General features: G+C 44.2%; 357 protein-coding genes, 3 tRNA genes, 3 pseudogenes and 1 riboswitch (2 of these 364 cut by a window edge). Of the genes and pseudogenes, 157 read left to right on the top strand and 206 right to left on the bottom strand.

Annotation, left to right across the window (positions count from 1 at the left end; all coding sequences use genetic code 11):
* The 6 genes from JK628_RS14880 to fabV all read left to right on the top strand — a co-directional run.
* A protein-coding gene (locus JK628_RS14880) for an ABC transporter substrate-binding protein (RefSeq protein WP_202285404.1) crosses the window boundary here: on the top strand, positions 1–646 show its end. It extends 983 nt beyond the left edge of the window; the window shows 646 of its 1,629 coding nt (coding positions 984–1,629); the start codon falls outside the window, past its left edge; it ends in the stop codon at positions 644–646.
* On the top strand, positions 646–1,677 hold the full coding sequence (locus tag JK628_RS14885) for an ABC transporter permease (RefSeq protein WP_202285405.1): 1,032 nt from the start codon (positions 646–648) through the stop codon (positions 1,675–1,677). Before JK628_RS14880 ends, JK628_RS14885 begins: the two co-directional genes overlap by 1 nt.
* Complete coding sequence (locus JK628_RS14890; RefSeq protein WP_202285406.1) at positions 1,664–2,554, top strand: ABC transporter permease subunit; 891 nt, start codon at positions 1,664–1,666, stop codon at positions 2,552–2,554. The genes JK628_RS14885 and JK628_RS14890 overlap by 14 nt, the downstream gene beginning before the upstream one ends.
* A gap of 4 nt (positions 2,555–2,558) precedes the next feature.
* Positions 2,559–3,566: a peptide ABC transporter ATP-binding protein gene (locus JK628_RS14895; protein ID WP_202285407.1), complete on the top strand. Its 1,008-nt coding sequence runs from the start codon at positions 2,559–2,561 to the stop codon at positions 3,564–3,566.
* Positions 3,547–4,332: an ATP-binding cassette domain-containing protein gene (locus JK628_RS14900; protein WP_202285408.1), complete on the top strand. Its 786-nt coding sequence runs from the start codon at positions 3,547–3,549 to the stop codon at positions 4,330–4,332. Before JK628_RS14895 ends, JK628_RS14900 begins: the two co-directional genes overlap by 20 nt.
* Positions 4,333–4,515: 183 nt before the next feature.
* The gene (gene fabV, locus JK628_RS14905; RefSeq protein WP_202285409.1) at positions 4,516–5,718 is read left to right on the top strand and encodes an enoyl-ACP reductase FabV; all 1,203 of its coding nucleotides are present in this window, start codon (positions 4,516–4,518) and stop codon (positions 5,716–5,718) included.
* 585 nt (positions 5,719–6,303) lie between these two features.
* Here the strand turns inward: fabV and JK628_RS14910 are convergent.
* From JK628_RS14910 to JK628_RS14950, 9 genes are all read right to left on the bottom strand, one after another.
* Complete coding sequence (locus JK628_RS14910) at positions 6,304–8,163, bottom strand: SurA N-terminal domain-containing protein (RefSeq protein WP_202285410.1); 1,860 nt, start codon at positions 8,161–8,163, stop codon at positions 6,304–6,306.
* A 214-nt stretch (positions 8,164–8,377) separates the two neighbouring features.
* Positions 8,378–8,665 carry an HU family DNA-binding protein gene (locus JK628_RS14915; protein WP_202289838.1) on the bottom strand — a complete coding sequence of 96 codons (288 nt, stop codon included), beginning with the start codon at positions 8,663–8,665 and terminating at the stop codon, positions 8,378–8,380.
* A 242-nt stretch (positions 8,666–8,907) separates the two neighbouring features.
* Positions 8,908–11,265 carry an endopeptidase La gene (lon, locus tag JK628_RS14920; RefSeq protein WP_202285411.1) on the bottom strand — a complete coding sequence of 786 codons (2,358 nt, stop codon included), beginning with the start codon at positions 11,263–11,265 and terminating at the stop codon, positions 8,908–8,910.
* Positions 11,266–11,412: 147 nt separating this feature from the next.
* On the bottom strand, positions 11,413–12,690 hold the full coding sequence (clpX, locus tag JK628_RS14925) for an ATP-dependent protease ATP-binding subunit ClpX (RefSeq protein ID WP_202285412.1): 1,278 nt from the start codon (positions 12,688–12,690) through the stop codon (positions 11,413–11,415).
* A gap of 84 nt (positions 12,691–12,774) precedes the next feature.
* On the bottom strand, positions 12,775–13,386 hold the full coding sequence (gene clpP / locus JK628_RS14930) for an ATP-dependent Clp endopeptidase proteolytic subunit ClpP (RefSeq protein ID WP_202285413.1): 612 nt from the start codon (positions 13,384–13,386) through the stop codon (positions 12,775–12,777).
* Positions 13,387–13,475: 89 nt separating this feature from the next.
* A complete protein-coding gene (gene tig / locus JK628_RS14935; RefSeq protein WP_202285414.1) occupies positions 13,476–14,780 on the bottom strand; it encodes a trigger factor in 1,305 nt (434 codons plus the stop codon).
* Between the two features lie 256 nt (positions 14,781–15,036).
* A tRNA-His gene (locus JK628_RS14940) sits at positions 15,037–15,112 on the bottom strand.
* 8 nt (positions 15,113–15,120) lie between these two features.
* Positions 15,121–15,197: transfer RNA gene (locus tag JK628_RS14945), tRNA-Arg, on the bottom strand.
* 65 nt (positions 15,198–15,262) lie between these two features.
* Positions 15,263–15,339, bottom strand: a tRNA-Pro gene (locus JK628_RS14950).
* Between the two features lie 513 nt (positions 15,340–15,852).
* Here JK628_RS14950 and folD point away from each other — a divergent pair.
* Positions 15,853–16,707: a bifunctional methylenetetrahydrofolate dehydrogenase/methenyltetrahydrofolate cyclohydrolase FolD gene (folD, locus tag JK628_RS14955; protein WP_202285415.1), complete on the top strand. Its 855-nt coding sequence runs from the start codon at positions 15,853–15,855 to the stop codon at positions 16,705–16,707.
* Between the two features lie 253 nt (positions 16,708–16,960).
* Here folD and cysS read toward each other — a convergent pair whose 3' ends face one another.
* A complete protein-coding gene (gene cysS, locus JK628_RS14960; protein WP_202285416.1) occupies positions 16,961–18,340 on the bottom strand; it encodes a cysteine--tRNA ligase in 1,380 nt (459 codons plus the stop codon).
* A gap of 309 nt (positions 18,341–18,649) precedes the next feature.
* Here cysS and JK628_RS14965 point away from each other — a divergent pair, with 309 nt between their 5' ends.
* Together JK628_RS14965 and JK628_RS14970 are read left to right on the top strand one after the other, a co-directional pair.
* Positions 18,650–19,144, top strand: coding sequence for a peptidylprolyl isomerase (locus JK628_RS14965; protein WP_202285417.1), 495 nt, complete (start codon positions 18,650–18,652; stop codon positions 19,142–19,144).
* A 10-nt stretch (positions 19,145–19,154) separates the two neighbouring features.
* A complete protein-coding gene (locus JK628_RS14970) occupies positions 19,155–19,871 on the top strand; it encodes a UDP-2,3-diacylglucosamine diphosphatase (protein ID WP_202285418.1) in 717 nt (238 codons plus the stop codon).
* Between the two features lie 35 nt (positions 19,872–19,906).
* Here JK628_RS14970 and miaE read toward each other — a convergent pair whose 3' ends face one another.
* Positions 19,907–20,686: a tRNA isopentenyl-2-thiomethyl-A-37 hydroxylase MiaE gene (gene miaE, locus JK628_RS14975; RefSeq protein WP_202285419.1), complete on the bottom strand. Its 780-nt coding sequence runs from the start codon at positions 20,684–20,686 to the stop codon at positions 19,907–19,909.
* Positions 20,687–20,892: 206 nt separating this feature from the next.
* Between miaE and JK628_RS14980 the strand changes: the two genes are divergently transcribed.
* Positions 20,893–21,489: a Yip1 family protein gene (locus JK628_RS14980; RefSeq protein ID WP_202285420.1), complete on the top strand. Its 597-nt coding sequence runs from the start codon at positions 20,893–20,895 to the stop codon at positions 21,487–21,489.
* A 99-nt stretch (positions 21,490–21,588) separates the two neighbouring features.
* Here the strand turns inward: JK628_RS14980 and glnS are convergent, their stop codons facing one another.
* The 3 genes from glnS to JK628_RS14995 all read right to left on the bottom strand — a co-directional run bounded on the left by glnS (position 21,589) and on the right by JK628_RS14995 (position 25,967).
* Positions 21,589–23,259 (bottom strand): glutamine--tRNA ligase, encoded by a 1,671-nt coding sequence (gene glnS / locus JK628_RS14985; RefSeq protein ID WP_202285421.1) that lies wholly within the window; start codon positions 23,257–23,259, stop codon positions 21,589–21,591.
* Between the two features lie 181 nt (positions 23,260–23,440).
* The gene (gene feoB / locus JK628_RS14990) at positions 23,441–25,735 is read right to left on the bottom strand and encodes a Fe(2+) transporter permease subunit FeoB (RefSeq protein WP_202285422.1); all 2,295 of its coding nucleotides are present in this window, start codon (positions 25,733–25,735) and stop codon (positions 23,441–23,443) included.
* A complete protein-coding gene (locus tag JK628_RS14995) occupies positions 25,728–25,967 on the bottom strand; it encodes a FeoA family protein (RefSeq protein WP_202285423.1) in 240 nt (79 codons plus the stop codon). Before JK628_RS14995 ends, feoB begins: the two co-directional genes overlap by 8 nt.
* 504 nt (positions 25,968–26,471) lie before the next feature.
* Between JK628_RS14995 and JK628_RS15000 the strand changes: the two genes are divergently transcribed.
* The 11 genes from JK628_RS15000 (at position 26,472) to JK628_RS15050 (ending at position 46,264) form a co-directional block, all read left to right on the top strand.
* Complete coding sequence (locus tag JK628_RS15000; RefSeq protein ID WP_237524231.1) at positions 26,472–27,374, top strand: DmsE family decaheme c-type cytochrome; 903 nt, start codon at positions 26,472–26,474, stop codon at positions 27,372–27,374.
* Positions 27,375–27,389: 15 nt separating this feature from the next.
* Positions 27,390–29,510 carry an MtrB/PioB family decaheme-associated outer membrane protein gene (locus JK628_RS15005; protein ID WP_202285424.1) on the top strand — a complete coding sequence of 707 codons (2,121 nt, stop codon included), beginning with the start codon at positions 27,390–27,392 and terminating at the stop codon, positions 29,508–29,510.
* 34 nt (positions 29,511–29,544) lie between these two features.
* Positions 29,545–31,458 (top strand): OmcA/MtrC family decaheme c-type cytochrome, encoded by a 1,914-nt coding sequence (locus tag JK628_RS15010; RefSeq protein ID WP_202285425.1) that lies wholly within the window; start codon positions 29,545–29,547, stop codon positions 31,456–31,458.
* A gap of 73 nt (positions 31,459–31,531) precedes the next feature.
* Positions 31,532–33,688, top strand: a complete 2,157-nt coding sequence (locus tag JK628_RS15015) for an OmcA/MtrC family decaheme c-type cytochrome (protein WP_202285426.1) — start codon at positions 31,532–31,534, stop codon at positions 33,686–33,688.
* 513 nt (positions 33,689–34,201) lie between these two features.
* A complete protein-coding gene (locus JK628_RS15020) occupies positions 34,202–36,487 on the top strand; it encodes a multiheme c-type cytochrome (RefSeq protein WP_202285427.1) in 2,286 nt (761 codons plus the stop codon).
* 479 nt (positions 36,488–36,966) lie between these two features.
* The gene (locus tag JK628_RS15025; protein WP_202285428.1) at positions 36,967–39,237 is read left to right on the top strand and encodes an OmcA/MtrC family decaheme c-type cytochrome; all 2,271 of its coding nucleotides are present in this window, start codon (positions 36,967–36,969) and stop codon (positions 39,235–39,237) included.
* Between the two features lie 356 nt (positions 39,238–39,593).
* Positions 39,594–41,675, top strand: coding sequence for an OmcA/MtrC family decaheme c-type cytochrome (locus JK628_RS15030; RefSeq protein ID WP_202285429.1), 2,082 nt, complete (start codon positions 39,594–39,596; stop codon positions 41,673–41,675).
* 105 nt (positions 41,676–41,780) lie between these two features.
* Entirely contained in the window at positions 41,781–42,770 is a 990-nt protein-coding gene (locus JK628_RS15035; RefSeq protein ID WP_202285430.1) for a DmsE family decaheme c-type cytochrome, read from the top strand.
* Positions 42,771–42,783: 13 nt separating this feature from the next.
* Positions 42,784–44,883, top strand: a complete 2,100-nt coding sequence (locus JK628_RS15040) for an MtrB/PioB family decaheme-associated outer membrane protein (RefSeq protein ID WP_202285431.1) — start codon at positions 42,784–42,786, stop codon at positions 44,881–44,883.
* Between the two features lie 166 nt (positions 44,884–45,049).
* On the top strand, positions 45,050–45,625 hold the full coding sequence (locus JK628_RS15045; RefSeq protein WP_202285432.1) for a hypothetical protein: 576 nt from the start codon (positions 45,050–45,052) through the stop codon (positions 45,623–45,625).
* Positions 45,626–45,652: 27 nt separating this feature from the next.
* Complete coding sequence (locus JK628_RS15050) at positions 45,653–46,264, top strand: uracil-DNA glycosylase family protein (RefSeq protein WP_202285433.1); 612 nt, start codon at positions 45,653–45,655, stop codon at positions 46,262–46,264.
* A gap of 528 nt (positions 46,265–46,792) precedes the next feature.
* Here JK628_RS15050 and JK628_RS15055 read toward each other — a convergent pair.
* From JK628_RS15055 to JK628_RS15065, 3 genes are all read right to left on the bottom strand, one after another.
* Positions 46,793–49,651, bottom strand: coding sequence for a TonB-dependent receptor plug domain-containing protein (locus JK628_RS15055; protein WP_202285434.1), 2,859 nt, complete (start codon positions 49,649–49,651; stop codon positions 46,793–46,795).
* Positions 49,652–50,410: 759 nt separating this feature from the next.
* On the bottom strand, positions 50,411–52,396 hold the full coding sequence (locus JK628_RS15060) for a GEVED domain-containing protein (RefSeq protein WP_202285435.1): 1,986 nt from the start codon (positions 52,394–52,396) through the stop codon (positions 50,411–50,413).
* Between the two features lie 471 nt (positions 52,397–52,867).
* Positions 52,868–55,027: a winged helix-turn-helix domain-containing protein gene (locus JK628_RS15065; protein ID WP_202285436.1), complete on the bottom strand. Its 2,160-nt coding sequence runs from the start codon at positions 55,025–55,027 to the stop codon at positions 52,868–52,870.
* A gap of 229 nt (positions 55,028–55,256) precedes the next feature.
* Between JK628_RS15065 and JK628_RS15070 the strand changes: the two genes are divergently transcribed.
* The 5 genes from JK628_RS15070 to panP all read left to right on the top strand — a co-directional run bounded on the left by JK628_RS15070 (position 55,257) and on the right by panP (position 61,801).
* The gene (locus JK628_RS15070) at positions 55,257–56,408 is read left to right on the top strand and encodes a sugar diacid recognition domain-containing protein (protein WP_202285437.1); all 1,152 of its coding nucleotides are present in this window, start codon (positions 55,257–55,259) and stop codon (positions 56,406–56,408) included.
* Positions 56,409–56,483: 75 nt separating this feature from the next.
* Positions 56,484–57,017 (top strand): prepilin-type N-terminal cleavage/methylation domain-containing protein, encoded by a 534-nt coding sequence (locus tag JK628_RS15075; protein ID WP_202285438.1) that lies wholly within the window; start codon positions 56,484–56,486, stop codon positions 57,015–57,017.
* A gap of 250 nt (positions 57,018–57,267) precedes the next feature.
* Positions 57,268–58,626 (top strand): GntP family permease, encoded by a 1,359-nt coding sequence (locus JK628_RS15080; protein WP_202285439.1) that lies wholly within the window; start codon positions 57,268–57,270, stop codon positions 58,624–58,626.
* 163 nt (positions 58,627–58,789) lie between these two features.
* The gene (locus JK628_RS15085; protein ID WP_202285441.1) at positions 58,790–59,947 is read left to right on the top strand and encodes a glycerate kinase; all 1,158 of its coding nucleotides are present in this window, start codon (positions 58,790–58,792) and stop codon (positions 59,945–59,947) included.
* 195 nt (positions 59,948–60,142) lie between these two features.
* Positions 60,143–61,801 (top strand): pyridoxal-dependent aspartate 1-decarboxylase PanP, encoded by a 1,659-nt coding sequence (panP, locus tag JK628_RS15090; protein WP_202285443.1) that lies wholly within the window; start codon positions 60,143–60,145, stop codon positions 61,799–61,801.
* 74 nt (positions 61,802–61,875) lie between these two features.
* Here panP and JK628_RS15095 read toward each other — a convergent pair whose 3' ends face one another.
* Positions 61,876–62,511: a class I SAM-dependent methyltransferase gene (locus JK628_RS15095; RefSeq protein WP_202285445.1), complete on the bottom strand. Its 636-nt coding sequence runs from the start codon at positions 62,509–62,511 to the stop codon at positions 61,876–61,878.
* 1,139 nt (positions 62,512–63,650) lie between these two features.
* On the bottom strand, positions 63,651–65,372 hold the full coding sequence (locus tag JK628_RS15100) for a phospho-sugar mutase (protein ID WP_202285447.1): 1,722 nt from the start codon (positions 65,370–65,372) through the stop codon (positions 63,651–63,653).
* 219 nt (positions 65,373–65,591) lie between these two features.
* Here JK628_RS15100 and JK628_RS15105 point away from each other — a divergent pair, with 219 nt between their 5' ends.
* Complete coding sequence (locus JK628_RS15105; protein WP_202285449.1) at positions 65,592–66,428, top strand: pseudouridine synthase family protein; 837 nt, start codon at positions 65,592–65,594, stop codon at positions 66,426–66,428.
* Positions 66,429–66,527: 99 nt separating this feature from the next.
* Here JK628_RS15105 and JK628_RS15110 read toward each other — a convergent pair whose 3' ends face one another.
* Entirely contained in the window at positions 66,528–67,280 is a 753-nt protein-coding gene (locus tag JK628_RS15110; RefSeq protein WP_202285451.1) for a cytochrome b/b6 domain-containing protein, read from the bottom strand.
* Positions 67,281–67,792: 512 nt separating this feature from the next.
* On the opposite strand from JK628_RS15110, the gene JK628_RS15115 reads away from it, so the two are divergent.
* The gene (locus tag JK628_RS15115; protein WP_202285453.1) at positions 67,793–69,865 is read left to right on the top strand and encodes a TonB-dependent siderophore receptor; all 2,073 of its coding nucleotides are present in this window, start codon (positions 67,793–67,795) and stop codon (positions 69,863–69,865) included.
* A gap of 80 nt (positions 69,866–69,945) precedes the next feature.
* Here the strand turns inward: JK628_RS15115 and JK628_RS15120 are convergent, their stop codons facing one another.
* The 7 genes from JK628_RS15120 to JK628_RS15150 all read right to left on the bottom strand — a co-directional run bounded on the left by JK628_RS15120 (position 69,946) and on the right by JK628_RS15150 (position 73,551).
* Positions 69,946–70,269, bottom strand: a complete 324-nt coding sequence (locus JK628_RS15120) for an SDR family oxidoreductase (protein ID WP_443020013.1) — start codon at positions 70,267–70,269, stop codon at positions 69,946–69,948.
* A 184-nt stretch (positions 70,270–70,453) separates the two neighbouring features.
* Positions 70,454–70,942: an SDR family NAD(P)-dependent oxidoreductase gene (locus JK628_RS15125; RefSeq protein ID WP_202285455.1), complete on the bottom strand. Its 489-nt coding sequence runs from the start codon at positions 70,940–70,942 to the stop codon at positions 70,454–70,456.
* A complete protein-coding gene (locus JK628_RS15130; RefSeq protein ID WP_202285457.1) occupies positions 70,935–71,507 on the bottom strand; it encodes a GNAT family N-acetyltransferase in 573 nt (190 codons plus the stop codon). Before JK628_RS15130 ends, JK628_RS15125 begins: the two co-directional genes overlap by 8 nt.
* Before the next feature lie 55 nt (positions 71,508–71,562).
* Positions 71,563–71,871 carry a YciI family protein gene (locus JK628_RS15135; RefSeq protein ID WP_202285459.1) on the bottom strand — a complete coding sequence of 103 codons (309 nt, stop codon included), beginning with the start codon at positions 71,869–71,871 and terminating at the stop codon, positions 71,563–71,565.
* Between the two features lie 42 nt (positions 71,872–71,913).
* Positions 71,914–72,198: a hypothetical protein gene (locus JK628_RS15140; protein WP_202285461.1), complete on the bottom strand. Its 285-nt coding sequence runs from the start codon at positions 72,196–72,198 to the stop codon at positions 71,914–71,916.
* An 85-nt stretch (positions 72,199–72,283) separates the two neighbouring features.
* Positions 72,284–72,691: a GFA family protein gene (locus tag JK628_RS15145; protein WP_202285462.1), complete on the bottom strand. Its 408-nt coding sequence runs from the start codon at positions 72,689–72,691 to the stop codon at positions 72,284–72,286.
* 188 nt (positions 72,692–72,879) lie between these two features.
* On the bottom strand, positions 72,880–73,551 hold the full coding sequence (locus tag JK628_RS15150; protein WP_202285464.1) for a glutathione S-transferase: 672 nt from the start codon (positions 73,549–73,551) through the stop codon (positions 72,880–72,882).
* 124 nt (positions 73,552–73,675) lie between these two features.
* Between JK628_RS15150 and JK628_RS15155 the strand changes: the two genes are divergently transcribed.
* From JK628_RS15155 to JK628_RS15165, 3 genes are all read left to right on the top strand, one after another.
* Entirely contained in the window at positions 73,676–75,967 is a 2,292-nt protein-coding gene (locus JK628_RS15155) for a peptidase U32 family protein (protein WP_202285466.1), read from the top strand.
* A gap of 242 nt (positions 75,968–76,209) precedes the next feature.
* Positions 76,210–77,070 (top strand): mechanosensitive ion channel family protein, encoded by an 861-nt coding sequence (locus JK628_RS15160; RefSeq protein ID WP_202285468.1) that lies wholly within the window; start codon positions 76,210–76,212, stop codon positions 77,068–77,070.
* Positions 77,071–77,195: 125 nt separating this feature from the next.
* Positions 77,196–78,014, top strand: coding sequence for a DUF2797 domain-containing protein (locus tag JK628_RS15165; RefSeq protein ID WP_202285470.1), 819 nt, complete (start codon positions 77,196–77,198; stop codon positions 78,012–78,014).
* 104 nt (positions 78,015–78,118) lie between these two features.
* Here the strand turns inward: JK628_RS15165 and JK628_RS15170 are convergent, their stop codons facing one another.
* Together JK628_RS15170 and JK628_RS15175 are read right to left on the bottom strand one after the other, a co-directional pair.
* Positions 78,119–80,980, bottom strand: coding sequence for a M9 family metallopeptidase (locus tag JK628_RS15170; protein ID WP_202285472.1), 2,862 nt, complete (start codon positions 80,978–80,980; stop codon positions 78,119–78,121).
* Between the two features lie 561 nt (positions 80,981–81,541).
* Positions 81,542–82,117 (bottom strand): DUF4136 domain-containing protein, encoded by a 576-nt coding sequence (locus JK628_RS15175; RefSeq protein WP_202285474.1) that lies wholly within the window; start codon positions 82,115–82,117, stop codon positions 81,542–81,544.
* Between the two features lie 318 nt (positions 82,118–82,435).
* Here JK628_RS15175 and JK628_RS15180 point away from each other — a divergent pair, with 318 nt between their 5' ends.
* The 7 genes from JK628_RS15180 to JK628_RS15210 all read left to right on the top strand — a co-directional run bounded on the left by JK628_RS15180 (position 82,436) and on the right by JK628_RS15210 (position 89,468).
* Complete coding sequence (locus JK628_RS15180) at positions 82,436–83,029, top strand: LysE family translocator (RefSeq protein WP_202289840.1); 594 nt, start codon at positions 82,436–82,438, stop codon at positions 83,027–83,029.
* 20 nt (positions 83,030–83,049) lie between these two features.
* Positions 83,050–83,613, top strand: a complete 564-nt coding sequence (locus JK628_RS15185) for a DUF1415 domain-containing protein (RefSeq protein ID WP_202285476.1) — start codon at positions 83,050–83,052, stop codon at positions 83,611–83,613.
* Between the two features lie 53 nt (positions 83,614–83,666).
* Entirely contained in the window at positions 83,667–84,422 is a 756-nt protein-coding gene (locus JK628_RS15190; protein WP_202285478.1) for a ribonuclease H family protein, read from the top strand.
* 106 nt (positions 84,423–84,528) lie between these two features.
* A complete protein-coding gene (locus JK628_RS15195; protein ID WP_202285480.1) occupies positions 84,529–84,948 on the top strand; it encodes a hypothetical protein in 420 nt (139 codons plus the stop codon).
* Positions 84,949–85,089: 141 nt separating this feature from the next.
* Positions 85,090–86,451, top strand: a complete 1,362-nt coding sequence (locus JK628_RS15200; protein WP_202285482.1) for a leucyl aminopeptidase family protein — start codon at positions 85,090–85,092, stop codon at positions 86,449–86,451.
* Between the two features lie 505 nt (positions 86,452–86,956).
* Positions 86,957–89,149 (top strand): cytochrome c peroxidase, encoded by a 2,193-nt coding sequence (locus JK628_RS15205; protein WP_202285484.1) that lies wholly within the window; start codon positions 86,957–86,959, stop codon positions 89,147–89,149.
* Between the two features lie 166 nt (positions 89,150–89,315).
* The gene (locus tag JK628_RS15210) at positions 89,316–89,468 is read left to right on the top strand and encodes a transposase (RefSeq protein ID WP_202285486.1); all 153 of its coding nucleotides are present in this window, start codon (positions 89,316–89,318) and stop codon (positions 89,466–89,468) included.
* Positions 89,469–89,570: 102 nt separating this feature from the next.
* Here the strand turns inward: JK628_RS15210 and JK628_RS15215 are convergent, their stop codons facing one another.
* From JK628_RS15215 to JK628_RS15245, 8 genes and pseudogenes are all read right to left on the bottom strand, one after another.
* Positions 89,571–89,960, bottom strand: coding sequence for a hypothetical protein (locus JK628_RS15215; protein ID WP_202285488.1), 390 nt, complete (start codon positions 89,958–89,960; stop codon positions 89,571–89,573).
* A gap of 11 nt (positions 89,961–89,971) precedes the next feature.
* Complete coding sequence (locus JK628_RS15220; protein ID WP_237524029.1) at positions 89,972–91,099, bottom strand: RHS repeat-associated core domain-containing protein; 1,128 nt, start codon at positions 91,097–91,099, stop codon at positions 89,972–89,974.
* A gap of 11 nt (positions 91,100–91,110) precedes the next feature.
* Positions 91,111–91,299 (bottom strand): annotated as a pseudogene (locus JK628_RS23570) (transposase); the annotation flags it as partial.
* Positions 91,300–91,465: 166 nt separating this feature from the next.
* On the bottom strand, positions 91,466–91,702 hold the full coding sequence (locus tag JK628_RS15225; RefSeq protein ID WP_202285490.1) for a hypothetical protein: 237 nt from the start codon (positions 91,700–91,702) through the stop codon (positions 91,466–91,468).
* Positions 91,692–93,011, bottom strand: coding sequence for an RHS repeat-associated core domain-containing protein (locus tag JK628_RS23325; RefSeq protein WP_237524030.1), 1,320 nt, complete (start codon positions 93,009–93,011; stop codon positions 91,692–91,694). The genes JK628_RS15225 and JK628_RS23325 overlap by 11 nt, the downstream gene beginning before the upstream one ends.
* Positions 93,012–93,614: 603 nt before the next feature.
* Positions 93,615–94,655, bottom strand: coding sequence for an IS110 family transposase (locus JK628_RS15235; protein WP_202285492.1), 1,041 nt, complete (start codon positions 94,653–94,655; stop codon positions 93,615–93,617).
* A gap of 1,705 nt (positions 94,656–96,360) precedes the next feature.
* On the bottom strand, positions 96,361–97,953 hold the full coding sequence (locus tag JK628_RS15240; RefSeq protein WP_202285494.1) for an ABC-F family ATPase: 1,593 nt from the start codon (positions 97,951–97,953) through the stop codon (positions 96,361–96,363).
* Between the two features lie 261 nt (positions 97,954–98,214).
* Positions 98,215–100,458, bottom strand: coding sequence for a heavy metal translocating P-type ATPase (locus JK628_RS15245; protein WP_202285496.1), 2,244 nt, complete (start codon positions 100,456–100,458; stop codon positions 98,215–98,217).
* A 104-nt stretch (positions 100,459–100,562) separates the two neighbouring features.
* Between JK628_RS15245 and JK628_RS15250 the strand changes: the two genes are divergently transcribed.
* Complete coding sequence (locus JK628_RS15250; RefSeq protein ID WP_202285498.1) at positions 100,563–100,970, top strand: MerR family DNA-binding protein; 408 nt, start codon at positions 100,563–100,565, stop codon at positions 100,968–100,970.
* Positions 100,971–101,019: 49 nt separating this feature from the next.
* Here JK628_RS15250 and JK628_RS15255 read toward each other — a convergent pair whose 3' ends face one another.
* The 8 genes from JK628_RS15255 to JK628_RS15290 form a co-directional block, all read right to left on the bottom strand.
* Positions 101,020–103,056, bottom strand: coding sequence for a S9 family peptidase (locus tag JK628_RS15255; RefSeq protein ID WP_202285500.1), 2,037 nt, complete (start codon positions 103,054–103,056; stop codon positions 101,020–101,022).
* Between the two features lie 205 nt (positions 103,057–103,261).
* Positions 103,262–103,489, bottom strand: a complete 228-nt coding sequence (locus JK628_RS15260; protein WP_202285502.1) for a hypothetical protein — start codon at positions 103,487–103,489, stop codon at positions 103,262–103,264.
* A gap of 148 nt (positions 103,490–103,637) precedes the next feature.
* A complete protein-coding gene (locus JK628_RS15265) occupies positions 103,638–104,396 on the bottom strand; it encodes an SDR family oxidoreductase (protein ID WP_202285504.1) in 759 nt (252 codons plus the stop codon).
* A gap of 29 nt (positions 104,397–104,425) precedes the next feature.
* Positions 104,426–105,331, bottom strand: a complete 906-nt coding sequence (mmsB, locus tag JK628_RS15270; RefSeq protein WP_202285506.1) for a 3-hydroxyisobutyrate dehydrogenase — start codon at positions 105,329–105,331, stop codon at positions 104,426–104,428.
* 69 nt (positions 105,332–105,400) lie between these two features.
* On the bottom strand, positions 105,401–106,576 hold the full coding sequence (locus tag JK628_RS15275) for an enoyl-CoA hydratase/isomerase family protein (protein ID WP_202285508.1): 1,176 nt from the start codon (positions 106,574–106,576) through the stop codon (positions 105,401–105,403).
* Positions 106,576–107,349, bottom strand: a complete 774-nt coding sequence (locus JK628_RS15280) for an enoyl-CoA hydratase (RefSeq protein WP_202285510.1) — start codon at positions 107,347–107,349, stop codon at positions 106,576–106,578. The genes JK628_RS15275 and JK628_RS15280 overlap by 1 nt, the downstream gene beginning before the upstream one ends.
* Before the next feature lie 79 nt (positions 107,350–107,428).
* Complete coding sequence (locus tag JK628_RS15285) at positions 107,429–108,586, bottom strand: acyl-CoA dehydrogenase family protein (protein WP_202285512.1); 1,158 nt, start codon at positions 108,584–108,586, stop codon at positions 107,429–107,431.
* A 221-nt stretch (positions 108,587–108,807) separates the two neighbouring features.
* Entirely contained in the window at positions 108,808–110,307 is a 1,500-nt protein-coding gene (locus JK628_RS15290) for a CoA-acylating methylmalonate-semialdehyde dehydrogenase (RefSeq protein ID WP_202285514.1), read from the bottom strand.
* Between JK628_RS15290 and JK628_RS15295 the strand changes: the two genes are divergently transcribed.
* A complete protein-coding gene (locus JK628_RS15295) occupies positions 110,296–110,490 on the top strand; it encodes a hypothetical protein (protein ID WP_202285516.1) in 195 nt (64 codons plus the stop codon). The genes JK628_RS15290 and JK628_RS15295 overlap by 12 nt on opposite strands.
* Before the next feature lie 23 nt (positions 110,491–110,513).
* Here JK628_RS15295 and JK628_RS15300 read toward each other — a convergent pair whose 3' ends face one another.
* From JK628_RS15300 to JK628_RS15310, 3 genes are all read right to left on the bottom strand, one after another.
* Entirely contained in the window at positions 110,514–111,704 is a 1,191-nt protein-coding gene (locus JK628_RS15300) for an acetyl-CoA C-acyltransferase (protein ID WP_202285518.1), read from the bottom strand.
* A 435-nt stretch (positions 111,705–112,139) separates the two neighbouring features.
* Positions 112,140–113,087, bottom strand: a complete 948-nt coding sequence (metA, locus tag JK628_RS15305) for a homoserine O-acetyltransferase MetA (RefSeq protein WP_202285520.1) — start codon at positions 113,085–113,087, stop codon at positions 112,140–112,142.
* A gap of 69 nt (positions 113,088–113,156) precedes the next feature.
* Positions 113,157–113,558 (bottom strand): YbaY family lipoprotein, encoded by a 402-nt coding sequence (locus JK628_RS15310; protein WP_202285522.1) that lies wholly within the window; start codon positions 113,556–113,558, stop codon positions 113,157–113,159.
* Between the two features lie 216 nt (positions 113,559–113,774).
* Here JK628_RS15310 and JK628_RS15315 point away from each other — a divergent pair, with 216 nt between their 5' ends.
* Positions 113,775–114,542, top strand: a complete 768-nt coding sequence (locus JK628_RS15315; RefSeq protein WP_202289842.1) for an SDR family NAD(P)-dependent oxidoreductase — start codon at positions 113,775–113,777, stop codon at positions 114,540–114,542.
* A gap of 91 nt (positions 114,543–114,633) precedes the next feature.
* On the opposite strand, the gene ompW is transcribed toward JK628_RS15315, so the two are convergent.
* From ompW to JK628_RS15340, 5 genes are all read right to left on the bottom strand, one after another.
* Positions 114,634–115,281 (bottom strand): outer membrane protein OmpW, encoded by a 648-nt coding sequence (gene ompW / locus JK628_RS15320; RefSeq protein WP_202285524.1) that lies wholly within the window; start codon positions 115,279–115,281, stop codon positions 114,634–114,636.
* 301 nt (positions 115,282–115,582) lie between these two features.
* Positions 115,583–116,146 (bottom strand): nucleotidyltransferase family protein, encoded by a 564-nt coding sequence (locus JK628_RS15325; protein WP_202285526.1) that lies wholly within the window; start codon positions 116,144–116,146, stop codon positions 115,583–115,585.
* Positions 116,147–116,215: 69 nt separating this feature from the next.
* A complete protein-coding gene (locus tag JK628_RS15330) occupies positions 116,216–116,620 on the bottom strand; it encodes a YbaY family lipoprotein (protein ID WP_202285528.1) in 405 nt (134 codons plus the stop codon).
* Between the two features lie 39 nt (positions 116,621–116,659).
* The gene (gene tesB, locus JK628_RS15335; RefSeq protein WP_202285530.1) at positions 116,660–117,529 is read right to left on the bottom strand and encodes an acyl-CoA thioesterase II; all 870 of its coding nucleotides are present in this window, start codon (positions 117,527–117,529) and stop codon (positions 116,660–116,662) included.
* A 66-nt stretch (positions 117,530–117,595) separates the two neighbouring features.
* Entirely contained in the window at positions 117,596–118,495 is a 900-nt protein-coding gene (locus JK628_RS15340) for an SDR family NAD(P)-dependent oxidoreductase (RefSeq protein ID WP_202285532.1), read from the bottom strand.
* A 324-nt stretch (positions 118,496–118,819) separates the two neighbouring features.
* Between JK628_RS15340 and JK628_RS15345 the strand changes: the two genes are divergently transcribed.
* Positions 118,820–119,701: a 1,4-dihydroxy-2-naphthoate polyprenyltransferase gene (locus JK628_RS15345; protein WP_202285534.1), complete on the top strand. Its 882-nt coding sequence runs from the start codon at positions 118,820–118,822 to the stop codon at positions 119,699–119,701.
* Positions 119,702–119,826: 125 nt separating this feature from the next.
* Here JK628_RS15345 and JK628_RS15350 read toward each other — a convergent pair whose 3' ends face one another.
* From JK628_RS15350 to JK628_RS15365, 4 genes are all read right to left on the bottom strand, one after another.
* On the bottom strand, positions 119,827–121,215 hold the full coding sequence (locus JK628_RS15350) for a hypothetical protein (RefSeq protein ID WP_202285536.1): 1,389 nt from the start codon (positions 121,213–121,215) through the stop codon (positions 119,827–119,829).
* A 72-nt stretch (positions 121,216–121,287) separates the two neighbouring features.
* Positions 121,288–123,507 (bottom strand): TonB-dependent hemoglobin/transferrin/lactoferrin family receptor, encoded by a 2,220-nt coding sequence (locus JK628_RS15355; protein ID WP_237524031.1) that lies wholly within the window; start codon positions 123,505–123,507, stop codon positions 121,288–121,290.
* Between the two features lie 616 nt (positions 123,508–124,123).
* Positions 124,124–125,527 carry an ammonia-forming cytochrome c nitrite reductase subunit c552 gene (locus JK628_RS15360; protein WP_202285538.1) on the bottom strand — a complete coding sequence of 468 codons (1,404 nt, stop codon included), beginning with the start codon at positions 125,525–125,527 and terminating at the stop codon, positions 124,124–124,126.
* Between the two features lie 102 nt (positions 125,528–125,629).
* A complete protein-coding gene (locus JK628_RS15365; protein ID WP_202285540.1) occupies positions 125,630–126,841 on the bottom strand; it encodes an NnrS family protein in 1,212 nt (403 codons plus the stop codon).
* 385 nt (positions 126,842–127,226) lie between these two features.
* Here JK628_RS15365 and JK628_RS15370 point away from each other — a divergent pair, with 385 nt between their 5' ends.
* The 3 genes from JK628_RS15370 (at position 127,227) to JK628_RS15380 (ending at position 130,144) form a co-directional block, all read left to right on the top strand.
* Positions 127,227–127,406: a carbon storage regulator gene (locus JK628_RS15370; RefSeq protein ID WP_202285542.1), complete on the top strand. Its 180-nt coding sequence runs from the start codon at positions 127,227–127,229 to the stop codon at positions 127,404–127,406.
* Positions 127,407–127,589: 183 nt separating this feature from the next.
* Positions 127,590–128,207: an NAD(P)H-dependent oxidoreductase gene (locus JK628_RS15375; RefSeq protein ID WP_202285544.1), complete on the top strand. Its 618-nt coding sequence runs from the start codon at positions 127,590–127,592 to the stop codon at positions 128,205–128,207.
* A gap of 2 nt (positions 128,208–128,209) precedes the next feature.
* Positions 128,210–130,144, top strand: a complete 1,935-nt coding sequence (locus JK628_RS15380; protein ID WP_202285546.1) for a monovalent cation:proton antiporter-2 (CPA2) family protein — start codon at positions 128,210–128,212, stop codon at positions 130,142–130,144.
* 147 nt (positions 130,145–130,291) lie between these two features.
* Here JK628_RS15380 and hpf read toward each other — a convergent pair whose 3' ends face one another.
* From hpf to JK628_RS15395, 3 genes are all read right to left on the bottom strand, one after another.
* Entirely contained in the window at positions 130,292–130,648 is a 357-nt protein-coding gene (hpf, locus tag JK628_RS15385) for a ribosome hibernation-promoting factor, HPF/YfiA family (protein WP_202285548.1), read from the bottom strand.
* Positions 130,649–131,029: 381 nt separating this feature from the next.
* Positions 131,030–135,364, bottom strand: a complete 4,335-nt coding sequence (gene pulA, locus JK628_RS15390; RefSeq protein ID WP_202285550.1) for a pullulanase-type alpha-1,6-glucosidase — start codon at positions 135,362–135,364, stop codon at positions 131,030–131,032.
* A 113-nt stretch (positions 135,365–135,477) separates the two neighbouring features.
* Positions 135,478–138,414 carry a TonB-dependent receptor gene (locus tag JK628_RS15395; protein ID WP_202285552.1) on the bottom strand — a complete coding sequence of 979 codons (2,937 nt, stop codon included), beginning with the start codon at positions 138,412–138,414 and terminating at the stop codon, positions 135,478–135,480.
* Between the two features lie 406 nt (positions 138,415–138,820).
* Here JK628_RS15395 and JK628_RS15400 point away from each other — a divergent pair, with 406 nt between their 5' ends.
* The 5 genes from JK628_RS15400 to JK628_RS15420 all read left to right on the top strand — a co-directional run bounded on the left by JK628_RS15400 (position 138,821) and on the right by JK628_RS15420 (position 144,432).
* Positions 138,821–139,120 carry a hypothetical protein gene (locus JK628_RS15400; protein ID WP_202285554.1) on the top strand — a complete coding sequence of 100 codons (300 nt, stop codon included), beginning with the start codon at positions 138,821–138,823 and terminating at the stop codon, positions 139,118–139,120.
* A 2-nt stretch (positions 139,121–139,122) separates the two neighbouring features.
* Positions 139,123–140,778 (top strand): PepSY-associated TM helix domain-containing protein, encoded by a 1,656-nt coding sequence (locus JK628_RS15405; protein WP_202285556.1) that lies wholly within the window; start codon positions 139,123–139,125, stop codon positions 140,776–140,778.
* A 1-nt stretch (position 140,779) separates the two neighbouring features.
* Positions 140,780–141,106, top strand: a complete 327-nt coding sequence (locus JK628_RS15410) for a DUF3325 domain-containing protein (RefSeq protein ID WP_202285558.1) — start codon at positions 140,780–140,782, stop codon at positions 141,104–141,106.
* Positions 141,107–141,405: 299 nt separating this feature from the next.
* Positions 141,406–141,909: a hypothetical protein gene (locus JK628_RS15415; RefSeq protein ID WP_202285560.1), complete on the top strand. Its 504-nt coding sequence runs from the start codon at positions 141,406–141,408 to the stop codon at positions 141,907–141,909.
* Positions 141,910–142,194: 285 nt separating this feature from the next.
* The gene (locus tag JK628_RS15420) at positions 142,195–144,432 is read left to right on the top strand and encodes an acyl-CoA dehydrogenase (protein ID WP_202285562.1); all 2,238 of its coding nucleotides are present in this window, start codon (positions 142,195–142,197) and stop codon (positions 144,430–144,432) included.
* 105 nt (positions 144,433–144,537) lie between these two features.
* Here JK628_RS15420 and JK628_RS15425 read toward each other — a convergent pair whose 3' ends face one another.
* The 5 genes from JK628_RS15425 to JK628_RS15445 form a co-directional block, all read right to left on the bottom strand.
* Positions 144,538–152,775: an Ig-like domain-containing protein gene (locus tag JK628_RS15425; RefSeq protein WP_202285564.1), complete on the bottom strand. Its 8,238-nt coding sequence runs from the start codon at positions 152,773–152,775 to the stop codon at positions 144,538–144,540.
* Positions 152,776–152,955: 180 nt separating this feature from the next.
* Entirely contained in the window at positions 152,956–153,603 is a 648-nt protein-coding gene (locus JK628_RS15430; RefSeq protein WP_202285566.1) for a phage tail protein, read from the bottom strand.
* A gap of 65 nt (positions 153,604–153,668) precedes the next feature.
* The gene (locus tag JK628_RS15435) at positions 153,669–153,950 is read right to left on the bottom strand and encodes a DUF6916 family protein (protein ID WP_202285567.1); all 282 of its coding nucleotides are present in this window, start codon (positions 153,948–153,950) and stop codon (positions 153,669–153,671) included.
* Between the two features lie 33 nt (positions 153,951–153,983).
* On the bottom strand, positions 153,984–154,478 hold the full coding sequence (locus tag JK628_RS15440; protein WP_202285569.1) for a GNAT family N-acetyltransferase: 495 nt from the start codon (positions 154,476–154,478) through the stop codon (positions 153,984–153,986).
* Between the two features lie 336 nt (positions 154,479–154,814).
* Positions 154,815–156,881, bottom strand: coding sequence for a phytanoyl-CoA dioxygenase family protein (locus JK628_RS15445; RefSeq protein WP_202285571.1), 2,067 nt, complete (start codon positions 156,879–156,881; stop codon positions 154,815–154,817).
* A 302-nt stretch (positions 156,882–157,183) separates the two neighbouring features.
* On the opposite strand from JK628_RS15445, the gene JK628_RS15450 reads away from it, so the two are divergent.
* Complete coding sequence (locus JK628_RS15450) at positions 157,184–157,666, top strand: hypothetical protein (RefSeq protein ID WP_202285573.1); 483 nt, start codon at positions 157,184–157,186, stop codon at positions 157,664–157,666.
* Positions 157,667–157,737: 71 nt separating this feature from the next.
* Here the strand turns inward: JK628_RS15450 and gndA are convergent, their stop codons facing one another.
* The gene (gndA, locus tag JK628_RS15455; protein ID WP_202285575.1) at positions 157,738–159,279 is read right to left on the bottom strand and encodes an NADP-dependent phosphogluconate dehydrogenase; all 1,542 of its coding nucleotides are present in this window, start codon (positions 159,277–159,279) and stop codon (positions 157,738–157,740) included.
* A 1,074-nt stretch (positions 159,280–160,353) separates the two neighbouring features.
* Between gndA and JK628_RS23330 the strand changes: the two are divergent.
* The 3 genes and pseudogenes from JK628_RS23330 to JK628_RS15465 form a co-directional block, all read left to right on the top strand.
* Positions 160,354–160,473 (top strand): annotated as a pseudogene (locus JK628_RS23330) (transposase); the annotation flags it as partial.
* Positions 160,474–160,804: 331 nt separating this feature from the next.
* Complete coding sequence (locus JK628_RS15460) at positions 160,805–161,950, top strand: sensor histidine kinase (RefSeq protein WP_202285577.1); 1,146 nt, start codon at positions 160,805–160,807, stop codon at positions 161,948–161,950.
* Positions 161,947–164,220: a hypothetical protein gene (locus JK628_RS15465; protein ID WP_202285579.1), complete on the top strand. Its 2,274-nt coding sequence runs from the start codon at positions 161,947–161,949 to the stop codon at positions 164,218–164,220. The genes JK628_RS15460 and JK628_RS15465 overlap by 4 nt, the downstream gene beginning before the upstream one ends.
* A gap of 611 nt (positions 164,221–164,831) precedes the next feature.
* On the opposite strand, the gene JK628_RS15470 is transcribed toward JK628_RS15465, so the two are convergent.
* Positions 164,832–166,736 (bottom strand): propionyl-CoA synthetase, encoded by a 1,905-nt coding sequence (locus JK628_RS15470; protein WP_202285581.1) that lies wholly within the window; start codon positions 166,734–166,736, stop codon positions 164,832–164,834.
* A 362-nt stretch (positions 166,737–167,098) separates the two neighbouring features.
* Between JK628_RS15470 and JK628_RS15475 the strand changes: the two genes are divergently transcribed.
* The 8 genes from JK628_RS15475 (at position 167,099) to JK628_RS15510 (ending at position 175,918) form a co-directional block, all read left to right on the top strand.
* Positions 167,099–167,497 (top strand): MerR family transcriptional regulator, encoded by a 399-nt coding sequence (locus tag JK628_RS15475; RefSeq protein ID WP_202285583.1) that lies wholly within the window; start codon positions 167,099–167,101, stop codon positions 167,495–167,497.
* 100 nt (positions 167,498–167,597) lie between these two features.
* Positions 167,598–168,767 (top strand): isovaleryl-CoA dehydrogenase, encoded by a 1,170-nt coding sequence (locus tag JK628_RS15480; protein WP_202285585.1) that lies wholly within the window; start codon positions 167,598–167,600, stop codon positions 168,765–168,767.
* Positions 168,768–168,882: 115 nt separating this feature from the next.
* Positions 168,883–170,490: a carboxyl transferase domain-containing protein gene (locus JK628_RS15485; protein WP_202285587.1), complete on the top strand. Its 1,608-nt coding sequence runs from the start codon at positions 168,883–168,885 to the stop codon at positions 170,488–170,490.
* Between the two features lie 63 nt (positions 170,491–170,553).
* Entirely contained in the window at positions 170,554–171,429 is an 876-nt protein-coding gene (locus tag JK628_RS15490; RefSeq protein ID WP_202285589.1) for an enoyl-CoA hydratase-related protein, read from the top strand.
* A 1-nt stretch (position 171,430) separates the two neighbouring features.
* Entirely contained in the window at positions 171,431–173,536 is a 2,106-nt protein-coding gene (locus JK628_RS15495) for an acetyl/propionyl/methylcrotonyl-CoA carboxylase subunit alpha (protein ID WP_202285591.1), read from the top strand.
* Positions 173,537–174,439, top strand: a complete 903-nt coding sequence (locus tag JK628_RS15500; protein WP_202285593.1) for a hydroxymethylglutaryl-CoA lyase — start codon at positions 173,537–173,539, stop codon at positions 174,437–174,439. It begins immediately after the preceding gene.
* A 93-nt stretch (positions 174,440–174,532) separates the two neighbouring features.
* Entirely contained in the window at positions 174,533–175,249 is a 717-nt protein-coding gene (locus JK628_RS15505) for a CoA transferase subunit A (RefSeq protein WP_202285595.1), read from the top strand.
* 12 nt (positions 175,250–175,261) lie between these two features.
* Positions 175,262–175,918: a 3-oxoacid CoA-transferase subunit B gene (locus JK628_RS15510; protein ID WP_202285597.1), complete on the top strand. Its 657-nt coding sequence runs from the start codon at positions 175,262–175,264 to the stop codon at positions 175,916–175,918.
* Positions 175,919–176,831: 913 nt separating this feature from the next.
* On the opposite strand, the gene JK628_RS15515 is transcribed toward JK628_RS15510, so the two are convergent.
* Positions 176,832–177,290 (bottom strand): hypothetical protein, encoded by a 459-nt coding sequence (locus JK628_RS15515; RefSeq protein ID WP_202285599.1) that lies wholly within the window; start codon positions 177,288–177,290, stop codon positions 176,832–176,834.
* Positions 177,291–177,721: 431 nt separating this feature from the next.
* Here JK628_RS15515 and JK628_RS15520 point away from each other — a divergent pair, with 431 nt between their 5' ends.
* Positions 177,722–178,627: a hypothetical protein gene (locus JK628_RS15520; RefSeq protein ID WP_202285601.1), complete on the top strand. Its 906-nt coding sequence runs from the start codon at positions 177,722–177,724 to the stop codon at positions 178,625–178,627.
* A 232-nt stretch (positions 178,628–178,859) separates the two neighbouring features.
* Entirely contained in the window at positions 178,860–179,621 is a 762-nt protein-coding gene (locus JK628_RS15525) for a spermidine synthase (protein ID WP_202285603.1), read from the top strand.
* Positions 179,622–179,671: 50 nt separating this feature from the next.
* Here the strand turns inward: JK628_RS15525 and JK628_RS15530 are convergent, their stop codons facing one another.
* The 3 genes from JK628_RS15530 to JK628_RS15540 form a co-directional block, all read right to left on the bottom strand.
* Complete coding sequence (locus JK628_RS15530; RefSeq protein WP_202285605.1) at positions 179,672–180,721, bottom strand: alcohol dehydrogenase family protein; 1,050 nt, start codon at positions 180,719–180,721, stop codon at positions 179,672–179,674.
* Positions 180,718–181,236 (bottom strand): TetR/AcrR family transcriptional regulator, encoded by a 519-nt coding sequence (locus tag JK628_RS15535; RefSeq protein ID WP_202285607.1) that lies wholly within the window; start codon positions 181,234–181,236, stop codon positions 180,718–180,720. The genes JK628_RS15530 and JK628_RS15535 overlap by 4 nt, the downstream gene beginning before the upstream one ends.
* 314 nt (positions 181,237–181,550) lie before the next feature.
* Complete coding sequence (locus JK628_RS15540) at positions 181,551–182,249, bottom strand: polymorphic toxin-type HINT domain-containing protein (protein WP_202285609.1); 699 nt, start codon at positions 182,247–182,249, stop codon at positions 181,551–181,553.
* Positions 182,250–182,624: 375 nt separating this feature from the next.
* Between JK628_RS15540 and JK628_RS15545 the strand changes: the two genes are divergently transcribed.
* Both JK628_RS15545 and JK628_RS15550 read left to right on the top strand, forming a co-directional pair.
* Positions 182,625–184,172, top strand: a complete 1,548-nt coding sequence (locus tag JK628_RS15545; protein ID WP_202285611.1) for a phospholipase D family protein — start codon at positions 182,625–182,627, stop codon at positions 184,170–184,172.
* 188 nt (positions 184,173–184,360) lie between these two features.
* On the top strand, positions 184,361–185,980 hold the full coding sequence (locus JK628_RS15550; protein ID WP_202285613.1) for an NAD(P)/FAD-dependent oxidoreductase: 1,620 nt from the start codon (positions 184,361–184,363) through the stop codon (positions 185,978–185,980).
* A 126-nt stretch (positions 185,981–186,106) separates the two neighbouring features.
* Here the strand turns inward: JK628_RS15550 and JK628_RS15555 are convergent, their stop codons facing one another.
* Positions 186,107–186,331, bottom strand: a complete 225-nt coding sequence (locus JK628_RS15555; RefSeq protein WP_202285615.1) for a DUF3955 domain-containing protein — start codon at positions 186,329–186,331, stop codon at positions 186,107–186,109.
* A gap of 700 nt (positions 186,332–187,031) precedes the next feature.
* Between JK628_RS15555 and JK628_RS15560 the strand changes: the two genes are divergently transcribed.
* The 3 genes from JK628_RS15560 (at position 187,032) to JK628_RS15570 (ending at position 190,999) form a co-directional block, all read left to right on the top strand.
* Entirely contained in the window at positions 187,032–189,473 is a 2,442-nt protein-coding gene (locus tag JK628_RS15560) for an OmcA/MtrC family decaheme c-type cytochrome (protein ID WP_202285617.1), read from the top strand.
* Between the two features lie 270 nt (positions 189,474–189,743).
* Positions 189,744–190,181: a hypothetical protein gene (locus JK628_RS15565; RefSeq protein ID WP_202285619.1), complete on the top strand. Its 438-nt coding sequence runs from the start codon at positions 189,744–189,746 to the stop codon at positions 190,179–190,181.
* Between the two features lie 176 nt (positions 190,182–190,357).
* A complete protein-coding gene (locus JK628_RS15570) occupies positions 190,358–190,999 on the top strand; it encodes an energy transducer TonB (RefSeq protein WP_202285621.1) in 642 nt (213 codons plus the stop codon).
* A gap of 169 nt (positions 191,000–191,168) precedes the next feature.
* On the opposite strand, the gene JK628_RS15575 is transcribed toward JK628_RS15570, so the two are convergent.
* Positions 191,169–192,098 (bottom strand): LysR family transcriptional regulator, encoded by a 930-nt coding sequence (locus JK628_RS15575; protein ID WP_202285623.1) that lies wholly within the window; start codon positions 192,096–192,098, stop codon positions 191,169–191,171.
* A gap of 132 nt (positions 192,099–192,230) precedes the next feature.
* On the opposite strand from JK628_RS15575, the gene xapA reads away from it, so the two are divergent.
* Both xapA and JK628_RS15585 read left to right on the top strand, forming a co-directional pair.
* Complete coding sequence (xapA, locus tag JK628_RS15580; protein WP_202285625.1) at positions 192,231–193,055, top strand: xanthosine phosphorylase; 825 nt, start codon at positions 192,231–192,233, stop codon at positions 193,053–193,055.
* Between the two features lie 264 nt (positions 193,056–193,319).
* A complete protein-coding gene (locus JK628_RS15585) occupies positions 193,320–193,796 on the top strand; it encodes a hypothetical protein (RefSeq protein ID WP_202285627.1) in 477 nt (158 codons plus the stop codon).
* Positions 193,797–193,877: 81 nt separating this feature from the next.
* On the opposite strand, the gene JK628_RS15590 is transcribed toward JK628_RS15585, so the two are convergent.
* The 6 genes from JK628_RS15590 to JK628_RS15615 all read right to left on the bottom strand — a co-directional run bounded on the left by JK628_RS15590 (position 193,878) and on the right by JK628_RS15615 (position 202,441).
* The gene (locus JK628_RS15590) at positions 193,878–194,561 is read right to left on the bottom strand and encodes a TorD/DmsD family molecular chaperone (RefSeq protein WP_202285629.1); all 684 of its coding nucleotides are present in this window, start codon (positions 194,559–194,561) and stop codon (positions 193,878–193,880) included.
* 101 nt (positions 194,562–194,662) lie between these two features.
* Entirely contained in the window at positions 194,663–195,340 is a 678-nt protein-coding gene (locus JK628_RS15595) for a DMSO/selenate family reductase complex B subunit (RefSeq protein ID WP_202285631.1), read from the bottom strand.
* Positions 195,341–195,354: 14 nt separating this feature from the next.
* On the bottom strand, positions 195,355–197,883 hold the full coding sequence (locus tag JK628_RS15600; RefSeq protein ID WP_202285633.1) for a DMSO/selenate family reductase complex A subunit: 2,529 nt from the start codon (positions 197,881–197,883) through the stop codon (positions 195,355–195,357).
* Positions 197,884–197,923: 40 nt separating this feature from the next.
* Positions 197,924–199,933 carry an MtrB/PioB family decaheme-associated outer membrane protein gene (locus JK628_RS15605; RefSeq protein ID WP_202285635.1) on the bottom strand — a complete coding sequence of 670 codons (2,010 nt, stop codon included), beginning with the start codon at positions 199,931–199,933 and terminating at the stop codon, positions 197,924–197,926.
* Between the two features lie 17 nt (positions 199,934–199,950).
* Complete coding sequence (locus JK628_RS15610; protein WP_202285637.1) at positions 199,951–200,889, bottom strand: DmsE family decaheme c-type cytochrome; 939 nt, start codon at positions 200,887–200,889, stop codon at positions 199,951–199,953.
* Between the two features lie 688 nt (positions 200,890–201,577).
* Entirely contained in the window at positions 201,578–202,441 is an 864-nt protein-coding gene (locus tag JK628_RS15615; protein WP_202285639.1) for a universal stress protein, read from the bottom strand.
* A gap of 117 nt (positions 202,442–202,558) precedes the next feature.
* On the opposite strand from JK628_RS15615, the gene JK628_RS15620 reads away from it, so the two are divergent.
* On the top strand, positions 202,559–203,758 hold the full coding sequence (locus JK628_RS15620) for a cation:proton antiporter (protein ID WP_202285641.1): 1,200 nt from the start codon (positions 202,559–202,561) through the stop codon (positions 203,756–203,758).
* Between the two features lie 89 nt (positions 203,759–203,847).
* Here JK628_RS15620 and JK628_RS15625 read toward each other — a convergent pair whose 3' ends face one another.
* Positions 203,848–204,426 (bottom strand): thymidine kinase, encoded by a 579-nt coding sequence (locus tag JK628_RS15625; protein ID WP_202285643.1) that lies wholly within the window; start codon positions 204,424–204,426, stop codon positions 203,848–203,850.
* A gap of 674 nt (positions 204,427–205,100) precedes the next feature.
* Here JK628_RS15625 and JK628_RS15630 point away from each other — a divergent pair.
* Complete coding sequence (locus tag JK628_RS15630; RefSeq protein ID WP_202285645.1) at positions 205,101–207,236, top strand: M3 family metallopeptidase; 2,136 nt, start codon at positions 205,101–205,103, stop codon at positions 207,234–207,236.
* 87 nt (positions 207,237–207,323) lie between these two features.
* Here JK628_RS15630 and JK628_RS15635 read toward each other — a convergent pair whose 3' ends face one another.
* The 3 genes from JK628_RS15635 to JK628_RS15645 form a co-directional block, all read right to left on the bottom strand.
* Positions 207,324–208,895 carry a Na+/H+ antiporter NhaC family protein gene (locus JK628_RS15635; protein WP_202285647.1) on the bottom strand — a complete coding sequence of 524 codons (1,572 nt, stop codon included), beginning with the start codon at positions 208,893–208,895 and terminating at the stop codon, positions 207,324–207,326.
* Positions 208,896–208,974: 79 nt separating this feature from the next.
* Positions 208,975–209,196: riboswitch (Lysine riboswitch) on the bottom strand.
* Between the two features lie 197 nt (positions 209,197–209,393).
* Complete coding sequence (locus JK628_RS15640; protein ID WP_202285649.1) at positions 209,394–210,317, bottom strand: electron transfer flavoprotein subunit alpha/FixB family protein; 924 nt, start codon at positions 210,315–210,317, stop codon at positions 209,394–209,396.
* Positions 210,317–211,066 (bottom strand): electron transfer flavoprotein subunit beta/FixA family protein, encoded by a 750-nt coding sequence (locus tag JK628_RS15645; RefSeq protein WP_202285651.1) that lies wholly within the window; start codon positions 211,064–211,066, stop codon positions 210,317–210,319. The genes JK628_RS15640 and JK628_RS15645 overlap by 1 nt, the downstream gene beginning before the upstream one ends.
* A gap of 338 nt (positions 211,067–211,404) precedes the next feature.
* Here JK628_RS15645 and JK628_RS15650 point away from each other — a divergent pair, with 338 nt between their 5' ends.
* The 6 genes from JK628_RS15650 to JK628_RS15675 all read left to right on the top strand — a co-directional run bounded on the left by JK628_RS15650 (position 211,405) and on the right by JK628_RS15675 (position 218,301).
* Positions 211,405–211,797, top strand: a complete 393-nt coding sequence (locus tag JK628_RS15650; RefSeq protein WP_202285653.1) for an H-NS histone family protein — start codon at positions 211,405–211,407, stop codon at positions 211,795–211,797.
* Between the two features lie 158 nt (positions 211,798–211,955).
* The gene (locus tag JK628_RS15655; RefSeq protein ID WP_202285655.1) at positions 211,956–215,003 is read left to right on the top strand and encodes an amidohydrolase family protein; all 3,048 of its coding nucleotides are present in this window, start codon (positions 211,956–211,958) and stop codon (positions 215,001–215,003) included.
* A complete protein-coding gene (locus JK628_RS15660; RefSeq protein WP_202285657.1) occupies positions 215,003–216,379 on the top strand; it encodes an amidohydrolase family protein in 1,377 nt (458 codons plus the stop codon). Before JK628_RS15655 ends, JK628_RS15660 begins: the two co-directional genes overlap by 1 nt.
* Positions 216,380–216,522: 143 nt before the next feature.
* Positions 216,523–216,906 carry an Rcs stress response system protein RcsF gene (gene rcsF / locus JK628_RS15665; protein WP_202285659.1) on the top strand — a complete coding sequence of 128 codons (384 nt, stop codon included), beginning with the start codon at positions 216,523–216,525 and terminating at the stop codon, positions 216,904–216,906.
* 25 nt (positions 216,907–216,931) lie between these two features.
* Positions 216,932–217,678: a tRNA (N6-threonylcarbamoyladenosine(37)-N6)-methyltransferase TrmO gene (gene tsaA / locus JK628_RS15670; protein WP_202285661.1), complete on the top strand. Its 747-nt coding sequence runs from the start codon at positions 216,932–216,934 to the stop codon at positions 217,676–217,678.
* Positions 217,678–218,301: an acyltransferase gene (locus tag JK628_RS15675; RefSeq protein ID WP_202285663.1), complete on the top strand. Its 624-nt coding sequence runs from the start codon at positions 217,678–217,680 to the stop codon at positions 218,299–218,301. The genes tsaA and JK628_RS15675 overlap by 1 nt, the downstream gene beginning before the upstream one ends.
* A gap of 71 nt (positions 218,302–218,372) precedes the next feature.
* Here the strand turns inward: JK628_RS15675 and JK628_RS15680 are convergent, their stop codons facing one another.
* On the bottom strand, positions 218,373–219,227 hold the full coding sequence (locus tag JK628_RS15680) for a LysR family transcriptional regulator (protein WP_202285665.1): 855 nt from the start codon (positions 219,225–219,227) through the stop codon (positions 218,373–218,375).
* A gap of 217 nt (positions 219,228–219,444) precedes the next feature.
* Here JK628_RS15680 and JK628_RS15685 point away from each other — a divergent pair, with 217 nt between their 5' ends.
* Genes JK628_RS15685 through pcaF form a run of 5 tightly spaced genes read left to right on the top strand, consistent with a single transcriptional unit; the run spans position 219,445 to position 225,170 of the window.
* Entirely contained in the window at positions 219,445–221,058 is a 1,614-nt protein-coding gene (locus JK628_RS15685; protein ID WP_202285666.1) for a hypothetical protein, read from the top strand.
* A 1-nt stretch (position 221,059) separates the two neighbouring features.
* On the top strand, positions 221,060–221,770 hold the full coding sequence (locus JK628_RS15690; protein WP_202285668.1) for a 3-oxoacid CoA-transferase subunit A: 711 nt from the start codon (positions 221,060–221,062) through the stop codon (positions 221,768–221,770).
* On the top strand, positions 221,767–222,468 hold the full coding sequence (locus tag JK628_RS15695) for a 3-oxoacid CoA-transferase subunit B (protein ID WP_272931628.1): 702 nt from the start codon (positions 221,767–221,769) through the stop codon (positions 222,466–222,468). Before JK628_RS15690 ends, JK628_RS15695 begins: the two co-directional genes overlap by 4 nt.
* 36 nt (positions 222,469–222,504) lie before the next feature.
* A complete protein-coding gene (locus tag JK628_RS15700) occupies positions 222,505–223,956 on the top strand; it encodes an aspartate aminotransferase family protein (RefSeq protein WP_237524032.1) in 1,452 nt (483 codons plus the stop codon).
* Positions 223,953–225,170 carry a 3-oxoadipyl-CoA thiolase gene (gene pcaF / locus JK628_RS15705; protein ID WP_202285672.1) on the top strand — a complete coding sequence of 406 codons (1,218 nt, stop codon included), beginning with the start codon at positions 223,953–223,955 and terminating at the stop codon, positions 225,168–225,170. Before JK628_RS15700 ends, pcaF begins: the two co-directional genes overlap by 4 nt.
* 280 nt (positions 225,171–225,450) lie before the next feature.
* Here pcaF and JK628_RS15710 read toward each other — a convergent pair whose 3' ends face one another.
* The 3 genes from JK628_RS15710 to JK628_RS15720 form a co-directional block, all read right to left on the bottom strand.
* A complete protein-coding gene (locus tag JK628_RS15710) occupies positions 225,451–225,921 on the bottom strand; it encodes a GNAT family N-acetyltransferase (RefSeq protein WP_202285674.1) in 471 nt (156 codons plus the stop codon).
* Between the two features lie 64 nt (positions 225,922–225,985).
* A complete protein-coding gene (locus JK628_RS15715) occupies positions 225,986–226,333 on the bottom strand; it encodes a cupin domain-containing protein (RefSeq protein WP_202285676.1) in 348 nt (115 codons plus the stop codon).
* A gap of 179 nt (positions 226,334–226,512) precedes the next feature.
* On the bottom strand, positions 226,513–227,094 hold the full coding sequence (locus JK628_RS15720; protein ID WP_202285678.1) for a GNAT family N-acetyltransferase: 582 nt from the start codon (positions 227,092–227,094) through the stop codon (positions 226,513–226,515).
* 218 nt (positions 227,095–227,312) lie between these two features.
* Here JK628_RS15720 and JK628_RS15725 point away from each other — a divergent pair, with 218 nt between their 5' ends.
* The 4 genes from JK628_RS15725 (at position 227,313) to JK628_RS15740 (ending at position 232,020) form a co-directional block, all read left to right on the top strand.
* Positions 227,313–228,617, top strand: coding sequence for a polymorphic toxin type 44 domain-containing protein (locus JK628_RS15725; protein ID WP_202285680.1), 1,305 nt, complete (start codon positions 227,313–227,315; stop codon positions 228,615–228,617).
* 399 nt (positions 228,618–229,016) lie between these two features.
* Entirely contained in the window at positions 229,017–229,343 is a 327-nt protein-coding gene (locus JK628_RS15730) for a hypothetical protein (protein ID WP_202285682.1), read from the top strand.
* Positions 229,344–229,872: 529 nt separating this feature from the next.
* Positions 229,873–230,199: a hypothetical protein gene (locus JK628_RS15735; RefSeq protein ID WP_202285684.1), complete on the top strand. Its 327-nt coding sequence runs from the start codon at positions 229,873–229,875 to the stop codon at positions 230,197–230,199.
* A 108-nt stretch (positions 230,200–230,307) separates the two neighbouring features.
* Positions 230,308–232,020 (top strand): proline--tRNA ligase, encoded by a 1,713-nt coding sequence (locus tag JK628_RS15740; protein ID WP_202285686.1) that lies wholly within the window; start codon positions 230,308–230,310, stop codon positions 232,018–232,020.
* Between the two features lie 96 nt (positions 232,021–232,116).
* On the opposite strand, the gene JK628_RS15745 is transcribed toward JK628_RS15740, so the two are convergent.
* The 8 genes from JK628_RS15745 to JK628_RS15780 form a co-directional block, all read right to left on the bottom strand.
* Positions 232,117–233,340, bottom strand: a complete 1,224-nt coding sequence (locus JK628_RS15745; RefSeq protein ID WP_202285688.1) for a phenylacetate--CoA ligase family protein — start codon at positions 233,338–233,340, stop codon at positions 232,117–232,119.
* A 15-nt stretch (positions 233,341–233,355) separates the two neighbouring features.
* Positions 233,356–234,174: an ABC transporter ATP-binding protein gene (locus tag JK628_RS15750; protein WP_202285690.1), complete on the bottom strand. Its 819-nt coding sequence runs from the start codon at positions 234,172–234,174 to the stop codon at positions 233,356–233,358.
* A gap of 81 nt (positions 234,175–234,255) precedes the next feature.
* Entirely contained in the window at positions 234,256–235,542 is a 1,287-nt protein-coding gene (locus JK628_RS15755) for an ABC transporter substrate-binding protein (RefSeq protein WP_237524034.1), read from the bottom strand.
* 70 nt (positions 235,543–235,612) lie between these two features.
* Positions 235,613–236,686, bottom strand: coding sequence for a branched-chain amino acid ABC transporter permease (locus JK628_RS15760; RefSeq protein WP_202285691.1), 1,074 nt, complete (start codon positions 236,684–236,686; stop codon positions 235,613–235,615).
* A gap of 62 nt (positions 236,687–236,748) precedes the next feature.
* Entirely contained in the window at positions 236,749–237,642 is an 894-nt protein-coding gene (locus JK628_RS15765) for a branched-chain amino acid ABC transporter permease (RefSeq protein WP_202285693.1), read from the bottom strand.
* Positions 237,639–239,603, bottom strand: a complete 1,965-nt coding sequence (locus tag JK628_RS15770) for a long-chain fatty acid--CoA ligase (protein ID WP_202285695.1) — start codon at positions 239,601–239,603, stop codon at positions 237,639–237,641. Before JK628_RS15770 ends, JK628_RS15765 begins: the two co-directional genes overlap by 4 nt.
* Positions 239,603–240,400 carry an ABC transporter ATP-binding protein gene (locus JK628_RS15775; protein WP_202285697.1) on the bottom strand — a complete coding sequence of 266 codons (798 nt, stop codon included), beginning with the start codon at positions 240,398–240,400 and terminating at the stop codon, positions 239,603–239,605. Before JK628_RS15775 ends, JK628_RS15770 begins: the two co-directional genes overlap by 1 nt.
* A gap of 165 nt (positions 240,401–240,565) precedes the next feature.
* Complete coding sequence (locus tag JK628_RS15780) at positions 240,566–241,606, bottom strand: DcaP family trimeric outer membrane transporter (RefSeq protein WP_202285699.1); 1,041 nt, start codon at positions 241,604–241,606, stop codon at positions 240,566–240,568.
* Positions 241,607–241,874: 268 nt separating this feature from the next.
* Here JK628_RS15780 and JK628_RS15785 point away from each other — a divergent pair, with 268 nt between their 5' ends.
* Positions 241,875–245,369, top strand: a complete 3,495-nt coding sequence (locus JK628_RS15785) for a hybrid sensor histidine kinase/response regulator (protein ID WP_202285701.1) — start codon at positions 241,875–241,877, stop codon at positions 245,367–245,369.
* 336 nt (positions 245,370–245,705) lie between these two features.
* Here JK628_RS15785 and JK628_RS15790 read toward each other — a convergent pair whose 3' ends face one another.
* The gene (locus tag JK628_RS15790) at positions 245,706–246,356 is read right to left on the bottom strand and encodes a response regulator (protein WP_202285703.1); all 651 of its coding nucleotides are present in this window, start codon (positions 246,354–246,356) and stop codon (positions 245,706–245,708) included.
* A gap of 336 nt (positions 246,357–246,692) precedes the next feature.
* Here JK628_RS15790 and JK628_RS15795 point away from each other — a divergent pair, with 336 nt between their 5' ends.
* Positions 246,693–247,817 carry a patatin-like phospholipase family protein gene (locus tag JK628_RS15795; protein ID WP_202285705.1) on the top strand — a complete coding sequence of 375 codons (1,125 nt, stop codon included), beginning with the start codon at positions 246,693–246,695 and terminating at the stop codon, positions 247,815–247,817.
* A 78-nt stretch (positions 247,818–247,895) separates the two neighbouring features.
* Here the strand turns inward: JK628_RS15795 and JK628_RS15800 are convergent, their stop codons facing one another.
* Positions 247,896–248,612 carry an SGNH/GDSL hydrolase family protein gene (locus JK628_RS15800; protein ID WP_202285707.1) on the bottom strand — a complete coding sequence of 239 codons (717 nt, stop codon included), beginning with the start codon at positions 248,610–248,612 and terminating at the stop codon, positions 247,896–247,898.
* A gap of 26 nt (positions 248,613–248,638) precedes the next feature.
* Positions 248,639–249,622 carry a zinc-binding dehydrogenase gene (locus tag JK628_RS15805; protein ID WP_202285709.1) on the bottom strand — a complete coding sequence of 328 codons (984 nt, stop codon included), beginning with the start codon at positions 249,620–249,622 and terminating at the stop codon, positions 248,639–248,641.
* Between the two features lie 201 nt (positions 249,623–249,823).
* Here JK628_RS15805 and JK628_RS15810 point away from each other — a divergent pair, with 201 nt between their 5' ends.
* The gene (locus JK628_RS15810; RefSeq protein ID WP_202285711.1) at positions 249,824–250,726 is read left to right on the top strand and encodes a LysR family transcriptional regulator; all 903 of its coding nucleotides are present in this window, start codon (positions 249,824–249,826) and stop codon (positions 250,724–250,726) included.
* A gap of 84 nt (positions 250,727–250,810) precedes the next feature.
* On the opposite strand, the gene JK628_RS15815 is transcribed toward JK628_RS15810, so the two are convergent.
* The 4 genes from JK628_RS15815 to JK628_RS15830 form a co-directional block, all read right to left on the bottom strand.
* The gene (locus JK628_RS15815; protein WP_202285712.1) at positions 250,811–251,293 is read right to left on the bottom strand and encodes a YybH family protein; all 483 of its coding nucleotides are present in this window, start codon (positions 251,291–251,293) and stop codon (positions 250,811–250,813) included.
* A 53-nt stretch (positions 251,294–251,346) separates the two neighbouring features.
* Complete coding sequence (locus JK628_RS15820; protein ID WP_202285714.1) at positions 251,347–251,754, bottom strand: DoxX family protein; 408 nt, start codon at positions 251,752–251,754, stop codon at positions 251,347–251,349.
* A 101-nt stretch (positions 251,755–251,855) separates the two neighbouring features.
* The gene (locus JK628_RS15825) at positions 251,856–252,236 is read right to left on the bottom strand and encodes a YybH family protein (RefSeq protein WP_202285716.1); all 381 of its coding nucleotides are present in this window, start codon (positions 252,234–252,236) and stop codon (positions 251,856–251,858) included.
* A 453-nt stretch (positions 252,237–252,689) separates the two neighbouring features.
* Complete coding sequence (locus JK628_RS15830; protein WP_202285718.1) at positions 252,690–254,639, bottom strand: monovalent cation:proton antiporter family protein; 1,950 nt, start codon at positions 254,637–254,639, stop codon at positions 252,690–252,692.
* A gap of 167 nt (positions 254,640–254,806) precedes the next feature.
* On the opposite strand from JK628_RS15830, the gene dgcS reads away from it, so the two are divergent.
* A complete protein-coding gene (gene dgcS / locus JK628_RS15835) occupies positions 254,807–255,697 on the top strand; it encodes a diguanylate cyclase DgcS (RefSeq protein ID WP_202285720.1) in 891 nt (296 codons plus the stop codon).
* A gap of 44 nt (positions 255,698–255,741) precedes the next feature.
* Here dgcS and tilS read toward each other — a convergent pair whose 3' ends face one another.
* The 17 genes from tilS to rpsB form a co-directional block, all read right to left on the bottom strand.
* The gene (gene tilS / locus JK628_RS15840) at positions 255,742–257,094 is read right to left on the bottom strand and encodes a tRNA lysidine(34) synthetase TilS (RefSeq protein WP_202285722.1); all 1,353 of its coding nucleotides are present in this window, start codon (positions 257,092–257,094) and stop codon (positions 255,742–255,744) included.
* Between the two features lie 2 nt (positions 257,095–257,096).
* Positions 257,097–260,567 (bottom strand): DNA polymerase III subunit alpha, encoded by a 3,471-nt coding sequence (dnaE, locus tag JK628_RS15845; RefSeq protein ID WP_202285724.1) that lies wholly within the window; start codon positions 260,565–260,567, stop codon positions 257,097–257,099.
* Between the two features lie 149 nt (positions 260,568–260,716).
* On the bottom strand, positions 260,717–261,325 hold the full coding sequence (gene rnhB / locus JK628_RS15850; protein WP_202285726.1) for a ribonuclease HII: 609 nt from the start codon (positions 261,323–261,325) through the stop codon (positions 260,717–260,719).
* Positions 261,325–262,494, bottom strand: a complete 1,170-nt coding sequence (gene lpxB, locus JK628_RS15855) for a lipid-A-disaccharide synthase (RefSeq protein WP_202285728.1) — start codon at positions 262,492–262,494, stop codon at positions 261,325–261,327. The genes rnhB and lpxB overlap by 1 nt, the downstream gene beginning before the upstream one ends.
* 69 nt (positions 262,495–262,563) lie before the next feature.
* A complete protein-coding gene (lpxA, locus tag JK628_RS15860) occupies positions 262,564–263,334 on the bottom strand; it encodes an acyl-ACP--UDP-N-acetylglucosamine O-acyltransferase (RefSeq protein ID WP_202285730.1) in 771 nt (256 codons plus the stop codon).
* On the bottom strand, positions 263,331–263,792 hold the full coding sequence (gene fabZ / locus JK628_RS15865) for a 3-hydroxyacyl-ACP dehydratase FabZ (RefSeq protein WP_202285732.1): 462 nt from the start codon (positions 263,790–263,792) through the stop codon (positions 263,331–263,333). Before fabZ ends, lpxA begins: the two co-directional genes overlap by 4 nt.
* Positions 263,793–263,831: 39 nt before the next feature.
* Entirely contained in the window at positions 263,832–264,848 is a 1,017-nt protein-coding gene (gene lpxD / locus JK628_RS15870; protein ID WP_202285733.1) for a UDP-3-O-(3-hydroxymyristoyl)glucosamine N-acyltransferase, read from the bottom strand.
* A 4-nt stretch (positions 264,849–264,852) separates the two neighbouring features.
* Positions 264,853–265,350 carry an OmpH family outer membrane protein gene (locus JK628_RS15875; RefSeq protein WP_202289846.1) on the bottom strand — a complete coding sequence of 166 codons (498 nt, stop codon included), beginning with the start codon at positions 265,348–265,350 and terminating at the stop codon, positions 264,853–264,855.
* 59 nt (positions 265,351–265,409) lie between these two features.
* On the bottom strand, positions 265,410–267,893 hold the full coding sequence (bamA, locus tag JK628_RS15880; RefSeq protein WP_202285735.1) for an outer membrane protein assembly factor BamA: 2,484 nt from the start codon (positions 267,891–267,893) through the stop codon (positions 265,410–265,412).
* A 31-nt stretch (positions 267,894–267,924) separates the two neighbouring features.
* Positions 267,925–269,295 carry a sigma E protease regulator RseP gene (gene rseP, locus JK628_RS15885; protein WP_202285737.1) on the bottom strand — a complete coding sequence of 457 codons (1,371 nt, stop codon included), beginning with the start codon at positions 269,293–269,295 and terminating at the stop codon, positions 267,925–267,927.
* 14 nt (positions 269,296–269,309) lie between these two features.
* Positions 269,310–270,500, bottom strand: coding sequence for a 1-deoxy-D-xylulose-5-phosphate reductoisomerase (ispC, locus tag JK628_RS15890; protein ID WP_202285739.1), 1,191 nt, complete (start codon positions 270,498–270,500; stop codon positions 269,310–269,312).
* Between the two features lie 4 nt (positions 270,501–270,504).
* Positions 270,505–271,362, bottom strand: a complete 858-nt coding sequence (locus JK628_RS15895) for a phosphatidate cytidylyltransferase (RefSeq protein ID WP_202285741.1) — start codon at positions 271,360–271,362, stop codon at positions 270,505–270,507.
* A 20-nt stretch (positions 271,363–271,382) separates the two neighbouring features.
* Positions 271,383–272,183, bottom strand: a complete 801-nt coding sequence (gene uppS, locus JK628_RS15900; RefSeq protein ID WP_202285743.1) for a polyprenyl diphosphate synthase — start codon at positions 272,181–272,183, stop codon at positions 271,383–271,385.
* 173 nt (positions 272,184–272,356) lie between these two features.
* The gene (gene frr / locus JK628_RS15905; RefSeq protein ID WP_202285745.1) at positions 272,357–272,914 is read right to left on the bottom strand and encodes a ribosome recycling factor; all 558 of its coding nucleotides are present in this window, start codon (positions 272,912–272,914) and stop codon (positions 272,357–272,359) included.
* 269 nt (positions 272,915–273,183) lie between these two features.
* The gene (pyrH, locus tag JK628_RS15910; RefSeq protein ID WP_202285747.1) at positions 273,184–273,912 is read right to left on the bottom strand and encodes a UMP kinase; all 729 of its coding nucleotides are present in this window, start codon (positions 273,910–273,912) and stop codon (positions 273,184–273,186) included.
* Between the two features lie 148 nt (positions 273,913–274,060).
* Positions 274,061–274,909, bottom strand: coding sequence for a translation elongation factor Ts (tsf, locus tag JK628_RS15915; RefSeq protein WP_202285749.1), 849 nt, complete (start codon positions 274,907–274,909; stop codon positions 274,061–274,063).
* A 133-nt stretch (positions 274,910–275,042) separates the two neighbouring features.
* Complete coding sequence (gene rpsB / locus JK628_RS15920) at positions 275,043–275,771, bottom strand: 30S ribosomal protein S2 (protein WP_202285751.1); 729 nt, start codon at positions 275,769–275,771, stop codon at positions 275,043–275,045.
* A gap of 296 nt (positions 275,772–276,067) precedes the next feature.
* Here rpsB and map point away from each other — a divergent pair, with 296 nt between their 5' ends.
* From map to JK628_RS15940, 4 genes are all read left to right on the top strand, one after another.
* Positions 276,068–276,868, top strand: coding sequence for a type I methionyl aminopeptidase (gene map / locus JK628_RS15925; RefSeq protein ID WP_202285753.1), 801 nt, complete (start codon positions 276,068–276,070; stop codon positions 276,866–276,868).
* 214 nt (positions 276,869–277,082) lie between these two features.
* Entirely contained in the window at positions 277,083–279,638 is a 2,556-nt protein-coding gene (glnD, locus tag JK628_RS15930; RefSeq protein ID WP_202285755.1) for a bifunctional uridylyltransferase/uridylyl-removing protein GlnD, read from the top strand.
* Positions 279,639–279,672: 34 nt separating this feature from the next.
* Positions 279,673–280,497 (top strand): 2,3,4,5-tetrahydropyridine-2,6-dicarboxylate N-succinyltransferase, encoded by an 825-nt coding sequence (gene dapD, locus JK628_RS15935; RefSeq protein WP_202285757.1) that lies wholly within the window; start codon positions 279,673–279,675, stop codon positions 280,495–280,497.
* 210 nt (positions 280,498–280,707) lie between these two features.
* A complete protein-coding gene (locus tag JK628_RS15940) occupies positions 280,708–281,049 on the top strand; it encodes a DUF3718 domain-containing protein (RefSeq protein WP_202285760.1) in 342 nt (113 codons plus the stop codon).
* Positions 281,050–281,106: 57 nt separating this feature from the next.
* Here JK628_RS15940 and purU read toward each other — a convergent pair whose 3' ends face one another.
* The 4 genes from purU to JK628_RS15960 form a co-directional block, all read right to left on the bottom strand.
* Complete coding sequence (purU, locus tag JK628_RS15945) at positions 281,107–281,940, bottom strand: formyltetrahydrofolate deformylase (RefSeq protein WP_202289847.1); 834 nt, start codon at positions 281,938–281,940, stop codon at positions 281,107–281,109.
* A 427-nt stretch (positions 281,941–282,367) separates the two neighbouring features.
* Positions 282,368–282,832, bottom strand: a complete 465-nt coding sequence (locus tag JK628_RS15950) for a flavodoxin (RefSeq protein ID WP_202285762.1) — start codon at positions 282,830–282,832, stop codon at positions 282,368–282,370.
* Between the two features lie 278 nt (positions 282,833–283,110).
* Positions 283,111–283,935 carry a tRNA pseudouridine(65) synthase TruC gene (gene truC / locus JK628_RS15955; RefSeq protein WP_202289848.1) on the bottom strand — a complete coding sequence of 275 codons (825 nt, stop codon included), beginning with the start codon at positions 283,933–283,935 and terminating at the stop codon, positions 283,111–283,113.
* Positions 283,936–283,951: 16 nt separating this feature from the next.
* Entirely contained in the window at positions 283,952–284,272 is a 321-nt protein-coding gene (locus tag JK628_RS15960) for a YqcC family protein (RefSeq protein ID WP_202285764.1), read from the bottom strand.
* A 322-nt stretch (positions 284,273–284,594) separates the two neighbouring features.
* Between JK628_RS15960 and JK628_RS15965 the strand changes: the two genes are divergently transcribed.
* Positions 284,595–285,608, top strand: coding sequence for a DUF3549 family protein (locus tag JK628_RS15965; RefSeq protein WP_202285766.1), 1,014 nt, complete (start codon positions 284,595–284,597; stop codon positions 285,606–285,608).
* Entirely contained in the window at positions 285,605–286,003 is a 399-nt protein-coding gene (locus JK628_RS15970; protein WP_202285768.1) for a DUF3301 domain-containing protein, read from the top strand. Before JK628_RS15965 ends, JK628_RS15970 begins: the two co-directional genes overlap by 4 nt.
* A 122-nt stretch (positions 286,004–286,125) precedes the next feature.
* Here the strand turns inward: JK628_RS15970 and JK628_RS15975 are convergent, their stop codons facing one another.
* Entirely contained in the window at positions 286,126–286,383 is a 258-nt protein-coding gene (locus JK628_RS15975) for a hypothetical protein (RefSeq protein WP_202285770.1), read from the bottom strand.
* Positions 286,384–286,623: 240 nt separating this feature from the next.
* Here JK628_RS15975 and JK628_RS15980 point away from each other — a divergent pair, with 240 nt between their 5' ends.
* Positions 286,624–287,214, top strand: a complete 591-nt coding sequence (locus tag JK628_RS15980) for a hypothetical protein (protein WP_202285772.1) — start codon at positions 286,624–286,626, stop codon at positions 287,212–287,214.
* A gap of 1,898 nt (positions 287,215–289,112) precedes the next feature.
* Here JK628_RS15980 and JK628_RS15985 read toward each other — a convergent pair.
* Both JK628_RS15985 and JK628_RS15990 read right to left on the bottom strand, forming a co-directional pair.
* Positions 289,113–289,424, bottom strand: coding sequence for an Mpo1-like protein (locus JK628_RS15985; protein WP_202285774.1), 312 nt, complete (start codon positions 289,422–289,424; stop codon positions 289,113–289,115).
* On the bottom strand, positions 289,417–290,055 hold the full coding sequence (locus JK628_RS15990; protein ID WP_202285776.1) for a GNAT family N-acetyltransferase: 639 nt from the start codon (positions 290,053–290,055) through the stop codon (positions 289,417–289,419). The genes JK628_RS15985 and JK628_RS15990 overlap by 8 nt, the downstream gene beginning before the upstream one ends.
* Positions 290,056–290,272: 217 nt before the next feature.
* Between JK628_RS15990 and JK628_RS15995 the strand changes: the two genes are divergently transcribed.
* A complete protein-coding gene (locus JK628_RS15995) occupies positions 290,273–290,503 on the top strand; it encodes a DUF2789 family protein (RefSeq protein ID WP_202285778.1) in 231 nt (76 codons plus the stop codon).
* 24 nt (positions 290,504–290,527) lie between these two features.
* On the opposite strand, the gene JK628_RS16000 is transcribed toward JK628_RS15995, so the two are convergent.
* Positions 290,528–290,899 (bottom strand): DUF3192 domain-containing protein, encoded by a 372-nt coding sequence (locus tag JK628_RS16000; RefSeq protein ID WP_202285780.1) that lies wholly within the window; start codon positions 290,897–290,899, stop codon positions 290,528–290,530.
* Positions 290,900–291,047: 148 nt separating this feature from the next.
* Between JK628_RS16000 and JK628_RS16005 the strand changes: the two genes are divergently transcribed.
* Both JK628_RS16005 and JK628_RS16010 read left to right on the top strand, forming a co-directional pair.
* Entirely contained in the window at positions 291,048–291,407 is a 360-nt protein-coding gene (locus tag JK628_RS16005; RefSeq protein WP_202285782.1) for a DNA-binding protein, read from the top strand.
* Positions 291,407–292,180: a Zn-ribbon-containing protein gene (locus JK628_RS16010; protein ID WP_202285784.1), complete on the top strand. Its 774-nt coding sequence runs from the start codon at positions 291,407–291,409 to the stop codon at positions 292,178–292,180. Before JK628_RS16005 ends, JK628_RS16010 begins: the two co-directional genes overlap by 1 nt.
* A gap of 117 nt (positions 292,181–292,297) precedes the next feature.
* On the opposite strand, the gene syd is transcribed toward JK628_RS16010, so the two are convergent.
* A complete protein-coding gene (gene syd, locus JK628_RS16015; RefSeq protein WP_202285786.1) occupies positions 292,298–292,945 on the bottom strand; it encodes a SecY-interacting protein in 648 nt (215 codons plus the stop codon).
* Between the two features lie 58 nt (positions 292,946–293,003).
* On the opposite strand from syd, the gene queF reads away from it, so the two are divergent.
* Complete coding sequence (gene queF, locus JK628_RS16020) at positions 293,004–293,861, top strand: NADPH-dependent 7-cyano-7-deazaguanine reductase QueF (protein ID WP_202285788.1); 858 nt, start codon at positions 293,004–293,006, stop codon at positions 293,859–293,861.
* Positions 293,862–294,049: 188 nt separating this feature from the next.
* On the opposite strand, the gene JK628_RS16025 is transcribed toward queF, so the two are convergent.
* The 3 genes from JK628_RS16025 to JK628_RS16035 form a co-directional block, all read right to left on the bottom strand.
* Positions 294,050–294,844, bottom strand: coding sequence for a hypothetical protein (locus JK628_RS16025; protein WP_237524035.1), 795 nt, complete (start codon positions 294,842–294,844; stop codon positions 294,050–294,052).
* Between the two features lie 86 nt (positions 294,845–294,930).
* Complete coding sequence (locus tag JK628_RS16030; protein ID WP_202285790.1) at positions 294,931–295,602, bottom strand: hypothetical protein; 672 nt, start codon at positions 295,600–295,602, stop codon at positions 294,931–294,933.
* 200 nt (positions 295,603–295,802) lie between these two features.
* Entirely contained in the window at positions 295,803–296,708 is a 906-nt protein-coding gene (locus JK628_RS16035) for a LysR family transcriptional regulator (RefSeq protein WP_202285792.1), read from the bottom strand.
* A gap of 137 nt (positions 296,709–296,845) precedes the next feature.
* Here JK628_RS16035 and JK628_RS16040 point away from each other — a divergent pair.
* Positions 296,846–297,313 (top strand): annotated as a pseudogene (locus tag JK628_RS16040) (alkyl sulfatase dimerization domain-containing protein); the annotation flags it as partial.
* Between the two features lie 9 nt (positions 297,314–297,322).
* Here JK628_RS16040 and JK628_RS16045 read toward each other — a convergent pair.
* Together JK628_RS16045 and fusA are read right to left on the bottom strand one after the other, a co-directional pair.
* A complete protein-coding gene (locus JK628_RS16045) occupies positions 297,323–298,168 on the bottom strand; it encodes a 4'-phosphopantetheinyl transferase family protein (protein WP_272931629.1) in 846 nt (281 codons plus the stop codon).
* Positions 298,169–298,346: 178 nt separating this feature from the next.
* Positions 298,347–300,392, bottom strand: a complete 2,046-nt coding sequence (gene fusA / locus JK628_RS16050; RefSeq protein WP_202285794.1) for an elongation factor G — start codon at positions 300,390–300,392, stop codon at positions 298,347–298,349.
* A 364-nt stretch (positions 300,393–300,756) separates the two neighbouring features.
* Here fusA and JK628_RS16055 point away from each other — a divergent pair, with 364 nt between their 5' ends.
* The 9 genes from JK628_RS16055 (at position 300,757) to JK628_RS16095 (ending at position 323,915) form a co-directional block, all read left to right on the top strand.
* Complete coding sequence (locus tag JK628_RS16055) at positions 300,757–301,623, top strand: helix-turn-helix domain-containing protein (protein WP_202285796.1); 867 nt, start codon at positions 300,757–300,759, stop codon at positions 301,621–301,623.
* On the top strand, positions 301,623–309,815 hold the full coding sequence (locus tag JK628_RS16060; RefSeq protein WP_202285798.1) for a type I polyketide synthase: 8,193 nt from the start codon (positions 301,623–301,625) through the stop codon (positions 309,813–309,815). Before JK628_RS16055 ends, JK628_RS16060 begins: the two co-directional genes overlap by 1 nt.
* Positions 309,815–312,166 (top strand): PfaB family protein, encoded by a 2,352-nt coding sequence (locus tag JK628_RS16065; protein ID WP_337249427.1) that lies wholly within the window; start codon positions 309,815–309,817, stop codon positions 312,164–312,166. The genes JK628_RS16060 and JK628_RS16065 overlap by 1 nt, the downstream gene beginning before the upstream one ends.
* Positions 312,166–318,102: a hotdog fold thioesterase gene (locus JK628_RS16070; RefSeq protein ID WP_202285800.1), complete on the top strand. Its 5,937-nt coding sequence runs from the start codon at positions 312,166–312,168 to the stop codon at positions 318,100–318,102. Before JK628_RS16065 ends, JK628_RS16070 begins: the two co-directional genes overlap by 1 nt.
* 250 nt (positions 318,103–318,352) lie before the next feature.
* Positions 318,353–319,981 carry an eicosapentaenoate synthase subunit PfaD gene (pfaD, locus tag JK628_RS16075; RefSeq protein WP_202285802.1) on the top strand — a complete coding sequence of 543 codons (1,629 nt, stop codon included), beginning with the start codon at positions 318,353–318,355 and terminating at the stop codon, positions 319,979–319,981.
* 231 nt (positions 319,982–320,212) lie between these two features.
* Positions 320,213–320,758, top strand: coding sequence for a GNAT family N-acetyltransferase (locus JK628_RS16080; protein ID WP_202285804.1), 546 nt, complete (start codon positions 320,213–320,215; stop codon positions 320,756–320,758).
* Positions 320,759–320,787: 29 nt separating this feature from the next.
* Positions 320,788–320,967 carry a GNAT family N-acetyltransferase gene (locus JK628_RS23575; RefSeq protein WP_443020014.1) on the top strand — a complete coding sequence of 60 codons (180 nt, stop codon included), beginning with the start codon at positions 320,788–320,790 and terminating at the stop codon, positions 320,965–320,967.
* A 33-nt stretch (positions 320,968–321,000) separates the two neighbouring features.
* Complete coding sequence (locus tag JK628_RS16090) at positions 321,001–321,423, top strand: hypothetical protein (RefSeq protein WP_202285806.1); 423 nt, start codon at positions 321,001–321,003, stop codon at positions 321,421–321,423.
* Between the two features lie 866 nt (positions 321,424–322,289).
* The gene (locus tag JK628_RS16095) at positions 322,290–323,915 is read left to right on the top strand and encodes a sensor domain-containing diguanylate cyclase (protein ID WP_202285808.1); all 1,626 of its coding nucleotides are present in this window, start codon (positions 322,290–322,292) and stop codon (positions 323,913–323,915) included.
* A 92-nt stretch (positions 323,916–324,007) separates the two neighbouring features.
* Here JK628_RS16095 and JK628_RS16100 read toward each other — a convergent pair whose 3' ends face one another.
* From JK628_RS16100 to JK628_RS16110, 3 genes are all read right to left on the bottom strand, one after another.
* On the bottom strand, positions 324,008–325,036 hold the full coding sequence (locus tag JK628_RS16100; RefSeq protein WP_202285810.1) for a lipid A deacylase LpxR family protein: 1,029 nt from the start codon (positions 325,034–325,036) through the stop codon (positions 324,008–324,010).
* A gap of 147 nt (positions 325,037–325,183) precedes the next feature.
* A complete protein-coding gene (locus tag JK628_RS16105; protein ID WP_202285812.1) occupies positions 325,184–325,699 on the bottom strand; it encodes a hypothetical protein in 516 nt (171 codons plus the stop codon).
* Between the two features lie 304 nt (positions 325,700–326,003).
* A complete protein-coding gene (locus JK628_RS16110) occupies positions 326,004–328,298 on the bottom strand; it encodes a penicillin acylase family protein (RefSeq protein ID WP_202285814.1) in 2,295 nt (764 codons plus the stop codon).
* Positions 328,299–328,467: 169 nt separating this feature from the next.
* On the opposite strand from JK628_RS16110, the gene JK628_RS16115 reads away from it, so the two are divergent.
* From JK628_RS16115 to JK628_RS16125, 3 genes are all read left to right on the top strand, one after another.
* Complete coding sequence (locus JK628_RS16115; RefSeq protein WP_202285816.1) at positions 328,468–328,719, top strand: hypothetical protein; 252 nt, start codon at positions 328,468–328,470, stop codon at positions 328,717–328,719.
* A gap of 128 nt (positions 328,720–328,847) precedes the next feature.
* Entirely contained in the window at positions 328,848–330,173 is a 1,326-nt protein-coding gene (locus JK628_RS16120; protein ID WP_202285818.1) for a DEAD/DEAH box helicase, read from the top strand.
* A 384-nt stretch (positions 330,174–330,557) separates the two neighbouring features.
* Positions 330,558–331,748, top strand: coding sequence for a tetratricopeptide repeat protein (locus JK628_RS16125; protein WP_202285820.1), 1,191 nt, complete (start codon positions 330,558–330,560; stop codon positions 331,746–331,748).
* Positions 331,749–331,751: 3 nt separating this feature from the next.
* Here the strand turns inward: JK628_RS16125 and JK628_RS16130 are convergent, their stop codons facing one another.
* The 3 genes from JK628_RS16130 to JK628_RS16140 all read right to left on the bottom strand — a co-directional run bounded on the left by JK628_RS16130 (position 331,752) and on the right by JK628_RS16140 (position 336,913).
* A complete protein-coding gene (locus tag JK628_RS16130; protein ID WP_202285822.1) occupies positions 331,752–333,089 on the bottom strand; it encodes a M20 metallopeptidase family protein in 1,338 nt (445 codons plus the stop codon).
* A gap of 219 nt (positions 333,090–333,308) precedes the next feature.
* Positions 333,309–335,741, bottom strand: coding sequence for a TonB-dependent receptor (locus tag JK628_RS16135; RefSeq protein ID WP_202285824.1), 2,433 nt, complete (start codon positions 335,739–335,741; stop codon positions 333,309–333,311).
* A gap of 311 nt (positions 335,742–336,052) precedes the next feature.
* On the bottom strand, positions 336,053–336,913 hold the full coding sequence (locus JK628_RS16140) for a choice-of-anchor H family protein (RefSeq protein ID WP_202285826.1): 861 nt from the start codon (positions 336,911–336,913) through the stop codon (positions 336,053–336,055).
* A 235-nt stretch (positions 336,914–337,148) separates the two neighbouring features.
* Between JK628_RS16140 and JK628_RS16145 the strand changes: the two genes are divergently transcribed.
* From JK628_RS16145 to JK628_RS16160, 4 genes are all read left to right on the top strand, one after another.
* Positions 337,149–337,466 carry a PepSY domain-containing protein gene (locus tag JK628_RS16145; RefSeq protein WP_202285828.1) on the top strand — a complete coding sequence of 106 codons (318 nt, stop codon included), beginning with the start codon at positions 337,149–337,151 and terminating at the stop codon, positions 337,464–337,466.
* Positions 337,467–337,488: 22 nt separating this feature from the next.
* A complete protein-coding gene (locus JK628_RS16150; protein ID WP_202285830.1) occupies positions 337,489–338,193 on the top strand; it encodes a response regulator transcription factor in 705 nt (234 codons plus the stop codon).
* Positions 338,190–339,683 (top strand): ATP-binding protein, encoded by a 1,494-nt coding sequence (locus JK628_RS16155; protein ID WP_237524036.1) that lies wholly within the window; start codon positions 338,190–338,192, stop codon positions 339,681–339,683. Before JK628_RS16150 ends, JK628_RS16155 begins: the two co-directional genes overlap by 4 nt.
* A gap of 125 nt (positions 339,684–339,808) precedes the next feature.
* Complete coding sequence (locus tag JK628_RS16160) at positions 339,809–340,984, top strand: DUF3300 domain-containing protein (RefSeq protein WP_202285832.1); 1,176 nt, start codon at positions 339,809–339,811, stop codon at positions 340,982–340,984.
* Positions 340,985–341,057: 73 nt separating this feature from the next.
* Here the strand turns inward: JK628_RS16160 and JK628_RS16165 are convergent, their stop codons facing one another.
* Positions 341,058–342,431, bottom strand: a complete 1,374-nt coding sequence (locus tag JK628_RS16165; protein ID WP_202285834.1) for a protein kinase — start codon at positions 342,429–342,431, stop codon at positions 341,058–341,060.
* Between the two features lie 206 nt (positions 342,432–342,637).
* Between JK628_RS16165 and JK628_RS16170 the strand changes: the two genes are divergently transcribed.
* On the top strand, positions 342,638–343,987 hold the full coding sequence (locus tag JK628_RS16170) for an ABC1 kinase family protein (RefSeq protein WP_202285836.1): 1,350 nt from the start codon (positions 342,638–342,640) through the stop codon (positions 343,985–343,987).
* Here JK628_RS16170 and JK628_RS16175 read toward each other — a convergent pair.
* The 3 genes from JK628_RS16175 to JK628_RS16185 all read right to left on the bottom strand — a co-directional run bounded on the left by JK628_RS16175 (position 343,971) and on the right by JK628_RS16185 (position 347,452).
* Complete coding sequence (locus tag JK628_RS16175; RefSeq protein WP_202285837.1) at positions 343,971–344,693, bottom strand: DUF599 domain-containing protein; 723 nt, start codon at positions 344,691–344,693, stop codon at positions 343,971–343,973. The genes JK628_RS16170 and JK628_RS16175 overlap by 17 nt on opposite strands.
* A gap of 34 nt (positions 344,694–344,727) precedes the next feature.
* Positions 344,728–344,901, bottom strand: coding sequence for a pleiotropic regulatory protein RsmS (gene rsmS, locus JK628_RS16180; protein ID WP_237524037.1), 174 nt, complete (start codon positions 344,899–344,901; stop codon positions 344,728–344,730).
* 313 nt (positions 344,902–345,214) lie between these two features.
* Entirely contained in the window at positions 345,215–347,452 is a 2,238-nt protein-coding gene (locus tag JK628_RS16185; protein WP_202285839.1) for a sensor domain-containing phosphodiesterase, read from the bottom strand.
* Between the two features lie 382 nt (positions 347,453–347,834).
* Between JK628_RS16185 and JK628_RS16190 the strand changes: the two genes are divergently transcribed.
* Positions 347,835–348,062 (top strand): hypothetical protein, encoded by a 228-nt coding sequence (locus JK628_RS16190; RefSeq protein WP_202285841.1) that lies wholly within the window; start codon positions 347,835–347,837, stop codon positions 348,060–348,062.
* Positions 348,063–348,183: 121 nt separating this feature from the next.
* Here JK628_RS16190 and JK628_RS16195 read toward each other — a convergent pair whose 3' ends face one another.
* Together JK628_RS16195 and JK628_RS16200 are read right to left on the bottom strand one after the other, a co-directional pair.
* A complete protein-coding gene (locus JK628_RS16195) occupies positions 348,184–348,939 on the bottom strand; it encodes an outer membrane beta-barrel protein (protein ID WP_202285843.1) in 756 nt (251 codons plus the stop codon).
* Positions 348,940–349,173: 234 nt separating this feature from the next.
* The gene (locus JK628_RS16200; RefSeq protein WP_202285845.1) at positions 349,174–349,944 is read right to left on the bottom strand and encodes an ABC transporter permease; all 771 of its coding nucleotides are present in this window, start codon (positions 349,942–349,944) and stop codon (positions 349,174–349,176) included.
* Positions 349,945–350,267: 323 nt separating this feature from the next.
* Here JK628_RS16200 and pepT point away from each other — a divergent pair, with 323 nt between their 5' ends.
* The 4 genes from pepT (at position 350,268) to JK628_RS16220 (ending at position 354,030) form a co-directional block, all read left to right on the top strand.
* Positions 350,268–351,500, top strand: a complete 1,233-nt coding sequence (pepT, locus tag JK628_RS16205) for a peptidase T (protein ID WP_202285847.1) — start codon at positions 350,268–350,270, stop codon at positions 351,498–351,500.
* 377 nt (positions 351,501–351,877) lie between these two features.
* Positions 351,878–352,579, top strand: a complete 702-nt coding sequence (locus tag JK628_RS16210; protein WP_202285849.1) for a nucleoside-diphosphate sugar epimerase — start codon at positions 351,878–351,880, stop codon at positions 352,577–352,579.
* Positions 352,580–352,660: 81 nt separating this feature from the next.
* Positions 352,661–353,377: a tRNA (adenine(22)-N(1))-methyltransferase gene (locus JK628_RS16215; protein WP_202285851.1), complete on the top strand. Its 717-nt coding sequence runs from the start codon at positions 352,661–352,663 to the stop codon at positions 353,375–353,377.
* Positions 353,378–353,514: 137 nt separating this feature from the next.
* Positions 353,515–354,030 carry an NUDIX hydrolase gene (locus JK628_RS16220; protein ID WP_202285853.1) on the top strand — a complete coding sequence of 172 codons (516 nt, stop codon included), beginning with the start codon at positions 353,515–353,517 and terminating at the stop codon, positions 354,028–354,030.
* A 36-nt stretch (positions 354,031–354,066) separates the two neighbouring features.
* Here JK628_RS16220 and JK628_RS16225 read toward each other — a convergent pair whose 3' ends face one another.
* From JK628_RS16225 to JK628_RS16240, 4 genes are all read right to left on the bottom strand, one after another.
* Positions 354,067–354,435 carry a DUF6768 family protein gene (locus JK628_RS16225; RefSeq protein WP_202285855.1) on the bottom strand — a complete coding sequence of 123 codons (369 nt, stop codon included), beginning with the start codon at positions 354,433–354,435 and terminating at the stop codon, positions 354,067–354,069.
* Positions 354,425–354,964: an RNA polymerase sigma factor gene (locus JK628_RS16230; protein WP_202285857.1), complete on the bottom strand. Its 540-nt coding sequence runs from the start codon at positions 354,962–354,964 to the stop codon at positions 354,425–354,427. Before JK628_RS16230 ends, JK628_RS16225 begins: the two co-directional genes overlap by 11 nt.
* 110 nt (positions 354,965–355,074) lie before the next feature.
* Positions 355,075–356,304, bottom strand: coding sequence for a sodium/glutamate symporter (gene gltS / locus JK628_RS16235; protein WP_202285859.1), 1,230 nt, complete (start codon positions 356,302–356,304; stop codon positions 355,075–355,077).
* Positions 356,305–356,580: 276 nt separating this feature from the next.
* Positions 356,581–357,147 (bottom strand): DUF4136 domain-containing protein, encoded by a 567-nt coding sequence (locus JK628_RS16240; RefSeq protein WP_202285861.1) that lies wholly within the window; start codon positions 357,145–357,147, stop codon positions 356,581–356,583.
* Between the two features lie 163 nt (positions 357,148–357,310).
* Between JK628_RS16240 and JK628_RS16245 the strand changes: the two genes are divergently transcribed.
* From JK628_RS16245 to ruvX, 4 genes are all read left to right on the top strand, one after another.
* The gene (locus JK628_RS16245; protein ID WP_202285863.1) at positions 357,311–357,631 is read left to right on the top strand and encodes a hypothetical protein; all 321 of its coding nucleotides are present in this window, start codon (positions 357,311–357,313) and stop codon (positions 357,629–357,631) included.
* Positions 357,632–357,762: 131 nt separating this feature from the next.
* On the top strand, positions 357,763–358,092 hold the full coding sequence (gene yciH / locus JK628_RS16250; RefSeq protein ID WP_202285865.1) for a stress response translation initiation inhibitor YciH: 330 nt from the start codon (positions 357,763–357,765) through the stop codon (positions 358,090–358,092).
* Positions 358,093–358,116: 24 nt separating this feature from the next.
* Positions 358,117–358,677: a YqgE/AlgH family protein gene (locus JK628_RS16255; RefSeq protein WP_202285867.1), complete on the top strand. Its 561-nt coding sequence runs from the start codon at positions 358,117–358,119 to the stop codon at positions 358,675–358,677.
* Between the two features lie 2 nt (positions 358,678–358,679).
* Positions 358,680–359,102 carry a Holliday junction resolvase RuvX gene (gene ruvX / locus JK628_RS16260; protein ID WP_202285879.1) on the top strand — a complete coding sequence of 141 codons (423 nt, stop codon included), beginning with the start codon at positions 358,680–358,682 and terminating at the stop codon, positions 359,100–359,102.
* 98 nt (positions 359,103–359,200) lie between these two features.
* Here the strand turns inward: ruvX and JK628_RS16265 are convergent, their stop codons facing one another.
* Positions 359,201–359,437 carry a hypothetical protein gene (locus JK628_RS16265; RefSeq protein ID WP_202285881.1) on the bottom strand — a complete coding sequence of 79 codons (237 nt, stop codon included), beginning with the start codon at positions 359,435–359,437 and terminating at the stop codon, positions 359,201–359,203.
* A 217-nt stretch (positions 359,438–359,654) separates the two neighbouring features.
* Positions 359,655–362,450, bottom strand: a complete 2,796-nt coding sequence (locus tag JK628_RS16270; protein WP_202285883.1) for an alpha/beta hydrolase family protein — start codon at positions 362,448–362,450, stop codon at positions 359,655–359,657.
* 256 nt (positions 362,451–362,706) lie between these two features.
* Here JK628_RS16270 and JK628_RS16275 point away from each other — a divergent pair, with 256 nt between their 5' ends.
* Positions 362,707–363,717, top strand: coding sequence for an isocitrate dehydrogenase (locus JK628_RS16275; RefSeq protein WP_202285885.1), 1,011 nt, complete (start codon positions 362,707–362,709; stop codon positions 363,715–363,717).
* Between the two features lie 90 nt (positions 363,718–363,807).
* On the opposite strand, the gene rlmM is transcribed toward JK628_RS16275, so the two are convergent.
* The 4 genes from rlmM to JK628_RS16295 form a co-directional block, all read right to left on the bottom strand.
* Positions 363,808–364,890: a 23S rRNA (cytidine(2498)-2'-O)-methyltransferase RlmM gene (gene rlmM, locus JK628_RS16280; RefSeq protein ID WP_202285886.1), complete on the bottom strand. Its 1,083-nt coding sequence runs from the start codon at positions 364,888–364,890 to the stop codon at positions 363,808–363,810.
* Positions 364,891–364,998: 108 nt separating this feature from the next.
* Complete coding sequence (locus JK628_RS16285; RefSeq protein WP_202285888.1) at positions 364,999–365,385, bottom strand: DUF423 domain-containing protein; 387 nt, start codon at positions 365,383–365,385, stop codon at positions 364,999–365,001.
* Positions 365,386–365,452: 67 nt separating this feature from the next.
* Positions 365,453–366,085, bottom strand: coding sequence for an alpha/beta family hydrolase (locus JK628_RS16290; protein ID WP_237524234.1), 633 nt, complete (start codon positions 366,083–366,085; stop codon positions 365,453–365,455).
* Positions 366,086–366,173: 88 nt separating this feature from the next.
* Entirely contained in the window at positions 366,174–367,085 is a 912-nt protein-coding gene (locus JK628_RS16295; protein ID WP_202285892.1) for a transcriptional regulator GcvA, read from the bottom strand.
* A gap of 183 nt (positions 367,086–367,268) precedes the next feature.
* Here JK628_RS16295 and JK628_RS16300 point away from each other — a divergent pair, with 183 nt between their 5' ends.
* Complete coding sequence (locus JK628_RS16300) at positions 367,269–367,502, top strand: hypothetical protein (RefSeq protein ID WP_202285894.1); 234 nt, start codon at positions 367,269–367,271, stop codon at positions 367,500–367,502.
* 259 nt (positions 367,503–367,761) lie between these two features.
* On the opposite strand, the gene thiI is transcribed toward JK628_RS16300, so the two are convergent.
* The 3 genes from thiI to pomA form a co-directional block, all read right to left on the bottom strand.
* Positions 367,762–369,216: a tRNA uracil 4-sulfurtransferase ThiI gene (thiI, locus tag JK628_RS16305; RefSeq protein ID WP_202285896.1), complete on the bottom strand. Its 1,455-nt coding sequence runs from the start codon at positions 369,214–369,216 to the stop codon at positions 367,762–367,764.
* Between the two features lie 290 nt (positions 369,217–369,506).
* Positions 369,507–370,475, bottom strand: a complete 969-nt coding sequence (locus tag JK628_RS16310) for a flagellar motor protein MotB (protein WP_202285897.1) — start codon at positions 370,473–370,475, stop codon at positions 369,507–369,509.
* Between the two features lie 4 nt (positions 370,476–370,479).
* Positions 370,480–371,247: a flagellar motor protein PomA gene (gene pomA / locus JK628_RS16315; RefSeq protein WP_202285899.1), complete on the bottom strand. Its 768-nt coding sequence runs from the start codon at positions 371,245–371,247 to the stop codon at positions 370,480–370,482.
* A gap of 421 nt (positions 371,248–371,668) precedes the next feature.
* Between pomA and xseB the strand changes: the two genes are divergently transcribed.
* Genes xseB through dxs form a run of 3 tightly spaced genes read left to right on the top strand, consistent with a single transcriptional unit; the run spans position 371,669 to position 374,678 of the window.
* A complete protein-coding gene (gene xseB / locus JK628_RS16320) occupies positions 371,669–371,908 on the top strand; it encodes an exodeoxyribonuclease VII small subunit (RefSeq protein ID WP_202285901.1) in 240 nt (79 codons plus the stop codon).
* Positions 371,909–372,790 (top strand): (2E,6E)-farnesyl diphosphate synthase, encoded by an 882-nt coding sequence (gene ispA, locus JK628_RS16325; RefSeq protein WP_202285903.1) that lies wholly within the window; start codon positions 371,909–371,911, stop codon positions 372,788–372,790.
* Positions 372,791–372,812: 22 nt separating this feature from the next.
* Complete coding sequence (gene dxs, locus JK628_RS16330) at positions 372,813–374,678, top strand: 1-deoxy-D-xylulose-5-phosphate synthase (RefSeq protein ID WP_202285905.1); 1,866 nt, start codon at positions 372,813–372,815, stop codon at positions 374,676–374,678.
* A gap of 95 nt (positions 374,679–374,773) precedes the next feature.
* Here dxs and JK628_RS16335 read toward each other — a convergent pair whose 3' ends face one another.
* From JK628_RS16335 to grpE, 11 genes are all read right to left on the bottom strand, one after another.
* A complete protein-coding gene (locus JK628_RS16335) occupies positions 374,774–375,025 on the bottom strand; it encodes a hypothetical protein (protein WP_202285907.1) in 252 nt (83 codons plus the stop codon).
* A gap of 45 nt (positions 375,026–375,070) precedes the next feature.
* Positions 375,071–376,597, bottom strand: coding sequence for a hypothetical protein (locus JK628_RS16340; RefSeq protein ID WP_202285909.1), 1,527 nt, complete (start codon positions 376,595–376,597; stop codon positions 375,071–375,073).
* A 152-nt stretch (positions 376,598–376,749) separates the two neighbouring features.
* Positions 376,750–377,229: a hypothetical protein gene (locus JK628_RS16345; RefSeq protein ID WP_202285910.1), complete on the bottom strand. Its 480-nt coding sequence runs from the start codon at positions 377,227–377,229 to the stop codon at positions 376,750–376,752.
* A 27-nt stretch (positions 377,230–377,256) separates the two neighbouring features.
* The gene (locus tag JK628_RS16350; RefSeq protein WP_202285912.1) at positions 377,257–377,781 is read right to left on the bottom strand and encodes a hypothetical protein; all 525 of its coding nucleotides are present in this window, start codon (positions 377,779–377,781) and stop codon (positions 377,257–377,259) included.
* Between the two features lie 134 nt (positions 377,782–377,915).
* On the bottom strand, positions 377,916–378,956 hold the full coding sequence (locus JK628_RS16355; protein ID WP_202285914.1) for a hypothetical protein: 1,041 nt from the start codon (positions 378,954–378,956) through the stop codon (positions 377,916–377,918).
* A 22-nt stretch (positions 378,957–378,978) separates the two neighbouring features.
* Positions 378,979–379,383, bottom strand: a complete 405-nt coding sequence (locus JK628_RS16360; protein WP_202285916.1) for a hypothetical protein — start codon at positions 379,381–379,383, stop codon at positions 378,979–378,981.
* Between the two features lie 452 nt (positions 379,384–379,835).
* Positions 379,836–380,249 carry a hypothetical protein gene (locus JK628_RS16365; protein ID WP_202285918.1) on the bottom strand — a complete coding sequence of 138 codons (414 nt, stop codon included), beginning with the start codon at positions 380,247–380,249 and terminating at the stop codon, positions 379,836–379,838.
* A 6-nt stretch (positions 380,250–380,255) separates the two neighbouring features.
* Positions 380,256–381,212, bottom strand: coding sequence for a hypothetical protein (locus JK628_RS16370; RefSeq protein WP_202285920.1), 957 nt, complete (start codon positions 381,210–381,212; stop codon positions 380,256–380,258).
* Positions 381,202–381,669 carry a hypothetical protein gene (locus JK628_RS16375; protein ID WP_202285922.1) on the bottom strand — a complete coding sequence of 156 codons (468 nt, stop codon included), beginning with the start codon at positions 381,667–381,669 and terminating at the stop codon, positions 381,202–381,204. Before JK628_RS16375 ends, JK628_RS16370 begins: the two co-directional genes overlap by 11 nt.
* Positions 381,670–381,895: 226 nt before the next feature.
* A complete protein-coding gene (locus JK628_RS16380; RefSeq protein WP_202285924.1) occupies positions 381,896–382,360 on the bottom strand; it encodes a hypothetical protein in 465 nt (154 codons plus the stop codon).
* Between the two features lie 510 nt (positions 382,361–382,870).
* Complete coding sequence (gene grpE / locus JK628_RS16385) at positions 382,871–383,473, bottom strand: nucleotide exchange factor GrpE (protein WP_202285926.1); 603 nt, start codon at positions 383,471–383,473, stop codon at positions 382,871–382,873.
* Between the two features lie 99 nt (positions 383,474–383,572).
* On the opposite strand from grpE, the gene nadK reads away from it, so the two are divergent.
* The 6 genes from nadK to JK628_RS16415 all read left to right on the top strand — a co-directional run bounded on the left by nadK (position 383,573) and on the right by JK628_RS16415 (position 392,845).
* Entirely contained in the window at positions 383,573–384,451 is an 879-nt protein-coding gene (gene nadK / locus JK628_RS16390; RefSeq protein ID WP_202285928.1) for an NAD(+) kinase, read from the top strand.
* 674 nt (positions 384,452–385,125) lie between these two features.
* Positions 385,126–386,769 carry an L-lactate permease gene (locus tag JK628_RS16395; protein ID WP_202285930.1) on the top strand — a complete coding sequence of 548 codons (1,644 nt, stop codon included), beginning with the start codon at positions 385,126–385,128 and terminating at the stop codon, positions 386,767–386,769.
* Between the two features lie 112 nt (positions 386,770–386,881).
* A complete protein-coding gene (locus JK628_RS16400) occupies positions 386,882–389,701 on the top strand; it encodes an FAD-binding and (Fe-S)-binding domain-containing protein (RefSeq protein ID WP_202285932.1) in 2,820 nt (939 codons plus the stop codon).
* 444 nt (positions 389,702–390,145) lie between these two features.
* A complete protein-coding gene (locus JK628_RS16405; RefSeq protein ID WP_202285934.1) occupies positions 390,146–390,889 on the top strand; it encodes a (Fe-S)-binding protein in 744 nt (247 codons plus the stop codon).
* Between the two features lie 8 nt (positions 390,890–390,897).
* On the top strand, positions 390,898–392,271 hold the full coding sequence (locus JK628_RS16410; RefSeq protein ID WP_202285936.1) for a lactate utilization protein B: 1,374 nt from the start codon (positions 390,898–390,900) through the stop codon (positions 392,269–392,271).
* Positions 392,272–392,275: 4 nt separating this feature from the next.
* A complete protein-coding gene (locus tag JK628_RS16415; protein ID WP_202285938.1) occupies positions 392,276–392,845 on the top strand; it encodes a LutC/YkgG family protein in 570 nt (189 codons plus the stop codon).
* Positions 392,846–392,950: 105 nt separating this feature from the next.
* On the opposite strand, the gene JK628_RS16420 is transcribed toward JK628_RS16415, so the two are convergent.
* The 8 genes from JK628_RS16420 to JK628_RS16455 all read right to left on the bottom strand — a co-directional run bounded on the left by JK628_RS16420 (position 392,951) and on the right by JK628_RS16455 (position 403,113).
* Positions 392,951–394,072 carry an energy transducer TonB gene (locus JK628_RS16420; RefSeq protein ID WP_202285940.1) on the bottom strand — a complete coding sequence of 374 codons (1,122 nt, stop codon included), beginning with the start codon at positions 394,070–394,072 and terminating at the stop codon, positions 392,951–392,953.
* A gap of 237 nt (positions 394,073–394,309) precedes the next feature.
* The gene (locus JK628_RS16425; protein ID WP_202285942.1) at positions 394,310–395,443 is read right to left on the bottom strand and encodes a CobW family GTP-binding protein; all 1,134 of its coding nucleotides are present in this window, start codon (positions 395,441–395,443) and stop codon (positions 394,310–394,312) included.
* Positions 395,444–395,638: 195 nt separating this feature from the next.
* Positions 395,639–395,974 carry a hypothetical protein gene (locus JK628_RS16430; protein WP_202289936.1) on the bottom strand — a complete coding sequence of 112 codons (336 nt, stop codon included), beginning with the start codon at positions 395,972–395,974 and terminating at the stop codon, positions 395,639–395,641.
* 336 nt (positions 395,975–396,310) lie between these two features.
* Complete coding sequence (locus tag JK628_RS23475; RefSeq protein ID WP_272931630.1) at positions 396,311–396,439, bottom strand: hypothetical protein; 129 nt, start codon at positions 396,437–396,439, stop codon at positions 396,311–396,313.
* A 49-nt stretch (positions 396,440–396,488) separates the two neighbouring features.
* Positions 396,489–396,962, bottom strand: coding sequence for an energy transducer TonB (locus JK628_RS16440; RefSeq protein ID WP_202285944.1), 474 nt, complete (start codon positions 396,960–396,962; stop codon positions 396,489–396,491).
* A gap of 771 nt (positions 396,963–397,733) precedes the next feature.
* Entirely contained in the window at positions 397,734–399,074 is a 1,341-nt protein-coding gene (locus JK628_RS16445; RefSeq protein ID WP_202285946.1) for a DEAD/DEAH box helicase, read from the bottom strand.
* Positions 399,075–399,242: 168 nt separating this feature from the next.
* On the bottom strand, positions 399,243–402,338 hold the full coding sequence (locus JK628_RS16450; RefSeq protein ID WP_202285948.1) for an EAL domain-containing protein: 3,096 nt from the start codon (positions 402,336–402,338) through the stop codon (positions 399,243–399,245).
* Between the two features lie 334 nt (positions 402,339–402,672).
* Positions 402,673–403,113 (bottom strand): OsmC family protein, encoded by a 441-nt coding sequence (locus JK628_RS16455; RefSeq protein ID WP_202285950.1) that lies wholly within the window; start codon positions 403,111–403,113, stop codon positions 402,673–402,675.
* Positions 403,114–403,303: 190 nt separating this feature from the next.
* Here JK628_RS16455 and JK628_RS16460 point away from each other — a divergent pair, with 190 nt between their 5' ends.
* Positions 403,304–403,750, top strand: a complete 447-nt coding sequence (locus tag JK628_RS16460) for a thioesterase family protein (protein WP_202285952.1) — start codon at positions 403,304–403,306, stop codon at positions 403,748–403,750.
* On the opposite strand, the gene JK628_RS16465 is transcribed toward JK628_RS16460, so the two are convergent.
* Positions 403,747–405,240, bottom strand: a complete 1,494-nt coding sequence (locus JK628_RS16465) for a putative bifunctional diguanylate cyclase/phosphodiesterase (RefSeq protein ID WP_202285954.1) — start codon at positions 405,238–405,240, stop codon at positions 403,747–403,749. The genes JK628_RS16460 and JK628_RS16465 overlap by 4 nt on opposite strands.
* A 128-nt stretch (positions 405,241–405,368) precedes the next feature.
* A complete protein-coding gene (locus JK628_RS16470) occupies positions 405,369–406,211 on the bottom strand; it encodes an HDOD domain-containing protein (RefSeq protein ID WP_202285956.1) in 843 nt (280 codons plus the stop codon).
* A gap of 455 nt (positions 406,212–406,666) precedes the next feature.
* Here JK628_RS16470 and trhP point away from each other — a divergent pair, with 455 nt between their 5' ends.
* Positions 406,667–408,043 (top strand): prephenate-dependent tRNA uridine(34) hydroxylase TrhP, encoded by a 1,377-nt coding sequence (gene trhP, locus JK628_RS16475; protein WP_202285958.1) that lies wholly within the window; start codon positions 406,667–406,669, stop codon positions 408,041–408,043.
* A gap of 50 nt (positions 408,044–408,093) precedes the next feature.
* On the opposite strand, the gene JK628_RS16480 is transcribed toward trhP, so the two are convergent.
* The 3 genes from JK628_RS16480 to JK628_RS16490 are packed head-to-tail and all read right to left on the bottom strand — an operon-like array spanning position 408,094 to position 411,500.
* Positions 408,094–409,326, bottom strand: coding sequence for a carbohydrate porin (locus JK628_RS16480; RefSeq protein ID WP_202285960.1), 1,233 nt, complete (start codon positions 409,324–409,326; stop codon positions 408,094–408,096).
* 48 nt (positions 409,327–409,374) lie between these two features.
* Positions 409,375–410,058, bottom strand: coding sequence for a DUF3299 domain-containing protein (locus tag JK628_RS16485; protein ID WP_202285962.1), 684 nt, complete (start codon positions 410,056–410,058; stop codon positions 409,375–409,377).
* 59 nt (positions 410,059–410,117) lie between these two features.
* Complete coding sequence (locus JK628_RS16490) at positions 410,118–411,500, bottom strand: metal-dependent hydrolase family protein (protein ID WP_237524038.1); 1,383 nt, start codon at positions 411,498–411,500, stop codon at positions 410,118–410,120.
* Between the two features lie 828 nt (positions 411,501–412,328).
* Here JK628_RS16490 and JK628_RS16495 point away from each other — a divergent pair.
* Positions 412,329–412,583 carry a YfhL family 4Fe-4S dicluster ferredoxin gene (locus JK628_RS16495; protein ID WP_202285964.1) on the top strand — a complete coding sequence of 85 codons (255 nt, stop codon included), beginning with the start codon at positions 412,329–412,331 and terminating at the stop codon, positions 412,581–412,583.
* Between the two features lie 91 nt (positions 412,584–412,674).
* On the opposite strand, the gene ubiT is transcribed toward JK628_RS16495, so the two are convergent.
* Complete coding sequence (gene ubiT, locus JK628_RS16500; protein ID WP_202285966.1) at positions 412,675–413,187, bottom strand: ubiquinone anaerobic biosynthesis accessory factor UbiT; 513 nt, start codon at positions 413,185–413,187, stop codon at positions 412,675–412,677.
* Positions 413,188–413,320: 133 nt separating this feature from the next.
* On the opposite strand from ubiT, the gene ubiU reads away from it, so the two are divergent.
* Complete coding sequence (gene ubiU / locus JK628_RS16505) at positions 413,321–414,322, top strand: ubiquinone anaerobic biosynthesis protein UbiU (protein ID WP_202285968.1); 1,002 nt, start codon at positions 413,321–413,323, stop codon at positions 414,320–414,322.
* A 28-nt stretch (positions 414,323–414,350) separates the two neighbouring features.
* The gene (locus JK628_RS16510; protein WP_202285970.1) at positions 414,351–415,214 is read left to right on the top strand and encodes a U32 family peptidase; all 864 of its coding nucleotides are present in this window, start codon (positions 414,351–414,353) and stop codon (positions 415,212–415,214) included.
* Here JK628_RS16510 and JK628_RS16515 read toward each other — a convergent pair whose 3' ends face one another.
* Positions 415,215–415,901, bottom strand: a complete 687-nt coding sequence (locus JK628_RS16515) for a DUF998 domain-containing protein (protein ID WP_202285972.1) — start codon at positions 415,899–415,901, stop codon at positions 415,215–415,217.
* Between the two features lie 334 nt (positions 415,902–416,235).
* On the opposite strand from JK628_RS16515, the gene JK628_RS16520 reads away from it, so the two are divergent.
* From JK628_RS16520 to JK628_RS16535, 4 genes are all read left to right on the top strand, one after another.
* Positions 416,236–417,780 carry a methyl-accepting chemotaxis protein gene (locus tag JK628_RS16520; RefSeq protein WP_202285974.1) on the top strand — a complete coding sequence of 515 codons (1,545 nt, stop codon included), beginning with the start codon at positions 416,236–416,238 and terminating at the stop codon, positions 417,778–417,780.
* A gap of 354 nt (positions 417,781–418,134) precedes the next feature.
* Complete coding sequence (locus tag JK628_RS16525; RefSeq protein ID WP_202285976.1) at positions 418,135–419,490, top strand: YjiH family protein; 1,356 nt, start codon at positions 418,135–418,137, stop codon at positions 419,488–419,490.
* Between the two features lie 146 nt (positions 419,491–419,636).
* Positions 419,637–420,566, top strand: coding sequence for a UDP-2,3-diacylglucosamine diphosphatase (locus JK628_RS16530; RefSeq protein ID WP_202285978.1), 930 nt, complete (start codon positions 419,637–419,639; stop codon positions 420,564–420,566).
* Positions 420,567–420,589: 23 nt separating this feature from the next.
* A complete protein-coding gene (locus JK628_RS16535) occupies positions 420,590–422,329 on the top strand; it encodes a GNAT family N-acyltransferase (protein ID WP_202285980.1) in 1,740 nt (579 codons plus the stop codon).
* Between the two features lie 90 nt (positions 422,330–422,419).
* Here the strand turns inward: JK628_RS16535 and JK628_RS16540 are convergent, their stop codons facing one another.
* The 4 genes from JK628_RS16540 to JK628_RS16555 all read right to left on the bottom strand — a co-directional run bounded on the left by JK628_RS16540 (position 422,420) and on the right by JK628_RS16555 (position 430,043).
* Entirely contained in the window at positions 422,420–423,778 is a 1,359-nt protein-coding gene (locus tag JK628_RS16540; RefSeq protein WP_202285982.1) for an NCS2 family permease, read from the bottom strand.
* A gap of 397 nt (positions 423,779–424,175) precedes the next feature.
* Positions 424,176–425,690: an efflux transporter outer membrane subunit gene (locus JK628_RS16545; RefSeq protein WP_237524039.1), complete on the bottom strand. Its 1,515-nt coding sequence runs from the start codon at positions 425,688–425,690 to the stop codon at positions 424,176–424,178.
* Entirely contained in the window at positions 425,683–428,817 is a 3,135-nt protein-coding gene (locus JK628_RS16550; protein ID WP_202285984.1) for an efflux RND transporter permease subunit, read from the bottom strand. Before JK628_RS16550 ends, JK628_RS16545 begins: the two co-directional genes overlap by 8 nt.
* The gene (locus tag JK628_RS16555; protein ID WP_202285986.1) at positions 428,817–430,043 is read right to left on the bottom strand and encodes an efflux RND transporter periplasmic adaptor subunit; all 1,227 of its coding nucleotides are present in this window, start codon (positions 430,041–430,043) and stop codon (positions 428,817–428,819) included. The genes JK628_RS16550 and JK628_RS16555 overlap by 1 nt, the downstream gene beginning before the upstream one ends.
* 526 nt (positions 430,044–430,569) lie before the next feature.
* Here JK628_RS16555 and JK628_RS16560 point away from each other — a divergent pair.
* Positions 430,570–431,265 (top strand): 2OG-Fe(II) oxygenase, encoded by a 696-nt coding sequence (locus JK628_RS16560; protein WP_202285988.1) that lies wholly within the window; start codon positions 430,570–430,572, stop codon positions 431,263–431,265.
* 206 nt (positions 431,266–431,471) lie between these two features.
* Here the strand turns inward: JK628_RS16560 and JK628_RS16565 are convergent, their stop codons facing one another.
* Positions 431,472–432,704: a DEAD/DEAH box helicase gene (locus JK628_RS16565; RefSeq protein ID WP_202285990.1), complete on the bottom strand. Its 1,233-nt coding sequence runs from the start codon at positions 432,702–432,704 to the stop codon at positions 431,472–431,474.
* Between the two features lie 208 nt (positions 432,705–432,912).
* Here JK628_RS16565 and JK628_RS16570 point away from each other — a divergent pair, with 208 nt between their 5' ends.
* The 3 genes from JK628_RS16570 (at position 432,913) to JK628_RS16580 (ending at position 434,275) form a co-directional block, all read left to right on the top strand.
* Positions 432,913–433,056, top strand: coding sequence for a hypothetical protein (locus JK628_RS16570; protein ID WP_202285992.1), 144 nt, complete (start codon positions 432,913–432,915; stop codon positions 433,054–433,056).
* A gap of 144 nt (positions 433,057–433,200) precedes the next feature.
* Entirely contained in the window at positions 433,201–433,746 is a 546-nt protein-coding gene (locus JK628_RS16575; RefSeq protein ID WP_202285994.1) for a YgjV family protein, read from the top strand.
* A gap of 157 nt (positions 433,747–433,903) precedes the next feature.
* The gene (locus tag JK628_RS16580; protein WP_202285995.1) at positions 433,904–434,275 is read left to right on the top strand and encodes a PilZ domain-containing protein; all 372 of its coding nucleotides are present in this window, start codon (positions 433,904–433,906) and stop codon (positions 434,273–434,275) included.
* Between the two features lie 50 nt (positions 434,276–434,325).
* On the opposite strand, the gene radA is transcribed toward JK628_RS16580, so the two are convergent.
* Positions 434,326–435,699, bottom strand: coding sequence for a DNA repair protein RadA (gene radA / locus JK628_RS16585; protein WP_202285997.1), 1,374 nt, complete (start codon positions 435,697–435,699; stop codon positions 434,326–434,328).
* Between the two features lie 160 nt (positions 435,700–435,859).
* Here radA and JK628_RS16590 point away from each other — a divergent pair, with 160 nt between their 5' ends.
* The gene (locus JK628_RS16590; RefSeq protein WP_202285999.1) at positions 435,860–438,262 is read left to right on the top strand and encodes a PilZ domain-containing protein; all 2,403 of its coding nucleotides are present in this window, start codon (positions 435,860–435,862) and stop codon (positions 438,260–438,262) included.
* Between the two features lie 132 nt (positions 438,263–438,394).
* Here JK628_RS16590 and nrfD read toward each other — a convergent pair whose 3' ends face one another.
* The 4 genes from nrfD to JK628_RS16610 all read right to left on the bottom strand — a co-directional run bounded on the left by nrfD (position 438,395) and on the right by JK628_RS16610 (position 444,298).
* Complete coding sequence (gene nrfD / locus JK628_RS16595; protein WP_202286001.1) at positions 438,395–439,342, bottom strand: NrfD/PsrC family molybdoenzyme membrane anchor subunit; 948 nt, start codon at positions 439,340–439,342, stop codon at positions 438,395–438,397.
* Positions 439,339–439,911, bottom strand: coding sequence for a 4Fe-4S dicluster domain-containing protein (locus JK628_RS16600; RefSeq protein WP_202286002.1), 573 nt, complete (start codon positions 439,909–439,911; stop codon positions 439,339–439,341). The genes nrfD and JK628_RS16600 overlap by 4 nt, the downstream gene beginning before the upstream one ends.
* Positions 439,912–439,923: 12 nt before the next feature.
* Positions 439,924–442,200, bottom strand: a complete 2,277-nt coding sequence (phsA, locus tag JK628_RS16605; RefSeq protein ID WP_202286004.1) for a thiosulfate reductase PhsA — start codon at positions 442,198–442,200, stop codon at positions 439,924–439,926.
* 289 nt (positions 442,201–442,489) lie between these two features.
* Positions 442,490–444,298 carry a sensor histidine kinase gene (locus JK628_RS16610; RefSeq protein WP_202286006.1) on the bottom strand — a complete coding sequence of 603 codons (1,809 nt, stop codon included), beginning with the start codon at positions 444,296–444,298 and terminating at the stop codon, positions 442,490–442,492.
* Between the two features lie 157 nt (positions 444,299–444,455).
* On the opposite strand from JK628_RS16610, the gene JK628_RS16615 reads away from it, so the two are divergent.
* Positions 444,456–445,064: a response regulator transcription factor gene (locus JK628_RS16615; RefSeq protein WP_202286008.1), complete on the top strand. Its 609-nt coding sequence runs from the start codon at positions 444,456–444,458 to the stop codon at positions 445,062–445,064.
* Positions 445,065–445,077: 13 nt separating this feature from the next.
* Here JK628_RS16615 and JK628_RS16620 read toward each other — a convergent pair whose 3' ends face one another.
* A complete protein-coding gene (locus tag JK628_RS16620; protein ID WP_237524040.1) occupies positions 445,078–445,986 on the bottom strand; it encodes an alpha/beta fold hydrolase in 909 nt (302 codons plus the stop codon).
* A 228-nt stretch (positions 445,987–446,214) separates the two neighbouring features.
* On the bottom strand, positions 446,215–447,195 hold the full coding sequence (gene serB / locus JK628_RS16625; protein ID WP_202286010.1) for a phosphoserine phosphatase SerB: 981 nt from the start codon (positions 447,193–447,195) through the stop codon (positions 446,215–446,217).
* Positions 447,196–447,273: 78 nt separating this feature from the next.
* Here serB and JK628_RS16630 point away from each other — a divergent pair, with 78 nt between their 5' ends.
* Complete coding sequence (locus JK628_RS16630; RefSeq protein WP_202286012.1) at positions 447,274–447,981, top strand: YtjB family periplasmic protein; 708 nt, start codon at positions 447,274–447,276, stop codon at positions 447,979–447,981.
* 124 nt (positions 447,982–448,105) lie between these two features.
* Here JK628_RS16630 and deoD read toward each other — a convergent pair whose 3' ends face one another.
* The 10 genes from deoD to pnp form a co-directional block, all read right to left on the bottom strand.
* Positions 448,106–448,816 carry a purine-nucleoside phosphorylase gene (deoD, locus tag JK628_RS16635; RefSeq protein ID WP_202286015.1) on the bottom strand — a complete coding sequence of 237 codons (711 nt, stop codon included), beginning with the start codon at positions 448,814–448,816 and terminating at the stop codon, positions 448,106–448,108.
* 101 nt (positions 448,817–448,917) lie between these two features.
* Positions 448,918–450,135 (bottom strand): phosphopentomutase, encoded by a 1,218-nt coding sequence (locus tag JK628_RS16640; RefSeq protein WP_202286017.1) that lies wholly within the window; start codon positions 450,133–450,135, stop codon positions 448,918–448,920.
* 13 nt (positions 450,136–450,148) lie between these two features.
* Entirely contained in the window at positions 450,149–451,480 is a 1,332-nt protein-coding gene (gene deoA / locus JK628_RS16645) for a thymidine phosphorylase (protein ID WP_202286019.1), read from the bottom strand.
* A 162-nt stretch (positions 451,481–451,642) separates the two neighbouring features.
* Positions 451,643–452,416, bottom strand: a complete 774-nt coding sequence (gene deoC / locus JK628_RS16650) for a deoxyribose-phosphate aldolase (RefSeq protein WP_202286021.1) — start codon at positions 452,414–452,416, stop codon at positions 451,643–451,645.
* A 470-nt stretch (positions 452,417–452,886) separates the two neighbouring features.
* On the bottom strand, positions 452,887–453,795 hold the full coding sequence (locus tag JK628_RS16655; RefSeq protein WP_202286023.1) for a nucleoside-specific channel-forming Tsx family protein: 909 nt from the start codon (positions 453,793–453,795) through the stop codon (positions 452,887–452,889).
* Positions 453,796–454,135: 340 nt separating this feature from the next.
* Positions 454,136–455,410, bottom strand: coding sequence for a NupC/NupG family nucleoside CNT transporter (locus tag JK628_RS16660; protein ID WP_202286025.1), 1,275 nt, complete (start codon positions 455,408–455,410; stop codon positions 454,136–454,138).
* Between the two features lie 176 nt (positions 455,411–455,586).
* Entirely contained in the window at positions 455,587–456,405 is an 819-nt protein-coding gene (locus JK628_RS16665) for a TatD family hydrolase (RefSeq protein WP_202286027.1), read from the bottom strand.
* Between the two features lie 240 nt (positions 456,406–456,645).
* The gene (gene prfC, locus JK628_RS16670) at positions 456,646–458,226 is read right to left on the bottom strand and encodes a peptide chain release factor 3 (RefSeq protein ID WP_202286029.1); all 1,581 of its coding nucleotides are present in this window, start codon (positions 458,224–458,226) and stop codon (positions 456,646–456,648) included.
* A gap of 171 nt (positions 458,227–458,397) precedes the next feature.
* Complete coding sequence (gene nlpI / locus JK628_RS16675) at positions 458,398–459,291, bottom strand: lipoprotein NlpI (RefSeq protein WP_202286031.1); 894 nt, start codon at positions 459,289–459,291, stop codon at positions 458,398–458,400.
* A gap of 214 nt (positions 459,292–459,505) precedes the next feature.
* A protein-coding gene (pnp, locus tag JK628_RS16680; protein ID WP_202286033.1) for a polyribonucleotide nucleotidyltransferase crosses the window boundary here: on the bottom strand, positions 459,506–461,373 show its 3' portion. 238 nt of this gene lie beyond the right edge of the window; only the last 1,868 of its 2,106 coding nucleotides appear in the window; its start codon lies off the right edge, out of view; the stop codon is at positions 459,506–459,508.

The following is a 461,373-nucleotide window of genomic DNA, read 5'->3' on the forward strand; positions in this document are numbered from 1 at the left end:
ATATCAAGAGACTGCAATTAGGGCTACAGGCATGTTGCCGCCGCAATCTTGGGCTTATCAGTACAACCGCAGTAATTATGGTTACAACCCACAAAAAGCAAAAGAGTTGCTAAAGGAAGCCGGCGTTGAGAAACTCAACATTGATGTTTGGGCGATGCCAGTTGCACGTATTTATAACCCTAATGCATTAAAAACAGCTGAATTAATTCAGGCCGATTTAGCTAATATCGGCGTAAGAGTAAATATAGTGACCTACGACTGGAGCGTATTTAATCAAAAGCTTAATCGCAGAGACTATGATTCAGTGCTGATAGGTTGGAATGCCGATAATAGCGACCCAGATAACTTTTTCTCCCCTATACTGAGTTGCGCTGCGCAGGACTCTTCAAGCAATAGAGCGCAATGGTGCAATCCAGAAATGGACAACATATTGGCAAAAGCAAAAGCGACTACGATAAAGGCCGAACGTAAGAAACTCTATCAACAAGCAGAAAAACTCTTTAATGAACAGCTACCTATGTTGCCATTTGCTCACGCTACCCAGTTAACCATTAAGCAAAAAAACATCAAACAAACTCAGCTGACACCTTTTGGTGGGATCTCATTCGAGAACACCATGAAAATCCCCCCAGAGGAGATGCACTAATGGGTCGTTATTTATTAAGAAGGCTCAACTTATTTCTGGCCACCTCATTAGTATTAATCGGTGTTTTATTCATTGCGACCAGCTATTTTCCCGTCGAGCAACAGTATGCTTTAACCGGGATAGAGTCCCCAACAACAGAGCAGCTCGTGTTAAGCCGCAGTGAATACCAACTCGACAGTAATCAATTTCGTCAGTTTCTTGCCTATACCCAGCAAAGGGTTAGCGGCAACCTCGGTGTCTCTATTACCTCACAGAAACCCGTTATCGATGAACTGAGTCAAGTACTACCGGCATCGTTCGAATTAGCTATCGTCGCTGGCATACTGGCGATGTGTCTAGGGGTTCCTTTAGGCATATTGGCGTCACTCAGTAAGAACAAAATCACCCAGCATAGTATTATGGCGATTACACTTACGGGTTATTCGATCCCTGTATTTTGGCTAGGGTTATCTTTATCACTCTGGTTTGGCGTTGAACTTGGTTGGTTACCTATCTCCGGCCGAATTAATTTGCTGTATGAGATTGAACCCACGACCGGCTTTATGCTTATTGACACGCTGCTAACTCAGTCTATATATCGCACTTCTGCATTTTTAGACGCAGTGCAACATATTGTGTTGCCAGCTATAACACTGGCAGTACTACCGTTCACGGTAGTCGTCAGAATAACCCGTTCTGCAATGTTGCATATTATGAATGAGCCTTATATTCGTGCCGCTGAAGCGCGTGGACTACACACGGGTACCATAGTATTACGCCACGCGCTACCAAATGCCTTGATACCCGTACTTAAAAACATGGGATTGATGCTCGGGACATTTGCAAGTTACGCCATGATAGTTGAAGTCATCTTTTCCTGGCCGGGTGTTGGTAGTTGGCTAGTCTCTGGTATATACCAGCGTGACTATACGGTTATTCAAGGTGGGGTATTAGGCGTTGCATTAATCATCATCTTCTTCAGTATTTTTATTGATGTGTTACATAACGCCTTCAATCCAATCACGAGGAAAGAAATTTATGCCGCGAATTAGCATATATCAGGAAGATGATATCCCCTCTCCGATGCGCAAGCTATGGCAAGCTTTTGCCGATAACCCTTTTGCATTAATGGGGCTATGGGCTGTGACCTGCTTATTAATATTAGCTATTTTCGGCCCTTGGATTGCACCTTTTTCGCCAGAACAACAAGATCCACTCGCATTACTTTTACCGCCTTCATGGGATGCCAGTGGCACGGTTGAACATTTCTTAGGGACAGATGACTTAGGCCGAGATATTTTTAGTCGCCTGCTTCATGGAGCACACCTCACCTTTGGTATGGCATTGGCGATAGTACTCGCCTCTCTTAGTGTAGGGTTTGTCATAGGCTCGATATCCGGAATGATGAAGGGCCTTAAATCATCCATCTTAAGTCACCTACTTGATGCATTGTTATCAATTCCATCACTACTAATGGCTATCTTAGTCGTAGCGGTCATGGGGCCTGGATTAGGCAATGTATTCTGGGCAGTAGGAATCGCACTAACACCACAATTTGTACGTGCTATCCATCAAGCGGTTCATGAGGAGCAGCAAAAAGATTATGTCACTGCAGCTAAGCTTGATGGCGCTAATTCGATACAAATATTTTGGTACGTTATTATGCCCAATGTCTGGGAGACCGTTATTATCCAGGTAACACTCGCAATATCAGCAGCCATATTAGATATTGCGGCGCTAGGTTTTCTTAATCTTGGCGCGCAAGCTCCTAGCCCTGAATGGGGGGCTATGGTATCCCAAGGCCTAGATAACATACTGACAGCCCCTTGGACTGTCACCATCCCGGGTGTTGCTATTTTATGTAGCGTACTTGCCATTAACCTTGTAGGTGATGGATTAAGGTCGGCACTGTCGCCGATAAGAAATTAACATTATGCCACTTCTTGATATTAGAAACCTCACCATCGAACTTGACACGCCTCACGGCCGAGTCAAGGCCCTTGAGCGAGTATGCTTAACCATCAATCCAGGTGAACTTCATGGTTTAGTTGGAGAGTCTGGCTCCGGACGCAGTTTGTTGGCAAGAGCAATATTGGGTGTTCCAGGCCATAATTGGACCATCACAGCCGACCGGATGATGTGGGATGGACAAAACTTGATGGAGATGTCCTCTAAACAGCGACGCAACTTAATGGGTAGTGAGATAGCAATGATCTTTCAAGACCCAACAAGTAGTCTGGATCCAGCCATATCTGTTGGTAGCCAAATTATTGAAGCTATGCCCACCAATAGGAGCTTACCTTTTTGGAAGCGTGGCAAGTTTAAGAAAAAAACGGCTGAAAAATGGCTTCATAAGGTCGGCATTAAGAATACCGAAAAAGTGATGGACAGTTATGCGTGGGAGCTGTCCGAAGGCGAATGTCAAAAAGTCATGATAGCCATGGCGGTTGCCAATCAGCCAAGGCTGCTCATTGCTGACGAACCAACTGACTCGATGGAACTGAGTACCCAAGCACAGATATTTAGATTATTGAGTAAACTAAATCAGCTGCAAAACGTCTCAATTTTGTTGATAAGTCATGAACTTGAAACCTTGGCTGGTTGGTGCGATCAACTGACCGTTCTATACTGCGGCCAAGTCATGGAATCGGGCCCTACTGCCGAGCTGCTAAAACAGCCTTTTCATCCGTACACTGAAGCCTTGGTCGATAATGCCCCTGACTACTCTGGTACATTAACTCATAAATCAATGATGCAAACCCTGCCTGGTTCAGCGCCAGCATTGCAACACTTGCCTATTGGCTGTCGACTCGGCCCGCGCTGCCCGCAAGCGCAAAAGAGATGTGTCAGTCAACCGAGTTTATGCCACAAGAAAGGTCGCTATTTTGCCTGTCACTTCCCATACCACAACGAGTCTTGTAATGACGACACCTCTACTTAAAGTAACCAACCTAAGCAAAAGCTACTATGCTGGTTATAAGCGTTTCAAACGTCAATACAACCAAGCGTTGTCACCGGTTTCATTTGAATTAAACACTGGTGAGACGCTCGCTATCGTCGGTGAAGCGGGATCAGGCAAGAGTACTATTGCTCGCATTCTTGTGGGGGCTGAAATTCGCAGTGGCGGAGAGATCTTTTTTGAAGGTGAATCATTGGAGAAGCATGATTTAAAGCAACGCTGCCGTATGATCCGGATGATTTTTCAAGATCCAAATACATCGTTAAACCCAAGATTAACGATTGGCGATTTACTTGACGAACCGCTTAAATTCAATACCAATCTTTCAGAAAAAGATAGACGGGCTTTAGTTGTCGATAAACTGAGAAAAGTCGGTTTATTATCAGAACATGTTGATTTCTATCCGCACATGATCTCCGAAGGGCAAAAGCAACGAGTCGCCGTAGCAAGAGCACTAATGCTTGATCCCAAAATCATCATTGCAGATGAAGCGCTCACCGCGCTCGATCTGTCTGTACGGGCACAAATTTTAAATTTGTTACTCGAATTACAGCAAGAAATGGGACTGTCTTACATCTTCGTGTCCCATAATATGAATATTATTCGTCACGTTAGTGACAAAATAATGGTGTTGAAAAAAGGCCAGCTCATTGAAGAGGCAACCACAGAACAACTGTTTAATGCGCCTCAACATGAATACACACAGCGACTGATACAAGAGCAAAGTTTGTTTACCCGTAAGAAGTAATACTAACCCTATTAAATATTTGGACAGTTCAGAGCCGCTCAGTTTTTTCAATCCAAGGCGCATTAATGAGATTGGTATAACTGCTCCAACCACTGAGAAAAACACTTAAATTTACGAAAAGTAAGTGTTATTTGATGTGGGTTTATTTATCCTAGATACAATTTTTTCAGAGAAATAGAAAATATGATTATTAAACCTAGAACTCGTGGCTTTATTTGCACAACGACTCACCCAGTTGGTTGTGAAGCCAATGTACTTGAACAGATCAACATTACTAAAGCCAAGGGCAAAATTGCAAACGGTCCAAAAAAGGTATTAGTCGTTGGCTCTTCAAGCGGTTATGGTCTTTCTTCTCGTATCACAGCAGCATTTGGCAGTGATGCAGCCACCTTAGGCGTATTTTTTGAAAAGCCAAGTACAGAAACTAAACCTGGTACTGCTGGCTGGTATAACTCTGCCGCATTCGACAAATTTGCTAAACAAGAAGGTTTATATTCTAAAAGCATAAATTGTGATGCCTTTAGTCACGCAGCCAAACAAAAAGCGATCGAGCTAATTAAACAAGATCTCGGTGAAGTCGATATGGTTGTCTACTCACTGGCATCTCCAGTACGAAAACTGCCTGATAGCGGTGAGCTTATCCGTTCTTCATTAAAGCCTATCGGTGAACCTTATAAAGCCACTGCCGTTGATACCAATAAAGATGTCATCATTGAGGCCAATGTAGAGCCTGCAACTGAGCAAGAAATTGCTGATACCGTCACCGTAATGGGCGGCGAAGATTGGGAGTTATGGATGGCTGCACTTGCTGAAGCAGGTGTATTAGCAGAGGGTTGTAAGACTGTAGCTTATAGCTATATAGGTACCGAGCTGACTTGGCCTATCTATTGGCACGGCGCTTTAGGTAAGGCAAAAATGGATCTAGACAGAGCCGCCCATGCCCTTGACACTAAGCTTTCAGCGACTGGTGGCAGTGCTAATGTTGCAGTATTAAAGAGCGTAGTAACTCAAGCTAGCTCAGCGATACCTGTTATGCCACTGTATATTGCAATGGTGTTTAAGAAGATGCGTGCCGAAGGCCTCCACGAAGGTTGTATCGAGCAAATCTATCGTATGTTCAGTGAACGCCTCTATACAGCCGACGGCAGCACTGCTGATGTTGACGATAGCAACCGTTTACGTTTAGATGATTGGGAATTGAGAGAAGAGATCCAGCAACATTGCCGTGATCTTTGGCCACTAGTGACCTCAGAAAACCTTTCTGAACTCACTGATTACCGCGAATATAAAGAAGAGTTCTTAAAACTGTTTGGTTTCGGTATTGAAGGCATAGATTACGAGCAAGACGTTAATCCAAACGTTGAATTTGACGTCGTAGCGATCTAAGTATCAGTATAAACATCGATAACCTTATTAAAACGCCGCTTTAAGCGGCGTTTTTTATGCCACTAACTCCTTGTTAACGCCTGCTTTTAATTAGAGATCTAAGCCCCTATTGTGCCGCTCTTACCCAATTGACCATACAAGGTACAAATCATTGTCTAGAGTGCGATTAAGCACTTCATATTCGCTTTTTTCACTGAGTCTAGCAGTCCACTAATATAGTTGAATTATACCAATTGCATTAGATATTTAATCAATTCAGAAGGATGGCTGATGTTTAAAGCAAATGGCAAAACACTGCATGCTACGGCAGAAACTCTTGATATACCGCTGAATGGTCTATTTTGTTCCCTATAAAAATATGATATTCCCCCTCCCCCGTCCATGGCAGTCAGATTCAGGAGGTAGAACGAAGCAGGATACCAGAGCCGAGAATAACTATTAGCTTCAAGTTTTCGACTGACCTTCAGCGCTTTGAATTCTCACTGAATGAACAGATACTTAATGCAATTGCTATTAGTTCTTTAACAAACAGCTACAAAAAAGCCGGCTAATGCCGGCTTCTTATAAAGCGTATATTGCCGTTGCTTACTCAACAACAGGGTAAAGAACTTCACCCTTAGCTTTTAGAGCAGCGATGACTGCGCGGTAATCATTCTCACTGTATTGTGAGCTTAAACGCTGCTTCAATGCATCGATAAGATTGCTATCAACGCCTTCTGCCGCATTTACCTTATTAAGTACCACTACGGCATAACCGTTAGCCAGTGCAACTGTATCGACTGTTGAACCATCTGTAGGTTGTGCCATTGAAAATGCTTTACTAACCACTGCAGCATCAATCTCTTGCTCAAAACGTGCAAGCTTTTCTTTTACTAAGTAATCAGCTGTTACACCGTCAGTTTTGAAAGCAGCCATGGCATCTTGTGCTTGCTGACGTGCCGCCTCATTAGCTTGCTCTTGCTTCAAACGAGCCGCTATTGAATTTCTAACTTCTTCAAGCGGCATAGTACCAGCAGCTTTATGTGAGTTAACACGGATGACGACAACGTGGTTTGCTTCAACTTCAAGCACATCACTGTTCATACCATCAAGTAACACGCTCGAAGAAAATGCTTCCTTCAAGATAGCAGGCTTGCTGAACAGCGCTGGCGCACTATTACGAGTAAACTCTACGGTCGTCTTAACTTCAACACCAAGCTCTCTTGCTGCTTCAGACAAAGTATCAGGTACTTCATAACTTGTATCAGCAAGGATCTGCTGTAGTTCGTAGAACTTATCTACCGACTGCTGCTGTTGCAATTGGGCAATGATTTTCGCTTTTACGTCTGCAAAAGGAGCTTCTGCACCCGGTTGGATATCTAGCACCTTAATAATGTGATAACCAAAATTTGTTTTAACCACATTTGAGTAGCTGCCTTTATTCAATCCGAATAGTGCAGTATCAAACTCAGGCTCCATTACGCCCGCTTCAAACCAATCCAGTTGACCACCTTGCTCTCCACTGAATGTATCTTGAGATTCAGCTTTAGCAAGCTCGGCGAAATCGTCACCATTTTGTAGCTTCTGATAAATCGCTTCAGCCTTTTCTTCAGCATCATCTTCATCAAGCCCAATTAGAATGTGAGCCGCTAAACGCTTCTCAGGCTGCAGATACTGCGCTTTATTCTCATCAAAATATGCTTGAGCATCAGCTTCAGTAACAGCAACATCAGTTGCTAGCTGCTTGGCATCAAGTTCGATGTAATTAAGGCTAACCACTTCAGGTCTGACAAACTGACCTAGGTTTGAGTTGTAGTAAGTTTGGATCTGCTCATCAGTAACACTTGTAGCGGCAATGAAAGGGGCTGAGTCGATGACCAAATAGTTAATATCGCGTGTTTGTCCTTGGATATTAGCCAAGTACTCAGCTTCACCCGCTAGTACAAACTCAGAACCCACCAGTGTTGCCACTAATTGGCGACGCGTCATATCGGTGCGCATCATGTCTCTAAAAGAGTTAGCTTGGTAGCCGAGCTGACGCAATATAGACTGATACCGGTCATTATCAAATATGCCATCAGTCTGGAATGCTGGCTCTGTCATAATCGCAGCGCGGATCTGTTCGTCTGATACACGAAGTCCTAACTCAGCAGCATTTTGATCTAATAGCTTTTCAGCCACTAAACGCTCTAATACACTCTGCTTAACGCTCTGCATATAATTTTCATCTGCAGATAGCGTAGAGAACATATCACCTAGTTGCTGTTCAAGACGACCACGCTCATTCTCATAAGCTTGCTCTAAAGCAGAACTGCCGATCTCTTCACCATTTACGGTAGCGGCTGCAACCTCAGTTGAAGAACCTAAATAACTACTCACACCCGTAAATGCAAATGAAAGTATCACTAGGACTAAAATGCTCTTTGCAATTACGCCTTGTGATCCTTCACGAATCTTTTCTAACATCAGACTTCTCGCTGGTTGCGATTAATAAAATAAAAAGGCGCATCACTCGTTGGATGCGCCTTTTTGTAATTTAATAGTAAAGAGAAATGAACCTCTTTACTCTTGCTGACTATCACTAAGCAAAAGCCTAATAACAGTCTTTTTTCTCGTAAAAAGCACTGTCTAAACAGTGCTTTCTACAATAACCTTACAAAGGCTGCAGTTAACGAGTCTCTTAGTTAACAGCGTCTTTTAGCGACTTACCAGCTTTAAATGCCGGAATGTTTGCTGCAGCGATTTTGATCTCTTTACCCGTCTGAGGGTTACGACCAATGCGCTCTGCACGCTGACGTACTTCGAAAGTACCAAAACCAACAAGAGCAATCTTATCGCCTTCTTTTAGCCCGTCTGTAACAGCGCCAATGAAAGAATCTAATGCACGGCCAGCAGCGGCTTTAGAAATGTCAGCACCAGAAGCGATTTTCTCGATTAGTTCAGATTTGTTCATGTCATCCCCTTGAATGTAATTTTTGTACCGCACCCAAATCCCTATCTAGAGCGGTCTGCGGAGGCTTTTTATAACAAGCTTAGAACCAAAGTTCAAGCCTTATAGGAAAACCAAAGAAATAATTTAGGATACTGCTCAAAACCAGTCACTCCAAGGGCTGGAGCGACTGACTCTCCACTGACTTAGGCTACCACAGCTAGGCACTTTGGTAAGCCCCTTTTTGCACTTTTTTTCGTGCAATACTGCAATTTATTGCGTTAGCCCACGTTTTCCACTACTTCGAAGCCCTCTACTGGTCGTTCAAGTGCCAGTTTTAGTACTTCTTCAACCCATTTAACTGGGTAGATCTTTAAGTCTGCGATCACATTTGCTGGAATCTCTTCCAAATCTCGTTCATTTTCCTTTGGAATTAGAACAACTTTGGTCCCGCCACGGTGCGCAGCGAGTAATTTTTCTTTTAATCCACCAATAGGCAATACTTCACCTCTTAGTGTGATTTCACCTGTCATCGCCACATCGGCGCGAACAGGATTGCCCGTAAGACTAGAAACCAATGCAGTACACATGGCTGCACCTGCTGAAGGACCATCTTTTGGCGTTGCCCCTTCTGGAACGTGCACATGAATATCACGCTTTTCATAGAAGTCCGGGTTAATACCAAGCTGCTCAGCTCGAGCACGAACCACGGTCATTGCCGCTTGAATCGACTCTTGCATCACATCACCTAGCGAACCGGTATACGACAACTTGCCTTTTCCTGGCACAGATGTCGCTTCGATAGTGAGCAAATCACCACCGACTTCAGTCCATGCAAGTCCCGTTACTTGGCCTATCTGATTGTTTGATTCCGCTTTACCGTAATCACAACGTTGTACGCCTAAGAAAGACTTAAGATTATCTTGGTTGACTAAAACATGTTTGATGCTTTTATCCAGTAAGATCTGCTTAACGACTTTACGACAAATCTTCGATAATTCTCGCTCAAGCGCACGCACGCCAGCTTCGCGAGTGTAGTATCGAATAATACCGACAATAGCGCTATCATCAACGGTGACTTCTTTGGCTTTAAGTCCATTGCGCTCAATCTGCTTAGGCAACAGGTGCTGCTTAGCAATATTCAGTTTTTCATCTTCGGTATAACCCGACAGACGAATGACTTCCATACGGTCTAATAACGGACCAGGAATGTTCATTGAGTTCGATGTCGCTACAAACATCACGTCGGACAGGTCATAATCAACCTCCATGTAATGGTCGCTAAATGTTGAGTTCTGCTCTGGATCAAGCACCTCAAGTAGTGCAGATGCGGGATCGCCACGCATGTCGCTGCTCATTTTGTCAATTTCATCGAGCAAAAATAGTGGGTTTTTTACCCCCACCTTTGACATTTTCTGGATGACTTTACCCGGCATAGAGCCAATATAGGTACGACGATGACCACGGATCTCCGCTTCATCTCGAACACCGCCTAAGGCGACGCGAACATACTTACGTCCGGTCGCTTTAGCGATAGATTGGCCCAATGACGTTTTACCCACACCTGGTGGTCCAACTAAACAAAGAATTGGCCCTTTAAGCTGTTTAACACGGCTTTGTACTGCTAGATATTCAAGAATACGCTCTTTGACTTTCTCTAGACCAAAATGGTCTGTGTCGAGTACATCTTGCGCTTTAGCAAGGTCACGCTTAATCTTAGAGCGCTTATGCCAAGGTACGGCGACCATCCACTCAACATAGCTTCTCACCACTGTCGCTTCAGCTGACATAGGTGACATCATCTTCAGTTTATTAAGTTCAGCCGTCGCTTTGTCTTTAGCCTCTTCAGGCATTTTCGCTTCTTCAATCTTTTTCGCTAAGCTTTCAAACTCATCGTGAGACTCATCAATATCACCGAGTTCTTTTTGAATCGCTTTCATTTGCTCATTCAAATAGTACTCACGCTGACTCTTTTCCATCTGCTTTTTAACGCGGCCACGGATCCGTTTTTCGACCTGTAACAGATCAATTTCAGATTCCATCATCGCCATCAAATACTCGATGCGTTCGCCAACATCGACCATCTCAAGTACTGACTGTTTGTCTTCAAGCTTCAACGGCATATGCGCTGCCATAGTATCAGCAAGTCGAGCAGCTTCATCGATACCTGAAAGTGACGTAAGTACTTCTGGTGGGATTTTTTTATTCAGCTTGATATAGCCTTCAAACTGCCCTACTGCCGAGCGAATCAAGACCTCTTCTTCTTTATCAGTCAGAGGCGCAGACTCAAGGTAATGCGCAGTAGCTTGGAATATATCGTCCTGCTCAGAATAGTTATCAATCCGCGCACGCTGGCCGCCTTCGACCAACACTTTAACAGTACCGTCAGGAAGCTTAAGCAGTTGTAAAATGGAGGCTACTGTACCAACGTCAAAAATATCATCACTACTAGGATCGTCTAACTCAGCATCACGCTGTGCGACTAATATAATTTGTTTACCTTGATCCATCGCTTTTTCTAAGCAACGAATGGACTTTTCTCGGCCTACGAATAACGGAATTACCATATGGGGATAAACCACTACATCTCTCAGTGGTAGTACGGGTAGTTCGATTCGCGTATCACGCTCTAGAGTCATAGCTCGATTCCGTTTTGTCTGAATACTTAAGAGTATATTGGGATGATTCGATAGGATTCAATGGCGAATAACAATTAAATAATAAACTGCACAAAAAAGGAGCCATAAAGGCTCCTTTCAATACACGACTATAATTAAGACGCTATCTTACTCAGCACTTGCTGTTTGCGCTTCGTTAGTTGCGTAGATAAGAATAGGTGATGATTCACCCTTCACTACCGACTCATCTACCACCACTTTTACAACATCATCTGTTGAAGGTAGGTCATACATGATATCAAGCAAGATGCCCTCAACGATAGAGCGTAATCCACGCGCACCCGTTTTACGAGTCTGTGCTTTGATCGCAATGGCTTTCAGCGCATCTTCTCTAAACTCTAGTTCAACACCTTCCATGTCAAATAATGCAGCAAACTGCTTCGTTATCGCATTTTTAGGTTCAGAAAGAATTTGAATAAGTGCTGCGTCATCAAGTTCAGCCAAGGTAGCTAAAACAGGCAAGCGGCCAATAAATTCAGGAATAAGACCAAACTTAACTAAATCTTCAGGTTCGACTTGCAATAACATATCAGAGATTGTCGCTTTATCAGCGTCTCCTTTAACCTGCGCACCAAAACCAATGCCCGAACCTACGTTCGAACGCTGTTCAATTACTTTTTCTAAGCCTGAGAATGCACCACCACAAACAAATAAAATCTTTGAGGTATCTACCTGCAAAAACTCTTGCTGTGGATGCTTACGACCACCTTGAGGTGGAACCGCAGCTACCGTGCCTTCAATCAGTTTGAGTAAAGCTTGTTGAACACCTTCGCCTGATACATCGCGGGTAATCGATGGGTTGTCAGACTTACGACTGATTTTATCAATTTCATCAATATAGACGATACCACGTTGGGCCTTCTCTACATCGTAATCACACTTTTGCAGTAGCTTTTGAATGATGTTTTCAACATCTTCACCAACATAACCCGCTTCAGTCAGCGTCGTTGCATCAGCCATCGTGAACGGTACATTTAGGAAGCGTGCAAGCGTTTCTGCTAGCAGTGTTTTACCACTACCCGTTGGACCAATAAGCAAAATATTACTTTTACCCAGCTCTACACCGTCTTTAGGGCTAGCATTCTTCAAGCGTTTGTAATGGTTGTATACCGCTACAGATAACACCTTCTTAGCCTTATCTTGACCAATAACATAATCGTCCAAATGCGCTCTTAACTCATGCGGCGTTGGCAACTTGTCTTGATCTTGCTTGGGAGATATCTCTTTTATCTCTTCTCTGATGATGTCATTGCAGAGTTCCACACACTCATCGCAAACATATACAGAAGGTCCAGCAATAAGTTTTCTCACTTCATGCTGGCTCTTTCCACAAAAAGAGCAGTACAGCAGCTTGCCGCCGTCACCGGTACCTTTGTTTTCGCCCATTACCTTACCTCTGTTTGCAGCTAATCAGCTGCGGAATTCTTAATTTCACTTCATAACTCAGCATAGCTCAGCCTAAAGCAAAAATCAGCCTCGTTTATTCATCACTGAATCGACAAGCCCATACTCTGTGGCTTCATCAGCACTCATAAAGTTGTCACGATCAGTATCACGCTCAATCACTTCTAGCGGTTGACCAGTATGTTCAGCAAGCATAGTGTTCAACTTATTCTTAATGCCTAAGATCTCTTGCGCATGAATGGCAATGTCAGATGCTTGGCCTTGGAATCCGCCCAAAGGCTGGTGGATCATAACACGTGAGTTAGGTAAACAATGACGTTTTCCTTCTGCTCCACCTGCTAATAAAAATGCGCCCATGCTCGCTGCTTGTCCAATACACACAGTGCTAACGTTTGGCTTAATGAACTGCATAGTGTCATATATCGCCATTCCAGCAGTGACTGAGCCACCTGGAGAGTTAATATAGAGGAATATATCTTTATCAGGGCTCTCTGATTCCAAAAACAGCAACTGTGCAACGACCAAGTTAGCCATATGCTCTTCTACAGGGCCTACTAAGAAAATGATACGCTCTTTTAAGAGACGTGAATAGATATCATATGAGCGTTCACCTTTAGCTGTTTGTTCAACAACCATAGGCACGAGTGCATTAAGTACTGATTCTGGTGCTTTGTGCATGATTAATTTCCCTAAATAAAAATGGCCCGCATGAGGAACCTCATACAGGCCATTATAAATGGCTTATAGCCATTTAAGTCAAGCGATGGTTACCCGCGACCGGTAGCCTTGTTCATAAATTCTTCAAATTTGACTTCTTTTTCAGTCAAAGTTGCAGTTTTTAGTAACGCTTCTACTGCTTGCTCTTCAAGTGCAACGTTACGCATGTTTTGCATAAGCTCTTCATTGCCATTGTAGTATGCAACAACTTCACTTGGATCTTCGTATGCAGATGCCATTGAAGCGATTAGCGCTTGAACACGCTCATCTTCCGCTTTAAGCTCGCTAGTCTTGATAACTTCACCAAGTAATAAACCAACCTTAACACGACGCTCTGCTTGTTCAGTGAACAAATCAGCAGGAAGTTCAGGCATGCTTGCAGCTTGGTCACCGAAGCGTTCCATTGCTTGCTTACGCAATACTTCTACTTCGCCTTCAATCAGTGCTTTTGGCAGGTCTAAAGCATTTTGCTCAACAAGACCATTAAGGACTTGCTCTTTAATATTAGCTTTAAGTGCTTGCTCTAGTTCACGACCCATGTTCTTGCTGATCTCAGCACGTAATGCGTCGATTCCGCCTTCGTTAACACCAAATAGTGTTGCGAATTCGTCATTTACTTCTGGAAGGTTAGCACCTTGAACTTCAGTCAGGGTAATAACAAACTTCGCTGCTTTACCTTTTAAGTTCTCTGCGTGGTAATCTTCAGGGAAAGTCACTTCGATTTCGAACTCTTCACCCGCTTTATGACCTTCAATACCAGATTCAAAACCTGGGATCATGCGGCCGCTACCAAGTTGTAGTTCGAAGTCATCAGCTTTACCGCCTTCAAACTCTTCACCGTCAACTGAACCAACGAAGTTGAATTTAGTTTTGTCACCTTCAGCTGCAGCACGTTCAACAACGTCAAATGAAGCGTGTTGGTTACGTAGCGTTTCAATCATAGCGTCAACATCAGCTTCTGTAACTTCAGCTTTAGGTTGCTCAACAGCAATTGACTCTAAACCTTTAAGCTCTACTTCAGGGTAGATTTCAAAAGTGGCTACAAACTCAAAGTTTTCACCTTCAGAAGAACCGGCAGTCAACGTTGGCGCACCCGCTGGGTTTAACTTCTCGGCAATGATAGCTTCAACAAAGTTACGCTGCATCACTTCACCAGTGATATCTTGACGAATAGCTTTGCCGTAACGCTTATTAATCACGCTAACTGGTACTTTTCCTTTACGGAAACCGTCGATACGAGCACGCTTAGCTTCACTTTTTAATGCTTCTTTAACTGTGTTTTCGATCTGCTCAGCAGGTACCGAAATAGTTAGGCGACGCTCTAGACCTTGTGTGGTTTCTACAGAAACTTGCATTTTTTTACCTCGAAATATGTCCATCGTCCTTTGTAATAGTCGACATTTCAACTATTAAAGTATTCGTTTCTTGACCCGTAAATTTAACCAAAATGCCCATAAACACTGATGTTCAGCACAGGTTACTCTTAGCTGATAATTATCAAGACGCGACATTATAGCTATCGAATGCGCTGGAGTCGAGCCTCAAAGCACGATTTACAGGCGTAAAAAAAGCGACCTAGGGTCGCTTTTTGAACTTCTTTCACAGAATGAGTGGGGTGACTGATGGGGCTCGAACCCACGACAACCGGAATCACAATCCGGGGCTCTACCAACTGAGCTACAATCACCACAAAAATGGTACGCCCGGCAGGATTCGAACCTGCGGCCACCCGCTTAGAAGGCGGGTGCTCTATCCAACTGAGCTACGGGCGCTCGGCAATGAATTTAATTCATTTCCTGAACTGGGCAACTAACGTTTACACGTTAGTGTTTAAATGTGGTCGGTGATAGAGGATTCGAACCTCTGACCCTCTGGTCCCAAACCAGATGCGCTACCGGGCTGCGCTAATCACCGAAATTGAAACATAATTGAAAATACATATTGGGAAGTATTTCCTGCTTCTGCTCTTAACGAAGTATCTCGTTGAGAACGGAGCGCATATTATCCCTTAGCCTAAAAGCCGTCAACGACTTTCTGTAAAAAAACGTTCGCCTGCTTATTTAACACGCTATGACTTCGTTCTTTGCTGCTATAGCAAGCAATGTGCGCAAGAACCCCTCAACCAAACAGACAACCTGGAGTTGCGGTCATGAGATCCATTTATAAAGCAATATTCTCAATCTAAATTTTAAAGCATCTGTACCCAAGATTAAAAATAGCAACGAGCTAACCGAAAACAGCCATTTTAAATACAATACCTTGCGACTAAAGCTTATAAAAATGAATACTTTCTACAACTTTGCCCTATAGTTATTATCCGTATTTCAGAATTGTTTATTAGCGGTCTAAATCAATGACACCTATCATATGTCCTGTTAAAATAGCGCCGTTTTCCATTATCGCGTCGCATAAAGGACATCTTGCCCCATGACCGCTCAAAACATCGATGGTAAGGCTATCGCTCAAACTATTCGAACTCAGCTCAAAGAAAAAGTAACCGCCCGTAAAGAGGCTGGTCAAAGAGTGCCTGGTTTAGCCGTGATTCTTGTTGGGGCAGATCCTGCGTCGCAAGTTTATGTCGGCAGTAAACGCAGAGCCTGTGAAGAACTAGGCTTTATGTCTCGCTCTTATGATTTAGACAGTACAACGTCTGAAGAAGCTTTATTATCACTTATTGACGATTGTAATGATGACCCCACTATCGATGGCATTTTGGTACAGCTGCCTCTACCTGAACATATTGAGGAATCAAAAGTCATTGAACGCATTCGTCCCGATAAAGATGTCGATGGTTTTCACCCTTATAATGTCGGTAGACTTGCGCAACGTATCCCAGTGCTACGTTCCTGTACGCCGATGGGTATTATGACACTCATTCAGTCAACGGGGGTCGATACTTACGGCCTTGACGCTGTCGTGGTTGGCGCATCTAATATCGTTGGCCGCCCAATGTCGCTTGAGTTACTCCTTGCAGGCTGCACCACAACCACATGTCATCGCTTCACTCGTAATTTGGAGCAAAAAGTAAGGCAGGCTGATTTAGTCGTCGTTGCAGTCGGTAAACCTGGGTTTATTCCTGGCGAATGGATTAAGCCCGGTGCAATCGTTATCGATGTCGGTATTAATCGTTTAGACAGCGGCAAGCTCGTTGGTGATGTGCAGTTTGAAAAAGCAGCTGAGAATGCTAGCTTTATCACACCAGTACCTGGTGGCGTTGGCCCTATGACTATTGCAAGCTTGTTAGAAAACACGCTATATGCCTGCGAGCAGTATCATGATTGATACTAGGTTCTAGGTTCTAGGTTCTAACAAACATAAGTGTTCCAGACACAAATACCAGAATGTTCCATCCATGGATTCTGGCATAAATGTTCCAGACATAAAGACCACATTTTCCCATCCATGGGATGTGGCATAAATGTTCCAGACATAAATACCAGAATGTTCCATCCATGGATTCTGGCATAAGTGTTCCAGACACAAAAAAGCCTGCAATTGCAGGCTTTTTTCGTTTTAAAGACTCAACTGGTGATGTTTACTTCTTGCGCCAAGTCGTGCCTTCTGGCCCGTCCTCAAGAATCACACCTAACGCATTAAGCCCATCACGTGCGATGTCTGCAGCGGCCCAGTCTTTCTCTGTTCGTGCGCGATTACGCTCAACGATTAGCGCTTCAATCTCAGCAACCTCGTCGTCACTTCCTTCGCCTTTAAAGAAAGTGTCGACATCTTGAGGAAGAATGCCTAATACATCGGCAAGCTCTTTTAGGGCGACACCTAATGCTGACGCTTGAGCCATATCAGTCAATTTAAGGCGGTTGATCTCTCGCACCATGTCGAACAACACAGAATAGGCTTCGGGTGTATTGAAGTCATCATCCATAGCACGTTTAAACTGTGCTACAAATTGCTCAGCTGCAGCAGCCTCCACTGTTAGATCTAAATCTTTAAGTGCGGTATAAATACGCTCTAAGCCAGATTTAGCTTGCTTAAGGTTATCTTCTGAATAGTTCAGCTGGCTACGATAATGACCCGATAGCAAGAAGTAACGCACTGTTGCTGCATCATAGTGATTTAATACATCACGGATGGTGAAAAAGTTATTCAAAGATTTTGACATCTTCTCTTTATCAACCATCACCATGCCCGTATGCATCCAATAGTTTACATACGTCGTATCATGGGCACAGCAGGATTGAGCGATTTCATTCTCGTGATGCGGGAACTGCAGATCGCTACCACCACCGTGAATATCAAAATGATTGCCAAGATGTTTGCTATTCATTGCAGAACATTCAATGTGCCATCCAGGGCGCCCTGGTCCCCAAGGTGAGTCCCAAGTTGGCTCACCCGGTTTAGACATCTTCCACAACACAAAATCCATTGGGTCGCGCTTAGTGTCTTCAACTTCAACACGAGCACCAGCTTGCAACTGTTCAAGGTTTTGCCCTGACAGTCTGCCATATTCAGGGAATGAAGATACGCTGAATAACACATCGCCGTTGGCGGCCACATAAGCATGTTCACGCGCAATGAGCTTTTCAACCATCTCGATGATTTCAGGCATGTGCAAAGTCGCACGCGGCTCGAAATCAGGACGCGCCATATTCAGCGAATCAAAGTCTCTGTGCATCTCACCAATAAGGCGCTCGGTCAATGAGTCACAACTTTCTTTGTTTTCGTTAGCACGCTTAATGATTTTATCATCAACGTCGGTAATATTACGTTGAAAATTCACATCATAGCCACTGTACCTTAAGTACCTAACAATCATGTCAAACGAAACAAAGGTACGTCCATGACCGATATGACATAAATCATATATGGTCACCCCACACACATACATGCCGATTTTGCCTGGCTGTATTGGTACAAACTGTTCTTTTTGGCGGGTAAGAGTATTGTAAAGCTTCAACATTGATTATTCTCTTCAACGGCTATATTTAGAAATAGGTCTTGCAGTCTACCACTGCAAAACTCACGGCTCCAAGCAGTTTTCCTACACCAAGTACGCAAATATGAACAGATGCGCTTAATATCGACGAGATAGTGCTCCAAAGGCTGCCAATTTCGTCATACTTCATTTAGGTACGCTAAATTTTTAGTCAAGCTAAGCTTTGTTCACACATTTTAAAAGGGTCATCTCACTGAACGCTTTATGCGACCGCACAATTACGTTAGAATCCAGCCATTATTTACCATGTGTTAAATTGCGAGAGTTAATATTATGATCACACTTCATACCAACCACGGCAAAATCAAGCTTGCTTTAGATTTTGAAAAAGCACCAAAAACAGCGGCTAACTTTGTTAAATACGTAAAAGAGGGTTTTTACGACGGTACTGTTTTTCACCGTGTAATTGACGGTTTCATGGTTCAAGGTGGTGGTTTTACTGAGGATATGCAACAAAAGCCTTGCGGTGAGACGATTGAAAACGAAGCAAGCAACGGCCTATCTAACAAGGTTGGTACCATTGCTATGGCGCGCACTTCTGATCCGCATTCAGCTACCGCTCAGTTTTTTGTCAACATCAACGACAACACATTCTTAGACTTTAAGTCTGAGTCTGCACAAGGTTGGGGTTACTGCGTATTTGGTGAAGTAGCAGAAGGCATGGACATCGTTAACAAGATTAAAGCAGTTAACACGGGTAACCGTGGCATGCATCAAGATGTCCCTCTTGAAGCTGTTATCATCGAAAAAGTGACCATCGAAGAGTAAGCCTAACTCGATGCGCACATTATTTGTGGGAGATTTGCACTTAAGTGCAGATCGCCCCGATATTACTCAAGCTTTTCTGACTTTCTTAGAAACTCAACTTGTCGATACCGATGCTTTATATATCTTAGGCGATCTGTTTGAAGTCTGGGTGGGCGACGATATTGCCGAACCCTTTGCAGAGCAACTCGCTGACGCAATCAAATTGGCATCACAAAAACTGCCAGTTTACTTTATCCACGGTAATCGAGATTTTCTAATTGGCACTGAATTTGCGAAGCGTAGCGGTATGACACTGTTACCCGAAGTTTATACCCTAAGTTTGTATGGCATTGACTCTGTCATCTTGCATGGCGATAGCCTTTGCACCCTCGACAAACCTTACCAGCGCTTTAGAACATTCCGTAATTTCGCTTGGGCAAAATGGCTTTACGCTCATCTGCCGAAATCAAAGCGACTCGGTATAGCAGCAAAATTGAGAAGCAGTAGCCAAAGCAGTAATCAACAAAAAAGTTATAGCATTATGGACGTAGAACCAGAAGCGGTAATTGAACTACTTGATGCTACAAAATCTCAACAGATGATCCATGGCCACACTCATCGACCCGCTATCCACCAACTCACAAATGGCAAACGTCGTATCGTTGTCGGTGACTGGTATGATCAAGGTAGCATGTTGTGTGTTAGCCAAGACAGTATCGAACTTATCGAGCTTCCTTTTGACAAGTAACGGTTTATTTTCTCTGTCGACTCTAACTCGCTCCACTAAGCAGTTACGTTCAAGACCGGTGCACCACTGTGAAACTTAAAGTCTTGGTCTGTTGAACAGATAAGCTGCGCTTCAACAGCTGCAAAATGCGCGACTCTATCGCCGATATCGGTAACAGAAATGGCTTGTGCCAACTTTAAGTAATCTTGATAATGACGTGCCTCAGAGCGCAATAAAGAGATATAAAACTTCTTCAGTTCATCATCTAAATAGGGTGCCAGTTTGGCAAAACGTTCACAGGAGCGAGCTTCAATAAATGCCCCTACAATCAGTTTATCTATCAAGGTTGCTGGTTCATGGGTCCGTACCTGTTTCATCATACCTTTTGCATAACGCCCTGCACGCACATTTTGATATTCAATGCCGCGGCTATGCATAATCTCTAATACCTGCTCAAAATGGTGAAACTCCTCCTTAATAAGGCGCACCATCTTCTGAATAAGATCATCGCTATGAGCAAAGTCTTTACGGGCAACAAGCTCCCCTGATAACTCATTCTTTTTGCTTCCTTTAGACAAGAAGACACCAATATCACGATTCTTGATATAGACAAAGTTTTCATAAGGTTTGGCCCAGTCTAATAAAAGCTGGCCACTCTGCTTATCGATGGCATATTTACGCACCAAAAACATCGCCGTCTGCGCGGCCTTTAACTCACAATTACAGTGATCAATGAGCAAGCCTTTCAGTTGCTCTGGCTTTTTTGCCTCTTCTATCCAACTGTCTGGTGTTTCACACTGTAAAAATGAGTAAATAGGGGCAAGTAACTGCTGCATGCTGGGGCTCTTTGCTCTGTTTGTTAGGCTGACTATTTTATCAGTTATTCTCTGCACAATCCTAACTTAACATCTATGCTTAAAATGATTGGCTTGACTCTTGGTTAGTTTTGTTCAATAAATAGCCTTAGAGCTGTAAAAAGTTCGTCTGCAGTTTGGCGAGCCAATTTAATCTAAAAGTTAAATGCTAAACAAGGATAACTATAATGATATTGAATCACTTAATGGGGCTTTACACTCATCCAAAAGAAGAGTGGCACACAATTGAAAAAAATCACGAAGCGCTTCGAAGTAGCTTAAGTCATATATTAATCGTTGCACTCATTCCCGCTATTTGTACCTTTTTCGCAACCTCACAAATAGGTTGGGATCTCGGCGTCGGAGAGCGTCAGTTTTTAACAACTGATAGTGCGCTCATCATGTCTACAGGAATGTACTTTGGCCTTATAGCTGGTGTATTTGCACTAGCATATCTTGCTTTTTGGATGGCGAAAACCTTTGATGCAGCACCTAGTTACTCCCAAGCATTAGAGCTTGCTGCCTATACAGCCACTCCACTATTTATGGTGGGTTTAGCCACTTTATACCCAACACTATGGTTCATTATGATTGTAGGTCTAGCAGGCTTAGCCTACTCGGTTTACCTGCTTTACACTGGCGTGCCCATCATTATGAATATTCCCGAAGAGAAAGGCTTTATCTATGCCAGCTCAGTCGTCACTGCTGGATTAGTACTTCTAGTTGGATTGATGGGGTCAAGTGTGATTTTATGGAGTGTTGGTTTCGGTCCCATGTATCAGTAGCAATCACCACATAAAATCTTCTATTAAAAAAGACACAAAAAAGCCGACACTATGTCGGCTTTTTTGATCATTAAGCAAGTTTGCTCAATATCGGTTAACTTAAGCGAAAGTCTCGCGCAGCGGAACGGTCAAGTTAAATACAAGCGCACCTTTACTTGAATCTTTATTGTCCGCGCAGAAGTAGCCTTCACGCTCAAACTGGTAAGCTTTTTCCGCTTCGGCTTCAACTAGACCAGCTTCAACGTAGCCCTGTTTAACGGTTAATGACTGTGCATTGAGCACCTCATCAACGGATTCTGCAGCAGCAGGGTTAGCGTCGCTAAATAAGCGCTCATATAAACGGAACTCGGCAGGCTTCGCAGTAGATGCCTCGACCCAGTGAATAACCCCTTTTACTTTACGACCATCACTTGGGTTTTTGCCCAATGTTTCATCATCATAAGTACAGTAAATAGTGGTTACATTACCGTCAGCATCTTTATCGCAACGCTCTGCTTTAATCACATAAGCATTACGTAAACGCACTTCCTTACCTTGCACCAAGCGCTTGAACTTCTTGTTCGCTTCTTCTCGGAAATCATCCGCATCGATAAATAGCTCACGACCAAATGACAATGGGCGTTTACCCATCTCTTCATTGCTCGGGTGTATCGGTGCTTGAACAATCTCAACTTGGTTCTCTGGGTAGTTTTCAATCACCAATTTAACCGGATTGATAACAGCCATCGCTCGTGGCGCATGCTCATTTAACTCTTCACGAATACAAGCATCCAACATGGCAACTTCAATCATGTTTTCTTGCTTGGTCACACCAATGCGCTGACAGAACTCACGAATTGAAGCTGCGGTGTAGCCTCTACGTCTAAAGCCAGCAATGGTTGGCATACGTGCATCGTCCCAACCAGAAACAAGATTACGCACCACAAGGTCATTTAGCTTACGCTTAGACATCAATGTGTATTCAAGGTTTAATCTTGAGAACTCATACTGACGTGTACGGTCTGGTGCTTGGAAATCATCGAGATGATCCAGTACCCAATCATACAATCGGCGATTATCTTGGAACTCAAGTGTACACAGTGAGTGAGTAATATTTTCAATCGCATCAGAGATACAGTGGGTAAAGTCATACATAGGGTATATGCACCACTTATCACCGGTTTGGTGATGATGAGCGAAACGAACACGATAGATGATCGGATCGCGCATACACATAAACGGCGATGCCATATCAATCTTGGCTCTAAGTGCGCACTCACCCTCTTTGAATTCACCGTTACGCATTTTCTCAAATAACGCGAGGTTCTCTTCAGGTGTTGTATCACGATATGGGCTATTTTTACCTGGCTCTTTCAATGTGCCACGGTATTCACGCGTCTGTTCTGCATTTAAAAAACAAACGTATGCCAAGCCTTTAGTGATTAATTCGACCGCATACTGATGCAGTTGATCAAAGTAATTTGAAGAATAGCGAATGTCGCCGCTCCACTGGAACCCAAGCCACTGCACATCTGCCTGAATAGAGTTAACATAATCAATGTCCTCTTTTTCAGGGTTGGTATCGTCAAAACGTAAGTTACATTGGCCTTTATAGTCTTGTGCAATACCAAAGTTTAGGCAGATAGACTTTGCGTGGCCGATATGAAGAAAACCATTTGGCTCTGGTGGAAAGCGAGTATGCACACTGCTGTGCTTACCGCTGGCAAGATCTTCATCTATGATATTACGTATGAAGTTACTAGGACGTACTTCAGTGTCCACATGACTCATGGAATTCCTCTTTGCGAACGATGATTAATGGCGAAAAAGCATAATCCTACAGATCCATAATTGGGTCAACGGTTCACGCTTAAAAACACGGGCGAATGGTTACAGCATAGCCATTTAAAGACTAAAAAGCAGCGATTCATCGCTGCTTTTGTTTATACACACCAAGTATACGCTAATCGCACTATTCGGTAATCACTTTAATACCGGGAATAATCGATTGTGTTCTTCTGCCTTTTTTCTTAAGCCACACATAAAATACAGCAAGTGCGCTAATGAAGAAGCCAATCCACAGACTCGATTGCATCGGATGCTTTGCAAACGTTGCGCCCTGATAAAACACAGTCGCTGTACCGTAAGCTAGACCGAAGGTCCAAAGCCCGGCAAATGCTGCCCAGCGTCCACCAAACTCGTGAACTAATGCGCCCATCGCTGCGACACAAGGTGTATACAGCAGAATGAATAGCAAGTAGGCAAATGCTGCCGTAATACCGGAGAACCCAGCCTGCAGAGCACTAAAGGTAGAGGTGTCGACCTCTAACTCTTCAGATGCTGCTTCTACAGTCGATACATCACCGACTGAAATAGACAGCGGATCCTCAAGTGCAATACCAAATAAGTTCTCAGGGATCGTCGCGAAAGCTTCGCTGAATGTTTCAGATAGAGGCGCAAGCTCTTCATCACCCGCACTACCATCTGAATAGAGGCTGTTTAACGTTCCTACAACAGCTTCCTTAGCAAAAATACCCGTGATAATACCCACAGTTGCAGGCCAGTTATCCTGTTCTACACCCATTGGACCAAAGAACGGTGTCACCTTTTGGCTTGCCACACTCAGTATTGATTCAGAGCTATCTTCGTGGCCGAAGGTGCCATCTGTACCAATTGAATTGGCAAAGTTAAGCAAGGTTACCACGATGACAATCGTCTTACCTGCCCCCATGATAAAGCTCTTAGTACGCTTACCGGTTCGAGTCATTACTGTTTTAAACTTAGGTTTTTCATAACTCGGCAACTCCATCACAACCGCACTGCTGGTGCCAGGTAATAAGGTCGAGCGTAGCAGTAAACCAGTACCAATGGCCGCAAAAACACCAATCAGATAAAGCAAGAATACTAAGTTCTGCCCAGATTCAGGGAAGAACGCTGCTGCAAACAATGCATATACAGGAAGACGTGCACCACAAGACATAAACGGCGCCATCATGCCCGTTACGATGCGTTCGCGTTCGCTACCCAGTGTGCGCGTTGCCATAATTGCCGGTACTGAACAACCAAAACCAACAATCATAGGTACGAAAGCACGACCAGGTAATCCAATACGACGCATTAAGCCATCAACCACAAAGGCGGCGCGAGCCATATAGCCCGAGCCCTCTAGCACTGAAAGCGCCAAGAAAAGAGCTGCGATAACCGGAATGAATGTCGCTACTGTTTGAATACCCGAGCCAACACCACCAGCAACAATAGTCACCAGCCACGTTGGTGAGCCCAAGCTGCTCATCAGTGCACCGAAGTGGTCAACAAAAATGGCTCCTGCGGTAATATCGAAAAAGTCGATAAACGAGCTACCCACGTTGATACTAAACATAAACATTAAATACATCACAAACAGGAATACTGGGATCCCTGCGATTGGATGCAGAACAACTTTATCCAACTTATCGGTTAATGTTTCTGCGTTATCGCTTTTTACTGAACCACTAAAGACCTGTTCAACAAAATTAAAACGGGTTGTCGCTACCATTATCTCAATATCTTTACCTTGATTAGATAAAGCTTGAGAGTATTGTTCTACTTCATTGCTCATCTGGCTGTTTTTGCACTTACCACAGCCTAAACCGTTCGCGAGCATCGCCAACGCGCGACCTCGGCTCAACTGTTCATCTTGTGCAAGTAAATTAGTAACCCCAGATTCAATCTCTTTATCGTAATCTAGTATCAAAGGTGCTTCAGATACATCGCCATCGAGCAAAGCAACAAACTGCTGCTTCACTTTATCAATATCTTGTTCATCACGAGAGCAAACTGCAACAACAGGGCAGCCTAACTCTTTACTCATCTGTGCAACATCTATATGAATACCGCGACTCACTGCAGCATCAATTTTGTTTAACACCACAACTAATGGGATGCCTAGTTCTCGCAGTTGGACGGTAAGGTATAGATGACGTTCAATATTGGTCGCATCAACCAAGTTAATAATGCCGTCTATCGCTTGGTCTGCTAAATATTGCTGTGCGATTTGCTCATCTAGCGAACAGTCACAACTGTTGCCCGCGGGCAGCAGATCATAAATACCAGGGAGATCGGTTAGAAATACATCGGTACCTTGTAGTGCAAATTGACCTGTTTTCTTCTCAACCGTAACACCAGACCAATTACCGACTTGCTGGTTAGAGCCAGTAAGAGCATTAAAAAGTGTCGACTTACCCGCATTCGGGTTTCCGACAGTGACGCAGTTAAATTGCTTATCCATTCGCTTTTTCGACCTCAATAATATCTGCTAAATCGCGACGCATGCATAATTTACTGCCTCGGATATCTAATTCTACGCCAGAGCCCATAGGTGCCCTGCGGATCAAAGAAAATCGAGTATTTGGGGTGATCCCCATCGAAAGGAGTTTACGTTTTACAACGGCTGGTAGATCTATTTGCCCTACCTGAGAAATTCTGGCGAAATCGCCCGGACTTAATTCACTTAACTTCATTGTGTATTCCACCTAATGACAGGTCTCGACTCTCTTTGAATTGCTATCGATTTTAAATGACCATGGGATTAAATAACTTTACCTAGATCAACATTTCAGACTGTAAACGATAATAATTTTCAATTGTGTTCTGTATTATGTGACAAAACTCTCAACTAATATACGACTCTTAAAAGATAAATCATCTGTATGTAAGTCACGCCGAATAGTAATGGTTACTATTTACACTTCTATCAAGCCATTAGCCACCAAACCCCAGTGTGATATAGATCACACTTTCAGTGTTAACCTTTAAATAACAGCACTCCTAATACTATATCGCCCTACATATGTTATGGGTTTGTCACAGTTTTGCTCTATTATTTTAAATTAGTAATTTACACTTTTACTAATTTAACAATCCAAAAATAACGCATTATAAGCGAATGGAATGGGAATGACATGATGAACAAGAACAGTGGATGGTTCTCAAGTAAGCTAGTGAACCTACTTTTGCTCACGGCTATGGCATTTAGTCTTAATGTCATCTCCGCCCCATGGGATGACCAACCACCAGAAGAAGTAGAAGCGTTACTCGACAAAAAATTTGCCGAAGGAAAGTACTCATCTAAAGGTGCCGACACCTGCCTAATGTGCCATAGAAAAAGCCCCAAAGTAATGGCGCTATTCGATGGCGTTCACGGTAATGCCAATGTCAAAGGCTCCCCTATGGCCGATCTTCAGTGCGAAGCTTGCCATGGCCCGTTAGGCAAGCATAATCGCGGTGGCAAAGAACCAATGATCACCTTCGGTTCCAACTCTCCAGTTCCAGCTGAAAAACAGAACAGTGTTTGTATGAGTTGCCATAACGATGATGAGCGTATGGCATGGCATGGTAACCACCACGACAATGCTGACGTCAGTTGTGCTAACTGCCATCAAGTTCATACCGGACACGACCCAATTGCAGACCGAGCAACAGAAGTTGCTGTTTGTACCAGTTGTCATACTCAACAGAAAGCTGATATGAACAAACGGTCTTCTCACCCACTTAAATGGCAGCAGATGGTCTGTAGCGATTGTCATAACCCACACGGCACACTCGCCGATGCCAGCCTCAAACAGATGAGCGTTAATGAGAATTGCTATTCGTGTCATGCCGAAAAACGCGGACCCAAGTTATGGGAACACGCCCCGGTCACTGATAATTGCGCCACTTGTCATAATCCACACGGCAGTGTCAATGAAGCGATGCTTATCAGTAAGCCACCCATGTTATGCCAGCAATGCCACGCCTCTGTGGGTCATACTTCAAATGCTGTATTTGGTGGTAACCCCAATGCATTTAATGCAGGTCAGAGTTGTATGAACTGCCATTCACAAGTGCATGGTTCTAATCACCCATCTGGCAAGCTGCTGCAGCGCTAACAAGGAGTGGCAACCATGAAAAGTTTACAGTTCAAGATTAACAAGCCGATGCAACTTTCTCTTATCGCATTAGCGATTAGCGTCTCTATCACTCCGGCGATGGCGGATGGGTACGGCGTACAAAACGCAAATCGTGATAATGCAAAAACCGACAAATGGCAATGCAAACGTTGCGTTACATCGTCAGGATTTAGTGGCGGTATTGGCGTCGGCGCTGGTTATAATGATGCAAGCGACATTCATTTTGGCAATACGATTGGGACTGACACCGACGGTACTGTAGGCCATGTAGAGGCTGACCTAAATTATCAATCAGAAACAGGATATCAAACCCATATAGAGGCTGACAAACTGGGTTATGACGTGGGTAGCGCAAAAATTGAAACCGGCCGTCCCGGACAGTACAAAATAGCCCTTGGCTATCGGGGACTTGCAAATTACCAGACCAATGCAGCGTTAAGCCCCTATCGCAATAGTGGCGATCAATTGATTCTGTCCGACAGTTGGCAAGCTGGGGCTACCACGGGTCAGATGCCCACTTTAAGTGATGACGTCACCGAAACAGAACTAAAAACTCAGCGCGATAGGTTTCTATTAGAAGCCGACTATAAAGGTGGTTTTTATAAGGCCGATATCACTTATCAGCATGAAGAGCGTCAAGGCAAGCGTACCTTCTCTGGTAACTTATTAACCAATAGTGCCATGTTGGCCCAGCCTATTGATGACACGACCGATGAGTTGGCTGCAAAAATCTACTTTAATGGCAAAGGCTGGCTTGTTGGCATTGACTCATCCTTTAGCCAATATAAAAATGACCATCAAGCTGTCAGCTGGAACTCAGCATTCACCCCCACTTTTGGTGCTGCCTATAACGGACAGAGTGCTGCTTCCCCTGACAACAAAGCCTATAGGGTTGGCGCAAATGCACAATTGAGCGGCAATGGTCATCAAGTATTAATGAACCTAAGCGTTGCCAGCTTTATTCAAGACCAAGCTTTTCTACCTGCAACAATCAATGGCCCCTCACCTACACTGCCCGCCAGTAATCTCGATGGACAAGTTGATACTACCGACATGAAGTTAAAGTACTCAGGGCGACTTGCGCGTGGGCTGAGTATTCGCGCGCGTTACGACTATTCTGATAGAGACAATAAAACCGCGTTAAACGCTTATCCACAAGTGATCACAGATAGCTATTATGCTGGCACCGCCATCAATGCTGAATACGACCGAACCAAGCAGTTAGTCGATATTGGAGCCAAATATCGATTTAGTCGCAGTGTCTATATTGACGGTGGGTATCGCTACGATCATAACGACTACAGTGACTTAGATAGAGATTCACTACAGCAAAATAGCCTCTATGCAAAACTCAATTATACTATTTCACCTGCATGGTCAGCTTGGATAAAGGCGACAGCAAGTGATAGAACTGGTAGCGCCTATAATGCCGTTACCACCACATCAAGCCCCAGTAATCCTTACTTAAGAAAGTCCTACCTTGCCGATAGAGAGCGGCAAGAATATAAGCTAAATGTGGCTTACAGCGGCTCAACAGCTTTTTCTGCCAATGCTAACGTTCATGCCAGCTTTGATGACTATGATGATACCCAAGTCGGATTGACCAGCGTTGATATTCAAGGTTATGACATCTCAGCCAATTATATGTTCAATGAAAACCTCAACGTTAATGCCTACCTCAACCAGGATTGGCGTGATAGCGAGCAAGCGGGTAGCACTAACTTTGGCTTACCCAATTGGTACGCAAACACCGATGAACAATCAACACTGGTAGGCGCAGGATTAGATTATCAGAATCTATTCGATAGCAAACTTAATCTGGGCTTAGATTACACCTACTCTGATGGCCAAAGTGATACCGACGTTATTCAAGGGCTCACCTCGCCCTATGGCAATTACTTTGCCGAAAAACATAACGTTAATGCCTTTGCTAAGTATCAATTAGCAGAAAAAATGGCATTACGCTTTGATTGGATCTTTGAAAACTACAAAGATTCCGACTGGCTTAACCAAGGATTAGCCGTTGACTCCATTCCTAACGTGCTGACTTTTGGCGATCTAAGCCACGATTATAACGCCCACTATTTTGGCCTGACATTTAGCTATCAAATGTAGTTTTGTCATTAAAAATGATTTCAAGGAAAGAAAAATGAAACTGATCACCCAATCAAGACTTCATAAAAGTATTCCTCTTGGTCTCATCGCCATATTAGCGGGTTGCGGCGGCGATGATGGCAGTCCTGGCAATCCCGGGGAGCCCGGCGGGCCACCAGCAACAGAAATAGTTGAGCTGAACATTGCAGTCAAAGACGTTGCATTCGACGCTGGAACTGCAACCATTAACTACCGCATTACGAATGAACAAGATGAGCCTGTTGTCGGCATTCCGTCAGCCACTTATATTGCCGCCCAGTTATTACCTATGGGCTATACCAATGCAGGCAATGCCAGCCAGTGGCAATATTTCACCTCAGAATCTTGCTCTGACGTATGTGATGGTGAACTTGTCGACCATAAAAATGGCCAATATAGCTACACCTTTAGTGGTGCTTTTGATGGCATGAATGATATTGAATTTATGCCGGGTGCAACCCAACGTGTCGTTATCAAAGTGGGCGGCGATGCTTTACCTGATGGTACGGCATTACCTATAACCAACCAGCATCATGACTGGCAAGATAAAGGTAGCGAGCCAGTTTATACCCGTAATCTCATCGAAATGGAGACCTGTAACAGCTGTCACAATGACTTGGCTTTTCATGGTAGCAAATACAACGAAGTTGAAACCTGCGTAACTTGCCACAATACCGATAAAGTCAGTAATCCAGACAATGTTTTTGCGCCAATGGTGCACAGCAAGCATTTAACGGGGTTTCCAGGCTCATTGGCTGACTGTCAAACGTGCCACGCGGCAAATGAAGCATTAACCGAAAACATGAACTGGGCTCGCGTCCCCACAATGGAGGCTTGCGGCAGTTGCCATACCAATATTGACTTCCCAGCAGGTCAAGGCCACCCAACTCAGCAGGACAATAGTAACTGTGTCGCCTGCCATAATTCAGAATGGACCATGAGTGCCCATAGCCAAGCCGATACCGATGCCGTTCTTGGTCAGTTTAATGTAGAGATTGTCAGTGCAATGCTTAACGGCACAACGGTTGAATTGACGGTAAGACTTTCTAATCCTGCGACTAATGAGATTTATACAGAAAGTGCTAACGAACTTAACTTTGTTAATGACCTGCGGATTTATGCTAACTGGGGAGTCAGTGTCGATTATACCACTCGCAGTGCCCGTTCAATCAAACTACAAGAAACAGTGCCAATCTCAGGTAGTGATGGACTATTTACTTACCAAATCAGCGGACTAACAGTCCCTAGTGAGCTAGCAGCAGATAAAGGCACACTTGCGATTCAAGGCAAGCTGTGCAGCAATGACGACATGCTGGCAAGCTGTACTGACACCGATAACACCACCAATCTTAAATCCAGCCATCAGTTCTTTAATGCCTCAACACTTAGTGATACTGGACGCCGAGTCGTGGTCACTAACGAAACCTGTGGCAGCTGTCACGGCGACCAGCAGCTGAACTACCATGGTTCACGTAACGACCTTGAAGGCCAGTGCCAAGTTTGTCACAACCGCAATATGCAAGCAGAGACAAGTGCAGACAATCCTGCAGCATCAACGGCAGATTATAAACACTTAGTCCATACGCTGCATGCGGGTTCACGTGAAAGCTATCCTGATATTACCTACCCAGGCAATATCGGTAATTGTGCTCAGTGCCACACTCAAGATGATGCTGGTGTACTTACTGCAGCGTTGCCACTTGATAGTGCTGTGCAGCCGTTAGCATTTGATGATGGCAGCTTTACCAGCCCAACATCCGCCATTTGTAGCGCTTGCCATACCAGTGACACATCTAAAGGTCATATGACCCAACAAGGTGGCGTTTTCAATGGCAGTGAAGCGGATGCAACATCAGGTACTGAAAGCTGCGCAACTTGCCATGGCCAAGGCGCCTCAGTCGATGTATTAGCGGTTCACCCAATAAAATAATAATCATAAGCCTAACAACGTAAGTTGTTGGGCTTTAATCGTTTAGTGATGAGAAATAATGGAACGCAAAATTATGGATATCAAAACTAAAAGCTCAAGACTCAGTTTGATTGCTCTCGCAAGCGCCACCTTGTTGTTTGGCTGCAGCGACGGTAATGATGGAGAAGATGGAAAAGACGGTGAAGTTGGTTTTTCGATTGCTCAAGCCAATGATCTAAAAGCGTCCATCTCATCGGCCTCTGTGACAGAAGGTGTGGTTGCGGTAGAGTTCTCACTAGAAAATGCCAATGGCGTAGCAATAACTGATTTAGATACTTATCAAGCTGTAGACTGGATCGGTATGGGGGTGGCCAAATTATTACCAACAGAAGGTAAAGGTTATAAAACACCTCAATGGGTCAACTACATTAATAGTGCAGTTGACCCGGTTGCAGCCAACGTTCCACCTGGGTATGAGGACAAGGCTGGCACACAATTTCAACCAGGGCTTGAATCTAGCTGTGCACAGGCATGTATAGAGAACCTGAGCAGCGGCATGTACCGCTACACCTTTGAGCTTAACTTAAGTGAAGTCCCTGAACTTGAAGGGCTCGATCTCACATTTGATGACAGCCTAACGCACCGCATCACCATGGAACTAAGAGCTGATGGCAGTGCAGATAAACTGGTTAATGCACATTTCGACTTTTTGCCCTCGTCAGGTGAAATGGTCGCAGCAGACGCAACTCGCACGGTAGAGTTTCTCGAGCAATCATGTTTACGCTGTCATAGCGATGATTATGACCATCCTTGGGCGCCAAAACTGTTATTCCACGGTGGCAGACGTTTCGATATTGCCAATTGCCAAATGTGTCACACCAGCTATGCCGGCGATCCTGAAACTGGTTCGCCAATCGATATGGGCTATATGGTGCATAAGATCCATAGAAGCGAATACTTTATGGTGGGCTATGGTGGCAGCATTCACGATTATTCTGAAGTGACCTTCCCTGCCGATATGTATGATTGTCGTGCTTGTCACCAAGAGGGAGAAACGAGCCCCGCCGACGCGTTTAACTTTAAACATCATCGTGCATTAGCTTGTGGTTCGTGTCACTCAGACTCAACTGACCCGGCGCAAATTAAAACAGATATGCACGACAAGTATATCGACACCACAGATTGCAGCACCTGTCACGCAGAAAAAGGCGAGCAAGGAGCGGCGCACCATATGACTGATGCTGTAGCGAAAGATAATGCTAAAGATAGCTACTCAGCAAGCCTAGTGCCCGGATCAGTGTCAATTGCAACAGACATGATTACTTTTGATGTGCAGTTTACTGACACTTCATTAAGTACACCTGTGATGAGTCCTGACGCTGATGAACGTATCTCATTAAGCGCTATCTATTTTGGCTTTGGTAATGACATTGATTTTGGCTCCGGAACACAAAAAGTGGCTCTAACTGCACTAACACCAGTAGCGGTGAGTGACGGTATTTATCGATACACAACCGCAACCACGATAATGGCCGATACAAGCCAAGCGGCGACCGGCGTCATTTCAACCAAAATGTGTGTCGACCGAGATAGCCTGATGGGAGTTGCTTGTGGTACAGGCAACGATGAGTCTAACAATCCAGCAGTGATCACTGGTGAGCTTGTCCCATTCAACCTAAATGGCGATGACAGTGTTATGGCGAGAAGGCTTGTCGTGAGTAACGAAACCTGTGCCAACTGTCATGACGAAAAGTTCATTGGTAAATTTGGCATCGATTTCAAACACGGAGGCAGTTACAGTAATTTTGAAGGTGAATGTCAGATGTGTCATAACCCGACACGTTCAGGTGCTGACTCTAAGTCGATTCAAGACCATATTGACTTTAAAGTTCGTATCCATGCGCATCATGCTAATAAGCGTTCAACTCAAGATCCAATCACCTTCCCAGAGCATTATGGTAACTGCGCAGTGTGCCATGATAAAGGCCAGCTAAAAATGGATGGACTCGGTGCGATGGTAGCAACACCATCTACGGATGCAGTGTTAGGTATGGTTGAGTTTTCTCCCATTGCGTCAACTTGCATAAGTTGTCATGGGTCGACGGATTCATTAGTCGCGCATATACGCGCCAATGGCGGTGCTGCAAACGATACTCGTGGCACTTATGTACCAGGAAGTGAATCTTGCGCAACTTGTCACGCAGAAGGTAAAACGAATGGAGTAGACTCAGTTCATCCCGTAGAGTGGTAAAAACTAAGATCTTCACTTAATAAAGCGGCGTACATACGCCGCTTTTTATCTCTTTTAAGTTAGTCAGAATAAAAATAAAATCTGTTCTATTCTGAGCTTGACCTTTCACCCTCCGCAAACTGCAACTCACACGCAACACCTTGCACACAAAAGAACCACAAACCACCAAAGACTTGTTAGGTTATCGTGTTGCTGTTTATCAACGCCGGCACAATAATCATGATCTAAATCAAATTAAACGATGATAATACCGCTAACTTTAAGCCTACTTTAAGAAAAGACCCAGTTAACTTAACTCAATCTTAATACTCAAACACAAACAATATTAAGCGGCTGTTTCATAAGCACTTTAACAACTAAATGGCTGCGTAAATCATTAGGCAGACTCGCGTCACATTTGCCATATGTATTTTATTGATAACTACCTCTTTTGGGTAAGATCCTGTTGAGGAAGTTCCTCATGCTTAAGAGGTAAAAAACCTCACAGCAGATAAAACCTATGCAGGGAATAAAATGATGATAAATCGATATAAATTGGCAACCGCTGTTAAATCAGCAATCGGCATTGGGGCACTATCTTTTGCGCTTGTTGGTTGTGGCAGCGATGGTAAAGATGGTGAAGATGGTAACAACGGCGAGATCGCCGTACATATTGATAGTGTTACAGCAGTAAAAACTAACGTTGACTTAGCAAGTTATGACGATGCAAGCGGCACGCTTACGGTAGAGTTCAACCTAACCAACCTTAACGGCGTCGCCGTCACTGGATTGGAAGAGTTAACTGATCCTTTACGCCTTAGTTTCGGCCGTATGGGAACCCGCGCTGAAGCATTTCTTCCTTACGATGTTATCGATTCAGACGGTAATAGTGTCACTGTAGACTCTCGTGGTGATGGCGAGCGTGAAATTTGGTTGTCATACCGCAATAAATCAAAAGATGATTTAGTCACTGGCACCGACAACTGGCGTCCAAATCGTAACTGCCCAGATGACAAGCAGTGCTTAGAATACCTTGGTGCAGGTAAGTATCGAATTACGGCTCCAGAGGTGATTAACACGCAAAGTTTAGATTACGGCTATGATGCCACACAAGTCCAAGGCATTTACTTGATGACTTATGGCGCTGGCGCGAACAAAGTTAAAAATGTTGAAGCTTATTACTGGGAACCTGCTACAGAACGCCCTGTCAGCTCTCCTAAATCAGTATTAGAGAGCCAAACATGTACCAGCTGTCATGTTGGTCAAGATCATATCCGTCATGGCAATTATGGTAACACCGCTGATGGTTGTCTTTTCTGCCACACTGACTACACCCAATATGCTGGAACTGGCAGTGATGAAGAGGGTAATGAAGTCAACTTTACCATCGATGGTTCAATTAAAGGACTTGTTCACGCCATTCATACTGGCGCAACTGAAGCTGACCGCCGCGATGTAGCTAAATTTGGCACCGTTATCGCTAACGCTGCTAAAAACCCTGTTTTTGGCTATAAATATGACCGAGCATCTCAAGTTGATGACGAAGGTAATCCACTAAAACCTCTTAACTACCCTGCTGCTACTGCCAGTTGTGAAAGCTGTCACGTGCAATACACCGAAACAGAAGAGACATTGCCAGAAGGTGTGACAGTTCACGCGCTGGATTGGTTTAAAGATATGGATGCTGATAGCTGTCAATCTTGTCATGGTGACTACCACTATGGCGGACGAACCACAGCTGACGACACGGGTATTTCATATGTAGGTTGTGTTGATTGCCATACATCAAACGATGGTAACACTCGCGGCGGCGCCTTCCGTCACTTTGCCGGACACGACAAAGACAGCCGTGAATCTGCAATTGAAGCGGGTAAGCTCATTGAAACTCAATACAGCAATATTGGCTGGGATGCTGAGACTTCAGAGCTGAGCTTCACAGTCAACTTAATGATGGGTGACGAAGTCGTCGGTAGTAATCATGTTCCTAGATTATCCGTCTATGCCAACGCTGTTGACTCTAGTAACCCAGATGCTTTCCTTGCATCACGTCCGAGCGCGGACGTAACAGCAAATGCTGATGGCAGCTTTGCCGTAATCGTTGATGCAACAGGAACAAGCTATACACTACCCGCCTTAGCAGATGCAATTGTGAACGGTGCAGATCTTGCCCTGTCAGCGAGTTTTAGCGCTTGTTTCAAGAATAAAGAGTCAACACTGCTTGAACTTGATTCAGAAGGTAGCTGTTCTGGTATCTTAAGTGCTAATGCTGCGAAAACTGAGTTCTTAAAGTTAGACGGCTCTGAAGGCGCTGAACGTGCCAGTGCCGTAAATTATGACAACTGTGCAAGTTGTCATAACAACGACATGGTTGTTCGAAAAGGCGCTCCACACTATCGCAATGCCGACCTTCATACTTGTGCACAGTGCCATGAAGCGGGTGATTACAACAGCATGATCGTCCGTGTTCACGGTACTTTTGGTAAAGCACATGGTCGTGAAGATGTGCAGTCTTTAGTTGATACTAAAACTTGTACAGCTTGTCATGATGATGGTAATTACAGCTTAGAGAATGCGCGCTCAACGCCAATGCGTTGGAACCGTAAAGACGAGACTTTCTCTAGCCCGCAAGCGGGTGTATGTGCTTCATGTCACGTGTCAGATAGCTACCAAGACAGCTCACAAGCTGATTCTGCAAAATCACACATCGAGAATATGGGTGGCGTAGTTGCAGATACATTTGAAAATGCACAAATGGCCAACGAGACATGCCTCACCTGCCACAGTGCTGAAAAAGTAGCAGAAAACCACAAGCTAAACTAGATGCTCTTCAATAGCCGACTTTAACCGACTATGACTACTACTTTTTTGTTAGTCAATTGAGGCTTAGTTACCAAAGCGGGAAGTTTACCTTCCCGCTTTTTTTATGTTCAAACTTCAGTGAAATAGATTTACAAACGTGCTTAAGATGCAAAACAAATTTAAGTCATTAACACAGCCACTTATTAAAGAACGACAACCCCCCTTATACGCAACAAATTAGCCACATATCGCAGTTATTCTCGGATAATTTCTTAATCGATAATTAAAATAGTCCTAAAAACACACTTTTCTCTATACCCCTAAAGAAATAGTCAGACCTTAATCACATAAAGCGGCTAAAACAACTGCTAAAAAGCTCCCGCTTCGTTAGCCTTAGAGGTGGAAATAAAATTCCGCACACTAATTGTGGGTTAATGAGATTACTTCTCAATTTACATCTCTTTTAGTGATGATTAAAAAACTATTGCAGGGACAAAAAAATGATGAAATTTTTCAACTTAAGCGCGACTTCAAAAGCGCTACTATCAGCAGGCGTGCTTTCACTAGCCGTTTCTGGTTGTAGTGGCGATGATGGTAAAAATGGCGAAGATGGTAAGCCTGGTCCAGTAGGCACACCTATCGGTTCAGTTTCACAAGTACAAGCAGATATCACTTCAGCTAGCGTAAGCGAAGACGGTTTCTTAACGGTTAACTTCAACTTAGCTGATGCTAACGGTGCCGCAGTCTTTGGCATGCAGCAAACTGATATCGGTGCACTCTCGTTTGGTCGTATGGGAACTGAAGATGAAGTTGCCGGCACCGACATTGAAGGTTCGCCACGTGAGATCTGGTTAAGCTACTTTAATAAAGAAAAGACCTTACGTGAAGGAGACTTCACAGGCTCTTCTTACTTCAAAGGTGCAAGTTGTGAAGACTGCTTAACCGACAATGGTGATGGTAGTTACGCTCTAACATTAAACAAAGCAATTGATACTTTAGACAAGTATGCATTTGATGCAGAAGTAACTAACGGTATTTACTTAAGTGTAAAATCAGCTAATGATACTGGTTCAATTCTTGTTAACAATAGTTTCTTCTACTGGCAGCCTAGTTCTGACACAGCTCAAGAAAAGCCGAAAGCCGTAATCGCAAATGAAACTTGCCAATCTTGTCACCGTCCAGGTCAAGATGGCGCACTATCAATGCACGGTGACAAACACGTCACCCTTGAATCTTGTACCTTCTGTCATACCGATTACAACATCTATATGAAGCAAGATAAAGATGAAGATGGCAATGCTGTCGGTGAACCATACCAATTTGATGGTTCAATCAAAGCTATGGCACACGACATCCATAGTCACTCTTTCTATGCGGAAGACGGGATCTATCCACAAATGGCATCTAACTGCCAAACGTGTCACCAGCCAGATGAAAATGTCACTATGGCTGATGCGTGGAAAGCAGATCTAGATACAGCAACCTGCATGAGCTGCCATAACAGCGAATACGCGGTACCAAGCTGGCACTGGAACTCTGACAGCAATAAGATTGATGACAGCAAGCAAAACTGTGTCTCTTGCCACAACGATCCTGATGGTTATCGAGCTGCAGAACGTGGTCACTATGCAGAAAATAACAATGCACAAGCTGCTGAGCTAAAAGTTGTTTTCAACAGCATGACCTATGCAGATAGCACTATCACTGCCAACCTTAGTGTTAAAGATGGCGAAGAATTAGTGCCATTTAACCAAATCGACAAACGCCCGTACAAATATGGCGGTTACAACAGCGCAATCGTTGTAAACGGTGTACTGACTGATGACTTCTTGGTCAATTATCAAAAAGTCGGATGGGATAAGTTGATCGGTAACACCGATGGTACTATTACAGCTGTAATCACAGCTGATGATTTTAACATTGAGCCTATCATCACTGCCAATGCAACGATTACTCTTAGCAGTCAGCTACACGTTTGTTATGACGGCAAGGGAATTCGTGCAGAGTGTACATACACTCCTGGCGAGAACAGTGACGGCACTCCTTCTAAGGGCGATGGTACCGAAGCAACTGATCTTCTTGACGGCCAAGAAGCTCCTTACTTAGTCTCTGATACCTTCTTCTTCAAGCAAGATGGCACAGCGGTTACAGAAAGCCCACGTGCACAACACGCAGAAATGACGGCCTGTCAGCAATGTCACACCACCTCCATTGTTCATAGATACACCAATGATGTTGATGGTTGTGCATCGTGCCATAACGGCACCCGCGATAAGAAAGGAACGGGGTCATCGAATCTAGCTTATATCGTCCATAGCAAGCATTACTTGTACAATAGCGCTGACAAACTGTTCTTCAAGAAGACAGAGTGTCAGTCTTGTCACGGTGAAGATGGATACTCTATCGGTAAGATTAACGTTGATGCAGCTCCAGTCGCCTTTGGTAAAGTGGTTACTGGTGAAGAGCTAAACTACGCAGGTAAGATCGTCGCTAAATTTGGCGAAAAAACTTTTGTCTCGCCTCAGGCCGCTGCTTGTGTGAGCTGTCATCAAAAGCCTTATGGTTTAAGTGATAGCACTATCTCTCACATTAATGGTATGGGTGGTGCAGTTGCATTTAACTCTAGTACTTTGTCTGATGGCCAAGTCATAACCAGTTATGGTCTTACACAAACTGATTATGATGCGAAGAAAGTTCAAGAAACTTGTTCTACTTGTCACAACGACGAACAACTTCTTGAAGCTCACTCAAACTGGGGCAGCAGCTACTAGTTTGAACGTGAAAAAGTAAACTGATATACCACTTAAAAGGGAGGCTTAGCCTCCCTTTTTTAATGAGAGTGATTCTCAGCTAATAAAGACTAACTTTGTTACATATTTCGTCTATTTAGGCCACTTTTTTTGATCTGTATTCATGTTTATCAGCCCTCGCTAATACCTCTTTAGAAATAGAAAGATCCGTGTCACACATTAGCACCTACCCTGCTGATTTTAGCCCTGCATTACGTTAGCCTTTCATTGGGGAATCTTATTTCCAGCATTGACTTAAACGGCAATTAAAAAATTACAGTCGGTCTACTTAATCGGGCCACACGTTTAAGACAGTGCCAAACCTATGCAGGGAAAAAATGATGAACGTAAAAAAATCTAAAATTGCGCTGCTTCTAGCAGCAAGCGCTGTATCAATGGCCCTAACCGGCTGTGGTGGTGACGATGGTACTGACGGTAACCCAGGCAACCCTGGTGGACCGGCTGCAGATTACATCAACACGCTAAACTTAAAAGTGACTGATGTGACTTACGACAACGGTCAACCAACCGTTAACGTATTCGCCACTAACGAAGAAGACCTACCTATCATAGGTCTACAAGATCTCACTCTAACTGCAGCCCAGTTAACACCTCAAGGTGCTACCGGTGCAGGTAACAGCGCACAGTGGACACGTACAGCTAGACTCAAAGGCGCGGATAAATATACCGATAATAAAGATGGTTCATATACATTCACTTTTGAACTTGAAGAATACAACGCTGATATGACCCAGCGTTTTAATGTACACGCGGGTGGCGAAGGTTCAACACTTGCCGACGGTGTAACTAGCGTTCCACGTCGCGAAATCGTTGCTGACTTTGATGGCCAAGGTTTTGAGGCTAAATACACCAAGAACATCGTGTCTCACGAAACCTGTACTAACTGTCACGCAGAAGGTGAGCCCCTCACTACTCGTCACAGTGATTATTACACTCAAGAGACCTGTGCCACTTGTCACACCTCTAAGTATGGTGAATCTCAGTGGAACCACCTCATCCACAATATTCATAACACCGCGAAGACATTCGAAGATAAATACGGTAAAGAATATACCGGCGAGGCTGCTGAGCACCTAATTCAAAACAACTGTAAGTCTTGCCACGTTGAGCCAGAAGCTGACAGCGGTGAGTTAACAGAGTGGGGCAACTGGTCACGTATTCCTACCATGGAAACCTGTACTAGTTGTCATGTAAACATCGATTTCGTCGCGGGCAAAGGCCACTCTCAACAGGCTGACAACTCAAACTGTGTTGCTTGTCATAATGCCAGCTGGACAGAAGAGCTACACACTGGCAGCTTCGGCGCCACTAAAGCATTGATTGACACTTATGGCATGAATACCACGCTTGTTGTTAACCAAAATTTGACAGCTACAGTCACCGTATCACTGGTTGATGCTAATGGACAAGCGGTTAATGCATCTACTTTAGTACCTCAAATCCAGCGCGTTGAAGCGACCACGACTGTCGGTCCAAACAATGTGCAAGGCGGTTACAACGGTCACGATAGCCTAAACCTAGTGTTAAACGGTGAGCTTAATGCTGCAGCGACGATTACCGAAGACGGTAATATTAGCTACACAACTGCTGTACTCCCGTTTCCAGCAGATGTTACTGCAGGCGCCGATGCAGATACAGCATTCACCTTTACCGGTTTATCTCTTTGCTCTGAAGATGGTGCGTTTGTAAATTGTGACACAGTCTACAAAGAAGGTAACTATGTACTTGATGATAAAGGAGAGGTCAAGCTAGATAGCAAAGGGAATCCTTACCTCATTGATGCTTTATACACTGGTATGAAGGCTGATCTTACTTTCGCAACTTTATCTGGCGATGCGGCAAGCATGCGTCACGTTGACTCGGTTAACTTCAGCGCTTGTTCTACATGTCACAGCGCAGAGTTCCAAGTGCACAAGGGCACACATCACCCAGGCTTCGTCATGTCTGAGCAGCTTTCTCATGCAACAGATGCTAACGACCAGCCTATTATTGGTGTCGATGGATGTGTGGCTTGTCATACTCCAGATGGCACATATGCTGGCGGCACAAACAAAGGTGCACTAGAGATGAAACTCCACGTGGTTCATGGAGCACAACAAGTCATCAATGACTGTACTCAATGCCACACTGGTCTTAATCTTGAAGCCTTTAAAGTGAAAAGTGCGTTTGCAACTAAAGTAGTGGACGCTTACACACCTAGTCAGAAGAGCTTGTACACGACACCTATTGCAGCAACGTGTACGTCTTGTCACACCGCAGAAAGCACAATGACCCATGCAGCTGGTCAAGGTGCTCTCTTCAATGTTGATAAAGATGTTGCTAATGACGCCGCTCAACTAGAAACGTGTTTCTACTGCCATGCGCCAACCGCCGAAGATCACACAGCGGTTAAGATGTAATTTGCGCAGCTCTTTTTAATGACTTAAGTCATTAAGAGTGTTGAAAAAAGGGGGGAGTCCTCTCCCCCACTTTCACAAAATTTGTGCAAATTTAGGAAATCGATTATGAAGATCACCAACAAACTAAAAACCTTACTTCCAGCGCTATTAGCATCGGCAGTACTTTCACTTGGCTTTGCTAACACAGCAATCGCGTCAAAGTGGGATGCTAAGATGAGCCCTGATGAAGTAGAAGCGACACTCGACAAGAAATTTGCCGAAGGTAAATACTCGCCTAAAGGCGCAGACTCTTGCCTTATGTGTCACCGTAAATCCGAAAAAGTGATGGACATCTTTAACGGTGTTCACGGTTCTGTCGACTCAAGCAAGAGCCCAATGGCTGGCCTTCAATGTGAAGCCTGTCATGGCCCAATGGGTAAACATAATCGTGGCGGCAACGAGCCGATGATCGCCTTTGGTCCAGACTCTACCTTAATTGCTGAAAAGCAAAACAGTGTTTGTATGAGCTGTCATAAAGATGACAAGCGTATGGATTGGAATGGTGGACACCATGACAATGCAGATATTGCTTGTGCCTCTTGTCACTCAATTCATGCCGCCAAAGATCCAGTGTTATCAAAAAATACTGAGTTGGAAGTGTGTACTAGTTGTCATACCAAGCAAAAAGCTGACATGAACAAGCGCTCGAGCCACCCAATGAAATGGGCACAAATGGTGTGTAGCGATTGTCATAACCCACACGGAACAATGAGCGACTCAGATCTTGTTAAGCCTAGCGTTAACGATACCTGTTACTCCTGCCACGCAGAGAAACGTGGCCCAAAATTGTGGGAGCATGCACCCGTCACTGAGAATTGTGTCTCTTGTCACAACCCTCACGGCAGCGTAAATGAAAGCATGCTAAAAACTCGTGCTCCGCAACTATGTCAACAATGTCATGCTAGCGATGGCCATGCGAGCAATGCTTACATGGGCAATACCGGACAAGGTTCAAGTGTCGGCGACAATGCCTTTACCGGCGGTCGTAGCTGTCTAAACTGTCATAACCAGATCCATGGTTCAAACCATCCATCTGGCAAGCTGTTCCAGCGCTAACGGAGACGAGAAGATGAAATTCAAATTAAATTTGGTCACGCTCGCCCTGCTTGCAAGTGCGGGTAGCATTGCACCCGGTGTTGCATTAGCAGACGGTTACGGCGTACAAAATGCGAATACCGACAAAGTTAAGTTCGAAAAATGGGCTTGTAAGCGTTGTACTGTAGAAACAGGTTACAGCGGCAGCATCGGTGTAGGTGTTGGTTACAACGACAGCGACGATATTCATTCAGCAAATGCGTTTGCCGCTGAAGATGAGTTTGCAGCTAAAATTGATGCCGACCTAAAATATTCAGGTAAAAGCGGTTACCAAGCCTCTATTGAAGCTGACAACTTAGGCATGGAAAATAGCAGAGCTGATATCAATGTCGGCAAAGCGGGTCAATATAATCTAAACCTAAATTATCGCCAAATTGCGACTTATAAAACTGATAGTGCCATGAGCCCTTATCAGGGAGTAGGCAGTGATAACCTGACTCTCGCTAGTGACTGGGTTCATGCTGGTAGCACGACAGACATGACCAACTTAAACTCAAGCCTTAATCCGCTTGAGCTATCGCTAAAGCGTAAAAGAGCTGGATTAGGTCTTGAATACCAAGGTGAGTCTTTATGGAGCACCTACATCAATTACATGCGTGAAGACAAAACCGGTGTTAAGCAAGCCTCTGGCAGCTTCTCTAATCAGTCGATGATGATAGCTGAACCTGTTGATTACACAACAGATACGCTTGAAGCTGGTGTTCGTATTGGTGGTGATAATTGGTTTACAGCGCTAAATTATAACGGCTCAATCTTTAAGAACGAGTACAGCGAACTGTCTTATGACAATGCCTTTAGCCCAACGTTTGGTGCACAAACAACGGGTTACATGTCTCTTGACCCAGATAACGAAGCACACACAGTGTCGTTAATGGGCCAATATGTGGCAGGTAAAACCATCATGAATGGCCGTGTTCATTATGGTCAAATGACGCAAGACCAAGACTACAGCACCTCAGGCTATGGCTATCAAATGCCTGCTGAATCGCTCGATGGCAAAGTTGAAACCACAGGCGTGACGCTTAAGGTTGTGTCACGTATTAATCGTCAACTGCGTTTAAAAGCCAGCTACGATTATAACGACCGTGACAACAAAACCAATATTGAAGAGTGGACGCAGATCAGCATCGACTCAACAACTGGTCAAGCGGCTTACAACACGCCTTACGATATCACCACTAATAAAGCTAAGTTAGGTGCAGACTATCGTCTGGCACGTGGCCATAGACTTGAAGGTGGCTTTGATTACCGTAAAGACGAGCGTAGCTACCAAGACCGCGAGACCACTGAAGAAAGCACTGTATGGGCGAAGTACCGAGTCAGCGCATTTGATAAGTGGGATATGTGGGTTAAAGGTAGTTATGGCGAGCGTGATGGTTCTGAGTATCAAGCATCAGAATGGACTTCAAGTGAGTCAAACGACTTGTTACGTAAGTACAACCTAGCCGATAGAAAACGTACTCAAGTTGAAGCTCGTGTTACACACAGCCCAACTGATGCGCTCACCATCGACTTTGGTGCACGTTATGCCCTCGACGATTACAACGACACACAGATTGGTCTAACTGAATCGAAAGATTTAAGTTACGATGCCAGTGTCAGCTATTTGCTGACTGAAGACATGACATTGACAGCGTTTTACAACCGTCAAAACATCGATTCAGATCAAGCGGGTAGCACCAACTTCTCAGCGCCTAACTGGTATGGCGTAGTAGAAGATCAAGTCGATGTGGTTGGCGCAGGTTATAGCTATAACAATCTAATGGAAAAGAAACTACGTTTAGGTGTTGATTACACTTATTCAGATTCGAGTAGCACCACCCAAGTTACCCAAGGTATTACGGGTGATTACGGTGACTACTATGCCAAAGTCCATAACATTAATGTTTACGCTTTATACCGTGCAACAGACAAAATGGATGTCCGTATAGACTACAAGATGGAAAACTACAAAGATAACGATGCTGGCAATGACATTGCCCCTGACGGGATCTGGAACGTGTTAAGTTTTGGCAGCAACAGCCATGACTATAATGCGCACCTCATCATGCTTAGCATGAGCTACCGTTTATAATTGTAAACATTTCCAAAAAAACCCGCTTATTGCGGGTTTTTTTATCTACTAATAACAGAGGAATAGACTGATAAAGATCTAACTATCATTAAATAGTCAGCTTTCATCTTGAAGTTAATCGCACTTTAAGCCAAGGTAAGCCATCTCTCATATATTGTGACACTCGATGAACCGTATCCGCTCTTCTGTAAAATCTTTGCTCTGCTTATCTCTATTCTCGCCCATGCCAGCGTTGGCTTTTCAATCCGACACCACCAATATTTTGATGTTGGCGATATCTCTAGGCGGCTTTTGCTTGTTTAATCTGTTACTAACAGGCCTGTTCTATTTCACAGGCAAATACCAAAGTAAACGTTTTGCCAAGATGCATGCGATTATCTCACTGTTACCCGCAGGCATCACCTTTGTCGTTGCGGTGATGTACATCCAGGGTGCAGGCGCTATTTCACTTAATATTGGTGTGATCATCATCAGCATTGCGTTGAGCTTGCTGCCAATACAACTTAGCCATCATGCCAAGGCACCCACTGAAAAAACGCCGTTAATTTTAGCTATTGTCGCTTTGCTAATGATGATTGTCGCCTATTACGCTGCGCCGCTGACAATATTTGCGATTGCGATTGCGCATATAGCTGCAATGAGCCGTAGTAGTATTGGTGTCAAACTATTGAGTTACGCTACACTTATTGCAGGATACGGCTATTTAGGATTCTGGGCTTATCAAATTGCACTGCATAGCTAGCCGTCAATTTTAGATCCGCCGCTGACCATGCCCAAACCAGAACAATTTGAACTACTACTGCACAAAGTTAGCCAATGCCAACTTTGTGCAGCGCATTTACCGCTTGCACCTAAGCCTATTGTGCAACTCTCTAGCAATGCAAAAATATTAATTGCTGGACAAGCTCCAGGACAAAAGACACACCACAAAGGGCATCCATTTGACGATGCCAGTGGCGAACGTCTCAGGCTTTGGCTAGGTGTTACCCGCGAACAATTTTATGATCCAAATCTGTTCGCTATTCTACCGATGGGCTTTTGCTTTCCGGGGAGCTATTCAACTGCAGACAAAAAAAGTGGTGATAAACCGCCACGCCCTGAATGCGCGGATAAATGGCGTCAATCAATACTCGATGAGCTACAAAGCATTGAATTAACCCTGATAGTAGGCCAGTATGCGATTGCATGGCATCTGCAACGTAAATTAACTGTCACCCAAGCCGTAGCGCAGTGGCAGACTTTGTGGCCAAATACGCTGGTGATGCCCCACCCTAGCCCAAGAAATAACATCTGGCTAAAGCGGCACCCAGAGTTTGAACAGCAAGTCATTCCCATATTACAACAACGTGTTGCAGAAATTACCAACACTAAAGTGGACTAAAGGCTTCCGAAAACGCTGACTTTAACGAACATAGAAAACACGATTCTAAAAAACGCTTATAAAAAAACCTCAAGCCGAGTATCGAACTTGAGGAGGTAAGGAAAAGAATGGCAAGGGAAATTAAACCAATCACTCCATTTAAATAACTTAACTGCGACTGACAGCGTTGACATTAAATCTGGTCACAATCTCGGGATCATCTGGCACTGCACCACTATCATCAAAACTTGCTACTATGCTGACATAGCTAAAGCTATGGCTGTTATAACCCTGACTTTCGCCTGCAAACTCAGTGTCCCAATCTTGCTCAGTGCTGTGCTCATCTGCGCCACCATCACTTTCTTGCTCCGGCGAGTAAGCATCAACCCCTTATTTATCTCTATTTTCAATTTGGATATATTCTTGTGGATTATTCGGATTCTCCTATAAGTAGGCGGTCGAATTGCTATGGGACTCATCAATAAACGAATATTAATGCGTTAAAAAATAGAGTGACGTAAAACACGCCACTCTATTGTTTATAACGAATTAAAACTGAATATTAATTCCTGCGTTATAACCGCGACCACGGATCGGGTAGGTCGTACTACCTGTACTGGCACCTACAGTTCCTATCCAATCCTGATCGAATACGTTGGTTACTCCCATATAAGCCCGAACAGAGTCGGTGAAGTCGTATGACAAACGTGTGTTATGTAGGATTGAAGATGGCATAATAGGGTTGTCATGGGTCTCCTGTGTAGCTGTACGGCTATACTTTGTGCTTGAAACATAATTGACTTGCCATGTTGCCTTAAAATCTTCATTTGCGTAACTGGTTATAAATGAAGATTTCCACTCAGGGACTCCTCTTACACCGACATAATTATGGGCCTCTGAATCGTCAGCGTCCTTGAAGCTACTGTGGATAGCGTAAGTACCATATAGCGTTAAGTCGATATTGGCACCACCATCGAGGTCCCAATCGTAGTTAGCTTGAAAGTCGATACCTTTACGCTTCATATTGGCGTTGTTGACATAAGTGTTGTTAACATAGCTAATATTGCCATCGGCTTTGCGCGTCACTTGGCTGCAGAATGGATTATTGATCGTCGTTGAATCTACACAACGCTCTACCGTAGTTTCGGCACCAACTTTAGTAATCACATCTTCAATTTCAATATCAAAGTAATCTAGCGACACGACTAGGTTATCAAGCAACGAAGAGTTGTAAACCAAACCTGCTGTTAGTGTATAAGCAAGTTCAGGGGTTAGGTCTTCGTTGCCCTTTGTAGAGCCCGCTACCTCTCCAGTTATCCGCATCTCAGATTCAAAGTCAGCTGGGACGCCTAACGCTTGGCAGTTTGCAGCGCGAAGTGCAGGATCATCACCTTGCTGGATCTCATCCACATCACATGGGTCATCAAATTTGAATTTTTTTCTCGATTCTGGAGCAAATAGCTCCGTCAATTGTGGTGCTCTAACCGCTTTGGCATATACACTGCGTACACGAACTTCATCGTTTATCGCCCAGTTCACGCCAAACTTCCAGCTATCATTAGTACCTGAGTGCGAGTAATTTGCCATACGAAGTGCCGCTTCAATATCAACCGACTCGGCAAAGGCAACGTCAGCAATAACCGGGATGTTAAGCTCAACATAACCTTCGGTAATGTTACGGTCGACATCTTGCGGCGCGATGGTGTTACCTCGGTTTACCCCTGATAGCATTATATCTGAAGGTTCAACTTTAAAGCCCTCTTGCCTGAACTCAGCACCAAAGCCGACTTGTAGTGGGCCTGCTGGCAGCTCAAATACTGTACCATTAACATTGGCAGAGGCTGTGTGCTGAAAACTGCTGGTGGTGTCGGTAAATGGGTCTAGGCGCAAGTAATCTTGCAGCTCATCCGATAGCGGCATGAAAGGGTTGAACTCTGGGCAACTATTTGTCTCTTCACATACACCTACGATCTCGTATCGAAATTGACCGCTATCGGTTGTATATATACGCGAGGTATTAATGTTATTGAAAGAGGTTGAATCCTTACTCGTTGTACCACTAGAGACGTATGTATCCCAATACCAATCGTCAGAAATGTCACCCTCAAGGGTTAGTGAGGCTGAAAGATACTCACGCTCATTCTCTTTGATTCGGTTACCAATCTGTTGGAATGTGTATGGGACTTTAATCCAACTACTGCCATCATTATGCTCTGCGACCACATCCAACACCTGTTGAGGCACGGTGAACGCTGCATTTTCTGTATCTAGCCAAGAAGAATACATAAATTCGGGGTCAATAGTTTGTTTAGCCTTAACCTTACTGTATTGCACGTTACCAGAGAGGCGTATGCTGTTGTCAAAATCGTAGCTAGCACTTACAAAAGCGCTGTACTTTTCATCAGGCACCACAAATTGTACAGGACCGACACTCGAGTACATGTAGGGGTTGGTCACTTTTGATTGTCGATAGTAGCCGTATAACTCTTCATCTGTAGCGGACAAGTAACCTGGCGTTAAGCTTCCATCATCCTGTCGACCAAACTGATAGTAGCTATAATCAGCATCTGGTAACCAAATTGTCGGTCTGTCTATAGGAATGTTGTAATCGACCCAGCCAATGTTATTCAGAGTGATGAGGTTAGGTATACCTGCCTTTTCAGCATCAGGGTCAAGCTTATTGGTGTAATACCCAGTCTCAGAACGTGTGCCTGGACGGTCTGAATAACGGATCTCATTCTCTTTTGAATAATCGAAACTGGCTACAAAGTTACCTTTACTATCATCAAAAGACAGGCCTGTCGTCAAAGTTATACCGGTTTGTTCACCATCTCCCTGTTCGGTCGTTGAACCATAAGCTTTGAGCTCTACACCTTCATAATCCTTTTTAAGAATGATGTTCACTACCCCTGCAATTGCATCGGAGCCATAGACCGCGGATGCACCGCCGGTTAAGATCTCGACTCGGTCAACCAGTGAAGCTGGAATGTTGTTTAGATCAGTAACAAGTAAATCACTACTGTTCAGTGTTTGGGTTGGGCGGTGACCATCAAGCAATACCAAGGTTCGAATTGCGCCTAAATCTCTTAACTCAACAGTGCTTAACCCGGCGTTTGCAGGATTATAGGCATTTGTCGATGCTTCAATCCCTTGAAATTGTGGCAAGGTGGCTAACATTTCATTCAAGTTCATACTGCCTGTAATGGCGAGTTCTTCAGCGGTAACCACTGTAACTGGCGCAGTCGTGTCAGCGCCAGCTCTTGCTAAACGAGAGCCGGTGACAACGATTCTTTCGTATTCCCCAACATTAGCGCCATCATCTACTCGAATCTCTTCCGCAACCGCATTTTGCGCCAAAAAACCAGACATAATGGCCACAAATAATGGCTTTAACTTCACTGTTTTCATAATCTCTCCCTCGAGAATAAAATACTCTTTTCTTATTGTTAGCACCTAGTTACTACTAGATGAGGTTGAACATAGACTCACTCAAATAACCCTGAATGACTGCTCACCACCTCAGTTAGCAGAACCGATTTTATACATTATAAAAACTCCTTAGCAAATCGATAACAAATAGCAGACGTCAGTTTAAAAACACAACACTACTACAAAGTAAGACACTGTATATAAAAGGAAATTAGCATTCACACTCGATCAAGCAAAAGATGGATATGATGAATATTGAGTGAGATGATTAAGGGAGATGACAAATAATGATTAAAGATTATTGCTGTGGTCTACATAGCTGCTAGTAAGGGCCGTCACTAGACTCAACAACGCATGACATAGCAATGGAACAGCTGCTGAGCTGCTGTCATTAGTAATGGCACGACGCGGTTACTATTGGGGAAATAGCTGTTTTACTGGCAGTGTTAACTCGCTTAGCTAAACGACTTAAAATGGCGAACGAGGTACAGGGCAAGTGGTTAGCAGCAAACCCATTAGTTAGTCCTATTGAACTGCAATTCCTCATGGCCCTGATTGGTCTGCACCTATGGTGACAGATGAGTGTGCAAAATGGCTGCTCCCACGATTAAGAGTAACAAATTAGTTGCCCGGCACATTTGATTGGCAAACAAAAAGCCAGTAGCTAATCACTACTGGCTTTCTTGGAAAGTCGCCCCGCTATAAGATGACAACTAGAACATATAAAATAGATAAGTTTTAGTGCATTTCTACTTCGACTTCAATCCAAGCTCCTGCCGTACCTATGGTGCCTCCAGTTGCTTTTGGTGTAATAGTAAAGGCGCCCCACTTATCAGTGTAGCTCTTACCAATAACCAGTGAACCGTCTTCAAAATCTTCAAAATCATCAAAGTCATCGTTTAGATCGTCAGGTTTGGTATTGGGTGTCATATCCAGTAAAAATGAAGTGCCATAGTAGTATGACCTTGCATCCTCATCTGGGAAGTACCCTTGAGTATTAATGAGAACCCCTTGAGTATTAGCATCATCTCCGGTTCTGTATTCGACCCAGTAGGTTACATCACTATTGCCTGCAGTCAGCCTTATCCCCAAATCACCTTTAATAGAGCCTTGATCGAATGCATAAATTCTATAGGTCCCAGTTTGTGAGATAAGTGGTACTTCGGCTTCTATTCCCCAACTTTGGAAGAAGTTTTTGTAGTACAGATTAAGACTACCGAAGCCCCAGGCATTATTGCCCATCAGGCTAAAGGCATTGCCATAGCCAATCATCTCTTTTTCATAGTCACCCACACCAAAGACAGTGTCTTGACCGTCTAGGCCTTGAGCATGATGCAGCCCCATGGCATGGCACATCTCATGGGCAACACCGCCCGCTTGAGAGCGCTCGTCGCCTGTATCATAAAGGCGTATTGCGCCAGGGTTCACGCCAGCTTTGATCCCGTATGGAACCCACTCTTCTCGCTCGTCATTCCAATCAGAAATTTCAGGTGCTAAAATGAGGTAGATGGTATTATCGTCAATGTCCCAATAATCTTCTTCACCTAACGAAATCAGCTTTTCGGCATAGTAAGCCTTCCAGTCATTGGCACTTTTGTTGTCCCACACCGACACTTTATCGCCGACTTGAATAACCTCATCGTAGATCTGGTAATTAACTTCGAAACGTCCATAGGACGCTTGCTCAAAGTAATCGACAATCTCTTCCATTTCCGATTCTAGGCGACTTACCGACCAAGTAAGGTCAACATCGGTAAACTCGAATCTAAAGATTTTTACCGTAACCGAGTCATGCTCCCATTGAACATGAGCACCGTATAGCTTCTCTTCATCATCATCTTCTTCACCTTGAATATTGACACTGTAGTCTTCTATTTCACCAAATCTAAAACCATTTGCAGTGGCGGAGCCGTCACCACTCATCGCTATACGCATTCGCTTTTTACCGGCTGCTATGCCACTAAGATCTAAGGTGCCACTAACGATGGCATCACCCAGGCCTGAACCGGAGAAAACTTGTTCATCACTGTCAAACTGGCCATTACTGTCACCATCTATCCAGATAGCCCAGTCAGTATCCCAATCGGTCATTGGGATTAACTGAACTGAGTCTCCATCAACTATATCGAAAGTCTTGGTGCTGGAGTAATCTTCATAACCGCTGTCATTGCCTGATGCAAAACTCACACCTGAAAGTTCGATATTAGCTATATGTTCATTTGAGCCACCACGAGGCTGAGTGACCAATGCGTAATCATTATTGCCATCACCGTCACCTGCGGCGCGATTAATGCTGACACTATAATCGTTTACATCACCATAACTGTCGTAACCACATGAATCATCTGTTGCAGGATCAGAATGAACCAACACACGTAGTTGCGTGTTTTCAATCGACACATCATCAGCGAGGACTATCGTGGCTAACACTGCTTCTGTCGATGTATTAGTTGTTCGAATTAACAACTCGTTTGCATCATCAAAGTCACCGTCAGCATTTAGGTCAAGCCAAACACTCCAATATTCACCATAGCGATAGCTGGCATAACCTGGGCTCAACTGAACAACATCGCCGCTGTTAATCTCAGTGCCATCCGTAACCTCAATGCCATCAATACTGATACTGTCGATAAATTCATAACGATTATCAGGTGATAAAACACAAGTAGCAAAGGCCAAATTACTCGCTAACCCTGCCATTAATATCGTCGTGGACGAAAACATTTTGTACCTAAGCGTCCTCTTGTGCCTTGCCGATTTTTTAACTCTATTGTTTAGTAACATAACTTGATTTCCATGTTGAAAGACAAAATTGTCCATTAGCCCTATTGATTATTAGTGGGCTTGTTATTGTTGTAATGCCCATCAGTGTCACTTCACATACAGCAGCGGCATGATAGTGCGAAAGATAAGCAGTACGATTCTAGACATAGCTAGATACAGCCAACAACAGAGGAGAATGGAGAGGCATGGATGGGGAAAATTAGCTTATTAAATTTAAAGCACATGAAAACAGATTGTTACGGTATCATTACGGTTCCGTGACTGGCAGCGAGAGATTACAAATATTGATTTAGATGATAAATGATTATCGATGCAGATGATTCAATAGCCCAAACAAGCCGCTAAACTGACCAAGCATCATGAGTATATAGCTTGGATTTGAGCTGATAACTCAAGCTAGCAGTAACATAATTATTCAACCAACAATAAGCCGGTATCATTATGTGCTGATTGAATGAGGTATATAAATTGCTGATCTTCACTCAATACAATATTGGGGTACAAGTTAGGGGTATCAAATAAGTAACGCACAACATCACTATTGAAATCGTAATAGTAGATAGCATTGCTCTGGCCCTTAGGTTTATCCATAAAATAAATTCCGTCGTCAACGACAACAAAATCATTCGTTGTATAGCCATTAGTAATATAAGTTCTGTTGATCAACTTTTTAGTTGTTCCCGCACTAATATCTAATTGAAAAATATCAGTGTCTGGATGCACCCGGTAATACAGATATCCATTGCCTCCATCCTGAACCATGTTGGCACTCGTCAACAGGGGAAGTGATTCAATAGGGTAGCCTGAACTGCCCATTTTCACGGCTTTTGATTGCTTTTTGTCGAATGCTGCGAAGTATATCGCTTGACCGTCAGCAGAGTAGGTTCCAGCGTACAAAAACTCGCCTTTTGGACACAGAGGAGTATCTTTACCTGAGTCAATATTGACACTGCGGCAACTACCTCCCACACTTAATAATGCTTGGTTAGAGCCCCGCTGCCAATTCAAGCTCAGTGGATATCGATAAGTCTCTTTCTCCGCGAACTGGTCTAACTTATACGCCTTGTTATCTTTATATCGCCATAACTCAATTTGATGATTTGGTTTTACTGAAACAAAGATGAAGCCATTGTCATTCACCCCCTCAATTGCACGAATTGATAAACCGTTATTCACAACCAAATTTTTACTGCCATCACCACCCATTTCAGGATTGTTAAAACTGACAATCTCAGTAGTAAGCGATGACAATCCCCAGTCTTGTTGTAATATAAACTGATTTTCCCCAGGTATTTTTAGCGGCCAATATCCTACAAACTGATCTTCAGAGATCCGCGTTGACTCATCATATTCGATGTCATATTGAGACAGGTACCCCATATCATCGATGAAATATACCGACTCGCTGTCGTCACTAAAGCTTACATTTAAGCGTCGGTCAGTTAACTGTACACTCGTATTGATAAACTCCTGAGTTGCTATACGGTACAAAATAAGCTCAGAGCCACCGTGACTATTAGAGCGTAATATTGCTAGCCATTGCTTGTTCGGCGATACCATATTGGCAAAATCACCGCTCGAACGTAATGCGGGAGAACTTATCTGCTCTTGATTACCCGTTACGGTATCAAACAAAAATATTTTTTCAGGGGCCCAAGAAGCTTCATTGATACTATAAAAAAAACGATTTTCATCTAACCAACTAATTGCTGGTGACAAATTATTTTGCTTTAGAGGAATGAGCCTGCGCTCTTGAGAAGCTTGCAAATTGAGGCTATCAAAAGCAGCGATGTAGATCCCCTCTTCACCACCTTTGAGTCGGTGAAAAGCAATTTTTTTACCGCTCGGAGAGATACTAACAACGTTATCGTTATTCCCCTCACTATCAAATAGTTTTACGATATTAAGTGGTGACGCCAACGTTATAGCGAACAGTTCCCAAGATGTGTCTCCACTGCTCTTATTTGAAAAAGCGATAAATGAACCGTCAGTAGCAACACTGGGAGCTTGCTCTCGACCCGGTAGCTCAGTCAACAATTGGACATCTTGATATAATACCGGTTTATAAAATTGATATAGCCCAATGATAGTGGCTAAAACAACACAGAGAAGTGTACTCAATAAAATGATGCTAGCGGGTCGAGTTTGCTTAGGTTTTCTGACAACATTATCATTAGAAAGCGTTTCTACATCAAGGTTTGCCGATGTTCCTAGCGAGGTTGGAGCTGTGGTTTCATCATAATAAGTAAGTGTCTCCGATAATCGGTAACCACTCAAGCCACCACCTGTTACGGTATGAATATATTTAACGTCAGGATCTAGTTTGGCTAAATTGCGACGCAGGCTATAGATGTGATTGTTAATAGTATGATTGGAGGTTGCTGTATTTGCCCACACTTCGTCTCTGAGGTTATCTCGGCTGATCAGCCGTTCTGAATGCCGGCAAAGATAACACAGCACCTTCATCGCCATTGACTGTATTTCGATCAACTGCTCATCACATTTCAATTGATCGGTATTTGGGTCAACTTCAATATTACCCAGCCTGAATGAAGGTGAAAACTTTGCCATTACAATATCAACATCACTATTATTTTATTTGCTGAACAGTACGTTATATTACTAAGGCAAAAATTACAAGACACCTGCCCAGCTTGAGATACAGCAACACTAATTTCAAAACAATCACCTTAAAAAGCATGAACATTTAGCAGTGAAAGTTCTCAAAATACTGTCATGCCTCATAGTTAACGCACTGCAAATACCTTAAGCTTGAGAAAACTAAAATGAGATCCCTAATTTGTATTTTTTAGATGCCAAAATCGCTAAACAAATAGTTAAGCGCACCATGAAAATCATCGGCCATAATATTAACGTGATGAACAATCACGGCATTATTTTAGGTTCGGGAGATCCCCATCGCATTGGCGAAGTACATGAAGGCGCTTTACTGGCGATAAGCCAACAAAGAACGGTTGAAATCAGCCGTGCCAGTGAAGACACTTTACAAGGCGTAAAGGCTGGAATAAATCTGCCACTACATTATAAAGGCGACATTATTGGCGTCATAGGTATCACAGGCGAACCTAAAGAGCTCGGTCATTACGGTGAACTGCTAAAAATGACTGCTGAAATCATTGTTGAGCAAGCCAACTCCATCGAGTTGGCACAATGGCAATATCGTCAAAAAGAGGAGCTGATCATTGAACTGATAAAGTCAGACGGCCCCTTTAGCGCCCGCCAACGTAACTGGGCATCTCAGCTGAGCATCGATTTAGATACACCTAGAGTGGCTGCCATTATTCAGGTAGCAACCGATGAAGAGGAAACCTCTGCCAACTCGATGCTGAAACAGATATTGCACTTACTGGAAAACCCTTCACGCGGTAACTTGGTCGCCATGACCTCCATGACGGAACTGGTGATCCTCAAGCCTGCTTTTCTTGATGGCAAAACTTGGGATGCCACACTTGAGAGTGAGCGTATTGATCATCTTATTGCACGTTTACCCAGTGAGATGAGAAGCAGATTAAAAATATCACTTGGACATTTTTTTGCAAAACCGCAGGAGATTAACCGCTCATATCAAACTGCACTAGAGACACTCTCCATTGGCACTCAAATGCGCCCAGAACAAAGTAAATACCTATACCAAGACTTCTCACTGCTGGTGCTATTATTTTCACTCAAAGATAACTGGCGCGGGCAAGAACTAGTAAGCCCATATCAAGCATTAATCAGTGCCGATAAGAATGGTCAATTGGCAAAAACATTAACCTGTTACCTGCAACATTTTGGCGATCAACAGCAATGTGCCAATGCACTGTTTATTCACCGCAATACTTTGCGCTATCGACTCGAGAAAATTGAGAAAATTACCGGCAGTAATTTGCAAAAATTGGATGGGTTATTACAGCTTTATCTAGGACAAGTGATGTTAACCGCACAATAATAGGCGTGCTTATTTACGCTTTGCAGTCTAACATTGAGCAAAAATCGCCTGTATTAGCACATATGGATATCTTTGATGGCTACTTTTCAACATAAATCCGGTTTTACCCTCATTGAACTCGTTGTGGTCATCATTATTTTGGCTATTTTAGCAGTCATTGCAGCTCCCAAGTTCTTAGACTTTAGAACCGATAGCAAAATCGCGACGTTAGAAGGTGTTGCTGGAGCCATGGCCAGTGGCTTGGCTTTAGTTCACAGTAAAGCAGCCATAGAAGGCCAGGATGTTAAAATCGGTAGCATCGTCCACGCTGGTGTGACCATTCCGCTATATAACGGCTACCCATCGGTTAGAGGTAGAGATGATTGGGAAACACTCAATGATCAAGTACAAGCTTGGCTAGACATTGATTCTGTATCACTGACCGAAATTGAAATCGACAATGATGCAGCGCCTTTTTTTATCGATAAGTCTACAGCCAACAATCAAATCTACATATTCTTTGCTGAAGACCTAGCCGATAAAAGCGTGAACTTTAATTGTCATATCCTTTATCAAAACCCAGTAAGCACGACTAACTATGAAATATTTGTTAGAACCGATGAGTGCTAGCTAATTCTCCTGTCACAAAAGTAACTCAATGACAGTGAAACGCCACACAACACCAATATGTTCAAATGAACAAATAATGGCTTGATTTTAACTCGTTATCTGTGCAACCAACCAAAGAAATCCACCTCTTCGAGTCGCATAATAGCTAAGCCTGAAATCCTTGGCCTCGCTGCACATTTGCGAACGCCATATTTGGCTTAAATAACAACAAACCTTACATAAATTAAAAATACCCCTACAGGGAAACGCTATGAGCCTCGTACTGATCTTACTGGCGGTGATCGCATTTATCGTCATCGCCACCTCAAAATTCAAGCTACATCCATTTTTGACGCTAATTCTAGCTTCATTTATCACCGCATTTGCCTATGGACTGCCTAGTGCAGATATTGCCAAAACAATCACCTCTGGATTTGGTGGTATTCTCGGTTACATCGGTCTGGTTATCGTACTTGGTACCATTATCGGTACCATACTTGAGAAGAGTGGCGCCGCTATCACCATGGCTGATGTGGTCATCAAGGTGCTGGGGAAACGTTTTCCAACCCTGACCATGTCGATCATCGGCTACCTAGTCTCTATTCCAGTGTTTTGTGATTCCGGCTTTGTGATCTTAAACTCACTGAAACAGTCGATGGCAAATCGGATGAAGGTCTCAAGCGTTTCAATGAGTGTTGCACTCGCTACAGGCCTTTATGCCACCCACACCTTCGTACCGCCAACACCAGGCCCTATCGCCGCTGCAGGAAACTTAGGTCTTGAATCAAATCTTGGCTTGGTTATCTTTGTTGGTGTTTTTGTCGCAGCTATCGCAGCACTAGCCGGAACACTGTGGGCTAATCGTTTTGCCAATGTACAACCAGATGGTGAAGGCGCAGAAGAGTTACTTAATCAAACTGAAGATTATGAAAAACTCAAACAAACCTACGGCAAATTGCCAAGTCCAACGCGCGCATTTGCACCGATTTTCGTGCCTATTTTGCTTATCTGTTTTGGCTCTATTGCCAACTTCCCGTCATCTCCACTAGGTGATGGCGCATTGTTTGGCGTATTGGCGTTTTTGGGACAACCGGTTAATGCATTAATGATTGGTCTATTCCTATCATTGTCACTGCTAAAAAGTAACGACAAAGTAAAAGAGTTCAGTGAGCGTATTAGCCAAGGTCTAGTGGTTGCAGCACCCATTCTACTTATCACGGGTGCTGGCGGTGCATTTGGTGCGGTACTAAAAGCTACCGAGATAGGCGCATTCTTAGGCACATCGCTATCGGCATTAGGTATCGGGATCTTTATGCCATTTATCGTTGCAGCGGCATTAAAGTCAGCTCAAGGTTCATCTACCGTTGCACTCGTTGCCACTTCGGCACTAGTCGCGCCTATGCTGGGTGATATTGGCCTAGCGAGTGACATGGGCCGAGTATTAACAGTAATGGCAATTGGTGCAGGTGCGATGACAGTATCTCATGCTAACGACAGCTTCTTCTGGGTAGTAACCCAGTTTAGTCGCATGAGTGTTAAGCAAGCTTATAAGGCACAAACAATGGCAACCTTAATCCAAGGGCTCACGGCCATGACTGTAGTGTATATACTGAGCTTATTTCTTATCTAGAGTCCATCTAATAGACTTCAATTAAAAGGCGAGGTTCTCTCTCGCCTTTGCACTCAATTAGTCGTGTTAGTACTAATGCGGGACCAGTAAGACATTTACCTTTCAATAACGCTAATCGTTCACTGAAACAGTTTCAGCCCTCAGCTGAAAATAGGAAGACTGCATGAAAATTGTGATAGCCCCCGATTCATTCAAAGAAAGCCTCACTGCAATGGAAGTGGCTAACGAAATTGAGCGAGGATTTCGCACGGTATTACCCAATGCTGAATATCTCAAAATGCCCGTCGCCGATGGCGGTGAAGGTACTGTGCAGTCGATGGTCGATGCTACTAATGGCAGCCTAGTTTGGACACAGGTTTCCGGTCCGTTGGGCGACAAAGTCAATGCATTTTATGGCATTTTGGGCGACTACTATCATGGAAATGAAAAAACAGCCGTTATAGAAATGGCTGCAGCATCAGGCTTACATCTAGTGGCAACAGAGCAGCGTAACCCATTGCTCACCACAAGCTACGGTACTGGTGAACTGATTGTTGACGCGCTAAATAGAGGCATCAAACACATTATTATCGGCCTTGGCGGCAGTGCCACCAATGATGGTGGCGCCGGAATGGCGCAAGCCTTGGGAGTACACCTTTTAGATGCGAACTCTAATGCCCTCGCCCCAGGCGGCGCTGCCTTAAATCAATTACAGCAAATTGATTTAACGGACCTACATCCACTGGTCTCACAATGCCGCTTTGAAGTCGCTTGCGATGTTAATAATCCACTTTGCGGTGAATATGGTGCCGCCGCAATATTTGGCCCTCAAAAAGGTGCAACGAAAAAAATGGTGCAGCAACTCGACAGTGCACTCAACCATTATGCCGATGTTATCGCGCAAGCAGGTATTACAGACAATCGCAATCTCGCAGGTGTGGGCGCTGCAGGGGGAATGGGGCTTGGCGTAATGGCATTTCTAAAGGCAGAGCTTAAGCCTGGAATCGATATTGTAATGAACACCGTTGACCTTGCAGCCCATATTGAGGGAGCAAGCTTAGTTATCACCGGCGAAGGCAAGCTTGATAGTCAAACATTGCACGGCAAAACCCCAATGGGAGTTGCGGGTGTTGCTAATCAGTTCAATGTGCCTGTTATCGCAATTGCAGGGTGCGTCAGTGACGATGCCAACGTGTTATTGGATCATGGTTTTAAAGCACTATTTTCTATCACCCCACGTGCATTGCCACTAGCAGATGTGTTAGCCAATGCTAAAGCAAACCTTTACGCCACCAGCAAGAATGTAGCGGCGCTCTACTCCCTATCAAGACCAACCAAGTAATTTCATTTCGAGTCTGGCTAAAGGCGCTGTAGCGCCTTTTTTAAAACCTCATGCGCAAACCTGTTTGAACACCAGCCCTTAATAGCAATTTACTTTTCTACTTGAAGCGCTATAAAGCTTAACGTAAAGTGAGCATCCCATTTTAAAGACTGATCCAGCACACATTAATGGCGTGTTGAGTAGAGATTGTTAGCCATGACACCTAGACGAGCCACCGCTTCAGAAGAAGCACTACTGAGAATTTTTACAGTTCCAGAAGCCCCTGATTCAACCCTTAGTGTTATTGAACAAAATATCTCACAGAACTTAATGGGTTTTTTACAAGACAGCGTCGTGGCCGTTGAAAAGCCCTTAACTGAAATCGAGCTGGACTTTCAGCAACACCGAATTCCCGCTGCGCCGCAGTTTGTCTCAGATTATGCTGATGACATGATGAAAACCTTAGTCGCTCATTCAGTCCACACCTCAGCGCCGAGCTTCATCGGCCACATGACATCAGCACTGCCCTACTTTGTATTACCGCTATCAAAAATGATGGTCGGCTTAAATCAAAACTTGGTCAAAATAGAAACATCAAAAGCGTTTACACCACTAGAGCGCCAAGTACTGGGGATGATGCATCACCTTATTTATGAAGAGAATGATGATTTTTATCAGAATTGGATGCACAGTGCTAACGTTTCATTAGGCGCATTTTGCTCCGGCGGCACGGTTGCCAATATCACCGCACTCTGGACCGCACGTAACCAGTTGCTAAAGGCGGATGGAGAGTATCGCGGTGTTGCCGCTCAAGGGGTCATGAAGGGGCTGCGTCACTATGGCTTTGACGATTTAGCGATACTGGTGTCCGAGCGAGGTCATTATTCATTAGCTAAAACGGCTGACCTGCTTGGTATCGGCCGCGAAAATATTATTCAAGTTCCGACCTCAAGCGACAACAAGGTCGATGTGGCAAAGATGCGCCAAATCGCTGAAAAACTTACAGCCGACAATATTAAAGTAATGGCCATTGTTGGCGTTGCAGGTACCACCGAGACAGGTAATGTCGATCCACTCGGTGCGTTAGCAGATTTGGCTGAAGAGTTAAACTGTCACTTCCATGTTGACGCTGCCTGGGGCGGCGCCAGTCTGTTATCTAAAAAGTACCGTTATCTATTAGCCGGAATTGAACGCGCTGATTCAGTGACTATTGATGCTCACAAGCAGATGTACGTGCCAATGGGCGCGGGAATGGTTATTTTTAAAGATCCCACGTTTGCTAACGCGATTAAGCATCATGCTGAGTATATTCTCAGAAAAGGCTCAAAGGATTTAGGCAGCCAAACGCTAGAGGGATCTCGTCCCGGTATGGCGATGTTAGTCCATGCTTGCCTGCAAGTTATTGGCCGTGATGGCTACGAAATACTGATCAACAATAGTCTGGATAAAGCCCATTACTTTGCAGAGCTGATTAATAGCAATAGCGATTTTGAGTTGGTGTCTAAGCCAGAGCTTTGCCTATTAACCTACCGTTATGTTCCACAAATAGTGCAAACGGCAATGGCAACTGCACGGGCTAACAATGATGTACAAAAGCTCATTGAATTTAATGCCCTGCTCGATGGCCTCACTAAATTTGTGCAGAAACGTCAACGTGAACAAGGTACCTCATTTGTATCACGCACACGTATTAATCCAGAAAACCAGCAATTGATGAAGATCAAAGCGGTTGTATTTCGAGTGGTGTTAGCCAATCCACTCACGACACATGAGATTTTACAGCAGGTACTTGCCGAGCAAGCAGTTATCGCCTCGCAAGAGCATCGATTTTTACCACAACTGCTGGCATTGGCAGAGCAATACAAAGCGCCCTAGTGCATTAGAACATCAGCACAGTGCGCTGGGCTTGTTTCCTACTTGTTCTTAAGTAAACCGTTATTCAGTCGTTCTTATTCAGAGTCTAGCCGAGCGGTGATAAACAAGTCTGTCACTTCACCCATAGGACTTGCTTGTTGCTTGCGTTGTAACGCCAATAATTTGAAGCCTCGACGGCTCAGAGCTGGTACTAGCTGCTCTGCATGATGAAAGTAGGTAAACATTTTATCACCATCACTGGAAGTATCCTCTCGTACTTTAGGGCATTCTCCCTCCATGGTGCTCAAATACAAAACCCCTCCCGTTTTAAGTCTCTGCGCCGCAGCATCAATCAGCGCTATCGCCTCTTGTCTATCAAGATAGGGTAAACAGAAACCACACATGATGGCGTCGAATTGCTCATCAACACGGTTTAAATGGCGGCTATCGAGTTGCAAAACCTCTATTTTGGGATTATTTTTCTTCGCTAGCAGCAACATATTTGGCGCAAGATCCGTTGCCAGTATCGACAAATTGGGTTTTTCAGACAGTAACATTTTGGTGATATTGCCAGGACCGCAAGCAAGTTCTAATACGCGTGCATCATCACTGGGTAGATGGTTAATAAATGAATCAAAGGTGTCAGAATACATAGTTAGGTCCATGTATTTATCTTGATACCTTTGAGCCAGCTTATCAAAGGTATTTACCGATATTTGATTATTATCCATTAGACCGCTCCCTAGCACCAAGTGCTTACCATTTACACCACCATTGATTAATTAATCATCTACACTATCGTGCAATTAACTGTTTAACAACAGCTAAATTTATGTAACCCAACTTTAGCGCTAACGAGTAAGTTATCTATTAGTTTTATCAAGCTACGTTTGACCAAAGTCGTGCCGCTTCGCCCACACACAAGCCAAAGGGGAAAGCGCTTGTCCACTTTCGCGAATCCTCAGCGCCCCGGCGAAATTTAAAAAGCGAAATTTCCAACGGGGGAAATTAGATTCTGCACGTTAGTTTAAATGTCTTTATGTTCTGGCGTTTACTTGAAGGCTACACTTCCCTTTATTAGAACTAAAAACTCAAATGCTGTGAGTTTGCGCTTTTCGAAACCAGTGTAGGTGCGGCTGAGGCCTTCGGAAACAGGCCAATTATGTTCCAGACATAATTTGGCATTTCCTCCGTCCTTGGAGGTCAGATGATTTCGTTGAGGCTTCAGGGACCCTTTCTTTTATAAAGAGTTGTGGCGAGCCGCAGTAGCGTCTGCACATGCGCCGACCGCAGGTCATTGGAACCACTTTGGTCAGCAGCTAACGTATTTATGCCCCAAAACGTGCTGGCTGCAATATCAGTTATTGCTTTTTCAAATCAGAATCAACGTCGTGGTGCTTCGCCCACACCAGAGTCAAGGGGCAAAGCGCTTGCGCCCCTTGACAATCCCTCAGCGCCCCGGCGAAATTTCTGAAAAACGAAACTTCCAACGGGGGAGATTATATTCTGCAATTTAGGTTATATGCCTTTAAGCAAAGGCGTTTACTGAAAGTTACGATTTCTAACTGCAGCATTTAATACGCAAATGCTGGATGATCACGCTTTTCGAAACCAGTGTAGATGCAACTGAGGCCTTCGGTTTCAGGGATGAAACCGCAGAGCGGCCATGGATGGCGCAAAGCGAGCCTCTGTGGCGTCTGCACATACGCTGACCGCAGGTCATTGGAACCACCTTTGCCTGAAGGTAACTCATTTTTGTCCAAAAACGAGCTTATCTCTGAAGTGGTCAACCACGCCCATGCACCTATTCTCAGAGTTACAATTCCAATAAAAAGCCACCTTGACGGTGGCCTCAAAACTCGTTGGTGACCTACTTAGGTAAATCTGCCTGATGCGCCTTAATAAAGGCATCCATATTGGCCTGCGCTCTACGTTGGGCGCTTGCTAATGTGTCGTTTTCATTCATGGTTTCTACTACTTCGTAATAACACTTTATCTTTGGCTCAGTGCCCGATGGCCTAACAATCACGCGACTATTATTTTCGAGGCGATAGATGAGTACATCACTGGCTGGTAAACTAATATCTTCCTCGCCTCCATCAGCGAAGAAGCGTTTACCTAGGCTGATATCATCAGTTGATACTATCTTATGCCCTGCTATTGATTGCGGTGGGTTATCACGCAAGTAGGCACCAATATTCGGTGTAGTCGGTTGTAACGCGATACTCACTTGGCTATTGAGATGGAATCCATGCTGTTGATATATCGCCTCCAACCTATCCCATATCGTTTGCCCTTGACTGGCAAGCTCTGCAGTCAGTTGTGCAAAGCCCACTAAGGCAGATAAGCCATCTTTGTCCCACACCATGGTACCAAGTGTGTAACCGAGCGCTTCTTCATAGGCAAACAAGAATTGATTGTTGTCAGTTTGCTCACTCATACCGACATTGGTCAGCCACTTAAAGCCCGTTAATGTTGTGCGGCAAGTTGCTTCTAAACTGGCTGCCACTTTAGATAGAAGGCTTGATGACACAATTGTTGTACAGGTAAAACGCTGATTATCGGGCGCATGGCTCAACAAGTAATGGCCGAATAACACCCCAACTTGATCGCCAGTCAGCATTTGGTAATCACCATCGAGCGTACGCACAGCAACTGCAAAGCGATCAGCATCGGGATCGTTCGCGCACGCCAGCATGGCGTTATGCTTTCTAGCCTCTGCAATCACCAAGTCCATCGCACCCTTCTCTTCAGGGTTTGGAAAATTTACCGTTGGAAAGTCACCATCGGGCTGCGCTTGAGCCGCTACCGAGTATACCTTGCTAAAACCAGCATCCTTTAACACATCAAGCGCCATTTCATTACCGACACCATGCATTGCGGTATAAGCGAGGCTGACCTGTTCTGGTTCTGTATGATTCTGTAATACAGGTGATTGACGTACTCCATCGCGGTAAGACTGATAAAAATCATCAGACAGAACCTGCAACTTACCAGTGATTAAAGCGCCATCAAGTGAGGTTAACGTTATCTGCTCGTTGGCGGCCTTTTCAATACACGCGGCAATTCCGCTGTCGTGAGGCGGAATGATTTGCGCGCCATTGCCCCAATACACCTTATAACCATTGTATTGCGGTGGGTTATGGCTAGCGGTAACCACGATGCCTGCAGCAGCGTCAAGGTGTAGCACCCCAAACGCCACTAACGGCGTTGCGGCTATTCTTTTCGTAAGATAGACCTTAATCCCAAGTCCGCACAATACAGCGGCCGCATCTTCGGCAAACTGTTGTGAATCATGGCGGCCGTCATAACCAATCACCACTCCACGGGTAGCAATGTCGCTGACTTGCGACTTTAAATATGCACCTAGCCCGGCTGATGTTTGCTGCACAACTAAGCGATTCATTCGAGTCGGTCCTGCGCCAACCACGCCTCTAAGCCCTGCAGTACCAAAAGCTAAACGTCCAGCAAAGCGTGAAATCAAAGCTTGCTCATCACCAGCGTCAACCAACGCTTGTAGCTCCTCACGCATTAGTGGGTCGGGATCATTGTTGAGCCAGTGCTGCACTCTAAATTTTAACTGCGTATCCATGATTTACTCCAGTTGCTGCCAGCCAGATAACCGATATTCGTTTCATACTCGATATACACGAACGGCTACTGTAATTGAAAACGATTACTATCCACATTAAGCCTAGCCCAAACAGAGAACAAGATAATTTGCATTAAAGTTTTTACATCGACTAATACCAGAAACCATCTGTGATAGTGTAAAATGGCAAGCCAAACATTGATGACAGCGTAATAAGAGATGAGCCTGCTAAAAAACGAATGCCATATCAAGGTCACTGATCCCGAAATTGATGCGGCGAGCTTACTGTCAGAGCAGACAGAACTGAGTAAGCAAGCCATAAAGCAGGCGATGCAGAAAGGTGCGGTTTGGTTGACTCATGGCAAACAAACCAATCGCTTAAGGCGGGCAAAAAAAGCCCTTAATCAAGGTGATGAGCTACACCTTTACTACAATCAAGCTGTATTGGATGAGCGAGTCGAAGACGCACAACTGCTGTTTGACGAGGGGCAATACAGTGTGTGGTATAAGCCTTTTGGCGTGCGTTGCCAAGGCTCTAAATGGAGCGATCACACCACGATTAATCGCTTTGCAGAGACTCATCTAGAGCCTGCACGCAGTGCCTATATTATCCATAGACTCGATCTCGCAGCGACTGGCCTTATCGTGCTCGGCCACAGTAAAAAGGTTACCGCCGCCATCGCTAAGTTATTTGAAACTCGCGCCTTAGATAAGTACTACCAAGTCATTGTAGAGGGAGAGTTTTCTAAGTCAAAGGTAACAATCGACACTGATGTTGATGGCAAAGCGGCGCTATCCTACGCCCATCGATTGGAATACAACGCTGAGCTTAATCAATCGAAAGTACAAGTAAAAATAGAGTCAGGTAGAAAACACCAAATACGGGTGCACATGGCGAGTTTAGGTCATCCTGTTGTCGGTGATAGATTGCACGGCAATGGCAGTGAAGCGACGCCCAATCTACAGCTGACCTCATGCTATTTAAACTTTATCTGCCCAGTGACTCAACAAGATAAAGTCTTTGAATTACCACAAGCTTATCGTCCACACTTTTAGGTTTATATTTACAATAAAGGCCACTCTTTAATTAAAAAGTGGCCTAAGCATGTACTCTGACGAAATTTTATTTTCACCGCGCTCTATGCAATTACAGCCTCACTCAAAACTGTCTTCGCACTTACCCGCAATGCTTTTCTTGCCTGAGAACATCGCTGAAATGATACCCGGCTGATGACGTAATTCAGCAAGTACTACACCGATGATATGCAGCAATATTAGCAGCATTAATAGATACACACTGTAAAGATGAATGTCGCCAGCAACACTCTTATAAGGCTTCATGTTCGCCTTTTTCTCTAGATTAACACCAGTATTGTCATAGGCTTTTATCAAAGCAGGATCGGTATTATCCGCAGCGAGATAGTGGCTAATAGCACTACCAAAAGGCGGATAATAGATGTCAGTTCCCGCACGTATTAGTCCAGTGACCATGATAACAATTGAAAGCGCCATTATCGCTACAACAGCAAACTTTCCGATAGGGTTATGCCCAAGGTACTGTGGGTTCTCGCCTTTTTTTAAACGATTTTTATACGATGTAACGTCAGCGGTTTTTGGACGCATACTGGCAAATTTAGCAAAATGGCTACCGGTAACGCCCCAAACTAATCTAATAATCACGTTAATGGCAAACATATAGCCGATAACCGTATGTAACTCTTTAAGTTTGATCTTTGCCGGCAAACCACTGATCCCAAGTTCAGACTTAAACATCATAATCAAACCAATAAACATCAACGTGGTTATCAGCACAACATTAACCCAATGGAAGATCCGCACGGTTTTATCCCATACTTGATATTCTACCAAGCCATTTTCTTCTATTTTATTATTATTTTTAGTACTCATACCACATTCCCATTGTCCTAACTCTGCTTACTTTCACTGTCAGTAAGCCAATTACCAAAGTATAAAAGTCACAGTCTAAGTTGCGCAATTGATAACAATTTGAAACTAGCTCGCTAGTAAACTGCTGCCATAAAAAAATCAGTATAAACTGACAGATTTAAGTTTCAGTTAATATTCATTAATATTCAACCGCCGCACCACACTGACTAAAAAGCAACCAACAACGTCTACACCCCCTACCAGTAAACGCCTGTAGCCTTTTTAGAGTATGAATATTAGTAAATACTGCAAGTGACTGAGTTCACAATAATTATCATTTACATATTTGTTCGCTTACTTATTGACCGGATACGTTTGATATTGAGAGTTATTCTTATTAGCATCCTTAACGAATTCAAGAGATCACATAACATAACTAAATTAACTCTATCCTGCGCTTAACATTTGATACGGAATATCGGGATTAGCTTACGTAAGAGCTGTCATCGCATAGAGCTATAAAGGCTGACTATATGAACACCCAAGTAAAGCTAATTACCGCCCTCATTGCAGGCATTTTGCACTCAGGTGCTGCTATCGCAACCACCGTTGACGATGCCGATATCGAAGTAATCACCGTTATGGGTCACCAACAGCATTACAAAACGGATCAGGCTCATGGGGCCATGCGCTCAGATGTGTCATTACTCGATACGCCGCAATCGGTTGTTGTCATTCCTAAAGAGATAATGGATGACCAGTTAGTTCGCACGCTAGGCGATGCTCTTAAAAATGATGCCAGCATTTCTATTGGCCGCGTAACCACTGACAGAGAACGTTTTAGCTTACGTGGCTTTAGTTTAGATGAAAGTACTAACCTGCTAAAAGATGGCCACCAGCACTTTTCCAAATACAGATTACCAATGGCCTTGGTTGAAAATGTTGAAGTGTTAAAGGGACCATCAAGCCTACTCTACGGCCAGTCAACGCCTGGTGGCCTGGTGAATTTGGTCACCAAAAAACCAACCTATGACTCATTTCTAACCTTAGGCGTCAAAGGCGATGAAAACGGTTCGATTAGAGGTTCATTGGATGCCGGTGGCAGCTTAAATGAAGCCCAAACTATCCGTTATCGCGCCGTGCTTGAGAAAGAACAAAACAAAAACTGGCGTGAATACCAAGACGGTAGCGCACAGGAGAGTGACTTTCTTGTCGGTAGCTTGATGACTGATTTTGATCTCAGCGATGACCTCACGCTCTCTTTACACTATGACAAATCAGATGAACTAGCAGGCCAAGACAGCGGTGCCTTAGTTGACGATAACGGCGATGTCATTGGTGGTGACGAGATGATTTGGGACATGCCTTGGACCAAAATTGATGCCCAAAGTGAAAACTATGGCGCCGATCTGCGCTATCAGCTGTCTGACGACTGGGAATTTGCCGCAGGTTATAACAAACAGCACAACGAACGTGAGCGCTGGGAAAGTAAACCACAGACTGGCAGTTATGATCCCGATACTGGTAGCTATGAAAATAAGCCCTATAACAAGTTAGAAGATTGGCAGCAACAGGCATTTTACTTTGATTTTGTCGGCTCTATTGAGTTAGCAGGAATGCAGCACGACATACTTGTCGGCGGTAACTATGTCGACCACCAGTACACGTCGCTCAAAGTTAAAGGCGATAAGTTCGACGCCAATATCGATACTGGGATCACCGTTCCTCAACCAGATCTAGATTATGCCGATGGCAAAGCGTCTAGCGAAGATTACCAATACTATGGTGTGTTTGCCCAAGATCTAATTTCACTTAACGATGAATGGCAAGTGCTGTTAGGTGTGCGCTACGATCAACAAGATAAAACAGATGCCGATAGCAATTCTGTATTGCCAAAATTCGGCGTGATTTATCACCCAGTCGATAATGCCTCTATTTACGCCAACTACAGTGAGAGTTTCGAGCCACAAGGCAGCGTACTTGACGATGAAGATGGCAGCTATGGCCTAGAATTGGACCCAATAAAAGGGAAAATGGTTGAGTTAGGCACTAAATGGGAACTGCTTTCAGGCAAAATCCGATTAAATGCTGCTGTGTTCAATATCGAGCGTGAAAACATTCTGGTCAACACGGGTACTTCTGATAACCCTATCACTACTCAAGGTGGTGTTCAGCGTCACAGCGGTTTTGAGTTTGGTGGCATGGGACAGATCAATGATGACCTTTCTTTAATCACTTCGTTTATGTATCTCGATGCTGAGTATACTTCTCACGATGAGTATCAGGGCAATCGTCCTGAAGATGTACCTGAGTGGACAGCCTCTATCTGGGCCAAGTATTCGCTAACAGACAGAATGGCAGTTAACTTAGGCGCATTCTACGAGGGCGAACGCTTTGGCGATGCCGCTAATACCTTCGAGAAAGACGCTTATACCCGCATTGATACCGGCATTAGCTACGCGATTCCAGTAGCAGGACAAGATCTACAACTTAGAGTCAATATCGAAAATCTATTCGATACGGACTACCTAGGCGGCGGTGAAAACGGTGAAGTGAATGTAGGTAAGCCAAGAACTGTAAAGTTCGGAGTAAGCTACACTTTCTAAGCTTCATTTCAGTTGTTTAGACATCAAAAAGCCCAGACTAAGATCTGGGCTTTTTATTAGCAGTTTTACTGTAAGTTACGCTATTTCCCACCGGCTAGATCAATGAATGAGCCAGTTACATAGGATGCTGCATCCGACAATAACCAAGCGATTGCTGCAGCCACCTCTTCAGCCGATCCTCCACGCTGCATCGGGATCTGCGAACGAAGTCGTTCAACTCGATTAGGCTCGCCGCCGTCAGCATGCATTTGAGTAAAAATAAAACCTGGACGCACCGCATTGACACGGATCCCCTCGGCAGCAAGCTCAAGTGATAATCCTTTAGTGAGTGAATCCATCGCCCCCTTTGAAGCGGTGTAATAATATACCCGTTCGACCTCAAGATGCGGGATTTCAGTGGGAATAAAAAGTGGTTTAGACAAGGCTTAGACCGCTGTGCAATAGCTAGCCTACTGTCAAGATCTATAACGCAGTATAAACCACTTTTAAACCCACCCAACGGGAGCGTCTGAGCATATCCACTTCTATGTTGCATTGCCTCATAAGGGAACGCCATTATTACAACAATGCGCCTTGAATTGAATCCGCTCAGGCTGCTCTGAAACCTGCACTTTGAAGTTGAACGGGTATGTATTCATTCGGCGCACCGCTTCTTGATGCTGCAGACGAGACATTCACTATCGCACTGCCCGCTTGCATCTGCTTTATCGCCTCCCTGCAACACAAGAAACAGCTACTGACATTGGTGTTCATCACAGTGTTGAAGCGATCTAAACTCAAATCAACCAGCTTTGATTGAGTGAACAGTACACCAACGTTATTAACGAGGTGGGTTACACCCCCTAAATGCACTCTTGTTTCCTCAAATAGCCTAATAACATCAGGCTCTTTGGATACATCGGCTTGAATGGCAATCGCATGGCCACCAGCAACTTCTATTTCAGCCACTATCAGCTTCGCCGCGTCAGCCTGTGTTTGATAATTTACGCATACGCTATAACCTTGGGAGCCAAGCAACTTAGCGGTTGCTGCGCCAATCCCTCTGCTTGCCCCCGTCACGATAACCACTTTATTCATTAATAACCTCGACCTCATAATTGGAGCTATTCACCTGTACTCGCTTTGACATCATGCTGTATGCCTGAGCTTGACCATCAATGCGAAACATATCGGTGATCTCAGCGCACTTTGTAAAGCCCGTGCGCTCATAAAGCCGGAAAGCGACCTGGTTATTGGATAATAGCCACAGGTCGATATACTCAATGTTCGTATGCTTTGCAGTCCATTCGAATATTGACTCCATCAACAGTCGACCCAGTCCGCGACCGCGAGCGGCCGCATCGACACCCATTCCTAACAGTGCTCTGTGAGCGGTATGAGCTTCGGCGTGAGCGCGTATATCGATATGACCGACTATATTACCGTCAATAAAGGCCAACAACATTTTACGCCAACCTTGCTCGCCAATTTCACGGCTGATCCCGTCAGAGAAACGCGACGTTGTCGCGGCTGTCAGGTGCGACTCGGCACGCGGTACAGGCTGAAACAGTGGCGAATCATCAGCACCATTCTCCGCTATTTGACGAGCGAGATAGCTAAAAAACTCGGGTAAATCGTCTTGCTGCGCTAACCTAATATCCAACGGTCTTACTCCCTGTTTATTTATACCGTTTATTCATTTACTTTAAAATGCGAGACTAGATTACAACCATTTCAGCAATATTGAGCCTGCCATTGATTGCTAGAAACGGGCAGGACTTTGCTATCTCAATCGCTTGTTCGATACTCTCAGCCTGCACAATAGTATGTCCTGTCATATCCACTTGGCTGCCTGTAGATACACCATCACGACTTACGGTATGGCTATTTTTATAGGGCACCATAGCCGCGATTACGGCATCACCGAGGGAGGCTAGCCACTGCTGATATTGAGCAAAATGACGCTTGCCCTCCTCTGCAGACGCTGGCTTGTCGCCACCTAAATAACTAATGATATATTGTGTCATGGGTAGTCCTTTTTAGGCTTGAATGAATCTTGCTTAACTCCGTTATTTTTGAGATATAATTTTTACAGCCGAATATAGTGTTGCAGCGATAAACACCACCACGATTGAATAGATAAATGTGGGCAAAAACCAACTTATTGCGGTGTCATAAACAAACTGCCACTGGGTACCGCCAGCACCTCGAAAAATACCGCCGGGGTTTTCTAGCCACTCCCACACGACGATCACTAAGGTGACTATGGCGCTAAATATGCTTGCCCACTTAATTGACAATATCGCGCTAAGCCAAAGGATTAGGCCGTAAGATCGTTGAATTTTTTGCTGCATCGTAACCTCCTTTTAACGTATTGCACTTCAGCATAGGACTAGTTTCAGCATTGCTCGCAGGGGATTAGGCTTGATCCGTTATTCGCTAACTGCGACCAGGTTCAAAACCGTCATAGCGTGGTAACTTTGCGTCTAGCTCCTCCCAGTTCGCTTTTGATGTCACAAAATTGTGCGACACAGGTCGCTCAACAATATCGGAATCAAGCAGTCCCAATCTAATTCTTACCCTGCTTGGGTCTTGGGCATTTGAGCTATAAATCGGCGAGCCGCAGTGCTGGCAAAAGTGACGTTCTCTACCCAGCTTAAACGAGAAGCTAGTTAATGCATTAGCGCCAATCGTAATAGTAAAATCTTCCGTAGCGACAAAACCGTTAGTGGCATATGCGCTGCCGCTATTTTTACGGCACAGTGAACAATGGCAGTGAATGATCTCACGAATTGCGCCCGTTATTTTCACTTTAACTTCACCGCATAAACATTGTCCTGAATACATACTCTTCCCTTTCCTTGATTAGCGCTTTTGTAAATTCAAAATCCGTTGGTTATTTTGCCTGTTGTAGCGTCGTGATATCTGCGCCCTTAAATAGTTTTTTTAATACCCCAATTGCGGAAGGCCCTTCATTGGCGATTTGTCATTAGGATTAGGGCCAAGCATAAGTACTCCTATTTTCTATTAAGCCATCAATTAGCAGTCAGCTTAACCCTGTTACCAAAAACAATATCTTCTTTTGACGTTAACCACATCGGGTACTGGGTCATGACCTTGCTGAACATTCTGCTTTGTAAATAGGCGTTTAGCCACTGCCTTAACCTTGGATAGGCAGATTGTAAATACCACTGTCGCTCCACACGTCCAAATTGGCGAATAAAAGGCACTAAGGCTAAGTCCGCCAAGCTAGGGTTATCTGACATTAAATATTGATGCTTGCACAGACGCGACTCTAACTCACCAAGGTATCGTTCACATTGCCCCCTATCAGCAACCAACGATGGCTCATGGTAGCGCTTTGAGCAGCGATACTTCTCCAAATGCCCTTTAAATTCGTTATCAAATAAGCTTATTAACTCAAGCATCTCTGCTAATGCGTTTGGCTGTGACGCATCGAGGTAATCTTGAGGATCGGACTGTGTAAATGCCCACAGCATTACCGCTAAGCTTTCATCAATAACACTATTCTCAGCGGTGATCAGCACAGGCACCGTGCCCTTAGGTGAAGCCAGCAGCATTTCGGCGGGTTTATCACTGAGCACTAAGTCTCTAAGGTGCACTTGTTGGCCCGAAGCATAAATGGCCAATCTAGCCCGCATTGCATAAGGACAATTTCTTAAAGAATAGAGTACAGGTAATGTCATGATTTCACTCATTGTTGATCAAATGGCTCCATTAGATAATGTGAATAATTTACTTTAACGATATTCATTAGCAAAATATACGGGTAACATCCCCCCATTAAATTTCTAACAACAAGTGGTACCCATGGATCCAAAGATAGAATTATTAGCACCAGGCGGAGATATTGATGCAATTAAAGCGGCAATTATTGCCGGAGCTGATGCTGTTTATTGTGGCTTAGATACCTTTAATGCTCGTAACCGTGCCGCTAATATTTCCTTTGAGGAACTGGTTGGGATCATACGTTTAGCACACCAATATCAGTGTGAGATTTTCCTAACTCTCAATATTGTGATCTTAGAAAATGAATTCAAAACCCTAGCAAAGCTACTGAGCAGGTTAGTTAACACCACATTAGATGGTGTGATTGTGCAAGATATTGGCATGTTCCATTTGCTCAAAAAGCACTTTCCAACGTTGGATATCCACGCATCAACGCAGCTAACCACCCATAACGCTGGCCAAATTCCTTTTTTAAAGAAGTTAGGTGCCTCACGGGTGAATTTATCGAGAGAGCTTAATTTACGTGAGATCACTGCATTAACAGCGACGGGTCGAGACAACGATATCACCACTGAAGTGTTTGTCCACGGCTCACTTTGCATTGCATTCTCTGGGCTTTGTTACTCCACCTCAGCCAGTGTCGGTAACTCAGGTAACCGTGGCCGTTGTAGCCAGGCTTGCCGTGAAGAGTATGAAACCACAGAGTCTGGACATAACTTTCCTCTTAATATCAAAGACAACTCGGCATTTTTCGATCTACCAGCATTAATCGAAGCCGGTGTTCACTCCTTTAAAGTGGAGGGTCGTATTAAGGGCGCTAGTTACGTTCATACCGTGATAGACAGTTTCCGTAAACAGATTGATGGTTTCCTAAAAACAGGCGAGTTACTTGAAGATGGTGAGCGCCTCTATAAAGTATTCAACCGCGACTTAACCAACTCTTTTTTAAAGGGCGATCTAAATCAGTCGATGTTTATCGATAATCCTCGTGATAATTCGAAAAACCACCTGAAAGATAAGCTAACTCATAATGGTAGCCAGTCTATTTCGGTAGTGCAGATCCATGATGCTGAGCAAACTCTGCAACAGGAAAAGAGCCAGATCCAAGCATCTGTTAATGACAAGATCAAACATTTAAGCATTGAGAAACTGCCACTGACATTGGCTTTTTCTGGCCAACTGGGGCAACCACTATTAATCACAGTGACGACTCAAGATTTTGTTGTTGGTCAAACCCAGTTAGTCGACAAGAGCTTTACCGTTCAATCTCGTAGCCAGCTCACCAGCAGTGACGATGCCAGTATTGATGACAGCGCAATTGAGAAACGCTTTAAGAGTTTACATAATGCAGAGTTCGACCTTAAGCCGCTCGTCACTGACGATCTAGCCGCCGGTCTTAGCATCCCTTTTAAAGAGCTCACCACCTTAAAGAAACAGGTGTTATTACAGCTAAACCATGGCACAGCCGTGTTGCCCGTGGTTGAACTGCCCAAGCTGGCTAAACATCCAAAACCACAAGATGAGACACCTAAGCTGTCTATTTTGATCTGTGATGAGGCCGATATTGCCCTTGCCGATAACACCGATGCCGACATTTACTTTAAGCTACCCGATGCCTATAAGCGCGGCTGTACTAAATATGTCGATCTATTCAAACTGAACCCGCGACTCATTCCATGGTTCCCATCGGTCCTTATCGGTAAAGATTATGATGCGGCGTTGAATATTTTGGAAAAGGTGCTGCCACCGCTGATTGTTACCAATAATACTGGTATTGCTAATCGCGCCTATGAACTAGGTATAAAGTGGATTGCCGGGCCATTTTTAAACACCACTAACTCATACGCCTTACTGGCGATGCAGGAGCAATTTGATTGTCATGGTGCCTTTATTTCTAACGAAATAAACCAACAGCAAATTAAACATATTGCCCGTCCTGCAAACTTTAAAATGATGTACAGCATCTATCACCCGATTTTATTGATGGCGAGCAGGCAGTGCTTCTTCCAGCAAAGTGTCGGCTGCGAAAAGCCGCGGATCGACAATGGCTGTATGCTCTCTTGTGATAAGTCGACCAGCATTACCAACCTTAAAGGTGATGAGTTTGCGATTGATAAGCAAAAAGCAGGTTACCCAAGTATTTATAATCAAGATCAGTTTTTAAATACTGAGATCATTGACGATCTCGCTCACCTCTTTGATGGCTTTATGATTGATCTAACCAATATAGGCGCCGGAGATAAGCCATCACCTGACAAGTTGCAGCTGATCAAACAGTTCGAGCTACTGCTCAACGGTCAATCAAATGCCGCGAACACGCTCGATGGCATGGTTGCGCAATCAACAGTATTGCAATACCACAACGGCCTATAGATCCTAGTATTCGTCCCTACGTCATATCATTTTACTGACGCTAAGCCAGAGCCGCCCCCCAGCTCTGGCTTTCTCATTTTATCAATTTAAACCCTCGCTAATTGTTTCTGTATAATTCTCTATTATGGATTGCCTCTAATCATCTTGTTTTATGGTGATATTCCCCATAAAGTATTAGTCACTAATCACTTAAATTCAGCAGCATAAGCATGCTTACAAACATAATATAGGTAGTAGATTTGGTGGATAAAATAGAATTAGCCGTCGATTTTCTTCTCGAACACAAATTGTTATTAACCGTGTTAATAATAATGCTTATCTCGATGATAAAGCGTCTAATCATTTCAGGTATTCGAGGTGATGTTCCGTTTCTTTCTGATGTGCAGCGCAAATGGATGTCACGTACTAAGAATGGCACTTTCATTTTAATACTGATCATTTTGTTCATGCTGTGGCAAACCGAAGTCAGCAAGTTTGCATTGTCGGTAACTGCGATTGCGATCGCCTTGGTGGTGGCCTCTAAAGAGATTATTCTTTGCTTTACTGGCTCGATACAACGTGCAAGTTCACGTTCATTTGTCATCGGTGACTGGATTGAAGTGGGTAAAATATGTGGGGAAGTGATTGAGCACAACCTTATGGCAACCGTGATCCAAGAGATCGACCTGCATCATGGTCAATACCATTTCACTGGTAAAACCGCGACACTGCCTAACAGTATGTTTTTTACCTATGCAGTCAAAAATCTCAATTTTATGAAACGCTATGTTTACCATAGTATTTCTATTACCGTGGTCGAATTTGTTAACCTCTACCCGCTGTTTCCAGCCCTCACCCAACAGATAGAACAACATTGTGAAGACTTTAATGAGGTGGCAAAACGCTACAACAGCGTTATCGAAAAGCATGCTGGTGTCGATCTCCCCGGCAGCGAACCACATATTCATGTCAATAGCGGCCCTACTGGTGAACAAAATGTACATATCATGATTTTTTGCCCCACTGAGCGCGCTATGCATTTAGAGCAGCTGATAAGAGAAGATTTTATGGTTGCTTATCAGCAAAACTTTGGCCTGAAGCGTCAGCTAAACACTGAAAGTTAATCACTTAGCTAGGGGGGGCTATCGATTTACTGTGTTTTATTCCCCGTAGCAATCGATAAAACCATTCCAAATAGGATTAAACAATCTGTTAGACTGTTCAAAAACCTAATAAGAAATATACTGTCATGCTTGGAACACTCAGAAAAATGCGCAGCCACCTCGATGAGAATCAACAGGTGCAATACCAACTACCCGTCGGTGAAGAGTTACTCGATTTAAATCCTCTTATCGGCTCAGAACTCACTTTGACCCATACCGGCAAGATCTTTTGCTGTAACTGTGGCAAGAAGACTAAAAAAAGCTACTCCCAAGGCCATTGTTATGTGTGTATGCAAAAGCTTGCTAGCTGTGATTTGTGCATCATGAAGCCTGAAACCTGCCATTATGCAGCGGGAACTTGTCGTGAGCCATCTTGGGGCGAAGCAAATTGCTTTGTACCACATTACGTTTACTTGTCTAACACCTCAGGCGTGAAAGTGGGTATTACCCGCCATACTCAGTTACCCACACGCTGGATAGACCAAGGGGCAACTCAAGGGTTACCGATCTTCAAAGTAGAGACGCGTTTTATTTCCGGTTTAGTCGAAACCGCTTTAGCAGAAATGATTGCTGATAAAACCAATTGGCGCACCATGTTAAAAGGCAATGCGGAAGACTTAGATCTTAAGCAACACGCTGAAACTTTGATCCCACAAATCACTGAGCGTTTAGCTGAAATTACCGCTGAACATGGTGAGTTTTCCGTATCAAAGCTTGATGAGCCAATCCAACAGATCAACTTCCCTGTGAACGAATTCCCAACCAAAATCATCTCACATAACTTTGATAAGAACCCAGAAGTCTCAGGTGTTCTAAAAGGTATTAAAGGTCAATACCTGATCTTCGATACTGGCGTGATCAATATTCGTAAGTTTGGCTCATATGAAGTCAGCGTGGCCTACTAAGCAATAAGCTAAGACTGTAAGCCTGTCGATTCAATTTTTTTACTCAATAAACAAAAAAGCCGACTCCTAAAGAGTCGGCTTAAAATCAAATAGGGCTTAACTTGCTATTTGATATTCACAACTAAGCTTGCGCCAGCGCTTGATGGTGCGCCCTCTGCTGTGACGTAGTACCAACCTTCAGCGGGAGAAGAGATTATTAGACTCTCGACATTACCTTGGTTTTCAGACTTTACCTCATAGGTGTTACTATCTGCCCATGTTTGGCTACTACCGTATAAGTTAACATCTCCTGTACCGTGGCCGCTAGCAACTGTAATTTCAGCTGTATCAGCTGGTACATAGAAGTAGTAGTTTGAACGACCATCTTGAATACAAACAGCCTCCCCAAATTCAACGCCACCATAACCGAAAGGTGATTGAGTCGTACAGCTGTCTGCAACTGCCACTGGCGGAGTCACAGGAGTGTTAGTCAAACTCAGATTTAGGCTAACACCTTCAAACTGCACGGTAGGGATTAAGCTAATATATGCCCAACCTCGATTAGCCGTAACATTGAGTTGCTCGCTATTACCCGCTGTCGCTGATTTAGCCTCATAAGCACTTGCCGTCGCCCAACCATTTTGGCTGAAGTATACATCTACATCACCTTCGCCACCCGCTGTTGAAATATAAAGTGCAGTGCTGTCATCTTCGACATACGTATAGAAGTAACGAATATTTTGCCCTGCAACGCATTCAGTTTGATCAATAGTCAACTGCCCGCCAGTAACCGTCTCTACCCCACAATGTTCAGCAGGATCAATCGGATCTACCGTGTCGGCGTTATCACCAATACCATCACCGTCTGAATCGGCCCACTCCGTAGGATCGGTTGGGAATACATCGGCGTTATCGCCTACTCCATCACCATCGGTATCTCTAGTCTCGTTAGGATCGTTCGGAAAATCATCATCGCTATCAATCACGCCATCGCCATCCGTATCAACGGCAGGTGGAGGAGTGATATTACTTAGCGATTCATCATTACTAGTAACGGAGGCTAACCATGTGTTCCACTCATTGTTATAGTTTTGACCTATATTGCTATCGATATACGCTAACCAACCACTGGCATCGCCACCTCTGGCCAAAACAAGCAGTGCATCAACATCGCTTCTGTGGTTTTCAAATAGGAAACGTACCGCTAAGTATCCCCACTTATACACTCTGTCAGAGCCGCTATCGTAGGTGTTAGATAGGATTTCACTCAAGCTGTAGGTCTGTGCGCGGCCAAGGTTGACAGCATCATCGTAACGGTTCTGATGAGAAATATACTCAGCTAAACCTTCAGACCACCACACCGACTTGCCCGTATCAATATCGAAGTAATTGAATGCGCCATATTGATTGAATCGACCATCTAAGTAATGCACATACTCATGGCGTAGATTCCAAACCAGAATATCTTCGGTCCAGGTTGCTTCATGGGCAATAAATCTAGCCTGATTACCCTCTTGAGAAGGAGTACCTTCTAAATACATGCCACCATTATCAGTACTAATTCCAAATATGATGCCAGCATACTGATCATAATCATCGTAGCTATCGAAGATGTTAACTTCTAAATTAGTATTGAGATCATCTGCAACAGGCTGGCTTCCTGTGGCTAAAATATCATGAAACAGGATCTCCTCTGCGCCCATCAAGTCGCAAGAAGCTTGCAGTTCATCTGTTGTGAGCTGCTGAGCACGAATGTTTATCGTGTCACTACAACTATAATTAATAGATAAAACCTTCAACTCAAGCTCAGCTTCCCAACCACAGATACCGAACTGCTCACATTCTCCGGGGTTGTAGTAGTCCAAATAGCCAGCAGCATCAGCCCATTGTGCAGACATACGCTCAAAGCTATTCATATACTGAACCGTTCCAGCATTTAATGTTGTTTTAAGGCTTGTAGCTAGATTCCAGTATTCTTGGTATTCGTAGAAGCGACCAAATTCATGGAAGGCATCCGTCGACTCAAAAGCATAGGCAGAATTATAGATATATTCAGAGGTCGCAACACTTAGAAGCGCAGCAATCAAGTCTCCGTGATCCATACTCGCTTTAGTGTAATCGGCGTCCCAGCTGCCATAGTAAAGTGTTGTAAGCGCCTTGGTTAATGCATAACGATGTTTGTTGCTAGCTAAGTGCTCTGGGCTGAAAGCATTTAAGTAGTTAGTGATTGCAGGGACACTTTCCAAATAGCTACTAGCACTATCCCAAGCAATAAAAAACTCGGCCAGAGTATCACCTTGCATATCACTGGTTTCATTGATATACGGGTTATTTGAATATTCGACAAGTAGATCACGCAGAGCGTTAGCCGCTTTGTTATTGGCATAGTTCAAATCGTCATTGTAATACTCAATGTAAAATGCACCACGTAAGAAGTAGATGAGGTTAAGCATTTCATCACCACTGCGGCTATCATACGTCGCTGCCATCGTCTTGGCATAGTTTGCTACAGAGATGACATTTTCGCTCTGGTATACAGCTACCGATGTAGCATCATTTTTCGAATAAAGCTCTGAAATACAAGCGAAATCAGCTTGTCTGACAAAATCATATAGATCTTGACCACTTAAATTGTCAAACTGGCTATAACCGTTACAGGGATCGGCTTCAGCCTCTGCTACAGGCCCAACGGCTCCCATTGGTCCATCAATTTTCTTTTCGCTTTTCGCTTTAGAAAGATGCGCCTTTTGTTTGCCATCATCCCTAAGCTGACTTCCGGGAACATTTGCTCCTTTGTCGAATCGACTTTTCGATTCTTGGATGTGTGCAGGATTAGCTGGCTCTTTTTCGGCGGCAGCGACCTCCTCTTTAGCAAAAGATGATCCCGAATAGAGGACGACTGAGCATGCAAGTGCTAAGGCATGAACTTTAAACTTTCCTGTTTTTGATGAAAATTCAGATAATTGTTTAGATGACTCGATTAACATATTTGACTCCAATTGTTAGCGTTCCACCCCTTAGAACACCAATCTCAGGGAGGTGGTCTAAAGACTACTATGTAGAAGTGCAACCGCTACTTGTTATTTTCTTGTTACTTCCGTGTTAACCACAAGTTAAGTGGAGGCCAATTTATAATTTATGCAATATTCATAATCAAGTATAAAAATTAACCATCAGCAGTTTATGGTGAAATAGTAAGATTGATATATGAATGAACATTCAAGAGTCAAAGAAATGACAGCAGAGCCCATCTCCGTAAAAAACCAGAGGGAACTACTATTTTTTATTAGCTTGAAACTATCTACTTTTTGATTAACTATGCAATAAAAGTAGACTAGCGCGCTTATTTATAACAAAAAGTTCTTAATTAGAACTTTCTGCATAACCAGCAGTAAGATGAGCGTTTACCTTGCGGGTTAGTGCTTAACGTCGTCACACAAAAAACGCCCTGCTATTGCAGGGCGTTTTTATTGAAGTGATTATCGATTATGAATACTGCTAGCTCTGAAACATGCACTTTGAAGTGGTTTGGGTATATTTTGAGGTGCTCACGATAGAGGCTTAACTATGGGTAGCGGTTTTAGCATCGTCGATAATAACTGCTCAAAGCGCTGCTCCCTTGCTGTTGGATTTTTATCAAGCTCGGTAAAGCCTTGCGCTAATACTCGCCAAATTGGCATTGGATTGTACGGTGAGAAAATAGCAACGAGTACCGAACCTTTCTCATACTTTTCATCAACGCCCTGGGTTGATAGGCCTGCCACTAAACCTGCTCTTTTTAAGATCTCTTTATCACTCATCTCTGATTCAAGCGCTAAACCAAAGCCGACTAAAATACTGGGTACTTCGTTTGTAGTGGCAAGACGGTAACCCTTTGCTTGCATCGCCTGTGTAATCGCATGTTGCATATGTGCAATAACGACTTTCTCATCGACTTTATCACTTGCATGAACAGCAAACATCGTCGGATGCCAACCAAATACCCTTACAGAACGGTTGAGCTGAGACAGATCGCCAGTGGAAACCATAGTGGTACTAATGGGATGATCCGTTACTTCTGAGCTACTGCACCCCATAAGCGCCATGAGACCAATCAATATTACTGCTACATAATTTTTTATCATTGCGTTTTAAAATCCATCTCTAAGATTACGTCACAGGTTAACATCTTAAACATTAACCTAACCTGACCTAATAACAATTGCACCCATTATCTGTACAAACAGTATCAACCTTGGTGCCTACGAAATTCGATTGCGATGCTTACTGAATCAATTTTTTTCAATAACAAATAAGCTGCCGAAGGTGAACATAGAATCGTAGGGGGAAACGACTGATGCTCAAATATGCTGGGTATAGTAAGATTTTTCAGTATTGGCTTTGCTAAGCACGATGACCAAGATAAAATAGAGATCGATATACTCTTTACGGCTTTTAGTTCAATGGAACTTATTTTTGCAATCGCACTATTTGCGTTTTCTTCAGGGATCACCCCAGGACCCAATAACATTATGTTGATGTCATCTGGGGTAAACTTTGGTATCAAACACAGTCTGCCTCATCTGTTCGGGATCTGCTTTGGCTTTCCTGCCATGGTGCTCGCGGTAGGACTAGGCTTAAGCACCCTATTCCAATTGTATCCAGTACTGCATATCATCATTAAGTATATCGGTATCACTTACCTACTTTATCTTGCTTGGTTAATCGCCAACAGCAGTAATAAACTAAAGGGAAAAGCCACTGCATCACCGCTTACATTTATCCAGGCGGCAGCATTTCAATGGGTCAACCCTAAAGCATGGATAATGGGTATTGGCGCAATAGCCACCTTTACCACGATGGAGCAAGCACTTGCGCCACAGGTCATCACTATCGTCAGTGTCTTATTTTGTGTAGCCCTACCTAGTGCATTTGTCTGGTTAGGGTTTGGTGTGGCACTAAAACGCATACTAAAGAATCAAAAACAGCAAAAAATATTTAACGTCAGCATGGCACTCTTGCTTGTGCTCTCAATCATCCCTATGATCGCGCCATAACTCGCAATAGGCAGTATCTAATGAGTACTAATATCAGTCCAGAACTGCAACAAATCGCTACGCAAACCGAAAACTGGGTTAAGCAAGTGATTATGAAGTTCAACATTTGCCCCTTTGCTCGACGTGAAGTTGAACGCGCCAGCATTCGCTATGCGGTTATCGATGAGTCAAAGTTGCAGCTAGTGCTACAGGCATTAATCGAGGAGTGCGTGTATCTTGATGAGCACACAGAGGTTGAAACCACACTATTTATTTTACCACGTGGGTTTGAAGGCTTTTACCCCTATTTAGATCTTATCGATATAGCCACAGAGCTATTATTTGAACAGGGATATGAGGGGCAATACCAATTAGCGAGTTTTCACCCTGATTACTGTTTTGAAGGTGAACCACAAGATAGTGCAGCAAACTATACTAACCGCTCACCCTACCCAACACTGCACATCATTCGCGAAGCCAGCATGGAGTTTGCATTAGCTAACTACGATGACCCAGAAACGATACCTGAGCGGAATATTGCCTTTGCCGAACGTAAAGGCAGCGAGTTTTTTATGCAGTTGCTAGCACACTGTAAAAAGAGTTAATACCAATCAGTATAAAAACAGCCCTTACATGGGTGGTTAAGGATTAAAATTAGATGGCAACAAAGTACTATGTAGTGTGGGCTGGACGCGAAACTGGCATTTTCACCAGCTGGGATCACACCAAAAAACAGGTTGATAAATTCCCGCAAGCAAAATACAAGTCGTTTAAAACCAAAGCTGAAGCCGAGGCGGCATTTAAGCGCGTCCCCAGTTATGGCGGCGCAACACAGAAGAAAGCCAGCACCAGCCCTAAAGCCGAAAAAACCAGCAAAACTATCGATTTGAGCCAATATGATGTGTCGATTTTTACTGATGGTGGCTGCGAGCCAAACCCGGGGAAAGCGGGTTCTGGCATCGCTATCTATCAAAGTGGTGAGCTAATAGAACTCTGGTATGGCTTATACAACGCCAACGGTACCAACAACTCTGCCGAGCTTAATGCCTTGCATCAAGCACTACTTTTAGCGGATAAAGCGATTAAACAGAGCCAGTCAGTGCAGATCTTAAGTGACTCCCAATATTCAATTAATTGCATTACTAACTGGGCATATGGTTGGAAAGCCAAGGGCTGGAAACGCCAAAAGGCGGGAGATATCAAAAACCTCGATATTATTCAGCAAGCTCATGAACTATATGACAGCATTAAAGAACAGCTATCAATTCAGCATGTATCAGCCCATGTAGGCATTGAAGGAAATGAATTAGCTGACCGTATGTCTATCTATGCGATTGATAAAAAAGACAGCCAATTTTGCCGTTATCAAGAGCCAATAGTGTTATCAAGTATCCTCAGTCTGCGCGCTGGTTAGCCTATATAGTTCGCGGTCAGCTTAAATCCAACTAAACTGACCATATACACTTAAATTTACCTTTCTTTAATAGGTTTAATACGGCTGCTATGCGACAATCCCGCCCATGAATATCTACCTGCTTTTACACAAGGCTCCTGTTCGCGTTTTCCGTATCGGAAGGCGTCGTTTTTGGCTGCGTTTAAAACTGGATATGCTGGTTGTTAAAGAAGCCCTGTCTCAAGAGAAGCAAGAGACCAAAGAGATGTTGGTGACTTACAAACGCTATACCCGCAAACAAGCAAACAAAGAGGAGTTAATCGAGGCCAATAAACAATTTGCCGACTTACTAAAGGGTTTAGGCCTAGGTGTGTTTGCCGTTTTACCTTTTGCTCCGCTCACTATTCCACTGGTATTAAAGCTGGGGAAAATGGTTGGCGTTGATGTATTGCCAAGCTCATTCAATAATATGTCAGAGCGTAAAGCCAATGCTCGTAGAATCTCAACTAAAAACAGAGTAAAAGCCCACAATAGCCCTGCAAAATAGCCTCAAACTAGATGACCTTCTTTGCCGTGTTCCCTCTTACTCAATCATTGTTAAATCATCTCTTTTCTTTCTAGAAAGTGACTAGCCTGATACTCTTAGGGCTATCTTTTAAACTCGTCGCTAATTATAAAGAGTCCCTACATGAGTAATATCATCGTTTCAGGTGTTTCAGGCATTCCCCTTTCCATTTTCAATAGCGAAACATTTTCACAGTGGCGCGAACAGCAAGCTAAAAGCGTTATTAACTGGCTAACCACAACTCAATTTTCAGGTAATGGCGCATGCTTGATCCCGAACACTGAAGGTGAACTGTCTGAGGTCATTTTTGTCAGTAACAATGACGATTCTTACTGGCTCTGCGGTGATTTAGTCAATCAACTACCCGCTGGTAACTATCAATTGACCGCTGACGAAAAGCAAGTTAGAACCGCCGCTTTTAGTTGGGGCTTAGGCGCTTACCAGTTCGACCGATATAAAAAGAGCGATAAGCAATTCCCACAGCTTGTGGTACCTACACAAGCTCAAGCCGATGAAGCCAACAAGTTCATCCGCTCTGTTTCATTAGTGCGCGACTTGGTCAACACCCCAGCTGCCGATATGATGCCACAGGATTTAGCAGAAACCATGTCAGCAATGGCGACGGAATTTGGCGGAACACTGAGTCAAATCGTTGGTGATGAACTGCTTGAACAGAACTACCCAACCATCCACATGGTCGGCCGAGCCAGCGAAAATGCACCGCGTTTAATTGATCTAACTTGGGGTGATGAATCCGCACCTAAAGTGACACTGGTCGGTAAAGGCGTGTGTTTTGATTCAGGTGGACTCGATTTAAAACCTGGCGCAGGCATGCGCTTAATGAAAAAAGACATGGGCGGCGCCGCACATGTGATTGGTTTAGCACAACTGATTATGGCCAACAACCTACCTATTCGTCTGCGTGTACTCGTCCCCGCCGTTGAAAACGCAGTGTCAGCGAACGCCTTTAGACCCGGCGATGTCATTACCACCCGTAAAGGCATTACCGTTGAAATTGATAACACAGATGCTGAAGGTCGCTTAGTCTTGTGTGATGCACTTGCAGAAGCCAACAACGACAAGCCAGAGCTAATGATCGACTTTGCCACCTTAACCGGCGCGATGCGTGTCGCACTAGGTACAGAGTTACCGGGCTTCTTTAGTAATGATGACCAAGTAGCCGCCGACATTACCGCATCTGGTTTAAGTGTTAATGATCCTGTTTGGCGCATGCCGCTGCACAAGCCATATCTTGAACTTACAGGCAGTGATATTGCCGACTTGGCTAACTGTGGCAAAACTCCGTTTGGCGGCGCAATCACCGCAGCTCTTTATCTAGAAGCCTTTGTCGATAAAGATATTAGCTGGAGCCATTTTGATGTTATGGCATGGAACAACCGCAAGCTTCCAGGTCGTCCAGTCGGCGGTGAAGCCTTTGGTATTCGCGCAGTATTTGATTACCTGCAAAATCGTTTTAACAAGTAAGCTTACTTTTTGATCCAGTAAGCTCATTACTAGAAAATAGGCCTGTTGATACAGGCCTTTTTTATTAAAAAAATCACTTCTTTGTTTATTGCATTAGTCAATGTAGAGAACAAACATCAGCTACTCTTTGAGACTTGCAATTATTCCATAAACAAAAAAACTAAGCTGAATGACAGTAAAGAGACCTTGATACCAATCCCGTGCACTTACTCAAAAAGAGTGCTTGTTAAGCCCGTATATATGTCAATGTCAGGACGCTAAGGGCCCTACTCTGCCTAGACACTTGTTGATGTTGCTTTACCTTTATTTACACACAAAGCACTTATTATTAACAATTAAATGACTTATGTTCATTATTCAACCAGGAGCTAGAACTGACTTGTGGACGACTGCATACATCGCTAATCGTCATTCCACTGTGGCTGAAGCCATGATGGCAGATTTGTCTAAGACAAATAATCGACGTCGGTTTTATAAATTAATAATAGAAATGGATAGCAACGTTATGAACTGTAAGCAGAGAATAATATCAGTCGCAATCGTCGCCGCAATGGCAGCTCCGGCCGCCAATGCAAACATAGATGAAGAGTTACAAGTCATTATCAGCAATAATGGTCTGACGGGTGATCCCGCTGCCGCCTTTAATTTACCTGCTCATAATGATCCTGAAGTTAAATTGGGCAAAATGTTATTTTTTAGCCAAGCCTTAGGTGGTGAGCAAACAGCGGCTTGTGCCAGTTGTCATCACCCTTACCTCGGTGGTGGTGATGGGTTGGCATTAGCGGTAGGTGTTGATGCCGAAAATATCGCAGTCATGGGCCAAGGGCGAAAACGTGAAGATAATGTGTTTAATAATCCACGTAATACTCCATCTGTATTTAATGCCTTCGTTTGGACTCAGGGGGTATTTTGGGACTCTCGGGTTGAGCAGGTAGCAGATGGTATTCGCACTCCTGACTCAGCCGTTAATACCCCAGATATTAATGCCGGTGATAATTTGTTAATGGCTCAGGCTGGCTTTCCAGTCACCTCAGTTGAAGAGATGCGCACCGAGACTTTTGAAATCGATAGCAGTAACCAAGAGGTGCGCGATCACTTAGCGTCGCGTCTCGCTAATATTGGTATTGGTGCCAATGAATTGGCCAAAAACCAATGGCGTGGTTTGTTCGAAGCCGTTTATGGTAGCCAAACCCCTGATGGTGGCGATGTGGTTAACTTTGACAACGTCAAGCGTTCCATTGCCAGCTATGAAAGCTCTATAAACCTCACCGATAACCCTTGGTTCCGATACATAAAAGGGGATATTAATGCCATTAGCGAGTCAGCAAAACGTGGGGCTAAACTGTTTTATGATGTAACACCTGGTGCACCGGGATGCTCGGCTTGTCATTCTGGCGACACTTTCACTAATCAGGCCCACTTTAATGTTGGCTTTCCGCAAATAGGACCCGGCAAAGGTCACGGAACGACAGGTGTGGGCGATTTAGGTCGTGGTGCCGAACATCCTGGACGTGCTAATGTTAATTCATTTCGAACGCCGACCCTGTTAAACGTGGCTAAAACGGCTCCTTATGGTCATGCAGGCGCCTATTCAACGTTAGAGCAGGTTATCGATCACTACGATAATATCGATACCAATTTGCCCTCCTTTATTGCTGATTCAATCTGGTGTGAACAGCCACAATTTGCCGCAGCTGACAATTGTGAGGCGCTATTTTCTGCCTCTGCAACTGATATTGCCCAGGAGAATTTAGCTGAGATTCAGTTTTTCCGTGATTTAGGTATTTCGGCAGTATTACCCTTAGGCTTAAGTACACAGGAAAAAGTTGATCTGCTTGAGTTTTTACATACCCTGACCGATCCCTGTACAGAAAATGCCGAGTGTTTGCAAAAATGGTTACCCGATCCCGCAGTAGATGATCCCGATGGTCTACAACTGCGAGCGTTAAACGCTCAAGGCGTGCCGCTAAACTTGACGCGTGAATGTACCCAAGTGAATGCGACTTCCGGTACGAAGCTAACACCAAATGATCAAATGGTCTGCGTCTCAGGTGATCGTAATTATTTCTCTATCGATATCGCCGAAGATGATACCTGGTTATATATCAGCACTACTGGGGGTAGCGGAAATGCCAATATTTTCTTCGACCCCTTTTACTGGGCTACACCAGAAAACTCTATACCACAGCATCGTGCAATTGGCCCCACTAATGAAGAGGTCTTAGTCGTTAAAGCGCATAGCGGGGTTAATTATATTACCCTAGCGAGTATGACCAGCTTTGAATTAGCCGGTCTTACGGTCAGCATAGGTCAAGATCCTGCAACGATAGAGAATCCAGTTGTGCTAGAAACCTTCGTGACAGATGCTTGTTTAACGCCTATGACACCACGAAACTCGGGAAACCTTCAACCGCTTGACAGTTTTTGTGTTAGCCCTGGCGGTTTAGCCTACTTTACCACTTATATTGATTCCGGAACGACTCAGCTGCAGCTCAGGACAGATCATGGTGCTGGTGATGTGAAGCTCTATGGTGGTCCTGTCTGGCCTACAGCAACGAATTACCAGGATAAGTCTGATAATGTGGGAAATACCGAAGAGATCCTTATCGAAAATCCAACCCTGGGCTGGTATTACGTTATGGTTGATGCAAATAGTGTCTCAGGCATGAGCCTGAGAATGGATAAAAAAATTAACTAATATTATTAAATGTAAAATGAATCGTGTATGCCAATGCCTCGCTGTTTAGCGGGGCATTTTTTTAGTTGTTAAAGACCCGCGCCAACTGGCCAAGATTAGTGTTGTGGCTTAATGAATCTGTACACCGATATGGGGTAAACTTCCCATATAACATAACGGTGTAAAAATGATGAACACTCAACCCACTTACTCAACTGAATTCAAGATTGATGCTGCTAACTTGGTGATAAAGCAAGGCTACTCTGTACGTGAAGTATTCGAAGCTACTGGCGTAGGACCAACAGAATTTATTATGGATGGCACCGTTAATTACTCATGAACAAAAAATTAACGATGGATGGCACAAAAATTAACGATGGATGGCACCGTTAATTTCCCTTGGCAATACGGCAAGTTATTATGGATGGCACCTTAGAGATCATTACTGAAGAGCTAATTCACGAATAACTTTCATTTCGTCTTTATCTAGACATAAAATAAATGATTTTCCTGCTCCTGGTATAGCATTATCATAATCTGCTTTAAAGTGAACGTACACTTCAAGCTTTGATTTATCATTTGCTGTACTCTCCTTTAGGTAATACTCATCTAAACTCCAACCTCGGGTATCAAATGTATACTTTTCAACATACTCTTTTACTGGAGACTCAACCTCCTTACCATTGTCATAAATATCTATGACCATGAATTCATTTTTACCGCTTATATTAAATACATTTTCATTTGATGTTACGTCTTCACATGCAAAAGAAGCTTCACAACCAATTAAAATACTCACTATTATTAAAAGGGATTTCATTTTTTTTACCATAGTATGTCTCCTTATCGATAAGGCACAATAAGCATGCCATTGTGCTGTATAACAACACCTGGAGCCTTTGCTTCTAGTCTAGTAAACCCCAAATCACTTTTAGACGGGATTTGTTTATAGTTTTCAGCAGCTGTATTTGGGTGAGTATGAAACCACGCTATTACCATTATTTCACTTGGCCTAGTTCCTACAGTTGTACCAAGAGAGTCTCTTGTCCCTGCAGCTACTCTAATTACTTTAAATTCACCATTACTCCCTACAATCCACCCTCCCTGCTCTAATTTCAAAGACCCCTCAAAACCCCTTAGTACCGAGGGAGCATTAGGATTTGAATCCTCCCATGCTTGACTCAATGAGGAACTGACTCCTTGATCATTTAGTGCCATTTGCAAAAGTGGGGGAACACTTGAGCTGGAGTTGCCTCCACTGGTACCTTGACGTGGAGCTGAACGAGGTTTTCCTACACTAGAAGAACAATTAGGATCTTCGTGACATTCGTTACGCTTATCTTGTTTTCGTTTTTCCCTCAGTTCATCAAACTCTTTTGTCATTCCTGTAGGGTCAGTATACTTGTAAGGATTATTAGCTACATAACTATATCGATTAAAAGTATCTACAGCACCTGTAAACCCAATCGGATCATTCGAGTAAAACCGCCCGATAAGTGGATCATAGTATCGTGCCTGCATATACGTCAGCCCAAGATCGGTATCTTGCAGGTGGCCGGTATAACCAATACCCGCTTTTTCACCGCCAAGGCGTTTGCCAAACGGCTCATACACACTACGACTGACCACCTTACCTTCGGCATCCGTTTCCATCACCGGCGTGCCGAGCATATCGGTATGTTGATAAGTGATCACCATCGCAGGCTTAAAGCTACCTAGCTGATAAACACCACTGCATAAATTAGCAAAATTACAGGCACTAATGCTGATGGTATAAGCCCCCATAGGCAAGACGAGATCATAGCGTGTGCCAGTGACTTGAAATACCTGTTCAACCCCGTTAGCGTCTCGTATGACTATCTGATAGTGGGTGGCATAATCAACGGCTGGCCAACTTAGCGTATAAGCGCCATCGGTCTGCATCGCTCCCATGGCATGACTGACAGGCGCTTTGGGTGGCAATAGCGCCACAGTTAACACCTAAAAAGATCTGCTAAACTCAGTATCTGCTCTTCGATCCAACCGCGACGATGCTCGTACGACTTACCTGAATATCCATCAAAACCAGTAAGATAAGCTCGCCTGATGGTTCTACTGCAACAATGATGGAACGGCCTTCTTGTTTATATAAAAAGTTCAATACTAATCTGATTGCTTCTTGGACGGGCCATAATCACCTCCTACTTTAGCCAATACTTAAAGCTTGTAAGTGATGAAAAAAATGCAATTAACAATGGCTGGCCTGATTTATTTTTATAAGCAGCCGAAACCCAATTGTTGTTTAGAAGGGGCTTCTTAAAAAGCCCACCTCCTTAACACATCTTGGTTATTATTTAATCACTGATTAGTTTTCATTTTCTTATACCTAAAATAGAAAAACATTGAGCCAACCCCATTTAAAGAAGCTACGACTAGTGATATTGATTCTCCATAAAACAACAGCGCTGTAATCACACTAGCTATCCAAAAATAAATTGCCACCACAAAAAGGAACTGATATTTCACTTTTAATAAAGTTGTGCCGAAAACGACCAAAACGAGTAAGGCGGAATAAATAATAATATTATTTTCCATGAGAATGCCTAAGAGTAGTTGTAATCTCAACTTTGGAATCGTTCGTCATACCGTTACCTGCAAATACTCCTTTCGTAGTTATCACATCTCCCTTGTGAACAGGCTCTGCGCCTCCCAAGGCTCCAGAAGCTATATTCAAAGTAGTGACCGCTGGAGCTGATGGTGGAAAAATTGCAACTACAACGATACTAGCAACAGCCCGAGAAACGTTCATTATACCTTCTTTCGTTGATTCAATTGAATCAGCTTGCTCATGAGTTTTCACTTCAATAGTACTCTCCATCGTCGCTTCCTTCTCTGAGGGTTTAGAAGCAACTAAGTCAGAGGGGTCAGCTACTTCCACTGATTTTTCATATAAGCTTGCATCTCGTCCGTCAGGATCAATATATTTATATGGATTATTATTCGCATATGCGTAACGATTGAAGTTATGAACATTCTTAAAACCAACCGGATCATTCGAGTAGAAACGCCCGATAAGTGGATCATAGTATCGTGCCTGCATATACGTCAGGCCTAAGTCAGTATCTTGCAGGTGGCCGGTATAACCAATACCGGCTTTTTCACCGCCAAGGCGTTTGCCAAACGGTTCATACACACTGCGGCTGACCACCTTACCTTCGGCATCCGTTTCCATCACCGGCGTGCCGAGCATATCTGTATGTTGGTAGGAGACTGTGAGAGTGTTCGGTAGTGAACCTGTCACTTGTATCGTTTTGGTTGCCGAATATGCACTGCATACAGTGCTATTACAGGCCCTCACTTTATAACTGTAGCTGCCCACGACTTTAGTGCGGGCTAGCGACAATGCAATGCCGGAGTACAAAACGCTCTTTGATTCACCGCTAACTTGATAACGAGTCGCGTTGTCCACCGCGCTCCAGCTAACTCGGTAGTTGCCATCACTATCACCGCTGGCAAGACTCAGCGTGGGTACCGCTGGCGGCAATGTGACCTTGATGGTTTTACTTGCCGAATAGGCAGAGCATAAATCTCCATTACAAGCTCTGACCTTATAGCTGTAGCTGCCATTACCCTTAGTTCGGTTAAGTGAAAGAGCACGGCCCGAGTACAGTACAGCTTTAGATTCGCCTTGTAATTCATAATGGGTAGCGTTTTTTTGCGCACTCCACGATACCTCATACGTACCATCACTATCACTGCTGGCAAGTGTAAGTACCGGTGTACTAGGTCGAATCACTGGTTCTGGATCACAGTCAGGTGCCCCACGGCTGGTTCCACAACCCGGTCCATCAGGCTCGGGCCTTGGATCTGGCGCACCCGCAAAAGACAAGGTACATACACCCAAGACTGATATTTCTCAGTGGGGTAAGTTGGCGAAAAATATCCATTTTTTAAACGCTCCTTATAATTTTGGAGTGTTTTATACACTAATTTCAAGATCCCCCCCAGTAAAGCGCAGCAAAATACAACGAACTGACTACATCTCGCGTTCAAAAATTACACTTACTCATGTAGTCAGTAAGGGTACTGCTCAGAGAATTAGATTTAGCAAGCACTTGCTGTTGCCTATGGTAGGGATACAAACTGGATGATTTTGCTTACGGGCACCCCTTTACATCGGATTACTTTTTTGAGGGATGGCTCTTTTTTAGGTAGGAGGTCAAATTGTTAGTTGTAAATGGCTTTGGTCGGATAAGCGGCACTTGTTACCAAGTGCCGCTCTCCTAAGAACCTATGTGGACTCCCCAACTGTCAACAACAAATAGTTATGAATCGAAGAATTAATGCGTACTTATGTACGAGCTCTCATTGAGTAGCGAACTCAGGCTCTCTGATATTTACGCAGACCAATAAACAATTCTGTACGACGAGCTCGAAGCTCTTGGTTCTTAACTGTTTTTACTGGCTGATTTTTATCTTCGATTAAGCATTTTGTTGTTTGAACTCGTTAACTGGCCGAGATTAATTTGGCCTTATACTCTGTTCCTTGGGTTAACATGGCAAAAGCCGTTCTTACTGTTTTATTGGCTAGTGCCACTGCTGCACATTTCTTTCCACGTCTTTCTACCAACCCTTGTATCCATTTTTCTTTGGTGGTTCGGGCTTCTCTTTTCACTACCTGGATTACGCAGGACATGGCGCCAGCAATAAGTTGGCTACGAAGCATACTGTTTTTTACATGTTTGCCTATAGAGCCCATTTTTGTCTTACCACCGCTAGAATGCTGTAATGGCGTTAACCCTATACACGCCGATGCATCTTTTCCTTTATTAAAAGTGCCTAGCTCAGCACAACCCAATGCAATATAGAGGTTAATTGCGTTTATACTTCCCACACCTTCTAGTTTTAGTAGTTTTTTACAATCTGAGTGTTCATGTATGGATTTTTCGAGACAATCATTATAAATAGCCAATGATTTTATTGTTTCTAAATACAGCTTCCACGCACTGTCTAATGCAAGTCTAAACAAGTCAGAAAAATCATTTTCTGCATCTTCGAGCGTTGACTCGACTGCACTCTTCAATCCACCATTGCGATTCGCGGTGCTGATATTAAACTCAGACAACAAGGAAACAAGTTGATTGCTGAGCGCTGTTTTTTGCTTACTGCATAGCTCTCTTATTCTCATCATGGATTGCAATTGCTGCTGTTGAACCGATTTACCGGAAATAAAATTAACTTCTGGCAGCATAGCTGACTGAACAATAGCTAAAGCATCATTTTTGTCAGTTTTCTGGTTTTGCCTCACTGAAGAAACTAATTGCGCAGATATAAGGTTTGCATCATGACCAAAAGATAGTGCTTTTTGTTTCCAATAATTTGAAGAGGCGCATGCTTCAAAGACAACCATCATCGGTTCTGATTTGGCGAGAAATTCGGTGAATTCGCAAGGTGTCATTTCTTCATTAGAACGCACTGTTTTGTTTGTATATACACAAACTTGAATTACACGTTTTCCTAAATCAACGCCAACTATTGTCTTTTTCATTATGGACTCCAATAAGTTATGGTGAATATTAAAAATACACCATTCGATTAAGATTGGGGGAGTCCAATTATCTGTACGTGCAACTTTCACTGCATACGGCTCAAGCCTCCACTAAGGCGTACTATGTTACCCGGTAACCACAGGGGTTACCTTTGCAATACTCACTTGAAGCTTTGATACTTTCTGCTCTATGACTTTCCAATAAATGGATTATCGTGGAGTGGAGCAAAGCAAGGAGAGGCACTAACTTCAATCGAAGTCATCATTTGCGTTTCTCCATTAACAAAGTTCTTCTAATTTTCTTGCAACGGGAGACCAGCTGGAAGTGGGCTCACTTTCGTGCCAGACACAAGGTCTGTATCTGCATCATTACAATGCAGCATTAGCTTTCTCCAGCCTCCTTTACCTGCACCACTATCGGCTATCTTCACAGATAACTTTCCCAATGGGAGTGATACGGGCTTACCGTGTTCCGTATGTCGCGCAATGTCAGGTTAGATGCCCACTCTAGTGCGGAGAGCTTTACAACCACGAAAGAGCATTGCCCAATCTCTTTCCTACTCTCGTTGCCATTTTGGCCACAGCGTATAAACCACTTCCGCTGCTTCTCGTATAACGCACCTTACATGGATTCACATATGTTCATCTTACAGACTCCCTAGCACTCACCCGATTTGTGGTTATCAGGAGGAACGTCCTCTCACGATTCTGTTCCCATTCGGTATAAAAGCAAATTTCGTTACATTGTCTGGCTCGCTACTTTATTCAGAGCCATAGGGTCATCTGGTGATACAGATGGTTCACTCAAAGCGGTGAACAGCGCTTCATACGACTTCACGTCGCACGGGCAGAAGCGAGTTAGCTTCTAGCCTAAGTGGTTCTAATTGCCTGCGATGGTACTGGACAGAATGTCGTGATCACATGGTCGATGATGTTCCCGACATCATAACGACATTTCCCATATCCCTATGGTCAGATGTGAATGAACGACCTTATGTGCAGACGCAGCTGAGGCACGCAGACTCTTTATAAAAGAAAGGGTCCCTGAGTGCTCTACAATAGCGTCCATGCCATCGAAGGCCTCAGCCGCACCCACACTGGGTTATAAAAGCGCAAACTATCAGCATTCGGCTTACCAATAAAAGCTTTTAAATTTAGATAAACTTCCACATCAGTGAACATTAAAATCTACATTTAAGTAGCCAAATTAGCAGACAGCAATCTCCCCCGCTGGAAATTTCGCTGTTTAAATTTCGCCGGGGCGCTGAGGGATTGTCAAGGGGCGCAAGCGCTTTGCCCCTTGGCTCTACTCTTGATTACAAGAATGGGCGAAGCACCACGACTTTGGTCAAGCATAGCTTGATAAAACTAATAGATAACTGACCCACTTCGGGGCAGAAGCTAATTTGCTTCTGGCCTAAAGTGGTTCCAATGACCTGCGATGGTGCTGGACAGGATGTCCGAATGTCGCGATCCTAGAGGGTTCCCCTTTTGGCCGAGTGTGAGTTGGAAGCTCACGACTTTATCGGCTGCAAGGCAAATGAACTAGGAACCATCAATTAGATGCCGTGTAGCCGCAATTGCTACGGTAGTGGAAGCAACATCAACAATCAACGAGCTGCAGACACAAAAAAGCCCGACGTATCGGGCTCTTTATTTAGTTAACTCTCAACTATTATTCAAACTAAAGTGCTGAAGCTGAAGATTAACCTTCAATACCTTTACTCACAAGGAACTCATCGTAAGTTCCTTTGAAGTCATTCACGCCGTTTGGCGTAACTTCAAGAATACGATTAGCAATTGATGATACAAATGCACGGTCATGGCTGACAAACATTAATGTACCTTCATACATTTCAAGCGCGTTGTTCAATGACTCGATTGATTCCATATCCATGTGGTTAGTTGGCTCATCTAGTAGCAAGATATTTGGCTTTTGCATGATTAGCTTACCAAACAACATACGCCCTTTTTCACCACCAGAAAGCACTTTAACTGACTTTTTAATATCGTCAGAACCAAACAACATCCGCCCTAAGTAGCCGCGTACAGATTGGTCGTCATCTTCTGGTTTGCGCCATTGACTCATCCATTCAAACAATGTCATGTCATTTTCGAAATCTGACTCATGGTCCTGGGCGTAGTAACCAATCGATGAGTTTTCAGACCACTGAATAGTCCCTGAATCCTGAGGAATGTCGTGTACTAGTGTGCGCAATAGCGTGGTTTTACCCACACCGTTATCACCCAAGATAGCAATACGCTCGCCCACTTCAGCAATTAGGTTTAGATCTTTAAACAGTTGAACATCAAAACCTTTGCTTAAATCTTCTACAACTAATGCATTACGGAACAATTTCTTCTCTTGTTCGAAACGAATAAATGGATTCACACGGCTTGAAGCTTTAATGTCGTCTAGCTTAATCTTATCGATTAGCTTGGCACGAGAGGTCGCTTGCTTTGCTTTTGAAGCGTTAGCTGAGAAACGTGCTACGAAGCCTTGAAGCTCAGCAATTTGTGCTTTCTTCTTAGCATTGTCGGACATCAAACGTTCACGTGACTGTTGTGCAGCCATCATGTACTCATCGTAGTTACCTGGGAATACGCGCATTTCGCCGTAATCCAAATCAGCCATATGAGTACAAACAGAGTTCAAGAAATATCTATCGTGCGAGATGATAATCATGGTGCTGCTGCGTTGGTTCAACATCTCTTGCAACCAACGAATAGTATCGATATCCAAGTTGTTGGTGGGTTCGTCAAGTAGCAATACATCAGGATCAGAGAACAAGGCTTGTGCCAGAAGCACACGTAGTTTAAAACCTGGTGCGATTTCGCCCATAAGGCCAAAATGCTGGTCAACACCGATACCGACGCCCATTAACAACTCACCGGCACGAGATTCAGCGGTATAACCGTCCATCTCGGCAAATTCCATCTCAAGATCGGCCACTTTGATGCCGTCTTCTTCAGTCATTTCAGCTAAGGAGTAGATACGATCGCGCTCTTTCTTCACTTCCCAAAGCTCAGCGTGCCCCATGATCACGGTATCAATGACGTTGAACTCTTCATAACCAAATTGGTTCTGGCTCAACTTACCTAAGCGCTCGTTAACATCCAGTGAAACGTTACCTGAAGTTGGCTCAAGATCGCCCGCAAGGATCTTCATAAAGGTTGATTTACCACAACCGTTCGCGCCGATAAGACCGTAACGGTTTCCGCCGCCAAACTTTATTGAGAGGTTTTCAAACAGTGGCTTAGCGCCAAACTGCATGGTGATATTAGCTGTAGTAATCAAAGTAACTTTCCGCTTTTGGTTATATGACTTAATAGAGATCATAGATAAAACAAAAACCAGTAAATCGATATGAGCCATTAGCCCTAAATCAACTTACTGGTCGAAGACTCGCGCAAGTCCGCGCACAGCCTATAAAATCAAGCGCGATACTATAGCATTTTAGCCTAAATTATCAACTGTGTTCAGTCCTGTTAGATGACAAATCTTATTAAAATAGTTCACACTGGGTGATGCTTACCTCTAGCTGTTGTACCTTGCTGCTCAAACAAGCTTGGCTTTGCGCAATCGATTGGCATTGCTCACCACCGTTAATGATGACATTGCCATGGCGGCTCCTGCGATAACAGGACTGAGTAACATGCCAGTTAATGGGAACAATACCCCTGCTGCCAATGGGATCCCTAAGCTATTATAGATAAAGGCGCCAAATAGATTTTGCTTGATATTCTTCATGCTCGCTTTTGCCAGCAGTAGCGTTTCGGCCACCACCATCAGTCTTGCTGAAAGCAGCGTAAAGTCAGCACTTTCAATGGCGATATCCGTGCCACTACCCATCGCTAGGCCTACATCGGCGCTCATGAGTGCTGGCGCATCATTAATGCCATCCCCAACCATAGCAACCACTTCACCTCGCTGTTGCAACTCAATTACTTTTTGCTGCTTTTGCTCAGGTAATACATTGGCAAATACAGTTGCAATACCCACGGTATCAGCGACTGCCCTTGCAGTTTGTTGATTATCTCCTGTTAATAACACCACTTCTAGACCACTGTTCTTCATTGCGGCTATCGCTTCGACGGCATCAGCCTTAATCGGATCTGCTATCGCAATGATGGCGATGAGCTTTTGCTCCATTGCCACAAATACAGGTGTTTGCCCTTTACTTGCCATTGCCGATATTTGCTGCTGATATGCAGATAGGGTATCTAGACCAACTTGTTGCATCAAGCTCTGGTTACCAATCGCATATTCAATGCCTGCTACTAGTCCCGTGATCCCCCGACCTTGCACATTGGTAAATTGTTCAGGCTCTTTAATAGAGAGTGATAATTGCTTAGCCTCTGCAATAATAGCGCTGGCGAGCGGATGCTCGGAGTGTTGCTCTAACGCGGCAATATCACTGAGTAAACTTTGTCTATCGATATGCGATTGCAGCACTATAAAATCAGTGACTTTAGGCGCGCCTTGGGTAATGGTGCCGGTTTTATCAAGCACAACGGTGGTGACCTTACTTGCCGTTTGCAACGCCTCACCATTTCTAACTAATACACCCATTTTTGCTGCGCGGCCAACTGAAACCATAATCGACATCGGCGTCGCAAGTCCTAAAGCGCATGGGCAGGCGATAATGAGCACACTGGTTAGCACGACCAACGCATGTGACAAGGCTGGAGCCGGCCCAAATAGATACCAAATAGCCGAACTCAGCAGTGCAATAATAATTACCGCCGGCACAAAGTAAGCGGAGATTTTATCCGTTAAGCGCCCAATGGGCATTTTGGATGTTTGTGCTTGCTGCACTAGCTCAATAATTTTGGCCAGTTTGCTATCTTCTTCAGCTGCAGTAACTTGATAGATAACACTGCCATTGCCGTTAACGGTTCCAGCACTCACGCTATCGGCTATCTCTTTGTGAACCGGTACAGGCTCGCCCGTTAGCATTGACTCATTGATCAACGTATGTCCGCTAATGATTTCACCATCGAGCGCGACTTTATCACCAGGGCGCAAACGTAAATAGTCTCCGAGGTTAACTTGGCTGATCTCAACTTCTTCATCGCCGGCATCAGTAATACGTATTGCAGTACTAGCTTGCAGTCCAAGTAGGCGCTGCACAGCCTCGCTGGTTTTACCTCTTGCCCGTAGCTCTAATGCATGGCCTAGATTAATTAAACCTAAGATCATCACGCTCGCTTCAAAATAGACATGACGGGTATCTGCTGGGAACCACTGCGGTGCGGTAACAACCAACATCGAATAAATCCAGGCAGCAGAAGTGCCTAATGCAATGAGGGTGTCCATATTGGCGCTACGCGCTTTTATTGCACGTAACATCCCCTGAAAAAAGTGACGCCCGGTGGTTGCCATCACGATAAACGTCACCAGCCCAACTACGCCCCATGCATATTGCTGACTGGTATTGTTCACCATCATTTCACCGCCGAGTAAGCCCCATAGCATTAAGGGCACACCAAGACCTAAGCCGATGGCAGCTTGGATCACTCGAACTCGATACTCTTTAACCTCATCGGCCTCTTTCTTTGCCGCGCCTTTTCGAGCATCTAACAGCTGTCCACTGTCGTATCCCACCGCTTTTATAAGCTCAATTGCTTTCTCTGGGGTGATATTACCGAACACCTGCACCTGTTTATCGGCAAGATTTACTCTAGCGCTAATTGCACTGTCCATGCCTTCTTTGTTGCTGACTTTGGCAAAAGCTGACTCAATTTTGGCCACGCAGCTTGCACAACTCATATTGGGGACATATAGATTAATCGTTTGCATAAAAAACGCTCCCAGCTCATATTGTATCTTTGATGCACTAAGGGTAATGTCTCCCACAAGGGGAGAGTCAAATATTAATTCAAATTATTTGCACCGGAGAGACAATGAAAATTGGTGAAGTCGCTAAACTGACTAATTTAACTGTAAAAAGCATACGTTATTATCATGACACTGGCTTAGTAGAAGCACGAAAAAATGAAAATGGCTACCGTGAGTACAGCCAAAAAGAGGTGGATGCGCTGGGCTTTATACAACACTGTAGAGCGCTTGGGTTTACGTTAGAGGATTGTAAGGCACTGCTCGATCTGCAGCAAAACACTCAACGTAATGCTGCAGATGTGAAAGCACTCGCTCAACATCACCTCGACGATATTGAACAAAAGATCGATAAGCTGAGTAACTTAAGCAGCCAGCTGCAGCATTTAATCAAGGACTGCAAAGGTGGCAGACAGCCCAACTGCGCTATTTTAAACGGCCTTAGCCCAAACACTGATGTTGATGTTACCCCTTAGCACCTAGCACCTAGTACCTAGTACCTAGTACCTAGTACGATGCTAAAGCCTACCTGCGCCTTAAGTTATCGATATTTTCAATGATGAGCGCTGGAGTCTCTCCGGCTGGCGTAAAGCCGAAGACTTGACCATAAAACGACAGTTCAGACTCTAAAGCACGCTTTTTACTTTGCGGCGACACTCGATTAGCAGCGTCGTCATTAAACTCTAGATAGGCTACCGGCCTACCCTTTTGTTTCACGGCATTATAGAGCTGCAGCGTTTGTTCTGCCGGGATCAGTGAGTCGTTGACTCCTTGAACAAGCAGTAGAGGTTCATTAATCCCAGAGAGGTTGTTCATCGCAGAGCGACGTTTATAGTTATCAAATTCGCCAATAAGTTTCTCTAAATAATGACTTTCAAACTTATGCGTATGACGTTTAAATGACTCTACATCACTAATGCCTGAGTAGCTTACTGCAGCGCCGAACGTGCTGTAATAAGCAACGGCTGATAATGCAGTAAAACCACCAGCACGAGTTCCTTTTATGGCTAGTTTTAGCCCATCGACATCGCCACGATTAACCAAGAAACCAGCGGCTCTGACCGCGTCTTCTACATCTGACTTACCCCAGTTACCATAAAGACTGTTGCGATAATCCCGGCCAAAACCGGTACTGCCACGGTAGTTGAGATCAAACACAGCAAAACCACGACTCGTCCAATACTGAATGTCACGCCTAAATGCTCGGTTAGCCTGAGCTGTTGGGCCGGGATGCAGAAACATCACTAACGGTGGCTCTTGCCCTGCTGGTGCTTGGAAATTTGGATTTGCTGGTTGGTAAAGATATCCATGGGCGGTGTCATTATTGCCCGTTTTAAAGCTGACACTCTCGGCTCTTGAAATAAAGAGGGGGTCCATTACTGTTAGTTCGGGCGCATAAATCAGCTGGGCAGAGCGTCCTTGTACTTTATAAATCCCTTTTTCAGGCGTTTCTTTCGCGCCGACGAAAATAACTTCATTCTCACTTTTTGTTACATACGTAATTTCTGCAAAATCGACAGCAATAGGATCCGTGACGCCACTTTCGGTATCAATACGGATAAGTCCAGCTTCGCCTTCACGGTTATAACTGGCGATTAAGGTATGTTCATTTTCGAATGCATAATTGTGATGACCTAAGTGCCAAGCCGCAACAGCAAATTCGGCCTCTTGCGCGAGTACTATCTCAGCTTGATCAAACTCATTTAGGCGATAAATATTCCACCAATTAGTGTAATCCGCGACAAAATAGAGCTGTCCATTGGGGCTAAAAAGCGGCTGAGTGATTGAAGCTGTTTGCGCTTTAGCGACCTGTTTGATATTAGTCAGCGCGCCTTTGTTATCGAGATCTGCCAGCCATAGTTTGCTGTTGTCCCACGGCATGTTTGGGTGATCCCATGTTATCCACGCCAATTTAGTTTGATCTGGAGAGATAACGGGGGTGGAGTAAAAATCAGCGTCACTAGTGAGTACTTCGCCTTCATCTGCATAACTTAAATTAATGCCAACGAGTTGATTAACCACTTTATCAGCAGCTCTATGGTCTTCTCTGACACAGATTAAACGGGAAGCTTTTGAGTTTGATATACAGTCGGCGTGTCGAGTGCCTGAGGGTGTCAATGGAAACGGTGCTTGATTAGGAGCAATACGATACAAGAGTTGATTTGAGTGTTTAGTGGCAAACAGGCTATTACCTATCGCAACAAAAGGTGCGCCACCGTACTCATGCACACGGCTACCGATATCAAAACTGGAGGGAATAGCTTCAACGACCACAGCAGCATCATCTATTCGTTTGACTCCACGCTGGCCCTCATTTCTAGCATCGAGAATGGTAAAATAGATGCTACCAGCAGTAACTTGGATCTCACCTATACTGTCAGACAGATCATAAACATGCTCAGCGGTAACAGGTGATTTCCAGCTACCAAAATCTGCTATTTGTACGCCGTCGGGTAATGATTCAGCGGCTACGGCTTCAGTATGCTTTGATTTAGGTGCGTCGCAGCCAACCGTTATCAATAATGTTGCACAGGTCAGGATTGATGCAATTAAAAATCTCATTCGTTGCCTAAGTTCTGTCTAAATAAAAGATGAGTTGCTGCATGTCTTAAGCTTTACGCTTTAAAAACGATAATAAAGCTAACACGGCTATTATATCAACTCTATAATACCCATCGGTATAGGTATCTGTTAGTACAACTTGTGTTAAAAGCCGTTAATCTAAAATTTTGGTTACGTTCACCGCTAAAGCTTCGAAAGATAGGGCTTACTTACGGGTAAACTTGTTGATAAACCACTGCATAATTTCAAGTTGAGTGCGTTTTCTTAGTCCAAAATAGATGCAAACCCAAGGTGATAGCAATATGTACCATGGAATAATGGCAGTATTATTTCCGCTAAATATCAAATACAAAAAGCCAAAGTAGATCACTAACAATCCACTACAACCGACCACTAGCATCATTACTTTGGTTGCTTTCTCTAACCAGTCCATCGTAACCCCACACTCCTCTTCTAAAACAAATCTAGCCTACTTAAGCTAATTATGACGTATATCTCGGCTATTATGCCATTCGTATCGGTAATTAACGCTCATAAAAAAACGGGCAAATGCCCGTTAATTATTAGCGAGAGACTCGATATTACAAACGTATACCACCATCAATCTCAAATACGCGGCCGTTAACATAATCATTTTCAATGATAAAACGCACCGTAGAAGCTATCTCTTCCGCCTGACCTAAACGGCCGACGGGCACCATTTTTTGCAAACGCTCAAGCGCTTCCGGCTTCATTGCCGCTGTCATTTCAGTTTCGATCACACCCGGTGCGACTGCTGCACTGCGAATATTATGACGTGCAAGCTCTTTAGCCCAACCCACACTCATCGCAGCCACGCCCGCTTTAGACGCTGAGTAGTTTGACTGGCCCATGTTACCGGCTTTAGCAAGGCTAGAGATGTTGATAATCACCCCCTCTTGTTTGGTTTCAATCATCGCAGCTGCCGCTTCACGGCCACAGAGGAATGTGCCTGTTAAGTTGACGTTGATAACCGACTGAAACTGATCATAAGACATACGATCTGTCACTTGGCCATCTTTGGCTTTTAACATTAAGCCATCACGTAAAATACCTGCATTGTTGATCAATACATTGACTTGGCCGAAATCTTCTTTAATAAACTGAAAACCTGAAAATACATCTTCTTCATCGGTAATATCTAATGCATAACCTTGAACTTCAGTAACAGCACCAATGTTTGCACAGGCTTTTTCCAACTTTTCTTGGTCAACATCGATAAGTGCGAGCTTGGCACCTGCGGCCGCTAAAGTCTCCGCCATTGCGTAGCCTAGTCCACCCGCACCACCAGTAATTACTACAACCTTATCTTTTAAATCCATTGAATTACCCTTTATTTTTTATCTGTTGATTACTCTGAAGATCTAGGAGCAAACTGCTCAAAAATACTCGAAAAATCGCGTTTACCGTTACCTTGACGCGCATGGTTCACATAAAGGCTGCGCGCTAAAGCACCCATTGGCGTGCTCGAATTTGATAACAAAGCCGCTTCTTGAGAAAGTCCTAAATCCTTTACCATCAAGTCAACCATAAAGCCGCCTTGATAATCGTTTGACGACGGTACCGACTCCATAACATCAGGACAAGGATTATATTTATCTAACGTCCAATTACCACCACTACTGACTTTCATTATGTCTGAAAGCACTTTAGGATCGAGTCCGTGGTCAATACCCATCTGCAACGACTCTGATGTTGCCACCATCAATACTGACAACAGCATATTATTACATATCTTAGCCACTTGCCCAGCACCAGGACCACCCGCATGAAATATATTGGCCCCCATAGCCTTAAGTGCAACCTGTGCATGCCCAAATCCGCTATCACTGCCACCACAAATAAAGGTCAACGTGCCAGCAGCAGCACCTGCGGTGCCTCCTGAGACTGGCGCATCAACAAACTCTAAACCTTTGTCAGCAGCGTGCTTTGCCACAAAGCGTGCACTATCTGCATCTATGGTTGAGCAATCAATGAGTAATGTCCCTGCCGCGACCACATCGACTAATCCTTTGTTGTCGCTATCGCCAATATAGAGGCTACGAACATGTTTGCCAGCTGGCAACATGGTCACCACAATATCAGCACTGGCAGCAGCGCCACAGGCGCTCGTTGCGGTGAGTGCGCCTTGCTCGGCCAGCGCTTGCATTGCCGCGGGAACCAAATCAAAAACCTTAACAGTAAAGCCCGCTTTAATTAGATTAACGGCCATTGGGCCGCCCATGTTTCCTAAACCAATAAATGCAACAGTACTCATGTTTTGCTCCTGCGCACCCTTAACAAGTGCAGTATCGTATTTGTTTAAATCAGTAGGATGGGTGTAGCCTTAAAGCATATCCCTCAGAGGGTGGCTTGTTTCATCCCAAGGTGAGTTCATCAGTGATGACAGCAACTCATTCGGCACTGACGCCACGTCCTGATATAACCATTTCGGGCTTCTATCTTTGTCGATAAGTAACGCGCGCACACCTTCAGCAAAGTCAGCTTTAGCACAACAATTAACGCTTAAGCCTAACTCAAACTTGAACACATCAGCTAAACTCATGTCTGTGCCCAGCATTGACTGTTTGTGCACCAAAGCAAGGCTAATAGGGCTGCCCGCCAACATGACTTTGCAGGCTTTAGCTAGCCAAGGTTGTGTCTCTTTTTGTTCATCACTTAATGAACTGAGGCGCGCAACGATTGTTGATAAGTCACCAGCCATTAACTCATCTATCATCGCTTGGTGTGTTTCAAGCTGACTTGACACTAACGGTGTTGCACATTGTGTTTGCATGTCATCAAGCAGCGTATGCAGTATGTTGTGGTTAGCCGCTTTATCATCTGACCATGCCACCGTTGCCATCGCATCAAACAGTAACTCTTTGTCATCGCGATTGAGGTAATGGTTACCAATACCAACATAATGCGCATCTGCGCCATTCATGTTGTACGCGGTCATCCCTAAAAATAGCCCAGCTTTGCCCGGCATTCGGTTAAGGAAATAGCTGCCGCCGACATCCGGGTATAAACCGATGGTCACTTCAGGCATGGCAATCCGCGAATGTTCGGTAACCACTCGGTGACTTGCCCCCGCCATTAACCCAAGCCCACCGCCCATGACAATGCCATCACCCCACACTAATACAGGCTTGCCAAACGTATGCAGTAGGTAATCGAGCTGATACTCTTGCTTAAAAAAGTCAGTCGCTTGCGCAGTGACTTTACCCGGTGTTGCCACTGCAGCATGGTAGATTGCACGCACATCGCCACCAGCACAAAACGCTTTATCACCAGCACCATCTAACACGATAGCAGCAATATTATTATCGCTACGCCACGTTGTTAATTGGCTAGTTAACAGCTGAACCATCTCAATATTAAGCGCGTTAAGGGCTTTTTCGATGTTAAGCGTTGCCACGCCAATCTGTTTACCCGATGCGGTGCCTAATGTTTGGAACACCACACTATTGGTTACAGTATCAGTGACCGTATTTGTAGTGGTACTTAATGATGTAGTCATTAGCCGTTTTTCCAGACTGCTTTACGCTTATTTAAAAAGGCGCTCACACCCTCAGCTTGATCTTCAGTATCAAACAAGTCTGCAAACTCCTGACGCTCTAATGGTAATGCTTGAGCCCGAGGCATGCTGCGACCCGCTTGAACTAAACGCTTACACGCGGCAACACTGCTCGGGCTTTGATTAGCCACTCGTTCTGCCAATGCCATCGCAGCATTAAAGCTATCACCCGTAGCAACAACCTCCTCGACCAGACCTATCGCTTCCGCTTTAGCAGATTTAATACGCTCACCGCACAATATCATCCGCTTAGTCCAGCCTTCGCCCACGAGTGCGGTTAAGTTTTGTGTACCACCGGCACAAGGCAGTAGTCCGACAGTCGCTTCCGGTAATGCCAACTGTGCTTGCTCTTCACAAATTCGAAGATCACATGCTAGCGCCACTTCAAGACCGCCACCCATTGCATAGCCGTTAATAGCGGCTATCGATACACCACGAAAGGCACTTAATGCTTCAAACGCTTCACCAAAATAACGCGCCATATCTGCAGCGTTATTTTTATCACCATCGGCAAACAGCTTTAAATCTGCACCAGCGGAAAAGAACTTGTCTCCTTCGCCTGTAATAACTAAGGCGTAAACCTCTTTGTTATCGTTTAATTTAAGTACCTTGGCTTTGAGCTCCTGCAAGCTTGCTGCGGTCCATGTATTCGCCGGCGGGTTGTTCATGCTGATAACCGCGGTATGGCCGACGATCTTCTCTAATAATAGTGACATGGAAACTCCTTTTAAATTATCTTGAATCAATGATTAAACGGCTTTGTGATTGTATTAACTCAATAGTTTTAGTAATTGCTTATAAAATCGCGCCGGCGTTTTCATCTAATAAACGACGAGAGATAATCAAACGCATAATTTCGTTTGTTCCCTCTAAGATCTGGTGCACACGCACATCACGTACATGGCGCTCTAATGGATATTCTCGAATATAACCATAACCACCGTGGATCTGCAGCGCTGCATCACACACTTGGAAGCCAATATCGGTAGCAAAACGTTTTGCCATAGCGCAATACGCCGTCGCTTCAGGATCTTTTTCATCCAATTTAAAGGCGGCTAAACGCACTAATTGCCTGGCAGCCACGAGCTCTGTAGCCATATCGGCTAACTTAAACTGCAGCGCTTGAAACGCGGCCAAAGGCTTACCAAACTGCTTACGCTCGTTCATGTATTGTGTTGCACGTTCAAGTGCTGCTTGTGCAGTACCGATTGAACAAGTCGCAATATTAATTCGACCGCCATCGAGCCCCTTCATGGCGAAAATAAAGCCTTGCCCCTCTTCGCCGAGCAGATTGCTTACGGGGACGCGGACGTTGTCGAAGGTGATTTGGCGAGTTGGCTGCGCGTTCCAGCCCATTTTATCTTCCGCTTTACCGTAGATAACGCCTGCTGCATCGGCAGGAATAGCAATCGCAGAGATCCCTTTTGGACCCGCTTCGCCTGTACGACACATCACCACTAACAACTCTGTCGCACCTGCGCCAGAGATAAACACTTTTGAACCAGAAATTAGGTAGTCATCGCCATCGCGTACCGCTTTTGTTTGCAGTGATGCAGCATCGCTACCCGCGCCAGGCTCGGTTAAACAGTATGACGCCAAATTTTGTCCTGTAGTCAATGATTCAGACCACTCGCTACGCAAGGCTTCAGAGCCAAAACTGGTGACCATCCACGTCGCCATATTGTGGATAGTTAGCATGGCCGTAGTCGCAGTACATCCCATCGACAGTTGCTCAAAAATAATAGAAGAGTCTAAACGAGATAATCCCATGCCACCTTCAGATTCAGGTGAATATAAAGAGCAAAAACCGAGTTCACCTGCTTTTTGGATTACCTCTTTTGGAAAGTGGTGTTCTTCATCCCATTTGCTAGCGAAAGGGGCAAGTTCCTCTCTTGAAAACTGGCTAGCTAACTCTGCGAATTGGCGTTGGTCGTCATTCAGATTAAAATCCATCTGTTTACTCCTTTTTTACTGTATACGGTACTGTAATTTGCCTTATTCAAGGCTTAGGGTCTTTAGCTAATGATTGCTTTTAACGACTATCAATCGTTAATGGCTAACCTTGCTGACCTCTATTCATTATTAAGTTTTTTTGTTTGATTTAAGCTCGCCTAATAAGCGGCTAAGCCAAACGAACATTGCCACCTAAAATAGGTGGCAATTAGCTGATATTATTACTTAAGGTCGATAGTCATGTTGGGAGCTGACGCCACCGCGATGTCAGACTCAAACCAACGAGCTGTAATAGTTTTGGTTTCAGTATAGAAACGCACAGCTTGCTTACCGTATGCATGTTGATCGCCGTAGAAACTGCCCTTCCACCCCGTAAATGAGAAGAAAGGTAACGGTACCGGAATTGGCACGTTAATACCGACTTGACCCACTTCAATTTCATGCTGATATTTACGCGCGGCTGCACCACTGGCGGTAAAGATAGCGGTGCCGTTGCCGTAAGGGCTATCGTTAACAATCTCAATAGCTTCTTCCAATGACTCGGCGTTCATACAGCACAGTACAGGGCCAAAGATCTCCTCTTTATAGACACTCATGTCGGTGGTGACCTTGTCAAACATGGTAGGTCCAACCCAGTTACCTGACTCGTAGCCCTCAACAGTAAAGTCGGTGCCATCAAGTAAGCAATCAGCGCCCTCTTCGATACCTTGTGCAATAAGGCTTACGACTCGTTGCTTAGCCGCAGGGCTAATAACTGGCCCGTAGGCGGCGTCTTTATCATCCCAAAGACCAGGTTTAACTTTTGAAATTGCCTCTTTAAGCTCTGGGATCCACTCTTTCGCGGCGCCAACAAAAACGGCAACCGACAATGCCATACAGCGCTGACCAGCAGCGCCAACGGAGGCACCGACTAGGTTATTGATAACCTGTTGCTTATTGGCATCAGGCATAATAACGCAGTGGTTTTTAGCCCCGGCAAATGCTTGCACACGCTTCAGGTTATCGGTCCCCGTCTTGTAGATGTATTGCCCGACATTGACTGAGCCTACAAAAGAGATTGCTTTAATGTCTGGATGGCGTAATACAATATCAACAGCTGTCTTGTCACCATGAACTAACTGGATAACGCCTTTTGGCGCGCCAGCCTCTACAAACAGCTCAATAAGGCGCTGTGGCGTCATTGGGTCTTGCTCTGATGGCTTAAGGACAAAGGTGTTACCGCAAGCAACAGCCAGTGGGAACATCCATAGTGGGATCATCGCGGGAAAGTTAAACGGTGTAATACCCGCACATACGCCTAGAGGTTGGGTGTAGCTATAGGTGTCGATTGAACGTGCCACGTTCTCTACCGTTTCACCCATCATCATCGAAGCAATATTGCATGCGTGCTCAGCCACTTCGATACCACGCCAAACATCACCTTTGGCATCATCAAACGTCTTACCCGTCTCTTGTGCCAAGATAGTCGCTATCTCATCATGATGCTCTTTTAGCAGATGCTGATATCTAAGCATCACGCGTGCACGCTCAGAAACAGGTACCTCTTTCCATGTCTTGAAAGCGGTTTTCGCGCTGGCTATAGCGGTTTCAACTTCGCTCGGCAGCGCAGCATTCACAACTGCAATCGTTTCATTGTTAGCAGGGTTGGTAACAGCAATCTGGTGATCGCCAGTACCTAAAGTCCATTCGCCATCGATGTAGTGCTTAACTTGAATAGTCATATCGCTTCCTATTTATCATCGCCTATTTTTGATAGTGATGAGCAAAATGATGATTTAAGGGCGGCCATTATTATTTTATTTTGCGAAGCATCACTGTTGGGCAGTGATGCTTGCCGCTGGCTTACCCTTAAATCGAGTCTTGTTGAATACGGTTTATCTATTGCTACAAATCGCCAAAGTTGACGATTAACAGTTCAAAATACGGTTTATAGTTCAATTGCCATTGCTGTTGCTTCGCCGCCACCAATACATAGCGATGCAACACCTTTATTTAGCCCACGCGCTTTAAGTGCATGGATTAAGGTGACCAGCAAACGAGCACCTGAGCAGCCAATTGGGTGACCCAAAGCACATGCACCGCCGTTGACGTTGACCTTTTCAATATCAAGTCCAAGCTCTGAAACAGCCAACATTGTAACCATGGCAAAGGCTTCGTTTATCTCAAACAAATCAACTTCTTCTTTAGTCCAGTTCACTTTATCTAACAGCTTATTCATCGCCCCAACCGGCGCGGTAGTGAACATTGAAGGCTCTTGTGCATGCGTAGCGTGGCCTTTAATGGTTGCCATCACGTTAAGCCCAAGAACAGTTGCTTGTGCGCGGGTCATTAGCATCAATGCTGCTGCACCGTCTGAAATTGAGCTTGAGTTTGCGGCGGTAATCGTGCCGTCTTTCGCAAATGCAGGGCGTAGTGTTGGGATTTTGTCTGGGCGAGCATTACCCGGTTGCTCATCGGTGTTAACCACGATATCGCCGCGGCGATTAACCACAGTGACGGGAGTGATTTCCGCTTCGAAAGCGCCTGTATTAATAGCGGCGTTGGCTTTTTCTAATGAACTCAGTGCAAAATCATCCATCTGCTCGCGAGTCAATTTAAAATCATCGGCGGTGTTTTGAGCAAACGTGCCCATAGCGCCACCGGTGTAGGCGTCTTCTAAACCATCAAGGAACATGTGATCTAACACCTTGCCATGACCCATGCGCATGCCACCACGCGCTTTATCGAGAAGATATGGCGCTTGGCTCATATTTTCCATACCGCCAGCGACAACCACATTTGCACTGCCTGCTTTAATTAAATCGTGCGCCAGCATGACGGTTTTCATACCTGAACCACAGACCTTATTCACTGTCGTAGCACCGACTGATAATGGCAAGTCAGCACCAAGAGTAGCTTGACGCGCTGGCGCTTGGCCCAGGCCTGCAGGCAATACGCAGCCCATAAGCACTTCATCTATCTGTTCGCCTTTCAAGCCACTGTGCTGCATTAACCCTTTAATCGCAGTCGCAGCAAGTTTTGGCGAAGCGACGCTTGAAAGTGCCCCCTGAAATCCACCCATAGGGGTGCGTTTAGCGGCAACAATAACGATATCTTGGTTTGACAGATCTGAACTCATATATACTCCGGTATGACTTTAGGGCTTATTTTTATGCTCGACTCGCGATTTACGTTAAGTTCATAAGATAGGTTTATTCAAATGATTACAGATACCTACGTATAAAATAGAAATACAACATTTCCATAAAACCGCTAACGATTAAAATGTGATCTCGCTCAACATTTCCACACTGTGACGTTTACGCGAACGTAAAGCAAGCCCTGATTGGTCAAACCCATACCAAAGTATACTGTTGTGATGTCACTTAGGATTTACACAAAAGGTGTACAGCAGAAAGTACGGCAGAAATAATGACACTAACAAAAATTTTTTAGGCAAGAAAAATGGGTCTATAGAAGGAGGTATTACTTGCTGTTCTTATAAACCTGAGACAATAAAAAACCGGTACCCAAATAGATACCGGTTTAGCTATAACTATGATTGCGAGAAATGTTACAACACTTCAGTTTCCCAAGGGGTTCTTCCGTTCAAATCATCCAAGTTGTAAGGCGTTAACTGATAAACATAGTAGTTGAGCCAGTTGCTAACGAGCAAACTGCCGTGACTGTGCCAGCGAGCAATAGGCTGTTGAGTGGGATCATCATTGCTAAAGTAGTTCTGTGGTACCTCAGGCGCACCACCTTGCGATAAATCTCTATTGTACTCATCTTTTAATGTCGACTTTTGATACTCAGGGTGACCCATAACAAACAAATTACGGCTATTTTTACTGAGTACCATATAGGCACCCGCCTGCTCTGACTCCGCTAATACCTGTAGCTCAGGATGTTCACGTAATTTTTCTACATTCATTTCAGCAAAACGAGAATGTGGCGCATAAAATTCGTCATCAAAGCCACGAAGCAACGGAAAATGTTCACAAGTTCGTGTGTGGACAAATACCCCTGAACGTTTCGCCTTCAGCAGTGTACGATTAAGTCCATACAGGTGGTAGAGCGCTGCATGAGCGGCCCAACATAAAAACAGTACCGATGTGACATGTTGCTGTGACCAATCAATAATCTCTCTGATATGATCCCAATAAGAGACATCTTCAAATTCAACCTGACCTAGCGGCGCCCCTGTAATGATAAGACCATCATAGTTTTTACCGCGCACCTGCTCAAAATCACGATAGAAATTATTCATATGATCGATTGAAGTGTGCTTAGACTCTTTATCGTGAATGCGCAGTAAATCCACATCGACCTGCAAGGGTGTGTTACCTAATAGACGGAGTAACTGGGTTTCAGTTTCAATCTTGTTTGGCATCAGATTGAGGATCAGTACTTTCATGGGACGAATGTCCTGATTCGCAGCACGCGTTTCAGACATTACAAATATGTTTTCAGACTCCAAGGTTTCTGCCGCGGGCAGATTGTCAGGGATTTTAACCGGCATACAGCGCCTCTTATTTAATTAGAGTAATAACAGAAAGAGGCGCCAGTAACCCTTGCATCGCAAGTCGGTTTAGCGCGCTACCTTCTGTAATAAAACCGACATAGGCTCACTAGAGGCTAAATCGATTCTATAAGCTTGTTCGTTGATAAACATAAGTTTGTCGTTAAGGCTAATATGCGCCCCGACAGTATAAGTGTGCCCTTCTTCAAACTGATCTCGGTTGATCAGGAACTGAAAAGATGTCGGCGTACTAACATCACTGCGTTCAAATTCAGCGATGACTACCGCAGGTGCATCCATCAATGAAACGTCCTGCACTTTAATGGTAATAACAGCTTCAGCTGGTAATGTTATACGCTCCTTGTACCAAACCTCTCCTTGGATCTCGACTATCGCATTTGAGGTCGCACAGCCCGATAATAAACCTGCGGCGACAATAAAAGAGATTAAAGGCTTAAAGCAATTTTTCATGTTAACGCTCCTAATAATACATTAAGACATCTAGAAGTCTATATGTCTGAAGTTGAAATTTGTATGACTTTAAGGTGAATATCACAGCTATTAGCTAGTGATCACCTATTGCGTTTGGCTGAACTCAGTATCCCTGTCACAGCAACGTACAATTAATCTTGTTCTAATACACTAATGTTCCTATGATAAGTGACCTATTTGAAGTCGAATATTTATATGACAAAAGCAACTGCAATAATTGTGGGCGCAAGCTCATTACTCAGCCGTGAAATAGCAAAACAGCTTGCTGACGATGGTGTAGAGCTCGCCTTATTAGCACAAGATCCACAATCTCTCACTGAGTTTAGCCAATCTCTTCCGACTAAGGCTGAAGTATTTCCACTGCAAATAGATGATCCTCAAGCTGTTATTTCAACACTTAATGCAGTGTGGAACTCTCTAGGCGGCGCCCATCTAGTGCTAGTCAATACAGGATTAAATAGCTATGACCCTGAACTGCCTTGGCAACCAGAGCAGGATATCATCACGGTAAATGTGCAGGGCTTTTCAGCCATATGCAATACAGCCTTTAGGCTTTTTCGAGATCAAGGCTATGGCCAATTAGCGGCGATTAACTCGATTGCGGGTTTAAGGGGCGGACCCAATGTTGCCTATCATGCATCTAAAAGTTACGCCGAGAACTACTTCGAAGGGCTGAGCATGCATGCCCAGCGATTAAAGCTACCGATCACCCTTACTGATATCCAATTGGGCTTGCTCGATAAAGCAGCCTTGCAGCAGAGCCGTATTTGGCTATCGCCTCCAGCAGAAGTTGCAAGCCAAGTCATTAAAGCGATGAAAGCCGGTAAACGTAAAGCCTATGTCACTAAGCGCTGGCGCCTTGTTGCTTGGCTGACCAAGCTGCTACCAGAGTTCGTTTACAATACCCGTCATTGGAAAACTAAGGCACAAAAGCAAGCCGAAAAAGCCGCTAAAAAAGACTAGCTGTGAATTGTGGCTTAATGAATTAACAAAACAAAAAAGGAGCCTTTAGGCTCCTTTTTTACTGGGGGGGAGATCCAAGTCAGTCTGATGACTAGAAGGTATAACCTACGCTCACCATGTAAACCCAAGGGTTGATATCGGTTTCAACTTTCTGCGCAACATCACCTAGGTTAAATTTAACGTCACTGCTGATTTGCGCATACCAAACAGACGCGTTCACTAACCAATTTTTGTTGATTTGATAATCAACACCCACTTGACCGGCTAAGCCTACCGAGCTACTCATACTCAGGTCCGTCAATGCGCCATCTAAGTCATCGGTAAATTTATTGTCATAGAAGTTAGTATAGTTAACACCTAGACCAATATAGGGGCGTAACTTAGATTGTGCATCACCAAAATAGTACTGCACGACTAATGTGGGCGGAAGTTGTTTAGTCTCAGCGATTTTTCCAAGCGTACCTAATGAAATATCATGTGAGAAAGGGGTCGCTGCCAAAAGCTCGATACCAATGTTATCGGTAAGCATGTAACCGAAATTTAGGCCAAGTTGAGTATTATTACTCACGCTAAACTCAGCGACATCAGCAACAATAGGGCTAGATTCATTAGGTGCCACCACAGCGACACCTGCGCGAACAATTATGTCACCCGCTTGGTGTGCAAGTGCTGAAGAGGTAAAACCGGTAGTAAGTAGGGCTGTAGCAATCAATCCAGAAACGATATTTTTGTTCATCATATTACTCCATCAATACAACATGAGTTGCTGTTTTTATTATCAATATCCTTACATTGGTGCGTAGCCTGCCAGAATTAACACCAGCAAATCTTGATCCAGATCAATAGCGAGACCAAATACCTATTTAGCGGTAGTTGGTAGTGATCTAGGTCACGTTTTCATAAGGTATATTGAAGTTGCATCTTATAATTTCGTGATAAAAAGCAAGTACGTGCATAAGTTGAACAGCCATGAAAGATCGCGTAGCTACAGTTCGTTCACATTTAATATTACTGCGTTAAGAGCAGAGTAAGGCTAAAAATCAAACAGCAACGCGCAGAAGAGGATAGTGTTTTAACCATTGCTTAACCTCGAGTCTTTGCTGAAAGAGTTGTTTGCTTCTTTGGGGATTGTGGCTCAAGGTTAATTCAAATAACCTTTCACAGCCAAAAGGGGCGGTTATTTGTAGTGATGCAGCTCGATATTGTTCATTTCCTTGCGTGATAGAGACCGCTACAGCTGTCTCCTTTTCTGGCCAATAGCCCATCGCATCGTGACATGATTTATAGCGGGCATCTTGATTTTTAAGGTGCATTCTAGCTTGATTCTTAACAGACCATGGGTAATTTGGCGCCATAAGCTTTAACTGAGACTCATAGTGCTTATCTTGTTCAGCGCTCAGATTTCTTGAGTCAAAGTAGATAAGATCAATATCATTTAGTGGTCGAGAATTAAATGAATGCAACTTGTCCCATACTAGGTTACGCACGAAACCTGCAGCTAACATCCATTGGGGTAGGCCCATTTCCTTAGCGACTAATAAAGCTTGATAACGGTAGCCATCCTCTCTAAGCCATTGAGTAATTTGCTCTCTTGCCTCAATCATGAATAAAGCCTCAGTTAAATTACTGCAATAAAAAAGGAGCCTAGGCTCCTTTATTTCAAAAAATAAGCTTTATGACCTCGGTGCAGGCACCGCTTTCATCAACACTTCCGTGGTGAATTTGTTATTGCTAATAACAGGGAAGCGATCATAAGTTTGGAATATCACTTGGCCTTTGTATTCGATCATTGCTACTACGCCATAATGAACTGAATCATCTATAGACGCATCTGGTAATAAGAACTTAAACGGCACTGGCGCCCGTACAATATTGAAGCTCTTCTGAGCAACAATAACCCCTGGCGTGTCTAAATCAATGATAGCGATCGTGATAGAACACCCCTCCGGCAGCGCCAACTTCTCGAGATAACCCGCCGCTCCATTTACCATTACAGGTGGGACTTCTTCAACGGTTACACATGCGCTAAGTGTTAACAAACACAGTAAAACGGTCCACTTTTTTATTACTGAAATCATCTTTTCATCCTGAATATTTATCTTTAAAAATAGCGTGAGTTATGACTTTTTATTGGTCATGCGGATCAGGCCTTCTTGGGTCGCTGAAGCCACTAATTGCCCCTGCTGATTGAAAAACTGTCCAGTCACAAAACCACGTCCACCACTGGCATTGGGACTTTCAATGCTATACAGCAGCCACTGACTTAAATCGAATGAGCGATGAAACCACATTGCATGATCTATGGTTGCCATACGCATACCTGAGGTTAGAAATGACACGCCGTGGGGCTGAGCTGCCGTCACCAAGAAATTAAAGTCCGATGCATAAGCCAGTAGATAATCATGTACGCACAAGTTCTCAGGTACCTTGCCATTGGCACGGATCCAAACATGGCGCACCGGCTCAGTGGCTTTACCCGCTAGCGGATTGCAGGGGTTAACCAAGCGCATCTCTATCGGGGTATCTGCCATAAACTTCTCTAACATTTTGGCAGGGACTTTGTCTTGCAGCGTCATAGCCAGCTCTTGCTGATTAAGTAAGCCTTCAGGTCCAGGCACCTCTGGCATAACAGCTTGATGCTCATAACCCTCTTCGTGGGCCTGAAATGAGCAAGTCATATAAAATATCGGACGACCTTTTTGAATTGCTTTGACGCGACGGGCACTAAAACTCCCCCCGTCTCGCATATTTTCTACGTCATAAATAATCGGTAATTTCTCATCACCAGCACGTAAGAAGTAGGAGTGCAGTGAATGCACTTTACGATCAGCTGAGACGGTTTGTTTCGCTGCGCTTAGGGCTTGGCCCATCACTTGACCACCAAACACATGACCAAAGCCTAAATCTTGGCTTTGCCCGCGAAATAACCCCTCTTCAATCTGCTCTAAAGAAAGTAAGGCGAGTAGATCATCTAATACTTGACTCATCGGAACCTAAAAATGTGGCGACTATTACTGGCTAGCTTAACTCAAGACCCCCTTTCCTCGCCAGCTTTACTCTATATCGATATTACGTTGTTCCGCCGAGGCTTTAGCCCATGCTAACACCTGTGCTTCTCCCGATGATCGGCCTCGATAGGGCTTAGCACGGTAGATCTCACCCCAACGGCTGTGAATGACTTCAGGTGTACACTCTTCAGCAGTAAATCGACTCGCGCTAAACTCGACGAGTTCAGCTTGGCTAATCGCACCAGCAGCGGCAAAGATGTGTTTCCCAGACGGGCATTTGGAGCTGCATAGGTAAAGCATCACTGACAAGGCCGTCGTTTTTGAAAACAGTGGCCTAACTGCAGGAGCAAGGTGCTGAGCTGTCATTTGGGTGACGGCATGGGGGGTAATCGTATTGACCGTAATACCAAACTCATCGCCTTCAAGGTGAAGGCTATTAACCAAGCCTAGCAACGCCATTTTGCTCGCACTGAAGCTCGACTCATATACATCGCCAAAGATTGAACTGGCGCAGGTCATAATAATTCGACCGTAACCGTTAAGCTTCATGCTTGGCCATACCGCCTTCGTCATGTTAAAGCTGCCATGCACATCGACATCAAACTGGCGTTTCCAAGTTTTCTCACTTAAGTGTTCAAACGGACATGAGTGATGGATACCTGCATTGTTGATTAAAATATCAACTTTCCCCCAGTCCAACAGCACTTCATCAACCATCTGTTGCACCGCAGCAGAATCACTGACGTCTAAACAAAATACTTTGGTTTTGCCCCCCAGTGCAGTGACAGCTTGAGCACAGCTGCGCAAACCTGCATCTTTTAAGGTTAATGGTTCATTATCTACAATGACAACTCGTGCTCCCCGCTCTGCTAACGCTATAGCATAAGCTCGCCCTAAGCCTGAAGCTGCACCAGTAATAATGGCAACTTGGTGTTCAAAACGCATATCCCTAGACCCTCAGATATTTTGCAGGTGACTTCCCTGTAACACAATCGACAACTTAAAATGTTCAAAAACTAGGATTTGACACTGCAGTTGCAAATCCAAGCTCAATATTGCATACAACACTTGTGGACAGGTGTGCGCTAGATCTAAAAATTCAAACCGCTCTGCTCACCAAAGCCTCAAGTTGACGATAATGTTAACTTAGACGCAATTTTCGACAGGAAATCCACTTTTTAGACGCTGCTAATTTTGCTATGATATGAGATCTACACTCCTATGTTACGTCGTAATCCTGCGATATATATCTGTAAAGTAATAATAAAAATGAATCCTTGGATACTAGCAATACGCCCTCGTACCTTGCCTGCGGCGATTGGGCCATTATTGGTCGGTAATATTTTAGCCCTGCAACTTGAACAATTCAGCGGGTTCATCGCAGTCACTTCTATGCTCTGTGCCGTGTTATTACAGGTTGCGGTTAACTTAGCCAATGACTATTTTGACTTTAAAAGTGGTGTCGATACGGCTGAGCGTGTCGGGCCAGTTCGAGTGACACAAAGCGGCTTATTAAGTCCAACTGCGGTGCGTAATGCAATGGTTTTATGTCTTGTATTAGCACTCATTGTTGGCTCATTTTTAATTGCCCATGGTGGATGGCCTATTACTTTTCTAGCGGCGGCTGCCATTTTAGGTGCATTGGGCTATAGCGGAGGTCCATACCCCCTAGCCTCTCATGGACTAGGTGAAGTAGCTGCATTTGTCTTTTTTGGACTTGTTGCTGTGGTCGGTAGCTACTTTCTGCAAGCCGGTACCACCAGTAGTAGTGCCTGGCTACTCGGCTCAGCTATTGGTTTTCTTAATGCGGCTATAATGCTGGTTAACAACACCCGAGATATGGACACCGATATTAAAGCAGGCAAAAAAACACTCGCTGTGCGTCTTGGTTTAGCGCAAGCACGTATTTTTTATCAAAGTTTTGTCTACTTGCCTTTTGCCATTATCATTGCAGGTTTTTTGATGGGAGCACTCGCAGGTTTACCTGTGTTGCTGGCAGGTCTTGGGTTTATCCTGGCACGTACTTTATGCCGTGATTTTAATGAAGTCACTGGCGCCGCACTAAACCCTTTATTGGGACGTACGGCCAAACTCACGATGATTTTTAGCGCCTTGTTTAGCGCTGGGCTGATCATTGATTTACTCTTTTAGGCCTGCTCACTGAAAAGACAGATAAAAGAAAGCACTGAACATATCTACGTTCAGTGCTCTAGCCGCTATCCACTTACTATTTACGCAATAATGCTTATCTGAGTAGCATTAAGTCTAAGGATTGCCTAGTTAACATTTGCTGTACCGAGTGCATTAAACTCTATTTGATAACGCTGCTCAAACTCATCCCGAGTCTGCGCCGATACAGGCATTAATTGTAACTGTGACACGCTTAAGGCTTTATCTGTATCAGCTGCGCCGAAACCTGACTCAAAAGAGTGGCTCGCCTCACCGGCTGCTAACGATTGCAATGCAGCGACTGAATCTTGATCTGTAATGATTAACGCTTGGCTGGTTATACCGCCGCCCATCCAATGAAACAAAATATCTTCAGGCAAAGGAGCAATAAATAGCTTACCAGCCTGAGTGGTAGCAAACACATTACGATAGATATAACGACAATAGCTTGGATCTTCTGCGCAAAAAGGTCCACCACCGGTATATAACCTATCTGAGTAGTGCCCAGCTGTAGCTCCTGTCACATCACTGCCACTTAACTCAAATTCAACGTCAGTGGCTAAATTGTCACCTTGGTCGACATGGGTTGGGAAAGTTGCAGTTATCTTCATCTCATTGATATCAATAAATGTTAATGCATCATCCTTAACCTCTCTACGTTGAACCCAGAGATCATTATCAACAATACTGTCGTTAACTGCAGTGATAGAGCCTTCATGGATATGATAATCAGGTACAAGCACTTGCGCAGCACTGAGTGCAGATTGGAACTTACCTGCTAAGGGATAGTTGAGATACGTTAAGCTAAAATGCTCACTGCTCATCGGCGTATTAACATTGACCCGTTTACTCTGTGTCTCAGCGATAATGGCAATTTCGCTGCCATCATCAAAGTCACGACTATCGAGCAACTCACTAAATAGCAAGTTGCTGTCACTATCAAAACTGGTCACTAACAGTGGTGACTCTTCAGCAATATTAACTGCAGTGCCACTATTACTCAGCTCTCCATTGCTCACAACCTGTAAGGTTTCTCCACCGCTTTGGTTGACAAAGGTAAAGGCTTTAGCACTGTCCTGAATAGCGAAGCACTCAGCTACATCACCGTCATCAACATGCGTCAGTAATACTTTGCTTGCTTGAGAGAGCATGCTTAATTCAAATGTGCTGCTGCTCCAGTATTTATATGCTGGGTTTTGGCTACGGTAAAAATAGCTAAGGTAATGCGCTCCCGCAGGGAGCTCCTCAAGTAAAATAGCACCACTTTCATTGGACAGGCCTGTTGCTATCGATACACCATCAATATCAAAAACAGAGTAATCAACAGCTGAGATACCACAATTTGGGCTCTGGGCACTGCTGATATAGAGGGCATGTACAAGCTCTTCAGCTGGTGGCCACTCATCGATTGGCGGCGTTGGCGTACCATCATTTGGGTTATTTGAGTTACAAGCTGCCATTAGCAACATTGCTAAAGTAAGAGATGTTTTTTTCATCTTAAATCCTATCGTTGAAGCGGATAGCTCTTGCCATCAGCTCCATATCTGTGAGTGAAATGCTAATGGGGATTAAAACTGATAGTTTAATTTGACGTTGAAGTAGCGACCCGGCTGGCTATAAGTCTCTTCAGTTACCCCTAGGTTAGACATCAGGTATTTAGACTGGCCGGCAACATCCGCATACTCGATATACTCGGTATCAAACAGGTTATAAACACCCGCACGTAGATTCCAGCTATCACTGATGATTAGGTTGGCAGTAAGATCGAATATTGCATAGCCAGCGGTGTTATAAACCTCATTGAAACCATCACCTACCGGAAAGATGGTGAGATCTGTGGTTCTATCCATATTATCGGAGAAGCGTACTGTCATACCGAAATCCAGCTCTTTACTTGCAATTTCAGTGTAATAGTTGATACCGACATTACCTTTCAGCGGGCTCACTGAGTTGAGGTAATCACCGTTTTGATCTTCCCCATGGGTATAAGCAATATTGCCCCAAATTTCGATATCATCGTTTAACCACTGGCTGAAGGAGGCTTCTGCGCCGTATAGGGTCACTTTGTCATAGTTGATATAGCGGTATTCGAGTACATTAGGCATGCCAAAGCATGAACTAGCGCCGCAACCAACAAACTCCCAATCGATGTAGTCATTAGCCTGTGTATAGAAAGTCGTAAACTCATACTGGGTATCACCGTGATGACCACGAATACCAAGTTCAATAGTGTGGCTAGACTCAGACTCTAAGTCATAGTTGGCATTGATCTTAACCGGGAATGGCATCTTGCCATCTTTAATCTCCATCTCACCCCACTTCTGATCAGGGGTCGGCATCTTATATCCATAAGCATACTGGCTATACACGTTAAGGTTATCAGTAATGTGGTACACCAGACCTAACTTTGGTGACCAAAAATCACCTGTCATCGCCGCAAAATCTTCAGGATCACGACCTGTATCTTCAGCTTGTTGTTGATCTGGGGTGTTTTCATAGTAATCGTAACGTAGGCCTAATATGGCATTAAGCTTGCCTTGGTAGAAGGTAATATCATCTTGTATAAATGCACCAACGCGTAGACTTTCTGTATCAGCAAAAGAGAAGGTATCCGTGTCAGAGGGGAGCCAATTGCCACTGTTATCTTTGACTTGATAATCTCTTGGACGGCTCATCTCTGACTGCTCAATATCCAATCCATAAATAAGGTTATGGCTGTGGCTAGTTAGCTCGATGGCTTTACTAAATGTACTGGCAAAACCGACCCGATATTCAGCAAATTGATAGTCTCGCTGTTCATAGATATCACGCTCATAGCCTTGGCTACCATCATAATATTGGCGATCTTCAGATTGGTCTGTTTTACCGTAATAAAGTACAAAATCGACACTATCATGAATGACTCGGTCCTTATCAGAACGCAGTCTCAAAGAGGTGTTTAATGCCTGAGTTTGTCGATCATAATCTATTGACTGTTTATCCTCTAGGTCATCCTCCCAGCGTTCCATCTGCTGATTCATATAATCAACTGTTAGCTGTATATTGGTGTGCTCGTTAAAATGATATTTGCTCTTAACCAGCATACTATCGGTTATCAGATCGCTTAACGGCAGTGTTTCATCATAGTTTTGCTGCTCTTCACCGTAGCGACGTTGATAACTGACTAAATTATCAAAATCTCCAGCGGAAAAAGCCGCCGTAAAACCGCCTGAGTATTCATCGTTCATACCGGTATAGCCAGCATTTGCAGAGAAGTACACGTCATCACCTCTCAGATAATCATCAGCATCTTTAGAGGTCATCACAAGTACGCCACCTAAGGCATCTGAGCCATACATAGTCGAAGCTGCCGCTTTTAGCACCTCGACTTGCTTAAGCCCTTCCACCTCAGTCAAGCCACGCCCAGTTCCCTCAGCCCCAGGACCCAATGGTGAAGCGTACTGACTGTTTACACGTACCCCATCTTTCACCATCATCACCCGGTTTCCACCGATACCACGAATAGTGACCGAACTTGGTTTACCCGCACCGCCTTTTACATCAACAGCAGCTTCTGTTCTAAATAAGGTCGAAAAATCGGTGCTCATATTGCGGGCGATCGCTTCTTCGTCGATAACCACAACCGATCCTGCAACCTGATCTAATGTTTGCTCCATTCTAGAGCCAGAGATCACGATAATTTCATGAAAATTAGACTCTTTATTTAGGGCCTCCTCCGCTATAGCCTGTGGAGCTAGGGCTGCAGCAATAGCTGCGCTAAGTAATTTAACCGAAAGCTGCTTCATCATTGACACCCTTTTAAATCTTAATAGGAACTAATCTCATTTCTTTATGGGCGGGATTCTATCATGAAGAAATATTTACAAAGCGATCATGATCTCAATATTAAAACAGTTATAAGTTGTAATCATTGTCACCTATCTAGTTGTTTAACTTAGATAATACAGATACTTAACTTGTATACAAAACGCAATGCCAGACAATCGCCGCAGTAACAATTGTATCAAAGTAATGCAGAGTGACCGATGGTGTGAAAGCCGTGATTCACAGCTTCGATTAGCTAGCCGTATCTCGATTGCAACCAGAATGGAATTGGGTGCAGTAGCGCTGGGGAACTCCATTAAAATAGGAGATGCGCTTTGAGGTAGCCGAAAAGTTTGCCAATAATGATTAACTCATTGAGATGCCCATTTCATCGCTTATCAAAAGCCTAAGGGTGGAATTTAAGAGAGATAATGCAAGCCAAAATAAAGTACTTTATTCTTCCAGATAAAATAAAGCACCGAACGTATCTACGTTCAGTGCTCTAGATATCCACTTATGTATAAGCATTAATGCTTATCCGAGTAGCATTAGCTTACTTAAGCTGACTTTTAAATGGATCAAATCTTAACCAGTGACGTTCTACTCATAACCGTGGCGGCTCACTTCAGACCAATTCTTATCAACGTCCTCTTTGATAAACTGTTTCTTCGCTTCCGTTAGCTTTTCAAGCTCAATACCAACGGCGGCATGGGCTGCTGCTTTCGAGCTAATATCAGGGTAACTGACACTCTTTACAGCAAACTTCTTGAGGATTTCATCGAGTAAATGGCGCGCATATTTAACTTGCTCAAGTGAAGTATCAAGCAATGTATTGCCCAATTCTGGGTTATGGGCGTATAAACCATGAGATGCCATAGCGAAATCCCAACGCCATTGCGAATGACGAATAGCCATTATAGCGTCGTTCATTTGCGGCCAAGTTCCACCAGCATCCCACGCAGCAGCAGCTTCGTAATGCGCTTTTACCAATAAGCCTTCAACTTCACGTGCCTTAGCATTAATCGTTGTTTTGTTACTCTCAAGTGCGCTGACAATTTTTTGCTCGCTCTTGTGACAGCTTTGACAAACCTCATCAAAATGGTCCAGCGCCTTACTCACTTTATGACTGGTAAACGTATTGCCTTGCTCATCTTTAGTTTCAGGCATGTGACAAGTAATACAAGTCACCCCAGCGTCAGCATGTTTACTGCTGCTCCAGTGTTCAAACTCTGGATGACGTGCTTTTAAGATCGGGGTTTGAGAAATAGGATGGATCCACTCGTAAAAACGACGGGTATCGTAGTACTTCTCTATATCGTCAACACTGTTACCAAAAATCCAAGGGATATTTACTTTGTTACTGCGCTCTGGCTGAAAATAGTAAGTCACATGGCACTGGCCACACACTTGGGCGCCTTTCATGTTGTTATCTTGCTTTTCAAAAGGAAGATGCACTTTCGCCATCGCATCCTGAGCATGAGGGCGGGGTAAGGCCAATTCAGCCTTGCCATCAACATGACAATCAGTGCAATACACTACGCTATTCACTTCAGTGCCTAACTCAGTAAAATTTTTCGCAGAGAAGCCTTCGGTACCGAGCTCATTCATTAATCGCGGAGCATCAGGTGTTTTACAGGTCCAGCAACTGGCTGATAAACCTTTGTCACCCGCTTTAGGCGGCACACCAGTGCGCAAAGTATGTGTCACATCCGCGACTGCAAAATGGTGACCACGAGGGCTATGATACTCTTTGGCAAACGAAGATCCTGCCCACAAGATGATAGCGGCTGGATAACTAGCTAACATATCTTCGCGCTCTGTTTGCTCCGAGGTTTCTAGCCAGCTTTTATACTGCACTGGAAACTTCTCTTTTAAACTCGCATCACGCGCAGCTTGCTCTTTTGCTGCAACACTCGGCTCTGAAGCTTGCGCTAAACTAGCAACGCTAGTCAAAGACACAAACAAAAAAGCACTGACCACTTTAGCTAATATTTTTACACTCATCTAATTCTCTACTTACCTTAATTAACAGTTATATACCCAAGCCACTTCTAAATTCTGCATCTTGAGGTAATTTGGGGATCAATCATATTTTAAATAACAGCCCTAACCTGGACGTCCATCGATTCGTGGTTTTGACAGAATTGAAGCATAGTTCACCACAAACATAGCAAACGCTAAAGACCAAAATGCGCCTGCCATCCACAGCCACAATTGGTATTGCTCGGGCGCAATGATTGGCATCAATGCTCTTAATATTGCTGCGATAGGAATACATAAAAAGGCAACCGTCATATTCGGACCTTCATAGATATTTCGGCTAGTGTGGCCAAGCGATACTCTTGAAATCATCGACAAGCAAATACCCGCTAAAGTACCGATAGCAAATAGATGGATCAAATGACGGTATACCATAGTGTCATGAATGTTTGCAGCTAGCGCTAACAGGGTTATTGGCAAAAAGAGATACGCTATGTGTAAAGACCACAGCATAGGTTCTTTAAGGGTTTTGTGAGGAAACCAGCGTAACCAACGAACAAGGTGTAGCACTCCGGCGATAAGCAATAGAGCTTGCTCAACCGCCAACGGTAACACTTTACTAATGGCTTGAATAACCAATGCAACCATAACGACAATAAGGCTTTTTTCAATCATAGCGATTGGTGTAGGCTTGGTTTGCTTAATTCTTATTGCAGTAAAAAACGGAATAACTCGCCCGCCCACTATCGTGATAAGTAAGCCTAACCACCATATCATCGCTTGCCATATCTGTAGGCTAAGCGAGAAGTCTCTGCTACTTAACGCATAATAACTAAGTAGGTTTATCGATAAAGCTGCCACCAGCATGATGGGAAAGCCAATATTGTGCCATTGTTTAACTTTATAGACACAACGCCAGAGCTTTAATGCTGTGAGTCCTAAAAATAGTGAGTCAAATATGGCTGGCATCCACAGTGGAATTGAAACAGGTAATAGCAACATCAGTCGCGCTGTCAACCAACAGCCAAAGGTAAATGCCAATGCCCAGCCTTTCATCCCAGGTTGATTTGTCCAGGTCTGCACCGATGTCAGCAAAAAACCACACACGATTGCCAGCGCAAAGCCAAACAACATCTCATGGGGGTGCCACCATAGCGGCACCACTTTTACCCAAAAGTCGGTCTGAAATAAACTCAGCTCAGGGAAAAACCATGTCAGTAGCCAAAGCGGGACAAACAGCATAGCCACCAAGGCCCCTCCCAGAAAAAAGGGTCTAAAACCTAACCTAAACAGGGCGGGGATTTTTTCTGTTGCGGCGGGATCATCGATATTTAACATCACTTTGCCTTATCTTTAAAAAAGCATTTTATATGTATCTTATGTAATACCTTCAGTGTATCGGCCAAAAAAATTGATAACAATTGATATCTATACTGTTTTTTGCTTCTGTGAACTCTGTAGTTATCTCTCTTATTTAATTATTCCTTTAGGGGTACAATTTCGAAGTTGATAAGCGCTTAACTCGAGATAACCGGTCTAATCCTTGCTTGGTCAAATAAATCCATGATGAAAAAACGCCTTTAGCTTGCGGTTTTCATTAATAAAAGCGACGAGAAAAACGAACTTTAGCAGCCCAAAGGAACAAATAAGCCTTTCTGCTGAGCCTCCTTAGTTTAAATATTAGTCTAGACTAGGGGCAGCAGTTCAAATACAAGGATGTATTATGTTAATTCTGACCCGTTCAGTGAACAGTGCAATTATTCTCAGTAATATTTACGATGAATATGGCAACTCGTTAGGTGAAATAGAGATCAATATCTTTAAAGATAACCGTATAGGGGTGAAAGCAGATAAATCCATTGATATCGTTCGAGCAGAAACCCTAGAAACCGAGCGAGATTGATGGTGATAGGCCAAACCTCTTGTATATCCCCATCAATATAGCTCAGGGCTAACGCCCCTATGCATTCGTACAAGTGTGAAAAAATAGCTTTAGTTTCAATGTGCATTCAAAGTTTGTTAATGCATCTAGTTCTCTGTGCTAAATTAAATAACAGATAGTTAGGATGATTAAATTGGACAAACAATGGCTGATACAACAAAAAGGATCCTGGTACTCTACGCTCACCCCTCGCAAGAGCGTTCGGAGATCAATAAACCGCTATTTCGCGCCACCCAACAACAAGAAAATGTGACCGCGATTGATCTATATGCTGAATACCCCACATTTAGGATCAACGTAGATAAAGAGCAGCAACAGCTTCGAGACCATGATGTCATCATCTTTATGTTTCCACTTTACTGGTACTCCACACCTGCAATTTTAAAAGAGTGGCAAGATCTGGTACTCGAATATGACTTTGCCTACGGAGCAAACGGTAATGCCTTGGAGGGGAAAACCTTTATGTGCGCCATTAGTGCAGGTGGAAGTGAAACAGCCTATCAGGCTGATGGTTACAACCACTTTACATTAAGAGAGTTACTTCATCCCTTAGAGCAAACAGCATGCCTTACTGGTATGACTTACCTTGCACCTTTTGCACTATTTTGTGCCCGCAGTGCTTTTGAAGAAAACCGTCTGCAATCGCATATCACTGATTGGAAAAGGATCTTATTAGCGCTAAGTAATAATACTCTAGATATTGCACAAGCAAAAACACTCCAAAAGCTGAATGAAAACCTTAACATCTTGATAAAGGACTGATAATGACCGCTTATTTTATACAAGCTTTTATCTACTTATCGGCCGCAGTGATAGCAGTACCTCTTGCTAAACGTCTAGGTTTGGGGTCTGTACTAGGGTATTTGATTGCCGGTGTTGTTATTGGACCAATAGCAGGCTTAGTCGGCAGTGAAACAAGTACCTTGCAGCACTTTGCCGAATTTGGCGTAGTGATGATGCTATTTCTGGTGGGCTTAGAGTTAGAACCTCGCATGCTGTGGAATATGCGCCATAAGCTCATAGGTCTAGGGGGGCTTCAAGTTGGACTCTCTACAATAGTGGTGATGGGCATTGCATTCGCCTTTGGTTTTAATTGGAGTATTGCGCTTACGGTTGGTATGGTTTTTTCACTGTCCTCAACCGCGATTGTGCTGCAAACCTTCAATGAAAAGAACCTGACTAAAACAGAAGGCGGGAAAAACGCATTCTCTGTTCTACTATTTCAAGATATCGCCGTCATCCCTATGTTGGCGTTGATCCCACTACTTGCTCTGCCAGAGCTCATTGAAAAAGCACAATCAGCCGCAGCAACTGCCGCTCAGAAACATGAAGAGATATCTTTAGTTGCAGGGCTCCCTGGTTGGGCCTATGGCATTGTGGTATTACTCGCAATAGCCATTGTCGTTGTCGGTGGACATTACTTAAGCCGACCATTATTTCGTTACGTTGCAAGCTCTAAATTACGAGAGATTTTCACTGCAGCAGCTTTAATGTTGGTCATAGGTATTGCGGCGCTGATGAGCCTTGTGGGGCTATCTCCGGCCTTAGGCACCTTCTTAGCTGGGGTAGTGTTGGCTAACAGTGAATTTAGGCATGAACTTGAGTCTGTGATCGAACCGTTTAAGGGTTTATTGCTCGGCCTGTTTTTTATCACTGTGGGGGCAGGTATCAATTTTGAGGTTCTTGCCAGCAATGCAGGTCCAGTCATGGCGATGACCTTAGGTGTTATTTTCATTAAGGCGATGGTGTTACTGCTGTTGGCGATGATATTTAAGATCAAAAATAGCGACCGTTGGTTGTTTGCTCTAAGCCTTGCACAAGCCGGCGAGTTTGGATTTGTACTGTTAAGCTATACCGTACAGAATCATGTTATTCCGGTCGATTTAGCACAAATACTCTCTCTAGTGGTGGCAATTTCGATGTTCCTCACCCCTGGACTGTTTATTCTGTTTGATAAAGTTATTTTACCTCGCTACGAGCAAACAGAAAACACCCGTGAGCCTGATGTTATCGATGAAAAAGGCACGGTCATCATTGCCGGTGTAGGCCGATTTGGTCAAATAGTCAATCGCCTTTTAGTAACCAATGGCTTTAAAACTGTCGTGCTAGATCATGAGGCTCAGCAAGTTGAAAACCTCAGGAAGATTAACACCAAAAGTTTTTATGGCGACGCGACGCAACCCGACTTATTGCATACAGCAGGTATAGCGGAAGCCAAGATGTTAGTCATAGCCATCGATAATCCAGACCGAGCGGTCGAGCTCACCGAATACATAAAACACACCTACCCTAACGTTATTGTTCTCGCCAGAGCATTTGATAGAAGTAGTCTATATCGACTGCGTAAAGCGGGTGCCGATTTCATGGTCAGTGAGACCTTTCACTCCGCACTGCAACTGGGTAAACACGCATTAACTAAACTTGGGGTTCATCCATTTAAGGCTGAGCAGCAACGAGCGATATTTTTTGAGACAGAGATGGCCCATAAAGATACTCTCTACGAGTCTTGGAAAATGTTTGCAGAGGATGATAAACATTTAGTCCATTACCGCGACATGTTCATGCAATTGGAAGAGACACTAAGCGCAGCGATGAAGGATGAGCGCTATCGCAGCTTTTCAAAAATGGAGCGTGGCTGGACGCCACCACCTAAAGAAAATCATACCGTATTTTCAAAATCTGAGGCTGATGAGGCGTAGAGTTGCCTAATACCTTTACCATTAGGCAGCCCAAAATCTAATATCAATTTAATGAGTTCTATAGAAATGTAAGATATAAAAAAGCCCTCGCGCTAATTATTTTTAGCTGCGAGGGCGATATACCCATCCTACCTGAAGACGGCTCCGTTAGCTTAAGTTCATCTCTTGAACTTTTTCATGAGCTATCTCAGGAGTAGTAACAATCGGCTTTGAATGTAGATCAGCCTTTAGTTGGCCTTTACGATGCTTTAGTGCCGCATCGAGTTTTTTAGCGGCGCTGGTAATTGCTGGATACATCACAGCGTCATTACCAGACGATGATATTCGACTTCCCTCGTAATTGGTTCTAATTTCAACCTGGAATTCGCTATGCTCTTTAGAAATAATAATATCGAGTGCGATCAGGGTTGGAAAATGACTCTCTATCTTCGAAAACTTCTCTTGGACATGCTGCCTAACAACATCAGTAACATCAACGTGGTGACCAGAAAGATTTATTTTCATAGGTTTTCCTTTTTACAATGACTTCTCTTAATACACTTGGGGTTAGCGCGCCAAATTACAAGCTTTATTAATAAAAATTTATCTTAACAATTGCTCACAAAAAACACATGCACCGCTGTAGCCCAGTGTCCATCGGTAAAGTAAAAAAAATAATATTTTCAGTTTTTCATAAATTTGTCATTTAGCTATGGTTAAAACATATACTAACTGAGTAATTACTGACTCACGCACCACAAAGCAATCAGTCGCGCGCTTAATTACCTTCTACAAATTTAGACAAAAAACCCAGTTTTAGCTGGGTTTTTATCACGCTTTTAGCAAAAAAATTTAAATATATTTATTGCTTATTAAGACATCAATAACTTAGCGCAAACACTCTGCTTAATTTACTTTGTTTACACTCAATTTTGGCGCCTTAGGATCTGGGCCTGTCAGGGTAAATCGATAAGTGCCAGCTTCAGTCACATCAAGATGCATGTTTGCGCCTTTAGAAGCGAGCGTTTGTACCATATCCAGTGAGATATCCTCTTGCTCTGTTGCCGCACCTAAATCTACCGTAGACCAATCTCCAGTCGCGACCTTGAACTCATTGTCACCAACCTCAAGTGCGATATCGACAGTGTAGACTGACATGCCTTGATAGCTAAATGCATCGACCTCACCCCAACCATTCATTCCGCCACGAACATACACGGTATTGCCTGCAAACATATCCGCTTTAAAAATGGCTAAGGTAATTTCATCTCGGTTTGATGCATCAAAAACAAAAGCATAAGACGTTGCTTCGTCAGCTTCGAATGTCATGTTAGCACCACTGATTGCCAGCAGTTCGGCAACATCTAGCGTAACGGCTGCGTCGGATTCAGCAGAACCATAATCAACTGTAGACCAGTCATCTGAAGCAACTTTAAACTCATGGCTGCCCGCTGCTAATGAAATATCGGCGCGATAAACGCCTCCGCCCATATAGGTAAATGCATCATCAGTGCCCCAACCATTCATAGCACCCCGTACAAATACCTCGGTACCAACAAACGGCTCTTCGTTATAGATATTAAGCACAGGCGCTTCTTTATCAGCTGCATTAAACGAGAACACATATGTTGCATCAATTGCTGCGTTAAAGTGTAGATTTGCACCTGAACGCGTTAATGACTCATCGACATTTTCTTCAACTTGCGCTTCGCTTGCTGATAAACCACCAAAATCAACACTACTCCAGTCAGCAGATGCGATTTTAAATTCATAATCTCCAGCCGCTAATGTAATCGCGATGCGGTATTCCCCATCACCAACATAGGTGAACAGGTCGGTTTCCCCCCAGTCATTCATTCCGCCACGAACAAACACTCCAGTGCTACCAAACGGCACAACATCAGGAGCTCCAACGGTTGCATTAGCAAGCAACCCCACTCCCTGAGTATCACCTTGAGGCTTGACAAAAACCGCAGTGGTGAAAGCTGGAACAGTGAAACTTCCCTCGCCCTCTCCTGCATTAAAACTTGCGCTGGCAACCATAGAATCAACAGACGCTATCAATGTCGGGTGTAGCTCAAAGCCAGCCGCTGTAGGGATCGTATGACTCACTTCATTTGCACTGGCATTAATCATCACGACGAGTGCATCCACAGACGAGTCTAAGTCGGCTAAACCTGCGCCGTCATCAAGACTCATCACAATCACACCTTGAGTTTGACGCTTGCCCACATTGTGAAAACCAACACGTTCGATAATTTCAGCAGCTGTGGTTAACCTAAATAATGGGCTATGACTACGAATCGTTAAGAACTCATTAAAGACGTTAGAGGCCATCTCAATTTCTGACATTGAGGCCGCCGCATTTGGATTGGCAGAAATGCCCGCGATCTCGTCCCACTTAATGCCGTTGTCTTGCTCACGTGGCAGACCAACATTCCAGTTATGGCTGCTTTTAGTAAAGTCGACCCAGTTAAACCAGTCACCGGAGTCATAACTGTTTCTGTCCATTGATTTTGATCTAAGCAGATCAGCACCCATCTGTAGGAATGGGATCCCTTGGCTCAGCAGTGGCAGTGTTATGGCGATATTTTGTACTCGCACACGCTCCGCTAAACTCATGCCAATTGGATTTTTATACTGCAAGTTATCCCACAGTGTTTCGTTATCATGCTTAGAGACATAGTTAATGCTATCAGCTGGATCTAAGGTGTAAGCCGTCGGTTGGCTGTTCCAGCTATAGCTGCTGCCCTTGGCTGAGTTGCCATTGAAGTCTTTGAGGATATAGTTTTGCAGATTGCCAGCCATCGATAGGCGCAAGGTATCTTGATCACGCAGTGCATCATCGGACGCATCGACTTTGAAGAGGTTGCCACTGCGGACACTCTCTCTGATCCGGTCGTTAAAGGTACCCACTTCACTGCCTGCCATATTGGCTTGAGTGGCTTGTTCAAATAAGCGGTTGTCGGCCACTTCGCCAAAGTTCCAGCCTTCACCGTAGAAGTAGTTATCTGGATCTACAGCCTGCACAGCGGAGCGAGCGTTTAGGATACTTTGCTTAGGCATGTGCCCCATCACGTCAAATCTAAAGCTATCGAAACCATAGTCTTTAGCTAAGACCACCATAGTGTCGCTGACGAACTTATCCATCATGCGATGTTCTGTTGCCGTGTTTTCACAACAAGTAGAACGCTCAATAAGGCCCGATTCTTCGTTATAACGGTGGTAATAGCCTGGTACCAGTTTGTCGAGCACAGAGTTATCCCAAAGTCCTGATGAGCTGGTATGGTTATACACCACGTCCAACACGACTCTAAGACCCATGTCATGTAATGACTTATTCATTGCCCGTAGTTCAACCACTCTTGCTACGCCTTCACTCGTACTGGCATAGCTGCCTTCAGGTGCCATAAAGTGGTGTGGATCATAACCCCAGTTAAAGCCGTCAAATTCGCGCATGGCTTCAACAATTGCTTGGGCATCAGCAGAACCAGACAGAGTATCAGCCAGTATCGTCTCGATTGTGGCCGACTTATCTTGGGTTGTACAAGCATCTGCGGCATCTTCAATCTTGTCGCATAACATGGCTAACGTATCGGTAAGCTCAATACGCTCTGCACTATCTTCATTAATGCTGGCGATGTCGGTAACGGGTAACACATGGAAATGCGTTAACCCGTTGGCGACCAGTTTTTTAAGGTGCTCAACTGGGGCGGTGCCCTCCTCAGTAAATGCCAAGTACTTACCGCGGTTTTCAACCGATGTACTTTCATCACGAATACTAAAGTCCCTTACGTGCCCTTCATAAATTACCGCATCTTCTGGATTAGTGATGGTTGCAACCGGATGGTCATCCCAACCTTCTGGTTTTAAATCATCATCGTTTAGATTAACAAACTGACTGTAGCGGCCATTTGTAGATACATTCACAGAATATGGGTCAGTGGCTTCAATCGTCTCTATTTGCTTGGTTAACGGGTGATAAACAGTGATTTCGAAACGGTAAAATAAACGGTCAAGACTCATGTCGCCAGTGTAAGACCAAATGCCGGTCATGGTATCAACATTCATCGCTTCGCTGCGATTCAAACTCTTATCAGCATTGTAGATATTAAGCTTAAGCGCTTGGGCTGTTGGTGCCCAAACGGCAGCGGTAATGCCGCTGTCGTTATAGTCTAACCCTAGCATTGCTTCGTCGGCATCGTTCTCACCAGCAGTATAAAGCGCATCGAGCACTTTAGCCGCTTGCACAAACGTCGCTGCAACAGGAACATCATCGCCATTGTGGGCGGCGACCACTAACTGAGCCTTAACAATGTCCTTTACCTGTTCCGCCGTTAAGTCAGTGCTATATGCTTTCCACCCCGCCATGTGCGGCACAAGGGCTTTTTGAGCATCACTCAATTCAACCGCAGTCAATGTTACCGACTCGCTATTAATAATACGGTCAGGCTCCGCTTCTACGGTTAAATCACCGTTAATGGCATAATGCAATTTAACACTGCTGATCTCGGCATCATCTTGGTTCCAAATGATGGTTTCAGTATCCAGCCAATGGGCTCCCATTCCTGATATTGATAATGGCTGCACGCCTAAGCTTAAAATCGGATATTCGAACACAGATGGCTCACCATGTAAGGTGAAATTCATCCGTACAAATGTCTCGTCATCTTGCATCAACGGCATGCTCAGATCGCCGTCGCCAAGCGCCTTACCTGAACCTTCAGTGCCAATATGGATAATAAAGTTACCGCAGTCGCCATAACCCTCTTTTAAATTTACAATCCAATAGGCACCGTAGTTGGGGTCAATGCCATCAAACTCATGGCCATTAGCCCAGTCAGAGGTATCGAAAGGTGCAGCATATGCGTCACAGGTTTCGTTGTTCCAAGTGTGTAATCGATATCCGTCGTAAACTGGATCGTTAGCACTATTGTCAGCATCCTGCACATTGTTGTAATAAATAACACTTTGATCTGCGGCTGGGGTAAACACCGGCGCTGGCAGGGTAGGATCTGCCCCCACAACACACTGTTCATTATTGTCATCTGGCACTGTTGGCGCAGGGCAACTAATTGGCTCTGGCGCAACACAACGAGTACCAGCAGCATCTGGCACCATGGGTACATTGCACGTTAATAGCACTGCACCAGGTTCAGATGAGTCGCCACCACAACCTGCTAAGCTAGCAGCACTAATTGCCAATGCCAGTAACGTTATATTATTAGAGATCCTCAACATGAGTGATTTCTCCTGAATTAATTTAATAGTTGAATTAAGCAAGCTGGGTCTTTTTATTTCGGATTGATGCCGCTACTTGCCTTCATTAAGCTCTTTCTAGATAAAACTTGTCGTTACAGCGTGAGTGTCATACCGAAGTAGAACTCACGGCCAAAGTACTGCAAGGTGCCGGTTTGACTCTCATTGCCGAAGTAGCTTTTGGTTGGTTCATCGGTCAGGTTATTGACTTGGAATAACACCCCAAACGCATCGTTAACTTGATAAGACGCTTGATAATCAACGACCGTTTCAGCGGCAAAATTGACCACTTGGTTATTGATGGCGACCTGTTCAGAGACAAACTCATCTCGATAACGTGCGCTAACTCGCGTAGCAAAACCTTCATATGAATAAAACAAAGTGGCACTGGCAACGTTGTTCGACAGGCCGGGAAGTGACTGAGTTTGTTCTTCCCCCCCCAATGTAGAGGTCGTTTCAACCTCACTTTCGGTATAGGAGTAACTTAAGTTCACCCCAAGGCCATTTAGGCCATCAGGTAGCGCGGTAAATATTTGTGTGTAAGCAAGCTCTAAGCCGCGGATGTAACCACCTTTATTGTTATTAACGGCAGTAGTGTAAACACCGTTGGTGGTTTCAATTTGCTCACCACTGACAGGATCTTCAATTGAGTCAGGTACGTTGAAACCATTGCCAGCGAAATCAAAGTTATCGATGGCTAATTTTTCAATGAATGAGTCTATATCCTTATAAAACAGCGCAGCAACGATAGCCCCATCGGGTAGATAATATTCATAGGAGATATCGTATTGGTCAGCATAGAATGGTTTTAAAAATGGGTTATTTTCACTCGAACCGTTGATCACGCCATCATCACTTACTGTGGCACTGGCATCACCCGCCAAGCGGTTAATCGGTGGGCGAGACATCACTTTCGCTGCTGCAAAACGGACCTGAGAGTTATCCGTCACCTTAAAGTTCAGGTTCAAAGAGGGGAGATAATCGGTGTATTCAATGCCCTTTATCGTTGGAGCATAATAGTTATTGATGATCCCAACACCATCAACAATATACTGCGCGCCTAACGTTGGATCGCCCTTTACATTTTCAAGTAGCGTTGCCGATTGGTCTGTGTCAACACGACGGATCCCGAGATTACCGGTAATAGGCAGATCGCCCAATTCCATATCAAAGTTGACCATCACATAAGCGGCTAGGATTTTCTCAAACACTTCTCCACTTTGTAAAACTGACCATGAATAGTTACTGGTATAGCCTTTAGGATCATCAACGCCATCGGCATTACCCCATGTTTGTACCGGCTGTGGCGTGCCATCAGGGAACCAAGCCGCAAGCGCTTTATCCAAATCAATGGCTAGGTACGATGGGAAGTAGCTAAAATCACCCTCCCAGTCCACCACTGTCGTCATATCATCGGTCAATCTAAGTGGTGGCTCAGTGGTGGAGAATGCACCATCGTTACCATACTCAAACACTGAGCGGTCATTGGAGTAACTTCTGTCAGAGTACCGCGCACCAAACTCTACCGAGGCGATGTAATCATTTTCCAGCTCATATTTAAAGTCTAAACGGTAGGCTTTAACTTCGTCTTCGTTAACAAATGGGTAGATACCATATTTACTAACCATCACATTATCGATGTTAGAAAAAGCTGCAGCTTGATTAAAACCAACACTGGGGAGATCCAAACCATTTAACTGGTAATTGATGGCCACATTCTCATCAAATACAGGTGTGTCTATGGTTGCATCTTCAGCCAAGTTGGCCCACAACAAGCCGTTTCTAAAGTCGCTCTTTGCAGATGAATAAGAGACATCGATAGCGGCACTAAAATTCTCAGTCGCCTGCCATGTGCCGTTAATACCAAAGCTGTCGACTTCATCGTAGTCTTGGTTATCATCATTAACGATTTCAACACGCGTATAGCTTTGTGAAGTGCGGTTAAAGTTTCCACCAATGACTGCATTGCCATCCAGTACCGGATTAGCTACTGCAGCGTTAGGCCCCCCTAATTTGACTCGGTAACCTCGAGCAAAGGCCTCACTGTCAAAACGAGATACAAAGGCATCAGCTTTAAGGGTAAACGTATCGTTGGGTGCCCACTCAATCGCTCCCATGTATCCATTACGAGTCTCGACACCGCCTAGATGCTGCACCTCAAAGCCTTCGCTGATGTACTCTTTCGCCGCGTCAGTACCTTCAGGTCCATTGCTATCATTTGCAAGGCCATCGACGTCTTTAAGATCGTTATAAGCTAAGCCAATAAATTGCGTTGCGACACTAGGTTGCTCTAAACGGGCATAACCCAATGCCACGCCCAAGGTGTCATCTAAGTACTTTCCTTGATATGAAAAACTCAAACGATGACCATAATCTTCAGCGCCATAAACTTCACTGGCACGGTCGTTATACATGCCGCGCACGTTAGCAACGAAGCTGTGTTGTTCATCAATCGCCAATGGACTTGCCGTCGCCAGCTCAACGGTACCCGCCACCCCGCCTTCAATTAGCGATGCTTTGGGTGATTTGTAAACGGCTGCCGAAGTGATTAACTCTGATGGGTATTGGTCAAACTCGATGCTACGGCTACCACTGGTAGAAACTTGCTCTCTGCCGTTCAATGTCGAGAACACAAAGCCGCCGGACATACCACGAATGTTGATCTCTGCAGCTTGGCCTCCGGTACGTACCGCCGAAATACCCGGTAGGCGTGTAAGTGCATCAGCCATTGATACATCGGGTAATGAACCGAGGTCATCGCTACTGAGCTGCTCCGATACGGTATCGCCATAGCGTTTTTGATTCAGAGAATCAATTAGGCTGCGGCTGTAACCCGTCACCTCAATACGTTCAATCTCTTGATCTTCAGCGACGGTAACTTCTGCATTGGTTGCGGTTTTACGGTCCTCAACCACCACGGCTGCAGTCACTTTTTCATCTTCAGCGGCTAATACTGGCTGAGCTAAAAAAGCGCCACCTAATCCAGCCGTTGCTAGCGCTAATGTAAGGACACTTGGTTTAAAGTGTGACATTGGATCTCCCCTTGGCCTTGCTACTCTTAGTTACCCAATGTCCTCATATACGACTCAGACTAATCTGACATTAGGCTTATTTTTAACAGCCATACTAGCCAAGGTTGAATTTTAACCACAACAGACTGCATACGTATTCATAACATTTAAGCAACAATAAAAAGAGGTTAAAACGGGTTAAGCTATTGATTAAGATTAAAAATAACATTGGCAACTCAAATATACTTATTGCCGATGTTTTGCATACACTAGGGGTTTTGCGACATGTATCTCAAGATTGTCATCTTTACGCTTAAATACGAATAAAAATAGTTATCAATTGCCTGCTTTAATGTAAAATATTGCCCTCTTTTATAAAGAATTAGGCGCAACATTAGTGACGCCTAACATCTAGGTGGCAATCTCAGTGGTCTCACTTAACGCTAATTTCAAGCATTTGATTGACTCGCAGGCTTTCAATATTACCTCACGAGCATTAGCCGCTACCTTCGGTGGTTATCTTTTGTCGGCAACCGCCTGCGGCTTGCTCGCAATAATCCTGCCACTTGCCCCGGTTCAGAGCACATTGACCGCGATGATGCTGTCATTTTCTATCTATGCTGCGGCAATAATTTGGGTGTTTAGCGTTAGGCATCACCAGCTAGCTTGGCGAGACTTGCTCACCTTGAGCGGCCTTTTTTATCTGATTATTTTGCTGGTAAGTTAACAATGAAAGAGAATTTCTTCCGTAGCATGACATGGCTACACACTTGGGTTGGCTTGCTTGTTTGTTGGGTACTTTTGCTGATATTTTTCGCTGGAACACTGAGCTATTATCGCCATGATATTAGCCTTTGGGCTAAGCCTGAACTACACCAAAATGTAATTCAAGATTATGATGCCAGTCAGGTTGAAACTGTGCTTAATAGAGCCCAAAACTACCTCAATCAGCACGCTAGTGGTGCCCGTGACTGGCGTATCAATTTTCCAACAGATCGCAAACCCTATCTAAGTTACAGCTGGCAAACCCAGCCAGAAGAGGGACAGCGTCGTGGTAAATTTGTTGAGCATGTTGTAACGCAAGAACAGGACCAAGTCATCACCGATATCCGTCAAACAAAAGGCGGTAACTTTTTCTATCGATTACATTTTGATCTGCATTACATGCCAGCCAAAATAGCGCGATGGATTGTCGGTTTCTGTACCATGTTCATGTTGATTGCATTGATCAGCGGTATTGTCATTCATAAACGGATCTTCAAAGACTTCTTTAGTTTTAGACGCAACAAGGGCAGCCGAGCTTGGCTCGATGCTCACAATGTGAGTTCAGTGCTCGCTCTGCCTTACCACTTGATGATCACCTATACCGGACTCGTTACCCTGATGGCCATGTATATGCCATGGGCTGTCATCACTGCCTATGATGGTGATAGAAAGGCTTTTAGCCAAGAATTAAGACCAAGCCGCGTGCAAGTAAAGCCTGTAGGTGAAGCCGCAGACACCATTGCGCTAACCTCGCTACTGCCTCAGGTTCGTGAGTTACTGGGCAATACCCCTATTAGGCAAGTAGTCGTCAGTAATCCAGGCGATAAAAACAGTCGAGTCAACATTTATAAAGATACCGCTGAAGCGGTAACAGACAGAAGGATCGCCATTATATTCAATGCTATAGATGGCAGTCTTGTGAGTAAAGGACTCGAGCCTGACTCTGGCGCACAGAATACCCACGACACCTTAATTGCACTGCATACTGGTCGTTTCTCTGAGCCGGTATTACGATTGTTTTTCTTTATCTGTGGCGTCATGGGTTGCGCCATGATTGCCACTGGCACCCTACTCTGGGCAAATAAAATTCGTCAGAAACAACATAAGCAGATCAACCAGGGCAAGAGAGCCAGCGTTGGACTGCGCTTAGTCGAAGGGTTAAACCTGACTTTTATTGCAGGTTTACCTCTGGCTGCAAGCGCATTTTTCTACGCAAACAGGCTATTACCGCTAGATATACTCAACCGCGCACAATGGGAAGCTAATAGCTTTTTCATCGCATTAGCTGCTGTTGCTGTTATCGCCTGCATTAAACGAACACTGCCAATATGGCGTTACGTGTTGGCCTTATCGGGCGCTAGCCTAATTGCGATACCGCTGCTCAATGCAATGACCTCAAATAGTGATCTGCTGAGCAACATTAACCAATCTCAATGGTCTTTAGTAGGTTTCGACATCATGTGCGTGGTGATAGGAGTTAGCATTTTGTTTGCACGAACCAAGCTGGTAGCGGGCAAAATGGCGCAGCCTAAAGGTCGCCGATCTATTATCCGTCCTCAAGGCGTGAAAGAGCCAATATTGAGCACAACCACTACCGTTGCCAGAAAAGAGGCTCGATAAAATGATGTTGAGTTTATTGGGGTTTAGTTACATCGCATTCTGCTTATTAGCGTTGGCCATGTTCTCCCACCATCGAAATGTTCTAGGCAAAGCGCCCAGCGATAAGTTGAGCCGTGCTTTGTCTATCGCGGGCTGGATTGGGCTTGCGTTAACTTATTGGAGCTGCACTGTTGAGCAAGGTATTGCTTATGGCAGCATCAGCTATTTTGGCGTACTTGCGGCATCTGCCCTGCTCGTCATTTTGACCTTGAGTTATCGCGCCAAATTTATGCCCTACGCTATGGCTTTAACGGCAATATTTAGCACGACATTACTTACTATTTCTTAGCATTATCAATCCAGCTAAGTACCAATAGCTATATCATTAAGCTATTGGTACTTAGCCTGTATCACAAAGCACAGCCTAGATGTTGGCTTGATTCTTATCTCAGAAACAAACGTCTAAAGTCTCAAACATCATTTCAGCTCACATAATTAACGTAAAACTAGCACTAAAGAATCGCAAACTTTCACCGTTTGTTACACTGACGGCTAGTAAATTTACCAGTTTACCTTTGGTTCAGTTCACATTCAGTTTTAATAGCTTAAAATACTGTCTATTAAGCTTATTTCGATGATTGAGGTTTTATGCAAGTTTCACAAGCGCTACCCAATGTTGCGGCTCAGTCCACTCCACTGAGTAATCAAAATGTACCGCAAAGTGCTGCTAGCAGTCAGTCGCAATTAGCCAACAGCAGCAAACCCCAACCAAACACGCCAGCGGTGCCTGTCGATACAGTGACATTGTCTAACAATGCAATTAAATTATCGGCGTTAGATAGCGCTGTTAAGAAAGCGTCATCGGCAGCCAATGAAGCAGAGATCTTGCCTGTAGAGCCAAAATTACCGAACGAAGGTGAAAAAGTTGATGACTACATCGATTATAAAAAGGCCAAGGCTCAATATCAGTTTTATGCTGATATCGCCGGAGTAGCAACAAACAGTAAAAGTCTCACCCCAGCGTCCGCTTATTACCTATCTAACAATGATGATGCACGAGAAGCTGTGGTCAGTAATAAAGCCCAACAGCAACAAGTAGCAGTAATGCAAACCTATGTAGAAACTAGCCAAAGCATTAATGTTTACAGCTAGAACCTGATTCGTACAGCTATCCAACGCTATCTAGCAAACAAGCCCTATAGTCCTCACTGCAAGTCATTTACACCTGAATTAATTGATTTAAATCAATTAATTCATAACAATACAAAAATAATTCAATTCCAGCGTACACGCGTAAGCTTATGAAACTTTTATAGTTAATTTCGATATCCAGATCAAAAATCCAAACAAGTGTTTAAATTTATCGTTTGAAAAGTTGATCTAGCACCCATTTTGTGACGTAATGTGAGCCACACTTCTGGTCGGACGAGCATAAAAATGAGCATAAGAACTAAACTAAAAAAAGTACTACCAAGCATCTCTACCACAGAGCAAGAGGCACTCGACGCTGGTGATGTATGGCTAGAGGGTTCTATCTATCAAGGTGTTCCCGATTTTTCTGCTCTGCGCGATATTCCGGTTGCAACCTTATCTGCTGATGAACAAGCCTTTCTAGATGGTCCAGTGCAAACCTTAATAGAGATGGTTGATGACTTTGAAATACAGCACAGTACACATCTACCAGAAAACATTCTTAACTTTCTAAAAGAGAATAAATTCTTCTCTCTTATTATTCCAAAATCATTTGGTGGTCTTGAGTTTAGCCCCTACGCCAACTCAACCATTGTTGGTACTATCGCCGCTAAAAGCTCTGCCGTTGCAGTTACCGTTATGGTGCCTAACTCATTAGGCCCTGGCGAGTTGTTGATGCATTACGGTACCTCACAACAGCAAGATCACTGGTTACCCCGCCTTGCTAACGGCCAAGAGATCCCCTGTTTTGCCCTAACCAGCCCAGAAGCGGGTTCTGACGCTGGCGGTATTCCTGATGTGGGCACCGTGACCATGGGTGAATATGAGGGCGAACAAGTACTCGGTTTAAGTGTTACCTGGGACAAGCGCTATATCACGTTGGCCCCTATCGCAACGGTGCTAGGTCTTGCCTTTAAAGTCGAAGATCCAAACGGATTACTCGGCGGTAAAGAAAGTCTTGGAATAACCTGTGCGTTGATCCCGAAATCTCATTCTGGCGTGCAGCTAGGTAATCGCCATGACCCAATGGGGATGAACTTCTACAACGGTACGACTCGTGGCGAAAACGTATTTATCCCAATGGACTTCATCATTGGTGGCCAGAAAAATATCGGTCGCGGCTGGGCAATGCTCGTTGCATGCCTCGGCGCTGGACGCGGTATTTCACTGCCAGCATTAGGCGTATCTGTTGGCCAATGTTCATTTAAATCATCGGCTGAGTACGCCGCAGTACGTGAGCAATTTGGTTTATCGATTGGTAAATTTGAAGGTATTCAAGAGAAACTTGCTGACATTGCCGGTAAAACATACCTGCTGGAATCAATGCGAGTACTCACTACCGAAGGCTTAGGCCTAGGCTTAAAGCCGTCGGTTGTGACTGCAATTGCAAAGTACCACATGACAGAGCTCGGCCGTGATGTCCTCGATTCAGCTATGGATATTCAAGCGGGTAAAGCGATTCAAAATGGCCCGCAAAATACCTTGGCTTCGGGTTATATTGCCCAGCCCATTGCCATTACCGTGGAAGGCGCCAACATTCTTACCCGAAATCTGATGATTTTCGGTCAAGGCGTTATGCGTTGTCACCCATATTTACAAAGTATGGTTGAGTCTATCCACTCAAACGACAAACAAGCCGATAGAGTATTCAATGGCATTTTACGCAAGACTGTGGGTTACAGTGTCGGCAACAGTTTACGCGCGTTCAAACTGGGATTGCTGCCTTTCACCGCAGGTGCAAACTCTAAACTTGCAGAAGTTAAACCCTATGAGCAATCGGTGCATAAACTAGCGTCAAAACTCGCCGTTTATGCAGATTTCTCACTACTGGTATTAGGCGGGAAGCTAAAGCAAGCAGAGATGCTATCGGCCCGTTTAGGCGATGTTATGAGCTATCTCTATGCGGCAATGGCATCAATTCGTTACTACGAGCAAAAGCTACCTGCTGAGCAACGTGCTGATGCGGCGCCATACTTCCATTACGCTACTCGTTGGTCACTATGCCAAGCCGAAAAAGCGCTATTAGACTTCTTAGATAACTTCCCATCATCTTCTACACGTAAGTTAATGCGTCTTATTACGGTAACTTATTCACCTAAGATGCAGAAGATTAATGACGATTTAGTGCGTGAACTTGCTAAACAAGCGCAGTTAAATACTGAGTTTAAGAAGAACCTAACCCACTTGGTTAAGCCTGTTGCTGGCGATGGTAACTATATCAATGAACAAGCCTATCTAGCCAAGATGGATTGTTTGCCACTGTTAGCTAAAGTAAAGAAAGCCATTAGAGCACGCACCTTTAAGCCCGGTATCAAGTTCTCATTAACACTCGATGCGGCACTTGAGGCCAAAGTGATCAATGACAGTGAGCACAAGCAGCTGCAGGACTATAACCTAAAGCGTGAACGTGCGATCCGTGTCGATGAGTTCGATTTTGATATGAACCTCATCGTTGATAAAGCCGATCTAAAAATCGCTAACTAGACTTCACAGTAGCTTTGAGATAAGAAATGGCCGTTTTGTGCAAGCAAAACGGCCATTTTTATTTATACAGATAATATCTGCGAATATTGTAAATTAGCTATTGGATTAGTGCCCAAACCGGCTGGTAAACTGCAACCCTACAACCCATACATCTTCGGCGTAAGAGACCCATTCAAACGCCAAGCCGCTATCTTGAGTAAACCCATAATATAGCCCTGCACCAGCAGCAAATTGCTGATCGCTATTGTCATCAATATTAAGAGGGCCACTCGTTTTGGTTTCTAGCCAACTGATCCCCGCTAGGCCGTATAGCTCAAATCCTGAATCATTAAAGATAGCTGTTTGATATTGGGCAAATAACGCCGCGCCTCTGTAATCAATCTCAGCATTAAGACTGCCGTTTTGACTTAAATCGACTTGTCCTAACTCAACGCCGCGCAATTTAAGCCACCAGTTATCTGTAAAACCATAGCCAAGCTCAAGATTGTAAGAAAGGTCGTAGTCATTATCCTTATCAATGTCGGTGTAAAGCGTTGGTTCAAGGTTTGCGGCACCGACTCCTACACCAATCGAATACTGTGCATAAGCAGGCACTACACACGCTAAAGTGACTAGCATAAAGACCGATATAGCGCTTACTATCCGAAGTTTTCTCTGACGCGCCAAAGCTAACATAAGTAAAGTAATAAGACCGGCTAAGTTCATCGCGCCACCACCAGTGATCGTTTTACCGTCAGGTCCATTGTTGTTGCTGATATCCTCGCCATCATTGATACCGTCATTATCGGAGTCAACATCTAAATGATCTGCTATACCGTCATTATCAGTATCTAACATTTCTCTATCATCCCTGACGCCATTCCCATCACTATCGCTGCCTGAAATGACACCATTTACGTCATAATCAACACCGTCATCAATGCCATCAGCATCGGCATCAAAACCTGTATAGAACGCTTGCTGTGGGTTTTCATCAACATCAAGAATTCCATCTCCATCATCGTCGTCATCAGCATGATTGGCATAACCATCGCCATCGAGATCTGGCAGACTACCGAATGCGCCAACAGCACCATCGATGATATCGACAAGCCCATCATGATCCATATCGATAGTATCGTCTAATCGTCCATCCTGATCTGCATCCATCTCGAGGGGCAAGCCAAAATTGATTAAGTCAAAGACTTCACCGTCACTCTTTAACTGAAGAAAATCAGGCTTGGTATCACTATTGGTGTCGATAAGCATCTCGACAGTATTAATCATACTCCCAGGATCATCATTAAACCCATTGCTATCGGCATCCTCAAGTCCTGCTTCTAATACATCAGCAACGCCATCATTATCAGAATCTAAGTCAAGATGGTTCGCGCTGTGATCTTGGTCAACGTCAAGCTCTGCCAATACTTCAATCACTGCCGTTATTGATGTTAAATTGTCATCAACGCCGTCAAAGTTGATGTCAACTCGCCCGTCATCTATCTGGTTATCTCCATCAACATCGGCATCGAAAAAGTCGATAATGCCGTCTTCGTCACCATCAGTAAGCCCTTTTCTCGTTGATATAGAGTTGGTCGAAACTGAATTTATGCCAGATTTGGCGTTTGGTTCGGCGTTTGAGTTACTATTTTCAGTAGCTAGTAATACGGAGACAGAAAATTCAGCAGCATCACTAATACCATCATTATCTGAATCTGCATCATTGGCATCTGTCGCCCCATCGCCGTCAGTATCGACATCGCTCTCAACCAGATTAGGTATACCATCACCGTCACTGTCTTGCCCCAGAAGGATCAGTGCTATTAACGCTTCAATTTCCGCGACTTCATCAATATCTGCAACAGCGTAATTAGCGACGGCATTATTGAGCAGAGCCAATATACTGTCTAGCTGCTCTAATGTTGCATTACTGACTCCGGCATCGAGATAAACTTGAGCAAGTAATTCTGCAGTGTCACCATCGAGCTCTGCAAAACCACTAATCAGCGCAAGCGCATGCTCGGGAATAGTCTTCACCATTACAGTGAACTCTGATGAGACAGTTTCAGTTCTACCCGCATCATCGAGATAAGTTGTTATTACAGAGATAGCTTTGCCAGCCTCCTCACTCGTCAGCACATAAAAATTATCTTCGCCACCGATACTGCTGCTTTGTTCATTCAAATGACTGAACCACTGATAGCTCGCAGCTGGCTCGGTTATGCCATCAATATCATCAATTACCGCAGTGATGGTTTGCTCAACAACTTTATAGCCATCAATGCGCACACTACCAGGGCTGTTAGTTGGGTAGGCAAAGTTAGTTGATTCCAAGTTACCGTTTTCAGCACTGTCTTCAACAACATCGGCAGGTAACTGAACCAAGACATCTTTACCAACAGATGTCACAGCGCCCTTAAGAACATATTCATCCTTTTCTCCCACTAAACTTAACGCTACGCCGTTTTCAATTTGAAAATCTTCTAACGTTAACCCAGTGACAGGCTCAGTAAAGAGCAGATCTAAAGCAAACTCTTCTCGCTCTTCCATTGCCAGAAGCGATAAGGTCAACTCAGGTTTAAGGCTATCAAAGTTAACCTTGAACAACTCTGAGACTAGACTCAATCGGCCACTCTTATCGGCCGCTGCACTCTCTTTAACTATTAGTGACACCTCACCTTGTTCGATAGGCGTCACGAGAACGCTATAACCTAGCCCCTCACCGCTCCACTGAGATAAGGTCGCATTGGTTAGTTCAATACCTGAGATATCAAAGCCTTCGACCTCCTCACTAAAGATCAAATTAGCGGTAAATGCACTATTAACGTCCCCCGTAGCGCCGTTAATCACAACCGTTGGCGGCGTATCATCATAGATAACGCTGAACGGCTCAGCCACGGTATTGCCGTTATTGGCCGAGTCCACTGCAACATCCGCAGCCACATCCACCGTCACATTGCCTGCGGCAGTCGGGGTGATTAGTGCCGTATATGTTGTACCGCTTCCACTGAAGTTAGTGACCGATGCGTTGCTTGCCGAAATATCGCCAATTGCAAAACCAGTCACCGACTCACTAAAGCTGAAGGTTGCGGTAAATGCGGCATTAATATTACCGCTAGCACCGCTAATCGCGACACTTGGCTGACTGGCATCATAAGTAACACTGAGTTGCGTTGCTGCTGTATTGCCATTATCCGCAGCATCTTTAGCCACTGCGGCGGCGACATCCACCATAACGCTACCCGCAGCCGTTGGGGTAATGGTTGCGCTATAGCTTGTGCCAGAACCACTGAAGCTTGAGACCGTTGCGTTAGACACCGAGATATCATCTGCAGTGAAGCCTGTCACCGACTCACTAAAGCTGAAGGTTGCGGTAAAGGCCGCGTTAATATTACCGCTAGCACCTGAAATAGCCACACTTGGCTGACTGGCGTCATAAGTAACACTGAGTTGCATTGCCGCTGTATTGCCGTTATCTGCAGAGTCCTTTGCTACATTCGCTGCGACATCCACCGTCACGTTACCCGCAGCCGCTGGGGTAATGGTTGCGCTATAGCTTGCACCAGAACCACTGAAGCTGGAGACCGTTGCGTTAGACACCGAGATATCATCTGCAGTGAAGCCTGTCACCGACTCACTAAAGCTGAAGCTGGCCGTAAATGCGGCATTAATATTACCGCTAGCACCTGAAATCGCCACACTTGGCTGACTGGCATCATAAGTGACACTCAGTTGCGTTGCCGCTGTATTGCCGTTATCTGCAGAGTCCTTTGCTACATTCGCTGCAACATCCACCGTCACGCTACCCGCAGCCGCTGGGGTAATGGTTGCGCTATAGCTTGTGCCAGAACCACTGAAGCTTGAAACCGTGGCGTTACTGGTCGAGATATCATCTGCAGTGAAGCCTGTCACCGACTCACTAAAGCTGAAGCTGGCAGTAAAGGCCGCATTGATATTACCGCTAGCACCTGAAATCACCACACTTGGCTGACTGGCATCATAAGTAACACTCAGTTGCGTTGCCGCTGTATTGCCGTTATCTGCAGAGTCCTTTGCAACATTCGCTGCGACATCCACCGTCACGCTACCCCCAGCCGTTGGGGTAATGGTTGCGCTATAACTAGCGCCGGAGCCACTAAAGTTTGAAACCGTGGCGTTACTGGCCGAAATATCAGTTATCACAAAGCCAGTCACCGATTCACTAAAGTCAAAGGTTGCGGTAAAGGCCGCATTGATATTACCGCTGGCACCTGAAATCACCACACTTGGCTGACTGGCGTCATAAGTCACGCTAAGTTGCATGGCCGCTGTATTGCCGTTATCTGCCGAGTCCTTTGCTACATTCGCTGCGACATCCACCGTCACGCTACCCGCGGCCGTTGGAGTAATGGTTGCGCTATAGCTGTTACCTGAGCCACTGAAGTTAGTGACCGTTGCGTTTGATACCGAAATATCGCCAATTGCAAAACCAGTCACCGACTCACTAAAACTGAAGCTTGCAGTAAAGGCAGCGTTGATATCACCGCTAGCACCTGAAATAGTGACACTTGGCTGACTGGCATCATAAGTCACGCTCAGTTGCGTTGCCGCTGTATTGCCGTTATCTGCAGAGTCCTTTGCTACATTCGCTGCGACATCCACCGTCACGCTACCCGCAGCCGCTGGGGTAATGGTTGCGCTATAGCTTGTGCCAGAACCACTGAAGCTTGAGACAGTTGCGTTAGACACCGAGATATCATCTGCAGTGAAGCCTGTCACCGACTCACCAAAGCTGAAGCTGGCCGTAAATGCCGCATTGATATTACCACTGGCACCTGAAATCGCCACACTTGGCTGACTGGCATCATAGGTAACACTGAGTTGCGTTGCCGCTGTATTGCCATTATCTGCCGAGTCCTTTGCTACATCTGCTGCGACATCGACCGTCACATTGGCGGCCGTTGGGGTAATGGTTGCGCTATAGCTTGCGCCAGAACCACTGAAGCTTGAGACAGTTGCATTTGATACCGAAATATCTGAGCTATCGAAACCTGTAACCACTTCACTAAAGCTGAAGCTGGCAGTAAAGGCAGCGTTGATATTACCGCTGGCACCGCTAATAGTGACACTTGGCTGACTGGCATCATAAGTGACACTGAGTTGCGTTGCCGCTGTATTGCCGTTATCTGCAGAGTCCTTTGCTACATTCGCTGCAACATCCACCGTCACGCTACCCGCAGCCGCTGGGGTAATGGTTGCGCTATAACTAGCGCCGGAGCCACTAAAGTTTGAAACCGTGGCGTTACTGGCCGAAATATCAGTTATCACAAAGCCTGTTACCGATTCACTAAAGTCAAAGGTTGCGGTAAAGGCGGCATTAATATTACCGCTAGCACCTGAAATCGCCACACTTGGCTGACTGGCATCATAAGTAACACTGAGTTGCGTTGCTGCTGTATTGCCGTTATCCGCAGCATCTTTAGCCACTGCGGCGCCGACATCCACCATAACGCTACCCGCAGCCGTTGGGGTAATGGTTGCGCTATAGCTTGCACCAGAACCACTGAAGTTACTGACCGTTGCGTTTGATACCGAAATATCGCCAATCACAAAACCAGTAACGAGTTCACTAAAGCTGAAGTTTACCGTGAAGGCGGCATTAATATTACCGCTAGCACCGCTAATCACGACACTTGGCTGACTGGCATCATAAGTAACACTGAGTTGCGTTGCCGCAGTATTGCCGTTATCCGCCGAGTCTTTAGCCACTGCTGCGGCGACATCGACAGTCACATTGGCGGCCGTTGGGGTAATGGTTGCGCTATAGCTAGCGCCGCTACCACTGAAGTTACTGACCGTGGCGTTACTGGCCGAAATATCACTCATCACAAAGCCTGTCACCGATTCACTAAAGGTGAAGCTGGCAGTAAATGCCGCATTGATATTACCGCTGGCACCTGAAATCACGACACTTGGCTGACTGGCATCATAAGTCACGCTAAGTTGCGTTGCCGCAGTATTGCCGTTATCCGCCGCATCTTTAGCCACTGCTGCGCCGACATCGACAGTCACATTGGCGGCCGTAGGGGTAATGGTTGCGATATAGGTTGTACCTGATCCACTAAAATTACTGACCGTGGCGTTACTGGCCGAAATATCACTCATCACAAAGCCTGTCACCGACTCACTAAAGCTGAAGGTTGCGGTAAAGGGCGCATTAATATTACCGCTAGCACCTGAAATCACGACACTTGGCTGACTGGCATCATAAGTCACGCTAAGTTGCGTTGCCGCAGTATTGCCGTTATCTGCCGAATCCTTTGCAACACCCGCTGCGACATCGACAGTCACATTGGCGGCCGTTGGGGTAATGGTTGCGCTATAGCTTGCGCCTGATCCACTAAAATTACTGACCGTGGCGTTACTGGCCGAAATATCACTCATCACAAAGCCTGTTACCGACTCGCTAAAGATGAAGCTGGCCGTAAAAGCCGCGTTGATATTACCGCTTGCCCCCGAAATAGTGACATCAGGTGCACCATTATCAATAACAGTAATGCTAAACGACTCTTGGTAATTGGTCGCACCATCACTGACTTGCAAACAGACTTTGTAACTGCCCGCTGCTGTTACCGATTGGGTTTCAAAAGTAGAGCCCGTGACTTGAAATATATTATTATTAGCATCATTGCCAGCACCACAACTGCCATAAACAGAAGCGCCTTGGGCAACTAAGCTAAATGTAAAGCTGCCACTATCTATATCTACCGCACCAAGTGATCCAATTTGAGTGCCCACCCCAGTTGAACTTTGATTAATGCTCGTTGCGCTTAAACTAATATCCTCTGGTGCATCATTTTGGGCTGCGATATCAATATTGATAGTGCCAAAAGTAATATTACTACCACCACCGGAACCACTATTACCACCATCGTTTCCAACTAACGTTAATACTCCTGCGTTATCACCGGATGCATTGGCTGCACCAAGAAACTTTATACTCGTGGCTGTATCTAAATAGCTGTTTATGTTGGCTAGTGCGCCATATATAGACACAATAGTGGTGCCAGATCCCGTAATATTAAGACTGTAACTCGCCCCATCACTCGCGGTTACTACACCACCAACAATGCTCAACGTCAGTGTCATATTGGCAGCATCTGCATCACTAAAGCTAATAGCGCTTAAGTCCAAATTACCGGTCACATCTTCACTTACAACGATATCTGTGGGTAATACTCCATTTTGTATTGGGTTGTCATTCATCGCAGTAACAGAAATACTGCGAGTATCGTTTACTGCAGCTGCATTGGTATCTGTCGCGGTAAAAGTGATAGTGCGGTTATTGGTACCTGGACTATCTGAGGTATTTCTATAGCGCAAAGATTGCAGCACTTCCTGTACATTTGCATTGGTGGCATCACTATCAAAAGTAATAGTTAAGGCTGCGCCATTGGTCACAACAGCGCCAGATGCACTTAAGTCACCAATATCAGTACCGTTAGCCAGAATATTTGTGCCGGAAACAGTGATTGTTGTGCCATCAGCATCTAAATCACTTAAGCTGATTTCGTCGGTAGCTTCAGCGTTGGCCGTTATTTGTATCTCTAATGTGCCGCCATTCCAGTCAGCGTCACCGTCGGCATCAGACAGCGTAGCAGCGGCATCAATCAGGATGGGCGTCGCATTTTCAGTGTAACTGGCTGTAGCATTATTGACTGAAATTGTCGGAGCGGTATTAGCACCAGAGACATCATTTATCACAAAATTATGAAACTTTTGTCCTGCGAACCCAGGTTTGGCTGCTAATCCCGAACCTTGATGGCGGATCCTAACTTCGTCAACATTATCAAAACCAACGAGAGTATGAGCAGTAGTATCGTAGATATTTATTGCTACTTGTTTCCTAGCGACGATCGCTCCATCTCTGTAACCTACAACCTCTAGAATATCGACCGACCCAGTGACCTCCACCGTTTCAAAACTGCTAAAATCAAACTCGCTACCTGATTGCAGCCTGAAGACTAGCCAGATAGCAGCTAACCAACCTCCATCAGCGCTGTAGATTGCAACACCAGGAGCAGTACCGTTATCAGGGTGATATTGATTTGCACCGTAAAACCCAGACCCAGCAATTGCTGCGCCACAATCTGTTAATGCAGCAAATGCCACGCTGTCGGCATCATCGGTACATTTAAAGTCAAAATTGCCATGATGAGTACTGCTGGCTACAAATGACTTCTGCGGGCCAGTAACAGCCCCAACATCAGTTAAAATGGTACTCGTCGCAGCATTAGCTGAAATACTGAAAAATGATAATAGCAGTAGCACTAAACAGCCTAGCTGCTTAGCTAAAGACAAAACGGACAGGAGTAATTTACTCATAACTGACGCACTTCCATGTGTTAACGATTAATGTTCAAAACTTTTTACTTCAAGCTATTAACTTCAAATAGGCCACACTAAAGCCTGCAACTTTAATGTGCCCCAATCCATTGCTAGCAGTAAAACTGCTTCACTGTGATCTTGCTTTACTGCGGCGCAACGATAATGACTCGCAGCAAGCTAATTTCTGGACGGATAGATCCCATCTAACGCCATAATATAGTTAAGCGTTAAATAGGGCTGCTCTACCCCTATATAGGCACCACCACCTGTATTGCCAATCGCATTTTCACTCATTGGAGTCAAGCTATTTGCCGCAGCATACGCTTGGGTTGTCACTGAACCGCTGGCAGTCTTGGAGTCAGAGGTCTTTCCTTTTTCTAATTTCAGAGTTGCTGGGCCTGAAATTACTTCGCCACTAACAGGAATACCTTCAGGAATAGATACCGTAACCGAAGAACTGCCACTGCCTGTTGCAAGTACCGCATTAGTAGGAATATGCGTGGTGCCCTCTTTTGAGCTGGCAGAAAGAGTATGCTTGTGGGGGGGAAGTTGAGCAGTCTGCAAGGTAATGTTTTGCCGTCCACCTAACTGACCAATAACTCTATTAGCTTGCCCTGGAGGCTGACCTTGTCCGGTTACTGTTCGGCCACGCAGATCGGCTATGCCAAAGGTGACTCGACCATCGCCACCATAGTTAGTCCCTAGCAGGGAGAACAGAGAACCATTCTGATTGATCTCCATCAATTGCCCTTTACAAATAGTCCAATTTCTAGGCGCAAATGCAAATCCAACAGCTTTTATCTCTCCAATAAACGGGTCAGCCATAATATATCCTTATAAAACAGTTAATGATTCGGTTGTTACTGCGAGTAAAATATAACCTTGCAGCCTTATGCTTTTAGTGAATTGACTAAGATCTCAAACTCAGTTGGCGAATTAAGTGAAAGACAGAGATAACTTTTTTCAATTTTTGAGTGTTCGACATAGTAGCCACCATCTTCTAACAAACCACCGGCTACAAACTCAAAAATTGCGCTAAATGATGTGGTCGACTCACGTTTAGATTCCGTTATATGGGTGAGTGATACGGGTAATTGATTCCCCAATTGATCTTTAACGACAAATTGTTCACCAACTAATGACTTAATATTCTCGAAAGTAAACGGCTTCATGTCCCAACTCCTATTTGATTTATTATTAGATTGCTAGTTTGTTGGGTACCAAACCATTAATTGAGAGGGCGACTTTACCGACTCGACTGTAAAACCAAGATTCAGGTACATAGATATGGCTGCGGTATTACTCAAATCGACAACTAAAGTCATCGGCACACTCACTTTTGCAGCAGCTTGCTGTAGCGCGTTGACAACAGTTTTACCATAGCCCTTCCCTTGAGCTTGGGGGATAAACATCAGATCAACTAAATGGGCCACATTCGCACTAAAATCCACAACTGCTCGACCGATCCGCTCACTATGAAGCTGCACAATAAAGGTCATTGCATTTGGGTATTGATGGCCATAACCGGAGGTCTGCCAACATAGTTGTTGCTCAACCAGCGATTCGACAAAATCGGTGTCAGAACTTGCATTGAGGAGAAAGGAACGAGTGCTGCGAAATAGTGCTTCAATAAACGGCGCATCAGTTGAGCGCGAAGGGACTAGCGCTAAGCCGTTATTAAAATGTAATTTTTCCATCATCAATTCCGTTTAATGAACCACACTAGAACTCAGCCAAAGTATGCTTTCGCTCATGAAAGCAGTGAATACATTCATACTCCACTCGTTATTATAGATACCTAATTGATTGTTTTAACATTGCTTTAAACAATGCCGAACAAAAAATCCGTAATACTTTAGTGCAATAATCTTGCCTTCAATTCAACTCTATTACTTCTGGACGAGTCCGTTATTGCAGGCTAGTGAGATAGTACAGCCTACAAGCACAGCGAACGCTTCACTAAGCACAAAATCAACCAAAAGTACGATCAAAAAGCCGACCTCCTACGACATTAAGCGTATTCAAGTTGGGATTAATTAGCTCTCCCCTCTATCTTGCTCCGGATAGATGTTTATATATTGCACAATTCGAGGGGTATCGGCCTTGTTAGGGCTGCCTCCGTGAGGCAAAGCATGATGCCAAATAATAAGATCACCAGCCTTTGCGGCAATAGCGACCCCATGGAGATTTGGGAAGTGGTAAGGGTCATCACCCTCGGCTACAGATAATAAACCACCAGAAGCGACTGCGTTAAGCTTCTTATGGTAACCAGGAACGCAAGTAAACGCCCCTTGTTCAGGCTTAGTGTCGGTTAAGTACAGTATTCCTTGTAAGCCAAAAGTCGTTGCTTTGGCACGGTTAACATCGATATGCAACAAAGGACCAGGATAAGACCATAATTCTGTTTCCGGTGGGTTAAAGCCCACTCTATCCGTCGTTGTGCACAACTGGCTATCGATGCCAAAATGCCGATATAGCTGCCGATAAACTTGGCTGATAATTGACGCATTTCGATTAGCCGTCAAGGTAGGATGCTCAAACATTTGTACCATTGTTTTCTGCCACAGAGGGTGCGGCTCAGTCCAAGATGAAATCTCGTCGGCACGCTTATTTAGAAACTGCCATATTGCGCTAATGGTTGCCTCGCATTGCTTGGCAGGAATGGCGCTTTCGATGATAAGATAACCTAGCCGATCAAACTGCTGTAGCTGTTCCACAGACAGGATATCGGGTACTGTAAAAGGCTCTCCAGCACCTTTATTTTGGGGTATTTCCAACATAGCATCATCTGTTTGGTCTTGCTCAACCTTGGTCATTCTTTGCCATACCCACAACTCAAACTCTGTAAACGTCTGACTCGCATAGACGAAGCTAACCCACTCTTCTATTCCACACCCCAGCTTGTCCATTATAGCGACATCAATGGACCACTCCGCATCCTTAACAGCGGGATCTAAACCTCCCTTCAAATCCAACCTCGCCTTGTGCCAGACCCTTTTAATGCCAGCAATAGCCCTATCACCAACCTCGCTATAATCAGGTAATGTAATGCAAAGTTGTAACTGTTCAGTTTGCCAACGAAAATGCCACTCTGGCTCCTTTATATAATCAAATGATATCTTTGCACCGGCCACAAATTGATGCTCGATTGTGGCCTCTGGGATCGTCAAGTCTGATTGTCGCTCAGTGATAACGAAGCGTTTATAAACCGTTATTTCAGTTGACATTTTAAAATCTGGATATAGAACGCGGCACCAGCTATCACTGTCAGGAATGCTCAGCTCACATGCCAAACTGTCAATGCCTTGCTGCTGTAATATAAGTGCTGAATGTTTATTTAACTCGTAGACCGTTCCCATAAAAATTGGAGAGCATTCTGTTTCAACTAAAGGCGATTGAGTCACTGTAAACAGCTGCTCAGTTTCACGCCTCATATGAGTCAACCATGCCGACACCTGGACGCGTTCAGGAATGAGAACACCATCAGACTTTAAAAACTGCTGCAGATGAGCAAAAATGAAAATTTGTGGCTCTTTTTTCAAAGCATTTTTCATTGTCTCAGACACAATTAAATCAAACTCTACACCTTTTAGTGGGTAAAATTTCGTCGCATCTGCAATGATAATTTCGCTGATATAATCTTGTAACTCAAATTCATTAATTATTTTAGTGATGCCATCGATTGACACCTGATGGATATCAATGAGTGTCAGGGATAGCTTAATTGGACTCTTTTTCACTTTGTAATAACAGAGCAGCGGTAAGATGAGTAGTCCGAAAGGTCCCGTACCTGCATATAGAATATTAACTTCATTGCGATGGCAACTTTTATCCAATATTGCTTGTTCTATCCCCTGGATAAATAGCTGAGTTCTAACCAGATCTTGCGCACATTTTGCTGCAACCGTCGGTGACACGGCCAATCCGCCTGCAGTAAGACTCTCTCCAAAAGCAATATCATCCTCCTTAAGATCGTCAACCCCACTCGCCTCAGATAGAATGAGGGTTAGCGATTCTACACTCTGCTTCACTGCACCAATCTCACTCGGGTTTGAGTTTAAAATTGCACCGACATGCATGCTGACTTCATCTATAGACATCATTAACTTAACTCCATTTAATCCACTATCACTCCAATGTGATACCGACTAGCAATTTCCCTGAACAGACTCGCTCTTTGGTAGTCAAACTCGATTCACAAGCATTATGCTCTAGCTATTAAGCTGTAAATCGAAGCTAGCGCTTAAGTCCATCAGTTGAACATTAGCTAAATTTAAAATACTGCTTTATGATAAATAATCAATCGATTAAGCATATCCCCATCATACTTGAAGATGCTTGTTTCAGAAGCGAAGGGGTTTAATCAACAACACAAATCGACTATGTACGATATAGAGATAAACTCATGGATGACCTAACGACTTTACAGAAGATACTAGCTTTCCTGGCAGAAATAGATATTGAAGCTAGAGAAGATAGCATTAAGAAGGCGACTTTCTTACCCGGTATTTTGATTGAGAAAGGCCAGCTTATTTTCGATAAAGAGATATTGAAAAATCCAGGAGATTTGCTGCATGAGGCTGGCCATATTGCGGTTACGGAGTGTGCCGCAAGAGGCGGCCTATCGGGTGATGTATACTCAGCAGGTCACTCTCCTGCTGACGAAATGGCTGCTATCGCCTGGTCATGGGCGGCGCTCCAATCGATTGGTCTTCCTAGTCAGGTTTTATTTCACCAAGATGGCTATAAAGGGGCTTCAGAAAATTACATAGAAGCTTTTAGTCAAGGCCAAGGATTTGGCTTCCCAATGTTAGTCTATTATGGGCTTTGCCATGCCCCAAACCATAGCAATGGTTACCCCACCATGAACAAATGGCTGCGCAGCTAGCAACCACATAAAGTGTCAAAGAAAAAACCATGCTTACTGATAGCGCCGCATGGTTTTACTGTTGATACTAACTAAACCTTAATCAAGGTTCGCTGTTCACTACTCCAGTTAAGATGATACTTCTCACCCGCTGGCTTATCGGTACGCTCGAACGTATGTGCACCAAAAAAGTCACGCTGGCCTTGCAGTAAACTTGCAGGCAAGGTCTCACAGCGATAGCTATCGTAGTATCCCAGTGCAGAGCTGATACAGGGCGTCGGTATACCACTTAATACCGCTTGAGATACCGCTATGCGCCAATCGCCCTGTTTATGTGACAATGCCTGTGCAAACACATCCGCCATCAGCAAGTTTTCAAGATCCGATTCTTGCTCATAGGCTTTAGTAATTGACTGTAAGAAGGTGGCGCGAATAATACAGCCTGCACGCCAAATCTTAGCAATCTCCGCAAAATTTAACTGCCAACCTTGCTCTTTCGCCATCATTGCCATCAGCTGAAAACCTTGGGCATAACTCGATATTTTGGCGCAGTATAGTGCATTTTCTAGCTGGTTAATGAAAGTCTGTTTATCTGTAGCTTGTAGGTGTGTCTTGCTCGGCCCTGCAAGTATTTTGCTCAAGGTAACGCGCTGCTCTTTTTGAGTACTGACTGCACGCGCATAAACCGCTTCTGCAATGGTTGGCGCCGGGCAGCCAATCTGTAGGCTACTTACAGCTGTCCACAGCCCAGTGCCTTTCTGGCCCGCCTTATCAAGGATCATATCGACTAGCGGTGCACCGGTTAACGGGTCGGCTTGCTTTAGCACGTCCGCGCTAATTTGCATTAAATAGCTATTTAACTCGCCGTTATTCCAACGTTCAAACACTTCACCCACTTCTGCGGCGCTAAATCCAAGTCCATCGCGTAGTAGTTGGTAAGCTTCACAAATAAGCTGCATATCCGCGTATTCAATGCCGTTGTGAACCATTTTTACATAATGGCCAGCACCTGCAGGACCAATATAGGTTGTACAAGGCTCCCCCTCTTTAACCGGATTACCTGGCTCGAAGCGCTCAATCGGCAAACCTGTTTTAGCATCAACTTTGGCCGCGATTGCTGACCAAATGGGTTCGATTCGGTCCCATGCTGTTAAACTGCCGCTAGGCATTAATGAAGGGCCAAAGCGGGCACCGACTTCACCGCCAGACACTGCACAGCTAAAGAACAGGAAATCATCCGCGTAACGTTTTTCACGCTCAACGGTATCAGTCCAAAGGCTATTACCCGTATCGATAACGATGTCATCGGGCTCAATACCGGCTTCAATTAATGATTTACATACTCCATCGACAGGTGAGCCCGCCGGAACGGACAATAATACAATGCGTGGTTTCTCTAATTTAGCTAACATTTCAGAAATATTATTACAGCCATCGATACGTGGCTTAACGCTATTATCTAAATATTTAACCCGTTCTAATTCTTCTTGTCTAATTACGCCTTGCACCTTGGCAGTATCAAGGTCAAATGCAGCGACTCGGTATTGGTTATCCGCTATGTTGAGCGCTAGGTTCTTACCCATAACGCCTAAGCCAACCACACCAATATCATAAAGCTCGGTTTGATTATTCATTTAAGTTGTATTCCGCAGGTCACAGAGGGTTTCCCTATCTATTCTAGTGGTAAATTCACACTTTTTTACTGACTCGATAGGGTTTATTTTGTGGCGAATTATACAGACTTTGGTAACTAAATTACTAGCTTTGTCTCTAGTTCACCTCTAACTTTTACAACCTTGTTCTCGATAGAGAACAGTGAGTTTCCAGCAAGAGATACCTCAAACGTATTTACCATTGGATAAAGGTGAACCGAATCATCTGTAGTGAGTCATGCACAGTATGTCCAAGTGTCATTATCGCAAGGGGCGCATGTGCAGACATTACCGTGGCACGCTATAAGTACATCCCTGCAAGCTCGGCCATGACATCTGATGTGAATGGATTCACAAATGCCGCAGTGACATGGGTAGTCACGGCCGTATCTGCACTGATAGTTGGTGTTTTCATTTAGGCCTCTGTGCTTTGACTGCTAACTTGGAGATGCCCCAAAGTGTTTTAGTTATCTATTAGTTTTATCAAGCTATGCTTGACCAAAGTCGTGGTGCTTCGCCCACACCAGACCAAAAAGGGGAAAGCGCTTGCCCCCCTTTTGGATATCCCTCAGCGCCCCGGCGAAATTTAAAAAGCAAAATTTCCAACGGGGAAGATTGCAGTCTGCAAATTTGGCTATTTAAATGTAAATTCTGATGTTCACTGATGCGGAGGTTTATCTAATTTAAAAGCTTTTATTGATAGCTCTAATGCTGAGAGCTTGCGCTTTTATAACCCAGTGTAGATGAAGCTGAGTCCTTCGGAAATAGGGCCAATTATGTTCCAGACATAATTTGGCATTCCCTCCGTCCATGGAGGTCAGATGTTTTCGTTGAGTCCACAGGGACCCTTTCTTTTATAAAGAGTTGCGGCGGGTCTCAGTTGCGTCTGCACATACGCCTGCTGCAGGTCATTGGAACCGCCATTGTTAAAAGCTAGCTCATTTTTGCCCCAAAGTGAGTTTCGCAGTTCAAAAAGTAAATCGGGTGAGTAAAGCTTTAGTCGTAGGAAAGCTAATCTGAAAGGGCCACGTTCAATCTAGAAGATATGCCTGTCCTATCTTTTACAAGGCCAATATTCCGGTTGATAACTGGATAAGGCTCACCTGTGAGATTGGTAAGCTGTTTCATGGCCCAGTGGGCACCACGCAAGAAATGACCCGTTACTGTGACATTTAGAAAGCGATGACGGCAGTTTACCAGCTGCTACAAATTTTTTGAAAATAGCTAATTCAAGGTTGAGTTAACTACACTCCAGCACAATTTAAATCGTCCTGTAGCAAAAGGCGGTAAGCCCTGCTCAAACTTTCATATTTTACCACTGAATAGCTGATAATCCACATAGCCACAGGCAATACCTTCTCTTTAACTTGATATAGCTTGCCACTTACGCTGCGTGAATTTGAGTTTGTACCGAAGAAGCTGTATGTTGTTGATTGTTAATGGGTGGTTAGTTAATTGTTTGACTTTGCACCAGCCGTTGTTGAAAGGCATTAAATGGAGTTCATTGATGAAAGTTCCGTCAATATTGACTAATGATAAGTTAGAAAATTTATATGAAAAAAGAAACGATAAAATTATTAACTTGCCACAACAATTTAAAATATTGCGGTTAGGTTTACTACCTCGTATATGTCAATTGTTTATAACGGTACTAAAACCTGATTCGAATAAAAAAGTTAAATTCTTTCAATTTGAGTCAGCTAAGGAAAATTCTGTTCCCGAGTTATTAGACTCACCACATAGCTTAACCTCACTATTAATGTCTAATGAAGTGTATGAAAAAGATATTACTTCAGAAGGTGAGAAGGTTGCGGTTGAGCTTAAATCTAAAATCAACTTAGCCATACAAACACGCCTTAACGAGTCAATTTACAGAACAGGTCAACGGGTTCAGCTGTTTGCTGTGGATCATTCTATTAAAAAGTATGCTTTTCCTAATTGCTTTTATTCCCCTGAAAGTACTAATTCCTTAAAGCAAAGTCAGTTCTATACTAATTTGCTCGATAGAATTATTGATTTAAGCCCGACTAAATCGACGGTTAGCGAAGAACAGATAGATGATTTAGGCCAAGTTATTTATGAGCTTATAGAAAATACTGAGCAGCACGGCAAGCTTGAAATTAATACAGGACAAGTAAATAAGTCTGTAAGAGGACTTGTCATTGACTATAAGCTTATAAGTAAAGAGCAAACTTCTGAAAGTATAGGCGGGAAAGATTCAGCTATTACTGCGTACTTAGAGGGTATTCGAGTTGATAACCGTACGGTACATTTGTTAGAGATCTCTATTTTTGACAGTGGTGAAGGTATTTTAAAATCCTTTTCATCTAACAGTATTTTAGATATTAGCATTGAGGATGAAGTTGAAGTTGTAGAAAAGTCATTTGCTAAAGGTGTAACTTCAAAAGCTGATTCTCAAGGCTATGGTAGAGGTCTGTTTAATGTTCGTAGCGTTTTAGATAAACGAAAGGGTTTTATATCCCTAAGAACAGGCAGAGTTGGTGTGTATCGTGATTTTAATTTGCAGCCTTTAATTGAAGCAGAACAATCGCCTCTGTCCTTGTATGATGAAACAAATAAATTAAATGATAACTATAATGAGCTAGCACCTGTAGAAGGTTTAGCTTGCAGTATTCTGGTGCCTTTACGATGAAAAATTTTTATTTTTACCAAACGGATCTTAGTACAAACAAACCTAACTTTTTGGTTTGTTTTTATTCAGGGGCTACTTTTTGTCTCGAAGCTTTCTGTAACGAAGTAGTAACTCAATTTAAGTCTTCAATTTTTATTCGCAATATAGTTTTCATCACTCCTGAATTTAATAAAGATGAAATCACACAAAAATTACTTAATCCTGAAGCTCAGATAAAAATTAAGGATAGAGTAAATAGCTTTCAAGAAATTAATTTTCATACATGTTTTGTTAAGCGAAATGGCCAGTTTGAGTTAACTGTTTTTAATGAAGGTAAGAGTAAACTTAAAAGCGTTGAAATGAATAACTTAATAGATTTTGGATTGTATAACATTATAATCAATCGTAATTTAATTGTTGAAGCTCATTCTAATATTCACTTTATTAAGCCTTCAGGAAAACATACAAGTAAATTTATTGATGTTAAAAACTTACTTGAATCGTCTGCTGAAATTTCATTCATTGCAACTAGCCTTTTAAAGTTGTTACCTGAAAAGTTAAGCAAGATTTATGTTGACACTTCAGGTGTTTATTCCTTAGCTTTTGAACTAAGTAATATAACTCGGGCATTTGATAAAAGTGCAGAAATAATTTCAATTGATTCATTTGGAAGTTACGGAGGATTAGAGCAATATAACTTTAGCTCAGATGCTAATACGCTTGTCTTAATTTCAGCTTCCACAAGTAACAACTTGTTCAAAAAACTAAGGATAAACTCTTCATTAGAGAAAGCGTCTCTTGTCTCTGTAATAATGACTCAAGTAAACGATAGCGAACAAAAAGTTTTAGTTGAATTTGAAAAATACAAAAATAAATTTTGTAAATCATATTTTGAACATTTTCATTCTTACGATGAGAATGAATGCCCCATGTGTTTAAAGGAACATTCAATTCCAATTGCGCTTGATAAAAGTCGATTTATTTTTGATTCTCCGAGAACAGAAGCATATTTACCCTTAGCTGTCGATTCGGATAATAACTTAAGGTGTTTGATTAATAAATATAAAGATCTTGATGCATTTCGATGTTTATTTGATGGTGTTGACGGAACAAAAAAGCCAACGCCTGAATATTTTATTGATGTTAGTAAAATCATTCAACAACAGAGTTTTAAAGAGCGTGTACAGAATAACATTCATCGTTTCTTCCCTCTAAACACTGATTGTATTATTCACTGTAAAGACCAAGGCGCAAAAGAATTAGCCAATCTGATTCAAAAAAACATATCACAGCTAGACCTTGAAGTTGATTTGTATGACGGTGAAATACCACATGAAATAACACCTAAAAAAGGTATTGTTGTTGTCGCTGGCTCATTGGAATCAGGTAAATCACTTTTAAATATTAGCAGAGCATTACGGAAATTTAATGAATTGCCCATTACCTATATAGTTGGTTTTGCCAAGTATAATAGTGAGAGTGAATTCAAGAAATTACAAATGGATTTAAAGTTTTCAGAAGGGCCATGTGGTTTTCATCAATTTCATGTGATTGAAAAAATCCTAATGCCGATTAATGAACACAAAGAGAACAGCTGGGATAAAGAACTTGAACTATTAAAAAAGTTAGGTGAAAATCATCAAAATGATGCTGCATTGAAGGCAGTTATTGAGCAGCGGGACAAGAAATTAAGAAGTGCTTCATCAATTAAAAATCAAGGTCTAGGTAAACACCTTTTTCTAGCATCGCCTGTGGGGAAAGACTTAGTTTTAGGTAAAACGTTCGCATTCTGGAATAAAGGTGATAACGATCATGACTTCTATCACCAATCGACAGTTTATTTTACAGTATCTTCCGTATTACAACGGTTAAGAACAACAGCTAAAAACAATGGCACTATTCCATTAGGAACAGGATATATTATTAGGCAACTGGATCCTCTTCTGTTTGATAGGTTCAATGAAGGAGTTATTCAAGCTAGTGTCTTAAGGACTGCGAAATCTAGAGAGTTAGATTACAGTGCTGATGATGCTAAAAGTCGGATTATTGGCTCTTTAATTGAAAGAATGCTGAAATTTCCTGAAACTGAAGAATCTACAGGCTTACCTGAAATTTTACTTGCTCTGTGTACTAAAAAGTTACAAGTCAAAAAAGATCATTTGCTTGGTTTTTCTAATCACTCTATAGATAAAGTAAAGCACTCAATGACTTGGATGTTAGTTGAATATGCAAAACAAGAAATATTAGAAAATACTACAGCTAATGAGTTGTCCGTAACAGTTCCCTTATAGTTACAGCTAATTCAGTCCATTATTTTCAATTTGTTCTTAACGCAGAGGTTTCGTAACCTACGATTCTCTACATACGCTTGCCCGTAAAAACTTCTAACGGAGTTTAATAGCCAAGTGTATTCCTCTGCCTCTTATTGATTCGTAAGCTCACATCAGGTAAAAAAAGAACTATGGGGTCAGGTCTGTATCTTGCGGGATTTAATAGAATGTAGTGGATTAGGGCAACTAAGATACTTTTTCTAATGCCAATACTCATTTCTAGATTTTTAACTCTAGCAAGCTTTTGTCCAAAAATGAGCTGGATGATGCTCTGAACTCGCTGGCAGAGCATCTGCTGTGGAACGTGCAAGCTTCTGAAAAAGGGATTTTTCAGCAGAGCCTACATGGAGGTATTCACGGCGGCTTGCAAAGGAACATAGTGGATGAGCTGCTTTCCATCATAGGTAATGGCACTAGATCCCGGCCCAGAAGCCTTGCCGGGATGACTCCCAAGTTGTTCTGCTAAGCTAGCTTGTTTTTGTCCCAAAATGGCTTAACGATAATTGCTCTTTTCATTGTATTGAAAGCTGGAAGCCACTTATGTCATAAGCTTCCAGCAACAGGTTTAAACGCTATACATGCGCGTCAGCGTATCCCATGCGAGTGAGAGTATTGCGGACAATATCTAAGGTCGCAGGATCTTCTATAGTCGCTGGCACATTGTACTTTTTGTTATCGGCAATATTACGCATGGTGCCGCGCAAAATTTTACCCGAGCGGGTTTTAGGTAACTTTTGCACCGCGCTGACTAACCTAAACGCGGCAACGGGACCTATCTCTTTACGCACTAACGCCATCAGCTGTTTGTTAAGTTCCTGCTCTTCGAGCATTACACCCTTTTTGAGCACCACTAACCCTAAGGGAACCTGCCCTTTGAGTTCATCTTCAACACCGATAACAGCAGCTTCGGCAACGGCATCATGTTGGCATAATACCTCTTCAAAGCGACCTGTTGAGAGGCGATGCCCAGCGACATTAATAATGTCATCGATGCGGCTCATAATATAAAGGTAACCATCTTCATCTTTATAACCTGCATCGCCCGTGAGATAGTAACCAGGATACATAGACAAGTAGCTATCAACATAGCGCTGCTCATTTTGCCAAAGTGTGGTTAAAGTCCCCGGCGGCAATGGCAATTTAATCACCACATTACCCGACTCATTGGCAGCTACTTGCTCACCCATAATGTCGACCACTTCTATTTGATAACCCGGTACCGCTAATGCAGGAGAACCCGCTTTGACCTCGACCGGCGCGTATCCCATTAGGTTAGCCGCCACAGGCCAGCCGGTTTCTGTCTGCCACCAATGATCGATAATCGGCTTTTTAAGCTTATCCTCAGACCAATGTAAGGTATCAGGGTCGCAGCGCTCTCCTGCCAAAAAGACATTTTTCAAACATGACAGATCAACACCTTCAAGATACTCACCATCGGGATCATCGCGTTTAATCGCTCGAATTGCCGTCGGTGCGGTGAAAAAGCTTTTCACATTGTACTTAGCAATAGTGCGCCAAAAAGCACCGGGATCCGGCGTACCAATCGGCTTGCCTTCATACATTAACGTGGTTGCACCCACCAGCAAGGGGCCATAAACAATATAGGAGTGGCCCACTACCCAACCCACATCAGATGCCGCCCAAAAACTATCGCCAGCATCAATGTCATAGATATGCTTCATCGACCAAGCGAGTGCCACACTGTGGCCACCATTGTCTCGAACCACACCTTTCGGTTGCCCGGTTGTGCCCGAGGTATAAAGCACATAAAGTGGATCGGTTGCATCTAACGCCACACAATCAATGTTCGGCGCAGTAGCAACACCGCTTTGCCAATCAATGTCACGGCCAGGCTGCAGTGTTGCTTCTAGCTGGCTTCTGTTTAAGATTAAGCAGTGTTCAACTTTATGCGTTGCCTGCTCCAGTGCATTGTCCAGTAATGGCTTATAGGCTACGACCCCTGATGGCTCTATACCGCATGACGCTGACAAAATAAGCTTAGGTTTAGCATCGTTGATTCGAGTTGCGAGTTCATTAGCCGCAAAGCCACCAAACACCACAGAGTGAATAGCACCAATGCGCGCACACGCTAGCATGGCATAGGCAGTTTCCGGCACCATCGGCATATAGATCACCACCCGGTCGCCTTTTTTAACCCCAATGGAGTCCATGTAACCTGCTAAACGACTTACTTGCGCCAGCAGTTCTTGATAGGTAATTCCATATTCAGTCTCTGTTACTGGGCTGACATACTGAATCGCAATTTGAGCACCACGCCCAGCGTTAACATGCCTATCAACCGCATTGAAGCAAGTATTCATCTTGCCACCTTTAAACCAATGGTAAAAAGGTGCTTCGCTATCATCGAGTACTTTATTCCACGGTGACACCCAATCAATAGCTTGGGCGGCCTGCCCCCAAAACTGCTGTGGATTTGAGATTGAACTTGCATGTAACTGCGTGTTTTTATGTTTCACTATGCATACTCCAGTTAACGTCACCACAGGGTAAACTCAGTTACCCCACAATGAGTATTGTCCCTTTATTCTCTTTTAAGCATTATGCTCCGCCGCTCAAAAAATCCCCATTAGACCTTAGAATGAGTGTGTAATGCCGCTATCCATTAGGGAATGGAGCAACTTAAATACCTGCTAAGTAAGTGTTTAAAATAGAAATTAAAACCAAACCAGACAATAAAAATCAAACGTACGTTTAGCCAATATTAGCGTTATGGCACGCACAATTGACATGAAAACAACTGTCGCTATCACGCTCAAACTTTACCTTTACGTAAACTTCATATATCGTGCAAGAAAAGTTAATAAATATGGTGTTATTAATGACTGAAAAACAGTTACCCCAAACGACATACTCAATAAGTGATTTATCAAAAGAGTTTGATATCACCACTCGTAGTATTCGTTTTTATGAAGATCAAGGCCTGCTTAAACCTAAGCGCCGCGGTCAAACTCGGATCTACAATTTGACCGAGCGAGTTAGACTCAAACTTATTTTGCGCGGTAAACGTTTAGGTTTCTCTTTGGCAGAAACAAGACGCTTGTTCGAACTATACGATGCAGACAAAAATAGCAGCACCCAGCTGCATACTATGCTCGACCTAGTTGAAGATAAGAAAGTCGCCCTACAGCAGCAAATGGACGACATCAAAGTAGTATTAATGGAGCTTAACTCGGCAGAACAGCAATGCCGTGATGCACTAGCCAATAATAGTGAGTAAAAACAGCACTTGATAACACCAACTAAATAACAAGCCTACGAGTATCACGACATAGATCAGTGAACTTGAATAAATGGACACATTGACAGGATACAAGCACATGACTCAACTCTACTCATCTCTAAATTTCGGCCTCGGTGAAGACGTCGATATGCTGCGTGATGCAGTACAACACTTTGCCGCTAATGAAATTGCGCCAATAGCTGCCAAAACAGATATCGATAACGCATTTCCGAATGAGCTGTGGCCGGTACTCGGTGACATGGGTCTATTAGGTGTTACGGTAGCGGAAGAGTACGGTGGAGCGAATATGGGCTATCTTGCTCACGTTGTTGCCATGGAAGAGATCTCACGAGCATCAGCCTCTATCGGGCTTAGCTACGGCGCTCACTCAAACCTTTGTGTTAACCAGATAAACCGTAACGGTAATAAAGAGCAAAAAGATAAGTACCTGCCAAAACTCGTTAGCGGTGAGCACATTGGTGCCCTCGCGATGAGTGAGCCCAATGCAGGCTCAGATGTGGTTTCAATGAAACTGCATGCCCGTAAAGAGGGTGACCGCTATATTCTTAACGGCAACAAAATGTGGATCACTAACGGGCCAGATGCCCACACTTATGTTATCTACGCTAAAACCGACCTTGATAAAGGTGCCCACGGTATTACCGCGTTTATTGTTGAGCGAGGTTCAAAAGGCTTTAGCCAAGCACAAAAACTAGACAAGCTCGGCATGCGCGGCTCAAACACCTGTGAGCTAGTATTTGAAGATTGCGAAGTGCCTGAGGAGAACATCCTTGGTGGCTTAAACAATGGCGTTAAAGTGTTGATGAGTGGTCTTGATTACGAGCGAGTCGTGCTATCAGGTGGCCCGCTTGGGATCATGGCAGCCAGTATGGACATCGTTGTGCCTTACATCCATGAGCGTGAACAGTTTGGTAAATCCATTGGTCAGTTCCAGCTAGTACAGGGCAAACTTGCCGATATGTACACTGGCATGAATGCCGCCAAATCTTACATCTACAATGTGGCTAAATCATGTGACCGCGGCGAAACGACCCGTAAAGATGCCGCTGGCGCTATTTTGTATTCAGCGGAGTTGGCAACCAAGATGGCACTCGATGCGATTCAACTGCTCGGCGGTAACGGTTACGTCAATGATTACGCCACCGGCCGTTTGCTGCGTGACGCTAAACTTTATGAGATTGGCGCGGGTACCTCTGAAATACGCCGTATGCTCATTGGCCGCGAGTTATTTAACGAATCAAAATAAATCTAACTAAATCATCAATAACAAGGCTCGCCTAGCGAGCTATTAGAGCCCTAATTTGGAACAAGGGCGACAGCCACAACGTCGCCCACGGTCCAGCTTCAAAAGGATTGAAATTGTGACTCAACTCAGCAGTCGTATTAATGCCCGCAGCGACGAATTCAAAGCCAAATTTGATGACATGGCTAGCGTCGTCCAAGATCTCAAGTCAAAGCTACAGCAAATTGAGCTAGGTGGTGGTGAGGTTGCCCGTGAACGTCACCTTTCGCGAGGAAAATTACTACCGCGTCAACGTGTTGAAAAACTTCTCGATCCAGGTTCTCCCTTTTTAGAGATCTCGCAATTTGCCGCTTTCGAACTCTATGAAGATGTCGTCCCTGCCGCTGGCGTGATTGCGGGTATTGGCCGCGTTAGCGGGGTTGAATGCATGATTATTGCCAACGATGCCACCGTAAAAGGCGGCACCTACTACCCAGTTACGGTTAAAAAACATATTCGAGCGCAAGAGATTGCCAGCCGTTGTCACCTGCCCTGTATTTACCTTGTCGACTCAGGCGGCGCTAACTTACCTCGCCAAGATGAAGTGTTTCCAGACAGAGACCATTTCGGTCGTATCTTCTATAACCAAGCGCAGATGTCCGCTAAAGGTATTCCACAAATTGCCGTAGTGATGGGGCTTTGTACTGCTGGCGGCGCATACGTTCCGGCAATGGCAGATGAGTCCATTATCGTTAAAGAGCAAGGCACCATCTTCCTTGCGGGTCCGCCTCTGGTAAAAGCAGCAACGGGCGAAGAGGTCACCGCTGAAGAGCTCGGCGGTGCAGAGGTGCACACTAAGATTTCAGGCGTTGCCGATCACCTGGCGCAAAATGATGAGCACGCCCTAGAACTTGCTCGTAAAGCCGTGACTCGACTCAATCATCAGAAGAAGATTGCAGCTCAGCTTAGCCCGGTTCAACCGCCAAAGTTCGATATTAACGAGCTGTATGGCATTGTTGGTACCGATCTTAAAAAGCCTTTTGACGTCAAAGAGGTGATTGCTCGCGTTGTCGATGATTCTGATTTTGACGAATTTAAAGCCAACTATGGCAGCACTCTGGTGTGTGGTTTTGCCCGCATTCATGGCTATCCTGTCGGCATTGTGGCTAACAACGGCATCTTGTTCTCTGAGTCGGCGCAAAAAGGCGCTCACTTTATTGAACTGTGTTGCCAACGCAAGATCCCACTACTGTTCTTACAAAACATTACCGGTTTTATGGTCGGTAAAAAGTACGAACATGAAGGGATAGCTAAGCACGGAGCCAAAATGGTGACTGCGGTTTCATGTGCCAACGTGCCTAAGTTTACCGTCATTATTGGTGGCAGCTACGGCGCAGGTAACTATGGTATGTGCGGTAGAGCTTTCGACCCCACCATGATGTGGATGTGGCCAAATGCGCGCATATCAGTCATGGGCGGCGAACAAGCCGCAGGCGTTTTGGCCACGGTAAAACGTGATGGACTAAAACGTAAAGGCCTTGATTGGTCTGATGAAGATGAACAAAACTTCCGTAAGCCCATTGTTGAGCAATACGATAAAGAGGGTCATCCGTATCATGCTAGTGCACGTCTTTGGGACGACGGTATTATTGACCCTGCACAAACTCGAGATGTTGTTGGTTTAGCACTCTCTGCCGCGCTTAATGCGCCGATAGAGGAGACTAAATTTGGTGTGTTCCGTATGTAATGGGGCTCCATTGCTATAACAGAAACCAAAGCTAAACCTTGGAGCTAAATTGGGAACAACACTATGACTAATCAAACCCTACAAATGACGGCGCAGACACTTTCAGAGCAGTGTCAGTACGTCAGTTGCACACTCAACAATGGCGTCGCCGAGCTTATTCTGGATCGCCCAGGCAAACATAATGCCTTTGATGAGGTGATGATAAGCGAGATGATCCAAGTACTGGAATACTTCGGACATAATCCGCAATGCCAAGTACTGATATTAAAAGCCAATGGCAAAAACTTCAGTGCAGGCGCCGACTTAAACTGGATGCGTAAGCAAGCCACCATGGACTTTCAGCAGAATCTATCTGATGCCAACGAGCTTGCTAAGTTGATGTCAGTGCTCGACAAGTTCCCGAAACCGACGATAGCTAAAGTACAAGGCGCCGCTTTTGGTGGTGCACTTGGCCTTATCTGCTGCTGCGATATCGCCATTGCCAATGAGCGCGCCAGCTTCTGCCTAAGTGAAGTAAAGCTTGGACTTATTCCTGCCGTCATTAGCCCTTATGTTACCCGAGCTATGGGACAACGCGCCGCACGTCGCTATATGCTAACGGCAGAGAGATTCAAGGTGCAAAAAGCATTAGAGCTGCAAGTCGTCCATGAAGTAGCTGATGATTTAGATGCCGCTGCAGAGCCTATCATCACTGCGCTTTTGGCTAATAGTCCGCAGGGTATGGCTTGGGCTAAAAGCCTGCTTTCAACACTTGAGAGCGGCGTGATAGATCAAGCGACACTGGATCACACCAGCGAACGTATCGCCCGTATTCGGGTATCAGATGAGGGTCAAGAGGGGCTCAACGCATTCTTTGACAAGCGCAGCCCCGACTGGACTATTGCTAACGGTTCAATAGATAAAAACAACAGTGCTGCTAGCGCACAAGGAGCCAAATAATATGTTTACTAAGTTGCTAATTGCCAACCGTGGTGAAATTGCCTGTCGTATCATTAAAACAGCTCAAGCGATGGGCGTACGCACCGTGGCACTGTATTCAGATGCCGACATTGACGCACGTCATGTTGCCATGGCTGATGAGTCGTTTTATCTCGGTGGCAGCGCGCCAGCGGACTCGTACTTAAAAGCCGATCTAATTATCGATATTGCCAAAAAATCAGGCGCTCAAGCTATCCACCCAGGTTATGGTTTTCTATCTGAAAACGCTGAATTCGCCCTGAAGTGTGAGCAAAGTGGTATTGCCTTTGTGGGCCCTAGCGCCGCCGCTATTGATTCAATGGGCAGTAAAAGTGCTGCTAAAGAGATTATGGGCGCCGCTAATGTACCCTTAGTGCCTGGTTACCATGGCGATGTGCAAGAAGATGATGTACTCGTCAGCGAAGCCAATAAAATGGGCTTCCCACTGCTTATCAAAGCAGCCTACGGCGGCGGCGGTAAAGGCATGCGTATTGTCGAAAACAGCGCTGAAGTATTAGAGGCGATTCAATCTGCAAGGCGCGAAGCAATAAGCTCATTTGGTAATGATAAGTTACTGATGGAGCGTTATTTACGCCAGCCACGCCATGTTGAAGTGCAAGTCTTTGCCGATAGCCAAGGTCACTGTATCTATCTATCCGATCGCGATTGTTCCATTCAACGTCGCCATCAAAAAGTGGTCGAAGAAGCCCCGGCACCTGGGCTTAGTGACGCGCTGCGCATTAGCATGGGCGAAGCCGCTGTTGCAGCCGCTAAAGCGATTAACTATGAAGGCGCCGGCACCGTTGAGTTCCTGCTTGATACCGATGGCAGTTTCTACTTTATGGAGATGAACACCCGTCTACAGGTAGAGCATCCTGTCACCGAAATGGTCACTGGACAAGATCTGGTCAAATGGCAGCTAATGGTTGCCAGTGGCAGTGAGTTACCATTAACCCAAGATGAAGTACGTATTCATGGCCATGCCTTTGAAGTACGTATTTATGCCGAAGATCCGCAAAATGATTTTCTGCCTGCCAGTGGCAAGCTCAACTTTTTACGCGAACCAGAGCAGAGCAAGTTTGTCCGTATTGACTCTGGGGTGCGCGAAAATGATGTGATCAGTAACTTTTATGATCCGATGATCTCCAAGCTCATCACTTGGGATGAATCGCGTCCGCGTGCATTGCAGCGCCTAGTTCACGCCCTCGCCTCCTATCAAATAAGCGGCTTAAAACACAATATTGAATTTCTTGCCAACATTGCTGAACATGACGCGTTTAGTGAAGCCAATTTTAGCACTGACTTTATTGAGCGTTATGGTGACTCATTGATTGGCCATGGCCTGAGCGACAGCCAGTCGAATGAGCGCAACACCGCGTTGGCACTAGCAGCGCTTTATCAACTATGCGCCCGCAAAGCGGACGCTAAGCGTTGTGCAGTCAATAGTCATGATCCTTATTCGCCTTGGGGCGCTGTTAACGGCTTCAGACTTAACAGTGCTAGCGTGCATCAAGTTGCCCTACTCGATGATGACCAGCAAATTAATCACCTAGAGCTGACCGAAACTCAGCTAGGTGGTCAATCGGTCTACCAGCTTAAAATTAATGATAGCCAGCTAACGCTCTCTGGTGAGCTTATCGGTGAAACACTACATGCTGAAATTGCACTATTCCCGACAACTGATAGTAGTCATTGCGCTCAAACCATTAAGCGCACAGGGCATAAGATAAAAGTCCCTGTCAGTCAGGTGGGCGATGACTTTACCCTGTTTATCAACTCAAGCAGCTATCACTACCGTGCACTTCAATCTGAAGTGGTTGAGGAGCAAGATAACTTAGAGGATAAGCTTAAAGCCCCCATGAACGGCACCATCGTGACTCATCTAGTTGAAAAAGGTGACAAGGTTGTTGCAGGCCAAGGCATTATGGTGATGGAAGCGATGAAGATGGAGTATACGATTGAGTCACCATTTGACGGCGTTGTAAGTGCATTCTTCTTTAATGCTGGCGAACTGGTCAGTGACGGTATGCTACTCGCCGAAATTGAACCCGCCGTTGTTGAATCGTCTTTGACAGAGGAGCCAGTGTAAATGTCCTCAAATTCATACGCTAAACAGGTCAGCATTTTTGAAGTCGGCGCCCGTGACGGTTTGCAAAACGAAAAGCCCGTCACCACGGCAGATAAGATTGTCTTGATTGAAGATTTAGCCGCTGCCGGTGTTAAGCGCATCGAGGCCGCGAGCTTTGTGTCGCCGAAATGGGTGCCGCAAATGGCAGACTCGGCTGATGTGCTTGGCGGGATCGCTCGCAACACTGATGTGACCTACAGTGCCCTCACGCCGAACCTTAAAGGCTTGGAACTTGCGCTTGCCGCCGGAAGCGATGAAGTTGCCATTTTTGGCGCTGCTTCAGAAAGCTTTAGCCAGCGCAATATTAACTGCTCGATTGAGGAATCGATTGAGCGCTTTATCCCAGTGATGGAGCTGGCTAAAGCCAATAATATTCGTGTACGTGGCTATGTATCGTGCGTGCTCGGTTGCCCTTACGAAGGTGATATCGCCGTTAGTGAAGTGGCTAGGGTGTCTGAATTACTTTACAAAATGGGTTGTTATGAGATCTCGCTCGGCGACACTATAGGGGTTGGCACTGCGCTTAATGCCCGTAAGATGGTAGAAGCTGTCGCCAATGTCGTTCCCGTCTCAAAACTGGCGCTGCATTTTCATGACACCTACGGTCAAGCACTCGCTAACATATTGGCCTGCTTAGAGACAGGCGTCAGCGTTATTGACTCATCGGTGGCGGGTCTAGGCGGCTGTCCTTATGCCAAAGGTGCATCGGGCAATTTAGCCACTGAAGATCTGGTTTATATGCTCCATGGTCTCGGCATTGAAACCGGAATAGATATCAATAAACTTGCCTTGGCAGGTAACAAAATTAGCCAAGCACTTGGGCGCACTAATGGCGCCAAGGTCGCACAAGCACTCGCCGTTTAACACTGAGTTGCTTACATATTTTACAGAATGAGTTTATAGAGAGCCGCATACCCTACAGTTTAAAGTGGCTCCCTTAATATGGAGATAACAACAATGGCAGGACTAAATAAGGTTGTCGCTAGTTATGAGGAGGCATTAAAAGGCCTCAGTAATGACATGACCGTCATGGTCGGCGGATTTGGATTATGTGGTATTCCCGAAGGCTTAATCGCGCAGATGGTCAAAACCGGCGTAACAGGCCTAACCGCTATCTCGAATAACGCTGGCGTCGATGACTTTGGCCTAGGCTTGCTATTGAAGAGCCGCCAAATCGACACCATGATCGCCTCTTATGTTGGCGAAAATGCCACCTTCGAACAGCAGATGCTTTCTGGCGAACTCAACGTGATCTTAACGCCTCAAGGCACGTTAGCTGAAAAAATTCGTGCTGGCGGCGCCGGTATTCCCGCTTTCTTCACCGCAACAGGCTACGGTACGCCCGTCGCAGACGGTAAAGAGACCCGCGAAATTGACGGGCGTCATTATGTACTTGAACCCGCGCTTAAAGCTGATTTTGCCTTAGTTCGAGCGTGGAAAGCCGATACTATGGGTAACCTAGTGTTTCGTAAAACCGCCGCTAACTTTAATCCAATGATGGCAACCGCCGGTAAAATCACCGTGGTAGAAGCTGAGCATATTGTAGAACCCGGTGAACTCGACCCTGATCATATCCATACACCGGGGATCTACGTCGACCGTATTATCCAAGGCACGTTCGAGAAACGTATAGAGCAACGTACCGTTAAAGCTGCCGCAGACACTAAGCAATAAGGAGGCTACACCATGGCATTATCAAGAGAACAACTGGCGCAACGTGTAGCAAAAGAGCTCCAAGACGGCTTTTACGTCAACCTAGGCATAGGTATTCCAACACTCGTCGCCAACTACATTCCAGCAGGAATAGAGGTGATGCTGCAATCTGAAAATGGTCTACTCGGCATGGGCGAGTTTCCAACAGAAGAGACCATCGATGCCGACCTGATCAACGCCGGGAAACAGACCGTAACAGCGGTTGATGGTGCATCGTTTTTCTCATCAAGCGAGAGCTTTGCCATGATCCGTGGCGGCCATGTAGATTTAACCGTACTCGGCGCCTTTGAAGTCGACGAACAAGGCTCTATCGCCTCTTGGATGATCCCAGGCAAACTGATTAAAGGCATGGGCGGCGCGATGGATTTAGTGGCTGGCGCTGACAACATCATCGTCACCATGATGCACGCTGATAAAAAAGGTAACTCTAAGCTGTTACCTAAGTGCGAACTGCCGCTAACGGGTTTTGGCTGTATCAAACGTGTATTAACCGACTTGGCCTTTATGGAGATCAAAGACGGTGCTTTCCACCTGCTTGAGCGCGCACCGGGAGTATCGGTTGAAGAGATCGTCTCTAAAACCGCAGGAAAGTTAGTAGTACCTGAGCACGTGCCTGAAATGAGCTTCTAGGCTTATTGACTAGGTGACTTAGTTACTAGCAGAGATGGTATTTGAGTAAAATTACTTGCTGCGGTGTTTAACAAGGTCTCAGCAATGAAAACGCAGCTAATCAGCTGCGTTTTTTATTTAGGGCAGAGTTACATATCGGCGCATACACACACTCAGCCGTAGGAGTTTAACTCGTAACTGGACAAAAATGGATTACCTTCTAGCAAAGTTGGTTCCAATTGCCTGCGGCAGGTGCTGGACAGGATGTCCGAATGTCGTGATCACATGGTCGATGATGTTCCCGACATCATAACGACATTCCCCATATCCCTTTGGGTCAGATGTGAATGAACGACCGTATGTGCAGACGCAACTGATGCTCGCTTTGCGCCATCTGACCTCCAAGGATGGAGGGAATGCCAAATTCTGTATGGAACAGAATTGGCTATGGCCGCTCTGCGGTTTCATCCCTGAAACCGAAGGCCTCAGTTGCATCTACACTGGTTTCGAAAAGCGCGATCATCTAGCATTTGCGTATTAAATTCTGCAGTTAGAAATCGTAACTTTCAGTAAATGCCTTTGCTTAAAGGCCTATAACCTAAATTGCAGAATATAATCTCCCCCGTTGGAAGTTTCGTTTCTCAGAAATTTCGCCGGGGTGCTGAGGGTTCTACTCTTATGAAATCAAGAGCGGGTACAAGCGCTTTACCCCTTGGCTCTACTCTTGATTACAAGAATGGGCGAAGCACCACGACGTTGACGTTGATTCTGATTTGAAAAAGCAATAACTGATATTGCAGCCAGCACGTTTTGGGGCATAAATGCATTAGCAGCTGACCACAAGCCGTGAGCAATGCAGGCACTCTGTTGCGCCTTTTCTTTTAACAATCCATGTGATGGCGGTACCATCTGTCTTAATGGGCTTGTTACAAGTCTATTCAATCAGTGCTAAAGAATTTATTTTAAAATGATAAATCTCAAAAGAGTCCTCTGAATCCAGTAATCTAATTGTTATGGTGGCATCACCGTTCTCGTAATGCCCAATAACGGTATAAGTCACAATGGTGCTAGTACCATCTTGAATAGTTGCACCAGAATGAACTTGCGTAAACGTTGGGTCTTCGATATTTTTTAGTGTTCCGAGTTTCGAAAGCCAACGAAAAAGCTTTTCAAAATCTTCGTCGGAAGTATTCTCGAAGGTTGCTGAAACAAAAAGTGGTTTGGCCTTTTCTATATCCCATTCAGAAATTATCGGAATGACCTTCTTTATATAAGGAACGGCCGTTTCATTGTATTCTGATTGCTTATATCCAGAGTATACGGCCACGATGATGATTAAAGAGATAAACCCTAAAAATATTATTCCCAGCCACTTAAACATATTCTTGATCATTAACTCCCCCTAGACTAGTAACGCTCTAATAACGGGCAAAAAATTGTTGGCTAAAATGTGGAGGAACGCAACACAGCCATTGTATTTTGCCTTGGTTAAAAGGACAAACATAGCCAACCATTGATAATCAATAACATAACTAGCTTTCAAGCAGATATCAATTCTCAGCACCGTTCAAATCATCAGATGAAATATTTTCAATACGACAGTTACGGAATATTCACTAAATAGAGTTAGTTACGGGGGTGAATGAGTTTTAATCCGTGGATTGTTACCCCTGCAGGATAGCAGCAGAAAGTGATCTTAGGATGAACGGCTGGAGTCTAATATACCTCGTACTCCAGCTATAATTGCACAACTGTATATTTACATGTGTAGTTTAGCTGGGTATAGTCCAAAGTTGATAATCATATTGAGGAAATTGGGACACAATGAAAAAACTACTCTTAACAATCGCAACCACAACTATATTACTCGGTTGTCAAGCAACCGGGAATGTATCGAACTATGATGCGAGCAGTGTTGAAGGAGAGTTGGTGTCCTATGACAAATTCTCTAAAAAGTTTTTCAGTTATGAAGGCTTCTGCACCAAAAATAATGCAGAAGCCAAATCGAATGGAAAGTACATATACTTCAACGAAAAATATAATAAAGGTGGCGATCTGAAGACTTGCTACGATGTACTTGCATCAAAGATTTCCCATAAATGGAATGGCGAGTTCTCAGAAGAGCAAGTAAAGCGACTGCTTATTTCACAAGACTTTGGCTCATCAGAAACATACAAAAGCATGGCTAATGATCCCAAATACAAGAGAAATGCGGCCAGCTATAAGCTTCGTTGGGATAATTACTTGGCAAATAAGGCATGGATTGACAACATGATGGACGATCCCATCGTTTCAAGTACTATCTGGGCCACAGAAACAACCCAAAACAAGTTTGAAAAGACAACAAAATCAACAGCCAACATTGTTAAAACCTGGAAAGGAGAAAAATCTAAGCGCTATAACTTCACTGTTTCATGCAATACATCTGCTGACAATAAAAAGCTAATGCTAACATGGAGCCATTCAGATGTATTTTCTGCTCCAAATACAACGGCGAAATTCATTGCCCTAATTAATGACGAACCCGTTGAGCTGCACACAAAGCTATATTCAAACTCATACAAGTCAGGCTTTATTTTGCCGCAGAAAGGGTTTAACCAAGTTATAAATGCGCTGATTGAAGGCAAACATATTCCATATAGAGTTTCGAATGATGACCTATTTGAAAGTTCAGTCGCTGCTGCCGACGATACAACAGCACTGAAAAATCTTGTCGGAGATTGTAGCTAGTTATTTGTTGAAGCGGATTTGGTTAATGACATACAACCAAGTCCGTTTTAACCGGGAACAACAACCGAATGACCCCTGCCATCCATAATTAAAAATACAACTATCCTGCATTCAAGATCTCAGTGCACCTTATCGGGTAACCATATACTTACTGCCATATCGCTTCTACTGACTCCCTTTTCGACTATGATGAATCTAGGCCAAAAAAGCGTATTGCAGAGGTGTGAACACCATGGATATCAATGGCATCTGTATTTCATCTACAATCGATGAACACGGTCCAATATATGTGTATCAAACAAAAACCAGCCGCGTTCTCAGCTTCGATGGAGAGATCTATCAAAGTTGCATGAAATTAAATGATATTAATGGACTAAATCTCGGCTACACCCAAGCCATGATGGTGGGGTTATTGTGTATCCCCAGTGTAAAATCGGCCACGGTCATGGGCCTAGGTGCGGGTTCAATAGCAAAGAAACTACTCAATAGTTTTGCTGAGTTAACCGTACATGCAGTTGAGTATCGCGAAGCTGTGGCCCAACTGGCACATCAATACTTTTACCTGCCTGACTCCGCACGCCTTGTCGTTCATATCGATGATGCTGTTAACTATATACAAAACACTGACACTAAAAGCGATATTATCTTTTCAGATCTATACAACTCAGATGGGATGGAGCCACAACAAGTACAATCTGCCTACTTGCGACATTGTAAAAATGGCCTCAATAAACACGGGGTTCTGGTGCTCAATATCTGCCATACGGCATTTAAGTTATCTGCGGATTTAGATAAGTTACTGGCAGCCGAATTTGAAAATCAGCTGCTCAGATTTGAAATAGAGGGGGGAAACACCATCGTACTAGCGTTCAAAAATGGCCTCCCTTCGATAAACAACCAAGCATTACTGACTAAAAGCAAACAGTTGCAAGAGCAGATGAACATACCGATGCAGCGGTATGTTCAATTACTCGCAGATTTTGACAATAGTTAGTCAGTACTTTAGCCAACTGCGCTACTAGTCTTCAATATTGAGTAACTGTATTACTTAGGGATAGTTAAAACTATTTTACCCACGTGTTTCTTTTTCAGAAAAACCTCTTGCGCAATACTTATCTCGTCCAGTAGGAATGTGTCTGCAACTAGCGGTTTAATTTGACCCTGTTCGATACAGTTGACGAGGTTTTGAAATACTTGTGGTTCGAGCACCGTGCAACCAAAAAAGCTTAAGTCTTTTAAATATAGGGTACGAATGTCTAGCTCAACCAAAGCACCACCAATAGCACCGGAAACCGCATATCTACCACCAGGCCTTAACAGCTGTAAAAACTGAGGCCACTGTTTGCCAGCAACCAGATCGATAACGACATCAATACTATTTTCGCCTAAGGTATCGACTGAATCAGCATTTCGCGATATGACTTGATCGGCTCCAAGTGCTAATAACTGCTGATTCTTGCTGGGACTAGTAATGGCGATAACATAGGCTCCCCGAGCTTTAGCAAGCTGAACAGCTGCCGAACCAACACCACCTGAAGCGCCAGAGATCAACACCCTATCTTGTGATGTGACATTTGTGCGGGTAAGCATATTTTCAGCTGTTGAATATGAGCAAGGAAATGAGGCTAATTCGATGTCAGAAAATTCGCTGTTCACCGCGTAAGCATGTTTGGCATCCACTACCGTGTATTGTGCAAAACCACCATCACATTCAGAGCCATAATACCAAGGCGATTTTAGCGGCTGACCGTTAACTTGGTTGATACAGGGTTCAATAATAACGCGCTGTCCAATACGGTCTGCAGCGATATTGTTACCAACAGCAACGATAAAACCACAGACATCAGCTCCTTGAATTCGTGGAAAGACCAACGCATTACCAGACCAGCTCGCATCCGCACTACTGCCATCACCTTTTGAGTACCATGCTGCTCTGGTATTAATATCTGTATTGTTAACTCCAGCGGCAGAGACGCTGATCAGTACTTGATTTGAAGTTGGAATAGGCACCGCTATATCATCACGGTATTTAAGCATATCTGCGTCACCATGACCGATAAGCTGGACGCCCTTCATGAGTTGGGGAATTATCATCTATCTTCCTCTATCAGTTGTAATAGCGCCTTTTGAGCCGATGTTATTGCTTGCTGGCCAAGCACTGGCCACGCACTTGATACCCCCTCATGTAGTAAGAAAAGCACCGTAGCAAGATCTTCCCTTTGACTTTGCAGACCTAAAACCTGCTGAACTTCTTGCTTGTGGTTTTTAACTGCCTCACTAATAAATTGATTGTCTGGAAAGGCCGCCATCGCGTTCATTGACAAGCAGCCGTGTGGCGCATAGTCGCGCATCCACTGTTCAAGTTTACTAAAAATATGTAATACAGACTCAACACCACGAGATGGTGATTCGTTAAGCAAAAAAGTGAGGTACCTTTGATGACGATACTCCAAAGCAGCCACAATCATCGCTTCTTTAGATGGGTAGTGCTTGTATAGCGTGCGCAGGCTGACATTACATGCAGCCTTTAACTGAGCAACGCTAGGCTCGGCAAAACCATATAGACTAAATGCCTCCTCTAGACTGGCGGCAATTTGTTGTTTCAGCATAAGTACCCTGTGGTAGAATATTCACTCTACCACAGGGTAGAATGATTGCTCTACTCTGTCAAACTATTGCAATTATGCTTAACAATGCACAGTGACTGTTGGAGAGTATTGCACCGCAACCAAGTTTGTATGCAGGGAGTTTCGGCTAGACGTAATCATATTCAAGGAGTTAGTGCTTGAGAAGTTAGTGCTGGAAAAAGTATTACTATTAAGTTTGAAGGAATAGCTATGGATGACACAAAAGGCATATAACAGATAAATGCCTTTAAAACGCTTTTATGCTTGATTATAAAAGTTAAATAGAACAGTTAAGCCTATTTATCCGTAGGTCTAGGCGGTAAATAATCACGACCTTTTTTGTGTAGATTACTTTTCCCTAGGGTTCGGTCATTTAGCGCACTGCCATAATTATCTCGGCAATGAATACATGGACTCATCTTGTTCACAAAGCGGCCTTTGCGTGTGTACTTTCTAATGTAGGCATGTGAAATCTCGACATTACCGCGATGCAATCCGCTAGCATCATCCAGCTTATGCCTCAAATCACTTACGGCGGCATCTTCAGCGCACATGTTGTCACTGGCACGACCCCAACCGATAACATCCTGGCTGGCATCGCTGCTTACATATCTAGCCGCGACCCAGGGACCACTGTGATCCCCCGTCGGCGTACCATCTGGGAAATTGGAGGGTTTATTCGCCAACTGATACGAGACAAGTTCAAGCGGATCTATTGGGGCTCTATCGCAGAGAGTGTCATTAGCCAATGCGGGGGCTGTGGTGACAAAATAGTGATGGTTGTGGCTGCTTTTTAGGTCGCAATAATGGCGAGTTGCATCAATTTTTTTTATCTGTACTATTTTCGCTACACTGCCGCTGCAGGCTAATATTTCATCGCCCACATTAATATCATCGGCCTTGATCCATTTCTCAGCAATAAGATAAAAATGGTGGTCTTCTACCACAAACATCGACGTTTTTAACTCGGCAATTGTATATTCAATCTCGATCATAACTTGTGCAATAGTTCCAAATGCGGGTTCAATAGGGTTAACATTGTTCGGCTTTATAAAATAAATTACATCATTATACCCGTTCCACTTCAAAATGTAGGGATCTGTCGGGGCTTAATGGCGATTAGGTAAGGTCGGTATTGGTTGTGCCTGTAGCAAAATAAATACATAGCGCTGAATTGAGTGCCCTTTTAACTCCAAGAGTAACCCATCAACAAAGGCATCTGCCAAGGTCTCTTAAACGAGCATTTCTAGGCCGTTGAGTATTAAGTATCATTAGTCCGCTGGAGCCCATCGTTTCATCTTTTAAAACCTTGCTTTTGCCACTACTAGTAGCTTAACTAACATACATCAACAACTTATAAGGAAGTGATTGTGCTAAAAAATATCATCCTCCTGCTACCCATATTACTTTTATTTTCTTGTACTAGCCTTCCCGAAAATACCAGCAGTAAAAGTTACGCAATGAGCAAGTCTCAAGAAAGCCAGTTAACCATGGAACTTGATGAGGAACGCAAGCTGCTCGGCTTAGAAAATGATGATGCGTTAATGATGCTGCTTGAAGATGGTGTTGATGCTTTTGTAGCTCGCGTTTCGCTGATTAATGCGGCGCAAAGGAGCGTAGACCTGCAATATTATCAATATCACTCTGACTTAAGTGGAAGACTATTAACGGCAGCCTTGTGGCAAGCTGCAGAGCGAGGCGTGCGCATCCGTTTACTTGTAGATGATATGGATTTAGCAGGCAAAGATATTGATATTGCTAAACTAAATTCACACCAACATTTCGAAGTACGCATTTTCAATCCGTTTTTACGCGATAAAAGGCGCACTCGGCAGTTAATCACAGGCTTCGGTTCAGTAACACGTCGAATGCACAACAAAACGTTCACAGTAGACAGCAGCATATCCATTTTGGGCGGGCGTAATGTCGGAGACCAATATTACGGTGCGCACTCAGATGTCGCTTTTGGAGATTTAGATATTGCTTTTACAGGCAGCGTTGTACAAGAGGTTCAAACATCTTTTGACTTATATTGGAATAGCGAAATCACCTACGAAATTAATTTATTAAGTGATTACCAGCCATCAAAAAGTGACGTAGATGAAGTTAGTCAAAATTTAAAACACTTCTTACAGCAAAACAAAAACTCTCAATATGCACAGGCACTACGTAAAAACGATTTATTAAGTTTAGTCAAAAAAGATGAAGTAAACGAATACACGGGCAAGGCTGTAGTCTTATATGACGATCCGTTAAAAATTGTCTCTTCCCGGGAAAAAACAGAATACCACCTAGCACCAAAATTACGCCCTTACGTAGATAATGCGAAAGACGAACTCATCATTGTTTCTCCTTACTTTGTGCCAGGAGACGAAGGCGTGGCACTGTTAGGCAGTCTGGTAGAGAAAGGAGTCACTGTTAGAATTTTAACCAACTCGATGAAATCTAATGATGTCACCATAGTGCACTCTGGATATTCAAAGTATCGAAAAGAATTATTAGCGCTTGGGGTCGAATTATATGAAGTCGACAGTGCCCGTATAGATATATTGAAGAAGTATACCGATAAAGCCGCTTCTTCAACCGCATCAAAGATCACTTTACATGCCAAGTACTTTGTCATTGACCGTAGATTTACTTTTATTGGTTCGATGAACCTAGACCCTCGTTCTCGCAATGAAAATACAGAAATTGGTGTGATTGCAGAATCAGAAAAACTAGCTGTTTTTATTGTTGAGGATTTTGACAGTATCGTTAGAGACGGGGCATTTAAATTATCACTTAAAGAGGGTGATATTATCTGGACGCAAAAAAATGGAGATAAAATAATAACCTATGACAATGACCCTTACAGCAGCTGGTGGGACCGCTTTAAAAATGGTTTCTTGCAATTGTTGCCTGTAGAGTCACAACTTTAACTTATTAGCATTTTAAGCTCCTGAATATACTAGCAAGTTTACCGCACTCTACATTGATTAAATGGATGATATTAAGAGGTGACAGCTGAATAGCTCCCTTCACCAATATGACAGCAATAGACAATTTCATTTTGGTGTTAAATCACGTAAACTACGCGCTGTTTTTTAAGTCTCTTTTTAGGTAAATCATGATCCGTTTAAACCAAGTAAAACTGCCTCTCGACCATAATGAAGATGCGCTGCAAGATGTTGTATTGCAAAAGCTCTCTATCTCAGCTGAGCAGTTGGTTAACATACATGTGTTTAAGCGTGGCTACGATGCCCGCAAGAAGAATTCAATCTCACTCATTTATACATTGGATGTGACATTAACCGATGTTGACGAAGTGGCATTGTTGGCGTCGGTTGTTGATGATCACAACATCCGCGTGTCACCAGATACCGATTATAAGTATGTAGCCAGTGCACCAGAAGGGTTAACGGAACGCCCACTGGTGATTGGTATGGGGCCATGTGGCTTGTTTGTCGGGCTTATGTTGGCGCAAATGGGCTTTAAACCTATTATTTTAGAGCGCGGTAAGTCTGTCCACGAGCGCGCTAAAGATACCTTCCGCTTTTGGCGTACCAGTGAGCTAAATACTGAATCAAACGTGCAGTTTGGTGAAGGTGGAGCCGGTACATTCTCTGATGGCAAATTATACAGCCAAGTTAAAGACCCTGGTTTTAAAGGCTTAAAAGTAAAACAAGAATTTGTTGCCGCCGGCGCACCTGCTGAAATTATTTATGTCAGTAAGCCACATATAGGTACCTTTAAGTTGGTCACTATGGTTGAAAAAATGCGCAGAGAGATTATCCGTTTAGGCGGCGAAGTCCGTTTTGAAACCCGAGTCGATGAGATCAATATTAGCGACCGTCAAGTCACAGGTGTCACACTTAGAGATGGCGAAGTACTGCACTCTAAACATGTGATTGCAGCGATTGGTCACAGTGCTCGTGATACGTTCCAAATGTTGCATGATAAAGGCGTTTACATGCAGGCGCAGTCATTTTCGATTGGTTTCCGTATTGAGCACAAACAAGCGATGATCGATAAAGACCGCTTTGGCACAAATGCAGGTCACCCTATGTTAGGTGCTGCTGATTACAAGCTAGTGCATCACTGTAAAAGTGGTCGCAGTGTTTACAGTTTTTGTATGTGTCCTGGTGGTGTGGTGGTAGCTGCAACGTCAGAAGAGCACGCGGTAGTGACCAATGGCATGAGCCAATACTCGCGTAGTGAACGTAATGCTAACAGCGCGATTGTGGTGGGTATTAACCCAAGTGATTTTGATAACGACCCAATGCAAGGCGTTGCACTACAGCGTCAATTAGAGCGCAATGCCTATGTTATGGGCGGCAGTAATTACGATGCTCCAGCACAAATGGTGGGCGACTTTTTAGCGTCTGGTGCAGGTAAACCATTTGAAAATGTCGAGCCATCTTATAAGCCGAATGTGAAAATGACCGACTTAAGCGATGCTCTTCCTGCCTACGCCATCGATGCCATTCGTGAAGCGTTACCTGCATTCGGTAAGAAAATTCGTGGTTTCGACAGTAAAGACGCCATGTTAACCGGCGTTGAAACGCGTACCTCGTCACCTATTCAAATTAAACGCGGCGCAGATTATCAAAGTATCAACACCAAAGGATTGTATCCTGCGGGTGAAGGTGCTGGTTATGCGGGCGGCATTTTATCAGCGGGTATCGACGGCATTAGTATTGCAGAAGCAGTGGCATTAGACATGCTTAAAGAGATGGCAAACAGTTAATCAAATCTCTAATCATGAGAGCACCACGTCGGCTGCTCTCTATTATTGATTCTAAGCTGCGAAGATAATGCATAAACCATCAACTCTTTGCCATTCAAATCTCATTGCTCGACTGTTAACTGTCGTTTAGTTAGTCATTAACAGTCGTTTCACTGTTTGTATAGCAAAAAGCAGTAAAACCAAAGTACCGGCAACCAGACTCAACATGCCTAGTGGCATAAACATACTCTCATGAAGAACACCGTTATCATCAACATACTGATAAAACGCGTTCTCAGCACTTAAACAAGCAGCCCCTAATCCCAGTAACACCAAGCTAATAATCCATGTTTTATTGACTGAAAATTTCATTTAACGTTCTACATCCTGTCGTTAATGGCCCGATAAGCCGCAGGTTAAATTATACCCCTCTGATATTTACCTTTTATCTGAAAACGGTCAAATGAAAGATAATTTACCGTGTTAACGGAGGAATTAAGGCGGCCCTTGCTTGGCAAATAAAAAGCGACAAGACTAAGATAACCAGCAAACAGATCATCAACCTGCGTAATTGAGCGATCGATAAAGTTTAAACAAGGGCCGTATTCATACCTTGCCGTTCTACATTTCATTACACTCATCTGCAATACCCTTAGAATAGCTAACATTTACTTTTTAGCCTTTTTCAATGGCTAAATGCGATCACAGTTGGCTATATTGCGCTAAATTCCACCTCAAGAGCACTCTTTAACTGCCCACCTAACAACATGAATATTTATTTAGTGTTACCTAGTTAACAGAACTTAATATTCCCTAGATCGCTACAGGCTAATTTACGTTCAATTAAATAATCAATTCGTTATATTTATCAGGTAATTAAGTAAGTAAAGATAATTATAATTATCAGAATCAATATTCTGGTGAACTTTAGTTATCTATAAATTAGTCGACCCATGCTGGAAAATAATCAGCGAAACGTTTTTGAATCTATTTGTGTAGATGCCAGCACTCATAAGCAGGCAGTACCCAAATAGATGCAGCATTCAATTGGTATTATAGTGGGATTGATGAAATGTCTAAAAAAATAGCAAAGTATAATTTACTGGCGTCAATTGTCGCCGCGGTCATTTTAGTGGGTTGTAATGATGGTAAAGATGGTGCCCCCGGAGAAGATGGACCGCCAAGTAGCGGTGATACCGTATCTAGCGCAGCAAGCTTAACAGTGACAATGTCGGCACCGACGTTTGCAGCTGATAAACTGACCTTCTCTTTCACTGCAGAAGATCAGAACGGCAGAGCCTTGGTTGGCATAACTGATGTGCGCAGCACGCTAGCTAAGCTCATCCCAGATGAAGACAACTACACAACGGACTGGAGCAGTTATCTGCGCAAAGCTACCGACATTGATAACGCACAGTATCCTGATGTGAGTAATGTCAGCTTACCGACTTCTGACAAGGGTGAATTGATAGACAATATGGATGGTAGCTATCAATACACGTTCGCAGCCAATGTATTGAGCGCAACCGATCCAATATCTGGAGAGACGATTGCGTGGCAAGAAGCGTTAACACATCGAATCGGTTTAGAAGTTCGCAAGTCTGATAGTTATCCAGTGGCAAATGCCACATTTGACTGGGTACCATCAGGTGGAGATGTTAGTGAGTCTCGTCAAATTGTGGCCATTGAAAGCTGTAATAGCTGTCACACTGAGCTTGCATTCCACGGTGGCAATCGAATTGATACCGACAACTGCGTAACGTGCCATAACCCTGATGCAAACGATCCAATCAGTGGTGAAAGCTTAGATTTAAAAGTCATGGCGCATAAAATACACCAAGGTATTGATCTGCCAACGCTAGCTGAAGCGGGCAACAAGTACAGTCTGTTCACCCGTAATGGCGACAAAGAGACCATTTTTGCTGAAAACGATGGTCTATGGGTGCTAAATAACAAAGGTACTATTGACGGTATTAACTACCCACAAGACATTCGTAACTGTACTGGTTGCCACGCAGATGATGCAGATCTAGTGACTAATCCAAATCTTCAAGGGGTGATCACCACTGAGGGCGGTAACTGGAAGAGTATGCCAACCGTTGCAACCTGTTCTTCTTGCCACGATAACATTGCATTTAACGAAGCGATGTTAACGGCTAAGCCAAACAGTGAAAAACACATCATGTTCCCAGCTGACAATGACACTTGTTTATCTTGTCATGGTGAAGGTGCGGGCATGTCTGTTGAGAATGTTCATACGTTAGCAGCGCTTGGTAAGAAAGCTGCCGGCAGTGATTATGGGGTGAAGTTTGAAGTCACCCATCTAACGGCAAGTAGCGCAACGGCCTATGATGTGCATGTTCGCGTCACTAAAGACGGCAATGGCATATCGCTAACGGATGAGTTCCTGCAGTATAAAAACAGCGTTCGTCTGCTACTGAACTGGGACAACGGCGCAGGTTTTGAAACTCACGTCGCCAAGAACACCCCCAACTCTTTTGAGTTAGATAAAAATCCTCTTTGCCAAGCAGGCGCGACAACTGGCGACATTATTTGCCAGTGGGATACCGCACTCGACGTAAATATCAACAATGGTGATCCTCTTACTAGCGGTGATATTCTAACGACCTTTATCTCTTCAGGTGTGTGTGTCGATAGTCGTAATGCATTGGTCAACTGTGCAGACAACAATGCGCTAGAGAAGATCTCAACACCTTCTACCGTGATCAATAATTTCTTTGATGCGGCCACACTGTCTTACAATCCTGATTTTGAAGTGAAGTTTGGCGCTAACTTCAGCAAGTGTGATTCGTGTCATGAGCAAGTTATTCAGCATGACAGCCGTCGCTCAGACGACCCGTCACAATGTAAAGCTTGTCATAACGCCAATCGCTTTACCCGCTCACCTGCTGACTCACCACGTTCAGGTGGCTCTAGTGATTTGAAGTTTGAAATTCACAAGATCCACTCAAACTTCCGCTTTGTTGATGCAGAGAATGACTTTGACATGGTTGGCCGCAATGAGTTTTACTCAGCGCCTATCAGCGATTGTGCTCAGTGTCATGACGAAAGTCAGATTGATTTACCTCTGGCACAAAACAGCAGAGCGTCAATCACCCGAGCGCCAACAACCTCTCTTAATGACGGTAACAATCTAGTGCGCGACGGTGCGGTATACACCAGCCCTATCGCCCTTGTATGTACCTCTTGTCACCTCAGTGTAGGTCCAGGACTTATCGGCTCAGACGGTAAAGTAGTACTCGATGCTGATGGCAACACCTTGCTAACACGTGATTTAAGCAGCAATGGCCCAGGTTATGACAATGGCGAGTTCCCACAAGTGCCAGTCACCATCACCGCGGCAGAGCAAAGCATGCTAAACCACATGATCTTATCTGGCGGCGCTGTCTTTGGCGCAGCTTCAGCAGATGAAGCAAACGGTACTGAGTCTTGCTCGACTTGCCACTCTATCGGCAGCGCATCAGGTGTTGATAAAGTACATGCTCAAATGTAAGAGCTCAATAACGGTTCTAGGTTCTAGGTTCTAGGTTCTAGGTTCTAAAAGCTTACTCCCTAGAAAATCAGTATAAAAGTCACGACAGTATGTTCCCTGCAAAGAACTGACTGGTACAAAAAAGGCGAACGCTATCACTAGTGTTCGCCTTTTCGTATCTCCTCCCCACATCCTCGCTATTTAATAAAAAGCTTACTGTTTGAAATAAGTTGTTAGCCTGCTCTGTCTTTGTCTAAAGTTAATTAAACTCACCGTAATACTGAGGCTTGAATGAAGATATCGATTTCTGGCAAAGAGACCATCTCTATTTTTCAACTGACAGCCGTATTCAGTATGTTGTTTGCCCTCGTTGGTTTTAGCTATAACGTTTGGCGCATGGAAATTACCGAATACAATAACAATGTGCGTTCTGCCAGCTTCGAGTTATTACTGCAGCTTTCAGAGCTTGAATCTATCATCTACGCCGCTCATTACGATCAAGATATAATCCAAGGTAGCCCGCGAAAAGGCTGGGTTAAAGTCAATCTGATTGCCGATTTGAGTGTGGTTACAGAACCTGAGATTCAAGCGGCGACAGAGAGCTTAAAAGCGAATTGGCAACTCAATTGGGAGACTGTCGCTAATAATGAAAACAGCGCGATGCAGGTGGTAGAAAAAATTGATGATACCCGTCTCAAAGTACGGCAGTTACTGAGCACCTTAGAGTAAAAAGAGTTAATTTTAATGGTGCACTTGCATGTTAAACGAACCCGTAGAGTTTCGGTGTCCTTACAGCCGCCAATACCAATACTCACCCCCACAGCTCAGGCTGTTGTTAAATTGCTGCGCTCTTGTTACTTTATTGATTAACAACGTTTATATATTAGAGCCTTAGGAATTAAAAAATGAAATTTGTAGTCTTTATTTTACTCACCTTATCTGTCGGGTGTGCAAACCAACCAAACACGTCGGTAGAAACGACCCCGCCTAAGTATCCTGTCATGGCCGCAAAAAAGGGAATTGAAGGTTATGTAGAGTTAAAATATGATGTAGATAAAACAGGAAAAGTAACAAATATTCAGGTTATAAATTCACATCCTGAAGGTATTTTTGAATCTGCTGCTACTGATGGATTAGCACACTGGAAATACCCACCATTCTTGGTAGACGGCAAGCCTGTATTGAAAAAAGATCTAACCGTTAAACTAGATTTCAACCTCGACAAGCAAGGTGCTAAAAACAAGTCTAGAACGAATAGATTTCAACACGTTGTTAAAAGTAAAAGCGTTATAGATGGAATTAAAAAAACATTCCATCTCTATCAGCAAAAGGACATTGAGGAGGCTATAGCTATTTTAGATGAATTAAACCCAACTACTGACTATGAACAAGCGTTAATAGATCGCTATAGAGGTCTGATGCACAAAGATATAAATGATTTTAATAAAGCACGACTCTACTTATTGAAATCCATTGAATCAGGTGCCCTCAGTGAACATGAGCAGACTGAAACTCAGCAAGTATTAAATAACATTCAGGCTCTGTGAGTGAATTAACGCTCTTAGATAGCAAGGCCGCTCTGATTACTTTGAGCCAGATGCTGACGCTGTTTATCAAAATGCGTTAGCCCTAAGAGGGATAGCAAATTTTGATATCTACATCAACAGATCATTGGCAGCCACAGTTAATAGTCCTCCAGTATCGCTATTCCTTAAGCTAATTAGTATTTTGTAAGCTTAGTAACGTGGGAATTTCGGCTAAAAAGGCATTAACAGACTCTCTGTCATTACGGTTGTCATAAAGCGCGTAAATATCGGCTGAAATGGTCTCATTTAACGGAATGAAACACACATCTTGCCATTGATGTTGGCGATAACTTTGCGGAACAATCGACACTAAAGTGCTCGTTGCTACAACTGCCATTAACGTCGTAGGCTCAACCACCTCCTGCGCTACTTTAGGGTAAAACCCGCAGTCAACAAGACGCTCAATAATCATATCGGTAGAGGCTGAGTTAGTTCGATTGATAAAAACAAATTCTTCACTTATAAGATCACCAAGACTGAGACTTGGTTTCATTTTCAATGGATGTTCATCAGACACTAAAACACACATAGGTTCTGCGTATAAGCGCTGTTCACTCAATGGGTAAATATTGCGCGTATCTGCAAACCGAGCCAAGCCGAGATCAATGCGATGTTCGAGCAACGCTTGCTTCTGCTTTTGCGGCGATAATTCAATAAAATTAAAGGTATATTGCGGATGACGCCTTTTAAACTCTCTTAGCACAGCGCCAAAACCAAGCCAAAATATTGAGCTCATTAACCCTATATTGATGGTGTTATCTATCGCTCGCCCCGCCTTAGCAACCTTGTTTATGGAATCGCTAAACATATCGAATAACAGTGCGCACTCCTGCTTCAGCAATACACCCACATCGGTGAGCTGAACATGACGAGTGGTGCGCTCAAACAATATGACATCCAGCACTGACTCTAACTCTTTAATTTGAGCGCTCAAGGGTGATTTCGAAATATTAAGCTGTGCTGCGGCTTGTCCAAAATGCATACATTGAGATACAGCATAAAAATAGCGAAGCATTTTTAATGTGATGCGCCCACTTAATACATTTTCATTAATATTCATTATTCTAACCTCACTATTTGGCTATCAACATTGTACGCCTAATCAGGATAATAATGCGGAATATAGTGATTAATTGAAAACAAAGCTTAGGGTAAATTAACCCTAAGATAATTAATCAGCAAGGAACAGATCATGACAATAGATCCGGTAAACAATGCACTAGCCACCATTTCAGCCCTTAAACCGAATTTCAAACCCAAGGCAGCATTCATCTTAGGCTCCGGCTTGGGCTGTCTTGCCGATGAACTGGAAGATAAAGTCTGTATTGCCTATGAAGATCTTGCAGGCTTTCCAGTCAGTACCGTTGAAGGTCACTCAGGTGAGTTAGTACTAGGGCGAATGAATGGTGTCGACGTTGTTTGCATGAAAGGCCGCGGCCATTACTACGAACACCAGAGCATGAAAGTCATGACAAATCCGGTGCGTACGTTTAAACGTTTAGGCTGTGAACTGCTCATTGTGACTAATGCCGCGGGATCCTTGCGCCCTGACACTATTGGTGTTGGCTCTCTGGTTATTTTTAATGACCACATCAATACCATGCCGGGGACTCCAATGACGGGGCGTAATGATGACAGCTATGGTCCGCGCTTTTTCAGCTTAGCCAATGCTTATGACAAGTCCTTGCGTTTGGAAGCTATGGCGGTCGCCAAGAGTGAAGGCATTAAGGCCTCTGAAGGAGTATTTGTCTCTTACAGTGGACCCAACTTTGAAACCGCTGCCGAGATACGCATGATGCAAATTATTGGTGGAGACGTGGTCGGAATGTCTGTGGTACCGGAAGTGATATCCGCGGCGCACTGCAGCCTCCCCGTACTGGCGATTTGCGCCATCACTAATATGGCCGAAGGCTTAGGAGATGTAGCTCTGTCCCATGAACAGACCCTCAAGTGCGCCAAGCTTGCGCAAGATGACTTTGTCAATCTCATCAAAGCATTTATGGCCGAACATTTTTGATGTAATCAATTTTGATGTTGCCACTTTTAGTCCTGCAACAAAAGCATTGAATGGCAGTTCATTAAGTGAACATATCACTTAACACCTGACGACCTCATCGCGATTTTGCAGCATCGAGCACACTGAGCAGTCCGCTATATTGCTACAATAAAGCTTCTATTAAACACGGCTCAATGTTAGCAACTTTAACCTCTCAGCAGCTTAAAAAGCTAAGTGAATGCGGGATCAAAGATTGATAACCTAGGTTTGTAGCAAAGGAAAGTTATGACGTTAATACGTTCGATTGGGCAGCAGTGGAGTAAGTCAATTCTAGCCCACCGTTTAGCGCTAACATTACGACAAAGTGAGGCTGTACAGCAACTTTTTGCTGGTGCCACCTCTCTAACAACAGTAACGAACACGATTGCAGCGCTGACCTTTGCGGAGGGTGAACCATTGTGGTTGCCGCCACTTGAAAGTGGAGATGACTCGCATTTGGCTGATTCCGTCACGCTCAACTGCCTTTTTAGCGCATCTCGCCTGTTGTTTATTAAAGAACTTGAGCAAGGTGAATTGGCTCAATCTGAACATTTGGTACTCGCCATTAGTTTCAATTGGAGCCAACAGCTCGCCAATAACGACATTGGCGCGACAATAAGCGAGGACATTAAGCAGCTATGCAATTTACTGCAAACCATTCACTTTCAGTTAGAACAGGTGCGCATCGATAAGCGCAGATCTAATCGCAACATGGGCTGCTAAACCGCAGCCAATAAAACTCAATAATAAAGCCCGCAACTTATTCAGCTGCGGGCTTTTCTTTATCTTATCAAGCTAACCAGTCTAGCGGTAAAGGCGTGTCTCTTTCGGCACTAGCTGAAAATCTTGTTGCATCTGCAGTAAAAGATCATTGCCTAGCAGTGCTATCCCACGATAAAAATCAGTATTGGCATGAGCCAACGCCAATTCAAAACAACGATATGCCCACGGCAAAAAATGCTGCTGTAGCAATACTTGGGTAAAGCGTATCAGTGCTAAATTATCGCTCTCAACTTCAAGACGACCAAAAGTCTGATCCAGTACCGCAAAGAACAAGGCAATATGATCAACCGGCTGTGGGTAATCCATATCAACATCAACGCCATGTACTTGATAGAAATCCTTCAACGCCATGGTCGATCTATCATTAAGCAACTGTGCTTCACTGAGATACACCGAGCCTTGCGCTACCGCATTGGGCTCACCGGGGCCGAAGAATAGCTGCCCATAATCAAGCTTTAGCTCGATAAGCTGCTCGCTATTATCATCATTTGGCCACTGCTGTAAAAACGCAGCAAACGCCTCGCGACCTTGGATATTTTGCTCACGATGAGCAAACTCAGGCCAACTACCAGCAACATCACAGTCCTTAAGCCCCTGTACTAGCTCGGCTTCTGGATGACGAATGAGGCAATGGTGCAAGATGCGCGCTAAGCCTTGATACTCAATAAAATCAACGCTGTTGATAGTCACTGTATTTGAAGACATGGTTCACCTTTAAAACGACACAGCGTTAACTCGCCGTCGCTTATATTTCACTTAACGTTAATCATCGCGATGAGCAGTAAAACTGCCCATCGCTAGCACTTTTAAACTTCAGATGGGTTTAAAATTCTGCCTTCACCACTACCTGCAGGGCTACCGTTAACGTTAGCCTTAATGATCAGGTTTGGTGATGTGATTGATGGTGATGGTAACGGTGCAATATGACCGTCACCGTCGCCGTACTTATCTGTTAAGTTTTCCATGGTGTCAAAGTCCAATGCGCGCATTGGGCAAGACTCAACACATACTGGCTTACGGCCTTCTGCGATACGCTCATAACAGCCATCACACTTGGTCATCACTTTACGTTCGCGGTCAATTTGCGGCGCATCATATGGACAAGCACGTGAACAGCTTTCGCAGCCGATACAAATGTCTTGTGCCACATGAACTAAGCCATCTTCACGACGTTTGTGCATTGCACCTGTTGGGCAAGCTTTAACACAAACAGGCTCAGAACAGTGGTTACAACCAATAGACATGTAGTAAGCAAATACATTTTGCTCAAAACAGCCATTGTTACCCACAGTCCAATCTCCGCCGCCATATTCATACACCCGGCGCCAAGTCACCCCATCGAGTGCAGGTAGCGTGTTATCTTGTGGATTGCTATTGTTACGGATCTCATTGCTTTGACGATCTTTACAAGACACGTGGCACGCTTTACAACCAGTACACTGAGTGCTGTCTACATAAAAACCGTATTGAGTTGCTTCAGTCATAATTAACTACTCTCTTAAATCTTTTTAATTGCAACACGAATGGTGTGCTGTGGATTGCCTTTAGCGACTGGGCTTGGCTGATAGCGAGTTAGCGAGTTAATCGCGCCGCCTTCATCAATAATGTGACCCGTGCTACCTACTGTTTTACCAGGGCTGAACCAAGCGCCTTGACCTAGTGCAAATACGCCTGGCGTCACACGTGGCGTAATACGCACTTTAACGGCAATAGAACCACGTTCGTTATACATCTCAACGTTATCGCCAGAGCTTAAACTATGCTTTGCTGCATCCATTGGGTTAACCCAAACTGCATCTTCAACCGCTTCTCTTAACCAAGGTACGTTGTGGTAGCTTGAGTGAGTACGGCCTTTAGTGTGGTAACCCGCTAACTGAATTGGGTAGTCTGTACTGGTGTCTTCATCTTCAAAACCATCCCAAGTCACTGTGTACTGTGGAATAGCGGTGATGGTATCTCCCTTAACACCAGTTGGGTTTAGTGGGCTGTTTTCTTGATCCCAGTTAGCGGCACGCCATGCAAGTTCAGCTGAGTAGATCTCAATCTTGCCACTTGGGGTCGATAAGGCTTCGCCGCCCTTAATGTAGCTTTCAAGTGCAACGTAGTTGTCGTTCATGTTCTTACGGAAAAAACCAACCTCTTGTGCTTCTTTATAAGTTGCTGGGAACGCCGGTACAACCCCTGCATTTTTACTGCTATCTCTGGTCTTTTGGTAAAGCTCTTCTAGCCACTCGCTTTCAGTCTTACCTTCAGTGAACTCAGCTTCACAACCCATGTATTTAGCAATCAACGCAGATGCTTCATACATAGATTTACAGTCCCACATAGGCTCGATAGCTGACTTCATTGCAGTAATATAACCAAGAGCACCTGATGCGTAGCTGTCATTAACCAAATCGTTAGACTCTAACCAACTAGTATCCGGCAAAATAATATCGGCAAATTTAGCGCCAGGTGTCATCCAGCAATCACAGCTAACAATCAGCTCAACGCCTGATTCATCTTGATAGATCTCAGCGGTGTTGTTGATCTGTGCATGTTGGTTTAGCAAGGTGCTGTCAGATGCAGAAATAATCACTTTAATGTTAGTGCCAAGTGGTGTGTCTAGACCATCAGTACCTTTAACACCATGGCTGCGAGCAGTCATCGTTTCACCGTGATGAATCGCTTCAGACCAAGTAAAGAATGAAATTTTCTCTTTGACTGGATTAGCACCTGCTGGGATCCCTGCGCGGTACATGCCACTCATGTATGGCAGTTCACCATTTGATGAACCCAAGGTACCTAGCTTGCCTGTGAGTACTGACAACATGTACAAGGCACGTACAGTTTGCTCACCATTGGCTTGGCGGTTAACACCCGCGCCAGCAACAATGTAAGGCGCTTGTGCTTCTTGCAGGTCGGTCGCCATTTGCTGAATTTTTCCAGCTGGAATACCAGTGATTTCCTCAGCCCATTGCGCTGTTTTCTTCGGCGCGTCAGCATAGATACCAAGCCCAAGAATGTAGTCACGGTAGTTCTCTTCTGGGTTCATGACAGCAGCATATTCTTGCTTAGTCTCATCACCACTTGCTGCGAAAATTTCTTTTTGCGCTTGAATCGATGCAGCGTCAAAACCAACCGCGTACTTATTGATAAAATCTAGTGAGTTGGCATCAACCCAACCTGAATTTATCATTTGATAAGCAACCGCTTCTGCTAATGCAGCATCTGTACCAGGACGGATAGGTAACCATGTAGACTCTTTACCTAACATTGAGTCTGTGTAACGAGGATCGATCATGGTCACTTTAAGGCCGTTAGCCTTTTGCAGAGCCTTAAGGTAGTCATAACCTTCACCGCTACCAGACTGACGGATCTCACTAGGGTTATAAGCAAAGCCGAGTAAGAAGTCGCTGTTAGCAAGCGTTACCGTTGACGAACCTTTAGTACTACCGGTACCAAATGTATGCGCTGCCGCTTCTTGCTGCTGCGCCCACGAGTAGTTACCGTAGTAGCTCAAGCAACCGCCATTTAGGTTTAGCAGGCGATTGAAACAACCATTTGATGCAAAGCCATAGTAAGCGCCAGACCCATAGCTGCGGAAAATAGCTTTGTTACCATGCTCTGCAATCACTGAAGTTAGCTTAGTAGCGATAGTCTTAGCAGCTTCGTCCCAAGTAATAGGTACAAACTTGCCTTCACCACGCTTACCAACACGCTTCATTGGCGACTTTAGACGGTCAACAGCATAGGTACGCTGACGCAGTGAGCGCCCACGAGCACAAGCACGCACTTGGTAAATGTCATCACCATCGGTAATGTCATGATCTGTTTCAACACGAGTAATCACACCATCACGGCTGAAAACTTTAACTGGGCAGTTTGAACCACAGTTTACTAGGCACGCAGACCAAGTAATTTGCTCATCACCCACGGGTGGTTTAGGCGGAATAACATTGGCATCATCAGAGCTGGAATTACAGCCTGTAACCGTTGCTGCACAGCCCAGCGCAGCACTCATTTTTAAGAAACTTCTACGTTCCATAATCTCGTTTTCCTCAAACTTAAAATGTGACTGATCCGACTTAAAGCAGCTTGTAGCTGAAGGTCAACATCAGTTGATGGGCGTTATAATTGTGATTTAGTTCACCTAGGGTGATTAATCCTGAATTGTTATCGGCTGTGACCGCTGCGCTGTCTGTATCGAAATAACGCTCAAACTGGTAAGCCAGTTTCAGTGCCATTTGCGGCGAGATCAGGTATTGGCCATAAAGACTTACACTGTGGTTATAGGAATAGTAAGCACCGTAAGCACCGTCACTTGATGGATTAACACCTGTGTTGCTTTCGGAGTTGGCAAAAAGGTAATCCATGCCTAAGGTCAGTCTATCTTCCATCAGGCCAGAGTAGGTTGCGCCTAGCCCTAGGTTGATAAATTCGTCACGAATTTCAGTATGCCAAATAGCGCTTTGATCGCCACTTTGGTCTGAATCAATCCATTGCTGACCGGCAAAAGCATAAACGGATAATGGCGTTGATAACTGCATATGTACGTTAGCGTCATAGCCATAATCTTTAGCCTGAGTTAAACCAATTTCAGTCGCGTCATAGTCATCATTGGCATAGTAAGTGCTAACATCAAAGGTCAACCACTCTAGTGGCGTGTAGCTGGCTCTGGCATTGATCTCGCTGCGATTACGATCTGCCAGGTGATACTTGCGCATCAACGAATCTGTTTCGTCAGAGGTGATTTCATCGGCTTGGTAATCACTGCCACCGCGCTCGCCATAACTCAAACCAAAATCAAGGGTTAGCTTATCGATAGCACGAATGCTGAGTTTGCTCCAAAGCTCATTATCTTGAGTCTCTTCACGCTCACCATAACTGCGTTCAACTTGCTTGTAGTCATAACCCGCTTGCAGACGGTAGCCACTGGCTAAACGGTAGCTTGCGTTAGCTTTAAATGATTGGCGTTCAATATCCATCGGCGTGTTTTGCTTGAATGCACCCGACATGGAGTTGTATTCATACTGGGCAAAATCAAATACTGAAGAGCGGTTATCACGCTTGCTGTAGTCGTAACTTGCCCCTAAGCGTAAGCGATTACTCACTCGCGTACTTGCCGCTAGATTGCTACTAAAGGTGTCGACTTGGCCATCCCAGTTCTGGATAGGGTTACCACTCATCTGTACTAGGTCTTGATCTTGGATCATACGACCCGATACCACGCGGCCACTAAAGACACTTGAGGCTAGACGATATTGACCCGATAACGACAGCTGATGTGCTTGGTTATCAGGCGTTGCACTGTAGACATCGTAGTTGTATGGCAGGCTTAGGTCGCTAATATTGTTCTCATAACGAGAGCCGTGATAGCTCAATTCTGACAGCCAGTTATCACCATCAAGCACTACACCTGCACTGAACTTATCGGTAGTTTCATCCACAGGCTCAGCAAAGTTTACTGGGCTTGGACTCATCAAACTTGCAGAGCGATTACCCGTTTTGTCTTCGCGGTCATAACGGGCATAACTACTAAGGCCAAGTTCGGTTAGCTTAGAAAAGTCATACTCAAAACCAATACCACTGCGCTGTCTCTGTAGATTAAGGTCGAGTACGCGAGTTTGCTCACTTGGCGTGAGCATACCCTTGTTATGCCACAGATTAGTTTGTGCATCGCTATACTGATTAGTGGTAATCGTTTGAAAATCAACATCAAGCTTATACTGCTCACTCTTAGCAGCTTCGATGTTGATAAAACCATTATCCATGCCTAACTGATGCGCCTGAACCTTAGCGCGATAGCCGCTTTTCTGGTATGCCATATCGGCGTTAACACCCGCGATAGCACCATCAGTACCAGTGCCAAGCTGATTAATTGCATGGTCGTCATCAGAACCAATAGCGCCAACACTTGCGCCCATCGAACCTGAATAGCCATCATTAGAAACACAACGCTTACACTGGTAATTCGCTGTTTTTAGATTTTCAGTATTTGCTTGTTGGACACCGAAATCGGCCGCTATCGCACCAGTTGCCGTTCCGAAAAAGGCTAGAGTGATCAAATTTAAAGAAAATAATTTAGTTAAACGCATAATACTCACTCCTAGTCTTAACGGGCAAAGTTGCTGCCAGCTGGATGGTTAGAACCATGGATTTTGCTGTGACAATTTAGGCAGCTTTTACCTGCACTAAAGGCATCTTGACCCGCTTGCGTTGCTACGCGGCTTGCGTGACCATCATCAGCGTGGCATTGCTGGCACAACTGAGGTGTTCGTGTCTTAAGCAAAGCGTCGTTAACACTGCCGTGTGCTGTATGGCAGCTTGAGCAGTCTTCCATTACAGGTGCATGCTCCCACAGGAATGGTCCGCGTTTATCGGCGTGACATTCGGCGCAGGTTTCATTTAGGCTTGGCTTGATCAACGCACTTTCGGACATTGAACCGTGTGGGTTATGGCAATCGATACAGGTCATCTGATCCCATTTCATTGGGTGCGATGAACGCTTATTCATATCCGCTTTAGCGCGGGTATGGCATGAGGTACAAGTATCGTTAACCATGAGACGGTCAAGTGCAGGGTCTTTAGCGGCATGAACGCTATGACAATCAGCACAGGCCACCTCTTCTAAGTTGTGGGTACTGTTATGCCACGCCATCTGCTTAGGGTCGTTATGACACCCCTGACAAACACTGTTCTGAGTTTCTGCAGGCAGCTTGCTGCCGTCGCTAAAGCTAATCATTGGCTCTTTTCCACCACGATTATGCTTACCTAGTGGACCGTGACAGGCTTCGCACTGCATGCCAGCCATTGGTGACTTGCTGCTATTCATATCGCCATGAACGCCATCAAAAATCGCTAACACCTTAGCGCTTTTTTTATGGCACATAAGGCAAGTATCTGCACCTTTAGTAGAGTATTTACCTTCGGCAAACTTCTCGGTTAACTTTTGTTCGAGTTGCTCAGAATCAAGAGAATCCCAAGGAGTTGCTTGGGCTGGAAAAACAATAATGAGTAATGAGAGTAAACTCGTAGCCATGAACTTGGCCATAAAACTCACTGACTTTATGCTATTGAAGAAGGACATTAACTGACAGACCTGTTGTATATCGATAGAGGTATTCTAGAGTCTGTTCAGCAATTGTTTCAAGCGCATACATGATGGACTTAAAGTTGAGGTTTAAGCCATAATTTTAGAGAAACCAATTACTAGCTCACAATATAAACATGCGGATCAAGTACACCTTCAAAGCAGTGAAGAATAAAATAACTATATATTTCAGCAGAATGAAGTTCAGATGGGAATGATTATTATCTTTAGCAGTTATTAATTTAGTAAAGTTATGTAAATCAATTGATTTTACGGTGATAAGTTATCGGCGTTAGATCACGAAAATATTTCGCACTCGTCAGCACAAACGCAAGAGTACTACTTAAGTTATAGCCGGTAGTGTTAAAATTTAAACGAATCACAACAGATACACAGTAAATATAAGCATCTACTTTTCAATATTAATCAGCTCTAATCATAAAAAATGACCTTGAAACAAATCTCAAACCACAGTCAGCTTTATTCACAACAGACCGATAATGAACATATCGGATAACAGTTGTGGCAAGCTGTTCACGGTTTGTTCGAGAAGTGACTCAACTTAATTTGAGTACTCGATCAATTATCAGTGTTATATGTAAGTTACCTACCTAAGTGCTCAAAAAAACTATAGGTTAGCAGCCTCAAATTAGGGCTCAGTACGTTGCGGCACCACCAGTACATTACTTCGAATTCGCGATAAAATTGATTCAGCGGTATTGCCGACAACATAACCCAGTATGCCTTGCCTCTGCCGAGCCCCCATAACCAAATACTGTGCTTTCAACCGGCAACTCAACTCAAAGAGGCACATGTCAGCATCACCAGCCAAAATATGGACATACTCTTTGTCTAGCCCTAGCTGCTCGATCTCTTGGCTATGACGCTGATAGGCATCCTTAATTAAGGTTCGGCTATTGACCAGATCCATATCCCGCAATACTTTAGGCACACGGATCACAAAACCTAAATGAAGCTCATAACCCGTTGCAGCTGAAAGTTTTTTTGCTTGCGTTATAACGGCTTGATTGAGTGCTTGCTTAGATGGATTATCACTTCCTAAATCCACTGCCATTAAAATTGACTTGGCTCGATTCAACGGGTTATTACTAAGTAACATCAGCGGTACTTTAGTGTGACGAATGAGCTGCCAATCCAAGGGGAGGAAATGCGCTGACTCATGGATAGATTTTACCATCATGGCATATTCATCACAGCCAGCATGCCCGCAAGCCTGTTCGAATATGTTTTTACACCACATACTAACTATGGGGATATTGGGCGCATTAAGCTCGCTCAGTTGCTGCCGAACATATGCAATATCATCGGCTAATACTTGTGCCCGCACAGACGCTGCAATACGAGGATTATAGTAGGCATCACCACTGAGGGACTCATAACTGTATGCGGCAATCTCAGGGGCTAGTTCCAGCTGTTCAGCCAACACAACACCTGCTGCTACGGCGTTGGCTTGTTGTTGATTTTTCTGTGAAATTATGAGTATCTTATCCATAAATGCCTCCTTAAGCGGGCTTTACTTCAACATAGCAAATGACTGAATTTACTCCTTGATCTTCATCATTAAAACGCTCAATATTCAAGCAACGTTAGCAGTAATTACGAGGCAAATATGGCGGTAGACCTGTTTATTATCTCGTTATGTTTAATTCTATTTTGCGGTAAAGTTTTTGGTAGTCTATTCGAGCGGTTAGCAATGCCTGCCGTGGTCGGAGAGATCCTCGCAGGCCTTCTTTTAGGGCCGACATTATTGAATTTTGTCACCCCTCACCCAACTTTAGCGGTCATGGCTGAATTAGGGGTGATTTTGCTGCTATTTTCAATTGGCTGCGAAACATCCATTAAGCGACTCTATCAAGCCGGCGGCCGCGCAGTGGCTGTTGCTGTGCTAGGGATCTTATCCCCGGCTATCTTGATGGGATTAAGTAGTGCTTATTATCTTACCGACTCCCTATTTACCGCTATTTATCTAGGGTGCGCATTAACCGCCACCAGCATAGGCATCTCATTACGTGTATTGGTTCAAGCTAACCAAGGACAGACTACCGTTGGTAATATTATTTTAGGTGCAGCGGTAATTGACGACGTCATAGGAGTGATATTACTCAGTATCCTGTTTAATTTTGCTAGCCAGGGAGCGCTTGATATCGCTAGTACCTTGCTACTGATCGGCAAGGTGCTTTTATTTTTGATCCTCACCCCACCAATCGCTAGGGCACTGCTCTATCTTGCCCGAGCGTTCAAACCCGCTAACGATAATTCCGGATATGAAGTCGTCATAGCCATGATATTAGTTTGCTTATTTTCGTGGCTGGCGCACCTGTTTGCAGCACCAGCATTACTCGGTGGTTTCGCTGTAGGCTTAGCGCTGAGTCGACAATTCATCTCTCCATTCAATCGCTATTTAGTTAATCCCTTCGCCTTTACGCACAAAATGGAATTATCAACCAAGACGCTCGTTGACGTGTTTACACCAATCTTTTTTGTCTATGTTGGTATTAGTTTAGATCTAAGTCAGCTCGATTACAGTGCCAGTGGCGTATTGCTGTTACTGTGGCTATCTCTACTGGCAATTTTAAGTAAACTTGCCGCTGGTTGGCTTGCTGGAGGGGGATGGAAAAATAAACTCATTGTAGGCAGTGCCATGGTACCTCGTGGCGAGGTGGGCTTAGTATTTGCTGAATTAGGCAGGAAAATGGATATAATCGACAGTAAACTGTTTACCGAATTGGTAGTGATTATCGCGATAACCACATTGATAGGTCCATTACTGCTAAAGTGGAGCTTAAGAGATAACGTCAAATACGCATAGCGATTTATTTAAACAATCTGTATATCTAAACCAGCCACATTTAGTGACTGGTGATAATTAAACCTCAACGGTTCTGGGAAAATAATAGCCTAATCCCAGATAAACTCTCGAAAGTGCTTACGGCAAACTGACTCGTAACTCTCATTACCACCAATGGCGACCTGTTCACCCTCTCTCATTGGCTTGCCGCTACCATCAAGACGCACCACCATATTGGCTTTACGACCACAGTGACAAATCGTTTTCAGTTCGACTAGCTTATCGGCCCAAGCAAGTAGGTATTGGCTGCCACTGAACAACTCACCTTGGAAATCGGTTTTAAGGCCATAACACAACACTGGAATATCGAGAATATCGACCACATAAGTCAACTGCTTGACCTGCTCTTTACTCAAAAATTGAGATTCATCAATTAGAATACAGTGCAGCGTTTGCTCTTTGTGAGCAGTGCCGATCATATTGGTTAAATCATCATCACTACCAAATACCTGCGCTTCGGTCTCGATGCCAATACGCGAAGCCACTTTACCTACGCCATATCGATTATCGATTGACGCCGTCATGACTAAGGTATTCATGCCGCGTTCACGGTAGTTATATGAAGACTGTAATAATGAAGTCGACTTACCGGCGTTCATTGCTGAGTAATAAAAATAGAGTTGCGCCAAACCGAGAGTCCTTAAGGATGAATTCATCGTTAGTCTAGCATTATTAGCTAGCACAAATCATCCACAATCCACCATATAGTGAGGCTAATCATTTGCTATTTTACTCACTAACTTTATCACCTTAACTAGTGTAACCCTCTAGAGAATAGCTAAACACTAGTGAGTTAACAGCTATTTTTAAGCGCTCTGATATCAGTATGATATAGCGCAACATTAATTGTTCACCCTCCCCTTACACTTGTCGTACAACGTTAATATTTAAAACTCAATTAAAACTCATATGGCCCACAAAACAACACACATTTAATGAGATAAGTTAACGCCATTATTAAGGATCAATTAACAAACAATTGATAGTGTCACTTGTAGACCCATCCGACTTAAAGATGCAGGATTCAGTGGGAGTTTAATGGGCTTTAATCAAGGCATTGATTGCCACGAATGGTTTCTCCCTTGGTAAAATCAATAACACAGAGTAAAGCCCATTAAAACCCATCATAGAAGGTGTTGTGCAAACCCACTTCGTTGTTGCACTCACTTAAAATGGAATAACCATTTCTATGTTAATGCGCCTAGAATTGAACTAGCACAGCGCCTCTGAAACGAGCATCTTCAGGTAGGATGGGTATAAAACTCATAAGAAATAACAACTATAATGAAGGAAGTATTACCAGATGCATAAAACACTCATCGCCGCAGCTATTACTGCAACGCTCGCGTTAAGCGCCTGCTCAACCACTAAAAACGATCCAATGGCAGCGACTATGGTGCAAACTCAGAATCCTTTTTTACAAGCCAGTGTTTTACAATATCAAGCGCCTGACTTTAGCTTGATTAAAGACGAGCATTTCGCACCAGCGCTTGAACAAGGGATCAAGGAGCATTATCAGGAGATCCTCGAATTAGCCAATAACCCCGATGCAGCCACATTCGACAATACCATTGTGGCGATGGAAAAAAGTGGTCAGCTGTTAAACCGTACCTCTAAGGTTTTTTATAACCTCACAGGATCAAACAGCAACCCAACACTGCGTCAGGTACAAGGCGAAATGGCGCCAAAAATGGCAGCGCATTCTGACAATATCAACTTAAATCCAGCACTATTTGCTCGGGTAGAGAGCATCTATAACAGCCGTGCAGATCTAAACTTGTCAGCCGAAGCTAACCGCTTAGTCGAAGTTTACTATCAGCGCTTTGTTCGCGCCGGTGCCAAACTGAGCGATAGCCAGAAACAGCAGATCCGTGCACTAAACGAAGAGCAATCTACACTCACCAATGAGTTTGCTCAGCGCTTAATGCGACTGACCAAGGAGATCGCTGTTGTTGTAGACAATGAAGCTGAACTCAGTGGTTTGTCAGACAGTGCCATTCGTGCCGCGGCAGCGGATGCTACAGCCAATGGCCACGACGGTAAGTATCAACTCAACATCACCAACACCACGCGCCAGCCAGTACTGACTCAGTTAGATAATCGCGAGCTGCGCCAGCAAGTGTGGCAAGCCTCTGCCAATCGTGGTCTTGAGGGCGAAAATGAAACGGCCTCCTTTGTTGCCCGTTTAGCGCAGCTTAGAGCGGAGCGCGCAGCACTGCTAGGGTTTGACAGCTGGGCAGATTACCGCCTTGCCCCACAAATGGCCAAAACGCCAGAAGCGGTGTACAAGATGTTCGGCTCTATGGTGCCAGCCGTTGTTGCCAACACCAATAAAGAAGCTGCCGATATCCAAGCGATGATAGACAGCACTGGCGGTGATTTTGAATTGGCACCGTGGGACTGGGCTTACTACGCCGAACTTGTTCGCAAAGATAAGTATGACTTAGACGCCAATGCTATCCGCCCTTACTTTGAGTTTGACCGGGTATTAGAAGATGGAGTTTTTTATACCCTTAAAGAGCTTTATGGTGTGAGCTTTACGCCTCGTCCAGATCTTCCTGTCTACCACCCAGATGTGAAAGCCTATGAGATGTTTGATGAAGATGGTACTAGTTTAGCCATTTTCTACGCCGACCATTTTGCCCGAGAAGGCAAACGCGGTGGAGCCTGGATGAGTTCGTTTGTTGGTCAATCTGAATTGCTAAACAGCAAGCCTGTGGTCGTCAATGTGATGAATATTAAAAAGGCGCCAGCCGGCGAACCGACCTTTGTCAGCTACGATGAAGTGACTACCATGTTCCACGAGATGGGCCATGGCACTCATGGTATGTTCTCTAAGGTAAATTACCCTACCCTTTCTGGTACCTCGGTTTCACGCGACTTTGTCGAGTTTCCATCAACCTTCGAAGAGGATTGGGCGGCGCATCCCAAGGTGTTAGCTAACTATGCCAAGCATTATGAAACTGGTGAGCCTATCCCAGAGGAGCTGCTTAATAAACTGCTTAAATCACGCAGCTTTAACCAAGGCTTCGATACCCTTGAATATATGTCGGCAGCACTGGTTGATTTAGAGTGGCATTCACTTAAAGCGGATGCTCCACTGCAAGATGTTGCCAGCTTTGAAGCTGCGGCACTTAAAAAACATGGGGTTGATCTGCCAGCTGTACCGCCAAGATATAAATCGACCTACTTTGCTCACGCGTTCCCTGGTGGCTACTCAGCTAGTTATTACGCTTACATGTGGAGTGAAATCCTAGCGGCCGATGCCTTTGCTTACGTGCAAACTCAAGGCGGCTTGAACCGTGAGATAGGCATGAAGTTTAGAAAAACCATTCGTGAGGTCGGTAATACTGTGCCGCCAATGGACGCCTACAAAGCCTTTAGAGGTCAAGAGCCAACGACTGAAGCCTTGCTTAATCGCCGTGGTTTAAACAACTAATACTCGTATTCATACTGTATTAATAGCTACAAAAAAGCCGCTCTCATTGAGAGCGGCTTTTAAATGCCTAACGAAAAGCTTTCTAAATTAAGTGGTCGTTCGCTGACAAGATTTAATCCGCAGTATAATCACGCTAATCACAAACAACACACTACAGGTCAATAAGCCTGCCATCACTGACTCAGTGAAACCAAGTACAATGTAGCCACCTAAACTAATGCCTGCGACAATTAACGCATAGGGTAACTGCGTGATCACATGGTCGATATGATGGCAGTTCGCGCCCGTTGAAGACAAAATGGTGGTGTCAGATATCGGTGAACAATGATCGCCAAATACTGCCCCAGCAAGCACTGCAGCCAGCATTGGTAGCATCATGCTCGTGTCACTTCCCATCGCCATATCAGCAGCAATAGGTAACATAATACCGAATGTACCCCAGCTGGTGCCGGTAGAAAATGCGGTTAAACCAGCCAGAATAAACAGCACTGCAGGCAACATCGCAAACGGAATATTACCGGTCGCTAAGCTCGCCATATACTTACCAGTTTCAAGCTGACCGATGACACCTGCTATCGTCCATGCAAAGAGCAAGATGTAGATTGCTGGCAGCATAGATTTCGCGCCTTCAACCACGCCTTTAACGATCATCTTCTTCTCAACACCTTGGTAAGTAACCAGCACAAGCGTGACGATTAAACCAATTAAGGCACCAAAGAAGAGTGATGAACCAACATCGGTATTTTCGAATGCGCCAATCAGGCTAAAGGCTTCATTTTTAGCAGCCAGCGCATCACCACCACTACTCACCATAAAGTAGAATGTAGCGAAGACTAAGACCGTAATGGGTAAGAATAATCCGAGGATTTTACCGGTATCCGCTTCTGGCAAACCAGAGTTGGCCCCAGGGGGTAATCCTTTTGACTCATCATAAAGGTTACCTTTCTGCGCATTAAGCTCATGTTGACGCATAGGGCCAATATCGAGGCCCATCAGCGCGACACACAGTAGCAGTAATAATGCGAAGATAGCGTAGAAGTTCATCGGGATCATCTGCACAAATGTGCTTAAATGTCCTGAATCTGTAAAACCGTGGGCAGTTAAAATACCACCAATCAAGGCAATGATGTACGCGCCCCAGCTTGATACAGGCGAGATAACACAGATAGGTGCAGCCGTTGAATCCAGCAGATAAGCTAACTTACTACGAGAGATGTAGTAACGGTCAGTGAGCGGTCGAGCAACACTCCCCACAACCAAACTATTAAAGTAATCATCAATAAACACCACACAACCCAAGAACATGGTTAATAGTTTGGCATCACGTTTATTACGAATATGATTGCGAGCCCAATCGGCAAACGCACGAGCCGAGCCGCTAACGGTAATGAGCGCAGTGATCATCCCAAGCACGACGAGGAAACCAAGAATGTATAGGTTCCAGCTATTGAGTGCGCCATCATCCCACACTAGCGCCAGAACTTTAGCACCCACGTATTGGGCAGTATTTGCAGCAGAGAAATCGGTCAGCAGTAGTGCACCCAGTAGGATCCCCACCCCAAGAGAAAGTAAAACACGACGGGTTAACATCGCCAGTACGATTGCAACTACCGGAGGCAGCAACGAAAGTGCCGAATCGGCATAGCTTAAAATTGTCATTTAATTATTATCTTCGCTAAGTACGAATGGAGGCCGACTGAACTGGTGGGAGTTAGCATTGAGAGCTGATTACACCTGTCCTATCAGTAGCGCTCCACAGTAATATCAATGTTCGACATTAATATAAAATCTTCTTATCTTCCCGATAAGAAATACTATGGCAGTGCTGTTCCTATTTGGTAACAGCCCCAGCAACAAGCCTCGATATGCTTTGTCACTTCGGCATCAAATCCTTTCTCAACAAGTCATAGGCATCACCCTACTTGTCGGTACTAATATTGAATGCACCTCTACTTCTAAGGACGTTAAATAGACTGAGCTAATTAACGTGAGTGTCATAAAAACATAAGCGGCTTTAGGGATGCTACCCTAAAGCCGCTTATCGTGACACAGATCTCAAATATTACCAACCAATACTCACGACCGATAACAGCTCGGCAACCTTATAAAAACAACTCTGTGTTTTTTCAGCTTGCCAGCAGCCTAACGGTGGATAAGTTAAAGCTGCTCTAATAGCTGTGGCACAGCATCAAACAGATCAGCTTCCAATCCATAGTCAGCCACCTGGAAAATTGGCGCTTCAGGATCTTTGTTGATTGCCACGATCACTTTTGAATCTTTCATGCCAGCGAGATGCTGGATAGCACCAGAAATCCCCACGGCGATGTACAAATCAGGCGCAACAATTTTACCCGTTTGCCCCACTTGCAGATCGTTAGGCACAAAGCCTGCGTCTACTGCAGCACGTGATGCACCCAGTGCCCCACCTAACTTATCGGCAAGTTGCTCTAGTATGCCAAAGTTCTCACTGTTGCCCATTGCACGCCCGCCAGAGACAACAACAGACGCGCTTCCCAGTTCAGGGCGCTCTGATTCGGTCAAACTCTGAGATACAAACTCAACTTGAGGCGCAATCTCTTGCGTCAATGTCACAAGTTCAGCACTGCCATCGCCTGCCACTGCATCAAATGCACTTGAGCGCACTGTGATCACCTTCTTGTCATCCAAGCTCTGGACTGTCGCTAACGCGCTGCCAGCATAGATAGGACGAACGAAGGTATCATTACTCACCACTTCTATCACTTCTGATAACTGGTTTACGTCGAGTAATGCCGCTACCCGAGGCAATACATTCTTACCATGGCTAGAAGCCGCGGCAAGCACATACTCATAGTCCGCTGCAACTTCAGTGACGACTTCCGCAGTGTTTTCAGCTAGGCCGTTAACATAAACGGCGGCATCGGCAACTAATACTTTTCGTATGCCATTGAGCTGTTGTGCACTGCCAACCACATCGCCACAGTTGTGACCGACAACGAGTACATCAATGTCGCCACCAATGGCTTGACCGCATGCCACCACTTTAGCGGTATCCAGTTTTAGACTGGCGTTATCGTGTTCTGCTAATACTAAAATTGCCATTAGATCACCTTCGCTTCATTCTTTAACTTTTCAACCAACTCTTCTACAGAAGATACCATCACACCCGCACTGCGCTCAGCAGGTGGAGTCACTTTAACGACGCTCTGGTGAGACTTGAGGGTCACATCGAAATCGGCTGGAGTGAGTGTCTCAAGTGGTTTACGTTTAGCTTTCATGATATTCGGCAATTTTGCGTAACGTGGCTCGTTTAAACGCAGGTCAGCGGTAACCACAGCTGGTAAAGGTAGCATCAGTGTTTGCAGTCCACCGTCAACTTCGCGAGTCACCGTCAGCTGTTCAGCATTCACTTTTACTTCCGAGGCAAAGGTTGCTTGTGGCATTTTGCCAATCGCCGCTAACATTTGACCCGTTTGGTTGTTGTCGCTATCAATGGATTGCTTACCCAAGATAACTAAGTCTACTTGCTCTTTTTTCTGTACCGCATGAATTAGCTTAGCAACAGATAAAGGCACAAGGTCTTCGTCAGTCTGAATATGGATAGCTCGATCAGCACCGAGTGCTAGCGCCGTTCTCAACTGCTCCTGCGAAGCTTTTGGACCGATGCTCATGACGATGACTTCAGAAGCGCTTCCCGCTTCTTTTAAACGAACGGCTTCTTCTACAGCAATCTCACAAAACGGGTTAATCGCCATTTTAAGGTTTGCGGTATCGACACTTGTATTGTCAGCATTAACCCTGACCTTTACATTGGCATCGACGACACGTTTTACTGGCACCAATACTTTCATAGGGCTTCCTTGTTACGTCTCTTAATGAACGGGATTATGCGAATAGTCACTTATATAGCACAGCAACTATTACAGAAATTAGAGTCACTTTACGTGCTGTTGACGTTAACGTCAACCTAGAGTCGAACACCTGTTCACATTAATATAATGAGATAAGGCGTAATTGGCCGATATCGATAACATTTGAGAAATATAATCGTCTTTTTCACAAATTAATCTTAATTAATACTTTTTATTCTCAATTAAACAGAAATAACATTTGATCCTTATCGAAATAGTTCCTATTATTTGGAACAGAATATAAAATCCTTTCCTATTTTAATTGGACGTTAATCATCATGAGCGAATTTTTAGATATATTGACCCACGGTCGCCGTTTTAAAGCAGCAGTTAAAGAGCTATCTCTTGAAGAGTTAAAAGATCTTGCTGTAAAGCTTGAAAAAATCATCGAAGAAAAAGCATCTCAAGCTGAAGCTGAAAATGAAGCAATGGCTGAGCGTAATGCTAAAATTGAAGAGATTCGTCAACAAATGGAAGCGATTGGTTTATCAGTTGACGATATTGGTGGCGCTGGCGTTAAACCAGCTCCTAAGAAACGTGCACCACGTCCAGCTAAATACCAAATTGAAGTGAATGGCGACATGGTTCAATGGACAGGCCAAGGCCGTATGCCAACTGTATTCAAGAATGAATTAGAAAAAGGTCGTACAATGGACGACTTCCTTATTTAAGTTTCCGTTTACTGCCTATAAAACCCAGCTATTGCTGGGTTTTTTGTTATTACGCATCCAAGAATCATATTCTAAGTTACAAATACTGTTTAGTAATTGTTGTTAAGTTAAGATATCCTCACACTTCCCCTACTCTTCTAACAAACATAAGTACGGTAATGCATAATTATAAAATAAAAGCCCTTGTCGCTCTACTTAGTGTGTTAACCAGCTACAGCACAGTAGCCAATGAGCAATTGACGGATAATACGCCTAGAATCACTGCGTTAAGTCATGCAACGCTAATGTTGAGCCCCGGAAAAACGCTAAACGATGCCACCTTGTTAATTGAAAATAATCGAATAAAGTCGATTATTAAAGATAATGACATTCCCGAAGGCGTTCTTGAGATTAACTTAACAGGTCATATTATCTATCCAGGTTTTATAGATCCATTTACCGAGTATGCAATCGAATATGAATCAGTAAATGAAGCTAGTGATAATCCAGTTTATGAAATAAAACGAATTGGTGGTAATGCAGAGAATGGAGCGATTCATTCAGAAAAAGAGTGGTTCAATTATGTTTATCCCGATCAAGAACAGGCGAAAGAGTGGATTAACAATGGTTTTACCAGTGTTCAATCTAGCTATTTAGATGGCATTTTCAGAGGGCGTGGAGTCAGTTTATCTCTGGCGGATAAGAAAGCGAACGATATTATTTACAGAGCTAAAACCAACCAGTTTATGGCATTTGATAAGGGCTCATCTATACAAGATTACCCGCAGTCATTAATGGGGAGTATCGCGCTTATTAGACAAACATTTTCAGATGCACGTTGGTATAACGACAATATAAGTAAGAGTTCAAATACTAGTAACAACATTGAGTTTAACATCGCATTAGAGCGCCTAGCGGGTCTTGAAGAACAAAGCTTTATATTTCAAACCAAAAATTTGAATAATCAAATAAGAGCAGCTAGATTATTAAATGAGCAAAAAGTAAGAGGCAGCCTAATTGGTAATGGTCGTGAATATGCCAGAATCGATGAACTAAAGTCTTACCCATATAGTTTAGTGTTACCGTTGAATTATCCTGCCGCACCAACAATCATTGATAGTGACAGTGCACGTGATGTGAGTTTAGCGACACTAAGACATTGGGAAAGCGCGCCGAGTAACCTTGCTGTAGTCGCTCAAGCAGATGTCCCTTTTGCACTAACTCAATATGGGATAAAAGCCGACAAATTTTGGCCACGACTTAAGCAAGCAATAAAACGCGGCTTGGATGAAGAGACCGCCCTTGCCGCACTCACAACAGAAGCGGCAGAAATTGCAGGCATAAGTAACATGGTCGGCCAACTAAAGCCTGGCTTTATGGCTGATTTGGTCATTAGTAATGGTAATGTATTTAAAGACGGCAAGATAACAAGCATCTGGTTGCAAGGTGAAGAGCGTCAATTAATCAATCGTGATCTTGCTATGCTTGCTCAACCATACCAACTGCAAATCAACGAGCTCACCTTCGATCTAAACATTGCACAAGATCCCAGTTTAAGCGGGACTTTATCCAGTGGCGAAAAAGAGATAACCCTGGCCAACATCAGCTTCAATCAAGGTCGAATGACTTTTAGTGCTGATTTAACCGAAGCGGGTATTAGTGGCATTAGCCGCTTTACATTGTGGTTTGATGAAGCAGGCCTTCGTGGCCGCCTACTCGACAGTAACAGTCAAACCATCCCCTTTGGTGGTACCAAACTCGAGCTTGTTATTGATGATGAGCCAACGCAGCAACAGGACCAACAAGCGACCTTAAAGCAAGTTGCCAATCAAACATCACCTAATGTGGCCTACGGTCTACAACAGCAACCTATTCAAGATAAGCTGCATATCAAGAACGCCACTCTATGGACATCAGCTAAAAACGGCGTACTTAACAATACTGACTTAATTATCTCTCATGGTGACATCGAAGAGATCGGCAGTAAACTGCGTACGCCTTCAGGTTACCATGTGATTGATGCAACGGGTATGCACCTAACCGCTGGTATCATCGATGAACACTCACACATAGCGCTCAATGGCGGCACTAACGAAGCCACCGATGCAGTCACCTCTGAAGTCAGAATTGGCGATGTCATCAATCCCGACGATATCGCTATCTACCGCGGTCTTGCCGGTGGTGTCACCACAGCGCAAATTTTACATGGCAGTGCCAACCCTATTGGTGGTCAGGCACAGATCATTCAGCTCAAGTGGGGCGACAATGCCGAGCTGCTAAAGTTTGCAGGTGCTCCTGCCAGTATAAAGTTCGCTTTAGGTGAAAACGTCAAGCAGAGTCATTGGGGCGATAACTTTAATAGCCGCTTCCCGCAAAGCCGCATCGGTGTGAAATCACTCTTTAGTGAAGCCTTTAATGAAGCGCTAGCATACCGAGCAGCACAAAAAGCGTATAAAAAAATGCGTTCAAGCGAGCGCAGGCGCACAGTTGCACCGCAATACAACTACCGTTTAGAAGCTGTTGCAGAGGTATTAGAGCAAAAACGCAGCGTGCATATTCACTCCTATGTGCAGTCAGAAATTTTAATGTTTATCAGACTCGCCGAAGCTTACAACTTTAAAGTAGGTACCTTCACCCATATTCTTGAAGGTTATAAAGTTGCTGATGAGATGGCAAAACATGGTGCTTATGCATCAACCTTCTCTGACTGGTGGGCATACAAATTTGAAGTTTATGATGCGATCCCGCAAAACACCTGCTTGATGCAAAGCAAAGGCGTACTTACCAGCATCAACTCTGATGATTACGAAATGCAGCGTCGACTCAACCAAGAAGCGGCTAAATCGATGATGTATTGCGGCATGACAGCAGAAGATGCTTGGAAAATGATCACCATTAACCCTGCAATACAGCTAGGCATCGATGAAAAAGTCGGTTCACTGGTTGAAGGTAAACAAGCGGATATCGTGCTTTGGACCGATTCACCGCTGTCGGTTTACGCCAAAGTGGAATCAACTTGGGTTGAGGGCCGTCGCTACTTTAGCCGCGAGCAAGATAAGCGAGCTCAAATTGACGTTGAAACTGAACGCGCTGCATTAATTCAAAAAATCCTCCACAGCGACGACGCCGACAAATTGGGCGAAACCAGCAGCGAGAAAATGGAACCTGAATGGCACTGCGACACCCACTTCAACGCTTGGCAACAAACTGCTCAAGGAGCACTATAATGATGGTTACTCAATCAACTAAACACGCTTATTCGCTGCTTGGTGTTGTTGCTACTCTTGTTGTTAGTAGCGCGGTTTTTGCTCACGACATGCTACCAGCCCCCATTGAAAGCGGCGTTGTATTATTGACTAATGCCACCGTGCATACCGTTACTGAAGGTGAATTGGCACAAACTGACGTACTTATCTCTGAGGGTAAGATTATTGCGGTAGGCCAGAACTTGGCTACGCCAGTAACAGTTGATACAGCCGCCCCAACGGACGCCGAAAAGGCAACACAGAACTCAAGTGCAACTACAGCAGGGTTAATTGCAGATGCCGTGGTTATTGATGCCACTAATAAGCACATCTATCCCGGATTAATCGCCCTTGATACCACCATGGGGCTGGTTGAAGTTGAGATGATGCGTTCAAGTAATGATGCCTACGAGGTTGGCTTTATCAACCCACAGCTTGAAGCAATTAGCGCTTTTAACCCAGACTCGGAGATCATCCCCACCGTTCGTGTTAATGGCATTACCCATGCTCAAGTTGTGCCACAAGGTGACGGTCTAGCAGGTCAGTCAGCCCTTGTTTCAATGGACAGCTGGACTATCGAAGATGCGCTGGTTGATAGCAATAAACAGTTCCACCTCTATTGGCCTTATATTCGTTGGCTGTCATCTGATACGGAAAAGCGTCAAGAGCAGCTTGACGATCTCAGTCAGCGTGTAGACAAAGTGCACCAAGCATTTGCCGATGCTCACCGTTATCAACTGGCGCTGAAAGCGGGTAAAATTGCTAAAATCGATCTACGCTGGCAAGCATTAACATCCCTATTTGATGGCAATGCGCAGCTGTTTGTCCATGCTCAGTCACAACAGCAGATAGAGGAAGCAATAGCACTGAGCAAGATCTATGGCTTTAAGATAGTCATTGTGGGCGGTTATGATGCTTGGCGATTAGCGGATGTGTTAAGTGAGGTCAATGCATCGGTTATTTATACCCAAACATTGAGTTTGCCTAAGCGCAGGGATGAGCCGATTGATCTCGCATTTAAGATCCCAGCACTACTTAAGCAAGCCAATATTCCATTTGCACTGGGTTTCTCATCTGACTGGAACAGCCGTAATTTACCCTTTGCAGCAGGACAAACCGTTGCTTATGGATTAACCAAGTCGCAAGCGCTACAAAGCATTACCCTTGATGCAGCAAAAATACTCGGTATCGATGATATGGGCGCGATCGCCCCTGGATTTAAAGCCAATATAATTATTGCTACTGGCGACATATTAGATCCGATGCAAGCCGCAATAGAGTCGGTATACATTGATGGTCGAAAAATTGATTTAAATAATCGTCATCAACAGCTTTATCAAAAGTACCTAAAGCGCTAAAATTCAAAGTTATAGCGCTAGTAAAATATTTTGACCGAAAAAGTGCTCTTTATGAGCACTTTTTTTTGAACACCTTTTTAGTGTTAGGCTTTTCTATAAATGTCTTTCGCTAGCCCCAACAACTCATATAACAGGCACTCACTATGAAATACCTACTTCCAGCATCTCTTGTCCTTTTACTTAGCGCATGTGCGGGTGAATATGCCTTTAACAGTAACCTTGATAGCGATGCGATTAATGACTACTTCAAAGTATCCGATGTCACCCTCTATGAAGGAAGTGTTCAACCTAGAGGGCCATATGAAATAAAAGGTCTAGTTGAAGGTGAAACCTGCCAAATTGGTGACAATGATGCTCCCGCGTCTATCGTTGAAGCTCGCACCTTGGCTCGCCGTGCTGCTGCCGACAAACAGGCTAACGGTCTAGTGATTAAAAACTGTCTTTTAATCGAAGAAGCAACACCCAACTGTGTTACTCGCGCCCTTTGTGTTGGCCAAGCAATTGCTACTACCAGCGTACAAGAATAAACACGCTTCACACCAAGAGTAATCAATGTCCTTTACTAACCAGATCCAAGCTGTCGCATATTGCCGCACGCCTTATAAACAAAAGTTTGGCATTCCGCGCCAACCGGGGCTCGTTCCCGCAGCTCGCGGCTTTGTTGAACTCGCCGCCCCCTTTAATCAAGTTGATGCAGTGCGAGGACTTGAGCAATACTCTCACCTTTGGTTGTTGTTCTGCTTTCATGAGAATTTGGCACAGGGCTGGAAGACTACGGTTCGTCCGCCAAGATTAGGCGGCAATGAAAAGCTTGGTGTATTTGCCACTCGCTCAACTTTCAGGCCAAATGGCATCGGCCAATCGGTGGTGAAATTGCATGCAGTGCATACCGACAATGGTAAAGTCAGGCTTGAGATCTCAGGTATGGACTTACTCGATGGCACACCGATTGTCGATATAAAACCCTATATACCGTTCTCTGACGCCATTAATGACGCCTATGCCGGCATAGCCCAAGATGCGCCAGCGTTGGCAAGTGTGACATTTTGCGAAACAGCCCAGCAGCAACTGCAGCAGTATCAGCAAAATCCCGCTTACCCACGCTTAGCTGAGCTCATTGAAGATGTATTGGCGCAAGACCCCCGCCCAGCTTACAAAAAAGCAAAGGAGGATCCTAAACTCTATCAAGTCGCCCTCTATGACTTAGATATACTGTGGAAAATGTTGCCGCAAGGAGTTGAAGTACTTGAAATCATCCCTTCACAAGTGGGCATATCTAATACCTCGGACACACCATAATGACCATAGCGGCTAAGCCTGATTACCAAACCCAGCATAAAAAACGTCTGTCCTATATGCCATGGCTGTATTTTTCGTTGAAAGAGAAACACCTAGTTTGGGCTAAACCTTGGCAAGATGAAGTACAAGCTCACTTTAGCGCCGTTGAGACAGTATTGATTGGCGAGAACTGCTTTATTGCCCCTGAGGCAAATCTGTTTGCCGAGCCAGGTCGTAATATTGAAATGGGTAAGCAGTGTATGATCGCCGCCGACAGTTTTTTACACGGCCCTATCAGCTTGGGTGATGAGGTCGCCATCAATCATGGTTGTTCATTCGATGGTGGCCGCCATGGGATCACCATTGGCAACCAAACCCGTATCGCTAATAATGTCACCATCTATGCTTTTAACCATGGTATGGCGCCAAATAGCCCTATTTATCAACAAGCCTCTAACTCTAAAGGCGTGATGATTGGTGACGATGTATGGATTGGCGCGCAAGCTGGCATTGTCGATGGTGTCACTATAGGTGATCATGCGGTAGTGGGTATGGGGGCTGTCGTTACTAAAGATGTTGCCCAGTACGCCATTGTTGCAGGTAATCCAGCTAGAGTGATCGGTGATAGACGGGATAAGGTTTAACGGATTACGCCGACCTTAAACAAGGTTAGCACTGTTTTAACTTATTATAGCTGCCTATTTACAGTACACTTTTATAGAGTTTCTCCTCGATTCTGCGATGCTTTACATACCGATTTAATGGCGGTAATTAATGGCTCACTAAGCCGACCCAGCGTGTACGCCAAGCCAATTTTTTTAATCAGTTCAACCCCCTCTATGGGGCGCAATACTATGCCTTCATTTTGTCTGATCTCCCCCCAATCAGGCAATAGAGCAACGCCAACTCCAGCGTTCACTAGTGGCCAAGCATACTCGATAGTTCTGATGTTTGCCCGGCTCTGGAACTGTACTCCTTTGAGGGCCATCGCCTGTTTTAACTTCTCAAATGCATCACAGGGAGTGCGATTTATAAAGGCGAGCCCATCAAGATCTTCAATACTAATTACAGGCTTAGTCGCCAGCGACCAACTCTTTGGTATGGCCAGTTGATATCTATCTAGCCAGATCGGTAGAAAAGTCTCGCTACTGTTAATGGACTGAGATAACACCACCCGTGCATCACAAGCCTCATCGGGGTCGACTAAGGTCAGTTCAAGATCATCAATCCGTTTAGATAAGTCATTCAGCAGCGAGCTCATTCGCTCTGCACCCAATGAGCGCATTAAGCCAAGTTTCAATGGTACCGGAGTCGGACCATCACTAAACAGATGCAAGATAGATTGCTCGTTGTCACTCATTTCACGTGCTAATGGGTAGAGTTTATCGGCTGCTGAGGTCGGCCTAACACCGCCAGCATGACGAATAAATAGCGCGATACCGAGCAACTGCTCCAGTTGTGATATCGCTGCAGTTATAGAGGGTTGGGAGACAAAACAGCTTTTAGCAGCGGCTGTGATGCTACCCAGTTCATAGACTGACTGAAAGTACTTTAATGATCTGAGTTTCATAAAATATCCTATTAGACTCGCGCGAAACCTCAGCAGCTAGTCTACGCACGCCTGACTATAGCTGCAATGACTATAGCTTCAACCACCATAGATAGCTTTTGCCTATACCTTACATAAATAGATAGTATTTTTGCTATAACCACAAAATGTATATGGTTAACAGAGATGAGTTAAATTTTGACCGATATCGCACTTTAAAATAGATAGGACAATAATAATGACCACTCAATTCCCTGCTGAGCAGATCTTAGTTACCTCAAGTTCAACCCCGACAAAGCATCTTGTTGTTAACAATGAAGGCCGCACAACGACACTGGCTCGTTATGGCTATGGCGATGACACGACCAAGATTATCGATAACGAGAATCTACTACCCACGGGGCTACTCAGTCGCTTGCATGCATCCTACCCACAGCACTCTGGTTTACTCGAGAGCCGTGAATTTCTATTTACCGATAAAGAGCACTACTCAGGCCTGTCAGGATTTCGGGAAGTCTGCGCCATTCTGAACAACAACGGCATAGACATTGGTCATATCGATGAGCGCGAATTTTTTGTGGAGGTTTATCGCTTTCTCGCCACTCGTCACTCCCTTAACAGCATCAATTGGGATGACTACCCAACCGATTCAGTATTCCAGTTAGTTTTTCCTCAGCCAGGAATGATAAATCCTGAGACGACTCAAACCTATATCGATGCAAAAGAACCCAAGGCACGCACTCAGGTCGCCATTGAGTATATGGAGAAGACCAATCCCCATGACGGCAATCAGCAGTTAAATAAACCTTGGTTTGTAAACGACGAAGGCGTACTTGAGTTTCTCGATGGCAGTCAGCACAAATATCCGCAATGCCAATTAGTTTTCGATAAGACAACCCAAAACTGCTTCTCCTTCTGTACCTACTGTTTTCGTCATGCCCAAGTACGTGGCGATGAAGATATGTTTATTCAAAAAGATATCGCCCAACTGCATGAGTACCTTAGACGACACAAGGAGGTAACCGACATTCTGATCACTGGTGGCGATGGCGGCTATATGCCGATGAGCCGCTTAAAGCAGTATGTAATGCCCTTAATCGAAGACCCAAGCCTACTGCATGTTAAAAACGTCCGTTTAGCAACGCGAGCACTGACCTTCCAACCGGAAATGATATTAACCGAGAAGTACCAGCCGATGCTTGAGCTGTTCGACATTATGCGCGATAACGGTGTTCAGCTTGCATGGATGGCTCACTTCTCAACACCACGAGAGCTTCTCAACCCAAGCACACTTGCGGCGATTCGTCGCCTACAAAACCACGGTGTGAATATTCGCAGTCAAAGCCCGATGATGAACCATATCAGCCTGTTTATGGATGATGAAGGGGGCGTCGATGTCGAGCGCTCAGCACAAAGCTGGATCGATCTATCCAACATCCTTGGCATGCTCTGCATTGGTTTCCACTCGATGTACTGCGCCCGCCCTACAGGCGAGCACCACTACTACACTGCGCCACTAGCTGACATGAGCCGGATTTTCAATCGGATCTATCGCTCATTAGCATCAATTAACCGACCATCTCGCCATATCTCAATGACGATCTCGGCGGGTAAACTGGCCATTTTGGGTACCTCAATCGTCAATGGTGAAAAATGTTTTGCGCTGCAGTTTACCGAGGCAAGAAACATGGAGTGGATGGACAGAGTTATCTTGGCAAAATTCGACGAAACCGAAAATAAAATCGACTGTTTAACCCCATTAGATAGCGACAAATTCTTCTTCGAAGATGAGCTCAAAGAGATTGAAACTCAGCTAGCCGACGCGCTACAGCAAAGATTAATAGGAGCATGAGATGATAGATAAACTGATGCTCTCGCCATCGGCAGCTGTTGCCGATATCTTCGATGGTGCAACGGTAATGATTGGCGGTTTTGGCGAGTCTGGTAGTCCAATTGAGCTTATCCATGCCCTTATCGATCATGGCGCTAGAAACCTCACCGTCATCAATAACAACACCGGCAGCGGTCATGTTGGTTTGGCGGCACTGATTGAAAACGGCCAAGTAGGCAAGATGATCTGCTCATTTCCACGCACTGCTAATTCAACTGTGTTTCCCGACCTTTACCGCGCGGGAAAAATTGAACTTGAGCTAGTGCCTCAAGGCACATTAGCAGAGCGCATTCGCGCTGGCGGTGCTGGTATTCCCGCATTTTACACCGCAACATCGGTCGGTACCCCGCTCGCCGATGGCAAGAAACATGAGATGTTCGATGGCCGTGAGTATGTGCAAGAACTGGGGCTTAAAGCCGACTTTGCGCTCATTAAATCACGACAAGCGGATAGGTTGGGTAATCTGCGCTATAACAAAACCGCACGAAACTTTGCCCCTATAATGGCGATGGCCGCTAACTGCACCATAGTGCAGACTCAGGAGTATTCAGAGGCGGGAGCAATCGACCCCGAGATAGTGGTGACCCCTGGCATTTTTGTCGACCGAATTGTGACCGTCAAGCAGCCAGCACAAGAGTCGAAACTTGTCGCAGCAGGAGTAACCTACCCATGAGCAACCCGATAACGGATACAAAGCAACAGACTCAAGCTCCTCAATCAACTGAGCAAAAGCCGCTTGGCTGGAGCCGCGAACAGATGGCGCAAAAGGCGGCGCAGGACATTCCCGATGGTGCCTACGTCAATTTGGGTATAGGGATCCCAGAGAAGGTTGCACGCTATGTGCCCGAAGGACGCGAGGTGATCTACCATACCGAAAATGGCTTACTGGGTATGGGGCCAAAGCCTAATGATGAAGAGATAGATTTTGAGCTGATCAATGCCGGCAAGAAGCCTGTTTCGGCAATAGCTGGAGCTGCATATTTTCACCATGCCGATAGCTTTGCCATGATCCGCGGCCAGCATATCGATATCTGTGTATTAGGCGCTATGCAGGTGTCTCAAAAAGGCGATCTTGCCAACTGGTCAACTGGCGCCGTCGATGCAATTCCTGCAGTAGGCGGCGCGATGGATCTAGTGGCTGGAGTGAAAACCATCTTCGTCATCACACAGCACACCACAAAACAGGGCGATGCCAAGCTGTTAGAAAACTGTAGTTATCCGCTGACAGGCCAAGGCGTTGTCAGTCGCATCTATACTGATCTCGCCGTGATTAAGGTAACCAAGCATGGCCTTGAAGTGGTAGAGCTGGCACCTGCTGTCGATTTTGATTATGTGCAGCAACGCACGGCCTGTGAGCTTATTCGCCCCTAGAGCTTGCCTTGCCCAAAGCATTGAAATGGAATGAAGATGATGTCTGAACCTGAGAACAATAGCTGCAAAAACAGCAGTACTGAAATAGAGACTGGACGCTGTAGCCAGCTCTACCAAAAAGCCCTTAAGCTAATGCCGGGTGGCTGCAGCAGAAATACCGTGTTACGTAAGCCAAATCCACTTTATGCCCAGTCAGCAACAGGGTGTGTGGTAACCGATATAGAGGGCGTGCAACGCATCGACTTTGCCAACAATATGGCAGCGTTGATCCATGGCCACAGCCACCCCAACATCGTTAGCCGAGTGAGTGAGCAACTAACAAAGGGTTGTGCATTTACCCTAGCAACCGAAGTCGAGATCGATTACGCCCAGCACCTGTGCAGTCGTAACTCAGGCTTTGAGATGATCCGTTTCGTCAACTCCGGCACCGAGGCGGTAATGAGCTGTTTAAAGGCATCACGCGCCTATACAGGTCGAGCTAAGATTGCCAAAGTCGAAGGCGCCTATCACGGGCTTTATGACTATGCAGAGGTGAGCCAAACAGCATCGCCATCAACCTGGGGAGAGGCATCGAAGCCAAACAGTGTTCCTGTCGCCTTTGGCACCCCCCAAGCCGCCCTTGATGACGTAGTGGTGATCCCCTTTAACGATGTCGAACGTGCAATTGCTATCTTAGACCAACATAAAGCGGAGTTGGCCTGTGTCCTAGTCGACCTTCTCCCCCACAGAGTTGGTTTGATCCCAGCATCTGAAGCGTTCGTTGTGGCGTTAAGGGAGTGGACAGAGCAAAACGGTGCTTTGCTGGTGTTTGATGAAGTGATCACATTCCGTAACGGCTATGGCGGCGCGCAGGATAACTACCCTATCACGCCAGATCTCACCGCCATGGGCAAGATGATTGGCGGGGGCTTTCCTGTCGGTGCGCTAGCAGGCAAGGCCAAGGTGATGGACGTGATGAACCCTCTTAATGATAAGGTATTGTTCCCACACTCAGGGACCTTTTCAGCAAATCCTGTCACCATGGTGGCAGGGTTAAGTGCTATGGAACTATTTGATGCTGAGGCAGTGATTAAGCTTAACGCGCAAGGTGATAAGCTAAGAGCAATGATAGCGGATGTGATAACTGAGGCGAATGTACCAGCGTGTGTCACTGGCGCTGGATCTATGTTCCGCATCCATATGAAAGCGGTGCCCCCCGCAAACTACCGTGATGCCTTTGCTTCACCTCAAGAGGCAAAATTGATGACGGCGTTGGTGGATCACCTCTTCGATAATGGCTTTATGATGATCAATACCTGCTCCGGCACACTCTCCACAGTGATGAGCGAGCAGACGTTAACTCACTTTGCGAGCGTTTTATTGGCAGGGCTAAAAAAATTAAAACCGCAGTTTGATCCCCTGATGGACTTAGCAGCGCTAACAGTCTCCGGCAGCGATAAACCGCTGTCGTTATCAACTGTCGAAATGAACAATAGGAAACAACAATGAGCTCAGATTGCTTAAAAGATGTCTATATTTGTGATGCCATCAGAACCCCAATCGGGCGCTATGGTGGCGGACTGTCATCCATCCGCGCCGATGATCTCGCCGCCTTGCCGATAAAAGCGTTAATAGAGCGAAACCCAAGTGTAGATTGGCAAGAGTGTGACGACCTACTGCTGGGTTGCGCTAACCAATCGGGCGAAGATAACCGTAACATAGCACGTATGGCTGGGCTGCTCGCAGGCCTTCCATTAGAGGTGGCAGGCTGCACCATAAACCGCTTGTGTGGTTCAGGGCTAAACGCCCTAGGTGACGCCGCCCGAGCGATCCGCACTGGCGAAGCTGAACTCATGATTGCCGGCGGCGTTGAGAGTATGTCGCGCGCCCCCTTTGTGATGCCTAAAGCGACCACCCCCTTTGCTCGCTCGACTGAGTTTTACGATACCACCATGGGCTGGCGCTTCATTAACCCAGAGTTCAATAAGCAATATGGCACCGAGGCGATGCCACAAACAGCAGAAAACCTAGCCCAAGAGTTTGCGATCTCCCGTGAGGACCAAGATAGCTTTGCCCTGTGGAGTCAGCAAAAAGCCGCTAACGCGCAAAAAGCAGGTTATTTTGATAGAGAGATAGTGCCGGTGACGGTTCCAGTGCGCCGCGGCGACCCTGTCATCTTTAGCCAGGATGAACACCTGCGTTTGAGTAGCTTAGAAAAGTTAACCAGCTTAAAGCCACTATTTGATAAGGGAACTATCACCGCGGGGAATGCTTCTGGTATCAATGATGGTGCCGCTGCTTTACTACTGGCCTCAGCCGATGCAGTGCAACGACATCAACTTAAACCTAGGGCTAAAATTTTAGGGATGGCGGTTGCTGGCGTGCCCCCTCGTATTATGGGGCTAGGTCCCGTCCCCGCAACGAACAAGTTACTCAAACGATTATCGCTAACTCTGGACGATATGGATATTTTAGAGTTCAATGAGGCATTTGCAGCGCAGGCGTTAACCTGTACCCGTGAGCTAGGTTTGCAAGATGACGATCCGAGAATTAACCCACAAGGCGGTGCCATCGCGCTAGGCCACCCACTAGGAATGAGTGGCGCAAGACTTGCCACAACAGTGGTAAATCAACTTGAGCACTCCCAAGGTCGTTACGCGCTCTGCACTATGTGCGTTGGTGTGGGTCAAGGCATTGCCATGGTAATTGAAAGAGTGGGTTAACAGCGTTAGTTAACGGGTATAAATGAAGTCACTATTAGTGGCTTCTCATTATCTGCGTAAAAAATTAACTTTGGCGATGTTACTGCTCGTAGCTCACATTGTATCTAACTTGAACAAAATCGTTTAGGTAAACCTCTGACTGAGCATCTGTCAGCTTGACGGCGTGGTCAATCTTGCCAAAAGAGGAATGCCTGTCCCTAATAGCAGCGGTACTTTGGTAATGATCATCTGGTTAAAGACACTAACCCATAAATATCAATTGCGAGCAAGAAAGTAACATTCAGTTGATTGCTTTTGTCATAGAAACAGACGCCAGCTCAAAGCCTAATGGATGCCTCCAGAGGGTTTCTTGCTGTGCCTCAAATCCTATACTTTGGTAGAAAGCTACAGCATTAAGAGATGAAGAAAGTGCTAACACTTCAACCCCTGCATCTTTTGCGTTTAGCAACAATTGATTAGCTATCAGCTTTCCATAGCCTAAGCCGACGCAGCTAGGGTCAACAAAAAGCGATTCCAAACGACTTTTTTTGATATCGACAAAGCCAAAGCTTACTAACTTGCCATGTACTTCAGCAACGACCGCGCCAAGAGAGACTAATATTTCATCAAAACCATCAGGCATAGGTGAGCTCGCCCAAGCAGAAACTATTTGATTAGAATAATGGCTTGAACACGTCTGCAATATCGCTTGTGTTCTTATCTCCCACACCCGAGTTACATCTGTTTTAACTAGCTTGCGGATAGAAAGCATATCATTCCCTTAGTATTCCGTGCATTGTTTTGGCCAAAGACAAAAGTCACTTTGCTTACTATATTTATAAAGAGACCTGCACAACCAATAGATCGATTACATCATCAGAGTTGTTCACCAAGCCATGTTCACCCCAAGGCTGGTTCAAAATCATATCTCCTTTTTTCACCTGAACTGTTTTACCATTTAATGTCATTTCGCCTCTTCCCTCAAGCACGATATAGATCTCTTCATTATTACCATGCTTGTGATAACCCACGGTCGATTGTGGCGGAATAACGACCCTATCGATAAAATCAATATTGCTTTTGAAGTCTTTGGAGTTCCATATTTCAAAAAGTTCATACTCACCGATACCATCATGTGAGTTTTCTAGCGCTTGCTTTTTTACATCAATAAAGTTTTTAATCACTCTTTCTATCTTCCTTCGCTATAACGCTTCGAAAAAGCGTTAACTCACGATATTCAAGCTAAACTAAATCAATTACAAACAATACTTTATAGTAAAAATAATGACTACAAATTAAATTAAATTGAATTCAGCTCAGTTAGCCTGCTAAAAAATTATTACAACGCCATTAAACTCTGCGCTCAACCGAGTTTACTGAGTAATTGATTCTTCACCGATGGCCATTCCGAGGAGATGATTGAGTACATGACCGTATCTCTAATTGAACCATCTTTCATTATTTGATGACTGCGAATAATACCATCTTGTTTAGCGCCTAGCCTTTCAATTGCCTTTCTTGAAGCCTGATTAGAAAAATGAGTTCTAAACTCAACCGCATTAGCGGCACATTGTTCAAATATAAACTTTAATAATAACAGCTTACACTCTGTATTTACGGGAGTTCGCCTAACGGCTGCACAATACCAAGTGTAACCAAGCATCGCTCGTCTATTTTTAGCATCGACATTGTAAAAGCGGGTTGTTCCAACAATTTTGTTCGTCACTTTACATATAACCGCAAATGCGATGCCTCCTTTTCTTGCATCAACAATCGCCTCGGTCACGTATTGAAGCATTGACTCAGGATTAGGAACATTAGCAAACCATAACTGCCACGATTCACCGTCAAGAACGGCTTCTTTCAAGCCACTGACATGTTCCTCACTCAATGGCTCAAGTGTGACAAAGTCTCCCTCCAAACTCGTCGTCGATAACCAGCTCATCCAACTCTCCTTGTATATTCTGTTAATTTTTTTATTTCCAGTAAGACATAGTTATTTGTTCATTATTCACTCGCGAAACGCTCAACCCCTTTCTAGTTGGCATAACCACGCTCCAGTAAATTAAACATGATAAAAAATCATAGCGAAACCACACTGCGCCGACACCCAACTTGTTAACATACAAGCAACAAATCTCCGACCTACGGTAACGATGGAACATGATAACGATAAAACAAGCTATTCTAGTGTTAGTACTCATTATTTTTAGTCAAACAGCTAATGCACAATGTAAGGCTATTAATGCATTTGAAGAGATTCAACTACATTCGAATACCGATGCACCAAATAGAAATAGATGTGTAGAAATACGGAATTTGGTACCAGAATACACCATCCTAGATCTAGGAGGTATTAACATAAACGGAAAAAATATTTTTTTATCCTATCATTTGATTGTCAAAGATATGAGTGACAATATGATTTTGGACAAAATAATTACCGCCTCAGGCTATGATCAAAAACTAGAGCTTGCAGGGCACTCTAACATCGTTATAGAGCTGCTACCTTTAAGTGGCGTGGACACTCATAACTTCACTTTCAATGTGCTTAACGCTAATGAAAACAATGAATTTAGTATTATTAACATCGCCACTCTAGCGTCGATAGTCTCACCTCCACAAAGCAATCCTACATGCCGTGAAAGGGACTGTACTGGAAATGGTAGACCAGGTACAGAAAACCCCTACGGAGTCGCGCAGTTTGCAGTAGACTCATTTGCAGTAAACTCAGTTCCAAGCGAAGCATCACAGTGTACAGCGAGTAATCGTCCACCACATAAAGCGCCGTTAAATACCGAAACAAATGAAACTCTAAACTATAATCGTGAATTTCAGCAGGCTGAAGCCAGTTATGCGTCAGACCAATCAAAATATACAGCGCCGGCCGCGGCAGCAAAATCCTTTTACGACCTCTACCAGGATCATCAGACAGGTGCGGTCTACGATGTAAAAAGTCCGGATAGTAAGTACTACGATGCTAACAGCACATCACAAATAAGATCTGATAATGGCAATTTCTTCTTCGGTGGCATAATGGCCGCAAAAGGTTTTTCACAGGCATTTACAGTAAGGGCTTCTGCAGCCTACCAAGGGATTCAAGACCATGGATTAAACCCAGTAGGGTTAAACGCCGGCTATATCAATTTCGTATATAATATTGGAGACAACCTTGGTGATCCGGAAATGGTTACCCGAGGCTGGGATTATAAAACTGAAGTGCAATCTGAAAATCGCTATGATGAAAAAAGTAGCTCATGTACAGATGCTGACACTCTGAACAATCAAGATGAAGAAAACCCACCATCGAGTGGCGGCCCAAATAACGGAGGAGGTGGAGGAAACCCACCTGGGGATGGTACACCAGGCCCCATAGGCCCCATCGGCTCTCCTTTTTATGACGGGGGAACGGAATGGTGTTTTGTACAGGAAGGTTACCCTACCTATTGCTGGGTTGAGTACGACTAAGGTGAGGTTAACTCAATATGATTAGATTAGATTAGCTTTCAGGACGAGTTCGCTTACAATTTCTAACTGATTTAAATGAAAGCTAAAGACGGGGATTAACAATGACGGTAAAATCATACCCTCATGTGATTCCCCCTTAAAGCTTTCCATAAGTACGTAATGCTATATTGGAGATACCAATTGAAATACAGACCCATCTTGATAAGCTTTTTCTTGTTGCTAACACTGACTTCATGCTTTAACTACAAATCAGTTACACAGCTTGAATCGGATTTTTATAAATATCAATTAGATTTCATTACCTTGTCTGAGGTTGCTTGTGGCTTAAACATAAAATCACAGCACAGAGTTATTTATGAAACTGGTGATTTGCCCAATTTAGAGACTTTTTGGGGTCGATTGAAAACAATATTACGCAAAGACAACGACCCCTTCTACCAACTCGTTGACGAAGGAAAACTATCCCCCAATCTCTATAATAAAATTGCCGTAATGGATGAAGCCATGGACGCTATCGGTGTTGACCGCATAGTAATAAGTAATTACAGCCGTTGCAGCTTAAGTGTCGCCGTCGGGGACGATAAAGACCAATATTGGTATCTATTTCAACCACGTGAGCACTGGAAGGACATGATTATCGATGATCATAGCATGGCTAACAAGGATGAAACTTATGCCATCGAGTTAGCTAACCATTGGTATTTTTCACGCTTCTTCATTCCATAACAACCGACAGAAACAAACTAATGAAAATGGTCGAGCAGGCCCCATCGGCTCTCCTTTTTATGACGGGGGAACGGAATGGTGTTTTGTACAGGAAGGTTACCCTACCTATTGCTGGGTTGAGTACGACTAAGGTGAGGTTAACTCAATATGATTAGATTAGATTAGCTTTCAGGACGAGTTCGCTTACAATTTCTAACTGATTTAAATGAAAGCTAAAGACGGGGATTAACAATGACGGTAAAATCATACCCTCATGTGATTCCCCCTTAAAGCTTTCCATAAGTACGTAATGCTATATTGGAGATACCAATTGAAATACAGACCCATCTTGATAAGCTTTTTCTTGTTGCTAACACTGACTTCATGCTTTAACTACAAATCAGTTACACAGCTTGAATCGGATTTTTATAAATATCAATTAGATTTCATTACCTTGTCTGAGGTTGCTTGTGGCTTAAACATAAAATCACTGCACAGAGTTATTTATGAAACTGGTGATTTGCCCAATTTAGAGACTTTTTGGGGGCGGTTGAAAACAATATTACGCAAAGAAAACGACCCCTTCTACCAACTCGTTGACGAAGGAAAACTATCCCCCAATCTCTATAGTAAAATAGCCGTAATGGATGAAGCCATGGACGCTATCGGTGTTGACCGCATAGTAATAAGTAATTACAGCCGTTGCAGTTTAAGTGTCGCAGTCGGGGACGATAAAGACCAATATTGGTATCTATTTCAGCCACGTGAGCACTGGAAGGACATGATTATCGATGATCATAGCATGGCTAACAAGGGTGAAACTTATGCCATCGAGTTAGCTAACCATTGGTATTTTTCACGCGAAGTCATTCCATAACAACCGACAGAAACAAACTAATTAACCAGTTTCATCCAATCGGTAGGTGACATCACTTCAACAAGTGATAAAATAGCGCCCATTCAACTCAATTTTGGACACTCGGTAATGCGCGTAAGCAAGTACCTGCTATCAACTCAAAAAGAAACACCGGCTAATGCAGAAGTCATTAGTCACCAGTTAATGTTACGTGCGGGCATGGTCCGTCGTAATGCATCAGGCTTGTACAGCTGGTTGCCGACAGGTTTACGTGTACTGCGTAAAATTGAAGCTATCGTTCGTAAAGAGATGAACAAGGCGGGTTCTGTTGAGATCCTAATGCCGATGGTTCAACCTGCGGATCTTTGGGTTGAGTCAGGTCGCTTAGAAAAGTTTGGTCCTGAGCTACTGCGCTTTCAAGACCGTCACAACCGTGACTTCGTTTTGGGCCCAACTCACGAAGAAGTGATCACTGACATCGTGCGTAAAGAGGTTAACTCTTATAAGCAACTACCACTGAACTTGTTCCAAATTCAGACTAAGTTCCGTGACGAAGTCCGTCCACGCTTTGGTGTGATGCGTTCACGCGAGTTCTTGATGAAAGACGCTTACTCTTTCCATTTAGATCAAGAAACCATGGATGAAACCTATGAGTCGATGTTCCAAGCTTATAGCAACATTCTGACTCGCTTAGGCTTATCATTCCGCCCTGTAATGGCAGACACCGGTGCTATCGGTGGCAGCACATCACATGAATTCCACGTGCTCGCTAACAGTGGTGAAGACTTAATTGCATACTCGACAGAGAGCGATTACGCCGCAAACATTGAAAAGTGTGAAGCGCCTATGCCAACTGACACTCGTCAAGCAGCAAGCAGCGAAATGACGCTTGTTGATACACCTAATGCTAAAACAATTGCAGAGCTTGTTGAGCAACATGGTATTGCGATTGAGAAAACAGTTAAAACACTTATCGTTAAGGGCGCAACAGAAGAAGCACCATTAGTGGCGGTCGTGGTTCGTGGCGATCACGACCTAAACGAAGTCAAAGCTGAGAAAATTGATGCGGTACTGGCACCATTTGAGTTTGCCGATGAAGCTGATATTCGTAAAGCGATTGGCGCGGGCGCGGGCTCAATTGGTCCTGTCGGTCTTAACATTCCAGTGTTTATTGACCACAGCGTTGCGGTCATGAGCGACTTTGGCGCGGGTGCTAACCAAGATAACAAACATTACTTTGGTATCAACTGGGAGCGCGACCTGCCGACCGCGCAGGCATTTGATCTTCGTAACATCATTGAAGGTGAGCCTAGCCCTTGTGGTAAAGGCACTATTGCCCTGCTTCGTGGTATCGAAGTCGGTCATATCTTCCAGTTAGGCAGCAACTACTCTGAAGCGATGCACGCTAACGTACTCGACCAAAACGGTAAGTCTAAGACCTTACTGATGGGTTGTTACGGTGTGGGTGTGAGCCGCATGGTTGCCGCAGCCATTGAGCAAAACCACGATGACCGCGGTATTATTTGGCCACAAGCCATTGCCCCGTTCACTGTCGGTATTTTGCCAATGAACATGCACAAGTCTCATCGCGTTAAAGATAGCGCTGAAAAGCTTTATCAAGATCTGACAGACGCAGGTTTCGAAGTCTTGTTTGATGACCGTAAAGAGCGCGCGGGTGTGATGTTTGCAGATATGGAGCTGATCGGCTTGCCAAATGTGGTTGTTATTGGCGACCGTAACATTGATAACGGCGTATTCGAGTATAAGAATCGTCGTACTGGTGAGAAGCAAGAAGTGCCATTTGAGCAGATAGTTGAGTTCTTAAAAGCACAACACGCTTAAACACTGCGATATAAGCTTTTAAACTAGCTTTAGCTGTGACATTAAAACGCCGATGATAATTCATCGGCGTTTTTGTTTACAGCGTGTATTTAAGCGTTAACGTCGGTCTTCAATCACAATACCATCGTCTGGCAAACTACCAAACTCTACCAAACTGACATCGCCAGAAAGCTGAGTCACCGCTCGAATCGTTTGCTCAATCGCAACGATATCAGTGTCAAGCCGGGCACTATCGTCCACTTCACACCGTAAACACATCTGGTCATTATTATTTTCGTGGTTTACCACCAGTCTGACTCGCTTAATTTCACTATGGGCAAGTCTGATCTTCTCAATCTGCTCAGGGTGGATAAACAAGCCTTTCACTTTCGTGGTTTGGTCGGCGCGCCCAAGCCAGCCTTTAATCCGCATGTTAGTACGGCCGCACTCACTTGGACTGTCTAATTGCGCGCTTAAATCACCCGTCGCAAAACGGATCAGTGGATAGTTAGGGTTAAAACTGGTGATCACCACCTCCCCCACTTCACCTTGGCTAACAGGCGCTAAACTTCCGGGCCTGACGATCTCCAAAATAATATCTTCAGCTACGACTAACCCCGCATCCGCAACACTCTCAAAGGCAATCAGGCCGATATCAGCAGTCGCATACGCCTGCTTAACCTCAATATCCGCTTCATTAAAGACGGCTTTAAGTGCAGGCGTTAATGCCTCACCGCTGACTAACGCTTTCTTAAAGGACAATTTCTTCTGTTGAAGTTGCGCTTTATCGAGCAATATTTTTAGAAATGAAGGCGTACCACAGTAACTATTGGGTCTTAGATTACTAATAATATCCAACTGTATGTCTGTCTGCCCAGGGCCTGCGGGGATCACGCTACAACCGCAGGCTTTAGCGCCTGAGTCCATAATAAAACCGCCAGGCGTAAGATGGTATGACAAACAATTTTGCACCAGATCGCCAGCCCTAAAACCCGCCGCAAAAAATGCTTGCCCCATACGCCACCAATCATGCCCATCCGCTTCTGGCTCATAAATGGGGCCAGGAGACTGAAATATTCGGCCGATGCTGTTCATATTCGGCACCATGTCTGCAAATGGCATACTTGCCGCTTGCAGCTTAATCAGATCCGATTTTCGAGTAATTGGCAGCGTAGCCAGCGCTGCGCGCGAGTTAACTTGGCTTAGATCTACATCAGCGAACACACGCTGGTAGTAATCAGATGACTGCTCGGCAAAGCTTAAAAAATCGCTCAAGCGAGACATTAACCTCGCTTCTCGCTGCGCTGATGATTGATGCTCTTGTGCATTAAAAAATGGCATGGGTATGGCTCCTTACTACAACCAACGTTTACGGCGCTTATAAGATTTAAGATTTTTAAAACTCTTACGTTTTTCGTTGCCGCCACCAAGATAGAACTCCTTCACATCTTCGTTATTCAATAGCTGCTCTTTGCTGCCATCGAGAACGATTTTTCCTGACTCCATGATGTAACCGTAATTGGCCGCCTTTAGCGCATAGTTGGCATTTTGCTCCACCAGCAGCATAGTGATCCCTTGATCACGATTAATCTTCTCAATAATGCCAAACACCTCTTTAACCAGCAGCGGCGATAACCCCATCGACGGTTCGTCTAAACAGATCATTTTGGGTCGTGCCATTAACGCGCGCCCAATTGCTAACATCTGCTGCTCACCGCCAGATAGATATCCCGCTAATCCCGTGCGCTCTTTAAGGCGAGGGAAGTAGTTAAACACCATGTCGATATCTTGATTTACTTGGCCATCGTTTCGGGTATATGCACCAAGTTTAAGATTCTCAATCGTACTCATATCCTCAATGATCCTGCGCCCTTCCATCACTTGGAAAAGCCCTGAGCGCACCACATCTTCAGCATTTTTTGCATCAATCCGCTCACCCATAAAATGGATATCACCGCGGGACACCTCACCATTTTCGGTCTTTAACAAGCCAGAAATCGCTTTTAGGGTGGTCGATTTACCCGCGCCGTTAGGTCCTAACAGGGTAACGATTTCTCCCTGAGGCACGTCGATACTTACGCCACGTAGCACTTGAATAACATCGTCGTAAACCACTTCTATGTTGTTGATTGATAAAAGAGGACTTTCAGGCTTTAACTGCACAGCTTGTGTCATAACAACTCCAACTTTCGATGAATAGCCTAGCAAGAGAACCCTCGCTTGCTAGGCAGGTAAACGGGACTAAACCTGCGAGGCTTAGTATCCTAACCAGTCAACGCGGCGCTCTAACGTTATTTGATTCACTTTCTCGACACGTACATCACCACCATTAAAGTTGCCTTTATAGATGTTCACTTGGTTAATACCGCGATGGTCTTCAGGCGTCCACGTTGCCGCTAAGCACACGCCCTCGAGTCCTTTTGGAACCCAGTTCTCACGCGCATACATCCCTTTTTTAACGTTCTCTCCGGTGACACCGCCATTGGCTTTTGCCCACTCCATCGACTCTTTCATAAAGTAAGTTGAACACACACCACGGATATAGTGATGTAGTCGCTCTTTACCACCTTCGCTGTCGGACATCTTTGATATCTCACGAACCAACTTCATCCCTGGTACATCATCTGTCCAAAATGGCGTCATGGTCGGGAAAATATAGTTTTTAACCCCCTCACCCGCCGCTTTAAAGACCAGTTTGTCACCGCCCCAGATATTCGACATAAACTGAATATCTGTGCCAACGGTATTACAAGACTTAATCAACGATTGCACTGAACCACCTAGGTTGCCGATATAGCCGTAGTTTGTTTTTGAGCTTTTAAGGCTTAAACACTGGGCCTTAAAGTCGCCTGGTTTCATTGAAATAACCACTGGCGGCTGAACATCAAAGCCTAGCTCTGTGGCATATTCGCCGCAGGCCGCTTTCGGTGCGTTAGGAAATGGGTGGTTAGCGCCGATATGAGTAAATTTTGGTTTACCTTGGCCACCTTTGTTTTTCCAATCATCAGCTGCCCATTGAACCAGTCCACGACAAGCGTCAGAGTAAGATGCACCATAGAAAAAGTTATACGGTGCTGGCTTTTTAGTGTTGGGGTTCTTGCCTTGTGGATCTGTTAGGTGACCTGAATAGGATGCTGAAAAAATAGGTGTTTTATCTTTAGCCGCAAACGAGATCAGTGCTTCGGTATCTGCAGTGCCCCAGCCCTGCATCGCCACCATATTTTTACGCGACTGCCACTTTTTATAAGAGGCTATCGCTTGTGGCACCTTGTAACCGTAATCAATGGTTTCATACTCAAGCTTGGTGCCATCGATACCGCCATGGGCATTAATATAAGCCAGTGAATCACGTACACCATCAGCGTAAGGTTTGCCGACGAACGCTGTAGGGCCTGACATATCCGCTAAATGACCAACAAAAATAGTCTCCTCCGCCTGAGCTAAACCGCTGCCTGCAGTGGCTAAGCAAGCAAGGCTTGAGCCCAGTGCCCATTTTAAGTATTTCACTTTGTTTAAACCGCTATTGTCAGTATTATTATTCATAGTTATGATCCTTCAAATGTTCAGTCAAAGTTGCAAGCTGTATACCGCACTTGTTACAGCTCGATAAAAATTAGTAAGCAAATGGATAGAATTTCCAGTAGTTCTTAATCTGCGCCCAACGATGAGCAAGTCCTTCTGGTTCGAAAATCAAAAACAGGATGATGACCAGCCCAATCGCCATCTCTTTGATATAGGCTAAGCCGTCGGTCACCATGGGGATATCACCCCAGCTTGTGTACTGCATCAGGCTAACCACGGTTTCCAGCATTTCAGGCAGAAGCACCATAAACACCACTCCCATCAAGGTGCCCTTAATCGAGCCAAGCCCACCAATAATCACCATGGCGAGAAATTGAATCGACATTAAGATGGTAAAACCCTCTGCTGACACATAGCCCAGGTAGTGCGCATATAACGCGCCACCAATACCGGCGTAAAATGAGGAGATCCCAAAGGATAACAGGCGATATTTATTGAGCTTTACGCCCATTATCTCAGCAGAAAGGTAGTGATCACGTACCGCAACAAAGGCGCGCCCATCTCGGCTACGCATCAAATTGCTGCCCCAGATGTACATAAACACCAAGGCAAAAAGGGCGATGTAGTAAAAGCTCTGATCGGTGTCGAACTCAAATCCAAATAGATTAATAGGCGCAGCCATCGAACCTGATGACCCACCAGAGAACCAATCAGCTCGAGCAAAAAAGTCCTCAATGATGAACTGAGCCGCCAAGGTCGCTATCGCCAAATACAACCCCTTAATCCGTGCAGCAGGCATACCAAACATCATGCCTACAGCCATGGTTAGAAAACCGGCTAAGGGGATACAAAGCACCACCGGGATTTGAAAGCTGGTATTTAACCAAGCGGAAGCAAATGCACCAAAACCAAAAAATGCGCCATGACCCAGTGAAATTTGCCCAGTAAATCCGACCAGTATGTTGAGCCCTAATGCTGCTATACCGAGGTAAGATATTTGAATGAATAGGGTGAGAAAATAGCCGTCGAGTACTAAAGGTGCTCCGCAAGCAATCGCGATAACAGCAATCATCATTAGCCGAATGGTCTTAGTTTCAAATATGGTATTGTCGGCTTTATAGCTGGTGCGGAAATCTCCGCACGGACGCATCGCTAAGCTAGACATAAAAACTCCTTAAACAAAAATTGGCGAACGTAATTAACTTATAAATCACTAATAAATCAGACTTAAATTCGCTCGATATCACGGGTACCAAATAGACCGTAAGGTTTAAACCAAAGGATGATCAGCAGTACATAAAACGGCGCTATGTCATACATATTGCCGATATGCAGATACTGGCTATCGAAGAACTCGGCGACGTTTTCAAGAACACCTATTACAATGCCCCCGACAATCGCGCCGACAATCGAGTCCAGACCTCCTAAAATAACCGCAGGAAAGACCTTGATGCCTATAGAAGAGAGGGAATCTGAGACACCATTTACCATGCCGATCACAACTCCTGCGGTTGCAGACACAGTGGCTGCAATTCCCCAACTCATGGCAAAAACTTGTTTAACGGATATGCCTAAGCTTTGCGCCACTTGCTGGTCAAATGCCGTGGCGCGCATTGCCAGACCATGCTTAGAATATTTAAAGAACAAGAAAAAGCTGACCATAATGATGAGGGCTATCACGGTACTCATTAGGTAAGCCAACTCGATGTTGAGCCCAAATATAGCGATAGATTGGGTATCGAAAACGCGAGGATAACTCTGCGGCGATACACCAAAGATCCACTTCGTCAGAGACTGGAAGAAAATCGACAGACCTATAGTCACCATGATCACCGAGATAATCGGTTCACCAATCATCGGACGCAGCACAATCATCTGTAACACGACGCCAAATACCGCCATAAAGCAGAGGGTGAGGAAAAAGCCTAAGAAGAAGGGCAACTCCAAGTACACCAATAATGCCCAGCATACCCATGCCCCAATCAACAAGAACTCACCTTGGGCAAAGTTAACAATCTGGGTAGATTTATAGACTAAGACAAAGCACATCCCCACCACACCGTATAACAGACCGACAATCAGGCCATTGATGATTAGCTGTAGCAACAGTTCAAAATTCATGAGGCTCTCCTTTGAGCAAGATCAGTGTCCAACGCCGCGCTAGCATCAATAACGGTTGCCACGTTTAACTGGGTTTTAATACGGGATTTGCTGCCGTCTTGGAAGGTGATCACGGTATCAATATCAACATGGGGCTTATCGCTATAGATAGACTCAATAATGTCGGCGTACTTGTCTGCAATCACGCCGCGGCGTACTTTACGCGTACGGGTAAGCTCACCATCATCGGCATCAAGCTCTTTATATAACAATATGAATTTATTTATTTTTTGCGCATCTGGCAGCGATTGATTGACGATTTCAATCTCTTTGGTGAGCTGCTGATACACTTCAGGTAAACTCGACAAGTTGGTGTAGTTTGTAAATGCCAATCCTTGCTGTTCAGCCCACTTTGAGACGATGCTAAAGCGGATACACAAGATGGCAGAAAGGAAAGGTTTGTCTTTACCGAGAATGACTGCTTCACCAATAAATGAAGAGAACTTCAATTTGTTTTCAATATATTGCGGTGAGTATTGGATCCCTTGACTGGTTTTAGCTAAATCCTTGATTCGGTCAATCACCACAAGATGCCCTGAAGGCTTGAAATAACCGGCGTCTCCAGTGTGCATCCAGCCATCTTTAACGTCTTCGTCAAATGCGGCTTGGTCGCCTAGGTAGCCATTGAACATACCCACTGTTTTAGCGATGACCTCACCTACCCCTTCGCTATCGGTATTGATCACCTGCAATTGGGCGGTATCGAATGCCACCCCGACACTGTCGTAGTCGACATCATCTTGATGATGAATGGTATAAGCGCCACACATCTCAGTCTGGCCATATAGCTGACGCAATGGCACCCCAATACTCTGGAAGAATTTGAAGGTATCGGGCCCCATTGCGGCGCCACCCGTGGCGGCGGATTTCAAGAATGAAAAACCTAATCTGTCACGCAATGCTTTCATTAAAATGGCATCCGCCAAGGTCGAACGTTTTCCCTTAGCGAGTGCGTTTTCGGCACGTTTCATCGCAAACTCAAATAATCTCTTTTTCAGCGGCGTTGAATCCATCATCCGCGCTTGAACATCGGCTAAAATCCCCTCCCAAACACGGGGTGCCAGTAGAACGAAGCTTGGACCTATTTCGCGAAGATCCGCCATCATGGTTTCTTGCTCTTCGACAAAGTTAACGATTTGTCGGGCAATTAACGCCTGCCCTACGGCATATACCTGCTCCATGATCCAAGGCAGCGGCAGTACTGACACGTAGTTATCACCTGGGTCTCTGGGATCGGCACGCAGATATGAGCAACAATGTTCGATAAACTTGCTGCCTTGGAGTAAGACTATTTTAGGCTTTGAAGTGGTACCGGAAGTGGTGCAATAAATAGCGATGCTCTCGGGTTTTCCGGCATCGACTAGTGCGTCGTAGCTTTGCGGGTTTTTCTTATCTAACTGCTGCCCAGTTTTGTATACATCTTCGATGTTGATTAAGCGTGGGTCGTTATATTTGCGCATCCCCCTTGGATCGCAATAAACAATATATTTTACCGCCGGGATTTGATCGCCAAGCTCAAGCAGTTTGTCACACTGCTCTTCATCTTCCGCTATTACCACCTGCGCATTACTGCGATTCAGTAAATAAGCGACCTCTTCATGCATTGAGTCTTGATAGATCCCCAGCGAATAACAACTCATTGCATGGGCGGCAACTTCGCCCCAAACCCACTCGGGTCGGTTATCACCAAGTAGTGCTATCGTCGCTTCAGCTTCGATACCCAAATGACGCAGAGTCAGGGACAGCCATTTCACACGGTTGTGATAATCGAACCAGCTAAATTCACTCCAAATGCCAAACTCTTTCTCGCGCATAGCGATGTCATCAGGCCACAACGTGGCGTTATGGCGTAGAATTTTAGGAAAGGTATCCATGTCGCCCATCTCAAAGCGACCTGCCGGTGATTGATTGTCTGTTTTCATTAGCCCACCTCTTGTAATTGCTCGTTATCATCTAAGCCTAAATAGGCCTGTCTAACGTGCTCGTTGGCCATCACCTCATCGGGTAAACCACTGACGAGTTTCTTACCAAAATCGAGTACCATCACTTGATGAGAGATATCCATAACAACCCCCATATCATGCTCAATCATGACAACCGTAATACCGAACTCTTCATTGAGATCCAAGATATAGCGCGCCATATCCTCCTTCTCTTCTAGGTTCATTCCGGCCATAGGTTCATCTAATAGAATTAGCTTGGGGTTGAGTGCGATAGCACGGGCTAGCTCGACACGCTTACGCAGGCCATAAGATAGGGTGCCAGCAATCGATTTGCGCACGTGGGATATATCGAGAAAATCGATGATCTCCTCCACCTGGCGACGATGCTTAAGCTCCTCTTTTTGAGCGGGAGATGCCCAGTAGAGTGGACCAGTTAACCAGTTGTTTTTCATCTGGTGATGTCGGCCAACCATGATGTTGTCGAGGACCGACATATGGCCAAATAGTGCGAGGTTTTGAAAGGTACGGCCTATACCCAAATCGGCGCGGTCATTTGGGCGTAAATGGGTCACTTCCTGATTATCAAATTGAATACTGCCCTCATAAGGGCGGTAGCGACCTGAAATACAGTTGAGCATTGAGGTTTTACCCGCGCCATTTGGGCCGATAATCGAAAACACCGCCCCTTTCTCAACTTCAAAGCTCACATCGGTTAATGCCTTAACACCACCAAATGCCAATGAGATCTGTTCAACTTTTAATATTTTATCTGTCACACCCATACTCCTTTAAACTGCACATACCGTTTTAATCGTTAGGCTCAAACTAGCTTGAGCATTAGCGTTAAACGACTGTCATGGGTAACCAACAACGGGGTTTACAAACATTACTCTGCACAAAATAGCTAAGGCAGATGAGTAAGCTCAGCTGCCATATAACGGCTACAGTGCGTAACGGAATGAAAGCTGAGCGTAGTCTGAGTCGACATCTTGGTCGCCAATTTCAAAATTGCCGACTTCGATACCAATCGCTAGCTGGGGTGTTAAGTTTTGAAATAGGTTGACGCTCCATTGACTGCGCTCGGCCTCGGCGATATCAGTTTCAACACGGCCATAAAGCACGGTACTTCTCAATGTGTCAGTCCAGTAGTGACGATATGCCGCCAAATAAGAAGTGGTATTTTCAACCTCCTCGCCAATTAAATCACTCGCGGCACCGACACCAACATAACGGCCGATTTCACCTTGATGGAATTGAAAGCGCAGATCGTCTTTACCAAAGGTTTTGATTCGACCCGCTATAGAGCCACCGAAGGCTGTTTCGCTATTACCCTCTGTCGTATTTAGATTTCGACCAAGTGCAGACAATGAGATGTTGCCCCAATCGCCTTTGAAGTTATAGCGAGCAACCACATCGGGGAGATCATCATTAGCGGTGTCACCACCGACACTCTCAGGATTTTCTATCGATACTTGAAAGTCACCGATGTCGTAGCGGACCTGCCCTTGACGAATAAACGCAAGGCCGACTGTCGCACCAGCAAAGTCAGCTGTTTCAGGAATGGCGCTGGTGTTCATAAAGGTGGTCCAGGTTTGCCCCACCGTTAAACCGTCATACTTAATAAACGCATGACGTAATCTTGGGTTAGCAGAGTTCGACACCACCTGATTACCGCCACCACCGAGAAAGTCCATTTCAATAAAGCCCATCACGTCGCCATGAACATATTTAGTATTAAAACGTGATTCATTGGCAAAAATACGAAATTGAGATGCACTCTCCTGTAGTGGAGCACCAGTACCAATCCAAAAGTCACGATAACCAACATCACCGCTGACATAGCGCGCATCGACTTTAATGTAACCACCGAAGGTTAATTTTCCATCATCACCAACTTCAAATTCATAACTCGCAGCAGCGGAGCCTGCTAATAAACACAATGAAGCCGCCAATGTAATTTTTTTAATTTTTGAAATGAGCATCTTTTATCCCCTTTAATGTCTGCACTCAAGATGAAGAAATAAAGCGGTTTACTCAATTATGTATTGGTATTAGTGCAGCAGTATTAATACGTTAGCTTTAATACGTGCGGATTAATCAATCGGTATTAATACCGATTGATTAAGACTTAAGTCGATAGCCTTCACCAACCTAATGTAGACAAAATATGTTATGTTAATTTTCATAACAATTAAGGGTTACCTCGCTTATTAAAGCGGGGGTTTCCTAATAAAAAGGTATGACGACAGCATGTTTCCTAATTGGCTATTAGTGACGATTAGTATTAGCTATATTGGTTTGCTTTTTTTGATGGCATTTCTAGGTGATAGATACCGGGAAAAGCTGTTTAAGCAGCAACATACAATCATCTATTCACTCTCTCTTGGCGTCTATTGTACCTCCTGGGGGTTTCTTGGCACCGCCGGTCAAGCGGCGAGTAATTCATTCTCATATCTGCCGGTTTATATCGCTCCCATTCTACTGTTTATGTTCGCTTGGCCTTTCATTCAGCGCATTATCAGGGTGTGTCTCAAACTCAATATAACTTCTATCGCAGATCTATTAGCGGCGCGGTTTGGTAAGTCGCAACTATTAGCTATGGTCGTCACCTTTGTTGCCCTATTTGGCACCTTGCCGTATATCGCGCTGCAGCTAAAAGCCATTGTGAACTCCTATGAGATTTTAAGACAAGATCACCTATTATCATCTTGGCAACTCGGCCTAGTTGTCAGCTTGATTTTGGCCGGGTTTACCATCATCTTTGGCGTTAGAGCCATTGATGTCACCGAGCGCCATCCAGGAATGATGCTTGCTATCGCCTTTGAGTCTTTCGTCAAGCTTATCGCCTACCTCACCATCGGTATTTTTGTATCTTTCTTTCTGTTTGATTCACCGATGGATATTTGGCGTCAAGCGACTGAAGCTTCATCTGTAACCACTGAGTTTACCTATCCCAATATGGTATCGATGTTCGGATTACTGTTTATTGTTATGTCGGCATTTCTCTGTCTACCACGACAGTTCCAAGTATTAATTGTTGAACTCAAAGAGCAAAAACATGCCATTTGGAGCCGCTGGACCTTTCCACTTTATATTCTCGTTTTTGCTTTTTTTGCCACGCCGTTAGGCCAAGCTGGCAATATTCTCTACGGCGACTCCCTACAGAGCGATGCTTATGTGCTGTTTCTCCCCGCTTTTAGTGGTGCAGCGTGGCTCGGATTGTTTAGCTTTTTAGGGGCGATATCCGCTGCCAGTTCCATGGTTATCATCTCAACTATTGCGCTGAGTACCATGCTGAGTAATGAAGTGGTTTTCCCGACACTTTTTAAAGTGAGTAACATACAGAGTACCGATTTCCATAAATTTCGTTCTCATCTGCTCAATATTCGTAAAGGACTTATTCTATTTGTTATTTTCCTAAGCTATGGCATGTTCCTGTTAGCACCACCCGATACGTTAGCATCATTAGGAGAGGTCGCATTTGGCGCTATCGCGCAAATTGGCCCAGCCCTCTTTGCAGCTTTCCTATGGCGAAGAGTCACTCTCATTGGCGTATTAGCGGGGATAATTTGTGGTTTTTCACTGTGGCTAGCACTCAACTTGTTGCCGCAGTTAGGCCTCTATAACCACCCATTTTCCGAGAGCGAATACTCAATGACGACGATGGCGACCCTGATAGGACTATTTGTCAATATCGCTATGATATGGATAGTCTCTTCATTTACTCGCCAAAGTGTTCATGAGCAGATGCAAACAGCCCATTTTATTGAACGTCCGGCTCTAGGGAAGTTGCAACCCACTGTACCTAAATACATTAATCCGACAGAGTTAGAGTTACTCGTCGCTCGCTTTGTCGGCAAGGATAAGGCCACACAAGGATTTCACGCTTTCTTCTCAACTCAAGAGCAACCTATAGCCGATAAAACCACTCACAACCAAGCGCTCATCTTCTATACCGAGAATATGCTAGCCAGCGTCATGGGCTCAGCTTCTGCGAGACTCGTGATCTCTTGCGCGCTCAATGGCCGTGATATTGCTATCGAAGATGTGGCACAATTAGTCGAGGAAGCCTCTAGCCACCGCACCGAATTTAGTCGTTCAGTACTACATAGCGCGATCGAAAACGCCAGTGAAGGGATCTCAGTGATCGACAGAGAACTCAACTTAGTCGCCTGGAATCAACACTATTTAAAGCTCTTTAATTACCCAGAAGAACTGGTTTATATTGGTTGCCCCGTCAAGCAGCTGATTGAATTTAACCTGAGTCATGACCACAGATTTAAACATGATTTAGCATTGCAAGTTGAACGCCGTTTAGCATATCTTCGCCAAGGCAGTCGCCACAGTACTGAGCGACTGCAACCCGGTGGGAAAACCATAAGAATTGAAGGAAATCCAATACCGGATGGCGGCTTTGTGATGATATTTTCTGATATCACCATGTATCGAGAAGCTGAAAAATTACTCAAAGAAAAAAATCTCGATTTAGAAGCCAGAGTCTATGAGCGTACCAAAAAACTAGAGCAAGCAAACCTTAGCCTTGAGCATTCCAACCAAGAGCTGGCGGTGGCATTACAGAAGGTGGAACAAGCACACCAAAAGAAGAGCCAATACCTAAAAGCCTGCAGTCACGATCTACTGCAACCCTTATCAGCGGCAAGGTTGTTCTCCTCTGCTTTTGTTCAAAGTGGCCGGCTCTCCAGTAAACAGAAGCAACAAATGGGTTATATCGACAACTCATTGCAAGTGGCCAATGAACTGCTGCTGGACTTAAACGAAATATCTCGCATAGAAAGCGGCACCATAGTACCGGAAATTACCGAGTTTGCCTTGCAGGAGGTGATCGATTCGCTCGTCGATGAGTTTGGTGCAATTGCAGCAACAGAAGGTGTGAAATTCAAACATATCAATACCCAACTATGGGTCAGCAGTGACAAAGTACTGCTTAGACGTATCTTGCAGAACCTTGTCAGCAATGCATTTAGATATGCCGGCAAAGGTAAGATTTTGCTGGGGTATCGTCGCATACAAGGCGGTATATCGATTCAAGTCGTCGATGACGGCCCCGGGATCCCCGCCGAAAAACAAGCCGTTATTTTTGAGCAGTTTACTCGGTTACAGCACTCGGGTCATGAGGGGGTTAATGGACTCGGGTTGGGCCTCAATATTGCCCAAGGATTAGCCTCCTTGTTATCGCATCAACTAACACTCTCATCAAAAGTTAATCGCGGCAGTATATTCAGCCTGCAGTTAAAAACGGTATTAGCAAAGGCTGAGCCTGTCATGGAGGCCCCAGCGAATATCCTGACTCTGAATGGCGTCCACGTATTGTGTGTTGATAATGACCCGAATGTCCTCGCCGGGATGGTTGAACTGCTCCATGGTTGGAAATGCCATGTCTATCAAGCGGTATCAGCACAGCAAGCCAAGGCTCAATTTTCAAAACACGCCCATAAGATTGACATTGTACTGATGGATTATCAGCTTGAAGACAATCAAAATGGATTAGATTTAATGGCTGAGCTGCAAGGCCTATCAGACCTACCAGTTCCCGCTATTTTGATCACTGCAACCATTGACGAAGCTGTCGTCAATAGGGCTAAAGATCAAGGTTACGGTTATCTACGCAAGATAATTAAACCTATCGCGCTACGGGCGGTGATGAGCGCCACGTTAGCAACAAGCTTACGGACAAACTATGCCGCATCGGCGACAACGCATTTCAGTACTGAGGAGGAGAAATAAGCCAACAAGGAAATGTCGACATAATGTGTAATACCAATTCCATTAAATAGTTGCTCATTCAGCGGGAATTAAAATCACTTTAGACAAGCACGTGGGTTGTCGCTAATAGTTATTCTATATCGAAAGCCACATGCGCTGTATTAAGGGATTTTAAACCTGCACGCAGTGAGCTTCTCAGGACGTTCACTGCTGCGTTACATTGTCTTAAAAGGGAGTAACCATTTCTTCCACAATACGCCTTGAATTGAAAGCCCTGAGAAAGCTCTGAATTGATCACATCTTTAGTGGAATTGGTATAATATTAACCATCTACAATATGCACTATCGAACATTTTGCTAAGCTGTGAGTGTCGTCTTATCGAGCTGTAGCTGACTCATGGCAATAACCGCTTGAGTGCGTGTATGCACCCCTAGCTTTAAAAAAATGGCACTGGCATGGGCTTTAATAGTGGCTTCAGAAAGCCCTAACTCATAAGCAATTTGTTTGTTGAGTAGACCATCTGCAAACATCATCAATATACGGTGTTGTCTCGGTGACAAGCTGATAATTTTGCTCGTCATACTATCGGCTTCTATTGCTTCAATATTACTGCAGCCCGCAGGCATCCACTGTTGACCTGCAAGTATCGTTTTAATCGCTTTGACCATAATCTCAACTGACGTTGATTTAGGAATAAATCCCGCCGCCCCAAACGACATACTCTTGCCTACTGTGACTTTATCCTCCTGCCCAGAAATCACCACGACTCCCATTTGTGAGTGGCAATTACGGATATTGACTAGGGTATTAAACCCATGGGCTTTTGGAATATTAAGATCAAGTAACAGTAGATCAGCGTCTTGTTGCTGTAATATTTCATCGAGCTCTGCAATTGTCTCTGCTTCAAATAACCTCACATCTTCAAAGTGTGTGGTCAATATATTGACCAGTGCTTGTCTAAATAATGGATGGTCATCTGCTAATATTATTTTTAGTGGCTGTGACATGTTTGATCCCTCATATGTACATTTTTTTAGTCTACTCCATTACCTCTTATTATCAACTCGCAACGATTCCTCGACCCTGCTAACAAATATAAATTTAACACTTTAATTACAATTAGATAGTCTAATAAGCACCGTTAAGCCCTCATCATTTCCGTGCAACAACATAGACTTATTAACTAGGTAAATCTAACTAAAAATAAGCAGGTTCTCACATGAAATAGTGATCAACATACTAATATTGTGGTAAAGCTTGTACATAAAGCGACTCTCACATATTCTAAATTCAGGGATAGTTTTCCAATAAGTTCTATTTTTCAATTGATAAGGATCGCCAATTTGCCAGATAAAATAGCATTAGTATTGGGTGGTGGTGGCGCAAGAGCCGCTTATCAAGTTGGTGTCCTCAAGGCTATCGTACAGTTTTATCCGCGTAATCACGGCATCCCATTTAAAATTGTCTGCGGCACTTCGGCAGGTGGAATAAACGCCACCTCTATCGCGACTCATGCATCCTGTTTTCATCTAGGCGTTCGTAAACTCGAATGGGTTTGGCGTCATGTCCATGCAAAAAAAGTCTACCAAGCCTCTATCAGTGGAGTATTAAAACACTTAAGTAAAATGGCCCTCAAAGGTGTGCAGAGTGATGGTGCTTCAAGCAGTGCCGGAAGCCTGTTTAACAGTGAGCCATTAAGAGGCTTACTTAATGATCTGATTAGTTTTGAGCGCATTGGTCGCAACATTAGTAGTGGCGCACTCGATGCCGTTAGCTTAGATACCTCATGCTATAACAACTCTCGCTCGGTTACCTTTTTTCAAGGCAACCCCCTTATCGAAGATTGGCAGCGGGCACGTCGCAGCGGCCAGCGCACCCGTTTAAACACTGATCATTTATTAGCAAGCTCTGCAATTCCTATGATTTTTCCATCAGTAAGGCTAAACCAAGAGTACTATGGCGATGGCTCCGTCCATCAACTGGCACCATTAAGCAGCCCTATTCATCTAGGTGCTGACAAAATTATGGTGATCAATTTGGAAAGCCCACATAAAGTGCAACCCAGAGAGCTAGATCACCACCCAAAAACAGCCACCATTGCAGGCCATCTGCTCGACACTATATTTTCTGACACCCTAAACAGTGATTTAGAGCGACTTGAGCGGATCAATAGTACCTTATCTCTCATTCCGGAACAGAGCCGTAAAGGCCTGCCGTTAAAGCAGATTGAAACATTAGTGATTAAGCCCAGTGAAGATTTAAGCGTCATCGCTTCACGCTACTTTCAAGATATGCCATTTGCTATCAAGATGATGATGAAAGCACTCGGGATCAATGAGCATTCTGATTCTAGTATTGGCTCATACCTGTTATTTGAGCAGAGCTATTGTAGTGCGCTAATTGAATTGGGCTATGAAGATGCGATGTGTCAAATTGATGATATCAAAAAGTTTTTTGATATCAAATAGCGTCTAGGGGTTCTAGTCGAATCAACCCGACTCCTCTATTAACAATACCTCACTATCAATCGACTCTCGTTACTGAGACTAAATCGGCAGTTGTTGTTTAACCAGTATCGTTTCGACCACACTCTTTCCCCAATGACGGTAAATTTCAGCGCCAGGGTGAAAACCATCTGTGGCCATCAGATCTGGCTGAAGTACGTCACTGAAGTCGAGCAAGGTAAATTTACCTGACATCGATAAACGACTTAACTGCTGATTAAACTCATCACTACGCTGACCTAAAAACCAGCGCAAAGGTTGTGGTAGAGCAGGAAACCCACCCATTGGTGGCACTTCAGTGAGTATTAACTGGCGGCACTTCACTTCTGAGGTTAGAAACTGAATAAGCTCCCGCTGCTGAGAGCGCCACTTAGCTGCGGATATTGGACTGAGGACGTCATTAACCCCCAAAGATACCACTACGATATCAAAACATAATGGCTGTTGATGATGCTTCTTTTTAAGCATGTTGAGCGTCTGTTCTGTGTTAAAACCTGACTTCGCCAAGAGTTGCCAAGACACCCTAAAGTGAGCTGCTAGCCCTGCAGTAACAGTGCCACTGAGCGCTTGCTTTTGCTCATTAACACCAACACCTGCTGCGGCCGAATCGCCTAAGAGCAATAGGGAAACTTCAGGCCCAACACCGATTTTGCCCACGCGTTCTCCAGCGGCCTCGGGCAGTTTAGGGGTATTTTTCTTAACAAAACGCCCCTGTAAAAAAAATACAGGAGCGAATAGTATGAGCAATAAATAGTGCAATTTTGTATCCTTACAAAAACGAGTGACTACACTTTTACCACAATTTTTCCTAATGCTGTATTGCTATCAAGTAATCTGTGAGCTTTCTGGATCTCATCAAAGTTAAACACCTTACTGACGATACTTGGCATTGCACCACTCTCAACTTGTTCTGCAATCCAATTAATGGGCGATTCATGTAACGGTAGCGCATCGCTACCGAGTAGTCCGCTTGCAAAGAAGCTGAGTTTTACTGTATTAGGTAAATCCCCCATTAAATTGAAACTACTTAATACTGGCGCACCGCCCAATAAGCCAACAACAACCACTTGCCCCCATAGTCGGATGGCCTTCATTGTGTCTTTTACCGTCGCTGCGCCGACCACTTCAAGCGCATTATCGATTCCCTCGGGATAAAGCGCACGCACCTGCTTTTCTATGTCACCATCATCAATTAATACGTGGTCAGCACCAAGCGCCTTAAGCTTATCAACACTGCCAACTTGCCGAGTGGTCGCTAGCACTGTCACCCCCCTAGCTTTAGCATAAGTCAATGCAGCCATTCCGAGCCCTGACGTCGCACCTCTTATCAATAGGGTTTGTCCAGCTTCGATTTTTAGGTTGCCATCGAGTGCTCCCCAAGCCGTTAAATATAGCTCTGGTAGTGCTGCTAACGCCTCAAAGGCGATTTGACTTTCTATAGCAACAACATTTTCACGTTGTACCGTCACATATTCAGCATAACCGCCGTGACGTGTAAACATCATGCCCCCCATGGCTGTCACTACTTTTTGACCGAATTTAAACTCACCACTTGGATCTTCTACCACCTCACCTGCGGCCTCTATACCCAAAGCTTGGTTGGCAACAAAAGTGCCGTAGTTTCCACTGCGATAATAACTTTCGGCTTTATTAAGGCCGAATGCTTTCACTCTGATTTTCACTTCCCCTTCTTGAACTTGGGGCTCTTCGACATGGCGAAGTTCTAATACATCTGCATTGCCAGGTTGTAACGCTACGATTGCTTTCATGATTATTTTCCTAAAAGTTAATTGTTGAGAACGGGAAGAATAATAATCGAGTAGTGGCAAGCTGATTAGTCCATAAATGTGAGAACTTGCTTTCCATATTTGGAATAGTAAGTGCGATACTTTAAAAATTACCCTATATTAATAGGATAATAGCATTCGCTTATTAGCAATAATTTATCGCTAAATTTGTAGGAGCAAAATATGGACTTAAACTCACTACAATTATTTGTGCATGTAGTGCAACAAGGTAGCTTTTCTGCTGCATCTAGAAAGGTGCACACACCAGTATCAACAATCAGCCGTCGTATCAGTGAGTTAGAGTCACAACTCGATCAGCGATTATTGGAGCGCTCAACCCGCAGCTTAGATCTCACCGACGCAGGCAAAACGCTGTACCTTTTTGCATCTCGTGGCTTTGAGGAGATATCTGCTGGCAAGATCGCGATGCAGGAGAGTCAGGACAACCTATCTGGAACGCTACGGATCTCAATTCCTCCTAATGTGGATGCTTGGGAGCCCCTTATAGATGAATTTTATAAACGCTACCCTAAAGTACAGTTAGAGATCATTTGCACCACACGTCGAATTGACTTTGTTGAAGACGGAATTGATGTTGTATTAAGGGTTGGCGAGCTCAAACACCAGCTAGCTGTCGCTCGCAAGTTAGGTAGTTACCGACATGTACTCGTCGCTAGTCCTGAATTTTTACAGCGACACTCAATACCAAAGACACCTGATGATCTAACTGATTTGCCATTGGCTGCTTTCGTCAATCGCCTAGGTAACGACTACTGGCAGTTGGGTGATAGAAGAACCGCCATCACCCCTCAATTTGCCTGTAATGATTACGCGCCTATTTTAGCGATGGTTCGTAAAGGGAATATGATAGGTGAACTGCCGCCGACTATGGTCAATAAGTTTATCAAAAGCGGTGAACTCGTTGAGCTGCTTACGGACTACCCTTTACCGGCTTTTGACCTGCATCTGCTCTACCCTTCGCGCAAATACTTATCTAACATTGCCAAAACCTATATTGATTTCTGCATTGAGTTTTGCGCAAAACACAGCCAAGACGATTCACTTTTCAACCTATTGGATAGGTGAAGCCTAGAAAAAGGCAAGTGATCCTATATACAAAATAGCCCCTAAGGGATTACCTTAAGGGCTATTTTACTTCATTGATTATGTTCACTTTACCTCAGAGTTAAAGATGTAATAGTAGAATTTCCAATGGCCAGTAACCTTCTTTAGTAAAAACACCTCACGGTTTCCCTCCTGCTTCGAAGGCGTAACTCCCTTAGGAACAATAGTGCCATGGGACGCAGTACGTAAAAATCCGTACTCTTCCCCTAATTTCAGCTCTTTAATATCGAACTGAATATTAAAATCTAGTTTTGACAAAAAATCAGTATAAAGCGCGACAATGTCGTCACTACCTTGCGCCGTTGGGAAACCTTGACCAACAAAGGTACCATCTGCAGTGTACAGTTCTCTGACTGCTGCACCATTGCCTTCATTGAGTGCCTGTTGGTACTCTTTGACCAATTGAGTAACCTGCATATACTCCCCATCGGACTCATTTTTACCTACTGCGGCATTGGCACTGCTGAAAAAGACCGAAGCAATCAACAACAATATAAATTTCATCACGGGACTGAACATGGAAAACATAACTTTACCTCTATTTAAATTCATTTGAACTGAGTAAACAGTGCTATCAGTATTTACTTTCTATTGGCTAACCATGCTTCAAGGCTGTAACGTCCTGGTCCACTGACCCACAAGAAAATGAATCCAGCAGCTATAGAGATGTTTTTCCAAAAATTGATGGCTTGCATCTGGTCATCAAAGTTGGCGTGAAATACCAAAGCTGAGATCACCGAATAAACGGCAAATAGTAAAGCTAACGGACGGGTAAAAAATCCTAATAGCACCGCAAGTGCCCCGCCAACCTCAAGTGCAATAGCTGGCCAAATCAAACTGGCAGGCATTCCCATCGCAGCCATATAGCCTTGAGTTGCTTCAACATTAGCGATCTTGCCTAAACCGGAGATCATAAAAAGAGCGATTATCAATACTCGGCCAATAAGCAAAGCGGTATTTTCTGGTGTAGTGAATATGGTGTTTTTCATAATGTATTTCTCTATTTTTCAATTTTGAACATGCCGGCTAAGGTTTTACATACCTTAGCTGGGTGGTAGTTTTAAGTTATTTGCTGCAGTGAATACGCACTTTATGCGTTGATTTCAGCATTAAAAATGTAACGATGTAGCTTCCAGTTACCGTCTATTTTTTTCACAACAAACAACTCTCTATTTCCTTCACCACCGTCTGCGGTTTGTCCTTTCGGTACAATTGAGCCAGAAGAGCGGGTTTGCACGTAACCTATGCTTTCCCCTAACTCCACCTCTAATACTTCAAACTGCACCTTAAAATCGAGCTGGGAAAGAAAGGCCTTGTAAGTTGCCTCTATCGCTTTAATACCTGTCGCTGTAGGGAAAGGCTGGCCGATAAAAACGGCATCAGCTGTAAATACTTCTCGCAAAATTCGAGTATCGGCATTATTTAGCACTTGTGCGTAACGGTTAATAAGTTGGTTAATTTCAGTGTTCATGGTTTTTCCTAATTAATACTCTCACTAGCTAGCTGCTAGATGATTAAAGTTAATGTTTGATAAACTTGATCCCGACGACCAATAAAGATATTTGTCATGTCGCTCTCAAGTAAGTGACGCTACTTTAACCAAGAATTAGGAAGCTGATTAGCCCGTCATTTCGAGAATAGCTATTCCATAATTGGAAAGCTGAGCGACTAGCTAGAGTTACCATAGTGAGATGTAAGCAGGAATTACATTAGAAAAGCCAGAACTGTAATAGTCAGATATATTTATTATTACAGATAGTTATAATCAAAATGATGGTTATTTAGGGAAGGTAGAAACAACAAAGTAGCCCGTTATAGGCTACTTGTACTGAGTTAAGACACACATTTAACTGTTAAGTCTTCAGCAAATATTGCACCTCGCAAGAGAATGTTTTAGGTTGCCAACGAAAAGCCGTCACGGCGATTAACCTTGTAATAAATAGGTTTCGGCTTTCTCTATCCGTCTTGGTTTTCCAAGCAAAATTAGAATATCACCCGGTTTTATCTGCCAATCTAATTCAGGATTATCCACTTCAGCCCCTGCACGGCGAACAGCTCGTAGCTCGACTCTGAGCTTATCCCAGGGGATATCAGCGAGCGTCTTTCCAACGGCATTGGCACCCTTTGGCAATGCCACTGCGTGTAGCAGCTCAAGGGTAAAGTCAGTCTCAGCGCCAGAGAAGAATCCGTGCAGATATTGATAATGGTTACGCCGCTCCGACTCCAAGCGCTTGAGAATTCTAGCTAACGGTACACCACATTGATACAGCACCTGAGAAACCAACATCAAGCTACCCTCTAAGGTTTCTGGGATCACTTGGCTTGCCCCTGCCTCCTCTAGCTCTTCCATGCCAGAATCATCCCGAGTACGCACTAAAATTTTGGCCTCTGGTGCCAATTGGCGGCACAAGGGGAGTACCTCCTCTAGAATACGTTCACTACTAAAAGTGATGACAATTAATTTAGCGCGGCGTACATGAGCTTGTTTAAGAATACTTCGCTTACAGACATCTCCAAAATAAACCGGTTCACCCGCGGTTCTGGCTTCAGACACTCGCTTAGGGTCAAGGTCGAGTACAATATAGGGGATAGCTTCAGTTTTCATAAACCTTGCAATCGTTTGCCCAACACGGCCGTAACCTAAGATCAAAACAAGATCGTCAGCCGTATCGGCATTAACAACAATGGGTTCACTTTTTTCTGGCTTGGGTTTAAGTCCTTGCAGCACTCTTGCAATATCGACACTATGGCGAACCAGCCAAGGAGCAAACGCCATGGATAACACCGCCACCATCACTAACGTCGTACTCGTTTTAATATCAAGCAGTTGATAATTAACCGCTAACGCCAACACCACAAAACTAAATTCACCCACCTGCGCTAAACTAAGGGCCGTTGATACTGAGACTCTAAATGACTCTTTAGCGAGCTTTAATAGCGAGAAAACCACTAATGCCTTGCCTAAGATCACCGCGATAAGCACTAAAATGATCTGCCACCAAAACTGCGCTACAAGCTGAAAATCGAGCAACATACCGATTGAGATAAAAAATAGTCCCATCAATAGATCTCTAAAGGGGCGAATATCTGCTTCAAGCTGACGGCGGTATTGGCTTTCACTCAAAAGCATACCGGCCATAAAGGCCCCTAACGCCATAGATAGCCCTAACCATTGAGTAATTGCCCCAGTGACTAACGCTACTACTAGTGTCGATAATACAAACAGTTCATTAGAACGTGAACGCGCCACCTCATCAAACAACCTTGGCAAGGCCCATTTACCGAATGCCATTAATGCAATGAAGGCTAAAATACCTTTCAACAATGCGTAAGCCACATCACTCAACAGCAATGGTGCACCATCGCTAGCTAACAGCGGTAATAAAATGAGTAACGGCACGACGGCTATATCTTGAAACAACAGCACACTCACTGAAAGCTCACCATGACGACGGCGTAGCCATCCTTGCTCGTTGAGTAATTTCAATACTATCGCGGTTGAAGATAATGCAATAGCAGAGCCGACCACGATGGACTCAGTCACACTCAAATTACACAGCAGAGCGATAACCATACTTAATGTAGCGGTCACTAGCACTTGCGCACTACCCAAGCCAAATACCGTTCTACGCATTGCCCACAGCCGTGGTAGGGAAAACTCCAGACCTAGGCTAAACATCAATAACACCACACCGAGCTCTGCCACCGATTGCATCTGATGCTGTGAGAACCAGTGAAATCCGCTTGGTCCACTAATAATCCCGGTAACCAAATACGCCAAAATAGCAGGAAGTCCGGCGCGTCTTAGTATGGCAATAGAGACGATTGCCACTACCAGCATAAGCAGTATTTGGATCAGAAAGCTGTGTTCCATGCGCGTGATTTACTCCTAGTCAAAATGCTGTCACTGAAAAATAGGTTCAGCTAATAAAGAGAGTAACTGAATGAGAAATAAAGACAAATATTATTAGTACACATTTCGGCACATTTTTTGCTTTGTAACTTATTGGTAATACCGCTAATTAATTTGGAGTAGAGAACATGGAATTTGGCCTAGCGACCGAGTTTTTTCCTAACGAATATCGTGTACAAGCTGATGTTGAACCGGCCTACACGTTGGAACTTGATCTCGTCAAAATTATCCAGCAACTACACCAACATTTAGACCCGCGGACAGTATTTGCCTGTTTCGGCAAAATCATGGGGCAATACTTGCCGCTTCACGGCGTACAACTCACTTATAAACAGTACCATTTTAACTGGGGTCGCCAAGGTGGCTATTCAATTGAGCAACACCTCACATTCGCTGACACCAGCGTGAAAGTTAACTATAACCTAAAAGCCCCTCTGGTGCCGTCGCAAGCTCAACGTTTAAATCAGCTACAGGACTTAGTGTTGCAGCCGTTATTTAATGCAATTCAATTCCAAGAAGTATCAAAGCAAGCGATGTTTGATGCACTGACAAATTTAGGTAATCGTCACTATTATCTTGAGCAGATAAAGAAAGAGATTGCTCGCGCGCAACGAAGCCATAGCACCTTCTCTTTAGTGACCTTAGATCTTGATAACTTCAAACAGCTCAATGACCGCTATGGCCATCAACTAGGTGACGAGGCACTTGTCGCGTTTGCCAACATGTTAACCTGTGTCATTCGAGATACCGATCAAGCTTTTCGGATAGGTGGAGATGAATTTACTATTTTGGTTCAAGGAGATTCGCAAGCAGCAGCAGTTCTTTGTCAGCGAATTTTAATTGCCCTTGAAGAACACTCCAACTTAGTGGGTTACCAAGTCAAAACCAGTTTAGGTATTGCGCAGTGGCTACTGGGCGATACAGAGCAAAGCCTGTATCAAAAATCTGATAGCGCGTTGTACCAAGCAAAAGCTGCTGGTAGACAGTGCTATAGCGCTTTTCAGCCTAAAGACTCTTAAATTTCACGCCGCCTATTAGTTCTTATCGCGGCGCATCTAGCGAGTTATCGCTTAAAGTTGAGGCCCGTTTCATTTTCAGCACAAACAAAGGCTTTCTCATCCCAATAGCCTATTGCACTGACCAATTTACCGTCATAACACAATAATGGGACATTAGCTCTCATCCACGGTGGCACTGCAAACTCTTGCCAAAGTTTCTTTAACTCTCTGCCCTTACTGCGATTTTGTGGTTGGCAACGGGTACTGCCTGGCAAAGCAAACTCAATGGTAACCTCTTCATCAGCGCGGGGGAAACGCACACCAGAGTTAGTGGCTAACGTCGCTTTAACACGCTTTTTATGACCATAGACGACACCCGCAGCTAATAGCTCATCTATTGATGATACTGCGACATTGCTAAAGTGTTTTGCTGCTCTTATCGGTAAAAAATATCCAGCGCCTTTGAAGCGTTTTATTAACACATCGGTCAACTTTACCTCAATATTAGCATCAACTTTTGCATCAAGTAGCTGGGTAATAATTTGCTCTGCTTGTACTTTTGATGGCGGAGCAAATCCTAGAGCATCCATGTGTCCACGTAGTAGTAATGCTTGCCATGCTTTAGAGTGCTGTGCAAAGGCCGCGAGGTTGATGACACACTCACCGCCCTGCTCGCATTGAATTAGCGGTAATCGTATGGCCAACTCTTCATCAACGACACTTTGCTGCATTGCGCACAGTTCAGCACTGCGGCTAGCGGTTGCAGCAATGGCGCTCCAACGTTGTTTTAATACTGGGATGACAGAACGGCGCAAAAAGTTTCGGTCATATTTTTCATCAAAATTACTCTCATCTTGAATATGACAAATCCCCTTGGCTTTGGCATATGCTTCAACATCGTTCTTACTTAAGTCGAGTAACGGTCGAATAAGCCACTTATCTTTGTCGAATGGCTGTACCTTACCCATCGCAGATAAACCTTTTGGCCCCAGCCCACGTTTCAATGCTAATAGAATGGTTTCTAGCTGGTCATCTTGGTGGTGTGCCGTCATTAATATATCACTTGGCTGCATCTGCGCTAATAAGGCCTCATAACGCACCGAACGAGCCTGTGCCTCGACACTGGTTCTAGCTGCTATCTCGACCTTAACCCGCGCAACAGTACAAGCAAGCTGATACTTCTTAGCCTGTGCTTGGCAATGCAGAGCCCAATCATTGGCATTGGCGCTTAACCCATGATGCACATGCACTAACTGATAATCGAACAGGGGATGCTGTTTGGCATACTCAGCTAAACCATGGGCTAAAATTTCTGAATCTACGCCACCACTATAGGCCAACACAATTTTTTGTGGTGCGGTCAATAAGGCGACTGGTAACCGAGCCACACATGTATCAATTAACTGAGCAATATTCATCGCTAAAAAACAATCCTGACTTTATTTGAGCCTGTTAACGATTCAAGCGCCAGCATCAAGTCATCCGTTGGGTTGACGCGCCACTCATCACCTAGCGCAAACTGCGCTTTAGTTTCGGGTTGCCTATAATTAATGAGTACTGGGACCGCGCCATTTTTCCACGGTTCAACAGCCGATTGAAAACGGTTTAGCCAATCTTCATTGATATCTTCAGACTCCAGATCAACCTCTACCGCATTAGCAAAATGGCTACGAGCTTCACCCATGTCGATAATGCTGCGCGCCGTCATACGGTTGCCACCGGAGAAATCATCAAAACTGACTTCGCCTTCAATGATCAAAATACGGTCTTTCTCAAGCAGGTGGTTAAACTTCTCAAACGCTTCAGTGAACAGCATTACCTCTAAACGAGCACTCTTATCGTCGAGTGTCACTAAGCCCATCTTTGAGCCACGTTTAGTCATCATCACACGCGTTGCAACAACCAGACCTGCGGCCTTCATTGTTTTACCGCGATCGGTTGGGTGCACATCTTTCAAGCGCCCGGAGGTGTAATGCTTAAGCTCTTTTAAGTATTGGTTGATTGGGTGACCCGTTAAGTACAATCCTAAGGTATCACGCTCACCCTCTAGCCAGACTTTATCAGGCCAAGGGGTACATTCAACAAATTGCTGCTTGTCGTCTTCGGGCTCACTGTTGAGCAAACCAAACATGTCATGTTGACCCAATGCCTCAGCTTTGGCGTGCTGATCAGCCGCCCTTATTGCTTCAGGTAGCGTTGCGACTAATGAAGCTCGGTGCGCGCCTAGATTATCCAACGCGCCCGCACAAATGAGTTTTTCAATCACCCGGCGATTGAGCTTTTTCAGATCGATTCGGGCACAGAAATCAAATAGGTCAGTAAATGGACCATCTTTGCGGGCTTCTAAAATCGAATCAACCGGCCCTTCACCAACACCTTTGACCGCGCCAATGCCGTAGACGATATTAGTTTCATCATCAACGGTAAATTTAAACAAGCCCTTATTCACATCTGGCGGAATAAGCGGTATGCCCATGCGTTCACATTCATCAACTAGGATCACAATCTTATCGGTGTTATCCATATCCGCTGACATTACCGCAGCCAAAAACTGTGCTGGGTAGTGGGTTTTAAGCCAAAGCGTTTGATAGGATACTAATGCATATGCCGCTGAATGCGATTTGTTAAAACCATAACCGGCGAACTTTTCCACCAAATCGAAGATCTTCATCGATAGCGGACCATCGACGCCATTATTAATCGAGCCCTCTTCGAATGTTCCGCGCTGCTTCGCCATCTCTTCAGGTTTTTTCTTACCCATAGCACGACGCAACATATCCGCGCCGCCCAGGGTATAACCTGCAAGCACCTGTGCTATCTGCATTACCTGTTCTTGATACAAAATAATGCCATAGGTAGGCGACAACAGCTCTTTTAACGATTCATGTTGATACTCAGCATCAGGATAAGATACCTCTTCTCGACCGTGCTTACGCTCAATAAAGTTATCTACCATGCCTGATTGCAAAGGTCCCGGTCTAAACAAGGCTACTAGCGCAATCATATCTTCAAAACAATCCGGTTGAAGACGCTTAATCAGATCTTTCATACCGCGAGATTCCAACTGGAACACCGCAGTGGTTTCATATTTTTGTAATAGCTTAAAACACTTAGGATCAGTCAACGGTATCGACTCAATGCGAACATGTTCTTCGCCGGTTTTGTCTTTAACGCTGTTCACCATTTGCAGGGCCCAGTCGATAATGGTGAGTGTTCTTAGACCCAAGAAATCGAATTTAACCAGACCAGCGGTCTCAACGTCATTTTTGTCAAACTGGGTAACGGGGTTAAGACCTTCTGAATCGCAATAGATTGGCGAGAAGTCAGTGATCTTAGTGGGCGCAATAACCACACCACCGGCGTGCTTACCGGCGTTACGTGTTACGCCCTCCAGAATACGGCACATATCGATGAGATCTTTGACCTCTTCACTGCCGTCATAGGACTCTTGCAGCGCTGGTTCGACTTCAAACGCTTTAGCCAAGGTCATACCTGGTTCTGCAGGCACCATTTTTGAGATACGATCGACAAAACCGTATGGGTGCCCCTGTACACGGCCAACATCACGAATAACGGCCTTTGCCGCCATGGTACCGAATGTAATAATCTGCGATACAGCGTCACGGCCATAGAGATCTGCTACATGGTCAATAACTTCATCACGTCGATCCATACAAAAGTCGACATCAAAATCAGGCATTGAGACACGTTCGGGGTTTAGGAATCGCTCAAACAGCAGGTCGTACTCTAGCGGATCCAAATCGGTGATCTTAAGCGCATAAGCCACCAACGACCCAGCCCCAGAACCACGGCCTGGACCGATGGGGATATCGTTATCTTTTCCCCACTGAATAAACTCCATCACAATAAGGAAGTATCCAGGGAAGCCCATCTCGTTAATCACCTTAAGTTCGATGTCTAAACGCTCATCGTACTCAGGCCGTTTCTCGGCTCTGATTTGTGCATCAGGAAATAGGAACTCTAACCGCTCCTGCAGTCCCTTTTCCGAAACATCGACCAAAAAGTCTTCAATCGATAAGTCACCGGTAGGAAAATTAGGCAAAAAATACTCATTTAAACGTACCGTAACATTACAGCGCTTAGCAATCTCAACGGTATTTTGTATCGCTTCAGGGATGTCTTCGAATAGTTCGCACATCTCCTCGCTGCTCTTGAAATACTGTTGCTCACTGTATTTTTTCGGTCTGCGAGGATCCGCAAGTGTGAAACCATCAGAAATGGCCACGCGAATTTCATGTGCTTCGAACTGCTCTGGTTTATTAAACACCACTTGGTTAGTGGCAACCACTGGCAGATCTTTCTCTTGCGCTAGCTCAACAGCTAGATGTAAGTATCGCTCTTCATCAGGTCGGCCGGTACGCAACAACTCAAGATAATAGCGGTCTGGAAAATGCTTTTGATAAAACTCGACCAATGAATTTACCTGTGCAGGGTTTTCTTTTAAGAGTGCACGGCCAACATCACCATGACGTCCACCTGAAAGTAAAATAAGACCGTCGTTATATTTAGCGAGCCACTCATGGTCGATAACCGCTTTATCATCAATATGACCGCGGAGATAAGCATCGCTTATCAGTAGAGTTAAGCTTGAATAACCTTCGTTATTCATCGCAATTGCGGTTATTGAGCAGAGTTCATCAAACCCAGGCACTTGTACCCAAAAATCTGTACCGATAATCGGTTTGATACCAGCGCCATGACAGCCACCATAAAACTTGACCAATCCACACATGTTAGTCTGATCGGTTAACGCGACTGCAGGCATTCCCAGCTCGCTAACTTTAGCAAGAATAGGTTTAACCTTAGACAGTCCATCAGACATTGAAAAGTCACTATGGACGCGCAAATGCACAAAACGAGGATCAGACATATATGGAGTATCTTTCTTTTAGGTAGATGACGACAAACAATGGATCTAACTAGAGTAAAACAAGGGCTAGCAGCAAACAAGTTAAACTAGTCACCCTGCTGGCAGATGAGTGACTTTATAGCTATTTATACTCAAACGGCTTGGGGATGTTACATCGCCTCTCGAACTGGTCGGAAACTTTTACGATGCTCAGCTAGCACGCCATGTTGTGCTAAGGCTTCGAAGTGCGCTTTTGTTGGATAGCCTTTGTGCTTCTCAAAACCATACTCAGGGTGTTTAGCTGCGAGCAGGTCCATCTCTCGGTCGCGCACAACCTTTGCAATGATTGATGCTGCACTTATCGCATCAATCAAACCATCCCCCTTAATAATTGCATGGCTCGGCACACCAAAGTCAGGGGTACGGTTACCATCGACTAACACTGAAGTAGGCTTAATCGTTAGCCCTTCGACTGCACGCTGCATTGCTAACATGGTCGCCTGTAAAATATTGAGTTCATCAATCTCGAGTGGCGATGCTGAACCGATAGAGATACTCAGCGCTTTTTGCTGGATCTCATCAAACAACAACTCACGCTTTTTCTCGGATAATTTCTTAGAGTCATTCAAGCCAGCAATAGGGTTATTAGCATCGAGTATGACTGCAGCAGTAACTACATTGCCCACCAATGGGCCGCGGCCAACTTCATCGACGCCGGCGTATTGTCCAATACAGATCTGAGCGACTTGCTCTGGAGTAATATCTTTTATAACGGCCATTACTTTAAATCCTCGGCTAATTCATCTGCTTCGATTAACTTAATAACCGCATCTGCTGCGCGAGCACTTGCATCGCGTCTTATCGATATGTGCATTGCCATAAATCGATCATGTAATGGGGTAAAATCATTATCAAGCTGCAAAGCGACTGCATCTGCAATTTTTTCGGGAGTACAATCGGCCTGAATAAGCTCTTCAACAACATCGTCATCAGCCAGTAAGTTCGGTAGCGAGTAACGCTTTGTTAGCATCATCCCTTTAGCAATCTTATAGGTGATAGGGCTGACGCGATAAGCCACCACCATCGGTCTTTTCACTAGCATGGCTTCGAGTGTTGCCGTGCCTGACGCCAGTAAGATGCAGTCAGCAGCAGCCATCACATCACGAGAATGGCCTTCGACCAAGTGAATCTCTAAATCTGGCGCATACGTACTCAGCGCTAATTCAAACTGCTCACGACGTTTCTTATTGACTAATGGGGTAACAAATTTGATATCTGGATAACGCTGCTTAATTAAATGAGCCGCTTTAACAAAAGGTTCGGCTAACTGTTTAAGCTCGCCGCCACGGCTGCCTGGCAGTACCGCTAAGTATTCAGCAGTGGGATCTAACCCCAGTAAAGTCCTTGCATCCGCTTTGCTACTTTCTAGCTCAATATCATCGGCAAGCGTATGGCCAACAAAGGTGCAAGGCACGTCATGCTTATCATAAAAAGCTTTTTCAAAAGGCAACAATGACAACACCATATCGGTTGCTTTAGCAATTTTAAAAATGCGTTTAGGGCGCCATGCCCACACCGAAGGGCTAACATAATGTACCGTTTTAATACCACGAGATTTGAGCTTTAACTCAAGTCCAATATTAAAGTCAGGAGCATCGATACCGATAAAGCAGTCAGGTTGGATCTGCATCAACTCTTCAATCAACGTCGCCCGTACTTTGAGTAGTCTTGGCAAGCGCGATAACACTTCAACAATCCCCATTACTGCGAGTTCTTCATAAGAAAAAAGAGACTCAAAGCCCAATGCATCCATACGTGGACCACCAATGCCGACAAATCGAGCGTTTGGATAGCTTTTTTGAAGTGCCTTTATTAATCCGGCACCAAGAATATCACCAGAGATTTCTCCGGCGACTATGGCAAATATAGGAGGTGTTTTTATGCTCATAGAGAAGAGTCTATTTTGTGGATCAATGAGAAAGAAAAAACCCGTTGGTAACGGGTTTTTTTAAGCTAACTATCGAACAATGCCTCGAGTAGAGGACGCAATAAAGTCAACTAACAACTTAACTTGTTCGTCGTCAATCGCGGTCTCCTTTAATTGCTCAACCGCTTCTTCAACGGTTAAACCATTGCGATAAAGTGCTTTATACGCGTGACGAACAGCGAGTTGTGACTCTTTACTGAATCCACGGCGTTTAAGCCCTTCACTATTCAGTCCTCTTGGGATTGCTGGCTGACCAGAAGCCATCACAAACGGTGGCACATCTTTAAGTACCAAAGAATAACCTGCTGTAAATGCATGGGCACCAATTTTCACAAACTGATGCACACCTGTCATGCCACCAAGAATGGCAAAATCACCAACATGTACATGACCAGCGATCGAAGCATTATTTGACATAATGACATTGTTACCAACCACACAGTCATGGGCAATATGCACATAAGCCATAAATAGGTTATCTGAACCTATTCGGGTTTCCCAATTATCTTGGGTGGTACCACGATGTATGGTTACCGACTCACGAATAACGTTGTTGTCACCAATGATAAGGCGCGTTGCTTCACCGGCAAACTTTTTATCTTGGCAATCTTCACCTACTGAGGCGAATTGATAAAACTTGTTACCTTTGCCGATGACAGTTGGTCCCTTCACAACAACGTGTGAGCTAAACCAACAGTCGTCGCCAACTTCAACGTCTGCACCAATATAGGTCCATGGACCAATTGTGACATTGTTGCCAATTTTGGCATCTGGATGGATGTAAGCTAATTTATCGATCACTTAGAAATCTCTCTACGAGCACACATAATTTCGGCTGAACAAACAACCACGCCATCCACTTTGGCTTCACCGGTAAAGACGCCGATCCCGCGGCGTTCTTTAATCATTTTTACTTCAAAATGTATCTGATCACCAGGTTCAACAACACGCTTGAAACGTGCTTTGTCGATACCGGCAAAATAGTATAATGCATCATTAGAAGGTGCATCACTCATCGTCTTGAATGCTAAAAGCCCAGTGGCTTGCGCCATTGCTTCTAAAATCAACACGCCTGGCATCACTGGCTGAACCGGGAAATGTCCCTGAAAAAATGGCTCATTAATAGTGACGTTTTTGATAGCATGTAAGGTTTCACCTGGGGTGAAATCCAATACTCTATCAATCAATAAAAATGGGTATCTATGAGGTAAAAACTTTAGGATCTCTTTGATATCCATTGTATTCAATTGATTTGACACGAAACTTATTCCTTAACCTGCCCAAGGCAGCTAATCATTTTACTTTGCGTTTTTCTCAAGCAACTTAACACGCTGAAAAAGCCCATCAAGCTGTCTAAAGCGAACTGTGTTTTTACGCCACAGCTTGTTGTCCATGGCGACGGTAGCTGAAGAATATACACCAGGCTCTCGTATCATACTGGTAATATTTGTGCTGCCTGTTACATGAACACCATCACAAACACTCAAGTGGCCAGAAATCGCACAATTACCACCAATAATACAATGCTTACCGATAGTGACACTGCCTGCGACAACCGTGCTACCCGCGATTGCGGTATTGGCGCCAATAATATCATTGTGGGCAATTTGGACTTGGTTATCGATAATAACACCGTCATGAATTTCGGTATGTGCTATCGCACCACGGTCGACAGTCGTATTAGCACCAATCTCAACGCGATCGCCAATACGCACGCCACCCGTTTGTGGAATTTTAATCCACTGACCACGTTCATTGGCATAACCAAATCCATCAGAGCCCAATATGGTACCCGAGTGAATAATGCAGTCTTGGCCTAAATGAACATTATGGTAGACGGTCACATTGGCCCATAACAAAGAGTTAGAGCCAATAACACTATCTTGGCCTATCACACTTCCGGCACCTATTTGCACGTTATTGCCTAGAACAACATTGTCTCCAATGACCGCATTAGCGCCAATGGCGACACCCTCTCCTAGCATAGCAGAAGCTGCTATTTGTGCTGAAGGGTGGATATTGTCTGCCGCTTTAGGCGTAGTATCGAGAAGTTGGGCAATACGAGCAAAGCCAACATACGGATCTTTAAGCAAGATTGCGTTGCCTTTAAAACCGTCAGCATCCGTAGGCGTCATCAAGATCGCAGACGCAGCTGTTGTTTCCAGCTGCGAGCGATATTTTGAATTCGCCAAAAAAGAGATTTGACCTAAACCTGCACTGTCCAAGGTGCCGACAGTTGATACCTCAACTGACTCGTCACCTTGAACATCTGCATTTAAATGGTCAGCCAGTACTCTTAAAGTATAGCTTTTCATCTATTTACTTGCCTTTACCTAGTGCTTCAACAACTTTGTTGCTGATATCGGCTGTTGGCTTAACGTAGATAACCGCACCACGTTGTAACACCATGTCATACTGCTCTTTTTCAGCAATTGTATTGATTGTTTTTTGGACTTCAAGCAACAGTTTATTTTGCTCTTCACCGTTGCGACGACGCATATCTTCGTCTAGTGCTTTGCCTTTAAGTTGTAACTCAGCCTTCATTGATTCCATTTTACGAACCATATCAGTCTTTTGCGAATCACTCATTAAGGCTGCATCACGTTGTTGCTTTTCAAGCAAACCACGAAGCTCTTCTTGCATCTTTTGAACCGCAGCAACACGATCACCAAACTCAGCTTTCAAGGTTTCGTTAACCTGTTCGCGCTGTGGTAGTTGCTCAAATACCGCTTGCATATCAACCACTGCGATTTTTTCAGCCTGTGCTGCTAATGGGGCACCTACAAGAACCAAAACCATCATTGCGCGATTTAACATCTTATTCAAAACATACTCCTTTATCTCAGCAAAACTTGCCGATTACATTAAAATTATTTTTAGAAAGTTTTACCAATATTAAACGAGAAGATCTCTGTTTCATCATCCTCGTACTCCTTGATTGGCCATGCAAGACTAAACACCATAGGTCCCATCGGTGATAACCACTGCACGCTCATGCCCCAAGAGGCACGAATACGACTCGGATCGCTATAATCTTCAAGCTTATCAAACTCTTCAACTGGAAGATAACGATACGACTCATAGTCAAACTCAGTATCCCATACGTTACCCGCATCCACAAAGAAGCTTGTGCGAACAGAGTTACTATACGCTTCATCTAAGAATGGCGTAGGGACAATTAACTCGAAACTGGCTGTCGCAATGGCATTACCACCAATTGAGCGGCCTGAACTAACTTGAATTTGATTTGGATCGCCTGGTAAAGAGCAATTGCCTCCAGCAGGATCCGGCGAGCAAGGCTCACTACCACGGTAAAGGTAGAATGAACGTGGACCAACCGAATTCGACTTAAAGCCACGTAATGAACTGCTTCCGCCTGAGTAGTAGTTCTCCCAGAAAGGTAAGATCTGGTCATTACTGTTAAACTTACCATAACCGTTACCATAACCAAGTCTAGCGCGAGTAAGCAGTACAAAACTCTGACTACGGTCTATCGGGAAGTAGAAGTTAGTATCAAAGTCGGCTTTAAAATATTGTAGATCAGAACCTGGTACCGTCATTTTACCGTTTAGACGCTGTGACGAACCATTTGATGGGAACGTACCACGGTTTAATGTGCTACGCGACCAACCTAAGCTCATTTCGAAATTATCGAAACTCAACCCAGCATTTGGATCATCCGAATCTCGGTAGATATCGTAGAAACGAATCGCTTGTTCGTAGGCTGAAATCTCTGAAATTTCGTTATGACGATAGCCTATACCACCGTTTATTCGGTTATATTCATTGATAGGAAAGCCTGAATTTAATGAAATGCCATAAGAGCTGTTTTTATAGGCTTCTAAGTTAGCTTCATCGGCATCAAACTCACTCCAATAAATACTACCACCAAGACTGACACCATCTTTAGTAAAGTAAGGATCAGTAAATGACAGGTTAACGTTCTTAGAGTACTTGTTGGTGTTCAAGTTCACACCGGCTTGGTTACCTGTACCTAAGAAGTTACTTTGCTGAACACCGAACTGCAAGCTAAGGCCAGATTCAGTACCATAACCAACACCTGCGTTAAATGATCCGGATGGCTGCTCTTTCACGTTAAACGCGACATCGACTAAGTCGTCCGTACCGGGAACCTGTACTGTTTCAGTATCAACGGTTTCAAAATAACCCAAACGGTTGAGATTAGACTTAGATAACTCGACCTGAGCGGAGTTCAACCAAGCACCTTCCATTTGACGCAATTGGCGACGCATCACTTCATCTTTAGTCACCGTGTTACCTGTGAAGTTAATATTACGCACGTAAACGCGTTTACCAGGCTTTACATTGATGTTCAACGTCACTTCTTTTGTTTCGTCGTCAATCTCTGGATACGTTTTAACTTCAGGGTAAGCGTAACCATAACGGCCGAGGTATTTACCGTACATCTCTTCGGTAAATGTCACATCGCCGCCGTTATACATGTCGCCTTCTTTGATAGGTAAAATAGCTTGAAGTAACTCTTCTCTCCCCATCAAATCGCCGGTTAAGTTAACCTCTGAAACTTTATACTGCTCGCCTTCATCGACATTAATGGTAATGTACAACCCTTTACGGTCTGGCGTCATGGCGACTTGAGTTGAAGTCACATCAAATCGAATATAACCACGGTTCTGGTAATAGGTTTTAATGGTTTCTAAATCGGCTTGTAGTTTCTGTTTCTGATAACGGCGTTCGCCAAACAGATCCCACCACGCAACATAATCTTTGAGTTCAAGCATACCGATCAGCTCTTCATCGCTAAATTCACTATTTCCAACAACGTTGATTTGGCGAATTTCGGCAGCGAGGCCCTCGGTAAAGGTGAACTTAAGTTCAACGCGATTACGCGGTAGATTTACAATTTCAGCTTTTACTTTAGCGCCGTATTTACCCACGCCATAATAAAAGTCTTGTAGACCTTTTTCGATGCCAGATAGCATGGTGCGGTCTAGCGACTCACCAATCTTAACACCTGAACCGTCAAGGCTTTCTTGTAACTGTTCATCTTTAATATCTTTGTTACCTTCAAAGGTAACAGAGCTAATTGTCGGCCTTTCGGTGACCTTAACCACCAAAACATTACCGTCGCGTAACACTTCAATTTTTTCGAAGTTAGTTGACGCGTACAAGCTCTTAATCGCTTGTTGCAATTTTAATTGATCAACAGTATCACCGACCTTAACAGGTAGGTTTAGCAAAGCTGCACCGAGTGCGACTCGCTGTAAACCTTCAACTTGGATATCCGTTACTTCAAAAGGTTGGAATGTATCAGCCCAACCGTTCCCTGAAAAAGACGCTCCGACTAATAACATCGAGGCAAAAATTTTATTCAATCTCATAGAGCACTTCTAATTATTTGTCTGTCCTTGCTCAGAGTCGGGAAAAGTCATTGAAGAGCGCTACACTCATCAACATCAACAGCAATGCTGCCCCAAATCTGAATCCAATTTCCTGAACCTTTTCAGGTACAGGCCTGCCTGTTATCACTTCAACGAAGTAATACAAAAGGTGTCCTCCATCTAGCACTGGCAAAGGCAAAAGATTAATAATGCCCAAGTTCACGCTAATCAAAGCAAGAAAACCTAAAAAGTAAACCAACCCGACATTAGCACTATTTCCTGCACCTTGTGCAATAGAAATTGGCCCACTCAGATTTTTAACTGAAATGTCACCAGTAAATAACTTGCCGATCATCTTAATGCTGACGGAGACAAGTTGCCATGTTTTATCTACTGCAACCGGAAATGAGTCTAAAAAACCATACTCTAGTTGTAACTTCATGTTTTCTGGCCAAGGTTCTGCTGTAGGAGCCACTCCTATCACACCTTCAATTTGGCCGGCAGCGTTTTCACGTGACTTAGGTGTCACTTTAAGTGTGAGCTGCTCTCCGTCTCTTCTCACCGTGAGATCGACGCTTTTATCTGCTGACTGTTGAATTATTTTAACAAATCGTTGCCATTCGGTATAACGCTCGCCGTCAATCGCAACCAATATATCGCCCACTTTTATGCCTGCAAGCCCAGCGGCTCCATCTTCACTAACCATGGCTAGTGTCGGCAAAATTTGTGGTCGGTACATGCCTAAACCAATAGCCGTTATCGGTAATTCTTTTTCTGGGTCGAATTTCCAATCCCGAGTATCTAGCGTATATTCTTGCTCACCCGTGTTAGTGCCTTCGAGGCGGCTTAACGGCGCGACTGATATTGTGACCTGCTCATTACCTATGTGACCAGCAAGTGCGAGATTCACCTCTTCCCAGTCTCTAACTTTTTGGCCGCCAACGGATAGCACTTGTTGAGGCTCTTTTACAATAATTTGCGCAGCTGGCGAGCCGGCTATCGTAGAATCTATTATCGGTTTAATTGCCGGTACACCAATTAGATACATGGCGTATAGTGCGATAATGGCGAAAATGAAGTTTGCTATTGGGCCGGCACTGACAATAGCAATGCGTTGCCAAACATTTTTTCGGTTAAAGGCTTGATCTTTTAGCTCTTCCGGCACGTCATCGACACGCTCATCAAGCATCTTGACGTAACCACCAAGAGGGATCATCGCTAACACATATTCAGTGCCATCCTTACCTGTTCGGCGCCAAATTGCTTTACCAAAACCAATTGAAAAACGCTCAACCTTAACACCGCATTTTCTTGCCACCCAAAAATGGCCATACTCATGTGCGGCAATTAAAATGCCGAGTGCAACAATAAAAGAACCTAGGTTCCAAAAAAAATCTATCATTCCCTTCCTCTGAACTAGTTGAGTTGACTAACCGCTTCGAATGCATATCGACGTGATTGGCTATCAAGCGCCATAATATCGTCAATATTGGTTAATGAATCTGCTGTTACGTTCATCAAACTCTGTTCATTGATTTTTGCTATATCGGTAAAACGTATCTTGCCATCTAAAAATGCTTGTACTGCAATTTCATTAGCGGCATTTATCACTGTGGTCGCTTCTTGTCCCTGTTTACATGCTTCTATCGCTAACGCCAAACAAGGGAAACGATTAAAATCAGGTTCTAAGAAGCTTAACTGTCCGACTTTGAAAAAGTCTAAAGGTTCAACTCCTGAGTTAATTCTCTGCGGAAACGACATACAATGAGCAATGGGAGTACGCATATCTGGGTTGCCCAATTGCGCAATAACAGAGCCATCACGGTACTGCACCATAGAGTGGATCACGCTTTGCGGATGGATAACCACCTTCAGCTGCTCGGCACTGGCATTAAATAACCAACGGGCTTCGATATATTCCAAGCCTTTATTCATCATGCTCGCTGAGTCAACAGAGATTTTACGGCCCATCGACCAGTTAGGGTGCTTACAGGCTTGCTTTGGAGTCATCGATGAGAGTGTTGATAGATCAGATGTTAGAAAAGGTCCACCAGATCCTGTTAGCAAGATGTGTGATACACCAGCGGCCGTTAAATCACATCGACCAACCTCCAACTGGTTTCGCTCAGACAAGCATTGGAAAATCGCATTGTGCTCACTGTCGACCGGCAAAACTTGTGCACCAGATGCTTGCATCGCCTCAATAAAGAGTTCACCGGACATTACCAGAGACTCTTTGTTTGCCAATAATACTCGCTTACCCGCTTTAACTGCAGCAAGGGTCGAAGGCAAACCAGCCGCACCGACAATTGCCGCCATGACGGTATCAACTTCTGCACTACTGACAAGTGATAAAAGCTCATCTTCCCCTGTACTCACTTCAATGGCTAGATGATTTGGTAGCTGCAACTTAAGCTGATTAGCGGCTTTTGCATCAACCATATGCGCAACTTTAGGGCGGTGCTTAATGCAGATCTCGAGCATTTTTTCAACATTGGTATTGGCCACTAATGCAAATACACGATATTGCTCGCTATTAGCCTCCATGACGCTTAACGTACTCGCACCAATAGAGCCTGTCGCCCCTAAAACCACCATGTTTTGCATATAGTTACATCCAAAAAGCTATATAGATTAAGGTGAACACTGGTAATGCGGCCGTTAAGCTATCAATGCGGTCTAATATCCCACCATGACCCGGTAAGATCGTGCCCGAATCCTTTATCTTAGCCACTCGTTTAAACATACTTTCAGACAAGTCACCAACTGCAGATGCTAGCGCGGTAAATAAAGTCACAGCAATCAATAAACCAAGCTCTTGTTCAGGTGAAAAATACATCACACCAGCAACAATTAACATCGTTGTTGCAAGTCCACCTAGTAAGCCTTCGATGGTTTTCGCAGGGCTCACATTTGGCATCAGCTTTCGTTTACCAAATGATTTACCCGCAAAATAAGCACCAGAATCAGTAGCCCAAACAACTAGCATCACTAAAAATACTAAAGTGCCACCGTAGTAAGGAGATGCTTCAGTACTTAACGCTTTGAGAGACAATAAAGAAACAAAACATGGGATTAAGGTAAGCTGGCCGAACATGGATTTAAGCATGTGGCTCTTTTTCCAAAAGCCTGCACTGCGCGGATACGAGATCACCATCATAAATGAGATAAGCCACCACAGCCCGCCCATTGCTATCACCCCTAAGAATATGGGGTGCATCATACCTTTAAACCAAATCTCGTCGGCTGGCACCATAATATTGAGCGCGATCAGCAGAACACCAATAGTGATGGCGAAGCTCCACTGAGTCATTTCACACTGACTATCAATGATACGCCCCCACTCCTTAGCGGCAATTAAAAAGACTCCCAAAAGTGCCCATGAAAAGTACTCAGTCGGCAAGCCAAATATGGCACCGAAAACTAAGGGGATTAACCATATTGCTGTTATTATTCGTTGTTTTAGCAAAAAACTGCCCTCATTTATAATTACAAAGCGCGAATAGTATCAATTTGAGTACCAGTCAAACCGAAACGGCGCTGTCGGCTAGCAAACTTAACGACGGCATCTTTGAAAGCATCCTCGTCAAAATCTGGCCATAACGTGTCAGTAAAGACTAACTCCGCATATGCTGCCTGCCAAAGTACAAAATTACTGATTCGACAATCGCCACCGGTGCGGATCATTAAATCAACTTCAGATTGATTATGCATGCATAGCTGCTCATTTAAAGCTTCTTCGGTGAACTGTTCGCTACTCATCTCACCCGCTTCAACTTTCACCGCCAGCTTTTGTGTTGCTTGCATAATGTCCCAACGACCACCATAGTTGGCCGCTACATTTAACACCAAATCACTATTTTTAGCCGTCTTCTCTTCTGCCACTGCAATTTGCTTCTGCAGACGCGCAGAGAAGCGACTAATGTCACCGATAATATTGAGTCGCACACCGTTTTTAGTCAGCAACTTTAACTCGCGTTGCAACACCGTAAAAAACAGCTCCATTAACAAGCTGACCTCTTTATCAGGTCGACGCCAATTCTCACTGGAGAAGGCGAACAAGGTTAATGATTCTACTCCTAGGGTACGTGCAGTACTCACCGCCCGTCTAACCGCCTTGACGCCAGCCTTATGACCAACAACTCTTGGCTTCCCTTGCGCCTGCGCCCAACGCCCATTACCATCCATTATGATAGCAACATGCTTAGGGATAGACTGTTTTACCAAAGCTGAAAAATCTTCTGGTAATGCCTCTGACAAATGAGTGTCAGATTGGGAATCGAATGACATCTATTACTACCCTTAAAAATAGACAAACGCCGTGTAGTATAACTCTACACGGCGTCTGAACTCTATAGCCCGTTTCTGTTTCACGCTTAATATTTACCCAACCATTAAGCTTTTAGCGTAAGGCGTGAGCAATAACGTACTACACGTTTTAACAAAGCGCTATAAAGCGAATATTAGAACTCCATCAATTCCTTTTCTTTTGCTGCTAGAATTTCATCAATTCTCTTGATGTGTGCATCAGTAAACTTCTGCACTTCATCTTCTGTACGACGAACGTCATCTTCTGTGCACTCTTTTTCTTTCTCTAGTGCTTTAACATCAGAGTTAGCATCACGACGTACATTTCGAACAGCAATACGGCTATTCTCAGCTTCTGCACGAACAACCTTAATCAGGTCCTTACGGCGCTCTTCAGTCAATGCAGGCAGAGGGATACGGATAGTTGCACCAGCAGACATTGGGTTTAAACCAAGATCTGAGCTCATGATTGCTTTTTCCACTGCTGCAATCATAGTACGGTCAAATACCGATACGTTTAATGTGCGAGCATCACCAATAGAAACGCTTGCAACCTGCTTTAGCGGCGTAAGAGAGCCGTAATACGGTACTTTAATGGTATCCAGTAAGCTCGGGTGTGCACGGCCTGTACGCACTTTAGCCATTTGAGTTACAGTTGACTCAATACATTTGTCCATGCGTGTTTGCGCATCAGTTTTAATTTCGTTTATCACGTTATATGTCCTTTTTAGTCACTAGGAGCTTATTGCCTTTGAAGGCCTATTAAGTTCGTTTCTTTGCGCAAGGCGAGTGTCAATCTGTAAAGCCTAGAATCAAAGCGCATTAAATGTATAATTAAAGCACTACACATTCCTTGCCACCGTATCAATGCTTTCTAGGTTAGCAGCTGCGAATGCAGAGTGGCACTCAACCTGAAATACATTGTCGAAACCTGTTCTATTTGCAGCTTAACACCCGCGATAGGCTAAGGCACTGCACTAAATTAACCTGCGTTAATAAGTGTGCCTTCTTGTTCGCCCATGATCACGCGACGCAATGCGCCAGGTTTATTCATGTTAAACACCAATAATGGCATGTTGTGATCTCTGGCCAAAGTAAATGCGGCCAAATCCATAATTTTTAGTTCTTTTTCGAGCACTTCGCTGTAGCCCATTTGGTCGTACTTAACCGCTTCAGGATTTTTCACTGGATCATCGGAATAAACGCCATCAACCTTAGTTCCTTTAATCACAATTTCTGCTTCAATTTCAATACCGCGCAAACATGCAGCAGAATCTGTCGTGCAGAATGGGTTACCCGTTCCAGCAGCAAAAATAACGACACGACCAGACTTTAACAAACTGATCGCTTCAGCCCAGTTGTAGTCATCACAAACACCTTTAAGCGGGATTGCTGACATCAAACGTGCATTGACATAAGCACGGTGCAATGAATCGCGCATTGCTAAGCCGTTCATAACCGTAGCAAGCATACCCATATGGTCACCGACTACACGGTTCATGCCGGCTTTTGCTAAACCTTCTCCACGAAACAGGTTACCACCACCAATGACAACACCGACTTGAATACCCAATTCAACAAGTTCTTTGATCTCCTGGCCCATACGATCAAGCACTTTAGGATCGATGCCGAAGCCCTCTTCACCCATTAAAGCTTCACCACTTAGTTTTAAAAGAACACGGCGATAAGCAGGTTTTGGATTGGTACTCATATTTATTAGTCCTGATAATGGCTTTAGGGAATTGTATACTCAAATAGCCTCACAATGCAGTACTCATGTCTAACATCATAAACTTATTTCAGTAAATACAATAAGACCGCAGCAGTTGCTACGGTCTTATGTTTGCTAAAAAAGGAGATTAACCTTTAGTTGCAGCGATTTGTGCAGCTACTTCAGCAGCAAAATCTTCTTCTTTCTTCGCGATACCTTCGCCAACTTCTAAACGTACGAAGTTTGAAACAGAAGCGCCTTTCTCTTTAAGAATTGCGCCAACTGTTTTCTTAGGTTCCATGATGTAAGCTTGGCCAGTAAGAGAGATCTCACCAGTAAACTTCTTCATACGACCGAAAACCATCTTCTCAGCAATCTCAGCAGGCTTGCCTTCGTTCATAGCGATTTCGATCTGAAGTGTTCTCTCTCTTTCAACAAGATCAGCTGGAACATCTTCAGGATTAACGAATTCAGGCTTAGAAGCAGCAACGTGCATTGCAATGTGCTTAAGAGTTTCTTCGTCAGCATCGCCGGCAACAACAACACCGATACGCTCACCGTGACGGTAAGAAGAAAGGTTTGCACCATCAATGTATTCAACACGACGTACGTTGATGTTTTCACCAATTTTAGTCACGAGTGCAATACGCGTTTCTTCAAATTGTGCTTTCAAGTCTTCAATAGTGACTTTAGATGCAGCAGCAACTTCAAGTACGCTGTTAGCAAATGCTAGGAAGTTTGCATCTTTTGCAACGAAGTCAGTTTGACAGTTAACTTCTAAAAGTGCAGCGTAACCTTCGCCATTCTTAATAAGAATAGTACCTTCAGCAGCGATGTTACCCGCTTTTTTAGCAGCCTTTGCAGCGCCGCTCTTACGCATGGCATCAATCGCAAGTTCGATGTCACCATCAGTTTCAGTCAATGCTTTCTTACAGTCCATCATGCCAGCGCCAGTGCGGTCACGAAGTTCTTTAACTTGGGCAGCAGTAATTGCCATTGTTAAATCCTCTACAAATAATTCTTCAAATTCAATAGATATAAAACAGGGGCCCCCCCACCTAAGATGAGAGCGCCCCTGTTTACCAATCAAGTACCTTGGTTAATAAGGGGGATGAAAATCATCAACCTTATTATTCAGCTTCTACGAAACCGTCTTGCTCAGCTTGAACAGCTAGGTCTTGGTTACGACCTGCTTTAGCAGCAGTAGCAACAGACTCAGTGTATAAACGGATTGAACGCATAGCATCATCATTACCAGGAATGATGTAGTTGATACCGTCTGGAGAAGAGTTAGTATCAACAACAGCAACAACTGGAATACCTAAGTTGTTAGCTTCTTTAATAGCAATATGCTCGTGGTCAGCACCGATAACGAAGATCACGTCTGGAAGACCAGCCATGTTCTTAATACCACCAAGAGATTTTTCTAGCTTCTCAAGTTCACGAGTACGCATAAGCGCTTCTTTCTTAGTAAGCTTGTCGAAAGTACCGTCAATTGACTGGCTTTCAAGATCTTTAAGACGCTTAATTGATTGACGAACTGTTTTCCAGTTAGTCAACATACCACCTAACCAACGGTGATCTACGTAGAACTGGTCACAAGAAAGAGCAGATTCTTTGATAGCTTCGCTCGCTGCACGTTTAGTACCAACGAAAAGAACCTTACCTTTCTTTGAAGCGATATTGCTGATAAACGCTAGTGCTTCATTGAACATAGGCACAGTGTGCTCTAGGTTAATGATATGAACGCCGTTACGTGCGCCAAAGATGAATGGCTTCATCTTTGGGTTCCAGTAACGAGTTTGGTGACCGAAGTGAACACCGGCTTGAAGCATTTCGCGCATTGAAACTGTAGTCATTTTATTTACCTTAAAGTTTTAGGGGGTTAGACCTCCACATATCCCATACCTTCGACCCAGTTAAGGGCACCCCGAAGAACGTGTCGATATGTGTGTGATTTAGTATTTATCGATAGCCATGTATAATGACCGTAATCCTGACCCTGTCGATTCACTCGAAGTGGAACGAACAAGAGTCAAACATAACGGCGCGCTTTATACCATATTACGAAAAAAAACACAAATATTTACGTCGTTTTAAGGCATAATCCTGCTATTGAAAGACGACAACTTAAAAGACATTAAGAGACATTTAAATGAGTATAGTAATTAAGACAGCTGAAGAGATTGAAAAAATGCGCGCCGCGGGTAAGCTCGCAGCCCAAGTTCTCGAGATGATTGCCCCGCATGTCAAAGCTGGCGTCACCACCAATCAACTAAATGATATCTGTGCAAAATTCACTGAAGAAAACGGCGCAACCTCTGCTCCGCTTGATTACCACGGTTTTCCAAAATCTATCTGCACATCGGTCAATGATGTGATTTGCCATGGTATCCCTAATGATAAACCGCTTAGTGACGGTGATATCATCAATATCGACATCACAGTCATTCTTAATGGTTTTCATGGTGATACTTCTAAGATGTTCTTCATCGGCGACGTAAGCCCTAAAAACACTCGTCTTTGCCGTATCGCACAAGAAAGCCTCTATGCCAGTATTAAGAAAGTCCGCCCAGGAATGAAGCTAGGTGAAATTGGTACTTTAATTGAAAAATTCATCAAGTCTAAAAAGACCGGATTAGAGAAGTACAGCATCGTCACGGATTATTGCGGCCATGGCATTGGTGCCGTATTCCATGAAGAGCCACAAGTTATGCATTACAAGAACAACGACAAAACCGTACTTCGTCCAGGCATGTGTTTTACTATCGAGCCGATGATAAATGCTGGACGCCACACTAGCGTACTCGACAAGAATGACAACTGGACAGTCACCACATCAGATGGTAAAAACTCTGCACAATGGGAGCACACCCTGCTTGTCACTAAAACAGGTGTAGAAGTACTGACGTTACGCGAAGAGGAAAAAGATTTACCTCGTATAATCAATCATTAAACGATTAACGTTAGTTGGTTTAATAGGCGTGAATCATCACGCCTATTTTGTATTCCTTATCGTAAAGTCAAATCTTTAAATAAACAAATCAGCCCTAAAACCTTACTGTTACTTATGCCGATATGATTTATCGCAATAAAGCGCTTCAAATTTACTTTTAATGCATAGATAATCACATCACACCAATGACAGTAGCGCATTAAAGAAAATATTGATGAATAGTGCCCAAACAGCAAAAAGCGTTCTTATCGATTTAAACAGCACATTACTCAATACGTTTAATGAGAGATCGGATATTCGTACGATCGTAAGCGAGCGCTGCCAGCATGTCGATGCACTGTTACAACAACAGTGGTTATCACATGGATTACAGCTATTCCCTATTGCACTCATTGCTGTTGGTGGCTATGGGCGCGGTGAATTACACCCTCAATCGGATGTCGACTTGCTGTTTCTTACAGAAGGTGAACTAACAACTGACGCCGAAGAAGCATTAAGTGCATTTATCGCCTTTATTTGGGACGCGGGTTTAGAAGTTGGCCACAGTGTTCGCTCCATAGATGACACTCTTTCACTGGGACGTGCGGATATTACCATTGCAACCAATCTGCTTGAATCTCGCTTGCTATGTGGCCCACAAGAACTATTTAGCAGTCTTTATTATGATATCCGCCAAGATGATTTTTGGCCAAGTAGCGACTTTTATGTCGCTAAACGTGACGAACAAATTGCCCGCCACGCAAAGGCCAATGCATTTGATTTAGAACCCAATTTAAAGAGCTGCCCCGGCGGACTACGCGACATTCAAACTGTCGCTTGGGTTGCAATGCGACACTTTAATGCAGACAAACTTGAAGATCTGGTCGTATATGATTTTCTTGAGCCTCATGAACTAGATGAATTACTCGAATGCCAAGATTTTTTGTGGCAATTACGCTGCTGTTTGCACCTAATCTCTGGACGAGATGAGAACAGACTACTATTTGATTTGCAGCCACAAGTTGCAGATTTAATGGGGTATGAGGACCATACTCAACTTGCTGTAGAGCAGATGATGAAGCGTTATTACCGCACAGTTAGGCGCGTAATGGAACTCAATCAAATGTTGTTGCAACTTTTTAAACGCGCAACGTTAGGCCATATTAAAGCGTTAGACGTGGTGGCCATTAATGAACAATTCCAGCGACGTGGGAAATTTATAGAGAGCCTTTATCCAGATCTGTTTGATGCACCAGAGAATATTCTGCAATTATTTCTCTGCGTTGCTAAAAACTCAAATGTAAAGTCTATTTATGCCGTGACTCTACGCAGTCTAAGGCTGGCCAGAAGATCGCTAAAACAACCACTAATGTTTGATGCACAATGCCGCGAACTGTTTATGGAGATATTACGTCACCCGCGCGGTATTGTGTCATTATCGTTAATGCACAAGCATGGAATTTTATCAGCCTACTTGCCAGCTTGGAGAAGTATTGAGGGACAGATGCAATTCGATCTTTTCCATGCTTACACCGTTGATGAACACACCCATAGACTGCTGCTCAATATCGAGCGTTTTTCACAGCCAGAACAAAAAGAAGAGTTCCCTCTAGGTTCGGTCCTCATCAATCAATTACCCAAAAAGGGGCTGCTGGTACTCGCGGCTATTTTTCATGATATAGGTAAAGGCCGAGGTGGCGATCACAGTAAGTTAGGCGCCGTTGACGCGCTCGAATTTTGTAAACTGCATGGCATGAATAACCATGACGGAAGACTTGTTAGTTGGCTAGTAGATAACCACCTAGTGATGTCCGTCACCGCCCAAAGACGAGACATATCAGATCCAGATGTCATCGGTGACTTTGCGGACAAAGTGCGTGATGCAGTCCATCTCAGCTATCTTTACTGTCTGACAGTGGCTGATATATGTGCCACTAATGAAAAAACCTGGAATAGCTGGAAAGGTTCCTTATTGCGTGACCTTTATTTCTCAACACAGCGAGTATTAGCACGAGGCAAAGAAAAACCCGTAGATATTCGAGCCCGCGTCCGTGAGCATCAAGCTAAAGCTAAAAAGGACCTTATACGCCGCGGGATTAAAGAGAAAGATTTAGATGTATTATGGCAACGATTTAAAGCCGATTACTTCTTGCGTCATCAACCAAATCAAATTGCCTGGCATGCTGAAGCTATTATCAAACATAAAAATGAAGAAACGCTGGTACTGATCTCTAAACACACCACTAGAGGCGGTACAGAACTGTTCATATATGGCAAAGATAAACCCAAGCTATTCGCTACCGTAATGGCGATTTTAGACAACAAAAATATTAACGTTCATGACGCAACGGTTATGACCTCGAAAGATAAATACGCGCTAGACTCTTTTGTTATTTTAGAACAAGATGGCAAGCCTGTTTCGCAGCTTTCACGGATCCAAGGCATTAAGAAAACGTTAATAAAAGCCTTAAGCAGTGATACGCCAAAGTTGCCAAAGTTCAGAAAACTTTCAAGAAAGATGAAACCTTTTAAAGTAGCGACTCAAGTCAGTTTCCCTCCTACCCGCCGCCATGGTACAAGTATGATGGAACTCAGTGCATTAGATTCGCCAGGACTACTAGCCAGAATTGGTGAAGTGCTGTATCGCTGCGAAATCCGACTACTAGCAGCAAAGATCACGACTATCGGTGAGAGAGCGGAAGATTTCTTTTTGTTACAAACCGCTGAAGACGAACAGTTAGATGAAGCGCAACAAATAGCATTACGAAAAGCACTAACGAGTGCTCTTTAAACTTATTACTAAACGATAATACCGGGAGAAGTTAATGGAGGCTTTACGCCAACGTATAGAGGCGGCTTTTGAAGCTCGCGCTGAAATAACCCCAGCATCAGTAGAACCAAGTGTTCGTACAGATGTTGAGAAAGTCATTGCAATGCTAGATAAAGGCGAAGCAAGAGTTGCAGAGAAAATTGATGGCGAATGGCATGTGCACCAATGGCTAAAAAAAGCAGTGCTACTCTCGTTCCGTATCTTTGATAATGGTGTGATCGATGGCGGAGAAACCAAGTACTTCGATAAAGTACCAATGAAATTTGCCGACTATGATGAAGCTCGCTTCAGAGAAGAAGCGATTCGTGTCGTACCACCCGCAGCCGTACGGAAAGGTTCATTTATCGGCAGAAATACTGTTTTGATGCCTTCTTACGTCAATCTTGGCGCTTATGTCGATGAAGGGTCTATGGTTGATACATGGGCCACTGTAGGCTCTTGTGCCCAAATTGGTAAGAATGTACATCTATCTGGCGGTGTAGGCATTGGTGGCGTGTTAGAGCCATTACAAGCCGGTCCGACGATTATTGAAGACAACTGTTTCATTGGTGCACGTTCAGAAGTAGTTGAAGGCGTGATTGTAGAAGAAGGCAGCGTTATCTCAATGGGCGTTTATATCGGCCAGAGCACACGTATTTTTGATCGCGAGACAGGTGAAGTTCACTACGGTCGTGTTCCAGCAGGCTCTGTCGTTGTCTCTGGTAATCTACCTTCAAAGTGTGGCACATACAGCTTGTATGCCGCCATCATTGTAAAAAAGGTTGATGCTAAGACTCGTAGTAAAGTCGGTATCAACGAGCTATTACGCATCGTTGACTAGTGAGTTCGATGATGTAATAAAAAACCCACTTCTTAGTGGGTTTTTTTATCCCCGTAGAATCACCCTCCAAAATGAAACATCTTGTAACCCACAGTCACATAATGAACCAAATTCCACACTTTGATACACATAGCTACACAATGGTTACAATGTTTTTCATCTGATGAGCTTTACTCAGTGGTGACCCCAATGGAAGCGTAGGAGATGGACATGATCAAGACACTCGTGATAGCAGCTGCCGCACTAGCAATGACATTTAGCGCTAATGCTGCAATGACACCTCATATGGAAACCGCACTCATATCAGTTTGTAAAGCAGGAGCCAGTAACCGCAACTATCAATTCAACAACACAATGAAGAGTTACCGTATCAATAAAAGTCGAATATTTCCAAGACTGGTTTGTAATGGTGAATCATTTTACAATTTTGCTCTAAATGCAGGCGCTGACAAAACTGCAGCAAAAATTGCGCCCTACACTAGAGGGAGAGTAACAATTAGAGATATCGCACAAACGGATCAAGACTATGAGCTTTACGTTGTTAATTTTTAATTTATTTTACTAGTAACAAGAAAGAGGCCTTCGCCAACTTCTTGTTGCTAGAGCATACTAAAAAACCACCGTTTTATTACCATAGACAACCACCCCTTCATTAATGACCAGCTGCAATGCCTTACTGAGTACGCTTTTTTCTACATCGCGGCCACATTTAGAGAGTTCCTCCACGCTATAACTATGATCAACAGAGATAACGTCTTGCTTAATGATTGGGCCTTCATCCAATGAGTTGGTCACAAAGTGAGCCGTTGCACCGATGATTTTGACTCCCCGCTCCCACGCCTGTCGATAGGGTGACGCACCGATAAAAGCAGGTAAGAAAGAGTGATGAATATTGATGATCTGATCAGGAAACTGACTCACAAAATCAGGCGTCAATACACGCATAAATTTAGCAAGCACAACGTATTCTGGCTCGTAGCTATTAATCACCTTCAACATTGCTTGTTCATGCTGACTGCGGTTCATATTTTCATGACTAATATAATGAAATGGCACATCAAACTTTTCAGTCAAAGCTGCAAGCAGATCGTAATTACCAACAACAGCAACGATCTCGGCATCTAGGGCACCCGAGTACGACTTAATCAGCAGATCGCCAATGCAGTGTGCTTCTTTAGTCACCATCACCACAATACGCTTTTTGCCAAGATCGACTAATTTAGTATGATTTTTAGACGGAAGTATGCTCTGTAGTTCAGCTAACAATCTAGCAGGTTCAAACACCCCTTCAAGCTCCGTTCGCATAAAGAAGCGTCCTTGAGGGTTATCTACAAATTCGCTATTTTTAACGATGTTGAGACCATGTGCAAAACACACACCAGTGATTTTAGTGATAAGCCCTGGCGCATCGGCACAGTCTATAATCAATACCTTTCGTTCCATATGCCCTCTCGCAGTCCAATCGCTCATATCTTGAGTGATATGAGCTGAATTCAACTTAAATGCCTTGATTAATTAAAACAACCTAGGCCAAACAAAAAACGAGATAAATCGACAATCTGTTATTAAAGTAATAATTATCTATGTATTAAAATGAAGAACCATCAATAAAGTTCACTAATCACCTAACAAGGCTGGCGAGTGCTAATCCGTTTAACCAGCTAAACCATTGATAAAATAGCGTTCCTAAAAATAGTACGATAAGTCAGACAGAATAATAACTAATCCAAATAGGAAGGTGGTAAATAATGAGGGATCTCACTTAGCGATCTAACGAGTGAGTCAACTTTATGCAGCCTGCACATTATCGATATAAAGCGCCACAAAATACACTTCAGCAATAAGGAGCCTAGTTGGCTCCTAAACAACATTAAGCCGCTAGGTCTTTATCAATCAACTCATTCCAGCTAGGCAACCAAGCTAATGCTTCGACTTCTGGCTCCATAGTTTCACCGGCATCGATCTTTAAGAAATCACCTAAACGTTTTGCCCCAAGCTCTTCAAAAAGCGCCGCGAGTTGCTCTGCTGCACCGCAAAAAGTGTCATAACTTGAATCCCCTAATCCAATTACACCAAACCTTAACTCAGGTAGGTATGGGGCTTTAGATTGCATATCGTAGAACCATGTTTGAATATCATCAGGGAGGTCGCCTTGGCCCGTTGTAGAACAGACAAGCAATAACAGTTCATCTTGAGGAGGGACAAACCCCACAAGCTCATCACTTTGATATAGCACAGCTTCACGCCCTAAATCTATTAATGCCTGTTGTAGAGTTTCTGCGACATACTGCGCGCCACCATAAACTGTTCCAAAAACTAGATTCACTTTTTTCATGTTTTACTTCGCCTAAAAGCCATTTAGTTATATTCTTAACATACTGTATCGATGAACATTGCTGCAAGCCTCGCAGCAATATAAAGTGAATGTGTACGAGGACGAGCCGTAATGAGACACTCTTGCAGACTAAAACACCGAAAACACCTTAATCGTTCAGCACATATCAGAAGAATGTGCTATTTCCATACAGTACAAAGTCTAAAGTCTTTGCAACTGGCCTATGATAACGCCCAAACTTCAACTAGCGAGCTAAAAGAGCGTTGTAAACCAGCCTCTTAACTATCAGCAATTTGAATGGCATTGTTTGTAGCAGACAATGCCTCTTCTTGCCAGCCTAGCCCTGCAAATAGGTCTAACCATTGCTGTTCGAGTTCAGTTTCAATATTAACTCGCTCACCCGTTCGAGGATGGTTAAAGCTCAATTTTTTGGCTATTAGCCATAATCGATTTACACCAAAGTGAGTTCTAAAAAATTTATTCTGCTTACCATCGCCATGAGTCGTATCCCCAAGTATCGGGTGACGCAAATGTGCCATATGACGGCGCAATTGATGCTTACGTCCAGTGTGCGGTGAAAGATGGACCAAGGCGTATCGACTCGTAGCATAGCGCCCTGAAGCAAAGGGGATCTCACTATTGAGTATCGGGCGATATGAGGTCACGGCATCTTGCGCTGCTTTATTAGGATCCACATCTTTATCACCTAACTCGTCCAGCTCTACTTTTAACGCGTAATCTAACGTAGCAGCTTCATGCATATTGCCGCGAACAATGGCTAAATACTCTTTGTCGATAGTGTGAGAGGCGAACTGTTCACACAACTCTCTGGCCATGTCACTGCTTTTAGCAAATAACAAAATACCCGATGTAGGCCTATCTAAGCGATGCACAGGGAAAACGTGGCAACCCACTATATCCCGTGTTAATTGCATTGCAAAAAAATGCTCTCGTCTCGCCAAATAACTACGGTGAACCAATAAACCTGCTGGCTTATGGATAGCAACAATATCATCGTCTTCAAATAAAATTTCAATATGAGGTGCTATCTCACTCTCAGGCTCTAGTTCCTCGAGCTCAAGCGGCTTATCTAACTCATCAATTTTAGTTACTTCAGGTCTACTTTGTTTCACTTAATAGCTCATCTAGTTCTGTAAGGGTTTTGATTATGCGACAAAATTCAGGCTTACCAGCCCATACATGTTGCGCCATAGGAGCAATCCCTATCGCTGTCGGTAGCGCCATAGCATTCTCGAGTAAGTGATGCATCTTGGGTATTAAAATAAATTGCAGCCACTGTTCAAATGCCATGGTATCGCAGGCAAATGGTGCACTACTTTGCATTGCACTTTCTGAAGGCCGAATATCAGCCCATAGCGCAGCGTTTACAAGCTCGCCTTGCAATCGAGTAAGCTTGTCTCTGGTTAAATGGCTTAACAAATTTTGCACCCCAGTTTAAAGAACCTGTCTACAACGTTATCAATATCATTTAGCACATTTACACTATAGATAACGTCTATAAAATCGCCTTAGACTGATAGTTGTAGAGGCTCGAAGGAAAATTAGAAAATGAATAGTGCTATGAGACCGAACAATTTTGAAGCCGTGTTATCGTGATCTTAACTCTACCGCATTAACTTACAGTTCAAAAACTGCCGCCATTGAGAAATTAAATTACTCTATGATATTTCGCATCAGATCATACCATCTAGCCACAGTTATCCCTATAATGTGCGCTAATTAATACTGACTCGATAGCGATATGACTGAAATAACGACCCTTAGCCAATTTCTTAAAACTGCTAAAACTCAATTCCAAGTTTACGATATGGGCCGTAGAGTTCAACATATCGATATGATGGCTTTCCACCAAATAGAAGAGTTACTCACGCCTTACCCCTCTCCAATTCAAGGACATGCTCAGTTCGCAATTGTCTTTTGGGATGCTAGCCAAAAACACTATATTTGGTTTATAAAATTAGCCCTCGATGAACGTGGATTGCTTGCGCCTGCGCCGCGCCTACAGTTCATCAAGATGATAATTGAAGCCTTAGGCAGAGATCCAACCCAACCTTTAACTGAGCAACAGCAAGAACAACTTGCAAATCATCCATTTAATTTTAAGCCTTCTCAAGAAAAGCTAGCGGTGTTTAATGCACTCGTGCGCAAGCAGCTCGGCGAAAAAGCCTCTGCCCAATATGAGTTTGCCTACCAGTATTTGTCTGGACAGCACCCGGCTGAACAGTGGCAAAACATTGGTATGCAGGGAATTGCAGATGTTTGCGTTCGAGCCGCAGAACTTGATCACCAACAACATATTAGTGCCAGTTTCGAACGCGCGTCTGTAGAAGTACAGATTGCTATGTGTCAATGTCTAGAGCACTTAACGATTGATGATGCTCTCGCGGCACAACTTTTCGAAAAAATTAACACCGCGTCCACAGAAAGCCAAGCCTACCTTTTAAGAGCATTAGCCTCTCACCCAGAGCAGAGTCAGAAAGCGATAGCTTATTTGGACAGTTGTAACTGTCTATCCGCTGACATGTTGATTACGATAGCAGCTCGAAATTGGTCAGCCTTAAAAGATGAGCCAACTCTCAGTATCTACTTAGAAGCACTTGCTAGACAAGAACAACACTTCTTTAACCAGATTTTTGCTGATATTGTGGCTATTCCATTAATTCGCACACAACTGCTCACTCAATTGCGAAACCCTAACCGAAGTGCAGAGCTTTCTGCAGCTATTGGCGGCTTATTTAAGGTAATTAAAGCATGATGACAGATTTCTTATTAATAGTAGCGGTAATAGTTATCGCCGCTTTTTTTTGGCAATTAAGACAAATGGCAGAGATGAGCCGCATTTTTGCCACAAAAGAGTGCCAGAAGCAAAAGGTTCAACTACTTGCTATTGCTCAGGAAACGGCAAAGCCTAGTTTAGGTGGCAGTACTGGTTTCACTTGGAAAGTAAAATACCTGTTTGAGTTCAGTACCGATGGAATTAACCAATATCGCGGTAGCTTGTGGATGCACGGTAAGAAAATCCAAAAAGTACAGTGGCCGATTTTCCCGGAACCTGAATGGCATGATGCACCAGAATCTCGTGGTACTGTCGGCGGTGGTTGCGGTGGTGGACGCGGCAAAAGTAATTGTAGTTCTGGTGGCTGTAAGTAATCGCCAGCACCAAGGGGTGGTAAACCTTTGCATGCTAAACCATTTGGTTTAGCACAAATCGTCATTTGGATGAGTCAGTAGCAATACTGGCTCATTTTTTTAGCTGTATTTTCATTTTGATACTAGGACAAGGCCTTTCGGTCGCTAACTTGAAAATGCGCCAAAGTTAGTAGGCCTTCGAATGAAGACTGATTACATTTTTGATTGGTGTTGCCAAGCAACCTATTTGAACTTGTGGTCTCATGGGTGTTAATCGCCTCCAGCGGGGTCAGTGCAGACACTGCTGAAGCACGCTTCAAGTACGTCCGTGTAAGCTCAACGAAAACATCCATGTTTTCGACGGCTTCAGCCGTATCTACACAAGGTAACAGGTGTTTCAATTTATCCCTTTGCAGTTTGATGCTTAACCCGGAAATGCCCCAAAACTTGCTACAGACTTAGTTTGTTTACGCCCTGCTTATTAGTTTTGCGATAATTCAGATAATGTGAAGCACAACATTCAAGATCTGATCTCAATATTAATAATTTTTTTGCCTCTTTTTTCTGAAGCTGCCAGTGTAAAAGGTCACCCCGCAGCTGTGGTACAATCTCTCATAAGGTTAATTAAAGTATGAGGTTACATGGAAGATAAATGGGTTATAGCTATCACTTGTTTAGGTTTGGTAGCTACTGGTTTCATACTCAATGCAGGACTAGAGCTAAACCTCACCACCATATCTAACCTACTTGGCATCCTAGCCAGCATCAGTGCTTTATTCGGCCTTAGATTGGCTTATAAAGTCTATAACATGTGGCGGAAACCTATTACTCACTCTCAGATTGAGAAGTTGATGGAAGCAATCAACGAGAGGAAGGTTTTCGTGGACGACTTTGCTCACCAATTATTTAATGTTTGTGATAAAGATAATTGGGATTCGCAAAAGTATCTGTACATTCTACTCCCAACCAAAAATGACGATTTTAAATTGGTAGCTCGTATCGACAATATTCTTAGACAGTTCTCAGGTCGTGATTGTGACCTCTCTGAGATAACGGCCTTATGGGAAGAATGTAACGAACTGGCTATGCCTGAACTGAGAGTCAATCAAAAAATCACTAAGGAGGAAAGCTACGAAATGGCTGAGAAATATTTATGTGATCTTTTTGACTCTATAAAACTGTTAACTGAAATAAATACTAAACTGGCTGATATCATCCGTGAGTTGAGATAGAAATAGAACTCAATGCTACTGAAATATGTGTAGCACCTACACATGCCTTATGTGCCGCATAGTACGTGATTATTGCCTATTTCTGCGTGTAATTATGGTCAGAGCCTGAGCAACCCCCACAAATGATACTTACAAATCAAATGGATAGCTAAGTTGGGGAAGGAACTTTCATGGTTCTTGGTGACCTGAACAATCACCAAACATCACAAATCTTGATATGTGGGGTCAGTGTAAACTTTATTTGATTACCATACATTTCCTAATCCCACTACTCATCTTTAGAGCCTTAGAGCTAGCACGTTTCTGTCCAGAAATGAGCTAGACGCTACTCTGAACTCGCTGGCAGGCCATCTGCTGTGGAACGTGCAAGCTTCTGAAAAAGGGATTTTTCAGCAGAGCCTACATGGAGGTATTCACGGCGGCTTGCAAAGGAACATAGTGGATGAGCTGCTTTCCATTATAAGTAGATGTTTTAGGTAATGGCACTAGATCCCGGCTCAGAAGCCTTGCCGGGATGGCTCCCAATTATTCCCAAGTTGTTCTGCTAAGCTATCTCATTTCTGTCCAAAAACGAGCTGAAAATGATCAAACTAGTTCCCCCTGCAGCAAACATCTATTTTGCAGAGAAATAAATAAAGAAAAAGCGCGGCCCCAGAGGGGACGCGCCTTCGCCTATTTCTTTGTAAGCTCATCCTGCTATTTTATGCTCCTTGCACCATCCATGCGTAACTGTGCTCCCTGCATCGTCCATGTATCCCTATCTTTCCTTGTATCTTACGATACTCATCCCTGTAACTCAGTAATCCTTTTACCAAGCTTGCTCATCCTAAGCGTGTCCTATATCGTCCTTGAGAGTCCATTCAACAACTATCCGTAGCATCCTACCTTCCTAGGTAGTAAAACTTTCCATCCTGGATTGTTTAACCACTCCTTGGTCATTCAGGCTATCATTCCAGAAAGCCTCATCCCTGATAGTCATCCATATTAAGTGCAGATCCTTCCGCCACTTTTCGATCATCCTAATCTGCGTGTCCTTGCCAGCATGCGTCCTTGCACAATTAAATAATAAGCTAAAATCCAATAAAAAACGGACCAAGAATGAACATTTAACATCAGCTCACATTTTAGTCACACTGCGCTCGCGTCATAACTTGTTATTTTTATAGGCTTTATTGTGTGACACACCTAATCTGCAGCGACCTATCAGCCATATTTCGCACAAGACTGTAAGAGATCTCTCACATTCAATCGAGCAACTTATCAAAATACAGCTGTCGATAACAGAAAGGGCGTACCTTCCGGTACGCCCTGATCTCACTTTTTTTAGCTTTCCCGCTATATATGTGCTCCCTGCATCATCCATGCTTAACATGCATCCTGCATCTTCCTTGAAAGTCCTTTTATTTCCTTGTACTCAGCGTACAAAATCCATTTATTAGCTTATCCTAAGCTAAAATCCTCATCCTAAGGTTGTCCTAGTTGCGTCCTGCAAATACATAACTACTTAATAAGTTTACTCTTAACTATCGGCCTACTATTGAATAAGATAAAAATACTGATATCCAATTGATGCTAATTTATCCTTAAACTAGCGAGCAGAATAATCCACTTAGTTAATATTTAAATCTGGTCATCACAATGGTAATGCCCATTACCACAGGGTAGTGCCACTAATACTCTCCCCTTTTGATTTCTTAAGTTAAGTTTATACAGCTATTAGTCCAAATCGATTTTGACTTAGCAAACGATCAATACTGCAACATTATTGCAACCAAGCATTTAACACCTAACCAGTTGATTATGAACGACTAAAAATGGATGTCATGCTTATGTCAACAATCTTTCAATTTGATATCTCACACGAAAGTAAGAGATCTCTCACAGCAAGAACATCCTAATCAGATATTTCTACTTCTCTTTCCAAAGAAAGCTTCAAATAACATAACCCAATCAGCCATTAAGCTATAAAAGGGATATTCGAATGTCGCTGGTTTGTTCTTTTCAAATACAAAGTGTCCTATCCAAGCAAAGCTATAACCAATGACAGGTAGCGAACATAACAGTAACCATTGCCCTGAATAGAACGTAAAAATTGTCACTAAGATAACAAGACAACTACCAATATAGTGTAGCGATCTGCATGTTCTATTTTGGTGTTGCGAAAGGTAAAATGGATAGAACTCAGCGAAACTACTGAAGCGTTTACTCATTCGTCTGACCTCGATGAAACATCAACTCACCGGTCACATTTCCTATCTCTAGATCTTCCAGCTTGTCAAAACCATGATTCGAAAATAATACAATATGTGCAGGGTCGCTAACAAACACACCAACTCCATCAAGCTGCGGCTGTTCATCACACCAACTCAATACTGTTTTAACCAATTGGCTACCATAACCTTTGCCTTGTTCATTGGTTGATATCGCAATGAACTGCAAGATGCCGCAATGACTACTGGGTAATTTCTCAACAATTTGGTGTTCTTTATTTATCCAAGCTTGTGTCGATTGCCAGCCGGCACTGATCAACATTTTCAAACGCCAATGCCAATAACGAGCTTCACCTAGCGGTACTTGTTGCGTTGCAATGCAGGCCACCCCGATGAGCCGTTCTCCAATGAATATTCCAATCAAACCCTGCTCTTGTTGCCAAAGATCATTTAACTCTTCACGAATAGCGCCGCGCAATTTTTGCTCATATTGCGCCTTGTTATCACGATATAATGCATCGATAAAAAAAGGATCATCGTGATAAGCATTATAAAGAATTGAGGCGGCAATACGTATGTCTTCAGCTGTTAAATAGACCGCTCGACACTCTTCCATGGTTTGGTTTTCCATTGTTATTTTCCTTGATCTAGATCAAACTAATACCAATGTAGCAAGCCCATAGAAAAGTGCAATTAATAATCAAATGCTAGGTTATTATCTATTTAATATTGATTAATAGTTGCAGTCGAAGAGTCATTCTCTGCCAAAAATTATCTGCACATAACTTGGAGCCTGGGACTGTTTTCAACCATACTAGAAGCTATACGATATCGTCGGAGCACTGGCCATGGACACAACCCCTCTAGATCTCGAACACCTATTCCAACAGCTGGGTTTAGAAAGTGATAGTAAGGCAATTGAATTATTTATAACAAAACACACGATTGCTGCAGGACTACTCATTCATCAAGCCGAGTTTTGGACAGTATCGCAGCAGCACTTCCTAGCAGAAGCAATAGCAAAAGATGCCCAATGGTCAGATCTGATTGACCATTTAGACACCTTGTTAAGAAAGTAGCTTCACGGTGCTACCGAAATAGCACTATATCTTACTGTATGCTTTTTCACCCCAACCCACTACTGCATTATTACTAATAACAACGGGTGTGCACTCATTCTTGGTGGTTTTACCGTCGCCCTTCATCCGTTGTGTACGATAAAATAGGACATGCACCTCTTTATCTTGTTGGATATAGGCTTCATTAAAATCGGCAGTCCCCATTAAGGTCGTCACCTGATCTTTTGACATACCTAAAGAGATCCTCGAGAGGTTTTCACGGTTACTTTCCTGTGTTGCTTCCCAACTGCCATTGTTATCCCAATCTGCTCCATCATCGCCCACATTGATCACGCAGCCAGTTAACCCTATGCTTGCTATCCCAAAAAACGCTAAACTTAGTAGATTATTCTTCACATTAACTTCCTGTATTTATATTGATTTTATAATCATAAATAAAGCAAACAGTATGCCAATATTTAACACTTTGTTTTATAATGATTTAACCTGTATTCATTACAGTAGACTAACCAAATATACTCATGAGTAAGGAATTTAACCAACGATGAGCCCTCTAGACCAAGTACTCTGTGCCGCCAAGCAGCTCAGCGATGAAGGTAAAACTCCCACTCTTGCTTTAATTAAAACTAAGTTAGGGATGGGCATTGCGATGCCAACGCTTATTCAGGGCTTACAACAGTACAAGTCGATGAATGCGACCGACATAGCGGCTATTCCTACAAAAGCCCAGCTGAATGCATCTGTACAAGCAGCTCAACAGTCTCCTATCGATACTGAACAGCAGCAAAGGATTGAACAGTTGGAGCGTGAGTTATTAGCACTAAAAGCTGACTATCGAGCAGTATTCCAACGATTGACAGCACTTGAATCTGCGTTGCTTAACTCTCATGAGGCAAAGAAATAATGCATGTTGTCGAATTAAGGTTTGAGTGTTTTGATAACACCACTATTACAGCGGCAGAGAAAGCCATTAACGGCCTGTTAGAAGCTTATCGCGCCAATGGTCAAATCTTGGGCCGAGAGTTTGCCGTTGCTTTCAATGATGGTGAGTTTAGAGCTCGCTTGTTGATGCCTGAAAAAAGCAGCCTCGCCAAACGATTCAATAGCCCTTGGGTCGAGCAAACCTTAGCCGAATTAACTGAGGCTAAATTGCTTGCTCCGCGTGAAAAGTATATAGGCCAAGATATTAATTCAGAGGTTTCTAGCCAAGAGGCGCCAAGCTGGCAGCTGCTTTATACCAGTTATGTGCATATGTGCTCACCACTAAGAAATGGCGATACATTGCAACCTATACCGCTTTACCAACTGCCCGCGACAGCTAATGGCGATCATAAACGCTTGATCCGTTGGCAAACGGAGTGGCAAGCTTGTGATGAATTGCAAATGGCTGCGGGCACAAAAGCCGAGTTTGCCGCACTTGAACAACTGACGAACCATGACAGTGATCTGTTTAGGCGTGGCTGGGACTTGCGCGGTCGAGTTGAGTACCTCACTAAAATCCCAACCTATTACTATCTCTATCGTGTCGGCGGTGAAAGCCTAGCCAATGAGAAAAAGCGTTGCTGCCCCAAGTGTGGCAGTGATGACTGGTTATTAGATGAACCGTTATTAGATATGTTTCATTTTCGCTGTGAACCTTGCCGTATCGTATCAAACATCTCTTGGGATCATCTTTAAATTATACTCACAAAAAAGGTCTAAATTGCAGTGCAATTTAGACCTCTTACTTTAAAGCTTATAGTTCAAGTTGCTAGTTTACGCTTCTATCTGTTTTCTATCTGTATATATTAGTCGCTATTTGCCAAGCAGGTTGCGCCACATCATTTTCATTCGCTGCCAAATGCCTGGATGGTCAAGTATAGGCATATCCTCTTCCACCAGCTTAACCGGAGGAGTTACTCGCGCTCTCAGTTCAGCGATAAAACCATTTAATGAATCAGCGAGTTTTTCACTCTGAATCTCCCCTGGAATTTCAATCCAAACACTGCCATCAGTATTGTTCACAGTGATCATTTTATCTTCATCATCAAACACACCAATAAACCAGGTAGGGTCTTGTTTGAGCTTCTTTTTCATCATTAGATGACCAATGATATTTTGCTGCAGATATTCAAAATCAGTCTGACTCCAAGCCTGCAATAACTCCCCCGTTCCCCAAGCTGAGTCAAACATTAATGGCGCAGAAAAATACGTTCCATAAAATGCGCTGAGATCTGCATGCAAAGATAGCTCAAGTGCATGTTCAACATTCTCGAAAACGCCGGGCTCCTCACGCAATACTGACTTCCATTGCAATGCATCTTCGGTTTCAACATCAAGGTCACCCAAAATACACTCGGATGGCTGTTGCTGCGCATAGTAACGAGGGTGCTCTCCTAACTTGTCTAAGTAAGCTTGTTGGTAGTCATTTAAAAAAATATCCAGAGCAGGTAAAGAAGACACTTAGCCAATCCCAAAATAAGTTATAATAAAAGTCTATTTTGACATGGAAACCGTATTGATGACACAACATCATGATGCCTATAGTGACGCACCCGAGCTTTCACAACTTACATTAGGAAAGTCGACTGGCTACCAGGAGCAGTATGATGCGTCTTTACTGCAAGGCGTGCCACGCAAGTTAAACCGTGATGCTATCGCCCTAACCCATGAATTACCGTTTCACGGTTGTGATATTTGGACTGGATATGAGCTTTCATGGCTTAATGCCAAAGGCAAGCCTATGGTTGCCATTGCGGAGTTTAGCTTAGACTATAAAAGTGCCAATCTAATTGAATCTAAGTCGTTTAAGCTATATTTAAACAGCTTTAACCAGACTCAATTTGATGATGTACAAGCCGTAGAATCGACGTTAACTAAAGATCTATGCGACTGTGCTCAAGGTAATGTTAGCGTTAAAGTGATTGAGCCAAAAAACTTTCATCATCAGCGTATTGTAGAGCTACCGGGCACCTGTATCGATGACTTAGATATTGAAGTCAGCGATTATAGTTTTAACCCAGACTACCTTATCGATAGTGTCGACAACAAAGCGATGGTTGCCGAGACCTTAACCTCCAACCTGCTTAAATCGAATTGCTTGATCACCTCTCAGCCTGATTGGGGTACGGTCATGATCCGTTACCAAGGGCCAAAAATCGATCGCGAAAAACTGCTTAGATACTTGATCTCATTTAGACAACACAATGAGTTTCACGAGCAATGTGTCGAGCGTATCTTTGTCGACTTGAAACGCTTCTGCCAATGCGCCAAGTTAACCGTTTATGCACGTTACACTAGGCGTGGTGGGTTAGATATCAACCCCTATCGTAGTGACTTTGAACACCCACCCGAGAGTCACCGTTTAGCCAGACAATAAGTGAAATGATGGTGAAGAAACAATAACGAAAATATGAGCCATATTCACACTAGCCCTAGTAATAAACAAGAATTACTAGGGCTAGTGTGAGAGTTATACAGCTCTGTAGCTGCTCTTTAATCTTTCCTGTTCTATGCGCTAATCATTACATTTAGCCTATTTGTTCCCTACAACGCAAGAATATGCAGTTACCACCTAAATGAGAGGCCAATCTCATAAAAGTTTTCTCTATCTGCAAAATAGGTATATGTAAAATATGGGGAAAACTTCCAAATCAGAGTCGTTAGTGTAATGTCGTGATAGTTAAAGTTCCCCTTACTACAATTGATATCTAAAAAACACTCCTTATCAATATCAAGGTCTGGCACCGTCAGCCAGCTATTACCACCACGGGTATCATAGACATGGTTATAACTATAACTAATGTTCAATCGCTCATGGGCACTCCAAGATATGCCCAGCATGATATCAACAGTATCAGAAGGGCTAAAACCAAAATTTCCTTGATACTCATCACCAAGATCAAAACCTAACTTGATTTCATCGGTATACCAGTTGTAATTTGCATCAGCCATTAAGATGATCGTTTCGCTTACAGGAATACCAGCGAAAACACCCGCACTATAACCACCCCGATTGACCTTTGCTGTGACCTCAGTGAACATAAATGAGGTATAGAAGCTTTTACCTACACCCACTTCCCAAAACTCATTACTGTCATACTCACCAAGCACACGCCAAGTTTCACCAATATCGAAACTAGCATTAAGAGTATAAACAGCTTCACCATCCTGCATCTTCACATCTAGTCCAACAGACTTATACAGGGGCTCAGCTTCATCCTCTTGAATCAGTACTATTCCCTTAGGTGGGAAGATAAGCTCAATATCACTGGAGATCGATGTGGCTTGAGCAGTTGCTATGCTGCCGCAAAATAGCCCTATTACACATATTACTAAAGGAGAGAGTGTAGATAGTTGCATATAGTTTCGCTCTCATAAACATATCAAAAGCGTCCGCCCCAAAGGAAGGCGGACAAAATGACTCAAACACTTGGGGCATAGGGATATTAGCGCTTAGGAAGCTGACTTTTCAGTTTTGCTGCATTCACTCTAGACTTGATATTATCTCTCTGAGTTTGTGTAAGGCCTGATTTTAACGCTTTATCTGTTGCTCCCCAGCCTGCATCAATAACTGACTGGTCCCAGTCAATGCGAATCTGACCTAAATCGTTTTGATAGATGACATAGGTGTTATCCCCTGACATGGCGCCATCACGTACTGTATAGCTACCATCCCCATTGGGTTCAATGATTGCCATGGTTTTACCATCTTCCTTACGGTATATATAAGCTTGCCCATGCTCCTCACTAATGACTAACTCATATGGGTTCACATCTGGCTTGGGCTTATTAGCATTTCCCCAACCATCATCTTCATCAAATTCTGGTGAGTTATCGGCAGGCTTATCACCAACATCAGGGCGCTCTTTACTCGCTCCCCAATCTGGCGTATCACCAAAATCAGGTAAACCGTAACCAGGATCGGTTTCAGGTAGATCGTTATCTGGACCCGTTTCAATCGGGTTATGTGGCGTGGCAGGGATCTCAATCGGTGATTCCAGACCAGGATTGCCGTAACCTGGATCTGTGTTGTCCGTAGCTGAAGAGGTGGATGAACACCCTGAGATAAAAATAGAGGTAACAATAGTTGCTAAAAGTGACGTTTTAGATAAATTCATACATATGCTCTCTATAGATAAGACGATTCGGCAAAATGGCTGAATCAATGACGAGAACTATAGCGAGTTTCCAGATAGAAATAATTAGGGCAAACTATGGTCAACACATTCACAGTGTGAATACATCAATGTAAAAACAAGCTAAAGATAACCCAGTTACATTCAGCAAGGGGTGAGACTGCATAGAAAATACTCACCACTTAGAAGGCATTCATATTAAGAATTGTCTCTCTCAACCAGATATGGGCCGGGTTGCGATTGTGCTTCTTCTTCCACACCACCTCAATATCTAACGCCTTTGTTTTGAAAGGAATCGGTACTAATTGAAGATTAAACATCTGTGCAAAACCACTGGCATAGCTTTTTGGAGAGAGTCCTATTGCGTCACTTGTTGACACCGCAGCAAGGAGACTCAACATAGATGATTTGCTACTGTGGACTTTACGGCTAGGTAACACCTCTTCACTAATTAAGTCTACAGCGGTGAGGTTAAAACGTCTGAGGTTAACTTGTACATGCCGCTCAGAAAAAAATTGCTCCCTGGTTATCTGTTGTTGAACTCTAGGGTGATCACAACTAACAACACAGGTGGCAGGTTCACTCATCAGCAGCGCTCTTTCGAAGCGGTAATCCTTGGGTAAGCCAATATCAATGGCTATATCAGCTTGCTCTAGATTTAGCATCTCAAAGATCTCACCATCAAAATCAGGTGGTTCACGAAATATCACTTCTATAGGGAGATCTTGGATTATTGTATCTAATTTGTTTTGTAGTAGATGAGCGACAACATCATTGGCAAGAATGACAAACTGGCGCTCAGAAATCATAGGGTCAAAACCCTCCAAGCCATTAATTGTCTGCTCGATATTAGTGAATGAGTCGTTGAGCTGCTCATAGAGGTAGTTTGCCATGGCTGTGGGCTTTATATTTCTTCCTGCACGAACGAAAAGCTCCTCTCCAATCACAGCTTTAAAGCGAGTGATAGCATTACTCACGGAAGGTTGAGTCAGCTCAAGCTCCTCTGCAGCCAAGGTATAAGATCCTGTACGGCAAACGGCCAAGAAGACTCTTAGCAGGTTTACATCAAACTGCTTATGCTGTGTCATTGCGAAATCTATCCTCTACTACCTATACAACACATCTAAAACTGAAATAGCCACTCTAACATATCAATATACATAAAATCAGGCAGTTAAACTTTATAGTTAACCAAGTTTAGAATAATATGCTTTTCAAAAAATTAGACTCTCATTCATCACCTATCTGGGGCTATGCGCAGAACAATGACTTCATGAAGCTGCAACATGACAACTATGCTTTGCTGCACAACCAATCGTTAAGGTTGGCAAATAATGGTGTGGGCATTCAAGATATTGGCGACGCGATCCAAGAAACCATACCAGAAACTGTCTATATAGCATGGCACAGCAACGGTTACCATGGTATTTACAGCCATAACGCTAAGGCCGTGTATAACAAGTATTTGGGCTACTTTGATATGGATCCGGGCAATGACACAGCAAGACAGCTTTTAGCTGATACCTATGAGCAATAAGGTTATCAATCAGAAGGTGCCGGCTGAAGAAATACCTACTCAACCGGTGTACAAGAGCTACGTGTAGGCATCCAAAAGGGTGCGCCTAAAACAGCGTCTGCCGATGTGAACAGTGAAATTGATATGGCGACATTATTTGACTTTTTAGCCTGTAAATAATTGGGGTTAACTCGTGCTTTGAACCACTGCAGTAATAGTGACGACTTCTGCGTCATACTCGACTGGCTTGTCTTGGTAGTTTAATCCTCTAACACTGATAGCAAAGCGATAATCTTTATCTAAGTGCCCCAAAGCGCAATCCCAGTGAGCCGCCTCTGCCACCATCAGTTCACTTGTCACATCAGCCGTTTCAACTTTATCAAACAGTTGTAAGCTAACTCCTTGCTTGAAAACCATCTGCTGAGTTAGTCCGCTGCTTAAAAGTTCAGGTTGCAACTGTTCACTCGATTTAAGCATTAGTATGCTTTGCTCTAATGCGGTTAAATCAAAGCCAAAGGATTTAAGCGACAACGCCAACCCCAGCCCTTTAGCCTTAATGTAAGACTCTTTCAGTGCCCACAGATCAAAGAAGCGATCGCGCTGTAACTCATTAGGCAAGGCAAGCAACGCTGCTGTCTCTGGCTTGGAGAAATAGTGGTTGAGTATTGAATGGATGTTGGTACTTTTGCGGCAGCGCTCAATATCAACGCCCAGCTCCACTGTCGATGATGCTGCATCTTGCACTGGCTGCTGATGAATCGCTAACAATAGCCAATCACCACTGTGGCTAAGGTTAAAAGCGATGCCCGTTTGCTCATACTGTGCCGCCGTTAATCGTGGTTTACCTTTGTCACCATATTCAAACTGCCACTCATCTGGCTTCAATTGACTATGGCCTGATAGCAATGCGCGCACATATCCGCGCACCATCAAACCTTGGACTTTAGCAGATTGTTGAATATAACGGTCAACCTTATCGATTTCGTCTTTGGGTAACCACGAGCGGATTGTCGCTGTGAAATTACCGTCCATTAAGGCTGATGATAACGGACAGAAATAAAGTTTTACGCAGCTTGATTCAGATATAGGGGACGACAAGGAGATCTCAAAAACGATGATTCATAGGGTATTGTGGCCTCTTTTACCACAAAAAAACAGAGGGGCATACCGCAAAAAGCCGGCAGCCCCAACATATTACATAAGGCGTTGCTTAATCCGTTTCGGCCAACGCTAACGTTAACTCTTTTAATGCCTTATCGGAAATAACATCATAACGGCTAAAATGCATGGAGAATTGACCGTCACCGCCGGTCATCGATTTAAGCCTAGTGGAGTAGTCTCCCACATTAGCCAGCGGCGCTTCAACGCTAACTTCTACTATGCCACTTGCCTGAGCTTGAGTACCACAGATAATGCCGCGAGAAGCACTCATGTTACCAGTGATCTCCCCAACATGGCCTTGCTCCACCAAGATCTGCATATCGACAATCGGTTCTAAGATCACAGGTTGTGCCAGTGCAACAGCATCAATAAAGGCTTTCTTTCCCGCCATCACAAACGCTATCTCTTTTGAATCGACACTATGATGCTTACCGTCTAATACCGTGACCCTTATATCTTGCATCGGGAACCCACCAAGCGCACCAGCAGACATGGCTTCACGCACCCCTTTTTCAACAGCGGGTATATATTGACTCGGGACTGTACCACCCACCACTTTACTGACAAATTCAAAACCTTGACCGCGCGACAAGGGCTCCACTTTTAGTTCAACTTCACCAAATTGACCGGAACCACCAGACTGTTTTTTGTGCCGAAAACGGGCCGTCGCTTCTGCCAATATCGTTTCGCGATAAGCCACCGCTGGCGTATCGGTTTTCATATCCACATTAAACAAGGTTTGCGCTTTTTCCAATGCTATTTGCAAGTGAAGATCGCCCTGCCCTTGTAAAACAGTCTGCCCCTGAGCATCACTGCGATTGACCTGTAGGCTAGGATCTTCCGCCACTAACTTGTGCAGCACTTCGGATATTTTCTGCTCATCCCCACGCCGCTTAGGCGATACAGCCAAGCCAAAAATAGGTTGTGGCAAGTCCAGTTCAGGCAGATGGAACTCATCTTCATCATGACTATCGTGCAGCACAGCTCCCACTTCAAGTTCATCTATCTTAGCGATAGCACAAATGTCACCAGGAATAGCCTGACTAACGTCAATCAGCTTGTCACCCTGCAGTTTAGCCAAGTGACTCACTTTAAATAACTTACGACCTTGGCCAACAAATAGCTTCATGCCGATATTGATGGTGCCTTGATACAGGCGAAAAATCCCGATACGACCCACAAACGGATCGATAGACACTCTAAAGACATGTGCTAGCACATGCTCTAACGGGCTTTGACTAACATCGATCGGCACAGCATCGGCACCAAAGCCTTTCACAAACTGCGGCGGATTAGCTTCTAACGGATTTGGCAGCAATTTCACTAGCAGCTCTAGCAATGATTCAATACCGATATCTTGCTCTGCACTAGTAAAGCATACCGGCACTAGATGTCCCATACGTAATGCAGCCTCTAAGGGCGCGTGCAACTGCTCAGGCGTTAGCGACTCGCCCTGATCCAAGTACAGCTCCATCAGCTGCTCATCTTCTTCAAGCACGGTATCAACGAGTTCATCCCGTGCGGCTTGCACACTATGGAATGCCGTTTGTGCCTGTTCTTCACTATGCAGATAACAGTCGACAACTTGGTCTGCTGTAACATTGGGTAAATTAACAGGCAAGCAACGATGGCCAAACTGTTGCTGAATATTGCCCAACAATTCGGCCAGTCCCGCTTCATTACCATCAATATGGTTAATCGCAATCAGTACCACTTTGCCTTGACTACGCGCTGCTGCAAACGCCCGTTTAGTCACCGACTCAATACCCATACCTGCATGGATCACTAAAAGTACCGATTCTACGCCCGGCAAAGGTAATAGCGCACGGCCAAAGAAGTCGGGTAAACCGGGGGTGTCGATAAGGTTAATGTGGTGGTTGGCGAAATCAAGATTGAGAAAGGAGGGTTCTAAGCTGTGGCGATGGGATTTTTCTTGGGCAGTGAAATCAGCATGATTTGTGCCCTTATCGACCCTGCCTTTTAAGGTTATCGCATTAGCACGAAATAGCAGCGCTTCTAATAGCGAGGACTTTCCTGATCCTGTGTGCCCGAGCATTGCTAAATTGCGGATCTGCTCAGTGTTGAACTCAGCCATATAGGCCTCCTTTGTCACATCATTAAACCTAGGGTGTTTTCAATAAGACAATTTTCCGGAGCTGTTAATTATAAGTATAAACGTGTAACAAAGTGCGATTTTTGACCTAGATCACTCTTTAACTTAGCTACGCGACTTACTACACAAAATAACACTTTAGAGTACAAGTGTTCACCGAATCTGGTCGTATCAGCGATTATTAAGTCCCAGGTGATTGTATTGCCCCGAAACCTGATGTAGTCTGCTCATCGATTAGTCAGAATATACCGACTTAATTACGATAAACAGTGAACTCTCGCGAAGTTTGCTAGTCATAAAAACGTAATCAAGTCCCAGTAGATTATTAACGGAAACCGCTAAATTGATGGCAGAGCTAGTTAATGAAAGTGTAAATTCGGCAAGCAGTAATCCGAATAAGCGTACGCAAAGTACCACTGAAACACGGCACAGCAATGCCACCACCACACCAGAGATGCGTCGATTCATCCAAGAGTCAGATCTCAGTGTCGGTCAACTTTCAAAAGTACTGAACATCAGTGAAGCCACTGTGCGTAAGTGGCGCAAGCGTGATTCGATAGAAAATACCCCTAATACGCCGCACCATCTCAACACCACCCTAACGCCGTTGCAGGAATATGTCGTGGTTGGACTGAGATACCAGCTGAAAATGCCACTGGATAGATTACTGACCGCAACCCAGAAATTTATCAACCCAAATGTGTCTCGTTCAGGGCTCGCGCGCTGCTTAAAGCGTTATGGGGTTTCTCGTGTCGGTGATATTGAAAGCCCACATGTGCCAATGCGCTATTTTAATCAGCTACCAATAACCCAAGGTAGTGATGTCAAAACCTATACCTTGCACTATGAAACGTTAGCGCAAACCTTGGCTCTGCCGAGTCCAGATGCGGACAGTGTGGTTCAAGTCGTCTCTTTGACTATTCCACCACAACTAACGGAAGAACAACCCAGTTCAATCCTGCTTGGCGTCGATCCTCACAGTGACTGGATCTACCTCGACATCTATCAAGATGGTAATACCCAAGCAACCAACAGATACATGGCTTATGTGCTTAAACATGGGCCGTTCCACTTACGAAAGTTACTTGTCAGTAACTATCACAGCTTTATGCAGCGCTTTCCTGGTGCGACGCCAAATCGCCACACCTCTAAAGATAAGCCCAAAACAAACAATAAGACGCCTGAAAACCAGGCATCCACTGGAGACTCATAATGAGCCAGACCTCTAAACCTGAACAATCATCAGCACCTGAGCAAGCACAAGACTCGCAAGCTGATACTCGCTTAAACAAACGCTTAAAAGATATGCCTGTGGCAATTGTTGGTATGGCGAGCATTTTTGCTAACTCGCGTTACCTCAACAAGTTTTGGGATCTTATCAGCGAAAAGATTGATGCCATCACCGAGTTACCACCCACTCATTGGCAAAAAGAAGATTACTATGACGCTAACAAAAGCACGCCAGATAAAAGCTACTGTAAGCGCGGCGGCTTTCTACCCGATGTCGATTTCAACCCAATGGAGTTTGGCCTGCCGCCAAATATCCTCGAACTGACTGACTCATCGCAGCTATTGTCATTGATCGTGGCAAAAGAGGTATTGGCTGATGCTAACCTGCCTGAAGGTTACGACAGAGATAAAATTGGTATTACCCTTGGCGTGGGCGGCGGACAAAAAATTAGCCACAGCTTAACGGCACGTCTGCAATATCCTGTACTTAAAAAAGTATTTGCCAATAGTGGTATTAGTGACGAAGACAGCGAAATGCTGATCAAAAAGTTCCAAGACCAATATGTCCATTGGGAAGAGAACTCATTCCCAGGTTCACTCGGTAACGTGATTGCCGGCCGTATTGCTAACCGCTTTGATTTTGGCGGCATGAACTGTGTAGTTGATGCAGCATGTGCAGGCTCTTTAGCTGCAATGCGTATGGCTCTTAGCGAGCTGGTCGAAGGCCGCTCAGAGATGATGATCACTGGCGGTGTCTGTACCGACAACTCTCCATCTATGTACATGAGCTTTTCCAAGACACCTGCATTCACCACTAATGAAACAATTCAGCCATTTGATATCGATTCAAAAGGGATGATGATTGGTGAAGGTATCGGCATGATCGCATTGAAGCGTCTTGAAGATGCTGAGCGCGATGGCGACAGAATTTACTCAGTCATTAAAGGCATTGGTTCATCATCAGATGGTAAGTTTAAATCTATCTATGCACCACGCCCTGAAGGTCAAGCAAAAGCACTTAACCGTGCCTACGACGATGCTGGTTTTGCGCCGCATACACTAGGCCTTATCGAAGCGCACGGAACAGGTACAGCCGCAGGTGACGCCGCAGAATTTGCCGGTCTCTGTTCAGTCTTCAGTGAAGGCGATGACACCAAGCAGCACATTGCTCTTGGCTCAGTTAAATCACAGATTGGCCACACTAAATCAACCGCGGGTACCGCTGGACTGATTAAAGCGGCTTTAGCACTACATCATAAAGTATTACCAGCGACGATTAACGTTAGCCAGCCGAGTCCAAAGCTTGATATCGAAAACTCGCCTTTCTATCTTAATACTGAAACGCGCCCTTGGTTACCACGTGTAGATGGTACGCCGCGCCGTGCGGGTATTAGCTCATTTGGTTTTGGTGGTACTAACTTCCACTTTGTACTAGAAGAGTACAAGCCAGAACATAGCCGTATCGACAGCGAAAAAGCAAAATATCGCCAACGCCAAGTCGCGCAAAGCTTCCTTGTTAGTGCTCAAAGCAAAGACGCACTCATTAAAGAGTTAAATGCATTAGCAGCCGCAAGCGCAGAATCAACCTTTAACCTTAAAGATGCCGCTGCAGACTTCGCAGTACGCGAGCTCGCCGCCAACGCACCGCGTATCGGTCTGGTCGCCAATAACGCCGCAGAATTGAGCACCTTTATTAAGCAAGCCGTCGCTAAGCTATCAACTAGTGATGACACTCAATGGCAACTACCCGGTGGCATTAGCTACCGTACTAGCGCCATTGTTGATGCTGCAAACAAAGCATCAGGCAAAGTGGCTGCATTATTCGCAGGACAAGGTTCGCAATATCTCAACATGGGACGCGACCTCGCTTGTTACTACCCAGAGATGCGTCAGCAATTAGTGACTGCAGATAAAGTGTTTGCCGCCAACGACAAAACACCACTATCGCAAATCTTGTATCCAAAACCTGTCTTTAATAAAGATGATGTGAAGACACAAGAAGCCGTATTGACTAACACAGCTAATGCGCAAAGCGCTATCGGCGCCGTTTCAATGGGCCAATATGCACTATTTACTGCAGCAGGCTTTAATGCCGATATGGTGGCAGGTCACAGCTTTGGTGAGCTAAGCGCATTATGTGCTGCTGGCGTTATTTCAGCTGACGACTACTACAAACTAGCCTTTGCCCGTGGCGACGCTATGGCAACTAAAGTCGCGGCTAAAGACGGTGTTGAGGCTGACACTGGCGCCATGTTTGCCATCATCCATAAAGCGGATGACCTGGCCACGCTTGAAAGCACTATCGCTAAATTCGATGGTGTTAAAGTTGCTAATTATAATGCGCCGACACAATCAGTCATTGCTGGCCCAACAGCCACTACGGGCGACGCTGCCAAGGCGCTTAGTGAATTAGGTTACAAAGCGATTAACTTGCCTGTGTCGGGTGCTTTCCACACCGAACTTGTCGGTCACGCTCAAGCGCCTTTCGCTAAAGCAATTGATGGCGCCAAGTTTACCAAGCCAAGCCGAGCGTTATATTCAAACGCAACTGGCGCACTTTACGACAGTACTGCTGCCAAGGTTAAGGCCTCGTTCAAGAAACATATGCTTCAATCAGTGCGTTTCACTGCGCAGTTAGAAGCGATGTTTGACGCTGGCGCACGAGTATTTGTTGAGTTCGGTCCGAAGAACATTTTGCAAAAGCTAGTACAGGGGACGTTGAGCGACAAGTTAAATGAACTTTGTATCATCTCAGTCAACCCAAGCCCTAAGGGCGATAGTGATCTGCAGCTTAAACAAGCCGCAGTGCAGCTCGCTGTTGCTGGTGTACAACTTGATAATATCGATCCATACCAGGCTGATATTGCTGCACCTGCAAAACGCTCACCGATGAATATCACACTAAACGCAGCTAACCATATTAGCCCTGCGACTCGCGCTAAAATGGCCAAGTCGTTAGAGACTGGCACCGTTAAAAGCACAACCATCATCGAAGAGAAAGTCATCGAGAAGGTTGTAGAGAAAGTTGTTGAAGTTGAAAAAATCGTCGAAGTGCAAACCGTTATTGAAAAAGAAGTAGAGAAGATCGTGGAGATTGCAGTACCAATGTCTAATGAGCATGTAGCGCCTAACGGCCAAGTCGCAGTGAGTACAATCGCACAGCCAGCAACAGTCAGTGTTAGCACTGATGCATTGTCGCAGTTCTTTGCCGCGCAGCAACAAGCTGCAGAGCTGCATCAGCAATTTCTTAGTATTCCACAGCAATATGGTGAGACGTTTACCAGCTTAATGACTGAGCAAACTAAACTAGCTGGTGCGGGTGTTGCTTTACCTGAAAGCTTGCAACGTTCGATGGAGCAATTCCATCAGCTACAAGCACAAACAGTACAAAGCCATACTCAATTCTTGGAAATGCAAGCAGGCAACAATAATGCCGCGCTTAACATGCTTAACGGCTCTGCGATTGTGAGTCCAGTTCATGCGCCGATTACTCAGAACCTTGCAGCAGCACCAACCCCAGCACTAGCAGCACCTGTTGTTGCAGCTATCGTTGCGCCAGAAGCAGCTCCTGTAGTTGCTCCAGTAGTGAATGCACCACACGTTACAGCGGCGCCAGTTCATCGCCAAGCAGCACCCGCTGCGCGTATCGAACCTATTGCCGCGCCAGTTGTTGCCGCACCAGTAGCTCCTACAGTAACTATTGGTTTGAGCGCGACTCTTTCTGCAGAGAAGGTACAAGCAACCATGCTTGAAGTTGTAGCAGAAAAGACCGGTTACCCAACCGAGATGCTTGAGCTTGAAATGGATATGGAAGCTGATTTAGGTATCGACTCTATTAAACGTGTTGAGATCTTAGGTACTGTGCAAGATGAGCTTCCGAGCTTACCTGAGCTAAGCCCAGAAGATTTAGCAGAGTGTCGTACACTTGGTGAAATCGTTAGCTATATGAACAGCAAACTCTCTACAAGTACCGCTGAAGGCTCTGCTCCTCAAGTTAGTGCAGCACCTGTTACAGCATCTAACGGTTTAAGTGCAGAAAAAGTACAAGCGACCATGATGTCTGTTGTCGCTGAAAAGACCGGTTACCCTACCGAGATGCTCGAGCTTGAGATGGATATGGAAGCCGATTTAGGTATCGATTCTATCAAGCGCGTTGAGATCTTGGGTACAGTGCAAGATGAGCTTCCGAGCTTACCTGAGCTAAGCCCAGAAGATTTAGCTGAGTGCCGCACGTTAGGCGAAATCGTTAGCTATATGAACAGCAAACTATCTACAAGTACCGCTGAAGGCTCTGCTCCTCAAGTTAGTGCAGCACCTGTTACACAATCTAACGGTTTAAGTGCAGAAAAAGTACAAGCGACCATGATGTCTGTTGTCGCTGAAAAGACTGGTTACCCTACCGAGATGCTCGAGCTTGAAATGGATATGGAAGCCGATTTAGGTATCGACTCCATCAAACGTGTTGAGATCTTGGGTACTGTGCAGGATGAGCTACCAAGCTTGCCTGAGCTTAACCCAGAAGATCTAGCAGAGTGTCGTACACTTGGCGAAATCGTGGCTTACATGAACTCTAAGCTGGCTGACGGCTCTCAACTTTCTAAAGGTGCCGCTGAAGGCTCTAGCGCTGCGGCGGCTCATAATATTAGTGCTGAGACAGCCTTGAGCGCACAAGAAGTACAAGCGACCATGATGTCAGTGGTTGCTGACAAGACTGGCTACCCAACTGAAATGCTTGAACTGAGCATGGATATGGAAGCTGACCTTGGTATCGACTCTATCAAGCGTGTTGAAATTCTCGGAACAGTACAAGATGAGCTACCTAGCTTGCCTGAACTCAACCCTGAAGATCTAGCAGAGTGCCGTACACTTGGCGAAATCGTGGCTTATATGGGAAGCAAGCTTCCAGCTGAAGGCTCTATGAACTCTCAGCCAGCTAGCACTGCAGCTCCTCAAGTTAGTGCTGCACCTGTTACAGCATCAAACGGTTTAAGTGCTGAAACAGCCTTGAGCGCACAAGAAGTACAAGCAACAATGATGTCAGTCGTTGCAGACAAGACCGGCTACCCAACTGAGATGCTTGAACTGAGCATGGATATGGAAGCTGACCTTGGTATCGACTCTATCAAACGTGTTGAAATTCTCGGGACGGTACAAGATGAGCTTCCAGGCTTACCTGAACTAAACCCTGAAGATCTAGCTGAGTGTCGTACTCTTGGCGAAATCGTAGCTTACATGAACTCTAAGCTGGCTGATGGCTCTCAACTTTCTACAGGTGCCGCTGAAGGCTCGCTCTCTGCAGAGAAAGTACAGGCCACCATGATGTCAGTGGTTGCTGACAAAACTGGCTACCCAACTGAAATGCTTGAACTGAGCATGGATATGGAAGCTGACCTTGGTATTGACTCTATCAAGCGCGTTGAGATCTTAGGGACGGTACAAGATGAGCTTCCAGGCTTACCTGAACTAAACCCAGAAGATCTAGCTGAATGTCGCACCTTAGGCGAAATCGTTAGCTATATGAACAGCAAGCTGGCCAATGCAGGTGCTGCGGTATCTGGCGCAGTTAAATCAGTTGCCAACACGATTAGCACTTCTCTTGAACTACCACCTCACAGCGAGGTGGCACTAAAAAAGCTTAGTGCGGCGGACAAACTAGAAAGCTGTTTCGCCGCAGACACAAACGTTGTGATCACAGATGATGGCCACAACGCAGGTGTACTAGCAGAGAAACTGGTTAAACAAGGGCTAAAAGTGGCTGTTGTTCGACTAACCGAAGGCAATGCTCATTCACCACTTTCAAGCGATGTAGCAAGCTTTCAAGCAACATCAGCTGACGAAGCCGGTATTAACGCTGTCATTGCACAAATCGAGCAACAACTCGGTGCAATCGGTGGATTCATCCACCTGCAGCCAGAAGCCAGTGATAGTAATCAAGGCGACGCAGTAAACTTAAATGAGCAAAGCTTTAACCACCTGAGCCAAGCGTTCTTATGGGCTAAACTGCTACAACCGAAGCTTACTGTCGATAACAATGCCCGTCGTTGTTTCGTAACAGTCAGTCGTATTGATGGCGGCTTTGGCTACCTCAATACTCAAGCATTACAAACTGCTGAGCTTAACCAAGCCGCGTTAGCAGGATTAACTAAAACACTCGGTCACGAATGGCCAACTGTTTTTTGCCGCGCATTAGATATCGCCACCGATGTTGATGCAACGCACTTCGCAGATGCTATTACCAGCGAGCTTTTTGATGCCAATACCCAGTTACCTGAGGTTGGTATTGCAACAGATAAGCATGGCGATATTGGCCGCGTAACGCTAGTTGCAGGCGACGCGAGCAATAAAACCGCTAAAGCAGAGCTAAACAGTTCAGATAAAATACTGGTGACCGGGGGAGCAAAAGGCGTCACATTCGAATGTGCACTCGCCTTAGCCCGTCGTACTCAGTCTCACTTTATCTTAGCCGGTCGTAGTGAATTGCAAGCATTGCCAAGTTGGGCTGCGGGTAAGCAAACCAGCGAGCTTAAATCTGCCGCCATTGCGCATATTATCGCAACGGGTCAAAAGCCAACGCCAAAGCAAGTTGATGCCCTAGTGTGGCCAGTGCAGAGCAGCATTGAGATCAACACTGCACTCGAGGCTTTTGCTAGCGTCGGCGCATCGGCTGAATACGTCAGCATGGATGTCACCGATACCACTGCAATTAGCGCAGCACTAAAAGGCCGTTCAAGCGAAATAACCGGTCTAATTCATGGTGCAGGCGTACTTGCTGATAAGCATATTCAAGACAAAACACTGGCAGAGCTTGCGCGAGTTTACGGTACTAAGGTTAATGGCCTTAAAGCACTGCTTGCGGCACTTGAGCCAAATAACATCAAACTGCTAGCGATGTTCTCATCGGCTGCAGGTTTTTACGGTAACACTGGCCAAAGTGATTACGCTATGTCTAACGACATCCTTAACAAGGCGGCACTGCAGTTCACTGCTCGCAACCCACAAGCTAAAGTCATGAGCTTTAACTGGGGACCTTGGGATGGCGGCATGGTTAACCCTGCATTGAAGAAGATGTTCACCGACCGCGGTGTATATGTCATTCCTTTGCAAGCTGGCGCAGAACTGTTTGCTACTCAGTTACTCAGTGAGACTGGGGCGCAGTTGTTAATTGGTACCTCTATGCAAGGCGCTGACGCTGCGACTGGAGCTGCATCTGTAAAAAAGCTTAATGCGGGTGAGGTGCAAACTGCATCGCGCTCGCAGCATGCAGCAAAAAATACCGGACACGGCCAGCTAACCGCAGTCACATTGACTCGTCGCCTTAACCCCAATGCATTGGTCTTTATCCAAGACCACCGCATTGGCGGTAACCCTGTGCTACCGACAGTGTGTGCTATCCAATGGATGCGCGAAGCGGCAAGTGAAATGTTAGGTACTTGCGTAAAAGTAATTGATTACAAATTACTAAAGGGCATTGTATTTGACGACTTAGAGCCGCAAGAGATGACGCTAGCGTTAACGCCAACAGATGACGGCAAAACGCTTAGCGCCCTCATTAGCTGCCAAGGTCGCCCGCAATATAAAGCGACACTAATCGCCAGCAGTGACAGCGACTTTGACACTGCATCGGTCCGCGCAGAGCCGCTAACGCCAGCTATGTATGCGTTAGATGCAAGCCAAGCGGTAACATCGGCGGCTACCCTGTATGCAAACGGTACACTGTTCCATGGACCGCGTTTGCAGGGAATTGACACCGTAACGCAATTTGACGACAACAGTTTAATCACCACAGTGAAAATCGCTGAGGTTGATGCTACTGACTGCGGTCAGTTTGTTGCACAATCGCATGTTGGTGGCTGTCAGCCCTTTGCTGAAGACTTGTTACTGCAAGCGATGTTAGTTTGGGCAAGACTTAAACATGGCGCTGCTAGCCTGCCCTCATCAATTGGTGAGTTTGTGGTAAACAGCCCAATGGCATTTGGTGAGCGCGGCTTTATTAAGTTAGATGTGGTTAAAACTAGCGCTCGTTCGCTAGCGGCTAACGTGGCTCTGTACCATGAAAATGGTGAGCTAAGCGCTAAGATGACCGCGGCTAAAGTGACCATTAGTAAGAGTCTGAATGATGCGTTTATCGCCCATTCAACTCTTGCGATTGACAAAACACTTAACGAGGCTAAATAGTGACCACTAAACCACTAAGCCCAGCAGCTGAGCCAGCCGCAGACAAAATTGCGATGCCACTACGCATCGCACTTTTGGTGTTGCCATCAATAGAGCTAAACAATGATGAACTGGCGGCATTGCTGCCAGAACTTAACCGCCCTGATGTTAACAGTTCAGGACTAGGTTCTGCACAAGGCGCTTCGTTAGTCGACAGTATTGTGAAGATCACTGTCGATGACTTTAAAGATGCCAGTTTTGAAAAACAGTTAGACCGAACGATTAACGCTATTGAAGATGGCAAGTTAGTACAGCTAAACACAACCGAGCATGCGTTATTAATGATGCCCGCGTTGAAAGCGGCCCAGCTTAGAATACATCCTCACGCACAGCTCACAGCCATGCAGCGAACAAGTAGCAACAGTAGCAACAGTAGCAACAGTGCCGATAGCAGCTTGACTCGCGCACTCGCTCAGGCAAAGCGTGACAGCGCACATTTAAGCAAGCTTGAGCAGCATAGTGATCTTGATAGTAAGGCGCAGTTCGCAGCCATGCATCAACTCATTAGCCAGCTTGCCAGTCGCACTCACTATCGAGACGAGTTAAATGATGGCGTTGCATTAAGCGCAAAACAAGCCAGAAGCCATTATTGGTTTACCGAGTATCATCAAGCACGCGTAGCAGCGATTAGCTTTAACAATGGTCCGCAATCGGTGAGCTTTGTGATAGCCCAAGGCACTGGTTTTATCGCGGCTAAATCTTTGCTTAATCATCAGCGTTTGCAGTTTATCGTGTGCGGTGACAACCAGGCAGAACTTAACCAAGCAATTACCACCTTAGCGGCAGAACTTAAATCACTGACAGCCGAGCATACTAATATCAGCGTGTTGCAAGCGATGGTCAATAATTTAAGGCAGTACAGAACAAAGAGCAAAACAAAGAGCACTAAAACAAGTGCTAAAGCTCAGCTTTGTGCCGTACTCAATGCCAACTCAATTGAGGCTATGCTACTTGAACTGAATGCATTAAAGGCGGCCGTGGCTAAAACCATTGCGGAGCAGACACAGTACAAAACCCCAAGCGGCAGTTACTTCACCGCTCATGCTTTGGGCAACCAAGCCGAAGCGGGCCTCGCTTTTGTCTACCCAGGCGTCGGTACGGTTTACGCCGACATGTTAAGTGAATTGCATCAATACTTTCCAGCGCTATACGCCAAACTTGAACGTGAAGGCGATCTAAAATCTATGCTGCAAGCTGAGCAGATCTATCATTTAGATCCCAAGCGTGCTGCCGCGATGGACTTAGGTGACTTAGCCATTGCTGGTGTTGGCAGCAGTTATATTCTGACGCAACTATTAACCGATGAATTTAAGGTTAGCCCAGACTTTGCATTGGGGTACTCTATGGGTGAAGCGTCGATGTGGGCCAGCCTTGGGGTGTGGAAAAACCCCCATGACTTGATCAGTAAAACCCAAACCGATCCCCTCTTTACCTCAGCAATATCAGGTAAATTGACCGCCGTCAGACAAGCATGGCAACTGAGCAATAATGAACCCGATATTGTCTGGAACAGTTTTGTGGTCCGCAGCCCAGCAACGCCTATCAAAGCCTTGCTAGTCGATTACCCGCGCGCATATATTGCGATTATTCAAGGTGATACCTGCGTCATCGCTGGCTGCGAAAGCCAGTGTAGAGCGCTACTGTCTGCACTGGGTAAGCGTGGCATTGCTGCCAATCGAGTCACCGCCATGCATACTCCACCCGCAATGGAGGAACATAGCAATGTGGTTAGCTTCTACCAGCAACCGCTTCGAGACGAGCTACCAAATAAGATTAAATTCTTAAGCGCAGCAAACCTCTGTGGTGAACCACGCCATCAAGCGATTAATAAGGTTGGTAGCCAAGCGAATCACCTCAATAGTCATGTTGTCGCTCAATCGATTGCCGACACCTTTTGCCATACCTTGGACTTTACTGCGCTTATCCATAGCGCCCAACGTCAAGGTGCAAAGCTATTTGTTGAGCTAGGGGCTGACAGACAAAACTGCACTTTAATCGACAAAATTGCTAAGCAAGACAGTCAAGATAAAAACGCGGCGGCGCTACTTGAAAACGCACCTTGTTGCACAGTGCCAATGAATGCAAAAGGCAGCAGCGATGCCATCAACTTAATAAAAGCACTAGGGCAACTCATTAGTCATGGCGTGCCACTGTCAGTCACACCGCTTATTGATGGACTCGCTCGCGAGATCGCCCGCACCACCTTATTGAGTAAACAGCGACCCAATAGTAAGTCTGGCCAAGGCCAACAAGATAGCAGCAACGCTATCGCTTCGTCCTATGACACTACATCACTCAAAGGGGAAGTCTAATGTCTTTAACAGACAACACTTCTAACCACGTTTCGAGTAAAACCAATACCTCGAGCAAGCAAAGCAAGATTGCCATCGTCGGTTTAGCCACTCTGTACCCAGATGCTAAAACCCCGCAGCAGTTTTGGCAGAATTTACTCGATAAGCGAGATTCTCGCAGCACCTTGACCGATAAAAAGTTAGGCGCAAACAGCGCTGACTACCAAGGTGTGCAAGGTCAGTCAGACCGTTTTTATTGTGATAAAGGCGGCTACATTGAAAACTTCAGCTTTGACTCAGCCGGTTACAAACTATCTGCCAATAGCCTAGCAGGCTTAGATCATAGTTTTTTATGGGCACTCGACACCAGTCGTAAGGCCCTAGAAGATGCTGGAATTTCGCTTGATAACAATGAATTACTCGGCCGTACTGGCGTTATCATGGGCGCCTTGTCTTTTCCGACAGAGCGTTCAAACGACCTATTTCTACCGATTTACCACAGCGCAGTAGAAAAAGCGCTGCAAGATAAATTAGCTAGCAGCAATTTTAAGCTCAGCCCAACCAATGCAGCCACAGCGCGAGCCAATAATGAAGCCACGCTTGAGAGTGCTAACGGCGCGATTGCCCACAACACCTCTAAAGTAGTTGCCGATGCATTAGGCCTTGGCAGCACCCAGCTTAGTCTTGATGCAGCTTGTGCCAGTTCGGTTTACTCACTCAAACTAGCCTGTGATTACCTAAGCACTGGCAAAGCAGATGTGATGCTCGCGGGCGCGGTCTCTGGCGCAGACCCCTTCTTCATCAATATGGGTTTCTCAATCTTCCATGCTTACCCAGATCATGGCGTATCAGTGCCATTTGACGGTGATAGTAAAGGCTTGTTCGCCGGCGAAGGCGCTGGCGTACTCGTGCTTAAACGTCTTGAGGATGCCGAGCGTGACAACGACAAAATATACGCCGTTGTCAGTGGTGTGGGTTTATCCAATGACGGTAAAGGCCAGTTTGTACTGAGCCCGAACCCTAAAGGTCAGGTAAAAGCGTTCGAGCGTGCCTATGCCGCCAGTGATATAGAGCCAAAAGATATTGAAGTGATTGAATGTCACGCCACAGGAACGCCGCTTGGAGACAAAATTGAGCTCACCTCAATGGAGAGTTTTTTTGAAGACAAGCTGCAAGGCTCAAGCGCGCCACTTATCGGCTCAGCAAAATCTAACCTAGGGCATTTGCTCACAGCTGCAGGTATGCCCGGGATCATGAAGATGATCTTTGCCATGAAAGAGGGCTTATTACCGCCAAGCATTAACATTAGCGATGCAATTGCATCGCCTAATAAGCTATTTGGTAAGGCAACGATGCCCAGCTTGGTTCAAGGTTGGCCGGATAAAGCCAGCAATAAGACAGCAGGTGTTAAAACCCGTCATGCCGGTGTGTCAGTATTTGGTTTTGGTGGTTGTAACGCCCACCTGTTACTTGAATCGTATACGCCAAGCTCCGCTGACGCTCCCAAGCTAAAAGCAGCTCTTGCAGATTTAGCTGCACCAGTGACACCAGCGCCGCTTAAAATTGTCGGGCTAAGCTCGCACTTTGGTCCTCTGAGCAATATTAATCAGCTGGATGCGGCGATTGCGAATAATAGCGATGCCTTTATTGCCCTGCCAGCCAAGCGTTGGAAGGGCTTGGAAAAACACCCAGAATTATTGGCTCAGTTTGGCCTAAACTCAGCGCCCAAAGGCGCTTATATTGATAATTTCGAGCTGGATTTTTTACGCTTTAAACTGCCACCTAATGAAGATGATCGTTTGATCTCACAGCAGCTAATGTTGATGCGAGTCACCGATGAAGCTATTCGTGATGCCAAGCTTCAACCTGGCCAAAAAGTCGCGGTATTAGTGGCAATGGAAACCGAGCTTGAACTGCATCAGTTCCGTGGCCGCGTTAACTTACACACTCAGCTGCAACAAAGCCTTGCTGGTATTGGCGTGAACTTAACAGCCGATGAGTATCAAGCACTCGAAGCGATTGCGATGGACAGCGTACTTGATGCTGCAAAACTGAATCAGTACACCAGTTTTATTGGCAACATCATGGCATCTCGCGTGTCATCGCTATGGGACTTTAATGGTCCAGCCTTTACCATATCGGCAGCTGAGCAATCGGTAAGCCGCTGTATTGATGTGGCGCAAAACCTGATTGCTGAAGATAACCTTGATGCCGTGGTCATTGCTGCTGTGGACTTGTCTGGCAGCTTCGAGCAGGTGATCTTAAAGAACAGTATCGCTCCAGTGGCCATGACGCCTAATAGCAAGTCCGCAAGCCAGAATAGTTGGAGTGTGGGTGAAGGTGCCGGCGCGGTTGTCTTGGTCAAAGATGAAAGCACATCTGGTCGCGCCTACGGTCAAATCGATGCATTGGCATTTGGTCATGCGCAGCGGTTATCTAGCGTTACCGATACCCTTTTAAGCCAAGCTGCAACCGATAACGCCAGTGTTAATGTGCTTGAAACCAATATTGCCCCAGGCAGTTTAGCCACCGAGACGGCAAGCTATTCGCTTAGCGCTGCGTTCCCTAACGCAATTGCCACCAGCGCAGATAGCCGTGTTGGCCACTGCTTTGCCGCGGCGGGTATGGCAAGTTTGCTACACGGGTTATTAAATGTTTCGCACGCTGCCGTCTCCAATAGCAAAGCTATAGTGACTAACGTGAGTGAGGATCAAGTATCTCAGTTGCTGCTAAGTCAGAGCGATATCGAGCAGCAAGCGCTACGTTCACGTTTGGCGAGTGAGCTAAAATCAGACGCCAAGCATCAGCTGGTAAAACAGGTGACCTTGGGTGGCCGCGACATCTACCAGCATATTTATGACGCACCGTTAGCCGAGCTAAGCTCGATTCAGCACAAATTTGCCAATGGCAGCGCTTCTAGCGTAAAGCCGCTGCCAATCAAACCTATTATTGCCAGAGCGCAACAGACAGCTCAGCAATCTACCTTACCTATGAGTACAACTACAGCCCCCGTTCAAGTAACGGCTGCGGTTTCGACTCACGCATTAGGCACTTCATCTATGACGACTCAAGTTAAACCGACTCAAATAAGTAATACTGTCACCGCAATTGATGGATCTGCAGCTGACTTAACTGCGTTCCAACAGAATCAGCAATTAGCGCAGCAAGCGCATCACGCCTTTCTGAAAAGTCGCTCCGCGGGAATGCAGGTTGCCGACGCACTGTTAAAGCAACAACTTGCACAAGTGACTGGCCAATTATCCGGACAAGCGCCGGTGTTAACCACTCCTGTCGTTAAACCGGCTGCGCCAGCAAGCGCTGCTAACGTCGCGGTTATTGCGCCGGATCATGCCAACGTAGCGCCTTATATAGCCCCAACAGCTGCGCTTAAGCCTTGTATTTGGAACTACGCCGATCTTGTAGAGTATGCAGAAGGTGATATTGGCAACGTATTTGGCAGTGATTACGCCATCATCGATAGCTACTCGCGTCGCGTTCGCCTACCCACCACCGATTACCTACTGGTATCACGCGTAACCAAACTTAACGCCACCATGAACGAGTACAAGCCTTGTTCAATGACCACTGAATATGACATTCCAGTGGATGCGCCCTACTTAGTCGATGGTCAGATCCCATGGGCCGTTGCGGTAGAGTCTGGTCAATGTGACTTGATGTTGATCAGCTACTTAGGTATCGACTTTGAGAACAAGGGTGAGCGTGTTTATCGCCTACTTGATTGTACCCTGACTTTCCTTGGCGATTTGCCACGTGGCGGCGACACCCTGCGTTACGATATTAAGATCAACAACTATGCCCGTAACGGCGAAACACTGTTGTTCTTCTTCTCTTACGAGTGTTTTGTTGGCGATACTATGATCCTTAAAATGGACGGTGGTTGTGCTGGTTTCTTCACTGATGAAGAACTGGCTGACGGCAAAGGTGTTATTCGCACCGAAGATGAGATTAAAGCCCGTAGCTTAGCAGTTCAGAAAACCTTTAACCCGCTGCTTGATTGTCCTAAAACCAGCTTTAGTTACCCTGAGATCCATAAACTTCTCAGTGCAGATATCGAAGGCTGTTTTGGCCCTAGTCACCAAGGGGCTGCGCAACCGTCGCTTTGTTTCGCATCAGAGAAGTTTTTGATGATCGAACAAGTAAGTAAGCTTGACCGCAATGGCGGTACCTGGGGCTTGGGACTCATCGAAGGCCAAAAGCAACTTGAGGCAAATCACTGGTACTTCCCTTGTCATTTCCAAGGTGACCAAGTGATGGCGGGCTCACTGATGGCTGAAGGTTGTGGTCAGCTGTTACAGTTCTATATGCTGCACCTTGGCATGCATACGCAAACCAAAAACGGTCGTTTCCAACCTCTTGAAAATGCCTCGCAGCAAGTGCGTTGCCGTGGACAGGTATTGCCACAATCTGGCGTACTGACTTACCGCATGGAAGTGACCGAGATTGGCTTTAGCCCTCGCCCCTATGCCAAAGCCAATATCGACATTTTGCTAAACGGTAAAGCCGTGGTTGATTTCCAAAACTTAGGCGTGATGATCAAAGAGGAAGACGAGTGTGTTCGCTATCCGCTAGCGCCTGCGGCGTCTCTCAGTAAAGAGTCTACGAGTGCTCAAGCAACTGCGACTCTTACTAATGACCAAGCGCCTACGGCTTCTCTCAACAAAGGCTACCAACCGGCATCGATTAACGCTCCATTGATGGCGCAAATCCCTGATTTGAGCAAAGAGCCCAACAAAGGCGTTATCCCTATTTCACACGTCGAAGCGCCAATCACGCCGGATTATCCAAATCGTGTGCCTGATACCGTGCCGTTTACGCCGTATCACATGTTTGAGTTTGCCACGGGCAACATTGAAAACTGCTTCGGACCAGAGTTTTCAATCTATCGCGGCATGATCCCTCCACGTACTCCGTGCGGCGATCTACAAGTGACCACACGAGTCATTGAAGTCAATGGTAAACGCGGCGAGTTTAAAAAGCCTTCATCATGCATAGCTGAGTACGAAGTGCCAAACGACGCTTGGTATTTCGACAAGAATAACCACGCTTCGACCATGCCTTACTCGATATTGATGGAAATATCCTTGCAACCTAACGGCTTTATTTCAGGTTACATGGGCACTACATTAGGTTTCCCTGGACTTGAGCTGTTTTTCCGTAACCTCGATGGTGCAGGTGAATTGCTGCGTGAAGTGGATTTACGCGGTAAAACCATTCGCAATGACTCTCGTTTACTCTCTACCGTAATGGCTGGCACCAACATCATCCAAAGCTTCAGTTTCGAGCTCAGTACCGATGGTGAACCCTTCTATCGCGGCACTGCGGTATTTGGCTACTTTAAAGGTGAAGCACTGAAAGATCAGCTTGGTCTCGATAATGGTAAAGTCACTCAACCTTGGCACGTTGCTAAAGGCATTGCCGCTGACACCACCGTCAACCTACTGGACAAAGGTGCTCGTCACTTTAATGCTCCAGCAAGCCAACCGCATTACCGTTTGGCCGGTGGCCAGCTTAACTTTATCGACAGTGTCGAGATTGTTGATAATGGCGGCACAGCAGGTTTAGGTTATCTGTACGCTGAGCGCACGATTGACCCAAGCGATTGGTTCTTCCAGTTCCACTTCCATCAAGATCCAGTGATGCCTGGCTCACTAGGTGTTGAAGCGATTATTGAAACCATGCAAACTTATGCGATTAGCAAGGATTTGGGTGCGGGCTTTAAAAATCCAAAGTTCGGTCAAATATTGTCGAACATCAAATGGAAGTATCGTGGTCAGATAAACCCACTGAACAAGCAGATGTCTATGGATGTCAGCATCACTTCCATCGAAGATGACAGTGATGGCAAGAAAGTCATCACTGGTAATGCCAGCCTAAGTAAAGATGGCCTGCGTATTTATGAAGTGTTTGATATTGCAATCTCTATCGAAGAAGCCTAAAAGCTAGGCTTTTTTGCTTAATTAATGACTAAAGGAGAGCGCTTTAGTCATTAAAAGAATTAAGTATTAATTAAGAGAGTAGTGATTAGAGCTACTTTAGGCTGTTTATAACCTCGTGCCGTGCAAGTTTCTGAAACATGGATGTTTCAGCAAAGTCCTCATGGATGAGTTTATGACGTCTTGCAAAGGCACGGTCATAAACAGTCTCACACTGAACTAAAAGAATAAATTATTAAGGGTCTTAAATATAATGAATCCTACGACAACAAACGAAATGCTATCTCCGTGGCCATGGGCAGTAAATGAGTCCAATATCAGCTTTGATGCCACTGTGATAGAACAACAGCTTAAAGACTTTAGCCGTGGCTGCTACGTGGTCAATCATAGTGATAAAGGCTTTGGCATTGCCCAAACTGCCGATCTAGTCTCCGAGCAAGCGGCCAACAGCAACGCACTGCCTGTCGCAGCATTCACCCCCGCCCTTGGCACTGAGAGCTTAGGTGACAGCAACTTCCGCCGCGTTCACGGCGTAAAGTATGCCTACTACGCTGGCGCAATGGCTAACGGAATCTCATCAGAAGAGCTCGTAATCGCACTTGGACAAGCTGGTATTCTATGCTCGTTTGGCGCAGCAGGTCTTATCCCTAGCCGAGTGGAAGCGGCCATTAACCGTATTCAGAAAGCACTGCCGAACGGCCCTTACATGTTTAACCTTATTCATAGCCCAAGTGAGCCAGCGCTAGAGCGTGGCAGCGTTGAGCTATTTTTAAAGCATAAGGTGCGCACTGTTGAAGCATCTGCCTTTTTAGGCCTGACACCACAAATTGTCTATTACCGTGCCGCAGGTCTTAGCCGTGATAGCCATGGCAATGTGGTTATCGCTAACAAGGTGATCGCCAAAGTCAGCCGTACTGAAGTGGCTGAAAAATTCATGATGCCAGCGCCAGATAAAATGCTGCAAAAATTGGTCGATGATGGTTCAATTACTAGCGAACAGATGGAACTGGCACTCACCGTACCCATGGCTGACGACATCACTGCTGAAGCGGACTCTGGTGGTCATACCGATAACCGTCCATTAGTGACCTTGTTACCGACTATTTTAGCGCTGAAAGATGAGATCCAAGAGAAGTATCAGTACCCAACACCTATCCGTGTTGGCTGCGGTGGCGGCGTTGGTACACCCGATGCGGCACTAGCGACCTTTAACATGGGCGCGGCTTACATTGTTACTGGTTCAGTCAACCAAGCTTGCGTTGAAGCGGGGGCAAGTGAGCATACGCGTAAGTTGCTTTCGACCACTGAGATGGCCGATGTGACTATGGCTCCAGCCGCTGACATGTTCGAGATGGGCGTAAAACTGCAAGTCGTTAAGCGCGGCACGCTGTTCCCGATGCGTGCCAACAAGCTGTATGAGCTTTACACCCGTTATGACTCTATCGAAGCTATTCCAACTGCTGAGCGTGAGAAGCTTGAGAAGCAAGTATTCCGCTCAACACTTGATGAGATTTGGGCTGGTACAGTGGCACACTTCAATGAGCGAGATCCTAAGCAGATTGAGCGCGCCGAGGGCAACCCTAAGCGTAAGATGGCACTCATCTTCCGCTGGTATCTAGGGCTTTCTAGCCGCTGGTCAAACTCAGGTGAATCAGGCCGTGAAATGGATTACCAGATCTGGGCTGGCCCAGCACTGGGTGCATTCAACCAGTGGGCTAAAGGCAGCTATTTAGATAACTACCAAGACCGTAATGCCGTCGATGTAGCCAAACACCTGATGTATGGTGCAGCCTACCTTAATCGCGTTAATAGCTTAACATCACAGGGCGTTAAGTTGCCGACTCAATTACTACGCTGGAAGCCGACACAAAGAATGGCGTAGCGCTTCATTACTTCATCTGTAAAACAATAAAGCCACTGATGACTAGAATAGTTACCGGTGGTTTTTTTTGTTCCCGCAAAAGCTCGCCACTCTGTATTTAATAATCATTCATGAATTCAGCTATGAGGTGGAGGTTTTTATATTATTGATGATATGTTACCTCAAGATAAAAAGGTAATCGGCATCGGTTGCCCTAATTAATAGCTATTACTGATTTTTGTCTGGAGAGTCATGTTTACATTGGAAGTAGAAAAAGGCCTAGTTCTTGCGCTTGTTGAGCAATCATTTGCTCCAAGGTATTTTGAAATTGTATCCAAGGAGAAAGCGCACTTGAGTCAGTGGCTAGCTTGGCCATTACATGCTAATAGCGAGGATTTTTTTAAACATTTCATTACTCGGTCTTTGCTCGATTACGCTGAGGGGAAGTCATTAGTTTGCGCCATGGTTTATGAAGGTAAAGTCGTCGGCAATGTGAGTCTTAACACGATCAGCCAGTCACTTAGAAAGGCTGAGATTGGCTATTGGCTCAGCGCTGAATACCAAGGTAAAGGCATTGTCAGTAAATCCGTCAGCAAGCTAATCAATGTTGCCTTTACCAAGCTAGGCTTAGAGAAAATTGAAATTATGGCTGCGGTAGAAAATAGTGCTAGCCGCCGAGTGGCTGAACGCTTAGGTTTTAATTTAGAGGGGGTGATCACCCAAGCTGAAAATCTAAATGGTCGATTTTATGATCACGCCGTATATGGGCTGAACTCGTCCACATTTATTGCCGCCTAGCTCTGCAGCAACAAGGAAGGGGTTATGCTATAGAGTCGACATTTGCTGTGCTCAGTTTTGCTGAAAATACGTTAGGATTGTCGGCGGTTCATGCGCTGGTTGATCGTAACAATATCGCCTCGGTTAAGGTTTTCGATAACACAGGCTTTCAGTTTATTGAGCTAGCGGCTTTAACATCGGTATTTATCGTATCAACTTGTAGTAGATAGAAGTAATACTAAACAATATAAAGGTAGGGACAAATGGAATTTACTCAATCTAGCTTTCAATATTTCTTTGCTCATTTCTATGGAATGTTCATTAATGTGATGAGTTATTGTGTCACGGCTGCAATTTTTCATTACTTCTTACTACCAGAAAGCGAACAATTTGACATCTGGTACATCTTAATTATGACAGCAGGGGTTATTCATTATTTGATAACAATATATCGAGAAGGGTACAAGGTTATAAAGCTCACAGAAAATGAGTTTATCTATCAAGATAACAAAAATATTCAAAGATTTTCTTGGGACAATTTTGAAGGCTACAAAGTCTCTAGAATGATCCCCTATGACATCATTATTAAAAATAAGAAATACGGTAAAACTAAGTTTAGTTATTTTACATTTTCACTTACACAAAGAAGACAAATCCTCTCGCTCCTACAAAGTAAGTGCAATTAAAAAATCACTTTTGTCATTATCACCTCAAAAGTAGCGGGTAGGATACTGTCGATATCACAATAAAGTTGTATGACTTATCCAGCGGTAAAGAAGTTCTAATTTACTCACCGGAATTCACCACTAAGCTTAAACAAGCTGCAGAAGTCCATTTTGGTGGTTACGCTTTAACTTTGACGACCGATTTATAGGGATAGTCAATCAGTTTTGAAAGCAAGCCTTAGGGCTTAAATGTGTACGCTCAGAGGAAGCTTGGCATTCGAGATATTATCACTTAGAACCAGTTCCAGACTAAATGCCACTGTTTTACGCTGTAAAGCCCCTGAGACATGATTTTAATGAATCCAAACTAATTAACCTAGAAAAAAGCCAACAACTATCAGTATGTTGGCTTCCTTAAAGGCGAATACAAAAACTAAACGTTGCGCCAATGCTGAACTCAGTGATCTCATAGGGTAAATTGTAGTATCTCACCCGAGCTGTGGCAGCCCATTGTGGGTAAACTGATCGTTGGTTTGCAAACTAGCGTACCAATCGGTACCGTCATCGCGACTGCGCAATTAACAACTATAAAGATCAGCACTTTAACTATTGGAAACTCTCTGCTACTGCGGAGCATCAATATGCAAATACAGCTAAACACCTAACCATTCCTGGTTGTTATCCGCCAAAGACTCTCAAAAATTACCTAAACATCGCCACCAATAAACATTAACTAGTCCATTCTCGTCAGCCGGATTACGCGCCCTACAATCACTATTGCCCCCTAACTTAAGACAAGCGAATTACCTAGCCACTGCTACAATTAAATAAAACAATCGTCAGTACAATGCATTAAAAGTACTAACAACATAGGCATCTAATAGCAATTGAAAGCACTTAGCTTCAATCAAATTCAAATTCGGGTATTTACGATCATCGTAGTGGTGTTCACTTCTGTTGTTTTTAGTTATCGTATTTGGGTACAAATACCGCAGCTTGAAGACACTATGATAAAGCTATCTGAACGAGAGATCAGTAGCCTAATGTTTGGTATCGAACGCATGAATAAACCGATGATTACTCTTAACTATGATTATGCGGTTTGGGATGAAACCTATGAGTTTGTACTACAACCAAACTCTGTTCATAGTCTGCAATATTTGCATGAAAACTTTCTCAATGACACATTCGTTCGATTAGAAATAGACGCTGTGTTTATATTTGATACTCAATCTAATCTCTTATACTCAAAAGGCTATCACCATAAAATTCAGCAAGAGCTTCAATTCGATTTATATCGCTTCGACAAGTATCCTGAAAATAAAATATTAACCGACACCCCCTATAACGGCACTCAGGTGATACCTAAAACGGGTGTTATATCTACCCTTTCTGGAGCCGCGTTTTATAGCTCAACCCCCATACTCGTTTCAGATAAGAGCTTAGCCTCCAATGGTTTTCTAGTGTTTATTCGACTTATTGACCAGGAGTTTATCGACGAAATGTCCCTCTTCACTGCAACGCCCGTGACGATGGAACCTATTGACGGCAAAAGTGAAATTGAGGGAGTTAAAGATTTAGATGCTGAAATAGAGCTAACCAAGATAGTGCCATTCAGCCAAAGACTCATTAGAAACACCAAGGGGGAGCCGACCCTCATCGTCACCGTGTATCACTCCAATAGAAAACCACCTTCAATCTGGGGAATGGGTCTGCTGAGCATTGTTTTTGCGATGATAGCCCTATTAGTCACCGTTTACCTTCTGCTCGCTGGGTTTATTATTCGCCCAGTGCAACGTCTGGCAAAAAATGTCAAAGCGATGGATAAAAGGCAGCGATATAAGCAACTTCCCAACAACTACATTATCGCTGAGCTAAGAAATATAGCATTTCATTTCAATGCACTTATGCTTACTGTGCAGAGACAGAACACTTTATTGAGCCAGCAAGTCTACGTTGATGAATTAACCCAAATTGCTAACCGTCGTGCATTTGAATTGCATCTAGAAAGTCAGGTTCAGTTATTAAGGCGACAAAGTATTGGCTTCACCTTGCTCTTAGCAGATATTGATTATTTTAAGCAATATAACGATACATTAGGTCACGTAAAGGGGGATGAAGCATTGAAAGCGGTGGCGACTTTACTGGAGCAACATTTTAAACGTGCAGAGGATATGTGCGCACGCTTTGGCGGTGAAGAGTTTATTATGCTCTACAGTGATATTCCATTCGCTGCACTTGAACGTAAGCTGTTAGAAATATTAGATTCACTGCAAACTTTAGCCTTACCTCACCCTAGCTCAGATGTGGCAGATCATCTCACCGTGAGCTTTGGTGTCTGCCAAGTTTTACCATTACCAACAACCTCCTACAATGCAGACGGCTTCATCACGGGAAAACAGATTACTGAAATGGCTGATAAGGCGCTTTATCAAGCGAAAAAAAATGGAAGAAATCAATATTATAAAGTCACGATTACAGCCAATCAACTCCCTCTCACAAATCAAGACTAAATAATGCTAGTGGCATAAATATGAGTATGCCCGACCTCTGTTATGCTTTAATTCGGTCTGCTGATGATTCCTATGCTAATTAAAAAGAAAGGCTAATAATGGTAACTAATACTGGCGGCACCATAGTTAGTGTCTGAGATTTGCCCCTCATGCTGCGGACTGCCACGAAGTGTTGCAAATAGAATTCCCCAACTGCCCCAACGCATCGCAAACCCCATACTCAGCTGGCCTTGCTCATGAATAAGCTCTACTGAGTGACTATCTTTAAAGGTATTGCCATCAATAGTGATGTCATTGAGTACGTAGCTACCGTATGCTGACATATAGAACATCCAATTAAACCCTCTATCAGACATATAGCCGTAGGGGTTGGCGCTATGGGAAGCCGTAGGATTGATGCTAGCGTAGGTTTCATCTAGTCCGCTACCGACTCTAAACGTTAATCCAAAGCCTGCGTCGCTGCGCAAATTACCAATACCAGCCTGACTGTAGAAACTCACATCGGTGGCTATCTGGTTAGAGAGTGCTAGCCGCGCGAAACGATGTAAATACTCAGACTCTATACGAAATACAGGCTCGTTCTCAAGTTGATGGTCCCAGCCTTGAGGGTTTCTAGCATCAATAACACCATGAATGAGACTTTGTGTTTGCTCAGCTAATGAAGCCGGACCAACGACACCGACATCAAGCATTAAGCTGGTCGCAATGTTATTATCGAACTGGCGTAATTTGACCTGCCAAAGTAACACGCCAGCGTACGGCCTATCATCAAGGATTAATTGATCCGTATCTAGATCAGATGGGGTAAACATTCCCTGAACGATGGCATAGCTGAGAGTATAGTTGCCTTTATCTCCCTGATTAATATAGGTCCAATCGCTGCTCCATCGCACCCACTCTGGCATATCAATATCATCAAAGCTGGCGATTGGTGCCTTTCCCCACGCGTAACCCACACCGTTACTGTAGCCGTCATCGGTTGGCTCAAGCACACCGAAAGCATCATTTTCAAAAATGAACTGCCCCCAACTATTTTGCCGAAGAGGTGTTTCTTCAGCTAAAGCAACATAGGTAACAGAGGAGAGTATAAGAACAAATAATGGACGAATAATTTTTAGCACGCTATTTATGAGTTTAATAAAGACATAAAGCTATTATAGGTGACGATTTATGAAGGGAGAAATGAATAAATAGCATACCATGTTGTTGCTCTCAAAAAACGGTTGAAAGTTGATATTCTCGCAAGAGCATCATCAAGATACTCACGCTTAAATACGAGTCAACTTTTCCTCTTTCTTAATTCGAATACCTTCATGAGCGAGTTCAACATCAATCTCACAATCAAGCTGCGATTGATCCAGTTTTTCACATCGATTGAGTGTCAATCTGTACTGTTCATTTCTCAATGCTGAAAGTACTTCATCGCAAGCAAATGATTTTTGGTTTACCTCTTTAAAACACAAACCTTGCTTACTGACTTTCTCTCCGTCTTTGCCGATAAGGTAGTCCCAGTCATCTCCCCATGATTTGATCCTCATGGTGTACTGTTCATTTTCGGTAAAAATGGTCAATTCAGGCGCAATTTTAACACCAAAATCCATCTCATTAATGGCATAGATCCCAATATCACAGGCTACTGACTCTTGCTGTGTATCTTCACTATAACGGGTTGTCTCAGCTGCGAGGGCTATCTCAAAAGTCAGATCCTTTTGACATGCAGATAAACAGAGTAGCCCTAAGGCTATAGCAACATACTTAACCGTAATCATTGAGTACTTATTCACTCTTGTAACTATTTGTATCAGATACTAACAAATATAAATGGCAATGTTTAGTACTAAATCTGACGCGGGGACAGATGAGATAAGATATAACCTAATGGAATATAGGGTATATTCAGAATAATTATGCACCCAAGCCTAAGTAGGCCATCACATGTGCTATTACAGCACAAATAATCAGCATTATATTTTAATTTTTTAGAGCTATAAAAGTTAACTGACTCCATTCATGACCGCTTAAACAGAAAGTATAGACACCGAAGTCGCTATACTTAGTCATTGATCGAACTGTCACTTGCTGTTTAACTCACTTGGGACTGATCTCGATTCGGTGCAGTAGTTTACTTGGCAATAGAGGCGTATGCTGCTGCGCCGCGTACTCGGTAAAACCGACACGATAAAAATCAGATAAGGGGTGACCCGACTGACCACCAGGAATAGATAAAACACCATTAGCTTCGTCACCAGGCTGAACGATAAAGCGCTGAGATGCACCGAATGAAGATCCCTGAACCGCAGGCATATAGCTATCACCAAAACCTGTCATTGTAGGCATATCTAGCAACCTACTTAATATCGGAATTTGCTTGGAAAACGGATGTTGGATTTTTAGCTGATTAACACGCCCCCAAGCTAAGTCATCCATATTGCTGTCTTTACTATGTTTAGCCAACAGTTGCAGCTTACTCTGTTGATAAATACTCAGCATATATTCTGACCAACTTGAGTGTTTCTCCGGTAACCAAGATTTTGGTTGAGCCTCTATTAATTGCCACATCGCAGGCTCAAGATAGCGCTTCACTGGCGATAGACTCAGAGACGACATTCCCAACTGGGTTTCAAGCGGGGCAAAGCTGTTATCAATAAGCTGCTGCCTATATTGCCTGACTAAAGTGTAACCAACAGAGTCACTACAAGCGCAGGCTTCCCAACCATTTAAATAGGCAATATCTTTCGCAAAACGCTTTGGCTGAGTACTTAGCAGCGCAATTAACTGTTGCTGCCACGGCAGTAAAAAACGTGCTTCGTTATCTAATTGTAATTGGTAAAAGTCATCGACCGTAAAGTCATTACCGGCAAAGAGTCGGTCTCGAATTTGTGAACTACGGGCACCCAAAGCGTAACCGCCATCTCCTAACCCTTTATGTTGCTTGGTTGAAACCACCCGCGAGTTGCCTGACCACAATCGGTGAGTCTCTGGATTAACAACTTCAGGTAAAGCGACTTGATCGATAAGCCAGTTACCCGCTTGGTAATCAGACTCTGCAATTGCCACATCACTTGGATTGCTTCTAGATGGGAAGGCTCCAGCGGGCTTCCATGCCGCATTTCCAGCAGTATCAACCAGCATCATATTCTGCACGGGTATTCCCATATGGCTGGCAATCGCGATCCCTTGTTGCACATTTTTGATGCTATCAAGTTCGACGAGCGACATATCAACAGCGTAATCCTGGTGCCCTACCCACGAAAGCGCATAGCGCTTCATTTGGCTCTCTCTGACCGGGCCAAATGGAGACATTAGGAGCTTATAATTGACCTTTGACTCCGGCAACATAATCTCTTCATTCTCAAAGGTCAGCGTCGTGTTATCGTCAATTTCAACCCAATCAGCGGTATCAATATAAGCATTAGTAAACCCCCATGCTACATGGCCATTACTGCCCACCACAATTGCCGGAGCACCAGGCAGCGACACTCCAGTAATACTGACATCGTCGCCATTATGTTGATAATTAAGCTGAGCGCGGTACCAAATGATTGGCACAGCAAAAGACAGGTGCATATCATCAGATAACATGGCATTGCCATTCTTAGTCAACTCACCGGTTACGGCCCAATTATTACTGCCTATATCTAGTGGTTCAGCGATCTCTTTTGGCATTGCCTGACCAATATAGAGTGGTGACAAAGGTGGGATTACAGGCTGGATTAAGCTGATAAGGCTGCCATCTAATGGCGCCTGATATTGACTGGGTTGCAGAATAAAGTCGACCATTTCAGCACCAAATATCGACTGTATGTAAGTGAGGGTCAAATCTCGCTTAATGGTGTTACCTTGCAGGTCAAGATACATACTATAGATAACCAGTAAACTGTCAGCGGGCTCCCATGGACGAGGCTTTGTGCTAGTCACAAGATATTCAAAAGCTTTAACCGATTGGGCCGCAACCGCATCATTCACCCCTTGAGCATAAGTTTGTAGGCTCTTTAGGTGCGCCTTGGGCAGGCTTGTTAAAATATTATTGGCACGCTTTCTTAATTGATGAAAACGGCGACTCTTATCCAATTCAAGTGCTTTTTCACCAAAGATTTCAGCTAACTCTCCAGCTGAGTTGCGTCTCAACAGATCCATTTGAAAAAAGCGATCTTGCCCGTGGGCATAACCTAAACCGTACGCTGCATCCTGGCGACTACTGGCCGTCACCACCGCAGTACCTAAACGGTCTCGTTCAATACTAACACTGTCGCTGATAGCATCACTGTCTATGGAAGCATCGAGCTTTGGCAAGCTCATAAACAGCAGCAGGTAAACACCCACAGCTGCGATAAATACGATAGAGAGCAAACCAATAGTTGTTATTTTTATTATTGTTTTCATTACGATCCTGTAGGGGTAACGCTCCGATACACCATCATAAACTGGGTTGCAAATTTGTTAAACACTCATTTGAAATTAATTTATTATCCTACTAGGCAACGAATAAATAGCTGCATTTATGGGTATATATGGCAAAATCGTTGGCAAGTTCACACTGAAAAGATGATTGATGGCAAAACCAAATAAGAAAGGGCCAACACAAACCGTTGAGATATTTTGCGCAAAGTGTCGCGAGTTACTTTATAAATATCGAAAAGGTGGCAAAGGCGCGCTAATAAAGTGCTTTAAAGAACGCATTGTGACCGACTATACGACCGCCCCCTGCACATGCCCTAAATGCGGGCAGATTTTTGCCAGAGACACCTTAGTCCGTGGCGCCCCCGCCTATAAATTTGCGGGCGGTAAGGTCACAATGAAATAGTGATCTTTTTGAGATAACAATATCACCCGAGAGTCGTGACATACTGTTATAATCTAAACTGGCGACCGTGATAGCACATCGTCTTTAACTGCAATAGCAACATCACAAACTGATAATTGAGACTCACCATGCCGTTTTCAAAGCTTGGATTAAGCAATCCAATCGTTACCGCTGTAACCGAACAAGGTTACACCACCCCAACCCCAATCCAAGCTAAGAGTATTCCGGTGATCTTAAGTGGCCGAAATCTAATGGCCGCAGCCCAAACAGGTACAGGTAAAACGGCCAGCTTTGTGTTGCCAATCCTGCAGTTACTCAGTCAATCGGAAACTCAGCGTAAAAAACGTATTAGGGCATTGATCCTTACACCTACACGCGAACTCGCCGTGCAGGTTGAAGCCAATATTGCACAGTACGGTAAACACTTAGATCTCACATCTATGGCGATGTATGGCGGCGTAGACGCTGAGCCACAACGACAGCGTTTACTCGACGGCGTAGATATCCTGGTTGCGACTCCCGGTCGATTACTGGATATGTATACCCAGCGAGCGATTCATTTTGATGAGCTAGAGATTTTAGTACTCGATGAAGCAGATAGAATGCTCGATATGGGTTTTATCGAAGACATCGACAAAATTATGGACAAGTTGCCTACTGACAGACAAAGCTTACTGTTCTCGGCGACCTTGTCACATCAAGTTAAAGCACTGGCCAAAACCACGGTAGATAGACCCGTTGAAATCTCGGTTATCACCAATACTGATTCCAAACCAAAAATTGAGCAATGGCTAACCACGGTAGATAAAGATAAGAAATCTGCCCTGTTAAGCCACTTAATTAAAGAAAACGCCTGGCAACAGGCGCTGATCTTTATCGAAACCAAGCAAGGTGCAGCAAAGCTCGTTAGCCAACTCGAAAAACGCGACATAGCCGCCGAATGTATTCATGGCGGCAGAAGCCAAGAGGTTCGAGAGAAGATATTGGCCGACTTTAAGAGCGGCAAAATTGGCTTGCTGATAGCAACTGGCGTTGCGGCCCGAGGCCTAGATATCGACGAATTACCTTTAGTGATTAACTATGACCTTCCCTATCCGGCCGATGATTATATTCATCGTATTGGACGTACAGGCCGAGCGGGTGCCAATGGCGAAGCGGTATCTCTGGTTTCAAAAGATGATTTCAAAAACTTATGCATGATTGAAAGTCGACTAGGTCAGCTAATCGAGCGCAGAGAGATTGATGGCTTTGCTCCTCGAAAAGAGGTGCCTGTATCAGTATTGAACTTCAAGCCAAAGTTTAAAAAAATGTCTGACAACAAGGATACAGCCAAGCGCGAATCTAAACGCAGCGTAAGTAAAGCGCCAGCCAAAAAGCGCACTGGCCAGCAGGATTCGAAAAATAAAGCGAGTAAAGACGTTAATAAGTTACCGCCGAACCCCTGGAATACATAAGGGTTCTTTTCGGGATAGTTAACCTTTACAGCTTAACTATCCCGTCGCTTTTACCGCAACGATAAATCCTAGCGTGAATGTCTAGCTAACCCCATATTTAACAATCAAATAAAATGAAATTACACCAGCTAACACTTAAACTCGTTTTAGTGTAAACGAGTTAATCTGTTTGAAAATTGCTTTTAATCCCTCCTATACTCTAAGAGTATTGACTCTACTAATCCAATGTAGATAGGCTTTTAATCAACAGTATTATTGCGCGCGCAGCCAATATTTAAGTCGTTCAACCTAGAGATATAAAACGCTGAAAGAGTAGTTAAATAGCCAAATTCTAGCAAAAACCTGATACATGAAAAACTCTGGTTCAATCAATAGAAGGCATTTATGAGTGCAAATCAAGCACCACTAAAAAAGCGCAACTTAGGAGTTCCACTCTTGGTGGCGACTTTAGTGATAGCTGCAGTTTTGAGCTTCGTTTTTTATCCAGGCAGTAAGCAAGCGCCCTTAGATAAAGGCGCCATAATTATACTGCCAGTAAAAATCGATCTAAATACAGCAACCCCTCTTTGGCAGCAATACGCCCACCAAGAAAGTATTATTGCGCAACTGTATAACTCCAATTCATTTCCTGTCCTGCAAGTTGAAGATGTCATTAGCTTTTTACTGCAAAACTCGAATTATATTGAAGATACGCGCCCACTACAGGTTAGCAAATTACTCACCTTTTCCGGTGCATCTTTAGTGGTGGGATCCGTTATTACTAAGAGTGATAACCGCTACCAACTAGCATACAATTTTTACGGCCCGAGCCAGCAACAAAGTGGCAGCATCCAAGCCGAGGATATTGAGTCCTTATATGTTGACTTAGCTAAGCTAATTAATGACAGAACCCAATCTAAGGGCGATGCTAATAACAACAAAAATCTAACCTACTTTGACAATCCGTTGCTTATTTTGGCCATAAAACAGCTGCAATACCGTGAAACGACCGCAGCCAGTGAAACACTGAAACAATTACTAGTATCTGACGCTGACAATTTTATAGCCCAAAGACAATGGGCTGAAATGCTACTCAAACAGCAACAATTTGTAGAGGCAGAAAAAATATTATCTACTGCGCTAACGCAAGCTGAACTAGCAGGCAACCGTCGCGAGTCGGCTCGCTTAGGCTTAACATTGGCAAAAAGCTATATTGAGCAGGGTGAATTAGTCCGCGCGCTACCGATCTTATCCCAAAGCCGCAGTAATGCAGCAAATTCACAAGACTGGCTTTATCTTGCTTATGTTGCTGCCTGGGCAGGCCATGTAAACGAGCGGCTGGGCCGCTATGCAGCCGCCAATCAGCAATACCAGCTGTCTGTCGACTATCATAATATGGTTGGCTATCAACCAGGCCAAGTCCTTGGTTTAAATAATTTAGCAGAACTGGCGATACTAGAGCATAACTACTCGAAAGCTTATAAAAACATTCAGCGTTCAGTGACAATTGTGACTCAAAAAGACCTTGTAGATTTAAAGCCAGAAACTATGGCGTTACTGACTAAAGTTGAGAATAAGCTACAAGGTACTCGCTAACGCTTATTTTTGATTAAACAGGTTCATCGCGCTGCGGCTCATCACGCGAACACCAGTATTAATCGTCAGTGGGTAATCTGGGGCGAATTGACTCGAGTGCAATGAGGGTAACGCCTCTCCTTTATCCAAGCTTATTTGATACGCGTCTGGCTCGACAGCCCCTAACCAGAAAATGGTGATAGGGCGCTTTTCAGCGGTAAGACCATATAAACCAAAATCTTCCCCCGCCATCACAGGCTCAGATTTGAGCACATTTTCAGCACCAATCTCCTGTTCAATACTTGCTTGTACGTTTGCCGCTAAAGTTGGGTCATTATACGTTGAAGGAATTCTTTCATCTTCATGGACATAGACTTCTGGCATCAGCTCACCAGGCAGGCCGGCACTAATCGCAATCCCTTTTGTGAGACGCTTTAGCGCCTCAATTTGTTGCAAACGCACATCGGGATTATAGGAGCGCAATGTTAACTGTAGCTTCACTTCATCTGAAATAATATTATGCTTTGAGCCACCATGAATCGATCCAACGGTTATCACATTTGGCTCAAGCGGTGAGATCTCACGACTCGATATAGTTTGCAGTGCCAGTACTATTCGAGAGGCCAACACCACAGGATCTTTGGTTGCATGCGGGTACGCGCCATGTCCGCCCTTACCTTTGACTTTAATATCCACCGAGTCGACATTGGCTAACGCATAACCAGGCGCTATTCCGACCTTTCCGGCGGGAATGCCAGCACTGACGTGTAAGCCTATGACATAATCTGGCGCAGGGAATTGAGTAAATAGGCCCTGTTTCAGCATCGCTTTAGCTCCGCCTCCGACCTCTTCCGCAGGTTGTGCGACCATCATTAAAGTGCCTTGCCAGTCCGCTTTATTAGCCACTAACTGCTGTGCGGTGCCAATCAGGCTCGTCATATGAATATCATGCCCGCAGCCGTGCATAATGCCGACCGTGTTATTACTGGCGTCTGTCGTTGTCACAGTTGAAGCGTAGGGCTTTCCTGTCTCTTCTATGATGGGCAGCCCATCAGTATCCGCTCTTATCATGACAGTAGGCCCGGCACCATTTTTATAGATCCCCACAACGCCATAACCACCAAACTGCTCGGTCACTTCAAAACCCAATGCAGCGAGCTCTTTTGCCATACGTGCACTGGTGGATTTTTCTTGATAAGACAGCTCTGGGTTTTGATGAAGGTGCAGATATAACTGCTCAAGTTTTGGCATCGCTTTATCGACCGAGTCACTCAAGGTTGCAGCATTAGTATTGCCACTCAATGATCCTGCAAGCAACAGGCATAAGCTAACTGCTAACGGGGTTTTCGAAAGTATTTTCATCGCGATGCTTTCCATTTCAAATGGTTATTGAAATGTTAAGCTAACATAGCAATTATTAAAGTGTGAAATTAATACTCGGTGTTAATCCCTCCCCTCTCACAAACCACTCATTAAGGCTCAATGAACACGAGTCAAAAAGTCAGCTTTAAAGGTACTGAGGAGGCGAGTTATAAAACAAAAATGCAGCCAAAAGGCTGCATTTCAACAGTGATGTCAGCGTTACAAACGGTAAGTTAACGACAGCTTAGCGTTACGCTCTTCTCCTGGCATTCCGCCTAAGAACATCGCTTTGCTGTAATATTCCTCATTGAAGAGGTTATTAACATTAAGCTGCACTTTCCACTGCTCTACATCATAGCTAATTGCAGAATCAAGTACGGTGTAGCTCGGCACATAACCATCTGGGATCCCAAATGAATCAGAGTTGGTGCTGCGGTCATCAACGTATTTAGCGCCCAAACTGATATTTAGCGGGCTTTCTAATGAGAACCAATCGGCACCATAAGTAACCCATGCGCTTGCGGTGACATAAGGAACCCCTTTTTGGCGGGTATCATAGCTACTTCTGTTAGGATCTTTTTTATCACGTGCATCTTGGTAAACACCATTAACGTTAACCATCCATTGCTCACTGATATGTGCATTTAGATCAAGCTCTACGCCGGTTGTTTCCTCTTTACCATTATAGAAACTTTTAGCGACGCCAGGTGCAGATACACCCTCTTCATAATCAGGGTTTGAGTACTCTAAGTTCGTGCGTGCACTTTTAAAGAATACCAACGACGCCAGCATTTGATCTTCAAAGGCTTTATATCTAATACCCAAATCATCACTTACAGATTCAGAATCGGCTCTGTCCTCACCCGTCCCGTCAATGCCACCGAGGATGCTATAGGCTGTGCGCCCCTTCGAGTGATTAACAAAGAAAGACAGATCTTCTGTAGGCATGTAAGTCACACCTAAATTGTACGTCACGCCATTATCCGTCGTATCAGCTTCCGCTCTAGGTTCAGCCTTACTGGCTGAATAACGTGGGTCTACACCTAAATGTTGATAAGATTGCTTTATCTCATTAAATGCAACACCAATACGAGTCGTAAAGCCATATCCTAAATAACCAACGTGCTGCAGACCTACACCCCAAGCATTGACCTTTTTGTTGTAGTTACTCGTCATCAATGGATCATGATCTTCAAAGCTACCTTCAGCCCAATTAGGGTTACGGATATCGTAAATATAAGGCAAAGCGCCTTGGTAAATAACCTCTCCAGCTTTGTTCTTAATCACCTTGTCTGCATCGTAAATAGAGTACTGCTTGAACGCTATATTTCTATCTTCAAAGTTAGCATTAACCAGTAACTCGTTATCAATATTGCCTATTTGAAAGTCATAGCGAAGATCGGCAAAGTACTGCCAAGATGTTTCTTCCGCTTCGACTTTACGGTACTCCTGTCGACGCGCAGCAAATGGATATAACACACCATCTTCAACTAACGGAGCACGTGGATCTTCATTTATCTTGCCGCGTCGATCCCAATAAACATAATTATATGCACCCGTTTGACGAGCAAAACCTGAGGTGTAATCACGGTACTGCAACTGTTGATTCAAAAACAGATTATCGTTGAAATAGATATTGTGGGTTAACTTAAAGCGTAACTCTTCACCTTCATTATCTTTCGCCATTGGTGAAATAATCCCGGCATTGCCAAAAGCGTAGGGTGTTTGCCCATCATTACTTGAAAGCGAATCTGCTAGCTGTTGGCGTTGTGCATCAGTTAGTTGTAGCCCTGCGTTATTTGGGTCATTAATCAGATCTTCCCAACTAACATCCCCAGCCCCCTTACCGCCTACAGATTCAGCGTTAAAGATACGGATCGGGTGACCAATTGAATCAACTGCAATAGCATCTTTAATGTAGCTTGCTGATAACATTAGGTCTTGGCTATCGCTTACGATATATTTCAATGAAGTGTAAATTTCATCTCTATCAGTACCGATCTCACGATAGCCATCACTGCGACCACTTTTTGCCACAACTCGGTAAGCTAGGTTATCGGTGATCCCACCGCTACTATCAACAGCAAATGAATACGTGTCCCATTGACCAACTTCAGCAGTGAACTCATTTAAGGACTCAAATTGCGGCTTTTTCTCAATAAGGTTAATTACGCCACCGGCACTGCCCATACCATAAAGGCCTGTTGCTGGACCTTTTAAGACCTCTACAGACTCAACATTTGTCAACGAACGTGTGGGGTTAAAAGTATTACCGAGTCCTGCACCACCATACATACCGTCGTAAGTATAGTTAGCGCCCAATCCTCTGATCACTAAGTTGTCACCGATACCATAGTTATTACCCGCTTGAGTAACACCACTAATGTTGCGCACTAAATCCTGGAGGTTACTCACCCCTTGCGCCTGAATAAGTTCTTCATCAACAATAACCACCGCAGCTGGCGTTTCCATTAGTGACATGTCGGACTTGGTTGCTAACCCTGAGTTCATCACCACTTGATTTTGTCTGCCATAGACGGTGATCCGTTCGATGTTACTATTCACTTCAGCCACTTCAGCCGCGTAAATTGTTGTCGGTAAGTATGTCGATGCGCACGCAATTGCTAACATTGAATAACGAAAATGTTTCATCCAGTAACCCCACTTAAGTATTATGCGGCGAGATGATAACCATTATCATTAACATTACAACAAGCATTTAAACAACTACCACAAAGCCGATTCGTTTGTGATTGTTTTTGTTAGATTTTAAATCAAAAACTTACAAAGTAAATTATAATAAAATTCATATACAGCAATAAGATAGGTGACCTACATCACACATCCCAAAATGTAACAACATGGTTGTTTTTCACTCGAGGTATGAGAGGTAAACAACAACGAAGCAAAACAAATACCTCGATACTGAAAACCTCGACACTGCTAATAAGCCAACCATAACTTTATAAGTCTTTAGTAGTATGATCTAGGTCGTAGTAAATTAACCATTGGCGAAGTAAAGCTGCCAGCGATAGCGTAAACAATGCCCACAAAGAGAAGCTTCCTGCATAATCGTCCTCATGCTCGATATAGCCACTGTCCCAATTGGCACTTTCTAACGGTAAGGCATACAGGCTGTCAAATTCGTTTGAACTGACTGTCGCCACAATATCGCCGTAGCCGAACTCATAAAGATCAATAAGTACATCGTAATGATCGGTGCTAAAACCAACATCCAATGTTGTTAACACCACAAAATCGTCATCGGTCGCATCACCGAAAATACTAAATACATCGGTAGTGTAATAGTGTTCCCAAGGACCACCGTTGCGACTGAGGTATAGCTCTGCGAACACGTCTGCCCTTTCATTAATGTATATACCATTAACATCCGCATCAAATGTCACACTAAAGGTTTGATAAAAGCCATCGGCGTCATTATCAACAAACAAACGACTATAAGCATCGTAAATATAAAAATCTCGATAGATGCCATTAGCAAACAATGCCGCTGATGCTGACATTTGTTGATTGACTAATGTCTTCTGAGCTTTATCGATATGAGACTGGATAACTTGCTCTCTACTGTTAGGGCCTAGCGAGCTAGAGCTAACCTGTATGCGTTGAGCTGAGAGTAACTCGCCCTGCGCTGCTGATAGCGTTGCACTATGCCCATCAACTGCTTGAACCTTGCCTTCTATATAGCCTGCAGATACGCTGTGAATTTGGTTAACGTCTTGCGCTAAAGCAGTTAGCGGCAGTAAACATGCACCAAGCAAAGGTAACAGTTGCAGTGATTTGGTCTGGGTTTTAGTTAGTTTCATTATCACCTCAAGCGATTAATTTCGTTGAGGTCATTAAAGTCTAACCTAAATGAACACAAGCTGAACATCGATAATAACCACTTAGCAGGCTCAACGACCATGGTCAGTATTCAGCTTGGGTTCATCTTTAAAACGCTATATCTAAGCTATTCCTCCTCCCCTCTCGATACAGGAGTGATGACTAATCTAGCAGGATCTTTTAAACTGGTAACACTTCAACCCTTTGGTGCTCTTAATGAAAGCTGTTTTACTGTTGATATTAATACCACTACTGATGCTCGGCTCATTACCCGCCTATGCTGGCGGATATTACGCCACGATCTCGACAGCCTCGATGGCGATGGCTACAAGTGATCGCGCGAAGTCACTTAAAGTGAGTAGTCCACAGCAAGCAGCCCAATTAGTTAAAAGGAAGTACCCAGGGAAAATCCTCAATATTCAGTCCGCTCGTGTTAACGGTAATCCTGGTTATCGAATCAAACTACTTTCAAAAGATGGAGTGGTTTTTTACGTCAATGTCGATGCAAAAACTGGCAGTGTTCGCCGTAACTAACTGCAACCAACAAGGAACTAATATGAGACTGTTACTCGTTGAAGATGATCTCGCACTGCAAAATAATCTAAAGCAACATTTGCTCGCAGCAAACTATACGGTTGATACCGCTGATGACGGTGAAATTGGGCTTTTTCAAGGAAAAGAGTACAATTACGATGCGGCAATTATTGATGTAGGCTTGCCCAAAATAGAGGGTATCGCCCTAATTACGCAACTCCGAGAGCTCGCCATTGAGTTTCCTATTTTGATCTTAACCGCTCGCGATAGCTGGCAAGATAAAGTAGCAGGTTTGGATGCGGGGGCAGACGACTACCTCACAAAACCTTTCCATCCCCAAGAGCTCATTGCCCGACTTAAAGCCCTCATTCGCCGCAGCGCAGGAAAAGCCAGCCCTGTGATTTTCAATGGTCCTTTTTCACTCAACACCAGTAGCTTAGAACTGACTAAAAATGGCAAAGTCATTAGCCTTAGCGGTTCTGAGTACAAGCTTTTTGAGTACTTTATGCTGCATATTGGCGAAGTAAAATCAAAAACTGTACTCACTGAGCATATCTATGATCAAGATTTTGATCTCGACTCCAATGTTATTGAGGTATTCATTCGGCGCTTACGCAAAAAGCTCGACTCAGACAATAAACTAGGCCTGATTGAAACATTGCGGGGACAAGGCTATCGCCTTACTAAGCTTGAAGAGCTGGTAAAACCAGAAACACCATCATCGTGAAGCTCTCTGTTAAGTCTTTGCCAAAAGCACTGCACTCGCTCAAAGCTAGGCTTATTGTTAGTGCGCTGTTGCTTATCTTAATATTGATGCCCTTGATTGGTTTCACTCTCAATGATGCTTTTAAGCAACAGGTAAAAAGTGCATCACTAAATGAACTCAAAGCCTATGTGTATGCCGTTTTGGCTGTTACTGAAGTCAATACTGGTGGTCTTTCAATGCCAGAGGTTCTACTCGAAAACCAATTTAATGTTATTCAATCAGGGCTCTATGCTGCGATTACAACGCCAAATACAGCCGTCATTACGGGCAAGAGTAGTAACGAGTTTGATGCCAAGTTTGTTGAAAACCCACAAACGCTGCTTTATGACCGCAATAGCAATTCAACGGGCACTCAAAAAATTGCTTGGCGCTCAGACTCGTTATTGGGTATCGAACTGCCGAGTCAGTTGCCAACACCCAAAAAAGGACAAGGTCAATTCAGTGACATTACGTTCAATGGCCAGCCACATCTAATATATAGTTTCAGTGTGAGTTTCGAACTGCCGGCGACAACAGATGATGATAAGCATTTCAATAGCCAATTCCCGATCACTATTCATATCATTAAAGATCAAACCGAGTTTCAACTACAGGTAGACCAGTTTACTCAACAACTTTGGCGCTGGTTAACGATCCTTATGGGCTTGTTACTTGTGATACAAATGACGTGGCTATGGTGGACCTTAAAACCTCTTTCGAGTTTAGAGACCGAACTGAACGCCATTGAAAATGGCAAAACGAATCAACTTAGTGATGACTATCCAACTGAGCTGCAAGCAGTAGCCCAGCAACTCAACACCTTACTAAGCACCGAACAAAACCAGCGTAAACGTTATCGCAATGCATTAGCAGATCTGGCTCATAGCCTAAAAACACCGCTTGCGGTGATCCAAAGTCAGACAGATTTAAGCTCTGAATCATTCGAACAAGTCAGCCACATTAACCGTATTATTGGTCACCAACTGAAACGTGCCCAATCAGCCGCTGGTAGTGCTTGGCACCTGGGTATTCCCGTCGTCAGCATTTCAGATAAACTGGTTCGAAATCTACCAAAAATATACTGCCAACCATTGATCACCATTGAGCAAAATGTTGACCGTGACGCCATTTTCAAAGGAGATGAATCAGACCTTTCGGAGATCTTAGGCAATCTACTCGATAATGCCTGTAAAGCCGCATCAAGCAAGGTACTGCTGAGTGTCATTCATAATACTGAAAACGTTAGTGCTGAGACATTAGTGCTGCAGGTGGAAGATGACGGAAGCGGCGTCGATGAAACTTTGAAAGCTCAAATATTTGAGCGCGGCATAAGAGCCGATTCCTACAAAGTCGGCCATGGGATCGGACTCGCCATAGTCCGTGACTTGGTCGATAGCTACCATGGACAGTTATCCATAGCTCAATCTACGCAATTAGGCGGTGCTATGTTTACTATTAGTTTCAAATACTAGCTCTCTAATAGAAATGACTTGGATACAGTCCCAAGCCCTCATTCCCTCGGTTTTCTCGCTTTCAGCTTCTGTTCATCTTCGCCTTTCTATAATAGCCCTATCGTCAATTATCGATAGGAAAGCATATGAATATTTTCAAACAATGCTGTTGCTTGTCTCTGGTTATCATTTTGCAATGGCTAACACCAGCTAACGTCTACGCAGAAGGTTTTGATAGCGCGAAGCAAACTCAACCCAGTGAAGGCGAGTTGGCACAAATGCTAGCGCCAATTGCACTCTATCCCGACAGTTTACTCACTCATATTTTGATTGCCTCGACCTACCCCTTAGAAGTGGTAGAGGCGCAGCGATGGCAACAAAAATATCAGCAACTGAGTACTGAAAATCAAGTAACTAAAGCTGAAGCGATGCAATGGGATCCGAGTGTGACCGCCTTAGTCGCTTTTCCTACCGTGTTACAAAAGTTGAGTGAAGATTTGCAGTGGACTCAGGGACTCGGCGATGCTTTCTTGCAAAATGAGGCTCAGGTGCTTGCCAGTATTCAAACACTGCGTCTACAAGCTGATAATGCAAGTAACCTTGATGATATGGAGAATATGCAGGTAACTCGCGTCAATAACCAGATTGTTATTGAACCAGTTACAAGGGAAGTCGTATACGTTCCCTACTATGACCCGAGAGTCGTCTATGGCAGCTGGTACTGGTATAACTACCCACCCGTTTACTGGACTATGTACCCTGGTTATATCAGACCGAGCTATGGTCATTTTTACTGGCATAGCGGCATTCACATTAGTTTTAACTACTATTTCAGCGCGTTTAGCTGGCACAACCACCGTGTCGTGGTGGTGAATCATAAGAACTCGCACCATTATCGCCATCATGGCCGAATTGTCACCAGCCACGGAGCCAAGCGTTGGGCGCACAAGCCACAGCACAGACGCGGTGTGGCTTATAGCAATAATGCCTTGAGACACAAGTACAACAGCCATAGCCCGAGCCGTGCTCATAGTAAGGTGGTTAGAAGTCAAAAGACTCATCAGATAAATAAAAGCCGTGAAATGCAGTTTACCAATAAGCTGAAGCAACAACCTGCCCAGCGTAATACTCACTATGCCAATGGCCGACCAGTAAAAAGCCATCAACCAGCTAAGAGTCATCAACCAACTAAGAGCCACCAGCAAGTAAAGAGTCATCAACAGGTAAAGAGTCATCAGCAAATGAAGAGCCAACGAAGCCAGAGCCCACAACAGGCCCGCAGCAGCTCAAAAACGACTCATCACAAACAGAGAAGAGATTAAGGTTGAGATGATAGGGTATAAGCAACTCCATAGACGATATTCAGTCTATGGAGTAAACGGTTCTGTACTTTACTTAATGGCTAATGACTGCAGCTGTCAGCTTATTTTTGAGGGTATTAAGCGATGCAAAAATATCACTAAAACGTGGACGAAATGACAAGTCAGTCTGTAGACAATCTTGACTCAGCAGACTCAATTCAGTGGCGAAATGATACAGTTCATCTTCCAGCACTAATCTGTTTTCAACTAGATCCTCAATAAGGCAACCAAACGCCCTAATTTCGACGCTCTCCATCGCCTCTTTTTGTATCTCAGGCAACTTATTTAAGTTGGACGACGCACCAAAATCACCGAACAGCATCGTTCCTTGATGATTTATCATCGTATTATGCGCATACACATCACCATGACTTACACCATTTTTATGTAGGTGAGTCATGGCATCCGCCATTTGAGCCAGTATCCACAATACCTGCGATAACCCCAAATATTCACCTTTTACAAAAGTGTCTCTGGTGCAAGTATTGAGTGATGGCGGTAAGCCTAAGTTCGCAAACGTGCTAGGGATGAGTTCCATCACTAGCCCAAGTTTATCAACTTGGTTAATTTGAGCGACGACTTTAATCAGATTGTGGTGTGAACCTGCTTGTAAACAACACGCAAGCTCATCACTTGGATAACCATCACTAGTCACCTCACCTTTAAACAGCTTAACGGCAATATTAAGATCTGAACCATGAAGAGACTCGGGTTGCTTTAACCATTTGGCACTATAAATGACACCAGATGCCCCTTGACCAATCACTTGGCCAAGTTCGATATCCGTCAATGCAACAGTCTGCATCGGCTGTACAGGCTGAGAGCTTATTGCAGTGCTCACGCCCTCTTTACTCAGCGGATTACCATCAAGTGCTAACCACGCAAGCTTAGGCAATTGAAATAGCCAATTAGGCAACTGAGAAAAGTTATTTGCCGATAGTCGTGCCAGCTCTAAATTACGGCAATTGGCCATACTGGTCGGTAAAGCACTAAGCTTATTGCCCGCTAATGCCAATTTTTGTAATCGATGCAATGACCCCATATCGTCAGGTAACGATTCTATCTGGTTATCAGTCAAAATAAGCCAACGCGTTTGCTGAGGTAATGTCCCTTGCGCTACAGCCTTTAGCTTGTTGGACTTAAAACTTATCATCTCCAAGCAAGGGCAAGCCGCTATCGCTGCAGGGATCTGTTCAAACTGATTGTTGGTCAGGAACAACAGCTTAAGGTGCTGTAAACGTGCAAAATCACTGGGAAGTTCAGTCAACAGGTTATCAGAAAGATCTAGCACCTCTAAGGTATTAGCTAGTGAAAAAATAGCCTCAGGAAATACGCTTAAACTCTCTGCAAGGGTTAATCGTTTAGTGCCTTCTAATTCACCCGAAGTTAACTGCGCCAATGTTTGCAAAATCTACTGCCCTACCTAAATATGAAAAATGGCGGCAATGGTAATACATTCAAGAAAAATGAGAAAGTGACGATTAGCAAGCTGGCAAACAACCATGGCTCAGCTGATCTATTTTACTTGTTATCGTATTTCTTTTGCATCTGAATTATCTGCTAGTATCGTCACTATGTTATCTGCTAATCGGCAAGTCATAAGGTTGAGTTACCATGAAAAACAAACAAACGGCTAAAGTCCCAAGTAGCCGCTTATCTCGGTTCTCTTCCGTTGGTGGGTTAGCTTCGCGCCTTGCTGGCAACGTACTGATTGAAGGGGCTAAAAAACTTAGCCAAGGTCAAAAACCGTCGTTAAACGAATTAGTAATGACACCGAAAAACATAACCCATATGGCGGACAAACTTGCCGAACTTCGGGGCGCAGCGATGAAAGTCGGCCAAATGTTGTCGATGGACTCCGGAGAGTTATTGCCAAAGGAGTTGAGTGATATTCTGTCACGACTGCGTTCTGACGCGAAAGCGATGCCACACAAACAGCTAGTCACTTTATTAAAAAACAGTTGGGGCGTTGAGTGGCTCAGCCCTTTTGCTCATTTCGACCTTAACCCTTTTGCAGCAGCATCAATTGGCCAAGTGCATTTAGCGACGTTAGCAACGGGCGAAAAGCTGGCGGTAAAACTACAATATCCTGGGATCCGCAATAGTATTGATAGTGATATCGACAATGTTGCCGCGCTGCTCAAGCTGTCTAATCTCATCCCGAGTAATGTTCAGTTTAAGCAACTGCTAGATGAAGCAAAAAAGCAGTTCCATGTTGAAGCAGACTATCAAAATGAACTGTCAATGCTGCAGCGTTTTCAATCTCTAGTCAGCAGTAATGTGATAAGCGCTGAGGAGTTTATCGTACCTGCGGCCTATCCAATGCTTTGTAATCAAAATATTCTAGTGATGGAGTTTGTCGATGGACAAAACATTGAGTCCATCATCACACTAGAACAAGCGACCCGAAACCGTGTTGCAACAAGGCTACTAACACTATTCTTTAAAGAGTTATTTGCATTCAAACTAATGCAAACGGATCCCAATTTTGCCAACTACCAATACCAAGCTACATCAGACAAATTAGTACTATTAGATTTTGGGGCTACTCGTGTCATTCCATGTACTTTGTCAGAGCAATATAAACAACTTATGGCAGCCAGTATTATTAATGACAGAAAAACTATGGAAAATGCGGCGCAAAACATCGGTTTCTTCCAAGATGCAATAACAGCGGAGCAAAAGTCTCTGGTATTAGATATCTTCTATTTAGCCTGTGAACCTTTGCGCTTTGAGGGGGATTTTGACTTTGGTGACGATAGGTTAGCGAAAAGGATAAAGCAGGCCGCTATGGCCATGAGTATGGATCGCAACGAATGGCATAGTCCACCCGCTGATGCGATATTTATTCACAGAAAACTAGCGGGCTTGTACTTACTGGCATCCCAAATAGGCGCCAAAATCAATGTAAAACAACTGTTCGAAGCGCAACTACAGGCAACACCCATTACGATGAATACTTAATCTTACGCTCCGCTTTCAGTAGCTCTTGGCCGGCAGTTATCGCCATAACCGCTTTTGATTTGAATTCACGTCGATACAGGGTCACGACGACAAATATACTCGCAGCAATAAGCAGTAACGGATGAAAAAACCAGCAAAGCGCTGCCATAGCGAAATAGTAACAGCGCAAGCCGTAGTTGTAGGAATGAGCGGCTTGATCTTGCACTACTGCCATCTGTTTTGCATAGCTACGCAGATTTTCATTACGCCCATTTTCATCATAAGGCGCTGCACCTATCATCACATTAAGGAATCCATATTGGCGCATCGACCAAGTAAATTGGAAAAAAGCCATGATGAAGATAAAGGTCAATACCCCCAATTTAACTTGTACCAAAGCATGATTGGGATCAGCAGCATAGGGGATAGTGGCGATAACCGCTTCTAAGCGTTCGACCTGAGCAAAGAGGGTTAATACACCCGCAAGCACTAACATGGTGGTTGAGGCAAAAAATGAGATGTTACGTTCAAGGTTGGCTAGCAATGCAGCTTCACCCACTCTGATCTCTCTGCCGATTAGCTCATACATCCAATGAATACGATGCTGATGCAAGCAACGCGCAATACAATTGGTGGTTTTCGCTTTACCTTTAGCAAAACGAGCATAGCCTACCCAGCTAAAAACAAAGATCATAATGGCACTAATATCTAATGCAGAAATAGTCATAACATTCTCATAAGCAGCGGTTTATAAATAGATATCATAAAGGTTTAGATTTTAGCTTACTTTCAAGATCTGAACTCACAATCTTTAGCGCTGCCAAGGCGACTTCAGGTGCAATATTATTTGATTCGAGGAGAACAATAAGGTCCACCGCCAATTTAACTTCTGCAGGCGCAGCTGCCAGCCCCAATTGATTATTACCGTCACTCACTCGCTCGCCTCTTCAATTTAACGCCTAGCTAAAGAAATTTTAGCTAGATCTCATCAATAAGCGACACGCGCTTATTCGCTAATAAGTTATTCTATCGTGATTGGAATTAAAAAACAGATTTGATAAAAGTAAAGCCGAACATCAAGATTCCGCTTGGATCTGCTTTGAACTAGCCCGCAAGTCTGAGGCTAGTGAATAGGATTGAGAATAATGCTACTGGACTTCATATGGCAGAATCGCTTACTTAATAGCGATTAAATGCAACTTGCCTCGAGCACAATAAAGCAACTCTCTCATCGCCCTTTCACTTATGTCAGGAGACCGCAGCCAATACTTCAAGCAACTTTTGTTTTTCTAGTGGTTTATGAAAGAAGTATCCTTGGATAAAGTCGATCTCCTTCTCATTGACAAAAGCCAGTTGCAAATGGCTTTCAACGCCTTCGACCGTAACCTTTAAGTTCAATGCCTTACTCAAGGCAACAACTGCCGTCACCAGAGTTGCCTGCTTCTTGTCATTTACGTCACGAATAAAGCTTTTATCGATCTTAATAATTTCGACGGGAAAGTCACTTAAATAGGATAGTGATGAATAGCCAGTTCCAAAGTCATCGATGGCAATTCGAATTCCAAGTTCTTGCAACTGGCTTAAAGATTTGATCAAGTGCACCTGCTCTTTCATTAACAAAGACTCGGTGATCTCCAAGGTTAATTTGTGGAATGGGAAACCACTTGGGCACATTTTATTCCCCATATCAGCGATTGAACTGATCAAACTACCTTGTAGATCATGGGACCAAAACTCAAATGTCGATACGTTGATTGACATGCCGATATCCAAGCCTAATGCTTCAAGTTCAAGCAAGGTTTTCATCGCTTCAAAGCGTACCCAACGGCCAAGTTCGATGATCAACCCACTGGCTTCGGCAGCCGGAATAAACTCATCAGGCCTTACTAACCTCCCTTCATGCCGCCAACGAACAAGCGCTTCGACATGCAGTATTTTATGTTGCTTGGCACATACTATAGGCTGGTAATGTAGCTCAAACGCATTGTTTTCAATAGCGAGTTTAAGCGCGATATTTAACTTGGCAGTTCTCTCTGCATCTGATTGCATCTGCTCAGTAAAGAAATGAAACTGATTGCGGCCACTCTTCTTAGCTGAAAACAGCGCTTGATCAGCACAGTTCAACAGCTGCTCTAAGTTACCAGCATCTTGCGGGAAGCAAGCAATGCCAGCACTCAATTGAGTAAACACCCGTTGATGACTGTACAACTGGTACTCTTTTGAAATGACTTCATTTAACTGCATCGCGATATTGGCAATCACTTCAGGGCGCACTTCGTCGGGGATAATGAGAGCGAACTCATCACCACCCAAACGCCCCAAGATGTCCCGCTCACCGAGACAGCTTTTAATTCTATCCGCCACTTGAGTGAGTACTTTATCACCTAACTCGTGACCTAAGCTGTCATTTATCTGTTTAAAATTATCTAGATCCATCAAGATAAAACTAAAGCCAGCGCTGGAACCTAATTTTGATAGATTAATTTGTTGCTCTATCTTCTCAAAGAGATGCGGTCGATTAGCCAGTTTAGTCAAAGGGTCAAATTTAGCTTGATGATGGATAATATCAGCGGCAGTTTTTCTCTCGGTAATATCAGCAAAAATCCACGCATATGAATACTCTGAGTCATCAGCTTCTTTAAAAACGGTGACGTTGACATCAGCATTAAATGGTTCGTTATCTGCACGACGACCAATTAACTCCCCTTGCCAGGCGTTACCACTTTTTATTTGTTCAAATAAACGCGCTAAGGCAGTTGGTGAGGATGGGCCAAAAACATGATGTGGTTCAAACGCTGCAAGTTCAGATTTGGTGGAACGCATAATATCGAAAAAAGAGGGGTTAGCATCAAGCACCGTCCCCTTCGAATCGGTGATCAACAGCGCTAACGGCATTTGACTAAATATTCCGCCACATAAGCGTTGGAACCTTGATGAGCGATCTCGCTCAATTGCTAGACCGGCTAATAAAGCCGCCTCGGAGATCAGTGCTAAGTCATCTGCGCGAGGGCTTTTCACTTCATCGTAGTACATCGCAAATGTCCCCAAAACATCACCTTCTGCACCGAAAATAGGTTCAGACCAACAGGATTTTAAACCCACTGCCAGTGATAGTTCTCTATAGGGAGTCCAGTTTTCATGGGTTGCAATATCTTCAACGATGACCCTTTGCCCCAAAAAAGCAGCCGAACCACAAGAACCCACTTTAGGGCCTATTTCAATGCCATTAATAGCGTTATTGTAGCTATCAGCAATACTCGGCGCAGCCCCTTTTAGTAACCGTTTGCCATCTGCACTGAGTAATAAGATCGAGCCTTTACTACCAAAATTTTTCTCTTCGATAAGACGCACAATCGCATGCAAAACTGACTTTAACGACGATTCACTTAGCAACATAGTCAAAATAGTCGCATAGCGTTTTGCACTAATTGCTGAGGTTTTTATCAGACTTGGAAGATATTCATTCTTGGTACTATGAGCGTTCATTATAATTCTTGTGCTCTACAGATCGGTCAAAAATTACTGCCTATATTACTCATTACACACCATCTTACAATCTGTATTGAGGACCATCCGAAAAAATCAGATAATACACTTAGCATATTGCATACAATGAACTAAAGCATTGTTAAAAAGCCAAGTTTTAGAATAGATGACTAGTCGTCATTTTATATAGCTGACAAAGACTACAGCCTAAAACGTAAGATTCTTGGCTAACTATCAGATTAGTATAATGAAATAGGAATCATTCGCAGAAATAGCTATACAGAGGCGACAGGAATAGTATCTTTAGCTTTCACATTACTAATTGCCTAGATATACTCATCGTTAATAAGCACTATCAACAGAATATTTAAGGTGACACCCGATGGCAAAAATGGATTTCTCAGTAATAAACGACACCACAGCCAAATCCTTTAATGAGCAAAAGAACCTTATTAAGCGAGTGTTCAAGGGAAATACTGTACTTTGCCAGACTTGCAAGCAAGTATTAGAGATGAAGTTACCGGTTAAAGGCCAGAACGAAACCATTTCAGGGATCCGTTGTAAAAAGGGCTGCACTGATATTGAACTGGATATGGAAATAGTGTTGTAAAATATAGGCTTATACACAATAGATAAGTAGTTAGGCTGTTTAAACCACCGTGTGCGTTCAGGTATTCAGCAGCCTAGTTAATTTAACATTGATGTTATTTCAACCACGATTAATAAGTGCCTTAAAACTGATAGGTTACCCCCAAACCAAAACCGCTTGATGCCACATCAAAAATGAAATCGTTATCATCATAATCAATATCTATATACCTAAAACTATACTTTAGCGCCCAGTGTTCTGATAAGTCTTGATTCATGGTCAAGTTCAATGCCCAAGATAAATCTGAACCTATACCAAATCCCCCCAGATCAGCACGGCTAATAAGATAAAACCCTTCACTAAAGCTCCACTTGTTTTTAATTCCTATAAGCGGATCATACCACTCATCAGCAAAACTAGGATCCCGACGTCGCTCGAAAAAACGCACCTCGAGTTTATTACTGATGTCGATAACCCGGCCGCCAGCAAAAGCATACCACTCCATATTAGCTTGCTTTGAAAAACGGTAAGCGGCCACTATATCAAGCATCTTTTGCTTGGCACTAAGTTCAGCTGAGGCAAACTCAGTCTTGGTATCATATTTAAGCTTCATGTAAACCAGGTCAATCCAAAACTGCCAATCACCTTTATTCGCTTGAACATTCAATAATGCAGCACTGTCTAGATTTTCAAATATATCACTAAACGACATATCCATATCGACAATGATAGGGATACCATTCTCATCGATATAACCAGTTTGACCTTGCTGATTAACAAGCCATAGATAGGGTGATATCTCAAACTCCCAAGTTTCAGCTTTAGCGTTATGACTCATTAAAAAAAGTGACATTAACAAGCATGACATTAGCGATTTAAACATAGGAGACTTAAACATAGCTATTCTATTTCCATTCAGTCTGTAATCAAAGGTAAGCCAATTTCACTGAGCCTGTAGCTGTTTATGAATGGCCCAAGATTCTTAAGACGATGAATTATCGCTATTACCAAGCGTAGTAGATTTTTGAGAGTTCACCCAAATAATGAAGCAGGATTTAAGGAAATATAATGACTCAACATTTCCGCCTACAAAGCAACCATTTTACGAACCTAAAGCATAGGAGTGTTTTATCTATTGAGACGGTTTTACTCGCCCATTAATACTGACGACAGTTCTAACACTCAATAGCAGCGCGCTAGATACAGATACCGTCAAGGTGACAAATATGGCAACCAAAATAACGATTTGGTACTTAATGGCAATAATAGGGTCTACGCCCCCCAGGATCTGCCCTGTCATCATTCCAGGCAGCGTCACTAAACCCGTCGTAGCCATTGACGCTAATATTGGCGCGAATGATTGCTGCATTGCTGACTGGATGAAAGGTAGAGCAGCTTGGTAAGAAGTACTCCCTAAAGCCAATGCCCCCTCATATTCAGCTTTTCTATCTTCAAAAGCACTAAATAGACGTTGTAAAGCAACAATATTGCCGCTCAAGCAATTACCTAACAGCATACCCGCTGCCGGAATGAGGTATTGCGCGCTATAAAGGGGGTCTGGCGCTAACAGGTAAACAATCATTAGCCAAAGCACCGGGAACAAGCCTAATGATAAACCGGCTAAAACGGGAAAATAGAGTAACTTTCTCGACAACTTTGCCTTACTCACAATGGCACTGGCACCAATGAGTAGCATCAGTAATAACCACAATAGATTGACCGACAAACTATTAAGCTCAAACAGGTATTGTAGATAAACCCCCACTAAGACAAGCTGAACCAGCATACGTGCCACAGCACTTAACATGTCTCTGCTTAGCCCAAGTTCGAAATAACGTTCGATAGCGATGGGAACCACCAAAATAGTCATAAAACTTGCCAACTGCCACCAGCTAATATCCATCACAGACCTTTTATTTAATGTTGAAATAGCTACAGGGCAATATAATCTCAAAGAAGGGTAATATGTAGCTAATTCAATGAAACTCACAAAATTTATGATTAAACTTAATATGAGATAATAACTATGTTTCGACACTATACTCAGTAATAAAAACAATAATCTAGCGGAAAATTAAACATACATCATCTTCAGGAAAGTCATGTAATTAATACCATCGGCCTGTAAAATTAGTTCTGGATTCAACAAAACTTGATCAATATCTAATGAATTCGTTTTGTGCCTTGTTAGACTCTGGCCACTTTTCGTTATTAGAAAACTTGAATATGAAACAACATCTACGTGAGCGTTTCCTCAAATATGTCAGCTTTAACACTCAGTCTGACGGCCAGCACCACAGCGTCCCAAGTACTCATAACCAATTTGTGTTTGCCCAATATCTACGCCAGGAGCTAGTCAGCTTAGGCTTCGATGAGGTACAACTCTCAGATAAGGGCTACTTAACTGCGACGGTACCGGCAACTATTGATAACGTACCTTGTATTGGGTTTATCGCTCATTTAGATACAGCACCTGATTACAGTGGCGATGCAGTTTCACCACAAATCATCGAAAACTATAATGGTAAAGATATTGCGCTAGGGCTAGAAGAAGTTCTCTCTCCGAGCCAATTTAGTAGCCTAGAGCAGTATGTTGGCCAGACACTCATCACCACTGATGGCACCACATTGCTAGGCGGTGACGATAAAGCAGGCATCGCCGAAATAATCACAGCGTTACATCACCTCATCAGTCACCCAGAGATCCCTCACGGTAGATTAAGGCTTTGTTTTACTCCAGATGAAGAGATTGGTCGTGGTGCAGACCATTTTGATGTCGAAGGGTTTGGCGCAGAATGGGCCTATACTATCGATGGCGGTCAGGTTGGTGAACTTGAATATGAAAACTTTAATGCCGCGACCGCAGTAATCACCGCAACAGGTAACAATTGTCACCCAGGCACTGCATTTGGGGTCATGATCAATGCCCAAACAATGGCCGCTCGCTTTCATGCAAAAATGCCGTTAAAAGATACGCCGGAGTTTAGTTGCGATTATGATGGCTTTTTCCACCTTATTGGCATGGAAGGGGTAACTGAAAAAGCGACCTTAACCTATATTATCCGCGACTTTGATTTAACCCTTTTCGAACAGCGAAAGCGTTGGCTGATAGAGAAAGTTGAAAAATATAATCAAGAACTACCGATAGGCCTGCTCTCAATTGAGCTACAGGACTCCTATCTCAACATGAAGCAGCAAATAATACCGCACCCACATATTATCGATATAGCTGAGCAAGCGATGAAGAACCTCGATATTGAGCCCATCATCAAACCCATCCGCGGCGGTACCGATGGTTCACGCCTGTCATACATGGGGTTGCCCTGCCCAAATATCTTCACCGGCGGACATAACTTCCATGGTAAGCACGAGTATGTATGTCTCGAATCGATGGAAAAAGCCAGCCGAACTATTGTTGAGATAGCCAGACTGACTGCAATAGAGCAAACGCTAAGTTAACGCATCTTTAGGGTGATTTAACCCTACACCAGCAAAAACAGATGTGGATTAACCTCAGTTTAATCCACATTTATGCCACCGACTTGAAGATGCTCGTTTCAGAGGCGTTGTACCAGTCCAATTCTAGGCGCATTAGTGTCATGGGTATAAGTGCCGTATTACCTAACAACACCGCCTTGCTTGTTACTCGACTTTCCAAACTAACAAGGACGCAAATAGAAGAGAGGGTCTATTTGATTGAGTTTTAGTACCGCTTTCACATCAATTTAGTATGTATCCTCAGAAGAAGCACTCATGCAAACAAGATTAAGAGATTCAAATTCACCCCGTTCACAGCTACACTTCAAGCTAAATGTTTTTAATCGAATCGATACTTAATGAATGCTGCAATCATCGGTGCAACAGGCTTAATTGGTCAACTACTACTGCAAAAGCTGATCGATTCAGCGGCCTACAACAAGATTTTTGTATTTGGACGCCGCGAAGCTCCATATACAGCATCACTCGGCACTGAAGTAATATATATCAACTGCCAATTAGTACAATTACCCACTATTGCACTGGACGAGAAGATAGATCAGGCTTTTTGCTGTTTAGGCACCACGATTAAACAAGCGGGAAGTCAACAAGCGTTTATTGCAGTAGATAAAACCGCAGTTATCGATTTTGTTCAATTATGCCAAGCCAACACTAACCTCGTCGTTACAGCACTTGGGGCTGATGCTCAATCAAGTACTTTTTATAACCGGATTAAGGGTGAAACCGAATTAGCATTAGCGTCTATTTTGGACTCTGACGAACAAGCTGATGAAGTTGTCGCTAAGTTGATTTTGTTCCAGCCAAGTCTGCTTTTAGGGCTGCGCTCCCAACGTCGTCCACTTGAATCATTCGGCCAATCTGTGTTCAAGCTTATTTCGCCGCTGTTTGTCGGGCGGTTAAAACATTACCAACCCATCTCCGGCAACTGTGTAGCCAACGCTATGTTGAATATGGCGATCACTGCCGAAAAGTCATCTTCATCAGGGGATGACGCTGCAGCGCTTCGGCTTATTAGAGTACAAAATGAGGCAATGCTGTGATTTTCTATCTTTATAGGCTTTATATCACTGCTAGATAGATTAGAATGCCCTTCCATTTTAACAGCGTTAATCATAGATCAGATGAAGATAAGCCAGCGACTAGAAAAAATAGCAAGCATGGTACAGAGTCGCTACGACCACATTTGGGATTGCTGCTGCGATCATGGCTTATTAGGTGCCAAATTATTAGATAATAATAGTGCTGACACCGTCCACTTTGTCGATGTGGTGCCAGAGCTAATGCAACAGGTGTCAACCAAGCTTGAGCGCTTCTACCCGAGTCCTATCGGTGGTGCAAAGCGTTGGCAAGTTCACTGCATTGATGTGGCGCAGTTGCCTTTAGCAAACAAAGAGCAAACTCAGCTAGTGATTATCGCTGGCGTGGGTGGAGAGCTATTAGTTGAACTAGTACAAGCGATATTGGCAAGAAATCCACAGCATACACTTGAATTTATTCTTTGCCCAGTTCACCACATCTTTGAGGTTCGCAAAGCCTTAGCCACACTACAACTTGGGTTAATTGACGAACATCTTATGGAAGAAAACCAGCGTTTTTACGAAGTGCTACATGTATCGACGCAATCCCAACTGCCGATCGCCTTGGTTGGTGAACAAATGTGGGATATTACTCGCTCAATTGATCTACGTTACCTGCAAAAAACCTTGGATCACTATCAACGTATTCAAGTTGGTCTATTACAAAAACCGAATCAGGATGAAGACAAAAATATAGAGATAACGCAGATCATCAACGCTTATAAAGCCTTGCAGCCTCAAAACTGTAACAACACAAGATAGCATCAAAGAATAAGGTCATCATCTGCACTCTTTGACAATAATAAGGTTCAAAAACACAGTAACCTGTCCATTTTAACAATTACTGATTACTGAATCATTAATACGATTGGTATTAGCAACCTAACTCTAAGTGAACTATGCAGCTATTAAAATCCACTATTCACCCTGAACTAGCCTCCCTTGAGGGTAAGCGATTTCATCGCCAAGCCGCGCGCGGTATCATTCTTGATGGCGACAATATCTTAATGCTATACACGGAGCGTTATCATGATTACAGCATACCGGGCGGCGGCGTTGATGAGGGGGAAGATCTTCGCCAAGGGCTAGTCAGAGAGCTCGAAGAGGAAACGGGGGCAAAACATATCGATATCTTAACTGAATTCGGTTGTTATGAAGAGTTTAGGCCATGGTACAAGGATGATTTTGATTTAGTGCATATGGAGTCCTATTGCTATGTTTGCACCATTCATCCAGAACTGGGAGAAACTCGACTTGAGGAACATGAGATCCAAAACGGCATGCGCCCTCTGTGGATTAATATTCATCAAGCCATTGCCCATAACGAGCATACGATAGCTAACAGCCCTAAAAAAGGCATGTCGATAGAGCGTGAAACATACTTGCTTAAGCTCATCGTTAAAGAGCTTTTATAGCCATTAGGGCTTCCACAGAGGAAACCCTAACCAAGGCTATTGCGACCCTTGAATTGTAATAGCGAGCTCCAATCTTTTAATTTCTCGCTGCAGTGCATTGCGATTAACCTCGTTAAACGTCCACATCTTAATCGCAATCTGCATCATGCTGCTTAACAACAAGGTTACTCCCCAACGGATAAGCTCTTGCACGCTTTCAACCACAAAAAAGAATTGATAGCCCGACCACAGCATTAAGCCACTTAAAAGCACAGCAATAATACTCATCAGCACCATCCAACCACCTAAGCGACCTTTATAGGCATCGCCTAACATGCTAAATAAAGAAGCATCAGGCCTTTGGGTTTGGCTAAGCTCTTTTTGCTCTCTCGCCAGTTCTTCACGGATTTTTTTATCAATATCCATACTCTTTCTCCTGTTCTAAATACTGCTTAAACAACTTTCTTGCTCTAAATAAACGCGACTTAACAGTGCCTTCAGCGATCTCTAAAATTGCTGAAATTTTCGCTATACTAAATTGCTCCAAATAGAACAGATATAACACCTGCCCTTCTATAGGGGGAAGCCTTATTAACACCTGATGAAGTTCCTTTATTTCATCGCCATGTTCGGCCTCTACAATCTCGCACTCATTAGCCTTTAGATCATCTAAACTTTGGTAACGGTTTTGGATCTTTAAATGATCCAACACTTGCCAACGTACCAGCTTAAACACCCATGCATTAATGGTGGCTGGATCTTCGAGCTTATAAATGGTTTTGGATAGCTTTAACAAAGCATCTTGAACTGCATCCTGTGCCAAATTCATATCACCCGCTATTTTGATAGCAAATCCTATCGCACGAGGATAAAAATGCTGACATAGCGCCGAGAACGCTTTCTTACTCCCAGCTTGAGCTTCCATTACCCACAACTCAACTTGCGCTTGCTGCATCAGTTCGGTGTCACTCCATTTATCATTTAATATAAAGACGACCGCTATCTAGAAAAGGTTCATTTAAAAACAAAAAAGGGAGCAAAGCTCCCTTTTCTCATAACACCAAGTTAGAAATAGACAAACAGATTAATGATCATTGCGTTGATTATATCTATAAAGAAACCACAGACTAACGGCACAATAATAAATGCTCTATGGGCTGCACCGTACTGCTGACTTACCGCCGTCATATTTACTATTGCCGTCGCTGTAGAGCCCAGCGTGACTCCGCCAAAACCGGAACATATCACTGCCGCTTCATAGTCTTTACCCATGAAACGAAATACTACAAATATAGTAAACACCACAGAAAGGAACACTTGCAGCGCCATAATCACCGAGATGTATAATAAACTGCCTTCAAGCTCCCAAATTTTTAGACTCATCAACGCCATGGTTAAAAACATACCAAGGCAAATATCTTGGATCAAAGATAAGCCACGCGAAGCATCTTCAATGTAAGTTCGGTCTTTTTGCTTACGTCGATTCAATATTGCACGACCTACATTGCCAATAATTATACCGGCAAGTAAACACGCGACAAACATCGGCAGTTTAAGACCAGCCTCTTGCATAGCAAGGTCAATAAAGTAACCGATAATCAGGGTCACGTTGAGCCAGAGCCAAGCACGCAACACACCAAAATAATCCACCTTCATATGTGAAGTATTACTTTGGTGACTCGCACCAATATCGAGTTCTTCGTTATTATTGGCCTTAATTTGATGACGCTTCATTAAATAAGCGGCAATGGGACCACCAATAACACAAGCCGAGATCAGCCCAAGAGTATTTGATGCGATACCTAGCTCACTTGCATTAACAATCCCTAGTTCTTCAACAAACGTGGGCGTCCAGGCCATTGCAGTACCGACACCACCTATGAGCGCGATAGAACCTGACATCAAGCCCGCTTTTGGATCTAAACCAAATAGCGTGGCGACCGTAACGCCGGTAAAGTTCTGCAGAAATATAAACACACTCGCGAGTACTATTAAAATGAGTAACGGTTTGCCACCCTTTAACAGCGTGGCAAAATCCGCTTTCAAGCCAATACCAGCAAAAAAGTAGAGCAACAAGGTATCTCTAACCGCTAGGTTAAATTCAATTTGAATATCAAATGCGTAATACAAAATGCCAACAGCTGTCGCACACGCAAAGCCCCCCACGACAGGCTCAGGAATACTGTACTTACGTAGTATCTCATAACGCGAGATAATTGCCTTACCAATAAACAAGGCAATAATGGCTAATGTAAAAGACACAAAGTCTTTTATTTCAAGTAATTGTGGTTCCATAATACGAATTTACTCCCAACAGAGATGCCAAACTCAGCATATCGACAAATCAACACATTCAATAGGTAACTACCCTCAACCTAAGGAAACTAAAAAATACGGCTTAATACTCAACCTAGCAGGTTTCAATTTGATAACAATAGCAGTTTTCAGAGTGTTCACTCTGCTGATAACTGAAAATGCTAGTAGACTGAAGTCAATTACAATCGTTTCTAATATAAATACAAAAAACAAATATAAAAAAACGGCCTATTCGGCCGTTTGTTTCTGAGTCTTTTACTTTTCAGGTTTAGGTGGGTAGTTTTGCATTAATGCACCAATCGCAGTATTAACGACTTCCACTCTCTCTTCTGGCGTATCTTTATCACGTACAGTATCTGCTACAGAGCCACGCCACATTAGCTTAGCCGACTTAGCATCAACCAAGTCAACAATCAGTGTACCAACCTCATATTCACGAACGGTAGTTTGAGTGTGGCCCATCCCCATTCCGCCTCTGCTCCAGCCGGCACCATAATAGTAGGGGTTATAACCATAGTTAGTATTAAACGAATCGACATTGATCTTCTTGTCGACTTTAGTAAGGTAGTTCACCAATACATCAGCTTTATCTGCACTAACCATACTCAGCCCTTTAAGCTGCAATTGGGCATCTACCGCCGCACGTACGCGTTGATCCATTAAGCCATCAAGATGATATGCGCCATTAGCTGTCTTTTTCTCAACCCAAGCGTAGGTTTTAACATCTGTAAAATTTACGCCAGGATCATAGTCAGAGCTGGTTTTAAGTGAGCTACATGCACTGAGTGCTAGTGCTGCGATGATTACCAATAACTTATTCATGTTCTCTCCATCACGCTTAAAGGTGTTCGACACCGTTTTAACAAAGCTTACATAGCAATCTATTAATCTACAACTCAATTTTCAAAAATACTCAAGCTGTTCAGCTTGACTTAAGCAATCAAGTTAATGATAATGATTATCACTTACCATGTCGGATATTATTATGCTTTGGTTTATTGCCGCAGTTACTGTTGCGAGTATTATGTTTCTGTTAACCCCAGAAAAAGCTGTCGAACGAGCTGAAAGTACCGCCCCTTTACTTGATAAATTGCGTCAACATTCAATGCTAATTTTACCCATAACGATATTAACTTGGGTAATCCTGGCTATAGCAAGCGCTCCGGTAACACCATTTGCTGGTGCGGCCATCGGCTTTGTGCTGACTTCATGTACAGTCGCCTTACCTCAGCTTCACAAATACTTAGCCCTCATTGCGAGTTTAACCTTTAGCGCATTGTTGATAGAACTAGCACTATATTTATAAGCAAGAGCAAACAAATACACTACCAATAACGAGCTTTTTAAACTCGTTATTGGCTAAGACTCCTTTTACCACTCCCGCTTCAACCTCATCTTTGTTAAACTAGCTCAATCAACAAATCACAAATCATACTTATGAAATCCGATCCTAATGTCTCATTAGTTTATAGTACCGATTGCGGTAGAATCTCTGAAGAAAAAGCGCCTCAAAACGCCCCCTTGGGTGATGGTATTGTCAGGATCCATAAAGACAGTAAGGGCCGAAAAGGCAAAGGTGTTTCTGTAATCAAAGGCCTAGGCCTAACAGAGAAAGAGCTTAAAGCGCTTGCTCAAAAATTAAAGAAGCAATGCGGTTGTGGCGGCACAGTTAAAGACTTTTGTGTTGAAGTTCAGACTGACAATCGAGAGCAGCTTAAAACCATTCTTGAAAAGCTCGGTTACACAGTCAAGCTAGCTGGCGGTTAGTCGCTATAGTGCAAAGGACGTTTTATGGATAGCTTACAGAACAATTTACTCATCGCGATGCCTTCTTTAAAAGATACTTTTTTCGAGCGCTCACTTATCTACATATGTGAACACGATGAAAAAGGTGCCATGGGAATTATGATTAACCGCCCTTGCGGCATCGTGGTTGATGAATTGCTACAGCAGATGGAGCTAACAGAAGACCCCCAACCTGTTACATCACTAGGAAAAGAGGTGCTCGTTGGCGGACCCGTAAACCCTGAGCGCGGCTTTGTACTGCATACCAATCAAGACTGCTGGAGCAACAGTGACAGTATTACCGATTCACTGATGTTAACCACCTCACAAGATGTACTCAGCTGTTTAGGTTCAGATAAAGCACCCGATAAGTTTCTCATCGCACTGGGTTATGCAGGTTGGACCCGAGGACAGTTAGAGCAAGAACTGGCTGATAATACCTGGTTATCTGTCCCTGCCACACCGGCGCTTTTGTTTGACATAGAACACGAGCAACGTTGGCAACAAGCCGCTGAGTCTTTAGGCTTTGATATCTGGCAACTATCTAATTTAGCAGGACATGCTTAACTATGAGTTCTCGAACAGTACTAGGGTTTGATTACGGTACCAAAAGTATCGGTATTGCGATTGGCCAAGAGCTAACAGCAAGCGCACGTCCATTAATGTCAATTAAAGCCGTTGACGGTATTCCTAAGTGGGAAGAGATTGGCAACATCATCACAGAATGGCAACCCGACCTTATTGTCGTAGGCTTGCCACTCAATATGGATGGCACAGAGCAAGAGATAACACTTAGAGCAAAGAAATTTGGCAATCGGTTAAATGGTCGTTTTGGTATAGCAGTTGTAACTCAAGATGAGCGATTAACCACGGCTGATGCCAAAGCAAGATTGTTTGAAATGGGCGGCTATAAAGCGTTAACTAAGGGGCAAGTCGATGCTATGTCCGCTGTTCTCATTATCGAAAGCTACTTTGAAAACCAGTATGGCTAGACGTTAACCGAAAAGTCTGTATACATTTGAAAAGCAAAAAGCAGCTAATGAGCTGCTTTTTTTATCACTGAAGAACCGTCATAAATAAGAGGTATGGGTTAGCCTTTAGAGTCTTGCTCTTCCTCTTTTTTTCTCTCTTCTTCAAGTTGCTTCATCAGCAGATCTAATCGCTGCTTTTCCAACTCAGTACTTAGACCCACAGTACTTGAACTCACAGTACGCTGCCAATCCGGTTCTCCTTCCAGATGTTTTAAGCCTGAGTTTGCATTGAAAGGTAGCGCTAACAATCCTGACGCGCAAAGTATAAAACCGACCAATATGATATTTTTCATCATGACTTCCCTGTAGTTTAGAGTGACATCCCGACACTCTCTTATGCTGAATTGCCCAACAAACATAGCAGGCTTTACTTAAACAATAAATAATTGATTCATTTTTGAACAGTACATATATTCAAGATCAATCGGCCATCATTTAGAATAACGATTATGGGGGTCCAAAAAAAAAGCCGAGATAGTTAACTATCTCGGCTTTTTTATCCACGCTTAATCACTAATCAGCTTTTTTATACTCAGTGTAAGCTTCCCCTTGAATCAGCCATTCTGGCGCAGGCTTGCCTTTTAGGTAATGATCGAAATACTCCATCATTCGAATACTGTAATCTAGCTTATTGGGGTATTTTTTAAGGTGATGCGGTTCATCTTGATATTGAAGGAACACTACATCTTTTCCTGCTCGGCGCATCGCCAAGTACATTTCAACACCCTGTTCCCAAGGTACAGCATCATCTTTATCACCAAACATGATCATCATCGGTGTTTTGATCCGCTCAACATAAAACACTGGTGAATTCTCAATATACTTCTGTGGCGACTTAAATAAGCTTTCACCAATGCGGCTTTGACCTGTTTCATACTGGAATTGTCTTGCTAAACCACTACCATGACGAATACCACTATAAGCACTTGTCATATTAGAAACAGGGGCCCCGGTTACCGCAGCTTTAAAAATATTGGTTTTTGTCACTGCAAATGCAGTTTGGTAACCACCCCAAGAGTGACCTTGGATCCCTACGGCTTGGGGATCAGCAATCCCAATATCGATAAGGTGCTGCACACCTGAGGTTAATGCTTGTACTGAACTGTCCCCTGGATAACCGACTTCAAACCGAATATCAGGTAGAAAGATGGCATAACCATTATCTGCAAACCATGCAAAGTTAGGGCGATGGTTGATTTTCATTTGTGGGAAAGCGTGCAATCTATCACTCATAAAGCGATAGAAATAGACCAGCACCGGATAGCGCTGCCCTTCGATATAGTTGCTTGGCTTGATCAACACACCATCTAACGGCTTTCCATCGCCATTGGTCCAATGAACCAACTCCGATGTCCCCCAGTTATATGCACGTCTCTGTTTATCAAGATCGGTTTGACGAGTCGCTGTTTGTGCCGTGCTGTACTGTGCAGTATAAAGATCAGGGAACAGTTCATATTGCTCTTTAGAAAATACTATCGTTTGCGCATCTTTACTACGTGCCAGTACCTTTAATTTATAATCGCCTGCAATAAGCTTTGTCACACCCGCGGCACCAACTTGCGCTTGATAAAAACCATCGCCTTTGCTGATATCACTGTATCCTTGCAGCAACACTTTTTCATTATTGGCTAGCACACTTGGATAGTTTTTGTCGTTAACTAAGCCTTCTAGTCGATATTGAATTCTCTCCTTACGCCCTTTACCTGCGGTTAAATTAAAGGTGTCAAAAGAGAGTGTGTTCAATTGCCAGATATCGTACTTATCATAAATAAGCAGGCCTGAATCATCAGCTATCCAAGGACCAAAACCATAGCCAGGTGCATTAGATGGATAATCGTGATCTTCATCGGCAAAGGAAACATCTAAGTTCTTGCTGATATTGGTCCGTCTATCTTTCGCGACTTCATACAAGAAAATGTTTCCGTGTAAGTAGTAAGCGACAAACTTTTCATTTGGCGACAATAGCGGTTCAGCACCGCTACTTTGCTGGGTTAATAGTGGCGTTTTGCGGCCAGTATTTAGATCGACTAGGTAAAAATCGCGATAAAAACCCGCCCAAGTGATCATCTTTCGATAGGGCAGATCTGAACTTGCCAGTGCATAACGTGTTTGTTGTGCCACTTTCATGTCTGGAACTTGAAGATCCGCAAGCTGGACCAAGTTATTTCCGGCCACGTGTAGCACTGCAAGATATGTACGCTTGAGTTCTTTCTTATACTGTTTAACTTCATGAGGCTTAATACGCGGGTCGTCGCCGTGCCAAACGCGTAACGCCCTTGCATCGGTAATAATATTTTGGTCATAGAGATCGGCTTCTTTCTCTACCTTTGCCAATTCAATTTGTTGGCTCACTTGTGGCACTCGTCCAAAGAACAAGCGCTGACTGTCATCAGAGAAACGTAGTTTTGCGTATCGATTCAATGTCCAATCTTTTGAGGTTACCGTTGGGGTCACTTGTCCGGATGCTATATTAAAAAGAGACAATAGATATTCACGCCCAAAAGGCGCTTGCTGAGCATCACCATAAGTGAAGCCCAAATACTTGCCATCATCACTCAATGCCAAAGAGCCCAGCTGTTGCTGTTTCAAACTGTGCACAATTTTGGCAGTATTGTCAGCCAATGTGACCAGTCTCAACTCGTGCTTATCAGTTGCTATATTATTTATAGCTAACGCAAGGTGTTTACCTGACTTGTCAAAAGTAAACGCTGTTACATCTTTAAAGGTTGTTGACTTCAGGTTGTTAAGTGAAACCAGTTCAAGCGTATTGCCTTTATCGTAATCCTCGACCTTACTGTCTTTTTTGCTCGATTCAGCCTTATCTTTGGCTTTAGCGTCTTTTTTCTTATCTTCCGCTTCATAGCGAATGGCGATATGCGATCCTGTTTCGTTAAATTCAAACGATTTAACCCGCTCATAACGAAGCTCGCTGCCAGTGCTGGTGTCAACTAGCACTATTCCAGGTTTTAACTTCTTCTTTTCTTTCGCTGATGCCTTCTCTGACACAAGTAACGGCACTTTATCTACAAAGACAACGTAACGACCATCGTGACTCACTTTTGGCTTAGTTCCACCTTTTACACTAAACTCTTTTTTTGTAGTGAGGTTTTTAACTAAGCCGCGGCTATCGCCTCTATCCGGTGAGACAGCCACTGCCAGTACTTTACCGTTATCAGAGATCACGGGGTTGCTGAGCGATTCAAATCGCATGATATCATCAGTGGTTATTGGGGAGGTTGCCGCAAGTAAACTTGCCGGCAATAAACTCGCTGTAAATAACAGCAATGATTTACTCGGTAATGACTTCAAGGTCTTCCTCATTATTATTAAATTATTAGACTAAAGTAGACTTTTTTAACCTTTGGCGATCAATCATCGTGATTAGCGCAGATTTATGCAAGTTACCCTACAGAAAAAAACGTGAGATTGCTCACTATTTCCTGTGAAAGTTGTGTAAAAGTGTTTAAAATACGTCGAACAAAAAGAAAAGAATTCCAAGTCACTTTCCGTGTCCCAAGACATGGTCGGACAATTGCAGTAAAGCCTAACCGTGGTAGGACTATCAATGACAAAAAGAACTATAACCGTAATCCCTGGTGATGGGATTGGCCCAAGCATTATCGACTCAGCAATAAAAATCCTCGATAAAGCGGGTTGTAATTTTGAGTATGAATTTGCAGATGCAGGTCTTGTTGCGCTCGAAAAGCACGGTGAACTAGTACCTCAACGCACACTCGATTTGATTGAAAAAAACCGTATTACGCTAAAAGGCCCATTAACGACTCCTGTAGGTGAAGGTTTTACCTCTATTAACGTTAGCCTACGTAAGCAATTTAGCCTATACGCCAACGTTCGCCCAGTACTGTCTTTTAAGGGTACTCAAGCACGTTATGACAACATCGATATCATTACGGTTCGTGAAAACACCGAAGGTATGTATTCAGGTTTAGGCCAAACACTTTCAGATGACGGTGCAACGGCTGAAGCCACAAGTATTATTACCCGCCAAGGCGCTGAACAAATTGCAACGTTTGCTTATGAACTAGCGCGTAAAGAGAATCGTAAGAAAGTCACTATCGTTCATAAAGCTAACATCATGAAGTCAACTTCAGGTCTGTTTTTAAAAGTGGCACGCGAAGTCAGCCTGCGCTACCCAGACATCATCACTGAAGAGATGATTGTAGATGCTACTTGCATGAAGCTGGTAATGAACCCTGAAATTTTTGACGTTATTGTTACCACCAACTTGTTTGGTGATATCTTGTCAGATCTTTGTGCCGGTCTAGTCGGTGGTCTTGGTATGGCACCTGGTGCTAATATCGGTAAAGACGCAGCAATCTTTGAAGCAGTACACGGTAGTGCGCCAGATATTGCAGGTAAGAACCTTGCGAACCCTACGTCGGTTGTACTGGCGTCTATCCAAATGCTTGAATACTTAGGCATGTCAGATAAAGCAGAGCTTATCCGCAGCGCAATCACAGCAGTGATTGAAGAAGGCGATCGTACGACTCGCGATCTTGGTGGTACTCACGGTACAACTGACTTCACACAAGCGGTTATCGAACGTCTTTCATAAATAGACTTTTCATGCGCAGCGCGCACTAAAAAGGCCCCAAGTATTTAACACCTGGGGCCTTTTTATTAAGCAGTCTTAACTAATGTTAGTTTACGAAGAATGAGTCGGCTTTAAGCACAAATGCACGGTGACTTCGTCACGATCATGATAAAGGTGCTTAGCCGCCATACTAAAGTCCTTAATACCATTCTCTTTCAAAATATCTTCCATAGTGGCCAATATCGTCGACACCTCTTTATAACGCGTCTTCATTGGTAGCTTTAGGTTAAATATTGCTTCCTTAAACCAACCGTTAATCGCCCAAGCTTCGACGAGTTCAGCCACACGCGCTGGCTTCTCGATCATGTCGCAAACCAACCAAGTGATGTTCTTTCTCGGTGGTTCAAAACGGAAACCATCGGCTTGGTAATGCTTTACCTGACCTGTTTCCATTAACTTTTCATCCATCGCACCGTTGTCGACAGCTGCAACGAACATACCACGCCTCACAAGCTGATATGTCCAGCCACCAGGACAAGCCCCTAAATCAACCGCTCTCATACCACTGCTAAGACGAGTCTCTTGCTCCTCTTTAGGAATAAAGTGAATAAAGGCTTCGTCGAGCTTTAAAGTAGATCGGCTTGGCGCATCTGCAGCAACTCTAAGACGTGGGATCCCCATAAAGTAAGGGGAGCTATTGTTACTTAATGACAGACCGACATAGGCCTGTCCAGGTCCGACAAAACAAACATGAATAATTGGGCGCTTAGAGTTTTCTTTATCCAGCAAGGTACCCGATTTTCTTAATGCCTGTCTTAATGGTACGGTAAACTTACGGCAAAAATTAGACAGCTCTTTTGCTTCGTTAGTATCAGGCGTTTCAACACGTAACTCACCCGCGTATTGGATGCCAGCTAGGGCCTCTACAATCGGTGAAATTCGGTCTTGTTCAGGTAACCCCTTCAACAGTGCTTTTGCTGCAAACATCTGTCTTGCAAAAATTAATGAATCCAAACTGATCTTCTTCGCCAGTATTTCAGCATCACCAGCTTGGAAGCACTGAAATATAACATAAGCATCGTTGGTGTTTGTTTTCACAAAACCACCAATATCATGCTCCGCTGCACGCTCTTGGATCTCTGCCGCGCAATCTTTCTCATAACCAGCACGGCAAAATAAAAATAGGTTTATCATTGAATTTCCTGAAGATAACAAATAAAAATAGCGGCCAACAAAATTGCTGCCCGCTATTTTACACTTTTACTGCTCACTAGTGTACTACCAGTGCAGTTAATGCCTAGTTTAGTCGAGCTCTTTAACTCTATTGCGCCACACTGCGACGGCAATAAGTAGCCATCCAAGTAGCAAACAAACGCCCCCTAATGGGGTAATAGGGCCGGTCCACTTTGTGCCCAATAACGCATAGAGGTACAAAGAGCCAGAAAACAGCATAGTGCCGACAATAAATAGGTAGCCCGCCCAATCAAGCAAGCGTGATTTAAGCCAATGACCAGCAAAAGCCACTGCGATTAACGCAAACGTATGGTAGAACTGATACTCCACACCAAGATTAAAAATAGCGATCATCTCTGTGGTCGTCACATTCTTAAGACCGTGGGCACCAAAAGCCCCCAGCGCAACCGACATAAAACCACTCAACGCTGCCAATAATAAAAAACCATTACGCATTTAGCCTCCAAATTATCATCGGCATCAAAGCCGAGAAAAAAAATTAAGTTACTGCTACCTCAAAGCATCAGTGCTTAATAAACGCTTGGATAACTGAGATAGCTTGCGCTAGATTAGCGTCAAGTGTGGTACCTGACGACTTCCTTGGTTTAAAACTATGATCGCCATCCGTTAACCAATGCAATTGTACCTTGTCCATCACCGGCCAAGTCTCAACCAAGCCTTTATGGCCAAACTTATCTCTTTCACCTTGGATGACCAATATAGGCGCGCTGCATTTTTCGATAGGCTCTAAGCGCGGCTCACCGCCCTTTAGCGGAATAAATGGGTAACCTAAACAGACTACACCATCAACAGCGAGGCTTTCAGCCAGAATGGCCGACATGCGCCCTCCCATCGACTTACCTACCAAATAGATTTTACGAGGCATAAACTGGCGCTTAAAAATACTCAGTTGCAACGCATAATCAGCGATCAGTTTGGGAGCTCTGTCTGGCGGACGCCGTTTACCATCAATGGCATTGGCGCGCATGTAAGGAAAATTGAAGCGTACAATACGTAGATTGGCTGCATTACCGAGTCCTAGGCCGTTTGCTATTGTGGTCATAAATTCATGATGCATGTTAGCGCCAGCACCGTGAGCAAATACGATTAAAGTATCGCAATGACCTTCACTTTCTATACTAAAAGGTTCAAGCAGGTATTGGCTGGCATCAAATGCGAGAGCCTCATCTGCTATTTCAGCCACAGCTTCTGTAAGAGTGCCTTCTAAATAAGCTTGTTTTAAACTATCCGGTAAGGAGCTCACTGCGAGTCTCCTCTTCAAACATATCCAACATCCACTCTCTAAAGGCAGCGACTTTACCAATTTCTGCATGATTTTGTTGGCAAACCAAATAATATGCATTTTTGCTGACTAAAACTTCAGGGAAAGGACACACCAAGCGTCCTGCCTTTATGTCTGGTCTCGCCAACACACTGTAACCTAGCGCCACACCTTGCCCATGAGCGGCCGCTTGCAATACCAGTGAAGAATGACTAAATATGGGACCTTGATTCACATTAATATCAGTAATTCCACATTGTCTAAACCAAGCTTGCCAATATTGGCGGTTAGAATCATGTAATAGAGTATGGTTTTTCAAATCACTGGGCTTCTCAAGTGGCTTGGGTCCGTTAAGTAACATCGGTGAACACACTGGAATTAACACCTCATTACGCAGTTTATCTGCCCGTACCCCACTCCAGTTTCCAAGCCCATAATAAATGGCAACATCAACGTCATCGGTTAGCGATCCATCCTCATTATCAACGGCCTTAATTCGCACATCGATATCGGGATTTTTCTCGGTAAACTTTGCGAGCCGAGGCACTAACCATTGAATCGCAAAACTCGGTGAAGTCGCTACAGTTAAGGATCCGATGGCACTTCTGGCAAGTAAACGGTCGGTCGCATCGGCGAGCTGTGTAAAGATATCTTTGATATCAAGAAAGTATCCTTGTCCCTCTTCTGTTAACAACAAAGAGCGATTTTTACGTCTAAATAACTTTAACCCTAAATACTCTTCTAATGCCTTAATTTGATGACTTACTGCCGCCTGAGTAACAAACAGTTCCTCCGCCGCCCGTGTAAAGCTCAAATGCCTCGCTGCTGCCTCAAATGCTTTGACAGCATTAAGGGGGGGTAGTCGTCTAGCCATAGTGATCAATATCTCGTTTTTTGATTAGTTTTTCTAATGAGCATTGTTACATTTTATCGTTTGTAAAGACCAGCGATTTTGGTTAAATTTTGCACCAACGAAATGATACTCGTTGGACAACCTCTACGACGTAATTGGGGAGTGTCTAACAACCCAAATTTTTTAGCCTGGAGGCTATCGAACATGTTAAACCTAAAATCTATCTTTGTGCTCGCTCTTCTATCAGCTTCTGCCACTGTTAGCGCAGATGAAGTCACGCTCGATACCACTGATCTTGAAGCAACATTAACCGCTAACCTAGCAGAGAGCATGGAATTAATGCAGCTACAGCTAACGACAGAGTTAAGCACTATGCTGGTTGCCGATGAGCAAAAGCAAGATAATAAAGAAACAGCTTCTGTTCAGCTAGCTGACTAATTACTTTTATGACGCGATAGCGAACCACATATCCAAGTGTTCGTTAAAGCTATAAATAACGCAGTATGACGCTCTCTGGCACTTTAATTACACATTAAAGCAATCGCCATCAATGGAGCTAGCCTCAGTCTTGCTGTTAACATATAAAAAAACCACCGCTAAAGGTGGTTTTTTTGTGTCTACTGAAAAACTTTCAATTTCTGCCATAAAAAAACGACTATTTAAGTCGCTTTTTTATGGAGAAGAGCAGCTGTTATGGTTAAGGGCGATAAACCTTAACATTACTGTAGCCTTGCTCTTGTAGATAAAGCGCCTGTAGCTTACTCATCACACCACGGTCGCAATACAATAAATAGGTCTTCTCTTTATTAAGATCGGCAAATTGTGTCGCTAGCTTATAAAAAGGTATGGTTTGGATCTCTATGCCCTCAATCTCGAGCGGGTCCTTCTCCTCCTCCTCCGGCGCACGCACATCAATAATAATTTCATCTGTATTGATGTCAGCAACCGTTTCAGCTTCCGTTATTTTGGTGTCCATTTGAGCCGCTATCTCTCTAATATCCATAACAACAGCATCTGCAATAACTCTATCTAACAAGTCTTCTGAGAACTTAGCTTCTTCAGCTTCAACTTTTGCCAATACCGCTTTCACTGTTGGTTTTTGCGAAATCACACCGCAATACTCAGGGATAGTTTTAGCAAAATCTTCGGTACCAATTCTACGGCAGATATCAATAATGTCTTGCTTATCCATGGCAATGAGCGGACGTAATATTAGTTGCTCTGTGCAGCGGTCAATAACGTTCAGGTTAGTCAGCGTTTGACTAGAGACCTGCCCCATAGCTTCACCAGTCACTAATGCTTGAATGCCCATTTTATCCGCAATTCGAGCTGCCGTTTTCATCATCATGCGTTTAAGTACCACACCCATTTGTCCGTTGTCGACTCGCTCTAAAATCTCCTGTACGACAGGGTCAAACGGCACAGAGATAAACTTAACCTTATGTGACTCACCATATTTCTGCCACAAATGGTAAGCCACCTGCTTCACACCAATCTCGTGCTGATCGCCACCTAAATTGAAGAAACAGTAATGAGTACGAGAGCCACGCTTGATGAATTGGTAACTGGAAACACCAGAATCAAAGCCACCAGAAATTAATGACAACACATCCTCTTGGGTGGCCATTGGGTAACCACCAAGACCTTGAATGCGCTTATCGACAAGATAAAGTTGTTCGTTATCAATCTCGAGATTGACCGTCATGTCAGGGTTCTTCAGGCGAACACCAGCGGCTTCAGTAAACTGGTTTAGTCCACCGCCAACATAACGCTCAACTTCAATCGAGTTAAAGTCATGCTTACCTACACGTTTTACACGTACGCAGAACGTCTTGCCAGCAAGCTCGTCTTTATAGACGGCCAGTGTTTGCTGATAGATATCATCAACTGATTCAAAGGTGCTCACATTCACTTGCAACACATGTGCAATACCAGGGATACAGCCTAAACGCTCGGCAAAAGCTTCAACCAGATCCGGTCTATCATCTGGCACCATAACCATGATTTTGTCCCATTGGCGTTGTACTTTGGCAGACTCATCTACTTTTTTAAGTACATTACGAATGTTGGTTTCAAGCATTTTGGTAAAACGCATTCTTACCGGCTTGCTTTTCATCATGATTTCAGGAAACAGTTTTACGATAAATTTCATTGATCTTCCGCGGGGACAAGTTTAAACAGCAATTTGTCGATTATAACAATATCTAGCCACAATTGCGTATAGCCATATACGCAATTGTCATGACAAAAAGTAAAAATAGTGAGTACACATTTGATAAAACGCTGTCATGGGAGGAGTTTATGGACAATATTTTCATTGAGTACAAGCTAAAGAAAAGCGGGTAAGCACCTTTAGCTGCTTACCCGTTTAACGACTCCCCCCATCCGACCTGAAGATGCAGGATTCGGTGAGATGGGTATAAATTCGCTAATCTTCTAAGTTTATTGAGAAACTTGGATCTCATCTGACTCTTTAGGTTTACCTTGCTCGATAGCAATTTCAACCCGGCGATTACGCGCCCTATTGGCCTGAGAGTTATTTTTAACTAACGGCGCAGATGAAGCCATGCCCACCACTTTCAACCGCATCTGGTCAAAGCCTTTCACTTTTATCATCTCATGGGCAACCGCCACCGCACGTTTACTCGAGAGATCCCTATTTGAGCTATAGAGCTCATTAGAAATATTCCAATCGTCCGTATGCCCCGACACGGTCACAATACCGGGTACATCTTTTAGCAACTCACCCACACGCCTAACGATTGGCTTAAAGCGCGGCTGCAAAAAGCCTGAACCTGACGCAAATGCGCCTTTTTCACGGATCCGAATAATAATCTGTTGTCCGAGCGATTCAATTTCGATGGCGCCATCAACGATCTCTTTATTCAGCTCTTGAGCCATCTTTTTAACTTGCTGATTGATTTTATCTTGCGCTGCTGCCTCTGCTTTTGTCGCTTCGCTTTGTGCGTCGGCGGCTGACTTGGCTTGCGCCTTGGCATCTTCTTGCTCTTGCGCCGTAGACGATGATTCGCCTCCACGTTGCTCGCCACGCTGCTGCTGTACACCACCGGCACTATCATCTTCGCCCGCTTGAAACTCTAGCATTGGCTCGGTCATTTCATTAGTTTGCTGATTGATAATTTCGATTGGCGTCGATTCAGGCCGACCCGGTCTAAACTCTAACGCTATGACCGAGGTCCCTTTGGGAATATCTTTCACTTCCACTTTATTCTGTACACCAAATGCATACTTCATCGAACCTGCAATCTGCTTAAATTTCATCACATCCATTTCAGAGAAAGCCAGCAGCAAGACGAAAAAACACATAAGCAAGGACATTAAGTCAGCAAAAGTTGCTAGCCAAAGCGGGGCTCCAGCTGGCGGACAGTCACATTTGACTTTTTTGGCCATCGAACTATGCCCCGTCCATAGTATTTATGCTACGAGATTTTTCAGAGAGATAATTCTTAAGGAAACCTTCGATAACACGGGGGTTTTGACCGTCTTGAATGGCTAATACGGCATCCATAATCAAGTTACGGTTCAGCATCTCTTCATTCATTCGAAGCGATAGCTTATCAGCAATCGGAATCGCCACCATGTTGGCAACTACCGCGCCATAAAGTGTCGTAAGCAAGGCGACCGCCATTGCTGGACCAATAGATTTTGGGTCATCCATATTAGACAACATACCCACGAGTCCAATCAGCGTACCAATCATGCCCATTGCTGGTGCAACATCACCTATCGATTTAAAAATACCGATACCAGTTTTGTGACGCTCCTCGGTTAATGCAATATCTTTTTCTAACGCACTTCTCACCACATCACCGTCGTGGCCATCAACTAACATATCAATGGCTTTTTGCATAAAGCTGTTGTTAATTTCAGCCTCTTCCAACGCCAAGAAACCACCTTTACGTGCCGCATCGGCCATCGTAATTGACTGCTCAATTAGCTCTTCAGGTTTATCAATTTTGAAAATAAATGCTTTGGCAGCAATTTTGGCTGATCCAAGAAATTGCTTAAGGTTATATTTCATCATCACGACAAATAACGAACCTATCATGACAATTAAGATTGAAGGTACATTGATGAAAATACCGATCCCGCCGCCGCTTGCCATCGCCATGATAACAAACGCAAATGCGCCAATCAGTCCTATTAGGGTTGCTAAATCCAAAACCGCTCCTCAAATACCCATCTATTCGCTAAACAACTGCAATCGAATGCTGTCCACATTATTTAACCTGAATTTAGGTTAAATATTCAAACGCTAGTCTACTAGAAACCTAGCGACAATATTACGCTGTCATCATGACAGCAAGCATCAACTAAGCAAACGGCTAAATAGCACACACATTTTCATTATTACACCTAATATAGCGACCAAAGTTAAGATCTCTTGAGTGATATTTCCCGCAATTGTTACGCTATTTCCGTTAAAATAGAGCCCAACAGCATAAATAACTTATCGCTATAACGAGTTGAGTGGATGATTTATGCTCGAAAGCGTGCTTTTGTGCAAATACTCAACGGCTTAATTTGACCCTTGTGCCCTGCTGATATACTTTGTGTATCGCTTAATTCTAGGAATGATCATCGTGGCAAAAAAACCTGAAAACCTCTCTTTTGAAGAATCACTTTCCGAGCTAGAAAAAATCGTTGCAGACCTAGAGCACGGCGACGTGTCCCTCGATGATGCGTTAAAACAGTTCGAACGTGGAATTAAGCTGGTAAGAAATAGCCAAAGTAAACTTGAAAATGCACAGCAAAAAGTGGCTGTGCTAATGACAGATGAGGGTGTCGACACCTTGAAGCCTTATGACATAGAGGGTGAGTAATTGTTAGCAGAGTCACTAGCTGTATACCAAAAGCGCATTAATCTTCAACTTTCATCTCGTATAGATGCACTAGCTGATATCGATCCTCAATTAAAAGCGGCCATGAAACATGGTGCGTTAATTGGTGGCAAGCGTATTAGACCATTTCTCGTTTACGCTATCGGCGATATGCTAAAGGTTAAGCTTGAAACCCTAGATTCGTGTGCCGCGGCGATTGAATGTGTTCATGCTTACTCTCTCATTCATGACGATCTTCCCGCGATGGATGATGACGCACTGCGTCGTGGTCAGCCAACGGTACATATTGCCTATGATGAAGCAACGGCTATTTTAGCGGGTGACGCGCTGCAAGCTCTTGCGTTTGAAATCATCAGTGAGCCTATTGAAAACATTACCCCATCACAGAATTTAGCAATGGTTAAAGCCTTAGCGAACGCCTCTGGGTATAGTGGCATGTGTGGTGGCCAAGCGATGGATTTAACTGCCACAGATAAACAGATTGAGCTGGCAACGCTTATTCAGCTGCATAAGCTTAAAACTGGCGCACTGATCCGTTGCGCCGTTGAATTTGCCATTATTGCCGCAAAAATCAATGATAAAGAGCGACAGGCGTTGCTTGATTTTGCCGACGCTATAGGCCTCGCATTTCAAGTGCAAGACGATGTATTAGATATTATTGCCAGTACCGAAGAGCTTGGAAAACCTCAAGGTTCTGACACGGATTCAAATAAGAGCACTTATCCAAAGTTGCTTGGTTTAGAGGGCGCCCAAAAAACTGCTAGCAGTTTGATTGAGGACGCACTATCAGCGCTGGCTAAATTACCATACAATAGCCAGTTAATTGCCGAATTCGCCCGTTATATCATTGAGCGAAGAGTTTAATAAAGAGACAAAGAATCTCGATATGAGTTTTGATATTTCTCAATTTCCTGTGCTAGCACAGGCAAACACCCCTGATGAGCTAAGACAGCTCCCTCAAGCCGTTCTGCCACAACTGGCAGATGAACTTAGAGGTTTCCTTTTGAAGTCAGTGGGTAAATCAAGTGGCCATTTCGCCTCAGGACTGGGCACAGTCGAGCTGACTGTGGCTATTCACTATGTCTATAACACCCCATTTGACCGACTAATTTGGGATGTTGGCCACCAGGCTTACCCCCATAAAATTTTGACTGGTCGCCGTGAAAAAATGCACACCATCCGTCAAAAAGGGGGGATCCATCCCTTTCCTTGGCGTGAAGAGAGTGAATACGACACCTTCAGCGTAGGCCATTCGGGTACCTCTGTAAGTGCTGCACTCGCGATGGCTGTTGCTGCTGAAAAAGAGCAAGCGGGTCGTAAAGTAGTCTCTGTTATTGGAGATGGCGCCATGACCGGTGGCATGGTGTTTGAAGCCATGAATCATGCAGGTGATCTGCACAACGATATGTTGGTGATCCTTAACGATAATGAGATGTCTATCTCTGAAAACGTTGGCGCACTCAACAATCACCTTGCACAGCTAATGTCGGGTCGTTTCTACACCACCATTCGTGAAAACAGTAAGAAAGTGCTTAAAGGCATGCCTGTTATCAAAGAGATGGCTAAACGCACTGAAGAACACCTTAAAGGCATGGTCGTTCCCGGCACCATGTTTGAAGAGCTAGGATTTAACTATATTGGTCCTATTGATGGCCATGATGTTGATGCATTAGTTGAGACCCTGCGTAATATGCGTAACCTCAACGGCCCACAGATTTTACATATCATGACTAAGAAAGGTCGTGGTTATGAGCCGGCAGAAAAAGATCCTATCGGCTGGCACGCAGTGCCAAAGTTTGATCCATCGACCTTTGAAAAGCCCAAAAGCAAACCCAGTGATCCAACCTTTTCACAAGTGTTTGGTAAATGGCTTTGTGATGTAGCAGAGAAAGATGAAAAGCTACTGGCTATTACCCCTGCCATGCGCGAAGGCTCTGGTATGGTTGAGTTTTCACAGCTTTATCCGAAACAGTATTTCGATGCAGCCATCGCCGAGCAACATGCTGTGACATTGGCAGCAGGCTTCGCCTGTGAAGGTTACACACCCGTTGTTGCTATCTATTCAACGTTCTTACAACGTGGTTACGATCAACTCATTCATGATGTGGCTCTGCAAAAGCTGCCGGTTGTGTTTGCTATCGATCGCGGCGGTATCGTGGGCGCTGATGGCCCTACCCACCAAGGTGCATTCGACTTGAGCTTTATGCGAGCAGTGCCCAATATGGTGATTATGACGCCGTCTGACGAGAATGAATGTCGACAGATGCTCTATACCGGCTATTGCTATAAAGCAGGGCCGACAGCAGTGCGCTACCCTCGCGGCAGCGCCACTGGCGCTAAGCAAGTTGAAACAATGACAGCTGTGCCCATTGGTAAAGGCTTAATAAAGCGCCGTGGACAAAAGGTTGCCATCCTCAACTTCGGTACCACGCTCGCCAATAGCCTACTAGCCGCAGAAGCACTTGATGCCACCGTTGCTGACATGCGTTTTGTTAAACCGCTGGACGTGGATTTAGTCAAAGAGTTGGCCCAAAGCCATGATGTATTAGTCACCGTTGAAGAGAACGCCATTATGGGCGGTGCAGGCTCTGGCATACTTGAGTTACTGCAAGCGCTTAAATTACCAAAACCAGTACTGCAGATTGGTCTACCCGATGAGTTTATTAAGCACGGCGCACCTGATGAGATCATCAGTGAACTTGGACTTGATGCAGCAGGTATTCAAAAGCAGATCGAAGACTACTTAGCGTAAACGGCTTTAATACCAATTAGCGCAAGACATATTAAAGGACTGCGATTGCAGTCCTTTTTTACTTTATAGCGTTGTGGTTTTAGCTTAAGTGATAGCTAGCTGTCACAGCTGTCGCTGCCATGTTGTTTAAGTAGCTTTTTAAAGCTATTAGTCATTAATATTACCGTTAAAATAATCGACGATCCCACAGCCGAAATGTCAAGACTATGACCAGGCTTATTCAGTTCAAAAAATAACACTGTGTTGTATAAATAATCGATCCAAATTGCCAGAAGCGTAAAAATTAAAACCGTCAAATTGACTTTTTTCTGTTGTTTGCTTAACTCTGCTTCTATTTTAGAAATCACACTTAATCCTCAATAATATCAGTCTATTAGTGGCTACTGGCCTTACTACAAATTAAATAGCTTACTATCTCCTTTCGCATAAATTTTGCAGTCGTCAGTGACCTTACTTTTTCGACGATTTTTTTGGCAAATCTCTAGTGCAGCTTTATTCGCACTTTGTTGATCTTTTCTGTTAACACTATATCCCCATGAAAACGCGCCATCATCGTCAATAGCAACAGCAAAGGCTTTAGCTTCTTTATAATGGAAATATTGATTGAATCCCTTATTGATACTGTCTCGATAACTCTCTCGGGGAGTGGTCTTAGGCGTTTCCTTTTCATCAATTAATGCTTGTACGTCTGCTTGACTGGATAAAGATAACGTCGTTAAAAATTGCTGTGCTTCTTCACTGCTACGTCGTTTTAATGCTGAATATATTTTATGATGAAAAGATGTTTTTTCATCATTATCTAATGAAACGTCGGCTAAATGTTTTAGCAAGAAACCGGGGGAGGAATAACTTAACTCATCTAACAATTGTATTTTAAAACTATTGATATCTATCCCATCTTGTTGCGACAACCAAGCCCATGCCTGCTCAGATTCATCGTCTGGCCACCAACGTAGAATATCCGTTAGTTCGGATTTTTTGTCAGAAGCATCAGCCAGCCGTTTATTTGCGGCCGTTTCTGGGTCTACATACATCCAAGTATTATAGGCATCTTCGATAACCATTTTGCGCTCGTCAACATCCTCTATCAGGTTTAACTTGGCAAAAACATCATCTGGCGAGATTTCTAGCCACTGCATAAGGGGGCTAGCAAGCAAGCCAATATCGTTAAGCTTGCGTAGCTCATCATAAAAGCCGCTAAATTCATCACTAGTTTCTAAGCGGTAGCTAATTGATAAAAGTTCTGATGATATATCAATCTCTTTGTTTTTATACTGCACAAGCAAATGCATCAGCAGTTCTAGATTGTGCTTAGCGAGTATTGAAATGAACTCACGATTAGCAGGAACACCGGTGTCACTGTCAGCGCTTACAAGGCCTTCTTCGAAGAGCTCAAAGCCAAACTCAGGATCTTTTGCTGCTAAAACAGCTTTTACATGTTGTAAATAAGGATCGCTATCGGGCAATGGATTGTATTGCTCAATAAAAGGTAATACTTTTCTGGGCGCAAGCTCAATTAACTGTGACGTTATTAACGGCAGTAACAAATCACGCTGCACTTTGTTTCTACTATCTAATGTTATTGAGAGTGTTTCTAGCTCGGTAAGTGAAAGCTCACTGATAATGCTGTAGAGCTTTATGTGTGCTGTTTTATTTTTTGGGTTTTCCTCTAAATCCAGTAAAAGCTGCTCTATTTCTGCATATGTATTAGCAATATTCTTACTGATGTCTGGTTTGCAAGATGCTAGTTTATCGCTCCCCTCCATGTAACTTATACTTGCCAGTTCTCCACTGTTATCACCACCTGGTACCGAGGTTTTACTCACTTCAGCGGGAGAGGGTATGCTAGTGAATCCTCCTAGCCAAAAGCCGAATGTAAAGGTAACCGCAATGGCCAATAACCAATGTATTGTCTTCAATTATTTAGTCCTTTAAATATTTGTACAGGTTGTTATTTCAGATGTAAGTTTGTGTCAAAATAAAACGCTAAGCCACTGTTAATAAAAAATATACCATAGCGCTATTAGGTTTGTAACCTGTTCTCCTTATAGGTTAGCGCTGACTTTAGACCTTAGCGTGAGCTTTCAATAAAACCGGCCAAACCTTCATTAACACAAGGGGTATTGTTAAATCGGTCACTTTCAGTGATGGCTAAACCGCCGATAAGTTCAATGCTTTCAGGGTACTTGTATCGATAATAAGCAACAGATTCGGCAAAATCTCTGATGGCGGCTTTCGGTGGCTGCTGCGCGCTGATGCCTAGTTTTTCGCGCTCCTCCTCTACCCATGCTGAAAGCGCATCATATTGTTGCTGCACACTGACACCAGCATGCTGCAACAGCATATCAGGCTTGGTATAATCACCAAAGAAACTGCCAGAACCTAATGCAAAATATGTTGACAATCCTTTAGTGCTGTAATGCTCAACGCCCCACAAGGCGTAGCTTAACGCCGTAGTAGCCTGTTTAGTCGCCTCTTTTGAGTCAGTCGTTTTGGCCGCTATCATCGACCGTTTCACTAAAAAATGAAGTGCATGATGAGTTGCCCCCATGACCAACAGCTGCTTAGCAATATCAATTTAAAACTTATTATCACCGTACGGGCCTTGAATATAGGCAACCATCGCCCACTTATCACCTGCCACCGCCAGCGCTCTTAATTCTTGCTTTGGCAGCTCTTGATAGGAAACCACAAAGCTATTACCTGGGTAACGTTCATCGCTACTGTTAATTCGAGAACCCCACTTTACCTTGCCAACACCCTGATACTCACTCCAATCTGCTTGTTGTAACTCCGCCAGACGGTAATCCTCTGCGCTCAGCTCTTCAAAGGCTACACACCAATCCTCATCAAAGCACTTTAAGGCGCTAGCTTCAGCTTGCTGAGGCGCAGCGCTTGGCTCGATAACAGCAAGCGTTGCAACCTTCTTTGTTATCGCACTGCTCGTTGCCACTTTAGTTTGCCGCGCTGCCAAGTCATCAGTGCTTGGCAACTGAGCGCTAGCGACTGTTTCCTCATTTTCATTGAGGTAATAAAAAACACTGAGACTAATGAGACATAAGCTCGCGCCGATAACACTTTTCCTTACACCTTGGTTATTCAAATTAATAACATTCCTTTGCAATCCTTCCGGCACACTTCCGATATGTTTTACTTCCTACTAAATAGCCTATGCCAGCAACATAATTTGCTGGCATTCAGTTTTAATCTACTGGATTTTAGAGTGAAGCTTAACGGTTAATCTTGTGACAAACTAACCATGAACTCACTAACACAAGGGGTGCTGTTAAGACGGTCATTTTCAGTGATATTGAATTCACTGAGGTACTCAACTCGTTCAGGATTCATGTTTCGTCGAATAGCCAAGTTAAGTGCGAAATCGTTAATAGCCCCCTTACTCGGCTGCGAAGCAGTGATACCTAATATCTCACGTTCGCTTTCTACCCATGTAGATAACTGATTATAACGCTGCTTAACAACTTCACTTGAGTGAGCTAACACTACATCTGGCCCGATATAACCATCAAAATACCCTCTTGAGCTAACTCCCAAATAAGAACTAAGCCCAGCAATATTATAGTTCTCGACTCCCCAAAAAGCGTAAGTCAACGCACTAATAATATGGTCGGTAGCCTCCTTAGTATCGCCAGAGCGTCGATAACTGCTTTTAGCCGCACTTAGTTCCTGTATAACCAAGTATTCAAGTGCATAATAAGATGCTCCTTCGACCAGTAATTGCTTGGCGATCTGATATTTAAACTCCTTGTCACCATATGCCTCCTGGACTAAAGTCACCATCGCCCATTTATCGCCAGCTGAGGCCAGCTCTTTTAACTCAGCCTTCGGCAGCTCTTGATAGGAAACCACAAAGCTATTATTTGGATGGTTTACATCATCTAAGTTAATCTCGCTCGCACTTTTCATACTCGCCCGACCTTGGTACTCATCCCAATCTGCAACTTGCGACTCAGCCAAAATAATATCCTCAGGGCTCAGCTCTTTTACTGCGTTACACCATGCATCATCGAAACTCTTTCTAGCCTTGTCACTAGCTTGTTGCGGTATAGCCTGTACTGCAGTAGTGGCTCTAAGTTTTGTTGCAGGTGCCGTGTCTTCAGTTGCCTTGTAAGCAGCTAAGCTTTCACTGCTTAGCGATTCAAGTGCAGGATTGTTTATGCCTTCAGCTTCTTCTACTTGATTAGAGTCGAAAAAAATAATTAAACCAATGAGGCATAAACCAACGCATACGAGGCTCCAGAGTAAAAGCTTATTTGTCATTTAATTTATTCCGTTTTAAATTCTATAGGCAACTTGCAATACGGTTTGCTTGAAATACAGTGCATACATCTAAGGCGTTATTCCTGTCAGCCTGTGCAATGTCTTTACATTGGGTGTAAGCATCATAGGATGCACTACCTTCAACAAATACAGCATTACCACCTCCAGTAATAGTACCTCGTCCAGCGCATGATTGTGACAGAGTATCTGCGTAGATTGCAGATTGGAAAGCATTACAAGTAGCATATTTTACGGCACTTTTTGCTACGCACTCTTTTTCTTCTTCCTCTCGAGAATCAGTTCTGTCACTATCAGTGGGGCCATCGGGGCCATTTCTAGCACCGTTATCATAGCCACTGTCACCCCAACTGTGTGTTAACGTTTCTCCAAACTCTAGGGCTGGAGGCCTTTCTCCCACGACAGTCATAGGTGCGGGCTCTTCAGCATAACCTTGGAAAACTAGTGACTCCCATCACCAAAGTCAGTAAAGCCGTTTATATATCTTGCTCATCTGCATTCCTTTGCATTTTCTCAATTGCATATAAATCCATTTTCAGTAGTTAGCGATATGTTGTAACCAGCGTTCACAGCCTACGTGCGCAACAAAAAAACAACAACCAGCCGACGCCAGTCGGGATGCAATATACAAAGGAAGTATTAGCAACAGCGAGTAAAGTTAACTTAATTTCAATAAAGTAGCAGACAGATATGATGAGTAGAGATCGATTTGGGCTGGAGCATCACCCACAAACAATCTATCGGTAACCTACGCATAACTTAACCAACTTAAGTAAAGTCCACGCATAAAAAATGCCAGCAAGCTTTACTTGCTGGCATTGTACTTCGAGCTTGCTCACCTTTAGGGTTAGCGCTTATTTTTTAGTTTGCTGTCATGCTAGTCAAAAGCTCATCAATGCAAGGCGTGCTGTTAAATCGGTTATTCTCACTCACCTCTAATTCACTTATCCAACTTACTAATTCAGGGTTCATACTCTTCTGGAGTGCTAATTGGAGTGCAAATTGGAGTGCAAAATCATTGATAGCAGCTTTAGGTGGACTTTGCAGTTCAATACCTAATTTCTGTTGCTCACTTCTTATCCATTGCGATAGCTCATTATAACGCTGAGTGACTTTATCGCTTGAGTTCGATATCAATAAACGCGCTGTGAGGCTTCCATCAAAATGGTCATCTGAAATTAATGCTAAGTAAGTATTCAGCCCAGTAGAGTCATAATGCTCAACTCCCCATAACGCGTAAACCAGAGCATCGTCATAATGCTTACTAGCCTCCAAGCTTAACTATCGGGAGTGAGTCATTGCATTTGGGGTTTTTAACTCTGGAATTTGTTCAACAACGTCATCATACAACTTCGGATGACTATCTTTTATACTCATCATCATATTCAAATGGCGAGGTGTAATGTTAGCACCATTACTTATCAGCTTTTTGGCATAAAGCTGAGCGTTACCCGCCCCTGCCAACTTAAAATACCTTATCGACAAAGACAGGGGGTCAACCCCGTACTTTTCCTCACTAGGATTGTAACCAGCCATCAGTAACCGATCAAAAATAGGGTTATATTCGCCGCTAATATTCATACTACAGTAGATAAGATAACTCAAAGCTGATGCGCCACCATGGTTTTTAGCATCAATATCAATCAGGTCCACACCCACGTTTTGTAATGCCGTGATAAACGCATCATCGTGAGAGAAAATAGCGCTCCTAAGATGAGACGGTGTAACATCGGCGCCAATATTCGTTAGGAACTCAATCAAGTCAATATTACGCCCGCTTACGGCCATATCAAGCGCCGCTCTCAACGCCTTTTGTTCATACTCTGTACCGACAAAACGATGCACTAACTCCTGCAACATCTCATAGTCAAGCTCTATAAGAGCTTTTCGAAACTGCTCTATATCGTTGAGTAAATGGGCCGGATGTTGTAATGCTCTATTTAAAAAAGTCGATATGTCAGTAGGATCTTCGCTATTAAACGCAACGACAAAGTTACGATAAATAGCTTCTTCTTCGGCATCGACTGCCGTGATACTGATTTCTATTGCCGTTTCCGACTTTATATTTAGAGGGGCTTCTGCCGAAAGTTCATGTTGTAAACCACTGTCTGTGAGCTGATAATTTAATGTAGCTTGCAGTTGGTTATCATCTCGCAATCCATGATAGAGAAAAATACCGCTAATTAGCAGTATTAAAATGCCTAAAGCAATTTGATTCCTCGATTGACTAATTAGCATAAAAACATGCCTTAATCACACCCATATCAGCTTTACTTAAACAGTATTTGTTAAGCCTAATGCATCTTTTACGGCCACTCACCGGATTCAAGGTCACATAAGTGTCGAACGGGTTATAACGACCAAGAAATGTTGGCTTTTTAATCGTATATAAACTATCAAAATGTGAAAAACGACTCGATACTTTGATGGTTAAATGCTCTCGGTTTAATTCCAAGGTATACCAATCAAATATCAACACTCGAGCAGTATCGAGTAACGCTGCACCAATTGAAACTGATAATATAAAGAGTATGTCATCTGTCAATACTTGTTCAGCTTTCCCTCCATTGATATATAGAAAGGCTAGAAAGAACAAACACTGGATTACTAACATTCGCAATACTGTGTTTAACACTAAGAACTTTAAAGCGGTGGGCTTTATTATCATGTTATTGTTTTCTATTTTTCTATTCATTTTAGTATCACCCTTCAACTTTGAATCGAAACGATGTAAGTCACTACCTAATACAGTTTGAACCAGCTTCCCATATAGCTTACCTTAATACTAAAGGTAAGCTATATGGGACTATCAAGGGTTGGCATCGGTAAACAAACGGGCTTAGTCGAACTTAAATGACCACCTGAATCCGCTGTTTATGTCGCAGCCTTCACTTGTGAAAATAACTACCGCATCCTAACCTTTAATTACATTCTCTAGTGATAAGAGCCTTCTCTTGCATGTTACACCACTCTATAGCTTTGCCCGAAGTTAAACCAACCTGCCCACCGCAGAAAGTACCTAAAGTACCGCCTGTTCGTTTTCCGATCCAAGCGCAAGCTGCCAGCAACATAACTCCAGTTTGTCCATACAAGTATCTACAGTCGCTACCAACTGATTTAGCCGACGCAACACACTGCTCTTTGGTTTCTTCTTTTTCTTCCTTTTTAGGCTCTTTCACTGAGCCGCCTGGCCCATCAGGATTTCCTCGTCTGTCAGGCGAACCACGCCCGTCAGGTGCGCCGTTCTTCCCATAAAGACCATCGTCCCCGAATCCCGGCTTATTATCCCCACCGGTATAAGTCCCCACGACGGTCACTGTCCCTTGAGTCGTTGGTCCTGGCTTATCCTCTTCTGCATAACTCGAAAAACTAGCGCTTCTACTCATCACCAAAGCCATGAAAGCCACTTTGAATATCTTTTTATCTATCTTGCTTATCTGCATTCCGTTGCGTTCCTTGTCGTCGTTCCAGTGTCCGTGAAATTGCTTTCAATTCCTCTCGTACCGGTGAGTGATATGCTGTAATCAGCCAAGGCACCCTACATAAGCAACAAAAAAAAACAACAAGCCATTAACAATCAATGTCATGCAATATACGTTAATCGTATTACAAACAAAATCAAAAGATAAATTAAACTAATGTCGCAGCAATTGTGCTTAATAACCTGCTGGCGTGTAGTCAGTGACTAGAGAAATGACAAGATACAAGCAGAATAGCTTTTAGGCGAAATATTGAGTCAATTGCTCGGTTATACATAATCCAGTTGTAAACTGAAATGAGTATAACGTTTCAATCCAGACATAAAAAATGCGAGTAAGTTTTCACTTACTCGCATTTCAATTTGTTTAATCAGGTCAGTCTATTTGGCCACTTTATTGGGTAACCCCATTTGGCAATTAGCCTTGAGAGACCATCACCATTGCCGGGCGTAGTAGACGCTCGTTAAGGGTATAACCTTTCTGCATCACCATCATTACGGTATTGGCAGGGAAGTCAGCGCTAGGCTGCATACCAATCGCTTGGTGAAGTTCAGGGTTAAAGGTATCGCCTTGTGGATCAACTTGCGTCAGGCCAAATTTTTCAACTGCATTCACAAAGCTCTTTGCGGTAAGTTCAACACCTTCATAAATCGCTTTAGTCGCTTCAGCTTCTGCATCAGTACCTTGAAGCGCGCGCTCCATATTATCTAATACAGGCAATAACTCGTTAGCAAATTTTTCAAGTGCAAATTTACGTGCTTTTTCAACATCAATCGCGGCGCGGCGACGAATATTGTCGACTTCTGCTGCAGCTCGGATCACAGAGTCTTTTTGTGACTCCACTGTTGATTGTGCTTCTTGCAACGCTTTCTCTAGCTCTTCAACGCGAAAGTTTGCTTGAGTCAGCTCATCCATTATAGAGGCTTCGTCACTAGCTTCGCTTAGTAACTCGCCCTCTACAATCGATTCAACTTGTTCGTCAATTTGGTTATCTTGTACTTTATTTGTTTCGTTGCTCATTTTTGCTCCAGCTAAAAATGCTTTGTTTCTGCATGCTCTGGGCATATTATGGGGATCAATTTTGAGGTTTCAAGGCCTAATGCCGGATCTGACACAAATATGAGCAATACCTTTCACACTATCGGACTTATTGGTAAACCTAACCATGATGGAACCAATCTCACCCTAAAGAGATTGCACCATTGGTTAATAATGCAAGGCTATAGCGTCTTGGTTGAGGAGCGTGTTGCCGCCGAAATTGGCTCACATACGCATTCAGTCGATCTATTGGAAATTGGTGCCCAATGTGATTTAGCCATTGTGGTCGGCGGTGACGGTAATATGCTCGGTGCAGCTCGAGTTTTGGCGAGATTTGATATCGCAGTCATCGGTGTAAACCGAGGTAACTTGGGATTCCTGACAGATTTACCCCCTGATTCTTTTGAAGCCGCGTTGTCAAAAGTATTAGAGGGGGAGTTTGATACTGAGCAACGTTTTTTACTCGAAGCAGAAGTTCATCGGCATGGCGAGTTAAAATCGAGTAATACCGCAGTCAACGAAGCCGTTCTCCACCCCGGTAAAATCGCTCACATGATAGAATTTGAAGTCTATATCGACGAAAAATTTATGTATAGTCAACGCGCCGATGGGATGATCGTATCAACACCAACGGGTTCTACTGCATACTCATTATCAGCGGGGGGGGCTATTCTCACCCCCAATCTAGAAGCGATTATCTTAGTCCCTATGTTCCCACACACACTTTCTTGCAGACCGATTGTTGTCGACTCCTGTAGCATCATTAAGCTGGTTGTATCACCTCACAATGGCGATAATTTAGAGGTCAGTTGCGACGGCCACGTCAATCTATCTGTCCTGCCTGGCGATGAAATTATCATTAAACGCAGCCAAGATACCCTAAGATTGATCCACCCTAAGGGGCACAACTACTTCCACGTATTGCGGTCTAAATTAGGTTGGGGAAGTAAACTCTTTTAGCAACGACTTTAAGGTCAATAGTATCGCTATTGACCTTAAATCATTACCCATCGCCAACAAAAGCTGTTACATAAAACCAACATCTATGACTCTTCACCGCCTTAAAAGCAAAATTGAGCCGTTACTTAAATGTTTAAACTGTTTTATAGAAACATAATTAGCTAAAACTGCTACTCATCTTGATATCATTCTGTAGCGGTAACAATTTTAATAAAAAACTTAAATAACAATTAGCTAGTAACATTTCCCACTCTCAGATTAATACCCTAGCCCTGCAAAATGTGATCCAGCCCACAGTGCCGATTTGTAGTGCGAAACAAACTTAACGAGTGAAACAGAAAGTTGTAGATCAGAACATCTCTATTCACTAAAGCAATCACCGCCAATTTTAGTTAAATCAGCCATTATTAGCAGTCATAAGGTTTTTATATAACTTTATGGCGTGTATAACAGCTTAAGGCGCGTGATCCAGATCACAGTCAAGAAAAGCAACAGACAGTGGCGCATCCCACGACTAGCATTCTCAATCACAAATAGGGTACAAACTGATCTAGATCATATTAGCGTTAACCTATTTAACGTCTAGTACACATCTCAACCGACCAGAATCAATAATTAACAGTGAGTCGGCTACCAACAATTGCAGTTCGTCACCCATATAAAACGAGGCAAGCATGACCTTTATTCAACTACTCGCAAGCTTAACGCCGATTATCAGCGTGATGCTATTTCTAGTGCTTTTACGGATGCCAGCATCAAGAGCAATGCCCATTTCCATGGTTTTCACCGGACTGGCAGCTGTCTTTGTTTGGCAAATGGATACCACTTTTCTGGCCGCCTCTGTGGTTGAAGGCCTGCTTTCAGCCTTAACGCCATTGACCATTATTTTTGGTGCTGTTTTCCTACTTAATACCCTTAAATATTCTGGCGCAATGGATACTATTCGTGCAGGATTTACCAACATTAGTGCTGATGCTCGCGTACAAGTCATTATTATCTGTTGGTTATTTGGCTCGTTTATTGAAGGCTCAGCAGGTTTTGGTACCCCAGCAGCGATTAGCGCACCACTATTAGTGTTACTGGGTATTCCTCCAATCGCAGCAGCTGTGGTCGCGCTGATTGCTGACTCTACGTCCGTATCATTTGGGGCGATTGGTCTACCGGTATTATTTGGTATGGACCAAGGTCTCACTCAAGGCGGCGTCAATATGGCTGCCGAACAAATAGCGCAGCACGGTGGCAGTTTTGCGGATTACGCACAGTTCATCGCAATGCATATGATCACTATCGACTTAATCACAGGTACGCTTATTCCATTAACCATGGTGGCTATTCTTACCGGCTTCTTTGGTCGTAATAAGTCATTTAAAGAGGGCTTAGCCATCTGGAAGTTCGCTCTCTTTGCTGGTCTTTCGTTCACTATACCGGCTTGGTTAATCAACTACTTTGCCGGTCCTGAGTTCCCATCAGTCATTGGTGCCCTCGTCGGGATGGCGATTGTTATCCCTGTGGCCAAGAAAGGTTACCTATTACCGAAAGATCCATGGAATGACTTTGCCGAAAATGATGGTCAACAGCGTAAAGAAATTGCCACTAAAGCTAAGTTCTCGCAAATTGCAGCATGGTCGCCATACATCATTATGGCTGCGCTACTTGTTCTTTCTCGTACTGTAGCGCCGTTAAAAACTTGGTTGACTGGATTTAATATTAGCTGGACCGGCCTACTGGGCACTGAACTAAAAGCGGGCTTTGCAACACTTTATGCACCAGGCGCTTTCTTCGTATTCGTGTGTATCTTAGGTTTCTTCCTCTTTAGAATGAAATCTCCAGCGATTAAAGAATCCATTTCAGTGTCTTGTAAATCTATGGTACCGACTATTATCTCTTTAGGCGCATCAGTACCTATGGTGAAGATTTTCCTAAATTCTGGTGAGAACACATCAGGTCTAGCCTCTATGCCAGTCGCGCTCGCCGATACATTAGCAGGCAGCATGGGTGCTGTTTGGGCTTGGGTATCGCCCATTGTCGGTATTTTTGGCTCCTTCCTATCGGGTTCTGCAACCTTCTCAAATATGATGTTTTCGGGTCTGCAATACAGTGTCGCTGACAATATTGGTGCCAACCATGGGTTAATTTTAGCCATGCAAGGTATTGGCGCTAACGCTGGTAACATGATGTGCGTAATGAATGTGGTGGCAGCGGCAACGGTTGTAGGGATGGCTGGACGCGAATCTGAAATTATCCGTAAGACAATGCCGGTTGCACTGGGCTATGCTTTAGTCGCAGGTACCATCGCCGCAATTTGGGGTGGTTTTTAACCTCAGCTAAAGTTAAAAGTCAGCAATAGAAAATAGAAAATAGAATAATAATATCGAGAAGCCGCATCTGCTGCGGCTTTATTCGCTCAAGCAAGTGTGTAGAGATAAATCAATGTCGGTCAATTATGAAGCTTTATTAAGAGATTTACGTAAGCAAATTGGTGAAGACGCCGCCACGAATGATCCTGTGCGCCGCTTTGCTTGGTCAACTGACGCAAGTTATTTCCGTATCGTACCTGAAATTGTTGTTCATGCCGAAACGCTAGAACAAGCGAAACGCACCCTTGCTATCGCCCGTACCTATGGCGCCCCGGTCACATTCAGAGCAGCAGGCACTAGCCTTTCAGGACAGGCGATTGGAGAAGGCATTCTGCTTATCTTAGGCCATGATGGCTTTAGAACCCTGATTGTCAGTGATGATGCCAGCAAAATCGCCTTAGGGACTGCCGTTATTGGCGCAGATGCAAACGCAGCCTTAAAACCGCACAATAAAAAAATCGGCCCAGATCCAGCCACACTTACAGCAGCAATGATTGGCGGAATAGTGTCAAACAACGCTTCAGGTATGTGCTGTGGAACAGCACAAAATAGCTATCAAACCATCGCCTCAGCAAAACTGTTATTTGCCGACGGTACCGAGCTTGATACTGGTTGCGAAACATCAAAAGCCGCTTTTACTCAATCACATCCTGACCTTATCAAGTCATTGCTCGACTTGGCGGAGATGACACTGAGTAATCAAACACTCGCAGCCCGCATTCGTAAAAAGTTTTCCATCAAAAACACCACAGGTTATAGCCTTAATGCATTAGTCGACTTTAGCGATCCGTTTGAGCTTATCAACCATCTCATTGTGGGGGCAGAAGGGACATTAGCCTTTGTTGAAGAGGTCACCTACAACACCGTTGATGAAGCACGCTTTAAAGCCTCAGCTATGGCGGTATTTTTCAATATGGAAGATGCTGCAAGGTCGATTCCGCCTTTGGTCGGTAAGAGCGTTGCTGCAGCCGAGTTACTCGACTGGGCATCAATTAAGGCGGTAACAGGTAAAGCGGGAATGCCACTGTGGCTATCAGAGCTACCTGAAGGTGCCTCGATATTGTTAATAGAATCTCGCGCTAACGATAAAGACACTCTTGAAAAGTATACTCACGACGTTATTGCCAAGCTAGCTCATATTGAAACCGAGCGCCCTATTGCCTTCAGTGACGACCCGGCAGTATTCGGTCAATATTGGGCAATGCGCTCGGGACTCTTCCCCATTATTGGTGGGCAGCGCCCTAAAGGTACCTCGGTTATTATCGAAGATGTCGCCTTTGAGCTTAAACATCTTGCTAAGGCGGCGAACGATCTAACTGAACTATTCACCAAGCATAACTACCCAGAAGGCGTTATCTATGGTCATGCTTTAGCCGGTAACTTCCATTTCATTATCACGCCAACGTTTAATACGCAGGCTGACATTGAGCGCTTCCACGCCTTTATGCAGGATGTTGCTGAGATGGTGATCAACAAGTACGATGGCTCAATGAAAGCCGAACACGGTACCGGACGCGCCGTGGCACCGTTTGTTGAAATGGAATGGGGCAGCGATGCCTACACCTTAATGAAGCGCATTAAGCAAATATTTGACCCAGAAGGCCTGTTAAACCCTGGCGTCATTCTCAACGACGACAGCCAAATTCACATTAAAAACATTAAGCCATGTCCTGTCGTTGATGACTTTATCGATAAGTGTATAGAGTGTGGTTTCTGTGAGAAGACCTGCCCAACATCGGCTTTAAGTATGTCACCACGCCAACGTATTGCGACGCTGCGTGAAATTGAACGCCTTGAGCAGTCAGGCGATAAACAAGCCGCTAGCGAGATGCGTGCAGCAGCAAAGTACGATGTGGTCGATACTTGCGCCGCTTGTCAGCTGTGTACCATAGCTTGCCCAGTAGATAACAGTATGGGTCAACTCGTGCGTAAGCTTAGAACGCCATACATCAGTACCACGGAGCAAAAGGTACTCGACTTCCAAGCTAACCATTTTGGCGCCGTGAACCAAATCATCAGCACAGGCTTCAATGTTCTCGGCACCATTCATAAAATCACTGGCAGTGGCATCACTGGCGCCATTATGAAAGCGGGTCGAGTGGTAACCAAAGAAGTACCTTACTGGAATCCTGATTTCCCTAAAGGGGGGGAATTACCTGAATTATCGGCACCGATACCTGGGCAGGAAACCGTGGTCTACTTCCCAGCTTGCGGAGGACGTACCTTTGGTCCAACGCCGAAAGACCCTGATAATAGAACCCTGCCGGAGGTCGTCGTCACCTTGCTTGAGCGTTCAGGCTATAACGTCATTACCCCAGAGAAAACCCGCAATTTATGTTGCGGGCAAATGTGGGAATCAAAAGGTGACTTTAAAAATGCCGATGCTAAACGCAAAGAGCTCATTGAAGCTGTTGCAGCGATGACTCAAGGCGGCAAGCTACCTGTCATTATCGACGCCTTATCTTGTACCTACCGCACACTTGCAGGTGATATATCGTTAGCTGACAAGGTTGAGATTGTGGATATGGTTGATTTCATCCATGACAATTTGCTCAATAAGTTAACCATTACCCGCAAGAAAGCTGCGGTAGCGCTTCATTTAGGCTGTAGCGCTCGTAAGATGCAGGTTGAAGCTAAAATGGAAGCGATTATCGAGGCATGTAGCGGTCAAGTCATTCGACCTGCCGGAATCGATTGTTGTGGCTATGCCGGTGAGAAAGGGCTTTATAAACCTGAAATTAACGCCAGCGCACTGCGTAACATCAAAAAACTTATTCCAACTGATGTGCAAGAGGGCTATTACGCTAACCGTATGTGCGAAGTGGGTTTAACTCAGCATAGCGGTGTGTCGTATCGTCATCTTGCTTACCTACTCGAGGAGTGTACTCGCTAGAGTGTGTAGATTAGTCAATCCCACAGATAGCAAATTTAAATACTTTCAGCTCAAGGGGGTGAATAGAAACTCATTAAACTCGAGAGTAGCTAATCACGCCCTATAAAATTCGGGGTAATCTTTGCCCCGAATTGTTTTCTTTTTCATCAACATATGGGCTCGCCCCCCTATTCACTTTTAATTCTTTAGCTATTTAAGATTAGAGCCTTAACTCAATATAACCTTATTATACAAACACCTACGTTATTTTCATTTTTGCAAAAATAGTTAATCTTATTTGCTAAATTAGCACTACTTTTTACAGGGTTATAAGCCTATATTGAACGGGTGAGAAAAACCTAAAGCGAATACCGAGTTAAATTAAAGTCCGCTTCTTGCAGGCTTTTTGCGGCTCTTAAATTCGCTAAAATACAAACAATGTCTGCAAATAGAAGAGAATGCACAATGAAGATAGCACTTTTCATTCCGTGTCTAGTAAATCAAATGGTTCCAGAAGTCGGGATCGCTACACTTGAACTACTAGAGAAGCTCGGTCACCAAGTCATCTTGCCTGCTGGTCAAACCTGCTGTGGCCAACCAATGACTAATTCAGGCTGCTTTAACGAAGCCAAGAAAACCACATTAAAACTGCTCAATGCCTTTAAAGGCGTTGAATGCGATGCCATCGTCTGCCCTGCTGCATCATGCTTAGTGGCTGCTAAAGAGAATTTTCACGAGTTCGACGATAGCCCAGAAGCGCAAGCTGTGATTGAAAAACTCTATGAGTTGACTGAGTTTTTACACGATGTTGCGCCGATCCCCGCTTTTAGTAAACCATTCCCGCACAAAATCAGCCTACAGATGAGCTGTCATGGTATTCGTATGCTGGAGCTGGCCACACCAAGCGAGCAGATGGGACCACGTATGAACAAGTTTGAAGCTGTGCTTGCTGCAATTCCTCAAATCGACATTGTCTATCCTGATAGACAAGACGAATGCTGTGGCTTCGGCGGCACCTTTGCCGTTGATGAAGGTGCGGTATCGGCCAAAATGGGTAAAGACAAAGCACAAGCACACGCTGCTACAGGTGCCAAATATGCCGTTGGATTCGATCCATCTTGCTTACTGCATATTGACGGTATGGTCAGACGCCAAAAATTGCCGATAGAAACTCGCCACATAGCGCAAATCATTAACGCAGCACTTTAGGAGCATATATGTCGACTTCAACATCTAACGTTCATGCCCATAAAGCTGAGATATTCTGTAGAGATGAGTCTCGCGTTGATTGGCACTCAAAAGCACTGTGGGCTCTGCGCGAAAAACGCGACCGCGCTGCCGGAAGCATTCCAGAATGGGAACAGTTACGCCAAATTGGCTCAGAGATGAAACTGCATACACTTACCCACTTAGCCGAGTATTTAGAAGAGTTTGAACAAAACTGTATTAAGAATGATATCAAGGTGCATTGGGCTAAAGATGGTGCAGAGCACAACCGTATAGTGCATGAGATATTGGCAAAGCATCAGGTAAAGAAGATAGTAAAATCTAAGTCGATGCTCACCGAAGAGTGCCACATGAACCCCTATTTGGAGGAGCGTGGTATTGAAGTTATCGATACCGACTTAGGCGAGCGTATTATTCAGCTAGCCAAAATGCCACCATCGCACATTGTGGTGCCCGCTATCCATATGAAGAAAGAGGAAGTGGGTGACTTATTCCACCAAAAGCTTGGCACTGATGCTGGCGCTTCCGATCCCCTTTATTTAACCCGTGCGGCTCGTCGCCATCTACGTGAACAGTTTCTGTCTGCCGATGCTGCAATGACCGGTGTGAATATGGCGATTGCTGATAAAGGCGCCGTCGTGGTGTGCACTAACGAGGGTAATGCCGACATGGGCGCCAATTTGCCTAAGTTGCAGTTGCACTCAATGGGAATAGATAAAGTAGTACCCGATCTCGATAGTGCCGCGGTATTACTACGCACCTTAGCAAGAAATGCTACCGGCCAACCGATCACCACCTACAGCTCATTCTACCGCGGTCCGCAAGACGGCGGCGAGATGCATGTGATTATTGTCGACAATGGCCGTACCGACATGCTCAAAGACAAAATTTTAGCAGAATCACTAAAATGCATTCGTTGCGGTGGCTGCTTAAATACTTGCCCTGTTTACCGACGCTCAGGTGGTTATAGCTATAACTACACCATTCCAGGCCCTATCGGCATCGCGGTTGGGGCTCAACATGATGACACCAACTCTATCGCTTGGGCTTGTACCTTGTGTGGTAGCTGCTCCTACGTTTGCCCAACAAAAGTGCCGTTAGACAAGATTATCCACCACCATAGAAGACTCAAAGCGGAAGCAGGAAAGCTACCTTACGGTAAATCCAGTTACATGCCATTGGTCGGCAAGTTTATGGCCAGCGAAACGGCACTCAACTGCTCAATGGCAATGGCCAGAACCGCGTTAAAAATACTCCCAGGCAGTTTATTGAAGCCTTTCTCTGGCGCATGGGGTAAATATCGCGAACTCCCCGTAGCACCGAACTCAAGTTTTGAAGCTTGGTTTAAGAAAAACAGAGGTTAATAGCATGTCTAGCAAACTAGAAATTTTTAATGCGCTAAAAAGTGTAGCGATTACACCACAACCTATGCCATGTTTTAATATTGCACCACGCATAGATGATTTAGTCGGCCAGTTCGAGGCGAGTTTAACTACGGTTGCAGGCACACTGCATCGCGATGGCGGGCTAACAAATTTGCAAGCCACCGTAGATGAGCATATCGCTCAAGGTATGCAAGTTATCTCTATGGTTGATGGTATTAAAGGTAACCGTGAGGTCACTGCAACAGCGCATGAACTAAGAGATATCGACTATGCCGTGATCCCCGGCGATGTAGGAGTAGCCGAAAATGGTGCCATCTGGGTAAATAATAAGAACCTTGGCCACCGAGTTACCCCCTTTATTTGCGAGAATCTATTGCTGGTCATCGAGGCTAAAAGCATTGTCGCTAATATGCATCAAGCGGCTAATTTAATCACATTAGCATCTGGCGAGTTTGGAACCTATATCGCAGGGCCGTCAAAGACAGCCGATATTGAACAAGCACTGGTAGTGGGTGCACATGGCGCCTGTAGTTTAAACGTGTATCTAACTTAAACTTAGCTAATTCAACTCTAGCCGATTCAAGCAGGCTTTCGCCAATAAAAAATGAGGTGCTCATATCGAGTCACCTCATTTATATCTCTCTCTACAACAGTACTATTACTGTATCGTGTAATCTAACTGCACTGACGATTCTGCAGCTACCGCTTTACCGTCAACAAACTTAGGCGCGTAACGCCACTTCTTTAGCGCTTCAAGTGAGGCTTTGTTAAAACCAGAGCCACCTTTTGAAGCGAGAATGACCGGATTAACCACAAAGCCCATTTCATTAACAGTAAAGCTAATTTGACTCCAGCCCTCCTTTCTTCTCTGCAAGTATGACATCGGATACATTGGTTCTTTTCTAAACAGAGGCGTTTGTTCCTGCTGAGCATTCCAAGGTTTCATGCTACCGATAGCGATACAGTGCTGAGTCGATTTTTCACTCTCGCCTTGTATTTCATAAATCTCAACCAACTTGGCGTGAGCTGCAAGCTCATAGGGATGATCAAACTCCAAAGCTTCAAACTGCTCAATCACATACAATAATGCTGTTTCTGCTTTATCGAAATGTTTCTCCGCATACTCAATCGAACCAACGGTAAATGCAGTCTGTACCCGTTTCATTGAGTTTTCGGGCAGTAACTTCTGGTAAGCTTCATAGGCATTCAGCACATGATTACGTACCGTGCGGGTGTAATATCGGCTAGCTGATAGCACTTTAAAATAGCCCATCTGTGTATCGGCCAGTAGCATCGCATTGCCTGACTTTTCTGCAATATCTAACGCATCATCCAAGTACTCTCGGGCGTCCTTCTTACTGCTAGAATCAGCTAATCCCATCAAGGGATCGATTAACTCAACCGCTTCATCAGTATAATGTTCTTTGTAGTTAACCAGTGCAACCTTATAAAGTTCAAACGCTTGCTGTTTCAATACCTTGGCCTTGGCTGCATTTTCTTCAGTGTAGGTATTGGGTGGAAGGTTATGAATTAAAGCGTCGGCGCCATTGAGGGCTAGCATTGCAATATCGAGGCTATCTGCAGCAAATTTTTGTTTACCTAACTGATAGGCTTTGAGTGCATATAACTCAATATCAGCACTGTTATCTGCAGCGACTGCGGCGGTGTAGGCTTTGTAAGTATCACCAAATTCAGAGGCTGATAATGGACTTACCGTAAACATTGAAACTGACAATGCCGCTATCAATATTGCTTTGGGAAATAACTTCATTTTTAACATCCTGTTTATAAACTCATATCGCAAACTTGCTATCACCTAAAAAATGGCAAGGCTATTCAACGATAACGATTCCTTTTCGCACTCTACATTTTTGATGCTTCCTTTTACAGCTAATTATCATAAAACAATAAATTAACCGGTGTATATCCATTTTCCCTCGCTGATAATAAGCATTTACGCACTTCACTTTAGCTGAAATAGCCATTCCCAGTGAAAGCTGATATTGACAGATTCTTATTAGCTCAGACGTGAACAAACGGACACTAGTGTCTGTTCGATAACCTCACGGTCTATTTTTGACATTGATAGTAATTCAATTCTTGAGTCCATCGCATCATCAAGTTCAACGATTGACAATTCTGACTCCACAGCATTAAACCCAGCAATCCCCTCTTCCGTAATCATCACCGCTTTAAGGCGAACAACCTCTAGGCTTTTAATTAAGCGCAATAATTTGTCAAAATCAAACTCATAGCTTAAATCAAATACCCAACCACAACTGTAAAAGCCGTCGGCATGTTTTGTTTTGCACATAATACCGTGCTCATCAAAATCTACTTGTTGTGGCTCAACCTCTTTAGAGAACAGCGGGCTGTAATTAATATCTAAAAGTCGTGTCGGTTGTTTTATGGTGGCGGGAGAGATGTTTACAGTTTGCGGTCGCCGCTGCTCTGCTACTGGTACATGAGGCTGATCGAGCAGTGCCAATATTGATGGCATTAACTGCTTAACCTGTCGGGTACTCCATGGCTCAATCGCAACATGCTTGCGTTGACTCTTTTTAATTGAACCATGGTTAAAGCTCCTCTCTGGAGTACGGTCAAAAGCACTATTATCGACTTTAGTTATGTAGTCCGATAATGTTTCGATAAGCGGCTCATCATAACAATCCGCTTTGCTCGCCAATACCAGATCTGCCACTTGTAACTGCTGATTAAAAATCTCATGTTCGGTATAGCGACTGTCGTTGAGCTTTCTGGCATCCACTAACGTGATGCATGTTTTCATCGCTAACACTTGCTGATAATGCGTTTGGGTTAGCACCTTCAGCACCTCTCGCGGATGACCTAGCCCTGTTGGTTCGATAAGTAATCTATCTGGTTTCGCTTTAGCGATTAACTGGTTAATTGCCACTTGCATAGGTAACCCGGCAGCGCAGCACATACAGCCTCCCGCCACTTCTTTAATCTGTATCTGCTGTGTTTCGCTACCTAACAGGCCGGCATCAATACCAATTTCGCCAAATTCATTGACCAATACCGCCCACACTTCATCAACCGGTTTTTGACTAAGCAAACTTTTAATGAATGAGGTTTTACCGACACCAAGAAAACCAGTAATGATATTAGTCGGAATTATTTTTTGGATCATAAGAGTTGCTCTATAACGCACGATACTGGAGATTCTAATCGGGATCTAAGGTCAATGTCACGGCTGGGGAGACAGCTGTTAAGTCAAAAATCCTCCACTTAGGCACACATATTTTATAACGGCCAAAACGTCGGAGAAACTGTAGCTTATGCAAGGCAGTAAACTATCTCACTAGCCCGCTGCTCCAAAATAAAGCTACTTAATAAAATACTGGTCAATATAAGCGCACCAAGGATCTGAATCGACAGCAGGTAATGACTCATCGCCTCTAACTCCTAACTTAAATTCCACTACTGAGCGCCACTCTATCGAGCCTAAATCAGGGCCGTGGCCTTGACTATCACCGCTGGTTATCTGTCTATCAACTTTTTCAAACCATGCTTGATTACACAGACTCTGTACTGTTTTTTGCTGAGCAGACGGACTCTGTTGTTGAGCATCGCTGCAAGCAACAGCAAAAAAACACAGCAATATAACCAGTACTTTCCCGCCTGAATGCGTTATTCGCTTTAACAGCTTACTATGTCTCAATCGGTTTCCTATGCTCAATGCTCTCTCCATTTTCAGCGGCAGAGTGAGCTTAAAGTAACAGCATAACACGCCTTATCCCACTGACCTGCAACATAGTTTGGCTACCTTTTAAGCTCGGGAGATGCAAAACAGCATCGCACAGTTAAAGCACGCTACTGGCTCAATATCTATATATCCATCAGCTGCCCAACATTGACCGCGAAAGCAATGGTAAGCATCTCGAAATTGAGTCGCTACTAATTCATCGTCATCGATCATTATTTTAGAAAAGTCCACCAGCTTGATGACTATATACAAATAACCACATTCTGCAGTCGATTCAATAAATACCGAATCTCAATAATAGCCTTTCTGTCGCATCTCATATTCTGACGGTGCTATATTCTGTTCAATAAAGCCAATGAGCTTAGCTAGATGAGTACGCGAACTCGGCATCATTTTGATTTTTAGTAACTTAGATTGCAATTGCTGCTCCTTGGTTAAAAGCAACAGAAGTCGATGGATGTAGTTTCGTCTAAACCCTATCTTTACCGCAGTGTGCTAAGAATTTATCTTTACGCAACCTACTCTTTGACGACGTCTCTTTTCCATAATCTAAAGTGAAATCCAGTTGGTAAGAAGTAAGCACAGGTTTACCTTCAGGGTTTGCTTTTGCCGCACTCCAACGCCACTTTGCAATTGCCGCAGCCGCGCTTTCATCAAACACTCCCTGAGGATAAGATGAGCGAACTTTATAGCCTTGCAATTTGCCTTCAGAGTTAATTCCAACAATCAAATCAACACAGCCTGATATACCGTCTCTAGCGGCAGATACTGGATATTTTGGTTCAATGGTAGTAGCAACAATCCAATAGTTAGCGAGCTTTTCTTTATTAGCTTTTAAGGTCAAATCGACATAGTTCAGTTGAGCAGGTTGAGTATCTGAAGAAGTAGCGGTAGCTGTACAAGCTGAAAGTAGCAGTATTAACGGTATTGATAGCGATTTCAAAATCATTCCTTTTGATTAAAGTGTTTCAAGAACAGAGCTAAGCAATATCTCACAAACAATAATGTTAACAAAGACTGATAATCGTTAGTTCTTTTCATCTGCTTAGCAATAAACTGCTGACTGCTATAGCAGCTATTGTTTTGTCAAATCCAAATCAAAGTCGTGGAGCTTCGTTCATTCTTGTAATCAAGAGTAGAGCTAAGGGGCACAGCGCTTGTCCCCGCTCTTGAGTTCATAAGAGTAGAACCCTCAGCGCCCCGGCGAAATTTAAACAGCGAAATTTCCAACGGGGAAGATTTGATTCTGCACGTTAGTTTAAATATCTTTATGTTCTGGCGTTTACTGGAAGGCTACAATTCTCTGTATTAGCACAGAAAACTCAAATGCTGAGAGTTTGCGCTTTTATATCCCAGTGTAGATGCAGCTGAGGCCTTCGGTTTCAGGGATGAAACCGCAGAGCGGCCATGGACGGCGCAAAGCGTGCCTCTGTTGCGTCTGCACATACGCCTGCCGCAGGCGATTGGAGCCACTTAGAGGGAAGCTAAATCACATCTGACCCATAGGGATATCGGAAATGTCGTTATGATTTCGGGAACATCATCGACCATGTGATCACGACATTCGGACTTCCTGTCCAGCACCACCGCAGGTCATTTGAACCACCTTTGCCAGAAGGTAATCCATATTTGTCCAAAACCCTGTTAGCCAACCTAGGTGGCAATTTGTAACAAGACGATGATGAGACAGACATATCTCATCATCGTAGTAGCGCTACTTAGCTTTACTCTTACTGCGGCCATAACGATTTTTATCACCGTGACTTTGGCCAGTTTTAGCTTGACCCGCTTTAGACTCACTGCGTCTTTTCTCTTGATATTTACGTTTATTATGACTCTTCTCTTTCACTGCCTTGGTCACGACATCGCGATAACGGGCGGGTAAAGGTGCGCCCTCTTCATATCCCGGTAGCGTAATAGATGGCAGCGTCAGCTCGATGATCTGCTCAATCTCTTGCAGCATGTCTTTATCTTGCGGTGATACAAACGATATGGCACGGCCAGATAAACCCGCTCGGCCAGTACGACCCACTCGATGGACATAGTCTTCGGCAGCAAAAGGAAGCTCAAAGTTAATCACCAATGGCAGTGCTTCGATATCGAGGCCACGAGCTGCAACGTCGGTCGCCACCATGACTCTTAGTTTTCCTGATTTAAACTCTTCTAAGGCGCGGTTTCTTGAACCTTGCGTTTTATCACCATGAAATACTGCACTTTTTACGCCATCAAGCTTAAGCTCAGTGTGTAGATGTTCTGCGCTCTCTTTGGTGCTAACAAAGACCAAAACCTGTTGCCAGTTATTACGCCCCACAAGTTCAGATAAAAGCTCTGATTTACGGCGTTTATCGACTAAATAAACCTCTTGGGTAATTTTGCTGGCCGTTGGCGCAGTGGCCACATTAATCCACTCCGGTGCGATAAGCATCTTCTGCGCCAGCGTTTTAACATCTTCGCTGTAGGTCGCCGAGAAAAAGAGTGTTTGATGCTCACGGGCCACCAACTTTTTTACTCTTTCAATATCTCTAACAAACCCCATGTCTAGCATACGGTCTGCTTCATCAACCACTAAATGGCTAACATTGGACAGGTCCAAACCAAACTGGCCGATAAGGTCAAACAATCGACCCGGAGTAGCCACAAGAATATCAACGCCAGCTTGCACCGCTTTGCGTTGCGGGTTCATGTTTGCGCCGCCATAAACTGCCGCCGTTTTAAATGGCAAAAACTGTGCATAGGCTTGTATGTTTTCGGCAACCTGAATCGCAAGTTCACGAGTTGGTGTTAGCACTAACACTCTCAGCTCAGCCTTGAGTTCGCCAAGCGATTCCTCTGCTGCGTCACTTTGCTGATATTCAATCTGCTTAGTGAGAGTATTTAGCAGAGGCAACGCAAATGCTGCGGTTTTGCCGGTGCCAGTTTGGGCACATGCCATGATATCTTTTCCCTGCATAGCCACTGGCAATACTTGTACTTGTACTTCAGTTAACGCTTGGTAGCCGCGCGCAGAGACTGCATCTAAAATGTGGGGGTGTAAATCGAATGCATCAAAGTTCATGGTTAGCTCAATTTTTGTAGATTGGAGTGCAGGGAATAAAAGTGAGCGCGGAGTCTACCAAAAACCCAGCGCAGATAATATAGCCGGGCGTTGTGAACCAGTGGCAGCTCTCCATTTTACCTAGGCCACAATCACCTATTAAAGGTAAAAGATAACGGCAATCCTAAATTACTTATGTTTGGCATAAGTCTCAACAGCAGTAACTTTACTGTCTTGTGATTCTGCAAGTCGCTTTTTTATCGCTGGAATAATACAACTTGTTTCAAATTGCTCCGCTGGCACAGGTCTTGAGAACAGGTATCCTTGGCCATAATCACAACCTGCGTCTGCTAATACCTGTCGCTGGTAATCGGTCTCAACACCTTCGGCAATCACTTTCATCCCAAGTTTATGCGCCATCACAATAATAGCTTCACACAAAGTAAAGTCATCACTACTACTGTCTATATTGCGAGTGAATGACTGATCTATTTTTAAGAAATCGATATCAAACTTTTTAAGGTAGGCTAATGAGGAATAGCCGGTACCAAAATCATCAAGAGATATCTGCATTCCAGCAGCACGATATTGGTCGAGTTTATGAAAAATAGTCTCATTGCTATCAAGCAACAAGCCTTCAGTGATCTCGATGCAGATAGAGTTTCGGCTAAGTTTGAGCGTTTTAAGCAATGAGATCCAAGATTCAAAGCTGTCGCCCTCATCTCTAAACTGCACTGGTGACTTGTTAATACTGATCTGTACTTCCACCCCAAACCTATCACGCCAAAGTGCACATTGACGCGCTGCTTGTTGAAAAACCCAATCGCCGATTTCGACTATCAACCCAGTCTCTTCAGCGACAGAGATGAACTCTATCGGTGACACTAGGCCACGCTTCGGGTGATTCCAACGAATTAGTGCTTCCGCCTTTATCGACTGATTATCCGCTAAACAAACGATCGGCTGATAATATAACTCAAACTCCTGGTTTGAAATCGCCAACCTGAGATCTTGAATTAGCCGCATACGATATTTAGCATTACGCTGCATCGAAGGGGTAAAGTAGTGGAATCGATTTCGACCTTGATCTTTAGCGGCATACATCGCTTGGTCAGCGTGTTTCAATAACCCTTCAATACTTGCGGCATCATCAGGGTAAAGTGTAATACCAATACTGGCACTAATATAGGCGCTCTCTTCACCTAGGTTAAAAGGCTCTGCAATGCGGCTAAGGATATTCTGAGCTACTTTATCAACCCCTTTTATATCGGTGATCCCAGCAAGCACCACGGTGAATTCATCACCACCGAGCCGCGCAACAACATCGCTATCTCGAATACAGCTCTTCAGACGCTTCGCTGCTTCGGTTAACAACAAATCCCCCATATCATGGCCTAAAGTATCATTGACCTCTTTAAAGTAATCGAGATCAATAAACATCAAGGCAAAGTGCTTTTCTCGCCGATCGGACTTTAATATCTCGCCGGCAAGATAGTCGAGCAACATTCGGCGATTAGGTAATCCAGTAAGAGGATCATAATTTGCCTGCTTCCAGATGATCTGTTCAGCCTGTTTTTTATCGGTGATATCTGAAAAAAGTGCCACTCGACGCTCTGTTTGAGCCTCGGAATCAAACAGGGTGTTAACGGTTAACCACACGATAAACTCTTCACCACTTTTGCGCCTTAACCACATTTCGCCCTGCCAGCGGCCTGTTTTTTCTACTGACGAGTTCATCAGATCATAGGCACTACCATTGTTTCGATTACATTGTAAAAGCTGAATATTCTGATGCTTAATTTCAGCTTCACTATAGCCAGTAATATCAGAAAAAGCGGCATTCGTGTTGATGATAGTGCCAGTCTCATCTTGCACACTCATGGCTTCGCTACTGTTATTATAAACCGATGCCGCTAGTTTCAATGATTCTTCAACCCGTTTACTATCGGTAATATCCGCATGCACACCACACATACGTAATGGCTTATTATTTTCATCGCGGCTAACAATTTTTCCTGAATCCAAAATCCAATGGATCTCTCCCGTGTATGAGTACATTCTATATTCAATTTTATGCTGGTCACTGACACCACTTATATGCTCATCTATCGAGCTAAGCACCCGCACTCTATCTTTAGGGTGAATAGCACGCATCCAAAGTTTGGGGTTATTATTGAGGGTAGCTACGTCGCAGCCTAGTAAGTTGGCACTGAGTTCATTGCGTTCGACCTTATCATTAGCAATATCCCAATCCCAAAAACCTAACTCACTGCTATCTAGGACCAAAGCCAACTGCTCTTGACTGGCTAACATTGCCATTTCAGCTTGCTTTTGCGAACTTCTGTTTAATAAACCAGTAATCACCAATTCTACTTTGCCTTGGTTTCTCTGGCACGCCACCGTCATATGGGTATATACAATTGAGTCATCGCTCGCGATAAATCGAATATCAAGTTCGAACTCGTTGCTCTCCCCCGCCAACATGTTTGAGAAATAGTACTGATAGAGGTTAAAGTCATTACTATGGATCAAGTCTGACCACAAAAGGTCTAGCAGTTTCGATTCGCTGTATTGCAACATATGGCATAAGTTTGGGTTTACTTTTATCCATTGGTGTTGATTATCTGTGATCGCTATCCCCATGCTGCCAGCTTGAAAATGAGACTTAAACAACAGATGGTCTTGCAGTTTTATCTTTTGATCTCTCTCTATTTCAATCCGTCGAGATAACAACATCCCCAACAAAGCAGTGGTGATTGGAAATATAATTAAAAAGGGTAAAGTGATCTGCTTAAGCATTAAAAAAGCCATGTCTAGAGGCATCACTAGCCCCCAAAGCAAAACCAATATATTCAGACTAAAACCAAATACCAGCAGCTCTCTAAAGCGGATATCACCAATATCGCCTTTGCGATACTTCCCCCACAAATAGCCCACTAACGCCGACGTCATTATCGTGCCAATACCAGACCAGACCGCAACCCCGCCCTCACTTAAGCGGAACAGGCCACTAATTAGCACGGCAACGAGTGTAGGCACACCACCAAAAAACATGCCTGAAATACCAAGAATTACCGTTCTCGAATCGAAGAAAACACCATCACTGTATTGCCAAGGGCTTAGCATCACTGAAACAGCAATAACCCCAACAAGGGCACCGATCCCGATTCGCCAGAGCACGTCCAGCTCTCGTTTATGACTGCGGGGAAACGCGTCATAAACGAACACCATAGCCAATAGCAATGCTGCATTTTGAATAAGTGAGAAAATTAAACTTTGCTCCATAAAGTACGATTCATCCGTGTAAACAATTGACTAAGGGTTACAAAGATTCTAGCAGAATAGATCTGAAATAATATCTCTAGCGCAACCCCATTTTATATTAAAGCCACCTAATCATGATTGTTTAATTTATAGTCATCCAGAAATAACACTTATAATAGATTAGATAACTAAAAATGACGACGTTAGAGGTTAAATTAACCAGACAATTTAAAAAGCACCGTGGTTAACTGAGAGGTAATTTAGCAGATTAAAATCGACTTAATGGCAAGGTAATACATTAGATAAACAGCCCCACTGCGCTGTGGGCAACAGGGCTAACAATTCTGGACGAGGACTAAGCTGCTGCGTGGGTTACCAGTGTCGGCTTAAGTAAATTATCGTGAACCGGACAGCGGTGGCAAACAGTATCTAAAAAAGTACTTTTCTGCTCATGGCTAAGTTGAATATCATCTTTGGCTGCATCCATTGTAGCGATAATATCGATCACCTTAAAACCAACAGGGTCATCGGAAGGTTTCCCCAACAATCCAGCACTATTAATCTGGGCTTTCATTGATATATTAAATTGTTGCAGGTCAATTCTTTGCTCTCTAGCCACCATTTTAGCGATGGTTGAAATGCAGCCCGCCAGTGAAAAAATAAACGTCTCCAATGGATTAGCACCATCATTACCTGCGGTAGGTTGATCGATGATTAATTGATGCTCACGGATCTGCGCGCTGATTTTCCAACCCTCTCCCATTTGAGTATTTACTTCTACAATCTTGTCCGCCATATCCTTCCTGCTCCATTAGATTTATTTCAATGAGAACATTCTAATGGATGTGTAATCGAAAACTCAAATTAATCTCACACTTTTAAGTATTAATAAGGGCATTGCTCTTGTGTGAGATTAAAACACGCATGCCTTCCTATGATAAGCTAGCGCTACTTTCATCACCATCTATGACTAGACCAGAATAAATATGCCCGCAACTAAGTCAGTACAGCAGAGTAAAACCTTTAATTTCCCGGTACAAATTTACTATGAAGACACCGATTTTTCGGGTGTCGTGTACCATCCTAATTTCTTAAAATATTTTGAACGGGCTCGAGAACATGTGATCGGTGCAAAAAGCCTTGCCAGCTTATGGGATGAGCACGATTTGGGCTTTGCCGTTTATCGGAGCGATATGCTTTGTCATGATGGGGTAGAGTTTGCTGATATTATCGACATTAGGACGCGTTTCTACTTTGAAAGTAAGTATCGCACGGTCTGGCTACAGGAGATTTGGCGCCCAAATGCTAAAAAAGCAGCGGTAACGGCGCAAATTGAGATGGTGTGCATGAATAAAAACCGCCAACTAAGCCCAATGCCACCGATATTGATAAAGCGTCTAGCTGAGGCCTTTTCTCAACCCGTCACTTTCTAGCAAGTGGCTTCGGGCGATATGCCACTAAGCTTCGGCCAGCTGATTTCAAGGTCGGCCGGAGTTAGTGGTTTTGCAAATATATCACCCTGAATTTTATCGACTCCCATCGGGATAATAATCTGCCGTACCGATTCAGTTTCTACGCCCTCTACGGTGACCTTAAAGCCTAACCCTTTGGCTAAGCGAATGCTGGTATCCATAATATGTCTAGCGTGCTTATCAGTGTCTAAGCCTTCAATAAAGGCTTGATCTATCTTGACCTCATCGACGGGTAAATACTTGAGGTAGGCCAAAGATGAGTGGCCTGTACCGAAATCGTCTATAGCAATATCAACTCCAATGTGACGCAACCGATTGATAACAACCACCGCGTTATCGATATCTTCCATCAGTTTGCTTTCAGTTAATTCGATTGATAACGCATTGGCGGGCAGTTGATACTTTTCCAATCTGGCTTCTATCTCTTCAATCAAAGATTGGTTTTTTAAGTCTTGTGTTGACAGGTTGACCGCCACTTGCAAAACAACTCCCATCTCACGCCATTTAGCTTGCTGCAATACCACTTGATCTAATACCCACTGGCTCACCATATCGATCATACCCGCATACTCAGCAAGCGGGATAAACTCTGCCGGAGAGATAACCCCTAAAGTGTTATGTTTCCAGCGCATTAATGCTTCGACCTGATCACAATTACCCGTTAGGCAGTTTTGCTTTGGCTGATAAACCATATAAAGCTCGCCATCTTGTAACGCCTTAGCCAAGCTATTAATAATCGACACCTCTCTTATCTGCACTTCGTCATCACCCGCAGAATAATGTGCAATTCCTAGGTTCAATAACTTTGCTTTTTTAAGCGCCAGATCGAGCCGACGTAACATGGTACTGATCTCGCCATGGAATAGTTCGAGTCCTAGATGCCCTAGCTGAATACGCACGGAAATTGGACTTTCAAGAACGGTGTAGGGTTGCTGTAAATAGGCAATTAATGCAGTGAGGTCTGGGTCGGTAAAACCCGTGGGAATATAGATGAGAAATTCATCTTCATTCATTCTGGCAATGGTGGTGTTTTTTGGGAAATAAGTTTCAATCCTGGAGGAAATTTGTTTTAGCAGCTCATCCCCAAAACTAAAGCCAAACAGATCGTTTACATAGCGAAATCGATAGATATCTAGTAGTACTAAACTGCCCTGCTTTAGTGGCATCAGCTCAGCAAGCTTTTGCTTCATACTTAAGCGATTACCCAGTCCGGTTAATTTGTCGTGTCCTGCTTGATGTAGCCGCTGTTGTAACTGCGATACCAGCGATTCAATTTCCCGCAAAGTTTTTGGCACACTCGACACGGTTAAGTGGTGGTCATTAGATTGGTTATTAAAAGATAAACACAAACGCTTCAGATGACGACGATAAAATAAAAAATGTAAAAACAGGGCAACTAACAGCACTATGAGTACAGTACATATTATCGAGAGTAATCCAAATTCATCCATTAATGATAACTTTACCGTTTTAAAATTGCTGTGTTTTAATCTGTTGTAGCGACATATCCTAACCGACATATAAGCGGCGGTAATAGTATCGCCGCTTTATGACTATAGCTTAGTCTTTATCACAAAGGTTACTCGTAACTGTTCTTTATCGAATGATATGTATCCAAAAATTCATCACTTGCTAACACCTCGGGTGACACGGGTAATCCCTTCGCGCTGAACGCTGCTAGCCTCGCTTGTAACTCATTCCCTGAACGTAACTCTCCGGTATAGAGTGCCGCGGCTCGAATAAAGTCAAGATAGCCAACCTGCTCTGAGGTGTAAGACAAGTCAGCCCAACGTTCAACGACTTCCATTACACTGGGTGAAAAAGCCCAGCTTTTAAGTACGGCCCGACCAATGGGTCCTTGTAACTTACGCACTAACGCCCGCAGTTGATCGATCCCATTGATGAGTTCTGGATCGGCTTCAACCTCAGTCAACACCGGTAAAGCACCAATATTATGCACCAGCCCTGCAAGCGTCATGGTATCGACATTTAGGCCACTATTTGGATGAGTACGGTTATAGATCTGCAAAATTGCCACAGCTACAGAGGTCACATCAACAGATGTGCTCCAGACTTCATCCATCACTTCCCATACCATCTCATTCGTTGATATGAATAGCTGTTCCATCGCAATAGAGGTCACAATGGTCTTAATCTGGGCCAAGCCAATACGGCTTATGGCGGCATTAACATTCCCCGCTGGAACGCCGCGGCTGTATATTGCACTATTGGCGACACGAATAATTCGTGCAGAAATGGCGGGATCTTGGCCAATGATATTAGCCACATCTTTCAAACTAGTCTCTTCTCGGCCAACAACTTCCTGAACGCGCATAGCCACCTCAGGTAAGGTTGGCAACACTAATGAATCTGCCTTTAATTTTCTCAACAAACCAACCAATACTTGATGCTCTTTGGACATCTTTACTCCCTTTATTATACCAATTCCACTAAATATATATTCAATTCAGAGCTCTCTCAGGGCTCTTCAATTTTAGGCGCATCGTTGAAGAAATGGTTATTCCCTTTGGAGACAATGCTGATATTACTCGTATTAATCTGCAGCTCGTCGAGTATATACCCATCCTACCTGAAGATGCAGAATTCAGTGGGAATTTAAGTAGGATGGCTATATCTGCTGAAAGCATACGGACACGTGCAAAATAGCAATATAGGGTTAATACTTAGATAATCGCTTTAATAAAATGTAAATGGTGCAAAAAAGTGATAACACGGTCACAAGTTCTCAAGATAAACGACTCAGGTCGTCTCCATAACCCTTATCATATGTGGTGCTGCGCCTTGCATTAGCCCCCTTGAATTAAGTAGAATGCGCGGCAGTTTGCCCAATCCTTACCCGTTAACAGAGAAGTTATTATGTTTAAACCTGAACTACTGTCCCCAGCCGGAACCCTGAAGAATATGCGTTACGCCTTTGCCTATGGCGCTGATGCTGTTTATGCCGGCCAGCCAAGATACAGTCTTCGTGTACGTAATAATGACTTTAAAATGGAAAATCTTGCGGCGGGGATTAAGGAAGCGCATAGCCTAAATAAAAAGCTATACGTGGTCAGTAACATTGCACCACATAACGCCAAGCTAAAAACCTATATCAGAGATATGGAGCCAGTTGTGGCGATGCAGCCTGATGCACTGATTATGTCAGATCCTGGGCTTATCATGATGGTGCGTGAGGCATTTCCCGATCAAGTGGTGCATTTATCAGTACAAGCCAATGCCATTAACTGGGCATCGGTTAAATTCTGGGAGTCCCAAGGAATTAAACGCGTCATTCTTTCTCGTGAGCTTTCACTAGATGAAATTGAAGAGATCCGTCAACGCTGCCCAGATATCGAATTAGAAGTGTTTGTTCATGGCGCCTTATGCATGGCGTATTCAGGCCGCTGCTTGCTCTCCGGTTATATCAACAAGCGCGACCCTAACCAGGGAACTTGCACTAACTCTTGCCGTTGGAAATACGACGTTCATGAAGCTAAGCAAACAGAGACTGGCGATATCGTTGCAGTCAACCCTGATGTGCAAATTGAAACGCCAACCCTAGGAGCGGGCGCACCTTCTGACCAAGTGGTATTATTGCAAGAAGCCGGTAGACCTGGTGAATATATGCCAGCGTTCGAAGATGAACATGGTACCTATATCATGAACTCGAAAGATCTTCGTGCCATTCAGCATGTAGACCGATTAACTAAAATGGGTGTTGATTCACTAAAAATTGAAGGCCGAACTAAGTCTTTCTATTATGTTGCCCGCACCGCTCAACTGTACCGCCAAGCGATTGAAGACGCCGCCTCAGGTAAAGACTTCGATAGAACCCTGATGCACAATTTGGAAGGGTTAGCACACCGAGGTTACACCGAAGGGTTTTTACGTCGTCACGTACATGATGAGTACCAAAACTATGATTATGGCTATTCAATTAGCGATACTCAGCAGTTTGTTGGTGAATTTACCGGCGTACGTAATGATGCAGGACAAGCCGAGATTGATGTGAAGAACAAATTTAGTGTTGGTGACAGCGTTGAAATAATGACGCCACAGGGCAACTTAACCCTTAACATCGACTCACTCATTAATCGTAAAGGCGAGAGCGTTGAAGCCGGTCTAGGTTCAGGGCATTTTGTCTTTTTAGATGTTCCCGCGGGCGTAGCATTAGATAAAGCCGTATTGCTACGTAACCTGCCACAAGGGCAAGATACCCGTAATCCGCATAAAGCTAGCGACACTCCAGCTTAATCTAGCGTCAGAATAAGGCCTCTTAATGAGGCCTTATTCATTTTTCACCACTAAAAAACGACCCTTGCTCTAACACCTAGCACCCAAGTGTCTTTCTCGGTAGAAATGGCTGGATTATCAATATATTGAATATTTGGCGTCAGTTGAAAGAACTCACCAAAACTCATATTGTAATAAAGCTCAGAGGTAAATTGCCTATCGTCAGTAACTCCGTAGGCCTTGCCCAAGTTTTCATTCACCTCACTAAAATTAATCGCAAAACCCAAGTTATTATTTTCATGGCCTAAACCAAAGTAACCTAGCCCTAAAGTGAGTGATTTGTCATACAAGGCCACATCGCCTTCAGATATACCACCGCGGATAAAAGGCATAATTTTCGGTGATATAAAGAAACTGGCAGAAAAGTTAACCCCTTGACCACTTTCACTTTGGGTCAAATTATGCTGCGTACCACCATCCATGTGCCATAGGGTAATATGCACATTGTCGGTATAAATATGCTCTTGTGACGCGGTCCAGCCAAGCTCAAATGTGGTAAATAGTTTGTGGTCATTAAATAGAGTATCAAAGCCATCACTTGGCTTATCTGAGCGCCCTTTAGCATCTGCGGCCCCCACAATAATATAAAAATTGTCATCAAGCATATGACCAACAGCAAGCCCCAAAACACCATCATCAGGCAAACCAATCGCTCCAGCGCCAGTGCTAAAGGCTAAATTGGTAAACCCGGTCCATGGGCTAGCTAAAGCATAGGTATCAACATAGTCGGATGTATCTAAGTAACCAGCCATTAACGCGGTCTTGCCTTTATTAAATTGCTGCTTCCAATAAAGGTTTGTTAATCGCCCACCCTGATTGCTGTATGCAGGGCCGATCATGCCGATATAACCGAGCCCAGGCTCAATAAATGAATAAGCTTTGGGCGCAGTATCCGTATAACCATGGCGATGTTCCACTTTCCATACCAATCCGCCAACATTACCACTTTCTAGACCGACCAGATCCCACGCACCGTAGAAACGTACCACGCCAGCTATAGAGTTATCATCTCCGCCCTCAGTAGGTGAACTTGCCGAGAGACCAAGCACCTGATAGTCGACACCAAAAGTAAGGTTATGATCACTGGCTAAGTTTTCACGCCAAGACTCTTTTTTACGGCTGTTATCTTTTATTGTGTTATCAACGGTATTTGGGCTACCAAAGCTGGTTGTTGCAATACTTTTAGAGCTAAGAATGAGTCCACTAAGACCTAGCACGAGGCAAGCCAATCGCATCATATTCATACTGTTCACCCTTATCTTAACGTCTTCAATTCCATTGAATTTAATCAATTAATGGTTGTGGTCTTCATTCATGTGAACATGAGCAGGCATCGTCGCAGAGGTTGCATCCCTGTAGTATTTTTCAATCACTGTCGCTTCCATGGCGTAGCCCATTGTGATGTTCATCTTGCCATCAACAAGTTGCACTAACTCCGTTTTTTTATCGGCTTTAATCACCCCTCTAACCGTCACAGGAAACTGCACACTCTCAACTTCAAAACCGGCTGGATAACTGAGCTTTATGATCTGATTAGCCGCTGGCGGAGGCATATGAATACAAGCTCCAGCATATGGCAGTAGCAGAAACTCTGTGGCTTTAACGCCGTTAAATTTCGTCGGTACCACAAAGCCTGACATACTGACACTTCTACCATCAAGGTCGGTATTTAAGTTCTCAGCTTTACGCTGAGCTTGCGACATATAGCGTGCTCTAGCATCAATGGCTGCATCAACATCCACCCCTTGCTCAGTTAGGGACTCACGCGCTGCCTGCGCTGTTGTCGAGGCTGTATTACTGCGACGACTTTGGTATTGGATAACCGTTGCCAGTAGGTGCTTTTGACTTTCAGTTACTGGTGGTAATGCTACCTGCTGCTCATTTATCGCTGGTGCTAATACCTGCCAATCTAAGGTTTCAGTTTCGGCCGATAGGGGAAAAGGCAGTATCAAAGTTAACAACATAAATTTATTCATATTTCTCTCTTAAAAAAGGCAAGTACTAGTACTTGCCTTTGATACAAAGATAAAGCTTATTACAGAGTATTTTTGTAAATCATACCGTCCTTCATAATGACTTTCATCGTGTCAATACCATCGCGCTTTGGTGCGTCAAACCATTTCTCATTGGCACCTATCACAGTAAGATCTTGTAGTGGATTACCATCGACTAACAGAAGATCTGCATATGCTCCCTCTTCAACGACTCCTAGCTTACCCTCGTAATAGGGATCGAGAACCTCTCCCGAAAGCTTAACTATTTCACCATTAACCGATGTCATCGATAATAAGGTGTAGTGGTTGCCGAAGAACTTTCCACTCAAATAAATCGAGTGATCAGACTGTTGCTCACAAGCCGCTACCCCCCCGACACAATCCACATGGAAACCGAGTTTAGGCTGATACTTATTGACATTATCAATATAATGACCAAACGCTGCTTGGGCAGTTTTAGCTTTCCTCGCTGAAGCAGGGTTTGAGTTAATCGCCTCGATTTGCCCCAAATAAGGTGAAAATGCAGTCATATTTGTCGTCATGTAAGCATCGTTCTTCTTCATCGCTTTATAGACATCCTTATCAAACATAAACGCATGCTCTAGTGTTTTCACACCCGCTTCTAAGTTACGTAACAGCGAAACTTTACTGTAAGCATGAGACATGGCATAAGAGCCATAAGCATCAGCAACCTCTACAGCAGCTTTGAGTTCCTCTAGCGAATAAGCATTAAGCTGCCAAGGGTCAAATGAAGATGCAACACCACCACTAGACATTAACTTGATTTGTGTAGCTCCCTGCATGTAATTCTGTCGAGCACAGGCTTTAATGTCACCAATACTGTCAGCGGTGCAGCTCATACCTAATCGACCGCCCGAAGAGTTATGGCCGTAAAAAGTTTCGCTAGGAGTGGTAAAATTACGAAAATCAGCATGTGAACCTGTTGGACCGATAAATGCCCCGGATGGGTAAATTCGTGGGCCAATTAACTCGCCACTGTCGATAGTTTTTTTCAGCCCAGCGCCCATACCACCAGCATCACGCCATGTGGTAAAACCCGACATCAAAGCCGATCGTGCGCGCGCAGCAGAGCGCGCAGCTAACTCCTCCCAATTGCGGTTATTCTCAATGTCAGGCAGGGAGTTACCATTCATCTGCAAGTGACCATGCCCTTCGATTAACCCAGGCATTAACGTCATCCCCTTACCATCAATCACAGTCGCACTTTGCGCCGAAATAGTATCAGCTGAAATTTGAGCGATTTTGTTATCCACCACTAATACTTGGTATTTCTCAAGAAGTTTATCCTGCTTACCGTCAAACACATTTACATTGGTAAACAGTGTTGAAGCAGCTGTGGCAGAAAAAGCTATTGCACTGGACAAAGCAATTGCTGACAGTTTTAGAGACCCATATTTCATCATTGACACCTTAATAGTCCGTGCGCAGTGGAGCTCACCTCGCGTAACATTCCATACTAAATAAGCGTTACAAAGCCGACAAAAAACACCCCATCTATAAAGGGTTGTCATTAAGTCTACACTTAATAAGTTAGTCCGAATAATGCCATGCTGCAAGGCTAAGAAGTTGCCATTTGATGACAGTGGTAATGTGCGAAACTAAGTGAAAGTCAATCTGAAGTGAGACGGTATTGAGGTGGCGTCATCTTCACCTGACGCTTAAAGTCTCGAGGGAAATGGGCCGTTTGGGAGAATGCAATTACAATGAAGGACCTTTTAACAGTTCAAGAGTCTGTTCTAATACCTTCATTTTGACCTGCTCACAGTAAACAGCATTTTCACTCGATAATCGACGCTAAACAGTCCTAACATTCCCCCTTAGAGTTTCTAGCAGCGATCTCTTATTACTGTTTCCCCCTAGACACATATGGTTTAGTGCAAATCTAAGGAATCAATAATGCATATAATTTTGAATCAAAAACGTATTGAGTATGGCGAAACTGTACTGGAAAACGCATTGGAGCATAGGACAATGAATCCTCGATTAAAGCTTTTATAGTTCGCTCATAAATCCCACAGCATATAGCGCGACTATCGTCGGTCTCATATTCACTTTTTCAGCTACAAACCACTGGCCGCTTGTGTGGCCAGTTGGGCACAAAAATGTTTTAATCGCGTCGCATAGTTAGAAGCCATAGTACAGCGAGAGCGATATGGTATAATTAACGGCTGCGCGGCACTAATACGGCGCTAACAACAATTTGACACGTATAAAATAGGCACTACCAATCAATGGCATTATTAATCGACGATAGCTGCATTAACTGCGACATGTGTGAACCAGAATGTCCCAACGAGGCGATCACCATGGGCGAAGAGATCTATGAGATTGAGCCGCTGCTTTGCACTGAATGCAAAGGTCACTATGATAAACCCACCTGTATTTCGGTCTGTCCTATTGATTGCATTGCCGTTGACCCGGACAACAAAGAGTCAGATGATGAGCTGTTAGTGAAATACCAGATCATTACAGGTAAAGCGGTTTGATCACAGGCGAGGTAATAACAGCGTCAGTATTTGATTCAAAAAAAGGTGCTTAACAGCACCTTTTTTATGTCTCTTAGTATTAGCATTACCGCTAAACCAATTGTGGCTCTGCTTTTCTCTGCAAAGCTTGCAGCGCTTCCGCAAGCTTGGTAACTGCAGTGCTAATCGCCGTAGGCATTGCATCAAACTCAACACTAAGCAATAGGTTTTTCACCTCAAGCCCAAGTTCTGTATCACCTTCAATACTAAGTTTGCGTTGGAAGAACAATGTATCAGGATCTTCTTTCGCTGCTACGATTAGCAACAGTGCTTTAGAGTTACTCTTAAAAGTCACTTCAGCACTTTGCAAAGGACGTACCTGCCAATGACCGTTGTAGCTCACCTCAAACGTTAAGCCTAAGTCTTCAATATTGATTGCAACCCAGCGTTCCAGCAGAAAGTCTAGCTCCTCATCCCTCGCCTGCTCCGCAAGCATCAAGCCCAAAATACGTTTTAACAAGTCAGCTTTAAGCGAAAATGGAATAAGCGCTAAAGGCTGCGACAGAGCCTTAGGGGCAATACGCAGAATCTTTTCGGCCAAATTATTAGGAAGTAAACCTTGCATTTAGAAATGCTCCAGCATTGATACAAAGAAACTGATCTTACCTAGATTTTATGATCTAAAACCTGTTTTACATCAAAAATATGATCTTCATTCCACTTTAAACTCCTTTTTCCCTATTAATGGAGCCGAACATATGGAACTGCTGTGCCCCGCGGGTAACCTCGCATCATTAAAAATCGCCCTCAATGCAGGCGCCGATGCGGTTTACCTAGGATTAAAAGATGATACCAATGCCCGTTCATTTGCAGGACTGAACTTTACGCCTAAAAAACTGCAACAGGCCGTTGAGTATACCAAGAGATGTGGCAAAAAAGTGTTCTTAACCATCAATACGTTCCCAAAACCTGGTGAAGAGAGCCGTTGGTACCAAGCCATTGATTTAGCTGCAGCCACTGGCGTTGACGCACTAATCATGGCCGATATTTCCCTATTAGATTATGCCCACAGCCGTTACCCACATCTGCCGCTGCACCTATCAGTGCAAGCCAGTGCTACCAACCTTGGCGCGCTTACCCTTTATAAAGAAGCCTTTAATATCGAACGCGCAGTATTACCACGCGTATTGTCGATGAAGCAGGTCCGAGATCTGTCTAAAGTCACTCCGGTTGATCTGGAGGTTTTTGCTTTCGGCAGTTTATGCATTATGGCCGAAGGTCGCTGCCATCTATCGTCTTACGTGACAGGGCAGTCACCTAACACTGGTGGCTCATGCTCACCGGCGAAACATGTACGTTGGCAAGAGGATGGCGGCAGTCGCCTCACTTGGCTAAACGATGTGCTTATTGATAAGTCTGGTGTCGATGAACAGATGGGCTACCCCGTAGTATGTAAAGGCCGCTACACCACCGATGAGAATAGCAACGCCAGCCATATACTTGAGGCGCCGACCAGTTTAAACACTTTAAGCTTATTGCCTGAGCTTGCCAAAGCGAATGTCGTATCACTAAAAATTGAGGGACGTCAGCGCAGTCCAGCTTATGTCGAACAAGTGACGCGCGTATGGCGCACCGCAATCGATAGCTATCTCTCCTCGCCAGAGAAGTACCAAACACAGCAGGAGTGGAATGCAGCCTTGGCAAAAGTGTCAGAAGGCCAAACCACCACACTCGGCGCATACGAACGAACCTGGCAATAGGCCATTTGCTTATCAACAAGGAAAGGCAATGAAAACATCTCTAGGGCCATTACAGTATTGCTGGTCAAAAGAAAAAGTAACTCAGTTTTATCAGCAAGTGGCTGAAAGTAGTATTCCCGTGGTCTATCTTGGCGAAACGGTTTGCAGTAGAAGGCGACAGGTCAAGTTTGCTGATTATCTAGCGCTAGCGCATATGCTACGAGAGTCGGGCAAAGAAGTTATATTATCGACCTTAGCGCTATTAGAGGCGCCATCTGAATATACCGAGCTTAAGAAGCAGGTTAATAATGGCGAATTTATTATTGAAGCAAATGATATTGGCGCCGTGCAAGCCGCCAAGGAGATTGGGCTGCCATTTGTTTGTGGGCCAACCATCAATAACTACAACTTAGCAACGCTGAAAAAACTCCACCAGTGGGGTATGCAACGCTTTGTGATGCCTATTGAATTGTCAAAATCTTGGTTAACAAGTGTTATTGAAGCCGAAAAGACGGCAACGGGTGCGCCGTTGCCGTTTGAGATTGAGGTGTTAGGCCATGGTTATTTGCCACTCGCTCATTCAGCTCGATGCTTTACCGCCAAGCAGCAGAACTTACCCAAAGATAACTGCCAAACCGTTTGCTTGTCACATTCCAAAGGATTACTGGCGCAGACGCAAGATCAACAGCCGTTATTGAGAATCAACGGTATTCAAACGCAATCAGCGAGTCAGATAGATCTATCCAGCGAAATAGCACAGATGAAGCAGATGGGAGTGAATTACTTTAGAGTTTCACCCAGTAGCTTAAAAAGTGTTGAGCTGGCCGAGAATATCTTAACCAGCAAACCAGAAAGTGAGCCACTAACCTGTAATGGATATTGGCACCAAACCGCTGGTCTAGTGCAGTTATAACTAGCTGGCTTTAGGTCGTAAGCTTAGCATCACGCTGGTACTCCAGCTGACGAAACTGGCGATACCAACCCATTCAAAAATGGCTGGCCACCAGATAGTTGGGCGGTGCATTTCCACCAACATTTCATGATAGAAAGCTCTACCGCCCTCTGTTAGCTCAAAACCTAGCAGAGGGGGTAATAAGAAAGCTGACATGCTCACAAAGGTCACAATGGCTAAAATACTGGTAGCACGCGAGAATAAGCGCCCTCGACCAACGAGTAAATACAGCCCGTAAAAAATCGAGCTAACACTGCCGAAGACAAAGAAGTACTTAATCGCCACGGTATGTAAATGGTAAACATTGATAGGGAACAAGCCGATGGCCGCTAAGCTAAAGAACGTCAGCCCTAAGCATGAAAAAAATGGGTAAGACCAAGGTGAGTCAGCGATTTGCAACGAAAAAAGACAAAAAAGTACCGCACTCAAGCTGCCGAAAAACAGACCGCCATTGATAATCACCGCAAAATAAGAGTGGCCATAGTTACCTAGCTCACTCAAGGTGTGATTCAAAAAATTAAAGCCTTTGCCATCATACTGCTCAAATGTCAGTACCGACAATATCAGACCCAGCAATAAGCCGAAGATCCCGAGCATACCGAATCTAAATGCGAGTGTAGAAACCTTATTGTTTGTTCGAGCTACCATATATTCCTATTATTATATTTTCTAATGGCATCATCTAATGTATATCGAAATCAGTTTAGTTAAAGAGGTCTAGCTCAGATTTCTAACAACCACTGCCACAAGAAAAATGTAACCCTTATGTTATTTCTATAGGCTACAACAGAAACTTTCAAGTTAAAATTCTGAAACAATCCCATTAACATTGATTAAAAAGAGAATAAACCCAAAATGTTACAGTAAAAAAGTGACCTGTACCTTTTGCTAATATTTCATTAAAAAAATTAGATAACCTGAATTAAAGTAAGTGTATTAATGTTATATTTCGTCCTGCTATTTGCTGTAACATGGATGAATAATGACAAGAAACAATGCAAGCTTAGTCAAGCAGGAAGTAAAACTAACCTCTGCAGATCAATTGATCTCAAGCACCGATAAACAAGGCGTTGTCACCTACGTCAATCAACGATTTGTTGAGATCTCTGGCTATTCAGAGCAAGAACTGCTTGGCCACAACCATAATATTGTACGTCACCCTGACATGCCCAAAGCCGCCTTTAAAGAGATGTGGGAAAAGCTAGCAGCCGGACAATCATGGCGTGGCATGGTTAAAAATCGCTGTAAAAACGGTGATTTTTACTGGGTTGATGCTTTTGTATCACCGCTATTTGAGCAGGGTAAATTAGTTGGTTACCAATCTGTTCGGGTTGCACCAAAAACCAAGTACATCAATAAAGCACAGCAGGTCTATCAGCGAATTAATTTAGGTAAGCGCGTTAGCGATCCCATCAGCTTAACCAATAAGCGATTGCTATCTGCACTTTGTGCTGGGCTGGGTTTAGCCGCTGCTGGTTATATATGGGGTTGGGGCGTGATCTTAGCTGGCGTCCTATTAATGGCGGTTAACCTTGCCATATTCTACGACGAAGCCTTTCGTATTCCCGCTAGATTAATGCAAATGAAACAACAGCATGATTCCATTAGCCGCTTTATCTATTGTGGTCGTGACACCTCTTCACTGCTTGATTTTCAGTTAATGATGAAAGACGCCAAACTGCAAGGGGTGCTGGGACGATCTCAAGACAACGCCGAGCATATTGATGATATATCCACGCAATTAATTACCGCCGCACAGCAAGCTCATATAGGACTCGATATTGAGAACCAACAAATAGAGCAAATAGCTAGCGCTACCGAAGAGATGGCCGCTACCATTACCGAAGTGGCCTCAAACATCCAATCAACCTCTGACAGCATCCAAGACACCTACCAGCTTTGCCATGAAAGTCGTGACAAGATGCAAAAAAGTGCCACCAGCATTGGTGAGCTAACAGATTCGGTGACAGAAGCTGCAGCCAATGCACAACGACTAAACAAAGAAGCAGAGCGTGTTGCCAGCGCAATGACGGAGATTGATGCTATTGCCGATCAGACCAATTTATTGGCGCTCAATGCCGCTATCGAAGCCGCAAGAGCGGGAGAACAGGGGCGAGGTTTTGCGGTGGTTGCCGATGAAGTTCGCGCATTATCGAGCCGCACGCATCAGTCCACAGAAAGCATCTCTAAGAGTGTCAATGAGATGTTTTCAATGCTGACTCAATGGTCGAAGCAGCTGGAAATGAGCAAATCACAAGCATTACTATGCACGGATGACGCTGAAGTTTCAGCGCAAAAAATAGACGACATCTACCAAGCGGTAAGAAATATTCATGACTTAGCGCAACAAAATGCCGTCGCTGCAGAACAGCAAACTCTAGTTGTGGGCGAAATAAACCAAAATATTAGCCACATTAGCCAAGCATCAAATGAAAACTTGAATGCTATTGATGTGGTTGAAACATCGGTTAAAGAGTTAAAACTCAATGCTGAAAAGGCAAAATCTTTGAGAAAAACATTTAGTTAGTTTGTACTCTCCTATAGATGTTGTCATTACAGCCAAGCTGTAGTGACAACACAAACCACACCAAAAACCAACAACAAAAGAACACGGTTAACACATTGTTTTAAATAAGTTTAAACAAAAAATAACTTTGTGCTTTTGCTGTTTATTCCGATACAATATAATTAGTCATTTTGAGTTAATAACTATTCGTTGGTCCTGATATATTCTATATATTGGGAGAATCGTTTTACTTAGATGTTTTAAGGCGGTAACCTCGCCTGCTAGCAGTTGAATGAATATTCAATACATTATTTGCTTAAGTAAAAAGTCTGCGTTTAGGCTGTAAAGCAAAATTCGATATTTAGGGTAAAAAAAGTGTCAGAAAAGAAAACCCACAACATTAAAACAATACTTACGTTTATTGTGCCATCACTGATCGGCCTACTGTTATTCATGACCCCTATCAGTTACCAAGACGCGATCACGATCCCCATTGCGATCATCTCTAAAGGTCTACAGAATCTGTTAGGTGATGCTCTCATTGGTATAGTTACTGGTATCGTTATCTTTACTGCCTTGGCATCATTACTAACTAAAATAGCAAAACCGAAAGCGATAATTGAAAACAGTTTTTTAAACACACTGTTTAATGTCACCCCTGTTTGGTTGGTGATCCGCATACTCGGCGCAATTTTTATCAGCTTAACCTTCTTCGACGTTGGACCTGAAGCCATTCGCTCTGGAGGTACAGGAGCACTCGTTCTTAACGACCTCTTACCCGTGCTGTTTTCAGTATTTTTATTTGCTGGGATGTTACTGCCACTATTACTCAACTTTGGCCTGCTAGAGCTATTGGGCACCATGCTGACCAAGATCATGCGTCCTATCTTTAACTTGCCTGGACGTAGTGCGATTGATTGCATGGCATCATGGTTAGGTGACGGTAGCGTCGGGATCTTGATGACCAGCAAGCAATATGAAGCCCGCTTCTATACACAACGAGAAGCCGCTGTTATCGGTACAACATTTTCAGCCGTATCGATTACCTTTTCACTTGTGGTTATCTCGCAAGTACAGCTAGAACATCTGTTTGTACCTTTTTACCTCACCGTGTGTTTTGCAGGTTTTGTTGCCGCGATTATTGTGCCTAAGCTACCGCCACTGTCATGGAAAAAAGACCTCTATATTGATGAAACACCTCGCCATAAGGATGACGAAGTTATCCCAGCAGGCCATGGCGTAATGTCTTGGGGTTTAGAGCAAGCGCTAACAAAAGCTTCTCGTGCTGGCGGCATCAAACATACCCTGACTGATGGCGTTAAGAACGTTGTTGATATGATTTTTGGTGTCATTCCAGTGGTCATGGGGATTGGTACCATCGCCTTAATGATTGCCGAATTCACGCCAATCTTTAACTATCTTGGGATGCCATTTATTCCGCTACTAGAGCTACTGCAAGTGCCGGAAGCTGTTGAAGCGTCTAAGACGATTGTGGTTGGTTTTGCGGATATGTTTATTCCGGCTATCCTTGCCAGCTCTATTGAGTCTGACATGACCCGCTTTATTATTGCGGCGCTGTCGGTCACTCAGCTTATCTATATGAGTGAAGTAGGCGCACTACTCATGGGCAGTAAAATCCCAGTCAATTTCCTTGAGCTTGCGGTGGTCTTTATCTTAAGAACACTAGTGACTTTGCCTGTGATTGCAGGTATCGCCCACCTGATTTTCTAGTTTTTATGAGGACGGGTTAAGGTTCAAAAGGAGCGCTGCGGCGCTCCTTTTTTTTACCTCGTCATCAACATGCCATAAATAGTTCATCTCACAGTCAACTGCCACTTTTACTCTATCGTCATATCGCCGCTTCAACTGGCAGGACAATGAGAAAACAACAGCAAGCAATTGCGACCAAAGACCTCAAGAGCCCGCTCAGCGATGGTCTAATACCGCCCATAAATAACCTTCTTAAGTCAATAAAAACACCTAAGGAGAGTGAAACGCAGCAACACTACAATGCTATTTGGCTTTCAGATGTTCACCTTGGCAGCAAGGACTGTAAAGCTGACTACTTACTGCAACTATTGAACTCTCTGCAAACTGACACCCTGTTTCTTGTCGGTGACATCTTTGACATATGGGCACTAAAACGTAAATTCCTTTGGCCCAAATCACATAATCTCATCCTGCAAAAACTACTCAAGATGGCGCGGGAAGACACCCGTATTATTTACATTCCCGGTAATCATGACGAAGCACTAAAGCCTTATGATGGATTTAATCTATGGGATCTCAGCATATGCAAAGAACATATTCACACCACAAAAACAGGTCGTAAAGTACTGATACTCCATGGCGACCAATTTGACTCAGAAGTATGTATTGGCCGTGCCTACGCTAAGTTGGGTGATCACCTCTATGACCTTTTATTGTTTCTAAATCGTCAATTGCATAAGGTACGCAGCCATTTAGGTTACCCGTACTGGTCACTCGCCAGTTACGTAAAGCTCCGAGTAGGTAAAGCACAGCAAGCAATTCAACATTATCGCAGTGCGGTGATCCGCTATGCCAAACGCAAAAAAGTCGATGTTGTTGTTTGCGGTCATATCCATCAACCAGAGCTCTCCGTTACTAATAATATTGTGTATGCCAATGACGGCGACTGGGTAGAAAACTGCACCTTTATCGCGGAGTCAAACAGCGGAGATATCCAGTTGCTCAAATGGCAAGAAGCCACTGCTAGCGCTCGACTTATCAGTGCAGTTCAATTTAGCCAGCATTGTGCTTCAGCCGTAACAAAGCGTGTTGCTTAACGACATATTACGAGGGACTGATTATGATTTTCAATGTCGATAATGTTGTACAACAAAACCTTCCCATGCTTGATAAGAGCCCTTGGTTAGCCGCGCCAACCAGGGCCATGCTGCGTTACCTTCTTATGGAAAAAGAGTGCAATGATATCGCCAGTCAATTTTCATTTTTAAAAGGGATCGACTTCGTCGAGCAAGTGCTCAATAGTTTTAATTTCAACTACAGTGTGCCCAATAGCGAAATCGAAAATGTCCCAATTGAAGGGCGGGTGGTTATCTATGCCAACCACCCTATCGGCTCATTAGACGCCTTGGCCATAATAAAGCTCATCAGCAAAGTGAGACCCGACATTAAAGTGGTTGCTAATGAACTATTAATGGCACTTGAACCCTTGCATTCAATCCTTTTGCCCGTTCGGAATATGACGGGGGGAACACCAAAACAGCACCTAGACAATATTCATAAGCATTTACGAAATGAGGGAGCTCTATTGATTTTCCCTAGCGGTGAAGTGTCAAGACTGCGGCCTACTGGCGTAGTTGATCTGCACTGGCATTCTGGCTTTTTAAAGATAGCCAAGGCCTGTAATGCGCCATTACTACCGATGCACGCAGATGCTAAAAACTCAGCAGCATTTTATGGTGCGTCGATGCTTTACAAGCCGCTAGCAAGCCTGATGCTCGTTAAAGAGATGTTTAAACAAGCCAAGAAAACTATGCCTGTGCGTATAGGTGAGTTAATTCCTAAAGAGGTGGTTAATAGCACAGACTTCCCGCTGAAGACGAAAGTGAAACTGCTAAAAAATCACCTCTACCGGATTAGTAAAAATCGTAGCCCATTGTTTAGCACCCAAAGCGCCATTGCTCACCCAGAGTCTCGCAGCGAACTGCAAACTGCACTGTTGCAGTGTGAGCTACTTGGCGATACTAGCGACAAAAAGAAGATATATCTGTATCAACACCAATCAAGTAATCCCATTATGCGCGAAATAGGTCGACTAAGAGAGATAGCCTTTCGCGCAGTAGGAGAAGGAACGGGAAATCGCCGAGATACCGACAAATATGACTCCTACTATCAACACCTAGTGTTGTGGGATCCCGTTGATTTGGAGATCGTAGGCTCCTACCGTTTTGCTGGAGCCAAAGAGGTGCACCAACAGCAGGGAAATGATGCTCTTTATAGCCAATCTTTATTTGAATACCAAAGCGCCTTTACCCCCTATTTTGAACAAGGTTTGGAGCTTGGGCGTAGCTTTGTACAGCCCAAGTATTGGGGTAAACGCAGTTTAGAATACTTGTGGGTTGGTATCGGGGCATTTCTAGTTAAAAACCCACAGTACCGCTACTTATTTGGTCCTGTGTCGTTAAGCGATCAGTTACCTGAGCCCGCTAAAGAGCGACTAGTACATTTTTATAAAACCCAGTTTGCCAATGGCCAATCGCTTGCACAGTCTTTCAGTCCCTATCTTTTTAATGAAGATAAACTGCAGTTTCTGAATAGCCAATATGGTGATCTTGCATATGCAGAGGGGTTTAAGTTACTTAAGCAGACCATGGCAAGCATGGGGACTGCAGTCCCAGCTCTGTATAAACAATATGGTGAACTGTGTAATGACGATGGTGTCAGCTTTCTTGATTTTGGCATAGACGCCGAGTTTGGCGATTGTATTGATGGTTTAGTGCTGGTTGATACCCATAAACTAAAAGACAAAAAGCGTAGTCGCTACTTTGATTGTCATCGCCCTGAAATTGGAGCGTTAAATTAGTACGGCATAGAAAGTGAGGTTTGACGTTGATTATATTCAAACATTAAGGCCAGCTCGATGGCTGGCCTTAATGTTCAGTCTGTAATCCTATTAAATCGCCCAGCCACCCATATAAAAAGCAACTAAACCTAGAGTTATAGCGATAACACCAAGACGCAGCTTACGCCACTCACCACTGCATATACGGCCAATCACCAAGGTAACAAAACCCAGCATAATACCGGTGACAATATTGCAACTTAAGATGATAAATACCGCGCAAGTTAGGCCTGCCATCGCGTCAACTTTATCGTCAAAATCAAGCTTAGTGACATTGCTTAGCATCAATAGTCCTACATACATCAGTGCGGGAGCCGTTGCATAAGCTGGCACTAAAAAGCTCAGCGGTGCCAAAAACATCATCAGTAAAAACAGTAGGCCAACGATAGTTGCTGTAAGACCTGTTTTGCCACCAGCTGCGGTTCCTGCCGCCGATTCAATATACACAGCAGCAGGTGCGCCGCCGACTGCGCCAGCAAAAATACTGCTAACAGAATCAGATGTCAGCGCTTTGCCGCCGCCAACAATATTATCCTTGTCATCAAGAAGTTCCGCTTGCCCCGCAACCGCACGTATTGTGCCTGTTGCATCAAAAATTGCCGTCATCACCAAGGCCAATACAATAGGTAATACCACTGGATTTAATGCGCCCATAATATCGAGTTGGCCAATGAGCGATGTTTCAGACATGAGATCTGGCAGAGCGAACAACCCTTGATAGGTCACGGATGGGTCAAAAACCAATCCGAAAATTGATAGTCCGATAATCACCAGTAATATGCCACCGGGCATACCACGGCGCTCCAACCCAATTGTCGCCGCAAGACCCACAATCGTCGCAATAACAGGCAAGCTATTAATATCACCCAGCTTTACTGGCAAACCAGCATCGTTCGCTACAATCAACTGCACGCTATTCGTGGCAATTAACAGTAAAAAAAGCCCAATACCAATGCCTGTACCGTGAGCGATACCTTTTGGCAAGTTAGTCAGTACCCACTGACGTATACCAGTAACACTCACAAGGGTAAATACGATACCCATCAGGAAGATGGCGCCCAAGGTTACGGGGATCGATATCCCCTGCCCCAACACCATACTAAAAGCAGTAAACGCCGTCAGTGAAATGGCACAACCTATGGCCATCGGCAGATTAGCCCATAACCCCATCAGCAATGAACCAAAAGCGGCAATTAAGCAGGTAGCGATAAATACCGCAGCAGGATCAAAACCTGCAGCCCCCAGCATATTTGGCACCACGATCACCGAATAGACCATCGCTAAAAACGTGGTAAAACCAGCAATGACTTCACGTTTTAGGGTGCTGCCACGGGCAGTAATGTTGAAATATCGATCCAGAAATGGATCAGAGGCAGCTGTCGAGTTAGAGAGAGTCTGTTCAGACTTCATAGTTATTATACCTTTATGATCTCTTAAATATGAGTTAACCAATGGTCATTCATTGGCGACACGGCTATGGCAGGTAGAGCCCCAAACTAGATAGACTTGGGTGAGAGATCCACTTGGCGCTTAACGCGTTAGTGACCTGCGAGTATTGTTGTAAACAAATTTGTTATACACATTATCTGGTAAAATTTACTCTTACCAACATAGCCTTTGTTGGCGCGGAGTTTACAACATTAACCAAAAAGGAAATAGGAAACAGCTAACGTTTTTATGCTACAAATGTAAAAAACGACTCCAAAATAAAACAGCTTGTTCTGTATTATGTACAATGAAGTAACCCACTAGGGTGGTGGCATTGGCTATTAGATATCACTCCCAGCGATTGCGATAGTTTTTACTCTTAATCTAACGCGATAGAGTTTTTCTCTGTATTTGTCGTGACAGTTGTTTCATTAGTGAGCTCATCAGTTTGTTGCTCGCCAGACGTTTTTTCAAGCTCAACCTTCATCTCATCACTGGAAAGTACGCCACCACCCAGCGCACGGTAAAGTGTGATCATCGATAATAATCGGTCACGCTTCACCTGACTTAAGGTCAGTTCAGCACTAAACAGACTTCGTTGTGCATCCATAAGATCTAGCGAGCTAGAGACTCCATTTCGGTATCTTAGCGTTGCTAAGCGCGTATATTCCGTTGATGCTACGACTAGCTCCTTCTGCGCTTCAATAGCAAGTTCAGAACGTCTGAAACTGTTCATCGCATCATTAACTTCAAAATAAGCCCTCAGCACTGCGCTTCTATAACTGAGCATCGCCTGTTTTGCGTTTTCCTGAGCAATATCATATTGCGCAGAGATACTGCCAGCGTTGAATATCGGTGCCGTAATGCCGCCTAAAAGCGACCAGGTTAGCCCTTCACTATCAAATATGTCACTGAGGCTTTCAGACTCAGAACCATAGCTGCCGCTAATGGTAAACTTGGGAAAGAAGGCTGTTTTAGCGACACCGACATTGGCATTGGCTGCAATAAGCGCCTGCTCTGCAGATTTAACGTCTGGGCGTTGTGACAACATCTGTGATGGAATACCAACAGCGAATGAGTCCGGAAACAAGGCACTGTCAGCTGTTAGCTGCGCTGCCGTTTTTGGGTTAAGGGGGTATTTAAATTCGCCCAGTAATATCCGTAACTGATTAGCCTTTTCACTGCGCTCATAATCAAGATCTGGCAGTGTGACTCTAGCACTTTGATATTCCACTTCGGCCTGCCTAACTTGCAAACCTGATATCACTCCATTTTGCTTACGCAGTCTGGCAAGATCTCGCTCCTTTTTACGCAGCGTGACTGTATTTAACGAAATTTGATAACGTTGCTCAATATCGAGCCACTCATAATAGCGGCTGGCAACATCACTGATTAAGCTGATAGTCGCTAAATTAAGGGCCTCTTGAGATGAGATGAAGTTGGCAAATTCAGCTTCACTTCTGCGACGATTCCCCCCCCAAAGATCCAGCTCCCACGAAACAGTACCAGCTATATAATATGTATCTTCTTTAACAGGATCGGTACTAGTCAACGCGCTGTCTAATGCTCGCTCGCCATTTGCATCAAGTCCTACGACAGGAAATAGTGCAGCATCGGTAACCGTTACCCCCGCTCTTGCGGCTAACAGTCTTGAGCGCACTCCCTCTAAGTCGAGGTTTTGATCAAGTGCATGTTCAATCAAGATCTGTAAGTCAGGATCGAGATAAAACTCGCGCCAATGTTTAAGGCCAACGTTCTGTCCATCAGTTTGCTGTAACTCTTGCTGAAATTGCTCCGGAATTTCAAGATCAGGTCTGTGGTAATCCGGTCCCATTGCACAACCAGAAAGCAGCATAATGCCTGTTGCTGCGCTCAATGTTAAAGGCTTAAGCATGAGTAGATACCTCCGCGGTATCAGTGTTGGCAGTGATTTTGGAACGAACCCAACCTGCAGTTGTCACAAAGAAAAGCGGTACCATAACGATGCCGATGGTTGTCGCGAAAATCATGCCGCATAAAATAGGGATAGAGATACTTTGTCTACTGACAGCGCCAGGCCCGACAGAAAGCACTAGTGGCAGCACCCCTAAAATGAAGGCTAACGAGGTCATTAAAATCGGTCTAAAGCGCATATTCGCCGCTTCAATGGCTGAATCTAGTCGACTCTTACCCTCGTTATGTAATTGATTGGCAAACTCGACAATCAATATCGAATTTTTTGCCGCCATCCCGATGAGTGCGATAAAAGCCACCTGGAAAAACAGATTACTTTCCATACCACTCACTAAGGTACCCATTGCAGCCCCTAGCATCGCTATAGGGGCGATGAGTAATACCGCTATCGGCAACGTCCAGCTTTCATAAAGCGCAGCGAGAAACAAGAACACAAATACCATCGCTAAGGTAACCGCAATAGCCGTTTGGTTGGCGGACTGCACCTCTTGATAAGTTATCCCAGTCCACTCGTAACTAAACTCGTCAGGCAGCATTGGGGTTGCCACCCGTTCAATAGCGCGGATAACATCGCCAGAGGCGTAACCCGCTGCAGGAGAGGCATTAATCGAAGCACTGGTAAACATGTTGTAGTGGGTGACGGCTGCAGGCCCGACCGAATAATCATATTTGGCTAATACACCAACGGGTACCATAGCGCCCGATGAGGAGCGAACATGGTAGTCCTCAATTTGATCTGGAAACTGACGATACTCCTCCGCTGCTTGTACTTTCACTCGGTATACTCGACCAAATAGGTTGAAGTCGTTAACAGTCGATGAGTCAGTAAATGTTTTAATGGTGCCGTAAATATCTGACACTTTAACCCCGATGGCCATAGCTTTGGCTTCATCAACATTAAGGTGCAACTGCGGAATCGCGGTTTGCAGTGACAATCCAGCTGTCGCTATCTCAGGTTGCAACTTTAGCGCTTCAACCAGTTCATCAGCGGTTTCCATTAATCCTTTAAAATTACTGCCAGAGGTATCTTGTAGCTCCATTTCCACACCGGAGCCATTCCCAAGGCCGGGTACCGCTGAAGGTAAATAAATTTTGAATTCAGCCTCGAGCACATCATGAAGCTGTTGCTTAATATCGTTCATCACCTGCTGCACAGTTGCATCATCGTCAACGCGTTTAGACCAAGGCTTGAGAATAATCTCAAACTGACCGTTGGCTTGATTCGAACCTGAGCGTCTGTTTTCACCCGCCAGCGTAAACGAGTAAGCTATCGCTGAATGCGCAAGTACTAAAGTTTCAGCTTTCTTAAGAACGTCTTGAGTACGATTAACTGTTGCGCCGTTAGGCAATGACACATCAATAAAGAATCGCCCCTGATCTTCATCAGGCATAAAGCTTGATGGCAGCGAACTCATAATTAAATACACTCCACCCACCATCAATGCAAACAACAAATAACTGCGTTTAGCATGCTTATTTGTCAACACCACCAAGCCTACATACTTAGTGGTCGCAGTGTCTAAACGATCATTCATCCACTTGAAAAAGCCTGAGGTCGCTTTATCGCCCGGCTTGAGCAATAACGCACAAAGTGCTGGCGAAAGTGTCAGCGCTACCACAGTGGAAATAAGCACAGCTACAGTAATCGCTACGGCAAATTCACGATACATAATACCGGTGATCCCAGACAAGAAAGACACAGGAACAAACACTGCGGCAAGTACTAGGCTGGTGGCGATAAGTGCCCCAGAGAGCTCTTTCATTGCAACCTTGGTTGCCTCTGAAGAGCTAAGCCCCTTTTCGTGCATTAGACGTTCGACGTTCTCGACCACGACAATGGCATCATCGACAACAATGCCAATTGCCAGCACTAGTGCTAACAGACTCACGGTATTGATGGTAAAACCAAAGGCCAGCATCGCAGCCAAGGTACCGATTAAAGAAACCGGTACAGCAATGGCTGGAATGAGTGTGGCGCGAATATTTTGCAGGAATAAAAACACCACGATGATGACCAATATCAACGCTTCAACTAAAGTTTTAACCACTTCATCAATGGAGTTCTCGATAAATACAGAGGCATCGAAAAATACTTCCCAATTCATCCCTTGAGGGAATTTCTGTGCCAGTTTCGCCATCTCACTTTTAACTTTTTTGGTTACCTCTAGCGCATTAGCACCGGGTAATAAGTACACCTGCAAGATGGTGGCATTGTTACCATTGAGTTGAGACTGCAGTGTATAAGACGATGAACCGAGTTCAATGTCAGCAATGTCACGCAAGCGTATAATCGAACCATCGACACTTGCACGGACAATAATCTCGTTAAACTGCGGCACACTGCTCATTCTACCCGCGGCGGTAATAGGCAGCGTCATACTCAAGGTGTCAGCATTGGGTTGCGAGCCAATACTGCCCGCTGGTGACTCTTTATTTTGCGCTTTAATCGCGTCAATAACATCAGATGTTGTTAGCCCATAACCCGCCATTGTGTCGGGATTTAACCACACTCTCATAGAGTAACTGCGCGAGCCGGTATTTCTGACTCGGCCCACACCCGGGATCCGTTTTAACGCTGACTGGATATTAATGGTGGCATAGTTACTGAGATAGATTTCATCATATCGTTCATCTTCAGAGGTTAAGGCTAGTTTGAGTAGCTCAACAGAGGCCTCTTTGGAAACCGACACCCCTTCAGTTTGCACATCAATAGGTAGGCTACCCGTTGCCTGTTGAGTCGAGTTTTGCGCGTCGACAGCGGCAAGATCTGGGTTGGTACCTACATCAAACGTAATGGTGACATTAGAGCTACCAGAGTTAGTGCTCTTTGAGCTCATATAGATCATATTTGGCAAGCCATTAAGCTCTTGCTCTAACGGCGTGGCCACTGACTCTGCAGCTGTAGTTGATGTTGCACCTGGGTAGGATGCAGATATTTTTACCTGCGGCGGCGTAATGTAAGGATACTGGTCAATGGGTAATTGAAACATCGCTATTAGGCCCAGCAACATAATCACAATGGAGATGACACTGGCAAAAACGGGGCGGTTAACAAAATACTGTGCCATTAGTTATCCTCCTGTTCCTGCTCAAGCTCTTGTTGCTTCAATGCTTGCTCTTTCTGTTTAACATCCTCTTTTTGATAATACTGTTCGGCGGTTAACGGTTCAGCAAGTTGTCCATGACGGACACGGTGCATGCCTTCAACAATCACCAGTTCCCCCGCTTTCAAACCACTTTGAACGACAACACCCATTTCACCTTGATGCTTTATCACAATAAAGCGGCGTTCAACCTTATTGTTAGGCAGCACAACCATCACATAGACGCCCCCCTGCTCAACCTGAGTGGCTTTTTGTGGAATAACGATGGCATCACTCACTTCACTGAGCTTAATTCTGACATTGGTATATTGCCCCGGCAGTAACTCTTTATCGGGGTTGGGTAGTTCAGCTCTTACTTGAAAAGTACCGGTTTCAGGGTTCACTGAAGGATCAGTAAAACCGACATCCCCCAAATAACGATACTCACTGTTATCTGGTAAGGTAATCGTTACAAACCCTTCAACAGCTTTACCCTCTGATTCAGCGGCTTGCTGTTCTTTATAGCTGGTCATGCGGCGACGCGCATTAAGGTAATCTAGCGCTGACATATTGAAGGTTACATATATCGGGTCGACCCGTTTCACCCGTGTTAATAACGACTGACCACTACTACCGACTAACGCACCGATATCAACTTCAGAGCGACTCACTAATCCACTAATGGGAGATTGAATCTCGGTATAACTGAGCTCAAGTTTTGCCTCTTCAAGCTCCGCTTTACTTGCTGCGACACTGGATTTTGCCTGAGACTGAACTGAAAGTGCATTATCAAAATCTAACTGACTTGCTGCATCTTGCTCATACAACGGCTTTAAACGTTCGACATCACGCTGTGCTTTTTCAAGTGCTGATTGTTGAGATTCAACGTTGGCACTTAACCGATTAACCACTGCAACATAGGGACGATTATCGATGCGATAAAGTAGCGCCCCTTCTTTAACTGCACTGCCTTCAATAAAACTTTTGTTTTCAACAAATCCATCTACCCTCGCTCTCACCTCAACATCCAATGAAGCTTTGGTGACACCAACATAATTGCCATAGAGCGGCACTGTTGCAGTAGACACTTTCTCAACAACGACTAATTTAGGCGTGATTTTAACTGGCTCTTTTTCGCACCCAGTAATTAGTGCAAAAGAAGAAATAAGCAGTGCTAATTTTAATGCTGTGCAGTTGAGATAATTTGGCATATATTCGTCCCGAAATGTGCTGTTCACGGATCTCAAAATGGCACTCTGAAAATCAATTAGATGTAATTGAATTTGCGCCAGTTATTATTGTAATAGAGATGTAACCCCAGTGTAGGTTCTATGTGTAGACAACAGCAATAGTTAACCCCATTAAAATCACCTACTATATAAAAAAGTATGATATTTAGTCACTATTTCGGTGTGAATGACTGATTAAGGAGTATAACGATAAGGAGTGTTGCGAAATATTTTGCTTAACTCAGTATTTAACTCAAAATATTTAAAATGTGTAGGCAGCAACCTTCAGCGTTGAAAATATCGCTGGCCCCTGAGGAATTGATGCTGATGAAACCAATAACGGACGAAACACACTACAGACCTTATAAACCTATGGCTCAAACAACCATTATTTTACGCTTTAATTTGCCTTTAATGATTTTAAAGAACCAATGAGTGGCGTTATTATGCAGCCCTGTATTATCAATATCTTTAGCTGGTGCTCTAAAGATACAAGTAGGTAGTGTTAATGTGGTTGAATGATGAACAGCTAAGCGATGCTAGGATATGTACATATCGAGAGTCTTTATTGAACTCCTACCCCAATCATATTGTGATTGATAACTTATTTAATCAAGCCAGACTCGATGACGTATTGAAGGTGTTGCAGCAACCGCATGACTGGCAAACTCAAAAACATACTTATGCTGCTTTATATGTCGATAATGCTCAATGGGAAGATACCAGCACAGATCAACGCTTTGTACAGCGAGATGTTTGGCAACGTAGCGCGGTTAATTCCAACAACAGCGCTTCCAATATAGCGCTGAATTTCTTGTCATTCTTGCGTGGAGACGAGTTTATGTCGTTGTTGTCCGGTATTTTTAAGGTGAAAATCACTGATATGAATGTGGTTAACCCTTTAATCAATACCAACTATTTTCGCTTAGATGCTGCTGATTTTGTGGAACTACACGCAGATGACTCTCCCGGAAGAGAGATCTGTATGCTGGTGTATTTAAATAAAGAGTGGCACGAAAATGCTGGCGGTGAACTCACTTTTATAGGCAAGGATAGCCAGCCTATTAGCATAGCTCCTTTATATAACCGCTGCGTGTTGTTTGACCCAGCTTCAGAAGGATCTGAACACTGGGTGGAAAAGCTCAATGCTGAATATTCTGATAAATATCGCTATAACGTGACCAGTTGGTATTGGTCTGAGTAATTTTAATAAATTTCCACCTAGCGCAGAGGAGTGACTCTTGATGCTATCAACAGCGAGCGCCACGACTTTGCTCAAGCTAAGCTTGTACTTTATTGATTTCAATAGCCTGCGGCAGGCACTTCTATATACCCACCTTACCTGAAGATGCAAATTCAGTGGGATCGGGATAGATATGACGATGTCATCACTGCGAAAAATATGAAATATTAGCGTTTGTGCTTGCTTCCAGCTAACGCTCTTTTCTTGGCGCGTTGTCTTTGTGCTGACTTACTATTTTTACGGGTCACGGGTTCAGCTTTAGTAAGATCGGGCTCAAAACCCGCTAACCATTGCTGTGGTAAGCGTTTATCTAGTAGAGATTCGAGCTCTTCAAGTAACAACGCATCATCTTCACTGTATAAGGTGATGGCTTTACCGGTTTTTCCCGCTCTGCCGGTGCGGCCTATGCGGTGAATGTAGTCTTCAGCAATAAAGGGGATTTCGTAATTGACCACGTAATTGAGTTCGACAATATCGAGCCCTCTTGCGGCCACATCTGTGGCCACCAGCGCCTTAACCGTGCCCTTTTTAAAATCATTAAGCACTTGCTCTCGAGCACCTTGGCTGAGATCGCCGTGAAATGCTTTTGCCCCAACACCGGCTGTAATCAACTTATTGGCAATAGTATCTGCAGTTTGCTTTTTTCGGCTAAAAATAAGCACCTGCTGCCAATCATATTTATTGATAAGGTGGCTTAGCAGTTCCGCCTTTCGCTCACTGTCGACCGCATAAACAATCTCCTCGACACTATCTGCGGTGCTATTGGCCTTGTCTACTTCGATTCTAAGCGGTTGATTCAGTAATTTTTTACTTAAGGTAAACACCGCCTCTGATAAGGTGGCTGAAAAGAGTAAGGTTTGTCGCTGCTTTGGTAGCTGCTTTAAAATGGCATTAATCTCATCCATAAAACCCATATCGAGCATTCTATCGGCTTCATCAAAAACCAGCGTTTCGATCGCCATTAATGACAGAGAACCACGGCGAAGGTGATCGAGTAGCCTTCCAGGTGTAGCGACCACAATATCCACGCCATCGGCTAAGATTTGCGCCTGCGCATCGATACTAACGCCACCATAAATGACCATGCTTCTTACCCTAGTATTGACCCCATATTCAGTAACACTCTTATTCACTTGCACAGCAAGTTCACGCGTCGGCACTAAAATCAGTGTGCGAATAGCATCTGCATCTTTATCAATCGGCTTACCCGCTAACTTTTGTAATAAAGGCAAGGTGAATGCTGCGGTTTTTCCGGTACCCGTTTGGGCACTGGCCATAAGATCTTTACCCTCTAAAATGACTGGGATTGCAGCGGCTTGAATAGGTGTTGGTTCCACATAGCCCTTTTGCTTTAATTGGCTCAGTAACACATCACTTAATGATAAAGATGAAAAAGACACCAGCATATTCCTAAAAGTCATTATATTCAGCGCATATTAACAGAAAATAGCCCGAGTGTTTTACCGCTCCCCAGCTCAACAATACGTTATCAATCCGCTTTAAGTGATGACCGCTTACCTGTATTTGCCTATATATACCCATCCTACTTGAAGATAGGCATAGATCTTCGTGGCATTCGGGAGAATCGCTGGCTAGGGAAGATTCGAGATGTGGGATAGTGAGCAGCAAAATGCTTGTGGTGCTGGCTTTAGGTACACCATTGCTCGGCACGATGGTTTACCTATGGCTATTGATGTTGCACAAGGTCCTGAAGACTTTGCATGGTACGTTAACCTAAGAACTGACTGTTAATTCACCACAAAGCGTGATCTAGATCTCAAACTAAAGCGAAGCATGATAAAGCAAACGCTAAAGTGACGATTAGGTCACAATATGGGCGACTAAAAAAACGACAATAGCTGCCGGTTTAATATTGTTGTTATTGTTGGTTGTTCAGTGTTCGAGTTATCACATCAAGCTATACTTTGGGTTCAGGCATTAGGCTTTGTGTCGATGGCCATTGGTTGGTGGGCAAATGCCCAATTAAGTGACCAAAAACTAATTTCAGGTAACCTTCTCGCATCAAGCATAACCGCAGTGCACCTAGGTTTGCTTGGCAGCACTTTAGGGATGATGACTCAGTTGCTTAATATTGGCCGCTTTGCAACTTGCCGGAGCGAGAAAGCCCGTTGTGGCTGGCGCATCACGCTCTTGCCTTTTGTGTTCTCTGCACTGGCTGTCACACAGGGTATGATTTGGGCTGAACATTGGTCTGAATGGGCAGCTGTGACTGCAGCTGTCTTAATGAGCTACGCGCTTTTTTATTGCAGCTCGACCCGACTACGCTATGCCATGTTGCTGAGTAACTTGTTGAACCTCACGCTATCGATACACCTGCTCTCTTGGTCCGGCATCGCTTATCAACTCGTCACCATAGCGATTATTCTAAAAGGGCTGCCAGCGCTAAAGCAGCAACCTTACGCATTAGAGCGCACCACTTAACTAACATTCAACTGACGTTTTATGGTTAAGTTGAGTATAAAAAAGAGTCTTTTTTTACTCTAGCCTTGAGCTAAACTATTATTTAAGTAGCAATTTGAGAAACAATCTAAAGCGATGATGAAGTGATACGACAAGGCATTTTCAGAAAGGAATCACTATGGATGAAAGACGACAATTTTCACGCGTTTTATTTGCAAATAAAGCACAAGTGCAATGTAAAGAAAAAGTATGGCAAACAACGCTACTAGATATTAGTCTCAATGGCGCCCTCATTGAACTACCTCAGCAATTTTCGCCAAGCAACCAACAACTTCACCTTAGTTTCTCCATTGCTGACAGCGATATTCAGCTGCATATGGATACTCAGCTTGTGTATCAAAAAGACAACTTACTGGGTTTAGCTTGCAGCCACATTGATGTAGAAAGTCTTAGTCATTTAAGACGGTTGATAGAGCTCAATGTCGGTGACCCGACTTTACTTGATCGAGAGCTTGGGCTCTTTATTGACCTGCACAACCAAGGAAAGTAACCACCTTGTAGGTGGCACTCCCCCTCGATGCACAGCTCATCATTGCATCGCTAATTGATGAGTTCAATGAGCTCATGAATGGTTTTAACCGAATGAATCGTCGCCCCTAATCCTTCCATCGATTTATGGTAGTTTCTAAAAGGGATGTAAATTTCGGTAAAGCCATGTTGCACCGCTTCTTTGACTCTCGGTACGCCGCTGTCTATCGGCCTAACGTCACCATTAAGGCTGAGTTCGCCCATAATGCAGGTTGTTCTCGGCACTATAAAATCATTTAAGCTACTCAATAAAGCTGCCACAAGCGCCAGATCGATACAGGTTTCTGACTCATCGATCTTTAAGCCACCGACCAAATTAAAGTAGGTGTCATGGAAAATTTTGGTTTTAGTGTGCTTGCGCAAAATCCCGGTTAACATCTTAATCCGATTCATATTGAGTCCAACGCAAACTCGCTGCGGAAACTCCCCCTCGGTTTCAGTGGTTAAGCATTGGATCTCAAGCAATAGATTGCGATTACCCTTTCGAATACAGGTAATAGCGGAACCAGCAGAATCGGTACTCGAGCCGGAAAGGAATATTTCACTTGGATTATCGACACTTAACATGCCGCGCTCCGTCATGCGAAATATGCCCACGGTATCGACATCACCAAAACGGTTTTTATTGGCTCTAAGCGTACGAATTTGACCATCGTTACACTCAATATGCGTAAGACAGTCAACAATGTGAATAAGCGTTTGTGGCCCTGCGGTTTCATTGTTTTTATTAACGTGAGCGACTAAAAACATGGTGACGTTGTTTTGCTTACAATACTGCGTCAGTGCTTGTGCACTGCCCTTCACTTGTGAAGGTGAACCGGGACTACCATTAGCCAGTTCAGTGACTACAGCTTGAATCGAGTCTATCACTGCAAACTTCACCTGCTTAGCTTCCAGCTCAGCAATGATCGCCTCAACACTCGTTTCAGCCATAAGGTAAAGGTTGTCTTCATTGCAATTGAGCTTTAAGCGGTTTACCCGATTCTTAAACTGCGACAGCGACTCTTCAGCGGTACAATAAAGCGATGGCATTGACTGCGACATGCGCGAAACTAGATCAGATAACAGCGTGGTTTTACCCGCCCCAGGATCGCCCGAGATAATGTTGACAGAACCTGTTGTTAAGCCGCCGCACAAAACTCGGTCCAGCTCACCAATGCCGGTTAATCTCTTTTCCGCATCGACCTCTTCTATCTCGGTGAGTTTTTTAGAGCCGCCGCCTACTGAGCCAGCGTAACCAGAACTGGTCGCCGTGGTGAGCTTTGCGGTAGAGATCTTGAGTTCGCTAATGGTATTCCACTCTTGGCAAGCGCTACACTGGCCCTGCCAGCGAGGAAAGTCTTGACCACATTCATTACATACGTAAGCTGTTTTATTCTTTGCCATGATTCTTTCTAGATAGTATAAAGTCGATAAAGTATCGACGTTTTCAGCCGATAGCTAAGGGTATAAGGAAGTTAGTACTGTAAATTGGGATAATCCCATAAAAACTTGCCTATGAGACTATCAGCCATTGGCCCAATAAGCATCCCAAAAGAAGTAATAGATGAGTTTAGATCTGCATAGTGCGCTAATAGAACAACTGAAGCCTTTGTTAATGGAACCTGATTTCCAGGAGCTGTTTGAGCAACTCACGGCCGAAGAATCCAATTCGACTCGATTCCTGCTCAAAATGGAACTTAATCGACTGGCCTCAAGCTGTAGTCGAGTAATCGATCTACGCAACAAAACAGACCTTGATTGCGAGCCTTTCGAATTTGGCGCTCAAACTCATTTTATAGATCAGCCCGCAAGAGCCTGTTTTGTAGCAGCATTAGCCCTTTACCGTCAGCAATATACCCTCGGAGTTTACGAGCAAGTCATAGCGGCCCATAAAGATCGCGTAGTTAAAGCTCGCACCAATGCCGATAATAGTGTAAGCACTGTTGATGAGCCCTATGTCGCGCAGGGAGTTGTACTTGGTAGCTACTTTGCTCGTTGCGAAGAGCGCATGAATTACAGCATGAAAATTGAAGTCTCGCAGTCGATGCAGCAATACATGGGGATCACGGTTGACTTATCGGTTGGTGGCGCAAGAATTCGCCTACCGGCCAAACATATCCTTAATGCTAAACACCCCATTAGAGTGAAACTGCTTGAGCTTAGCGATGATTATTACCACCGTGATCTTCAACAAGGCGTTGAATATGAAATTGTCGATATTGAAGGTAATCAAGAATACAACTGGCTGAGACTTAAACGAATATCGGGCAGTGAGGCCTTAGCTGAAATGTTAGGTAAACTCATCAGAGGTTATAAGTATCGTTATAAGGTCGACGTAAATGATGTGTTAGTCACAGCAAAAGGCTTAGGTTTCGAGCGCCACTATTTACCCCATATACCTCACCTAGCGCTATTTATTGAAAATAAGAAACCTGATGCGTCGCTGGAAACGGAACCCCTATATCAGGCAACTCACCAGTTGCTAGGTCGAGATAACCAAGCCATTTCACAATACTTCAAAGATGAGTCTGGCGTCAGTCAAATAAACGCATTGTTAACCCCATCAAGACTGAAAACAATCATAGACTCAGATGAAAAAAGCCCCCATAGCCAGCTATTTTGCTTTACCTTTCAAGTTCAAGGTGGCAAATATTTTTATTCTGCGACACTGGCTGAGTTACAAGATAAACAGCTACAAGCACTATTTTTTAGCTTTGGCGCAACCAAGCCCAGTTGGCGAATATTTCATGTCGCCCGCCAAACAATCGATCACAATCAAGCTTACAGAGTCAGCCTATTGCCGGGAGATGATGCCCGCTACAATGCATTGACCGAAACGCAACTCGCTGCGTTTACCCATGTTGTTCAATTAATTGATGTCACCAATGATGCTGCAAATGAGCAGTATCAAGCATGGAAAACGCTAAACAACAGCAACGTTAATGAACTCAAAGTATTTGGCCAAAAGAAGTTAAGCTACGCTGGATTAAAACAGGTGTCGATGCAATTTAGTGAACGCCGCAATGAAGCGCGATTTGCATTCAAAACAGCGGTGGTATTGACCCAAGGGGAGCTCAGCACGGCGGCCTACACCCAAGATATTTCCAGTAAAGGAATGCAGCTCACAACAGACACTCCGGTCGAGTTTAACCAGACTGCGCCGATTAGTCTGAGCTTTCCAAAACTGCAAACCATTGCCGGAAAAACCTCACTACAGCATTTACCCTATCGGCTGATCCGTACTCGGAAGAACGGTGTCACCTTACATCTTGCAGCGCAAGTGGGTCATACACCACACGTAGGTGTTGAGTTCCTTAATCGTCTGATTGAGCACAATAAAGACAAGTTTGAAAAACTTACAGAGAACAACCACGATGTAAAAGAGCTCGCCGATGGCATGAAGAACTTGCTGATGCGAAAGCTAGTATCGCTGCCTTTCTATCTAGAAAAAACCGTAAAATCGGCCTACGTATCAGTAGTCGCCATAGGGGTAGAGCAAAACCATATCGCCAACATTTTCGCCACTGGCAGCAAAAGCCCGCTGGAATATGACTTAACGCCGCTATTCAAAGACGGCAAACTTAAGCGCGATATCATAGTGCCTATTCAGACCATGAAGCCACAAAATGGACTATCGTTCTATGAAGTTTATGTGCAAATATCTCGGTTATCACAAGGAAAGGTAAAAGTACGCTGTATTAGCGATACCGATCTCAAAGATATGGATCAGTTAATGCATTTTATTAAGCAAAGCCGACATCTAGGTGAGTTTCTAGCACTGCGGGTTTATCGCGGTGCTACCGGAAAGCCAGATTTAGATTATATCCGCCGCGAGCGGGAGTACATAAAGATACATGCACAGCACAAAGGTAAAAAACTGGAGCAACAACTCTGGCGCATAATCGGTGTCGGTGAGCTACTTGATGTTAGCCGAGAGGTGTTACTGCGTTTTCCTGAACTTAGCTAATGTGATTAAAAGTGCCTCGCTATATAACCGATGACAGCATAAAAACAGTATCAAAAAGCCCAAAGACAATTTGGGCTTTTTTGTTTCAGTCAGCGTGCGAATGGAGACGGTTATACCAGCCTCTACTGCGTCTTAGCTGATATAGCTTTGCCCCGCATAGACCACAAAGTGTCTCAGCGCTAATACCCCTAAAATCGTGCTACAGGAAACGGTAATCAAGAACCCCTTGCTATGACGCCACGCTTTAGGTGCTAGCGTACTCGCTAATACCGGCACCACCAGTCCGAGACCAACAACGCCAATCCAAAACACGCTAGCCCATGTACCAGTGGTTATTGCCGCAGTAGCCGCTTGGGCTGCTGGACCAGAAAAGTTCAGCCCGACAAATAATAACACCAGACAAAGTGCTTCGTTAAAGGCTACCGGATATTCGATGCGATGTACCTGCTCAATACAGTCGGACTCCTTTTTACTGAAGAATAGCGTTGCGACTAAGATATTACCCGCTGAGCCGACCGACATTGCCGATGCTAAGAACAGCGCTGGTAACACCGCGGTATTCAAAATCGGATAGCTAATCATCGCCGAAAGTAGAAACCCAGTATATACACCAACACCTAGCGCCAGTGCAAAGATAAGCTTATTGAGACTACCTTCAAGCTGACCACAGACCTTTAACACCCCTGCAAGCCAAGGGGCATAGTGCAAGACTTGTTTTTCAAATACTAAGGCGGCAAACACAAACACTAATGGGATATAGACCAATAGGGCTATGACTCCCCAAGCCATCACTGAAGTAAGGTTGTAATTGAGTAAGATATGATAAAACTCAAACGGTTTAGTCAAATCTAACACGAGTAATGCCATTCCTAAGCAAATTGCCACAGGACCAATCACTGCAGCCGCCTTGATTACTGGCAAGCCTTCAGTTGGTAAGCCTCGACTTTGCTTGTACCATTTCAGTCCAATCGCAACCAACATTGAGCCAGCAGATAGACCGGCCATGAATAGGTACACTGCGATGATCCAGTTCCAAACTACGGGATCATATTGCTCCATTGAGCCCCATATATTGTTCATGCTTTGATCCCTCCTCTACGACTTGGAATTCGGTAAACTCTTGGTTCTGTGCCAAGGTTTACCTTCTGTTGGTAACTCGGTTTAGTGTCTAACACCTTGCGCACTTCAGAGGTCATATCATTCGCATCACCAAAGGTGAGTGCTTGAGTTGGACATACACTGACGCAGGCTGGTTGCTCTCCGCGAGCTAAGCGGCTCTCTTTACAGAAGTCGCATTTATCTGGCACCCGAGTTTCGGGGTTGATAAAGCGCACCTTGTAAGGGCATGCAGCCACACAATAGAGGCAGCCAACACACTTGTTTTCGTTGATTGAAACAATGCCATCATCGTTCACATAAGCGGCACCTGTTGGGCAAACTTTGACGCATGGCGCATTTTCACACTGCTCACATGAAACTCGGTTGTACTTAAAGTGTAAGTGGGGGAAGTTACCATAGGGCCCTTCGATTCGAACCTGCAGCCGGGTCACCGACTCAGGAACATTATTTTCACTGCGGCAAGCCACGTTGCAAGCTTGGCAGCCAATGCACTTGTTTTCATCGTGCACAAGAACATAACGCTTAGTCATAATGATCTCCGATTAAATCTTGGCAATTTTGACGCCGGTGGTATGCAGGTTCATACCGGTGACAGGCGACGTAACATGAGGAAGTAAGTTGCCGCAATGCACACCTTTGCCGGTGGCGCGCGCCAATTCTTTGTTCTTTGAGCCGCAACCCATATAGGCAAAGACAGTATCAGGACGAATACCTGGGGTGACTAAGGCATGGCCCTCTTCGCTGCCGGTATCGTTGTAAATTCGAATCTTGTCACCACTGCTGATATTAAGCAGTCCTGCCGTGATTGGATGGATCCACACTGCATTGTCAGACATCAAGTTGGCCAACAGTGGTACATTTTGCGTGGCTGAGTTGGTATGAACCGCAACTTTGCCTTGAATAAAAAACAGCTCGTCGGCTTTCTTCATATTCACTTCGCGGTACTTGATCACCCCGCGGCCTGGCGCCATCTTTTCGACCTTGCTCGAACTCAGTTCAATCTTGCCCGACGGGGTTTTAAAACTAAGCTGACTTGCATAGGTACCATTGGTGTCCAATGGCTTGGCATTGGGATAGCGTTCGACAAACTGCTTCACCATTGCAGGTTCCCGTAACAGCAGCGGCTTACCGTAACTGACCCAACCGTCACTTTTGATCTTGTTAAGCAGCGAAACATTCTTGTTCACTTGAAACAGTTGCAGCGTTTCCATGTTCTCCCATGGGAAGAATTTCCCTTGGCCCAGCTTGTCAGCAAGCTCCTTCCAGATAAGCCAACTTGGTTTGGTATCGCCTATGGTTTCAACCACTTTCTGGCGCACATAATAAGCAGGGTTCTTACCTGACTTATCAACAATCTCTTCGTCGCGCTCTAGGTAGGTAGATTCTGGTAGGAAAATATCAGCATAGGCGGCGCTTTCACTGATATAGATGTCACAAGCCACCACAAAGTCGAGCTTCTGCATCGTTTCAACGACCCGAGCCCTGTCAGTCATGGTCTGCATTGGATTGGTACGACTCATCACCCAAGCGTGTAGCTGATAAGGCGTCGCCGTGAGCGTGGCATCGAGAATAGTTTGATACACTCCACCAGATGACCAAATCAGCGAGTATTGCTCATCGACCATATCGATTCGTTTAGCATCGATTTTAGCCATACCTTCAACACCGGGCTTTGCCAGTGTTGGTGCGGCTTTCTCACCCGCAAACTTATTATACTTAGCGGCCTTCTTACCAAAGTACAGTCCGCCTTTACGCTCAATATTGCCCACCAGCACATTGGCTGCATATAGCGCACGGCGCATCTCAAACTCTTCGGTAGTAAATGATGAACGATGACCAAAATCGACCAGAGCATGGGGTGCGGCAGCAGCATATTCGTGAGTAATACGGCGAATATCTTCAGCAGGAACATCACTGATAGATTCAGCCCATTGTGGAGTATAGGCTTTGACCTCTTTAGCAAACTCAGCAAAACCTGACACAAACTCAGCCACAAACGCTTTATCGTATAAATCATCTTCAATGAGGGTGTGACAAATGGCTAGAGCTACGGCGACGTCGGTACCAGGTTTGATTGCATACCACTCATCGGCTTTATCAGCCACAATCGAAAAGCGCGGCTCAAACACCACTAACTTGGCACCTTTTTCCATTTGTGCATTCATCATGGCTCTCGTTTCAGACATATTGATGCCTTCGTAGAGATTATGACCAAAGTTGATGATATATTTTGAATTGCTTAAATCACGCTTAACCTTACCACCAAACATGGCTTTAGCAGCGACCACATAACCGGCGGGACAGGTCGTTGCGTGAGTGAACGTATTCGGGCTACCAAATGCCTTAGCAAGGTGAAATAGGTGACCAGAAAGAGAACCTGATTTAGAGGAGAAAGCCACCGACTCGGCGCCATGTTGCGCTTTAATCTTATTGAGGTTTTCGGCAATAATCCCATAGGCTTCGTCCCACTCTATTTCAGCCCACTGCCCCTCGCCTCGTTCGCCAACACGCTTTAATGGTTTAACGATACGCTGCTTATCATATAACTGACTATGCCCTGCACCACCGCGGGCACAGACAGCACCACCATAAGATTTAGCATTTTTATTGCCCAGTATTGAAACGTTCTTGCCATTCACAACACGAGCAGAGATAGGGCAACGGGTTGAACACATCTCACAGATACTGGCAACAGACTCAGCGCTGCCCTCCAATGTGGAATGCCCTAGAGCAGCTAAGGAGCCTGGCAGCGTTGCGAGTGCGCAACCAGCGGTGCCCGCTCCAGCTCCTTTGATAAAGGTTCGCCGATCTAATTTCATGATTATTCTCCCAGTAGACAATGGTACTAAGTGCGTTAAAGGAGGAGTTATAGCTAGGTGACTCGTCCTAAACTTTTCACTATTGTCTGCTAGGGGTTAAACGTTGAATATTGTGGTAAACCACATATCGACACTCCTGATGTAAGCTTTGTGAGGCCGTTCACAATTCAAAAAATGCCGCCATAAAAGAGGTTTGCTTGTCTATTGTGGTAAGCCACATATCGATACTTATTGACGAAAAAACAATATTTAGATGATAGAGATCATGCAGTTACAAATTTAGTCAAGATCAAGCCTCAACCTTTCGTTGACAACCTCGCTTTTTTAAGCTGATTTTAGCAATACAGCCAGTCTGCTTGTCATCTCGGCTTTTTAACGAAAATGCACCATCGTGCTCACTGACGACTTCATTACAAATAGCCAGCCCGAGGCCCAAACCATCCTCTTTAGTCGTAAAGAAAGTGGCCATGACAGAATCGGAATTCTGCGACAATCCAGTACCATTATCGATAATCAAGACGTCAACTTGATACTCTTTGAATATCAATTCAATGGTTATCTCACCCTTGGCCGTAGTTTGGGCATGAGTTTGGCTTTGAGACTGAGATTCTGCAATAGCATCTAAGCTGTTTTTAGTCAGATTAATTAGCACCTGTAGCAATCCAACGCGATCAGCTGTAATGAAGAAGGGCTCTCCTTTAATGCGCTTATTGATTAGAATATCTCTACGCTGTAGCTCCAGCTTCAACAGTGAAACACACTCATCGACAAGACTGAGAATATTGACGTCATCCATTACCGACTCTCGCCGTTTAAGTAGACTACGAATGCGGTGTACCACCTCTCCCGCTCTCGTTGATTGTCGATGAATTTTTTCCAGCAGTTCGATACTCGATGCTACATCGCCTGTTTTATCCCCCTGTAGCCGCATAATACCGCCTTCGCTATAGCTAGTAATGGCGGCAATGGGCTGATTAATCTCATGGGCTAAACCGGCACCTATCTCGCCAATAATGGAGGCGCTTTGTAACCTTTCCAGTGTTATAGCTTGTTGCTTTAACTGCCTTTCAGTCTCGATTAATGACTCACTCTTTTGATGGAATCGATATTCAATCCACAAGTGATAGAGGGTTGCCATCACAAAAACAAAAATAGCAAAAATACCCCAGTGTCGATTGTCCTTAAGCCAGTTTTGCACGCTCTCCCAGCGGCTGCGATCAGTACCTTTAACATGCAGTTCACTAAAAAGCTGGATCACTGCTAGCTGGCTAATGGGTGACGTCCAGCCCATCAGCTGCGCCGTTATCGCTGCAGGATGTTCAGTGGGTAGCTCCATTAAGGCTTGAGTGATCTGTTTACTCAAGCCAATATTGACACTTTCATTGGCAGCAAAAGACCAGTTAGGATAAAGATGGGTGCTGCATTGGCAATCAAACCCTTCCGGTCGGCTGGGGTTAAGAATACGAAAATCTGCCGCAGTGATTAAGCCTCGCGCTATCATATCCTCAAAGGTACACAGCGGTGTAATCGCCGCATCAACATTGCCATCTCGAACTTGGTACAACAAGGGATCTAGCGGAAAACCGAGAAACTTAACCTCTTTAAAATAGTTTTCGGAGTCCATACCCAACTTGTGCATCAAGCCAACAGTCGCCTGATAACCGCCTAATGCATGGGGATCACTGGCGGCTATGACTTTGCCTTTTAAGTCATATAGGGTGCGATAGTTACTTTCAGCTTTAACGATAATCGCAGAGCCTATTGCCGAGGTAGCACCGTTATGGCGCCGGGAACGCATGGTTGCCAGCCAAGATAGCGGGTATTGGTTGGAAAGATAGAGGTATTGACCAGGATTGGTGATAATAAACTGGATCTGACCTAACTCCATTGCCAGATTTAGCGCCTCAAAATTGCCGGGGTAAACATGAAACTGCGTGCCGGGCACCTCCTCCTCTAAATACTGCATCAATGGCTCCCAGCGTTCCATCGCTTGTTGGTTGCCCCAATTAGAAAGCACACCAACATACAGCGCTTGAGACTGCGCCCAAACACTCGAAGCGCAACCCAACAGCAATATAAAAAATAGTATCCGATACACTCGGCTCGCCTCACATTAACCACCAAGCTTAAGCTTACGATAGCTCGATGTTGCCTCAATGTGATACGACTCATGCTTTGTAAAAAAGGGGTTCGCATTAAGTGCTGAACTGAGATACTTATCTTATAGCGCCTATAAAAGTGTAAGAGGTATACCTATGCAAGAGTTAATCTACGGTCCTGTCTACCTTGTCGATGACGACGACGCTATCGTTGATTCCATCACCTTCCTAATGGATGGCTATGGTTACAAAATGCTTTGTTTCAACAGCGGAAATGACTTTCTAGCCAGCGTCGATCTCAGCCAGCCAGGTTGCGTCATTTTAGATGCACGTATGCCGGGGCTCAGTGGCCCACAAGTACAACAATTGCTGAGCGAGGCTAAGAGTCCTTTATCCATTATATTTTTGACTGGTCACGGTGATGTACCAATGGCAGTAGATGCATTCAAAAATGGCGCTTTCGATTTTTTCCAGAAGCCAGTGCAGGGGAAAGTACTGTCGCAATCAATAGCAAAGGGGCTACAAAATAGTGTGCAACGGCACTGTCAGCTCAGTCATCAGCAGAAGATTGAACATTTGTCAGAGCGCGAAACGCAGATTTTTGAATTAATCATTGCTGGTAACACCAATAAGCAGATGTCGAACTCTCTATGTGTAGCGATTAGAACCATTGAAGTACATAGATCGAAACTGATGAGTAAACTGGGAGCTGCCAACTTAGCAGAACTGCTAAAGCTGGCGCCATTGATGAGTCCAGAGGAGTAATCTTTATAGTACACTAGCCGTTTAAGTGGTGATACCAGTCCCGCACCCTAGGGAAGTGGTCCTGCACAGCATCTTTGTGGGTCAGCATGCCAGCATGATCGTAGTCATGTTTAAAACCATGCTTACGGCATAACAGCGTATAATCGACCTTTTGTATCTGGCATTCGCTGATCATCCGCTTCACATCACTCGGGTTGCCTAATACGGTATCCCCTTGGCCTGCGATAAACCAAGACTTCGGCCACCTAGCATTTTTGGCTGCTTGGCTATAATCAAAACCATCATCATGATCGATCCAGTGACCCCGAACCCAATCTATACTCTGCAATAAAGAAGCTCGTGATTCGTTATCCATGCCTACTTTTAACTTATTCGCAGGAAGATAACCACGGTTCCAAGCTATAAACGGCGCAAGTCGGTTCCAAAATAGATCGACTTTTAGCCACTTCGTTAGCGACTTAACTTCAATACGGCGCTTACTGCCAAAAGTAACTAGTGAGGCTACCGACTGCTGCAGGGAATCGTATCGAGCGATAGCACTGGCCATCAACACGCCGCCCCAAGAATGGCCACACCAGTGAACAACATCGGTCTTAGGATGCATAGAGAGAATATACTGCTGAATAAGCGGTAGCTGCTCACGTATAACCTCCCCCTGCCCAGCAGTAAACTCTGGGCCGAGCTTAGGGGTACTGCGGCCTCGACCTAACGTATCTAGCACGTAAACCACAACGCCAGCCTCCGCCAAATAGCAGCCAAGACCTTTACCGGAATCACTGTAAAAAACCCGCCCATTAGACATAGCGCCATGTAACATCAGCAAGGGGGCTTTGCTCATATCGGCATTGTCTGGGAGCAGTTGTCGTAAGTGAAGATGACCATCGTTGTATGCCACATAGAGAGATTTTTGTTGGATATTCACCGGTTAATACTCATTTTTTTAACAACTAAACTACTGAGGTCATACCAGAAAAACAAGAGTAATAACTCTAACCCAATAATTCAAACGAGCTAGATAACAAAGTCCCTCATTTAATCAAGCTGATAGATAGGTTTTAAAACAAAAATAAAAAGCCTACAAAATGACTCTTTGTAGGCTTATCGGTGAACTATCGCTTTAACAACCTTATCGCTAAGCCATATCGTTAAATCAGCCCACTGACTTTAGCTGAAACAAGTAGGGTAGAACCTTAAGGTTTAGTTTACCGATAGTAGCATCAGCCGCTGCCGCCAGTTTGGGTTTAGCGTGGTAAGCGATACCAAAATCAGCAACATTGATCATCGCAATATCATTGGCACCATCACCAATCGCCACTCTCTGGCCAGCCTCTATGCCCCATCTTTTTGAACAATTAACCACAGTATCAGCTTTAAACTGAGAATCGACGACTTGACCTGATACCGTACCAGAAAGTTTTCCGTCGGTGATATCTAGCTCATTTGCAAAGGCAGCATCAAGATCTAACAGCTGCTGCAGATGATTGACAAAAGGCGTAAAGCCTCCGGAAGCGACAACTGTGCGCCAGTGATACTGCTTCAACTCCTTTATGCTGTCAGTTAACCCTGGCATCAAGGGAAGCTGAGCACACAATTGCTCTATTATCTCCGCGTCGGCATCGGTAAGCTGTGCCACTCGGGCACGTAAGCTCTCTTCAAAATCAAGCTCACCTTGCATCGCTTGTTCTGTCACGGCAGCAACTGCAGCGCCAACGCCGGCCATTGCGGCAAGCTCATCAATACACTCTATCTCAATCGCGGTAGAATCCATATCCATAACCAGCAATCCCGGTTGATTGAGAATCGGCGCATCAGTTTTTATTTCAAATACTTCAAGTTGCGACAAGTTCGCTAATGTCTCAAATTCCAATGGCTTAATAGTGCAAACTTCAATGCAGGTAAGCCCTGTCGTCCGTGAGATTAGCGCAAGGCTTAGCTCCCGGCTCTGAGACACTAGGTAACTCTGCACTGGCATCAGCTGCTGATTATCTGAAAATAGGATCCGATAACGATATTGACCTGATGGAAAACGAGTCTCAACATGGCGAGTGAAACTTTGTTCCCCTGCACTGAAAGACATGCTACTTTCACTGCTTAACCATTCAAAAACAGTGGATTGGCTCAAATTTTCCATTAGTTATGACTCTCCAACTACCGAGTAGTGACATAATCAATTATGATTAAGTGAGTACACTACAAATTAAGGGTTTCAGTGTTTTATTTAAAAGGCCTAAAAAAGAGCCATCGAATAAGCAGGATATTGCAGATCCTTGTCGCTATTGCATTATTCATTGGTCTGGATCAGTTGTGGGAAACTAGCCTACTACAAGGACAGCAGCTTCTAAAGTCCCAAACTGAAAAGATGGCGAGATTATTAGTACAGCAAACAGCCTATGGCGCGGCTCCTGCACTGCAATTAGAGAATGATGAGCAGCTGCAGTGGCTAGCAACCGCCTTAGTACTTGACCCTAAAGTGATGTCTGCCAGTATTTTCAGCGAAGATGGCGTAAGGCTATCGTTCGCCCAAAGTGTTACTCAAGAGGACTATGAAGCCGATTCAGACGAGATGACTCTGCTGCTTGAGCAATATCCACCCTATGTCGAGTCCGTTTCTCAAGATGGGCAAAACTTGGGTTATGTGGAAGTGAGACTGGAGCCAAAGTACTTTTTTAACGAAATTAAAGAAGCTCATCAAATCAACATGGAACAACAGCAGATGATGCTTATCATTGCTGGGCTGATAGGCATGTTGTTATCACGAGCACTGTCATTCAAGCGTGCCGATTTTGATAGACGTAAAGCCAAAGTAAAACTACGGCAACTGCTCAGTAAACGAAACGCGAAACACAGGCAAGAAGAGACAAGTAACCAAGACGATGAAGCGGTGACATCGACCGAAAATGAGCCGAAAAAAGAGTAATTTATTTTCGGTTAGTCGTTATATACAAAAAGCTATAGATACAAAAAAGCGGACAGCAATATGTCCGCTTTTTTATGACCAATAGAACTGTCAAGCAGGTCTATTCACGTTACAGCATCACTTATTAAAGAGTGATTGCAGCTTCTAGTGTCATTTCGATCATTTCGTTAAAGGTAGTTTGACGCTCATCAGAAGAGGTCTTTTCACCAGTACGGATATGATCAGATACGGTACAAACACACAATGCTTTAGCACCGAACTCGGCAGCAACGCCGTAAAGACCGGCAGCTTCCATTTCGACACCCAAGATGTTCATCTTTTCCATAACGTCGAACATCTCTGGATCTGGCGTGTAGAACAGATCAGCAGAGAAAACGTTACCAACGCGGAATTTAGTGCCTTTAGCTTCAGCAGCTTTAACCACTGCGCTAAGTAGGCTGTAATCAGCGATAGCAGCGAAGTCTTGACCTTTAAAACGTAGACGGTTCACTTGAGAATCGGTACAAGCACCCATTCCGATTAGAACGTCACGTACTTTAACGTCTGTGCTAACCGCACCACAAGTACCAACGCGGATTAGGTTTTTAACGCCGTAATCTCTAATCAATTCAGTTGCATAGATTGAACAAGATGGGATACCCATACCTGAACCCATAACTGAAATGCGAGTACCTTTATAAGTACCAGTGAAACCTAGCATGTTACGAACATCAGTAACTTGCACAACGTCTTCTAGAAACGTTTCAGCAATATATTTAGCGCGTAGTGGATCGCCAGGAAATAGAACTGTATCGCCAAATGCACCGTCTACGGCATTAATGTGTGGTGTAGCCATCAGAAAACCCCTATTTATATTTTGAGACCGTCGTTAATACTTGAGTCTTTGTATGCTAGCGGTCCAAAGTGGACCGCCAAATTTAAATTCGTTTCGGCTTACTAGCGAACAAATGATTCGCCATACTCCATAGGTTCAAGCTTGAAGTAGCTCGCAATTGATTGGCCCATATCGGCAAAACTATTACGCAGTCCAAGCGAACCAGGCGCTAAACCTGCACCATAAGCAAGAACGGGTACTCTCTCACGAGTATGATCGCTACCTGGCCAAGTTGGATCACAACCGTGATCTGCGGTTAGCAGTAAGAAATCATCTTCATCTAGCAGGGCTAGAATCTCAGGTAAACGTGAATCGAAGTACTCCAGGCTACGTGCGTAACCTGCGACATCACGGCGGTGGCCAAAATGCGAGTCAAAATCAACGAAGTTGGTGAATACGATAGTATTGTCACCCGCTTGTTTTACCTGCTCTAATGTCGCGTCGAACAATGCTTCAAGCCCAGTCGCTTTCACTTTTTTAGTGATACCGCAGTGTGCATAGATGTCAGCAATCTTACCGACACTAACCACTTCACCGCCAGCAGCTTTAAGCTTATCGAGTACTGTTGGTGCTGGTGGCTCAACCGCATAGTCGCGACGATTACCAGTACGCTCAAAGTTACTTGCATCGCTGCCTACAAATGGGCGCGCGATAACACGGCCAATGTTGTAATCGGCAAGCTCTTCACGAGCGATGATGCAAAGCTCATAAAGTTTCTCAAGGCCAAAGCTCTCTTCATGACAAGCAATTTGGAATACTGAGTCGGCAGAGGTATAGAAAATTGGCTTACCCGTGCGCATATGCTCTTCACCAAGCTGCTCTAAGATCACAGTGCCTGAAGAGTGGCAGTTGCCCAAAAACTCAGTCAAACCTGCTCGCGCAAGAATTCTGTCAGTAAGCTCCTGTGGAAAAGAGTTACTTAAATCACTAAAGTAGCCCCACTCATATAAAACAGGTACACCCGCCATTTCCCAATGCCCACTCGGGGTATCTTTGCCAGAGCTTAATTCATCAGCGTGACCATAAGCGCCGATGATCTCAACATCATCGCCAAACCCAGCAGGAAACTCGCCCGTGCTCTCTTTAGATGCATGACCTAAGCCAAGGCGCGCCAAGTTGGGTAATTTCAGTGGTCCATCACGGCCGTCATTTGCTTTACCTTCAGCACATGCTTGTGCAATATGCCCGAAAGTATCAGATCCAACATCGCCAAAGGCTGCAGCATCTTGTGCTGCACCGACGCCAAATGAATCAAGCATCATGATTATAGTACGTTTCATAAACTGTGCTCCGTTACAGATCTGACTCGCGGATATAACGATATATCTCGGGAGTTTTCTCTGGTTTGGTATCGCCAATATGAATCGCTTTTTTAACTGCAGCTTGTGCTTCAGCAAAGGCGTCTTCAGTTTGAGCGTGAATAAATGCAATTGGCTTGTCAGCGCTAATTTCATCGCCGAGAGCACACACCTGGGTAAGACCTACGCTGTAATCAAGCTCATCACCCGGCTTACGACGTCCGCCGCCTAAGGTAACAACTGCAAGACCTAATTCGCGCGTATCCATTCCAGTAGCATAACCGGCTTGGTCAGCATAAATAGGACGAATAATTTTCGAATCCGGTAGATATTTGCCGTAGTTCTCGACAAAGTCTGTCGGTCCGCCAAGGCCTGATACCATACGGCCGAATATTTCTGCCGCTTTACCGTTATCCAGTACTTGGTTCAACTTAGCGCGAGCTTCAGCTTCATTACTGGCAAGGCCGCCCAGTGTCAGCATTTCAGCACAAAGACCCATGGTAACTTCGTAAAGGCGTGGATTACGGTATGCGCCGGTCATAAAGTCGACCGCTTCTTTCACTTCAACGGCATTACCCGCACAAGAAGCCAATACTTGGTTCATGTCCGTTAGCAGTGCGGTTGTCTTAGTGCCAGCACCGTTGGCTACTGCAGTGATACTGCGTGCTAGCTCTTCGGAGGCTTCATAAGTTGGCATGAATGCGCCAGTACCGACTTTAACGTCCATTGCCAGAGCATCAAGACCAGCTGCGAGCTTTTTGGAAAGAATAGAAGCAGTAATAAGTGAGATAGATTCGACTGTAGCGGTGTTATCACGAATAGAGTAAAAGCGTTTATCGGCAGGAACAAGATCGCCAGTCTGGCCAATAATTGCGACGCCAGCTTCTTTTACCACTTTACGAAATAGCGCACTATCTGGTTCGGTGTTGTAACCAGGAATAGCGTCGAACTTATCGAGTGTACCACCGGTATGACCCAGTCCACGACCAGAAATCATCGGTACATAACCGCCACAAGCAGCAGCCATTGGGCCTAACATCAAACTAATGACATCCCCCACACCGCCAGTTGAGTGTTTATCGATAATAGGACCGTTAAGGTCAAGAGATTTCCAATCTAGAACGGTACCAGAATCACGCATTGAAGTGGTCAGCGCGATACGCTCGTCCATATTCATGTCGTTGAAGTAAACAGCCATACCAAGCGCAGCTATTTGACCTTCTGAAACAGTGTTGTTGGTGATGCCGTTAACGAAGAATTGGATCTCTTCAGTTGAAAGAACTTCAGCATTACGTTTTTTACGAATAATTTCTTGAGCTAAAAACATGTACTACCTCCAAGAGTGTAACTGAATTCCCATTTATGGATGTTTTCAGTTAACAACCTGCTAAAGGGAATCAAAAGCCGTAATATAGTTACATACTAACGGACTTTTGATACACCTAATTAGATTTAGATCACACTTAACAACAAGCTTAATCAGTAAAGATTAGTAACCTTGTGGTCCTTTTGCTTCATCACCCAACTCAAGCGTATGCAGTAGGTTGGTTAGCAGACTAGAAGCGCCAAAACGGAATGAAGCAGGAGTAGCCCAATCATCACCAAGAAGACGTGCAGCAACACCTAAAAACTCTGCAGCAGCTGCAGCGTCTTTTACGCCGCCAGCTGGCTTAAAGCCAACTTTAGTGTTCTTTTCGCTAATCACAGTCATCATGATCTCAGCAGCTTCAAGCGTCGCGTTAACGGCAACTTTACCCGTAGAGGTCTTAATGAAGTCAGCACCTGCATCGATTGATAGCTCAGAAGCCTTACGAATAAGTGCAGGATCAGCAAGCACACCTGACTCGATGATGACTTTTAAGATTGCTTCATCGCCACACGCTTCTTTACAGGCTTTAACGAGTTCGAAACCAACAGTCTCATTACCCGCCATTAGGGCACGGTATGGGAAAACGACATCAACTTCGTCTGCGCCGTAAGCGACAGCGGCACGGGTTTCCAATACTGCAATCGCAATATCATCGTTACCGTGTGGGAAGTTAGTCACTGTTGCAATCTTGATATCATCGCCACCAATCTCATTAAGCGTTTTGCGCGCGATAGGAATGAAGCGAGGGAAAATACAGATGGCAGCAGTATCACCAGCTGGCGTCTTAGCTTTATGACATAGATCGATTACCTTTTGATCGGTATCATCGTCATTTAGCGTAGTAAGATCCATTAAACTAATGGCTTGTTGTGCTGCTTTTTTTAAGTCGCTCATAATAGCTCTCCGAGACATATTCAAATATGAAAAATTTTGATAGAAATTTGTCGTATGGCTGCGCTTAGAAGTGGCTTTATTTTGATTATTGTTTTGGGCCGGGCCTTCGAGCATTGCCAGACCTTAAATGATGAACGGTAGTGAACCATATTCAACTTAAGGTCAATATTCAGGTATCCACATTGCAACATCTTGCGCTGCAATAATCTTGACACGAGTGTCACGACTTGAATCCATGAAGACCGGGAAGGGAGATAAATACTGCTTATGTCTGCCTTTCCGCGAAAAGTCCGTTTTAGCGCGTAATAAATCTTATATCACTTTCAATTAATGCTTACCTAAACAAGCTATCTAAATATAGTCCATGCTTAAGTAAAAATTAACAGTCTAATTCACATTGATTAGAGAATATTTAGAGCCGCGAAACATCGCGGCTCTGACATATACTTAACAATGTTTTAAGCGGCTGCTTAGAACTTGTAAGTAGCTGTTAGGTAATGAGCCCAACCCGTGCTTTCTAGGCCGAAAGTACCATCATCTTTAAGAAGGTACACATCTTTGTAACCCTTTAGGCCATAACCAAGTGCGTAGTTCTCTGAATGCCAATGCAGACCGAAGTATGCAGCGCCACCGCTTGAAGTAAATGTAGTATTTACGAAATCGCCGTTTTCGTCGTATGCGTTAACTTCGTCAGCACCGAACTGGTAATCAACATAACCTTGGAAAGAAACAAAGCTACCGTTGTCAAAGTTCATTACAGGCTTGAACCAGTTCATAGAGAACTGGTAACCATTCCACTCTTTAGCGTTAAAGTCATATGCGCCATATAAGTTCATGCCAGTTTTACCTAACCATGGAACCATAACGTCAGCACCAATACCCCAGAATGACATATTCACATCGCCACCGCTTACAGTAACTTCGTTACCGCTGGTATCGTAAGTAGTATACTCGCCAGAGATTGCTCCGCCACCCCAGTTGAATAGAGTAGAGAAGTAAACTTCTTGGATAGGACCTAGAGAAAGATCCCAACCAGTAATTGCATCGATAGAGAAACGAGGAGCAAACTTCATGAACATCTTGCTATCACCAGCAGTTTTATCGCCTGAGCTGCTGTTAGCTAGATTGAATACATCAACATAACCATAAAGGTCTACAACACCAGCGCGGCCACCAAATTCCATCTCTAGGTAATCGTGTCCGCCGTCATCAGCGTCAGAACGTGGAAGTTCGTTGAAAGCGTACATAGCATTGAACTGCATCCAGCTGTAATCGCCAGAACGGATATCTTCGCCGCGATCTGCTGCGAAAGTTGGTGCTGCCATTGTTGCAGTAGCTGCTAGTGCTGTAGCTAGTGCGATAGTTTTAACGTTTTTCATCATCAACCCCATTTATTTATGGTTTGCCGCTCCACTTTATGAAGAGTCAGCGTTTCTTTTTTATGGCGTCGCATTTTACTTAATTTAAGTCAAACTTCAACTGTATTAATGTAAAAAAGCGAACACTAAGTTTTAACATTAGGACAAAGTCATGATTTATCGACAGGTTAAGCTGTCATATCATTGTTATTGCCGTTTTTATGCCGAAAGGAACCCTAACCTTAGTTATTGATCATTTCGTGAAAATTCTTAATTGGAAAACGATTGACTTAATAGTGGCTCTACTCAATGGGAGTAGAGCCTAGATTGGGCGACGATTGTCGACCCAATCTCTAAGTGCTTACAATGCTAGGAATAGACCTGCAAGTGTTGCACTCATAAGGTTTGCAAGCGATGCCGCGATAACTGCACGAACACCAAGCTTAGCAAGGTCATGACGACGGCTTGGAGCCATAGCGCCTAGACCACCAAGTAGAATTGCGATTGAAGATAAGTTAGCAAATCCACATAGTGCGAATGAGATGATAGCTTTAGTTCTATCAGTCATAGCAACACCAGTTTCAGCAACAACTATACCGCCATCAGCAATATCTTTAAGGTAAGGTGCAAAGTTTAGGTAAGCGACGAATTCGTTAACAATGATCTTCTGACCAATGAATGAACCGGCAACCATTGCTTCACCCCAAGGCACACCAATAAGGAATGCTAAAGGCATGAACACATAACCTAGGATAAGCTCAAGAGAAAGGTTCTCAAAGCCTACAAGTCCACCGATGCCACCTAACATACCGTTAAGCATTGCGATAAGACCAACGAATGCTAGTAGCATTGCACCAACGTTTAGTGCTAAATGCATACCAGAAGCAGCACCGGCAGCAGCAGCGTCGATGACGTTTGCAGGCTTATCAGTGTCTTCAGGCAGATCGCCCATTTCGTTTTTAGTTTCTTCAGTCTCTGGATGGATAAGCTTAGCCATCATCAGACCACCAGGAGCGGCCATGAAAGATGCAGCAACCAAGTACTCAATCTTAACGCCCATACCAGCATAACCAGCAAGTACCGCACCAGCAATTGATGCTAAACCACCAACCATGATTGCGAATAGCTCAGAGTTTGTCATAGTCGCAATGAATGGACGTACAACAAGTGGCGCTTCAGTTTGACCAACGAAGATGTTTGCAGTAGCAGACATAGATTCTGTACGGCTTGTACCTAGTGCCTTCTGTAGACCACCACCGATAAACTTAATTACCAACTGCATGATGCCAAGGTAGTAAAGTACAGCGATCAAAGAAGAGAAGAAGATAATAACGGGCAGTACGCGGATAGCGAAGACAAAGCCAACACCGTTTGCGAACATAGCGTCAGTACCTAGACCACCAAATAGGAAGTCGATACCAGCTTGAGAATAACCAATAACATTGGCAACACCCATTGAAACACCGCCAAGCACTTCTTGCCCAACGGGTACATACAATACGAAACCACCGAAAGCGGCTTGAATTGCTAATGCACCTAAAACAGTACGTTTGTTAATTGCTTTTTTATTATTTGAAAGCCCGAAAGCGATCGCAAGTAAGGTGACCACCCCTACTAAACTCATTAAAATATCCATTAACCATCACCCTATTGTTAATACTTTTTAATTATGTTGTTAACCAACCTTTTTCCGCGGTCGATTATACCCGACCGGAACTCTAAAAGCGTCGTATTGATCAAATTTTTGAAGTTTTATTTCAATGATTTCGTTAGTCATTCTGATGCGAGTTACATCTGTTTAATCAAAAAAAACTAAAGGTCAAAGAGTTGCGTTACATTCAAATACAGCTGTTCTGATATAAGAACGTTAGTTTTTTTTTGTAAACTTGCCACTTTTTTGAGTAATAAAGGCAAAATCAATGGTGAGTTCCGATCATTTCCGCTACTTCGAGGGCTCATAGCAGGGGAATCTGTTTCCAATACAAATGCACTGAGAGGCAATTGCGCTACCGTTTGCTGCAGTTTTTTTGCGCTGTCATTTAGCAGCAAACCTCCGACCCCTAACTTGTAGCCTAAATTAACATAACGTAAAGCAAGCTCTGGTCCGCCATAAAAGCCATGGATCACCCCTTTTTTGGCATTATTGGCATTTTTTAGTAAATCCAGCATCTCTTCATGGCTTTTTACACAATGAATAATGAGAGGCAGATCAAATTCTTCAGCTAAGGCGATTTGAGCTCTGAATACTGACAATTGTGTAGTGAAATTACTTTTATGTAACTTATCTAGGCCACACTCGCCAATAGCAACGAGTTTCGAAGCTTGACGCAAGCTCAACAATAGCTGTTTGAGATTAGGTAACGTTTGCTCTGTCATCGAGTGACAGAACCACGGATGCACACCTAGCGCAAAAGGACAATTATAGGCATTTGCAATACGAAGTTGATTAGACCATTTTTCTTCCGAAACCCCAGGGATCACAACTTGACTGATCCCCTGCTCCTTCATTTTTTGAAACAGTTCAGCTCTATCATGATCAAACTCTTGAAAGTCTAAATGTGCGTGGCTGTCTATTAGGGGACTCACTATGACATTTTCATTGGGGTCGGTTTTTGTACTTAATGGTTCCATATCCGCTCAAGCTCCCTACTATTTAACTCGTTAGCGCTGTCACAATTGCATTTTAGTCCATCAGAGTGATACCAATAGCATTATTAGCAACGAGTGCCAATAAAACTAGCCGGGCGCTTGATGAAAGTCCATTAAACCCCCTCTGAAACGAGCACCTTCAAGTAGGATGGGGATATATTTAAGCCAATAAAAAACCCAAGCTTTAGCTTGGGTTTTTTAAAGGAACATAATCAGCTGGGATTAGTTCTCACGCGTCTTAGCAAATTCGATATCTGGATAACGCTCCATCGACAAGTTTAAGTTAACCATTGTTGGCGCGATGTAAGTCAGGTTATCGCCACCATCAAGTGCTAAGTTCATGCTGCACTTACGTCTAAACTCATCAAGCTTCTTATGGTCATCACAATACACCCAACGCGCTGTCGCTACGCTAATGGCTTCATATATTGCTTCAACTTTATATTCAGTCTTTAATCGACCAACAACCACTTCAAACTGCAATACACCAACAGCACCAACAATGAGGTCATTGCTGTCTATTGGTCTAAAGACCTGCACAGCACCCTCTTCAGAAAGCTGTACTAGCCCTTTTAGCAACTGCTTTTGTTTTAACGGATCTCTAAGACGAATACGGCGGAACATTTCTGGAGCAAAGTTTGGAATACCGGTAAAACGCAGCTTTTCACCTTGAGTAAAGGTATCGCCAATACGAATGGTACCATGGTTATGTAAACCAATAATATCACCAGGATAAGCGGCCTCAGCCCGGTTACGGTCACCCGCCATAAAGGTCAGAGCATCGCTGACGTTTACATCTTTACCTAAGCGAACATGGTGCATTTTCATGCCCTGCTCATAACGACCGGAACAAACGCGCATAAAGGCGACGCGGTCACGATGCTTAGGATCCATATTGGCTTGGATCTTAAAGATAAATCCGCTGAACTTAGACTCTTCCGGCTCGATAACTCGCGTTTCGGTTTCACGCGTTTGAGGTGTCGGCGCCCACTCGACGATACCATCAAGAATATGGTCAACGCCAAAGTTACCCAGTGCGGTACCAAAGTAAACAGGTGTCAGTTCGCCTTTTAAGAACAACTCATGGTTAAACTCATGGGCAGCGCCAACAACAAGTTCCATCTCATCGCGCACTTCATCAGCATAGGTGCCGATAGCCTCATCAAGCTCAGGGTTATTCAAGCCCTTAATAATTCTTGAATCTTGTATTGTGTGCCCCATACCACCTTGATAAAGGATAACCTCATCACGAAGTAGGTGGTAAACACCTTTAAACTCTTTACCTGCGCCAATCGGCCAAGTAATAGGTGCACATTTAATATTGAGCACCTCTTCAACTTCATCCATCAGCTCAATAGGATCGCGTATATCACGATCGAGCTTGTTCATGAAGGTGACAATTGGGGTGTCACGTAGACGAGTCACTTCCATCAATTTAATAGTACGTTGCTCAACACCTTTAGCTGAGTCAATAACCATTAAACATGAATCGACAGCCGTAAGCGTACGGTAAGTATCTTCAGAGAAGTCTTCGTGGCCAGGCGTATCAAGAAGGTTAACTAAGGCATCATTATATGGAAACTGCATCACTGAAGTGGTAATCGAGATACCACGATCTTTTTCCATCTCCATCCAGTCAGACTTAGCATGCTGACCTGACTTTTTGCCTTTTACCGTTCCCGCTTTTTGTAAAGCGTTGCCGAATAAAAGGACCTTTTCAGTAATGGTGGTTTTACCCGCATCTGGGTGAGAGATGATGGCGAAAGTGCGACGCTTGTCTACCTCAACTTTATAGCCTGACATGTTTACCTGTAATTCTGGGAGTTTACAAAGGCGGCAATTATAGCTGTTCGCCTATATTTTGGCTACCAGTGCCGTCGCCTAAATCGATGCTGAAACTGATTTGAAATATCAACAGCTCAATAAAAAAGCCTCCAGTCTGGAGGCTTTGTTTAAAATAAATCACAGTAAAGCTTAATTAACGACCTTTGCAATAGCAGCATTAACGCGAGCAAGCTCTAAACGCGCGTATCTGTGCTCAACAAAATCGTAGATATTAGTTGCCAGAGCCAGTCTAAAGTAGTTCGCGGCTTCGGTATTATCACCCCGCTGCTGGGCTATTTTAGCCATATAAAAATAGGCTTCACATAAACGCTCTGCATACTCATTTGGATGCTTTAAACCCTCTTTGGCTAATGAAAATACAGCTTCTTTATCTTTAGTTCCTAGATAGTAATCGACAAGCGCACTTGACCATGCATCTGGATTCAATTTAGCGCGGTTAGCTGTCATTCTCAAAGTTGCGCTTTGCGCATCGACTTCTCTTTCTGCAAGATAGAGCCATAGCACACGGTAACCGTCCGAGGTGTCCTTGCTATAAAATGCGTCCATGTCAGATACTGCGAGTTCAGAGCGCTCGCCATAGTAAAGTGAAATGCCACGATTAAGATATGCATAATCATATTCAGGGGATAACTCTAACACGGCATCAAAAGCTTCATAGGCACTTTCGAACTCATTTTCTTGGGTGTAATAAATCCCAAGAAAATTATAAGCATCTGCTAGGTTTGGTTGTAATTTAAGTGCTTGATGAAAGTCGATACGGCTGAGAATTCGTAGACCGACACGATCATAAATCACACCGCGATCATAGTGAAAACGCGCACGCTGTTCCTGCGTCAACTCCATGCTCGACAATATTTCATTGAGCTTAGCTAAGGTTATCTCTAATTTATAGTCAGGTGAAACAGGCGCAACTTTGATGGTGGCTTGTTGATTGCTACCTGACTGAGTTGATACACAGCCGGTCAGCAACATACTGATCCCAGTCATCACCACAATCACGGTAGTACGCATCTTTTGATTCATCCATTTAACCTTTTGAGTTCAGCAATAGCCCCAATAATAGCAACCCACTGGTGCGACTGCTATCAAGGAATTGAAAAATAATCTCATTTACACTAATAATTAGCCTACGGCTGCGCCTATTCTGGACAATATACTCGTCTCAACAATGGCTAGCGTAAATGCCAGGCACAAAAAAGGAGGCCGTTTGGCCTCCTTTTAAACAAACCGTTATGGCTTATTCAGCTGCAGGAGCTTCAGCTTTAGGTGCAGCTTCTTTCATAGAAAGACGCACTCGACCTTGGCGGTCAACTTCCATCACCTTAACTTTAACTTCTTGGCCAACTTCTAAGTAGTCAGACACATTTGCAACACGCTCTTCAGCGATTTGTGAAATATGCACTAGACCATCTTTACCAGGAAGAATAGTTACGAAAGCACCGAAGTCTACGATACGAACAACTTTACCGTTGTAAACTGTTCCAACTTCAACTTCAGCAGTGATCTCTTCGATACGACGGATAGCTTCTTTAGTTGCTTCGCCATTTGAAGAAGCAATCTTCACTGTACCATCATCTTCTAGTTCAATCGTTGTACCAGTTTCTTCAGTAAGCGCACGAATAGTCGCACCGCCTTTACCAATTACGTCACGGATCTTCTCAGGGTTAATCTTAAGAGTTGTGATACGTGGAGCGTGATCAGAGATATCGTCACGATGTGAACCAATAGCTTGGTCCATAACATTTAGGATATGAACACGAGCACCATAGGCTTGCTTTAGAGCAATCTCCATGATGTCTTTAGTGATACCTTCAATCTTGATATCCATCTGCAATGCAGTAATACCATCGCGAGTACCAGCAACTTTAAAGTCCATGTCACCAAGATGATCTTCATCACCTAAGATGTCAGAAAGAACAACGAAATCGTCGCCTTCTTTAACTAGACCCATTGCAATACCGGCAACAGACGTCTTAATAGGAACACCTGCATCCATAAGCGCAAGAGATGTACCACATACAGAAGCCATTGAGCTTGAACCGTTAGATTCAGTGATTTCTGATACAACACGAACGCTGTATGGAAACTCTTCAGCAGAAGGCATAACGGCATTGATACCGCGCCATGCTAGCTTACCGTGACCGATTTCGCGGCGCTTAGGTGAACCAACAAAACCTGTTTCACCGACAGAATATGGAGGGAAGTTATAGTGAAGCATAAAGCGATTTGTGTATTCGCCCATGATGCTGTCAACTTTCTGTGCATCACGTTCTGTACCAAGAGTACAAGTAACTAGTGCCTGAGTTTCACCACGAGTAAACAAAGAGCTACCGTGTGTACGTGGAAGTACGCCAGCCATAACGTTAAGTGCACGAACCATATCTGGCTCACGACCGTCGATACGTGGGTTACCCGCAATGATGCGGCTACGAACTACTTTCTTCTCTAAGCTACCAAGAAGACCGTCGATTTCGCGCAAATCAGCTTCTGGGTTTTCAGCCAATAGTGCTTCTTTAGCAGCAGATTTTACTACGCCAACTTGAGTATAACGATCTTGCTTAACTTCGATTTGGTAAGCTTCAGTAAGACCAGCTTCAGCCAAGTCTTTAATCTTAGCAACAAGAGCTGCGTCTTGAACTGGAGCAGTCCAATCCCATGCAGGCTTGCTAGCTTCAGCTTTTAGTTCACTAATCGCATCAATAACAACTTGCTGCTGGTCATGGCCATAAACCACACCACCAAGCATAACCTCTTCAGGTAAAGCAGCAGCTTCTGATTCAACCATCAGAACCGCACCTTTAGTACCTGCAACAACTAGATCTAGGTCACTATCAATAAGTTGAGTTACATCAGGGTTTAGAACATATTCACCACCGATATAACCAACACGTGCTACACCTAGTGGACCATTGAAAGGTAGACCAGAGATAGCCAATGCAGCCGAAGTACCAATCATCGAAATAACATCAGGATTGATTTCAGGATCAACAGAAACTACTGTGATAATTACCTGGACTTCATTCTTGAAGCCATTTGGGAATAGTGGACGAATTGGACGGTCAATTAGACGTGCAATCAGTGTTTCGCTTTCAGATGGACGACCTT

The organism is Shewanella sp. KX20019 (assembly GCF_016757755.1).
GTDB lineage: Bacteria > Pseudomonadota > Gammaproteobacteria > Enterobacterales > Shewanellaceae > Shewanella.

Coding starts and splice junctions, on each gene's coding strand:
- JK628_RS14885 (WP_202285405.1), top strand. CDS start 646: ATGGGTCGTTATTTATTAAGAAGGCTCAACTTATTTCTGGCCACCTCA.
- JK628_RS14890 (WP_202285406.1), top strand. CDS start 1,664: ATGCCGCGAATTAGCATATATCAGGAAGATGATATCCCCTCTCCGATG.
- JK628_RS14895 (WP_202285407.1), top strand. CDS start 2,559: ATGCCACTTCTTGATATTAGAAACCTCACCATCGAACTTGACACGCCT.
- JK628_RS14900 (WP_202285408.1), top strand. CDS start 3,547: ATGACGACACCTCTACTTAAAGTAACCAACCTAAGCAAAAGCTACTAT.
- fabV (WP_202285409.1), top strand. CDS start 4,516: ATGATTATTAAACCTAGAACTCGTGGCTTTATTTGCACAACGACTCAC.
- JK628_RS14910 (WP_202285410.1), bottom strand. CDS start 8,163: ATGTTAGAAAAGATTCGTGAAGGATCACAAGGCGTAATTGCAAAGAGC.
- lon (WP_202285411.1), bottom strand. CDS start 11,265: ATGACTCTAGAGCGTGATACGCGAATCGAACTACCCGTACTACCACTG.
- clpX (WP_202285412.1), bottom strand. CDS start 12,690: ATGGGCGAAAACAAAGGTACCGGTGACGGCGGCAAGCTGCTGTACTGC.
- clpP (WP_202285413.1), bottom strand. CDS start 13,386: ATGCACAAAGCACCAGAATCAGTACTTAATGCACTCGTGCCTATGGTT.
- tig (WP_202285414.1), bottom strand. CDS start 14,780: ATGCAAGTTTCTGTAGAAACCACACAAGGTCTAGAGCGTCGCCTAACT.
- folD (WP_202285415.1), top strand. CDS start 15,853: ATGACCGCTCAAAACATCGATGGTAAGGCTATCGCTCAAACTATTCGA.
- cysS (WP_202285416.1), bottom strand. CDS start 18,340: ATGTTGAAGCTTTACAATACTCTTACCCGCCAAAAAGAACAGTTTGTA.
- JK628_RS14965 (WP_202285417.1), top strand. CDS start 18,650: ATGATCACACTTCATACCAACCACGGCAAAATCAAGCTTGCTTTAGAT.
- JK628_RS14970 (WP_202285418.1), top strand. CDS start 19,155: ATGCGCACATTATTTGTGGGAGATTTGCACTTAAGTGCAGATCGCCCC.
- miaE (WP_202285419.1), bottom strand. CDS start 20,686: ATGCAGCAGTTACTTGCCCCTATTTACTCATTTTTACAGTGTGAAACA.
- JK628_RS14980 (WP_202285420.1), top strand. CDS start 20,893: ATGATATTGAATCACTTAATGGGGCTTTACACTCATCCAAAAGAAGAG.
- glnS (WP_202285421.1), bottom strand. CDS start 23,259: ATGAGTCATGTGGACACTGAAGTACGTCCTAGTAACTTCATACGTAAT.
- feoB (WP_202285422.1), bottom strand. CDS start 25,735: ATGGATAAGCAATTTAACTGCGTCACTGTCGGAAACCCGAATGCGGGT.
- JK628_RS14995 (WP_202285423.1), bottom strand. CDS start 25,967: ATGAAGTTAAGTGAATTAAGTCCGGGCGATTTCGCCAGAATTTCTCAG.
- JK628_RS15000 (WP_237524231.1), top strand. CDS start 26,472: ATGGCATTTAGTCTTAATGTCATCTCCGCCCCATGGGATGACCAACCA.
- JK628_RS15005 (WP_202285424.1), top strand. CDS start 27,390: ATGAAAAGTTTACAGTTCAAGATTAACAAGCCGATGCAACTTTCTCTT.
- JK628_RS15010 (WP_202285425.1), top strand. CDS start 29,545: ATGAAACTGATCACCCAATCAAGACTTCATAAAAGTATTCCTCTTGGT.
- JK628_RS15015 (WP_202285426.1), top strand. CDS start 31,532: ATGGATATCAAAACTAAAAGCTCAAGACTCAGTTTGATTGCTCTCGCA.
- JK628_RS15020 (WP_202285427.1), top strand. CDS start 34,202: ATGATGATAAATCGATATAAATTGGCAACCGCTGTTAAATCAGCAATC.
- JK628_RS15025 (WP_202285428.1), top strand. CDS start 36,967: ATGATGAAATTTTTCAACTTAAGCGCGACTTCAAAAGCGCTACTATCA.
- JK628_RS15030 (WP_202285429.1), top strand. CDS start 39,594: ATGATGAACGTAAAAAAATCTAAAATTGCGCTGCTTCTAGCAGCAAGC.
- JK628_RS15035 (WP_202285430.1), top strand. CDS start 41,781: ATGAAGATCACCAACAAACTAAAAACCTTACTTCCAGCGCTATTAGCA.
- JK628_RS15040 (WP_202285431.1), top strand. CDS start 42,784: ATGAAATTCAAATTAAATTTGGTCACGCTCGCCCTGCTTGCAAGTGCG.
- JK628_RS15045 (WP_202285432.1), top strand. CDS start 45,050: ATGAACCGTATCCGCTCTTCTGTAAAATCTTTGCTCTGCTTATCTCTA.
- JK628_RS15050 (WP_202285433.1), top strand. CDS start 45,653: ATGCCCAAACCAGAACAATTTGAACTACTACTGCACAAAGTTAGCCAA.
- JK628_RS15055 (WP_202285434.1), bottom strand. CDS start 49,651: ATGAAAACAGTGAAGTTAAAGCCATTATTTGTGGCCATTATGTCTGGT.
- JK628_RS15060 (WP_202285435.1), bottom strand. CDS start 52,396: ATGTTTTCGTCCACGACGATATTAATGGCAGGGTTAGCGAGTAATTTG.
- JK628_RS15065 (WP_202285436.1), bottom strand. CDS start 55,027: ATGGCAAAGTTTTCACCTTCATTCAGGCTGGGTAATATTGAAGTTGAC.
- JK628_RS15075 (WP_202285438.1), top strand. CDS start 56,484: ATGGCTACTTTTCAACATAAATCCGGTTTTACCCTCATTGAACTCGTT.
- JK628_RS15080 (WP_202285439.1), top strand. CDS start 57,268: ATGAGCCTCGTACTGATCTTACTGGCGGTGATCGCATTTATCGTCATC.
- JK628_RS15085 (WP_202285441.1), top strand. CDS start 58,790: ATGAAAATTGTGATAGCCCCCGATTCATTCAAAGAAAGCCTCACTGCA.
- panP (WP_202285443.1), top strand. CDS start 60,143: ATGACACCTAGACGAGCCACCGCTTCAGAAGAAGCACTACTGAGAATT.
- JK628_RS15095 (WP_202285445.1), bottom strand. CDS start 62,511: ATGGATAATAATCAAATATCGGTAAATACCTTTGATAAGCTGGCTCAA.
- JK628_RS15100 (WP_202285447.1), bottom strand. CDS start 65,372: ATGGATACGCAGTTAAAATTTAGAGTGCAGCACTGGCTCAACAATGAT.
- JK628_RS15105 (WP_202285449.1), top strand. CDS start 65,592: ATGAGCCTGCTAAAAAACGAATGCCATATCAAGGTCACTGATCCCGAA.
- JK628_RS15110 (WP_202285451.1), bottom strand. CDS start 67,280: ATGAGTACTAAAAATAATAATAAAATAGAAGAAAATGGCTTGGTAGAA.
- JK628_RS15115 (WP_202285453.1), top strand. CDS start 67,793: ATGAACACCCAAGTAAAGCTAATTACCGCCCTCATTGCAGGCATTTTG.
- JK628_RS15125 (WP_202285455.1), bottom strand. CDS start 70,942: ATGAATAAAGTGGTTATCGTGACGGGGGCAAGCAGAGGGATTGGCGCA.
- JK628_RS15135 (WP_202285459.1), bottom strand. CDS start 71,871: ATGACACAATATATCATTAGTTATTTAGGTGGCGACAAGCCAGCGTCT.
- JK628_RS15140 (WP_202285461.1), bottom strand. CDS start 72,198: ATGCAGCAAAAAATTCAACGATCTTACGGCCTAATCCTTTGGCTTAGC.
- JK628_RS15145 (WP_202285462.1), bottom strand. CDS start 72,691: ATGTATTCAGGACAATGTTTATGCGGTGAAGTTAAAGTGAAAATAACG.
- JK628_RS15150 (WP_202285464.1), bottom strand. CDS start 73,551: ATGACATTACCTGTACTCTATTCTTTAAGAAATTGTCCTTATGCAATG.
- JK628_RS15155 (WP_202285466.1), top strand. CDS start 73,676: ATGGATCCAAAGATAGAATTATTAGCACCAGGCGGAGATATTGATGCA.
- JK628_RS15165 (WP_202285470.1), top strand. CDS start 77,196: ATGCTTGGAACACTCAGAAAAATGCGCAGCCACCTCGATGAGAATCAA.
- JK628_RS15170 (WP_202285472.1), bottom strand. CDS start 80,980: ATGTTAATCGAGTCATCTAAACAATTATCTGAATTTTCATCAAAAACA.
- JK628_RS15175 (WP_202285474.1), bottom strand. CDS start 82,117: ATGATAAAAAATTATGTAGCAGTAATATTGATTGGTCTCATGGCGCTT.
- JK628_RS15180 (WP_202289840.1), top strand. CDS start 82,436: ATGGAACTTATTTTTGCAATCGCACTATTTGCGTTTTCTTCAGGGATC.
- JK628_RS15185 (WP_202285476.1), top strand. CDS start 83,050: ATGAGTACTAATATCAGTCCAGAACTGCAACAAATCGCTACGCAAACC.
- JK628_RS15190 (WP_202285478.1), top strand. CDS start 83,667: ATGGCAACAAAGTACTATGTAGTGTGGGCTGGACGCGAAACTGGCATT.
- JK628_RS15195 (WP_202285480.1), top strand. CDS start 84,529: ATGAATATCTACCTGCTTTTACACAAGGCTCCTGTTCGCGTTTTCCGT.
- JK628_RS15200 (WP_202285482.1), top strand. CDS start 85,090: ATGAGTAATATCATCGTTTCAGGTGTTTCAGGCATTCCCCTTTCCATT.
- JK628_RS15205 (WP_202285484.1), top strand. CDS start 86,957: ATGAACTGTAAGCAGAGAATAATATCAGTCGCAATCGTCGCCGCAATG.
- JK628_RS15210 (WP_202285486.1), top strand. CDS start 89,316: ATGATGAACACTCAACCCACTTACTCAACTGAATTCAAGATTGATGCT.
- JK628_RS15215 (WP_202285488.1), bottom strand. CDS start 89,960: ATGGTAAAAAAAATGAAATCCCTTTTAATAATAGTGAGTATTTTAATT.
- JK628_RS15225 (WP_202285490.1), bottom strand. CDS start 91,702: ATGGAAAATAATATTATTATTTATTCCGCCTTACTCGTTTTGGTCGTT.
- JK628_RS15235 (WP_202285492.1), bottom strand. CDS start 94,655: ATGAAAAAGACAATAGTTGGCGTTGATTTAGGAAAACGTGTAATTCAA.
- JK628_RS15245 (WP_202285496.1), bottom strand. CDS start 100,458: ATGCAAACGATTAATCTATATGTCCCCAATATGAGTTGTGCAAGCTGC.
- JK628_RS15250 (WP_202285498.1), top strand. CDS start 100,563: ATGAAAATTGGTGAAGTCGCTAAACTGACTAATTTAACTGTAAAAAGC.
- JK628_RS15255 (WP_202285500.1), bottom strand. CDS start 103,056: ATGAGATTTTTAATTGCATCAATCCTGACCTGTGCAACATTATTGATA.
- JK628_RS15260 (WP_202285502.1), bottom strand. CDS start 103,489: ATGGACTGGTTAGAGAAAGCAACCAAAGTAATGATGCTAGTGGTCGGT.
- JK628_RS15265 (WP_202285504.1), bottom strand. CDS start 104,396: ATGGATTTAAAAGATAAGGTTGTAGTAATTACTGGTGGTGCGGGTGGA.
- mmsB (WP_202285506.1), bottom strand. CDS start 105,331: ATGAGTACTGTTGCATTTATTGGTTTAGGAAACATGGGCGGCCCAATG.
- JK628_RS15275 (WP_202285508.1), bottom strand. CDS start 106,576: ATGACTACATCATTAAGTACCACTACAAATACGGTCACTGATACTGTA.
- JK628_RS15280 (WP_202285510.1), bottom strand. CDS start 107,349: ATGTCACTATTATTAGAGAAGATCGTCGGCCATACCGCGGTTATCAGC.
- JK628_RS15285 (WP_202285512.1), bottom strand. CDS start 108,586: ATGGATTTTAATCTGAATGACGACCAACGCCAATTCGCAGAGTTAGCT.
- JK628_RS15290 (WP_202285514.1), bottom strand. CDS start 110,307: ATGACTATTCAAGTTAAGCACTACATCGATGGCGAATGGACTTTAGGT.
- JK628_RS15300 (WP_202285518.1), bottom strand. CDS start 111,704: ATGAGTTCAGATCTGTCAAACCAAGATATCGTTATTGTTGCCGCTAAA.
- metA (WP_202285520.1), bottom strand. CDS start 113,087: ATGCCGGTTAAAATCCCTGACAATCTGCCCGCGGCAGAAACCTTGGAG.
- JK628_RS15310 (WP_202285522.1), bottom strand. CDS start 113,558: ATGAAAAATTGCTTTAAGCCTTTAATCTCTTTTATTGTCGCCGCAGGT.
- JK628_RS15315 (WP_202289842.1), top strand. CDS start 113,775: ATGACAAAAGCAACTGCAATAATTGTGGGCGCAAGCTCATTACTCAGC.
- ompW (WP_202285524.1), bottom strand. CDS start 115,281: ATGATGAACAAAAATATCGTTTCTGGATTGATTGCTACAGCCCTACTT.
- JK628_RS15325 (WP_202285526.1), bottom strand. CDS start 116,146: ATGATTGAGGCAAGAGAGCAAATTACTCAATGGCTTAGAGAGGATGGC.
- JK628_RS15330 (WP_202285528.1), bottom strand. CDS start 116,620: ATGATTTCAGTAATAAAAAAGTGGACCGTTTTACTGTGTTTGTTAACA.
- tesB (WP_202285530.1), bottom strand. CDS start 117,529: ATGAGTCAAGTATTAGATGATCTACTCGCCTTACTTTCTTTAGAGCAG.
- JK628_RS15340 (WP_202285532.1), bottom strand. CDS start 118,495: ATGCGTTTTGAACACCAAGTTGCCATTATTACTGGTGCAGCTTCAGGC.
- JK628_RS15345 (WP_202285534.1), top strand. CDS start 118,820: ATGAATCCTTGGATACTAGCAATACGCCCTCGTACCTTGCCTGCGGCG.
- JK628_RS15350 (WP_202285536.1), bottom strand. CDS start 121,215: ATGAAAAAAACATCTCTTACTTTAGCAATGTTGCTAATGGCAGCTTGT.
- JK628_RS15355 (WP_237524031.1), bottom strand. CDS start 123,507: ATGATGAAGCAGCTTTCGGTTAAATTACTTAGCGCAGCTATTGCTGCA.
- JK628_RS15360 (WP_202285538.1), bottom strand. CDS start 125,527: ATGAGTGTAAAAATATTAGCTAAAGTGGTCAGTGCTTTTTTGTTTGTG.
- JK628_RS15365 (WP_202285540.1), bottom strand. CDS start 126,841: ATGTTAAATATCGATGATCCCGCCGCAACAGAAAAAATCCCCGCCCTG.
- JK628_RS15370 (WP_202285542.1), top strand. CDS start 127,227: ATGTTAATTCTGACCCGTTCAGTGAACAGTGCAATTATTCTCAGTAAT.
- JK628_RS15375 (WP_202285544.1), top strand. CDS start 127,590: ATGGCTGATACAACAAAAAGGATCCTGGTACTCTACGCTCACCCCTCG.
- JK628_RS15380 (WP_202285546.1), top strand. CDS start 128,210: ATGACCGCTTATTTTATACAAGCTTTTATCTACTTATCGGCCGCAGTG.
- hpf (WP_202285548.1), bottom strand. CDS start 130,648: ATGAAAATAAATCTTTCTGGTCACCACGTTGATGTTACTGATGTTGTT.
- pulA (WP_202285550.1), bottom strand. CDS start 135,364: ATGTTGAGGATCTCTAATAATATAACGTTACTGGCATTGGCAATTAGT.
- JK628_RS15395 (WP_202285552.1), bottom strand. CDS start 138,414: ATGTCACACTTTAAACCAAGTGTCCTTACATTAGCGCTAGCAACGGCT.
- JK628_RS15405 (WP_202285556.1), top strand. CDS start 139,123: ATGAAAGAGAATTTCTTCCGTAGCATGACATGGCTACACACTTGGGTT.
- JK628_RS15410 (WP_202285558.1), top strand. CDS start 140,780: ATGATGTTGAGTTTATTGGGGTTTAGTTACATCGCATTCTGCTTATTA.
- JK628_RS15415 (WP_202285560.1), top strand. CDS start 141,406: ATGCAAGTTTCACAAGCGCTACCCAATGTTGCGGCTCAGTCCACTCCA.
- JK628_RS15420 (WP_202285562.1), top strand. CDS start 142,195: ATGAGCATAAGAACTAAACTAAAAAAAGTACTACCAAGCATCTCTACC.
- JK628_RS15425 (WP_202285564.1), bottom strand. CDS start 152,775: ATGAGTAAATTACTCCTGTCCGTTTTGTCTTTAGCTAAGCAGCTAGGC.
- JK628_RS15430 (WP_202285566.1), bottom strand. CDS start 153,603: ATGGCTGACCCGTTTATTGGAGAGATAAAAGCTGTTGGATTTGCATTT.
- JK628_RS15435 (WP_202285567.1), bottom strand. CDS start 153,950: ATGAAGCCGTTTACTTTCGAGAATATTAAGTCATTAGTTGGTGAACAA.
- JK628_RS15440 (WP_202285569.1), bottom strand. CDS start 154,478: ATGATGGAAAAATTACATTTTAATAACGGCTTAGCGCTAGTCCCTTCG.
- JK628_RS15445 (WP_202285571.1), bottom strand. CDS start 156,881: ATGATGTCTATAGATGAAGTCAGCATGCATGTCGGTGCAATTTTAAAC.
- JK628_RS15450 (WP_202285573.1), top strand. CDS start 157,184: ATGGATGACCTAACGACTTTACAGAAGATACTAGCTTTCCTGGCAGAA.
- gndA (WP_202285575.1), bottom strand. CDS start 159,279: ATGAATAATCAAACCGAGCTTTATGATATTGGTGTGGTTGGCTTAGGC.
- JK628_RS15460 (WP_202285577.1), top strand. CDS start 160,805: ATGAAAGTTCCGTCAATATTGACTAATGATAAGTTAGAAAATTTATAT.
- JK628_RS15465 (WP_202285579.1), top strand. CDS start 161,947: ATGAAAAATTTTTATTTTTACCAAACGGATCTTAGTACAAACAAACCT.
- JK628_RS15475 (WP_202285583.1), top strand. CDS start 167,099: ATGACTGAAAAACAGTTACCCCAAACGACATACTCAATAAGTGATTTA.
- JK628_RS15480 (WP_202285585.1), top strand. CDS start 167,598: ATGACTCAACTCTACTCATCTCTAAATTTCGGCCTCGGTGAAGACGTC.
- JK628_RS15490 (WP_202285589.1), top strand. CDS start 170,554: ATGACTAATCAAACCCTACAAATGACGGCGCAGACACTTTCAGAGCAG.
- JK628_RS15495 (WP_202285591.1), top strand. CDS start 171,431: ATGTTTACTAAGTTGCTAATTGCCAACCGTGGTGAAATTGCCTGTCGT.
- JK628_RS15500 (WP_202285593.1), top strand. CDS start 173,537: ATGTCCTCAAATTCATACGCTAAACAGGTCAGCATTTTTGAAGTCGGC.
- JK628_RS15505 (WP_202285595.1), top strand. CDS start 174,533: ATGGCAGGACTAAATAAGGTTGTCGCTAGTTATGAGGAGGCATTAAAA.
- JK628_RS15510 (WP_202285597.1), top strand. CDS start 175,262: ATGGCATTATCAAGAGAACAACTGGCGCAACGTGTAGCAAAAGAGCTC.
- JK628_RS15515 (WP_202285599.1), bottom strand. CDS start 177,290: ATGATCAAGAATATGTTTAAGTGGCTGGGAATAATATTTTTAGGGTTT.
- JK628_RS15520 (WP_202285601.1), top strand. CDS start 177,722: ATGAAAAAACTACTCTTAACAATCGCAACCACAACTATATTACTCGGT.
- JK628_RS15525 (WP_202285603.1), top strand. CDS start 178,860: ATGGATATCAATGGCATCTGTATTTCATCTACAATCGATGAACACGGT.
- JK628_RS15530 (WP_202285605.1), bottom strand. CDS start 180,721: ATGATAATTCCCCAACTCATGAAGGGCGTCCAGCTTATCGGTCATGGT.
- JK628_RS15535 (WP_202285607.1), bottom strand. CDS start 181,236: ATGCTGAAACAACAAATTGCCGCCAGTCTAGAGGAGGCATTTAGTCTA.
- JK628_RS15540 (WP_202285609.1), bottom strand. CDS start 182,249: ATGATCGAGATTGAATATACAATTGCCGAGTTAAAAACGTCGATGTTT.
- JK628_RS15550 (WP_202285613.1), top strand. CDS start 184,361: ATGATCCGTTTAAACCAAGTAAAACTGCCTCTCGACCATAATGAAGAT.
- JK628_RS15555 (WP_202285615.1), bottom strand. CDS start 186,331: ATGAAATTTTCAGTCAATAAAACATGGATTATTAGCTTGGTGTTACTG.
- JK628_RS15560 (WP_202285617.1), top strand. CDS start 187,032: ATGTCTAAAAAAATAGCAAAGTATAATTTACTGGCGTCAATTGTCGCC.
- JK628_RS15565 (WP_202285619.1), top strand. CDS start 189,744: ATGAAGATATCGATTTCTGGCAAAGAGACCATCTCTATTTTTCAACTG.
- JK628_RS15570 (WP_202285621.1), top strand. CDS start 190,358: ATGAAATTTGTAGTCTTTATTTTACTCACCTTATCTGTCGGGTGTGCA.
- JK628_RS15575 (WP_202285623.1), bottom strand. CDS start 192,098: ATGAATATTAATGAAAATGTATTAAGTGGGCGCATCACATTAAAAATG.
- xapA (WP_202285625.1), top strand. CDS start 192,231: ATGACAATAGATCCGGTAAACAATGCACTAGCCACCATTTCAGCCCTT.
- JK628_RS15585 (WP_202285627.1), top strand. CDS start 193,320: ATGACGTTAATACGTTCGATTGGGCAGCAGTGGAGTAAGTCAATTCTA.
- JK628_RS15590 (WP_202285629.1), bottom strand. CDS start 194,561: ATGTCTTCAAATACAGTGACTATCAACAGCGTTGATTTTATTGAGTAT.
- JK628_RS15595 (WP_202285631.1), bottom strand. CDS start 195,340: ATGACTGAAGCAACTCAATACGGTTTTTATGTAGACAGCACTCAGTGT.
- JK628_RS15600 (WP_202285633.1), bottom strand. CDS start 197,883: ATGGAACGTAGAAGTTTCTTAAAAATGAGTGCTGCGCTGGGCTGTGCA.
- JK628_RS15605 (WP_202285635.1), bottom strand. CDS start 199,933: ATGCGTTTAACTAAATTATTTTCTTTAAATTTGATCACTCTAGCCTTT.
- JK628_RS15610 (WP_202285637.1), bottom strand. CDS start 200,889: ATGGCCAAGTTCATGGCTACGAGTTTACTCTCATTACTCATTATTGTT.
- JK628_RS15615 (WP_202285639.1), bottom strand. CDS start 202,441: ATGGATAAGATACTCATAATTTCACAGAAAAATCAACAACAAGCCAAC.
- JK628_RS15620 (WP_202285641.1), top strand. CDS start 202,559: ATGGCGGTAGACCTGTTTATTATCTCGTTATGTTTAATTCTATTTTGC.
- JK628_RS15630 (WP_202285645.1), top strand. CDS start 205,101: ATGCATAAAACACTCATCGCCGCAGCTATTACTGCAACGCTCGCGTTA.
- JK628_RS15635 (WP_202285647.1), bottom strand. CDS start 208,895: ATGACAATTTTAAGCTATGCCGATTCGGCACTTTCGTTGCTGCCTCCG.
- JK628_RS15640 (WP_202285649.1), bottom strand. CDS start 210,317: ATGGCAATTTTAGTATTAGCAGAACACGATAACGCCAGTCTAAAACTG.
- JK628_RS15645 (WP_202285651.1), bottom strand. CDS start 211,066: ATGAAAGTATTGGTGCCAGTAAAACGTGTCGTCGATGCCAATGTAAAG.
- JK628_RS15650 (WP_202285653.1), top strand. CDS start 211,405: ATGAGCGAATTTTTAGATATATTGACCCACGGTCGCCGTTTTAAAGCA.
- JK628_RS15655 (WP_202285655.1), top strand. CDS start 211,956: ATGCATAATTATAAAATAAAAGCCCTTGTCGCTCTACTTAGTGTGTTA.
- JK628_RS15660 (WP_202285657.1), top strand. CDS start 215,003: ATGATGGTTACTCAATCAACTAAACACGCTTATTCGCTGCTTGGTGTT.
- rcsF (WP_202285659.1), top strand. CDS start 216,523: ATGAAATACCTACTTCCAGCATCTCTTGTCCTTTTACTTAGCGCATGT.
- tsaA (WP_202285661.1), top strand. CDS start 216,932: ATGTCCTTTACTAACCAGATCCAAGCTGTCGCATATTGCCGCACGCCT.
- JK628_RS15675 (WP_202285663.1), top strand. CDS start 217,678: ATGACCATAGCGGCTAAGCCTGATTACCAAACCCAGCATAAAAAACGT.
- JK628_RS15680 (WP_202285665.1), bottom strand. CDS start 219,227: ATGAAACTCAGATCATTAAAGTACTTTCAGTCAGTCTATGAACTGGGT.
- JK628_RS15685 (WP_202285666.1), top strand. CDS start 219,445: ATGACCACTCAATTCCCTGCTGAGCAGATCTTAGTTACCTCAAGTTCA.
- JK628_RS15690 (WP_202285668.1), top strand. CDS start 221,060: ATGATAGATAAACTGATGCTCTCGCCATCGGCAGCTGTTGCCGATATC.
- JK628_RS15695 (WP_272931628.1), top strand. CDS start 221,767: ATGAGCAACCCGATAACGGATACAAAGCAACAGACTCAAGCTCCTCAA.
- JK628_RS15700 (WP_237524032.1), top strand. CDS start 222,505: ATGATGTCTGAACCTGAGAACAATAGCTGCAAAAACAGCAGTACTGAA.
- pcaF (WP_202285672.1), top strand. CDS start 223,953: ATGAGCTCAGATTGCTTAAAAGATGTCTATATTTGTGATGCCATCAGA.
- JK628_RS15710 (WP_202285674.1), bottom strand. CDS start 225,921: ATGCTTTCTATCCGCAAGCTAGTTAAAACAGATGTAACTCGGGTGTGG.
- JK628_RS15720 (WP_202285678.1), bottom strand. CDS start 227,094: ATGAGCTGGTTATCGACGACGAGTTTGGAGGGAGACTTTGTCACACTT.
- JK628_RS15725 (WP_202285680.1), top strand. CDS start 227,313: ATGATAACGATAAAACAAGCTATTCTAGTGTTAGTACTCATTATTTTT.
- JK628_RS15740 (WP_202285686.1), top strand. CDS start 230,308: ATGCGCGTAAGCAAGTACCTGCTATCAACTCAAAAAGAAACACCGGCT.
- JK628_RS15745 (WP_202285688.1), bottom strand. CDS start 233,340: ATGCCATTTTTTAATGCACAAGAGCATCAATCATCAGCGCAGCGAGAA.
- JK628_RS15750 (WP_202285690.1), bottom strand. CDS start 234,174: ATGACACAAGCTGTGCAGTTAAAGCCTGAAAGTCCTCTTTTATCAATC.
- JK628_RS15755 (WP_237524034.1), bottom strand. CDS start 235,542: ATGAATAATAATACTGACAATAGCGGTTTAAACAAAGTGAAATACTTA.
- JK628_RS15760 (WP_202285691.1), bottom strand. CDS start 236,686: ATGTCTAGCTTAGCGATGCGTCCGTGCGGAGATTTCCGCACCAGCTAT.
- JK628_RS15765 (WP_202285693.1), bottom strand. CDS start 237,642: ATGAATTTTGAACTGTTGCTACAGCTAATCATCAATGGCCTGATTGTC.
- JK628_RS15770 (WP_202285695.1), bottom strand. CDS start 239,603: ATGAAAACAGACAATCAATCACCGGCAGGTCGCTTTGAGATGGGCGAC.
- JK628_RS15780 (WP_202285699.1), bottom strand. CDS start 241,606: ATGCTCATTTCAAAAATTAAAAAAATTACATTGGCGGCTTCATTGTGT.
- JK628_RS15785 (WP_202285701.1), top strand. CDS start 241,875: ATGTTTCCTAATTGGCTATTAGTGACGATTAGTATTAGCTATATTGGT.
- JK628_RS15790 (WP_202285703.1), bottom strand. CDS start 246,356: ATGTCACAGCCACTAAAAATAATATTAGCAGATGACCATCCATTATTT.
- JK628_RS15805 (WP_202285709.1), bottom strand. CDS start 249,622: ATGAAAGCAATCGTAGCGTTACAACCTGGCAATGCAGATGTATTAGAA.
- JK628_RS15810 (WP_202285711.1), top strand. CDS start 249,824: ATGGACTTAAACTCACTACAATTATTTGTGCATGTAGTGCAACAAGGT.
- JK628_RS15815 (WP_202285712.1), bottom strand. CDS start 251,293: ATGTTTTCCATGTTCAGTCCCGTGATGAAATTTATATTGTTGTTGATT.
- JK628_RS15820 (WP_202285714.1), bottom strand. CDS start 251,754: ATGAAAAACACCATATTCACTACACCAGAAAATACCGCTTTGCTTATT.
- JK628_RS15825 (WP_202285716.1), bottom strand. CDS start 252,236: ATGAACACTGAAATTAACCAACTTATTAACCGTTACGCACAAGTGCTA.
- JK628_RS15830 (WP_202285718.1), bottom strand. CDS start 254,639: ATGGAACACAGCTTTCTGATCCAAATACTGCTTATGCTGGTAGTGGCA.
- dgcS (WP_202285720.1), top strand. CDS start 254,807: ATGGAATTTGGCCTAGCGACCGAGTTTTTTCCTAACGAATATCGTGTA.
- tilS (WP_202285722.1), bottom strand. CDS start 257,094: ATGAATATTGCTCAGTTAATTGATACATGTGTGGCTCGGTTACCAGTC.
- dnaE (WP_202285724.1), bottom strand. CDS start 260,567: ATGTCTGATCCTCGTTTTGTGCATTTGCGCGTCCATAGTGACTTTTCA.
- rnhB (WP_202285726.1), bottom strand. CDS start 261,325: ATGGCCGTTATAAAAGATATTACTCCAGAGCAAGTCGCTCAGATCTGT.
- lpxB (WP_202285728.1), bottom strand. CDS start 262,494: ATGAGCATAAAAACACCTCCTATATTTGCCATAGTCGCCGGAGAAATC.
- lpxD (WP_202285733.1), bottom strand. CDS start 264,848: ATGAAAAGCTATACTTTAAGAGTACTGGCTGACCATTTAAATGCAGAT.
- JK628_RS15875 (WP_202289846.1), bottom strand. CDS start 265,350: ATGTTAAATCGCGCAATGATGGTTTTGGTTCTTGTAGGTGCCCCATTA.
- bamA (WP_202285735.1), bottom strand. CDS start 267,893: ATGAGATTGAATAAAATTTTTGCCTCGATGTTATTAGTCGGAGCGTCT.
- rseP (WP_202285737.1), bottom strand. CDS start 269,295: ATGATAGATTTTTTTTGGAACCTAGGTTCTTTTATTGTTGCACTCGGC.
- ispC (WP_202285739.1), bottom strand. CDS start 270,500: ATGCAAAACATGGTGGTTTTAGGGGCGACAGGCTCTATTGGTGCGAGT.
- uppS (WP_202285743.1), bottom strand. CDS start 272,183: ATGTCATTCGATTCCCAATCTGACACTCATTTGTCAGAGGCATTACCA.
- pyrH (WP_202285747.1), bottom strand. CDS start 273,912: ATGAGTACCAATCCAAAACCTGCTTATCGCCGTGTTCTTTTAAAACTA.
- tsf (WP_202285749.1), bottom strand. CDS start 274,909: ATGGCAATTACTGCTGCCCAAGTTAAAGAACTTCGTGACCGCACTGGC.
- rpsB (WP_202285751.1), bottom strand. CDS start 275,771: ATGACTACAGTTTCAATGCGCGAAATGCTTCAAGCCGGTGTTCACTTC.
- map (WP_202285753.1), top strand. CDS start 276,068: ATGAGTATAGTAATTAAGACAGCTGAAGAGATTGAAAAAATGCGCGCC.
- glnD (WP_202285755.1), top strand. CDS start 277,083: ATGAATAGTGCCCAAACAGCAAAAAGCGTTCTTATCGATTTAAACAGC.
- dapD (WP_202285757.1), top strand. CDS start 279,673: ATGGAGGCTTTACGCCAACGTATAGAGGCGGCTTTTGAAGCTCGCGCT.
- JK628_RS15940 (WP_202285760.1), top strand. CDS start 280,708: ATGATCAAGACACTCGTGATAGCAGCTGCCGCACTAGCAATGACATTT.
- purU (WP_202289847.1), bottom strand. CDS start 281,940: ATGGAACGAAAGGTATTGATTATAGACTGTGCCGATGCGCCAGGGCTT.
- JK628_RS15950 (WP_202285762.1), bottom strand. CDS start 282,832: ATGAAAAAAGTGAATCTAGTTTTTGGAACAGTTTATGGTGGCGCGCAG.
- JK628_RS15965 (WP_202285766.1), top strand. CDS start 284,595: ATGACTGAAATAACGACCCTTAGCCAATTTCTTAAAACTGCTAAAACT.
- JK628_RS15970 (WP_202285768.1), top strand. CDS start 285,605: ATGATGACAGATTTCTTATTAATAGTAGCGGTAATAGTTATCGCCGCT.
- JK628_RS15980 (WP_202285772.1), top strand. CDS start 286,624: ATGGAAGATAAATGGGTTATAGCTATCACTTGTTTAGGTTTGGTAGCT.
- JK628_RS15985 (WP_202285774.1), bottom strand. CDS start 289,424: ATGAGTAAACGCTTCAGTAGTTTCGCTGAGTTCTATCCATTTTACCTT.
- JK628_RS15990 (WP_202285776.1), bottom strand. CDS start 290,055: ATGGAAAACCAAACCATGGAAGAGTGTCGAGCGGTCTATTTAACAGCT.
- JK628_RS15995 (WP_202285778.1), top strand. CDS start 290,273: ATGGACACAACCCCTCTAGATCTCGAACACCTATTCCAACAGCTGGGT.
- JK628_RS16005 (WP_202285782.1), top strand. CDS start 291,048: ATGAGCCCTCTAGACCAAGTACTCTGTGCCGCCAAGCAGCTCAGCGAT.
- JK628_RS16010 (WP_202285784.1), top strand. CDS start 291,407: ATGCATGTTGTCGAATTAAGGTTTGAGTGTTTTGATAACACCACTATT.
- queF (WP_202285788.1), top strand. CDS start 293,004: ATGACACAACATCATGATGCCTATAGTGACGCACCCGAGCTTTCACAA.
- JK628_RS16025 (WP_237524035.1), bottom strand. CDS start 294,844: ATGCAACTATCTACACTCTCTCCTTTAGTAATATGTGTAATAGGGCTA.
- JK628_RS16030 (WP_202285790.1), bottom strand. CDS start 295,602: ATGAATTTATCTAAAACGTCACTTTTAGCAACTATTGTTACCTCTATT.
- JK628_RS16035 (WP_202285792.1), bottom strand. CDS start 296,708: ATGACACAGCATAAGCAGTTTGATGTAAACCTGCTAAGAGTCTTCTTG.
- JK628_RS16045 (WP_272931629.1), bottom strand. CDS start 298,168: ATGGACGGTAATTTCACAGCGACAATCCGCTCGTGGTTACCCAAAGAC.
- fusA (WP_202285794.1), bottom strand. CDS start 300,392: ATGGCTGAGTTCAACACTGAGCAGATCCGCAATTTAGCAATGCTCGGG.
- JK628_RS16055 (WP_202285796.1), top strand. CDS start 300,757: ATGGCAGAGCTAGTTAATGAAAGTGTAAATTCGGCAAGCAGTAATCCG.
- JK628_RS16060 (WP_202285798.1), top strand. CDS start 301,623: ATGAGCCAGACCTCTAAACCTGAACAATCATCAGCACCTGAGCAAGCA.
- JK628_RS16070 (WP_202285800.1), top strand. CDS start 312,166: ATGTCTTTAACAGACAACACTTCTAACCACGTTTCGAGTAAAACCAAT.
- pfaD (WP_202285802.1), top strand. CDS start 318,353: ATGAATCCTACGACAACAAACGAAATGCTATCTCCGTGGCCATGGGCA.
- JK628_RS16080 (WP_202285804.1), top strand. CDS start 320,213: ATGTTTACATTGGAAGTAGAAAAAGGCCTAGTTCTTGCGCTTGTTGAG.
- JK628_RS16090 (WP_202285806.1), top strand. CDS start 321,001: ATGGAATTTACTCAATCTAGCTTTCAATATTTCTTTGCTCATTTCTAT.
- JK628_RS16110 (WP_202285814.1), bottom strand. CDS start 328,298: ATGAAAACAATAATAAAAATAACAACTATTGGTTTGCTCTCTATCGTA.
- JK628_RS16115 (WP_202285816.1), top strand. CDS start 328,468: ATGGCAAAACCAAATAAGAAAGGGCCAACACAAACCGTTGAGATATTT.
- JK628_RS16120 (WP_202285818.1), top strand. CDS start 328,848: ATGCCGTTTTCAAAGCTTGGATTAAGCAATCCAATCGTTACCGCTGTA.
- JK628_RS16125 (WP_202285820.1), top strand. CDS start 330,558: ATGAGTGCAAATCAAGCACCACTAAAAAAGCGCAACTTAGGAGTTCCA.
- JK628_RS16130 (WP_202285822.1), bottom strand. CDS start 333,089: ATGAAAATACTTTCGAAAACCCCGTTAGCAGTTAGCTTATGCCTGTTG.
- JK628_RS16135 (WP_202285824.1), bottom strand. CDS start 335,741: ATGAAACATTTTCGTTATTCAATGTTAGCAATTGCGTGCGCATCGACA.
- JK628_RS16140 (WP_202285826.1), bottom strand. CDS start 336,913: ATGAAACTAACTAAAACCCAGACCAAATCACTGCAACTGTTACCTTTG.
- JK628_RS16145 (WP_202285828.1), top strand. CDS start 337,149: ATGAAAGCTGTTTTACTGTTGATATTAATACCACTACTGATGCTCGGC.
- JK628_RS16150 (WP_202285830.1), top strand. CDS start 337,489: ATGAGACTGTTACTCGTTGAAGATGATCTCGCACTGCAAAATAATCTA.
- JK628_RS16160 (WP_202285832.1), top strand. CDS start 339,809: ATGAATATTTTCAAACAATGCTGTTGCTTGTCTCTGGTTATCATTTTG.
- JK628_RS16170 (WP_202285836.1), top strand. CDS start 342,638: ATGAAAAACAAACAAACGGCTAAAGTCCCAAGTAGCCGCTTATCTCGG.
- JK628_RS16175 (WP_202285837.1), bottom strand. CDS start 344,693: ATGACTATTTCTGCATTAGATATTAGTGCCATTATGATCTTTGTTTTT.
- JK628_RS16185 (WP_202285839.1), bottom strand. CDS start 347,452: ATGAACGCTCATAGTACCAAGAATGAATATCTTCCAAGTCTGATAAAA.
- JK628_RS16190 (WP_202285841.1), top strand. CDS start 347,835: ATGGCAAAAATGGATTTCTCAGTAATAAACGACACCACAGCCAAATCC.
- JK628_RS16195 (WP_202285843.1), bottom strand. CDS start 348,939: ATGTTTAAGTCTCCTATGTTTAAATCGCTAATGTCATGCTTGTTAATG.
- JK628_RS16200 (WP_202285845.1), bottom strand. CDS start 349,944: ATGGATATTAGCTGGTGGCAGTTGGCAAGTTTTATGACTATTTTGGTG.
- pepT (WP_202285847.1), top strand. CDS start 350,268: ATGAAACAACATCTACGTGAGCGTTTCCTCAAATATGTCAGCTTTAAC.
- JK628_RS16210 (WP_202285849.1), top strand. CDS start 351,878: ATGAATGCTGCAATCATCGGTGCAACAGGCTTAATTGGTCAACTACTA.
- JK628_RS16215 (WP_202285851.1), top strand. CDS start 352,661: ATGAAGATAAGCCAGCGACTAGAAAAAATAGCAAGCATGGTACAGAGT.
- JK628_RS16220 (WP_202285853.1), top strand. CDS start 353,515: ATGCAGCTATTAAAATCCACTATTCACCCTGAACTAGCCTCCCTTGAG.
- JK628_RS16225 (WP_202285855.1), bottom strand. CDS start 354,435: ATGGATATTGATAAAAAAATCCGTGAAGAACTGGCGAGAGAGCAAAAA.
- JK628_RS16230 (WP_202285857.1), bottom strand. CDS start 354,964: ATGCAGCAAGCGCAAGTTGAGTTGTGGGTAATGGAAGCTCAAGCTGGG.
- gltS (WP_202285859.1), bottom strand. CDS start 356,304: ATGGAACCACAATTACTTGAAATAAAAGACTTTGTGTCTTTTACATTA.
- JK628_RS16240 (WP_202285861.1), bottom strand. CDS start 357,147: ATGAATAAGTTATTGGTAATCATCGCAGCACTAGCACTCAGTGCATGT.
- JK628_RS16245 (WP_202285863.1), top strand. CDS start 357,311: ATGCTTTGGTTTATTGCCGCAGTTACTGTTGCGAGTATTATGTTTCTG.
- yciH (WP_202285865.1), top strand. CDS start 357,763: ATGAAATCCGATCCTAATGTCTCATTAGTTTATAGTACCGATTGCGGT.
- JK628_RS16255 (WP_202285867.1), top strand. CDS start 358,117: ATGGATAGCTTACAGAACAATTTACTCATCGCGATGCCTTCTTTAAAA.
- ruvX (WP_202285879.1), top strand. CDS start 358,680: ATGAGTTCTCGAACAGTACTAGGGTTTGATTACGGTACCAAAAGTATC.
- JK628_RS16265 (WP_202285881.1), bottom strand. CDS start 359,437: ATGATGAAAAATATCATATTGGTCGGTTTTATACTTTGCGCGTCAGGA.
- JK628_RS16275 (WP_202285885.1), top strand. CDS start 362,707: ATGACAAAAAGAACTATAACCGTAATCCCTGGTGATGGGATTGGCCCA.
- rlmM (WP_202285886.1), bottom strand. CDS start 364,890: ATGATAAACCTATTTTTATTTTGCCGTGCTGGTTATGAGAAAGATTGC.
- JK628_RS16285 (WP_202285888.1), bottom strand. CDS start 365,385: ATGCGTAATGGTTTTTTATTATTGGCAGCGTTGAGTGGTTTTATGTCG.
- JK628_RS16295 (WP_202285892.1), bottom strand. CDS start 367,085: ATGGCTAGACGACTACCCCCCCTTAATGCTGTCAAAGCATTTGAGGCA.
- JK628_RS16300 (WP_202285894.1), top strand. CDS start 367,269: ATGTTAAACCTAAAATCTATCTTTGTGCTCGCTCTTCTATCAGCTTCT.
- thiI (WP_202285896.1), bottom strand. CDS start 369,216: ATGAAATTTATCGTAAAACTGTTTCCTGAAATCATGATGAAAAGCAAG.
- JK628_RS16310 (WP_202285897.1), bottom strand. CDS start 370,475: ATGGCCAAAAAAGTCAAATGTGACTGTCCGCCAGCTGGAGCCCCGCTT.
- dxs (WP_202285905.1), top strand. CDS start 372,813: ATGAGTTTTGATATTTCTCAATTTCCTGTGCTAGCACAGGCAAACACC.
- JK628_RS16345 (WP_202285910.1), bottom strand. CDS start 377,229: ATGGGGGCAACTCATCATGCACTTCATTTTTTAGTGAAACGGTCGATG.
- JK628_RS16355 (WP_202285914.1), bottom strand. CDS start 378,956: ATGACAAATAAGCTTTTACTCTGGAGCCTCGTATGCGTTGGTTTATGC.
- JK628_RS16360 (WP_202285916.1), bottom strand. CDS start 379,383: ATGACTGTCGTGGGAGAAAGGCCTCCAGCCCTAGAGTTTGGAGAAACG.
- JK628_RS16370 (WP_202285920.1), bottom strand. CDS start 381,212: ATGCTAATTAGTCAATCGAGGAATCAAATTGCTTTAGGCATTTTAATA.
- JK628_RS16375 (WP_202285922.1), bottom strand. CDS start 381,669: ATGAATAGAAAAATAGAAAACAATAACATGATAATAAAGCCCACCGCT.
- JK628_RS16380 (WP_202285924.1), bottom strand. CDS start 382,360: ATGAGTAGAAGCGCTAGTTTTTCGAGTTATGCAGAAGAGGATAAGCCA.
- grpE (WP_202285926.1), bottom strand. CDS start 383,473: ATGAGCAACGAAACAAATAAAGTACAAGATAACCAAATTGACGAACAA.
- nadK (WP_202285928.1), top strand. CDS start 383,573: ATGAGCAATACCTTTCACACTATCGGACTTATTGGTAAACCTAACCAT.
- JK628_RS16395 (WP_202285930.1), top strand. CDS start 385,126: ATGACCTTTATTCAACTACTCGCAAGCTTAACGCCGATTATCAGCGTG.
- JK628_RS16400 (WP_202285932.1), top strand. CDS start 386,882: ATGTCGGTCAATTATGAAGCTTTATTAAGAGATTTACGTAAGCAAATT.
- JK628_RS16405 (WP_202285934.1), top strand. CDS start 390,146: ATGAAGATAGCACTTTTCATTCCGTGTCTAGTAAATCAAATGGTTCCA.
- JK628_RS16410 (WP_202285936.1), top strand. CDS start 390,898: ATGTCGACTTCAACATCTAACGTTCATGCCCATAAAGCTGAGATATTC.
- JK628_RS16415 (WP_202285938.1), top strand. CDS start 392,276: ATGTCTAGCAAACTAGAAATTTTTAATGCGCTAAAAAGTGTAGCGATT.
- JK628_RS16420 (WP_202285940.1), bottom strand. CDS start 394,072: ATGTTAAAAATGAAGTTATTTCCCAAAGCAATATTGATAGCGGCATTG.
- JK628_RS16425 (WP_202285942.1), bottom strand. CDS start 395,443: ATGATCCAAAAAATAATTCCGACTAATATCATTACTGGTTTTCTTGGT.
- JK628_RS16445 (WP_202285946.1), bottom strand. CDS start 399,074: ATGAACTTTGATGCATTCGATTTACACCCCCACATTTTAGATGCAGTC.
- JK628_RS16450 (WP_202285948.1), bottom strand. CDS start 402,338: ATGGAGCAAAGTTTAATTTTCTCACTTATTCAAAATGCAGCATTGCTA.
- JK628_RS16455 (WP_202285950.1), bottom strand. CDS start 403,113: ATGGCGGACAAGATTGTAGAAGTAAATACTCAAATGGGAGAGGGTTGG.
- JK628_RS16460 (WP_202285952.1), top strand. CDS start 403,304: ATGCCCGCAACTAAGTCAGTACAGCAGAGTAAAACCTTTAATTTCCCG.
- JK628_RS16465 (WP_202285954.1), bottom strand. CDS start 405,240: ATGGATGAATTTGGATTACTCTCGATAATATGTACTGTACTCATAGTG.
- JK628_RS16470 (WP_202285956.1), bottom strand. CDS start 406,211: ATGTCCAAAGAGCATCAAGTATTGGTTGGTTTGTTGAGAAAATTAAAG.
- trhP (WP_202285958.1), top strand. CDS start 406,667: ATGTTTAAACCTGAACTACTGTCCCCAGCCGGAACCCTGAAGAATATG.
- JK628_RS16480 (WP_202285960.1), bottom strand. CDS start 409,326: ATGAATATGATGCGATTGGCTTGCCTCGTGCTAGGTCTTAGTGGACTC.
- JK628_RS16485 (WP_202285962.1), bottom strand. CDS start 410,058: ATGAATAAATTTATGTTGTTAACTTTGATACTGCCTTTTCCCCTATCG.
- JK628_RS16490 (WP_237524038.1), bottom strand. CDS start 411,500: ATGATGAAATATGGGTCTCTAAAACTGTCAGCAATTGCTTTGTCCAGT.
- JK628_RS16495 (WP_202285964.1), top strand. CDS start 412,329: ATGGCATTATTAATCGACGATAGCTGCATTAACTGCGACATGTGTGAA.
- ubiT (WP_202285966.1), bottom strand. CDS start 413,187: ATGCAAGGTTTACTTCCTAATAATTTGGCCGAAAAGATTCTGCGTATT.
- ubiU (WP_202285968.1), top strand. CDS start 413,321: ATGGAACTGCTGTGCCCCGCGGGTAACCTCGCATCATTAAAAATCGCC.
- JK628_RS16510 (WP_202285970.1), top strand. CDS start 414,351: ATGAAAACATCTCTAGGGCCATTACAGTATTGCTGGTCAAAAGAAAAA.
- JK628_RS16515 (WP_202285972.1), bottom strand. CDS start 415,901: ATGGTAGCTCGAACAAACAATAAGGTTTCTACACTCGCATTTAGATTC.
- JK628_RS16520 (WP_202285974.1), top strand. CDS start 416,236: ATGACAAGAAACAATGCAAGCTTAGTCAAGCAGGAAGTAAAACTAACC.
- JK628_RS16530 (WP_202285978.1), top strand. CDS start 419,637: ATGAGAAAACAACAGCAAGCAATTGCGACCAAAGACCTCAAGAGCCCG.
- JK628_RS16535 (WP_202285980.1), top strand. CDS start 420,590: ATGATTTTCAATGTCGATAATGTTGTACAACAAAACCTTCCCATGCTT.
- JK628_RS16540 (WP_202285982.1), bottom strand. CDS start 423,778: ATGAAGTCTGAACAGACTCTCTCTAACTCGACAGCTGCCTCTGATCCA.
- JK628_RS16545 (WP_237524039.1), bottom strand. CDS start 425,690: ATGCTTAAGCCTTTAACATTGAGCGCAGCAACAGGCATTATGCTGCTT.
- JK628_RS16550 (WP_202285984.1), bottom strand. CDS start 428,817: ATGGCACAGTATTTTGTTAACCGCCCCGTTTTTGCCAGTGTCATCTCC.
- JK628_RS16555 (WP_202285986.1), bottom strand. CDS start 430,043: ATGCCAAATTATCTCAACTGCACAGCATTAAAATTAGCACTGCTTATT.
- JK628_RS16560 (WP_202285988.1), top strand. CDS start 430,570: ATGTGGTTGAATGATGAACAGCTAAGCGATGCTAGGATATGTACATAT.
- JK628_RS16570 (WP_202285992.1), top strand. CDS start 432,913: ATGTGGGATAGTGAGCAGCAAAATGCTTGTGGTGCTGGCTTTAGGTAC.
- JK628_RS16580 (WP_202285995.1), top strand. CDS start 433,904: ATGGATGAAAGACGACAATTTTCACGCGTTTTATTTGCAAATAAAGCA.
- radA (WP_202285997.1), bottom strand. CDS start 435,699: ATGGCAAAGAATAAAACAGCTTACGTATGTAATGAATGTGGTCAAGAC.
- JK628_RS16590 (WP_202285999.1), top strand. CDS start 435,860: ATGAGTTTAGATCTGCATAGTGCGCTAATAGAACAACTGAAGCCTTTG.
- nrfD (WP_202286001.1), bottom strand. CDS start 439,342: ATGAACAATATATGGGGCTCAATGGAGCAATATGATCCCGTAGTTTGG.
- JK628_RS16600 (WP_202286002.1), bottom strand. CDS start 439,911: ATGACTAAGCGTTATGTTCTTGTGCACGATGAAAACAAGTGCATTGGC.
- phsA (WP_202286004.1), bottom strand. CDS start 442,200: ATGAAATTAGATCGGCGAACCTTTATCAAAGGAGCTGGAGCGGGCACC.
- JK628_RS16615 (WP_202286008.1), top strand. CDS start 444,456: ATGCAAGAGTTAATCTACGGTCCTGTCTACCTTGTCGATGACGACGAC.
- serB (WP_202286010.1), bottom strand. CDS start 447,195: ATGGAAAATTTGAGCCAATCCACTGTTTTTGAATGGTTAAGCAGTGAA.
- deoD (WP_202286015.1), bottom strand. CDS start 448,816: ATGGCTACACCACACATTAATGCCGTAGACGGTGCATTTGGCGATACA.
- JK628_RS16640 (WP_202286017.1), bottom strand. CDS start 450,135: ATGAAACGTACTATAATCATGATGCTTGATTCATTTGGCGTCGGTGCA.
- deoA (WP_202286019.1), bottom strand. CDS start 451,480: ATGTTTTTAGCTCAAGAAATTATTCGTAAAAAACGTAATGCTGAAGTT.
- deoC (WP_202286021.1), bottom strand. CDS start 452,416: ATGAGCGACTTAAAAAAAGCAGCACAACAAGCCATTAGTTTAATGGAT.
- JK628_RS16655 (WP_202286023.1), bottom strand. CDS start 453,795: ATGAAAAACGTTAAAACTATCGCACTAGCTACAGCACTAGCAGCTACT.
- JK628_RS16660 (WP_202286025.1), bottom strand. CDS start 455,410: ATGGATATTTTAATGAGTTTAGTAGGGGTGGTCACCTTACTTGCGATC.
- JK628_RS16665 (WP_202286027.1), bottom strand. CDS start 456,405: ATGGAACCATTAAGTACAAAAACCGACCCCAATGAAAATGTCATAGTG.
- prfC (WP_202286029.1), bottom strand. CDS start 458,226: ATGTCAGGCTATAAAGTTGAGGTAGACAAGCGTCGCACTTTCGCCATC.
- nlpI (WP_202286031.1), bottom strand. CDS start 459,291: ATGAATCAAAAGATGCGTACTACCGTGATTGTGGTGATGACTGGGATC.